This window comes from Paenibacillus sp. FSL F4-0125 (genome assembly GCF_038008565.1).
Lineage (GTDB): Bacteria > Bacillota > Bacilli > Paenibacillales > Paenibacillaceae > Paenibacillus_AQ.
On record NZ_JBBOZJ010000001.1, the window covers coordinates 1,095,760 to 1,557,132 of the forward strand.

Sequence of the window (461,373 nt, forward strand, 5' to 3'; positions counted from 1 at the left end):
AGCTAACGGAAAAACAAAAGAAAACCTCAAGACGCACTGGGCTGGAGAAAGTGTAGATAAGTGGCAAGGTAACGGTGTTGTTCAAGGTTATCCGGACGGTTCTTTTAAGCCGGATCATAAAGTTACGCGTGCTGAGCTTGTAAGTATCATTAATAAGCTATTTGGATTTAGCACTCTTTCGGAAACGTCATTCTCGGATGTGCCTGCCAAAGCTTGGTATGCAAGCGCTTTATCTATTGCGAAACAAGCTGGTTATTATAAAGGTTTTCCTGACAATAAAGCGAAAGCGGATGCTGAAGTCACTCGTCAAGATGCTGCAACATTACTTGCTTCTGTTTTTTCACTGGAGCCAGGGACTAAAGCGAAAGCGAGTACCTTTGCAGATCAAGCATCCATCAGCGTTTATGCTAAAGATGCGATCGGGGCATTGAGCGGAATTCTATCCGGCTATCCAGACGGTACATTTCGTCCAAACGACTCGATTACAAGAGCAGAGGTAGTTACTATCGTGGACAGATTGGTTAGCGGCTACTACAATACAACGGGTACATTCACTGGAGGAGATATCCAAGGGAATGTTGTCATTAACCGTAGTGGGGTTGAACTTAAGAATGTGGCTGTCTCAGGTAATCTTTATTTAACCTCCGGGATCGGTAATGGTGAGGGTGTTTTAGAGGATGCAACTGTGAAAGGTAATGTTTTTGTATCTGGTGGTGGAGAGCATTCGATTCATTTGAAAAACTCTAAATTGGCTTCTGTAAAAGTGAATCGTCCTGAAGGGAAAGTAAGGGTCGTTGTAGAGGGCGGGACAGTAATTACTCAGTTGACTATTGATAGCGTTTCTATTATAGAAGTAGGTTCAGGTTCTACAATTGATCAGCTTGTGATTGGTAGTGCTGCTACGGGAACGTTGATTACAACTAAAGGTACCATTAGTAAGCTTGTAGTAGGTGCTTCCTCTGTTGTCTTGAATGGAGTGACTTTAGTAGCGGGAACATACACTGTGAAGGATGGAGTTCTTGTTGGACAAGGAACAAGCACGCCAGCACCTGGTGGCTCAGGGGGTACGGGTATAGCGCCTACAGCAACACCAGTACCGACGATTACTCCAGAACCTACGGCAACAGTTGCTCCAACGGCAACACCGGAAGCTGGAATTCATATCGTTGACGTTGATGCATCGGCAGCTACCAAATCGCTGTTTGCTTATCTGGACAGCATGAGCGGCAAACAGATCATGTTCGGGCATCAGCATGATACTACCGTCTCTTTTGCCGGTAAGGATAAGAATGGAAATGTTATTTCTGACGTATACAGCTCCACCGGTGATTATCCTGCAGTTTTTGGTTGGGACACACTTAGCTTAGATGGATATGAGAATCCTCCTGGAGTTAGCGGAGATTATGAAGCGAGTAGATTAGGACTATCTGCTGCCATGAAGCAGGCACATGATTTGGGTGGTATTGTTACGCTAAGTACACATCCTTATAACATGGTGACGGGTGGAGATTTTAAGGATACTAGTAATACTCCGGGAGCGAGTCATTCGGTGGTATCGCGTATATTGCCGGGCGGAGATAAGAATGGAGAGCTTAATAAATACCTCGATCGTATCGCTAATTTTGCCAATAATCTAAAAGATGATGAGGGCCACCTGATTCCAGTCCTGTTCCGACCTTTCCATGAACAAAACGGAGGCTGGTTCTGGTGGGGCGCGGCTACAACGACGAAGAGTGAATACTCGGAACTGTACAGATATACAGTTGAGTACCTGCGTGATGTTAAAGGTGTTCATAACTTCCTTTATGTCTTCTCACCAAACGGATCTTTTAATGGAAATGAAAGTGAATATTTAACGACTTATCCAGGTGATCAATTTGTTGATATTCTTGGAATGGACCAGTATGACAATAAGGAGAATGCCGGTTCGGAAGCTTTCCTGGGTGGTCTTGTTAAAGACCTTAAGATGATTTCTCAGCTTGCTCAAGACAAAGGTAAGATTGTTACCCTATCTGAATATGGTTATAGTGCTGCTGGTATGAAAACAACAGGCAATAATGAGCTGGAATGGTTCACTAAAGTATTGAATGCGATCAAGGCTGACCCTGATGCGGCAAAAATATCGTATATGCTGACTTGGGCAAATTTCGGTGAAGGTAATAATCTGTATGTTCCTTATAAGAATGTTCCTAACAAAGCAGATCATGAGTTGCTTCCCGATTTTGTGAATTTCTATAAAGATGATTTCACCGCTTTTGCGAGTGATGTGAAAGATGATAATAAGTACAATCTCGAGGTTGAAGTAGCAGCGAAGAAACCTTTCATGCACATCGTAACTCCAAATAATATCAGTACAATAACAGATGCCGTAACCGTCATTCGGGCCAAGGTATTAAATGCAGTGCCTAGCAAAGTAACTTATACTGTGGCTGATTCTGGAGTAGAGGTGGAAATGACGCTAGGTGCGGACGGTTACTATAGCGCTTCATGGCAGCCAGACGCTAGTCTCAACGGCAGTTCAACTGAGATTACAGTGAGGGCATACGGAACCGGAGATGCTACTCTTACGCAAACTAACTCCGTATTCTTAAAAATCAATGAAGTGCCAATAAAAGTGATTACTTTTGATACGGAGAAGGATTTGGAGCAAATCCAAAACAATGGTACTTGGTCTGGGCTTACAAATAACGCAGAAACGATTAAGACTGTATTACAACATGCGTCACTTGATGCTGACGGTAAGCTCGTTATTAACATTACAGAAGGGCTATCCGCCGAGGATACTTGGCAGGAATTGAAGCTGCAATTGAATGATCTGGCGCTGGATGGAGTAGATCTCTCCCAAGTTACACGTGTGAAGTTCACAGTGTTGATTCCGGAGACTGCACAAAATGGGGCTAACAATGCTGCGGTACGCAGTGTGATTCAGTTGCCGCCAGATTGGAATACGAAGTATGGCATGGACTCATCCTATAAATCTTTGTCCGATTTAGAGAAAGTTATCGTAGATGGAACACAATATTATAAATTTGATGTTTCGATTGATCTGGATAATGCCGCTAAATCAGCGGAAGCGACAGGACTAGCAATATCTATTGTTGGCAGTGGTTTGGAAGTCGAAGGTGAATTGCCAATCTACGTAGATCAAATTGGTCTTTATAATACGTATACTGCTCCTGTTGCTGATAAGGCGCTGGTGGATAATTTTGAAGCTTATGGCTCCAGTAATGAAGCTTTGGCAGCGAAATATCCTAAGGCTGGTGGAGATGATGTGAGCGTATCTTTAAGCACTGAGCATAAAGCATCCGGGGATTACGGGATGCAACTGCACTATACGATTAATAATGCAGGTTATACCGGAGTAGGTAAAAGTCTGGGTTCATTGGACTGGTCCGACTATAATGCACTCAGTATGTGGGTAGCTTCTGATGGAGACAACGCTTATGCTGAGAAAGGTGAGCCGCTTAAGCTAGTAGTGCAGCTTGTCATTGATGGAGGATATTTCGAAGCTTATCCGGTCATTAATCCTGACAAGAACGGTAAAATAGTACTAAGTCTGAAGAATTTGACTGAGATGAGCTGGGGAAAAGCCGGAGAGCTTACTCAGGAAAGACTGAAGCAAGTTCAGAGCTTCAATTTGTATGTGAATGCGATGGACGGACAGAGCCACGAAGGTTCGCTTTACTTTGATGATATTCAAGCGGTTTATGATGGGACACTTCCGGATATGTCGGAAGAAGGAAATGGAGGTTCACAGGGACATGCGCCCGGCGTGTTATACGCCTTCACTAAACAATCTGATATTGCAGGGTGGGTTATAGACCACTCGTCTGCCAATGCTCAGCTTCCAGTATTTGATGCCAATGAAGAAGCGGTAGGCGTACAATTCGATTTGATTAATACCGGTAATAATGCAAATGGCAGCTCCAAAGAATCTTTTGAACTTGCTATTAATCCTGAGAAGCTAAATATCACAGGGTTGGATTCAATCAGTGCTAAGATTAAGCTTTCGGGTGGTACAGCTAAAGCGCGTCTGTTCATCAAGACAGGTGCGGATTGGAAATGGACCGATAGTGGCAATCCTGTTCTTGTAGATTCAACGGGTTATACGACATTATCTATCTCACTACCGAGTGCAGGAATAGACTTGGCTGCTGTGAAGACGATTGGGATTATCATTGAAGAAGTTTCCAATGATGGAGGAACTTCGAATCTATATCTGAAGGAAGTATCTCTGGAGAAAGCTGTCCCAGCTGTTCACTATGGCTTCGAAACAGGAAATGAAGGCTGGTCCTTGAATTCTGGTTCAGCTACAGTATCTTCTGATGTGTATGCGGAAGGGAAGCAATCTTTGAAACTTGATTTCACATGGAACGGAGAGGATAAAGATCCTTTTATAGCAGTCTCAAAAGCAGCTGCTCTTGATCTGAGCTCATTCTCTAAGCTTGCTGCTAAAATTAGAATCGTCTCCGATCATCCTGACGTACAAGCTAAGCTGTATCTTCAATTAGGAGGCTATGCAGTATGGGTAGATTCGGGTGCTAAGATAGCTTCTCAAGATGGATTCACGGAATTCACAATTGATCTCAGCAATCTATCGCTTGAGAATTTGAAAAAAGTAGACGCTATTGGCATTCAGTTTGTTACACCTTCTACAGCTGGTACGGCTACAGCTTATATTGACGAGATTATAGCTTCTAAATAAGAGCACTGCGATTTATGTGTGAAATAAGGGTCCCTGTTATCCATTAGGATTGTCCTAATGGATAGCAGGGACTGTTTTGTATGGTTAGTTTATATCTAAGCTCTCTTTAAGTGTGATCCCAGGATTTTTTCATTATAGAACAAGTGTTCCTAAAAATCAAATGTTAAATTTAATATTGGCGGGCATAATCAACGAGATTCAGGGATGGAGTACCGTTAGATAAATAGGAATTCATATTTTCGGTAAAAATATTTACGATCCGATTAGCGTATTGATCGGTTACACCAGCGGAATGAGGAGTGATGACTACCTGGTCCATAGTCCAAAGCGGATGATCCTGCGGAAGCGGTTCGGTTTCGAATACATCTAATCCGGCACCTCTAAGCTGCCCGCGGTTCAGTGCATCAATTAGAGCCTCAGTATTAGTAGTTGCTCCACGTCCAACGTTAATGTAGTAGGAGCCTTGTTTGAAGGCAGAGAAGATTGCAGTATCGAATAAATGCTTAGTTTCATCGGTAATTGGGAGTATATTGATAATAAAGTCACCTTGGCTCACAGCTTCTGGGAGGTGGTCCGTGGTATATACTTGATCAAAATCAGCGAGTGGCTTGCCTGAGCGACTTACTCCGATCGTCTTCATCCGGAAAGCTTTAGCAATTCTGGCTGTTTCGCTGCCGATGGCTCCAGTCCCAACAATAACGGCTGTCTTACCGAATAACTCACTTTCACTGCCGTCAGAATTCCAGTAGCGGTTCATCTGATTACGAACAGCTGTATGCAAATTACGTGTGAAGAGAAGCATGAAGCCGAAGATTACCGCAGAAATAGGTTCGGCGTGCACTCCGCTCCCGCTAGTTAACAGGATTCCACGTTCCTTAAAACGCTCCAGCGGAAGCTTCTCAATTCCTGCAGACCAGGATTGAACCCAGCGAAGGGGAGAATCTGGACGAAGAAGCGTATCGGCGATGCCTTTGCCCCAACCGATTACGATTTCAGCATCAGCGAGCAGCTGCAAATCCGGATTTTTCCCGTCTCCTTGAGTGAATGTATAACCGGGTGCTGCTGCTTTGACCCTTTCTTGTTGCTCGGCGGTAAGTGGTTGTAAACATACTATGGACTTAGTCATGATGTATTCCTCCTGCTCTACGGTTTGATGAAAATGGATAATGTTATAGGATAAGGATACCAAATCTATAGGAGAAGGTGAAATTGATATGAACGCTAACGTGTCGGATAAAGATTCAGAACGGTTGTTTATTGCTGTGAAATTACCCTCAGCACTTCAACGAGTTGTGGCGGAAGAGTGCTCTAAACTATCTCAAGAGTATCATTTTGCAAAATGGACTCATCCAGCGGATTATCATATTACCCTGCAATTTTTGGGAGACACTCCAAAGACGAAGATCCCGGATTTAATCATGGCGTTGAAGCAGATGGCAGGGCAATGCCGCCCCTTTAAACTATCCTTGGACAAATGGAATACATTTGGTCTTCCAAAGGCTCCAAGAGTGTTATGGGTAGGGGTTTCTGGCGAATTAGAGGAGCTGAATTTACTAGCTGAGAGAGTACACACTGCGACACTCCCATTAGGATTTTCAGCGGAATCTAGGGAGTACAAACCGCATCTCACAGTGGCACGAAAGTACCTTGGAAAAATTTCATTTGATGATAAATTGCTGGAAAAATTACTGAAATTGGATGATGAAAAAAGATCAGAAATCTTTCATAGAGACTGGACGATTGATAGTTTTGTGTTGTATGCTACCAGAATGTATGCCATTCCTATGTATGAAATGATTGAAAATATTCCATTTTAAAATCGGTATTTTAGTTTTCAAAGCTTCCGTTTTCGGTTACATACAATAGGAATGTGCCGTGAAATAGGAGGAATATCATGTTAATCTTTAAACAAAACCGCTATATCGCGTTGCTTGTTGGCGTTATACTAGTGTGTTTCTCTGCCATAAGCTTAATGCAACCTAACCAGGTTGCCGAGGGGAAAATAGATAGTGTGCAGATGGATAAGTTGCAATCCACCAGCCGAGCATCGGTAATTAGTTATTTGCAAGAAGAATCAAAAGCTAGTAAGACGAGGGGCACTAATAAAGTTTCACAAACGAATAAGCTTTATAACACAGTTAACCTGTTCAGTTCCGCTTGGAAACCAGAGCAGGGTGTAGAATGGCTTAGTAAGAATAAAATAAAGCTACAAAATACATCACAAGCTTCCATAGTTCGGGTAAAGGCTGATGTAGTACAATCTAGTCCAACTGCGCAGAAAGCGACGCAATTGGCGGAAACAGCAACAAAGAGTGCTCAGACTGTAGTTAAGACAGCCTCAGCATCTCAGAAAAACCCCCTCACAACATTGTACTTCTCTCGGACCGAGCTATTAAGCCAGGAGCAGCAAAGTAAAGCAACCCGGCGCTACGCAGTATCCGAAGAAGAACTGCTTCTGCTACAAAAAATTGTAATGGCAGAGGCGGAAGGTGAACCGTACCAGGGCAAGGTGGCAGTTGCCAACGTTGTTCTGAATAGGCTACGGTCAGCCAATTTCCCCGACACGATATATAAGGTCATTTATCAAAAGCACCAGTTCAGTCCTGTAGCTAACGGGCGTCTTAAACGTGTGAAGCCTAATGATGATAGTATTAAAGCGGTGAATGCTGCGCTTTCTGGCGTGAAAGAAGTTCCCGATGATACTTATTTTTTCCTATCACTTAAGCTTGCGGAGGATCTTACCGTGCATCATTCACAGGAGTATGTTAAGACCATTGGCAATCATACTTTTTATAAATAAATGACCGATTCTGTGAACCTCAGCTATTTATAGGGTAAACTAGACTATATAACCCTGGAGGTGGAACAATTGTCATGAAGATCACTTATTACGGACACTCAGCACTGCTGGTAGAGACAGAGCAAGCGAAAGTTATTATTGACCCTTTTTTGTCAGGAAATCCGAACTCCGGTATTTCACCTGATGACATTACTGTAGATGCTGTTCTGCTGACTCACGGTCACTCTGATCATTTTGGAGATGCTGTGCAAATTGCCAAACAGAATGATTGTCCGATCTTTGCTGTTTTTGAGCTTGCAGAATACTGTCGAATGAAGGGTGCCAAGGTTAAACATATGAATATAGGTGGCAGTCATATTTATGGTGCCATTACCGTTAAATATACTCAGGCGTTTCATTCCTCTTCGATTCAGGAAGGCGACCTTTGGATTTATGCTGGACAGCCCGCTGGGATTTTATTGACGATAGAGGGGAAGACGGTATTCCATGCAGGTGATACTGCACTGTTCAGCGATCTGCGTCTGATTGGTGAGAGAACTGCGATTGACTTGGCAGCTCTGCCAATAGGCGATATGCTGACCATGGGACCGGATGATGCGCTCCTTGCTGCACGCTGGCTGCGAGCAGATAAGGTCATACCGCTTCATTACAATACATTTCCGGATATTGCTCAGGATGCTGTGGATTTTTGTGATCGGCTGCGCCAAGAAGGGGTAGAAGGATTCCCGCTTAAAGCTGGCGAAAGTATAGAAATATAGTAAATCCCGATTACATGTTAACACAAAAAAAGCAGGTATCTAGGGAGTTCCCCGGTTACCTGCTTTTCTTTATGGTGTAATACATACAGCTTCTTCGCCTCGGGCTTGAGCTCTTGCCCCTCTGATGTCAGCTGTTTTGTCTACCGGATTGCCTAACATCTGCAGAACAGTAGTCGCGCAGGTTTGCGGCTGATGCTTATCTGGAGCAAGACGGCGTTTACGCTGCTCTTCGAGAACAGAATACTCATGGAGCATCATAGAGAACCATTTGTCCACTACTTCAGAATCGAGCACCTCTGCTAGCCCTAGCTCTACGAAATATTGGCAGTTTTTCTCTTCCTGGCCTGGAATAGCTTTATAGAAGAGCATTGGAATTCCCTTCGCCTGACCTTCCGTACAGGTCATGCCTCCAGGCTTTGTGATCAGTAGGTCGGAAGCATCCATCAGTTTATTGATTTCACTGGTGTATCCAAGAATCCTGACGTTAGGATGATTGAGTCTTGGATTGGACTTCATTTTGGCTATAAGCTTCTCGTTGCTACCCATACAAAAGATAAGCTGGATGTTATCCATTCTAGCTGTGAGTGAATTCATAATCTCTTTGCCGAACATCAGTCCCCAGCCGCCACCCATTATGAGTACAGTAGGGATATCTGCTAGACCTAGTTCCTTACGGAGTTGCGTCTTGTTGGAACGTTCCCAGAACTTCGGATGCACTGGAATGCCGGTGACTGTTACAAGCTCTGGAGCGATCCCACGGCCTGTCAGAATAGATTTGACGCGCGGGGTAGAGACGAGATATCGGTTGACCTCGGAATTTACCCAGCTACCGTGTGCATCATAATCTGTAATTAACGTATACAGCGGTACCTCCAATCCGCGACGCTTTAGTCTGGAAATGACAGCGGCTGGAATGGGGTGGGTGCAAATAATCAAATCAGGCTTTAGCTGCTCGATTACTTGTGAGGCATGTGTATAAAAAATCCGGTGAAGTGCCATCTTAGTCAACGGGTTCAATGATTTATGATATTGTGTCTTATACATCATGCCGACCAGCTTGGGCTGGCTGCTAACTGTTTTTCGGTAAGCGGAAAGAATCCATGGGGCGACCATCGGGTTAAGAAATTTACCTAGCTCGATGACTCGGCACTGGACATCCGGATTCAGTAGCTTTATCCCTTCGGCCAGAGCATAGGCTGCTCCTGTGTGGCCCGTACCGAAGCCTTCCGAAAACAGCAGTACTCTTTTCTTTCGCATAAGTTCACCTGCTACTTTCCTTTTCAATAGAAATGCGGAATTTCTTCTAACTTAGATTAGGGAAAACTGTTCTCTACTCACATTATACAAATAAGACGTAAATAGAAAGTTAAAACCCTGCAATAAATAAAAAAATAAAAGATTTTCTAAAGTATTGCAAACTGCTGAGCTACATGTTAAAGTAATGAATGACCAATTGACCGGATTAGTAAAGTGGTCAGAAAGTCGGCGGTAATGATATTTTCTGGAGAAAGGAAGTGGGCACGGGTGGCAGTGGTGGATCGAAGACAGCAGGTACTTCAGGCCGCAGCAAAATCCTTTTCATTATTCGGCTATAAGGCGACTACCATGGATCAGGTTGCAAAGATCGCAAATGTTGGAAAAGGAACCATTTACACCTTTTTTACAAACAAGGAGCAATTGTTTGATGAGATCCTGCGCGATATGATGGTAGAAATGAAGATGATTGCTGATCGCGAGATCAGGCGAGACAGACCTTTCTTTGATAACCTGCATCGTGTGCTGGATGCCCTGCTGGAATTTCGAAGTGAGCAGGAGTTATTCATCAAGCTTTCCCAGGAGAGTCGCGAATTCGGAACGCCGCAGGCAGGAGAAGGGCTCGAGAAGATCGAGAACTTAGTTTTAGAATATTTAGAACGGGAGGTGCAACAAGCGCTCCAAAAGGGAGAAATTAAACCTTGCGATCCTAAAATCGTATCTGTAGTCATGTTCAGGTTATATATTGTATTGACTGCTGAACTGAATAAAACACATACTCCCTTGGACAAGGAACAGATTAAGATGTATTTTCATTTGTTTCTCGCCGAAGGATTGGCACAGTAAGCGTTGATTCAGGATAGGGATGGCGTTATTAGATTCGCTTTCCCTTAACAATTTTCAAGCTGTTTTAGGCATTGAAGAAGAGCCGAAAGGCGTTTTTTTATCCCCTAAATTGACCAAATGGGGAAAACAGTCACTTAGTGTTACGCAATATTTCGTAAACAAAGCATTTTAAAGAGAGCATAAGCTCATAAGGAGAGAACCAGAATGAAATCATTATCCGTATTTACCAAGGATCTTGGCGCAGCCCTGAGAAATCCAAAGGTGCTGATTCCGATGATTGCCATCCTATTTATTCCGGTGATGTATAGCGGATTCTTCCTAAAGGCATTCTGGGATCCGTATGGCAAGATGAATGAATTACCGGTTGCTGTGGTCAACCAAGACGTCGGTGCTAATTATGAAGGAAAACAACTTCAGGCCGGAGATGATCTGGTTGAAGAGCTTAAGGTAACCGATGGCTTTCAATGGAACTTTGTTTCACTAGAAGAAGCGCAAGCAGGAATGAAGGACAATACCTATTATATGGCGATTATTGTTCCAGAAGACTTCTCTGCTAAAGCAACTACGCTTTTGGATGATGAACCACAGCCGGCAAAAATTATTTATGAGCCAAATGAAGGCTACAACTTCTTGGCCGGTCAAATCGGTGGAACGGCTGTAGCAGAAATTAAATCTAAAGTATCCGCTAAGGTAACAGAGGCTTATGTAGATTCTGTGTTCAATCAGATCACTGATGTATCTAAAGGACTCGGTGAAGCGGGAGATGGAGCTAACAAGATCGCCGACGGTGCAGGCAAACTGGATGACGGCGCATTGAAGCTGAAAGAGAATCTTCTTGTACTGACTGAAGGAACCGGCAAGCTTCAAAATGGTTTAGAACCACTTACTAAAGGTGTATCTGACTTGAATGCAGGTGCTACGGCTCTGCAAACTGGATCTAGTACATTGGCAGGCGGTTTGCAACAATTATCAGACGCTCATACACAGCTTCAAGATGGTGTTGCACAAAGTGCTGCCGGCAGTAAACAGCTTAGTGATGGCTTGCAGCAAGCTGTAACAGGTGCTACACAGCTTCAAGCAGGAACGAAGTCTGCTGTAGATGGTACTACTAAACTACAAGCAGGAACACAATCTTTAGTTGACGGCAGCGCGAAGCTGAAAGAAGGTCTAACCTCTTCCGTTGATGGCAGCGCGAAGCTAGAAGCAGGATTACAGGCTTCCGCAGAAGGCAGCACTAAGGTTACTGAGGGCGCTAAAGCGGTCGCTCAAGGATTACAGCAATTGGCACAGGCTAGTCCTGAGTTGGCACAAAATCCAGCCGTACAGAAGCTCCTAGCAGCCAGTGCAGCTGTTGCACAAGGTACTGAACAACTGCAACAAAGTCAACAACAGTTGGTACAAGGAGCAAGCGCACTTCACAGTGGGCAAGAGCAGCTTGTACAAGGTGCCACTCAGCTGCATGCTGGTTCGCAGCAGGTTGATGCTGGTGTAACTCAATTGCATGACGGAGCAAAGCAATTAAATGCTGGTAGCACTCAGCTCTTGGCAGGACAACAAAAATTAGCACAAGGTGCATCTGCACTTGTAACGGGTGGCGATAAGCTGCAAGCAGGTATGCAACAATTCGGCGCGAAGCTTAGTGAAGCTGCAGCTGGGGGTAGCAAGCTTGCTGAGGGTGGTAAAGCTCTCGGAGATGGTACAACGAAATTACTCAGTGGTGTTGGTGAACTAGGCAGCGGTATTGGTGCTGTAGCTGACGGTTCCAAACAATTGGCTGACGGTGCAGGCGAGTTGAAGAATGGGATGGATGATCTGAAATCTGGATCAACAGAACTAGCAACTAAGCTTGGTGAAGCTGCTGAACAAACAGGCAGCGTGAATAAGTCAGATAAAATGATGGAAATGTTCGCACAACCAGTTGTAGTTGAGGATCAAGTTGTAAATCATGTACCGAACTACGGCACAGGGTTTGCTCCTTACTTCTTATCCCTTGGGTTGTTCGTAGGTGCTCTGATTTCTACGATTGTTATTCCAATGCGTGAATCAGCAGTTATTGGCGCTAGCCGCCTGAATCGTTTTATCAGCCGTACGCTTACTTTCTCAATCATGAGCTTTATCCAGTCTATGCTGGCTGCTGTGGTTGTATTGTACGGACTTGGACTAGAAGTACAAAGTGTTCCATTGTTCTTCCTATTTACATTCTTGACTAGTTTAGTGTACACATGGGTAGTTCAATCCATTGTTACTTGGCTGGATCAACCGGGACGTTTTGTTGTTATCGTTATTCTTATCTTCCAATTAACAACTAGTGCCGGAACATTCCCACTTGAATTGATCCCGAATTGGATGAAATTCTTTAACCCACTGCTTCCAATGACTTACACAGTAAGTGGTCTTAAATCAGTAATTTCTACAGGGGACTTCAGTGCAATGTGGAGTGACGTAGGTGTACTTGCAATCTTCGGTCTTGGATTCCTTGCTCTTACTTTCGCTTACTTCATGACCCGCAGTCGGGACAATGAAGCTGGAATGAAAAGTGAACAAGCTATGACTGTATAATTTGAAAAAAGTATAAAAAAAGCGTCTCCTTCGGGAGGCGCTTTTTTTGAATTCAAATCATAAAAAACCTTTTTCTTGCAAACATTCATAGGCGATGAAAATCCTTGAAACGCTTTCATTGCATAAGTTCTTATGCGTTCTTTGTGCATAATTATGCAGAGTGAGGTTTTTTTAAACTTTTGTCCACTAAAGCTGTGTCGCAAAAAGAAATGTTAATCAGCATCATAAAAAAGTTTAAATTGCGCTGTTGTCACCTCGGTGATAAAATAATAGCACTAATCTGGCTTGAATAATTATTAAAATTTTAATCTGAAAAATTTTCCTGAGATTACGCCATACTTATAATAGAAAGGTTGCGTTCGATGAGACACACTGAACTGCCCGGAAAACAGGGCCTGTATGATCCCCAGTTCGAAAAAGATGCTTGCGGCATGGGATTTGTAGCCCATATTAAAGGCAAACCGTCCCATGATATCGTTAGTAACGCTTTGACAATGCTCTTTAACATGGAGCATCGGGGAGGACAAGGTAGCGAACCCAACTCTGGTGACGGAGCAGGTATTATGCTGCAAATTCCGCACCGTTTCTTTGCAAGTGAAGCTGAGAAGCTAGGCTTTGCATTGCCTGAACAAGGCCATTATGGCGTAGGTATGATTTTTTTATCTCATGATGAAAAGGTTCGGGCTCAACATGAAACTCTCTTAAGCACAATTATTGCTGAAGAAGGTCAGGAAGTACTCGGCTATCGTGATGTACCTACCTATGATGAAATGCTTGGCAAGACAGCGAAAGCTGCTAAGCCTTTTGTGCGCCAAGTGTTTATCGGTCGCTCGTCCTCAGTTACGAACGAATTGTCTTTTGAGCGTAAGCTTTATGTCATCCGCAAGCGTGCAGAGCTTGCGATTCGCTACGGTGGTGTAGAAGAGGCTGAATCCTTCTATATTCCAAGCTTATCATGCCGTAAGATCGTATATAAAGGCATGTTGACTACAGAACAAGTCGGACAATTCTACCTGGATTTGCAGAACGAAGAGCTGGAATCAGCGATCGCGTTAGTTCACTCCCGTTTCAGTACAAATACCTTCCCAAGCTGGGAACGTGCGCATCCCTACCGCTTTATGATCCATAATGGTGAGATTAATACCTTGCGGGGTAATGTGAACTGGATGCATGCTCGCCAGTCGCTGTTCAAGAGTGAAGTGTTCGGCGAAGATTTGAACAAGATCAAACCTGTTATTAACCCGGATGGATCGGACACTGCAATGTTCGATAATACCTTTGAATTTCTGTACTTGAGCGGACGCTCCTTGCCGCAGGTAGCTATGATGATGGTTCCTGAACCATGGAGCAATCATGACAGTATGGACGCTGACAAAAAAGCTTTTTATGAATACCACAGCACTTTGATGGAGCCGTGGGACGGGCCTGCTGCAATGGGCTTTACGGATGGCGTACAAATTGGCGCTATTCTAGACCGTAACGGCTTACGTCCTGCTCGTTATTATGTAACGAAGGACGATATGATTATTCTCTCCTCCGAAGCGGGTGTTCTGGACATTCCAGCAGAGGACATCTTATATAAAGACCGTCTGAAACCTGGACGCATGCTGCTCGTGGATACCAAAGAAGGCCGTATTATCTCCGATGAGGAAGTCAAATCGGCTATCGCCTCCGAGAAGCCTTACCGCCAGTGGCTGGATGAGCATTTGATCAGTCTCGAGGAGCTTCCAGATGCGCCTGAGCTGCCAAATCCTAAGCATGACAATGTGCAGCAGCTACAGCAAGCATTCGGCTATACTTTTGAAGACTTGCGCAAGGTGCTTGAGCCAATGGCATCTACCGGTGCTGAAGCTGTCGGTTCCATGGGTTATGATGCACCGCTCGCTGTGCTTTCGGACCGTCCGCAGCGCTTATATAACTATTTCAAGCAAATGTTTGCCCAAGTAACGAATCCTCCAATCGATGCTATTCGTGAAGAGCTGGTTACCTCCACAACAACTACGATTGGTCCTGAGCGTAACTTGCTAAAACCAGAACCAGAAAGTTGTCGCCAAATTTCGCTGCACACACCGATTCTTTCGAATGAAGATTTTGCTAAAATTCGTCATGTTCGCCGTGCGGGCTTCAAGTCGATGTCTATTCCAATTCTTTTCCCAGCGGAGCTCGGTGCAGAAGGAATGCGTATCGCGCTTGAACGTATGAACGAGGCTGCTGATCGCGTTATGGCTAAAGGGCATAACATACTGATTCTGACGGACCGCGGTGTAGACAGTGAGAATGCTGCGATTCCAGCTCTACTTGCGGTATCGAGTCTGCATCACCATCTAATCCGTCAAGGAACCCGGACAAAAGTTAGTATTTTGCTCGAATCCGGTGAACCTCGTGAAGTCCATCATTATGCACTTCTGCTCGGTTATGGTGTGAGTGCAGTGAATCCATATCTGGCATTTGAAAGCCTGGATGATATGATCGGCCAGGGCTTACTGCGTGGAATCTCGCATGAGAAGGCTGTGAAGAACTATATTAAAGCTGCGACTAAGAGCGTAGTTAAGATTCTTTCCAAAATGGGAATTTCGACTATTCAATCCTACCGGGGGGCACAGATCTTTGAAGCTGTGGGTCTGAACTCGGAATTCGTGGATCGTTACTTTACTTGGACACCTTCCCGCATTGGCGGTATTGGCCTAGAGGAAGTGGCAACTGAGGCACTTATTCATCATAACCGTGCTTTCACGGATAAAGACGGAAATGATAAAGTGCTTGATTCCGGTGGTGATTATCAATGGCGAAATGATGGGGAAGAGCATTTGTTCAACCCACAGACGATTCATCTGCTTCAGCACTCTGTGCGTAGTGGAGATTATAAGATTTACAAGAAATATGCTGCACTTGTTCAAGGTGAAAGTGAAAAGCATCTGACGATTCGTTCCTTATTGCAGTTCAAGTCCGCTTATGAACCGATTCCAATAGAAGAAGTAGAACCAGTTGAATCTATTATGAAACGGTTTAAGACAGGCGCGATGTCCTTTGGTTCCATTAGTAAGGAAGCGCATGAGACACTTGCTATTGCAATGAACCGGATCGGTGGTAAGAGTAATACCGGTGAGGGCGGAGAAGACCCAGCCCGTTATATCCCGGATAGCAATGGCGATTCCCGTCGCAGTGCGATTAAACAAGTAGCCTCCGGACGTTTTGGGGTTACCTCGAACTACCTTGTTAACGCTGATGAGATCCAGATTAAGATGGCTCAGGGTGCTAAACCAGGGGAAGGCGGACAGCTTCCAGGTCGTAAAGTTTATCCTTGGGTGGCTGAAGTGCGTGGCTCAACAGCTGGTGTGGGCTTGATTTCTCCTCCACCGCATCATGATATTTATTCGATCGAGGATTTGGCAGAGCTGATCTATGATCTGAAGAATGCAAATCCACGTGCAAACATTAATGTTAAGCTCGTATCTGAAGTCGGAGTAGGTACGATTGCTGCTGGCGTAGCCAAAGGGCGCGCTGATATTATCCTGGTTAGCGGTTATGACGGAGGTACAGGTGCCTCACCGATGAACTCCATCCGTCATGCAGGTCTTCCATGGGAGCTTGGCTTGGCTGAAACGCATCAGACGTTGATGCTGAACAATCTGCGTGACCGCGTTGTTCTGGAAACAGACGGAAAAATGCTTAGCGGACGCGATCTGGCAGTAGCTGTATTACTCGGTGCTGAAGAGTATGGCTTCGCTACTGCTCCACTAGTAGCTGTAGGTTGTATCATGATGCGTGTCTGCCAAATGGATACTTGTCCGGTTGGCGTTGCGACACAAAATCCAGATCTTCGTAAGAACTTTACGGGTGATCCGCAGCATGTGGTTAACTTTATGACCTTCGTGGCGCAGGATTTACGCGAAATTATGGCGAGTCTTGGCTTCCGCACGATTGAAGAGATGGTAGGCCGTACAGATTGCTTAGACGCTGCTCAAGCTTCGCAGCATTGGAAGAAGAAGGGCGTAGATTTGAGCAGTCTGCTGCATACACCTGAAATGCCAGAGGGAAGCACACGCTTCTGCAGTAAACGTCAGAATCATGGTCTGGAAGAGACACTTGATGTCTCCAAACTGCTGGATCTGGCTGCACCTGCACTAGAGTCTGGTACGGCTGTAGAAGCATCGCTGCCGATTACGAACGTTAATCGTGCTGTTGGAACCATCCTTGGCAGCGAGTTGACTCGTAAATACGGGGCAGCCGGCTTGCCTGACGATACGATTCGTCTTCATTTCACCGGTTCAGCTGGTCAAAGCTTGGGGGCATTCGTGCCTAAGGGGATCACGCTTACGGTGGAAGGCGATTCCAATGACTACGTTGGTAAAGGACTGTCGGGTGGTAAGATTATTATCAAGCCTTCTCCGAAAGCTACCTTTGCTGCTGAAGACAATATCATTATCGGAAATACTGCATTCTATGGAGCAACAGGCGGAGAAGCTTATATCAGCGGTATCGCTGGTGAGCGCTTTGCCGTTCGTAACTCTGGAGCGAAGGTTGTTGTAGAAGGCGTGGGCGACCACGGCTGTGAATACATGACTGGAGGCCGTGTGGTTGTCCTTGGCGAAACAGGTCGTAACTTTGCGGCTGGGATGTCTGGCGGTATCGCTTATGTCTACGACCCGGATAGATCCTTCGTCGGCCGCTGCAATCTCGAAATGGTACTGCTCGAAAGAGTAGAAGAGCTTGAAGAGATCGAAGAGCTGCGCGGGCTGATAAGCCGTCATGTAGAGCTTACAGGCAGTGAGGCAGGAGCGCGGGTGCTGGATCAGTGGGCAGATAGCTTGCCGAAGTTTGTTCGTGTTATTCCGAAGGATTACAAGCGGATGATGGAGCAGATTCGCAAAGTGGAGCAAACCGGATTGACCGGAGAAGCTGCTTTGATGGCTGCATTTGAAGCGAATATGCGTGAGCTTGCACGTGTTGGTGGCTAATTAGTTGCCGATGAAATAATGAAATATTGAATGAAGTGAGATTAGGGACTTGGTCTTTTCCGTTTACGGGAGGCCAGGTCCTTTTTTTTTCAAATCGAATCAATGCCTCGGTCTAAACAACGTTAGACTGTTTCTTTTTTGTAATTTTCTGAAAAAAACGGTATGGTAAACTTGTTTGTAAATGAAAGGGAGTGATACTGTGTCAAATACAGAAATGATGTCTGAGCCTGTTGCACGTTTGCAGGGAGTTACCAAAAAAATAGGCTCTAAGACGCTTGTGAGCGATTTAACACTTGATATCCCACCGGGTCAAATATTCGGGTTTTTGGGACCAAACGGAGCAGGGAAGACGACAACAATACGGATGATGGTAGGATTAATTTCCATTAGCAGTGGGGACGTCCTGATCAGTGGTCATAGTATTAAAAATAATTATAAAGAGGCTATCGCAAGTGTTGGGGCTATTGTAGAAAATCCTGAAATGTACAAGTTTCTGTCCGGGTATCAGAATCTTAGACAATTTGCACGGATGGTACCGGGGGTCAGTAAGCAACGGATTGATGAAGTTGTGGAACTGGTCGGGCTTGGTCAAAGGATCCATGACAAAGTAAAGACTTATTCCCTAGGGATGCGCCAGAGACTTGGAGTGGCTCAGGCGCTACTAAACCGGCCGAAGCTACTGGTTCTAGATGAGCCAACCAATGGGCTTGATCCACAAGGTATACGTGAGCTTCGTGACTATCTGCGCCTACTCTGTCGTGAAGAAGGAACAACTGTATTTGTCTCCAGCCATTTACTTTCCGAAATGGAGCTCATGTGTGACAGTGTAGCCATTATTCAGAATGGGCAACTGCTGGAGGTAAAACAGCTAAAAGAGGTAGGCAATGTTACAATGCCTATCGGAGAAACCTTGTTTGAGGTTGACGATGCCGAAGCTGCACTTGCGCTCATTGGACAAGGAACATTAAAGAGCGGTGGGCTTGTAGTTGAGGCGGCACGTGAAGATATTGCTGAGTTTAATGCCAGACTAGTGGCTGGTGGGATTAAAGTGTACAGTATCAAATCACTTGCCCGTACGCTAGAGGATCAATTCTTAGAGGTTACAGGAGGTGAAGGAATTGAGTAATTTTACAGCGTTGATACATAATGAGAACATCAAGATATATAGTCGTGCCCGCACCTGGGTGATGCTGATTATTCTAGCAGTGTTTAGTGCGTTTCTTCCGGCTCTTATGTATTTCACAACGGATAACCCAGCATCACGCTTAGGCGTTTGGGACAGCTTCCAAATGATAGTGAGTGTTGTATTCTTCCTGAATACGATCTTCGTTGTTGTTATAGCCGCTGACTCCGTAGCGGGCGAATTTACTTGGGGAACCATCAAAATGCTGCTGATTCGCCCGTGGAGTCGTTCCCAGATCTTGCTCTCAAAATACATTAGTGTTGTGCTCTTTAGCTTGCTTTGTACTGTGGTATTGATTGTTTTTGGTTTAGTTTCATCGTTTATTTTCGCCAACCCAGCTGGAGATGCAATGTCTTCAATTGTAACTTGGAGCCCTGCTGAGTATTCCTTTTTAGATCTCCTATGCCGCTACGTCACTCTTTTCTTGACGGTTACGCTTGCTTTTATGATTTCATCCGTATTCCGTGCAAGTGGATTGGCGATTGGTTTATCCATGTTTATCATGTTCGCCCAGAGCATTTTCGCTGCTTTGCTTAATCCTGATGTGTTCGAATGGGCCAGATATTTAATTTTCACTCATATGGATCTAAGGGTTTACATTGGATCTGATATTGGCCCAGGTGGTGCTACACTTGGCTTCTCTATTGGTATACTAGCAGTGTATTATGTTTTATTCTTGGCTGTTTCCTGGTTTGTCTTCCGTAAACGGGACGTTGCTGGATAAAAATAAACTTAACCGGCTTCAAGCGTTTCTTCTGCTTTGGAGGAACGTTTGGCTGTCTTGTCCTTTTTCGTATTACTTTTGAGCTCACCTGCTTGTTCAGAGGTGGGCTGTTCTTGCATGGCGATGGACCCATTAAGCAGGCTGCCCTCCATAATGCTGAGTGCTCCTGCAGAAATATTACCGTGTAGCTCGCCGGTACCAGTCATAATGAGCCTACGATCCGCGGTAACATCTCCATATACTTTACCGGCGATAACGATTTCTTCTGCTCTAATACTGGAGCGCACCGTGCCTTCCTCACCTACAGTGACTATACCACTACATATAATTTCACCGCTAAAGGTACCTTCAATCCGCAGGTTCGTATCGCAATGCACTTTACCCTCGAGCGTACCCCCGTGCCCGATCAGAGAGTCAGTAGACTTGAAAGGGACTCGTTGCTGCCGCTTGTTCCACATGTATATATTCCTCCTAATCATATAGTTATGACATTAATGCTTAAGGTTTAACATAATTCAATGGATCCACAGTGTTATTCTGCTTCACTACTTGAAAATGAAGATGAGGTCCTGTGCTGCGGCCCGTGTTTCCAAGTAGCCCAATCTTCTGGCCTTTGCTAACCTTGTCCCCTGGAGATACAATCATTCCCTTCAGGTGCATATACCAGGTTTCAAGACCGTTCGAATGCTTAATCACGATATATTTGCCTCTTGCGCCCATCTGCTCGGCGGTAACGACCTCTCCATCTAAGGCGGCATATACAGGATCGCCTAAGTTCCCGGCTATATCGACACCCGAATGGAACGCGGATAAGCCCTTAAAGGGATCTGTTCGATAGCCGAAGCTTGAGGAGATGACCCTGGAATCAGTTGGCCAGAGCACTGCTGCATTTAGTCTGGCTTGTTCTGCCTTAGCCTTTTTTGCCTGTTGATTTGCTTGTACTTTATTTTCATGCTCCGCTTGTGTGATGGTCTGCGTAATACTTTCGACCATTTCATCGAGCATACTGTGAATCTCTTCAAAGTCGTCTTTTGTTTCTTCCACCAGATTTAGCGATTCGTTCTGATAGGCCGCGATATATTCTCCGCCTACCTGTGGTGTTATTACACTTTTAAAGGATGTTTCATTAGGTATGGGTATAGCGTTACGGCTTGATAAACCTAAGGTTGAATTTGAAGCGGTTGAATCAGTTTTTGATTCATTGGTTTCTGCGGCGGAGCCTTTGCTTTTGTTAATCAATGACTGCAGCTCCTGTTCCAGCGCGTTTACACTCTTCAGCTTGTCTTTAATACTGTCTGCCTCTTCTGATAGTTCGCTGACTTGATCACGTAGCTGCATAAGATCTTTATCCTTATCAGCGACCTTCATTTCCATGCGGAGATTGGTTAGTGATAGTGCGGCTGCCTCAGCTTCCAGTTGTGAGATCGACTGCGAGGCATGGAAATGCATAGAGGTGACCAGACTGGAGAGGGACAGGGCTGCTGCTGCCGGCAGGGCGAACGCAAGTGGCTTGGAGATCTGGAGTTGTTTGACGGGGCGCCCGGCATCCCTTACGACGAGCAGCGTAATCCGGTTATGATCTGGCTGACTCTTCATGGCTTCTCCTTTCTGCGGCATATGGCAGCCGCCTTACGATACACGAAGCTAACGACCTTACTTCCATTAGGCTCATCCCGAATTGTCTTACTACTCTATGTATTCCATATCTTTCGGGAACATGACAACGGTTTGTTTGAATAAAGAAAGAGAGTTACGGCAAAACCTGTACTAGAGTCGTCGCAGCGAGTCTATTGCAACTGTTTTATTAATGGAGGAGGTAGTGAATTGAAGACCTTTGCGATAATTCTAAGTCTTTTTATTATACAGATCGCAGTAATTGTATTTATGGAGTTCCGTCGCCCGCAAAGGGCTATGGCATGGCTGTTCATTTCATTCTGTTGTCCACCGCTTGGCCTTGCATTCTATTATTTTCTGGGCCGTGATTATAGACAGAATCGAAAATTAAATAAAAGATGTATTTCACTCTTTCGTGAAATTCGTTCTCATGTCTCTGGCAATATTAAGGTAGTAAAGGATGTTACTGAGAGTGGAAACGCTCAGTTTGAGAATAATAAAGGTCTATTGGATTTGCTCTCAAAAATCGCAGAAGGACCGATTACTGGTCACAATAAGAGCAGGGTATTATCAACTGCTAGAGAAGCATATGATGCTATGCTTGAAGCAATGGAAGAGGCGAAAGAACATATACACATGGAATTCTATATTTATCGGGATGATGAAATTGGTGAGCAGTTTCAAGATGTTATGATTCGGAAGGCGCGTCAGGGCGTTAAGGTGCGTTTACTTTGTGATGGTCTGGGCAGCCATCACTTAAGTCGAAGATTCATTCGTGTGTTGAGAAATGCGGGAGTAGAGTTTCACTTTTTTTTACCTCCGATTAGTTCTCTATTGGAGCGTCGTTTTAATTTCCGCAATCACCGGAAGATTCTGGTGGTGGATGGGCTCATTGGTTTCACAGGTGGAATGAATATAGGGGATGATTATTTGGGGAAGGATCTCAAAATGGGATATTGGCGTGATACCCATCTGCGCCTAGAAGGAGACTCGGTATATTATATTCAGCATGTCTTCTTAAAGGATTGGAGATTGGCCTCTGGCGAAAGTATGAGCCATCCGCGTCTGTTCCCAAAACATGCTTGTGAGGCGCAAGAAGCCGTGCAGATTGTTGGGAGTGGCCCGGATGCTGCAATTGACGCTTCTCAAGAGATGTATTTTGCTGCTTTATGCGCAGCGAAACATCGGATTTGGATCACATCTCCGTATTTTATTCCTGATCCTTCCATCTGCCGGGCTTTGAAAAGCGCAGTACTTCGTGGAGTGGATGTAAGAATTATTATTCCGGCGAAGCCTGATAATATGCTTGTCTATCATGCTTCTTTGTCTTATTTAGAAAATTTACAAGATGCAGGGGTGAAATTCTACCGCTATACGAAAGGATTTATGCATGCCAAGATCATGATTATCGATGAGCTGATCGCTACGGTGGGAAGTGCAAATCTGGATATGCGCAGCTTTTATTCTAACTTTGAATTGACTGCTGTGCTGCTGCATCCTGATGCTATATCTCCACTTGTCAGAGGGTTTGAGAAGGATCAAAAGCACAGTGAATTTATTGATCCTGTAAAGTTTAAGGAGAGAGGGAGAATTGTCAAACTCGGTGAAGGGCTGTGTCAGTTGTTATCTCCGCTATTATGACTGGAAAGGGGACTTAATCTGAATTTTTCGAAGGATATATCGTGTTCCATTCATTATTAGGGCTTATTTTGTGATATAATAATTGTATAAGAAGAAATGTAAGAAAGTATAGATAATAATTATACTTCCGAATGTTTCAAAACTATACTGTTAAATTGTAGGGGGAGTTCTATGAATGTGAGTCCACAAATGATTGCCAACGAGGAACAGAGCAAACTCCAGAAGACCGGAACACATAAAATGGCTAAGTTCGCCCAGCGAATGATCATGTTATCCATCGGGGCAGCAATGATGGCTGTTGCACTAGAAATATTCCTCGTACCGAATGAAATGATTGATGGTGGAATTACAGGTATCTCCATTATTTTATCATATCTTTTCGATATTCCTCTGGGGATTTTATTGACGCTGTTAAACCTTCCGTTCTTGTTAATTGGTTATAAGCAAATCGGTAAGACCTTTGCTTTATCTACCTTATATGCAATCATACTTATGTCTATTGGGACTTCATTGTTGCATCATGTGAGTGCCTTTACGGTTGAGCCCATGCTTGCTGCCGTGTTTGGCGGTATTATTCTTGGTGTTGGTGTAGGGTTAGTTGTACGTTTTGGCGGATCTTTAGACGGTACAGAAATTGTTGCTATTCTAGTAGCGAAGAAGCTTCCCTTCTCTGTAGGTGAAGTTGTTATGTTCTTCAACCTGTTCATCTTATCCGGAGCTGGATTTGTGTTCGGTTGGAATAATGCGATGTTCTCACTAATTGCTTATTACATTGCATTCAAGGTAATTGACATTACACTTGAGGGTCTCGATCAGTCGAAATCGGTATGGATTATCAGTGACAAATTCCGGGATATCGGTGAAGCTTTGACGGAGCGTCTTGGACGTGGTGTTACTTATTTAGATGGAGAAGGCGGATTTTCCGGGGAGAACAAGAAAGTGATCTTTGTGGTTATCACCCGTTTGGAAGAAGCTAAGCTTAAATCCATTGTTGAGGATTGGGATTCAGGTGCATTCATCGCAATAGGTAACATTCATGATGTTAAAGGCGGCCGCTTCAAGAAGAAAGCAATTCATTAGTTTAAATTATGTTAGCTTGGCACTTTAGTATTATTATCTGAAAGAAGGTATTTTTACGAATAATGGAGCAATAAATACGGTGAACAAGACTCGATATGCCGTATTCTTATACAATATACCTTCTGTCCTTGAGTGGGACGCCTGATAAGCCCGTAGCGTGAATTGATGCTGCGGGCTTATTGCTGTTTTTGGGGTTTATTATTTGTGGGGTTTTCCCCTATGGAAGCTTAGCGATGAGCTGCCTAACAGGCTGCGGCGGCACTTTTTCCAGAAGATCTCCCATACGTTGCAAGCGTTCCTCAATATTGAGCAAATGAAAATCAGTAGGGGATACGTTCTGCCGAACCTCCTCCCAGAGCAATGGTGTGGATACAGTAGCGAGCGGCCTAGCGCGTGGTGTATAAGGTGCAGCTAATGTTTTGCCACTGTAATGCTGGAGGTAGTCAAAATAGATTTTATCTCCGCGATTTTTCTTCAGTCGCTCCAAGGTGAATAAATTGGGGTGCTTCTCGGTGACATAACGACCGACAAAGTGTCCGATTTTTCGCAATCCGTCAAAAGTAACGCCGGTCTCGATAGGGACTATGATCTGCACTCCCGTAGCGCCGGAGGTTTTGGGCACAGAAGATAAACCAAGGGAGGTTAAGACCTTCCCTACGATTGCAGTTGCTTCCATGATCCGGGGCTCGACTTCACGTGACGGGTCTAGATCAATCATCCACTCACAAGGCAGCTCGCTGCCTACATAATGCAAAGAAGGGTGAAACTCCAGAGCAGCCAGATTACCCAGCCAGATCAGCTCAGCTAAACCTTGCAGCTTGATATAATTAATATTCTCGTGAATAGCGGTCTGGACAAAGGCCGGCAGAGGATCAGGGGCATTTTTCTGATAAAAGGACATTCCCGAGACACCGTGCGGATAACGAATAACGGTAAGCAGCCGATCACGGCAATAGCGCAGCAGATAGGGAGAGAGGGCGGCGAGCTTTTCCAGATAGATCCGTTTTGTAATTCCGCAATCCGGCCATAGCAGCTTCTCTGGGTTGGTGATGGTTATCTCTTGGCCGTCTACGGTAATTGTGCCTTTGATGGCTGCTGGCATCCGGAAACTCCTTTCTGTTATAGGAATGAGGGTATTATGTGCCAGTCTGTTTCTTTTCATGAAAAAAATATTTCCAAAGTGTCCCTTTTGGATGATCATAAGAGTTATAAGGTTATAAGGTTATACGGTTATGTGAAAGGGGAGTTTGCTGATTTTGGACGGGATAGAACACACCGTCGTTCGGGTACAGGCAGGCGAGGTAGAGTCCTATGCCCTTATCGTCGAAGCTTTTCAAAAACCGATTTACCGCTATTGCAGCCGGCTGCTTGGGAGCCGCACGGAAGCGGAGGATGCGGTGCAGGATATTCTGGTGAAGGCATATCAGCATATAGGCACGTATCGTCCCATCGCGAGCTTTTCTTCCTGGTTATATAAAATTGCCTATCATCATTGCCTCAGCCTGATCCGCAAACGTCAAAGACATTTGAGACTTATGGCGCTTTTTCAACCAGATCCGCCTGCAGAAAGCCCGGAACAGTTGATGGACCGTTACATATTTAACGAACATCTGACTTTTGCCCTCGCGAAGCTGAAGACAGAGGAGCGAAACTTGTTAGTGCTGCGAATCTTTGAGGAACAGAGCTTCCCGGAAATTGCGGAGATCCTCGATAAGAATACGGATGCTGTGAAGAAGAAATACAGGCGTACGATTGCGAAGCTTGGCAAAACGATGAATGCTCAGAAAGGGGGAACGGAATGGTGGGGCAACGAAGCTGTGTTGAAGAGAAAATGATAAAGAAAATGGACGCATTGGGGAACTGCGACAAACTAGATGTAAAGGCAGCAGTTATGAATCGGGTAATGGCAATTCATGATCAACAGAAAACGATGGGCGGAGAAATGACAAATCTCAGAGCCGAACGGGAGTCATTCTCAGAAACGGGAGATCCCGTTATGCAGAAGCAAGCGAAGATACTCCCGCATCCATCTAAATTTAGAAAAAGACTTCTCTCAGGGGTCTCCGCAGTTGTATTGCTGGGGATGATCGGATTTGGTGCCCTTCAGCTGTCTGGACTTGGAGATTTAACGGAACATGGTAGCCAGTCTACAATTGATATCACGCAACCTCCGGATGGAGCTATTACGCTAGTGAACAGCGGAGGGAAAGCTATTGTACAGACGGTGCACTATAATACCCCTATTCCTTCGACCTCTCCTGCGATAGAGAAGTATCTGAGTTTATTGGCGACTTATAAAGAGCAGGTGCTTGCTCACTTGAATGCTGGAGAAATGGCTGCTTATTATGTGAATGATACTGAGTTTACTAAGTTGGCCAAAGGTTTAGGCTATGGAAATCAATTGCAGTTCGCTTTCAGTTCTCCGGTGTATTCTAATCATCAAGATTTCGTAAAAAAATTAAAAGGGACTGGGGATTTCTGGCCCGAGCTGCCTTCCATACTCGCTAATGGTTATGAATTTGAGTACGCCACTTTTAAAGCTGCTCCTCCTTACTGGCCGATAGACAAGGAATATAAAGAAATGCTTGAACAATTTCAAAAAAAAGCAAAGGTCGATAAAACAGGCCAAAAGCTATTTATAGAGAAGATAGCTGTGAATGCCATAGAGAGTGCTGAGGTTACCTACCATAAGGGGGATCAAACAATTGAACTATCCTTAAATCAGAGCGCCTATATGGGTGGTATATCGCAAGTGTCTATCTTGGAAGGTCAGACTGCCGAAAAATGGTCTATGACAGGTACTGGTAAAGAAGCAGTTTTTATCGCAGCGAGTACAGAGAAGGGGGAGCAGACTTGGTCTTCCCGGAATCTTTTGTATTGGTATGATGAAGCCAGCCAGACGATTCGTAGTCTAAATGATGGACTGAATGAGAGTTTAACCCGTGAACAATGGCAAGTGATTGCTAAAAGTTTTATTCGCTAGCTACTGTTGTTCTATCCGTACAATATCAGAAGCTGTCTCAAAAGTAGTGAAATCTACTTGGGAGGCAGCTTTTTTATGGAATAGGAAAAGTAATGGATTTTACTGTGCCATGTGACAATATGCCACGCGTAGTGTTCTATGCTACTGGTTGGGGCGGTGGGCGATGTGCTATGTGTGATTTACTTGCGGCCTGCAGTAGATGATTTGTGGATTTAGTGGTATATGTGACGGTGGACTATGGGCGATACGTTCTGTGTTTATGCAATGTATAGAATCCTTTAAATTAATTAGGGAAAAACTCCCTAAAAATAACCGATATTCGCTCTAAATGAACGAAATCAGGGAATTCCTCCCTAATAATCATAGAAATTTCTTTATTCGTTGCCGAATAGGCCAAATTTCAGGGAAGTTTTCCCTAATTATAAGTCCGATGAACAGAAATCTCTGAATTTTAGGGAGAAATTCCCCAATTACTCTATAGGTGCTTCACATATTGCATCCCTTGGCGCGTCACTTGTAATGTTAAGAACAAAAAAAGAGGCTGTCCCAAAAGCCATGATGGTTGCTTGGGGCGGCCTTTTTTTTGTAAGGAAATGTCCCTTTTTCTCATGCTGGAGTGTTATAGAAGTGTAATTAGAAGGAGGTGATTTAGAAATTGAAGCTAAATGATGAACTCAAAAAAACACTGATCGTGCTCTCCGCAGCAACCTTGTTAGGAACAGGAGTAGTTGTGAGTGGGGGGGCGTCTGGCTTGTCCATTTCGGTCGCAGCTGCCTCTGGACAGCTGACTGCAGTACCAACCGATCAGAAGCTCCAGAAGGAACTGCAGACCCTGGTTGCGGGATTGAAGGAAGGTACGTACTTGGCCTACTACGTACGTGATAAAGTCTCCAACCCTCAGGATACGATCAGCTTCTCTGGCAAAGGATTTGTTTTTAAAGACTACAAATCCTTTGCTGCTAAATTCAAAGCGTTGAAGGGCCCGGCTACTCCACAGCCCGGAAATCTTCCTAAGGGCTTCGCTCTGGCGACAGCCATCATTTATCCACCGTCTGTAGCAAACGATTCAGAGCTGTATTTACAATTAGAGCAGGAACTAAAGGTAGCGGCGGCAGGTGACCCCAACAAACAGTTGTTTAGCAAGATCATCAGTTGGAGCCAAACGAACTTGTCTATGCAGCTGTATGCCAAAGGAAAAGCCAGTTTTAGCATTGTAACTGGAGTGCCGCCCGCCAAACTCCCCGAAGGAGCTGTGCCTTTTGTACGAGCTTCGGAAACTAAGAAAGAACTGACGGTCAACGGGAGGAAAGTAATTCTTACAACCGATTCGGCTAAAGATGCAAGCTTCAACACTAAGCTAGTGTGGCTGGATAAATCAGGCGCGATACAATATACCCTTTCAGACAATCGGGTCAGTAAGCTGACGACAAATGAAATGTTGGCTGTAGCTAAAAGCATGATCAAATAACCAAGAAGTTAAAGGAGGATATTATAAAGATGATTAAAAAAAGTGCGGCCATCACGGGTTTGAGCCTGCTAGTGTTAATGAGCGCGGTTAGTGGAACGGCAGGCGCAGTGCCTTCAGGGAGTAATAATAAAAGCAAAGCTACTGCACCCATTGAACAGAACACGATGGTATCGCCAACGATTGAAGCTTTGATTGCCAAAGAAAATATAGTTCCCTTAAAAGCGGGCGAAGTTAAAGTCCTTTATGTAAACGACAAGAAATCTAATCCAGATGAAACCTTGAGTATAAGATATATGCCGTACAGATTCAGTTCTACAAATGAAGCTGCGCAGAAGTTATCCTCATTAAGCGGAAAGTCACTCTTGATACCAGCCTCACTCCCGGAGGATTATAAGCTGCAGGATGTCGTTTTAAATCCAGTGCTTCCGAAGTTTTTCAGTGCAGAGTATAAAGCCCTCAGAGATCAGGTAAAAGCTAAAGCACAAGCTGCTGGTAAAAAAGTGATTTCACAAAGCTTTAAGTGGAATGATACAGAAACCTCTATCACTTATCTGCGAAATGGGGAGAGATTAAATTTAAAATCAGCTCCAGCATATACGCTTCCGGAAGGGGTTACTTTAGCGCAGCTGCCTAGTGACCAGGATGAAAATTTGACCATCAACGGGGTTGAAGCAGTCTACACGGTGTTTGGTCCTCACCATGGAGATCTAAAAGTTCAGCTTGTATGGTCCAGTGCGGATGGGAGTATTGATTATACGCTGACGAATACGAAAAATACTGCGCAGACTAAAGCAGAGCTGGAGGCTATTGTGACGACTCTTACAGCGCAATAAGAAACGTCCTCTCGATAAATTCGGGAGGACGTTTTTTTGGAAAGAGTTTATCCTTTTTGTTCCATGGTACATGATTCGGGAGGAAGATCTACTCTCGCTTGAGTAACCGGCTGACGAAGAGTGCCTGAGGTATTCCATTCCAAAAAATGAACTTTGAAGACAAGCTTCGGTTTTATCCAAAAAGCACCCTTCCCTCGCTGGGGATCAGCTGTAAAGGGCATTTGATCTATTTTTAAATGCTGTACTTCTGCAGTTAAGTCGCGTTTATCCTGTACAGTCAATTTGCCTGGCCCGGCATGTCCGATATAATGCAAATTCCCTTTATCATCATACAGCCCAAGAAGGAGCGCATTGACGATGCCGTCACGGAAGGTTACACCCCCGGCTACTGCCGTAATATCCGAAATGATTTTGCGTTTCTGCCAGCGCTTATCTTTTCCACCTGGAGCATAAGTACTGTTGATGTCCTTGCAGACGATACCCTCCAAGCTCTGACTCTGAGCAGCCGCGAATAATTCTGTGGGATCAGTATAACTGGGTACGGCCTGAACATGGGGATGTGGCAGCAGAATATCGCTTAGTAGCTGCTGCCGCGAGAATAAAGGTTGATCCATTGTCGATTGACCATTGTAGAACAGAATATCAAAAATCATATAAATGACAGGAACCTGATGCCTAACGACGGAAATCGTGGAACCATTCTTTAAACTGTCCCTCCGCATTACCTCGTGGAATGAGGGCTTGCCGTCCTTGAGTGCAATGATCTCACCATCAAGAATAACGGAATCAGCCTTGCAGTAAGCAGCTGCATCAGTAAGCTCAGGATATTGCGTGGTACGGTAATTGCCACGTCTGTTAATTAGCTGAGCAGTACTTCCATCGGAATAGGACAACATGCGCACGCCATCCCATTTAATTTGTGCAATCCACTGGTTGCCTGCTGGAAGCTGCTCAGCCAGTATGGGTTCAAAAGGAATAATGGGCTGAAGCTTCATGGGCAGAGCCTCCTACGATACGGTGGTTTTGCTTTTTGGACTGCGGCGTTTCGGTTTTGGGGCGATGACTGGAATCGGTCTGGAAGCTTCGTTTTGCTGATCGGCAGGCTCAGCTGCTGTCTTAGTCTTGGAAGTTTTTCTTTTGGCAGCCGGAGCCGCTTTAGTCTTGGTCTTCTTGGTACCTGCTAGGGAAGGTCCAGGATCTGTAGGGATATGCTGAACAGCCTGAATACTGGCCTGCAATGCAGCCATTAGATCAATCACATTGCTCTCCTGTTTAGCGGGAGCGATATGAAATTCCTCGCCTGCAATCTTATGTGAGATTAGATCAAGCATGCGCTGGCGATAATCATCGGTATATTTTGCCGGATCAAAAGGCGTGGATAGCTGTGAAATGAGCAGCTTGGCCATATCCAGCTCTTTATCATTCACCGTCCCTGCTTCGGGCAGGCCAGGCACTTGCGAGACCGGTCGCACTTCATCAGGATAAAAAATAGTCTCGATGGCGAGGCAATCCTCCAGCACACGTATAGCAGCAAGACTGCTTTTTGAACGAATCGATATTTTGGCGATGCCAATTTTACCAGTTTGACGCATGGCCTCCATAAGAAGGCGATAGGCATTTGTCCCAGCCTGATCCGGAGATAAGTAATAGGTTTTTTGAAAATAAATGGGATCGATCTCCGTCAGGTCAACAAAGTCGAGAATGGTAATGCTTTTGCTGCTTTCGTCAGTTAATTGATCCAGTTCCTCCTTGTCGAAGAGAACGAATTTTCCTTTTTCATACTCATAACCCTTGCCGATTTCTTCCCAAGCCACCTCTTTGTCACACACCGGACATTTACGTACATACGACAGTGGGCTGCCGCATTCCTTATGGATATAACGCAGAGAAATGTCCTTGTCTTCTGTAGCGGAGAACATTTTAACCGGAACATGCACTAGCCCGAAGCTGATGGCTCCTTTCCAAACGGTATGCATGAGTAACGCCTCCTGATCTAAGTTATTCTGCTTTGGGTTAGTATGAGGCAGGAAAGGCTTTTCTAGCCGGGTGCATTTTTTGAGAAGCATGGGAAAATATAAAATCAGGCCTTTAAAGCTGAGGAGGAGAATACAAAGGGATGGAACCAAGAGGTAATGATTGGAGCGATGCGCTGAGCGAGCAGGATATACCGGCAACAGTAGTGGATTGGGACAGCATAATTGCTCCCCCGGAGGCTAGTCAGGTATCCGATTCGGAGAAGCTGGATGCAGAGCGAACGATCGAAGATACATCACCCTTAGAATCGTAAACTTTGAGAACAATAAAGGAGGAGAACAGTGGTGGACGTCAAACGAGCACAGGATATTTATGCTTCAAAAGAGACGGTAAGTGTACATTTGGATGGAGAACCTGTATGGATTGAGCATGTGGATGCACAGAACGGAATGGCTACGGTGCAAGTAGGCTCAAGACCAACCAATACGCATACAGTAGGCGTGGAACGGTTAGAGGAGCAAGAGCATTAACGAATGACTACTCAGAGTGTGTGAATAAGCGGAATCAAACCTGTATAAAAGAGACTCTTTATGCTTATTTTTGCGTAAAGGTCTCTTTTTCTATTGTAAGCATACTGACATGTAAGATTGAACAGGGACAGTTGTTGCGGTGGATGGAGCATACCGATATAATTAAATGTAATGGTTTTTGGCAGGTATATATTAAAAGGTGGTAGTTGTAGTTGGACAATACAGACGAAACGGTGTTCACTTACCGTTCATACAGCCTCCAGGATACAGAGTTGCTTGCAGCTGCGCTAGCTACTGCTTCGTCGCCTGGGATGGTTATAGGTTTGGATGGCGATCTGGGCGCAGGAAAAACGGCATTCTCGCAAGGGTACGCTCGGCATCTCGGTGTAAAGGGGGTCGTAAACAGTCCTACTTTTACAATTATTAAAGAGTATGAGGGCCGTCTACCGCTATATCATATGGATGTATATCGGATTTCGCTTCAGGAAGCGGACGAGCTTGGACTAGATGAGTATTTCTACGGGCAAGGCGTCTGCTTGGTGGAATGGAGCAGTATTATTACGGATTTAATGCCGCCGCGGCATATGCACATATACATGGAAACAGTCGGGCCGGATGAAAGAATGATTACGGTGACCGGAATTGGGGAGCCGTATGGTGAGCTTTGCCGGAAGCTGATCCAGAAGTGGGGTTAAGGAAGATGACGAATCAGAATACAGAGCCGCGCAAGCGGCTTTTAGCGCTGGATACATCAACTGCAGTATTAGGCGTGGCAGTTACAGAGAATGGGGAACTACTGCATGAAATTAATGCTTCTGGAGAACGGAATCATTCAGTACATTTACTGCCGATCATAGAGCAGGCGCTGCAAGCTACGGGAACTACTGCTGCAATGCTGGGAGGGATTTCTGTAGGTGTGGGTCCTGGATCGTATACGGGAACACGTATCGCAGTTACTGCAGCCAAAACGCTGGCATGGGCATGGAATGTCCCGGTAGTTGGCATTTCGAGTCTACACGCAGTGGCATGGGGCGGATATCAAACAGCCCTCAAGAATAAGACGCAAGAAGAGTTAGGACAAGCTAATGAGAACAGTGGCTTCGGACCTGATTGGATCATTCCACTGATGGATGCACGTCGAGGACAGGTATACACCGGACTTTTCACAGCTGAGGGAAATAACGCTCCTAGCCGTCTTGAACCTGATGCCATCCGTCTGATGGCAGACTGGGTGGATTATTTAGCTGAACGTTTAGAACAGGCGTCAGTTGAGGGTAAAAAGCCCGCTGTTCTTTGGTTTGTTGGGGAGACTGCTGTGCATGGCAGTGAGGAATCGCTTCGTCCATTGAAGGATCTTGGTGCTTCTATTGCAGTTCCTTATGAAATGGAAGGCCGCTGGACAGGATTTCTTGGAGAAGCGCGGATTCTGGTAGAGAATGATGATATCCATAGTTTGATCCCTAACTATACTCAGATTTCAGAAGCGGAGGCCAATCTGCGGTTAAGCAGAGAAGGAGGCTTAAAGAAACAATGACGGAAGCGGAATCAATGGGAGTTCAGGAGGCTGAACTTGTTTTTCGTTTGATGAAGTTGGAGGATATTCCTGACATTCTTATCATTGAACGGGAAGCCTTCACGATGCCTTGGACAGAGGAAGCTTTTCGAAACGAGCTGACACATAATCATTTTGCAAAATATATGGTTATGGAGCTGGCAGGTCATATTATCGGTTATGCCGGTATGTGGGCCATCGTGGATGAGGCGCATGTGACGAATATAGCCTTGCTCGAAGCCTATCGTGGACGTAAATGGGGCGAACGCCTGCTCGAAGAGCTTATGAAGACGGCGTCTTATGTGGGGATGAAATCGATTACGCTTGAAGTACGGGTATCGAATGAGGTAGCACAGAATTTATATCGTAAAAAGGGCTTTCGTTCTGCCGGCACACGCAAAGGATATTACTCCGATAATCGCGAGGATGCGCTCATTATGTGGGCGGATCTGCCAGAGTACGAGGAGCATGGCAACATGGAAGGAAGCGTGGAATTAAAATGAAGACAGAAACGGGCGCAGCTCAGCCTGTACTTATACTTGCTATTGAGACGAGTTGTGATGAAACGTCGGTCGCTGTGGTCAAAGATGGCTCTGAAGTGTTATCCAACATTATCTCGAGTCAGATTGAGACGCATCGCGCCTTCGGGGGCGTGGTACCAGAAGTAGCTTCCCGTAAGCATGTGGAAGTGATTACGCTGGTGATAGAGGAAGCACTCGCTACAGCAGGGGTTACACCAGATCAATTGTCGGCGGTGGCAGTTACGCAAGGCCCAGGTTTGGTGGGGGCTTTACTTGTCGGGGTAGTAGCAGCCAAGAGTCTTGCTCTCGCATGGGGCAAGCCGCTGATTGGCACTCATCATATTGCAGGACATATTTATGCTAACCGTTTAGTGGCAGAGTTGCAGTATCCCTGCATGACACTAGTGGTATCCGGCGGACATACTGAACTGGTTCATATGGAGCAGGAGGGTCAGTTTCGAATTATCGGACGCACCCGTGATGATGCGGTAGGCGAAGCTTATGATAAAGTGGCACGGGCACTGGGATTCCCTTATCCTGGCGGACCTCATGTAGACCGTCTTGCACGAGAAGCGACGGAGGTTGTAACGTTGCCAAGAGTATGGCTTGAGCCGGATTCATATGATTTCAGCTTCAGTGGCCTAAAGTCGGCTGTGCTGAACGTTGTGAATCAGAGTAAGATGAAAGGTCTCACGCCGGATGTGGCGGGTATTGCCCGCGGGTTCCAAGAATCTGTGGTTGAGGTGCTGGTGGAAAAAGCAGTACGTGCTGTTAAAGCTACTAGCTCCAAGCAGTTATTGCTGTGTGGAGGTGTTGCTGCTAATGCTGGACTCCGCTCGGCATTGATCTCGCGCTGTGAAGCGGAAGGCATCGAGCTAATTATTCCACCTCCGGTATACTGCACAGATAATGCAGCGATGATTGGAGCGGCTGCATACGTAAAGTGGCAGCATGATGGCGGTACGCCGCTGGATATGGTTGCAGACCCTGGGTTCTCACTGGAACAATGGTCTGTATCCGCCTATTGACATCATTTGGAGCTAGCGAGTATAATCAGTTCAATTATACAAGGAAACGCGATGAGCAGAAGTAGTAAGGATACTCTGGGATAAGAGAGCTGCGGGTAGGTGCGACGCAGTCGAAGGAGACCTGAACTCGTCTAGGAGCGGAGCGGTGGAAACATTGCCGGCAATTGTCGCCGGAACGTTCGTACACTGTTTACGGGTAACCTCCGTGAAAGGGTGGTCGAGTATCTAACATACTGGACCGTAGAGTGGATGTTCAATTGGAATCGGCAGTAATTTAACCGATACAGAGCATCAACAAGAGTGGTACCGCGAAGGTTAACAGCCTGTCGTCTCTTGAATGAGATGGCAGGCTTTTTTGTATGGATTTTGAGTAGTGAGTAATGTATATAACACACGCTAAGAACGGGAGTAGTAGGGAATGATGGTGAACAGAGAGCTGCGGGGTGGTGCGACGCAGTCACCGGATGTCTTGAATCTCGCCCGGGAGCGGAGCGGCGGAAAGAAGAGTACGCTGCCTACGGCTGTCCCCGTTATCGGACCTTCCCAGATTTCCTGATATCCTCAGGATGGACCGGGAAGAAGAGCAGGACGCAGCTTAAAGGCTTGGATTATTTTTATAGCCTATGCGTCAAAAAGAGTGGTACCGCGGAGGGGTAACCCGCCGTCTCTTTATTAGAGACGGCGGGTTTTTGCGTTCTTATAGAAGCGGTTCCGGTTACGGACGCACCGCTACATTGGACGCCAAGAGTGAACCCTCAGCACGTTCCAAATTGTGCAGAGGGTTCATTCGTATCAGCTGCCGGCAGCAGTGGGTGGGGAATTTAGCAGGACTACAAGTCGACGTGTGGATCTGCGCTGAAGCATAGGCTAGGGTAAGGAATCTAATAAGAGGATAACAGGAGGAATTAAGATGATTATTCCAGTAAAGAAACGTATACAAATTTTCGATACGACTCTGCGAGACGGTGAACAGGCTCCGGGCGCAAGTCTGACCCCAGAGCAAAAAATACTACTGGCCTATAAGCTCGCAGATCTGGGTGTTGATGTGATGGAACCTGGATTCCCGATATCGAGCCCTGGTGATTTTGCAGCAGTACAGACGATTTCACGTAAGGTGCGAAATGTGGAAATTTGCGGTTTTGCACGGGCGGTTAAAGGGGATATTGACGCGGCAGTCCGGGCAACCCAAGATGCTGAACGGCGGCGGATTCACCTGTTCATCTCCTCTTCTGATATTCATTTGCAGCATCAATTGCGTATGAGCAGAGCTGAAGTCGTAGCCAAAGCCCGCGAGATGACGGCTTACGCGCGTCAATTCTCTGATGTCGTTGAATTCACGGCGATGGATGCTGCGCGAACAGGAATCGATGATCTGATTGAAATGGTTGAAGCTGTCATAGAGGAAGGCGCTTCTATTATCAATCTGCCCGATACAGTCGGTTACGCCTTGCCACATGAATACGGGGAAATGTTCCGACGAGTGCGGCTGGGAGCAAGAGGCGGGGACAAAGTGAGCTATAGTGCCCACTGTCACAATGATTTGGGGCTGGCTGTAGCCAACAGTCTGGCAGCGATTGATGGAGGCGCGACACAGATTGAAGTCACTGTGAACGGAGTAGGTGAACGTACCGGGAACTGTGCACTAGAAGAGCTTGTGATGGCGCTCGAAACCCGCGGGGATGCGATTGGGGCAGAAACAGGCATTGTGCTAGATAAGTTGTACGATACTTCACGGATGATCAGCGGAGCAATGCATTTTCCAATCGCCTATAACAAGCCAGTCGTCGGAAGAAATGCCTTCCAGCATGAGTCAGGGATTCATCAGGACGGTTTGCTGAAGGATCGCAGCACCTATGAGATCATGGATCCGGAACGGCTGGGCATCCCACGTAGCATGATCATTCTGGGCAAGCATTCTGGCAGACATGCGCTGAAGGACCGGGCGGCGAAGTATGGTATTACGCTTGAGCCTGCGGAGCTGGATGCATTGTATGAATCGTTTAAAGAGACTGCTGACCGTCAAAAGGTTGTCAGTGATGACCAACTGCTGCAAATGGTAAGCAGTACTACTGGACAACAAGCTCAGGTTTATGAACTGGGCGAGGTTCAGGTATTGGCAGGTAGCGCCCAGCGCCGGGTGGCCGCGGTTACGGTTCGCCATTTGAAATCTGGACAGGAAACTTCACATACTAGTACTGGGGATGGTCCGCTTGAGGCCATTATCGCTGCCATTGGCCAAGGGATAACAGAGGACATAGATTTTGCGGGACTTGAACTGCATTCACTCGGAAGTGGGGAGAATGCCCAAGCGGAAGCGGCTGTGATGGTAGAGTGGGAAGGTCTTAAATTTAGAGGCACAGCTACGCATCAAGATATTATCATGGCAGCAGGAATTGCCTACATTGCAGCCTGTAACGCTGCGCTGCTCTCTACACAAATTGTTTAATATATATAGACCCGCTGTCTGATTTAGAGATAGCGGGTTCTTTTTTTATCATAAAATGAGGGGTTTTTGGAGCGGTTACGTCTTTTGTCAAGTTGTGGACAACGTTATCCACATATTCTGTCTGAGTTGTGTAAAAAGTGCGTAAAATCAGCAATGTCAGCTCTTTTTAAAATGGCTTTATATCCATTTTTGTTAGCAGTGAAACCTTGTGGGAATTGTGGATAATGTGGATAATTCGGTGGATAATAATTCCTGTACTTCGAAAATACCGATTTAACGCATAAAAAGAGCCCCTAAGGGGCTTTTTTAGTAGGTAGTTATACACGAAACCTGTGTATAGAGCTGTGGATAACTAATTATGAACAAATCGAGAAATATGAAAAAATATTTATGAAGTGGGTTTTACATTATTCGTCAGCAAGGATTTCCCATTCGTTAAATAAATCTGTAAGCTGCGTTTTTTTGTTTTTTAGGTCCTCTTCATAACCTTGAAGTGCTAAATAATCCTGATAAACTTCAGGTTTAGTCATTTCATTCTCTATAAAAGCGATCGACTCCTCTAGTGAGGCAATGCCTTCCTCGAGCTCAGCGATACGCCGCTTCCGGTTGCGCTCTTCACGCTTGGCTTGCTTATCCGCTTCGAAGGAGGAAACAGTGCTTTTTTCAGGAACTGCAGCATCCTTGTTGACGTTCTTGGAGGCTAATTCGGCGGCATCTTTCGCAATCTCTTCTAATTCTCGTTTTTTCTCGATATAGTCATCGTAGTTACCAAGGTATTGGTCGATCCCCTCGGGATGAAGCTCCAGCACACGTTCAGCCATTTTGTTGAGGAAATAACGGTCATGAGAAATGAAGAGTAATGTACCTTCGAAATCGATTAAAGCAGATTCCAGCACCTCACGACTGACCAAATCTAAATGGTTGGTTGGCTCATCGAGAATGAGCATATTTGCGCCGCGCAACATGAGCTTCGATAATGCCACGCGTGCTTTTTCGCCGCCGCTCAGCGCGGAGATCTTCTTAAGAACATCTTCACCGCTGAAGAGGAAATTGCCAAGAATTGTACGGATTCTGGCTTCCTCAATCATTGGGTATTCACTCCATAGCTCTTCCATTACCGTATTTTTCGGATTAAGGCGTGTCTGTTCCTGATCATAATAAGCAACCTTGACTTTCGTGCCCCAATTCACGGTTCCAGCGGACGGCTCCCGGGTTCCGGTCATACACTGCAGCAGTGTAGATTTACCGATACCATTGGGTCCGATGAGTGCCGCGGTTTCTCCACGCCGCAGTTCAAAAGAAGCATCCTTAAACAAAGGTGGACCATCATTAAAGGAAACGGCTACATTACGAACTTGCAGCACTTCTTTACCAGACATGAAGTCGGGCTCGAAGGAGAAGCTGGCTTTCTTCAGATCGCCCATCGGTCGATCTATGCGGTCCATCTTCTCAAGCGCTTTGCGTCTGCTCTGCGCACGTTTCGTGGTAGATGCTCGCACTATGTTTTTCTGTACGAAATCTTCCATTCTTGAAATCTCATCCTGCTGTTTCTCATACTGTTTCATTCGTGCTTCATATTCAGCAGCCTTCAAATCTACATACCGGCTGTAATTGCCTGTATAACGTCGAGATTGATGACGCTCGATCTCTACAATAGTAGTCACAAGCCGGTCCAGGAAATAACGGTCATGAGAAACAACCAGAATTCCGCCAGCATAACTGCGAAGATAATCCTCAAGCCAAGTTAATGTTTCAATATCCAGATGGTTCGTAGGCTCATCCAGCATTAGAAGATCGGGAGCCTGAAGCAAAATGCGGGCTAATGCGAGCCGAGTCTTCTGGCCGCCACTAAGTGTGGCGATGGGTGTATCCGGTGGGAACTCGCCGAAGCCCATACCGTGCAGGACACTTCGGATTCGTGTATTCATTTCATAACCGCCGTGATCCTTGAACCAATCTGATCGGCGGGCATATCGTTCGAGCAGCTCTTCGTACCGTTTTGGGTCTTCTGCCAGCTTAGGATCAGCAATGCTTACTTCCAGCTCTCTTAGCTCAGCCTCCGCTTCGATTAACGGTGCGAAAACGGCCATCATCTCTTCATGAATGGTTTTGTCGGATTGAAGTCCGCTATTTTGGGCTAAGTACCCGATTGTAGTTTCTTTTGATTTATGAATTTGACCGCTGTCATAGGACATTTCACCAGCCAGAATTTGTAGAAAAGTTGATTTGCCGGCACCATTAACACCTACGAGTCCAACACGTTCCTTTTCATTTACCTGGAGGCTTATGCCGTCTAGTACGTTTTGTATACCATATGATTTTGTAATTCCTGTCGCTTGAAGAAGCATAACGATGAAACCTCCACCCTTGCATATTTCGCCTTGGTATTTATACCTCAGCCGTATGAACAACTTATTCTATAGTTTACATGAAAAGCGTTTCCCAAGCGAGAGCTCGATATATTGGAAGCAAGGAATAAAGACCTGGCCCGGAAACACAGTCCTATCCACCTTGGCGAACCGGGGAGAAGAGTGGTAAACTGGATTTACAAACAAGGATAAGCTTGGGATAAATATATGGGGGTGACCGACGATGTCAAGTAAGGGGTCGGTGATCTCCAAAATAAAGCAACAACTAAGAACTGAGAAGACCATCGCCCGAAACGAGCTCTCCTCGGACCAGAGAAGGGAATTGTCTTTTCTGGTCTGCAAGCATGCATCAGAGTGGCTGAAGACGAAGGACATCGCCTCACTGATGGCTTATGTATCTTTCCGTTCTGAACTCGATACCAACGCGCTTCTTACACAGGCGTGGAAGGATCAGCGCAGGGTACTGCTGCCGCGTGTTATTCCGGCAAGTGGTGCAATGAGTGTTCATAGGGTGAGCGCATGGAGTGAGCTTGAGCCGGGGGCGTATGGTATCCATGAACCTATTGTATCCGGCAAAGATTCACAAGAAATTGAAGTTGTTACACTACCCGAGGTTGTGTTTGTTCCGGGGCTGGCTTTTGATCTCCAGGGGGGTAGGCTTGGTTACGGCCGAGGATACTATGATCGATTGCGTGCGACATGGGAGACGGAAGAGTATGCCGCTGCGAAGCCGCCTGTCTGGATCGGGCTAGCCTATGGTATGCAGGTGGTTCCGAAGGTGCCCATGGATGAGCATGATGCCTTTATGGACATGCTGATTACTGAAAATGGCATAGTGCACTGCCGAAAAGGAGAGTGAGCCGTGGAATTGACCCATTTTAACGAGCAGGGAAGAGCTCGTATGGTGGATGTGAGTGAGAAGGAGATTACGAAGCGGACAGCTGTCGCGCGGAGTAAGATCAAGATGGCAATGGAGACGCTTAGTGCCATCAAGGAAGGTAAGATCAGTAAAGGAGACGTACTTGCCGTTGCGCAGATCGCTGGGATTATGGCGGCCAAGAAGACGTCTGACTGGATTCCGATGTGCCATCCGCTCCCGCTTACCGGTATTGACATCAGCTTCTCCGATAACAGCGAAGATGAACTTTATATAGAAGCAATAGTCCATACCACCGGAAAGACCGGAGTTGAAATGGAGGCGTTGACCGCTGTTTCTGCCTCAGCATTAACGGTATATGACATGTGCAAGGCTCTTCAGAAGGACATGATTATCGGACCAACGCTATTAGTATCTAAAAGCGGGGGCAAGAATGGAGATTACGCGCTTGAACCTTGATCAGATCTTATGTTCGATGCGCTGAAGCAAGCGGGCTGCACTGTACAGCCAATTATACATAGAGAGGGAGGACAAACCTATGGCGTGGAAAACAGCAATCCTAACGGCCAGCGATAAAGGGGCCAGGGGCGAACGGGAAGACACGAGCGCCCAGGTTATTCGGGAGCTGGTGGAAGAGGAGCTTGGGGGCGAGATTGTTGAATATCGAATCGTACCCGATGAACAAGATGAGATTATCGCAGCTTTGATAGAACTGACAGATTATTTTCAGGCGGATCTGGTATTGACGACCGGAGGTACCGATCTAGCGATACGCGATGTGACTCCGGAGGCTACTCGGCGTGTAATCGAGCGGGAAGTACCTGGACTTTCAGAAGCGATGCGAAGTACGGTGATGCAAAAAAACCGTGCGGTGATGCTGTTCCGCGGGATATGCGGCATTCGTGGACGCACGTTGATTGTCAACTTACCGGGTACACCGAAGGGTGTTCATGAGAATTTGGCAGCCATTATGGATCAATTACCGGAAGCGTTACTAATGGTAACTGGCCAATACCGCCAATAACATTGTCATATTCTTGTCACGTCACAAGGATAAACTATTTATAGAAGATAGTGGATGTAACTGTGACATAAGTTATGGTATTATTAGATTATCGTAAACGATGCCATGATCGGATAGACGGACAAGGAGGAATAATAATGTTTAGTGGAATTGGAACTCCGGGTATTATCTTGTTGGTTATACTGGCACTGCTCCTCTTTGGCCCGAATAAACTGCCAGAGTTAGGCCGCGCAGTTGGACGAACCTTCCGTGAATTTAAGGAAGGCGCACGTGAAATCATCGGTGATACTGATCCGGTGAAGAAGAGCGAAGCTCCTGTGCCGACGGCCCCGCAGACGGTCGCTGCAGATATTCCTCAGGACAAACGCCTGCCGGAATAATAATAAGTTTAACAATGGGGCTATCTCACAAGTCTAATAGACTTAGGAGACGCCCCTTTTTTAATTTGCTTGTTGCTTTCTGCAGAAACGGGCACAGTTTTACACAAAGCTGGTGTAATGTTTCTACTCTTGTCATGGGATGGTGTCAGGATGTCTCTCGAAACGGAAGAAATGTCGGTGGTGGATCATCTCACCGAGCTGCGTAAACGGATTATTTATGTGCTGATTGTATTTATTCTTGGATTGGTAGGAGGTCTGTTCTGCGCCAAGCCCATTTACGATTATTTAATTAGTACAGATCTAGCACAGGGCTTTGTTCTGCATGCGTTCTCATTCTGGGATGGTATCGGGATGTATATGAAGATCGCGATGGCAGTTTCGCTTGTCATTTCAATCCCTTTTATTGCTTATCAATTGTGGGCGTTTATTAGTCCAGGCCTTAGACCGGAAGAGCGTAGTGCAACATTGCGTTATGTTCCATATGTTTTTGTTCTTTTTTTAATCGGTCTTTCTTTTGCTTATTATGTTGTATTTCCAATGGCGCTTTCGTTCACGATCTCAATCACCCGGAGTATGGGGCTGGAAGAGACCTACGGAATTGCGCAATATTTTAACTTCATGTTCAGTCTGGTGCTACCTTTAGCGTTGCTATTTGAGCTTCCGCTGCTGGTGATGTTTCTGACCAAACTGCGGGTTCTTAATCCGATACGCTTGCGTAAAATGCGTCGATACGCCTATTTCACGCTTGTCTTTATCGCCGTAGTCATCACTCCCCCGGATTTCATCTCGGACTTTCTGGTGACCATTCCACTGCTCATTTTGTATGAGTTCAGTGTATTCTTATCTGCATTTGTCTATCGCAAACAGCTTGCTGCAGATGCAGCGAGGGAAGAACAGTATGTGAAGAGTGAGGAAGAGTGATTAAGGGCTGTCGCTAAGTAGATATTTCTACGAAAGAGACAGCTCTTTTATTTTTAAAACGCCTTTAAAGTAAAGATGTGTTTAGTCTTTTTGAAATGTTCAAGCGTAGGTGGTACAGTTGAAACTACTGGGAATCAAACGCATATTTTCACACCCTGTGGATAGAATGTTATAGAGTGTGCGCCTAGGACAACCGGTGAAACGTTGTTTTTACGAAAACAAATGCGAATTTGTGTAAAAGGACTTGAAATTCGGGCTCAAGTTGAGTATCATAAAAATTGTTGTTAGCACTACAGACCGTCGAGTGCTAACGCTTATGAAAAATATGAGATGGACCAGAGATTTGTAGCGTCCAATTGATATTTTTCATAAACATCAGAGAGTTAGAAGTACGGCCGGCAAGTTCTAAACTATGTTTTGAAGCAAAATAACATAATTTTAAAGGAGGCTATTTTTTCATGATCAAACCTTTAGGTGAACGCGTATTGGTGCTACCGAGCGAGCAGGAGGAAACCACTTCATTCGGGATTGTGCTTCCGGACTCCTCGAAAGAAAAGCCACAAGAAGGAACAATTATTGCAGTAGGCAGCGGAGCTTTGAAAGATGGAGTACGTGTAGCGCTTGAAGTAAAAGAAGGCGACCGTGTTCTTTTCTCAAAATATGCAGGAACAGAAATCAAATACGAAGGTAAAGAATATTTGATTATGAAAGAAAGCGACATTCACGCGATTCTTGACTAAGCGAGAGTCGATCATAAGCTAAATCTAAACTACTTAAAGTAACGTGATATACAAAAAATTCTAGGAGGTAATTACACAATGGCTAAAGAAATTAAATTTAGTGAAGAAGCTCGCCGCTCTATGTTGCGCGGTGTAGATGCTTTGGCAAATGCGGTAAAAGTTACACTCGGACCAAAAGGCCGTAACGTGGTGCTTGAGAAAAAATTTGGTAGCCCGCTTATCACTAACGATGGTGTAACTATCGCTAAAGAAATCGAACTTGAAGATGCATTCGAGAACATGGGTGCTCAACTAGTTAAAGAAGTTGCTACTAAGACTAACGATGTAGCCGGTGACGGTACTACAACTGCAACGGTTCTGGCACAAGCTATGATCCGTGAAGGTCTGAAGAACGTAACTGCAGGCGCTAACCCAATGGTTATTCGCAAAGGGATCGACAAAGCAGTTCGTGCAGCAGTTGAAGAATTGCAAAAAATTGCTAAGCCAATCGAAGATTCCCAAGCTATCGCTCAAGTAGCTGCTATCTCTGCTGCTGACGAAGAAGTGGGCCAATTGATTGCTGAAGCTATGGAAAAGGTAGGTAAAGACGGTGTAATCACTGTTGAAGAATCCCGTGGATTCGCTACTGAACTTGAAGTCGTAGAAGGTATGCAGTTCGACCGCGGTTACATTTCCCCGTACATGATTACTGATACGGACAAAATGGAAGCTGTTCTGGAGAACCCATACATCTTGATCACTGATAAAAAAATCAGCAGCACTCAAGAAATTCTTCCATTGCTTGAAAAAATCGTTCAACAAGCTAGACCGCTTGTTATTATCGCTGAAGATATCGAAGGCGAAGCACAAGCTATGTTGATCTTGAACAAACTGCGCGGAACATTTAACGCTGTTGCTGTTAAAGCTCCTGGCTTTGGCGACCGCCGCGAAGCTATGCTGCAAGATATCGCTGCTCTGACTGGTGCCCAAGTGATCACAGAGAAGCTCGGTCTTGATCTGAAGAGCGCTTCCATTGAACAACTGGGTAACGCACGTCAAGTACGCGTAACAAAAGAAAACACTACAATCGTAGACGGAAGCGGCGACAAAGCGGACATCAATGCTCGCGTAAGCCAAATTCGTGCTCAACTGGAAGAAACAACTTCCGAGTTCGACAAAGAGAAATTGCAAGAGCGTTTGGCTAAATTGGCTGGCGGCGTAGCCGTTGTCAAAGTTGGCGCTGCAACTGAAACTGAATTGAAAGAGCGTAAGCTTCGCATCGAAGACGCCCTGAACGCAACTCGCGCTGCGGTTGAAGAAGGTATCGTTTCTGGTGGTGGTACAGCTCTTGTGAACGTATATAGTGCTGTTGCTGCTGTAGATGTAACTGGCGATGAGAAAACAGGCGTTAACATCGTGCTTCGTGCGCTTGAAGAGCCAATTCGCACCATCGCAGCTAACGCTGGTCAAGAAGGTTCCGTAATCGTGGACCGCTTGAAAAAAGAAGCAGTAGGTATCGGCTACAACGCTGCTACTGGTGAATGGGTGAACATGTTCGAAGCAGGTATCGTTGACCCTGCTAAAGTAACTCGTTCCGCACTTCAAAACGCTGCATCCGTAGCTGCAATGTTCCTGACTACTGAAGCAGTAATTGCTGACAAGCCAGAGCCAGAAAAACCAGGTATGCCTGATATGGGCGGCATGGGTGGAATGGGCGGCATGATGTAATAAGGCTGATTAAGCCTTGAAATAGGATGGATTAGAGGCTTCTCATGAGTTCATTGAACTTGTGGGAAGCTTCTTTTTTTATGGTGTGCTCAGAAAAAAACACTTGTAAATGACTGCATCTTAAAGCTTTTTGATGTAATTTTAAGATAGAGTATAGATTAATTTAAGGAAGTTAAATAAATACACTTGAACGTTCACTACAGTGAATATATAATAAATTTAAGAGGTCACTGCTGACCTTGTATTTTTTTAATTAATTATTTAACTTCATTTATTAATTATGTTAATAATATAACCAGGAGGACCTATGAAATCATTTCTGCCCAATGATATTAAAGATGAGAACAGGAAAATAGTCTTCGATATTTTGCTTCAATATCCTGAAATGGCGAAAGTCGAGATTTCAGAAAAAACGGCAATGAGCTTTGTTACTGTAAGCAAGATTGTCACTTTTTTTGAACAGATTGGTTTATTGACTGCCACTGGTGAAAGTCGAGAAGGTTCTGGCGGCTTGGGAAGAAAACGTACGGTTTACAGATTTAATGAAAACAGCTATACGACAATCGGAATACAGATTATTGGCAATACGATTACGGCGTTACTTATTAATCTACACGGCAAGATCATAGATTCGTATTCGATTGAAACAGATATTCCGTTCCATAGTCAGCAGTTCACTTCGGTATTTATAAAGCTTGTGGAACATTTGAAGAGTAAAGCGAAGGAAACAAATAGTGTTGTTTTGGGGATTGGTATTGGCGTTGATGGCGCAATCAATACAAGAAAGAAAACGATTCGGATGAGAACTCATCACAATAAAGAAAACGATTTTGAGTATGAGTCTATTATTGAAAATCTCAAGCGTGAAGTGAATTTGCCTATTCTTCTGGAGAATGATGTGAACGCAGCGACTGTGGCGGAATTTCGGAATCTTGAAAACTCAGATCAAGCAACGACGAGTCTCATTCATGTTGCTGCAGGTGATGGCGTTGGGGGCGGCTTGATCATTAACAAAGAGTTACACCGCGGTGTTAATGCAAGAGCAGGCGAGCTGGAGTATATGTGCTTTGATTCAGAATACAAGCGGACTCCATCATCAGTCGGTTGGCTGGAAAGCAGATTAGCCATTAAGTACTTGCTAAGCGCATATGATTTGAATTCAGCGAATGACGTAGAAGCTTGCATTGATTATGTTTCGAAGAATCTGGCTTTAACGATTACAAATATAATCAGCATTCTGGATATTGATCAGGTCATTATTAGCGGTAAAACGGTAGCGCTGTTCCCGGAACGTATATTGGATCGTACGAAAAGTTATGTCGAGCAATATACGGAGTGGACTCCACAAATTTCTGTGAGTGACTTACATCAATCAACAGCAATGGGAGCAGCGATACTTATTCTCCAGCAAGAGATGATGAACGTCATTTCGGATTAAACAACAAGGAAGTGAACAGGATGATCAGAATCTTTGATAACGAAGAAGAAGTAGCAAACGAAATTGCCAGAGAGATGAAAGATCGTTTAATTAACGATCATCATCCCGTGTTCTGCCTAGCTTCAGGGAGCACTCCACAAAAAAGCTATCAGAAATTTTCCAATGATGCGGACATCCAGTCGAAGATCAAGAGGCTAAACATCGTTAGCTTGGATGAGTGGGTTGGTATAGATAAAAGCTCTGAAGGAAGCTGCTATCAGATGTTGAATCAAGATCTATTTTCGCAGATTTCACTGGATGGTAGCCAGATTGAATTTTTTAACGGAACATCGCCGGATATAGAGCAGGAATGTTTACGAATTGATCGCTTTATCGAGCAACACCCGATTACCTTCAGCTTGATGGGCGTAGGTATGAATGGACATATTGGATTAAATGAACCTGGCGGCCCAGTATTGAATCGTAGCAGTGTTGTGGAATTGTCAGAAACGACTAAGATAGTCGCCCAAAAATATTTTCTTAAGCAGACTGAATTAAAGCAAGGCATTACATTAGGTTTGGAACAGATTGCAAGTAGTAAAAGAGTTGTTGTCGTCATAACTGGAGAGCGCAAAGCCGCTATCGTAAAGGAGATTCTCACAAATTCAGACGCACAGCTACCTGCTCAGCAATTGCTTGGTTATGAGCATATAGATTTCTATTTGGATGCTGCAGCAGCTAAATATATGGATCAGTCATCATAGTTGAGGAGCGTAAATATGGGTAGCTTCGTTATTGGAGTAGATATTGGAGGAACAAATATTAGGGTTGGATTAGTGAACGAGCAACTTGAACTTGTTCGGAAGGAGTCGGCATTAACAAGAGGCTTCCAAGATGCTGAAGAAATTTTCAAAACCGTCAAGGAAATGATCGCTAAAGTCGACCACGAACAGCTAGCAAGCAAGATAGGCATTGCATTGCCGATTCCTTGGAAGGATCAAACAAAAATCATTCGTGATGTTACTAATATTCCTTGCCTAGAGAATGTTAGTATCTCAACAATCAGAGATTTCTTTCCGAATTATGAAGTGTTTTTTGAGAATGATGTAAACGTGATCACCCTGCTAGAATCGGATCATGGAGCTGCCAAGCCTTATAACCAATCCATATATATAACGGTTAGTTCAGGCATTGGATGCGGTATCATACTTGATAAAAAAATCATACAAGGAGCACATGGATATGCGGGCGAGATCGGAAGCATGATTATTTCCGATAGCAAAAGAAATCATTCAACGCTGTATAACGGTACTTTGGAATCTCTATGCAGCGGCACAGCTCTTGAAGCGGAAAGTAAGCTTTTATATGGCAGCGATGCCACCTCGGGTTTGCTGTTTGAACGCTATCATAGGGGGGACCAGCAAGCGATAGAAGTGATTGACAGGTGGGTGGAGTACTTTTCCAACGCAATAGTTAATTTGATGCAAATCATTGATCCGAACATTATTGTTGTCGGAGGAGCGGTCATTCATCACAACCAGTGGCTGATTGATAGCGTTATTGAAAGCGCTAAAAAGAAAGTTCTTCCACACTTAAAAGAGAACATTAAAATCGTGTTAACTGAATTTGGACCTGATGCCGGAATGATTGGTGCCGGCTATAACGTTTATAAAAAGGCAAAAGGAGCTTGAAGACCATGAAAAAGTTGAAGGTTGCGTTAATCGGAGCAGGAAGTGTTTCCTTTGGACTAGGAGCACTTCAAGATCTCGTGTTATCCGAACGTTTGAGAAATCAAGTAGAACTCGAAATCGCACTTATGGATATTGTAGAAGAGAATGTGAATAGAACGTACAAGTATGCAACCGAAATGTTTACGGCATTTTCTCATCCTGCGAAGATTTGGCAAACGACGAATTTGGAAGATGCCTTAAGAGAGGCTGACTTCTCCATCTTTGCGATTGAGGTAGAAAGATATCATTACTGGTCACAAGACTTCCACATTCCGCGCCGTTACGGTAGCAAGCAGCTATATGGAGAAAACGGCGGACCAGGATCAATGTTCCACACCTTGAGAAATTTAGGTCCGATGCTGGAAATTGCAAAGACAATGGAGAAGGTATGTCCAGATGCCTGGCTAATTAACTATACGAATCCGGAAGCGAAGCTAGTGGAAGCCATCTCCAAATTAACTTCAATCAAAGTGGTAGGCTTGTGCCATGGTTTAGACATGGGGATTCATCAGCTAGCTGAGTTCCTGGAGATGGATAGTAAAGATATTGCAGTTGAAGGCGGCGGATTGAACCACTTTGGCTTCTTTACGAAGATCTGGAACAAGAGTACGGGAGAGGATTTATACCCTCTATTCCATGATAAAGAAAAGCAAGCTAACCGTTTGGCACATTTCGATCATATTGGATTATCCAGAACCTTGTACCATACTTATGGCTACTACCCTTACCCAGGGACTAACCATTGTGGGGAGTATATTTCTTGGGCAGAGGATTTCTATGCTGGACTACCTTTGCAGTTCCGTTACAATCCAATGAGCGAGCAGCTGTGGAAGAAGGACTCCAGAACACCTGAATTTGTATATTGTGCAAGTGGCAGTACTTTGGATAAAGGCTTATTCGAGACTACGCTGAATCAAGAGCAGTGGTCTGAGCAGGCTTATCTATTTGATAAAGATAAGGTTCAAATTAGTAATGAATACGCAATACCAATTATTGAAGCGATTTTCTTCGACGATGAAATCGAGTTGAATGCTGTTAATATGCCAAACCACGGCGCTATTAAAGGACTTCCAGAGGATATGGTTGTTGAAACGCAAGCGATCGTTAATAAAAAGGGTATCGTATTTAAGCCAATGACGGTTGAACTGCCAACTGCCATTATCGGAATGATCCATATTCAAGGTACAATCCATAAACTGTTACTGGAGGCGTTTCTTGAAGAGTCGAGAACAAAATTGCTGCAAGCGATCCTGCTTGATCCGCAAGCACCAACCTACTATCAAGCTTGTGCGATGATCGATGAAATGTGTGAGCTGCAAAAAGAAATACTGCCAAAGCTGGAGTGGAAGTAAGACATCTTTAATAAAAACGGCCTCAGTCTGATGAAATTCAGAACTGAGGCCATTTATTTTGCATTACATATTATTCCGAATCTGCATCCAGAAAAGGTTGTACTAAACTACGTACCTCATCGGTTGCATTCGTCTCCATCAATTGATTTCTTAGTTCGTCGGCTCCGTCAAATCCACGAATATAGATTTTGAAGAAGCTTCGAAGTGGATTAAATAGACGTGGTTCAACCTCTTTTGAATATTTATCGTGAAGATCTAGATGAAAAAGTAGAAGGTTAAGAAGCTCCTCCACACTATGTTCTTTAGGTTCTAGTTCGAAAGCATATGGATTTTTGAAAATACCGCGGCCAATCATGACTCCATCAACCCCGTATTGCTCTACTAATTTTAAGCCTGTTGCACGGTCAGGAATATCCCCATTAATGGTTAGCAACGTATTTGGGGCGATCTCATCGCGTAATTTTTTGATTTCGGGGATGAGCTCCCAGTGTGCATCTACTTTGCTCATCTCTTTTTTTGTACGGAGGTGTATGGACAGATTCGCAATATCTTGTCTCAATACATTTCCTAACCAATCGCGCCACTCATCAATTTCGCTATATCCTAATCTTGTTTTAACACTAACCGGCAATCCACCAGCTTTAGTCGCTTTAATAATTTCTGCTGCCACTTCAGGATGTCGAATTAATCCAGCACCTTTTCCATTGGTTGCGACGTTTTTTACTGGGCATCCCATGTTTATATCGATACCACGAAAACCAAGTTTTTTCATATCCATGCTCATTCGTTCAAAATACTCCGGGTTATTGCCCCAAATATGAGCGACCATCGGTTGTTCATCTTCCGTGAACCTTAATCGAGTAAGCACACTTTCCTTTACCTTTAATTTAGGGTGACAGTAGTATTCTGTATTTGCAAATTCCGTGAAGAACACATCGGGTTTTGCAGCTGCACTAACCACGTGACGAAATACAACATCTGTGACATCTTCCATAGGTGCCAATATAAAAAACGGCTTCGGTAAATCAAGCCAAAAATTTTGTTCGTTACTCATAAGTTCTCCTTCTTTTGCAACATTTTGCCCATCATACATAGTATCATTTCTTTTCGTTTAATGCACAGAATTATAGGAGGACCTTTATCTTTTTTCTATAATCGCTCGGGGTTATACCAGTACTATTTTTAAATAAACGATAAAAATATGAACTACTAGTAAATCCAGTTTTTTCGGCGATATCAACAATGGTGTATTCAGAGGTCTTCAGCAGCTCTTTAGCTTTATCCAACCGCAGTTCGTTAATTTTATCTGATAAAGCGTTTGTTGTTAACTGCTTATATAGCCGGCTCAAATAAATGAGAGACATCGAGAGCTCGTCTGCAATTGAATTTATGCATAGGTTGGAATTACTATAATCCCGCTCAATAATATGATGTACATTTTTATCGAGTTCCTCTTGCTTTGTATTTCGTTTCTCTTCGAGCTTTTGACTTATTTCTTCAAATATCTTGAAATATGGAGCATTGATTTCTTCTATGGTTTCAACATGATTGGGTAGTAAAAAAGTTGTATCGAATTCGGGTAATGTTAAAATTGCGTTGTTCTTTTAATGTTCGCAAGACGTTATTAACTGTAAGTGCTAAATGCGATATGACAAGTTGAACAACAGTAAATGAATATTCTGATATTTCTCCTACGATATCGATATAGATGCTACGTGCCGGCGTACACCTTACATCATTCCATTCGTGATTCTATAGATATGGATAAGGTTCGTGATTTGCTATTTACACATTCACATTCCGATCATTTGTATCCTGAAGATTTACTGATTCGTGCGTTAGGGTATGCCCAGTTTAATGAAGAGGAAGAACTCCATCTGTATGGTCACGATTATCGACGCTTGAATTATCCAATATTAATTATGTAATCGTCGCTTTTTTCATGGTTGTAAGAGCGGGCCGTGCACAAATTATAAGGGAATGGTAAAATAACTGGAAAATGATCTTGATTGGTTGTATTTGCTCGCCAGCTTCTTAATATATTTCTGATGGCGATGAGGCTTGCTCCATTAGCTTCAATTGCACCAATACGAGAAATTGGAACAGTTATAGGTAAGTTGATTTTACTAGAATTGAGGACTACTTTCTGACCGTATAGGGTAAGAATGAAAGGCCTCTCGTAGAAATACGAGAGGCCTTTCATTCTGTTAAGCATTAGATCGTTTTGTACTGTCTAATTGACGGGGCAATTCACAGTTTAATATGCCTCATTCTAATTCTTGTTCTAAAACAGTTTTTACTAAACGACGTACTTCATCTGTTGATCTTGTATCCATTAATTGGTTTCTTAATTCGCTTGCGCCTCTAAATCCACGAACATAGATTTTGAAAAAGCGAAGAAGTGGTTTAAATGAACGTGGCTCGAGTTCATTTGAATATTTATCGTGAAGATCCAACTGTAATAGAAGTAAATTGAGAAAATCCTTTGGACTATGTTCTTTAGGTTCTTTTTCAAAAGCAAATGGATTGGTGAAGATGCCGCGGCCAATCATGACACCATCAACGCCGTATTGTTCAACTAGCTTTAATCCTGTTGCGCGGTCTGGGATATCTCCATTTATAGTTAATAACGTATTTGGAGCAATTTCATCGCGTAATTTTTTTATTTCTGGGATTAGCTCCCAGTGTGCATCTACTTTACTCATTTCTTCTTTTGTACGAAGGTGAATGGAAAGATTCGCAATATCTTGCTTCAATATATGTGTTAACCAATCCCGCCACTCATCAATCTCAGAGTAACCCAATCTTGTTTTAACACTAACCGGCAATCCACCGGCTTTTGCTGCTTGAATAATTTCTGCTGCAACCTCAGGATGTAGTATTAATCCAGCACCTTTTCCATTGGATGCGACGTTTTGTGCGGGGCATCCCATGTTTAAATCGATACCGCGAAAACCAAGTTTTTTCATATCAATACTCATCTGTTCAAAAAATACAGGTTTATCACCCCAAATATGAGCGACAATTGGTTGCTCATCTTCTGTGAACGTTAATCGACCACGTACACTGTCTTTTCCTAAAGGGTGACAATAGCTTTCTGTATTAGTGAATTCTGTGAAAAACACGTCGGGTTTGGCAGCTTCACTAATGACGTGACGAAATACAACATCTGTGACATCTTCCATTGGTGCTAATATAAAAAACGGCTTCGGTAAATCAAGCCAAAAGTTTTGTTCGTTACTCATATTCTCTCCTCTTGTTGCGATATATAAAAACATATAAGTTATAGCAAAGACCTTTTACCCAACATACATAGTATCATTTTTTTTCGTTTATTGCACAGAAGAAAGGAGAATACATATAGCGAAATCAATATACATAGCTTATAGCTTGAAGTGCTAAAATAAGATGTATAAAGCTTTATTAATGGCAACATGAGATAACAATACAGTAGAAGTGGTGAAGATATGGGGATAACTGTAAAAGATATGCTGCAACTTCCTTCCTTTCGAGGAGCAAAGGTGCTAACTGGAAATAATAATCTACACCGCACCATTTCTTCTTTATCCGTACTAGAGGTTTCAAATGCGGATTATTCTTCTCGAATTGTCCATTCCATTCAAGAAGAGTGGTATGCGGAAGAGATAGTGATCAGCTCTTTTTACTCCATTAAGGACAGTGTAGAGAAACAGTGTGAAACGATAGAGTACTTGCACGAGCTTGGAGAAGTAGGATTGATCTTATACTATGTAGGAATTATCATTCCTGAAGTAGCTGACGAGTTACTGCAATTAGCAGAGTCCAAAAATTTCATCATCATTTGTATGCCGGAAAATGATTTTTCACTTCGCTACAACGAAGTGATTTATGAAGTGATGGAAGCGATTGTTCTGAACAATCAGACGATCAATGATAATTTTGTAAATGAAGCGTTAGAGAAAGTATCCCTTTTGCCAGAACACTCACGGAGCGTCGAAATTACGCTGAAAATATTGTCTGATCGGCTGAAAGCGAACGTCATCCTGACGAACACCCAGTTAGATATCGTAAATCAAGTAATGTGGCCCCGTAATTCATCGTTAAACGTGGGGCATATTATTGAGACCTACGCCCCCTATTTGATGAATATGACGAAAGGACAAGCAGAGCCTGTTTCAAATTGCTATGTGGAATACAAGAGTATTCATCAAAAAAACGGAGAAGCGCTGCATTTATTTTTGATTAAAGAGAACTCAAAATTACCTGCGAAGACCATCGATAAAATCAGCGAGGTTGTACAAGTAGCGATCAATTTGTGGGGGGATAAGCATAACGAGGTTAGCGAATATGCCTTGGTAAAAGCAATTATTAATGATGAAAGCGAAAAAATGCGAAGACTGGCTCATTTTCTCCACATTGATGTCTCTTCCATTCAGATGATGTGGTTAGTATATATTCACGATTTATCGCAAGAGAAACAAATTCGTGAAGAGCTGGAAGAGCATTTGTTCAAATATTATAAAACGGCGGTCATTCAAACTATCGATCATTGTATAATAGCTCTCATGGGAAATTGCTCTTACAAGTACAATGAGTATGAAATTGCAGCGGAGTATATTGACACGACGAATTCAGCCCCGCTTATTTCCGAAATAGTCTATGCTCCCCGAATGAGAAATACACAAGATGTACGACGCATGTATCGGCTGGTGAACAGTGTGGGACGGAAAGTCCATCTGATGTATGAGCATCGTAAATTGTACACAGCAGCCGAGATGCGTTCTATGAAACAAGCTATTGAGTTAAGTGAACAGGGGGAAGAAATCCTTGAAGAATGGATGTCTGTGATTGATCCCATTCTAGGTGATCCAGAGTCGATAAAAACACTCATAACCTTCTTGTTAGATGCAAAGGGGAATTTTGATAACTGTGGGAAAATGCTGTTTGTTCATAAAAATACAGTAAAATATCGTATTAGAAAGATCAGTGAATTAATAGGTTATGATGTAACCGTCAACTCCGAATCTTACGATGTGTATATCGCTTGCATGATTTATCGACTCACACATAGCTAGTATAATCCGTAGTTTTTGTCGAATAAGACAAAAATCACGGATTTTTTTTTATTTTAGAAAAAGACGTAATCCCATGGTTCCTTCTATAATAAGAAAAATTACTTTTCGAGGAGGAGAACTAACATGAGAAAGGACGGAGCACCTCAGTCTTGGTTCACTCTGGGGATGGTATGGGCCGGAGCGGTGATCAGTATACCTGGCCTCCTGGTTGGGAATACGTTGATATCTGGTATGAGCTTACCTATGACATTATTGATCGCATTTTTAGGGTACGCCATTATCGTTGTCCTTATGATACTTCAGGGGATTCAGAGTACGGATCTTGGGAAAACAACCGTTCAAGTCGCAGCCCAAGTCTTTGGCAAAAAAGGCTCGCGAACGATTTTATCCATTATTCTCGCTATTGCTTGCCTCGGTTGGTTCGGGATTCAGGCTAATGTATGCGGGGCGGCACTGGCGAACCTGCTGGCGGAGTATGGAGTGATAGTCCCAGTTCCCCTTGCTTCTTTAATTAGCGGTTTGGTTATGGTGATCTCAGCAATGTACGGAATGAAAGTGCTGAGAGTACTTAGTTATATTGCAGTGCCTTTATTAATCGTGATTTGCATATATGGTTTAGTTCAAGTGTTCACTATGGATTCCGTGCAGAACATTTGGAGCTACCAGCCTGAGAAGCATATGAATTTCATGGATGGCTTAGCTGTAACAATAGGCTCATTTGCCTTAGGGGCTGTCATTGCAGGCGACTACTCTCAGTTCTCAAGAAAACGTTCTGACGTATTAAAAGCAGCGTTAATCGGAATTGTTCCTTCTGGCGTACTGATGATTAGTGTGGGTGCTATTTTATCGATTGCTTACCAGACTAGCGATATTGCGGCCGTCTTTATAAATATTACAACGCCTTTTATTGGGGGTACTGTTTTGATTCTGGCTGCTTGGAAAACGAATATGGTCAACGCAATCTCGGGTGGATTTGCGCTTACCAATGTATTGCATATTTCCAAAGAAAAAGAGAAATGGGCAGTAGGGATTGCTGGACTCATCGGGACTGTACTCGCTGTGATCGGTATCTTGAATTATTTCACGCCAGTGATGTCGATCTTGTCAGCTATGGTTCCGCCGGTAGCAGGGGTAATGATTGCATCCTATTGGATCATGAATAAAGGCGATAAGAACCGTTGGAAGGAAACAGAGGGCGTTAATCGTCTAGGGGTATTTTCTTGGCTGGTCGGATCCATTATTGCTTGTATGCCCGTTGTGCTGTCCTTTTTCCCAAGCTTACCTCAATTATCAAATCAGCCATTACTCGGTATCGTCATTTCATTTGTCTTATATATTGTCTGCTACCGATTTACTGCCTCAAAAACTGTCATAATGGAGGGAAATAAATGAGATATTTAGATGAACAATCAATTGAACATATTGCCGTAGGCGCTGCATTTTTAGGCACAGGTGGAGGAGGAGATCCTTACATCGGTAAACTCATGGCTCTTTCGGCTATTGAAAAGTACGGACCTGTAAGACTTTATTCTGTGGATGAAATCGAGGATGAAGACTTTTTCATTCCTTCCGCCATGATGGGTGCGCCTTCTGTATTAGTGGAGAAATTTCCGAAAGGCGATGAGTTTGTTAAGGTGTTTCAGATGCTGGCCAAATATTTGGGCAGAGAAAAAATTACAGGCACATTTCCGATGGAAGCAGGCGGAGTCAATTCGATGATTCCGATCGTCGTTGCAGCACAGCTGAATTTACCGCTTATTGATTGCGATGGGATGGGTAGGGCATTTCCTGAATTGCAGATGGTGACGTTTAACCTGGATGGCATTTCGGCTGCGCCGCTCGCAATTTCGGATGAAAAAGGGAACATTGGTATTTTTGAGACGATCGATAATAAATGGACCGAACGGTTAGCCCGTACAGCTACAGTGGAGATGGGAGCTAGTGCTTTGGTAAGTCTGTATCCAACGACTGGGGCTCAAATCAAGAACAGCGGTGTCCATAACATCGTGACGCTATCTGAGCAGATCGGAGAGATCATTTCTTCCAACAACAGAGATGCAAAAGACAAGCTTGAAGAGCTTCTAAACCTGACATCCGGTTACGAGCTGTTCCAAGGGAAAATAACAGATGTCATCCGGGAAACCAAAGGCGGCTTCAATTTTGGGGAAATGAACCTAGAGGGCATTGAAGGAAATAAAGACGAGCAGATGAAGGTATATTTTCAAAATGAGAATCTGCTTGCCAAGAAAAATGGCCAGGTTGTAGCCATGACCCCGGATTTAATATGCTTAGTCGATTATGAAACTTTATTGCCTGTTACAACAGAGAGCTTGAAATATGGAAAACGCGTTCGCGTCATTGGCTTACCGGCACATCCTAAATGGAGAACGGAAAAAGGAATCGAAACGGTAGGACCGAGATACTTTGGCTACGATTACGATTATGCTCCTATTGAAGAATTGGTGAGTAAGGCGGTGGCTAAACATGTTTAGAATTGGAATAGATGTAGGTGGCACGAATACCGATGCTATTATTTTGGACGAGCAAAGCCGATTAATTCATAGCGTTAAATCCCCAACGACACTGGATATAAAAACGGGGATTGAGACGTCACTGCGTAATGTATTGAAGGAAGCCAGCATTGATAAAACGAAAATTACACATGCGATGCTAGGGACAACGCAGTGTACTAATGCTATCGTAGAACGGAAGAAATTAGCCAAAGTCGGTGTGATTCGGTTAGGATTCCCTGCTACCGCTTCTGTTCTGCCATATACGGCTTGGCCTAAGGACATGGTAGAAAAACTATCAGGAAACTTTGCATTAGTTCATGGTGGGTATGAATACGATGGTAAATTACTTAGTGAGCTTGATGAGCAGGAGATCAAAGAGCTTCTAGTCGAATGGAGAGATAAAGTAGAATCTATTGCCATCATTGGTGTTTTCTCATCCATTAAAAATGATCAGGAGCTCAAGGTTCGAGACTTAATCTGGAAAGAATACGGGGAAACTTATCCGGTTTCTTGCTCCTCCTTGATCGGATCTGTTGGCCTGATTGAACGTGAGAATGCAACCATACTGAATGCGGCTTTATGCAAAGTCATCGAGACCACTAGCACAGGTTTTGAAAATGCGTTAGAAGCAGAAGGGATTCAAGGCGCTGAAGTGTACTTATGCCAAAATGACGGTACGCTTATGTCCATTGAATATGCTAAGCAATTCCCAATTCTTACGATTGCCTGTGGACCAACGAATAGCATCCGGGGAGCTTCTTATTTAGCGAACATTAAAGATACGATGGTACTCGATGTTGGCGGCACCACATCGGATATCGGCGTCTTGCAGGATGGATTTCCAAGAGAGTCCTCTGTAGCAGTGGAAGTAGGAGATATTCGCACAAACTTTAGAATGCCGGATATCATCTCTGTAGGACTTGGCGGCGGAAGCATTGTTCGCGTAGACAATGGTCAGATTACAGTAGGGCCGGATAGCGTGGGCTATAAGATCGCAGAAGAAGCGCTCGTATTTGGTGGGAGCACCCTGACTACGACGGATATTGCGGTTCGCCTCGGGTTAGCTGACGTGGGAGACAAAAGCTTAGTAAGCCACATTGATGAAGAATTTGCCAAACAAGTCCTGTCCGTCATTTCTTCGATCATAGCCAAGGCGATTGATAAGATGAAAACTTCTTCCGAGGATGTACAGATTGTACTCGTAGGCGGGGGCGGTGTTATTATTCCAGATGAGATTCCCGGCGTAGCCAGCATTATTAAAGTAGAGAACGGTGGAGTTGCCAATGCCATCGGTGCATCAATTTCTCAAATTAGCGGACAGTATGAACAAATATATATTTATTCACGAGAGCCGCGAGAGCAGTCATTAAGAGATGCTGAGGAAAAAGCGGTGAAACAAGCGGTAATGGCAGGAGCCGATCCAACGACGATTAAATTGGTTGAGGTTGAAGAGACACCACTTGCTTATCATCCCGAAAATGCAACCCGGTTAAGAGTTAAAGTTGTAGGTGAAATGAGCTAGAAAGCATTTAAAACAACTCCATGATGTAAAACTAGAAGCTTCTCATGAGTTCTTTGAACTTGTGTGATGCTTCTTTTTATGAGAAATAGGATTGATCAATATAGTCCAAATGAGTATTATGAGTAGGTATGTTCTTATAAAAATAGAGATAAATAGGATGGAGAGCACCATGAAAACATCACGTCAGAGCGCATTGATTTTCTCGTTTACTTTTATGGCTTTTATTCTGGGTACAACGGAATATATTATTGTTGGTTTACTCTCGGAAATATCCTTGAGCCTCGGAGTAACGCTAGCGACAGCCGGGGGCTTGGTATCTGGTTTCGCGATCGCTTATGCCATTGGCACACCGATTATGATGTCCTTGTTCAGCCGTGTTCCGAAACGAACTACGATTCTTGTGTCACTTGTATTAATTCTGTTGCTGAATTTATGGAGTGCTATAACAGGAACCTACAGTATGCTGCTGGTGACTAGAATAGTTACTGCCGTGCTATGTGGTTTTGTTCTTTCTGTAGCCATTACAGTAGCGAATGAAGCGGTTGATCCGGAGAAGAGAGGCAAAGCGATTGCTACCATTTTGAGCGGCTTCGCTGTGGCGAATGTATTTGGTGTACCGATCGGCACTTTTGTAGGGCAGTTCTTCAACTGGCCAGCAGCATTTGTTCTGAATGGGGTATTAGCCGGAATTGCTATAGCACTAAATTATGCTTATATTCCACGTAAACTACCGAAGCCTGTGCCCAGCTCACTCAAGGATCAGATCGAACTGCTCACGAATGGGCGTATTATTCTCGCCTTTCTCATTCCGGTTACGGCAGTAGGAGCGGTATTTGTGATGTACACTTACATTACACCATTGCTGGAGCAAGTGATGAATATTCCTAAGAGCTCGGTTAGTGGCGTACTGTTTGTTTACGGAATTGCCACGATTGTCAGCAACTGGATCGGGGGCAAGGTTGCGACTGGAAATGCGGTAAGTAAGCTTAGATTCGTATTTCTTATCCAAGCTGTGGTCTATATCGTCTTTAGTATGACCGCATCAATCTCGATTCTAGGAATGATCGTGCTAATGATGCTAGCCGTAATGTCGAGTATTGTGAGCGCACCGGCCCAGCTCTATTTGATAGATTTGGCCAAGCAGTATTCACCACGCTCGAAGGATCTTGCTGCATCGTTGAATCCAGTAGCGTCTAACCTGGGAATCGCAGGCGGATCTGCGATTGGTGGAGTGGTTGCCGGGCATGGAGGGTTAATTTCCCTTCCTATAGCGGCTTCCATCCTGGCGATATCGGCATGTGTGATTGCGTTGATATGCTATAAGTTGGATCAGCATAGCCAGGCAACGGTTATTCATCATGAGGTAGCCTAGGCTATTTCAGCTCATCGTAAGAACTGGTCACATTAAATACTCTTATTTAAAGACAAGACTACTTCCTAAACAGGAGGTAGTCATTTTTTAACGCTATACGTTATCTACAGGATTGTCTAACGGACAAATGATGCTGCGCCGTCATTGAACTCGTCGCTTGGTCTGAAGCCGGTAATCGCGTGGAGTTAGATTACAGCTTCGGCGGAAGCTTTGTGAGAAATAGCTTTGGGAAGAAAAACCAGTAGATTCCGCAATTTGAGAGATGGAGAGGTCCGTGGTTTCTAGTAACTCCTTACTGGCACGAAGCCTGACCTCAATTAAATAATTGATGGGTGACATTCCATAATATTTTGCAAAGGTATGCACCAGATAATACTTGCTGAAATGTGCTTTCTCTGCCAGATAGTCAAGTGAAATCTCCTCTGAATAGTTAGAGTCAATATAACGTTTGATCCTGCTACATACCTTGTTAGCCTTTTGAGTAGCCACGACGGAAAATGGATGGCCAGAGTTTCTCATTAATATAGTGACTACAACCTCTAGTAAGTTTTGACAAATGGCCTCATAGTTTGCATCTTTATTTTCCGTTTCCCGAAGCATAGCGTTGAAATAGAAGGATAGCTCATCCCTCTGATTACGATAATTGATGATCTCATGATTACGGCTAGCACTTCGATCGCCAAAGTCAAAGCTCATCCCCTCAACCGCAAGCACGACATATTCAAGTGGATCACTACTAACCGATAGCTCGGTATGCTCGACATTCGGGTTCACAATAACTAGATCGTCTTGCTTCACTGGATAGATTTCATCCTCTACAATGAAGTTTCCCCGCCCGCTTCGGACATAAAAAAGCTCGGAAAAATTATGAGAATGACGCATGCTGTACCAATCACCTTCATAAATAGAGGAACTGACATAGATTAACTTGGCAGGAATTTCTCCACGTCCTTTACCAGGTAACGAATAACGTACATTTCCCAAATAAGGTCAGTCCTTTGCGTTGATATAAGCTTACTTTACCACAATTACTAGACTGCATAACAATAAATTGAAATAGTCAATAATTTATAAATAAATTCTAATAAAGCAAGATATATAAAATGAACGGCAACATGTTTGTTGAAAGAAACTCGAACGATCAGATAAGATAAGGGAGTAAGAAAGCTCCTACGTACGCGGATTACAGCACTAATAAAAAGATAAATATGGAGGGTTATTATGAGAAAAGTTCTTAGCCTTGCACTTACAGCTGCACTGTCTCTAAGTCTTGCGGCCTGTGGTGGTAATACTGAAAGTAATTCTAGTTCCACATCTACAGATGCCACCAACACATCGAAGAATTCTAATTCGACTGCCGAAACTCGTACTCTTAAGCTAGCCGCTTTAGAAACCGCTTACGGATCTGATGTATGGAAAGAGATTATATCTGGATTTGAAAAAGCTAACCCTGGAGTAAAGGTTGAATCAACCATCGACAAAAGTCTTGAAGATGTTATCGGACCGGGTATGAAATCAGGGGATTTTCCTGACGTCATCCATCTTGCCGTAGGTCAGCCTAAGGGTTTGACAGAAACCTTCATTAAAGACAATAACCTCACTGATCTCACAGACGTGCTTTCAATGACAGTCCCAGGTGAAAGCGTTACTGTTAAGGACAAGCTCATTCCTGGGTTTACGGATACAACCATTACGAACCCTTACGGTGATGGAAAAACCTTCCTGATGCCGATGTTCTATAGCCCAACAGGTCTGTTCTACAATGCTGACTTACTTGAGAAGAAAGGCTGGGCGGTCCCTACGACTTGGGATGAAATGTGGGAATTAGGAGACAAAGCTAAGGCTGATGGAATTGCATTGTTCTCCTATCCAACGACCGGTTATTTCGATTCATTCTTCTATGCTTTGCTTAACGAAGTTGGGGGTCCTGATTTCTTCACCAAAGCGACGCATTACACAGAAGGAATATGGCAAACACCAGAAGCAACACAAGCATTTGATATTATTAATAAGTTAGCTTCCTATACTGAAAAAACAGTTCCGGCGAATGGAAATAAAGACAACTTCACTAAGAATCAACAGCTTATTCTTGATAACAAAGCTATCTTCATGCCAAACGGTACATGGGTTGTTGGTGAAATGGGTCAAGCACCTCGTGCTGAAGGATTTAAATGGGGATTCACTGCTCTACCAGCTGTAAAAGCTGGTGGTGATAGATACTCCTACACCTTCTTTGAACAAATCTGGGTTCCTGCGAAAGCTAAAAATGCAGATCTTGCAAAACAATTTATTGCTTATCTTTATTCAGATGAAGCAGCAGGCATTTTTGCTAAAGTAGGTGCAGTCCAACCTATTAACGATATGGCAGGCAAATTGGAAGGTGACAATAAACTCTTCTATAGCATCTATGATGGTGGTGCAAAGGCAGCTATGGGGGCATTTGCTACAACAGATCCGGTTGAAGGGGTAAGTATTTCGGATACCGTATTTGGTACCGTGGATTCCCTTGTGACTAAGGCTAAGACACAAGCACAGTGGGTTGAAGCGATTACGAAAGCAAGCGATCAGTTACGTGGAGCGTTGAAATAATTAAAGGCAATGCTGGATACCAATTCAATCTGTGAACAATGGTGGCATGCGCGAAGCTGCCACCATTATTTTTACCTTAAGAAGGAGATGGACCAATGGAAATCAAGAAAGGACAAGGGCGTTTTATTTTCTTCTGTATTGCTCCCGCCATAATCCTATTCGTTGTTTTTCTAATTATACCTACAATCAATGTATTCCGTATGTCCACGTACAAATGGGGTGGATACACAGATGACAAAACCTTTGTAGGGCTGCAAAATTTCGAGAAGCTTTTTCAAAGTGATAAATTTTATCAAGCGTTTCAGAACAGTCTTCTACTGATCATTTTAGTTACGATCATTACGTTTGCTTTTGCGCTAGTGTTCGCGTCCATGCTTTCACGAGAAAATCTAAAAGGACAAAATGTATTACGAGTTATCTTCTACATCCCGAACATTCTATCTGTTGTTGTTATCAGTGCAATATTCTCTGCAATTTATGATCCAAATAGTGGGCTGCTAAATGCATTCTTAAATTTATTCCGCGGAGCAACATCAGACCCAACACTTTGGTTGGGTGATCAGAAGATCGTTATTTTCTCACTCGCAGGCGCTATGATCTGGCAGGCTATCGGTTATTACATGGTTATGTATATGGCAAGTATGGCAAATATCCCTGAAAGCTTATATGAATCCGCTGACCTTGAAGGTGCAAGTAGGATACATCAATTCTTCACTATTACGATCCCTTTAATCTGGACAAATATCCGTACAACCCTTACCTTTTTCGTCATCAGCACAATCAATATGAGCTTCCTATTTGTTGTGGCGATGACCGGAGGCGGGCCTGACGGTTCTACTGAGGTATTCTTGAGCTATATGTACAAAGAGGCGTATACCAACTCTTCGTATGGTTACGGTATGGCAATCGGTGTAATTGTGTTCCTGTTCTCATTCGCACTAGCTGCTATCCTAAACGCAGTCACTAGACGTGAACATTTGGAATATTAAGGAGGGGACAACTTGAATAATAATAAACTCACACATCATGGAGCCGGCGATAAGTTGTATAAGGTCCTCATCTATGTTGTGCTGATCCTACTAGCGATTATCATCATCGTCCCTGTAGCTTGGGCGTTTATGGCCTCCATCAAACAGAATGTAGAATTTTATGCTAATCCTTGGGCTCTTCCAAAAGGAATTTATCTACAGAACTTTGCGGATGCTTGGCAGAAAGCTAAGATGGGCAGTTACATGTTCAACTCCGTAATCGTAACTGTGATTGCGATCGCGCTTCTGCTGGTCATTGCCTTACCTGCTGCATATGTGCTTGCACGTTATAAATTCAAGGGAAGCGTCATCTTGAATTTGATGTTTATGGCAGGATTATTTATCAATGTGAATTATATTGTTGTTCCGATCTTCCTAATGCTCAATAACGGTGACAAGGTCGCTCGCAATTTATTTGGACAGCCGATACTCCTGAATAATTTATTCATTCTGGCACTTGTCTATGCTGCAATGGCGCTTCCGTTCACGATTTATCTATTGGGGGGCTACTTTAAATCATTACCCAGGGAATTTGAAGAAGCTGCTTCTGTAGATGGTGCAAGCTATTTCCGAACGATGGTGCAGGTTATTATGCCAATGGCTAAACCTAGCATTGTAACGGTTATCTTGTTTAATTTCCTCTCCTTCTGGAACGAATATATCATTTCGATGACTTTACTGACGAAGCCAGGACTTCGAACATTACCAGTTGGTTTAATGAATCTGATGGCTGCTCAGAAATCAGCTGTCGAATATGGACAAATGTATGCAGGTCTAGTAATAGTCATGCTGCCAACCCTTATTCTTTATATGTTAGTACAAAAGAAGCTTACCCAAGGCATGACCATGGGCGGGTTGAAAGGTTAAGGTGATACCATGAGTAATCCGTTACGCAATTTGTTGATGCTGATTGTCTTCATCTTCGCGCTAGTACTCGTTATTATTGGGCAAAAAAATATTGGTGCACCCGGGCTCGGAATTATGCTACTGGGGCTGGCACTTCTAATAGGTCTTCTCTGGTTCTATAATCGGAAATTTAAATAAAGGGAGAGTTATTTAAGATGAACAAAGGACGGGTCACGATTCCAACAGATCTGGATGTTATTCCTGAAACCATAGAAGTCATGAAACGTTGGGGTGCGGATGCTGTACGTGATTGCGATGGTACTGATTTCCCAGCAGAATTGCGGGATATCGATGCTAAGGTGTATTCCACTTACTATACCACTCGTAAAGAAAATGGCTGGGCAAAAGCAAATCCGGATGAAATCCAGCAGATGTATCTTATGACGCCTTTTTATACTGCTGAAGGCACCAGTCTCACTATCCCTTTAATGAAGGGACTATATCCAGATATGCTGAAAGTGAATACTCATGACGATATCAAGCGCTGGTGGGAAGTTATCGATCGTACCACAGGAGATGTGCTATCGACTGAGCAATGGAGCTATAACGAAGAAACGGGCAGTGTTATTATTCAAGCAAGTCCCTTTCACGATTACACGGTTAGTTTTCTAGCCTATATTATGTGGGATCCCGTTCATATGTACAATGCGGTCACGAATGGTTGGGAAAATGTTGAGCCTCAGATCACCTTTGATGTTCGCCAACCGAAGTCGCGTGAGTTCACAATGCAACGACTACGTCAATTTATTGATGAACATCCATATGTCAATGTCATTCGATTTACGACCTTCTTCCACCAATTCACACTCGTCTTCGATGAGCTTGCACGTGAGAAATATGTGGATTGGTATGGCTATTCAGCATCGGTTAGTCCTTATATTCTTGAACAATTTGAACAAGAGATGGGCTATCCGTTTAGAGCCGAATATATCATTGATCAGGGCTACTATAATAATAACTATCGCATTCCGACCAAGGAGTTCCAAGACTTTCAGGCATTTCAGCGGCGTGAGGTTGCCGCGCTTGCCAAGGAATTAGTCGATATTACTCACGAATATGGAAAGACAGCCATGATGTTTCTTGGTGATCACTGGATTGGTACCGAGCCATTTATGGAAGAATTCTCATCGATTGGGGTAGATGCTGTTGTCGGTAGTGTAGGCAATGGCTCCACCCTTCGGCTGATTAGCGATATACCTGGTGTGAATTATACAGAGGGACGTTTCCTACCGTATTTCTTCCCAGATACGTTCTATGAGGGTGGAGATCCTGTACGTGAAGCCAAAGTAAACTGGGTCACAGCAAGACGGGCGATCCTTCGTAAGCCAATTGACCGAATTGGTTATGGCGGATATTTGAAGCTGGCACTGGATTTTCCGGATTTCATGAGCTACATCGAGAGTGTGTGTGATGAATTCCGTACTTTGTATGATAATGTACACGGAACAACACCGTACAGTGTCAAAACCGTTGCAGTACTCAACTGCTGGGGTAAAATGCGTGCATGGGGTAATCATATGGTTCATCATGCCCTTTATCAAAAACAAAATTATAGCTATGCAGGGATTATAGAGACGTTATCTGGTGCACCCTTTGATGTCAAATTCATTAGCTTTGATGATATTAAGAATGACCCCTCAATCCTTAAAGGAATCGATGTCGTTTTGAATGTAGGGGATGGCGATACGGCCTACACAGGTGGGGATTGGTGGCTGGATACAGATATTGTAACAGCAGTAAAGCAATTTGTTCATGAGGGCGGAGGATTCATCGGAGTGGGCGAACCCGCAGCTCATCAAGCGAACGGAAGGTACTTCCAGCTTGCAAGCATTCTCGGTGTTGAGCAAGAAAAAGGATTCACTCTCGGTTATGATAAATATAACTGGGAAGAGCAGGATCATTTTATTACTGAAGACTTCGGAGTAGATGATAAAGGAAAGAAGATTATCGATTTCGGTGAAGGAAAGAAGAATATATTTGCTCTCGAAGGCACCACTGTCCTTCGTCAGGTTGATAAAGAAGTTCAACTTGCAGTGAATGAATTCGGTAGTGGACGATCTGTCTACATTAGTGGATTGCCTTATAGTTTTGAGAACAGTCGCTTACTGTACCGTGCAATCCTCTGGAGCACTCACAGCGACCACGAGCTAAATCGCTGGTTCAGTGAAAACTATAACGTTGAGGTTCATGCCTATGTTAAAAATGGTAAATACTGCGTCGTGAACAACACTTATGAGCCACAGGAAACTGTCGTTTATCGTGGTGATGGCTCTAGCTTCTCACTCAAGCTGGAAGCGAATGAGATCAAGTGGTACGAAATCTAAACATAATATCAGCACAAAGAAGCTGTACCAAAGTCATGAAAATGGCTACTTGGTACAGCTTTGTCTTTTAATTAGGATTAACGTGTTCGCTTAGGTGAACGCTTCGCTTTTATCTCTTTGTATGCGAAACGGGTACGCCTCTTGCTACTTTATACTTTTAAACTCGTTTCTTATATGTTATAACTAATGCTACATTCTGAAGATCATTTGCGTAGCTTTGATTACTTGAGGGGAGATTTAGTTTTTGCAATCACCACAGACACAAGACAACAAGAATTCGTTATATATTATTTTACTTATTACGGGGATTGTTCTGGTAGCCTTTAATTTACGGCCCGCTATTACATCGGTTGGTCCACTAGTGGGAATTATTCAAGAGGATGTAGGGCTTGCACATTGGAGTGCAGGTTTATTAATGAGTATACCTTTGATATCCTTTGCTGTTATGTCGTCTCTCGTTCCCAAAATCGCTACTCGTTTATCCAACGAGAAGACACTATTGTTAGGTTTGGTTGTTCTTTTGGTCGGTATTTGTATCCGTTCTATTTCAATGACGCTCTTTATTTTCTTTGGAACGTTATTGGTGGGGGTAGGAATAGCCATTGGAAATGTTCTTTTGCCGGTAGTTGTGAAGGAGAAATTCCCTCAAAGGTTCGGTCTAATGACAAGTGTGTATTCCACTTCAATGGGATTATTTGCATCGTTAGCATCAGGTATTAGTATTCCTCTAGCTCATGATCTGAAGCTTGGGTGGGACGGAGCTTTAATTGTATGGGGAATACCGACAATCATAGCGATCTTGGTATGGATCGTTCTGCTTCGATTAAATCCAGCCAAAGGTAAGGCAATAAAAAGCTTAAGTGTCAGTGCTAAGCAAATCTGGCGTTCACCACTCGCTTGGAAAATAGCTCTATTCATGGGGTTTCAGTCTTCATTATTTTATATAACAATGTCTTGGTTACCTGAAATCTTATATAACTATGGCATAAGTAGAGGTACAGCAGGCTGGTTGCTATCCTTCACACAAATTGTAGGCGTACCTGCTAGTTTTCTTGTTCCTATTCTGGCTGGACGACTACGCTCTCAAGTGTGGATTGCATTTGCATTAGGCATGTGCTCCATTGTTGGTTATGGTGGACTATGGATGGGCTCATCTTACCCAATAATGATCCTAAGTATTATCTTAATTGGTATTGCTTTGGGAGGGAATTTTCCACTGGCGTTAAGTTATATCGGAATTCGTGCTCGAAATGGAAATCAAGCTGCAGAATTATCTGGGATGGCTCAATCAACGGGATACATGCTTGCAGCCATAGGACCTATATTGATCGGGTATTTATACGATATGACCCAAGTGTGGACGATTCCACTGATCACACTGATCGTTATTTCTGGACTCGTGATGACGTTTGGAATGTTGTCTGGCCGAGATAAGTATGTCTAAGAAAACTCCCCATATAGTAGACAGGTGAAATAATGAACCCTGCTGCTGTATGGGGAGCTTTTTTTTAAATCGTTTTGTTTAAAATGCTATATATCTTTAATGCTAATTGAATCCGCAGTAGTTCTTCTGAATGCTTTAAGTCCAGATTTAGGATTTCTTTAATCTTCTCGATTCGATAGATAAGTGTGTTTCTGTGCAAAAACATAGCCTTTGAAGTTTCGGTGACATTCAGATTGTTAATAAAGTAATTTTCTAAAGTTAACATATAACTTGTACCATGTAATTGATCATGATCAAACACCTTACCTAGACACTTTCGGAAAAATTCTTCTAAGGCTACGACTTTGATATTGGCTTCCAACAGGTGGTAAACCGAATAATCCTCGAAATGTGAGACCTTGTTTTGAAGGTTTTTTTGTTGCATTAATTTAATCATTTCGTTCGCCTCAGAAAAGCTTTTATGCAGCGAGCTGATTGTACTATATTGCTGACCAATGCCTATTAAGAGTGTTTCCTTCGTTTTTTGAATAAGTACCTCGAGTAGTTCATTCGCATATAACTTGGCATCACTAATCGAAACAGGAGGTCTTTCTTCATTTTGTCCTACTAGAATGATGACTCTGTTATTTCTATAAAAGCACTTAATTTCTCCAATCGCTTGATGCGAATAGTTATAAATGATATCCACACACTTTTTGGCAGTGGACTCCATTTTGTACTTTCCAATAATCATATCTTCAAACTTGTCTGCTTCATTCATTTCAATATTTATCACCATACTGTAATACATATAGCTCGGATTTAATCCATGAAGATAGCATAAGGTTTGCAGCGCTTCCTGCGAAGAGATTTTCCCCGAAAGTAAATCATCAATGGAGTCCTGCTTAATTCTTATTTCAAGTTCGCTAATTTCCTTTGCTTTGATCAGCTCGAGTGCCATGATGGTGGAGGCTTGCTGCAAAATAATGTAATCAAATTCGGATAACTCTTGTACCGTCTGCCAAATCACAATATAGCCATAAATATAGTTAGAAGCAGCGACAGGAATGACCCGACATTTTATTTCCGCACCTTCTGAACGATAGGTCCTCTTAATAGACTTTTTCATTTCATTTAGATTGGTGGGAATGGTATCGATGAACTCTTTATTAAAAACAGGCTGTCGATTTGAAAAATCAAGATAATACTCGAGTGGGCTGTTGTTCTTCGCATGCTCTGTGTGATGTAGTAATCGCCAATCCTTGTCTACGATGATAATAGGATTACTAATCGTTTCAGATAACATGGAGGTTATCTTTTCAATACCGCCGCCTTCAAGGGTGATTTTGAAGAACAAGTTATGTATATCTAAAGTTTTTCTATTGAGCAGATCATATCTTCCGGACACCTTCTCATTAATGATCGAGATCATGTTAGAGAGTGTATATTCAAAAGGCAGTTCCAGAAGGGGTAAGCCGTACTTATTGGCTTCATCAATCATGTTCTGTGGAAGCTTGTCAAAGTACCGTTTCATTTTCACAACCAATCCTGAACAGTTGAGCTCTGCAAGCTCCTTAATTATTCGGTTTTGTAATTCTGCATTATTTTTAAAGATATAGCCTGTCGATAAGAGTAGTTCGTTAGGTGAAAGCCAGTCAAAGGCATCAGGATTCTCTATAATGTTAACGATGGATATGGATTTATCAATTCCTGTTTCTCCAGCCACAATTTTGATTCCCTCTATAGCCTTGATCTTCATTAAGTCTTTAACGGTTAGCAATTTTTGGCACGCTCCTCAGACACACTTTTAACACATTCCCTTGTATAACATGCACAAATAGGATGCACTCTTTTTGGTTCGCTTAAACGATGACGATCCCTACCAGTATATTATATATTAAGTGCGTAAGGTAGTTACGCTCTAAGTTACCTTTGTACGATGTAACCAAATGATATTATCCAATCCATTTATCAATCTTTAGACGTGTAAAGGAGGTCAATCACCTTTTTTAAAATAAGGAATTAAAACAGAGGTGACGCTAGTGAGATTTGCAAAATCCGGTGATGACGATTTTATTCAGCAAATCAATCATCATAAGTTTCATGGTTTTGTTCATAGCACGTTTAATCGTACACTCAATATTCAATGTTTGGATAGTGGTGATTTGTATACTATTGCGTGTAAGGGAATCGATAATGCGCCTAATACACTTATTATTGACTTAGAAGACTTTGAAGAAGCAGATATTAGGGTGAATGACCTTGTAAGTTCGGATCATTCGGTTCTGTCGATTACTAATAAGATGTCTATAACAATAGAAGGTATTAAGAATTGGACTTGTATATTGCCCGAGTACCCTTCAGTAGCGGATGTCTTAGAAATGAATTTATCCACCATGAAGCAATATATCAAACTTCACGGAAATAACAGTAGAATTGAAAGGGCTTTCAAAAGTGGCAATCCTTTTGACGATGAAATGTCTAGAATGCTTCATGAACGGACGCAGTTACTTGTATCGGAATTGCAAAATAAGCGAATGGCTACTGCAATCATACATGCAGCTTCGCTCATAGGCCTTGGACCAGGCTTAACGCCAGCCGGTGATGATTTCTTGGTGGGATTGTTTACCGTCTTTAACATCGAGAATCATCAATACTTTTCACACCATTCGTTTTGTGAAGAAGTCGTCTTACATGCGAAAGCTTTAACCAATGATATCAGCTATATGGCATTAGCAAAAGCAGCCGCTGGCCAGGTAAGAGAGTCCATTATTGATTTAATGGAGGCTTTATTTAGAGGTAGTGAAGAAGTATTAATCTCATCTTTACGTAGGGTATTGGCTATAGGCTCCACGTCGGGTACAGATATAGCCCTAGGAATTATTGCAGGGCTGGAAATGAACATGTAAATGGGAGGTACAAATATGACTGTACAAGTTTTAGTAAAACCAAACACTTATATCGATTCCGTATCTTTGATGTCACTCTCAACAAAAGCGAATCAGATCGAAATCGTAGAACAAGCCATTATTGCAATGGGTACTGAAATGAATAAAGAGGTCATTAGAAATGTGGGCTTGATGACCCCTGAAGTAGAAAGTGCCAAAACAAGTGACTTAGTGATTATTGTGAAGGCTGCCTCTGAAGAGCTATGTGAGCGTGCTTTCGAAAGTATCAATGAATTATTAACGAAAAAGAAAGATTCCTCTAAAGGAAAGAGTGAAGTTAAATACTCAACAATTACCTCAGCTGTAAACGGTACTCCTGATGCTAACTTAGCGATTATTGCGGTAAATGGGAGTTACGCTCCTAGAGAAGCAAGAAAAGCGCTTGAAAATAATCTTCACGTCATGTTGTTTAGCGACAATGTAAGTATTGAAGATGAAATTGAATTAAAAACTTTAGCCCAAGAAAAAGGCTTGCTAATGATGGGGCCAGACTGTGGTACTGCAATTATTGGTAATGTCGCTTTGTGTTTTGCAAATGCCGTGAGAAAAGGCAATATTGGGATCGTCGGCGCATCAGGAACAGGTAGCCAAGAGGTAACGGTTCGTATTCATGAATTTGGCGGTGGAATCACACAGTTGATCGGTACGGGCGGTAGAGATCTAAGTGAAGAGGTTGGCGGCATTATGATGCTGGCTGGAATTAAAGCGCTAGAAGAGGATGATGCAACAAAGGTTATTGTTCTCGTATCTAAACCACCAGCACCAAGTGTAGAAGAGAAAGTACTAGCACAAATTAAACAATGTAAGAAACCAGTTGTGGTTTGGTTTGTGGGTGGGAATGAAGAAAAGGTCACCCAAGCTGGCGGTCATTTTGCAAAAATGTCAAAAGAAGCGGCACTTAAAGCGGTGCTTTTAGCTGGAGCAGACGAATCGAAGCTTAACAAACGTGCGTTAAATCTTCCACTTATTGAAGAAGTACGTGCGAAATTAAAGCCTGAGCAAAAATATATCCGTGGACTATTTAGTGGCGGTACGCTCTGTGATGAAGCGATGCACATTGCTATGGAGAAATTCGACAATGTCTACAGTAACATTCAGAGAGATCCTGAATATCGCTTAAAAGATGTTAGAGTAAGCCAAGATCATACCTTTATAGACTTCGGAGACGACCAATTTACACAAGGTAAACCACATCCAATGATAGATCCATCCACTCGGATTGAAAGATTTATTCAAGAAGCGAAAGATCCTTCTGTCGGTGTTATTGTGATGGACTTTGTACTAGGCTTCGGAGCACACGAAGATCCTGTAGGCGCAATGCTTCCAGCAATTATCGAAGCGAAGCAAGCCGCGGAAGATGAAGGAAGACATCTAGAGATTATTGGATACATTCTTGGAACCGAGCTAGATAGTCAAAATATTGAAGGTCAAATTAATAAATTGTTAGCTTCTGGTGCTACACATGCTAGCAGCAGTCAGAACGCAGGTCTACTAGCAAGAGAATTTGTTGTGAAAGGAGAATAGTCATGAGTAAAATCAATGAACTTTTTACGAATAAACTAAATGTCATTAATGTAGGCATTGAGAACTTTAGAGATGATTTGTTAAAGCAAAACGCGAATGTAACTCACTTGGAGTGGATGCCGCCAGGGAGAGGGAACCCAGAATTAATTGCTGCGCTGGATAAGCTTGAAGATCCAAGTGTTACAGATAAGATTGAAGCTGCTAACAAAGAGGCTGTCGAGCGAATTATTAATTCCCAGCCGGTACTAATTGGCTTTGACCAAGCGATCAATGTGGTTCCGGGCATGACGAAAAATACGATTTTACATGCTGGCCCGCCAATCACTTGGGAACGTATGAATGGTCCGATGAAAGGTGCGGTAACAGGAGCCATTGTATTTGAAGGCCTTGCCCCAAATATTGAAGAAGCCGCTGAACTAGCTGCATCTGGAGAGATTACCTTCTCGCCATGTCATGAACATAACTGTGTAGGCTCCATGGCTGGTGTCACATCCGCTTCCATGTTTATGCATATTGTTGAGAATAAAACTTATGGCAATATTGCTTATACAAACTTAAGTGAGCAAATGTCCAAAATCCTTCGTATGGGTGCCAATGATGAGAGTGTTATCCAGCGTCTGATTTGGATGCGTGATGTCTTGGGTCCTATTTTAAGAGATGCGATGAAACTAAATCCAAATGGCATTGACCTGCGTTTAATGCTATCCCAAGCCCTTCATATGGGGGACGAGTGTCATAACCGAAATGTAGCTGGAACAACCCTGCTCATTCAAGCGCTAACGCCTTATATTATCCAAACCGATTTTACCGTTGAACAGAAAAAAGAAGTGTTTGAATTCGTTAGCAGCAGCGACTATTTCTCGGGTCCAACATGGATGGCGCTTTGTAAATGTGCCCTTGATGCTGCGCACGGCATTGAGAATAGTACCATTGTTACCACAATGGCTCGTAACGGAGTGGAATTTGGTATTCGTGTGAGCGGAATAGCTGGAAACGTGTGGTTTACAGGTCCTGCACAACAAGTAATTGGTCCTATGTTTGCCGGTTACAAACCAGAAGATTCTGGTCTTGATATAGGTGACAGTGCGATCACAGAGACCTATGGCATTGGCGGATTTGCTATGGCAACTGCACCGGCGATTGTGTCGCTTGTGGGTGGTACCGTTGATGATGCAATCAGCTACACCACAAAAATGGCGGAAATCACAACCACTGAAAATCCGAACGTGACGATTCCAATGCTTGACTTTATAGGGATTCCTACAGGTATTGATATTCAAAAAGTTATTCAAACTGGAATTATGCCGATTATTAATACAGCTATTGCACATAAAGATGCCGGGATTGGAATGATTGGTGCAGGTATCGTTAACCCTCCAATCGAAGCATTTGAACAAGCATTACTTGCATTAAGTGAAAATATTAAATAAGAAAAGGGCTAACTTGTTTAGCCCACCATTCTTATTTCGAACTAGACGGACATCTCGTGTTAGGTTGTGAAGGAGTGAACAATTTTGGATAGTCTATCCTTGAATACAAAACTTATTGAGGCGAGTGAACAGGGAGAACTCGCTTCTGTTGAGAAACTATTAGGCGAAGGTGCCAGTGTTGATTATAAAGATGCTGCTGGGCGAACAGCGCTAATGGCGGCAACACAAAACAATCAAATCGCGATTGCTAAAAGATTAATAGAAGCAGGAAGTGACGTAAACACCAGAGATATTACCCAACTCTCACCGTTTATTTGCTCGGCAGCAAATGGATTCTATGAAATTCTGCGTCTCATGATTGCTGGTGGTGCTGATTTGAAGAGCGTGAATCGATTTGGAGGAACAGCGCTGTTACCATCGAGTGAAAAGGGCTACTTAAAAACCGTAGAAGCGTGTATTGATGCTGGGGTGCCAGTGAATCATGTCAATGACTTAGGCTGGTCAGCCCTGCTTGAAGCAGTCATATTGGGGAATGGCGGACGACTATATTCTGACATTATTGAAGCGCTTGTTCATGCAGGGGCAGATGTGCATTTGCCTGATCGAGATGGGCTCTCATCCCTACAACATGCCGAAGAGAACGGTCAGCATAAAGTCGTGAAGATTCTAGAACATAGCTTCCAAGAAAATAACGAATATGTGAAGCAGGCAAAGGCTCTCGCTAACAGCGATCAATATGAAGAAGCTATATCTGTCATGGACAGGGCGCTGGAAGTGGATGCTGACAACCTGGATTTCATCTATTATAAAGGTTATTTCTTGCAGGAATTAAAGAGATACGAAGAGGCACTTCAATGCTATGAAAGCGTTTTATCTATGGATCCTGCTAATTTAGAATTCTATTTCTATACAGCGAATTGTTTAAGACTATGGAAAAAACCTGAGGAGGCTCTTCAGGAATATGATAAAGCCTGTGAGCTGGCACCTAATGAAACGTTCTATCGTTACCACAAATCAAATTATTTAAGAGAGCTTGGGAGACACGAAGAAGCAGTTATTGAGATGGATAAGCTGCTAGCTGTTCAGCCGAATAGATATGACTTCTCCTTCCATAAGGCGAACAGTCTAAGATCGCTTGGGAAGCATAAAGAAGCCATTGAAGCCATCGAAAACGCAATAAAGAATGACCCAACGAACCCGTTATACCATTCACACAAAAAGCAATCTATTGAGTTACTCGGTTAGAGCATAAGAATTGCAACATAGGAGGCACCAGATGAAAGAGACTATAATCGTTGCTATTGGCGGAAACTCATTGGTCAAGGAAAATGGCTTGGATTCGATTCATGACCAATCTGAAGCAGTAAAAGAAGTGGTCGTCAATATTGTTGATATGGTGCAAGAAGGCTACAATGTCGTCGTTACTCATGGTAACGGGCCACAAGTAGGGTTTGGACTAAGAAGATCTGAGATTGCACATGAGATTGCCGGTATGTCTCCTGTTCCACTAGTGAACTGTGGAGCTGATACACAAGGTGGAATCGGTTATTTAATTCAACAAGCTTTAATTAATGAATTTGCAGTTAGAGGGATCCATAAGAATGTGGCTACGGTTATCACGCAAGTTGAAGTAAGCTCAGAAGATCCTAATTTTAAGAATCCGACGAAGCCGGTGGGATCTTTCTTTTCCCAAGAGCAAGCTGAAGAAATGAAACAAGAGCATCCTGAATGGAGCTTTGTAGAAGACTCTGGCCGAGGATACCGTAGAGTGGTTCCGTCCCCAAGACCTATAGATATTGTGGAGAAAGACGCAATTAAGTCATTAATCGATGGGGGATTTGTCGTTGTCGCTGCAGGCGGTGGAGGTATCGCAGTCGTGAAGTCTGATGATAACACGTACAAAGGTATCGATGCAGTTATCGATAAGGATTTTGCCACGAGTCTTTTAGCAGAACAAATCCATGCGGAGACATTAATTATTACAACGGGAGTGTCTAGAGTATGCATCAACTATGGTAAGCCGAATCAAAAAGAGCTTTCCAAAATGACGGTTGATGAGACTAAACAATATGTACTGGAAAATCACTTCCCAGCAGGAAGTATGCTGCCTAAAATCGAGGCAAGTTTAAGCTTCTTAGAGAACAGCGGAACGCGGGTTATTATTACGAATCCGGAAAGCTTGAAAGATGCGATTAATGAAAAGGCAGGCACTCATATCGTAAAGTAAATTTAAGATTTTAGTTCCTCCAGACTTCCGTAGTACACCTAATAACTATATTAAGAGGCGGGAAGTGTAGACATGGATCAAGCAAAATTGGAACAAAATTATGATAAGTACAAATCATACGGTTACGGTGAGGAATTACTGCCTAAAAAGCCTGACCAAAGAGACTGGGGAATGTCCAACTATATAACACTCTGGATGGGCGCTGTTCATAATATTATGTCGTATATGACAGTAGCAGGTTTCTTCGTCTTAGGGTTGAACACAACACAAGTGCTTTTTGCCGTCATGCTTTCAGCCATCATTGTCTCCGCATTTTATGCTTTAAATGGGTATTCTGCTTCCAAATACGGGCTGCCATTCGCGATGTTGCTTCGTGATTCGTTTGGGGTAAAGGGAGCGATTATACCTGCATTAATACGAGGCCTTGTTGCCGGATTAGTATTCTTTGGAACCACTACTGTTGTAGGTGCAGAATCGCTAAATGTTATATTTGCCAGATTTATTCCGAATTATATGGATTTAGGCGGTGGCTTTACATTATTCGGGTTAGCATTCCCGACAATGATCTCTTACGCAATTCTTTGGACAGCAACGGTTCTGTTGTTCTTAGGCGGAATGAAAACATTAGGTAAGTTCGGTAACTGGTCATCTCCAGTAGTGTATGTGTTTATTATTGGTGCTGCTGTTTGGGCGATCAAGATTGCTGGAGGGTTCGGACCGATTTTAGAGTATGTACCAGCGAATCCAAGTTCCAGTCCGCTAGTCTTTATCGCTTGCGTGAGTGCATTGGTATCTAACTGGGCGGGTCCTGTGGTGAATATGTCAGACTTCACGCATCGTGCGAAATCACCAAAAGCGGCTATGATTGGATTGCCTGTAGGGTTTATCTTGTCTTATATTCTTTTTGCCATCACTTGTGTGGCTTTAATCGCGGGTACTGAAATTGCCTTTGGTGAACCGATCTTTAATATCGTTCATGCCATTGATAAAATTGAAAACACTTTCGCGGTTGTTGTATTGATTCTTGCGCTAAACGTAGGAGCAATCGCCTTCGTAGTGTTTGCAAACTTATTACCAGCGGGCTTGCAAATGTCATCCCTTTTCCCGAAAAAATTCACTGTAAAGACTGCAGGTGTCTTAACAGCTATTGTTGGAACTTTGATTTTGCCATGGAAGCTTGTAGAAAGTACGACGACCTTATTTTACTTCTATAGCTTTATCGGGTCCATCTTTGGTCCAATTGCGGGTATTATGCTTTCAAGCTTCTTTATTCATCGGAAAAGAGTATTAAATCTTGATAATATCTATGTCCCAACAGGCAGCAACGGTGAATATAAGAATGGTTACAATCCTGTTGCGATGGCTGTTCTAGCAGTCAGCTTCATCCTTCCTATGTCAGGTGCATTTCTTAAGGGTATCCCCTTCCTAGTTAGGATGAATGATTTTGCTTTCTTTAGTGGTTTAATTGTTTCGTTTGTTCTATACACCATCTTTAGCAAAACACTAAAATCATCCCAATTAAACTAGAGGAGGAATTTTGAAATGGATTACATGAAATTGGCGGTAGATGCAACGATCGAGGGTATGAATAAGAAATTTGGGGGCCCGTTTGGTGCAACGATTGTTCGAGGCGATGAAGTAATTGCAGCGGTTAGCAATACGATGATGAGAGATACGGATCCTTCTGCACATGCGGAAATGGTAGCCATCCGAGAAGCCTGCAAAAAGCTAGACACCATGGACTTATCGGATTGCGTAATATACGCAACCTGTGAACCCTGTCCAATGTGTATGGGCGCTATCATTTGGTCAGGTGTTAAAGAAGTTCATTATTGCAGCACAAGAGACGATGCGAAAGAGCATGGCTTCTCTGACATCCACCTTCGTGAATATTTTGTGGGTCATGATGAGAGTATTGTCAATATGATCAAAGTGGAAGCAAGAGAAGATTGCGATCATTTATGGACGCATTTCCACGAATTAAACAAGAAATAATTCAGGCGGTATCCTATATTTTCCGGCACTATTTTAGTGCCGGATTTTCCTGTTCTTTTACAGAACTACTCAGTAAGATGAAGCTGAAGGAAATCAATCACCTGATGAAGAGCTTTTTGCACTACAGGATTATTGAAATCTTTTTCAAATACATGCTCTCCGTTAGGAATGGTTATAAGCTTTGCGGGTACCCCTTCTTTCACTAGCGCAGCTCTCATGAATGCTGATTGTTCATAGGGTACATCTACATCATTTGTTCCGTGCAATAACAATGTAGGGGGGAATTCCTTAGTTACATGATGAATAGGACAGAATTTGAGGAGTTCTTCCTTATGTAGAGAAGGATTCAAACCCGTCACTTCTTGTATCCACTGACCGGATTGTCTAGCATATAAATAGAGAAGAAAACGTTCGTCAACGGTTGCGTTCGTAATGATTTGATCGGACACCGTACTTTTTGCAATCTCCATAGAGACGATATCTTTTTCACAATAGAATTTACTAGGTTCTAGTGCCCATTGTGCACTAATATCGCCATATCCATAGAAGGAGACAATCGCACGCGGCTTATGGGTAAACATTCCTGTGCATAGCGCAAGGAAACCACCTGCGGAGCTTCCCACCACAGCAATCCTTGAGGGATCAATGGAGAATTCCTTGGGTCCTTCATTCACTAACCAAAGAAGGCCGTCTTGGACATCTTCAAGGATGTCAGATAGGGTTGATCTAGGAGCTAATCTATAATCAATCGAAAACAGCGCAAAGCCATTATTGGTGTAGAGTTGTATCATTTCCTCGGATAGATCTTCTCGATCACCCCAAAGTAGGCCGCCTCCGTGAATGTATACAATAGCAGGGGCTTGGGAACGGTTTGTTTCATAAAAATCAGCTTTAATTGTAAATTGATCATTTTCTTTAAAAATAACGGTCTTCTTCATCACTATCCAATACACCTCATCAAGTAAGTAATTTTTAAAGATTAGCACTACCTCTATTGTATATCATTCACGAATTTTGATGAAACCATAATCATGAATACCCAGGATTGGAGATACTGGCATGGATAGAAAGAGCAGATATCAGGCATTATTTGATAATATTAATCAATACAATTCGGGTGAGAAGGGCATCACTAGAATTGCCTATACAAATGAAGAGCAGACCTGTACGAGTGCTTTTATGCGGATGTGTAAGGCTGAGAATTTAGATATTCGGATGGATCATTGCGGAAATGTGATTGCTAGAAGAAATGGGAAGATAGAAGGGCTTCCACCCGTTGTAATGGGCTCTCACTTGGATACGGTATATCAAGGAGGGAAGTACGATGGTGTGGTAGGTGTAACGGCTGCCTTGGAAGTAATCAAACGTTTAAACGAAAAAGGGATTGAAACGGATCATCCGATCGAAGTTATTTCCTTTGCTTGTGAGGAATCCTCGCGGTTTGGTATTTCAACAGTAGGCAGCAAAGTAATGGCAGGGTTATTTCAGAAGGAGAAATACAAAGATTTAAAGGACAAAGATGGGATTACCATGGAAAAGGCATTTTCGCTATGCGCATTAGATTATAACAGTATTGATCAGGCGAGTAGAGGGGATGAAGAACTAAAAGCGTTTTTCGAATTACATATTGAGCAAGGTCCCGTCTTAATAAACAATAATAAAAAAATAGGAATTGTGACTGGAATTGCTGCACCCGTGAGACTGCATATTCAAATATCAGGGAAAGCGTCCCACTCTGGAACGACACCTATGAATATGAGAAAAGATGCTTTTCTAGGTGCCTCAGAAATAGCACTTGAGCTTGAAAAAGCAGCTAAACTCGAACAAGAATATGGAACGGTTGCGACCCTTGGGGTGATAGACATCTTAAATGGTGCTATGAACGTGGTTCCGGGAGAAGTTGAAATTAAAATTGATATCAGATCTACTTCAGTGGCGTCCAGACAACGTGTGTTAAACCATTTATATCAAACGATATCCTCAGTACAAGCAAGCAGACAACTTGAAATTACGAGTACGGAGATCATTTCGGAGGAACCTGTCCTATTATCAGATGAGATCAGTCATGTTCTAGAATCTATTTGTGAAGAGAAGGGGATATTGAGTCAACGGATGATCAGCGGGGCAGGACATGATGCTATGAACATGAACAAACTTTGCCCAGTAGGGCTTATCTTTGTTCCTTCTGTAGATGGACTTAGTCATCATCCCAATGAATATACAGATATGGACGATATCATTATGGGGATTGATATCTTAGAAGAAGCTGTTCTTCGTTATGCGTTTGTAAGACAAACATAGTTCGTGTTGAGAAGTAAGTCCCAATGTGACATATATAAATGTTACATTGGGCTTTAGTATCTAAATTTCATAATTGTTCGCAGAATTGTTGCTTTACATTAATAAATATTATATTAAAGTTAATATTGACGTTTGTGAAAAAATTCCCATTCAAAAATATTAAATCACAGCGGAAATAGGTCTTTTGGAGGTAACCTATTTTTAATAGAGTATTTAGGACTAGTAATAGTGAAAAAAATATTGGTAAACCTATTGAAAAATAGGGACACAAAGCCATAGGGTCTAAATCTATTTATAGATATGACAGCCGGTTGCATGCAGTGGGAGTTTCATGCTCTTATTTTTTGATGCATATGCAGCCGTTATCATTCTGATAGCGGCTTTTTTTGCTCGTTTTCTAATAAAAAGCGTAATAAATCGGAAAAAGGATGATAGTAGATGGATCAGAAACAACCACTGAGAGTATGGAGAATGATAGGCCTCGTCATAATGGCAACGTTGATATTTTGGGGGTGTTCTTACTATTTCATAAAATGGACTGCTAACTCTTATGAGCAAGAAGCGGTTGCTGCTACATCAGAAGCTACGATACATGCGAGTAAATCGATTGGAAATATGATACAGGGTGGATTAGATTCATTAGATGGAATTGCTGATTCTATTTCGGAAATCAATTATATGGATTGGGATAAGACCAAAAAATATCTGCATCACTTTGATAAAAAATATAATTTTATTCGAATTAGCATCAACAGCCCAGATGGTAAAGCTTACGCATCGGATGGGACAATGTTTGATGTATCAGATGAAGTAGGGTTCCAAAAAGCTCTGCAGGGTATTAGCAGTATTTCTGATCCATTCTTAGATAAGATCTCCAATAAAGAAATTATCACGATCAATAGTCCACTTAAGTTTAAAGGTGAAGTGAAGGGTGCTTTATCTGCCAGCAGATATACACAGGATCTTTATGATGCTCTTGCAGTTTCCTTCTTTAAAGGTCATGGTTATTCTCAAATCATTGATCAAAAGGGACAAGTCATTATCAAATCGAAGAATCTCGAAGAGGATAAGTCAATTGATAACATATTCGAAAGTATAAGTATTGATTCTAGAAATAAGAAACAACTGCAAATCTTTAAAGAGAACATAACCGCAAAAAAATCTGGAGTAGGAATATTTTGGATTTACGGAGAAAGCAAAATGGTTGGCTATTCTGGCATCCAGGGGGTTGAGGATTGGTATATTCTCTCCGTGATACCGAAAGATGTGATCATGGCCAAAGCGTCTCAAATGAGCCAGGCGACTTTTCTATTATGTTTAATCATGTTTGTCTTATTATTGATCATATTTGTAAACATTCTATTAAATAAGAGCAAAATTAGGAAACAGATGGAGAGGATTGCCTTTGAGGATGAGTTAACGCATCTTTCTAGAACGAATAAATTTATTGAAGATGCTCAGTATTTACTTAAAGAGAAACCGAATACAAAGTTTGCTGTGTTGCAATTTGATATTGAACAATTTAAATACATCAATGAAATTGTCGGTTTTCATGAAGGAAATAGCATTTTGATTCAAGTGGCTAATAGCTTAACAGCAAACACATTAGACGAGGATGTCATTGGACGTTTAGGGGGTGATCGGTTTATTCTTTTCACTTCGTATGACAATAAGGCGGAATTAATCATCCGTATACAAGTACTTACTGAACAAATGAGCGACTATACGTTTGGAAATGAAGAAGGTTTTAGGCTAGTGATTAATTGTGGAATTTACTGTATAGATGATCGTCAGAGCGATATCCTCACATGTATTGACCGAGCAGGAATCGCTTGTAAGTCCATTAAAGGTGGATACAAGAGCTCATGCACTTTCTTTGACGAACAATTGTTATTGCAGATACACGAAGAGCAAGACATCGTAAGAAAGATGGATGCTGCCATGACAAATGGTGAATTTATAGTATATTTACAACCGAAAATGGATCTGCGAGTGAACAGTTTTCATGGCGCTGAGGCATTGGTTCGATGGAATGATCCTCAGAAAGGACTTATATCTCCTGTAGTATTTATTCCCATATTTGAGAGGAATCGCTTTATCGTGAAATTAGATTTAATGGTGTTTAAATCAGTATGTATCATGTTGAGTAAGTGGATCCAGGAAGGAATCCAGCCACTTCCGATTTCAGTGAATATATCGCTTATAACCCTATACCATAATGATTTCCTGCTCCATTTGACGAATATTATTAACAGGTACCAGGTACCTGCTCGATTGATAGAGTTAGAGCTGACCGAGTCTATTGTATTCCAAAATTTAGAGTTTGTTAGAGATATTTTGTTGGAGTTGAAACGTAAAGGATTTTCCATAGCTATCGATGATTTTGGGACAGGTTATAGTTCCTTAAATGTATTGCAATATTTCCCTGCTGATGTCATTAAGTTAGACAGGGCTTTTCTGATGAGTAAGTCAAATGATGAGACAGGGAAGATAGTAATTGCAAGTATGGTCAAGCTAGCTAGGGATTTAAATATGAAAGTTGTGGCAGAGGGAGTTGAGACAGAGGAGCAAATTGATTTTTTGAAACAAATAGATTGTGAAATCGCTCAAGGTTATTATTTCGCGAAACCAATGCCAGTAGAAGAATATGAAAGCTTAATTAAAAGTACATAGGAGTGCAAAGCATGAGGAAAATGAGAAATTGGACTATCGTAGGCAAAATTACTGTTACTAATTCAATATTACTGTTAGGTGCTCTGATCATTGCGATCGTTGGTAGTGTGTATTTCAGCAATATGTATGCGAACTCTAGAAGTATGTATAAGAACGATCTTACGTCAGTTTATGCACTTGGGAAATTCGAATCTAATAATCATGAAATAGTAACCTTAACGAATAAGATGATCGCTAGTCATGATCCAAGCGAACTTCAAGAGAGTTATCAGAAAGTTGTTGAGCTTCAAGCTGAAAACAATGGAATCTTGAATAAGTATGAAGAAACACGTTCCCTCCCAAACGAAAAGGAGATTTATGCTGAAGTTTTATCATTAACGAAACAGTATCGGCAAATTCAGCTTCCGATGCTTGAGAAGATGCTGAATACACCTACATATGATCCTAGTGAAGATACCACTTCAAATCTTGAAGCGTTAAATACGAAACGAAATGAAGACCTTGGAAAATTAGTTGGAATGAACTTAGGAAGTGCCCAAAATGCAGATGTTCAGAATAAGAAGCTATTTCAAAAAGGACTTACGGTTAATATCATTGTTGCTTTTCTCGTTATCCTGATTTCAATCGGTTCATATTTGTCCTTGAGAAGATATTTCTCACGAGCAGTAACCATTATCCTGAACTTTTCAGAGGCGTTTGGTCGAGGAGATCTGACTCAAAGAGCTAAGTTTGATGCTGAAGATGAATTTGGTCGAATCGTGAAGTCGCTTAATCATTCGGCAGAGCAAGTACAAACCATCGTAGCTAGTGCTTCTTCTTCAGCACAAGAGTTAGGTGCACTTAGTGAAGAATTATCTGCAACAGTTGAGGAAGTAAATGCTACAATGGATCAAATTTATAATTCCTCGCAAGAGGTTGCTTCTGGAAGTGAATCTTTAAGTGCTACAACAGAAGAAGTAAATGCAACAGTACAAGAGATTATCTCCAATGCAGATCTGCTAAGTAATAAGGCGGGAGTAGCACTAAATACCTCCGAAGAAATTCTGGTACAGGCAGCTTCCGCGAAGGAAAAGGCTGTAGCATCGATTCAATATGCGACAAGTTTGTATGCTGAGAAACAAAATTCCATTATGCATGCGATCGAGGCTGGGAAAGTTGTTAATGAAGTAAGAGAAATGGCCGGGTACATTTCAGAGATTGCAGCTCAAACGAATCTATTGTCCTTGAATGCTTCCATTGAGGCAGCGAGAGCTGGGGATGAGGGAAGAGGATTTGCTGTAGTTGCTAATGAAGTACGCAAACTTGCTGTACAGTCGGAGGAATCGGTAGTGAAAATTCAGAAAATGACACTGCTAGTGGAAGATGCTTTTGAGAATGTGTCCTTTCAATCACAAGCGCTACTGGATTTTATCGATTCGACGGTGATAAGTGATTATGAGAGTTTCGAGCAAGTAAGTATACAATATAAAAATGATGCCGATATGTTTCATGAGATCACAGGTGAAATGGTATCTTCAATGCACGGACTGAAGATATCAATGGCAGAGGTAGATCAAGCGATGACGAATGTTGCCGCAGTATCTCAACAGTCTGCGGACAATGTAAGTGGCATTCGGAATCACATTTCAGATACATTACAAGCGTTTGAAGATGTGGCTGCTTCTTCTGAGCACCAGGCGAATATTGCGGAAATGATGAATGAGACGGTTGGTAAATTTGTGATCGAGTAACACCAAAACAACAGAGCCTTGTTCAGTATGTCTATTTACATCCTGAACAAGGCTCTTCTCTTTTATAGTGTTTGGTTGACAATAACAAAGGAGTGTGTTAAATTTATCTTAAGTTAAAGATAATTAATGTAAAGATAGTTTGGATGTATTGTTTTATGAAACATAGGAACAATGTTGGAAAACAAATTTTTTTGATAGATATCTTAACATTAAGATAATTCAATTAATCTTTCTTGATTTAGGGAATTATATTACAAAATCAAACTAAACTTTAGGAGTGTACAATCATGAGAAATTTAAAAGGGATTCACCACGTTACAGCCATCACAAGCAGCGCAGAGAAGAATTATGAGTTTTTTACTTACGTATTGGGAATGCGTCTAGTGAAGAAAACCGTCAATCAAGACGATATTCAAACGTATCACTTGTTTTTTGCAGATGATAAGGGCAGTGCCGGAACAGATATGACGTTCTTTGACTTCCCTAACATTCCTAAAGGGGTACACGGGACCAATGAGATCGCTAAAACATCTTTTCGAGTACCAACAGATGCTGCATTAGACTACTGGGTAAAGCGTTTTGATCGCCTGGATGTGAAGCATTCCGGAATTAAAGAGCAATTCGGCAAAAAGACATTATCCTTCGTAGATTTTGATGACCAACAATATCAACTGATTTCGGATGAATTTAATGAAGGGGTTGCATCAGGCACACCATGGCAAAAAGGACCGATTCCTTTAGAGTTTGCGATAACGGGTTTGGGACCGATTTTTGTACGTATAGCTGATTTTAGCTATTTTAAAGAAATGTTGGAAAAAGTCATGTTGTTCAAAGAAATCGGCCAGGAAGAAGCTTATCACTTGTTTGAAGTCGGCGAAGGCGGAAATGGTGCGCAAATTATTGTAGAGCATAACGAGGACTTACCGAATGCGCGTCAAGGCTTTGGTACCGTTCACCATGCTGCCTTCCGTGTAGAGGATCGTACCATGCTAGATGAGTGGACTAAGCATTTTGAAGACTTTGGATTCCGTACTTCAGGTTATGTGGATCGTCATTTCTTCGAGTCGCTGTATACACGTGTTGCTCCACAAATCCTGTTTGAGCTTGCAACAGATGGTCCTGGATTTATGGGAGACGAGGAATACGAAACGGTTGGAGAAAAGCTTTCATTACCACCATTCCTGGAACCTAAACGTGAGCAAATTGAGAAGTTAGTTCGCCCTATTGATACCGTTAGAAGCACGATCGATTTCGTAAAAGAGTGAAGAAGGAGCTGGGGAGATTGATCTCGATGGATCCGAAGCACAATAGTGAGCGCGATAATTATAAATTATTAATTGGTACTGTAATTCCTAGGCCCATTGCCTTTGTCACCACACAATCAGAAGATGGCATTTTGAATGGTGCGCCGTTTAGCTATTTTAATATCGTCTCTTCTAATCCTCCAATGGTTTCACTGTCTATACAAAGACCAGCAGGGCGATTAAAAGATACAGCCCGTAATATTTATAACAATCATGAGTTTGTTGTGCATATTGTGGATGGTGAGAATGTTGGGAAGATCAATCAAACCGCTGCCTCATTGCCAAGAGGAGAAAGTGAAATCGAACTAGCAAATCTTACACCGGTCCAAAGTAAAAATGTAACTGTACCTGGTGTATTAGAAGCAAAGGTTCGAATGGAATGTAAGCTTATACAAGCGATACCTCTAGGGGCAGAAGAACCTGGGAGTGATTTATTTATCGGCGAAATCGTTCAGTTTCATATCGATGAATCGATCTATCAGGAGGGCCGGATTGACCCTAGAGCCTTAAATGCAGTGAGTCGTTTGGCGGGATCAAATTACGCTACGATTGGTGAGATTTTTGAAATTGAAAGACCGGAATAATAAACTAAGACCTGTTCGTAAGCGATGAAGCCTACCGAGCAGGTCTTTTTGTGGGCTATTTATAGTCATCAGCTATGCCAAGTAAACCGTAAGGTTTTCTCTCGAAGTTTATCTGGACTGATCGTTCCAGATATGTTATATTGCCATTACAGGAGGTGTTACTCATGGCAAGGACAAGAGAGTTTAACGAGGATCAAGCACTACATCAAGCGATGCTGTTGTTTTGGAAAAAGGGTTATGAGGCAACAAGCATACCGGACTTGCTGCAGGTTATGGGCATTAGCCGATCTAGTCTTTACGATACTTTTTCTGACAAGCAAACGTTGTACATTGCCGCACTGGAACATTACAAAAAGGTTAGCTTCAATAAACAGGTCATTCTTGAACGGGCGTCAAGTGTTAGAGCAGGGATTCAACAATTTTTTGAGCAACATATTACTTCAGCGTACGATACGAGCCTACCCGGCGGGTGTTTTGTAACGAATGCAGCTACAACACTAGAGTCGCGGGATGAAAAAATAAATGAATTGATAAAGACTAGTTTTTTGAATTTAGAACAGGCTTTTTGCGAGCTTTTGGAAAAAGGCCGACAATCAGGTGAAATTGATAAAACCACTGATGTCAAAGCGTGGTCTTATTTATTGCTGAATCTACATCAAAGCATAAATATTATGGCAAAAGCAGATCAAGATCAGCAACGTGCCAAAGAGATGATAAACTTTGTAATTGCAGAAATATAAATTTTTTTTGGTTATTCTGGAACGATCGTTCCGTTATTGTAAATCATCCTTAATGTGGAGAAGAGACTTATGAAAATATCATTTATCGGGCTTGGGAAAATGGGCTTTCCAATGGCCCAAAATTTGTTGAAAGCTGGTAATGAATTAATCGTTTTTAATCGTACTCGTGAAAAAGCGCAACCCCTAATAGATCAGGGAGCGCATTATGCCGAGACACCATTGGAGGCAGCACAAAAGAGCGATATGGTCATAACCATGCTTTCTGACGATGCCGCTTTGGAGGAGATTGTTGAGGGTCCGAATGGAATTTTGAATGGATTATCAGAAAAAGGAATTCACATATCTGCCAGTACGATCAGTGTAGATCTGGCTCGGAAATTATCCGCGGCGCATGCGGAGAGAAAGCAATACTTTGTGTCTGCCACAGTGCTGGGGCGTCCGGATGCCGCTAAAGCAGCTAAATTGCGCATCATTTTGGCAGGTCCGGAGCAAGCCAGACAACAGTTAATTCCTGTTTTAGAACATTTGGGTCAGGAAATATTCGAGATTGGGGATTATAGCGAAGAAGGAAATGTTGTGAAAATAGGTGTAAACTTTTTAATTGCTTCTATGCTGGAAGCTTTATCAGAAACGCAGCTGATGGTAGAAAAGTATGGCATAGAGCCAGCCCGTTTTATGGATGTGGTGAATGCTCTTTTTCAATCTCCCTTATATCAGAACTATGGGGCGATAATGACAGAACAGCGGTTTGAACCAGCTGGTTTTAAAATGAAGCTAGGGCTGAAGGATGTTGCACTGGCTATAGAGGCAGCGCAGTCCGTCCAAGCTCCTCTACCTTTGGGCCAACTTATCCATCATCATTTATCTGAAGGAATAGCCCGTGGTTATGGTGAGATGGATTGGACCGCTTTAATCCGTTGTCTAGAGCATTCTTCTTAAAAAAATAGGTTTGCCCCAAATCTCTGTTGGTTGTAGTGCAGGAGAAAAATTATAAGAGGTGTGATAAACCATGGAAATAGGTGTTACTTCGTTCGTAGAAACAAAGCCGGATATTAAGACTGGAATTGTAATGAGTCACGCACAGCGATTACGAGAAGTAGTCGAAGAAATCGTACTTGCGGATCGGGTGGGACTTGATGTTTTTGGCATAGGTGAGCATCATCGTGAAGATTATGCAGCTTCTTCGCCAGCAATCGTGTTGTCCGCTGCTGCGTCCTTGACTAAACGGATTCGCCTGGCTAGTGCTGTGACGGTCCTTTCATCTGCTGATCCTGTACGTGTGTTTCAGGATTTTGCTATGCTTGACGGCATCTCCAATGGACGTGCCGAGATTATAGCGGGCAGGGGTTCATTCGTTGAATCCTTTCCGTTGTTTGGTTATGGCTTACATGACTATGAGGAGCTATTCAATGAAAATATCGAACTGCTTATGAAAATAAGGGGTTCCGAGAAAGTAACTTGGAAGGGAGGCCATCGGCCAGCAATTCATAATTTGGGCGTATACCCGCGGCCCGTCCAAAGCTCTTTACCAATATGGATTGGCAGCGGAGGTACGCAAAGCTCTGCCGTTCGTGCAGGACTTTTGGGTCTGCCATTGATGTTGGCGATCATTGGCGGGAATCCAATGAATTTTGCTCCGCTTGTAGAGCTGTACAAGAAGGCGGCGGCCCGCGCTGGACATGATGTATCGCAGCTTCAGGTGGGATCTCATTCGATTGGATTCGTCGCAGAAGATACGGAACGGGCAGCAGATATCTTTTTTCCTTCTACCCAATACGGCATGAACAAGCTCGGGAAAGAACGAGGATGGTCGTATTACGACCGTTCCAGCTATGATGCGGCCCGAAGCTTTGATGGCGCATTGTACGTTGGAGATCCAGAAACAGTTGCTCAGAAGATCATTCATCTACGGAAGCATGTAGGTATTACACGCTTTATGATGTATGTTCCACTAAGCACGATGCCGCATGAGCAGGTGTTGCGGGCTATAGAACTGCTCGGAACGGAGGTTGCTCCACGAGTACGAGAGGAAATTGCCAAGTGGGAAGCTGAGAAGGAATAGGGATTATACAAGCAATCATTATTGTATTGGAGGATTTTCATGAGTATCGATAAACGTATACTACCAGAATTAAGAGAGGCATATTCACAATTTCCAGGGTTTCAATTGGAAGAGAATTTAGAGTGGAGCAGAAGTTTAGTGTCGGCTCCGCCAGTGAAGAGATCAGAGCATGTAAACACAACCAGCCGAAAAATTCCGGGTGTTGCAGGGGAGATGCTGGTAAAAATTTATGAACCTGCTGGGCGAAATGCTGACAAGCTTCCAGCTATGCTGTGGATTCACGGGGGCGGATACGTGTTAGGACATCCTGATATGGACGACAAGTTGTGTGAACGCTTTGTTCAGACGGCGAGATGTGTTGTCGTATCGGTTGATTATAGGCTGGCACCCGAGCACCCCTATCCAGCTGCAATCGAAGATTGTTATGCTGGCTTGGTATGGATGACGGAGGAGGCGGAATCGCTTGGCATTGATGAGAATCGGGTTGCAATTGCAGGTGCAAGCGGTGGCGGCGGGCTGACAGCAGCACTTGCGCTGATGGCACGAGATAAAGGTGGACCCTCCATTATCTTTCAGATGCCGTTGTATCCGATGCTCGACAACCGTAACATTGCGCCATCAAGCCATGAGATTACGGAAGAAGGTGCAATCTGGAACCGGACGGACAACTTAACGGCTTGGAACATGTACCTGGGCGAGGAGAACGATGCCAGTAGGATATCTTCCTATGCGGTACCAACGAGAGCGGAAAACTTAGCAGGACTGCCACCAACCTATACATGTGTAGGTCAGCTTGATCTATTCCGAGATGAGACGATCGAATATGTAACACGACTTGCGCAAGCAGGTGTAGATATCGAATTTCACCTGTATCCCGGATGTTTTCATCTTTTCGAAATATTCGTTCCAGAAGCGGAAGTGAGTCAGCGCGCCGTTCAGCGCTATATAGATGCGATGGCCCGGGCACTTCACCCCAAACACTCGCCCTCCCCAAGCGAGAGCTGTTAATAATGCAAGCACAAACCATATGATCATTGCTCCTTGTTCTAGGGTGGTCATTTCATTACACACAAAAAATACACCCTTAGAATCGACCGGATAACCCATAGGTTTATCCAATGTCTATTCCAAGAGGTGTATTTCATAAGATTAAAGCAGGTTAATCTTAACGCAATGTTTTGAGCGCACCGCTCCAAGCCAATACTTGATCAAGCATGCCGTTTACATTGGTCAGGTGAAGATCCGCTGGTTTGAACACAGAACCGTTCTCGAAATCAGTGAACAGTGACAGGGCCGGATGTACACGAACGTCTGCTACTGACAGTTCTCCCAAAATTCCACGTAAATGCTCAGCTGCACGAGCGCCGCCTACGGAACCATAACTTACGATACCCGCTGCTTTGTTGTTCCAAGCTTCACGTGCGTAATCGAGTGCATTTTTCAGTGATGCGGAAATACTGTGGTTGTACTCTTGAACGATAAATACGAAACCGTCTAATGTAGCAAGCTTTGTATTCCAAGCAGTTGCTTGTTCAGTGGCATCAACTTCTCCCATTAGTGGAAGTTTGAAGTCCGCAATATCTACGATCTCATAATTAGCATCTCCACGTGCATCTGCTACCTTTTTAACCCATTCCCCTACTTGTGGGCTTAAACGACCTTGACGAGTACTTCCCAGAATGATTCCGATGTTTAATTTTGACATTGTTTGTTCCTCCTCGATTTTTGTTCTACCAAATAGTTTGTCTAGAAACCCCATGAATTACACAACCTTCAAATAAATAATATTAAGCGTGTTAAGCTCTAGTTGTCTTTAAGTTAAGTATCTTTAACATGAGATAACAATACTTCATCCAGTTTACTTTGTCAAGCAACTTAATAATAGTTAGCACATATTTTTGTCTCATCTTTACAAAATTAGTTGTCTAGAATATAATTGTTTAAGCAACTATTTAAAATGAGCTGAAATGAGAAGAGGGCTGATCATGACAACACAGCATAACCAATCCGAACTAACGTTAGGGTTTATGATGGGAACGACCTATCGTAAGTTAAGCGCGTTATTCCAAAATGGGCTAAAAGAATATGATATTACACCTGAGCAATGGTCAGTTCTTTTTCAAGTCGATAGAACGGAAGGGCTGATTCAGAAGGACATCGCGAAGCGTTCAGGTAAGGATAAACCAACTACGACGCGAATTCTGGATCACTTGGAGGGAAAAGGATTGATTTATAAAAGAACGGGAGAGAATGATCGGCGTTCTTTTAAGGTTTATATTACCGAAAAAGGAAGAGCTTTGATTAAGGAAACCTTTCCTATTGAGGATCAAGTCACAGATGAGATTATGAACTGTATTTCTAGTGATGAATATGAGCTGCTCATGGGATTGCTGCTAAGAATAAACAATCATATCGATCAAATAAATGATGGAGAGTAGGAACGTAAGTTATGCCAGAACAACAAGAACTACGTACGAAGCTTTGGACCAAGTCTTTTATTGCATTAACGATTAGTGCTTTATTTTTATTTATGAATTTACAGATGCTGCTATCTTCATTTCCGTCTTATGTTAAAAGTGAATTTCAAGCCGGAGATATTATGGTCAGCTTGGTTACAAGTGTATTTGCGCTAACTGCGATTGCTTCACGTTTTATGACTGCTTTTCTGATGCGGAGGGTTAGCCGCAATGTACTACTATATATTGGTTTAGCCATCGCGGCCGCCATAACCGGTCTTTATGTGGTAGCAGACTCCATCGGTTCACTATTACTGATGCGGGTAGGCTATGGGATTGGGTTCGGGATTGCCAGCACGATTATTCCCACGATTGTTTCACAGATTATTCCTAGCAAAAGAATGGGCGAAGGGATCGGCTATTTCGGCTTATCAACCAGTCTTGCAATGTCCATTGGTCCTATGATTGGTTTGAACGTAATGAAGCAATCGGGGTTTGGAACACTGGCGATGATCGGAACATTTACCTTGCTTCTTGCCTTTCCAGTTCTGTTCTTCTCACGTTCGCTTCCTGCTGTACCGAAAAAACAGCCTATTGAGCGATCCATTGCACCATCCAAACCAATTAAGGTTCCTTTTAATACAAAGTTAGTATTGCCCGCAATATTGAATGTCTTGCTCGCGATCACTTATGGGGGATTGCTTAGCTTCATCGCTTTATTCGGTGAAGCGGTACATTTAGAGCAAGTGGGTTTGTTCTTTTTATTTAACGCGATTACAATCATCATTATAAGACCTATTTCCGGCAGACTATTTGATAAAAAAGGACCCGCTGCTGTTCTGATTCCTGCAGCGGTTTGTGTTGTCGCGAGCTTAACGGTGCTCTCGTATACGACATCCATGCCAATGCTCATTGTATCCGCACTGCTGTATGGACTCGGCTTTGGAGCCATTCAGCCAACTATACAGGCTTGGATGCTTCGGACGTCTACACCTGCACAGTATGGTATGGCAAACAGTATGTTTTATAACTCAACAGATTTAGGGGTAGCCAGTGGGGCCATTATTCTTGGGGCAATCTCGGCGGCATCCGATTATGGGATGATGTATCGTTATTCTGCTGGGTTCATGGTGCTGTTCCTAATGATTTATATTGGGATTCAGATTACTAAGGCCAGAAATAACCCTTCAGCTTTAAGTCAATAAGGGATGATTTCAGATTAAGCTAATCTTTAGGTACTATTCATATTCTTTTAAGCTAAGAGGGTTATAGTAATCATATAACCCCCTTATAATATAGACCTTGACCCTGCCGGACGTTGGCGGGGTCCTTTTTTTGTGTGAAAGTATACTAAGGACAAACCCGAATTAAAGGAGTTATAATATTGAAAGCGATTAATTAATGGCATACAGGATATGGTGGTGAATAGATGGCGAAGCGAAACCGATTTATTAGCATTAAGACAAAATTGGTTGTCTTTTTTCTCTCTATTGTCTTAATTCCGATCTTTACGATGTTCATCAATTCCTATATTTCCTCACAGCAGCTATTGGAGAAGAAGTATACAGACTTACTTATGGATATTTCACGGCAGTCCAATACTCGTATTGAAGAGTTCTTAAACGATACGGAGAAAATATCACTGGTCTCCAGCTATGGGATCAACAGCTATGTATCTGCTATCTCGCAGGAAAATTATCCAATCCAGAATTATCTTTATAATAGCTCTAAGAGTAATGAGAATCAGGCCATTCAGCTCCTGATGAACTATATCACGATGAAGGATCAAGCCTATTCGATATACATCTATAACTTTAATGGTGGAAAGGACTTATACATCAGCTCTAATAAACCAGTAGATTATACATATAATCCTAGCGAGGAGTTATGGTTGAAGGATTTCTTGGCTTCAGACGATATCACGAGAGATATCCCTACTCATTTGGATTTGCAGACCAAAAAAGAAGACAACTGGGTGATTTCCAATATCCGAAAAATATTTGATATGGAGGACGGACAGCTGCTGGGCGTAATGGTCATCAGTATTGATATTGATTTTATTAACAAGCTAAATGACAGGCTACAATCAAGCAGTCGCACTGCCTTTACGATAGTAGATGAACAGGATACGGTGATTTTCAACAGCAATTATAATCTGATTGGCAAACCATTTAGAGAAGTGTATCCGCTAAATTTGCAGGAGCAGCAGATAGACTCGGGGGAACAGAAGGTTTCTACTCGAGCAGAAGACTATATTTTGGTACAGACCGCTTTTGAAGAGCATGATTGGAAGACCTATCTGTATATGCCAGTGAAGAACTTGTCGGCAGAGGGTGATGTGCTCAAACGGAATTTATATTTAATCGTGCTTATACTGATTCTGTTTGCCTTCTTTATTTCGTTCTATTTATCCAATCTAATCACTCGGCCGATCAAACAACTGATGAAAAACATAGTGCTCGTTGAAAAAGGAAAGTTTGATAACCTGCCTGTCGTGAAATCGAATGACGAGGTAGGATTGTTGGCTGCACGATTTGAGCTAATGTCTGCGGAGTTAAAGCAACTTGTCGAGCGGATCTACCAAGAACAAGAGGAGAAGGCTGAGGCCGAGATACGGGCATTGCAAGCTCAGATCAACCCACACTTTTTGTACAATACATTGAATTCTTTAAAGTGGATAGCCTCAATGCAGCGTTCAGATAAAATTGTTGAAATGACGGAGGCGCTGATCTCTATCCTTCGTTACTCCACTAAAAATGACAGCAGGATTGTTCCCATTCGTGAAGAGTTGGCCCATATTCGCCACTATATCACGATTCAAAAGGTACGTTATTTCAATAAAATCTCAATGTCTTATGAGCTGGATGAGACCTTGCTGGACTATCCTATTCTGAAGCTGAGTATTCAGCCCATCGTAGAAAACGCCATCTTTCATGGCATTGCCGACCTTGAGGAAGAAGGGAATATTACAATTTCTATTGGAGCAACCGGGGAGCAAGATATAGCGGTGATCATTAAGGATAATGGGAAGGGAATGGATGAGGAGAAAGTCAATGCACTTCGCCTGCAGTTGCGGGGAGTTGAACAGGCTACTGGCGGTATTGGGATCTCCAATGTTCATAGTCGTATCCAGCGAGTATTCGGTCCCAGATATGGGATTACCATTAGTAGTGAGGTAGAGGTAGGAACAACCTTTATTATTACAATTCCACAAAGAAAATGAGGCGATTGCCATGATGAATGTAATCATTGCCGATGATGAACTCTTGATGCGCATCGGCTTGAAATCGATGATTGATTGGGAGGAGCAAGGATTTCAGATTATTGGGGAGGCTGCGAACGGCAAGGAAGCGTTGGAGATCGCCCGCATACAGCCACCAGATCTCATCATTACCGACATCAAAATGCCGGTAATGGATGGCCTAGCACTGATTCGTGAAGCATCGGAATTCTTAGAGTCTTGCCAGTATGTTATCCTGAGCTGTCTCGATGAATTTCAGTTTGCTAAAGAAGCCCTTCGGCTTGGAGCTGTAGACTATTTAATTAAGAGCGATATTAAGCAGCATCAGCTTCTGGAGGTCCTTGATGTTGTTAGGAAAAGACTGCACAAGTCTTCTTCCCGCAATGATAAGAACATCTTTCCAGAGCAGTACAAGGAAGGCATTAGTTATATAAAAGAAACGTTATTCAAGGAGTTATTCAGTGGTTTTCGTAAGGAAGAGGAGGTTATCCATCTTCGCGAGTCGCTGAGGATTACGTTGATACAGGGACCGATGGTTTTGGTGAAATTAAAGGTGGACCGTTTTGATGATATCCGGAAGAAATATGTGGAACAGGATGAGAAGCTGCTGCGTTATGCCGTGGTAAATATTCTAGAGGAGATCATTCCGCGTAAATGGCAGAAGGAGATTATCATTGAGAATTCTGCGGAATATTTGCTAATAATGAACATAGTGGCAGCCAATGAATCGCTTCCCCGAGAGGACTTGAATAAATTATTTGAGAAGATTCTGTTGGCGATGACGGATTTTCTCAATATCTCCTTTTCTATAGGGGTGAGTTCGTTAGCGCCTGGCTTCAGTGGACTAAAGCTTGCTTATGGGGAAGCAGATGCAGCATTGCGAAATCATTTCTTTGAAGGCGAGAGTAAAATCATCTATTTTGAAGCCAGTAATGGCACAAATGAACGCGGACGGAACAGCTATAGCCTTAGCCGGGAGGAAGAAACGAATTTCCGCCTAATGGTAGACAACGGTGGAGAAGGCACTACCGCTTACATGGAGCAATTGAAAAAGCGTCTGTATAGTGATGGAGTGTCCGAAGAGGATATTCGTAAAATGTATATGCGTATTCTTTCGCTAATTACGTCTTGTTTTCCAAGTACGCCAGAGTTTCCTGAGGGGGGATATACACCTTATGAGCAATTGTTGAAGGAAGAGAACTTAGAGGGATTGCATCAACTCGTATTGCAGTTTCTTCAGCAGTGTCTCCAGCATAATAAGTCGTTGAACGAGTGGCCGCAGTCCTATGCTGAACTGGCGAGTGCAATCATCAAGGCGCAATTTGCCGAGGATCTTTCGCTGCAAATCGTAGCTAGTCAAATTAATGTGAACCCATCCTATCTTAGCAGAGTATTTAAGCAGGAGACGGGTGTGAATTTTGTGAATGCTTTGACGCGGGTGCGAATTGAGACGGCTCAGTATTATTTGCGGACTACAAGATATAAAGTATATGAGATCGCGGATAAGGTTGGATACCGTAACACAGCATATTTCAGCAAACTATTTAAAAAAGTGACAGGCATTACGCCTGATGAATATCGGGGTTGAGGTTTGTGAACAAGCTCAAGTAAAGAAATGAATCTACAAAGTAAAAAAAGTGCATAGCGGGCTATGCACTTTTTTGGTTTGTCCTAAAGGTTGTAAAGAAAGTGAAAAGGGTAGTAAAGAACATTGATTTAGTGAGATGAGCGTTTCAATTATGATTGGAAATGTAAAGAAGATAACTTATAAGGGGGTTATGTTAATGAAGAAAAAAATATTTCCATTCATGTTAGTGGTCTTACTGATGATGACGGTGTTATCAGCTTGTGGAGGAAACAAGAATAACAATGCAGCTACTGATAACGCTAAGAATGGGGACGCTGCGGCGGCAACGGATGCTTCAGTAACTAGCGGGGAAAAAGTTACATTGAAATACGCCATTTGGGATTCCAATCAGGAAAAAGGACTACGGACGATGGCTGATGAGTTCGAGGCTGCGAATCCGAATATCAAAATCAGTATTGAAGTCACAGGCTGGGCAGAGTATTGGACTATGCTTGAAGCAGGTGCAACAGGCGGTGCCTTGCCAGATGTATTCTGGATGCACTCCAATGAAATTTACAGATATGCTTCCAACGGCATGCTGATGGATTTGAACGACAGAATTAGTGCTAGCAAAGCAGTAGATATGGGTAAATTTCCGGAAGGCTTATCCAAGATCTACAACTTTGAAGGCAAACAGTTCGCCATTCCAAAGGACTACGATACGATCGGACTTTGGTACAACAAAACATTGTTTGATCAAGCAGGTCTGAAGTATCCAAACGACACTTGGACTTGGGATGACTTGTACAAGGCAGCTAAAGCTTTAACTAAAGATGGTGTTTATGGTATTTTGACACCCCTTCATAATCAGGAAGGTTATTACAACTTTGTTTATCAAAACGGTGGAACCATCATTACAGATGACAAAAAATCAGGATACGATGATCCCAAAACGATTGAAGCTTTAGAATATTATGTAAAATTTATTCGTGATGGTCTTTCGCCAGAGGTGTATGGGGACAGTGAACGCGCAGAAGCATTGCAAAACGGATTAGCGGCGATGGGCTTTTTTGGATCATGGAACCTTAGTGGCTTTACGTCAAATGAATTTATGGCTAAAAACTTTGATGTAGCTGTTCTGCCTAAACAAGTGAAACAAGCATCAATCTTTAATGGCCTTGGTAATGCAATCGCGGCTAAAACGGAACATCCAGAAGAAGCTTGGAAATTCGTCGAGTACCTGGGTTCTAAAGAAGGTCAAGAAAAACAAGCTGAACTTGGTGTAGCAATCTCAGCTTATGAAGGTGCAGCAGATCTTTGGCTCACTTCTAATAAAACGTTCAACATTCAAGCGTTTATAGATATGGTGGATTACGCTGTGATCAGACCTTACTCTAATACAACTGCAGTTTGGGAAGATAAAGCTTATGAAGCCTTAAAACCTGCATTTTCAGGAGCAGTTCCGGTTGCGGATGCTGCTAAAGCTGCAGCTAAGATTATGAATGAAAGTCTTGCTGAAGAGAAATAAGGTACAGTTTCTTAGAGAATAGACGTGAACCATATAAAGTTGCGGCAACCTTAGGGTTGCCGTAATTTGATAGGAGACGATAAACGTGAGCAGAGTGATTCAGAGGAAGATATCGAGAAGCACAATGAATGAATGGTCCTGGGGTTGGTTCTTAATTGCGCCAACGATTATAGGTTTACTGGTATTAAATATTATTCCAATCTTCCAGACGATGTATTTGAGTTTCTTCAAGAGTGGGGATTTTGGCAAAGGCAATATCTACGTAGGCATCGATAATTATAAGAAAATGTTTGGGGACTCGCAAGTATGGCACGCCGTAGGTAATACTCTAGGCTACACCCTTATCGTTGTTCCTATAACAATAATTATCGCCATGCTGCTGGCGGTTCTGCTAAATGGAAAAATCAAAGGGAAATCTCTGTACCGCACAATATATTTTATTCCGATGATTGCGGCTCCTGCTGCGGTAACGATGGTATGGAAATGGCTTTACAATACCCAATTTGGATTGATCAACCACATTTTATCTGTATTCGGAATGGGTCCAGTGCAATGGACGACTAACCCTAATGTAGCCTTGATTTCAATCGCAATTATTGGGATATGGAGTGCTGTCGGGTACAGTATGGTACTTTTATTAGCAGGTCTGCAGGAGATTCCTAAAGATTATTATGAGGCTTCTAATATCGATGGAGCGGGTCCCATTAAACGCTTCTTCATTGTTACTTTACCACTAGTAACACCGACCTTGTTCTTTGTAATGGTGACTTCGATTATTCAAGCGATGCAAGTATTTGATGTTATCTACATGATGATCGATGTTACGAATCCGGCGTATGACAAGACCGTATCACTGGTCTACCTTTTCTATAACAACTCTTTTAAATATTCCAATAAGGGTTATGGATCCGCGATTGTAATGCTCTTGCTAGCCATAATCATTGTCATCACACTGATCCAAATGAAGGTACAGAAAAAATGGGTCAATTATATGTAGGGGGTACAAAAAATGGAGCAAAAAAAGAGAATATCTACTGTATCGATTCATGTGTTCTTAATTATAGGCGCCTGTATCATGGTGTTACCTTTTATATGGATGATATTAACTTCATTTAAAACGGTGGCTGAGTCCACTTCAATGAATCCATTCGTCTTTTTCCCAACGACGTGGGAATTCGGGAATTACGCTGAGGTTATTAAACAAAACGATTTTGTACAGCTGTATTTTAATACCTTCTCTATGATGGCTTTGCGGGTGATTTTCTCCGGAATATTTAGTGCTATGGCTGCTTATGCCTTTGCGAGACTGAATTTCCCTGGCAGAGATTTCTTCTTTGGATTAGTGTTATTTCAGATGATGGTACCCACGCAAATCTTTATCATTCCGCAATATCTGATGGTAGATGCGATCGGTATGCGTAACACTATTTTTGCACTTTTGTTTCCCGGGATTGTCAGCGCGTTTGGTACATTCCTACTAAGACAATTCTTCATGGGACTTCCGAAAGAGCTGGAAGAAGCGGCGAAGCTAGATGGCTGTAATATCGGTCAAACCTTTTTAAGAGTCATGCTTCCTTTAACTCGTTCAGGTCTGGTCGCTTTAAGTATCTTTACCGCTTTGTTTGGTTTCAAGGATTTAATGTGGCCGATGATTGTAAACACAAGCTCCAGCGCAGCTACTTTATCTTCAGCGTTAGCCAAGATTCAAAGCGCTTACTCTGTAAACTATCCTGAGCTGATGGCAGTGTCCGTGCTGGCTATTCTGCCAATGTTACTCATATATATGCTTTTTCAGAAGCAATTTATTGAAGGAATTGCTACGTCCGGAGGTAAGTTGTAATAAATTAGGAGGTACTTATGACTATTCTATTTCATGAACAATCAGGTGAGTTTCATCTTTATAATGATCATATCAGCTATATTATAAAGATTCTGAAAAATAAACAGCTTGGGAATTTGTATTATGGAAAGAAAATTCGGGATAGAGATTCCTTTGCTCATTTGCTGGAAGGCGGCTTAAGATCACTAGCAGCTTATGTATATGAAGATGATTACCATTTCTCGCTTCAACACACAAGACAAGAATACCCCTCTTATGGAACAACTGATTTTAGATATCCGGCCTTTGAGATCAAACAGGAGAACGGTAGTTCCATATCAAATTTCGAATACCAATCGCATGAGATATTTAAAGGGAAAAAGAAATTGAGTGGGCTACCAGCTACCTATGTGGAAGATGCTCATGAAGCCGATACGTTAGAGATTACACTCTATGATGCTTTGATAGATTCAGAAATACTACTTAGTTATACGATATTTAATGAAATGGCTGTGATTACTCGAAATACTAAATTTACTAATAATGGCGAGCAGAAGATCATATTGAATCGTGCCATGAGTACTAGTATAGATTTGCCAGACTATGATTATGAGATGATTCATTTGGCGGGTGCGTGGAGCAGGGAACGTCATGTGAAGACGCGTAAGTTAGAGCAAGGGACGCAAGGGATTTATAGCCTTAGAGGGGCAAGCAGTGCAGAGCATAATCCATTTCTTGTCTTAAAAAGACCAGGGGCAGATGAGTTTGCCGGTGAGGTGTACGGGTTCAGCCTTGTGTATAGTGGAAATTTCTTGGCACAGGCAGAAGTGGATACTCATGATGCCACCAGAGTAATTATGGGCATTCATCCGGATCAATTTGAGTGGGAATTAGCATCAGGAGAAGCGTTCCAGACACCAGAAGCGGTTATGGTTTATTCAGATCATGGGCTAAACCAAATGAGCCAGACTTACCATGAGCTATACCGGACAAGATTGGTTCGAGGACATTGGCGGGATCTGGTTCGGCCCATTTTGATCAATAACTGGGAGGCTACTTCATTTGAATTTACTGAGGATAAGATACTTGCCATTGCCACCACCGCCAAAAATCTGGGTATGGAATTATTCGTACTGGATGACGGCTGGTTTGGAGCACGTAATCATGATCGGGCAGGTCTCGGCGATTGGGTAGTGAATTCAGAGAAATTGCCGGAAGGCATTAAGGGACTAGCGAATAAAATAGAAGCGATAGGGATGAAGTTCGGTTTATGGTTTGAACCCGAAATGGTAAACAAGGACAGTGACCTGTACCGGATGCACCCGGATTGGATTATTAGTACGCCTGGTAGACACGCTTCGCCTTCCAGAAACCAGTATGTACTCGATTTTTCTAGAAAAGAAGTAGTCGATTATATTTATGGATCCATGTCCAAGGTATTAAGTGAGTCTGCAATTACTTATGTGAAATGGGATATGAACCGTTATATTACAGAGTGTTATTCCATTGCCCAGGAAATTTCCGGACAAGGGAAGGTGTTCCATCTTTATATTCTCGGTGTGTATGATCTATATGAACGTTTGACCTCAAAGTTCCCGCATATTTTATTTGAATCCTGTTCCAGTGGTGGGGCTAGATTTGATCCAGGTTTACTCTACTACGCCCCTCAAACTTGGACAAGCGACGATACCGATGCCGTGGAACGTCTGAAGATTCAATATGGTACATCTTTTGTTTATCCTGTGAGCAGTATGGGAGCGCATGTCTCTGAAGTGCCTAACCAGCAGTTAGGGCGAATTACACCGATAGACACTCGAGCGAATGTCGCCTACTTTGGAGCGTTTGGTTATGAGCTGGATTTAAATGAACTGACAGATGTGGAACAGGAAAGGGTGAGGCAGCAGGTTGCTTTTGCCAAAGAATATAGAGCCTTAATCCAAAAGGGCAAATTCCATCGTTTACTGAGCCCGTTCGGACACAATGTGACTGCTTGGATGGTAGTCTCCCAAGAAAAAAACGAGGCTATAGTCGGTTACTATCAAGTATTAAACGGTGTAAACCAAGGGTTTAGACGACTAATGCTTGCAGGTCTGGATCCTGATAAGCAGTATTGTATTAATGGAGTTCAGGAAAGAGTACATTATGGAGATGAACTAATGAGTGCTGGTCTTGTTATTCGGCAGGATGAGCTTTGTACGGAAGGTGCGGCTGACTTCACTTCTGTACTTTATGTATTAAAGCGAATATAAAAGAAGTTAAAAAAAGGTGCATAGCTTGCTATGCACTTTTCTGCCGTTATGGATTATCATTAGCAATATGAAGCAACTAGCAGAGAGAAGGGGGGAATTCATGCGGATGAAATCTCGAGAGTGGATGCAGATGATAATGATATTATTGATTGCGTTATCATTAATAGGATGCAACAATATCAGCATCACAAATGATACGTTTTTAGTGAATAAAGGGGATGAAGGTAGCAATTTGGAGAAGCCTTATATTACGCTCCGCTATTCCAGCTACCTGCTGGATACGGCTCAGGCTGGTAAAGCCTATTTCGATGCTATTAAGGAGTTCGAGGTCCAGAATCCGGGCATCAAGATTGAAGCTGACTTTATCCAAAATGCGAATTACACAGCCGGTATTAAAATCCGTCTATTAGGTGGAGTGAGGATGGATATTTTCGATACGTGGTCCCCAAGTCTCTTTGAAGAGTTCAGAGCGCTGGGCGATCATATGTATCTGGATCTTACAGGCTCTGAATTTCTTAATGAATTTTTGCCTACTTCTCTAAAGCCAGTAACTATTGATGGTAAAGTGTATGGAGCTCCTGAAGTAATGCACAGCGACGGGCTTTTGTATAACAAGACGATGTTCGAGCAGTTAGGCTTAACTGTGCCTCAGACGTGGACTGAATTCATCGATGTCTGTGAAAGGTTAAAAAGGGTGGGAATTATCCCTGTTGCGATGGATGCGGAATGGTCAACCGCTCAATTTTTCTGGGGGTCGATGATGTCCAATAATGGTGCGGACGGAGAATGGACGAAGAAGCTGGAAAGTGGAGAGGTCAAGATTTCAGATCCTATTTTTGTAGATGCTATTAAGAAGCATAAGGAGATTATCGATAGAGGTTATGTTCCAAAAGATTGGATGAGTATCAAGCATGAGCAGGCTAAGGATCTTGTTGGTCAGGGGAAATCGGCTATGATTATTACAGGTACTTGGGATATCCCGAGTATTATGGAGCGCAACTCGGCTTATGATATCGACTTCATGATGGTACCCGGTGAGAAGCGGACCGTTCCTAATATTAATGTGGGGACGTACCGTGTGATTAATGCTAAGACAGAGTATCCAGAGGAAGCGAAGAGGTTCGTAGCATTTATGAATAGCAAAGCGAACCAGCAAAAGCTTGCAGTCGGAGCATTGGCGGTTCCCTCGATTATGGATTTTCAGATTGCTAATCCAGTAGTAGCCAAAATTGCAGCGGTCGTTACCCGCGCGGACGCTACTCTGTATTGGCCGCATACGGTGTCCAGAGAATCGTTGCAGGTAAAGATTCAGGAAGCCGTTAATCGATATCTGGCTGGTCAGAGTCTTGAGGAGACGCTTGGCGAAATTCAAAAGGCAGTGGACAGCACTCGAAAGTAATCGATGGGGAAGAGGTTTGCGAATGAATATGACATGGAATTTGGATAGCTTATATCCTTCCTTTGAATCGGAGAAGGTAAGAAGGGATCGCGAGCTACTGAGTCAACATATACAAGATTTAAAGATGTGGGCTGAGAATCATTTGAAAGTGACAGATGTTACGGCTGCACCTGTGGAGGACTTTCTAAGACTCTATAACGATTATAAAAGCGTAGATGTATGTTTATTGGCCTATGCAGAGTTAACGCTTAGTGCAGACAGCAGTTGTGAGGAAGCTATGAATCTTGCGGATGATATTGAACATATGAGCTCAGAGATTGCAGGAGTAGTTGCGGGTTTTAACCGTTGGATTAGTACTTGTGATCACATAGATGAGCTTATCGTTAGCTCAACTTATCTTTTGAAGCATCGATTTTATTTAAAGGAGCTTCTTCTGCAATCCCGTTATGTATTAAATGAGGAAGTGGAAGTTGCAATTTCCAGAATGCAGAGCACGGGTTCTACAGCTTGGGGAAGGCTCTACATGGAGAGCGTATCGAGTACACTAGCAGATGTGGTAGTACAAGGGGAAACTAAGAAAGTAACGCTTGCGGAACTAAGGAGTATGGCCTATGAGAATAACGCTGCATTAAGAAAAGCGGCTTATGAAGCCGAGGCTGAAGCTTGCAGCCGTATTGCTGGGGTTTGTGCAGCTTGCATGAATGGAATAAGCGGTGAGGCGCTAACGGTTTATGGCATGCGTGGATATCAATCTTCTCTGGAAAAGGTGTTAGTGGCATCGCGAATGGACAGTGAAACTTTATCGGCAATGCTCGCCGCTCTTCAGGAGAGTCTGCCAGCTTTTCATACCTATTATCAAAAGAAAGCTGAATTGCTGGGACATTCCACCAAGCTGCCTTTTTACGATATTTTTGCACCGATTGGCGAAGAAAGTGTAAAAATCTCTTACGAAGATGCTCAAAAAACAATTGTCTCTAGCTTCGGAACCTTTAGCGAGGAATTGGCCAGTTTAGCGCAAAAGGCTTTTGATCAGCAATGGATTGATGCAGAACCTAGAGCGGGTAAGGGTGGATATGGGCTCTGCATTGATATTTTTCCGATAGGCGAGAGCAGAATCATGACCCAGTTCACCGGAAATGCTATAGATATTAGTATCCTTGCCCATGAGCTCGGCCATGCGTATCATAGCTCCTGTCTGGGGAATGAAACGATGCTGAACACAGATTACCCGATACCGATTGCCGAAACGGCTTCGATCTTTTGCGAGACGATTGTAAATCAGGCACTACTCACTAGTTCGACCAAGAAGGAAGCGCTGCTTCTATTGGAGAGAAGTATTTCCGATGCTGGGTATTATCTTGTAGATTTTTATGCTCGTTATTTATTTGAGCTTAAATTATATGAGAGAAGAGCCTTAGGTCCGCTTCCTGTTCAAGAGCTGAACGAATTGATGATTACTTGTATGGTGGAAGCTTACGGTGAGAGCATTGATCCTGACACGATCCATCCTTACATGTGGATGAACAAGGCCGGCTATTTTATGGCTGGTTATGAATTTATGAACTTCCCGTATTCCTTCGGACTATTATTCGCTAAAGGACTCTACGCAGAATATTTAAAAAAGGGCGAGGGATTCGTCGCCCGGTATCGTCAGTTCCTTAGTGCTACCAGCAAGCATAATATTGCAGATGTAGCAAAGTTTATGGATATTGATGTACACTCCATTGATTTTTGGAGAGGGGCTTTAAAGCTGATAGAAACCGATATTAAGGCATTCATCAGCACAACCTAAACCACTCTCCAGTTGTGATCACAGGTAGCTTCAATTTGACCGCGTTTTTCAATGTAATTCGTGACAATTTCAGACATGTCGATCAGTACTTCTTTGACAATCGGCTTGCCCTTATACATCTCATAATCTCCACCGCCGCTTGCTCTATAGTTGTTCATAACCACATCATATTCCTTAGAGTCCTCTACAGACTGTCCACGATACAGCAGATGGAGGACTCTTTTGCCTACAGGTTTATGGACATGAAGCTCGTAGTGGATGCCTTCCCACATATCATAATTGTAATGCTGCGATTTAGGTTCTACATAAGCAGGGTTAACCATTACATTTCCCTCTATATCCTTTTGAAAATAGTTGGCGGTTTGTTCCAGTGCCTCTTTTATATCTCGCCCGGTCAGTCTTAGTACAGTTAGCGTGTTAGGGTAAATGAAGTTAGAAAGAATGTCTCTCCGAGTAATGGTGTTACTGAAACCCTTGCAATCGTTACTGAGCAAAGCTGATGTTGAGATTTCTACACCGGTAGCCTCCATTTGTACTTTATTCATGAATTCTATAAAGGGATGGTCAGCCATTCGGCATTCATCAGCACTAGAAATAGATAGATCACCGATAACTGTACCTATTCTCTCATCCAGCCAGATTTCTGTTTCTGATTCAAGAGTACTGCTAAGCTCTAGAAGTGTATCATCTACAGCGGTATTGTCGTCCACAGCAAGGAGTTCGGCTTGTTTACTCTTTATCTTCCAATGCTCGTTTTCTTTTTGAAAGATTACTGAAATCTTACCTAGGGAATGCCCATTACAACCAGGCTGTATGATCGTCACACCATTTAGCTCACTAGCTATGAAGCGATGCTGATGTCCGGTAATTAACACATCTAAGCCTTCAACCTCTGTGCACATTGCGTAGGCTTGATTCTCCCCGGTTAGTCTCTCTACAGGTTCACCACTAATGAGGTCGCGCTCAAATCCGCCATGATAAGCTACAACGAGTAAATCGGGCTGTTCTTCTTCTCGTATCCTGGCACACCAAAGTTTTACAGTCTCTAACGAATCCTTAAATTGAAGTCCTTCTATATGGACAGGATTCTCCCAATGGGGAATGTAATGTGTGGTAACCCCTAGAATGGCTACCTTGATTTTTTGGTCTACCCACTTGATGATATAAGGTTTACCAAATGCGGGCTCACATGTCTTGCTTTCTATAATCCCAGCAGATAACCAAGGGAATTTGGAATCCTGAATGGCTTTATTGAGCAGTGGCTTACCAAAATTAAACTCATGGTTGCCGATAATTGCAGCGTCATATTTTAATTCGTTCAGTGCAGCTATGCCTGGATTTAATTCGTCACTGTACTGCGTGGCTGCATAATAAGCTAGCGGTGTTCCTTGAATAAGATCACCGTTATCCAGAAGAATAAGTTCCGGACAATGGAATCTTTCTTGTTTAATAAGGCTGGAAATGGTTGCTAAGCCCTTTTGTCGTTTCTCACCTGTACGGTAATCAATGGGTCCTAAGTGCCCATGTAGATCACTTGTTATGAGGATTTCACAGGTTAAAGTGTTGTCTTTATTCATGGGAAGCCTCCTGCAAATTATAAGTTCAGACCCCCATTCTATCAGATAATTTGGAAATTTTAAGAGATTAAAATAAATTTTACATATATTTAATAGTTAGATGCCCTAGATTTAATACAAAATATTTATAGTCTAGAAGTACTAAAAAAAAGAAAACAGTGGAGGTCTTTCGTTTGAGAAAAATAGGTAAATTCGTATTGCCGCTAATGATGTCTATTACACTGCTTAGTGGTTGTGGTGCTAATAACACTACTAATACTGCAAACCAAGGATCGACAGATGGAACAAATGCACCGAAGGAAACGGCAGCTCCTGTAGCAGAGGGTTATGTTCCAGAGAAGCTTACAGTACAATTTGTCCCTTCCCAAAATGCAGATACGCTCGAAGCTAAGGCGAAACCTCTTGAAAAATTACTGGGTGATAAACTCGGTATTCCTGTAGAAGTAAGTGTCTCGACTGATTACAACACAGTTATCGAAGCTATGGCTTCCAAAAAAGTGGATGTGGGCTTCCTTCCTCCAACAGCTTACGTATTAGCAAAAGAAAAAGGAGCTGCTGAAGTTATTCTTCAAGCTCAGCGTTTTGGAGTAAATGATGAAACGGGTGCTCCGACAGATGAATTAGCTGATTTCTACAAATCTATGATTATTGTTAAGAAAGATTCTGCGATCAAATCCGTTGCCGATTTGAAAGGCAAAAAAATTGCCTATCAAAACGTTACATCCTCAGCAGGTTTTGTATGGCCGGCTGCAACGCTGATGGATGCAGGACTTGATCCGTTGAAAGATGTACAAGCCATCACGGTTAAAGGACATGATCAAGGCGTACTTGCTGTGCTGAACGGTGACGTAGATGCAGCAGCTATTTTCCAAGATGCTCGTAATGTAGTCCTTAAGGATTATCCGAAAGTATTTGAAGATACCCAAGTTCTTGCCTTCACTGATAAAATCCCTAACGATACGATTTCGGTTCGTTCAGATATGAACAAGGAATGGATGGAGAAGATTCAGCAAGCATTCATTGATATCGCAGCTGACAAAGAAGGACATGAGATTGTTAAAGAAATTTATTCTCATGAAGGATATGTGAAGTCACAAGATAGCAACTTTGACATTGTTCGTGAATACAACAATAAAGTAAAAACAGAGTAGTCCAAGCCGTTCAAGGATACAACGATGTTGGTGTATAACAGTCATTAAGGATAGCCAGCTCCGGATTCCCCCCCGGATCTGGCTATCTCTTTCTCTTTTATACGATTATACGAAAACACACACAAAGGAATGATTTCATGATAAAGATTCAGAATGTATCCAAGACGTATCAAAACGGAACTAAAGGCTTGAACAACATTAATCTGACTATTCCAGCTGGGGAATTTGTAGCTATTGTTGGTCTTTCTGGAGCGGGGAAGTCAACCTTGCTGCGTTCCATTAACCGGCTTCATGATATTTCAGAAGGCGATATTCTTATCAATGGGCAATCCATCACGAAGGCAAAGGGAAGCCAGCTCCGAATGATCCGTAGAAATATCGGAATGATCTTCCAAAGCTTTAACTTAGTCAAACGTACGACGGTGCTTCGTAATGTATTGGCAGGGCGGGTCGGCTATCATTCCACAATACGGACGATCATTGGCAAATTCCCTCAGAAGGATATTGATTTAGCCTTTGAGTCTCTCGATCGGGTCAATATTGCTGAGAAGGCCTACACACGTGCAGATCAACTATCTGGAGGTCAGCAGCAGCGCGTGGCTATTGCCCGTGTTCTTGCGCAGGAGGCGCAAATTATCCTTGCAGATGAACCTGTCGCTTCACTGGATCCGCTCACGACCAAGCAGGTTATGGATGATTTGAAAAAAATTAATGTGGAGCTTGGGATCACCACCATCGTGAACTTGCACTTTATCGATCTTGCTAGAGAATATGCTACCCGGATTATCGGACTCCGAGCAGGAGAAGTGGTCTTCGATGGCCCTGTATCGGAGGCAACCGATGAGAAGTTCGCTGAGATTTACGGAAGACCGATTCATCAGGATGAGTTGTTAGGTGAGCCTGTAATCGGGGGCATGTGATATGAATTTGAATGCAGAGAAACTACACCCCAAACCGCCAAGGAAAATAAAGCATTATTTCACAGTCATCATATTAGTAGTATTACTGTGGAGAAGTGCAGTTTTGACCGATTCATCTATCGGTGAGCTGATCTCCGGTCTGCCGAATATGCTGGATCTGTTTAAGGAAATGTTCCCTCCAAACTGGGGGTATTTTGACAATATTATAGATGCGATGCTGGAGACGATCCGGATGGCATTGGTCGGTACAACGTTTGGTGCCATTCTTGCAGTTCCCATTGCACTACTGTGTGCAAGCAATATTACGCAAAGTCGATGGCTTCATTATCCAGTGCGTATGCTGCTGAATTTGATCCGCACAATTCCTGATCTATTGCTGGCTTCTATTTTTGTCGCCATTTTCGGTCTCGGTGCGCTTCCGGGAATATTTGCTTTGACGGTATTTTCGCTGGGGCTGATCGCCAAGCTTACGTATGAATCGTTGGAGACGATTGAAAAGGGACCTTTGGAAGCAATGACTTCAGTCGGAGCGAATAAGACGCAACGAATTATATTCGGAGTCATTCCGCAGGTACAGGCTCATTTCATGTCCTATGTGCTGTATGCCTTTGAGATCAATGTCCGTGCTGCAGCAGTTTTAGGTTTGGTAGGCGCGGGTGGAATCGGCCATTACTATGAAGTGACATTAGGCTTTTTAGAATACGATAAGACTTGCACCATTATCTTGTTCACATTAGCAGTAGTATTGATTATTGATTATGTAAGCACTAAGCTGCGGGAGAAATTAATATGAGTAAATCATGGAATACCCTTGTCCCTAAACCTCGTAAAAATCGCTTCCGCCTACTGATTTATGTGGCATTAGTGGTAGTGTACATTTGGGCTTTTTCCGGAGTGCCGTTTAATGGATTTAAAGAAACCGCCGGGGTCATTACTAAGGCGATCTTTGCTGGGATATTCTCACCTGACTGGGCCTTCGTTTATTTACCAGATGGGGAGGATCTGCTCCGTGGATTGCTTGAAACGCTTGCTATTTCAATTTTAGGAACTTTTATCTCGACCTTCATATGTATCCCTTTTGCTTTTTGGGCTGCGGTCAACATGAGCAAGGGAAAGGTGATTTCGGGTTCCGGTAAGCTGGTGTTAAGCTTTATACGGACATTCCCTGAGATCATTATGGCTTTGCTGTTTATCAAGGCTGTTGGGCCGGGTTCATTTGCGGGTGTACTGGCTCTGGGACTGCATTCCGTGGGCATGCTCGGCAAATTGTTCGCGGATGAGATTGAGAATATTGATAACGGTCCACTTGAAGCCTTAATTTCTTCTGGCGCCAGCCGCATGCAGGTGTTATGGTTTGCTGTTGTGCCGCAGGTATTGCCAGGCTTTCTATCCTACACTTTATACAGGTTCGAAATTAACGTTCGCTCAGCTACGATTCTGGGTGTGATTGGAGCTGGGGGGATTGGTACGCCGTTAATCTTCGCCCTCAGTTCACGGAATTGGGACCGGGTCGGGATTATCCTACTAGGCATTATTGTGATGATTACGATTATTGATTTGATTTCCGGCATGATTCGGAAGAAGCTAGTGTAACTGAATCGCGTAATTACATGTTAGACAAAGACCTCCTTAGGGTATGAATGGGACTGACCCCCGTTTGTGAGACAGGGATCAAAACACCTTACAAGTTTAAGTAGCCAGTCGCCGGAAATCCATCGGTGACTGGTTATTTAGTTTCGCTTGAATTCGAAATGAGTTATAGTAAATGATGTAGTCTCGAATGGTCTCTACAACGATTGCAGTCGTTGTAGATGTGAGATCTTCGAGGTAGAACGTTTCAGACTTTAGGGTGGAATGAAACGATTCAATGGGGGCATTATCAGCGGGCGTTCCTTTACGGGACATGCTCATGGTAATGCCTTTTCCTTTTACAGCTTCCTGGTACGCAAAGGACGTATACACGCTGCCCTGGTCGCTATGCAGCAACATCTTTTCCTGCTTTGGAAGTTGATTTAACGTATCCAACACCAAAGAGGTATCTTGTTTATCTGCTATACTGTAAGCCACAATCTCACCATTGTACAAGTCTAGAATGCTGGAGAAGTACAACATCTTCCCGCCAAATGGCAAATAGGTAATGTCCGTGACGAGTTTTTGCAGAGGTGCTTCTGCATGAAACTGTCGCTTGAGCAGATTTTCAAAGGAGTGTACAGATTGCCCAGTCACCTTTCGTTTTTTCATCCTCACGCGGCACTGAAGCCCCTCACACTGCATGATCCGCTGGACTCGCTTGTGATTTATACTCTGCTCTATCCGAAGGAGCGCCGTGATTTTCCGGTACCCGTAGCGGAATTTATGACGGATGCAAAGCTCCCGGATTTTCTCCACCACTTTGTCTGTATGCTTTGTCCCCACAGCTGCTTTCCAGCGGTAGTAAGTCGTTCTTGCGATTCCGAGCCATCTACAAGCCTCAGACACCGTCACTTCGTTTCGAATGGATTCGATCCAGGCAATAACGGCCTCTGGTTCCACCTCCTCTCCAACTCCTCGTACTTTTTTAGCAGTTCTAATTGTTGTTTTAAGAATCGGTTCTCTGCCTTTACTCTTTCGAGCTCCGAAGAGTCCTCCGGACCTTTTCCATAGCTGTACTGTTTACCCACCGGCTGCTGCAAACGATGCCGTTCACCATTTCGATTCCATCTCATCCATGTCTTTAGCTGTGTCTTATTCCGTATTCCGAGCTGCTCCATAACCTCTTTCACAGGTACGCCTGCTAATCTCATTTCTATAGCTTTCATCTTTATTTCCACGGGATAACTTACTCTGGTTGCCAATGCAAAAACACCTCCAAGATGATCTCCTTATCTTACGACAAGGTTCCATTCTTTTGAAGGTGTTTTGATTTGTCTCACGTTATGGGGTCAGTCCCAATAGAGCCTATGGGGGTCTTTTTATGATTAGCGCACTATTCGGAAAAGCTATATAGAAGTAATAATACTTTTTGTGTTAACATATGTTGGTCTATCCGAACTTGTACCAAAGGAGTTGAAAACTTGGAAACTGCGCTTATTGGCAGCTTTGTATCAGCAATGGCTACGGTGCTTGGAGCGTTTCCGATCCTGTTTGTAAAGAGGTTATCTGAGAAGTGGAAGGACGTTCTCGTTGCTTTTACAGCAGGTATTATGGTATCGGCTTCTACATTTGGACTCATGCCGCAAGCGATTAAAGAATCGGGGATTATCGCTTTAACCCTAGGCTTGATTACAGGTGTACTGCTTCTCGATTTAATTGAAAAAAACATCCCGCATATCGACGTGGAGAATAAACCCGGATACACCAATATGGATTCGAAGGCGTTGCTCGTTTTGATCGCGCTATTCATTCACAACATACCAGAAGGTCTTAGTACGGGATTCAGTTATGCCAGTGAACAGGCAAGCCTGGGTCCGACCGTGGCCATTGCAATTGGTGCGCAAAATATGCCCGAAGGATTGATTCTTGCAGTATTTTTGATGAATTCTAGAACAAGCAAGTTAAAAGCCCTGGGAATTGTTACGCTTACCGGACTTATGGAAATGGTATCTGCGGTGCTTGGCTATTTTACAGCCAGTTATCTGCAAAATGTAGTGGGCTATGGTCTTGCTTTTGCAGCCGGGGCTATGCTATTCATTGTATACAAGGAGCTTATTCCAGAGAGTCATGGTCATGGTTACGAACGGCCTTCGACGTATTCGTTTATCTTTGGATTATTAATTATGGTGTATATTACGCAGATATTTGGGTGAGTAGGAAAAAAACGGCCAATGAAGTGCCAGAGCAGCTTAAGCTGCCTGACCTCATTGGCCGTCTTTATGGTTTAATCTATAATTATCCTCGCAAAATCGTCTCGATTTGCTCCAGCTCTTCTGCGCTTAGCTCCGGTGCATTCAAGGAAGCGACAGCATCTTCAATCTGGCTCACCTTACTTGCGCCGATCAGAGCAGAAGTGACTTTACCTCCGCGGAGTACCCAAGACAACGCTAGCTGAGACATTTTTTGTCCACGTGCAGCAGCAATCTCGTTCAGTTTACGAACCTTACCGATAGCCTCTTCAGTGATAGCGTTCTCGGACAGGAATACACTTGGTCCAGCAGCGCGAGAATCAGGAGCGATTCCGTTCAAATAACGGTCGGTCAAAATGCCTCCTTGTAGTGGGGAGAACACAATCGAACCAATACCTTCCTCAGCTAATACATCTTGCAAGCCGTCTTCAATCCAGCGGGACATCATGGAGTAGTTTGGTTGATGAATCAGGCATGGCGTTCCAAGGCGACGCAGAATTTGTGCCGCTTCACGTGTCTGTTCAGGGTTATAATTCGAAATCCCAACATACAACGCTTTACCTTGGCGTACAATGAGATCCAGTGCAGCCATAGTTTCTTCCAGTGGTGTATTCGAATCTGGACGGTGGTGGTAGAAAATATCTACATAATCGAGTCCCATACGTTTCAAGCTTTGATCTAGACTGGAGACGAGATATTTCTTGGAGCCCCATTCGCCATAAGGGCCGGCCCACATATAATATCCAGCCTTAGTAGAGATGATCATTTCATCACGATAAGGAGCAAGATCCTTCTTAAGGATTTGACCAAAGCTTTCTTCTGCGGAGCCTGCTGGAGGACCGTAGTTATTAGCGAGATCAAAATGAGTGATTCCAAGATCGAAAGCTCTTCTTGCCATGGCGCGACCATTCTCAAATAAGTCGTTGCCGCCAAAGTTATGCCATAGTCCAAGCGAGATCGCCGGAAGGAGTAGACCGCTTTTTCCAGTGCGGTTATATTTCATATTGTCATATCTGGTAGCGCTTGCGTTATACATCATTATTTCCTCCTAAAAAGACTTATTTCTGACTACGTTACGTCCTTATTGTAGCGAAAGATCCCGGACAAACGTATGTCAGCAAGGAAGAAGTTTATAGCACAATGTCATTTTCGAGATGACGGACACGGTATTCTTTTGGAGAGCAACCTTTCACCTTCTTGAACATCCGCGAAAAGAGTAAGGGGTCCTGATAGCCGACGGAACGCGAGATCTCACCGATAGTACAGAGGGTTTCTGTCAGAAGCTCGCAGGCTTTAGCGACTCGGTAATTCAATAAATACTGCTGTGGCGGCATACCAATGGTCCGTTTGAACAAGGAAGATAAATATTTGCGATCCAGCTTGAGAGAAGAAGACAGCATTTCCACCGAAATGTTCTCACAATAATGGGTATGCAAAAAGTGGAGACTTTGCTCGACGTAAATACTCTTTTGACGCGGTAAAGGAAGTACATCCGGAACAGCTGGTACCGCTTGTAGCAAAAGGGAGAAAAAATCATACATGATTGCTTTTAGCGGCAGGTCAAGACAATCTGAAGTATCGGCTGCTTCTGTCAGGCGTTCGTAGAGATTAGGCATAAGCTGTTCATCCATCGGGAAGATCGGCTGCTCAGGGGTCAAGGAGGTTTTGGATAAAATATAGGATACCTGTTCTCCGGTAAAGGCTACCCATGAATAGATCCAAGGATTGGTCAGGTCCGCTGCATAAGAAGTAACGATATGAGGGTAGGTAAGAAAAGCTTGTCCCGCTTGCAGGATATGGGTTTGTTCTCCCACAGATACCTTGCCCGTTCCCTCATGAATGAAGTGTATTTTGTATACGTCACGAACCCCAGGTCCGAAAAAATGCCCAGGGAGACACTGCTCCCGCCCCCAGTAATGGAGATGCAGATCGGGATTACCTCTGAAGGGACGCTCAGAATTATAATTAAATATCGCCATGATTGCTTCCGTCTCTTTCTTTTATAGAGTTAACCAAGGGCAAATTTGCCCGTCTTCTTTTATTATACAGTATATTTTAGCAGGCACATTACTTGGAATACTTTATGAATTCTGAGATAGAAGTTTATCCCTGCCCAGTTTGGTTAAGTAAGCTATGAAGCTGAACGTATGAGCTAACTTCGATCACTAGGAGGTAATGGAGATGAATAAGAGAATAGTGGGTGTCTTTGCTGCCGAATACGAAGCTTCGAGGGCTATTGAAGAATTGAAACGTCAAGGCTGCAGGACGGAGGACATTTCGATTATCGCGAGAAATAATGATAGTGTGGATTCACTTAGAGATGAGTCAGGGACTCAAGCGCCGGAAGGCATAGCTACTGGTGCAGCTACTGGTGGCCTGCTGGGTGGTTTGACAGGGCTCTTGATGGGGATAGGCGCTTTGGCTATTCCTGGTATTGGCCCGATTATCGCAGCCGGACCGCTTGCGGCAACGCTGGCTGGAGCGGCAATAGGCGCTGGTAGCGGTGGACTGGTTGGTGGTCTTATTGGTCTTGGCATTCCTGAAGAGGAAGCCAAGCGTTACGATAACTACGTAGGTGAAGGTCATATCCTTGTAATGGTGGATGTAGAGGGTGTGGAGAAGGAAGAAGAAGTGAAACGAATCTTCGTACAGCATAATAGTCTGAACGCAGACCGTTTTGAGGAAATTGCGAATAAAAATACAGCTGAAAATCGAAATTATGATGGCAGTGTTAAGGAAAGCGATGCGCTTAGAGCCGCTGATCAACAAGAGGCGAGAAATTTGGCTCAAGCTACCGGAACCATGGATGCCATGGATACCTTAGCGAGTGAGCGCATTAGAAATAAATAAGAGATGATTAGCTATTTAGTAATAAAAACAGACTATTTCACTAGCCAAGGGTGAGCTGGTGAGATAGCCTGTTTTTTTTGTGAAATGCTATAGAGAGGCAACATTCTGTCTAACAGTTAATGCATCCGGTATCTCTTTGCCGGGAAGGAAATGAATGCTGCGGATGTAGCGGATCGTTCGGCTCTGCGCCCGCATGATGACCGAATGCGTCTCGGCTCGTTCTTTGCCAATAAAACGAACACCGTTTAGGAACTCACCTGAAGTTACGCCAGTGGCGGCAAAGAGTACGTCGCCTGTGCCAACCATGTCCTCCATGTATAGCACTCGTGTAGGGTTGGCAATCCCCATGCGGATACAGCGCTGCTGCTCAAGAGGTCCATCGGGAAGCAAACGGCCCTGCATTTCTCCACCAAGACATTTCAGTGCGGCAGCAGCAAGGACGCCTTCAGGTGCTCCGCCCGAGCCCATGTACAAATCGACATCGCTATCCGGTAGAGCTGCCGCAATAGCGCCAGCCACATCGCCATGACCGAGCAGCTTAATCCGTACACCTGCTTCACGAAGGCTATGAATGAGCTGTTCATGCCGTTTGCGGTCAAGAACCATTACGGTTAGCTCGGAGAGGGACTTGCCACTGAAGAGGCATGCTTTCTGGAGAGTGACCTCCACAGGGTCTTCAAGACTAAGCTTCCCGGCAAGCTCAGGACCGCAAGCGAGTTTCTCCATATAAATGTCTGGAGCATGCAGCAGGCTGCCCTGATCTGCTATGGCAATCACGGATTGCGCATTGTGTAGACCACAGGCGACCACTTCAGTACCTTCCAGAGGATCGACGGCTACATCGACAGAAGGCCCCTTTTGATTCCCGACTTTCTCGCCAATATAGAGCATTGGAGCATCATCTGCCGCATTTTTATCTCCCCGCCCGATCCAGCGAGCTGAGGATAATGCACCTAGTTCAGTTACCCGTACAATCTCAAGAGCCAGTTCGCGATCCATTCTAATTCCCTCCAGTACATCCCATATATTTTTTTTTCGAATGTTAGATATAACCCATAATAATGCCGGCAGTTTCTTCTATAGCTTTGTCGGTAATATCGATTACAGGACAGCCTAGCTTATTGAACAGAGAAGAGGCATATTCCATCTCCTCTGTAATCCGCTCCAGACTTGCATATTGGGAGCCAGTCGGTAACCCAAGCACCTTCAGCCGCTCGGAGCGAATCTTCAGCATATACTCCGGCTTCATGGTAAGTCCGATCAATCGGTTCGACGGCAAGCTTAGCAGCTCTTGCGGAGGAGCAATTTCCGGAATAATCGGATAGTTAACAACCTTTTTCCCCCGATGGGCCAAAAAGATACTAAGCGGCGTTTTCGAGGTACGGGACATTCCTAGCAGAACGATATCGGCCTTCAGCATGGCGCCGAGATCGCGGCCATCATCACAGGCCACTGTGAATTCGATAGCCTCCATCCGGCGGAAGTAGTTCTCATCAAGCTGGTGCAATAAACCCGGTCGCTGCTGAGGAGCGTCGTCAAACGTATCAATGAAAGCTTGCATCATTGGGCCCATGATATCGACTATACGAAGGTCAAGCCGTACAGCCTCTTCTTTAATCATTTCTCTTAGCTCCGGCTGCACCAGCGTATAGACGACAAAACCTTTATGCTGCGCGGCTTCTTCCATAAGCTTCCGGAGCTCATCTTCATGTCTAATGTTTCCGTATCTTTTGATGGTGATCTGCTGATTCTGGAATTGGTGAATGACGGCCTGCACGACAGCTTCCGCCGTATCTCCTATAGAATCTGAGCAGATCGTTATTAGGTTGGAAGATTGCTCGATGCTCATGAATTCCTCCTGTTATCCTTTGGTTTCAAGTTCGAGGAGAAGTTTTACGATAGCAGTTTTCGTTAAGCGTCCTATGACATCCAGTTTCGTACCACTGTCTTCTGCGGCGCTGGGAACAACTACCGGTAAACTATCTACCTCGTGAAAAATCATTTTATGTGCAGCATCAAGCACCGTCTCATCTGGTGAAGTTGTGACCACTTTGGGCTGGCGAGTCATGACCATGCTTACGGGCATGGAAACTGCACCCGGATTGCCAAGAGTTACCTTCAGGAAATCTTTACGTGAAGCAACACCGGTGAGCTTGCCCTCTTCGTCACAAATAATAAGGGTACCAACATCCTGTAGAAATAGCGTAACTACGGCATCTTGAATCGTAGTAGTCTCACGGATAATAATAGGTACACTCTGAATCTCTTTTACCATTGTCTCCTGCAACAAATAATTGCTTCCCAGACGATTAGATGATTTGAGTCCCGGGAAGTAACCGACTTTAGGTTTAGCATCGATATATTTGAGCATAACCAGAACAGAGAGATCGGAGCGAATCGTTGGCCGTGTTAAATTCAGACATTCGGCTATCTGTTCGCCGGTAATCGGAGCTCTTTTGTTCACAATATCAATGATTTCTAGTTGACGTGGTGTCAGTTCGATCGTAATTCCCTCCACTTCAGATAAAAAGGCATTCCTCTTTAGAAAAGAAGCGCCGTTAAGCGAATCCTCCTTTCATATATGAGTCATATATAGATTTTTTTAGTTTAACTTGGTTATATAATACGCAATAGTGGTCATAAATGCAATATATAGTACGTCATATATTCTTTTTTTTATTAATTATAAGTTTTACGCTATTGCTTGCCGCAGATGTACGGACCCTACGCTTTAGCATTAATTGCTTCAAGGCGTCAGCATTGACCAGGATGGTTCCAGCAATAATGGTGAATACACCGAGGATCGTAACCCAATTCACGGCCTCATTATAAAAGAAAAAGCCAACCCCTACGGCAATCGGTGGAGAAATATAGAGCCAGGTAGAAGGAAACACAGGATTTGTCTTAGCGACGAGCCAGTAGAACAACGAATGACCGACCATCGAGCCGATTACGATTAGATAGACCAGTGAACCTGCGGTCTCGTAAGAGAGCAGAAACTCAGGATGTACATTTTCGGTGGCTAAAGAAAGAATGAATAATAACACGCCACCATACATCATTTGGGCTGCATTAAGTGCGATTGGAGAGACCTCGGGCATACTGTTGATTACTTTTTTAGAATAAATCGCACCTACTGCGTAACAGCATTCCCCAATGAGGACAGCTGCGCAGCCGATGAGCCATAGCGGTGAAATATCAACGACAAGATTAGGTAGAACGAGCAGCAATACACCAGTTAATCCGATAATGCAGCCATATAGGGAGATGGCGGGTGCTTTTTGACGAAGAATAGAGGTTTGGAGTAATAGAATCATGATCGGTCCGGTCGCAGAGAGTACGGCTGCAAGCCCAGAAGATACATATTGTTCAGCCCAGTAAAGACCCGCGAAGGTGCCAAAGGTTAATGCAGACCCGGTGAAGAGCATTTCTTTACGCAGGAGCAGGGAGAAGCTAGCTTTTCGTTTCCAGACCATCCATAGAAATAGTACAGCACCTGCAACGAAAAAACGTAAGCCAGCTGAAAAGAAGGGCGGCGCACCAGCATCCACACCAATTTTGATAGCTAGAAAGGTCGTGCCGAAGATCAGACATACAAGTGCATAAGCGAATAAGATCATTTTGAAAGTCCCCTTTAATGTGTTAAATCATTTTGTTAATCATATAGGGCAGTTTACAGAACAGATGACGTTGAGTAGAACAGATGACTTCGGAAATCGTGTACAATACTGTAAATGGGAATAAGTTGTTCGGAGAGGAGTTGCAGTGACGTGAAAAAGTCAGCAAGCAGTGAGCATAATCATCCCTTGTTTCGGCAGATATATGAATTTTTAGTGAATCGGATGGAGCGAGGGGAGTGGGGGGCGCATGATAAGCTTCCTTCTATACGGCTGCTGGCGGAGGATTTAAAGGTACATCGACTGACGGTATTCAAAGCGTATAGAATGCTGACGGAGGATGGAAAGGTATATGTAAAAGATAAATCGGGTTATTATGTATCGCCAGTAAGCCGGCTTTCTTCTATAGAAGAGGGTGCCGCGGTATCTTCTTATGCGCTCACTAATCCGCTTTCAGATATACAAAGAGTGCCGACCAAGTATCAGTTCTCGCAGGCGCTGATTGATCCGGGACTTTTGCCAAACCTTTTTCTATCGGACTATGTTAAAAAAGTGTTCGATTTATATCCCAAGGTAATGGGGACATACTCTTCGGTTCAGGGGGATGAAGAGCTACGGGAGACGCTAAGCCGTCATTTTCGGAAGAAGCATCGGCTACAGCTATCCTCGGAAGAGCTGCTTATTACTTCGGGTGCTCAGCAGGCAATCAATCTGATCGCACGAATTGTACTCGGGCCTTTAGACACAGTGCTTGTGGAGCGGCCAACCTACAGTGTGGCCATGGATATTTTTCGCCGGGAGGGGGCGCGGCTGATTCCGGTGGAGATCACCCCGACGGGGTATGACTTGGAGAGAGTTGAGGCTTTGATGAAAAAGCATAAGCCGCGTATGTTCTATATTAATCCGACCCATCACAATCCAACCGGATATACGGTGCCAGTGCAGCAACGCAAACTTTTAGTAGAGCTAGCCGAGCGTTATCGCTGTCTACTGGTAGAGGATGATCCATTCCGCGATATGTATTTTGAAGAGGAGCCCCCGCCGCCTTTTTTTGCTTATGATACGGAGGGCTGGGTGATTTATATCAGCAGCTTCAGTAAATATGTAGCTCCAGGCTTACGGATCTGCGCGGTGGCTTGTCGATATCCATTTATGGAGCGCCTGATCACCGCTAAATCACTGGCAGACAATGGGACTCCGCTGCTTAATCAAAAGATATTTCTACATTACTATACTTCAGCACGCTTGCAGAATCATCTCGGTAAGCTGCGTATTGCGCTTCAGGTGCATAAAGAAATCGTGGAAGAAGAACTGGCTGCAACCGGGTGGGAGTGGACGCCTCCGCAAGGTGGTTTAAATCTATGGGTGAAGCTGCCGGAGCATCTTTCGGTGGATCGACTGTTTGCTTCAAGTATGGCGCAGTCCATTGCATTTGTGCCAGGAGAGCTGTTTGATCCGCTAGGGGAAATGAAGTCGAGAATTCGAGTTAGCTATTCCTTCGCAAGTGAAGGGGTGCTACGTGAGGGGATTCAGCGGTTGATTGCTATAGCGCGGGGGTTATGAGTAGGTACAGCAGATATGAGCGACCAATGAAGACCAATCCGGGCAGAATGGACTAGACTTGTATAACTTGTTTTACAATTCCTGTAACACTTTCCACATCTGCTCCGTCTGTAAGATAAAGAAGGAGGTCATTAAGGTGCGAAAGTTCAATTTTCGAAGACCAGTGATGATAATTCTATGTTTTACATTAATATTTATGGCCTTGCTGACGGTGCGGCCCTCCGTTACTTATGCATGTTCCTGTGTTGTACCTGCGGAGCCGCTTGAGGCTCTGGAGTCAAGCACGGCCGTCTTTGTTGGGAAGGTAGTAAAGATAAAGGAGCCAAGGGGAACTATAATCTCGTCCGCGGATCCAGTAAAAGTAACCTTTGAGGTTGGTTCCAGCTGGAAAGGGGTTGAGGGGAATAAGGTTACCTTGACCACTGCTTTATCGTCTGCCAGCTGCGGGTTTGAATTCGTGGAAGGGGAAAGTTATATCGTCTATGCAAATGATAATAGGGAAGGAGATTCAGGTAAATTAGTGGCCAGTTTATGCAGTCGAACGAAGCTGCTTGCCTCGGCATCAGAGGATCTGAAGGAGCTTGGACCTAGTATATCGGCAGGGACTCCTACAGCTACTCCGGAGGTAACATCAAATCATTCGCCGAAATCAGGAGCTGGGAATAATGGGACGACTGATGTTGAGGGGAAACCAGCTGCGGACAGTGACTCTTTTCCACTTGTGAATGTTGGGATCAGTGGAGTCATTATCGTTTTGATAGCGATAGTTGGTGCTGTGCTCTACCGTCGTAGAGATGGTGGAACGCGAAAAAAATGACGCTAATTGTAGGGTCACGTTATGTCGTGATGAAATAAGCGGTCGCCGGAGAGTTATTCTGGCGACCGCTTATTTGTTTGAGCTGACCTTAAATAGGTGGTGTGCAGTGTGGGTGCTGGTGCTCAAATATAGCTCGGATCATCAAAACTCGAAATTAGGGAAATCATCCCTAATTTAATCGTATTTTACTCTATATGATCGATAATTGAGGAATTCCTCCCTAAAATTCTGCGAAAACCGCCTATTTTTCCTATAATCGACTATTTATTAGGGAGAATTTCCGCAAAAAGTTTAATTTGCACTTACAAAGTTCGAATTTTGGGGAGAATTTCCCTAATTATGAGTTCAAGGAGGGCGGAATTTTGTGAGATACGGTTAACATTAGATGTTGTAAGGTGAGACAAGGTAAATTTAGTTAATGTAAGTTGAAATCAGTTAAAGTTCGCTGATGTCAGGTGAATTCATGCCGCAAGCTTACGTCACACCCACCCGAACAACCGAGCGAGTTGTGCAACAACGAAGGTTACTCCAATGGCGATACCGAGTGGAATGACTGCGGAGAGAACAGCCCACTTCATGCTTTTCGTTTCCTTATAGATGTTCACGAGTGTCGTACCGCAAGGATAGTGGAGCAGGGAGAACAGCATCATGTTAAGTGCGGTCAGCCAAGTCCAGCCATGTGATAAAAAGACATCTTTGATGCTGCCCAAGCTGTCGATATCGACCATAGCTCCTGAGGACATATAGCCCATAAGCAGGATAGGAAGGACGATTTCATTTGCAGGAAGACCAAGAATAAAGGCCATGATGATAAAGCCATCCATGCCGAGCATGTGTGCAAAGGGATCAAAGAATGCAGCCATATGATTCAGGACAGAATCCCCGCCAATAAACAGATTACCTAAAATCCAAGTGATAATCCCAGCAGGCGCAGCTACCACGATTGCCCGAGTAAGTACGTTTAAGGACTTATCTTTGGAGGAAATAAGTATAGTCTTCCAAATTTGCGGCCGGCGATAGGGTGGGAGTTCCAGTGTGTAATGTGTTGGAACACCGCGCAGCGCAGTTTTGGACATGACCCAGGATACCGTCAGTGTAACAACGATGCCGATTAGCACCATCCCCATAAGTACGGAGGCGGTTGTGAGCGAACGGAGTACGCCTGTCGTAGCGGCACCTGCCATGAATAAGGAAGACAGTAGAATCAATGTCGGCCAGCGGCCGTTACATGGAACGAAATTGTTGGTCAAAATCGCAAGCATCCGTTCACGCGGCGATTCGATGATTCGTGTGGAGAGGATAGCGGCGGCATTACAGCCGAAACCCATAGACATGGTCAACGCTTGCTTGCCGTGGCCTCCTGATTTTTTGAACAACCGGTCCATGTTAAAAGCAACTCTTGGCAGATACCCGAAATTCTCAAGCAGCGCGAACACTGGGAAAAATATCATCATTGGCGGCAGCATGACGCTGATTACCCATGAGGTTCCTCGATATAATCCGAGAACAAGCACACCGTGCAGCCAAGCGGGAGCATGGATCGCCTCGAATCCGGCCGTCAGATAACCTTCAATGAAGCCGAAGAAGGAAGCCAGCCAGCTTGAAGGATAGTTGGCGCCGGCAATCGTAATCCAGAACACGATACCGAGGATGGCGAGCATAATAGGGAATCCCCATATTTTTGAGGTAACGATATTATCTAGCTTATAAGTGCTGTTCAGTTTTTTCTTATCTTGATAAGTGACTGCATCCCCGCAAATGCCTGCGGATACGCCGTAAATGCCACTGACAATCTCATCTCGAATCGATCCGCCGTCAGCGAGCTTCTTCGCTGTAGACAGCAGGGAATCTAAAGGATCTAATCCCTTAGTGATATGCGGTGACTCCATGACCGATGACCTCCTTTGCTTCAGGTAAATTTTTATTCTTCATATTCTCTTTAAGAGAAGTTAGTAGGCTGTCATCACCGTCCAGTAGGCGCAGTGCAATCCAGCGGGCTGGGTATTTGCTGCCGATGGTTTGTTCTACCAGTGGGGTAAGCTCTGCAATTCCTCGTTCAATCTCCTCGTTGTACGTAATACGCAGTGGTTGTGCGGTGAATGCACCTGTAGCGACTCTCTCCACCTGGTCCAATAACGCCTCAATGCCGATTTTATTGCGAGCTGATATCGCTACAACAGGCACGCCGAGACGTTTGGAAATGCGCTTCAGATTGATGTCGATACCCAGTTTTCGGGCTTCATCAATGAGGTTGATGCAGACGACAGTCCGCCCGGTAATCTCTAGCACTTGCAAGGCAAGGTTGAGGTTTCGTTCTAGCGAAGTAGCATCAAGTACGACTAGTGTCACATCGGGTTGTTCAAAAATAATATAATCTCTAGCCGCTTCTTCATCAGCGGAATTCGAGTACAAGGAATACGTACCAGGAAGATCTACTGCTAGGTACGTATGGTCTTTATGCTTAAACTCGCCTTCAGCAGTAATGACGGTTTTACCTGCCCAGTTTCCAGTATGCTGGCGCATGCCGGTCAGCAGATTGAAAAGCGTGCTTTTGCCAGTGTTAGGATTGCCTGCAAAAGCGACTGTAAACTGACTCATGCCTCAACACCTCCGATTACTTCTCCGAATATTAAAGAACTTTCTTCTCTACGCAATGCAATGGTCGTGTTGCTTACCCGAAAAGCGATAGGATCTCCTAATGGACTGCGTCGCAATACCTCTACGGCATTCCCCACTACAAACCCGAGATCCAGTAATCTTCTTCTAAGTACGCCCTGAACTTCAATGCCGCTGATACGTAGCGTGCTGCCTTTAGCCGCTTCTGATAATGGAATACTAGTTCCAGACATAAGATCTCCTTCTTTCATTCATTGTTATTTGTATTTTTATGGTTATTATTTTGTGCATTGGAATTTTTCTTGCGGTCTAACACAATATTAGTATATGTGAACAACTTTGTCCCTGCAACAATAATGTTTCCCTAAGGCAAAATTAATTTAGGCAGCAAAAAGCCCCTAACGGAAGAAGGCTTGCGCTCTCCAGCCGAGGGGCTAAGGTTGAGTCTACTCATAGGCTTGTCTTAAATTGGAACAGTCTATTCCAAGTTGTATCAGCCGTGATGTTACGTCCAGCTTCCAAAATCAAGCGTGCGACCAGTCTCTACTAAGGTTTTGGTATTACTTAGAATTTGCCACCAAGCGCTGGTGCTGCCAGCATACGAAGGATCTTCAGGATGCCATTCATCGTGGATAAGCGTGAGCTTTGTAGTTCCACCCACCGGTTCAAGCAGCCAAGAAATACGCGATTCATATCTTTCATGTCCTTTATGATAGGAGGGGCCGACCTGATGAGTGAAACGTAGTGCTTTTTGTGGGGTGAACTCGAGCAGAGTCCCATAGACATGCAGTGTTTCATCTCCATCTGCACCGGGCCCGATGTATTCCAGTAATTCTCCTTCTTTGAAGGTCGAACGAATAACGCTGCCGTAATAAATCTGCTTCGTACCTTCCGGAGAGATTAAGGTTTCCCATACCTGCTCAGGTGTTCCGTCAATATAAAACTCATAGTGAAGTTCTTTCATTGGTTATTCCTCCTTGGTTTCTACTTTCATTTACTCCTCTTACTCTTTTACACTATACAAAAGGATCACTGACAACTACGGTCAGTGATCCTAAAGAATAATTTAAGTTCTATAATGAGCTGCTAAGTTGGAGGCAACGTCAGCTAGTCTTTCTTTCAGTGATGAAGGTTCTATGATGCGTAACGTGGTTCCATAAGGCAACAAGAAATAGGGTACATAGGTCAGTAAAGAAGCTTTGTCTACTAGAAAGCTGGCTTGTCCTTCCATGCGTTGTACCAGCGTATGCCCGAACAACCAATGGCTACATAGATCATTCAAGATTCCTTCGTCTGATGCGATGATTACTGTAACTAGTTCCTCATCCGTATTGCGTGCAGGCAGTAAGTTTTTTAACAAAAAATCACGTGCAGAGAAGTCAGCAGGACGAGCAAACACAGCTTCTGTACGGTGGAGTTCAACCATTCTATCGACCCGGAAACTGCGAATTTCTTGCCGCTCGTGGCAGTAAGCTACGGTGTACCATTGGCCCTTCCACAATACAAGTCCGTAAGGATCAATAGCTCGGGAGGATATGTTTTCTCCATTCCCCTTACGATACTCCATTTGCAGGGTGTACCCGTTGGCTGTCCCCAGCTCTAATTCTTGGATCAGGTGGCTAAGCGGCGGGGAAGGAGAGTAGATCGTCTCAATACCGTTCTCATGCCGCTCCATCTGTTCTAATTGCTGCGCATTGCTATACCTTTTGAGCTTAGAAAAGGCTCGGTCTAGAGCATCTACATAAGGATAACCGGTTCCCTTAGCAAAGGATGAGGCTTGTAGAAGGGCACGTTGTTCTTCGGAATCAAAGAATAATGGAGCTTCGATAAAATGTTCGGGTAAGCTATAACCGCCGCCAGGTCCGCTATCTGCGATAACGGGAACACCGCTGATGCAAAGCGCATCGATGTAACGGTATACGGAGCGGACACTGATCTCTAATGCTTCAGCTAGTTCTCCGGCGGTTCTTCCCCGCTGCTTGAGCATCCAGAGAATAGATAACATATGATCGGCCTTGGACATGAATCAGGGCCTCCTTGCCAGTGGTATTGAATAACTATAGCAAGTTTAACGTTAAGTCACTGTTTCGCCAACCTGAACCGGAACCGGATTCATTAAACCACTAGTTACTTGACTAAGCCTTTTAATAGAGGCAGGTAGAGATTCATTCAACTTTATTCTCAGTATCGCTTAGGAGAAACGCTAACTTGCTTCAGAGGGTAAGCTTATATTAGGTGTACTTTGTACAACTATTTCTGCTTAAATCACCACCAGAATCCGTTTAGTTGCACTTTGTGCAGCTATAAACAGTGAATTCAGCGTTCACAAAGACATATTCGAAATTAGTTGTATGATTAGCAATTAAATGAGACTAATCCGGAACATAGTGAAGATAGTTGTACTTTGTACATTTAACAGTTCGGTAGAGATATTGATTTTTACTCGGAAATTGGTATTTTAGTGAACGCACTATTCATTTTCTGGAGTACTAAATAATAATAACTAAATTTGACATGTTATTGATTTTCAGCCCCCTGTAATATGAAATTAAAGGAAAGGGGTGTGGAAAATGAAATTTAATTTTAGACCTTACCGTTCTGAAGATCTGCTTAAGGTCCGTGATTTTCTTATACATAGTTACAGTAAGCTAAAAGGTCCAAATACTTGGCTTATAGACCGCTGGGAATTCGTTATTTATTTTCAAGAGACGCAAGGTGGGACGCTGAATCAGTGGGAACGAAACGTAGGCTTATGGGAGTATGATGATGGAGAGCTTGCTGCCGTAGTATGCATGGACGATGGATTTTACTTTCAATGTGCAGAGAAGAACCCTCCAGAAAGCTTGCTTGATGACATGTTTTCCTTTGCTGAACAGAGAGTTGGGGATGAGAATGAGGGTTTCGTACAGCTGTATGTTCCAATACCGGAGTTCATGTCCTCTGCTGCAGCGGTTGCTAATAAGAGAGGTTATAGTCTAACTAAGAAACGGGAGAGTGTAAACTCTCTGCAGTTGGATAAAGAATTCCCTGTTGCGCTACCCTCTGGCTTCAGAATCTGTAGTGGAGATGAGATCGATGTGACTTCAAAAGCACTCGGACATATTATGGCCTTCGACTATGCAGATACACCGGAGGCTGAGCTAACGCTGCAGCATTATGGAAATATCAGAAAAGCGCCGAGCTACAACTCACATTTAGATCTCAGTATCGTGAACGAAGCTGGTGAAGTCGTCTCCTTCTGTAATATTTTTTGGGACAGTGTTAATGGAATTGGCATACTGGAGCCTGTAGGCACATCCATTAGATATAGATCACTGGGACTTGGTCGGGCGGTTTTGCATGAAGGATTTAACCGTTTAAGAGAGCTTGGTGCTATCAAAGTCTATGTAGGTTCGATGCAGCCGTTCTACGAAAAATTGGGGTTTAATACCGAAGTTTGGCTGCAAGTATGGGAGTACTCTGGTTACATAAATGAAGCTGTTCGTGATGATCTCAACACTGGAAACGTGAGTAGTAAGTAGGTTGGCAGCACGTCATAAATAATCCCCTTGATGCGTAAGACATCGAGGGGATTATTGTTTTTTTATTTTGGCTGAACAATACAATGATACGTTAAGATATGCTCCTCGCATAGGAGTTGAAACTTCTGTTGTTGATTGCACTTTGTACAATAGATTCTATCAAAAAGCAGCTGGAATCTGCTTCTATTGCACATTCTGCAATCAATTGTTGTGAGAACGGCTGATTATTACAAATGCGTCGTATTCTAATGTACAAAATACAACAGAATCCCATTTTCCTATAAAAAAGAATGCTTCTATTGCACATTCTGCAATAGAAGCATCAAAAGAAGTATTCTTAGAAGCCGAAGCCGAAGCCGAAGCCGAAGCCGAAGCCGAAGCCGAAGCCGAAGCACGGAGCGTAGCACAACGCGCTTACGATCCGCCGGCTAGATCGTTCTCCGGCTAGATCGTTCTATTGATATTTAACTACAATCGCATTGCTAATCTGACGCCCAGGGGTCGTGAGATATTTGCCATTGTAGTACAGTCCGCTCGACGCGCCGCCATCCAGATTCATGGCTTGATACGCACCAGCCTGCTTCATCATTTCGGCCAGTTGCGGGATAGTAGCTCCACCAGTGGTCAGCAGAATCAGCTTGTGGTCCCGAGTGAGACCAAGTGCGCTGCGGGCGCCGCCGCCGGTTAAGATTTTAGGATCTTTGAAGCCTTCTGCCGCTACATTAAGAGATACCTTGCCGTTCACAAGAAGTCGCGGACCGGCTTGAAGTGCTCCTTCCATGGAACCGGAAGCGAAGCGGCTTGTGAAATCCAGCCCTGGAATAAGCGAGGCAAGATGGTTACTGTCATAGGTGAAAATTGTTCGGCGATCCCCGGAGCTATTTTTGAGCATTTTTCCGCCACTGACCATGTAGCCGTAAGGAGTCTTGTAAGCCCCTTTGGTGTAAGCATCAAAGAAGGTACCATTAATTGCAACTACGGCATTATTGCGCTTAGCTAGACTGCTCAGGTCCTCTACCTTTCCAATTGTATTTCCTGCTAATACAACATCAAGCTTCACCTTAGGATGCAGTAGGGATACCGTAACCGTCTGGGCTTTGTAAGATTTGCCGCCCACCTTGAAAGTTTTACTAGCACTGACAACGGGGGAGGAATCTGTTTTGATAAGTGCGCCAGTCTGTACAGGAACAGTCGATGAAATATCGCTATTAGTCAGGGTTACAGAAGAGGCTTCCTGATTCCAATCTAATTGAATGCCCAGCGTTTTGCTGATAAAGGACAAAGGGATATATACCGTACCGTTATCACTAAAAGCGGAGTCGGTTAGTGTAACGGACTTGTCATTGACGAGTGCAGCTGCTTGTCCTACAGTAAGTGTAATCTTAGTGTCTGCGTTCGTAATGGTTATACGTTTGTCACTCGCATTCATTTCAGCATGTATGCCCGTGAAATTATTTAAGAGGCGCAGTGGGATGTACGAATGGTTATTTTTGGTCACATACACGGTGTTTTTCGGAACCGGAGCAGCACCAACAGTGGAGGAACAAAATGTGTAAACCGGAATGAAACATAGAAGGAATGCAAGAAAGAACGGGAACAATAACTTTTTCATATTAACCAAAATCTCCTTATCCTGTAGCTGATGTAAAAAGCGGTAAGGTTTATTATACCTCAAGTTCTAAAACATGGATAACTCTCATTTTTCAAATACTCATGGAAGGATTCTGATAGAATATAGATACCATTAAAAGAATAGTACTAGAACTCAACAACTAAAGGGAGATCTTTATGACTACAATAGGCTTAATTCGCCATGGAAGCACAGCGTGGAATAAGGAAGGCAGAGCACAAGGACATACGGATAATCCATTGGATACTGAAGGCTTGGAGCAGGCGGCTCTTCTTGCCGAACGGCTAAGCACTGAACAATGGGACTATTTATATTCAAGTGATTTACTAAGAGCAAGACAAACAACAGAGGTAATTGCTACAAGGCTCGGCATGGAGATCGCCGGTTTAGCACCGGGTATCCGTGAGATGAACGCAGGGCTAATTGAGGGGACTACGGAACAAGATCGTGTTGAACGCTGGGGAAGCGGGTGGAAGACATTAGATTTGGGACTGGAAAATCCAGAAGCCAGCGAGATCAGAGGTAGTCAGGCGATCGAAGAAATTGCGGAGAAACATCCGGGCAGTCGTATACTGGTGGTTAGCCACGGTGCGATTTTGCGTAGTACGCTTAGACGACTTATTCCAGATCTGAACGTAACCGTTTTGCTGAGCAATACGTCTATCACTCAGATTACTAAATCCGATGCAACCTGGAACTGCGAGCTGTACAATTGTGCGCTGCATTTGACGATGTAATTAGTGTTCAGAAAATGTTCAGAGCATTTTAATATAGTAATTGCTCAGAAAGCTAATCATTTTTGTAGTCAGAAGGATGTGCGAATCTAAGGTGGTAGAGGTCCAGATTTACTTACAAACGTTATTATCCATTCTCATCGCAGCAGCGGCCGGTTATTTAGTACTAAGGCTTTACCGGGATATTTCTTCTAAAACGCCTCAAAAAAAAGCGATTCATACCGGCCTTTCCGTTATCATTATCGTTGCCTCCCTATGGAGCATGCACCAGCTAGGCGTAAAAACTTTACTGGGAAATGAAGTGGCCGATGATGGGATTATTATACCGCTATTGGTCTATGGACTTACGATAGCCCTAATCATGTTTTTGATTACACGAATGAACCTAGTATGGGCTGAAAGAGAGCAATTGAAAGAGCTGGCATATAAGGATGCTTTGACAGGGTTACTGAATAAGAATGGAATGGATCATTTTTGGGATCGGTGCAAGGTAAATGAACAGCTTGCTGTGTTGTTTCTAGATCTGAATCGTTTCAAATCGATTAATGACAGCTTGGGGCATCATGTGGGGGACTTACTGCTGCAAGAGGTGGGTAAAAAGTTAATTCAATTCTCCAGCAAAAGAAAACGTCATATCTTCCGCGTGGGCGGGGATGAATTTGTAATTGTCGCTAAAGGTTGCTCCCAGAAGGAAGCGGAGCAGCTTGCTGTGCGGATTCTGGAGAAGACGACTAAGAGTTACCAGCTAGGTGAGCATAACTTGTTCGTCTCCATGAGTATAGGGATCAGCATAAGTCATGGTAAGGTGGATCATTTTAGGCTGCTTAACGAAGCAGATACAGCGATGTACGCCGCCAAACAACTCGGTACGGGGCGTTACTCCGTCTATAAGAATTAGAATGAGTTTGTGTAAAATACAAGCGGCAGCCATGGACCTCATCATAAGTCCTGGACTGCCGCTATTTTTATTGGACTAACTATACTCTTGGGATGAAATTATGCGCCAGGCGAATGAATACTATTAGTCACTTGTTTGCTGCCCTTCATGAGGAACAAGCAGACAAGAGCAACTGCCATACTAATCGCCGCCACGTAGAACAGGATCGAGTAATCAAAGATATCAATCATAAGTCCCAGTAGTGGAGGCGAACTGATGGCAGCCAGAGAAGAGACCAGATAATACATCCCTGTTCGTGTGCCAATACTTTCTTCTGTTCCTGTTGCCACAACATAAGGATAGGAATTGATATTAATGCAAGCCCAGAAGACTCCACCCAGCAACAGTAATCCACGAAGGAGCAAAAGGTCCTTTGCAAAACCGACAAGAGCAAAGATGGTCATTAGTCCGCATACGCCGATGATGATCATCTTTTTCTTCCCGAATCTTCCACCCAGCCAGCCGCTCGGTATGGCGAACAGCACAAAAGCTAAAGAGAAGAAGGTGAGCGAGAAAGAAGCCGCTTGTTCACTAAGACCGAGATGATGTTTGCCATATAAGGTAAACAGTGTCTCAACGCCTTGATAAGCTACAAACCAGAAGAAAATCGCCGCTAGCAAAAATACTGTGGTACGGTCAAGCTGACTTCGAAAGGAAATACGTGAGGGCTTGGTGGCAGTAACAGCTTCTGAAGGAAGCTTCATTTGTACGTTTACGCCATCCCGATTTTCTTTTATGAAGCGTGATACGATAAACAGACATAACAAGGTAATCAGTCCAGCAACGATAAACGGAAGCGCTGGATTTGATTTATACAGGATCGAACCTACGCCGAAAGCGAGTATAGAACCGAACCCACCCATGAAATTAATCAGCCCGTTTGCCTTCGTACGCTGTTCTTCAGGTGTAATATCCGGCATAAGGGCGACGGTTGGTGAACGGTATAAGCTCATGGCCAGATTCATCAGCATCATAAACAACAGAAGTGTAAATAGTCCGGTATGGAACGGAATCAGCATGGTTAGCACGGCAGCGAAAGGCATACCGATCATAAGATAAGGCATTCTGCGTCCAAAACGCGAGGTAGTGCGGTCACTGCGGTTGCCGATCCAAGGCTGCAGGAATAAGGCAAAGTAATTATCAATCGTCATCAAGAAGCTGATAAGTGCCACACTATGTACGTATTTTTCTAGAAAAAAGGGTACAAATGCGTTATACAGACTCCACGTAATGCTGATGCTGAAAAAGCCGAATCCGAGCAACCAGACTTTTTTCACACAGTCACACTCCCTTATTATTTAGCTAGAAGCCCAGCCAGCACATCTGGATGATCTGTAATAATTCCTGATACTCCAGCTTCGATTAAAGCCTTCATCCGCTCTGGATCATTAACAGTCCAAGGATGATAAGCGATGCCATGCTTAGCTGCTTCTTCGACAAATTCAGGAAGTACCGCTTGATGATAAGCATGTAGTGCGTTTGCGCCAAGCGTAGCTGCATAATCCCAAGGACGATATAGACCTTCCCCGTATAGAATTCCTGTCTTGATCTCAGGTGCGATCGTTTTACTGTGAGCTAGTGAATAATGGTTGAAGCTCGAAAAAATCACGCGATCGCTCATCTTGAAATCCCGTACAGCCGCGATAACCTTTTCCTCCATACCCGGGTAAAAGAAAGTACCATTTTTAAACTCGATATTTAGTACTGTATCTCGTCCTTGCAGCAGATCTAACAAATCCTCCAGCATCGGAATGCGCTCAGCTTTAAATTCGGGACTGAACCAAGAGCCCGCGTCCACTTCCAAAATTTCTGCAAGGGTCTTATCCTTCACATAGCCGCTTCCGCTTGTCGTACGGTTTAGAGTTTCATCATGAATAAGAACAAGTCCGCCATCTTTGGTCATTTGTACATCGGTTTCAATACCGGTTGCACCTAACTCAAGACCTTTGCGGAACGCTGCCATAGTATTTTCCGGACACACTGCCGATGCGCCGCGATGCGCAAAATTAATAATGTTTTTCATCAGCTATTCATCCCTCCAACTAAGTATTTGCTGTCGCCCTGTAGACGAGGGCTACTGTTCATATTCCACACAGAGTAAAGAAACCCTGTTAAGAAATGCTGACAGGGTTCTTTTTCTTGAAATTTAACACACAGTTAACCTTACTGTTGTTTTCGGTTCAATGGTTCATAGCGCCATAAGGGATTCGTTCCAGCAGACCTGATCCATAGATGTTTTGCAGCTTCAGCTCTGGCATATGAATATAACCGATATAACAGTCGCACACCTTCATTCGGCAGCTTCTTATAGCGGATAGACCCTCCAAGCCATCGCGGTAGAGATTGCCAATAACACCTCTGTCCTTATAACAGCGTTTCACCAGTCCAGCACCTTGTACATAAAAGACTTCATTGCCAGCATTGCAGGTTTGACCAAGACTTTCGTAATCCATAGCATTCACAGCAAAATGCGGATCAATCTTGCTCAGAAAGGAAAGATCCTCGGCTGTATAGTAATCCGGTTTATCCTTATAAGCATTGACCCACAGATATACACGCTCCGGTAATGCTGCGCGAAGCGAAGCTATCGCTGGAAAGGCGCTGCGAATCCCAACGCTCCCTGCACTGAAGGGCACTTCATTCTCGTACAAGGTCATGCATTGTGTTAGAAACTTATCCTCGCTCACTTGCCCGGGGTGGTAAGTAGCCCAAAAGGCAACCTTGCTTCGATTCAGCTTTTGGACGAAATCAAGATTTGCCGAAAGGTTCGTTTGAATCGCTACCTTCTCCACATGCTCCATATTGGAGAGCGTGATCATCGCTTCTTTGTACCAGCGGTGAATCAGTCCTTCGCCGTAAGGATTGAAAAAGATAGACAGCCGATGACCCGCTGCACCTTGCAAAGAGGCCCACTCGACAAAGGTCTCCAGACCTTGCCGATCCTTCGCGAGAGTAGCTGCGCTGTCTCTTGTTTTGCCGAAAGGGCAGTACGGGCAGTCATAGTTGCAGGAGGTGAGAGAGCCGCGGTAGTAGAGGACTGCATTCATGGCAATACGAACCTTTCCATCTGCGCTCGAATCTCTCCTGAAATAAACCAATCACCGATGGAATCGGAGTAGCCCATACCTTCGGTAGTAAGGTGCAGTACGCCGTCTGCTTCCTTCCCTAAGCCGGTATGAAGCAGGCGCGACAGTTCAGGATAATCATCCCAGAGTGAATTTCCGAAGCGCAGGTTGTAATCTTCAATCCTCAGACCTTCGCTATGTAAAATCGCCTTCAGAATAAAGCGGCGCTTCTGTTCTTCCAGACTTAGCACAATTCCGTAATCTGCCGTATCGTAACGATCTGTATTGACGTAATCGGCAATAATGCTCTCGGTTGCTTTACGGCTCACCCCATAACGGGAAGCGTAATGCACATTGCGAGTATAGGATCTAGCCCCGCAGCCCAGCCCGACCATTCCTTCTTCCTGACAGCTATAGTCAAGAATGGGTTTATCCGTTCCTGCGGTTTCCTTGGCGAAACGCCGCATGGAATATTGACGGTAACCTCTGGCATTAAGCAGTTGCCCAGCGGCTTTGTAGCAGTCTAGGCGAATATCCTCCTGACGCTGGATATCACCTGGCTTCACAATCGTATGCTCACGCGTGTAGAGCGGATAAATAAAGATTTCCTCTGGATCATGGCTAAGCGCCTGATTTAGCGAATACAGCCAAGAGTCGATTGTCTGCCCCGGAAGCCCGTAAATGAGATCCAAATTTAGAATGGGAAAATCATATTTCCCCAGTAGCTCCAGCGCCCGATATACCACATCCGGATTCTGCGGGCGATAAATGGCCGCTGATTCAGCAGCGACAAAGCTTTGGATGCCCATGCTGACCCGATCCACCGTATATTCTTTTAGAATATTCAGCTTTTCTTCGGTAATGGTCTCCGGTGAAGTTTCCACTGAGATGGAGGCTGTATTCGTATCCAGTCCCATCGTATCTACGGCAATGTGGAACAAACGGCGCAGTTGATCTGCCGCCAGTAATGTAGGTGTTCCACCACCAATCGCAAAACGTGCATACGGCTTATGTCTGGTGAATGCAGCCCACTGCTTGGCCTGACGTTCTAGCGCGTCTACGTATGTAGCGTGAACATTCGCGCGTTTATCAGGCAAGGTGAACAGGTTGCAGAATCCACAGCGAGCACCGCAAAACGGGATATGCATATATAGAAAAAAGGATTCTGCAGGCTCATCTCGCCATAAGGATTCTAGTGGAATCGGCGGCTGTAGATCCCTGTAAGCTGTTTTGTGCGGATAGGAATACAGATAAGATCGATAAGGGTGAGCAGTAATGTTGTCTTTCCATTGGTGAAGCTCTTCTAAAGAGAAGGACGATAACGTCATAACAGTTCTCCATCCTTTCCTTTTTCTTTTTATAGAATAAATTCCCGGTAAGGGACGTTCCATACGGTCTCGTGAGCCAAGCGATGCCCCTGATAGCCATCTTCACCATAGGCGGTTCCATGATCAGAAAACGCCAGACAGAAGGTAGGATTGCCACGTTCCCGGAAGGCATCGAATAATCGGCCCAGTTCACCATCCACATATCGGAGTGCGGCGCGCTGGCTGTCTACGGAGTCCTTTTTAGCACCGGGTATAAAATAATGGTTCGGTCCGTGAATGGCAGAAACGTTGAGGAACATGAACAGTCTTTGCTCGCTTGGAGTATCCTTCAGCAGCTTTAAGGCATGGTTCACCTGATGCTCTGTGGAACGCGGATTGGTGACCCCGAACGTCATCCGCCAGTAGCTGCGCTGGAAATAGCTTGGTAGCACACGGGCGAGTGGGTTTTTTTTGGTGAAAAAAATAACCCCCCCAATACAAATCGTACGGTAGCCCTCGGCAGCAAGCCCGGATACGATATCGGGTGTATCGAACAGCCAGGTATGGGGATGCGTCTTCATTCCGGTATTTCGGGAATGGAACATGCGGATATGTTCTTTCTTATCCGTTGTGGCTGGTGTAGGCAAGAAGCCGCCGAAGAAGGCATGATGAGCGGCATAAGTAAAGCTGCCTGGGGTATGTCTTTTTTCCCATGATCCGGTTCCGCACAAGTTCGGGCAGTTCGCTTCTTCCATAACAGCAGCATCATAACGAAGCGTATCGAGTGTGATCATAAGAATGTCATGAGTGCCGACGATGGTGTTCATATCCATTAAGATAAACCTTCCTTTATAAGCGGTGTGGAGGGAGGCGTGATATAGTCTCTGGCCGACAATACCTTCATCTCCCATTCGTAGGTGCTGCAGCCGCGGTATTTCACATCGTAAAGCAAGTCGCCAAATGGATTGACATCCGCGACAAAACATTGCTGTGAACCCCCGGATACCAGGACATCAATTCCGGCTACCCCGGAACGGGGAAAAGCGGCCAGTGCTTGCACAGCGGTGTTCTGCACCTGCTCCTGTACGGATTCAGACAGCCCGGCTTCCGAAAGAGACATCCGCTGGTTGCGTAAATGCAGATTCGTAATTGGTGTAGGGCTGACCCGAGCAACCGCGTGGCAGGCCTCGCGGAGAACGACTAGCTGGCGAATATCGAATGCTTTTCCCTTAAGCCCCGCTTTAGGGATCCATTGCTCAGCATAAGCACCGTGCTGGTAGATCCAGTTCATAATTCCCGAGATTGTGGCGGTATCCGTGTACCGTCGCAGTGTACCGGAATTATAGTAAATGGGTGGTCGAGTGATGTAATTCTCGACCCCCACTGTTGTTAAGGCAATTTCGGCACCCGTCACGGGATGGATCTGATAAGCGACCACTCCGGAAGCGGCAGAGCCGAAGGCCAGCTTAATGAATACCCGGTGCATGCGCCGGGATAACATCATCTCCCGGAGAGAGTCATAATCTGTAGGCTGCTGATCTTCGCCTAATGGGCGAGGGATTGGAATCCCCGCCTTACTCAGAATCTGTTGAGTCTGGCGTTTATCGGTCATAGCCGCTATCTCGGCAGGGTCATTTAACCATAACGAACCCGGACATGCGGTTTTGGCTTCGCGCTGTAGTCTAGCCAGCATTCGGCAGTAGCCGCGGAACCATTGGGATGGATGATGCAGGACACCTTGCATGTCCTTCAATTGACGGGCTACCTTCACGCGGAGTGGCCGCGGATCAGGTCTATCGGCGTAGGGGTGAAGCGAATCGTCCATATCATCCGAATCCGGCGCACCCAGAGCGATTAAGGCTCGTTCTATCTCGAAGCTGCTGCCAGGTGACTCCAGTCTCAGTAAGGGAGGAGCTGCATTGAGATCTATTCCGTTATAAACGGAGGGCTGACGGGATAACGGCTTCTTCTGCTCCTCCATAAGATCACTTAACGATCTACCTTGCAGAAACTCAGCGTACGATAAAATGATGGCAGGAGGCATTCCGAGATCGGAACGCGCTTGCTGGATGCCGCTAGTCCGTTTATCACCGGGAATACCGATAACAATCATCGGCCTCATGAGGGGCTCACTCTGTGATGGAAGGATAACGCCAGTCTTCCTCATCATCGCTTTCCTGCTTGTCGCTTACATCAACAGGTAATCCACTCTTCTGCCAGCGGTTAATCATTTCGTCAGACATATAATGATGGCTAAGGTTTAATGCTTTCAGTCCTTTGATTCGATCGCTGGCGAGAAGTAATTCAGCACCTTCGTCGCTAAGGGTACCAAGTGACAGATCAAGCGTATCCAGTTGATCCAGAATAGGAGCGTCTGCAAATGCACCTGCGATCTCATCTTGAATCTGACTGTTTTTTAAACCAAGATAAGTAAGTTTAGGGAACTTTCCTACTTCTATAAGAGGGAGAAGATCTGCGAGACTGCCGTCAAATCCGTAATCTTCTACGCCTAGATATAGCTCCAGCTTGCGCAAATTCGGCAATTGGCTAGTTGCAATATGTTCAAGAACAGTTGTGCCTAAGCCTCCACTTATAATAATCAGTTCTTCTAGCTTGTCGTGTTTTAGTTCTGAGAGACTCAGCTCATTCCCACCTTGAATCGTGAGTGATTGCAGCTCTGGAAAAGCGGGGAGCAGCGGTGATAGATCGCTTTGGGTAATCCAAGAAATCTCACATTCCTCAGAGCTCATCTCGCCTATGAAAAGCTTGCGTAAAGCAGGGAAACTAGCGCTATGCGTAACGAGTGCCTCTACAACCTCTTCGGAACCATTCTCGTAAGCTTGGCCCCAATCGCCGATAATTAGGCTGGTCAGCGAAGAACTTTCAGGGCTGCTGCTAAGCTTCTCAATTTCTGTGCCGATTCTTTGGCCTTCCTCAAATTCGTCGTATCCGATGCTAAGCTTTACTTCCGTCATGGGCATTCCCTCCCGGAAAAATTTAACTTCGGAAATACCCTATCATCTGTAGGCGAGGGAGTCAAATCACAGGTAAAAATAATTATAGTCAAATTCGTCATGTCATTGCGCTAAGAATTTATGGTAGGTTTATGCTAGGGAGAATTACATTATTTTGAAATATAAGAAAGTGACGTTTCACACTATACTTTAACCTTATATTTCTCGCTAAACGCTTACCTTCCTTATAAGGATGTCGTAGGCGATTATATTTGAAGGAGCTGCTCTAATGAAGATCAAACTTCAGGAATGGATAATAGAAGCGGATATTGCAAAACTGCAAGCGGCTATGGAAGCAGGAGTAGTTAACTCAGAAGATTTGGTCGCTGCATATTTGGAACGGATTCATAAGTACGATATAGATATAAACGCAATTTTAGAAATTAATCCAGACGCTAAGGACATCGCGAGAGCACTGGATATTGAACGTAAGGAACAAGGAAGCCGGGGAATTCTACACGGTATTCCTATATTATTGAAGGATAATATTGATACCGCGGATAAAATGCATACGAGCGCTGGCTCAATAGCTTTAGCAGGATCATTTGCGGCAAAAGATTCCTTCGTAGCTGCTAAGCTTCGGTCGGCAGGGGCTGTTTTGCTTGGGAAGGCGAATATGTCGGAGTGGTCTAACTTTATGTCCAGTTCAATGCCGGCTGGGTATAGCTCACGGGGAGGGCTAGTGCTGAATCCTTATGGACCTGGGAGTGTATTTGTCAGCGGCTCTAGTTCTGGCCCTGCGGCAGCTATTGCGGCGAATTTGGCAGCAGTATCGATTGGAACGGAAACCGCAGGATCAATTGTTGGTCCTGCCAGTCAGCATGCTCTCGTCGGGATCAAACCCACGGTCGGATTAGTCAGTCGTACTGGAGTAATTCCTATTTCAGTTAGCCAAGACACCCCTGGACCTATAGCTAAAACAGTTACGGATGCGGCGATTATTTTGGGAGCATTAACGGGAGTGGATGACAAGGATGAAGCAACATTTTCGAGCGAGAAGCATGCTTTTACAGACTATACTCCATTTTTAGATAAAAGCTTTATACGGCAAGCAAGAATAGGCATCCCACGGCATTATTATAACCATTTAGATGCAGAGCGGCTTTCAATTATGGAAGCAGCTATTCAGACCTTGAAGAACGAAGGGGCTACGATTATAGATCCAGTTACACTTTACGTTGAACAGCAAAACTGGAATAATGATGTGATCTGCTATGAATTTAAAAAGGGGCTCAATACGTACTTATCTGGGGTAGATGATTCCGTTCCGGTTCACTCTTTGCAAGAATTGATAGCGTATAATGAACGTCATGCCGAAATCGCATTACAATATGGGCAAGACACATTAACTAGGTCAGAGGAAGTAACTTTAACCGAAGAAGAATATCAGCAAAAGAAACAAGAATACAGAGCAGTAGCACTCGAGCAAGGAATAGATTACGTGTTGGAACAATATAGCTTGGATGCATTATTATTGCCTGGTGATGTAGATGGTATGTATATTGCAGCGCGTTTGGGGTATCCGTTAGTTACCGTTCCGGCAGGATTTGTAGCTCAAGGCATTATTGATGCTGACGGTGATCCTACAAGGGGGCCCTTTGGTGTAGTTTTTTCCGGAAAAGCCTATAGTGAGTCTACGCTCCTATCCATAGCCTATGGGTTTGAACAAGCAACGCAGCATCGTGTTCCACCGCAACTGGAATAGGTATTGACTACTTTATTATAGAAAGAAGAGATCAGCTTGAAATATTGTCTCGAATGTGGAACTGCGTTAGTAATGAAAGAAAGCGATGGGGAAGGGCAAGTGCCTTATTGTAATGCATGTGAAGTGTTCAGATTCCCTATTTTTAGCACAGCTATCAGTACGGCGGTATTAAATCGGGACATGAATAAGATTCTATTAATCCAGCAGTATAACCGTCTAGATTACATATTACTTGCAGGGTACGTGAATAAAGGTGAAGATGCGGAAACAACACTTATTCGGGAGGTAAAAGAAGAGGTAGGTCTTGATATTGTAAGCTATGAATATATGCGCAGCTTGTATTTCGCACCTTCTAATACGTTAATGCTGAATTTTATAGGTGTTGCAGATTCGGAGGACTTAAGTCAGGTGAGTGCTGAGGTCGATCATGCACAGTGGTTTACATTGGAAGAGGCTGCCAGAGCCATTAAAAAGAACAGTCTTGCGGAAACCTTCTTATTGGCAATTATTGAGAAAATAAATGCGGGACAGGTACAGGTGAATTCGAATCCAGTAACTGTAGGAGGAACAGTGTAAGATGCGAGTATATAACTTTGCCAAAGAAGCTGGTAAATCGATTGATGCATTCGGCAGTCAACAGCTTTTGATGTCGAGAATACTGACAGCGGCAGATTCTCCGCATGTAGGTTGTATGCACTTGGGTGAGAATGGACTTGTGGGCTGGCATCAGGCTCCGATACCACAGCTTTTTCTGGTCGTTAGTGGAGAAGGCTGGGTCAGAGCAGGGGAAGAAGCAGATATTTCAGTTAGCGCGGGTTCTGCCGTGTTTTGGGACAAAGGCGAATGGCATGAGACACGCACGGAGACAGGACTAACAGCGATATTGATCGAAGCGGAGAATATGAGTTTGACGATGCCGATGGTGTGAGAGATTGTTGAGCGGAGGTAAACCAATGTTTAATCAAGAGAAGAGAACAATTACGACCGAAAGATTGATGTTGAGACCCTTTGAATTAGCTGATGCAAAACGTGTCTCTGATCTCTGCAATAATTATAATGTCTACAAAAGTACGCTGACCCTACCTTATCCATACCCTGTCGAATGTGCAATAGCATGGATTGAAGCTCATGAAGAGAATTTTATCAATAATATACATTATGAGTTTGCGATTACTGATAAAAGCTCAAACGAGCTCTGTGGAGCTATAGGACTGACAAATAAGCAAGCACACCGAAACGGTGAAGTTGGCTATTGGATCGGTGAGGAATATTGGGGTAAAGGATATGCAACTGAAGCAACAAAAGCGATCCTTGCGTTTGCTTTTTCAGAAAAGCATTATCATAAAGTATTTGCAAGACACTTTGCTTCAAATCCAGCCTCTGGGCGGGTGATGCAAAAATGTGGAATGGTAAAGGAAGGCATTTTATTACAGCATATCTACAAAGAAAATAAATATGATGATCTTATTCATTATGGAATTATAAACACGGAAGGTTAAGCTACAAAAAGTAAATTATTAATGTTCTTACAAGTAAATATACAAGCAAAAAGGAGCCGAGCGGCTCCTTTTTGTAGTTCTGCTATTGAACTTAGATAAACAGATCCAGTGGGTCCGATTAGCTAAGCTTATATACACGAGCTTCATAAGGACGAAGCTGAATCGTGTTTATTTCATCTTCTGCATTTACTTCGTAGTTGGCAATGAGCAGTTCCTTCGCTTGGAATTTCACAGTAGAAGGAAGCTCGAATACCGTAGAATCTCCGAAGAAATTCAATACAACAAGCAGTTGTTCTTCTCCAAGAGTTCGCAGATAAGCATATACCTGCTCATTCTCTTCAGCCAAGATTGTATAACTTCCGTATACGATAATCTCATGTTGCTTACGCAGCTCAATTAGCTTCTTATAGTAGTAGAAAATAGAATCAGGATCAGCTAGCGCATTCTCCACATTAATGTCCTGGTAGTTAGGATTCACAGCCAGCCACGGAGTGCCGGTGGTGAATCCTGCCTGTGGCTCGGAGTTCCATTGCATCGGCGTACGGCCATTGTCCCGACCTTTGATGTAAATGGAATTCATGATTTTTTCTTCCGAGTGTCCAGCAGCCGAGTATTCCTTATACATATTTACAATTTCAATATCCTTGTAGTCGTCGATAGATGCGAACTGTACATTCGTCATCCCGATTTCTTCACCTTGATAGATGTAAGGTGTACCTTGGAGTGTGTGAAGCAGTGTTGCCAGCATTTTGCCAGACTCTTTCGGGAACAGCTTATCATCTCCAAAGCGGGATAACATTCGCGGCTGATCATGGTTGTTCATATACAAGCTGTTCCAACCCTTACCGTCCAGCGCGACTTGCCACTTGGAAATAATGGACTTAATGTCCGCCAGCTTCCAAGGTTGTACATTCCATTTGCCTCCAGGTCCAGAATCGACGTCCATAAGCTCAAAATGGAATACCATGTTCAGCTCATTACGGTCCTCGGAAACATACAGTGAAGCTTCTTCTGGAGTGACATTAACGGCTTCACCCACGGTCATGATATCGTACTTGGATAGGACCTCACGGTTCATTTCCTGCATATACTCATGTACGCGCGGACCATTAACAAAATAGTCTCCTCCGAAGTGGTACGTAGGCTGGTCTCCGTTACTTTCTTCAGAAACGCTAGGTAATTCTGGTACTTTGGAAATCAAGTTGATTACGTCCATACGGAATCCGTCGATTCCTTTATCCAGCCACCAAGTCATCATATCGTAGATTTCCTTGCGCAGCTTTGGATTTTCCCAATTTAGGTCCGGTTGTTTTCGTGAGAAGAGATGGAGGTAATATTCTTCTGACTTCTCATCGTATTCCCAAGCCGACCCACTGAAGAAGGAGCCCCAGTCGTTAGGCGGTTGTCCATCTTTACCAGGACGCCAGATATAATAATCACGATAAGGGTTATCCTGCGATTTGCGGGATTCCATGAACCAGGCATGCTCATCTGAGGAATGGTTAACTACGAGATCCATAATCAGCTTCATACCGCGGGTGTGAAGTCCAGCTAACAGTTCCTCCCAATCGGAGAGTGTTCCGAAATCATCCATAATACTTTGATAATTACTGATATCATAACCGTTATCGTCATTTGGCGACTGGTACACTGGGCATAGCCAGACCACGTCGACGCCAAGATGATTTAAATAATCGAGTTTCGAAATAATCCCTTGCAGATCACCAATGCCATCCCCGTTGCTGTCTTTGAAGCTGCGGGGGTAGATTTGATACACTACGCTTTCTTTCCACCATTTCTTTTCCAAGGTAATAATCTCCTATCTCTGTATAGATCTAGCTGTTTTATTTAATAGACCCTGATGTTAGTCCGCTGATAATCCATTTTTGCGCGAACAAGTAGACGATGAGCATCGGGGTTAATGCGAGCAGATATGAAGCAAACGCTAAGTTGAAATCTGTGCTGAACTGCCCCTGGAACACATATTGTACAAGCGGAAGTGTGTAGGAATCCTGATCGCCGAGTAGAACCAGCGGTAACATAAAGTCATTCCAAGTGGACAGACAAGACAGGATACCGATCGTTGCACTGACAGGAGCAAGGAGTGGAAAAATAATCTTCCAGAATGTTCCAAATGTCGACGCACCGTCTACTGTTGCCGCTTCTTCCAGTTCGTACGGAATGGAACGGATATAACCGGTGTATACAAATACGTTAAAGGCCAGACCATAAACAACGTATAGAATAATAATCCCTACAATGTTGTTCATGTGCAGGTCCGTAGTCACTTTGACCACAGGCAGCATAATAATCTGGAAAGGGATAAACATAGCACTAATAAAATAGAAGTATAGTACTTTGAAAAATCTTCGTTTCATATTACGTGCAATAGCATAGGCTACCATGGAGTTGGTAAGCAATATGAACACAACTGTTGTAATGGTAATTACGGTACTATTTCCTAATGCATTGAAGAAATTCGTTGCCTTAATGGCATTGGAGAAGTTCTCAAAATGCAGGCCGGTTGGCAGCGAGAATATAGATTGAGCCATTTCCTCGGGATTCTTGAGTGCGATGGCAATGGTCATGTAAAGCGGAAACAGGATCAGTAGTGAGCCTAGGGCGATAAGAATCGTTACTGGCCAATTGGTTGATTTTTTGATCATAAGTCCATCTCCCGTTTCTGCAGAAATTTAAGCTGAAGGGCGGAGATAACGACAATCACGATAAAATAAATTACGGCGTTCGCCGATTGATAGGCAAATTCTCCGCCTTGGAAGCCGCCTGTGTAGATTAAGTGGGCAATAGATTGTGTTGAACGACCTGGACCCCCGCCTGTCAAAGCGACGATTTGGTCAAATACCATCAGACCGCCCTTCATCGCGAGCACCATATTGATGGTGAAGAAGGAAGCAAGCATTGGGAACGTAATGCTCCAGAATTCTCTCCAGCGGCTAGCACCATCCAGATTGGAAGCTTCGTAAAGATCGTGAGGAATGGTTTGAAGACCCGCCAAATAGAGAATTGTGTTATAAGCAATCCCTTGCCAAACGGCTACAATGACGATACCGATCCAAGCCCAATCCGAGTTACCGAGAATGTTCTGTGATAAGAATTCGCTGCCGAGTTTCGCACCCCAAATAGGGAATACATTAGCGAATAAGTAGTTAAAAATAAAGCCGACAATCAATACACTGAGGATATTCGGCAAGAAATATACGCCACGGAAAAAGTTTTTGGCTTTAATTTTGGCGTTAAGTCCAAGCGCAATCAACAAGCTGATGATGTTGATAAGAATTGTGGTTAAAATGGCATATTTAAAAGTGAACACATATGAATTCAACACATTTTCGTCTTGAAAAATGTTAATGAAGTTCTTAAATCCTACGTAATCAAAGCTGTCACTAAAGCCGTCCCAGTTTGTGAACGAATAATATATACCCTGAATTGCAGGAAAGGTATGGAAGGCAAAGAAAAGAAGTAATGCCGGTATAGTCATCAGATAAAAGGCGACTCGGCGTTTGGCCATCATGTAATCCTCCTCATTGTAAAAGCGAAAGAGAAGTGGGGAAGCCCCGTTCTCTTTCGCGGTTCATGTTTGTCTGATCTGGTTATTTCCGGTTAGCTACTTTATCCCATTCCTTATCAAGCTGATCTAGGTAAGCTTTTATATCTTTCTTTTGTAAGAAGGATTGGTTGATGGTATCCACTTTCATTGCACTTGGGATGTAGTGGTCAGCAAAGTCAGCCAAGTTACCTGCGGTAAACGCTTCTTTGAAGCCGTCCATCGTTGGATCATCTTGTGTTACACCTTGTACAGCTGGGAATGCTTTTTGCTCATTGATGTATAGGCTAACATTCTCAGGTTGAAGCAGGAAGTCTACGAATTTCTTTGCTTCTTCTTTATGTTTAGTGTTCTTGGAAATCGTCAGCAACGTATCTACGCCAGAAATGACCTTGTTAGCGGCAGCATCATTTGTTGCTGGGAATGGGAATACGCCAAGTTCAATGGATGGATTGGCTTTCACGATTTCCGGGATCGCCCATACCCCTTGCAGGTACATTGCGGATTCACCTTTAGCGAATGCTGTGTTTCCGTCATTGTAACCTTTACCAAAAATATCTTTTTGTCCGAATTCGGTCAGCTTCAGCAGCTTTTCAGCAACCTCGGTATAGCTGTCTGCGAAGGTTACAGTACCAGCCGTACGCTCCTTGAAGAAATCATTTCCTTTAATGATCGTCGCAAGGGAGTTGAACGGTGTAAGTGTTGTCCATGAATCCTTCAGTGTCAGGTAGAAAGCATTCTGACCGTTATCTTTGAATTTTTGAGCGACAGCCATGAACTCATCCCAAGTAGTTGGAACAGTCACACCGGCTTCAGCGAACATCGCTTTATTGTAAATGACACCACTTGCGTTTGAAGAGAATGGAAGACCATTCAGTTCCTCCGAACCCGTCAGGTCTTTTAGCATTTGGAGATATGCTGGCTGGATATTCTCAGCGAGTGGATCACCTGAGAAATCTTCAAAAAGACCGCTGCCAGATAACGTCTTGTAGGTGTCAGTTGCTCCGAGCCCTACTACGTCAGGAATATCTTTCTTAGCTGCACGAGTTTTCAATACCGTTTCAGCATCTGGCGGGTTAACCTGTGTAACGACAATGTTTGGATTGGCTTCATTGAATTTCGCAACCAGTTTGTCGAAAGTGGCTTTGGCTTCGGTTTTATTTTGGAAAAACTCGATTTTCACCTTTTCACCGGAGGAGGCATTTCCACCACTATTTGTACTGTTGCCAGTCGCATTGTTGCTATTATTCGTACCGCATGCACTAAGCACGGACATGGCCACTAAGCTAACCACTACGGGTTTAATTGTTTTTTTCATGATAAATCCTCCTAATAATTTGTTGGTATTATGAACATGTAAGAGATTAAACATGTACGTAAATGAAAACTAATTGATATTCTGCTACTTTAAGGCTGCGGACATGCATGAACCGATAAAGAGTAAACGTTTACGTAAAAGGGGTAAAAAGACTCAGGTAAGTGATCTTACCGTTTGTCTTTCCACGATGGAGTGATCGACAATTTTGCTTTCTACAGTCTCACCTGTTTCAATCATATGAATAAGTTTCTCTACGGCTATCTTACCAATATCGTACAGCGGTTGACGAACTGTAGTTAACGGAGGAATAATCATTTTTGCCATTCCAAGATCGTCATAACCCATAATGGATATATCCTCGGGAACACTTAAACCATATTTGATGACAGTGGAGAGGGCACCTATCGCCATTTCATCACTAGCGGCAAAGACGGCGGTGACATCAGGGGCTTGCTCCAAGAGCGTCTCCATTGCAATGCTCCCGCTTTCATACAGAAAGTCTCCAAAGGTGAGATACCGATTGTCGAAAGGAATTCCATTCGCTTCAAGCGCTTTACGATATCCCTCGGCTCTGGGTGCACCAGCGATAGCATCGCTTGGATTTCCGCTGATCATGGCGATTTTGCTATGACCTTTGGATATTAAGTAGAGAGTAGCATCATAAGCAGCTTGAAAATCGTCTACTTTCACGTATGGCACACTGGCAAACTCCGTTTGGGAAGAAACCAACACTACTGGGATTTTCATCGTTTCTAGCACATCATAATACTCTTTCTTCAAGACTTCACTAGCGTAAATAATGCCATCGACTTGCTTCTCCCTTAGGAGTTGTAAGTACTTTAACGTTCGTTTACCATCCTGGTCGGTATTACAGACCATTACACTGTAATTGCGGTCATTGGCCAATTCCTCAATGCCTTTAAGCAGATCGGAGGAGAAAGCTCCAGATACACTCGGAAACATTACACCTATGGTCTGCGTACGCTTATTGATAAGGCCACGAGCAATTGCGTTAGGTTGATAGCCAAGTTCTTTGATAGCCTCATTTACCTTTTGTTTCGTCTTGTCGGAGTACCCACTTAAGTTGTTTAGCACGCGAGAGACTGTCGCAATGGAAACGTTCGCTTTTTGTGCAACATCTTTAATTGTTGGGTTCATATCATACGTGCTCCTTAAATTACGGTTAGCCTTAGATTAAACGTTTACGCTTTGAAAAATGAAAGAAGGTAAAGTGAATTACGTAAACGCTTACCATGAATATAAATCCTGGCAGGTATACTTGTCAACTCTACTTAAAAAATTAGTGGACCCTAAGAACTATGAAAGAGAATTGATTTTTAATAGAATGAAACCGATTTAATTACCAGTAATTTCTTTTAAAACGAAGATAGAGAGCTGAAATGCAGTAAAAGCATGATATTAAGGACCGTGTACATCTAGAATTGACAAAAGAATATTAGAGGGCTACCATTTAGAGAGTAAACGCTTACGTAAAAATCGAATTTGCATGTTCAACTTGTGTTTAAATGTTCGATCGGATAAGGAGCTGCACACATGAATATTTATCTCGAAATTCCGGATGTGGATAAGCACTTTCCCTTTAGAAGTTTACTTTGTGGAGGGGATACACTGTGCTATCCGCATTGGCATAAAGAAATTGAAATTATCTATGTAACTAAAGGAAGTCTAAATCTGGGAATTAACGATACCCCTATTCACATGGAGCAGGGTGAGGTTCAGTTCATCAATGGTGGGGATGTGCATTATTTTCTTGCCTCACCTGAGAGCGAGAGGGTTGTGATCCAATTTGATCTTAACTTGTTTCAGGAAGTCGCAGCTTTGAGCGGAAATGACTATTCGCTTCGTGAGGTTTTTACGCTTATGGAGCATTCTAGTTCAAAATGGCCTGAGGGAACCGCCGAGAAGATCAAAAAGCTCATTGAGAGTATTTACGAGGAAGACGTACAGCGGAGAGAGGGGTACGCCTACTTAATCAAAGCTAGATTGTTTGAACTACTGACCGTTATTTTGCGGGAGTTTCCGAAGAGTGCAATCAATAAACAGCCTAAGTTCTCGGAAGATACACTGAATCAGTCCAGAGAGACGCTTGAGCGATTAGAGCGGATTTTTATTTATGTGGAGCAGCACTATCAGGAGGCCATTACACTGAACGAGGTAGCTAATTATATGGGCTTTAGTCCTTATTATTTTACCAAGCTATTTAAGAAGAATACGGGCATGACCTTTATAGCCTTCTTAAATGAATATCGGCTTAACAAAGCCAAATGGATATTGATCAATGATGATTTACCGATGTCTGCAGTGGCGGAAGCCGCCGGGTTTGGAAGCGTAAAGACCTTCCATCATTTTTTTAAGGAAGCAACGGGGATATCCCCACTTAAATACCATAAGACAATATTCGGGAATAAAAGAGCAAGAATGCAGGAAGAAAGCAGGTCCCGGGCTTTGTATGATAGAGATATCAAAACAGGAACAAGTGGAGGCTAGAATATAAATGACATTAACAGTAGGAATTATCGGCTGCGGAGGCATTGCGAACGGCAAACATATGCCAGCGTTAAAAAAAGTAGAAGGTGCGCGAATGGTTGCTTTTTGCGATATCGTTCCTGAGCGTGCGGAGAAGGCAAAAGCGGAGTTTGGGGATGAGAATTCTGCGGTTTACACAGATTATAAAGAACTGCTTAAAGATGCAAGTATAGATGTGATTCATGTATGTACACCGAATATTTCTCATGCTGAGATTTCCATTGCGGCTATGGAGGCAGGTAAGCATGTAATGTGCGAGAAGCCGATGGCTAAGACTACAGCAGAAGCGCAAGCCATGATCGATGCCTCAGAGCGAACTGGGAAAAAGCTAACTATCGGTTATCAGAACCGTTTCAGACCAGATTCAGCTTATCTGCATACGGTATGCGAGAATAATGGTCTTGGAGAGATTTATTATGCTAAAGCTAAGGCGATCCGTCGTCGCGCTGTTCCAACATGGGGCGTGTTTTTAGATGAGGAAGCACAAGGCGGAGGTCCATTGATTGATATCGGTACGCATGCCCTCGATTTGACCCTTTGGATGATGGATAACTACAAACCTAAATATGTTGTGGGTAACGCTTATCATAAGCTGTCCGGTCGTAAAAACGCTGCGAATGCTTGGGGTCCGTGGGATCCTGAGAAATTTACAGTTGAGGATTCCGCGATTGGATTCATTACGATGGAGAATGGCGCTAGCATTGTTCTCGAAGCCAGCTGGGCGCTGAATACCCTCGATGTTGGTGAAGCCAAGACGGTGCTTTGCGGTACTGAAGGTGGAGCGGATATGGAGAACGGTCTGCGTATTAACGGAGAAGAATACGGCAAGACATTCGAGAAGCATATTAGCCTGGAAGCTGGTGGCGTAGACTTTTATGATGGCGCAGGAGATGATCCTGCGGTGACGGAGGCTACTCAGTGGATCGACAGCATTGTTAATGACACCGAGCCTGTAGTGAAGCCAGAGCAGGCGCTCGTTGTTACCCGCATCTTAGAGGCTATTTATAAATCCTCTGAGACTGGCATGCCTGTATTTTTTGACTAATTTGAATAATCAATAAAGATTAACGACATAGATAACTATGAACTAGGAGTGTGTCCAAAGTGACCAGAGTAACGGTATGGAATGAATTCCGCCATGAACGGCAGGAAGAGAGAATTCTCAAGGTCTATCCGCAAGGGATTCACGGACAATTGGCAAGCTTCCTTCAGGAAGCCGGATTGGACGCTCAGACAGCTACGCTGGATGAACCGGAGCATGGACTGACACAAGAAGTGCTGGATAACACGGATGTACTGATTTGGTGGGGACATGTCGCCCATCAAGAAGTTAGTGATGAGATTGTAAACCGCGTTCACCAAAGAGTGCTGCAAGGTATGGGGCTAGTGGTGCTTCATTCGGGTCATATGTCCAAAATATTCATGAAGTTGATGGGCACCAGCTGCGATCTAAAGTGGCGTGAAGCAGGGGAGAAAGAGCGTCTTTGGGTCATGGACCCAAGTCACCCGATTGCTGAGGGGATTGGCGAATATATCGATTTGGAGCAAGAGGAAATGTACGGAGCACATTTTGATGTGCCAGCACCGGAGAGTCTTATTTTTGTCGGCTGGTTTGAAGGCGGCAATGTGTTCCCAAGCGGATCGACCTATCGTCGTGGGAACGGGAAGATCTTTTATTTCCAACCCGGTCATGAATCTTATCCAACCTATTACAACAAAGAAATCCAAAGAGTTATCATCAATGGCGTGAACTGGTGTGCACCAACGAAGCGTGATTATCCAGTTTACGGACATTCTGAAGCTTTGGAGCCAATCAAAGAAAAGGTGGTATTATAAATGAAATTAGGCGTATTTGATCCTGTATTTGGAAGTTTAACTCTCGATGAGATGCTTGATAAAATCGCTGCTGCTGGTTTGAATGCGGTAGAGATCGGTTCAGGAGGCAATCCCGGAAATGCTCACTGTCCAACAGATGAGCTGCTTGCCAGCGAATCAGCACGTAAGGAATATCTGGAGAAGTTCACGAAACGTGGCATTATGATCAGTGCTTTCAGTTGCCATAATAACCCGATTTCGCCGGATAAAGAAGAAGCTCGTGAAGGTGACGAAATTTTGCGTAAGTCGATCAAGCTAGCTTCACTAATGGGCGTTAAGGTAGTGAACACTTTCTCGGGAACCGCGGGAGACAGCGACGAGGCAAAAGCGCCGAACTGGCCAGTTACCCCTTGGCCTACCGTGTACAGCGACATCAAAACCTGGCAGTGGGAGCATAAACTGATCCCTTACTGGAAGGAAATCGGTAAGCTGGCAGAGGAGCATGGTGTTAAGATCGGTATCGAGCTTCATGGTGGATTCCTCTGCCATACTCCTTACACGATTCTGAAGCTTAGAGAAGCAACCTGTGATGCGATCGGCGCGAATCTAGACCCGAGCCATCTGTGGTGGCAAGGCATCGATCCTGTAGGCGCGATCAAGATTCTTGGTAAAGCTGGCGCGATCCATCATTTCCATGCCAAGGATACGTACCTGGATCAGGACAATATTAATATGTATGGTCTGACGGATATGCAGCCTTACGGCGATGTACAGACCCGCGCATGGACCTTCCGTTCCGTTGGCTGTGGACACAGCATATCTGAATGGTCAGATATCATGAGTGCGCTGCGTACTTATGGTTATGATTATGTGGTCAGCATAGAGCATGAAGACCCACTGATGACAGTAGACGAAGGCTTCCATCGTGCAGTAACCAATTTGCAATCCATTCTTATTCGCGATCAACCACAAGGTATGTGGTGGGCGTAAGGATAGTTTAAGAACGAAAGGTCTTGATTCTCTAGTTTCTGTAGAGGATCAAGGCCTTTTTTTTGCGTGTTTATGTGGATATGGATAAGGGTAATTTTCTACGCTCCATAGGAAAGAATAGTAAGGAGAAGGTTCTGAGATGAATGAAGGAGAGTCAACAATGCTACTAGAGGTTATTGCTACAACATTAAGTGACGCAGTGCTGGCCGAGCAATACGGTGCTGACCGGATTGAATTGATCACTGGGATCAGTGAAGGAGGATTGACGCCCAGTCTGGGGCTAATAGAAAAAGTACGCGACAGCGTTTCGATCCCGGTTAGAGTAATGGTTAGACCTCACGCCAGGTCTTTCTATTATGATAAGGATGATATAGAAACCATGGCGCGGGATATTCAGCATATTGCATCTATCGGTGGATTAGCTATCGTAATGGGCATGCTGGGCCAGGAGGGGTCCATTGATGAGGAGTCCCTTCAGAGGCTGCTTCATGTTGCAAAAGATCTAGAGGTGACGTTCCATCGTGCCTTTGATGAAGTGAGGGATCAATTTGAGGCGTTAGAAATATTGACGCGTTATCCTCAAATTACTGACATTCTAACATCGGGTGCTCAGACTACAGCGCCTAGAGGTGCGGAACGTATTGCTGCGCTGGAGCAGTTTAGTGCGGGGCGATCTATCTCCATTTTGGCGGGGAGTGGGTTAACGGCGGACGGGATAAGCAATTTTATACAACAAACAGGTGTACATCGGGTGCATTTTGGTTCAGCAATTAGAGAAGATGGTGATGCGCTGAAGCCGATAGATCCTCTTCGTTTGCAGGCAGTTCGAAACCTTCTGGATCAAAAAAAAGGTGACTAGCCATACCGATCATTATTGATTCCATCCCTCGATAGACTTGTCAGCAGATTTCGGTTTAATATTAAAATTGTGAATGCTGATCTAGCATTAGTTGTCTAAACATGAAATACTGAGCATATAAAATACAGAGCTGATCTTTGGTTATCCAAAGGTCGGCTTTTTTAATGTGCGTTCACGTGGTTACAGTATTGCAATCTCTGCGTCAAATGCAGGGGGACGAGTTGAAAAGAATAGGTACAGGTTGGTATGCAACTAATTTGAAATGATTTCGTCTTTATATATGGAGGTGGAGAAAATTGGGATTTTTTGTTTCGAGTAGCTGGTTTCAATCTTCATTACAGCGGAACATAAAGCTGATGCTTGTGTTTGGGCTTCTGTTCGCTGCATGTTTTACAGGTGTGGGAAAGGCGGAAGCTGCTGCTGGATCCGATCTGATTATCGTGAACAAAAAAACAAACAAACTCGCGTATTTCAGTGAGGGTAAGCTGGTAAAGATCTTTCCAGTCGCGACAGGGAAGTCGAAGGAACTGACACCCGAAGGCAGTTTCAAAATGGTAGTTAAAGTAAAGAACAGACCCTATTACAAAGAGAAAATACCCGGGGGTGATCCGGCCAATCCACTTGGCGACCGCTGGCTAGGGCTAGAAGTGAACGGAACGTATGGTACCACGTATGCGATTCACGGCAACAATAATGAGTCCTCCATAGGAAAGTATGTTAGCGCCGGATGTATTCGAATGCATAATGATGACATCCACTGGCTTTACCCAAAAATAGCTAAGAATACAAGGGTTATCATCACAACAAGCACACTGGCGATGGAGAACATTGCGACTAAAAATGGATATTCCGTAGGAAGTAAGACGTTTGCTGGAGCTTTTGAGATGGATGGAGTCACGACAAAGCTGAAAGATCCTTTTTTAATGGATAACTCGCGTGTATTTGTTCCGCTGAGAGAATCTGTAGCCCTGTTAGGTGGAATTTTACAGAGTGAAGCTGGAACGGGTGCATTGCTAATTACGATAGGCAATCGTACGGTGTCACATAAGCCGTTATCCGGTCAGGCTGTTGTGAATGGAAAAACACTTACGATGCCAGCATCCCGCAATGAAAATGGTCGATTGATGATTCCACTGAGCACCTTGCCTGAATTATTTGGTATTCAGGTGCAGTGGAGCTCGGAGTCTCAGTCGGTAAAGATTAATTTATAACTGTTCTTGAACTTTTATTTCTAAGCTGTGTTGTTATATACTGTACTCATTAAACAAATTCGGACAATGACGGAGGGCCACCGACTGATGAATAACTAACACGTTTCCTAGAAGTAGACCACTTAAGCTTGTGAAGTGCATATGCACAAGTCACGGAGCACCCATGCAGGGTGATAACGGTCAGGGATACGTGTGTCGGTCGGGAACCTTACGTTGCTTTTATATGAATAGAACGATCTATGGTTTAGTTTACTCTGCTTGTGCAGGTGATCACGGCCGTGGTCTATTCATGTTATGGCATATTCCCCCCAACATACGCTATTAGACCGCAGACCGCTGGCTGCGGTTTTTTATTTTGTAATACAATCGGAGGAATGGAATATGACCCTAATAAAAGCGAAGAACTTACGTAAAGAATGGAACGGGAACCTGTTATTTGAGAAGGTGTCCTTTGAGATTGCAGAAGGAGAGCGTGTGCTCTTGTTTGGTCGTAATGGAATCGGCAAAACCACACTGCTTAAGGGATTGATCGGTCGCCTCACTTTTGAGGAGGGAAGTATCTATCATGGCTTGCCACGCGAGGAATGGGGAGTGCTGGATCAGCAGCTAGAGATATCAGAAGAAGTAACCGCATTGGATTATGTTCTCTCCGGGTCGGCTGAGCTCCCCCAATTGAAGCGCCGGCTTGAATCCCTCAGTCAGAGGCTACAGGAGCAGAACGACGAGAGCGAAGCGGGATTGGCAGAATACGCCGAAGTATACGGTCAATACTTGCAGCTTGATGGGTATGACTGGGAGGCTAAAGCGGAAAAATGTCTGAAGCAGCTCAAGCTTGATCGTTCGGTTTGGAATTTGCCATACCCATCGCTAAGCGGAGGGCAAAAGACACGTGTCCAACTGGCAGCATTACTAGCCCAGCAGCCGAAGCTGTTGATTCTGGATGAGCCGACGAATCACTTAGATGGAGAAACGATGGAATGGTTGGAACATTGGGTGTACACCTACCCCGGAACCGTGCTTTATGTTTCGCATGATCGTACGTTCATCGATCGAACCGCGACGGCCTTGCTGGAGCTTAGTCCAGAGGGATGTCGTCGGTATTCGGGTGGATATACGCAGTATCGGGAGCAGAAGGCGGTAGAGGCTCGAACGCTAGAGGGACAATATAAGAAGCAAGAACAGGAAAAGGAGAAGCTGCTTGAGAGTATCCGGAGATATGCCGAATGGTTCCAGCAGGCACACCGTGCTGCCGGCCAGCATGATTTCCTGCGTGCGAAATCTAAGAAAAATGTGTCTCGTCTTCATGCCAAAGAAGCGGCACTCGAACGCTTAAATAAGAACCGTGTGGAATTGCCGCGGGAGACAAGCAAGCTGAAGATGAAGCTGGAAAGTGAAGCGTTTATGGCTGACACTTTGCTGTCACTCCGTGAGATCGATTTTGCATATAAAGATAGTGCGCCTGTATTAACAGATTGTAGTTTGTCATTGCATCGAGGAGACCGTCTCGCTATTCTGGGTCCTAATGGGGTTGGTAAGTCTTCTTTGTTGAAGCTGATTGCTGGGATTCATAAACCTACCAAAGGCGAAGTGCAGCTGCATCCGCGTACGAAGATTGGCTACTTTGCGCAAGAGCTGGACAATTTAGCGGTGTCATCCACCATCCTGGATAGTTTGCTTGAACTACCCGGTATGACACAGACGGAGGCAAGAACGATTCTGGGTTGTTTTTTATTTTCGCGGGAGGATGTCTTTAAACGAATCGGTGATTTAAGTCTGGGGGAGAAATGTCGTGTAGCCTTCCTTAAATTGTACTTTGGAAAAGCGAATCTATTGGTTCTCGATGAACCCACTAATTATCTGGACATTGACACTAGAGAGCGTGTAGAAGAAGCGCTAAGGGGATATCCGGGGGGACTTGTGATGGTCTCGCATGACCGATATCTTCACGCTAAAGTAGCTAATCGTTTGGTAATCCTAGCACCGACTCAGGCACCAAAGTTTTTTCAAGGCTCCTATGAGGAATACATCTCCAAAGATAGAAGCCGAGTGCTTACCCGTAAAGAACAAGCTCGGGAGGATGATCTTGCTCTTCTGGAGCTGCGTCTGAATCAATTGATTCAGAGCGGAAGTAGGGATACGGAGGCGGAGAATGAGGCGTTAATGGCGGAAATCGTTAATCTGAGGATGCAGATTCAGGAAATAGGGGTTAAAGGAGAAGTTACATCATCATAGGGAAGAAGCGACACAACCTAGCTCAGAATAGAATGTATCTTGGGCTGGGTTTGTTCTTCGAATATTTCGATAGGAGTCATTGCAGGCAGGGTGTATAATTGGATGAATATGGATTTTTTATTGCGACGAGGAGATCTGGAAAGGACGGTTATGTAATGATAAAGCTGGGTTCTTTTATTGTGGAGTTATTTCGATTGTGCGTATTGCTTGTATTGACCTTATTTATTTTAGGCGGAGTAGAAAGATTGGTTTATCAATCTATTTTTGGTCAGCCCTTGTATAACTGGAGTATGGGGCTTGGAAATCTATTGATATTTTTTATGCTGTATCGGAATCATTTTCAGTTTAAAGGATGGTATAAATCAGAAAAAAATGTAAAACTACCGGTCCTCACCACGAGAATCATTACTGTTATTTCTCTAGGACTTATCATCCTGCCGATTGGGCTCAGCCTGAGCCTATGAGGATTAGAAATTTGAATGGAATCGGGGATATGATCAGGAAGCGATACATAGAATAATTGAATGAATAAAGTAAAGCATAGAGAGTGGGGCCCTGATATGGATGACAATGCAATTGAGCGTTTGGAACAGGAGGATTTCATAGGCTTTTGGAAAAGAGTTCTCGCTACTGTTCTTGATTTCCTTATCATTCTGATACCTGCGGTTATTGTATACTGGATATTTAATTCATTAGCTGTATCCTTGCATTCGGAGATTCCCATCATCCTTGAGTATATTTTCTTCGTCGTGTTTGATATTTTTATGATCGTTAGATTTGGCGGATCGCCTGGAAAGCTGGTTTTAAAGATAAAAATTGTCAATCAGCAAGGGAATATTCCAACGTTGAAGGAAGCTCTAATTCGAAATATTTTCCGAATCATTAGTACGATTTTTTCAATGATTGTTGGCGTAAGCCTCTACGATCTTACTGTGATTTCCACCACGCTTAATTTATGGGCGCCTTTGGCTACTGACCTTAGTAAAATACTTGGCCCCATCATGCTTGTGGATTATCTATTCGTCGCATTTACTCCCCGTAAACGGGCGCTTCACGATATGATGGCTGGTACTTATGTTGTTGATAAATCTGCAATTTAAAGGATGCTTTCAAAAGCATTCTTTTTTTAATATTAAGTATTTTACCGTTAAATAATTTACTATTAAATATTTTAGTGTTAAAATAAATATAGAAGTAGCCAATGATTATGAATATCTAAGGAGGATGTCTTGGAAAACCCAGATATTTTTAGACTCATACATGCAGTTGAATTATTCACGAATGAAATTATTGTTCGATGGATGAATGCTTTTGACCACAATATTGGGATATCTCCTGTTCTCGTCTTGGGAGAATTGAATAAAAAGGGTCCCCAGAAGCAAACTACTTTGGCTAAGAAGCTAGGTTATACGCCGGGAGCGATGACGAACATTGCCAATCGCTTAATTAAGCAGGAAATGGCCGAGCGCAAATATAACGAGGATGATCGCCGAAATGTACTGCTGTCTATCACGGACAAAGGTAAAGATGTACTGAAGGAAGCACAGCTTAAGGGGCAGGAGCTCCGAGTTGAAATGTTTCAGAAGCTCGATGAAGAAGAACTGCAGCAATTCTTGAAAATTTATGAAAAGTTGTTAATGAGCTTTGATAGCTCTGAAACATAAATGAAGTCATCTAAGAATCTTAATCACATTATAAAGGGGTATGAAAATGGGAAGAGTTCAAGGTAAGGTTGCATTAGTAACTGGAGGCGCTTCGGGTATTGGCTTATCAGCCGCTACTTTATTGGCTAGAGAAGGAGCCAAAGTTGTCATCGCCGATTTTAATGTAGAGGCTGCTAAAGAAGCAGCGGCTAAGATTAAAAGTGAGGGTGGAGAGGCGGAAGGTCTTTTCCTAGATGCATCTCAAGCGGATTCGATCAAGGAAGCTGTTGATTTCACAGTCGCTCAGTATGGCACGATTACAGTCTTATTTAACAATGTAGGTCTAACTAATCTGCAAAAAGACCTAGATGTCGTTAACATAGATTTGGAAGAATGGGATCGCCTTATGAACGTGAATACCAAAAGTGTTCTGTTAGGCAGCCGGTTTGCCATTCCACATATGATTAAAGCAGGCGGAGGCTCGATCATTAACACAGCTTCGATGTCAGCATTTGCAGGAGATTCATTGCGTACGGCATATGGCTCCTCTAAGGCAGCTGTTGTGAACCTAACTCGTTATATCGCCACACAATATGGTAAAGATAAAATTCGTTGTAACGGAGTGGCTCCAGGCCTGATCCTAACACCTGCGGCTGCAAGAAATATGCCGCCAGCTGTGCTGGATATTTTCCAGAAGTTCAACGCTCTGCCATATCACGGCGAAGCAGATGATATCGGGAACACTGTTTTGTTCCTGGCATCGGATGAATCTAAATTCATCACAGGCCAAACCATTGAAGTTGAGGGTGGGCACTATATGTCCAACCCAAGTATCACAGACTTCCAGAATTACATGATGGAAGCTAAATCTAAATAAAATCATGCGTAAATAAAAATCCGGTCCATGCTCGTATTTATCGAGAGGGACCGGATTTTTGAATGCATAAATGAGTTAGCTTACCTCTAGTGCGGCTTTCATAAAGGTCTTTAGGGCGGAGGACTTTGCCCCTTCAATCCATTTCTTCAAAACATCCGTCTGACCATTCATGTACCATCCGAGTTTTTCCTTCAACTCTTGTTCAAAGTTACTAGGCTGTTTTGTTCGTTCGTTTATGAGCTGTTTAACCATTTGTGGCCAACGATACCCATTAAGACCAAAGCTGTGTTCGGGGTAACGTTCAGCAAGTGTTAAGACAGAAGAGAGTGACTCGCCTGCGTATAATTCTGCCGCCAAATAGCTGCCAATAAAACGATGGCTGTTATCATGCTCTAAGGCGATAGCAAATTGCTCCCGAGCTTCTTTAAGCTTGCCTTGATGCAAGAGTGCTGTCGCGTTAATAGAGCGTACATAACTGTTTAATTCGATTGGGTTTAACTCGTTGTAACGGGAATGAAATTCGTTATATGATTTCCAGTCCTTATGGTCAAAATAATACTGCGTCAATGTAAAGGCATAATTTGAATAAGGATGTAACTGTATGAGCTTCTGGAGTGAAGGAATCGCCTGATCTTCTAATGAGTCATCCTTCGTGATGGACGATTTGGCGAGCAACAGCTTTACAAGCATATGCAGGGCATGAGCATCCTGTGGATCATCCAAGACATTTTGTTGGTACATTTCAAGGGCTTGCTCGGGGTTCTTATTCAGCAATAGTCTATCAGCCGTGGTCAGTTCTCGTTCCTTGAGATAGAAGAAAGGAAGATTTCCGACAGTGTCTTCGTTTAACCTGTACCCATTACTGCGGGTAATCAGGCGCCCATCTGCATCAAATGCCTCGATATTCCAAGAAAAGCGTGCTTCCGGATTCATGAACACGAGAAAAGAAAGAGGATCAATCGATTCAAAGCCCTCTCCCCCGCTGCCGTAGGAGAAACCACTGTTGTAATAGAGTTCATCTAATGGAATGGAGACTTGATTATCTGTAATATAGTCCCGAATCTGCGAACTGAAGGAGCTCCCCACCGTCGAGACCCCTCCGCTTAAGCGATAGTAAGCCGCACCTTTAACAGCCTTCCAGCGAAAATCTACAGACTGACCTGTTATCGTCTCTTGATTAATAGGAGACTGAAGCTCTAGCAGAGGTTGTAGAACAATGCTCTCATTCAACCTATCATCCGGTTTAACTTCAATCCAATCGTCATACTGTACAGGCCAAGTCCAGCCGTCGATCTGATCATAGCTAAGTCCAAGCTGCAATTGATAGAAGCCCGGAATCACACCGTGGAATTCGAAACGCCCTTTATCGTCGGTAACGATTCGGTACGGTTCAGCCTCAGTAATGCTATGATGAACCTCGCTTTCAGCACGGAGAAAAACACCTGCACGTGAGACCGGCGAACCATCGCTACGAGTCAGTGTTCCGGATACGACCGCTGTAGAGGTACTTCCCATATCTACAGCTGACTGAATGGCGGATTTTAGCGCTTCAAGCTGCATTTCGGTTTCTGAAGTACCTATCTCTGGCGCTGAACTTGATGATGGACCTGCTGTATGAATATCCTGCCAGAATTTTTTGTAGCTTGCTAAGCCATTGTCTACTTCGGCAAGAGCTTCCTGCGCTTCTCCTTTCGTGAAGAGCAGGCGTCCGGTAAGCCATGCTTTTTGTGCATTTAAATCTTCCTGATTCTCGGATGGAAATGTGGTCTGTTCAAGAATAGCTTCAGCGGTTATTATATCTCCACGATTCAGGGCACGTTCTGCACGAAGGAGAGCTAGCTTTTTTGCCACGCTAGAATTGCTGTCTAACTGTTTTGCGGCGGTGTAAAGCGCTTGATCTCCGTCGTCCCTACGACCAAGAGCATCATATTCATAGACAAGCAGCTTAGCCGCAAATATCCGTGTATTATTCGCTGGTCCATCTAGGATGTATTCCTCTAACAAAGCGATTTTATCCTCCGGTAGCAAATCGGAAATACTCGGTTCATCCTGATTCCACTGACTCATAGAGGGACCAATATTTACGTCGTATCTATAGGGATCGTAGCCGTGCTCCTTATCGATGATATTGGTTTGAATAAGCTCCATACGTTTACTGCCAGTTGTAGACTCTAGCTTTTGCAGAAGTTCTGTACGGGCCAGGTTAGATTGAATAGCTGGGCTTTCCTCCATTTGTGCCTTTGAGGAGGGCAGAAAGTTAAATAGAAGAATGAGCAGGGAGGCCGGGAGTAGCACGAATGACACCAGATGTTTGACCTTGATTTTAATTCGCATGTTTCTTCACCGCCTGCTCATAGATATCTTTCCAGTACGTATTGCCTCCGGCCTCAATGAGTTCCCGGTTTTTTTGCTGCTGGACGCCTTGTTGTGGATGGTGTTTAACCTCTGGTTGATGCAGGGTCAGTGTAACGACTAGAATAATGGCGCCGATCGCGCCTATAGGTTTGACGGGGATCTCAATTTCCTTATTCCAGAGTGCTAAGAGGCGGGCTCCAAAGGTTGGAGGGTGGGTCATTTTGAGGACGCGTTCGTGTCCTTCAAAGTGTATGGATTGTAGTTCTTCGTCTAGTAATTGCTTGATAGCTTCGCGCTCCGTATTCTCCGTTTTCTCCGTATTCTCCGTGTTCATTAGAAATGTCCCTCCTTCTCCAAAATCTTTTTTAAGAGCGTCCGTCCTCTAGCGAGCCGGGATTTAATCGTATTCTCAGGGGTATTTAATTGCTCGGAAATTTCTCGGATGCTCATCTCATGAAAGTAATATAATGCCAGACATTCTCGGTATACATAATCGAGAGTCCTCATGGACTCGGCGAGTCTGATATTGTGCCATTCCACCATAAAAAGCTCTTCCGCTCCAGCAGTGAAGCCTGCATCATCGCTTCCTTGAAGCTCTAACCCGCCCGAAGGGAAAATATTACGCCAGCTCCAAGTCCGTTGCTTCATACGGCAGCGGTTAACTACGATGCGAATGAGCCAAGCCTTTAACCGTTCCGGGTCCTGCAGCTGACTCATTTTGGCATAGGCTTGAATAAAAGTATCTTGCACCGCCTCTTCGGCACTGTGCCGATCTTTGAGCAGCAAGCAAGCGGTTCGGAGCAGCATATCGCCGTAATCGTCCATTAACAGGCGGAGAGCTGACTCATCCTTTGCTTTGATTCTCTCTATAATATTCAGATGAAGCTCCCCTCCCTTTACTAATAAGATGCGGCTTGGAGGATTAAGGTTGCGTTTGTGTGGAATATTTTTACTTAGGGGGAGGTATTTCCCGAGATGATGATCCGAGACGACGTTCCCGAGACGGCGTCCCATGAGCTTCCCGAGATGTTCCCTCATTGCAGTTTGTGCAATAGAATCTATCCTGAAGTGAGCGGAAATCAATTCTGTTGTACTTTGTGCATTCAAAATAGTTAAGAAACGCCTAGTTAGGGGGTTTTTATGAATTCTATTGCACGAAGTGCAATGCATTGCTTTTTTCGAAGCAAACAGCCCCAATCTATTGCACGTTCTGCAATGAAATGCCCTGATAGTGCGCATTAATCCGTAATTTATTGATGTTCCGCAGATTTGGGTAAATGATAGATATGTCCGGTTCCATTTTTACAATCGGCTTTAAGCGAATTTACTAAGGAGATGTCATCTTGTCAGCACAGATTAAGTTTTTAGCAGCCTCTATTTTGCTCACAGGGATGATTGGACTAGCCGGATGCAGCTCGAACAATGAACAAGCAAATTCAGCTACCCCAACCACAGCACCTACTGAAACTGCCGTAACAGCAACCTCTGAACCGGAAGTCAGCCCATCAACCACACCTACGGAAACAGCATCAGCAGCGACCACTTCCCCTACGGAGTCTAATGAAAATGCAGCCAACGCTAATCCACAAGATAGCGCTGAACAGCTTAAAGAACTACTTGTACTTGCCAAAAAAGGAAAGGTGCCCGGTGTTGAATATGCTGCACATACCGGTCTTATTGATGAGGTAGAAGCGGATTGGGGTAAGCCTGATCAACAAGAGTCAGCTGGAAAAGGTATTTATGCTACTTACACTGACAAACATGTCGTATTTGGATTTAACAAAGGTAGCCTGATCTTCGATGTTCGTTCCAGTGATGCTGCACTGCAAAAGCTGACACTGAAACAAATCGAGGGAACACTTGGCAAACCGGATGACACCACAACAAATGGTGATGATAAGATTTACACCTATCAAGCCAATGATCAATACCAGCTGAAATTTATTATTCCAAGCTCAACCGGCACAGTAGATCATATTTCTGTGTTTAGTGAACAGGATTCCTTTAACAATATGGCTGGGTAAAACCAGCAATGGGTGCATAGAGCAATCATACAGAGAAATCTGTAGGTTGCTCTTTTTGTATGTTTTCTCTTTGTTCTGGAGTACGCCTTGGACGGACTGATATAATGTAATCAATGAGCGGATTCGGGGGAAAGTGAGGTTCTATCATGCAACTGGAATTAAACGAAAGCGAATATAAAGTGACCACAGATGGGATAACGATAGAATTATTTCCAAAGGAATTTACGCTTTTACAGTTCTTGTACAAAAATAGAGGACGTACGTTCAGCCGAGAACAGTTGCTGGATAACGTATGGCCGCTGGAATATCCGGTGGAGCGTACAGTAGACGATCATATTTATCGTCTTCGTAAAAAACTTGGCAAGCTACAAGGCCTAGATATTAAGACTGTTCGGGGATTCGGCTATAGCCTGACTATGCAGGATTCCTCTGCCGCCATGGCTAATCCGACTACATATGACCTGGAAATGCAAAAGACGATGCGGGAAGTATTCGTAAAATATCATCAATACGGCCAAGGCCGATCCATGTTAACCTTAGCGCGACAACAGGATGTTTTGGGTTATGAAATGGATCCTTTCTATTCGATCTATATTCATTTTGTGCAGGGAGATTTGGAATGGCTTCTGAACACGGAGGAAGTTGAGATAGAAGAGCGATTCTATTCGCTGTTAATATGTTATATGTTTTTGGGTGATCCAAAGCAGAAACTGGAGTTCTGCGAGCTAGTCCTTGAGAAAAAGATTCTTTTGCCACCCCAGCATGTTGAAATGGAGATCCTTAATATTCTGGATTTATACACGCTGGCCGGGCAGCCGGAAAAAGCATTAGAACGATTAAAGCTGACGCATGAAGTGATTAAAGAGCCAGGGTATGAGAACTTCATTCCTGTAACGGCAATTTCTGAAATGCTCGTACACTTGTGGATGGGAACAGAAGATCAGGAATTAGAACGGATGGCGAAAGACATTGAAGCGCTTTTGCAGGAGAAGCCTTTTTTGCGGGAGATCGGCAGTTATAAAGTTGCAAGAGGATTATGGATGTTACGGCGTAAGTCTTGGCGTGAAGCAGAGCAGTTATTGGATGAGGCGCTTCAGGTACTTGAAATGTCAGGATTCGTGCCGATGCAGATATATGCATTATACAGAATTGTTCACTATTGTAACGAGTTTTCTCCACAGTCAGCTTTACATCGGAAATATGCAGATTTATTTGAACGAGAGAAGGAAGAACGGGGATTCCATCGTTTGGAGCAATCCTTGGAAACCGTGCTTATGAATATCGTGACAGCTCTCTGATAATTCTCTGACAATTCTCCAGTACATTAAGATCATGCTAATAAGTTCTTAATTGTAATTTGGAGGAATGTTTAATGAATGCTTCAACACAAGCAGGCACGAGCCTGCTTAAGAACAAGGTGTATATGCGTGTGTACAGCGCGTTCGCGACGGCGACCTTTGGGGATTGGTTTGATACCTTAGCGATTCAGGTACTCGTAGGGTACCGCTGGCAGGCCAGCCCGCTAATGCTGGCTTTGATTCCGGTCTCCATAGCTTTGCCGGGGATTTTGCTGGGTTCGTTTGCAGGGGTAGTGGCTGACCGACTGAACAAGCTGAAGCTGATGCGGATGTGTGATCTGCTTACGGCATTGTTAACCGTATTCGTATTATTTGCTCCCAGCATGGTGTGGTTGCTCCCATTACTGATGCTGCGAGCTGCTATCTCTACCTTAAACGTACCTGCCCAGCAGTCAATGACTCGCAGTTTGGTTAGAGAGGATCAGCTTCTTCAGGCGACTTCACTGAATGGAATTGTAAATCAAGGCTCCAAAATCGCTGGACCGTTACTTGGAGGTTTCGCATTGACAGTGCTAACACCACAATGGTGTATATTAATCAATGCTTGTCTCAGAGGTTGCTCGTACCTGCTTTTACTGACCGTTAAGAATAATGAGGTAGGACAAGTCAGCTCAGATCAGGACGATAAAGAGGAACAGGTTCCCCTTCGTACCATGTGGAAGGAAGGCTGGGGCTTTATGCTGCGCAGCAGACTGCTGCTAAACAGTATGCTGTTTGGTTTAATCGGTGCGTTAGCTATTCAAATGATCGACTTCCAGTTTACAAGTCTATTCAGAATTATTGCACCTGCTGAGGAATCTATGCTGGGCTGGCTTGTCGCGGCAACTGGCGTGGGTGCTATATTCATGATCATGGTCATGAACAAAATGAACCGGGGAACAGGCTATGGCTGGAAGTTAGGAACAGGTTATGCACTTATTGGTATATCGGTCGGAGGGCTTGGTCTGCTTCAGCCAGGCGTCACAAGCCTTCCTGTATTGCTGTTAGGATTCGTACTGGGTCTCGGAAACGGAATGTTTATGATTACCTTCAATTATTGTTTGCAAAAAGAAACTCCCCCGCATATGACAGGGCGTGTGTTCGGTATTCAGAGTACGATTCTTAGCGGAGTGATGATTGGAGCTCCACTCCTCGGCGGTATGCTGGTTCAGGCCGCTGGGCCTAGCCGGATCTTTTTTAACTTTGGTATCGTAATCGCTCTGATTGGTGTGCTGGGCATCGCATTCGGACGCGTGCTGTGGCCTAAGGAGAAGGAAATGACGGATAGCATAGCGGAGCAATCTGTGAAGGTTAAAGTGATGGAAACTTAAGGCTGCTGATTTATTCAGAAAAAAGCTTGCGGAAGTGTGAGTGGAGGTCAGGCTAACTAGCCAGACTAGAAAGCTTGAGAAGCACAGATTACCTAGCGAGCTTACCTAGCATTTAGTTGCAGAATCTGCAATTAAATGCTGTTCCATCGTTCAAAGCAAACTTTAGTTGTATTTAGTGCAGCTATAATTTGATTTTTTCTCCATTTGGGTAGAAATGATGGTTTTAGTTGTACGAATTACACTTATTTGCTCAGCAGAGCTCTTTTTACGCTTAATAGTTGTATAGAGTGCAATTAAGAGACTTATCTAGCTCGTTAGGATTGATTCTTGCCCGTGAGGGCTTTTTTTATTGTATGGAGGAGTTTAGATAGAACACGAGAAATTGTAAAGATAGAGGAGGGGAATGAATGTCTACTTATATTTATATGGTTAGGCATGGAGAATCACCCAAGCTGCCCGGAGGATCTGAGAGAACACGTGGATTAACAGCGAAGGGGGAGGAGGATGCCCGCAAGATAACGGAGAAGTTACGTCCCGAAGGAATTCAAGTTTTCTATTCAAGTCCATATCTTCGGGCGATACATACAATTTCTGGATTGGCGCAGGAGGTAGGTGCAGAGATTCAGGGTGTTGAAGACCTCCGAGAAATCCATTTTTCTGACGGAAATAAAATCATGCCTGATCAGGAGTTATACCCATTACTGACAACAATGTTTGCTGATCCGGATTTTGTTCCGGTTGGTGGGGAATCCATTCATACGTGTCAGAAGCGATCCGTTAGCGTGTTGCAAGAAATACTGAATAAACACCGTGGTCAAAAGGTTGCGGTTGGCACTCACGGTGCAGTCATGACACTAATGATGAATTATTTTGACGCCAAATATGATCTGAATTTTCTGCTTCAAACCACTAAGCCGGATATTTATAAAATGGAGTTCGCTGGCGGAACGTTAATGGGTGTGGAGAGGTTATGAACTCCCAAATTGGGATAAAGCTGTGATTATTCAAAAGGATGGCCTGGCATTAGCAGTTAGCTAGGGGCCATCCTTTTGTCTATCTACAAGCTATAAAATCGCCTAGTATTCGCAATCAGTACTTCTTCCGCTTGGCCTGGGGTGTAGCCATGGAGCGCTCCCCAAGCGGCGGCGACGTCTTGAATCATAGATGGATGAGTGATTTTTTCCGCAAAGGGTCCTTCAAACGGCCAAGGGCCATCGGTTTCCGCCATGACAAGCTGAGGAGGGTAGCGGCGGGCAAGCTCCTGAATCTCCGGCTCGTATAGGATATCAGGGGTGAAAGAGATATAGCAGCCGTTGTTGATCATGCGGACAATGGCTTCTTCGGGTCCCTTAAACCAGTGGAAGTGGGCACGCTTTATACCATGCTTCTCTAGTAGATCGCAGGCAATCAGCGCATCCTCATAAATAGCGTGCAAGACCACAGGTTTATCTATACGGGCTGCAAGCCCGAGTAACTGATCAAGAAGCAGAATATAAGGCTCCATATCAAAGGCTTCGCCGCGCTCCAGTGCCTCAGCACGCGAATAATAAGGCAGTCCGATTTCACCCACAGCGATGAAATCCTCCCGATCTTGACGCTCAATCCATTCCAGTAGATTAGATAACTCAGTTTCCTGCGGTAGTGGTTGCTCCGGATGAAAGCCATAAGCGGGGTGTACCACTCCGGGATAGGTAGCGGCAAGCTTTTGGGTACGGAAGCAAGAGTCTAAATTCATAGAGACAGCAATCAAGGCTTCGATCCCTAAGGTAGGCAACTCACTTAACATTTGTTCTGAAACCTCAGGCTCATATTGCTCTAAATGGATATGGGCATCAATCATAGCTGCTTACCCACTACATAAGAGGCATACTCCTCATGAGGCTCAAAGCGAATGGATTCAGGTTCCATTCCAGCATTTCCCGATTTGTAGTCGAAGGTTAGTGTGCCAATACTCTCCAGAAATCCAATATAAACATTGGTTTCAGCCTTCAGCCTGCCTTCTTCTACCATGTAGTAAGTAACAGCACCAATACCTGCTTCTTCGCCAAGATTGTCATCCTCTCCACGATCTGGATACCGCATAGTAACCATAGATGGAGTTGAACCTTTAACCTGAATTTGTATGAGGGCATCGCCTTTTTCATTGGAAATTTTTGAAGTAACCAATGCGGAGACCGCTTCATCTGCGGAAGGTATATTCATTTCTTTCCACTGGTTAGGCTTAATCACGTGAAGCTCTTGCATAGACATGCCCGTTCCTGTACCGAGCCACAGTATGACAACAACCTCTTCCTGCCCATCCTGATCTATATCGGCATAATGAATCTCAGGAGTGTAACCTAGCAATCTTGGTGCTTCCCAATTAAACGTATGTTTATTACCGTTCACCTCTACAACAAATCCCTCGTAGGTATCGCCATTTTTAAGGGCAGTATACAGCTTAACTTGGTCATTTTCTGTAGCAATAGCGAGAGGTTCGCTGGGGGTTCTTACGGTAGTACTAACATCTCCAGATGTAATTGATATTTCAGTTTGCGAGGCATTCAGTTGCACTTCTGCTCCGGAGAGGCTGCTTAATGCGTCAGCAGGAATATATAAATTGCCGTTTCGTAGAATCGCAGGTCCCCCCAGCGTATTTTGATATCCGTCACCTTGCATATATTCATTGCCCGGCTTCAGTACATATTTACTGCTTCCGTCAGAGATGGTTAAGGTTTTCGTAGCACTATCCCATCGTTGTTCAGAAGAATAGTACTCCATGAGTACTTTTGCAGGTACATAGACCTTATCACCTGAGAAAAAAGGTGGGAGAGATGGAAGAACGGTTTCTCCATCAACGATTAGCTTCAGTGGTGCTTCAGTTTTTTGTGTTTGGTTAATTGCTATTGATGTATTCATATCTATAGATGCCGATGTTCCACATCCGGCTAAAAAGAGCGTGCTAGCTCCGATTACGATGAATTTATTCATAATTACCTCCGAGGATTAAGTCCAGTCCTCTTAAGTATAGATTAAATCAGCGCGTAGTAGGTCACTTTCTGTAAACAAAGCAGAGACAAGCTTGTTACGTTTGCTAATTATTTAAGAACTCGGTCCGATCAACTTGTGATTTTGGGTCTACTGTTAGACTTTTGCTATAGCGGATCTCCCCGATAGAACAACCCGGCCCGATGATGATATCTTCCCCGCAGACGAGATCGGCTGTTGTTCGGTATAACATGATGCTAGTTCCTTCAATCGTTTGGCAAGTAAGCTTCCGGAGGTAGGGAATCAGCGCATTCATTAGTTTCAAAGAGGGCTTAATAGTAATGGTTCCGCTAGATTTCATAGCCTCAATTGTGCTTCTGTTTCCTAAACGTAGCTCAATCGATGATCCGGCAGTTAATCTATGGATCTTCACAGCACCTTCGGCATAAAAGGTTTCGACTGCAACATTTTGTGCTGCGGAGAAGTATCCTGACGATTGCAGTCTATTGGCTTGGAGTTGTTGAACACGGAGTCCTCCCAGATTTATAACCTGCTCGGCCCTGCAATGACCTCCAATCGAACAATCACCAGATACTTTTAGCTTCACGGTAGTTACATTCTTCTGAGCACTTAAATGTCCAACAACATCGACAGTATCCGCACGAATATCCTCTTGGAGGATTAATGAACCTCTCACTTTCAGCGGTGGACCGATCATTTCATTACGTTCAAAAGTATCATTAGCATGGGACATTTTATAGGGGGCCGCCTTTCGAATTATATTTTAATGATTAAAATATATAGTTATTATAATATATAGTCAATATAACATTTCGGAGTTATAAGCAAAAAAAACTGCCGTCAGTTTCCTGACAGGCAGTTATATAAACATTAGTTCATCATTTTATCCATTAACTCATTGATTTGTTCTAAGGTTCCTGAGATTTTATCCAACTCCGAGGTAGGAAAGGCTTCAAAGATATGGAGAATCCGCTGATGTCCTTGTTCTGTAAGGACTATGTTGACGACTCTGCGATCTTCCTTCGTCCGCACACGTTCGATAAGACCGGCATCTTCCAGCTTATCACACATCGAGGAAGCGGCTCCCGGTGTAATAATAAATCGTTCGGAGATGTCAGTAATGTTCAAGCTTCCTATAAGCCTGAGCTGGAACAGCAGCAGGATCTGATTGTGAGTCAGGGTCTCCTGCTTGGTGATCATATCAATGAAGAACTGGGATTTCTGCTGCACATTTGCCATAGATTCCATAACCTTATGGATAGCGTATTGTTTATCTTGCTCTGTGCTCATAGCCACGCTCCAATTTACTTTAGTTCCTAAAATATATAGAAGCTATAATAAGCTTGTCAAGTTGAGGAGTCGAGTTGACGCTCAAAATAAATCGAACGATATCTCTTTTATTTACCAATATATAGTGTAAGACCGAAGGAGGGGGTTGAAAGGGATGAAACATCCAAATGAAAATTCTAAGCTCATTACGCTTGCGCAAGCCGGCAGTCGTGAAGCGTTCAGTGAGTTATATGATGCAACGATCCGGGATGTATATCAGACCGTTCATTTCCTCGTTCGTGAACCATCTGATGTGGATGATATTGTTCAAGAAATTTATTTGCAGATGCACCGGTCTCTTGAACGCTTCGACATGGATCGCCCCTTTAGACCCTGGCTTATGGGATTGGTCATGCGACAAATTTATGCCTATCGGAGGAAGAGGTGGACGCATCTTCGAATCCTGAAAAAGGCAGAACATGCTGATTTGATCATGGAACACGAATTTACGAATGATGTTGTGGACAGATTATCCAACCAAGCCCTGCTAGCAAGTGTAGAGTGTCTTCCATTTAAGCTGAAACAGGTGATCATTCTGCATTATTTAAACGAATTTTCCCAGGAAGAAAGTGCCTTGATACTAGGTATTCCTCTCGGAACCGTGAAATCTCGTATTCATGCTGCACTGCACAAGCTTCGCCAGAAGCCAGCGAACCATATTCTTTTTAAGGGAAAGGTGGTGGATCTGGATGAATTTCAATGAAGAGCTACGGACAGCTCTGCAGGAAGAGGCTAGAAATTGTACAGCCCCACCGGAACTGAAGGAGCAAATACTAAATAGGACTGCACCCAAACAAGGGGGAAGACGAATGAAAAAATGGCTTGTAGCAAGTATTTTAGCGGCAGCATTATTAATTCCTACTGGAGCTTATGCCGGATATAATTATTTGACGGACACCCTATATGGCTCACAGACAACCGCTGCTACGATTGGAGTAACCCAGCAACAATATGATAGGCTTGAAGCCAAGCTGCAGAACGCGAAGCAAACCTTTAACGAAGAGGAATTCACAAAGCTGATGTCCTTACTGAAAGAATTGGGAGCTTATAATCTGCAAATGGCAGATGCTGAAGGCGTCTTTCACCTAGAACAATTAAGTGCGCAGGAGCAGAAGGCTTACAAGAAATTACAGATGGAGCTTGAACCTTATTTTGAACAAATGAATGAAGCCAAAACATCAAAGAAATCAGTGAATTCCGTTGATCGTGATACTTTCTGGAATAGCTTGCTTGAAAAAGCTGAACAGAGGCTTACGAATAAGGAGTTTGAGGAAACTAAACGATTAATAATTGAGTTACAAAGCTATGATGCCAAGGTATTTGATTCAGATGGTAGTGTTCATATGGAACGGCTTTCAAATGAGGAAATACAAAACCAAGAGAAGTTAATGGAAGCGCTAGACCCTTACATTAAAAAGCTGGATTTGATGATTAAACCCAGCTCATAGTTGAATTTATATGCATGTATTGAATAACAATAGATAGAATTATCATAGGAAAAACCATCGGAAAAGGTCTATTACACCTTGCGTTCTGATGGTTTTTGCTTTTTACTAATCTATAGTCTATACATTACTCACCGAATAATTGTATATTGAAGAGCGATAGGAAAAAAGTATTTGACCACTGGAATAATTAGACATATATTTATTAAAATACTAATAATTTATATCTGTATTATGTTGGGCGAAAGGTGGCTTTGATCATGAAGCGGATGACCATTCGTGCAGAACTGGCGGACTATCTCAAGAAGCATGGGACTACGATCAATCAGTTCTCAGAGGTGTCTAAGGTGAATTCAGGCACGATCAGTAATATCATCAATGGGAATCGTCCAATAGCCATGCAACAATTAGATCGAATTACAGAAGGTATGGGATTAGAAGAAGGCATCTACTATGATTTATATGTGGATGAGTGTTTTGTACATTCCAATCCGAATTGGAGACGCCTTCGGCCATTTCTATATCGCTGTGCAGAGCTGGATAAGCTGGATTGTATTGCACGGGTAGTTGGGATCATGATGGACAGCTTATCTTATACGCTCTCGTTATTTGATACTGCGGAAGATTTTTTTGCGCAAGGGAAATATGAAGCAGCAGCGATGTTATATCAGAGTGTAGCTGAGAGTGAGAAGTATCAGCATTCAGAGCGTTTGGCTCTTTGCCAATACAGACTGTTCACAATCGCTTTGGGTGAGGATCAGGATGCTAATTTGCGAGCAGCGGTGCAATTTGAAGGATTTGTTAACCGGCTTGATGAGGTGGACCAGCTCGATGCGCTGAAGGATTTGGCGAATACATATAGCGCTTTGCGACATTGGGACAAGGTAAAGGCAATAGCTAAGGAAATGGGGAATAAAGCAACGATTCAATATCATTCCAAATACGAACGTGCCAGAAAAAGCAAGCTTCAAAAGGAACCCGAAATACCACTATTCTCGTATATTCAATACTCTTACATGTTACGTTCAGTAGTTTATAGAGAGCTTGGCAATTATGATAGAGCATTACATTATGTTAACCTATATATGGATATGAGCTGGATTCGTGAAGACACGGAAGAAGCTTTGCAGCATATTAATCAATGCATGGAGTGGGCGCGGGCTAATATTTACTTGCTGCGAATTTTAAAAGGGGATGTAACGGTGCTGCCGGAATATGTGGCATACATTGAACAAAGAGAGGAAGAAATTCTTTCAGGTCTGTTCAAAATCCTTCAAGCAGCTAATTACTATCAATTTAATGTGGATGATATTCTTCTGCGGTTTAAACAAAAAAAATCAGATTGTAGAGATCATCGCCTAGAAAATAGATCCTATAATCAACAAATCCTCGAAGATAGATATACCAACTTGATGGCTGAGATCGCTTCTTACTACATAAAAAGAAATGAATATGAGATTAGTATAAAGTATATAATGATAAGTTTGGAATGTTCAGTTAAGATAAATAGCGAATCATGTATTATAAAATGTGTTGGGATGTTCGAACAGCTACGACACATAGCATCCATCGAAACGCAAAAAGAATATCAAAACCTAATTAGTAAGGTGCAGCGAATCAACGAAAAGAAAAATGGCTTTGTATCTAATATTTCTTGATCCTAAATCTTTATAGTACTGCACTCTATTGTAAAATTTGGAATTTGACATATGCCTCTAATATATTACTTTGAGGAGGTTGTGTTAATGAATAAGCCAGAAATTATCCAAAAAAGAATAGAGGGTGCTAGAGCCAAACTTTATTTAATGGAAAGGCAACACGGAGGGTTGTTACATCCCAATGTGATCAGACAGTCCATGAGGTTGGATGAATTAATTAATGAGTACAATAAAGCCGTACATAACGATAACGAGAGTTGAAACAAGAAATTGATCCTATAATTTTCGCTCTATTCAATAGATAAGACTTACATAATGTTATTGCATTTCTGTATAAAACATAAAGCCAGCGCTTTGCGTGGGCTTTTTTTGTTTGTATATTCCTAAAAAATAAATCTAAGTCCCATGCTTGTCATGCCCGTCTGCATATTGCGGCCAAGTCCCTCATAGACATGTACTAATCAATGCATTCAAAACAGGTTAAGGGGATGATGTCATGCGCCGGACAATATGGGTACTCGCGATCATTATGAGCGTGGCCCTGGTGATGACGGGGTGCGGGAAGAAGGATGCCGCTTCCGTGGTCAAGGATTTGAACAATGTGGCTGACAAGTTGGAAAGTAAGCAGGGAACGTACCAAGCTTCAGGCATTATGACCCTATTCACCGGCGAGCAGCCGCAGGAGTATAAGGTAGAGGTATGGTACAAGAACCCTTCTTATTATCGGATCAGCTTGGCAAATGTTCAAAAGGATATTACGCAGATCGTGCTTCGTAATGATGAAGGAGTATTCGTACTCACACCAAGTATGAATAAGAGCTTCCGCTTCCAGAGTGATTGGCCGGACAATCAAGGTCAGGTTTACTTGTATCAGACGCTAGTTCGGGGCATCGTCTCTGATAACAATCGTCAATTTGTGGAAGATGGAGATAACTATGTGTTTGAGGTAGCTGCGAATTATCAAAGCAATGCTCTTGTGCGGCAGAAGATTTGGTTGGATAAAAAGACTTATGAGCCTAAACAGGTTCAAGTCTCTGATTCTGAAGCTAAGGTAGTTGTGGATGTGAAGTTTGACACCTTTAAATTCGATACAGATCTCACAAAGGATTCTTTTGATATGCAAAAGAATATGACCACAGGTGCTGCTTCAGAAAGCACAGTAGCTGAGGTTGACGAAAATGGAAATCCAGTAGTAGTTCCGGAAGGTCAGGAGCAAGAGGGGCAACCAGTCGCTGCTGAGCTTGGTGACTTTGGGATCATCGAACCGGGATATGTTCCGGCAGGCGTTGAGTTGAAGGACTCTCATAAAATGGAAGGGAACAAAGATCATGCCGTTCTCATCCGGTATGATGGGGTTTATCAATACACCATCATGGAAGCCCGTCCATTGGACCGTGCAGTAGCGTTGGCCCCTGGAACACTGATAGATCTTGGTTTTACCGCAGGACTTCTTAGTGGTGATGAGCAGCAGACGTTGACATGGATGTCTGAGGGTATAGAGTACAGAATTACAAGTGCTAATCTTCCTGTTAACGAAATGATGCAAATTGCCGCTTCTATGGAGGCACAATCGGGTAAATAATATAAAGTAGGCGGATACTGCGTTTTGTGGGATTCTTTCCTCTACAACGTAGTATCCGCCTTTCTATATTTGCCAGCACTCCAGCCTCTTTGATCTGAAGGCAAAAGATAACTGAGGTCACATTGACAGCCACCTTCCATAGCATTACCATGAGTACTAAGACAATGATTGATGTTATGCAGCTATGACGTTTTACTACAACGTAAGAAGGTGACTTTGAAGTGCAAGCAAGCTATCGACCGACAGTAGCCGAAATTAATCTGGATGAATTGCGTGCCAATTACGAAGCCTTTCGCCGCTACTTGCCGGCAGAGACAAAGTTTATGGGATGCGTCAAAGGAAATGCGTACGGCCATGGAGCAGTGGAAGTAACACGGGAACTGGAAAGACTCGGAGCAGATTATGTTAGTGTGGCTTTTTTGGATGAAGCATTGGAGCTGCGTCAGGCGGGAATACTGATTCCTATACTGGTGCTTGGCTACACTTCTCCAGAAGGGATAGCCGTTGCCTGGGAGAACCATGTAACTGTAACACTGTTCACTCCGGAAGTATTAGAGGCTATCAGACAGCTTCCTATAGATCCGGATCATCGGCTGAAGGTGCATATCAAGATTGATAGCGGGATGGGGAGACTGGGGCTTTTACCAGCTGACGCACCTGCATTTATCTCTGAAGTGCAGTCTGTTGCGCAGGCGGAGCTGGAGGGTATGTTTACCCATTTTGCCAAGGCAGACGAACTAGACAAAAGCTATACACTGGAACAGCATCGACGGTTCATGAGCGTGGCGGAAACGCTGCGGGAGCAGAACATTCAGATCCCGATCATACATACGGGCAATAGCGCTACGGCCATTGATTCACCTTATTTATCCAGCAACATGGTGCGGGTAGGCATCAGCCTGTACGGATTTTATCCCTCAACTGAGGTAAACCGTCAACGGTTAGATCTACATCCGGTAATGACGCTGAAGACGCAGGTTGTATATGTGAAGAGCCTGCCTCCTCATTGGGGCGTCAGCTACGGCACTCGGTACTTCACAGACAGCGAGGAGATTATCGCAACGCTACCTGTGGGGTACGCAGATGGATATTCCCGCATGCTAACTGGCAAAGCGGAGGTGTTAATACGTGGACGCCGCGTTCCTGTCGTCGGAACAATCTGCATGGATCAGTGTATGGTATCACTCAAATCTTTCGCTGAAGAAGCGGAACAAATTAAAGCAGGCGAAGAAGTTGTACTCATCGGGCGTCAAGCTGACGTGATGGTCACGGCAGACGAGTTGGCTCTCCATCTTGGAACAATTCACTACGAGGTAATTTGCATGCTGGCTCATCGGGTGCCCCGCGTTTATATCCGTGAAGGCACACTTCCTAAGTTAGTAAATGCTCTGCTACAATCTTAAAGTTCTTGACAGTGATGTTATTCAAGGGAGAAAATAGAAGGAATTGTATCGTATTAGGAGATATGACTAAAAGCCTATACGAACCGCCATTTCTAGTTTATAATGGGATGCAGCATACTTGATATACTGGCGGCATATATTCCTTGTATAAAATTCCTTGTATATTGCAACACTGGAACACAAGGGCAGAAGGTTTGTGGGGGTGGAAGAGAAGGTGGCCAATTTGCAGAACACCAAAAGAATCATGATCAGCTTGCCCGATCATCTCTTACAGGAAGTGGACGGAATTGTTCAATTGGAGAATTCCAACCGGAGTGAATTGATTAGGCAGGCCATGAAGCTGTATTTGAGCGAACGGAGGAAACGTTCTATCCGGGAGTCCATGCAGCGCGGCTACATGGAAATGGCTAAGATCAACTTGACCATGGCATGCGAGGCGTTCCTCGCGGAGGAAGATGCAGACAGCACTCTTGGCCGCTTAGTAAGCGGGGTGTAGACATTGATCGTTAAACGTGGCGATGTTTTTTTTGCTGATCTTTCGCCGGTTGTAGGTTCTGAGCAAGGCGGAGTAAGGCCAGTACTGGTTATCCAGAATGATATTGGCAATCGCTTTAGCCCGACGGTAATTGTGGCTGCAATCACAGCCCAAATCCAGAAGGCTAAATTACCTACGCATGTGGAAATTGACGCAGCGGCTCATGGCTTTGACAGGGATTCTGTTATACTGCTGGAGCAGGTTAGGACGATTGACAAACAACGCTTAACTGACAAGATCACCCACCTTGATGATGAAACGATGAAGAAGGTGGATGATTCGCTGCAAATCAGCCTTGGACTGATTGATTTTTAATCACCTAGGGTTATAGATAATCCATGAGATAGGCGCTCGGGTAAGAATCCGGGCGTCTTTTGATGTGCATTTTTGCGTACTGATGGTAAAGAAGGATTAGGGGTTCACTTTTTTGAAGTGTTCTGATAATATTAGACCGTACGGTCGGTTTAGGAGGTGCTTAGAATCAAAGGACGTTCAGATGGAGAAGAAACAAAAAAACGAATTGTACTTAAAGCCACACAGCTGTTTGTTCAGAAGGGGTATGCAGCTGTAACCATGAATGAAGTTTGCGCAGCCTCGAATGTCAGCAAGGGCAGCTTATATCATCATTTTCCGAGCAAGGATGAACTTTTTCTATATGTAGTAGAAGAGGATACGGTGCAGTGGCTACAGGCGTGGGAAGATAAGAAGAAGGAAATTGTAGGTGTTCAGGAGCGTTTATATGCGTTAGCCGAGCACTATGCAAATGATTTCCAGAATCCGTTGATTCGGGCGCTTGAGGAATTCTCAAGAGGCAGAGCTCATCCGGAGGATATCACTAAGCGGCTTGCTCTTTTATATGAGGCTGCCTCGCATGCGTGTCGCGATCTTCTGAAGGAAGGCATGGACACGGGGGATTTTATTAAGGGTGACTTAGAGGATTATGTGATTATTGTAAATGGTATGCTCGAAGGGATCGGAAGAGCTGCTGAATGTTCTGTTCCTGAAAAGACTCCGGAAGATATCAAAAAATATTACCGGGAATCAGTACGATTGTTATTGCAAGGGATATATACGGGATAAGATATATGGGGGCATGAAAGAAGCTTTACATTCAGGAATTATGAAGGTTGAAGCTTCTCGAGGGCACCGGAAATGGAAGGACTATTTTTTTAGTTATAATTTAGACCGGATGGTCGGTCTCTACAGAAAAACTACTACTCGAAGAATTGGCTTTAGAAACCACGGAGGTTAACACAATGTCGTTACTACTTAGAAACAGAGGCGCAATGCTTCTTGTTATGCTTAATATTTTTCTTGCTTTTACAGGAATCGGGCTTGTGGTTCCTATAATGCCTACTTACATGAATGAACTTGGGATCACCGGAAGTACCGTGGGGTTGTTAGTGGCTTCATTCTCACTTGCCCAATTATTAGTATCACCATTCGCGGGCAGGTTATCCGACAGAATTGGCAGAAAAAAAGTGATCGTTGCGGGTCTGATCGTGTTTGCTTTTTCAGAGCTGCTCTTTGGTCTGGCAAATGTATCCTGGCTTTTGTTCGTTTCCAGATTGCTCGGTGGTGTAGGTGCTGCATTAATTATGCCGGCAGTTATGGCCTATGTTGCGGACACGACTTCTTTTGAAGAAAGAGCTAAAGGCATGGGGCTAATTAATGCAGCTATTACTACCGGATTTATTATCGGTCCAGGAATTGGCGGCTATCTTGCTGAGCTCGGAATGCGGGTGCCTTTTTTCTGTGCAGCGGGTGCGGCTGGGGTTGCAGCTCTAATTACAGTTTTGATCTTGCCTGAGTCTCTGTCTGCAGAGAAACGGATGGAAGCGAAGGTATCGAAAAATAATCAAGAGAGCTTCTTCACGCAATTGATGCGTTCTTATCGTGAACCGTATTTTTTCGGATTAATTATTGTATTTGTCATGGCTTTTGGATTGGCTAATTATGAAACGGTGTTCGGATTGTTCGTGGACCATAAATTTGGCTTTACCCCTAAAGATATTGCATTCGTGATTACCTTTGGCTCGATCGCCGGTGCTGTAGTGCAGGTATCTGCGTTTGGCTGGATTCTGAATAAATTCGGAGAGAATAAGGTAATCTCCACTTGTCTTATAACTGCTGCAATGTTCATTCTACTGACGCTGTTTGTAAGTGGATTTTTGGCGATTTGTGTGATTACCTTTATTGTATTCTTGGCTATGGACATTCTTCGACCAGCGGTAGGTACTCAGCTATCCAAAATGGCGGGGGAATCGCAGCAAGGCTTCGTAGCAGGGATGAACTCTGCTTATACGAGTCTTGGTAATATCGCAGGGCCTATCGTTGCAGGATATCTTTTTGATCTAAGCATTAACTTCCCATATGTGGCAGCGGCGTTTGTTCTAGCATTATGCTTTATGTTGTCACTTAGTTCCGGCAAAAGAGGAATGGGACAACGCGCTTAAACCACCCAATCTGCCCCCTCGCTAGGCTGGACTTTGGTACAGAGCCGATCTGTGATACTATTTTAAGTATGAGAACAAGAATTGTATAAGCAGATTGTGTACGGGAAGAGGGATACTAATGACGGTAGATAACAGCAATACGGGAGTCATTACGGATGAGGCGGCCGCGCAGCGGGAGCAGGAACTGATTACTGTAGCGATCGCCAAGGAATTAAACATTAGCCTGAAGCAGGTGCGTACAACGGTTGGACTGCTGGATGAGGGGAATACGATTCCGTTCATCGCCAGATATCGGAAGGAAATGACGGGTGAGCTGGACGAAAATGCGCTGCGTGATATTGAAGAACGCCTGGCTTATCTTCGCAATTTGGGCGAACGTAAGAAAGACGTGATCCGCAATATTGAAGAGCAGGGCAAGCTGACCAAGGAGCTTCATGAACAAATCACCAACGCAGTCAAGCTTCAGGAAGTGGAGGACTTGTATCGTCCTTTCCGGCAGAAGCGTAAGACTCGTGCTAGTGTTGCGAAGGAAAAAGGCTTAGAGCCGCTTGCAAACTGGATTATGGAGCAGCAGAGACACGGGGACCCACAAACCGAGGCTGCGAAATATATAGATGTTGAAAAAGGAGTAGAGACCGAAGATCAAGCACTTCAAGGCGCGCTAGATATCATTGCCGAGAATATTGCTGACGATCCTGCGATCCGCTCTTGGGTGCGGCAATATACGGCAAGTCAGGGCATCCTTGTGTCTGAAGCTAAGGATGCAGAGCAGGAATCCGTATACGAGAACTACTATAGCTACCGTGAACCTGTACACAAAATGCCACCTCACCGTATACTCGCTATTAACCGCGGTGAACGGGAGAATATTCTGAAGGTAGGCATAGAGGTTGTTACTGATAAAATTCATGCTTATATTGCGCGGAAAATCATTAAAGGGCCATCCCCGGTGAAGGATCATCTGGAAGCAGTGACCGAGGATGCTTACAAACGTCTGATTGCTCCTTCCGTAGAGCGTGAGGTTCGTGGAGAGATGACCGAACGGGGTGAGAACCAAGCGATTTCGATCTTCTCCGGGAATCTACGCAGCTTGCTGCTGCAGCCGCCCGTTAAGGGACGCTGTGTGTTGGGTGTTGACCCTGCCTACCGTACCGGCTGTAAGTTGGCCGTCGTAGACGATACGGGTAAGTTACTTGAAGTAGCTGTAACCTATCCGACACCGCCGAATAACAAGAAAATTGAAGCTGCAGCTAAGTTTAAAGAACTAATCGCTAAATACGGCATTCAGCTTATCGTGATCGGGAATGGGACAGGCTCTCGTGAAACAGAACAATTTACGGCAGAAGTGATCGCCGAAATTGGCGATCCAGAGCTGGCTTATCTCATCGTAAATGAAGCGGGAGCGAGTGTCTATTCGGCTTCCAAGCTGGCACAGGAGGAATTCCCGGATCTGGATGTGGCAGAGCGCAGTGCGGCTTCAATCGCCCGTCGTGTGCAGGACCCGCTGGCAGAGCTGGTGAAGATCGATCCGAAAGCTATCGGTGTGGGACAGTATCAGCATGATGTCTCCCAGAAGCATCTGGAAGAGAGTCTTAAGGCTGTCGTAGAATCGGCGGTTAACCATGTGGGCGTGGATGTGAATACGGCATCTCCAGCCTTGCTCTCGTACGTAGCAGGCGTTAATGGAACGATTGCTAAAAATATCGTTAAGTACCGTGAAGAGAACGGCAAGTTCACAACCCGGAAGCAGCTGCAAAAGGTCCCTCGTCTGGGTGCGAAATCTTATGAGCAATGCATCGGCTTTCTGCGGATTCCTGGTGGAGACAACACCTTGGATCGCACGCCTATTCACCCCGAGTCTTATCCGGTGGTGGATCGGTTGTTCCGTGAACTAAGCCTAGATGTTAACAAGCTTGGCAGCAAAGAAGTGGCTTCGCAGCTGGAGGCACAAAATGCCGAGGAGCTGGCTGTGAAGCTGGATGTCGGCGTGCCAACGCTTCGCGACATCCTGGAGAGCTTGCAGCGTCCGGGCCGCGATCCGCGCGAGGAGCTGCCGTTGCCGATCTTCCGCACCGACGTGCTGAAGATCGAGGATCTGGTTCCCGGCATGGAAATGCAGGGAACCGTCCGCAACGTGATCGATTTCGGCGCATTCGTCGATATCGGCATCAAGAACGATGGGCTGGTGCATATTTCCCAGCTCAGCGGCAGCTTTGTGAAGCACCCGATGGACGTTGTCTCCGTAGGAGACAATGTCACCGTCTGGGTGATGGGTGTTGACCTGAAGAAGGGCAGGGTCAGCCTGACCATGCGTCCGCCGCGTGTTGAGGCGGGAAGCCTTAGCTAATGTGAACTAAATGAACAAATAAAGCCATCTACTTCGTGAGGAGTAGATGGCTTTTTCTTTTGACTGAATGGTATTGAAACAAACAGCTGTATCTATGAAGATCTCGTTAAATTATTTAGCTTAGTAGCTAATTCATTTAGATTGCGGATGCTGACTACTGTTTCAGAAACATGTTGTTGCTGAACCTCAGCGCTCGCAAGAACCTGCTCAATTGCTGCTGTATTTTCTTCGGTAATCGCAGCCACTGAATTAACTTCGCCCAGTACAAGGGTGGAAGCGTGTTTAATGTGATCATTCCTATTCTTCAAATCTTCTGCTTGTTCAAGCACCTGTTGTGTATTATTCCGAATACGCTCGAACAATCGAGCAATATCATCTGCGGAATTTCTTCCGGACTCTACAACTAGCAACCCGTTAGATACCATATCGCCAACCTGAGCAATATGACTTTGAATGCTTCTGAGAATTTGAGTAATGTCTGCGGAGGCATTGTGGGAGCTCTGTGCTAATTTACGGATTTCATTGGACACCACTGCGAATCCTTTGCCATGTTCTCCTGCGTGTGCGGCTTCAATAGAAGCATTTAGCGACAAAAGATTCGTCTGCTCAGCGATCCCCACGATACTGGAAACAATCGATTCAATCTTCTGATTCTCTTCATTCATTTGTGTCAGCAAGTAAGCAGTACTCTTTACGATATCCGTGACCTCTGACATATTTCCAGTTAAGCGAACGATTTGCGCTTGCCCCTCTTGCGTGATTTGATCGGTATTACGGCTTCTTGTGCTCATTGAGATGGATGCCGTATTTGCCTGCGTAGCCGATTCGTTTAATTGCTGCATGGCATTTGAGATATCGCTGACACTCTGTGCTTGTGATTCCACTCCGCTGGCAATCTCTTGAAAGGCAGTCACGACTTCTTTGGAAATTCGATCTGTAGTCAATACGTTGTTATTCATTAGATTACTAGATTGACTCAGAACTCCTACGGATTCAGTAACACCTTTTAGAATGGTCTCCATTTCTGCTCTAGCTCGTTCAGCTTCGCTGCTGCTTTTAGACATGTTTTTGAACATTTTCGTACCGATCTGACTCTGATAGATCAGAACCAATATCATGACGATGAGAAGTGTATTAATTCTTAATACATCTACTGAAGCGTAAATTGGTTTCGTCATCAGGAAATAGTTGAGTAAGATCCAAGAAATTACTCCATTAAGGAGTAGCGGACGATAGTTGTGATAGAGGGATACGATGCCTAGTCCCCAATATAGAATAAATGTGCTTATAATACTAGTTCCTGCATCGATATAGAAGTATGTAATGATATTAAAGCCAATAGCTGTTATGTACATAATATAGGGTGTAGCCACACGTTTCCAAATGAGCACCGTACACAACAAGCCTAGAGGTACCGCCGCTGTCATGATTGCCATTATTGTTTGTGGAAATCTGTACAGCGAAAGCGAGCCTAACAGCAAACAGCCCCAAAATAAGAAAATAATTAATTTGTTGCGCTGGTGTAACTCTGACATTTGATTCAAAGCCATATTCTCACTCCATAATGTAATAGTGTACTTCTGATTTTTTAGTTTAAGAGATTCCTGAAATGATGTCTATGATGTTAAGCTCGGGGATGTTCAGAACAATGATGTCTGGGAGAGTAATTAGGGAAAAACTCCCTGAAAAAAGCTGATATTTGCATAAAATCAATGGAATTAGGGAATTCCTCCCTGATAATTAGGCGAATATCTACATTTACCAACGAATCACCTGAATTATAGGGAGATTTTCCCTAATTAGTAGTCTGAAGCGCAGAATTTTTTTGATTTTAGGGAGATATTCCCTAATTATCGATCATGGCATCAGGTAAGTGTCTATGATTCTAAAAACACAAAAATCCCCTAGGTAAAATGGAGTTACCACCACCATTTCAAATCCAAGGAGAGGCTTTTTTGTGTTTTTAGATGAATGATGAAAGTCTTTATTCCGCAACAATCAAGCTCGTACGTTTGGGTTTAAACTTCTGCAGGAAGCTTCGATCTATATTACGGTCGGTAATAATGTACCCGATTTTATCGAGTGAGGCGATGCCTATGGTCACATCTTTTCCGAATTTAGTATGGTCTGCGGCAACATAAACCTCTTTGGAGAGATCGATAATTTTTTTGCGCGTTTGGGCTTCCTCCAGGTTATAGTCGGAGATGCCTTTTTCAAGGGTAATGCCGCTTGCGCAAATAAAAGCTTTAAGGATATTTAACTCACTGAAATTAAATAGATAATCATATGCAATGACAGATTGCTCATTTAGCCGGACCTTTCCGCCGATGATAATAAGCTCAACCGCACTGTTCATCAGCTCGTTAACCACAGGAATGGAGTTCGTAATGACCGTGAGATTCTTTTTATTCTTGATATATTTGGCGATCTGATAGGTGGTAGAGCCGCTGTCCAGATAGATGCAATCCCCATCGTTGATATATTCGCTGCACTTTTGCGCGATCATTTTCTTTTCCTCTAAGTGACCGACCATCCGCGCATCCATTGGAGATTCAGCAAACTCCGATTCCACCAGTTTAATTCCACCATAAATCTTCTTGATCTTCCCTTGCTTGTCCAGCAGGTTGATATCTCTGCGAAGGGTATCGATAGAAATATTAAGCTCTTCTGCTAGCTCCGGCAGCTTCTGAACCTTTTTCAACATTAAGATTTCTATGATTTTCTTTTGCCTTTCCAGTGGAAACATGTTATCACCCATTCAAAGTTTATATCGCTTTCGATAGTTGAAGTATAAAGGGATTAGGATAGGGTAGCAACAACTCCTTTGCAACTTAGTCATGATATACTTATAATATAGTCACAATTTATTTAAAGTTTACATACATTTTACGTAACTGTTTATCCTCAAAAACAAAACCTTTTTATACTGAGGTTGTACTTGAGGAGGTGGAACCTTTGCTTAAATTACAAAACATAAGCAAGCATTACGATAACAAGGTTGTTCTAGAGGATATTAGTCTAGACATCCAAGCAGGGGAAATTGTCTCCTTACTCGGCCCCAGCGGGAGTGGAAAAACCACCTTGCTAAACATCATCTTGGGATTGGCTAAGATGGAGCAGGGGCAAATCATTTTTAATGATCAAGATTTAAGTAATGTACCCATGAAGAAACGCGGATTTAATATAGTGTTCCAGGATTATGCGTTGTTCCCTAACTTAAATGCTTACGAGAATATCGTTTATGGTCTGAAAAATAAAAAGGGATTAACGTCGGAGCATGAGGTTCAGGAGTATATCGAGTTTCTGGAATTAAAGCCGCATTTAACAAAGAAGATCGGCGCTCTATCCGGTGGGCAGAAGCAAAGGGTGGCTTTGGCAAGAACGCTCGTAATGAAGCCCAAATTATTACTGCTTGATGAACCTCTAAGCGCACTGGATGGAATCATCAAGGAATCTATTAAAGCCCGGATTAAATCCATCGCCAGAGAATATAAGCTTACAACGATTATCGTCACCCACGACCCTGAAGAGGCGTTAACCCTGTCGGATAAAATTCTCATCATTAATCAAGGTCATATTGCCCAGTTCGGAACGCCTCAAGAGATCATTCAACAACCTAGCAATGATTTTGTAAAAGAATTTATTCTGGGGCAGCTGCAAGTGAAACGGGAAAATATCTATAACCTGTTCGGTGAACATTATGCCTAAAGCTAAACCGGAAATGCGGATCATATTTATCCCAATCGTACTGTTATTTAGCGTTTTTCTGATCTTGCCACTGGCAGTTTTATTCATCCGCTCGTTTGAAACGGACCAAGGTTATTCGGTATCCAATTATCTCACCATTCTGGCAGATCAAGAGATTCGAGAGTCCATCGGAAATAGTATGAAGGTCTCCGGTGCGACGGCACTCATCACTACTGTTCTAGCTTTTATCCTTGCCTATACTATCCACTGTACAAGAATCTATCGCCCTTTAAAAAGCATCATTATAACTGGAATCCTGATCCCCATGCTGCTGCCTACGATTACATATGGGTTTGCGATAATGTACTCTTTTGGCAACCAGGGACTGATTACTAAAATCTTCGGGCGGAATTTATTTGAGATTTATGGATTTAATGGTCTGTTGATAGGCTACGTAATTTATACCTTACCTTCGGCTTTCCTGCTGATTCATAATTCGTTCAAGTACATTGATAAAAAGTTCATCGTCGTCTCCAAGCTTATGGGTGACGGGACGGTGCGCAGCTTCATGAACACCATTGTTAGGCCTTTGTGGGGCACTTTGGGAGGGGCGTTTGTTCTTTCTTTTATCCTGAGCTTCACAGATTTCGGGATCCCTGCATCGGTGGGCGGGACTTATAACGTAGTTGCTACACAGCTATATCAAGTCATGCTTGGGGCGATACCGGATTTCAACAATGGTGCTGTGATTGCTGTACTGATGTTAATACCGGCGGCGTTTGGGGTGGTGCTGTTAACTTATCTTGAAAAGTTCAATTTCCATTATGACAAGGTGACTGAAATCGAGATGATCCGGGATAAAGGCAGAGATTCGGTTCTTGGACTGATTTCATCCGTGATTCTAATCGGACTGCTGGCGGTGTTTGCTGTCATGTTCGTTGCACCGCTGGTGAATAGCTATCCTTATGATCTAACGTTTACGTTCAAGCATTTTGTAGATGTTTTCCAATCAAGCGATTTAATCAATGTATATAAAAACTCCTTGCTGGTGGCAGGATTGACGGCAATCGTAGGTACGATCGTAGCGTATGCTGCGGCTATCATCAATGTACGAACGCCTATAAAAGGGAGAGCGACTTTCGACATCCTGTCGATGGTGACGAACACGGTACCGGGTATGGTCCTTGGTCTGTCGTATTTACTTCTGTTCAACAACAGCAGTCTCAAAGGAACCTTTACAATTCTTGTGCTCTGCACCCTTGTTCATTACTTTACAACTCCTTATTTGATGGCAAAGAACTCTCTGGCGAAAATGAATCCATCGTGGGAAACCACTGCTGAATTATTAGGTGACAGCTGGCTGCAGACGATTCGCCGGGTCATTCTGCCGAACTCTGCATCCACGGTGATAGAGATGGTCAGCTACTATTTTATCAATGCGATGGTGACCATTAGTGGAATTATCTTTCTAGTAACTGCCCAAACCTCGGTGGTTGCCAGCAAAATAAAAGAGCTGCAGCATTTCGCCAAATTTAATGAGGTATTTGTACTATCCATCCTGATCTTTTGCACCAACCTTATCATTAAGCTACTAGGTGACTATCTCCAGAAACGGCAATCAAACTCTCGTTAATTAACGATTTTAAATATAAAAAAACCAGTTAAAGTGAGGGAGAAATTATGTCTAAGAGAATCAAGGGAATCAAGGGAATTATGTTGTCTATCGTGGCTTTGAGTTTGGTGTTTACATTAGCAGGTTGTGGAAATAAAGCATCGGGTGATGCGAGTAAAGTAGTGATTTTGACCAATGCGGATGAAGAAGCTGTGGCTTCTATGGAGACTGCGCTAAAAGGTGCGGGGTACGAAGGGCAATATCTCTTTCAATCCTTGGGTACTTCTGAGCTGGGTGGAAAGCTGATGGCTGAGGGAGACAAAATTGAGGCTAACCTGATCACGATGAGCTCTTATTTTGTAGAAAGTGCGCAAGAGAAACACAGCATGTTCAAAGACCTATCGTTTACGACGAACGCGCTAGATTCCTATCCAGCCTACTATACGCCGATCTTGGCGAATACCGGTGCTATTTTTGTTAACACAGCGGTTCTTAAAGATAAAGGACTAGCGATGCCAACGTCCATTAAGGATTTAACGAAACCAGAATTTAAAGGCTTGGTATCTGTTCCGAACATTATGGATTCTTCGACAGGCTGGTTGTTAGTTCAGGCGATTATTTCGCAATACGGTGAGGAAGAAGGCAAAACGGTTCTGCATGATTTAGTTGCTAATGTAGGCCCACATCTGGAAAGCTCCGGTTCCGGTCCGATTAAAAAGGTAAAAGCAGGAGAAGTAGCTGCAGGCTTTGGACTTCGTCATCAGGCAGTACTAGCTAAAGAAGAAGGCGCACCGATTGATTATGTAGATCCAACGGAAGGTAACTTCTCGCTTACAGAATCCGTAGCCGTGGTGAAAAAAGACGATGCAACGACAGAACTGGCTATGAAAATGGCAGAAACGATTATTAAAGATGCTAGAAAAGACTTAATTACAAATTACCCAGTAGCTCTTTATAAAGATGAAACGGTTAGTGATATCCATAAACCTGCACACAGTATGAAATTTGTTAAGCCGTTGACTGTGGAATTGTTGGAGCAACATCAACAATTCTTTAAAGAAAATAAATAAGATTAGAAGGAGTGAAGGGCCATGAACAACTATAAATTACTGACACCCGGTCCATTGACAACTACTAACACGGTCAAAGAGCAAATGCTCTTTGACCGTTGTACTTGGGACCAGGATTATAAGAATATTACACAACAGATCAGATCAAGCTTACTAGATTTAGCGGGGGCCACAAACGAAGAGTACACTGCTGTTCTTATGCAAGGCAGCGGTACTTTTGCAGTAGAATCCGTACTAACTACGGCAATTTCTGCCGATGATAAGCTTCTGATTATTACAAATGGTGCCTACGGGGAACGTATCGTGCAAATGGCGGAGTATATCGGACTTCGTTATCATGCACATAGCGATCCATATAATGAATTCCCGCAAGAGGCAGAGATTAGAGAGATTCTTGAAAAAGATCCAGCCATTACGCACATTGCGATGGTACATTGCGAGACGACGACAGGGATTCTTAATCCGCTTGAAATGATCTCACAACTGGCAAAAGCCTACGATAAAACATTAATTATCGATGCGATGAGCAGTTTTGGCGGAATAGAGATCGATGTACCTGGGCTTGGAATTGACTATTTAATCAGCAGCGCTAATAAATGTATTCAGGGTGTTCCGGGGTTTGGTTTTGTCATTGCAAAACTGAATAAACTACTCACCTGTAAAGGAAATGCACGTAGTTTATCACTTGATCTATACGATCAATGGAAGGCAATGGACGCGGATGGGAAATGGCGCTATACGTCTCCGACCCATGTAGTAGCTGCTTTTTCAAAAGCGATTGAAGAACTGATCGAAGAAGGCGGCATTCCTGCAAGGGCAGCAAGATACCAGAATAATAACCGCGTACTGAGAGAAAGACTTGCGAGAATAGGAATAGAGGCGTATATCACAGACGAGAAGCAATCTCCTATTATCACTACCTTTCTTTTTCCGAACGAGACATTCAGCTTTGAAGATTTCTATGAATATGTGAAAGAAAAGGGATACGTCCTTTACCCAGGCAAATTAACGGAGCATGATACCTTCCGGATTGGGAATATTGGTGAGATTTATGAAGAAGATATTCAGAACTTATGTAATATTATCGAAGCATACATGGGAGGAATGACACAATGAATCAAATCGAAGGCGTAATTCTGGATTGGGCAGGAACAACAGTTGATTTTGGCTGCTTTGCACCGGTGAATGTGTTCCTTGATATTTTTCGGGAAGCTGGGATTGAAGTTACGATGCAGGAAGCAAGAGCTCCTATGGGGATGCTGAAAATAGATCATATCCGTGCGATGTTATCTATGCCAAGAGTAGGTGCCTTGTGGGAAGAAAGGTATGGCAGAGCTTTTACTGAACAGGATGTAGAGAACCTGTATGCTGAATTCGAGCCGGCCTTGATGGCCTCCTTATCCGAATATACAGATCCGATTCCGGAGGTTATTGAGACCGTCCAAGTGCTCAGAAGCCAAGGATTAAAGATTGGTTCAACCACTGGATATACAGAGTCCATGATGGATGTTGTCATTCCGAATGCCGCTGGGAAGGGCTATCAACCGGATTATGTAATCACACCAGATGGAACGCATTCACTGGGAAGACCTTACCCCTATATGATTTATCATAATATGGAAGCCTTAAAGTTATCGGCAGCATGGAAGGTTGTTAAGGTAGGTGATACGATTTCAGACATTCTAGAAGGTGTTAATGCAGGCGTCTGGTCCGTAGGTGTAATCATTGGAAGTTCTGAAATGGGATTAAGCCAGGAGGAATTTAATACACTTCCAGACGTGGAGAAGGAAACGGTGATCTCTGCGACACAGACCTCTTTTATACAAAATGGCGCAGACTTCACGATTCAATCGATGAGTGAGCTGCCGCAGCTGATTGGGCGAATAAATGTCCTGATTTCTCAAGGAATCAGACCTTATGCGAGATAATCATGAGCTAAAAAGAGAAGGTGACATCAACTTTAGCCCCTTACGGACAGAGTGGATGACTCAGTTAAGCGCTGTGAGTATAGATAGGATCGAAGCGGACGAGCGTGCGTATATGCGACAATCCATGTCTACGCCGTGCTTGAACAGTATCGTAGATGCTGAGGGATGTTATATCACAGATGTGAATGGAAGCAAATATCTTGATTTTCATGGAAATAGCATTCATCAGATTGGCTATAAGAATCCTTACGTAACTGAAGCTGTGAAAAAACAGCTCGACGAGCTACCGTTCATTCCAAGAAGATTTACGGCAGATATTGCGGTTCAAGCTGCAGAAGCTTTAATCAACAAAACGACCTCAAAGGACTACAAGGTGTTGTTCACTCCTTCTGGAAGTGCAGCTGTAGGTCTGGCTCTTAAGGTTGCTCGCAAATGGACGGGAAAACATAAGGTCATCTCCATGTGGGAGTCCTTTCATGGTGCGGGGCTGGATACGATCGCTGTGGGCGGAGAATATGTGTTTAAAAAGGATATGGGCCCGCAAATGCCAGGGATGCTAAAAGCCATTCCTTTTAACGGATACCGCAACCTGCTGAGAAGTTATTCGCATGAAGCAGTTGCTACCTTCTGCCTCGACTATTTGGAGTATATGATTCAACATGAAGGAGAGATCGGGGCGATCTTACTTGAGCCTATTCGGGCGACGGATACGCATATCCCGCCAACATCCTATTTCACAAGATTAAGAAAAATATGTGATGAATATGGGATTTTGCTCATTTTTGATGAGATTCCAACCGCGTTGATGCGGAGTGGAAGATTCTATGTTCATCAGCATTTTGATATCGAACCGGATATTCTCGTCCTCGGAAAAGGGTTAGGTGGAGGAGTGATCCCGCAGGCGGCGGTGCTTACCAGAACGCAATATGATTGTGCGGCGGATATTTCTTTGGGTCACTATACCCATGAGAAGCCGGCGTTAGGAAGTGCGGCGATCTGTGCCACTATCGATTATGTCGATGACTTAAATCTGCAGGAACAATGTATCAGCAGGTCTGAATTTGTAAGAGAAAAACTTGAGGCTCTGTGGGCTAAACATGATAACATCGGAGATGTCCGTATTGCTGGACTACTGATCTCTATTGAACTTGTGAAGTCCAGAGAGACTAAAGAGAAGAATGAGGAATTAGCAGAGCGAGTCCTGTATTATTGCCTGGAGAAGGGTCTTTCTTTTAAATTGGCTGGAGGGAACTGTATCACTTGGCATCCCCCGCTTATTGTAACTGAAGAGCAATTAACCTTTGCAGTTAATCTTTTGGATGAAGGCTTGAGTAGATATAGTTGAGGGATATGCAAGCCCAAGCTTCAGAACAGGTTTCTTCCGCTCCGTACTGGGGTTGAAGAAGCCTTCTTTGTTGTTTAAGGAGTGAAGGACCTGCTCTCTTTGGGTAAGTTTAGAGTAACAGTTGAAATATAGGCTTATTACTAGGAGGAGATAGACGTGGGAAATCCATTGAAGGAATTAATGAATAGTGTGAATGGACTAAAGCAGTCCATTGACGGAGTTAAGAAATCGGTAGAGGAGTTGAAAGAACCTATAGATGAGATGAAGGTAAACATTCAAGCCACATTGGAGCAGGCGAAGGGTAGATCTGAGGGACTCCAATCGGAGATCAATCGTATGAAGGAATGCGTAGAGGAAACTAAGCTGGTTGTAACTGAGACAAAGCAATCGGTAATGGAGGCGGGCGAAGTGCTATACACCCAGAAACGCTATAAAAGATTGTTGAACCGAAACCGAAAAACGAAGCCTGCAAAGGCAGGCAGTCGTTAACTAGTATAAAAGGAACTGTAGGAGCGATAGCGCCCGTCTTTGTCGTAGTCACGACCCATACCTAGAATTAGTAATTATACGAATGGGTTGGAGCAGCATTTAAAAAGATCCGGAGCAGCTCGTCCACCGCAGTGTCTAGACGGGAAGGACTTTCGGCTGTAAGCCAATCCTCTTGCACGATGATATAGCTGCAGGAGCTGCTTTTTAAATAGCTGTATATAATTTGTGCTTCGTCAATTTCATGGCGGCTGATTGCTGCCGGGGCCTGGTTAAGTTCACCGCGGAAAGCGTCCATAATCGCTGATGTTATAACGGCTTGCAGGTGGGTGATATCGGGTTGATCATATTCGAGTTTAGTATGCATCAGGATGCGGTTACCCTTGAGCAATAGGAGTTTAAGCGTCTGTTCATCCATGGCCTCAAGGATCGCGATATTCTGATTCTCTGCAGCGAATTCGATAACCTTCTCTTTGTGAATGAGGAAGCGGTTGGCTCCAATATAATCCCTGTATTTGGCGGCGGTTTCGAAGTCATATTGCTCTGCGGCCTCAGTCATCTGTTGTTCCATCTGTTCAAGAAGGCTGGCATCCGTTCCGTTTAGTAGGGCTATGACGCTATCAATGATTGTATTATATTGATCTGCGGCTTCTCCGCCTGCACACATCCCTATGCATAAGCCAAGCGAATGGTTTAGGCATAAGGAATTTTTGAAGCTAGGATTGCTGCAAAGGATTCTTGAGCTTTCCTTGATACCTTGTACGGCGCGCTCCACAGTACTTCTGCTCGTGTAGGGACCCCAAATCTGATTTCCTTCCTGAACAGCAGGGTCATAGGTAATCTCTAACGAACGCATTTTATCATCCGTTCCTATTACGATATACGTATAAGCCTGTGGATTTTTCATTTTTCGATTGTACATGGGCTTTATTTCTTTAATTAATTTGCACTCCAGCATAAAAGCTTCAAATTCGGTATCGGTAAGGATAATATCCAAATCTTTAATATGTCGAACGAGCTGTTTTACCTTTGGGGAATGAGACTTCGAGTTTTGAAAATAAGATTTTACTCTCCGTTTCAACTGTTTCGCCTTACCAACATATATAATATGGCCGAGACCATCCTTCATGAGATACACGCCGGGAGTCAGAGGAAGGCTCTTTAGTTTCTCTGATAAATTGATAGTAACCCCTCCGTCATTCAAGAGTTGATTGATAGTTTTAGTATAAGCTTGCAACCTTCATTTGTTCAAATCAGTCTAAGTAAGAAATGATTAAAAGGTGAGGAGGAATCTTATGTACTTTGCAAAAAATATCGGTGGGCTGGCGCTGATAGCAGCTATGTTATGGCTTACTGCATGTAACGGAACTCCAGAAGCGGGTACGGAGCCGAAGCAGACACCAGAGCAGTCACAGACGGCACAACCCTTGGCTACGACGGAACCACCACAGGAGACGGAACTACCACAGCAGACGGAGCCATCAAGCACTGAGCAGCCGCAGGATCTAGAGGGATTGCCGCCATTAGTTGAGGAAGCTGCGTCTACGGTTATGAACGCCATTAGGAATAAGGATATGAAGCAACTGGCCGCATGGGTACATCGGGAGAAAGGGCTGCGCTTCTCTCCATATGCATACGTGGATACAAAATATGATCTTGTATTCACCCAGGATGAAGTAGAGAAATTAATGAATGATTCCACCAAAAGAGTGTGGAGAACATTTGCTGGCTCTGGTGATTTCATCGAGCTGACTTTCGCAGATTACTACAAGCGGTTTGTTTATGATGCGGACTTCATTCAGTTGGCCGAGACTGCTGTGAACAAGGGGCTGGGTCAGGGCACAATGATTAATAATTTAAACGAAGTGTATCCAAAGGATCAATATGATTTCGTTGAATATCATATTGAGGGCATCGATCCTTCAGTGGAAGGGATGGACTGGCGCAGCCTGCGTCTAGTTTTTGAGAAGATTGGAGAGGATCATGCACTGGTAGGTATAATTCATGATCAATGGACGCCCTAGCTTAGGGGTCTAGATGACGACGGGTTTAGAACATGGGAAAGACCTCAAAAAACGAAGGTGCCTCAGTAGCCATTTCACGGCTTTTGGGGCACCTTCATTTGCTTCGAATCGAGTCCGGAGCTTTTATTGCGTAGCACTAGAAGAATAAGATGTAGATCCGGATACCGATTTAGCGATCGCTTTATAGCCCTCTGGCAGATAAGTGACAACAGATGCTTTTGAAATCACTTGTGCGTACATTTTTCCTGGATCAGGAGCAGTCACATTAAAGTAAATCACAGCGGTTTTGTCTTTGCCAAATTCAATTCGCTCAATCACAAGTCCATACCCAGGATGAGGTAGATTATTAACGGTCAGCGTAGCCTTATTTACCCCTTCACCGGCTTTGGTTAGTGTAACCTCAGTCTCGTAGGCAGGAGTAGCAGGGCTTCCATTAGACACAATTACGCGTTTAGCAAAAGCGGCAGCATCATAGGTCAGAGCGGCTGCTTCTGAGCGGGTGATGGCATCATTTGGCCGGAAATTACCGTTCTTATCGAGTGTGGCAATATGTGTATTCAACAGGATCTGGAGGCTGTTTATAACCTCAGTAGAGAGTTTATCGCCATCCTTAATGTCAATATACATCAGCGTAACAGGAAAATTACCTTTACTTTGCAGCGCTTGCGTCAATAAGTGAGCGAACTGAGCGCGGGTGATGGTTCCGCTAGGGTCCACTGTCCGGTCGAGTGAAAGGCCATTTTGCTTGGCGATCACAAATGCTGAAGCATACCAGGCTTTGTCGCTTACCTTATCAAAATAGTCGCTGGCTTTAGAAGAGCTGCTACCTGATACGGGCTTTAGATTCAAGCCGCCTACGATGAACTGTATCCCTTGTGCAAAGCTTACTTTAGTTTTAGGCGCAAACTTATCTTTATCTACTCCGTTTATAATCCCCTCTTTGTGCAAAGAGTTGATTTTTGCTTCTGCAGGATCACCCTTCAAATCTGAAAAAGCAAAAGCGGATGCCCCAAAAGACATACTCGCTGCCAAAATACCGCAGGCTATAGTCATTTTTTTAGCATTATTTATGAATAATGATTTCTTCATTATGCGTCACCTCCATACTCTTAGATGGTAGAATAGACCAAAATGTTGCAGTGAATGTATTAAATATTATCACGATTCAAATAAAACGTTATCCGCGCAGGAGCGACTCGGCACCATCTACATAAATCTCAGTTCCTGTCACATGAAAAGATTCATCCGATGCGAGAAACAATACCAGATTGGCAACCTGCTCAGGCTTACCCGGTGCATTTTCCAGCGGATGATTGCCTTCCGGAAATTCCACAGGAATCTTCACTTCTTGAAGATCATCGCTTTTATACGTATTATCTCCAATTTGTGTATCGATTGATCCTGGGCAGATTGCATTCACGCGAATGCCGTATTGCGCCAGCTCTAGTGCCGCCATTTTCATAAAAGCAACTTGTCCTGCCTTGGAAGATGAGTAAGCGGAAGCGCCGATGTTCGAGAATACTCGATTGCCGTTAATGGAGCTGGTGATAATGATGCTGCCGCCATGTTCTTTCATATGGGGGATGGCATATTTTACTGTGGCAAAGGTGCTGCGTAGGTTCGTATCCAGTGTCTTGTCCCAATCATCGATTTCCAGTGTTTCGATAGGAGACCATGTACCATTAATTCCGGCATTGGCAAAAATAATATCAATCTTCTCGGCCGCCTCCCCAACCTTGCGAATACTTTCTTCGACTAGAACTGGATTGGAGACATCGCATTCAATTACTGTTGCTGTTCCTCCAATAGATTCAATCTCACGTTTAGTTTCGTAGGAGTCCTCAGGTGTGCGGTCAAGCATGTATACCTTAGCGCCGTGCTGGGCAAACCGTATGGCTGTAGCTTTTCCAATACCAGAACCAGCGCCTGTAACCACTGCAACTTTATCCTGTAAACGTTGATCTGTCATGATGAATTTCCTCCTTGGCGTTAGATTTCTTAGTTAGTAATTACATACCCGACATAGCTGAATCTAACCAATTGAACTGCAGGGTGGAACAACAGGGGTGGATATATTACTATGGAATGTAAGGATGTAAAAAATATGAATTTAGATCAATCTAGCTCATGATAGGGGAACTATAGATGATTCAGCAGCAAGGGGCAGAACGGATTAATGTGGGGATATTTGCCCATGTGGATGCCGGGAAGACAACAACTACGGAGCATATTTTATATGAAAGTGGTCGCATTCGTGCACTTGGCAGTGTTGATAGTGGGACAGCATTAACAGATTCTATGGATGTGGAGCGGCAACGCGGAATATCGGTACGGGCGGCATTGGCTTCTTTTACTTGGGAAGGTGTGCAGATCAATCTCGTCGATACACCGGGGCACGTAGATTTTCTGTCAGAGGTTGAACGGTCTTTGCGGGTGATGGATTGTGCGGTGCTTATTTTGTCTGCGGTAGAGGGTGTTCAGGCTCAAAGTGAGATGATCTGGAATGCGCTGCGGAAGCTGGGGATTCCGACGCTTATTTTTGTGAACAAAATGGACCGGGTAGGTGCTGATCCTGAAGCAGTACTGGCAGAGGCGAGAAACTATTTATCTAGTGATATCATTCCAGTGCAGCAACCGGTGGGCAAAGAGCAGGAGTACATTGGGGCAATAGATTTGTGGGGGAGCGAGGCTGATCCTGCGGCACAGACTGAGCTGTTGGAGGCATTGGCTGAGCGGGATGAAGACCTGTTAGAGGCGTATATGTCAGGTAGTTCGATTGATCTTTCAGCTTGGAAAAAAGCAATGAAGACGGCTACCGCATCTGGACGCTACTTCCCAATGGTTTATGGTGTTGCCGCCAAGGGGCTTGGCATTACGGCATTGCTGGACGCGATGATTGAGTATTTTCCTCGTGCGGGTGGAAATGCTGAGGGTCCGGTATCAGGGATCGTATACAATATTCAACGTGATAAAAGTATGGGACGAATGGCGTTTGTCCGCCTTTACGAAGGAACAATCCGTAACCGCGATACAGTGATGAATAACACACAGGATATTCAGGGGAAAGTGACCCAGATCCGTAAGGTCGAAGGCGGCCGTACTGAGGATGTCGGAGCGCTTGAAGCGGGGGATATCGCTGTAATCTATGGTCTTTCAGGGGTGCGTATTGGAGACGTACTCGGTCATCCGGGGGCGATTCCGGAGGAAGCGAAGCTGGCTGTTCCGCTGTTAACAGTGCGCGTATTCTGGGAAACCGATATGGATGATCATAAGGTTATCGGAGCGCTGCAGGAGCTGGCGGATGAAGATCCGCTTTTGGATGCACAGTGGCTGCAGGACGAACGGGAGCTGCATATCAAAGTAATGGGACCTATTCAGCTGGAGATTCTGAACAGTGTTCTAGAGGAGCGCTATGGCCTCCAGGTTACCTTTGGTCAGCCTTCTGTCATTTATAAAGAAACACCAGCCTCTGCTGGGGAAGGCTTTATCGCTTATACAATGCCGAAGCCATGCTGGGCAATTCTGCGGTTTCTGATTGAGCCAGGTCCCCCAGGTAGTGGATTAGTCTACGATTCGGTAGTTCGGAGTTCTGATTTGCTGCCGCAATATCAGAGCGAGACCGCACGCCGTGTGCCGGAAGCGTTGCAGCAGGGCTTGTACGGCTGGGAGGTTACCGATCTGAAAGTGACCTTGATTGAGGGACAGCATCATGTGTGGCATACCCATCCGCTGGATTTTGCCGTAGCGACTCCTATGGGGATTATGGATGGACTCGCGCGGGTAGGTACTAAGCTGCTGGAGCCGATTCTTCAGGTTCGCATCGTAGTTCCTGAGGAGAATGGCGGCCGTGTGATGAACGATCTGGTTCAGATGCGCGGCACGTTCGATCTACCTGTGCTGCAAGGCGACCGGATGATCATCGAAGGGCGTTTGCCGCTGGCAACGTCGCTCGATTATCCCGTCAGCTTAAGCTCTTACACAAAGGGGCGCAGCACGTTCACTTCTTTTTTTGCCGGCTATGAAGAATGTCCTTCAGATGTATCCGCAGAGCGCACCCGCCGGGGTGTGAACCCACTGGATCAAGCGAAATATATATTAAGCGTGCGAAAGGCGCTGCAGGGGTGAGATAAAATGAAGATCAGAAAAGCAACAGCTAGTGATATAGACGGGATCGCTTTCGTTCACGCTATGAGTTGGAAAACCACGTATAAAGGACTACTATCAGATGAGTTTCTTGATGCAATCACAGTGGAAGCTAGAAGTAAGCGCTGGATTCGCAATTTTGAAAATCCCAATAAAGACGAGGTTATGTATGTGGCTGAAGATGAGGCTGGGATGATCATTGGCTTTGCAAATGGAGGGGCGCGAAGAGAGCCAGATCTCTACGATGCGGAGCTTTACGCACTTTATTTGCTCAAGGAACACCAAGGAAAAGGTCTTGGGAAGCGGCTCATAAGAAGCGTAGCACAGAACTTATTGGAGAAAAATTATAGCTCATTCATGACTTGGGTGCTGGTGGGCAATCCTGCGATTCATTTCTACCACAGCGTGGGTGGGCAATCTGTAGCGACGAAGGAAATGAAGATTGGAGATGAGATCGTCGAAGAGATCATGATAGGGTGGAGGGAGATTGGGGTTGTGGGAGACTGAGCCGACAAAATATAAGGGCTTTTAACTGTATTTTCTACAACTAAAATCCTAAGAATGACTTGCCAAAGGATATAACTGTATTTCGTGCATCTATTTGCGTGATTTATGACTCTTTGGGTGAATTCATTAGTTTTTAAGTGTATAGAATACAATTAAAGTCACGATAATCCCTTTTGCATACGGAATAAGTGTATGAAATACATTTATTTCACGGATTCAATTTAGTTCTGAGCAAAAGCTATACAGAGAAGAAAGATTATTTATTAATATTTTTTTGCTAAAAATATGGTGGTTTAAAGGTTGGGAGAGTGTGAACGATAAACAAGCACGGTTATTTCGTTTGGAGCAATTGAAAAAAAGAATAAAAATAGAAGTCCCATCAGAATCTCTATACAGTGAGTGTATCGAAGCTTTAGGTCCTAATACAAGAATTTATAGTTCAGAAAAGTCGTCTGAAATTGTATCTTTGATGGAGAAAATGGTTAATTTCACACAGTGGGCGCGGATTGATTGGGAATCTATTGATCAAAAGAGATCCTTAAAGAAGCCGGAAGAACTGAAAGACATGGAACCTATTTTATTGAGAGACAACTACTTTGTGGTGTGGAATGAATTCAGTCTTCCGATAGTAGAAACTAATTTAGATAATATTATAAAAAACTTCAATGATGTTATTGCTGTTGGATTTGATACATGGATTATAAATTTGGATAAAGGAATTATTATTGAAAGTCATCACGAGGGGGATTTAACAATGGGTTGGATTACAACCTGAAATTTGAAGTGAAAGAGGGTGGAGATGACAATCCTCGCCTCGTTCATTCCCCCTCAGACTCAGCCTTCTTCCGTGCGCGGAAACGTCGCACCTTCATGAGGTTGCCGCAGGCTTTGTCATCGCAGTACCGCTTAGAACGGTTGCGGGTATCATCGTAATATACCCAGAGGCAAGCGGGATTCTCGCAGATGCGGAATCTTGCGGGCTCTTTTTCAAGCAATGCCTCGGCAAAAGACGCCGCTATCTCCGCCATCACCTGCTCCCAACCGCTATGGAGTGGCAACAGCTTTATCGCCGCTTGCCCATCACTTTCCCATACCATTCGCCGCGTAACAGGGCCCTTGTGCATATAAGGATTGAGCTGCTCCAGCATTTCTCCATACACTGATTCCCCTTGTACAATGGTCTGTACCCACTTCCATAGCAGTGAGCGAAGCTCTTTAAGCTGTGCCAGTTCTATGTCATTCGGCATCTGTGTTGCTAATAGAGCATGCTTCTTCAGCCATTTAGAAACCCACTCCTCTTCATCGAGCTTGTCCCTATCCTTATTCTTATCCCCTGTACGCCAATCGCGCCAGTAACTGTTAATGAAATCCTCCCACAACACGGTCTGTTCATCCTTTCCGATTCAACGCTGATTACAAATCATTGTAACAGTTAAAAATAAGATTAGCTAGTTACTTGATTGAGCGATGGAAATGTGCTACATTTTTTGTGTAACCACTATATGATGATTTAAGTAGTTACATAATTCAGTTAGTATTAGGAGGTTAACATGCAAAATAAAATCAGTGAGGTTCTGCTGCAAAATTGGGATTATTGCATGGATATCGAGGATTGGGCTCCGCCGTTAAGCGATGCACTGGAAGGTGTGGACAGTAAACAGGCACTTTGGAAGCCAGAGGGGAGTACAGTCAATTCCATCTGGGAGACGGTTAACCATCTAACATATTATAAGGTGCGTTTGCTGCGAAAGTTAAAAGGGTTGCCCAAACAACCTGATGCTGAAAGCAATGATGATACCTTCACTGTAACAACGGAAGGGGAAGAAGCATGGGCGAAGGCCGTTGCAGACCTGAAGGACGTACATGCTGCGCTTAGAGAAATCATTGAGGCGTTGGAAGAAGGTGCATATGATTGGGGCGGTTCGGGTCATGCTCCAGGGGAAGAGGTAATGAGTCTTATTTTGCATGATTCATACCACACCGGACAAATTATTATGCTTCGTAAACTGCAAGGCTCCTGGGTTTCCAACCGTAGTTTTAATTAGAACCTCTACAATAAAAATATAAGCCACACTCCACTGTACTGGTTTACCAGGTGCAGCGGTCGTGTGGCTTTTCTTGTTACCCTTTTGGGATGCTTCGATATTGAGTCGGCGAGCATCCCATTATTTTTTTGAACAATCTAGAAAAGTAGTAGGGGTCCTGCATCCCGATAGCACTAGCGATTTCTTTAATATGTAGATCGGTTAATGCTAGCAGTTGACCGGCTCGCTGCATTTTGAGGCGCAGATAGAATTCAATCGGGGGGACCCCGGTTTCTTGATTAAATAGATAAATTAGATGCTGTTTCGATAATCCTATATGCTTTGCTACATCCGGGAGTGAAATAGAGCTGTTGATTCGATCCGTCATATAGCGAATGGCTTGCTCAAGATAACGTTCGTTCTTTTTATCTTGCTCAGAGTTCATGGTGCTCAATCCCACGTGGCTGATCAGATGACGAATGCACTGAGACACATAGATATGATTACGCATGGCATAAGGCTTATCCGATAGCAGCGCATAACATTGCTCGAAATCTTCGATCCATTGGCTATGAAGGTTCAGTGTAAAGGTTAGCGGCTCTATATCCATGGCATAAGTTTGAATCAACGCAGCGGCATGTGTTCCTTTTAGATGCATCCAGTAGATCGTCCAGGGGTTCAAATCTGAAGCACCATATCGATGGGGAGTTCCGGCAGGAATGACAGCTAATTGCCGTTCTTTTATTTGAATCAGCTTATTGTGATGACTCTCCATCCACCCTACACCCTCTACGCAATACATCAGAATATGCGAGTCACATCCTTGTGGACGCTCTCGATAATGAAACTTCGCTCTTGGGAAGCAGCCAATGTCACTCACATAGAAGGAATTTGTTAACGGATTCTCATGTAATTCATTCATCATGAAATCGGGCAGCACAAAAAGCTTCTGCTCATCGAAGCCATCCGGCTTTAATGAGATATCTGTCATGATAACCCTCCTTTTTAAGAACATCATTTATTTATTTGAAATAACAGCCTATTCATAAGGGGGATATTATTTTTAGGATAAGAATATTGTCCATCAGTTACAGATTATCGTCAATTGTTTAAAAGCGCATACAACGATAAATTAGAGCTATATCACGAAGGAGGAGAGTATGGAAATGAGTATGAGAGGGCCTTCTACAGTTCTAACAAACGGTGTCCGCGTATGGGAAGAAGCAGTTGAAATTCCTACCTATGAAACAGGTGAACCCGATAAAAATCCAATGTTCCTCGAGAAGCGAGTCTATCAAGGCAGCTCGGGGCGAGTATATCCACATCCTGTGGTTGATAAAATTATGGATGAGAAAGAAATGAAATCGTATCAGATGGTCATGCTCGAAAATGAATATGTGCATATAGAGATCATGCCTGAAATTGGCGGCCGTATCTATCGCGCTCTGGATAAGACGAACAATTATGATTTTGTTTATTATAATCGCGTGATTAAACCTGCGCTTGTTGGTCTGGCAGGACCATGGATTTCAGGCGGGATTGAATTTAACTGGCCGCAGCATCATCGTCCGAACACGTTTGGCCCTGTGGAGCATGTGATTACGGAGAATGAAGATGGCAGTGCAACTGTATGGGTGAGTGAAATTGACCGAATGTACGGAACGAAGGTCACAACCGGCTTCACACTGTATCCTGGAAAAGCCTATCTCGAAGTTACAGCACAGCTATATAACCGAACCTCGGAGCCACAAACCTTCTTATGGTGGGCAAACCCTGCAGTTGCAGTCAATGATGATACTCAATCGGTGTTTCCGCCGGATGTGACAGCCGTATTCGACCATGGTAAACGTGATGTGTCCAGATTCCCAATTGCAACAGGAACGTATTACAAGAAGGATTATTCCGAAGGTGTAGATATTTCACGCTATAAAAATATTCCGGTTCCTACGTCATACATGGCGTACAAATCCGATTACAATTTCGTGGGCGGTTATGATCATGGGGTTGAAGCGGGTCTGCTTCACGTAGCGAATCACCATGTATCTCCGGGTAAAAAGCAGTGGACTTGGGGGAACGGCGAATTTGGTCAAGCGTGGGATCGTAATTTAACTGATGAGGATGGACCCTATATTGAATTAATGACAGGGGTATTTACTGATAATCAACCCGATTTCACTTGGCTTCAGCCGTATGAAGAGAAGTCATTTACACAATATTTCATGCCATATAAGAACATCGGTGTTGTGAAAAATGCTTCTGTTGATGCTGCCGTCAATCTTGAGGTAGATGAGACTTTACAGACTGCAACTGTGATGGCCTACGGAACTTCGGTATTCGAGGACGCGGTTATTGAACTGAGAGGTCAGCATAGAACCTATGTGAAGGATAAGATCACGCTCTCTCCAGAATTAACCTACAAATTGGTCATTACGTTAGATGAAGCCGATCGACCGCATCACTTAATCGTAACGGTATTTGATGCGAACGGAAACAGTCTCATATCATATCGTCCAGCGAAGCCTAGCATTGAGAAGGTTCCTGATGCAGCTAAGCCACTCCCGCTACCGGAAGAATTAAAAAGCACAGAGCAATTGTATTTGGCTGGAGTTCATCTGGAGCAATACCGTCATGCCACGTTCGAGCCAGAGCAGTATTATGAAGAAGGCTTAAAAAGAGATGCTTCCGATATTCGAATTAATGTGGCTTATGGAACGCTGCTGCTTCGCCGAGGGTTGTTCAAGCAAGCGGAAAAACATTTCCGTACAGCGATTGAATCGCTGACTTGGCGTAATCCGAACCCCTATGATAGTGAAGCTTACTATCAGCTTGGTGTAGCACTCCGATTGCAGGATCGTAATGAAGAAGCATTTGCTGCCTTCTATAAGGCGGTATGGTCTGCAGCATTCCAAGATAGTGGATATTATGCACTGAGTCAAATTGCTTGTGAACGTGGGGCGTATGAAGAGGCGTTGGAGCTCGCAACAAGAGCTTTGGTACGTAACACTAGAAACTATAAATCAAGACATGTGAAAACAGCACTTTTACGTAAGCTTGGACGTTACTCTGAGGCAATTACATTCGCAGAGGAGACATTGATGCTAGATATCGCGGACTTCGGTGCTGCATATGAGAGAGTGCTTACGCTTAAATTGCTCGGGCGACAAGAGGAAGCTGCTGAGGCTCAAATGAAGCTTGCACTGTTCATGCGAAACGATGTGCATAACTATCTAAATCTGGCTTCCGATTATGCAGGCAGTGGATTATACGTGGAAGCTGCACAGGTGTTAGAGCAGATTCGTATGGCATCGAATGAACCTACATACCCGATGGTGCATTACACATTGGCTTATGTATACGAGAAAATGGGCCGTAAAGAAGAAGCAACAGCGCAGCGTCAGCTTGCTCAATCCGCACCCTCTGATTATTGCTTCCCGAACAGCTTGTTTGAGCTGCAGGTATTAGAAAGCGCGATTACATGCAATCCACTGGATAGTAAGGCTCATTATTATCTTGGGAATCTATTCTATGATAAAAAACGTGCCGACGATGCCATTCGTCATTGGGAACAATCCGTCGCGCTTGATGATCATTTTCCGACGGTTCATCGTAACCTTACGCTTGCTTATTACAATAAGCGGAATGATGCTGAGGCTTCCTTGCAGTCACTTGAACATGCTTTCCAGTGCAATACGAACGATGCGAGAGTATTCTACGAGCTGGATCAGTTGCATAAGAAGATGGGTGTCTCTGCCCAAGAGCGCATGGCAAGATTACAGCAGCATATGGAGCTTGTGGAGAAGCGGGATGATTTGTACCTTGAATATGTGACTCTACTGAATTTGCTTAGCGATTATGAGGATGCTTTGTCTGTTCTATTAAGACGTCAATTTCATCCATGGGAAGGTGGCGAAGGGAAAGCCACAGGACAATATGTTTTGGCGCTTGTTGAGCTGAGCAAGCAGGCGAATCAGGAAGGTCAATATGAGGAGGCTATCTCATTATTAACACGTGCGCTGCATTATCCAGAGAATTTGGGTGAAGGTAAGCTCGATGGTGCGCAAGAGAATAATGTGTATTACGAGCTTGGTGTGGCTTATAACGGATTAGGCAAGACAGAGGAAGCAGCACGTCACTGGGCGATTGCGTCACAAGGCTTGGAGGAACCAGCCAGCGCAATGTACTACAACGATCAGCCGCCAGAAATGATTTTCTATCAAGGCTTAGCATGGATACAGCTTAATCATCCGAAGGAAGCGAAACGGCGTTTCAATAAGCTGATCGATTTTGCAGAAAAACATCTTTTTGATGAGCTGAAGCTTGATTATTTTGCTGTATCCTTACCTGATTTTCTCGTATTCGAGGATGATCTGAACAGACGCAATCAAATTCATTGCTTGTTCATGATGGGGCTAGGCTTATTAGGCTTAGGGAAAATGACGGAAGCGAAAGAGCGCTTTGAAGAAGCATTGGACTTGGAGCCGAACCATCAGGGAGCTCGAATTCATAAGGCGATGTGCTTGGAATCGTAAACGAAATAAGCAGCTTCATGATGCTAAACAATAACTGGTTCGATTTGGAATTTTGTTTCAACTCTGAAAGCCCCGGGTTAATGGAGACTATCTACAGCCTATATTCGAAAGGAGAGATTGATGATGGAACCGGGCTATAAAGATAGAAGCGTTGAAGTGGAGCATACAGAGGTGCAACGGAAGTCGGATTCCAGTGTTGTCGCATCTACCTTTATTAAATATGCTGCTTATATTATTATTTTTTTCGGAGCACTTTTCTTCTTAGTCAAATATGTCTTCCCGATGTTCTAATTGAGATTTCAACGAACCGTATACAAAAATCCATCCCCTGCAAAATGCGGGATGGATTTTTGAATTTAACGAATCCTATAAATTTCTCTGGATGGAATCCGGTGATTCCGCAGAATTACGATAAAAGAACCAGCACTCGTTCAGCAGCTTGATCTGACGGCGGTCTTTTTTGTAATAGGCTTTCATCAGTTGATGGCAGAGCCACTGTGGCAAGGGTATCACTCCTCTAACTGCTTACGTAAGTTAGCATATGGAGAAATGAGCCTAAAGGTGACGATTTACAGAATGCTTTCTGCTTCCTCTTCGTACCACTGCTCTAATTGAGCTTGCAGTGCCCGAATCTCGGTCAGCAGGGAGATCAGTGGATAGTTCTTCTGCTCTTGAACAGAGGCGAAGGCCTGCTCCAATCTATTGATATAATCCAGACCGGACTCCAGGGAGTAATCCTCACGCAGCAGATCCAGTGAATCACACTCAGCAATCGCTAAGGGCAGATCCGGTACATTATCGGCTGTCAGCTTGTCGATTTCTTTGTTTAGACGTAAATTGAGCGCACTTAGCTGGTACGCATATTCCTCGGGCATTTCCACGAATTGCAATTCTTGATGTTGCTGCAAAATTACATACCGCATTTTCGGCATTGGTTATTCTCCCTCCGTACTTGTCTTCCTTCTTGACAGTTTAGCCTATGCACAAGTTACAATTCAAGTAGAGATGTTAATTCCCGTGGAAAGGACTTGTGATAGAACGCTATGGAAACGATGAGCAACGAAGAGCTGCAGCTGTGGATTGAGCAGGTGTCGCGGGACAGCTTTGGTGTACCCTTTAGACACAAGGCAAGCTTTAACAGCCGATTATCTTCAACAGGCGGACGATATTTTACCAAAAGCCATAATATAGAGATTAATCCCCATCAGCTTGCTATGTTCGGTAGAGAAGAGACGGAGAAGATTATCAAACACGAGCTCTGTCATTATCATCTGCATTTGGCGAAGCGAGGGTATATGCATCGTGACACTGATTTCAAGAGACTGCTTGCACAAGTTGGCGGTAGTCGCTACTGTCAGACATTGCCGGGTGCGAAAGCTCGGAAGTCACTGCCTTATCGGTACAAGCTGATCTGTACAGCGTGCGCCATGGAGTATCCGCGTAAGCGAAAAGTAGATCCCAAGCGCTACCGCTGCGGTAAATGTTCGGGGAAGCTGAAGCTGCTGGCGCTGGAAGTCCAGTAATCAGACACGAGCATGGCGTTATTTTATAACCAGACCCATCAAGCCCACAAAGGAAACAGCTTGCTGAGGCGAAATGATGCATCCTTCTAAATCCTGAATATCCACGATCAAGCCACTGAACTCGCAGTCACTTAGATCAATCCCGTTAAGCTTTGATCCTGATAAGGTGGCTTGATCAATATTACACTCACTGAAGCTGACCTTCTGGAAATTGGATTGGTAGTAATCAGAGCTCATCAATGAACTATTCTCAAAAGCAACCTGCTTCAGTTTAGCCATTCGAAACGTTGCAAAATCCCCGATACAATCTACCATGAGAACATTTTGGAATCGCCCCCTTGTAAAGTCCGTACCAATGAGCTTGCAGTTTCTAAATTCGGTTCGATGAATAATCGCATTCGTAAAATCCACATTGGATAGATCGCATCGCTCAAAAATCACATCCATCAGCTCAATCCCAGTTAAGGACGACTCGATAATCGTAACATTTTTAAAAACCACTTGATCAAAGCTGACTTTATTCGCCTCTTGATTATCAATAACTGTATCGCTTATGCTGCAACGACTAAATTCATCTTTGGTTTGCAGCGAGTATATTTGCTCAGGGAGTAGAGCGTCTGGATCTGATATTTTTGGTGAATCCATTTTGAATTTCATATGTACCTCCATTGAATGAATGCTCGTTTCTAATTAATTTAACTATCTTAGGGTTCAGCAGATTTGTCAATTTTCAGTAGCGCTCAGACCTTTCGGGAGATACGTACAAATACACCTTTTTCTGGATAAAATCACACATCGTTTTGTAAACGTTACCAAATTAAGATGGAAGGGAAGTCCATATTAGGTAGAGGGGGTACATTTATGAAACGATTCAGGTCCGCGATGGCGGGTCTGCTCGCGATGCTGCTGATTTTCTCAAGCTTGCCTGTGATGGGAATCGGTAGCGGTTCCGTAGACGCAGAGGGGGTTGGAGGAACAGGCGCAGGGCTAATCCCATCAGGGACAGTACTCATCAAGAATAAGTGGAAAAATAATTTCTTATATGAAACGTCTGATGGTATCGTGCGTTATGGCATGACCAATCCAGCGGACACATCATCGCATTGGACAGTGGAGACGGTAAATGGTCTGTCACGAATTAAGAATGTGAAGACGGGCCACTACATTACAATGGCTGGTAATAACGGCAAAGAGGATACACTTAAGGCGGCGGATCTCCAAGGAGCTGGAAGTGTTACGGATCAATGGCTGATCGATATTTCCAATAGAAACGGATACATGATCATCCGAAGCGCGAGCGTACCTGAGAGTAAGCTGGTTATCCACGAGGAGAATCAGCTTGGTTATGCGCAGGTAAGCTCGGATATCAATATTACGTTTGAGAGTCCGCAGTGGGCTTTTATCGATCCTAACGCAGGAACAGTACCTGTACGGTTGGAAAGCCGGATGCGTCCCGGTCAGGTGATGTATGAGGAAAAAGGAAATGTACTTTACGGTAAACAGCCTTTGAAGAATGAGGCTGCCCAGTGGCTTCTTGAGCCGGGAACGGACGACGGAACCCTGATGATTCGAAACCGTGAGACGGGTCATTATATTAAGCAAAATGAAGTGACTTGGGCTGGAGTTTTTTCGCAAGAAATCGATCCGGACAAGGTGACGCTAAGCGAATGGGTGAAGGAAGATGCACCAGGCGCGGATGGAGCGGGTTTTATTACCTTAAGTAATAAAGGATTAACCGACGGAGTTAAACCTTTATGGCTGAATCCTCAGTTTGAGGAAGATAATAACGTGCGCTCTAACAGCTGGCCGGGTGAAGCAACCAATCCTAATGCCCAGTGGAAAATTGTCCCTATTTCCGAGTTGCAGCCGGTACGCTTGGCAACTTATACAGATGCACAAGTAGCTACAGATTTCTTGTATGAATCCGCAAACGGTGCACTTAAGCACGGATTAATTGCTCCAGATACTGCTGATTCATCCGATTATCTATGGTATATAGAGGATTATGACGGCAATAAACGTATCCGTAATGCAGCAACTAATCATTATCTTTCGTATAGTGATGGCACAGCCAAGGCCTTGCAGATCAGTGGTAGCCAACCATCAGATCAATGGAATTTTAAAGATTCTGATGATTATGATGACTACCAGACGTTAGAAAATTTCGGGAGTAAAGGTATCTATCTATCTACCTTGGGTGGAGACAGTGCAGGAGCAAGTGGGGATGCGACTTCATTAAGCGCCCAGTGGCAGCTTCTAGACCCTAACACACCAACAGATGGCACCATTCCATATTATCGTATTCAAAATGGCTGGAAGTCTTTTTATTGGTATGAATCTGCTGACGGCCTTTTGAAGTACGGAAATATGCAGAAGGATGGCTCTGATCAATGGCTGGTTGAGAAGTACAATGGCCGTAAGCTATTCAAGAATAAGAAAACAGGCCACTATATTAACACGGTGAATATGCCAGATGGCCATATTCAGGTCACCGAGCTACCAGACAGGAATAATGTGCAGCAGGCATACATCTGGACAGGAAAAAATATTGGGAATAGTACCTACGTAATCAGTAGTGTCCTCGACAAGGAACCAAATACATTCCCTGAAAAATTCATCTCACTTCAGAATCTCACTAAATACGCCGAGTATGGTGTGATCAATCCAGGTTGGGGCAGTCCGCAGTGGAGATTTGTTCCTGTCACCGAGAAAAAGCAGGACTTGTTCCGCTTTAAGCTAGACGCTGTAAATGGTGAAGATCAATATCTTAAGGACGGTCCTTTGCTGACTTCTCCAGATGTACTAGAGAAATTGCTAGAATCTAAGACTGTCACCGAAGCTGTCTATGATTCGCAGGACACTGAAGTAGTGGTGCCGCAGGATAAGTCGGAATCTGCAACCGCTGACGCAAAAATGACCCCTCTAGCCGCTGCGAACGAGGATGTAACAGTAGGTCAGGCTACTTATGGTTCACTTGATATGAATGACGATGCCTTTGTCTGGCAGCTGCAAGAAATAGCTGGCAGCAATGGATCTGTGAAGATTAAAAATAAAGGTACTGGACGTTATCTCTCCCTTGAGCATATAGGTGGTGCAGTAGATGAGGTTGAGCCTAATGTTGCCGTTCAGACACTGCAAACCGTCTATGATGTATGGGGCAGCATTAAGTGGATTGTGGATATGCAGCCTTCAGGTTTGACTACTTTCAAGAGTGGATGGGCTGGCCACTATATGTATGGGGCTTCCGATGAGAAGGGGAATCCGATTATAAAGATCAGTAAGGCTCCCGATGCAGCGGAAAGAAACAGTGCGCATTTTACCGCTGAAGCCGTTGAAGCGATTGCGCCACCGATCCCCGCTTACCCTGTAAGATTTAAGAATGCAAACAGCGGGGAGTATTTATACGAGAATGAGCACGGAGTTGTTCTGTACGGGCAGCCGTCAGCAGAGAATGGATTCTCTCATTGGAATATATCTGTGCAGGACGGCAAACAGACGATTATCAATCGTGCAACTGGACATTTTTTAACATTGAATGGAGATTATTCATACTTGGAGAGCAGTAGCGCAGAACCGGCTATAGACGGAGCATCTGCTTGGGAAGTAAGCTTGGCTTCCGATTATACGCATTACACCATTCGTAGTCTCTATGGAGAATACGACGATGAATTAATAAACATTGCGAATAAGACAGGATATGCTGAACGTGCGCTCCTACTAGAGAGTGACGGCTTAGCTCAATGGACGCTTGAAGCAGCTTCGCAGGAGTTTAATACTCCGTCTGGAGAACTGCGCAATAACAACACAACTACTCCAGTTCAGAACGATACCAATATTATAACGATCGTGCCGAAAGGGCTGACTGGCAAAGTAGTGGCTGAACAAGAAGGGGCGCTCGTATATGCGGAACCTTCCGATACCGCTGCTCACTCTCAGTGGATCGTTCAAGATGTAAATGGACGTAAACGCATAATGAATGTTCAGACCAAACATTATCTTTCTTTAAATGAAGCAGACCAAGCCGTCTTGTTAGCTTCTGGGGAAACAGAACGTTCCCAGTGGACGCTGGAAGAGAAATTAGGCTACAAGCTCCTGTTAAGTGCGGATAAAACAGCCTATCTTACTCACGACGCATCAGCTGTTCAACTTGGCTCTGCTGTAGGAACCGATAGCACTCTTTGGAGCTTCTTGCCCATTCCTACAGATGCAATTTATGCAGGAGGAGAAGCATTCCAAGGCGATCATGTTATGCGGTTTGCAGTCAATGCCCAGCAAGCTGGAGAATACGATGCCGTTGTTCGATACAAGAACACTTCCAGTGATGTAACGGATCTGTTGCTTGAGGTGAACGGCCTGAAGGAATCGGCTAAAGTTAGCTTGGCGAAGTCCTCCTCTTGGACGACTGAACAGGTGAAGCTGAAGCTTCGTGCAGGGATTAATACGGTTTCTCTAAGCAACTGCAACATTGATTGGGGCAAAGTAAGTATTGATAGCCTGACCGTAAAAAATAGCGTAAACAAAGTTTACCGTGGAGCTACAGTTCCTTACATTAGTTATGAAGCTGAAGATGCAGCGACTAACGGAACGCTGATCGGTCCTTCGCGGAAATATCGAACAATGGCTTCAGAGGCTTCTGGACGACAAGCTGTCGCCTTGAAGAATAAGGGGGACTATGTAGAGTTCAAGCTTGCAGAAGCAGCTAATTCTATTGTTCTTCGCTATTCCATTCCTGACAGTTCGGATGGTGCTGGTGCTGATGAAACTTTGACCCTATATGTAGATGGAGTTAAGAAAAAGCTTAATCTGACATCAAAATACGCTTGGGAATACGGTAGTTACCCATGGTCTAATGATCCTCGTCAAGGTAGTGGACATCGCTTCTTTGATGAAATTCATGCTCTGATTGGGAATGCTCCTGCTGGAGCTACCATTCGTTTAGAGAAGGGAACAGGAGACAATGCCACTTCATACGTCATCGACTTGGTAGATATGGAGCAGGTAGCACCTGAGTTAACACGCCCTGAAGGATTTATTTCGGTAACGGATTTTGGAGCGGTAGCCAATGATGAGGGAGATGATACCGCAGCCTTCAAAGCAGCGCTTGCCGAAGCGGCGGCAACAGGTACTGGGGTTTGGTTCCCAGCAGGTACCTTCAATGTCGGAGAGGGTTTGCTGGATCTGGATACGGCTGAAATTCGTGGTGCAGGCATGTGGTATACAGTTCTGAATGGAGCTAAATTTTATGGTCATGGCGGCAAAGTCGGTGTATACGACCTATTAATTGATGGTGGTATAAACGTACGAGATGATGAAGCATTCACCAACGCCTTCCATGGTGCTTTTGGGCAAGGCTCGGTCATTCAGAACGTATGGATTGAACATACCAAAGCAGGCTTGTGGTTAACACAACCTATTGGTGAGAAGGCTCGCACAAATGGTCTGTACATGGCAGGTCTTCGAATCCGTAACCTTATGGCAGATGGAATTAACTTTGCCGTAGGCACGGGCAACAGCATGATGGAACAAAGTGACATCCGTTATCCAGGGGATGATGGTATTGCGATGTGGTCGTTCACAGATGCCAAATTGAATGAAGTGAATGGCGCGGAACGGACACTTAGCTATAACAATACGGCACGTTTTAATAACGTCTCATTGCCATGGTTGGCCGATAACATAGTGGTCTTCGGTGGTAAAGATAACAAAGTTCAAGATAACGTGGTAAAAGATACTGTGACTAACGGAGCCGGGATCGCTGTATCTACCCGTTTCTCCGCAGAGCCGTTCCAAGGAACGACTATCGTTGAGCGGAATACATTGCTTCGCACAGGTAGTTATGATTCCGGTTATGGGGTGAATCTCGGTGCGTTATGGCTGTACGCTGGTGAGAGTGACATGAAAGGAAAAGTGTTCATCCGTAACAATACGGCGCTCGACAGCACCTATTCTGGCCTGATTGCCCATGGTAATCTTGAGGGAGAAACGCTCACGACGATTGATGGAGTTGTGCTGACGAATAATGTATTAGACGGGGCAGGCACAAGCGGTATAGAAGTTACGAAAAATCTGAAAGGTAATCTACTCGTCGACAACTTGATTATTCGTGGCGAACGGATGAATCTCCTGACCAATGCATCTCCTGAATTAAGCATCATTGAACAGAACCAAGGAATAGCCACAGCTGTTAAACCGTTCTCCATCAAGCTTGAAGATGGACAGAGCGGACCTGTTGTGCTGGAACAAGGAAAGTCAGCGATCCTTCAGGTGTTGGACAAAGAAGGGGTGGAGATTACTTCACAAGCTACACTTGTGCTGACGAATAGTGATATTGCTACTTTTACAAACGGCAGTCTGCATGGGCTTAAAGCGGGAAGCACAGACTTCACGGTAACTGTTGGTAATGATAAGAGAGTGTATACAGTTGCGGTCGTGTTACCTAATGGTGGGACGGATCCTGTGGATCCGACTGAACCAACAAGTACACCTAGTCCAACGAGTACACCAGCTCCAACGAGCACACCAGGTCCAACTAGTACTCCTGATCCGGCGGGGTCAGTAAATCCTGTTGCACCTGTCGCTACACCAACGCCAACACCAGCTGCTAATCATGATGCGCAGTTAAAGGCTAAGGCGACTGCTGGGCAGGCCGTGATCGAGATTTCAGCTAATGGAGATGGTACAGCTCGCTTTAGCGCAGAAGCTTTACGCAATGCGGCAGCACTTAGTCCGAATGCGGTGCTTGTTATTGCCAGTGGCGATATGAGCTATCGCTTCCCTCTAGGACTCGAGGAGAGCGTGCTGAAAGCGGCACAAATGCCAGCAGGTACGCTAGAGTTCCAACTAAATCCGCTAAGCGGAAAAGGATTGGAACAACTGCTTGCCAAGGCTAAGCAGCAAGGCTTTACTGTACAAGGAACTCCGGCAAGTATTACCTTAAAGGTTACAGATGGCAAAACCATTGTACCTGCTAATGGATTCGGCACCACCTATGTAGAACGTACATTTATGATTAAGGAAGCGCTGGATGCGAAGACGGGGGTAGTTCTTATTTATGATGAACAGACAGGTTCCTTCCGTTATGTACCTGCGATGTTCGAACTCGTGGATGGGATGACCAAGGTTACTGTTAAGAGCAGTAGTGCGAGCGGTGTATTCGTCGCAGCACTGCACCCTGTTACATTTGGGGATATTTCTTCACACTGGGCAAAGAATGAGATTGAGATGCTTGCTAGTCGACTGATCTTGACCGGACAATCCGCAGATACATTCGCGCCTCAGAAATCAGTCAGTCGTGCCGAGTTCGCGGCTATGCTAATTCGTTCGTTGGGTCTTGTCGCTGGGAACACAACGAAGACCTTCAGTGATGTGTCCGATTTATCGTGGTATGCAGCGGACGCAAGAGCCGCAGCAGCTCTAGGATTAGTTCAAGGCTATGAGGATGGAACCTTCCGTCCGAATGCTCCTATTACACGGGAGCAAATGGCTGTTATGGCAGCTAGAGCATTGAAGCTGCTGAACCTTGGAGCTGAAGTATCTGGAGCAAACACTGCTACAAATGTTTTCACAGATGCATCTTCTATTTCTTCTTGGGCAACGGAAGCTGTGAATGACTTAACTGCTAAAGGGATTATGAAAGGCCAATCCGCAGGCAGCTTTGCGCCTGGCAGTGATACTAGCCGTGCAGAAGCAGCTGTAATTCTAGTTCGTTTGCTTAGAACAGCTAAATTATTGAATTAGCTTTGGTAGTAGAAGCTATAACATTTCATATGTAAAAAGACAGCAGAGCAGCGATTCTCCGATTATTGGAGAATTGTTGCTCTGCGTTTTTGCATATAAAGTCAACTGATCCGATAGCGGCCTCCTACGCGATACAGCCTTATTTCAGCTTTCCCATTGACAGATTGACTCTGTAATTTCCGAACAACAGCAGCTCGTCGAGAAAGTTATTCAATTCCTCTTGGCTTCCCGTACGGACACGTATCCAATAGCAGCCTTCTCCACTGACGCGATGCATTTCTTTAACGCTGTCATGCTGCTTTGCGAATGTCTGAAAGGCTGGATGGACCGTATTCGAACCCAGAAACACAGTAATAAAGGCATGAATAGTCTCCCCAACCTTATCCGGATTCCAGCGAACGGTGTAACCTTCAATGACTCCTGTGTCCTGCATTTTGCGAATACGCGCGCCCACAGCTTGACCTGTCATATGGACTTGCTGCCCAATGTCTCTGTGACTGATCGTGGAATCTTCAATCAGAAGCTGTAGGATGCGAAAATCCACATCATCTATGGAATAAGAACTCGTCATTATTTAAAATCCTTTCTGCGTGAAAGTAGAACAGGCCAATCTCTTTCCGATCTCAATGTATTCTGTGTCAAGGTCCAACTATAATTAATTGTAGCAGAAGAGAGCTGAAAGAAAGAAGGGCTTACGATGAAAATACAGCATATTCGCAACGCGACCCTATGGCTGGAGTATGGTGGAAGTACATTTCTGATCGATCCTATGTTGAGTGAGCAGGGTGTTAATCCTCCCATTTTTAATACGGCAAATGATCGTCGGAATCCGCTTGTTCCTTTGCCGGGAGCCATAGAACAATGGCTGAGTCCTAATGTAATTCTTGTCACACATCTTCATCAGGATCATTGGGATGCCGCTGCCATTTCTTTGTTGCCGCATGATCTACCACTATTATGTCAGGAAGGAGATGGAGATAAATTATCGAAGCAGGGGTTTGAGCATACCACGGAAATTAGAGATTCGCTGACGTTTAATGGAATAACTATAACACGTACTGATGGACGGCATGGCACTGGAGTGACTGGTAAACTTATGGGTAAGGTATCCGGGTTTGTGTTTCAGGCGGAAGGCGAACCTGTTCTATATGTGGCTGGGGATACGATTTGGTGTGATAAGGTGAAAATGGCATTGGACGTTTTTAAACCTGAGGTGACAGTTGTAAATGCTGGTGGTGCGCAGTTTTTAAGCGGATGCCATATCACAATGAATGAGCAGGATGTCGTAGACTTATGCGAATATGCTCCTTCTTCTAAGGTCATCGCTGTACACATGAACGCCATCAACCATTGCCTAGTTACCCGAGATAAGTTAAAAGCTCACTTGGAGAAGGAGGAGCTACAAGATCGAGTACAGGTTCCGGAAGACGGGGAATGGTGTTACGTATAGACTAGAGGGGGATAGCTCCCTCTTAAATCTAGCTAATGGCAGAAATAATGCATGAATTTGAAAACGATCACAAAAATTATTTTATCCGCTTGACTAGACCTTGAAATCATGATAAATTAATTCATGTTCACTTCTAAATTTACTTCTAATGTTCCCTGATAGCTCAGTTGGTAGAGCACTCGACTGTTAATCGAGTTGTCACAGGTTCGAGTCCTGTTCGGGGAGCCATTTTTATGGAGAGATACCCAAGTGGCTATAAGGGGACCCTCTGCTAAGGGGTTAGACTGCGTAAGCGGTGCGTGGGTTCGAATCCCACTCTCTCCGTTCTGAATTACATAAGAAGAGCTTCCATTTTGGGGGCTCTTTTTTTGTTGTGTAAATTGTCTTTTTTCTAAATTATTAGTGATGATGGTGGTCGGATTCTATATTATGGAAGGTGAATAGAGTGGGAAAAGCGAATGTTTACTAATAAGCCTAACGAAGTCGATTACATCAGCTAACACAGTAGTTATACTGCGGAGGGAACATGAAAAATATAAATCAATTACAAACTAAACCTTCAAGTAGATATGATAGTTTTGATCCGGATCAAGAAGGAAATAAAAATACCAAATTTGCTGACATAATAATTGATGATAGGTCTCTTTATCAAATGCTGAAAAGGCATGATATGGTTCCGTCCCTCGGGTGGGGTAGTGAAGAGCATCAAAGGAAAATGATTAACTATTTCTTGTTAAACGAAATGCATGAATATTTCTACTATAGGTACCCAATATTAGTCTGTCCCTGGTGTGGAGATGAAGAATGCGGCTTTATATCCGTATTTATTGAAAAAGAAGAGAATCTTATCATATGGAGAGATTTCAAACTGGAACCCATCAATAAAGCTATTAATGTTGGGCCTTTTTATTTTGAATGGGATGAGTACGAGAAAGTTATAAATGAGACTTTTGGGATTGCGGGGATTCAATGAAAGAGATAAACCATCAGGAGGAACTTATGTCGAATAATTCTAAGATACATCACAGCACAAATGAAGAAACAGATTACGTTAGAAAAAAACTTATTGAATTCAACTCTAAACAAGTACCAAACGGCATCTATGAGGAGGTGAATTTATGCTTGAAGGATGATAAAGGAGATATTGTTGCCGGTATCAACAGTGCGATATGCTGGAATTGGATGGAGATTGGTATTTTGTGGGTGGATGATAACTATCGTAGTCAAGGTTACGGGAAAAGATTATTGGAAGAAGCAGAAAAAGTTGCTAGGGCAAAGAAGTGTACTTTTATCAAATTAGATACATTCAGCTTTCAAGCGCCTGGATTTTATAAGAAGTATGGATATAAAGTGATTGCAACTATTGAAGATGCTCCGCTTGGGAGTAAGCATTTTTACTACAAGAAGGATCTTAGCTATGAGTAAGATGGTTTGAGAAAGGTATTAACGGCGAATGGCGCCTAGAGTTAAGTTCTCCTGTTATCGCCAGCCGGATCCTGTTAAGCCCGAAATCTACATAATCACAAAAAGACAACTCAAAGGAGCGCAACAAACATGGAGCTTTTTAAACAAATACCCTTGTACAGATTTTTGGCATTGTGTAATGAAAGTGGTATGGAAAAAACAATATTAGATTGTGGTGCAGGAGGGGATACTCCTCCACTAAGTTTGTTTGCGAATTATGGATACGCTACATACGGAATAGAGATGAGTGTTGAACAAATGAACAGAGCTAATCAGTTCGCAGCAGAAAGAGGGCAGAATTTAAACATACATCAGGGTGACATGAGAAAGTTGGCATTAAACGATGAGTCGATGAGTTTTGTGTATTCGTATAATTCTATTTTTCATATGAGAAAACAAGATGTGAAAGAAGCAATAAATGAATTGAAACGGCTGCTGAAACCTGGTGGGCTATTGTTCGTTAATTTTTTAACCCTTAAGGATTTTCGAGTCGGTGACGGGGTTGACTTAGGGGAACATCAGTATGAACAAATGGAAGATAATGAATTAGTGATCCACTCTTATTATGATTATCATGAGGCGGATTCTATGTTTGAGGATATGCAATTAATATACAAAGAAGATCGAGTATTGGAAAGAAAGTTTGAAGGCGAATGGATACGACAAGGATTTATTGATTACATATATAAAAAATAAGCTCTTGGAATGACAGCTTCGGTTTTTGTAAAGCGAGTTACTAGTAAGTTGAGTTCTAAAGAGGTTGGAACTATTATCTTAAAGCAAAACGAAATTAACATTACTGTCAGAGATGAACTTGGTCACAGTCTATTAGTGGGCGCAGCTGATAGTGAAGAGATGTTCTTATTGGCAAGGTTGTTACAACATTCTATGACGTCAAATGATGTAATCTTTTTAGAAAGAGTTATTCTGGGATTATGATGATAAAAAAAGGAGATATGTCAATGAATAACAGATCAGACTTGCTAAATCAGTTTAAGGAATGGAATGGATTTGTTCTAGAAATTATTGATTTAGATTGGAAAACACCCATCGCTGAAGGAAAATGGGCAATTCATGATGTTGTTAGTCATATAATGCTATGGGATAAATACTTTTATGAATCGACAATAGAACCGATAGCGTGCGATAAAGCGATAACACTTCAACTTATTGATTTCGATTTATTTAATAATGATGCTGTTACATATGGTAAGACAAAAACTAAAGACGAATTAATAGAGTTGACGATGAAGTATCGTAACTTAATATTAGATTGTATAAGTAGTCTTGAAGAAGGAAAGTACTCGGAAAAATATGTTGACGGAAGGTTTTGTTTTGAGTCATATTTAAAGGATTTTATATCGCATGACCGACATCATATGATGCAGATTAAAGAATTAGAAATAAAAGAGAAAATGTGAACAGCTTATTCTCCTTCCGTTTATCGGTTGGGAATAAGCTTTTTTTGTATGTCATAATGAGATAAATGTTATATTATTTCCCATTGAGTTCAGCATTCGAATAAATATCGAACATGGGTCAATTGGTGCCGAACTTCAAAAATCTCTGCTTTCCTCAGTTTTACTCCCCCATACACATTATTCTGTAGAGTCACTCCTTGGTTAATGATTTTATATGTCATGTAATATAACGTAAATATTGAATTTTTTAGTAAAAAACACAGTTATCATTAATCTAATTGTATTTTTATGTTAATATAAGTGACATAAAATAATGAAAATGAATGTAAGCTTAAGAAAGGTGCTTTTTAAAAAGTGAATATAGGAATAGGGGGACGGCGATGGAGTATTTCATTCAACAATTAATTAACGGGATTTCTGTAGGGAGCATCTATGCTCTGATCGCACTAGGGTACACCATGGTTTACGGGATTATTAAATTGATCAATTTTGCTCATGGTGATGTGTTTATGGTGGGGTCGTTTATCGGATTGTTCAGCGCTAGGTATCTGGCTACGGCAGGGCTGCCTCCAATCCTGGTCTTACTTATTTCATTGGTGATCTCTATGACCATCAGTGCGTTACTGGGGATGTCGATCGAACGGCTAGCCTACAAACCTCTACGAAAAGCCTCGCGGATCGCTGTACTTATTACTGCAATCGGCGTTTCTTTTTTTCTGGAATACACAGGTGTATTTGTTCTCGGGCCTCAGGCTAAAGGCTTTCCAGAGATACTTAATAAGCAGCAATACACCTTGTTTGGTTCTTCGATTCAGGTAGACTCCAACCAAATTATGATCTTGGGAACGACGGTTGTTTTGATGATCATGCTCCAGTATATTGTGCACCGAACCAAGATCGGTAAAGCGATGAGGGCTGTTTCTTTTGATATGGAAGCTGCACGCCTGATGGGAATTAATGTGGATCGGACGATTTCAGCTACTTTTGCTATAGGATCTGCACTTGCGGCAGCGGCGGGCGTTATTTTTGGAATGACTTATAATTCGGTTGACCCGATGATGGGTGTGCTCCCAGGACTCAAAGCTTTCGTGGCTGCTGTGCTTGGTGGTATTGGTAGTATTCCCGGCGCTTTGGTGGGTGGGCTTCTGCTGGGTACAGTTGAGACAGAGGTTTCTTCTCTGGGGTATTCCTCGTGGCGTGATGGTGTGGCCTTTGCTGTACTCATCCTAATCCTTATCTTTAAACCGTCCGGGCTGTTTGGTAAAAATGTCCGTGAGAAAGTGTAGGGAGATGCCGTATGAAGAAGATAAACAAGTCATTTTGGATCGGCATCGTCTTAGCTATTGTCCTATATGTCATCATTCAAGTTCTTCTAACAACGGGAATATTTGATGATGTTATGGAGTCTACGCTAATTCTAATTTGTATAAATGTCATGCTGGCGGTGTCTTTGAATCTGATTAACGGGATAACAGGGCAATTCTCAATCGGGCATGCTGGGTTTATGTCCATTGGTGCATATGTTTCTTCAATTCTAACTTTGAATTTTGACATGCCTTTCGTACTGGCGTTAGTAATCTCTGGTCTGGTGGCTGCATTCTTTGGTGTACTTATTGGGATTCCGACCTTACGGCTGAATGGAGATTATCTGGCGATTGCTACGCTGGGGTTTGGAGAGATTATTCGGATTGTCCTGCTCAATACAGAATATGTGGGCGGAGCTTCAGGTCTAAGCGGGATCCCTAATCAAACAACTTGGACGATTATGTTTCTGTTCACACTGGTCACGGTTGTTGTGATCAATAACTTTATACGTTCCACTCACGGCCGAGCTTGTATAGCGATTCGGGAGAATGAAATTGCTGCTGAAGCGATGGGGATTAATACGACTTTGTACAAAGTCATTGCTTTTTCACTCGGTGCATTATTTGCGGGGATAGCTGGTGGTCTCTCTGCTCATAAGTTCTACGTCATCAATCCTGGTAGCTTTAATTTTCTAAAATCATTCGAAATTCTAGTCATGGTTGTGTTAGGTGGACTAGGAAGTACAAGCGGTGCCATCGTGGGTGCGATTGTACTGACAGTGCTCTTTACGGTGCTTCAGGAGTATCCGGAGCTGCGGATGATTATTTACTCGGCGATTCTAATTCTGATGATGATTTTTCGGCCTAAGGGGCTGCTTGGCAGCACGGGTTTTTCTTTCTTGAAATTGTCTAAAAAGGAGGTCAAGCCAAGTGACAGCATTAACAGCGGAAGTGCTTCTTGATGTTCAACAGGCGAGTCGTGCATTTGGGGGACTTAAGGCGCTGAATGAGGTAACCCTCCACATTAATAAAGGTGAGTTGATTGGACTTATTGGACCTAACGGGGCGGGGAAAACAACTCTTTTTAATCTGCTGACGGGGGTATATCCGCCTTCCAGCGGCAACATTACTCTGAGCAATCAGGCAGTAGGTGGGATGAAGCCTTATCGTATTAATCGAAAAGGGGCTGCGCGGACATTTCAGAATATTCGTCTATTCACCGCTATGACGGTTCTCGATAATGTTAAGATCGCGTTTCACCAGCATGCCAGACATTCAATATTTACCTCTATGCTCCGGTTGCCTAAGCATTTTACTGAGGAGAACAAAATTACACAGAAGGCTATGGACATTCTCAAAATCTTTAATCTTGCTGATCAATGTGATGAATGTGCCGGGAATCTTAGTTACGGAAATCAGCGGCGACTGGAAATTGCGCGTGCGCTTGCAGCGGGGCCTAAGCTTTTGCTATTGGATGAACCTGCGGCAGGGATGAACCCGAACGAAACCAAAGAGCTAATGAATCTGATTGCTTGGATCCGTGAGTCCTTTGATCTGTCGATCTTGCTTATCGAGCATGATATGTCCCTTGTGATGGGAGTGTGTGACCGGATTTATGTGCTGGATCGCGGAAGGCTGATTGCTGAGGGTACACCGCTACAAATACGGAATCATCCAAAAGTTATCGAAGCCTATCTAGGACAGGAGGCGTAGTGGACCATGCTTAGTATACAAGAAATTAATGTGTATTATGGGGCCATTCATGCCTTGAAGGATTTAAGTATGCATGTAAAAGAAGGCGAGATTGTAACTTTAATTGGAGCTAATGGAGCAGGAAAGTCTACATTGCTCAAGACCCTCTCAGGATTGCTGAAACCGAAGACAGGTACTATAGATTTCCTTGGAAAATCGATTGCGAACCAGAGTGTGCAGTCCATCGTAAAACAGGGGCTTATTCATTGTCCGGAAGGCAGGCGTGTATTTGCTAATATGTCGGTGGAAGAAAATCTGGAGTTAGGCGCTTTTTTACAAGATTCGGGCAGCTTAGCTGCTGACTTTGCCAAGGTCTACTCCACCTTCCCGCGTCTTTTAGAGAGGAAAAAACAGCTTGCCGGCACCTTGTCTGGCGGGGAGCAGCAGATGCTCGCTATGGGGCGTGCAATGATGGGGCATCCCAAGCTATTGCTGCTAGACGAACCTTCCATGGGGCTGGCTCCATTGCTCGTTCAGGATATTTTTCGGATCATCCAAGAAGTGAATGCCTCTGGAACGACAGTGCTTCTTGTAGAACAAAATGCGCATCAGGCACTTAAGATTGCTCATCGAGCTTATGTGCTCGAAACAGGCAGAGTGGTGCTTGAGGGAGATGCCAAGGAATTGGCAGACTCGGAAGAGATCAGAATGGCTTATCTGGGACATTAATTCATCGGCTAGTTCACAACAGCATCACAGAAAGAACCTATAAATCATTTATTTTGGGAGGCTGGAAGAGGATGAAGAAAATCGGGGCCATATTGATGACTGTGTTATTGGCTGGTGGATTGCTGGCAGGCTGTGGGAACAAGACCGACGACACTACCGCTGAGGGTGAGAATGCTGGTGGAGGGACCATCAAGATTGGAGCAGACCTAGAGCTTACAGGCGGCCAGGCTTCCTTCGGTGATTCTGCACTTAAAGGGGCAAAGCTGGCGGTAAAAGAAATTAATGATGCTGGTGGAGTGCTCGGCAAAAAACTTGAATTGATTGAAGCGGATAATGCATCTAAGTCGGAAGAGGCGACACGCGCAGCGCAAAAGCTAATTACTACCAATAAAGTTGTAGCTATTATCGGTGCAACTACATCTACGAATACACTAGGGATTGTTCCCGTTGCTCAAGAAAAAGGTATTCCTTTGGTTAGCTCCTCAGCTACCAACCCCAAAGTAACTGTTGATGAACGTACTGGTGACTTGAATGAATGGGTATTCCGCGCCTCTTTTATTGATCCTTTTCAAGGAGAAGTAATGGCGAACTTCGCCAAGGATACACTTAAAGCGAAAACAGCAGTTATTTATACAGATGCTTCTAGTGATTATTCCAAAGGGCTGCAAACCTTTTTTAAAGCTACTTTTACTAAAAATGGCGGCTCTATCTTAAGCGAAGAATCCTATCAACAAAAAGATTCTGATTTTAAAGCCGTGTTAACACGTATTAAAGAAGCTAATCCCGATGTGATTTATCTCCCGGGCTATTATGAAGAGGTCGGCAAAATCGTAAAACAAGCTCGTGAGATGGGCATCACTGTTCCGTTTATGGGCGGGGATGGCTGGGATTCACCACAACTGGCTGAGATTGCCGGCGCTGAGGCGCTCAATAATACGTATATGTCCAATCACTATTCACCTGAAGATAGCTCGCCTGAAGTGAAATCGTTCGTAGATGCCTTCAAGGCTGCAAATGGTGATCTCGTTCCAGATGGGATGGCTGCGCTTGGATATGATGCTGTGAAGCTAGTAGCGGATGCTATTAAACGTGCGGACTCCACGGACCCTGAGAAGCTGAAGGAGGCACTCGCTGGGACGAAGGATTTACAACTGGCCACGGGTAAGATCACAATGAATGAAACGCATGACCCGGTAAAAGCAGCGGTGGTGCTAAAATTTGTAGATGGAGTACAAACCTTCGAAGCGAAGGTTAATCCATAAGTTCAGAGGAAAACAAAAGAGCAAACCCAGATTATCACACTGGGTTTGCTCTTTTTTTATATCTAAATTATTACAATTCTTAACGTTCCGCTTACATTGCCATGACCCTTGCTACTTGGCATCAAGTTAGAATGGGCTCAAGAAGTAAATTGAAGGAGGAAGCTATGAAAATTGAGCTGCACTGTCATACGAGAATGTCGGATGGTTCACTTCATTTTACAGAGCTGCTGGAGCTTGCTGCTGGGTATCATAGCCTGATATCTCAATGCCAGGGATAAATTCGATGCCACGCTCTCTGCACATCTCGTCCATCTATTTTATCGAACAGGATCATGAAGCCATTAATGCTTTATGTAGTCCTCTACTTCTACGGCGTCATGAAGGCTGTTGCTTGGCAACTAAGCGGTTAATCGAAGCTGGTTATAACATTCGCTGGGAGGATGTCCTGAGCTACGCCGAAGGCGGAACGGGAGTATATAAGCAGCATATTATGCATGCGCTAATTGATCAAGGCTATACGGATCGGATCTATGGCGACTTATATAAAAAAAGGCTTTCTCACGAGGGCAGCGAGAGCGACCTGGCATTGCTTATATTCCAATAGAATATGTCGATGCGAAAGAGGCAGTTCGGACCATTATTCTGGCTGGTGGTGTTCCTGTGCTTGCACATCCGGGGTAATACCAGAGCTTTGAGGCTGTAGATGAACTTGTGGAGGTTGGTTTACAAGGCATTGAGGTATGGCATCCATTGCATAGAGAAGAAGATGAGCTTCGGGCACGGGAATTGGCACTTAAATATAATCTGATCATGACCGGAGGTTCAGATTTTCATGGCTTCTATGGTGAAAGTCCTATAACACTTGGCAGTAAAAGTCCTGATGCTGCAGTTGTAGGTGCACTGAAGGAACGTAAGCAATTGCTGCTATGGGGGTGATCAGAATGTCTGAAGAAATGGATATTATGGGCTCTTTTTTTGTTAGTTAGTGGGAGTGAGGAATATGGATCAAAGAAAAATAGAACGTTCAATCAAGTATGCAAAAATATCGTTTTATATGAACATTGTTATGGCCGTTGGAAAAATGATTGTAGGGCTCTATACTGCCTCAATCTTCTTATGTATGTATGCTTTTTACAATGAAGGGTTAGCCTTAGCGAAGGCAACGGCGGTTAAAGGACATCTTAAGGGGAAGCGGCCGCCTGACGAAACACATCCGTATGGGTACGGCAGAGAAGAATATAAGAGCTACTTCAGGGTTGGAGTCATCTTGACTACGTCTAGCATTGTTTTTATCATTTATTGCGTGCGGTTATTTCTGATGGCAGTTCCGCGAGTTATTCGATGCATGTCGCACTTTCGATCGCGATTATGACTTTTGTGGAAATTAGTATGGCGGTGCATGGATCGATTGTTACAATGAGAAAAGGAAAAGCGCCGGCAGTTTCGGCAATTAAGCTATCCAATCTAGCAGCCTCCTTGATATCCCTCGTTCTTACGCAGACCGCTATACTTTCGTTTACACATCAAGGGGATATGTCTTATAATAACGGCTTGGCAGGACTGATCTTCGGTGGGCTTGCTCTACATATACATCGTGTACTGAATGGTAAGCACTATCCTTCTATTAGGAGAAAGCTATCCAAGACTGTAATATCTTGTGGCGCAAATCTTTCTATTGAACCTGTCCCTCATGAGGACCATGGCTCCAGAAGAAAGCTTCTTTATGTCTATGAAATACACAGCGATTCAAGGGAACAACATGAGTGGGTCAAGGTCAGAATTAGAGCTGATTGGGATATAGAGATGATTGAAGTATCTAAGAATGCTATGGCCTGAAAAATGGATGAAAAAAAGTGCTTGCCATGTCTTTATATTTCTGGTATCATAATTTTTGTTGTCACGTTAAGACAATCTTGCTAAGGCCCGTTGGTCAAGGGGTTAAGACACCTCCCTTTCACGGAGGTAACATGGGTTCGAATCCCATACGGGTCATATTATGCGGTAGTGGTGGAATGGCAGACACGCTATCTTGAGGGGGTAGTGGGTGTATACCCGTGGAGGTTCGAGTCCTCTCTACCGCATACAAATAAAAGTAAGAAATCCTTTGCTTCGCAGAGGTTTTCTTACTTTTTTTTATAAGATTAGATAAACTGATTAGTTCTTAAAGGCTCTGGCATATTGGGGATAAAGCTGTCTGACACAGTCTGGGCAGATATCATGGGTGAATTGTAGAGCAAGCTGTTGCTTTAAAAAATGTTCAATAGTGATCCATTCATCCTTAGAATTTCGAATAGATTTGCAGGAAGCGCAGATAGGGATTAACTCTTGTGTTGGCTGACATGTCGAACAGAGGCTTGTGATCCCCGACATCTTAGTTCCTTTTATAAATACACCCAAATCATATAGAGAAATTATAAAAGCAGCTTCTAGGTAATAATCTGAGAGCAGCGGATAGATTTCCAAACGAAAGATTCGCGTCCCTTTATAGGCGGTTTGTATGATGAACTCAGAGGTATAAATCTGATGTTCTCTGCGGAGTATAATTTTCACCGAATCATAAAGCTTGGCCCATTGATCGGAATCGAAGATCACATCTTGCAGAAGCTCTGAATAATAAGCTCCAATCCATTGTTTGTGAGGGGAGAGGCCATATTCATGACTAAATGCCTTCCACTTCCTGTTGGTGAACTGGATAACTCCTTGGCTGTTGATGACCACTGCATTGTGCGGTAGATATTCAAGTGAATGGATAATGGAAGATGATAAGCACTTTAACAAAAGTCACCGCTCCCTCCTAGAGATCCTTCAGGATGATAAGCTAATAAAGGGGGTCAGACGGCATTACATCAGACACTTGTCACCTGAGTCGCCTCTTATCGTCACTCTAGCCATATGATATAATCGGATAATACATAGTAACACCAATTGTATACTTTTTTGCGTTATTTTGCAATAGGTAATTACTTAAATAAGTCTTTTTTTTATTTTTTTGTGAAGGGCGGTTTACGGATGCAGACCATATACGAACGTATAGAGTACTTAATTAAGCAAAAAGGTCTCACCAAGAAATCATTCTGCGAGCAGTTAAATATAAGCACAGGTAATATGGGCGATTGGAAGCGGGGGAAGTCTACTCCGGGAACACATAAATTGATTGAGATCGGTGCTTTTTTTCATGTGAGTCTGGATTGGCTTATCTTAGGCAGAAACACACCTGAGATATTGAAAGAGAGCAGTGCGACCTATGATTTCGAAGAAGTGAAGACAAGTGAAGGTCGAGTGGATGAATTGCTTCCAGAAGAAAAGGAATTCATTAAAGAATACATAGCTTTTGCTGAGTATCGCAAGCAGAAATTGGTAGATGAAAATTCTTGAATCAACGCCTTTACATTTTGGAGAAGTACATTTATAATAATGAATGTTGACCTCAAACAAAGTTCTATGTTTAACACACCGCGCGGTAGTGGTGGAATGGCAGACACGCTATCTTGAGGGGGTAGTGGGTGTATACCCGTGGAGGTTCGAGTCCTCTCTACCGCATACAGATTGACGAAAGAAGCCTTGCGACGCAAGGCTTCTTTTTTTTGTGCTTAATCAAGCATTAGGGAAAGACCTACTTTTTCTTAATAGGGACGAATAAATGGGCTTCGAATCGTTCATCATCTGGTCCGGAATTTTCTGTATATTGAATGAAAAAGACACCATCCGGATTGAATATATATTCGGAATGCGGCAGCCATTCATTATGTATGTGATTCCAAGTGTTCTGAAAAGCCGAGTGAGGCACCCCGTTTGCTGTAAATATGGCATAGGCTGATGCAGGGAAGGTCTTCTGCACAAGCCCTGCTGGAATGAAGTCTAGCTGCTTTACTTCGACCGCAAGGAAGAACTCATGATCCCAAGCAGCTTGTTCCCACAATCGGGGGACAGATGTACGATTCTGAAATAGACCCAGATAACAACCGCTGTCTTGAACTTTTGAGGGGATGGAGTCAAATTTCGCATCAATATCTAGCTCACCAAAAACAAATTCCCAAAGATTCGGATAAGGCTCTCCAGAGGCATTAACATTTGTCCAACCGATAACCTGTAGTTCTGGCAAATCACGCAGTTTAACCATTGCTTGACCCTCCCAGTAATTTTCTTCATCAATATTATAAATTATTCCAAAGGGGTTAGGAGGGGGATTTATCACGATATCATGTTTAAAGACAAAAAAGGATACTGACCGCATATCAGCTAGTGGACTGAGTGATGTGGCCGGTATCCTTTTTCGGAATTTTTTCTTAAACGGATTATTTCAAAAGCTTGGAGATATAAGATTCGATCTGCTGAGGAGTAGTTTTAGGAGCAAAACGCTTAAGGACACGGCCTTCTTGATCCACCAGGAATTTCGTGAAGTTCCATTTCACGCTTTTTGAGCCTAGAACACCAGGTGCTTCCTTAGATAAGTATTTGAATAAGGGATGTGCTTCGTCGCCTTTTACATCAATCTTCTCGAACATGGGGAAGGTTACTCCATAATTAATCTCGCAGTATTCTGCAATTTCATCACTTTCACCAGGCTCTTGGCCGGCAAACTGATTGCTTGGGAAACCTAACACTTCGAATCCGCGATCCTTAAATTTCTCGTACACTTCCTGAAGCCCTTTATACTGAGGCGTAAATCCACATTTGCTAGCTGTATTCACAACAAGGAGCACTTTGCCTTTGTACTTGGACAATGATTCTTCTGCACCCCGAAGAGTGTTGACCTCAAAATCATAAATACTCATGGATGCCACCTCCTTTGTAATCCCTAATTTTGATTTATCGCAATTTAATTGTACACCATTTATAATGGGGAGCCAAATAAGAAAATTCTATGAACTATTAACGCCCATTCGGTTTATCAAATCACAGCAAAATTAATGATCATAAATTAAATGTATCTGTATATATTTTATGGAAATAATGACTGAATAAAGGCGTTGATCATAAAAGAGTAATAAATAGCCTTCGTGTTAGGCGTCTTTGGTTGACATCACCCTTAAAATTCTTTAATATGTCTAAGTATCTGAGAATATGTTGCGTGTGCAATTTACAACCAAAAATTTAAATAATGGGTGATGAAGATGTCTTACAGACCGAATATTACGAATGTGACCAAAGCCAGCAGCAACGATAAGGAAGGATTGTACGAGTTCATTATCAAGCTTGCTGATGGAACGGAGTGCCGTGCGTTTTATAATCGGTTTCCGGAATGGAAAATGACGAACATCAGCCGCCTGCTTAAAACTCCATGTCCAATTTGCCGCAAAGATTTCATCTGTAAATGCATGGAGGCATTCACTGCTGATTTCGAAGGACAAATGATCGGCGATCAATGGATTGAAAAGGCAATTGCTGAATAATTAAAGAACGGTACATGTTGGCGCGGGATTTCTATCCCGCGTTTTTGTTTACCCAAAATATGCGATACACTTATCTTTATCAGGGAGGGGGAGCAATGAACGAGGAGCTGAACATTATGCAAAATAAATCCATTGTGCTGATCGATGGGGTGTGTCATCTTTGCCAAGGTTTGATTCGTTTCATCATCCCGCGTGATCCCAAGGCTAAATTTCTATTTGCGCCTTTACAAAGTGAAATTGCTGCTAAGCTAATGAGTGAGGCTGGACTTCAACCTGGGCAGTTGAACACTGTTGTATTGCTGGAGAACGGTGTGTGTTATACAGAGTCGGCTGCTGTACTGCGGATTGCGCGTAGATTGAGATGGCCTTGGCCTGCTGCGTATTTCTTCATTATATTGCCGCGCCCAATACGGAATATCCTTTACCGCTATGTTGCAAGGAATCGTTACCGTTGGTTCGGGCGCGATGAGCAGTGTCTGCTCCCAACACCGGAGATCAAACAAAGATTTTTGTAATCCGAGATTTGGCTAGATGTTATAATGTAACCATAATTTGGTATGGTTAAAGACGTTTAGCGAGGGGTGAAGGGATGCTGCGAAAGGCAGGGCTTTATCTATTAATAGTTATGTTAGTTTCTTTAGGTACGATGGGAACGGTATCCGCAGAGGCTAAGCTCAAGGTAATGGTGAATAATTCGAGCGTGAATTACGGTGTGCATATCGTTTCTGGACAGACGATGGTTCCGCTGAAGGCTTTTGAGAGCTTCAAGAATACTTCTATTCAGTGGGAAGCCCGTACAAAGCAAGTAACGATCATCAGAGACTCTATGAAGATTAAGCTTACAGTAGGTTCTCGAACAGCATGGAAGAGCTCGGAATCTGTACAACTGGATGCACCTGCTAGAATCATGGATGGAAGAGTTACAGTACCGCTAAGGTTTATTGCAGAAGCTCTTGGGGCTAGAGTAACTCTGGACGCTAGTACGAATACTGTCCGGGTTCAGGAACGTGCAAATGCAAAGCTTGTGCAGAATTATAATAGTAACGATTTGGTTGTTTCCCGCATTGCTGCCTTACAATTTCCGTTTGAAGAAAGAGAGCCGTCTCAATTAACGGGTGATAATGAAGTGTTGTCTATGTCGTATTATTTTCCAGAAGGCAGGTCTGATGGATATTTCATAGTCTATGGGCATTTTGTATCGTATTATGAGATTAAAGACAACATTAGAACAGTCGTATGGGAAGCAGATTTGGACGATTCGAAAGAGGCTGATAAACAAGATTTTACCGTGATATTTGGACATCCTATTGCAAAGGAATATGGTAAAGCCCCTGTTTTAGCACCATCCTATGCCTATTATTATACGAGTGTATGGGGAAGTCAGATTATTTGCGGAATCGTTAATGTGGATGGAACGACTAAAGTTTCAGGGAAGTCGCTGAACTGGGAGAATAACAAGCCCTTTGTCGTTGCTATCCCCGGCGAGACCAAGCTTTAAGCACTCTACAAGTCATATAGAATATGGAGATGAATTATGAATAAAGGGAAGCCTAAAGGATTTATGCGTTTTGATTGGCCTTTTCATTTTGTGACGATGCCGCTTGCGCTAATTTTGTTTGTGTGGTCGGCAATTTATACTGTTCAAGAGATACGTGATGATGGGGTTTTAACGGTGCCATTGCTGTTATTTGGCTTGTCCTTATGCCTACTATTTGCGATTACGAGAATTCGTATATATGCGACAAAAAATCAGGACCGCGTGGTGAGAGTGGAAGAGCAGTTCCGCTATTTCCGTCTGACAGGCGAAGCTTTGAGCCCAGAGCTTGAATTAGCCCAAATTATAGCGCTACGTTATGCGGGTGATGATGAGTTTCCAGCACTGTGTCAGCGGGCGGTGAAGGAGAAGCTCAACCCTGCCGATATTCGCTCTGCGATTAAGAACTGGCGCGAAGATAAGATGAGAGTATAGTATCCAGCTAGTGTGCGAAAAAACTTATTGCTGCCTTCATATATATATGCTACTATAGCTGTAAATTAAAGGAATAGCGACGGAAGCACCGTTCAATTACCGTATCCACGGTTATTGTCGGTGCTTTTTTTGCTGTCTTTTTTGAGGAAATAATGGATTTCCTTTTATCGAAAGGAGCGTGGTTTCATGGCGGCAAGGATTGTGCTCGCAGTGCGTGAAAGTCAATATATCGAACCTCTATTACATTATCTTCATCACAGCGAGTACGGAGAAATGCTGCGTATTACGGCTTTTAGCCGAAAGGATGCTTTTATCGATTTTATGAGGGGAGAGGACATACCGGATGCTGTTGTGGGGGACTCTTCTTTCATCGAGGCTTGGCTGATAGAGGGAAAAAACGTGGTTCCATGGGCGGTCCTGAGTGAGGATGGAGGTTATCTTGGTAAGAGTGCTAAAAGTCTAGCAGGAGGGGTGATGATTGCCAAATATCAGGCATTGCCTTCCCTTTTGGGGGCTTTCCTTCAGTTATGTGAAGTCCAAAGAGGTAGAGGATCTTCCGTGCTAGATGAAACGCTGTTACTTGGGGTCGTCTCTTCTAGCGGTAACATGGGCAAAACCACAATAGCTTTGAATATGGCTAAGCAGCTTGGTGAGATGGGTCTTTCCGTGTTTTATCTAAACCTTGAAAGTGTAGACAGCAGTGGGTTGTTTCTTCGAATTCCTGCAGGTCATACGCCTGGGCTAGAGCGATTGCTTTATGAAATAAAGGCCAGCCGAGACAAGGGTGAAGCGGATACGATCGAACTAGGACAATACTTCATTAGATATGATCACCTCCGAACGGCTGCTTTTAGGCCAGTTATTAATGTGAAGGAAATGCTTCAGATGACTATGGAAGATACATTGGATTTGTTAGAGCGTCTAGTTGCTGAGAGAAACTTTGATGTTGTTATTGTGGATACCGGCAGCATAGAGGAAGAACGAGCAAAAGCTGTGTTACAAAGAAGCAGGATCCTACTGTGGGTCCTGAAAAATGATGATGTAAGCATGTATAAGACTATGAGGTGGTTATCGCATTGCAACACCCCTAACTCTGGTATGTCACCCCATGTGATGGACAAGAGTAGATTTGTAGTAAATTTTGCGGGAGATCGTATGGAAGAGTGGGTGCCTCCTGAAGGAATTAGCATTGAAGGGGTATGCCCCTTTATCCAATCATGGACGATGCAACACCGTGAGGAGCTCTTTTTGAACTCACCGCTATTTCAGCGGGAAATCTTGCAGTTGTGTAAGCGGATTGTAGAGCCAGCACTCCCATTAGTTTTTACCGGGAAGAACTTGCATGAATGAGGAGATGTTCAGGGCGCTGCGTAGTGAGATTCGTGCAGGACTTGATGTAACTTCTGCAGTAGGAAACCGTGAACTCACCGGTTATATCGAACGAACGATTCTAGAAAGTGAAAGTCTACGTTATTTAACGGCGCATGAGAAGCATGAGTTAGTGAAGAGATTGTTTGATTCTTTCCGAGGATTGGATGTGCTTCAGCCATTAGTCGATAACCCGGCGATCACGGAGATTATGATCAACAGTCATACTGAGATTTTTATAGAAGAGGAGGGTCAGATTCGTCGTCTTCCTTTGGAATTTGAGTCCAGTAGCAGGCTGGAGGACATTATCCAAACGGTAGTCTCCGGTGTTAACAGGGTCGTTAATGACTCCTCTCCTATCGTTGATGCTCGGCTTAAGGATGGATCCCGTGTGAACATTGTACTTCCGCCAGTCTCGCTGAAAGGACCGGCGATGACTATTCGTAAATTCCCAGAGATGCCGATGACGATGAATGAATTGGTGGGGCGTGAAGCCTTAAGCCAGGAAGCAGCAGAGCTTCTGCAAATCTTAGTAGCTGCTAAATACAATATTTTTATCAGTGGGGGAACGGGCTCAGGGAAGACCACTTTTCTAAACGCGTTATCTCAGTTTATCCCTTCACAGGAGAGGGTCATTACGATAGAGGATTCCGCTGAGCTACAGATTGTAACTGTACCTAATCTTGTATCCTTGGAGACTAGGAACGCGAATACAGAAGGTAGAGGAGAGATCTCCATTCGGGATTTGATCAGATCTTCGTTGCGGATGAGGCCTAATCGAATTGTTGTGGGTGAGGTGCGGGGGGCGGAATGTCTCGATATGCTGCAGGCGATGAACACTGGACACGATGGAAGCTTGTCCTCAGGACATAGTAACAGCGCGCACGATATGGTCAGTCGACTGGAGACGATGGTGCTAAGTGCTGCGGATCTGCCGGTAACGGTTGTACGTCAGCAGATCTCATCGGCGATTGATATTTTCGTGCATTTGTCCAGGCTCCGTGATCGCACTAGGCGAGTGATGGAGATTAGTGAGGTTGGGGGCATAAAAGATGGAGAAGTGGTCTTGAACCCTCTATATGAATTTCAAGAGTCCGGTGAGCGAGAGGGACGGGTACAAGGGGGGCTAGTTTCTAGTGGAAACCCGCTTATGCATACAGCAAAGCTTAGAATGGCTGGTGTAACCTCCTACCCGTTATCACAGCATGGATTCTGAATTCTAAAAGGGGGAAGAGGTTGTGCTTAAGATTAAGTTTGCTTCTGAAAAGCCTAGGGAAGCTGATTCCGGAGGCCATTCATTATTGCCGGATTATACGGTTTACGAGTTGACTTTGATACAGAAAATTCTGGCAATCGCAGTAGGCAGTTTGCTGCTGTTTGGAGTGGGATATCTTTTTTATCATCATTGGATACTGTCTTTACTACTTATGCCAGGTGGGGTGTATGCACCTCGTATACTGCGTAATTATTTGCTGAAAAGACGCCGGAGTATGCTTAATTTACAGTTTAAACAGACGTTATTTTCATTGTCTTCCTCGCTCTCAGCAGGGCGCTCGGTCGAGAATGCTTTCCGGGAAGCGGTGCAGGATCTACGTATGCTCGACCCGGAGGGAGGCGGCGATATGATCTCGGAGCTAAATATTATCTGTACGCGCATGGAATACGGTCAGCCAGTGGAAGAAGCACTACGGGATTTCAGTGAAAGAGCTGGAATGGAAGATATCGAGCGATTTGCTGACGTGTTCTCTGTATGTAAACGTACTGGTGGTGATCTTGTAGAAGTAGTACGCCGTACATCTACGATCATCGGAGAGAAGCTAGATATTCAGCAGGATATTGCTGTAAGCATTGCACAGAAGAAGTTCGAGGCTAAAGCACTGCTGATATCCCCACTGATCATGGTGATCTTTATGAGTTTAACTGCAGGAGACTATATGAAGCCTATGTATACGGGAGCGGGTATAGCCATATCGACACTAGCGCTTATTGCGTTGTTCTTATGTTATCTCTGGACTACTAAAATAATGGACATTCCGCTGTGAAGGGGATGAAATCATGCGATGGCTATGTGCAGTAGTCACTATATTTTTACTTGTTGTCTGGGCTCTGTTACGAATTAAATGCGGAAAAAGATATGCCGGGTTAAGGGGGCTTCCAATGGACGGTTTACGACTTCGGAAGCTGGGTGAACCGCTGCTGCTGCTCATTGAGAAGAGTGGCACCTCCAGCCGTTTTCCATCGTTGATGTTCAGGATTCAACGTTCCCTGCAGCGAAGTTATGGGATGCGTTACAGTGCAGAACGGACCTTGCTGTTCATGGGTGAGATGCTTAGCTACAGTTGGTTGTTGCTTGTGGGTGGAAGCTTGATCACAGGGTTTAGCGGCGATCAGACGGGTTTGATTCTAGGTTTTTTCTTGGCGGTAGCTCTACCGGCTGCTATGGTCAGTGATTTACATAAAAAGGTGAGGGTGCGGGAGCAAAATATTATGCTCGAGCTACCAGAGCTTCTGAACAGTATTGTATTGCTGGTAGGAGCAGGTGAGACTGTGCAGCGGGCGATTATCCGCTGTGTAGAGAGCCACCGAGGTGATGTTAATCATCCACTGTATAAGGAGCTTAGGATTATGACCAGTGAATGGGAAGGAGGGTATTCTTTTCAGCAGGCATTCGAGAATTTTAGTAAGAGATGCGCAGTGCAGGAGGTATCCTTGTTCACGACGACGGTTCTTCTGAATTACCGCAGGGGTGGAGCGGATTTTGTGTTATCGCTGCGCGACCTATCGCGAATGCTGTGGGATAAACGGAAAGCTATCAGTCGAACGCGAGGGGAGCAGGCTTCCTCTAAGCTAGTCTTTCCGATGGTAGTTATCTTTTTAATAGTAATTGTACTGGTGGGAACACCAGCATTCATGATGTTAAAAATGTAGGAGGATGAAACGAATGATGACAACAATGGTGAGTAGTGCAAAGAGCTTTTGGAAGAACGAGGAAGGTCTGGGGACGCTGGAGATGATTCTGATCATTGCTGTGTTGATTGCGGTTGTTTTGGTATTTCGTGAGGAGATTGTAAAAGTAGTTAAAGATCTGATTAGCACTGCGGGTGAAAAGAGCCAGGACGTATTCGAGTGAGCAAGTTTAAAGAAGATCAAGGTAGCTTTACTATTGAAGCCTCACTTTTGCTGCCATTGGTCATGTGTATTATGATGCTTCTATTGTTCTTCTGCTTGTATAGCTACCAGAAATCCATGCTGATACAAGTGGCCTCAGGAGCCACAGAGCGTGCGGCTTACAATTGGGGTAACAGTCATAAAGAGGTTTCAGGATCCTACGCTGTTGGAGAATATGACTCCCTCTATTGGAGGATTGGTGACGACGCGTTGCTATCTTCATTATTCGGCGGAGAAGCTGGAAGCGGCGGTGTAACCATAGAGTTACCTGGTGAAGTGTCAGATGAAAGTGATCTGCCCGTACTTAAACTCAGGCATTCCTCCACTATGGTTCCGAATAATATGCCGGGAAATATGAACTATGTATACAGCCTTACCGGACGGAAAGTAAGCGCTGAGTTAAATCGACTACTGAACCTACCCGTACTTGATGAGATTCTTTCTGATGAGGCAAAACCAAATGTGAAAGCTCAATCTATCATCGCTGAACCTGTTGAGTTTATTCGTACAGTCGATTTGATGCGATACTTCGGGGCAAAGTTCAAGGGAGGATCAGAGGGGAGTGGTGGATCTGGAGTCCATATGGAGAAGAAGGATGCATCTACAATGATGACCAAGCTTCAGGATAAGTGATATTTCTTTGCCCGTGGATCTAATATTCGTTGAAAGCAGGGATAAGGAGGGAGGTTTTGATGAGGAGTATTTTTACTTGTTGCCTCGCTAGCGGAAAGAATCGAAAGAGAAAGAGGCAGGGGCAGCACGAGGGTAAAACAGAAGGCTCGGTCTCGATTTTCCTAATCATGGTACTGGCTTTCGTCTTTTTATTTACAGCAGTGCTGATTGATTATGCGCGCATTGCTGCATTCAATGTTCAAGAGGAACGTCTAGCGAGGGCTAGCGTCCGCTCTGTAATGTCATCCTACGATGTTGAGCTGCGAGAGAAGTATGGTTTGTTCGCATTCGGAGAGAGTGACGGGGATATTCTGCTCTCTAAAGTACTCAATGATAATCTGCATAAAAGTGGTCGGAGTGATACTTTCAATCTAATCCCCTTTGCGCTGGAATCCTCATCCTTGGAATGGAGCCGACCATTGGGTAGCTATGAAGTTGCTCGTCGACAAATACTGGAAGAAATGAAATATAAGGCCCCGATAGATTTCGCGTTAGAGCTGGCAGGTAAATTTAAACCAATGTCAGGAGTAATGGAAGAGGCTTCACGCGCTACTACTTTGCTCAGTAAGCTGCAGCCGTTATATGACGAGCGAGAAGAGGCTTTGGATCTTATGTTAGAGCAGAGAAGCCAGGCTGCGGAGAGTGGAAGAAGGCTACTTCAATGGATTATGAATCCGCCGGGAGAGTCCATTTCAGCCAGTTCGCTCGGAAGTATGCAATCGGCCGCGGATATTTCAGCACAGTATAGCGACTACCTTGGGAAGTACTACGATGATCTTTATCGTGATAGTAAAAAGCCTGCAAAGTACACTTATCAATTATCACTCTACCAGAGTCGAACTACTGAGATGTTATCGCGGCTTCCTGCCTTATTAACAGCTTTTCGTGAAGATCATGAAAGATCAATGGAGGGAGCGAAAGAAGCGTTAAAGAAGGCGCAGCAATTGAATGACGAGATGAGAAATGTATTGGAACAGTCGCGAATGGAGGGTGGGGATCTATCAAATGATCCTGCTAATAATTGGGATATTCCGGCGAGCTCAGGAGAGATAAGCTCAGACCCGCTTAAAAAGCTGCGTGAACAGGAAGATGCACTGATTCTCACCTCAACTGACCTAAGTCAGATGGAGAATAATATATCCACGCAGCAAAGTGCTTTCGAGACCATTGAACCAATCGTAGCAGGAATGTCGGGTGTGCTGTATAAAGCTTTGAGTGACAACGGGGACTCCTACCAAATGATATCTTCTGTTCTTGAAGCTACACGTGTGGTGAAAAACTATTTACAGAATTACGGCGAGAAGGGGAATGTTATCGCTAATGATGTGGCTTTAATTGAACAGCACCGTAGCTCAGATAAAGAGCGTAAACAATTGGAGAGAGAAGCTAAATCGAAGCTGGGTGAAGCGAAAGCGTTGCTCGATAAGATTCGAATGATGGGTAACGGAGTGACAGATTCTCTGAAAGACTATCAAACACTTCACCAATATTATGAAGAGAATATTGCTTTTAATGAGGAAATAGTATCGGATCCACTGGTTAAATCAGAAGTTAGCTCAAACATTTATGCTGCTGGGAGTTCGGCGATGGAGGATATGGACGGGATCTATGCAGCGATGGGTGGCATTATGGCAGGAGCTAGAGATAAACTTTTCCAAACGGAGTATTCTGCCCTCTATTTTCAGCATTTTGACGTTTCCAAGTTAGCTACATTGGCACAAGGTTCTGTAGAGAATACAGATAAGCTTAAAGACCAGCTTAATCCTCAAGCACAAGAGCTGGAATACATTCTATATGGATTTTATAATCCTGCAGGCAATGTAGCCGCGGCTTATGCTGAAATATTCGCTATGCGGTTATCTATTCGAACGATGGAAGGTTTTATTGAGAAGGCAAGCTTAGGAAATCCATTGGCTGTTCTCGCTGCGGCGCTGTTGTATGGAATCCAGCAAGCTATTCAAGATATGTTACTACTTTGTGAGAAAGATTCCATTCCTCTGTCCAAATACTTACCAGCCCAGCTGACTTATCGCGATCATTTGCGTCTGTTTATGATGATGCATGGAGGCGGGAATGTTCAGTTATCTCGGATGCTGGCTCTAATTCGTCTCAACACAGGAATAAATCCAGAGGAAAGAAGCACTTATGTATCCTCGAATATTAAGCTCAAAATGCGGTTATGGTTTCTGCCAGGTGTAGTGAAGCTTTTGGATTATAACGCTGGGTATTCAGGAGAAGTTCAAGGAAGAACATATATGAGGGAAGTAAAGATTGATTTTTCATATTAGCAGGAGGTTGGCAAGGATATGAGGGACGAGTACCGGATTAGGGGGAGGACTAAGGAAGAAGGTAGCATGGTAGTAGAGGCGGCGATGGTACTTCCGTTTTTCTTACTGTTTGTTCTGTTCCTAATTTCTATCGTACAGATGACCTTGTATTCGACAGCCTTACAAAGTACAGCCTCCGATACTGTGAAATCTATTTCAACGCACATGTACCCTGCGGCTTTGGCGGTGCAGAAATGGGGAGCAACAAGCGAAGCGGACGCAGATGCAGTGAAGGGGGGCACGGATCTATCCGCTGACAATCCAGCTGAATCGAATTGGACAATACCTCGCTTGTCTCTTACAGATTGGGGCAGCAATTACGCAATGGCATTACCCAAGCCGCTGAATGAGTGGGTCATGTCGGCTTTAGAGAAGGGTGAGGGACCGCTGCAGAAGCTACAGGCGGAGACCTCTGAGAGTGTACTGGACCTGGCGATTAAACCCTTATTGAAGCCGTATCTGTCATCAGACTTACTGGACTATGATCGAATTCATGTATCTAACATTATCGTGCCTGAATTAAAGAAGAGTACTCGACCTTACTTTGGATTGGTGGTTAGCTATGAGCTGCCAATGAAAGTACCCTTTTTAAACCAAAGCATTGTACTAGAGGCAAGTGCTGTTGAACGTCTTTGGATCGGAGATACAGGTGAAGGTATAAATAAGGGCGATGACGGCACTAGCAAACCAGAGGATTTCATTGTGATTTTGGAAAAACCGAATCCAGCTGTAGCAAATAAGCAAGGCAAAGTTCGTGCCAAAATTCCGCCAAATGCTTCCGCTAGCTTATCCGTCTTTTATAAAAGCGGAGGAAGCACTGCCAAGTATTTAGGCTGGAAACAAGCGGACGCGGATGGATATATCGAGTGGGAGTGGAAAATTGGTGTGAATACTACTCCGGGTACTTGGCCATTTGTAATACAGCTTGATGACGGAAGATCTATTGAGGTTATGTTCACAGTAGTGAAATGAATGAAGAGGAAAGGAAAGGAGTGTAATCCATGGCGGAGTGGGCGTTCTGGGGGTGTTTTCCGTTTCTGGCAGCTGCATTTATTACAGATATTAAGTCGATGAGAATACCGAACTGGATTACAGTGTCAGGTTTGCTTGCCGGTCTGCTTGCTCAAGTGCTGATGAACGGCTGGGATGGACTTCTGAAGGCTGGTGTGGGTGCTGTAGCAGGTTTTTCAGTACTTCTGATCATGCATTTGATAGGGGCGGTTGGCGCGGGGGATGTTAAGCTTTTTGCCGGGATCGGCGCTTGGACAGGAATGCTGTTTACATTGCAGGTCGTGGTGTACTCCGTATTATTTGGAGCTTTAATAGGCTGGATAATTGTCTTAATGAGACGGGAAACAGGCAGGCGTACGCGTAAGATCATTAACACAATTTCAGGATTTATATTATTGAAAAGTTCATTCCTATTTAAAAATAAAGATAGTGAGCTGTTGAGATTTCCTTTCATGCTGGCTGTAGTCCCTGGTACCATATGCGCTTATCTTTATTTTTAAAATAAGAGGTGGTGATGCTTGTTGTACGGATTAACCCGTGACTTTATACAGCAGGACGGTATATATATGATGCTTGGAGAACCAGAAGGAATGCCGGTGAGTAAGCTTAATATGGTTCAGGCTCGTATGCTGATGAACACCGACATTCCTCATCATTTAAGGTTATTACTTAGGGAAATCGATTTGAAGGTTACTATGGAATACGCTGTTTTGCGTAAAAAAATGCTCAGTCATTTGCTCAAAAGTGAGAAGCTAAGCATGACCTCATTTTTTGGTTTACTACTGCAAATTGCACAAGGGATGGAGGATGGCAGGTTATATATGCTGCGGGCGGAACAATATGCTTTGCATGGAGATTATATTTTTATTGAAGGCTCGTTGCATAGTGGTAAGGTATACCTAACCTATATTCCTATTCAGGGGAATGAGCCTACTTCTAGGCTGGGAGAATCGCTCAAGTCGCTGATCTTGGTGCTAATGGCTTCTATTACAGAGCTTACTGGCAGTGGTGTTCAAAGAGTATTGCAATACTGTGGGGAAGAAGAATTTACACCAGCAGGCCTCAAGGGTCTTCTCTCAGAGCTTTTGACAGAGGGGGATTCTAGAAGTAGAGAAATTAGCAATAACGAAATAATGGCATCTATTCCTCCAAAGATGACAGAAGCAAGTCTGATAGAACCAGAAAGACGAATACAAGAGAGAGTAAGGGAACTGTTTGTGAATGAGGTAACTGCTCCTCAGAAAAAAATAAGTGAGCGGAATGAGGAAAAGATTCTGAATACGCAACAGAACGCCACTCCTTGGTTGAGTAGCTATTCCAGTCCCAGTCTTAGGTTGAAAGAAGAGGAGAAGTCGCTTCGATCTCTAGAGGATGATAATTTGATAAATTCACAAACCTCAAGCTCAAGAACCTATTTAATTCTAGGGTGCCTATTAGGAGATGCTTTATTATGGAAATTCCTATATCTAAATAGTCCAAAGCCGTTGTGGCTAGCCGTTTGTGGGATTGCAACGATCGCATTGTCTGTATTGAGTTGGATGGTATGGGGCGGAAGGATAAGGTTTGGAAGTAATGAACAAAAGGATCATACGAATGAGGACCCTGAAGATACAAACTGGAGTTCGAGTCGAAGAGAATTGGAGTGGAATTTCGGTAGAAATCCTGTGACAACTACGCGTCCCGCAGCAAAGATTCCAAAGATAGATCAGTATACATCCGATCCTCTATCAAGCGTTACAACTGCACGAGCTGAATCCAAGATAGAGGAACATAGTTTTGTAACACCACCAGAGCCAATAGCTCCAACTGCTTTATTATCACGAGAGGAGACACCTCAGCAGGGCAAACGAAATCACAAGCCAGCTCGAAATGTTCCTTATCTCAAAAGAAATGATGAGGATGAGGCAGAGACGGAGACCATTGTGTTAAACCGAACTAGCTTTATTATCGGCCGCTCGGCAGAAGTAGCTCAGTACGTGGAGAGATCCGAAGGAGCTTCAAGAGTACATGCTGAAATATCTAGGAGCCCAGGCGGATACGTGCTAAAGGATCTCGACTCCAGAAATGGAACACTCTTTCAAGGTGAAGCCATGATCCCTTATAAAGAGTACCCGCTGTCAGAGGGGACCGTATTTAAGATTGTAAAAGGAAGTTACACATTCCACATGGATGAAGCTTAGGATTACAAGTGAATGATGATTCTGCTATTTTTGGCTTTTCAGATCTTCTAAAGCAGCTTGAAGTGTGGGGAATGTAAAGCTAAAACCCTGTTCTAATGCCGCCGCTGGAAGGACGCGTTGCCCTTTGAGCAAGATCTCGGACAATTCACCAACTGCTGTTTTTAATAAGAAGGCAGGTAGTGGAAACCAATGTGGCCGTTTATACACTTTTCCGATCGTTCGCCCAAACGCTTCGTTTGTAACCGGATGTGGAGCAGTCGCATTAACGGGTCCGGAAATGGCGGGATTCTGAATACAAAAATCGATCAGACGAACGATATCTGTCAGGTGAATCCAGGGGACCCACTGGATTCCTGTGCCAATGTTACCGCCAAAGCCCAGTAAGTAGGGTAGCTTCATTTTTGGGAAAGCACCACTTTCATTGCCAAGTACAACACCGGTACGTAACTTGATTAGACGGATATCTTGGTATGCTTCATCAGAAGCTTCTTCCCAGGTTTGAACCACTTCAGAGGGGAAGTCCATAACATGGGCTGGTGATGATTCACTAAAGGTATCTTGTAAAGAAGTTCCGTAAATAGCTACAGCGGACGCCTGAATGACTACAGACGGTTTGTGCTTCAAACTGTCGAGTAGCTTAGCAGCAGCGGAAACGGTTGCAAGACGAGATTGCATAATTGCTTTTTTGCCACTTGGGCTCCAACGCTGGCTAAGAGAAGCTCCAGCAAGATTAACCAAGGCATCTGCATTCTCTAGGGTGGCATGATCAGCTTTAAGGCTGTCCCATGTGTGATAACTCAGTTTAGGATGATATGGCGCAGCTGTAGGTAGATTGCGACCGACGATGGCGACTTCATTTCCTGCTTGCAGCCAGTATTTTGTTAGTTCACTGCCAATAAAACCGGTGCCGCCACATATTACATATTTCATAAGGTTGGCCTCCGTTCTGAACAGGACATTCGATTAACAATCACTTAAATAAATGCTGGTAAGCAGAGTAATCGATTTTGTTCTTTTCGAGAAAATTGACGAGGAAACGATTGTCACGCCGCGGTGTGGCGACTATGTAACCTTTAATGCAGTGATCACGAGTAACCTCTTTCGCATTGCTTTCCACTGCGATTTTTCCAATCTCAGCAGCAATAGAATGTTTGGCGATATCGCGAAACGGACTAGGCACAGGCTGAACAAGCTGGTCTAAAAAAGCTTTGGATTCATCACTCCAGAGTGATCGGCTGCGTTCTACCCAGTAATTTTGCCAGTCCAGCTTAGATTTTCCATCGGCTTTCGGCAATACCTTTAGGAATTTTCGGAACATAAAAAAACCGCCGATACACATGGAACCCAGCAGCATAAATGTCCAGAAAGCGATAGAGTTCATGAACCAATTGCTCGGTGTTGCGGATAATAAACCAAGTCCTGATTGGATAGACATGCATACACCACCTTTTGGCAATGAGTATTCTCACATAATTTAATCTCATATTAAAGTATAGCTTATTTCCAAAGTTTTGCGAAGCAGAACCCAGCATATTGACCTTGTCTAGATTTATTTTTCTGATCACGGTAGAATAGGGGGTAATTCGTGAAGGAAAGAGGGAAGAAGTATGCTGAAAATAGGTTCACATGTGTCTTGCTCGGACAAGGGTCTTTTGACCGCAGCAAATGAAGCAAATGAGTATGGTTCCAGCTCATTTATGATATATACAGGAGCGCCGCAGAACACGCGCCGCAAGCCGATTGATGCCATGTATCCCGTTGAAGGGAAGCAAGCAATGAAAGAAAACGGTGTGGAGGAGATTGTCGTCCACGCACCTTACATTATTAATCTCGCTTCCTATAAAGAGAATACGTATCAGTTGGCCGTTGATTTCTTACAAGAAGAAATTCGCCGTACGCATGCGCTTGAGGTCAAGCATATCGTATTACATCCAGGTGCTTTCACTGATAAGGACGCTGAATATGGTATCCAGCGGATTGCAGACGGCCTTAATGAGGTTCTTGGGGGAACCAATGAAACGGAAGTTCATATCGCCCTAGAAACTATGGCTGGCAAGGGAACAGAGATCGGACGCAGCTTTGAGGAGATTGCTTCGATCATTGCTAAGGTTGAACATAACGAGCGTTTGTCCGTATGTCTTGATACTTGTCACATTCATGATGCTGGCTATGACATCGTTAATGATTTGGATGGCGTTCTTAACCAGTTTGATGAGATTATCGGCTTGAATCGTCTTGGGGTCATCCACATCAATGACAGCAAAAATCCATGTGGAGCAGGTAAAGACCGTCATACTCCAATTGGTTCGGGTTGGATCGGTTTTGATACGATTAACAAAATTGTCCATCATGAGAAATTGGCAGGGCTGCCTTTCATTTTGGAAACACCATGGGTGGGTAAGGATGCTAAGAAACAGCGTCCGATGTATGAGGTAGAGATCGCTTTGCTCCGTGGTAACGTAGCTGAACGATTTGGACCGGAGTTTATAGAAGATGTTGAAACACTCCGCGAGTTTTTTGCTAAGAAGGAGATTGATTCCCGTCAGTATGTGCTTAATGTCTGGGAGTTGCTGAAGAACGATGCCAAGGCTAAAAAGGCTGATCCGCGTGAACCGCTGGAGCGTCTATATGACGAAGTCATCGCTGCCGAGCTGTTCCCTGCGCTGAGCGAGGAAGCAATTAATCATCGCTTGATTGCATGGTTAGCAGGCAAGTAAGTGCTCGTTCATGCATAAGCTAGACTTCAGATTGCACATGTAGATGAGAGGATGGGATGGGGATCATGGAATTACACGTAAAAAGAAACAATTCGTCAGGTGCCGAATCATATTCCAACCGGGCGCGTATGCTCATTTCCTGTCCTGATGGACCGGGAATCGTGGCGGCAGTATCACACTTTCTGTATCAGCATGGTGCGAATATTGTGCAATCGGATCAGTACACAATGGATCCAGATGGCGGAATGTTCTTTATGAGAGTTGAGTTTGACCTTCCTGAATTAGGAGATCGTCTGGAAGAGATACGATCTTTGTTCGGCGGGGTGGCTGAACGTTTCAAGATGAACTGGAAAATTTTCAATGTTCGTCATAAGAAAAGATTAGCCATATTTGTCTCTAAAGAAGACCATTGTCTTGTGGAACTTCTCTGGCAGTGGCAAGCAGGCGATCTAGAAGCCGACATCGCTCTCGTTGTTAGTAACCATTTGGATATGAAATCGTATGTCGAGTCCTTCGGCATAGCTTTCCACCATATTCCAGTTACAGCGGATACTAAGGCTGAGGCGGAAAAACGTCAGCTTGAGGTCATCGGAGACGACATTGATGTTATAATCCTGGCTCGTTATATGCAGATTATCTCACCGTCGTTTATTGAGCACTATCGTCACCAGATTATTAATATTCATCACTCCTTCCTTCCAGCCTTTATTGGTGGTAATCCTTACGCCCAAGCGTATCAACGCGGGGTGAAGATTATCGGAGCAACTGCTCACTATGTTACAGAAGAGCTTGATGGTGGCCCAATTATTGAACAGGATGTACAGCGGGTTAGCCACAGTGATGATGTTATCGAGCTGAAGCGGATTGGACGCACCATTGAGCGGGTTGTTCTGGCTCGTGCAGTGAAGTGGCATATCGAAGACCGGATCCTCGTCCATCAAAATAAGACTGTAGTGTTTAAATAGAAAGGTTATTTTCCGGTGAAAGCCTATGGTGTGAACCTGAGCGCTTTTTACCGGAACCCTATAATCTAATAGTTCTCTAAATCTCTACAGGTAAAAAAGCATTTTACCAGCAGCTTGGCTATTTACGTCAAGTTGCTTTTTGTCGTTCTCAAAATCGTGTTTTTAAGGAGGTGGAAGGTTTGGCTTTACAGCGTGGGCAACTGCTAAAACGTAACTATTTCTTCGCAAGCCTCATTTTGATTACTGGAGTCGGCGGACTGCTGGGGTATGATCTTTATTTCAAGCCCTACGTGCTCTCCCGAACCGTGGTCAAAATTAAGGTGGAAGGCGGGGAGTTTCTTCCCAAAAACTATGAGCTGAAAGCAAGTGATGTGTATCTGGACTCTGTTCAGACCAAAGATATACCTTCCGGCGTAATAACTGAAATCGAACAGGTAGAGCACAAGATTACGAATGTAAATCTGACTAACGGAAGTATTTTGACAGCGTCGCTAGTGGATGTTAGTGATTTAGAGCCGCTGGAGGATGAAGGGATTTTTCCTATACCAAAGGAGGCTATCTATGCCATTAATGGTTCTTTGCGAAGCCGGGATAAGGTAGATATTTATCTAGTTGAAGGTGACAAAGAGAAACAGAGTGAATCGGTTAGTCCGAATGTCAACAAGGATGGGGAAGAGCCGATTGGGCAAATACCACTTAGTGAACCCGTCAAGGAGGTGTTTTTATCTGGAGTCACCGTGAACTATGTGCGAACTGAAGATAATAACGATGTGCTAGATTCAGAAAAGGGCAACAACAATAATCGATTCACTTCGACTGGCAAGGTGGCTACACCGGAACTGAAGCTGAAGAAAAGCGATGGACAACGGCTAGGACAATTTTTGGAGCAGGGGAAAAAGCTGTGGATCGTACGGGTCGAGTAGGAGGGAAGAATCTTGAAAATTTTTAGTCTAGGCATAGATCAGTTAACGATTAATGATATCAAAAATGCGGGATTCATAGTAATCACACAAAGCGTACTTCCTGATCCATCTCATGCAGAGAACCATATGCTAATGGTTACCAGTGACCAGATTAAAGCTCAGTCACTTAGCGAACTGCGCCGGAATTATCCAAGTTCAACGATTCTGTATGTATATTTACAAAAGGGAATAAGTGGTTACCAAGCTGTACATATGCTCTGTGAAAGCTTAGGTATCTATTTCATCCCTCCTCGTTCTACCTCGTCAGTGGTGATAGAGAAAATTCGTTTTATTTTAGACGAGGATGGGGAGGAGCGGGGCAATCTGGTTGGTTTTTTTGGCTCAGGTCCGGGAATTGGCTGTACTAGTGTAGCCAAACTATTCGCAAGGCGCATTGCTGCGTCAGGTCTCCGTGTTATTGTCCTTGGGCTTGATTTATATGATCCCGGACATGATCGTAAAGCGACCATCAGTCTTGATAGGCTTCGTTCAAGGCTTACAGGGAAAATGATACATGATGAGGATTTTGAACAATTCATTAAGCAAGATGGTTATATGTATCTTCCAGGCAATTACGATTACTTGAGCGCACAAGACTATCAGGAGGATGAGATTGAATATTTTTTGGCTAGGGCTGGAGCGAATGCGGATGTGGTTATTGCTGACTTTGGCTCTATTCCGGAAAGCGCTGCATGGTATGTTGGAATGCACAAATCGGCACTGCGCATGATTGTCACTCATCCAAAGCATGAATACAGACTTGAACCTCTACTAGAGCTTGCAGGGCATATGGATCTACGTTCACATGATTTTCAACTGATTATTAACCGCAGCAATGTAGAGGAAATATCTTCACCTAAAAATCTTGCGCTTCGCTTTGGGACAGAAATCTTACTGGAGCTACCGTATTACCAGCCCTTGCAGGAGAGCTTGCCGTTAGGGAAAAAGGAACTGCAGTATGTAGATGATAAGGTACATTCTCTGCTCGTGTCGATGGGGTTAGCACCAGAAGCTAAAAAGAAAGGTATATTCCTATGAAGGGAAATCAAACGAAGCGTCCGTTGTTCTCTCTGAAACAAAGCATTCTGCGCTTGAGTAAACCGGGTAAGGAAGACTTTTATACATTTTTGCAAAAAATGAAAAATGATATGAATCAAGGGCTGGAGCGTGAGGATGATGCCTACTTCGAGCTAAATGCGAAGGCGCTAATTGGCGATCCGCAGGCAGTTAGTTTTTTTATGAATGAGATAGAAAAGTATTTACGGAAGACTCCATTTACGGGCAAGGTTCCAGAAGCATACCGGACGGTGGCAGAAGCGCTCTATCATGAGTGGAAGGGCTTTGGACCGGCGTATCGTTGGTTTACTGATCGTGCATACAGTGAGTCAACGGGGCTCCAGATGATTGGAAAGCAAATTTTTTATAACCATAAAGGTGAGTTTGTAGCTTATCCGTACGAGATGCCTTCTCTAGATCGGGTGGAGCAGTTAAAGCGTTCTTTATTAAAAAGTGATCCCAACAAAAAGCTGAACAAGGACAACCCTTCGGTGGAGTTCAAAATGGATGATCCGCTCTGGCCCGGACGATTTATCCGACTTGCCATTTGGGTATCCCCGAGAGTATGGGATGGCTTCACCACCATATCACTGCGGCGGCAGGTTGTAGAGTTCCTGAGTCTAGAAGATCAAGCAGGTACGGAATGTATTCCAGCGGAAGCGGTTGAAATGATTCGGGCGTTATCATCCACTTTTCGCAATACCATAATTGCGGGTGCTGTTGGATCAGGAAAAACAACCTTTGCAAATACGATCGTCGGCGAGCAACTGCTTGGATCCTCGTCTTGTATGGGTGTGGTGATGATAGAGAAGCATCCGGAGTCGATTTTACCTTATCAGATTAAAGGGCATCGAATTATTCCGATACAGGCTGCAAACGAGGAGTTAATGGAGGTGGGGGTAGAGTCACTGCGGCATGACCCAAACATTTTGTATATGACAGAAATGCGGTATAACGAATGGGAATTTTACCTATGGAGTGGGGAGAAGGGATATGACGGTATCACCGGAACCTTCCACACCGTGGATTCGGAGGACATTCCTTATCAAGGCGCTTTTGCTGTGTCGACAAGAATTGGAGGGAGTCTTAAGGGACATTTAATCTCCGCACTGAAATCATGTGAGCTAGTTTTTATTTTGGAGAGTGTTCCAAATGGGAAGAAGCGGCTGACGCGAATATCGGAAGTCTTTTATGAAGAGGAAAAGAACTCCGTATTTGCGAATGATCTGATGCGCTGGGAACCTCAGAATATGAGTTGGTCTTATAATGACAAGCTGACGATGAGCCTGATTCTGAAGATGACTAAGAAAAATGAGCAGGCGACACAGTTGCTTCAGAATTTACTAGGACGACTTGCGACCGCAAAGCCAATGGATCAGCCAATTAAGGAAAGCTTGAAATCTAAGATCATTCTTAACGAGTAAGGGGGTGAAACTGTGGATCTATTATTGTATATTTTTCGTTTTATCCTCCATTTATTGATTGTGTGGGGAATGTGGCTGCTCATTAAACCACTAATTGAACGGCATTTATGGCAGGTGAGTCAGAAAGTAGATTTTCGGATCAAACATAAGATGAGTATTTTTGGTAAAAGGGTTAGCTCAGTAAAAAAAAGGCTGTGGCTTTACCGTCATCTAGATAATTTTCTGTATTTTGTACATCAAAACTATGAGCCGGGTGTAAGTGTTATGCGTTTTGTCGGGCGTACAGTAATAGTATTTATTGCGGTTTTTCTATCAGGACTACTGACGATCAGTGAGCTTCCTGGGCGACTTAGTTTTAACAATCCGTTTTTGGATGGAATCACCTTTAATGAAGGACAGTCGATCCAAGAGGCTTGGAGATTTCCGTTTTTTATGGCTGTGATTTCCGCGATGATTCCTTATTTTCGTATGAGATACATCTACGCACAGAGGAAGGTGCACGGAAGCTACGATCTACTTGATGTAGTCAAGATCTCTACCAAATTCACTCATTTGTCGGTAGATTCCATTCTTGATCGGACAGCTGATTTTCTTACGGATAAGAATGTGCTGAAAGGTCCATTGAAGCTGCTAGGGGCTGCATTTTCTAATTACAGTAATGAGAAGGAGCTTGCCCAGGAAGCCGGAAGGTTTTCCGGTGCGATTGGCACTACTTTCGCTTTGGAGTTTATATCGGATCTGCTCTACGCCGAGAAGGAAGGAACCCGTTATTTAAAAAGCTCGCTGATGCTATTAAACCGTTCTATGGAGCAACAGAGGGATACGATTTTGACTGTAAAAGCGGGCAGTAGAGATGCGATCAGCCTTGGTTTATACGGGAATCTATTGGTGCTAGTATCTACGGTTGGAACCTTTATGTATATGCTGAAGCCTGATGTCTATTTCCAATTGCAATTTGAGACTACAGTAGGGCTTTCCTTTTTAATGGTGATCATCTCCGGACTTTTTATTTCTTTTGTGATCAGTACTATTCTCGCCAGACCTAAACTGGACTACCACTAAGGTGATGAGCTATGGACAGATTGTTACTATTAGTTACTGTAATCGGGATTGTATATGTCGCATTACTTGTCTTTGTAAGCAGCAGTAGTAAACAGGAAAGATATCTTGTCCGATTAGGACTACGGTGGAATAAGCTTGGGGAACGGGTGCAGGGGGATAGACTTCAGCAATTATTGAATGACTCTGGTCTATCGATTTCGGCTCGTAAAATTACGCTTTTCCGTTATTCAGCAGCGCTGATTTATTTAATAACTCAAGTCGTCAGCGATTTTATACGCTCCGATGCCTTTTCAATCTATGATCCTCTAATTGCTCTACTTATTCTCGTAATCAGCAGTCCGATGCGCTATCTTCCGTTTGGCTGGGTACTTGCATGGCTTCATCAAAAGACGGTTATTAAAAAAGACGGTGAGCTGATCTCTTTCATTCGTCTATACGAGAATAATCGGCTACGCAAGCGTGGATATGCACAATTTGGCACTTTTTGCGGGAGTACGGCTGGACATTTTCAATATATACGTCAGGACTTGTACGAGTTGTCAGAACGAGCAGTAGATGAGGGTGTGGAGGGGGCGATTGAATGGTTTTGTGCCAAGTTTCCGGATGACCATAGTTTTATTAATGACATTCGTTCCATTCTGCTGGCTACTGAGGGGATGGACGACGACACAGAAGCTGCTAATTATTTACGTGAGCAAGGGAAGATCATCTCCAAAATCTCCAGTGATCAGTATTTAAAAAAATGGTCTTTTATCGGTGATTTATCGACGATTATTAACGTTATCCCATCGATTGCTACTTTTTTGATGATCGTCGCGATGGCGATGCAGTACATTTTGCTGATCAAAGGGAATTTTAATGGGGTCGGCATGTTCCAGTGAAAAATTATATATTCAATATTATTTAAAAAATATAAAATAAAAGGGAGATTTTAACAATGAAAAAGGACGCTATTTCTACTGGTTTGTTTATCGCTATCGGATTTTTGTGTGTGGCCATTGTAATCGCGATTTTAGTTCCTTTGGTGCAAGATGTAATTAATGATACGGATGATAATAGACCGGATATCCCGGGTGTAACCTTAATTCAGCCGTTGGATTCCAGCCAAACTACAGTTGCTCGGGTCTTAACCCACACTTCGGTTTAACTCAATTATGAAAAAAGACTCGATCTCCATAGCAATGTTTCTTGCCATTGGTTTTGTCATCGCAGGGATGTTCATTACGGTAGCCACGCATATCATTGGCAGCAGTCAGGACGATATCATCACACATACTAAGCAAGTAGAGCAATATTAGGAGGAGGCGTTTCTATTGAAGGAGACCGTCCTCCGGGCATTATTCATGTGGCTTGTCCTGTTTATTATCCTGCAGCCTATTTTCACCTATATTGATTATCTGCTAGATTTGCAGGTCAAAGCTAATACATCCTACATCACACAAAAAGCAGCAACGGAGGGGATGGTCACAGCATCTATGCGGAACGAAGTGATTTCAAATCTGAAGGCGATTGGGTTCTCAGAGGGTTCCATAGAAATCGAAAGCAGCACGGACACTGTTCAGGAACGAAAAAAACGACTAGATGTTTTTGTAACGGCACCGCGAATAAATCTGTTTCCGTATAACTTTTCCACGGTTTCGCAGCCTACCCGATATTATGGGCATGGGTCAATTATGAGTGAATATCTCGATTGATTAAGGGATGAGCCTAATTTATGGATTACATTATTAAGCTGGCATTTGTCCTACTGATCTTTATCTACTCCTGGTTCTTTCAGATTCAGAATCAGGAGTGGGACATGCTGCGCAGCATGCTAAAAGATGCAAACAATATCGCTGTTCACGATGCCGCGCAGGAGTTAGATGAGATTGAACTCGCGCAAGGCCGTCTAATTATCGATCCCACGCTTGCATACGATACTTTTCAGCATGCCTTACAGGCGAATCTTGGACTTGATAACGGTCTTTCTCCCAAAAAGGGCAGCCGTTTTAAGAATCAAGTAAAGATCGTGAAGTTCGATATTGTTGATGATGCTGATGGAGTGACTTTTCCGCTTTTATACGAGGATAGTGAATATGGCATTACCAAATACATAGAGGGTCCCTCGGTTATTGCCGTCATTGAGACGGAACATCCGCTGCTGATCTCCAGAGCCAAAACACAAGAGCCAATCAGAGTACCCGCAGTTCAGGAGTATAAGTTCAATAAGTAGGAAAAATCCAATTGAGACTAGGGAGAGATTTGGGGATGAAGAAGAAAATTGTAGAGGCGACTATGGCAGCAACAATGTTATTAGGTACAGTATTGGCGCAGGGAGTGGTTGCAAATGCGGAAGCGGTTACACCAGTAGTTACTGCTAAGCCAACAGCGGCGGTAAAGCCTACAGCAAGCGTGAAATCAACAGCAACGCCGGTGCCTATTATGAGGGATAATCTGAGTAAGTTTGGTCTGAAAAAAGAAGTGGATCTTCCAGTAACAATTAGCGCTGGAGGATTAACGTACACGTTAGAAAAGCTGATGTTTTACGATGTAAAGTCTAAAGAAGCACAGTCTCTAATGAAGATGTATGGTTATTCAGATCGAATTTATAAAACACCTACTAAATATATGGTATGGACTAAACTCACCATTGAAAATAAGAGCAGTAAAGTAATTCAATTAAGTTCTAATGATTTAAATCCAAAATGGTATCTTAAAGTGGATGGTCATAATCTTCTTGGACCTGCACCTGCAACTAAAATGTTAGAATTGAACAATAAAGAAGCATTGTGGGATTGGGTATTGAAACCGGGTCAAAAGCTATCTAGCTATCAAATGTATGGGTATACCAAAGACCCTAAAGACATCTCTATATATGTTAATCTTGGAGGGGAACTTGAAGAAAAATACATTGTTAAAGCTGGGGAGTAATTTATATGAAGAAAATTTGGATTGTTCTGCTTACAGTTATACTAGTTTTTGTATATATCCCACAGAACATAAAGGCAGCTAATTCACAAAGTAAAACAGTATCAATACCTTCAGAAATTCTTAACGGTTCAGCAAATGCTCAAAAATCTTATTATTTAGATCTTCCTAGTGGAGTATCCAGTTCGGCAATTAATGTCTCTTCTCTTAAATATAATGGCACTAATCAAAAAGTTGCTCTTACAATGGAGAATGGAAAAATAAAGGTTACCTTAAAGGGTGTAGAAGCAAAACAACGTATAGATAATGTACACGGGTATAATGCTTCGTTTAAAATCCCTTTTTCAACAAATCCTGGTAATTCTATTTGGCGATATTCAGACGGAGTAAGATGGCAGATAAATGAATGGGACCCATACGCTAATGCTCAGAAACATAGCGATAGGAATGGACAAGGTAATGGTATACCTAGAGATGATCCCCCTGATATGACGGTGGTAACTCAATCAGCAGTATCACGTTCGGGAATTAAATGGTACGACAAAAACGTGAATTCGGTAATTGATTCATCTCAGATCATAGAGTCAACCGTCCAATTAGTTGTAGATACAGATTCGCTTCCATCAACATATGTAAATCATAATGTTGTAAATGGAAATCAATTTATTATTTATTATAAAACAGACGCTGCTTTAAGAAATTATGGTCCAGAACAATTAAGTCAAAATTTTGATCCAAGTGGTCATGCGTTAGGTAGACGTTATAAAACAAATTTAAGCTACTACTTTACAGGTTCGGCTAATGTAACTACGTACAAATATAGTGGAAATGTCTCCTTTGATTACACTCTACCTACAGAACCCACACTTACCGGTACAGTAACTCTAAATAAACCTAACCCCAATCCTACGAAATTAGGAGATAAAGACGAACCCGTTCAAATTTCATTAATGGGGCAGCTGCAAGGATACAATGATGCTTCAAACATTGACGAGTGGGTGTTCTATGCTAAAGAGAAAGATAAGAACAACACTCTCAAGACGAAAAAGGAATCTGCAAAGACATTTAACGTGAGCACTTTATTTGATTTTGAGATTAAAAAATCGAGTGTAACGGGCGAACATTTTACTCAGGAATATGCTTTAACTGTTCTCATCCGCTTTAAAAAGCCGATCGTTACAAAGAATGGAACCATCACCTCTCTGGAACAGCCTCTACAGATTTCGGCAGGTGTTTATAAAAATAATCCCACAGTTACGTTTCCTCCACCACCAACGAATCCAACCACTCCGGAAGGAAAGCCACCTATAGCAAGAATTTCAGCACCGAGATATGTCAAAGCAGGAGACGATACACTAATTAGCGGTGCAGCATCCTATGATCCAGATGGATACATTAATATCTACGTGTGGGAAACTTCAGGTGCGCAAGGAGAGATCGGTAATGCTTCAAAAGGTTATGTGTGGTACACACCAGAACAAATTGGTCAAACATTCCCTATCGCGCTCACAGTTGTAGACAATGAAAATCAAACCGGGAGTACGAGTAGAGAAATTACCGTCACTGAGCCGAAACCATCTGCAGGGTTAGCCATAGAAGGAACGCTTAAACAAAATCGTAAGACGACATTATTTAATAGAAGCCAGAGTCCTACACGGTTTCCGTTAGTATCGAGTAAGACGCGAGTTACCATCACTGCTGTTTCTGGTGGGACGAATGCAGATATTAAGTATAGTGGCACATTGTCTGATTTCGAAAGCAAAGACGTATTGTTTAAGAAACCTGGAAAATATAAGGCTACGATTTATGTGGAAAACACGCTTGGTTACTCAGATAGTAGTGAGATTACTTTTGATATCGTTCCAGATGAAGTACCGTATAATTACTTTACTCTACCAGGAGTAGTCTATCGAAGTCCCGACTTTGGGAACAACGCGATTGTTTCATTAGATGATATTTCATATTCGCCTGACAAAGATGTAATCGGCCGCAGATTATGGGAGTATCGTTATGATTCTAATAATGATGGGAGTTTTGCTGGAGAAGCATGGGTGATCTTTAGTAATGAGAACAAAGACCGCTTAAATCTAGAACTGAGTGAGGTAGGGAAATATGAAGTCCGACTTACTGTGTTTGAAGAATTTGGTCAACCGACCATTGATGAGTTTGTGACAGAAGCTGACCGGAAATCTACAAATTCAGATGGGCAAAAGCTAAGCTCAAGAGTAGTAGAAGTGAAAAATCGAGCGCCAGAAGTCGATTGGTCCTGGTAGAAAGGTGCTTAAATGAAAAAAATAAAAGAAATACTCTCTCTTGTCCTTATAATCACTTTATTATTCGGATTAATGCCTAGCCAGAGCATATATATTCAAACCGTAGAAGCTGCGACTGGTGATCCGAATATCGTCAATTATAAGGATGTTAACATTCCTGCTTACTCCGAGTACCATGATGCAGGATGGAACTACGGAAATTCAAATATATCTATAAATAATCAAAAGCTTACTAACATTAAATACAATAAAACAACCAAACAATTAACATTTGACATTAGTCCAGATGCATTATTTACTTCAAAAGCAACTATCGCTCGTCATAAAGAAAGTGGTTCGTCGAGTATAGTCCAAGGTACAACTATGTGTGTTGGCGCAATAAGTGAGGGGGCAATGTCTCAAAATCTTCCGACTTACGCGTATGGTTGTCCATCTGGAGAATATGGTCAATATGTCATGTTTAAACCACTTGAAAAACTGTTTTTCAAAGCATATGATACCGAACCAAATGTCGTTGATACTAAAATTAATTTAGCAACAGATACCCCTTATTCAAATTGGATTGGTTCAAATGTTTTTGATGGTATACCCAAAGGGATATCTATAGAATACTCGCTACGGATAGGCTATCAACATAACTCGGGCGGTTTGTCACCAGAAAATGGTTATACTTTAATATCTTTTGGTCATACCATTCGATTTGTATACCCCTTAATACCGAACAGTCCACCTACCATTTCGTTAAATACACCTAATAATCAAGTCCTGCAGAACGAGCCTGGACGCAATACACTTAACATCGAGGGATATGTCCACGATCCAGATAATGATGATCTTATCGTAAGTGCGGAGATACCCAATGTATTTTATAGGAAGACGGTAGTATCTCAAACGAAAGGATATCAGTATTTCTCTATTCCTGTAGATGCTATAGGTGACTCTATTCCTCCAGGGGATTATACGATGACTGTAAAAGTAGCTGATCCTGCGAATTTGTCGGAATCTGTGAATATGACTTTTAAAGTTACCAATAGACTTAAGCGAAACGCTTTTGTCCTCGTGAATAGTCCTATCGAGAATAGCGGTACCACCTATGAAGACTATGAGGGAGATGCTAAATACGCTGATCGAGTGAGATATGATCATGATCCGAATTACTTTGATAACTCAATGGGTATTTTAGGGGATTCGGGATTATGGAGGACAAGCCTTTACACTTCATTTCCATATACCGGACAATATGTAGTGAGTTATCAAGCTAAGGATATACCGAAAAGGGATGCTCTCTTTGCTGAATATCAGATGTGGAGTAGAGATGCCGCATCTACGATGAGTTTTAAAGTTCACCGTAAGCCAATAGCGCTTTTTTCTGCAAAGCTTATCGATGGAAATGTTCAATTAATAGATTTCTCCTATGATTTAGATCATATTACAAGTTCGGATAAAGGGATTATGCAGTGGCAATGGCAATATAAAAAGACCTTTGATGAGATGTGGATCGACGGGCAGCCGCCTGGGGGAGTTTATGAAAAGGACAGTTACGATATCCGTTTAAGAGTCCGTGATGTGGATGGAGATAATGGCATCGGTGTATGGAGTGATTGGTGTCAACGTATTGTGGGGAATGCGTCTGTTAATCTACCACCCGTTGCGTTATTTACCGTTGATCCGAATATCGTTTCCTATCGTAAATCTACGACCATTACAGACAAATCTTTCGATCCAGATAATGATCCGTTAGATGTATATTACTGGACTGTAATCAAAGATGGATGGAATAAAGTATGGGAACATTGGGGTGGATCGACAACACCGCCGAATATCGCATCATTCGGTGAAGGGAATTATCAACTCAATCTACAAGTACATGATAATCGTGGTTTGTGGTCAGATTGGTACACTCAAAATGTACAAGTAGTCAATCATCCACCGGCTGCAGCATTTACAATGCCTAACGAAATATACCGCGATACGATTATCACAATGGATAACTTAACACCAGATCCGGATAAAGATGGTGATGTTTTATCTTATGCCTGGAATGCAAAATTTAATGATTCTCCTTACTATTGGGCAGGAAACAACCGTTATCAATCAATGACCATTCGTGATCTCATAAATCGTAATGGTATCTCGCATAAAAAGGCCATTTCTGACGGTTGGGAAATGCAGCTCACAGCTTCTGATGGAAGGTTAAGCTCTTATGCGACGCGCACATTTATGGTTAAGAATCATGTTCCTGTTGCTAAGATTAACGGACCTTCATCCGTAAATCAGTATGATACAAAACAATTTACGTCAGGCGATACCGATGAAGATACATCAGATCAAGGCTCATTAGAATACTACTGGAAAGTAACGAGCAGTACGGGTGAAGTGAAATCGTATCTTACTCGCGATATTACGCTTACCTTCTCAGATCCGGGGATATATTCGTTAGAACATTGGGCAATCGATCAGATAGGAGATAAGTCGAATATCGCTGGATTACAAGTCCAAGTAAAAGAGAATCTGGCACCTTCTATGACTTTAACTAGCCCTTCAGGCACAGCAACAAACCCAACTGTGATTGACTCGGACCAAGGCGATCCATTAATCAAGTGGACTTACGCGGATCCGGAAAATGATTCACAGGAGAAATACAGGTTAGAGTTCTTTGCGAAGGATGGTCTATTAGTCTCCACTATAGAAAATCCGGATCCTTCAGGATTGCTCAGACAATATCAAATCCCAAATCATACATTTGAACGGTTTGAATACTTTACAGTGCAAGGTCGGGCATACTCCAAATTTTCCTGGTCAGATGTATCAAATGAAAAAACATTCATCATCGATAACGCACCTAAGCCGGGATTCACGCTAATCACAGATACGGGAAGAGATGCTACAAAGGAACCGATCTACCGTACGGATGTTTTGAATATTAAAAGTACGGCTACGGACAAGGATGAGCCTAAAGGAGATAGCATTAGCCTTAAGTATTATCTGAAAACATCAAATGGTTCAGAAGCACTCGCAAGTGTAAAAAATCACTTTACCAAGCAATTTAGCAGCAATGGTACCTTTACGTTTAGACAACGTGTAACAGATTCTCTAGGGCTATATCGAGATCTTTCCCAGAATGTTACCATAGTCAACCGTATACCTACAGTTTCGATAACGTACCCAACCAGTACGGACTCGTCAAATCCCACAATCGCAAGTACACTCACACCAATCATTAAATGGGATTATCAAGATGAGGACGGAGATCTGCAGGAGCGGTATAAGGTGCGAATTATTAACTTGGCCACCGGTGCAATCAAGGTTCAATCTGGTGAACAAGTATCAAGCGCTAAGCAATGGCAGATTCCAGCCGGTTCTCTGATTGAAAACGAGAAGTATGCTGTAGAGGTTGAAGTTTTTGATGGGTTCAGCTGGGGCAATGTTTCTACGCGTAAATACTTCATGGTGAATTTATTAAGTATAAAGGGTGGCGTTAAGCACACCGAAGAGTGGAACAACAACCGTAAAGACTACAATCTGAAAAAGAGCGGCAATGAGGAGAGTCCAAGAGGCTACAACGTATTTTGGGCAGGAGAACGTTTTGTTCTGCAAGGTACAGCAACAGGACTCCCGGATACTGTGCAAGTAACCATGAACGGAGGGTTCATTATGCAGCTCAGCCCAACTAACGACGATAAAACCTTCTGGACAGGTGAAATGTACGATAGTTCATTTGAAAAGCTCCCAGACGGTCCGGTTACTTTTACCTTTACGGCTCAAAATGTGTACAACACCAAAACGGATACCGTTACAGTTGTTATATCATCGGATTGGTCGGAGTATTTCCAAAGTCATCGGATTAAGTAGAGTAGGACCCTATATCACCTAGCCCATCTCTTTTTTTGCTGACTTCTTGGTATCGTGTTAATGTTGAAGCAATGTATTAAACATTGATAGGGGTAGGTAAATGATTCGAGAATTAATACCAGCGGAAATGAAATCAATCTTGAGTTCGATTAATAGAGAACAGCATTTTTTATACTATTCATACCTTACAGCTCGTAAGCATAATTCGGTACACTATGGACAGTTTACAGACCAGGGGGAGCTGCTCGGCGTACTGGCCTTTTTAAGGGGGCTCCCGTTTCATGCTTTTTCCGTATTCCCTGTGGAGAAGTCATTTTGTCTCCGGTCCGTGCTTTCATTTATGAAAGACCAACTGAATTTACCTGACAATGCTGTCGGTAGTGTAATCGTTAATGAAGAAGTTATGGCTCTACTTGCTTCACAGCTTGAGCTTGTTAAGTCTCCCAAGAAATTGCTTCTAATGAAGCATATCCATCAAGAAGCGTTACCACCAGTGTATACAAGTGTTGTACATTTGGGCCCCTCTGATTTTGAGCTTATTGAGTCTAAAATGGCCGATTTAGATACAATGGCTTTTTCAAAAGAAGAACTACAGTATCCCTTCTATGGTGTGATGGAACAACGTGAGCTGATTGCGGTAGGTGGGTACCATATTTATAGCGAGGATTACGTTGAATTGGGCAACATCGGAACGGATGTAAGATGGAGAAGGCAAGGCTACGGAAGAAAGATCTGCACAGAGCTCACCCGATCGGGAAGAAGGGTTACATCCAATGTGTATTTGAATGTCCTTGAGGAGAATATCGGTGCAATTACACTATATCAATCGTTGGGCTATGCCCTCATGTGCAAACAGTACATGGTTGAGTTTGTTATTTGAGGGTTAATTAAAAAGGACGAAGTGGAATTACGTTCCACTTCGTCCTTTTTCACAAGCCTAGAACCTTTTATACGACCCCTTCAGTCCGGTCTTCATTCATCCGCATCATTCGTGCGGCAACCGAAGTAGTATGTAATGGTAAAGAGGATGGGCGCGCAGATGCTCTCTGAGCTCTACGTAAATAATAGGATAGCTTGCCAGTAAAAATCTTATGGGCACAGAGTGAAAGAGCGAAATCTTCCGGTGTAACGAAGCAGGAAGGCTTATTCACAGGCTGAACTGCAGTTTCTTCAAATAAAGAGGCAACGAAATGGGAACAAAAATAAGCATTTTCTCTATCGATTTTAATATTCAGAAGCACACCAATTAATCCTAAAAGATGGTATTTATAACGTTCCTGATTTTGCATCATCCCTTGGACGTGATTGTACATCGTATCGTATTCCTCAGCGCTAACACGCAACTGATAAATAGAACAATTCGCACTGCTATAGAAAGGGTCAATAAAGTTCTCCTGAATTAGACCTGCCACGAATGGATTGTGCATTTTTTTTCTTCCGAAGCTGTATACCTCCCGCAGTTCACAGTCAAAGGCGATCGAAGCATGATTCAGATCGGCTTTTGTAAACCACTTTATAAAACCACTAAAGGCCGTACCTGTACCGGTAAGCACGATAAAGATGTCCTTATTCGAACTCATGTTCAAAGTTCCTTTCCACTAGGAAATGTTGGATAATGCATGAAAATTATGCTTAACTAACTCCATCTTACTGCATATTTGAGCATTGTAAAACAATCTTTAGTCGTAATTAAAAACTAGACCATAGACTAGTGCAATTTTGGCTTGTCTCATAGTTCTTGTGTGTATATAAATACGTCGATATTGCAAAACATAAGCTGTTGAAATAAAGAGTTTTTAAAAACAATTGGAATTGCTTCCACACTAATGATACAATAAGAGTCAAAATGACATTCTTGAGATTTCAGAGGAGGAACTATTAAATGAGTGAACAAGAACAAGCGATCCAAAAGAAAGAAAACTCAACTGTAGATAACCTGTCCATTACAACGATTCGTACTTTGGCGATTGACGCCATTGAAAAAGCAAACTCCGGTCACCCAGGTATGCCAATGGGTTCTGCACCAATGGGCTACCAATTGTTTGCAAAAACAATGAAACACAACCCTGATCATCCGACATGGGTAAACCGTGACCGTTTTGTATTGTCCGCAGGACATGGTTCTATGCTTCTTTACAGCTTGTTGCACCTTAGTGGTTATGATCTTCCTATGGAAGAATTGAAAAATTTCCGTCAATGGGGCAGCTTGACTCCAGGTCACCCAGAAGTAGGTCACACCGCTGGTGTTGATGCTACTACAGGTCCACTTGGACAAGGTATTGGTATGGCTGTTGGTATGGCTATGGCTGAAGCGCAATTGAGCGCTACCTACAACAAAGATGAACATAAAGTGATTGATCACTATACTTACGCTATTTGTGGCGACGGTGACCTAATGGAAGGGATCTCTTCTGAGTCCGCTTCACTCGCTGGTCATTTGAAGCTGGGCAAATTGGTTGTATTGTATGATTCAAATGATATTTCCCTTGATGGTAAATTGAACCTTTCCTTCTCCGAGAACGTAGCTCAACGTTTTGATGCTTACGGTTGGCAAGTACTGCGCGTTGAAGACGGAAATGATCTTCCTGCGATTGCCAAAGCGATTGCTGAAGCACAAGCTGAGACTAGCAAACCGACTTTGATCGAAGTGAAAACTGTAATTGGTTATGGTAGCCCAAACAAACAAGGTAAAGGCGGCCATGGCGGTACTCACGGTTCCCCGCTTGGAGCAGAAGAAGCTAAGCTGACTAAAGATTTCTACAAATGGGTATACGAAGAAGATTTCTATGTACCTGATGAAGTTCGTGCTCATTTTGCAGAAGTGAAGAAAAATGGAATCGCAGCTAACAAAGCATGGGACGAAAAATTTGCAGCTTACAAAAAAGCATATCCAGAGCTTGCTGCACAATTCGAAACCGTAATCAACGGCGATCTTCCAGAAGGCTGGGATGCTAACCTTCCAACTTACACTACTGAAGATAAAGCCGTATCGACTCGTGTCGCTTCGGGTAGTGCACTTAACGGTCTGACTGCTGGCGTTCCTCAGCTTGTGGGCGGTTCCGCTGACTTGGAAAGCTCCACTATGACGCATTTGAATGGTTTGACATCGTTCACATCAGAATCTTATGATGGCCGCAATATTTATTTCGGCGTACGTGAGTTTGGTATGGCAGCTGCGATGAACGGTATTGCACTGCACACGGGTCTTAAAGTATTCGGAGGAACATTCTTCGTATTCACAGACTACCTGCGTCCAGCTATTCGTTTGGCTTCGATCATGAAATTGCCAGTAACCTATGTACTGACACATGACAGTATTGCAGTCGGTGAAGATGGTCCTACGCATGAACCAATCGAACAATTGGCTTCCCTGCGTATCATCCCAGGTCTGACAGTTATTCGTCCGGCAGATGCTAACGAAACTTCTGCAGCATGGGCTTATGCTATGGAAAACAAAGAGAATCCGGTTGCTTTGGTTCTGACTCGTCAAAACTTGCCGATTCTTGCAGGAACCGTTGATGGCGTTCGTGAAAACATCAAACGTGGTGGTTATGTTGTCTCTGATTCCAAGAATGGCACTCCACAAGCACAACTGATCGCAACTGGCTCTGAAGTACAACTGGCTGTTAAAGCACAAGCTGCTTTGGCTGAAGAAGGTATCGATGTTCGTGTAATCAGCTTGCCAAGCTGGGATCTGTTCGAAAAACAAGATAAGGAATACCGTGATTCCGTAATTCTTCCAGGAGTTAAGGCTCGTCTTGCTATCGAAATGGCACAAACCTTCGGCTGGGAACGTTACACTGGTGACCAAGGCGATATCCTCGGCATCACTACTTTCGGAGCTTCCGCACCTGGAGACAGAGTAATGAAAGAATACGGCTTTACTGTTGAGAATGTAGTTAGCCGTGTGAAAGCACTTCTGTAATTAACTGAATAATCATTAGGGGGAGAACAAGTAATGAGTCAGTTTAACAACGCAACGATTGAAAAAGCAGCCAATGTATATTATGGCGGACAAGTAACCAGCCGTACGGTAATTTTACAGGATGGAACTAAGGTGACACTTGGCATTATGTTGCCTGGTGTATATGAATTTGGTACGGATGGTCCTGAGATTATGGAGATTCTGTCCGGTGATCTTAAAGTGCTGCTACCCGGCAGCGAAGTATGGCAGGAGATTAAGGGAGCGGAGACGTTCAATGTTCCTGGAAACTCAAAATTTGCGTTGGAAGTATTCGGTGTAACTGATTATTGCTGTTCTTACCCAGTATTGTAATTCAAAGTATAGAAATGAAGAAGTATCCCGGCTGCCTCGGCAGCCGGGATACTTCTTTTTGTGTAGGCAGGATAGAGCAAAAAACCAAAAGAAAATATGCAATTATTTAAAAAAGATTAATATAATTAATTTATTGACTAAAATATGACATTCTCATATACTTCCAATATCAATTTAGTAGACTGATATTTTTATCAGTAGACAGATATAGGAGATGACAACATGAGAAAGTCAGATTTTCGTAAGGGAATACATAAGATTACACTATTGCTGCTCAGTTGTGTGCTGCTGGTAACTGTATTCGTAACAGCAGCGCCGGTTCAGGCAGCAAAGAATATAGTGAATCCAAATCAAGTCTATTCTTATAACTTAATGAAAAGGGACATTGAGAGGTTAGTGCAGGAATACCCCGATCTGGTAATGTCCGAATCTTTAGGACAGTCTCCTTATGGACGGGATTTGTGGGCGGTGAAGTTAGGCAGAGGAGAATCAGTGCTATTTCTTAACGGTTCACATCATGCTAGAGAGTGGATGACAACTAGTTTATTGATGAAAATGCTCGATACGTATGCCCAGGCCTATAAAACTAATGGGAAAATAGGGGGCTATAACGTACGCAGTTTGCTTGATCAAGTCAGCATTTGGATCGTTCCGATGGTTAATCCGGATGGCGTTACTTTATCCCAACAGGGCACTGAAGGTCTTTCAGCCAATATGGCCAAAACGCTGCTAAAATATAATGGGAACAGCACGAATTTTACTCGTTGGAAAGCAAATATGCAGGGAATTGACCTTAACCGTCAATATCCGGCTAACTGGAACACCATAAAGAATACGGCTTCAAGTCCTTGGTATCAGAATTATAAAGGGAAGAAGCCAGCTGAAACCTCTGAAGTGCAGATGATGATAGAATTGACGGAAAGAATTGATCCGGAAGTAACAATTTCATATCACAGCTCTGGTGAAATCATATTTTGGAATTTTAATTCTCTCAGCAGCAATCTAAACCGCGATAAAACAATAGCTCGGACGCTTGGTAATCTGACAGGTTATTCTCTAGTAGCTCCGGAGAAGAATCCTTCCGGGGGTGGTTATAAAGATTGGTTCATTCAGAAGTATGGCCGTCCCGGGTTCACTATAGAAATTGCAAGTTATGTGGGTGAGACCAATGTTCCCTTAAGACAGTTTGATAAGATCTGGTCAGAGAATAAAGAGGTTGGGCTTTACTCTGCGCTACAATCCTATTCCTTATGGCTGAATAAGCAGAAGCCTCAATATCCTCAGCGATCCATGAGTTTGCTGTCGGGAACGGAACTTTATACTAAAATTGGAGCTTCAACAGGAGGTATCAATCTGCAGCCGCAAATGCTTCAAGTGATTGCGAAGAAGGGCGATTGGTATCAGGTTCAAGCAGCGGAAGGACTGGGATGGATTCATCCTTCTCCGGGAAAGCTTGTTATCGTCGAGGAAATATTGGCGAATGCTGAATTCCAGCAAAGTATACCTGCTTATAAGTACCCAGATACATACGCTCCTAAAGTGGTCTCTCTCAATACGCAGTCCGTCCAGGTCAAGGGAAGATGGGGCACCTGGTTATTAGCCACTACCCCGAGCGGGAGCTGGTGGATTGATGGACGTAAGGCAAAGCTCGTTTGGCCGATAGAAGAGACTGTGCAGGAACCGGCTATTGACGCCGGAATAACAGGCGAAGAACAACCTGATCTTATAACTACTCCATAGTAGTACATACATATTTGCAGTAACAGTAAAGGGGTCTCAAGCCAAGTTCATTCTTGGCTTGAGACCCCTTCTAGAAATATAAGGATAAAATATAAGTTTCACACTATACTTTATCCTTATATTTCTCGTATAAACGCTTATCGTCCTAATAAGGACGTCGAAGCCGTTCTTGCTTGATAATCCTTTTTTCGATATGAATCTTATATCTATTACTGGTCTGCTTTACCGCCGATTTTCTGCCCGATCCATTCTTCATAGGATTTGACCACTGCGGACAGATCCTCATCAGCGAAGCCGTGGTTGAATCCTGCCTGAAACATGCTCTTAGCTACACCGAGCATAGGGGTAGGCACGCCAGTGGAGTCGCTTAGCGAGGAAGCCAGCTTAAGATCTTTCAGCATAAGACCAAGAGAGAACTGATTGCTGAAATCATTATCGATAATTTTCTGACCCTTCAGTTCGGCTTGCTTGCTGCCCGCAGAGCCATTCTTAACAAGCTCCAGGAATTTATCGGCAGGCACACCGGATTTGACAGCGATGGAGAAGCCTTCAGCTAGAGCGACATTGTGAATGCCAACCATTGCATTATGTGCCAGCTTCGCTGCAGCACCGCTGCCGTTGTCGCCCATATGCAGGAGTAGCCGGCCCATAGAATCGAAGATATCGCGATGCTGTTCTATAACTTCAGCATTGCCGCCAACCATGAACACCAAGGTTCCGTCAATAGCTGCCGGTTTGCTACCAGTTACTGGTGCGTCTAGGAAATGTCCGCCGCGAGCTTCTACAGCAGTGGCGATTTCGTGAACTAGTCCCGGAGAAATGGTGCTGGAATCAATAATCAAGCCGCCTGGCTTAAGTGTATCGAGAATCCCATCCTGACCATAAAACACTTCACGAACCGAATCATCATTACTGATCATGGTAATAATAACATCCTTACCTTCAGCGGCAGCACGTGGTGTAAGAGCAGTCTGAGCACCTTCTGCTTCAAGAGGTTTACATTTAGCTGCCGTACGGTTGTACACCGTCACCTGAAAGCCGCCGCGAAGCAAGTTGGAAGCCATTGGCGCTCCCATTGTTCCGAGTCCGATAAAACCGATTTGTTTCATTTGTATAGCCACCTTCCGTTTTCTTTATTCTATCACGGCACTTAGGCTAGCACCACAGCTCGGCCATGCCTATTGACGCGGGAAACGCTTCCATGAAACTTTCGAAAACTTGGTTCTAAAGCCCGGGATGTGCCCTAAGACCTTGCCAGTCAAGGCAAATTAAAGTATCCTAATTATAAAGTTGTAACAAGCGGTTTCAAATTTAAAGAGATAAACAGGAGGTTTCCATTACCGATGTCTAAGAAGATTAATTTTGACTACACCAAAGCCCTTTCTTTCTTCAACCAACAAGAAATTGACAACCTTGCCGCTCCAGTTAAGTTAGCACACGAACAGTTGCATAATAAGACTGGTGTAGGTTCCGACTATCTTGGATGGATTGATCTTCCATCAGCGTATGATAAGGAAGAATTCGCACGCATTCAGCAAGCTGCCAAGAAGATCCAGAGCGATTCCGAAGTACTGATTGTAATTGGTATTGGCGGTTCTTATCTGGGAGCACGCGCAGCGATTGAAGCGCTCTCGCATTCTTTTTACAATAACCTTTCTAAAGATAAGCGCAAAACTCCAGAAGTTTATTTCGCGGGTAACAACATCAGTTCTACATACATCACGCATTTGCTTGATCTAGTAGAAGGCAAAGACTTCTCCGTGAACGTAATCTCCAAATCCGGAACTACAACTGAGCCAGCCATTGCTTTCCGCATTTTCCGCGCAGCTCTGGAGAAGAAATATGGCAAGGAAGAAGCTCGCAAACGTATTTACGCTACTACAGACAAGGAAAAAGGTGCCCTTAAGAAATTGGCTACTGAAGAAGGTTATGAATCCTTCATCATTCCAGACGATGTAGGCGGACGTTACTCCGTATTGACACCTGTAGGCTTGCTTCCAATCGCTGTAGCAGGTATTAACATTGAAGAGATGATGCAAGGTGCTGCTGCCGCTGCGGATGAGTTCAATAATCCGGATGTAGCTACTAACCAAGCTTATCAATATGCTGCAGTTCGTAATGCTCTGTATCGTAAAGGTAAGACAACTGAAATCCTCGTTAACTATGAGCCTTCCCTACACTTTGTATCCGAGTGGTGGAAACAATTGTTTGGCGAGAGCGAAGGTAAGGATTTCAAAGGAATTTATCCTTCTTCCGTTGATTTCTCTACGGATCTACACTCCATGGGTCAATTTATCCAAGAAGGTAACCGTAATATCTTTGAAACGGTAATCCAAGTAGATCAAGTGGCTCATCATGTGACCATTGAGAACGATCCAGATGATCTGGATGGCTTGAACTTCTTAACAGGAAAGACTATGGATTTCGTAAATAAGAAGGCTTTCCAAGGTACAATGCTTGCGCATACAGATGGTCAAGTACCTAACCTTATCGTTACTATTCCTGATCAAACACCATACACATTTGGTTATTTGGTTTACTTCTTTGAAAAAGCTTGCGGCATCAGCGGTTACCTGCTCGGTGTTAATCCATTCGACCAACCAGGCGTGGAAGCATATAAGAAGAATATGTTCGCGCTGCTTGGCAAACCGGGTTACGAAAAAGAAAAGGCAGAGCTGGAAGCAAGACTTACAGAATAGTATTGCAGCAGTATTTTAGAGACCATTCATACTAGTGTAAGTCACCAGGAGCAGTCCATAGGTAATCCAATACCGGGGACTGCTCCTGACATTATATAAAGACATCATATGTATATAAGGACTGGAATAATTATGTTAGAACAATATCGGACGGTGCGCTCTTCCGGCTCCAAGGAAGTCGTAATCCGCAAATCTCGCTTCATTGGTCATGTTATGCCGGTTGAGAATGAAGAAGAAGCAATGTTGTTTATCGAAGACATTAAGAAGAAACATCGGGACGCAACGCATAACTGTTCTGCTTATGTGATTGGGGAGAGAGACGAAATCCAGAGGCAATCGGACGACGGGGAGCCGAGTGGAACAGCCGGCAAACCGATTTTGGAAGTAATTCGCAACCAGGGAGTTAAAAATGTCGCAATTGTTGTTACCCGTTATTTCGGAGGCATAATGCTGGGTGCCGGAGGGCTGATTAGAGCTTATACGGATGGAGCAGTGCTTGCGCTTGAAGCAGGAGAAGTAATCACCCGTGTGCTAAGACGAGAGGTATTCGTAGAAATTGATTACACTTGGCTAGGCAAGGTTGAGAACGAACTTCGGGGAAGAGGTATTCAAACCGGCGAGACTTTATTCACCGATAAAGTAACGTTGTTATGTTTACCGCGAAATGATGAGGGAGACGCATTTATGGCATGGATAACAGATCTAACCCAAGGGCAAGCCTTGGTAACGGAAGGGCGGCGGATTTACTACAGCGAAGGGGATTAGGTATATGGCAAGGAGAGCAGTGGAGCAGGAGTTGTCGAGGGAAAGAATATTAGAGGCCGCTAGGCATCTGTTTATTACCAAAGGGTATCGAGCGATTTCAATGCGAAGCATCGGTCAGCATTTGGGGTACAGCCACGGCTCTCTCTATTATCATTTTAAAGAGAAGGCGGAGTTGTTCTACGCCATTGTTGTCGAAGATTTTAATCATGTGGCTGCTTTACTGAGCCAAGTAATGAATAAGCCACCTGAAGAAGGCATGACTCGAGTAGAGCAGCTGATTATGGAGTTTATACGGTTTGGAATAGATCATCCTTATCAATATGAGATTATGTTCATGATTCGTGATGAAGAGCTACTAGCTTATTGTAGGGCAGAGCAGGGACGATGTTTTGATTTATTCTCAAGTATTGTACGCCGTCATATGAAGGAAGAGGGATATGTGTCCGAGGATTGGCAGAATGTGCCGCTAACCTTGTTCTTATCCGCTCACGGATTTATTTCTTATTATATCCAAGATAAAGTATCATTTGAGGATGTAAAAGAGGCAGCATCAGCTCATATCAAGGTTTTATGTCGCAGCCTTTAACATGCTGTTTTTTTTATAAGTTTATACTTTAAAGCTGTGCATTGGTATAACACTGCTTCTCTGCTTGGTCAAAGTAATATTTCATTCTAGTTATATTTTAATGGCCGCTCCGGGGCATAACGGAGCGGCCATTTGTATATTGTTTATCCCTCAATAATTTTTAAGAAACATTGTCTTCGTCTTGGTCCATCGAACTCACAAAAATAAATACCCTGCCAACGTCCAAGTAATACTTCGCCATCATGGATGATTATACTTTGGGAAGGTCCTGTGGTAATAGATTTAAGGTGTGAGGCAGTATTGCCTTCAGCATGCCGATACTTCGGATGCTCCCAAGGGTAGACTTCATTCAAACGCATCAGAACATCATGCCTCACATCAGGATCTGCATTCTCATTGATTGCAATTCCTGCGGTGGTATGTGGACAATAAACTACGATCACACCGCTTTGCACTCCGCTTTTTTTCACAAAAGAAATGACTTCACGAGTAATATCCCGTAATTCATCCCGTTTCGTTGTAGTAATCTCCAGTGTATGCAGCATAATCATTCCCCTTCCTGTGATGTGCCACTTTTTCCTATACTTTATTATATATATTTTACCCCAAATTCACTTGAAAGTAATTGACGGCAGCGAGAAGGATTTGGTAAAGTAGTAATATTATAAAACCAAGTATATAAATAGGAATAATTAATGAAGTTGTTGATTAGTATACCGACCGGTTAGCCGGAGGTGGGAGGGCAAAATCATTGAATTCGCTGCTTAGACACAAAGGTTGGACTTGGGGTTTCCGAACGACAATTTTGCTCTATTTTGTAGTATTGATCGTGCTGCCTATACTTGGGGTCTATTACAACTCTTTTTCACTGGGTTTCGGCAATTTTGTGGAAAGCATAAGCGACCCGATTGCCTGGAAGTCGGTGCTGTTAACCTTAAAGCTGGCGATCATCGCTACTTTAATTAATGTCTTTTTAGGAACAATGATTGCTTGGGTTCTTATTCGTTATCAATTCATGGGTAAAGCATTGCTTAACAGTCTTGTGGATTTACCATTTGCGCTGCCGACAGCAGTTGGTGGTTTGATGATTTTGCTCTTGCTCGGGCCTGGTAGTCTTATCGGCAAGGCTGCAGAAGCGCTTGGTTTTGAAATTGTTTTTCATCAACCGGCAATTGTAATTGCTATGGTCTTCGTAACCTTTCCTTTCGTGATTCGAGCGGTTCAGCCCTTGCTGGAGGAACTTGATCCTTCCGAAGAGGAAGCGGCTTATACAATGGGTGCCAAGGGAACTAGAGTCTTCTGGCATGTTATTCTCCCCTCTATGGCTCCTGGGATGATCAGCGGTGGAATGCTTGCCTTCTCGCGGGCACTTGCTGAATTCGGTGCTGTAGTCCTCGTAGCAGGCAATATTCCAGGTCGTACTCTCGTATCTTCTGTTTTTATTTTTGGTGAAGTTGAAAGTGATAATCCGGTTTCTGCAGCAGCGGTTTCTGTCATTCTCTTGACCTTATCTTTTCTCATTCTTTGGCTCATTAATATGCTGCAGATGAGGGGGAGACGCTCATGAGAAAATTGTGGATCGGACTCACTTACTTGGTGTTTTTCCTGCTAATAGCTGCACCGCTAGGAAAAATGGCTATAGGTGCTTTTAGTGAAGGATTCGGTGGTTTCTGGAATGCTCTGACTAGGCCTGAAGCGCTGCATGCGCTAATGATGACTGGGCTTGTTGTGATAGTAGTAACGTTATTAAATACTTTGTTCGGAATTATGATGGCTCTGTATCTTGTTCGGGCGAACTGGATAAATAGACGTCTAAAGGGCTTGCTTAACAGTATTGTTGATTTGCCTTATGCTGTGTCCCCTGTTATTGGCGGGCTGATGATTGTCCTGTTGCTGGGTCCGGATAGTGCCTTGGGTGCGATTTTTGAAGGGATTGGGCTGAAGATAGTATATGCGATTCCCGGAATGATCATTGCCACCTTGTTCGTAACCTTTCCTTTAATGGTGCGTGAGGTGATGCCGGTGCTACAGGAGATTGGATCACAGCAGGAGGAAGCTGCTTCTACATTGGGCGCTCGTGGCTGGACTATTTTCTGGAAGGTGACTTGGCCTTCGATTCGTTGGGCGGTTGTGTATGGGATCATTCTTACGGTGGCGCGTTCACTAGGAGAGTTCGGCGCGGTGCTCGTGGTCTCGGGTAACATTATGAACAAAACCCAGACGGCAACGACGCTAGTCTATCAGGATGTTGAGAATTTTAATGTAACGGCTGCTGGAGGAATAGCGCTAGTTCTGGCTGCATTTTCCGCAGGTCTACTGTTGTTGATGGAATGGACCAAGAGAAGAAAGGAAGTGCAGTAATATGCATGTTGAAGTGCGGGGATTAAATAAGCATTTTGGAGATTTTCACGCGGTCAAGGATGTCAATTTCACTATTACAAAAGGTCATCTGATTGGACTGCTCGGCCCGAGTGGTGGCGGTAAAACCTCAATTCTTCGTATGCTTGCCGGGCTGGAAACACCGGATAATGGCGAGATTATTTTTCATGGTCAGACAGTTAACAATCTTCCTCCTCAGGAGCGCGGGATCGGCTTCGTCTTTCAGAACTATGCATTATTTAAGCACATGACTGTTTTTGATAATATTGCATTTGGATTAAAAGTTAAAAAGGCCAGCAAAACTGCGATTCGTGACCGTGTTATGGAACTGGTGGAGCTTACGGGGTTAAAAGGCTTTGAGAAGCGTTATCCGCATCAGCTATCTGGTGGACAACGTCAGCGTGTGGCATTTGCTCGTGCACTCGCACCTGAGCCACAGCTACTGCTCTTAGATGAGCCTTTCGCAGCTATCGATGCGAAGATCCGTCAGGAGCTGCGTGCTTGGCTGCGTGAGCTGATTGAGCGTGTAGGTATCACTTCGATCTTCGTAACGCATGACCAAGACGAAGCGATAGAAGTAGCAGATGAGATTATGATCATCAACCAAGGACAGTTGGAACAAAAGGGAACACCGTGGGACATTTATAAGGAGCCTAAAACACCGTTCGTGGCAACTTTTATCGGAGAGTCGACACTGATTGAAGATGCTTCTGAGGTGAAAGGCTTTAAAGGCGCTGGAGACGGTAAACCTACCAAGGCACTTATTCGTCCTGAGTATATTGAAGTGGGTAACCTGCATGAGTTCAAGATGGCTTCAGCTACGGAAAAAGGGGTCGTAAAGCATTTGCATTTCCGTGGAAGTGAATGGCTTGTTGAGGTTGAAGTTAATGGTCATAAGCTGGTCACTTACCGTTCCTTGGAGAAAGAAACATTACAGCCGGGGCAGGATATCTCAGTCCTTGTGCACCGGGCTTACCTGTTTAATGATGAGCGAAGCTGGATCCAGGAGAACAACCTGAAAGAAGATCCGATGCCGATTTTTATTTAAAAATAAATAAAATGATTTTCAATTTTTTTGAAAGTAGCAAATGTGATGAGCTAGGATTAGAGGAACTGAAGTATTGGTATAGAGTAATGGAGTGGAAGTCCAAACATTCGGCGTAATTACGGCAAATACTGAACGTTGGTTATTAGAACTTGGCTTAATCATTGGAGCTACTTTTAAAGAGACTTTAAAATCATTATCTCAAAGGATGTGGGCCGCAATGAATTTCATAAGGAGCAGACAACTGCACGGATGTTTTGCTGCCCTAATGCTGGCCATACTCACGCTGGCGGCAGTCGGTTGCGGGAATGAGAAGGCGGTTACGACGATGGCAGATCCCTCTAAGCCAGGGGATGTCACGCTGGTCGTTGGCGCATACAGTGTGGCTAAGGATGCGATGAAAGATATTTTACCGTTATTTGCAGCACAGTGGAAAGCGGATACTGGTCAGGAGATTAGTTTTCAGCAGTCTTATGAAGCTTCCGGAACACAGGCACGTGCAATTGTGGGGGGATTCGAAGCGGATGTTACACTGCTAGCCATGGAAGGTGATGTCGAGAAGCTGGTTAAGGCTGGACTCGTCGCGCCAACGTGGAAAGAGCAGGGTGAACAAGGCATGGTGACACGTTCGGTAGTCGCACTTGGTACCCGTGAGGGAAACCCCAAAGGAATTCACGATTTTACGGACTTAGCCAAGCCGGGAGTAAAAGTGTTATACCCAAATCCCAAAACATCCGGTGGTGCGCAATGGGATATCAACGCCATCTATGGGGCTGGTTTGAAGCTGTCAGAGGAGCAAGAGGGGGTTAAGGATCCGGCAGCAGCCAAAGCTTTTTTGGAAAGTGTACATGCCAATGTGGAGTCTCTGGATAAGAGCGGACGTGCATCCATGGCTGCCTTCGAGTATGGAGTGGGTGATGTCATCGTCACCTATGAGAATGAACTGCTGGCCCGGATTGCTCAGGGTGTTAAATATGAAGTCATTATTCCTAAAAATACAATTCTGATTGAGAACCCGGCGGCTGTCGTTGAGAAGTATGCGGATGAGCATGGGACTCGCGCGGCGGCAGAAGCATTAGTTGATTTCTTGATAACCCCACAGGCACAAGAAATCTTCGCAAAATATGGTTTTCGCCCCGTAGATAAACAGGTCTATGCAGAGAACAAAAGCCGTTACCCCGATCCAGCGGGCCTCTTCGATATTAATTATTTAGGCGGCTGGGATGAGGTGCGAAGCACACTTTATTCCAAGCGGGGAATTTGGTATCAGGTACTTGCAGGAATATAGATCAGGGTGTATGAAGAGAGTCATCCCAGCAGGTCATCTGCGCAAGGGATGGCTTTTTTTGGTGAGCATCTTTAAGATAGACATATAATAATTTAAGACTACCTTGATGGGAACTGAAGGAGAGATGGGCTATGGATACGTTGGTGTTTTTGGGTACTGGGGATGCCATGGGTGTTCCTCGGGTATATTGCAGCTGCGAGACCTGCACAGAAGCAAGGGAACAGGGAAGCAATATAAGGCTGCGTTCCTCTGTACTTATAGATAATGGCAGTGACTTTCTAGTGATTGATTGCGGACCAGACTGGCGACGTCAGATGGAGGCGCAGGGAGTACGGAATATGCGAAGACTGCTGGTGACTCACGCTCATTTTGATCATATTGGTGGGCTGCCGGAATGGGCCGATGCTTGTCGATGGACGGGCATTAAGGGTGAACTCTATACTCCGGCAGAAGTCATTCCCATTATCGAGCGGCAATACCCTTGGCTGCGAAATCACATCGAGATGATTCCCTGTGATGAAGGTATAGAGCTGGACGGCTGGAAGATAGATACCTGGAAAGTAAACCATGGGAAGAATGGATACTCGTACGCTTTTCGGCTAGAGAAGGAGGACTACACATGGGTGTATTGTCCTGATTCCATATCTCTTGGGGCTGAGGAGACACGTCTGATGCATGGAGCCGACCTGCTGGTCCTTGGTACAAGCTTCTATTACGAAGCGGCAGAGCTATCCACTCGTTCTGTGTACGATATGACGGAGGCGGCGGAGCTGCTGCAAATCGTTAAGCCTACAAAGGCAGTATATACTCATATGTCGCATGATGTGGATATGAGACAGTCATATATTTTGCCGGAGAATGTTACACTGGCACAGACAGGTACGAGAATTCCACTACACAAAAAGCCCTTCTCTTCACATTAGAAGAGAAGGGCTTAAAGGACAAAGATAGAGCCAATAAACAGGTTAAACGGTTAATTTATCTGATTCATGTACAGGTTGACGTCCGCTTACCGCAAGCATGATTAAGGCAATAGTGATGAGTACAAAACAGAGTACGAATGAATACCGGTAACCTACAAGAGTGGCTAACCCCCCGCCAACAAGACTGCCAATCAATCTGCCGATCGTGGATGAATTAGAGTACAGTGTAGATGCATACCCAGGCATGCTTGGAAGCAGATCCTGGATGTAGCTAATGCCAATCGCTGAAATAACAGCAACGAAAACGGCGAGTAGAACTTGGGCTGCAAGCATCTGCCACATCGCGCCAGAGAGAATGACAACGAGATAATAAGCGCCGCCTAGAATCGCCCCACACATCATCAAGGATCGATTACTGTACTTTGCACTGAGTAGACCTAGCATAATCATAAATGGAATTTCCAGCGCAGCACATATACTGCTGACTAGACCGACATCGCTTGTCGTTCCCCCTAGATTGTTTGTAATAAAGAGGGCTGTATTAATGCTACTCGTCCAGTGCGCTACATACATGAGTATCAGAATCAGAAAAGGCAGCAGAATATTACGGTTCTGAACGAGCCGGAAGCTTCTTACTTTTACTTCAGCCTTGTTGCTGCTCAGCTCTGTATTTGATTTGAGAAATAAGAAAACGAGTAAGGCAACAAGAAGGAAGACTCCGATTGTACCCGAGAAAATCCCCTTAAACCCAACAGCAGCGATTAGCAGGGTGCCGATTAAAGGGCCTGTAATAAAGCCGAGAGAGAAAGCAGAGCGCAAGGTAGAATTCGCAAACGCTGTATCATTAAAATCACTTTTATTCACTGCTTCTCTAGCAATGGCGAACAGTTGAGGCATCCCTGGTGCACCGAGAGCGGTGAACACAATCATATAGATGAACAAGATCGTAAAATCCTGAATGAGCAAGTACCCGCCAAAAGCCAGAGCATTACAGAGCGTGGCAACAAGATAAATATGTTTTCGATTCAAGCCGAGATCAGAGCGTCTCCCGATAAGCGTACTAATCCATATGCCGGCAACTAATGTGGTAGCTAGAAAAACACCAAACATCCCGACAGATACGCCAAGCTGTTCCGTGAAATAAATGGATAAGAAGGGTGTGCTGAGTGAAATCCCCATTCCCTGCAGTAGCATACACAAAAAGAGTAAGGCATAAGAGGGAATTGAAAATAGTGCAGTAAGTCTTTTGCTCATGTTGTGAAGTTACTCCTCTATTTTTGTTAAGATAGTCAAACTGGTTATAGTATACATGAAAAAGACAACAACAATATATATGCGATTTAACTAGAAACCTCAATGATTTGGCTTAAGCTTTGACTTTTCTATGATACAAGGGGGACATCATTCGGGCAAATTCAGCCTTTTGCTGTCCCTTTTGTGATATCTATTGCATTTAGTATTCAGAAGCATGTTTATACTTTATAATCAGAAAGTATTATCGTCTTATATTTACAGATATAGAATAATTATCATCAATGGAAAGGGGAGTACCAAGTGGCTAATCCTATGGATCCGATCCTGATTGAATTTCCTGAGAGCTTTGAGACCGAGCGTCTGCTCATTCGTGCCCCTTTGTGGGGGGATGGCGTTAGTATGAATGTGGCTATAGGTGAGAGTTTAGAGGAATTGAAACCTTGGATGCCTTTTGCTCAAACGAGTCCGACTTTGGATGAATCGGAGAGATTCACACGTGAGGCTAGGCTGGATTTTTTAAAACGTAATCAGCTGCATATGCGCATTTTCAATAAGGCTACGGGTAGTTTTATCGGTTGCAGTGGCCTGCATCGTATAAACTGGGAACTGCGGAATTTTGAAATTGGTTATTGGATTCGGAGCTCCTGCGCGGGTAAAGGTTATATGACCGAAGCGGTGAATGGAATCACCGATTTTGCTATCAGGGAATTAGAAGCTAATCGCATCGAGATTCGGTGTAGTGCACGAAATATCAAAAGTGCTGCAGTTGCTGAGCGTGCAGGGTATACACTGGAGGGTATTTTACGGAGAGAGCGTCTTGGGCTAGATGGGAAAATACATGACAGCAAGCTGTTTGCGAAGGTTAGAGGCGTGGAATTTTAGGGGGAGAGGGCTGATTTTTTGAAGCAAAAGGGTGTTTTTTCAAGATTAAGTACATACATGTTAAGGCATAAGCTCTTATATACGGTTTTATTATTTACGACTTTATTTGGGATTGTTCTGGATCTAACGATCGCTTGGCTGCTCTCAGTGATTACAGATGCTGCGGTTAGACTCGATGTGAAAGCTTTTAAAGGGCTGGTTATATTCGGTTTAATTTACTTATTAGTGAGTGCAATTAACGGTTTCATCGATCGGTATCTCAAAAATAAAATCTCTGCCAAGATCAGAAATGAGCTGCGGCTGGATATGATGCGGCATACCTTAGCACTTCCTCAGTCTTATTTTGACCGTAATCATTCCGGGGATTTATTGTCCCGCTTTACTAATGATAATCAATCTGTGGGTAATGCTACCGGCGAAGTAATGATTGATCTGATCCGTAACCCTTTGCTTGCTCTCGCGGCTTTTGGTTATTTGCTCTATATTAACTGGCTACTGGCACTGATCTGTTTTGCAATGGGGCCCTTGATGTTCCTTACGGGAAAAATCTTCGGTTCAGCAATGCGTGAGAACAGTGTGAGGATTCAGAATCATATGAGCAAGATTACTTCTTTTTTGCATGACATTCTAGGTAGTAGTATGGTGTTTAAATCTTTTTCCATCGAGCGCAGACTAATGAAGCAGTATCAGGAACATAGTGAAAATATTACTTCCGAAGAATTGAAGCGGGGAAGAATTGAGGGAGCTACCGGCTCATTCTCGTCGTTTTTAGGAAACTTCACATTTCTTCTTGCGCTGGTCGTGGCTGGTTATTTTGTGGCCAAAGGATCCCTTGAGGTCGGTGCGATGATTGCCTTCATACAGCTCATGAATTATCTAGTCATGCCGTTCTCGGCATTACCAGGACTGATCAATTCGATGCAGCAATCACTTGGGGCGGCGGGACGAATCTTTGAAGTGTTGGATAGCCCTGTAGAAGTGAAGGCTCTACCCGAAGCAGTGACGAAGCAGCCTGAATTTGAGCGTATGGTCATGTCCTCGGTATCCTTCTCTTATCCGGGAGCAGAGAAACACAGCTTGAACAAGATCAGCTTAGAGCTTCACAAAGGGGCTCAAATGGCGATTGTGGGACCGAGTGGTGGAGGGAAATCTACGCTTTTTAAAGTATTGCTTGGGTTGTATGAACCTGATCAGGGTGAAGTACTTATAAATAATGAGAAGATAAGTGAAATGAGTCTTGCTAAGCTTAGGAGTCACTTTGCTTATGTGCCGCAAGAGTCCGGGCTGTATACGGGAAGTATCCGTGATAATATTCGGAATGGAAATCCGGATGCAGGTGAGCAAGAAATTCTGGAAGCTTTGCGACAAGCAAACGCTTATGATTTTGTAATGGAGTTGCCGGAGGGCCTCGATACAGATATCGGTGAGGAAGGTTCACGCCTGTCCGGTGGACAACGTCAGCGGCTATCGATTGCAAGAGCGGTTCTTAGGAACTCTCCAATTTTGCTGCTAGATGAAGCTACTGCAGCACTTGATAATGAATCGGAGAAGCTAGTGCAGCAGGCGATTCGTAAACTAATGGGAGACAAAACCACACTGGTTATCGCCCACCGTCTATCTACGATTCAGAATGCCGATATCATTCTAGTGATGGAGAATGGTGAAATTGTGGAGAGTGGTACCCACGAAGAGTTGCTTGCGACGGCAGGAAGATATCATGGCTTGTACTATTCACAGCTGGAAGAGGAAGAAGCTGGCGAGAGCGGGCATGAGGTAATGGAGCATCTACAGGAGTTCCAAGCTTACTGAAATAACAAAAGGGTGCTGCAACGTCAGATATCATGACGTTACAGCACCCTTTTGTTAAGGAAGTGAATTTATATAGATTGAACTTTAACTCTATATAAGTTGAACTTTAAAACATACTAAAAAGGGAAAAGCGACGGAGGGGAAGTTTAGAACTGTAGGAGCGATAGCGACCGCCTGAAAGCTTTCCAAAGGAAAGCTCGCATCGGAAGCATAAGCTGTCACCGGATTTCAACCGTGAAACACGGTATATAATCAAAGAAATCTGGTGACAACAGCGGCCGGAAGTCCAAAAATTCCCCGCAGTCACGCACTTACCTTAATAGAAAAATCTTAAGTTTAACGTATATAAAACTATTAAGTTCAGCCGATTTAGTTCACTTTATTGAGAATGAATTTATCAATCGCGTATTTTACGCCATCTTCATTGTTGCTTAGGGTCACGAAATCAGCAATTTCTTTTAGCGCAGGAATAGCGTTAGCCATAGCAACGCCAAGACCGGCAGCTTCCAGCATCTCATGATCGTTCCAAGAGTCACCCATAGCCATAGTCTCGGAGAGATCACAACCAAAATGATTGGCTAGGAATTCAAGCGCAATTCCCTTGGTTCCTTCATGATGCATGATTTCTAGGAATTGTGGTTTGGATTTGGTAATATGCACGGAATCGCCGAGCAATTCACGTAGAATTGGAGCCAGCTCATCCAAGAATGCAGGATCATCGATAATCAGCATTTTTGGTGTTTTTTGCGGGACAAGCTTCTCCCAATCTGGTTCAATATAATATGGTGTTTTGTTCAGGTCCGTATAGTCTTTGATCTTCTGGTTGTCTTCACGGGCATACAGCTTGTCGTCAATGTAAGTTTGCAAATGCAGATTATGCTCCACACAGTAAGTGAACAGCTTGTGTACCGCATCTTGTGGCACGTAACGCTCATATAGTACCTTTTCATCGAGCAAGTTCTTAACGAGTGCGCCTTGGTAAGTGATGATTGGCACGTTAAGTCCAGTTTGACGGGCAATGGCTTGTGCAGAAGCATAAGCTCGGCCTGTAGCAAGGGTTACAACAACGCCAGCGGCTACAGCCTCTTCAAGCGCAGTCTGTGTAGCGGGTGTTACTTCCTTGTCATCGTTAATTAGAGTGTCATCAATATCAATTGCGATCAATTTGTACATTTGTCTCTCTCCTTATCTCTTTCTAAATAAATGTAATTTGGGAAAATAATTCTTCTTATGTTGATTCTGACCCGGTTCCGGACTCAGCTCTGCCATAAGCATAGCTCCCAGTATACAACCACAACCGAGCAGAGCGGACATACCAAGCGTTTCTCCGCCAAAGGCTAAGCCTGTCAGCACAGCGAATACAGGTTCTGTGGCATAAATAATGGCTACCCGGGAAGGCGTAGTGTATTTCTGGCAGGCGGTTTGAATCCAGAAAGCAAAAGCGCTGGTAGGGCCAATAGAGATTAAAAGTGCCCAGAGAACGTCTGGGTCCTTGATAAGCTCTGCGCTGTGTGCCAGCGGTGCAGCTCCTTCAAAGATAAGCGAAGCGACAATGCTGAACAGTCCAACGAAGGCGAGCTGCAGGGTTGCCAGCGGCAAAGCCGGATAATGAGGTGCATAAACGCCAGTATATGCGACTTGTAGCGCAAAAGCTATGGCGCATAGCAGGATAAGAGCATCACCTTTATTCAGGGACAAAGCAGAGCCTGTGAAGGTCAGCAGGTAAAGACCTACTGCGGCAAGCGCCGCGCTGAACCAAGTGTAACGTGAAATGGCATGCTTTAGTAGCGCCAGAGAGAGAAACGGAACCAATACGACCGATAGACCGGTAATAAACCCGGTATTGGAGGTGGTTGTATATAGAAGTCCCATGGTCTGGAAGCCATAGCCCATAAACAAAAAAAGGCCTAGCAGCAGAGAATCGCGTACCATGCGGAAGCTTAGCTGCTTCCACTCCTTGCGGTAAAAAATAAAAGTGATTAGAGCCAGCAACAGGGCAGCACCTGTAAAGCGGATGCTGTTAAACGCGAGTGGAGGGAGCACTTTGACAGCATTTTGAACAATCAGAAAGGTGCATCCCCACATCATCGCCACAAGTAGCAGGCTGAAATCGGCCATACGGGAACGCTTCACTTCTAAGGTCATCCTCTCTTCGGCAAATGCCGTCCTTGTAAGAACGACAAGGTCAAGTTGTCCAAATTGTATCGTATATTCATGGGGAGGACAAGATAGGAATCGCTCAAAGGCTTATATTTAAAGGGATTTAAGGGATTAGGCTAGACAAAAAAACAGGGTCTTGATATACTTCGATAACCGCACATTTGTTCTTGTTTTTCGCATCTTAGAAAGGAGCGGTTTCACCATGATGGGCAGATCCCATTTAATAATCAGCACTGGGGTTACCCTATCTGTAATGAGTTTGATGTCACACGAGATTACGATTCCAGTTATTGCGGTCGCAGCGTTAAGCTCTTTGCTGCCTGATATCGATGAACCGAATTCGCTGCTCGTGCGCAAGGCGATTCCAGAGTTTCTATTGAGAGTGCTGCAAATTGCTTTGATAGGCGCGGCAATCTATCTCTATTTTGCCGGAATCGTGGAACGCCCTTGGAATATTGTGCTGGCATTGCTTGTAGGTAGTGTATCATTCCTTCCAAGCCGAAAGCTGCGCCATTTAGTCATGATTTTAATCGCCATAGCACTCTTTGCCTTCGGGGAAGCCTATGATCCATGGAACTACATTGCAGCATGCGTGCTCGTCGTCTCATCGATTGTCCCACACCGCGGCCTGACACATACCTTGTATGGTGTTGCGGGCTGGAGCGCCTTATTGTATTTCGCCTCAGCCGGTATAAATGACGGTGGCAGTCTATGGATAGCTGGCGGTATGTCGTATGCACTTCATCTACTGGCAGACTCCCTTACTCAAAGAGGAATTACACCTTTGCCGCCAATCCCCTTTAAGCTGCGTCTCAAGCTAATGAGTACAGGCACGAAAAAAGGTGGAGCCGTAGAGAACATCTGCATCATGCTGACTCTAGCGTTCGTTGTCTATGTATTTATACTTTCTCCTTGAACTAAAATGAATATGAAAGAGGGGCTTGTCTATTCTTTACGCAAATTGCGCAGAGGATAAGCAGGCCCCTTTATTTTTGTATAACTATTCCTCTAAGAAAACCAATCCGATAAAGTCCTCCGGTTCAATACGTCCGAAATAATGCTTCAGATCTAGATGAGCTAATGCTTCTCTAACTTCAGCCTCGTCATAACGTTTGCCGCGAAGGGCATTTTCAACATCGACTACGTCACCAACCCCAAAGAAGTCACCGTAGATTTTGATGTCCTTAATGAGGGAATCTTCAATATCCATACGAATATCAATAATTCCAGCAGGGAATTTGCGTGTGTGTTTGACGTTACTTTTTGGCGACAGACCGTAGTTCCAATCCCAGTTCTGATAGTGCTCTTTGGAAATTTCGTGGATTTTGACCCAGTCTGCTTCCTGAAGTTTGTACTGAGGAACCTCGGATGGCTCCATGCCAAAGATCGAACGCAGCAAGCCGGAGCGGAACTCTTCAATGGTCATATCTGTACCCAGCAGTTCCTTGATGTTCGCTACGCGACTACGTACGGATTTGGTGCTTTTGGATTTGAATTTCTCTGGATTTACTTTCAGTGAGGCTTGTACATTATCCAAATTGAGATCGAACATCAATGTGCCATGGCTGAACATGCGTCCACGTGTGGAGAATTGAGCGTTTCCTGAAATTTTTTGTTCGCCGACTTGAAGGTCATTCCGGCCACTAAGCTCAGCGTTTACACCCATACTTTGCAAGTAGTCGATCACCGGCTGGGTGAATTTCAGAAAGTTATGGAAGGACTGGCCGTCGTCCTTGGTAATGAAGCTGAAGTTTAAGTTTCCGAGATCGTGATAGACAGCTCCACCACCGGACAAACGACGCACAACCTTAATACCATTTTCTTTAACATATTCCTGATTGATTTCTTCAATCGTATTCTGGTGTTTACCGATGATGATAGATGGGCTGTTAATATAAAAAAGCAGGTAACTCTCATCCATCGGCAAGTGTTTCAGCGCATATTCCTCAATCGCCAAATTGATGGAAGCGTCAGTAATCCCTGTGTTATCAATAAAAATCATAGTGAATTCCTCCGTTGCAGCAAAATTGATTACAGTTCTCATTTTAAACCAAAAGCGGTTTTTTAACAAAAGAGATAGCTTCGTAGTTCTGAAAGAGGGTTTAAGTAGATGGGTTATTCAGATGATTCCTCCGGGGAAGCATTGACGTATTTCCGGCAAAGACGCAATAATGGTGGCAAAGGCATACCTATTGAGCAGGAGATAGTTGATAGAGGGAGTGTAAATATGCTTGAAAAATACGGCCATGGCGGTGATTTGCTAACGGCTTCGGAACTATATGAGGAAGCTGGCGGCATATTTCTCGATTTCAGTGCCAACATCAATCCTCTCGGGCCTCCACCGGCGGTCTTGGAGCTGCTTAAAACAGCATTGTCTACGGTGGTTGCTTACCCGGACCCTGGACACCGGCGCTTCAAAAGCCTGCTAGCAGAGGATCTCGGCATAGATAGTAGCTTGTTGACCGTAGGTAACGGAGCAGCAGAATCTATGGCATTGTTGCTGCTTGCGATCGTCCCGAAAAGGGTGGGTATCGTTGAACCTTGTTTCTCTGAGTATAGACAGCTTTCTGTGCAATTCGGCGCAGAAGTATTATCTGTTCAGGGGACAAGGGAACAGCAGTTTCGAGCTGGAGTGGACGAGATTGCCGGGCTGCTGGAGAAGGTTGAGCTGCTGTTCCTTGGACAGCCGAACAATCCTAATGGCGTTCAGTATGCGGTGGATGAACTACGCTGGCTAGCGCGGAAGGCAGAGAGCTGCGGAGCTTATTTAGCTGTGGATGAAGCTTTTATTGATTTTATTCCAGAGGCTGAACGGAATACGCTGCTGCCGGAGCTGGAGCAGTTTCCGCATACGATACTGGTACGGTCGATGACGAAATTTTACGCGATTCCTGGATTGCGTCTCGGGTTTGCAATTTCGCATCCAGAGCTTGCAAAGGCGATGACCGCAAAGCAGGTCACTTGGAGCGTGAACGGCTTGGCGCTGCTAGCCGGTGAAGCCTGCCTTGAGTGTGGGCACGAGTATGAACGTCGCACGCGAGAGCTGATAAAGGCGGAGCGTGAGCTGCTGCGGCAAGGCCTTATGCAGCTGGGCTGCGATGTGCCGCCGGGAGAAGCCAACTTTCTGCTCTGTGGTCTGCCTTCGTCATGGAGCGCGGAGGAGATGCAGACCCGTCTTGGGCGCGCCGGTATACTGGTGCGCAGCTGCGCTATGTACCCAGGTCTAGGGGAAAGGCATATCAGGGTTGCCGTTAAGCGACATGAGGATAATGTCCGACTGCTGAATCAGATGGGGAAGATTCTGGCGGGGAAGTGACTGGTGCAGCGCAGGTGGTTGGGAGTCAACTGCCTGAGTGATTCATGTTGCGCAGAAGGCTGGGAGTAAACTGCTAAGTGGTCTATGTAACGCAAAAGAATGGGGTTTGTGGCCGGATAGGATGCTTCAGCTCGCATGCTCAAGGTTGTGACATATTTTGATTAGGTGTTTTTTGATGGATACCCTCTAAAGTAAATTCTGTTGTATTTTGTACAACAGAATACGCCTAGCAGGTGTAGAAATTCGATTCTATAGCACTCTGTACAACAGAATTTTGAAAATTGGTGCGAAACAGACCCTTACGTGACATTCTATTGCACGAATTACAACAGAATGGATTTTGCCAGTGTATCTAGTTAAATCTGTTGTACAAAGTGCAATAGATGGGTTGAGGGACAGGTGCTAAGGTGGATATAGAGTATTTGCTGAATTAGAGGAATAGGCGATTTATGAGTGAGAGGGCTGGGGAGAGAAAGAGCGGCCGTGGAGCTGGTTAAAGAAAAAGATGAGCGTTGAAAGGAGCTGGATCGGGAAATGGTGCAAGTGAAGATTCCATTTAACCTCGCTGGAGGCGTAAAAGAGTACCATTCGGCTATCTGGCCAGGGCTTGCTTTACAGTGGAAGGGAAACCATCTGCTACTAGAGCTGCCTGCTGAAGCAGATGGTTTATCGAGTGCGTTCTATGGTGGAGGAATGAATCGGCTAGAGCGGGCTGTCAATTTATATGTTGACCGTAATTATGAATGTAGTGATCCAGTTCAGGATATGGAGAATAAGCTGCGTAATTGGGGGTATTCATTATCTGGCTGTGCGGGTCTGATGACGGCTGTACCGCTTGAGCATGCAGCGGTAGCTGAAGAAGACACTGGCTCCGCGGGGATTTTTGTTTGCGTTACTGCTGCCGCAGGAAATGCTGCGCGCGCTGGTGTGGAACGCAATGTGCTGGCTGTTTATCGACCGGGTACGATTAACATAATGCTAGGAATTGATGGCCGCCTGACACCGGCGGCCATGGTCAATGCTGTGCAGACAGCTGTCGAAGCCAAAGCTGCTGCTCTGGCCGATCTCGGGATTACCGATCCCGAGAATGGCTTGATCGCAACCGGAACAACTACGGATGCGATCGTACTGGCTGTGAGCCAAAGCGGGCGATACAATGCAGAGCATGTTTACGCCGGAACAGCTACCGATCTGGGGGGCGCTATCGGCCGCCTTGTGTATAGCGCTGTGACGGGAAGCTTGCTATCGGTGCAGGCAAGGAAGGACAGCTAATGAGGATGAATCGCTGGAATCGCTGGAGATGTTGGAGATTGTTCAGAGGTGATCGCCTGTGACAATCGCATTGGTACTGCTTGCGGCTTATGTGATAGACCGGATTGTAGGTGACCCGCGCAGCTTGCCCCATCCCGTAATTGGAATGGGCAAAGCGATCACGGCTCTGGAGCGGGTGATCCGCCTTCTATGGTCCCGTCCGCAAAGCCTGCGAAGAGCGGGGGTATTACTTCCGCTGTGTGTGGCGGGCGGCGCTTGGGCACTGACTGCCATTCTTCTATGGCTGTTGTCGTTTATCTCACCTTGGCTCGTCTGGATAGCCGAGGCATGGCTGATTTCAACCACAATTGCCTCCAAGGGGCTGAAGGATGCTGGGATGGCGGTGTACGTGGAACTCCGTAAAGGTGATATTCCTGCAGCTCGCAAGGCTCTGGGGATGATCGTGGGACGTGATACGACCACACTAGATCCCCCGGAAATTGTGCGCGGCACGGTGGAGACTGTAGCAGAGAATATCGTCGATGCGATTATTTCTCCATTGTTCTACGCGCTCATCGGTGGCGCGCCGCTTGCTATGGCTTATCGAGCAGTCAACACGCTCGATTCCATGGTGGGATATAAGAATGATAAATACCGTGATCTCGGCTGCGCATCCGCTCGGTTAGATGATGTCGCCAACTTCATTCCAGCGCGGATAACGGCACTGCTCTTGGCTCTGTGTGCATGGGTGCTTCGTCTGGATTGGCGGAGATGCCTGCAGATGGTGAAGCGGGATGCACGACTCCATCCAAGCCCAAATAGCGGCTATCCAGAATCCGCTGTTGCAGGCGCCCTCGGTATCCGGCTCGGTGGCGAGAACGTGTACCATGGTGTGGCTTCTTTCCGGGCCTATATGGGTGATCCGGTGCGACCTATGGCGCCGGACGATATTATTCAGACCTCACGGATGATGATGCTCTGTTCTTCAATATTTGTTGCTGTCTGCGCAGCTATAGCGTGGATCTGGATCGGGGGCTGATGCTAGATATGGCTTTTCCTCTTATAGAGCTAGAACTAGTACTCGTTCGCCACGGGCAAACTCAGTGGAATGCTGAACATCGTTACTTAGGACATACGGATCTCCCACTGCTTTCAAGTGCAGTGGCGCAGCTATCTCAGCTAAAACAGCCGCTTGGTTGGTTGACCGAACAGGGGCTTGAAGCATCAAATGGCTTTTTGCGTGTATATTGCAGCGATTTGCTTAGATGTCGGGAAACACTAGCTTACATATCACCTTTGCTAGAGAAGGTAGCTATCTACGATCAGCGGTTGCGTGAAATGAATTTTGGAGCTTTCGAAGGTTGTAGTTATGAGGAATTGAAGGATAATTCACTGTATAGAAGCTGGATTGATAATCCTTCCACGGTTACACCACCAGATGGAGAAGCATGGGCGCAGTTTGACGAACGGGTGCGCAGCTTTCTATTAGATTTGGGCCGAGCGGCTGAGGATCCATTTGTGCAGGCATCAATTAAAGAAAACAAGGATAAGGTAATAACAAACAGGGTGCTGGTAGTCACACATGGTGGTGTTATCCGAAATTTCCTTGCACAGGTAGTTCCGGGAGTCACATTCTACAGCGCTGTTGCACCTTCTCCAGGAACAGCAATGGTACTCAAATTATTCTGGCAGAACGGGAAATGGTCGGCAGATCTTTCGGGAGATTGATGAGAAAATCAAATAAAAAAGGGTTCTACATATTAGACATATCTAATATGTAGAACCCTTTATGTTTAACTATCGTTCGACTTCAGCGGAATAACGAGGTTAATTGTTGGACAACCATTCCTCACAGGTATCTGCAAGTAATTGTAATTCATTATACAGCATGCTCGCATGGTAACCGTCACACACGGCATGGTGGAATTGCCCCGATATTGGTAATAGTATTTTTTTGTCTTGATGAAAATATTTTCCTATAGTAAAGATGGGAAGTAGGAAAGTTCCCTCGTTATACACGTTCAGGTTAAAGCTCGTGAAGCTGACCCACGGAATACTAGAAATAGGGAAGGTGTTCGGTGGTTCGTTTGCTTTAGCGATAAATTGTTTTACACTTCCGTACATTTTCATATCATCCAGATAACGGTTATAGAAATCATTAAACTTTTCACCGTACGAAGTCCAGATGCTTGAGAAAGTCTTATCATCATCATGGAAAATTGTAAAACTAGGTGACAAGCTATCCCAATAACCTAATCTTCCTTGAGAATCAAAGCATGTGCGGAATTCACTATGACGGTTCACCACCGTAGTTATCATGTGGATTAGTGCTGGGTACAGCTTAATTCCCTTATGCTTAAGCTCTGACAGTAGAAGGGTGATATCAATATTTACGGTCATGCTATAGGTACATCTGACATTGTTTAAATAATGCTCAAAATAGGGTTTTCTGCTCCAGTTATCCATGACAATCGGGTTAAAAATCATTTATTATGACCTCCTAAAATTAATTCATTTTTCATTTTAGGAGGTCAACTGGACTGATTTCACCATATCCTTATCACAATCCCTTGAGAAAGTATTTTGTAACGATTAGTATACCATCATCATAGTCGTAATTAATAATAAATTTAATGAAAAATGATACAGTACACTGAGATAGTAGAACATTAGTTAAAGTGGAAGGGAGATCCTTTATAATGCTGTATGAAAAGAGGGTCATCGAAAATTTACTCCAGCAAAAGCGTACGAGCGTGATTCCCATCGTTGTGATGATGTGCGGTGTGGCAGGGTCGGGTAAAACGACCTTTGCTCAAAAGTTGGAGAAAGAAGGATTCGTTCGTCTCTCGATTGATGAGGACATCTGGGCCACTCACGGTCGTTTTGGAGTCGATTATCCAGAGCAGAATTATGATACCTATTTAAAAGAATCAGAATTAAAGCTGCGTGGGGAGCTAGTAAATCTGATTCAGGCTAAACAGCATGTGGTTGTCGATTTCAGCTTTTGGCAACGTAATAGACGGAACAATTATAAGCAATTAATTGAAGAGCATCGCGGTGTCTGGGAGCTGATTTACTTAAAGGTTCAGCCGGATGAATTGCGGCGGCGACTGCTCATCCGGAGTGAACGTTTTGACGCCAATGCGGCGTTTACGATCACAGAGGACACGCTAACTCGGTTTCTAAGTGGTTTTGAAACCCCTGCTGGTGAAGGAGAAACAGTGATCGAAGCGTAGGTCATCCTTCCTTAACCGTTTCCCAAGCGTAGAATGAAAATTATCAAATTTGACAGCTTATCCACTCATAGAACCACAGCCAGATTAAAATCCTATGGCTGTGGTTCTTTTTTTACGCGCTTGATTATGCCATGATAGCTATGGAGGCGACCCGAGAGATGTTTAAGGACTTTAAGCTTATAGCCGGACGGCCGGTGTATATACAAATTAAAGACTATATGAAGCACTTAATTATAAAAGGCGGTCTACAAGGCAACCAAAAGCTGCCCTCCACAAGAGAGCTCAGCACACTGCTTAAGGTTAGTCGCAACTCTGTAATCTCTGCGTATGCAGAGCTTGAGGATGATGGGTTTGCCTATACAGTTCAGGGGCAAGGAAGTTATGTGGCGCCTTCACCTCCCGGCAGTGAAACGATTGTCTCTTGGACGATGGACTGGAAGTCACGTCTTAACGATCATGCGCGACTCGCAGAGGAAATGGACATCATGAAGCGCGGTTTACGAGCGGAGAAGGGTACGATCTCGTTTACGAGCATCGCACCCGATGAAAGCCTTTTTGATCTGGATAATGTGAAGCGCTCCTTTATGGATCGTATGTCGGTGGAAGGTAACGTCTTACTGAATTATGGATATGCCAAAGGGTATAAGCCTTTAATAGACTATTTGAAGCAATATATGGAGCACAAAGGCGCCCAAATGAAGGGCAAGGATATATTAATCACCAATGGCTTTACAGAGGGATTCGATATTGTATTGTCGGCACTTAGCAAGAAGAATGGATCGGTCATTTGTGAGAATCCGACGCATCATACGGCGATCAAAAATCTGAAGCTGAACGGCTTTGAGATCACCGGGATTCCTATGGAGCGGGATGGGATTGATCTGGTAGAGCTGGAGAAGGCATTGCAGCAGCAAGCTTTTGACTGTGCCTACTTCGTCCCTTCTTATCATAATCCGACCGGTATTGTAATGTCCCCCGAGAAAAGACAGGGGCTAATGAAACTGATGAATCGGTATCAAATACCGGTGATCGAGGATGGTTTTAACGAGGAATTACGATATTCGGGCTCACATGTGGCTCCACTGATCGCAGCAGCAGGTAGCGGCAACAGCGTGATCTATCTAGGTAGCTTCTCAAAAGTATTATTTCCGGGACTACGGGTAGGCTGGGTGCTGGCAGATCAGGAGTTAATCTATTCTCTCGAAAGCGTCAAACGCGCACGTACCATTCATACCTCGACGCTGGACCAATCCATTTTGTATCAATACTTATTGGGCGGACATTTAGAGAAGTATTTGAAAAAAGCCAGAGCAGAATACAAACGGAAATATGAACTAACCCTGCAATGCTGTAAGGAGTTTATTCCGTATACGTCGTTATCAGGCGACGGGGGATTGCATCTTTTTGTAACCTTCGCGGAGGGCTTTAATACTAGGACGCTGCTGGCAGCCTGTCATGAGCAAGGGGTTATTTTTACAGCAGGAGATATATTCTTCACAGACGGTAAGGGTCAAAATACAATACGGATCGGTTTCTCCAGAGTGACGGATGAGGATATCCGCAAGGGAATCGAGATTATTGGTAGAACAGCACGACAACTAATGGGATAAAGAGGTGCTTGAGATGAAGATGAAGGTAGGCGTAATTATGGGCGGGGTGTCCTCAGAGTTTGAGGTATCCATGAATAGCGGGAGAGAGATTTTGAAGAATCTGGATCCAAATAAATATGAAGTTACTCCAATAGTGATCACCAAACGTGAAGAGCTAATTGAGCAGGCAAAAGGAATTGATATCGCGCTGCTTGCGCTCCACGGGGCTTACGGTGAGGACGGTACGGTTCAGGGGACGCTGGAGACGATGGGGATTCCTTATACAGGCAGTGGGGTTTTGTCTAGCAGCATTTGCATGGATAAAGATCTTTCTAAAAAGCTTATGCGCTGCTCAGGCGTCAATACGGCAGATTGGCTGTGCTGGGATAGTATGAAGGATTATTCTCAAGAAGCGGTAGATCGTATTGGATATCCTGTTATGGTGAAGCCGTGTTCAGGCGGTTCGAGTATTGGAATGGAAAAGGTCAGCAGTAGCGAAGAATTATTGAGCGCAGTACAGAAGGCTTTTGCCTGTGATCAATCGATTCTGATCGAGAGCTACATTCAAGGCCAGGAAATCACTTGCTCCATTCTAAATGGTGAGATGTTGCCCGTTTTAGGGATCACCTCAGCACATGCGGAGTGGTTCGATTACAGCGCTAAGTACGAAGATGGCGGGGCAGACGAACGGGTCATCGAACTACCGGCCGAGGTGTATGAGCGAGTGCGTGATGCAGCCTTAACTTGCTACAAAGCATTAAAATGCAGTGTGTATGCACGAGTAGATATGCTCATCAAGGATGGTATTCCGTATGTGCTGGAGGTGAACACGTTACCGGGCATGACGAAGGCGAGTCTTTTACCAAAAAGCGCGCAAGCGGCAGGCTACTCCTTCAGCGGACTGCTGGACGCAATTGTCTCCCTTTCCCTGGCGGAAAAGAGTCCAAAAGAAGAGGTGTACAGCCATGCATAATGAATGGGTTGCTCCACGTGTGCGAGAGATTGCTCCCTCGGGAATTCGGGCTTTTTTTGACCTAAGTACAGGGAATCAGGATATTATATCGCTTGGTGTAGGCGAACCAGATTTTGTAACACCGGAGCATGTAAGAGCTGCCTGCATTCGTGCCTTAAATAATGGGGAAACGAGGTATACGCCAAATTCCGGCTTATTGGAGCTTAGAGAAGAGATTGCCTCTTATCTGCACACAAGCTTCAATCTCCGCTATGAGCCAACTAATGAGATTATGGTTACGGTGGGAAGCAGTGAAGCTGTAGATTTGGCTCTGCGGGCCTTTATCACACCCGGGGATGAGATTATCGTTCCTTCTCCAAGCTACATCGCGTATTCGCCGATTACCCATTTGAATGGGGGGGTTACGGTAGAGGTTGAATCTTCGGCCGAGCAGGGCTTTAAGCTTACTGCTGAAGCGTTGCGGAGGGTAATTACCCCGCGTTCCAAGATTCTTATGGTAAATTTTCCGAGTAATCCTACAGGAACAGTAATGTCTTACGAAGACTGGTTGCCGATTGCTCAGATTGTAAAAGAAAATAACCTACTTGTCATTTCAGATGAAATTTATGCCGAGCTTACCTATGACAGTCAACATGTCAGCATTGCCTCTCTTCCAGGGATGATGGAACGAACCATTGTCATTAGCGGCTTCTCCAAAGCTTTTGCGATGACTGGCTGGCGAGTAGGTTATGCCTGTGGTGATCAGGAATTAATCGCTGCGATGCTTAAAATCCATCAGTACACTGCAATGTGTGCACCGGTACTAGGTCAAATCGCTGCCATTGAATCACTGCGTAATGGTATGGAACATAAGGAACACATGAAACGATGCTTCGATGAGCGAAGAAAGCTGCTGGTTAGTGGATTTCGATCCATTGGTTTACCTTGCCATGAGCCGGAGGGTGCATTTTATGCCTTTCCTTCCATCGCTAATACCGGATTGAGATCAGAGGATTTCGCTTTGCAGCTGCTCAAGGAGGTTGGTGTTGCTGCGGTTCCGGGGCATGTGTTTGGAGCCGGTGGAGAGGGGTATATTCGCTGCTCTTATGCAGCATCTCTACAAAAATTGACGGAAGCTTTGGAGAGAATCGAAGGATTTATGAAAGTGAAGTTGTAATTCTAGCGGTCCCCATCTATCATAGATGGGGGCTTTTCTGTGTAGATAAGATAGAATAGGTGATACGGATATCTTTAATTGGAGGTTAAAATATGATTTCAACGATTCAAGAAGTAATTAAACGAATCACACCAGCTGATGAACAGTCTTTCCTAAAGGCGGAGCACCGCCTGAATATTCTAACTAAACCGCCGGGCAGTTTGGGACAATTGGAGACGCTGGCTGTTAAGCTCGCTGGAATTTCGGGTACGGAGCAGCCTAGCTTCACCAAACGGACGGTTGTTGTGATGGCTGCCGATCACGGTGTATGCTGCGAGGGAGTTAGCGCCTTTCCGCAGGAAGTCACAATGCAAATGGCCTATAATTTTCTTAGCGGAGGAGCGGCTGTGAATGTACTGGCACGCCAAGCCGGGGCAGAGGTAAAGTTCGTAGATATCGGTGTTAACGGCGATCTTAGTCATGAGGATCTGATTGATCGTAAGGTACGCCGGGGAACGGATAATATGGCTGCGGGACCTGCGATGAGTCGTGAGGAAGCGATGGGTGCTGTGCTTGTAGGCATAAAAATCGCACAAGAAGCGATTGATAACGGGACGGAGATTTTTATTACGGGTGAAATGGGCATAGGAAATACAACGGCTAGTGCAGCTATTCTGTGTGCTCTAAAAGGAATAGCGCCTGAAGTAGCCGTCGGAAGAGGAACGGGAATTGATGATGAACGTTTACTACATAAAATTGCAGTTGTGGAACGTGCTCTAAAGGTGAATCAGCCGAATCCGGCAGATCCGCTGGATGTTTTGTCCAAAGTAGGGGGACTGGAAATCGCCGGTTTGACCGGTCTGATTCTTGGAGCAGCCGCTGCTAGGATCCCTGTGATTCTGGACGGTTTTATTTCGGGTGCGGCAGCTCTTGTCGCGAAGGCCCTTGCGCCAGAATCCATTGCCTATATGATAGGCTCCCATGTATCAGGTGAACGGGGACATAAGCTGATGCTGGAGCAGCTTGGGCTTGAACCGTTGTTTAACCTTGGCCTTCGTTTGGGTGAAGGAACTGGAGGCGTATTGTCTCTTCATTTAATAGAGGCGATATGCCGTATTTTGAGCGAGATGGCCACCTTTGAAAGTGCAGGTATCTCTGGAGCTGGGAAACAATGAGTATTCTTGTAACGGGTGGCGCACGTAGCGGGAAGAGTGGTTTCGCAGAAAAACTGATGTCGTCACTGACAGATCAGGCCTTCTATGTAGCAACCGGACAAGCGTTTGATGATGAAATGAAGGAACGGATTGCACTGCATCAGCATCAGCGCTCGCAAAGTGGGTATGCTTGGGAGACGTTAGAGGAGCCCTATGATTTACCAGATCTTCTTAAGCGATTATCTGGTGAGAAGGCGGTCCTTGTAGATTGTCTAACGTTGTGGTTATCGAATGTACTGCTTGCCATGGAAGGATTTACGGATAGACAAGAACTGATTGAGAGCGAGATTATAAGACTTGAAGACAGTGTGCGCACATTTCAAGGAAACCTCATTTTGGTCACTAATGAAGTAGGGGACGGTATTGTTCCAGAGTATGCGCTTGGTCGATTGTACCGTGATTTGGCAGGACGCATGAACGCGTTACTCGCTAGGCAATGTGAGCAGGTCTTTCTAGTGACTGCTGGCATTCCAATTGAGCTTAAGAGCAGGGAGTATCGTTTATGAGGGAACGCAGGGATGCTGCCGCGGCTGCCTTTCAGTTTTTGTCCCGGTTTCCTGTAAAAAGTGATCCCGGATTTTCTCCTGAGCTGCTGCGCCGAAGTGTGCTGTTTTATCCCGTGGTGGGTGCAGCTATAGGACTGTGCGTAGCTGCTGGAGCAGCTTTAACCGGCTGGATGTTACCGGCTTGGCCAGCCGCTGTTATTACCCTCATTTTATGGGTAGGACTTACAGGCGGCCTGCATCTCGATGGTTGGATGGACAGCGCGGATGGTCTGCTTAGCTACCGACCGAGGGAACGAATACTGGAGATTATGAAGGACAGCCGTGTGGGTGCGATGGGTGTGCTCGCCTGTGTGCTGCTCTTGCTGTTAAAAGCCTCTTTAGTGGCAGCATTAATCGAAGGCTACGCCTATTACGAGCTGCCACTGCTCTTGCTGCCAGCGATCTGGAGCCGCTGGTACATGGTGCGGGCAATGGTGCATTATCCCATTGCCCGCGGGAACGAGGGGCTGGCCGCGAGCTTCGCCGGCCTTGCTCCCTCGCAGGAGCGGCGCGCGCTGGCGATAGCCGCGCTGCTCTCGCTAGCCGCAGCCGCTGCGCCCCTGGCGCTCGGCGCGGGCTTAGGCGCGTGGCCGCTGCATCTGGCGGCAGCGTTACTGCTGCCGGCTGCAGCCTGGGCCAGCGGCACTGTGGCTGCGCGGCGGATCAGCAGCCGGCTCGGCGGGCTCACCGGCGATGTGTACGGTGCGCTGAACGAGCTGCTAGAGGTTGTGCTGCTACTAGTATTAGTGCTACTCCAGCACAACTTTATGTAAATGGCTCCAGCAGGTGATGCTGTAGTAGTCAGCTTGCTCAATCTGGTTTCATCATCTTCTGCGATTCATTTAGATTTTTATGAGTTCCATAGGAAAGAGGGATGACATGGTTGCTGCCATTCTGCTATTTGTAATTGCCGGCCTTGCTGAGATTGGAGGCGGATACTTAGTATGGTTATGGCTAAGAGAATCAAGACCTCTCTGGTACGGTTTGGTAGGTTCTTTGATTCTGATAAGCTATGGCATTATTCCTACGTTGCAGAAGTTCCCATCCTTCGGAAGAGTATATGCAGCTTACGGCGGGGTGTTTATCGTGCTCGCTGTGTTATGGGGCTGGCTAGTAGACAAGAAAACACCCGATGTATATGACTGGGTTGGTGCTGTTATTTGTGTGATCGGCGTATCGGTCATTCTTTGGGCGCCGAGACATTAGTACTATTAAGGTCTCCTTTGCGGTGAATGGTGACTCGTTAGGTAAGGCTAGTTAGCGGGTTGAAGACTTTTAGGTTTACTCTGCTCTACAGACTGAGTTGCTAGACTTCCCCTAGCGTGAACTAGTTAGCGGATTCCAGAGGCGCTAATTACTCAAAATAGGCTTGATTTGGTCTGATACGCAATAGCGTCTCTCAGGTCCGAAAAAGCTCCAAAATGGCAGTTTTTCTAGAAATAGCTGCATCTGATTCCGCTAGAAGCACGAAGCGCCAACGCTAAACGAGAGTAGCGCACAAGCCAGCTATATCCCTGGAAATCATACATAGGCCTATATAGTGCTAAAACAAAACAGCCCGTTCAATACTTTCGTGTGAACGGGCTGTTTTTATTTGAGCCTGAGCTTTAGATCTTAAATTGTTGTACAGCTTCCTGAAGCTTTTTAGCCTGCTCATAGAGATGTTGGACGGTTACTGCATGTCCTTCAAGCTCTATACGCTGGCGCTCTGAGTTCTCGGATAATGTATCCGCACTTTCTTGGGATCTTGAAGTAATTTGTGCGGTTTCCTCGACGGAAGCACTGACTTCTTCCGTACTTGCTGAGATTTGCTGCGTAGCCGCAGATACGGATTGAATATTCTGATTGATGCTCTGGATCAGAATCAGGAGGTGATTGAAGGCATCGCCCGCTTCTGTCACCTTGCCTACCCCAGAGGCTACCTCAGAATTCACTTGGTTCATCTCAGTAACGGAGCGATTCATATCTTCCTGAAGGCCGAGTAGGAAATCACGGATCTGCTCATTCGCATTACGGGATTGTTCGGAAAGCTTGCGTACTTCTCCGGCAACAACGGCAAAGCCGCGACCATGTTCACCTGCACGCGCTGCTTCGATCGAAGCATTGAGTGACAGCATTTGGATTTGCTTCGTAATTTCAGTGATACTATGAACGACTTCTCCGATCATTACTGAACGTTCGTTCATAATTTGTAATTGCTCCAGTGACTGCAAAGAAGCACGTTCAACCTGGCGCATTTGCAGAACAGCACTTTGAGCAATCTCATTACCGCCACTCGCCTCAGCGGAAGCTTCACTGATCTGCTCTGTGACTTCGGTAGCTGCTGAAGCAATATGCTGAATGCCGAAATTGATTTCTTCCATAGCTTTTGAATTATCTAGAGCACTGCTTGCGATGGTCGTACTACCTTTGCCGATTTCTACTACGGAAGAGCTAGAGTGGTCCGCCATTTCATTTAAGACGTCTACACGCTCTCTTAAGGAATTGGAATCGGTGACTACTGTATTTGAGGTAACGAGTACATGTCCAATCATTTCTTTTAGGCGTAGGGTCATCGCTTGGAAGCTTCTGGATAGCTGAGCGACCTCATCGGTGCCATTAACCGTTAATTCCTCTGTGAAATCTCCCTCTGCGAGACGGGCGCTGTAAGCTGCAAGCTTAGAGATGGGACGAGTTATCCGCATGCTCATAAACCAGGCACCGGTTGAACCTATGATTAGCGTTAGCAGAGTGATCCCGGCACTGGTCCACAGAATGCTGTTTGTTTTTTCTTGAATAAAGCTTACATCACTGCTGATTCCGATAACCATCGTACTTCCGGGAATTCCGATATAAGCTGACTTATGTACACCATGAGCGTCTCTGTATGTATCGCTTAGTCCGCTCTTTCCTTTAAGAGCTTGCTGCATTGCAGAAGATACCTTAACAATTTCATCCCGCTTTAATTTTCCATCATGATCTACGGTCAGAACCTCGGCTTCCTTGCCTTTAAGGTTGACTAGAAAAATAGTTTCAACCCCATGCTGCTTCTTCTTATCCTGAAAATAGAATTCAAGATTGGTGGCTGCTTGTTCGTTCTTCTTTAGTGCTTGCTGAGCATGCATGGTGTTTATATTCTTATATACGTCCTGAGCAGCTGCAGTTAGAATTTGATTGATTTGTGGCATGACATAGCTGTTGAAAATACTGGTAGATATAAAGTAGAAGCTGGTACTTAACAAAAGAGACGTGAGTAATAGAACTACAAACAATAAACGCGTGAATCGGCGACTGATCGACTGCTTAAAACGAAACATATTGTTCTCCCCTTTTTATGGACAGCGAAGCTCCATTTCTTATTGGAATACATCCTATCTCCCTACCGAGTGCTAGTGTCTGGCAACCTGCAATATATTCCATAGTTATGTAATATATCAACTAAATGGATCGGGAATGAAGTGTTTGATACTATTCTATAGAATTAACCTCTGGATGAATAGTGAAAATTTTAGTTTATAGAGCATATTTTTCTGAAAAAGATGAATTATTACTGACACTTTTATTTTTATTTAATAAAAATGGGTATAAATACCCAATTCATAAATTGTTTATTTTTATGGATTGTTTGATGACAGTGTGATAGAGTATTAATGTTTTGTTCCAAACATAAGGTAAGCCGCGGTTCGTAACCATCCCGCGTAAACAAAACTAGGAGGAATTTAAGTAATATGTTCAATTTGTTGTGGGGAGTTTTATTTGTTATTGTCAATTTTGCCTTTTTTCTACTCTGTTACCGCCTGTTCGGCAAAAATGGAATGTATGCCTGGGTAGGTATCGCTACTGTAATTGCTAACATTCAGGTAGCTAAGACGATTGCTATGCCATTTGATATTGTGATGACACTCGGAAATACGATGTATGTCACTTTGTATATGACCAGCGATTTGCTTAATGAGAAGTATGGAAGAGCGGAAGCGCGCAAAGCAGTTTGGTTTGGTTTCTTCACTTTGCTTATGACGACAGTCATTATGCAGATGGTCCTAGTATTTAAGCCGCAAGAGACCGATATCGCTCAGTCTTCTTTAGAGACGATCTTTGGGCTGATGCCTCGACTAGCTCTGGGTAGTCTTACTGCTTACTTCATTAGTCAGTTCCTAGATGTTCGGTTATATGCCTGGATTCGCAAATATTACAGCACCTCAAGGCAGCTGTGGATTCGTTCCAACGGCAGCACGATGGTCAGCTCTTTTGTGGATACACTAATCTTCTGCACCATTGCATTTGCTGGGTTGTATAACTGGAGTGTGTGGCTTGAAATTTTGCTTACAACGTACCTAGCAAAATTCTTACTAACCGCAGTAAGCACACCTATCTTATATATCGCCCGAACTTTTACTTTTGCTGAAGATGGAATACCTTCATCTGTTCAAAAGAAGGAATAAACAACACTACAGCCAGCGCGTACCGATTATAATCGATGCGTGCTGTTTGATTTTTTCCAGTCATTAGAAGGCTTAATTGTTACATGAAAAATGTGTACATAAAATTAATATAAAGCTAAAATAAGCTATCGTAGCAATTCTAATAGTATCCCTTGTAATTCGGAGGTTAAAGCTGCCGTTATTGCTCTTCAATTAAGTGCTATCAGTCCGATCGAAGAGAGTGTACATATTCGGTAGTCATAGAAATTACGAACAGGTGTGATGAAGGATGAATCTAGTAGTGCCTATACTACGCCATGCAGTACAGCAGCCCGACAGCATTGCCTTAACACAGGCCCAAGCGACGCATACCTATGCAACATTAGTACAAGTGATGCAGAGAATCGCGAATGGTCTACAGCAAAAGGGCTTGAAGCAAGACAAAATCGCTATTTTATCTACGAATCGTATTGAATTTATTGAAGTTTTCTTAGGGGCTATTTATGCGGGTTGTGTTCCGATTCCTTTAGATCCCAAGTGGAGCGCAAATGAGCTGAAGATGATTATAGAGCAGTGCCAGCCGTCGATGATTTTTGCTGAGCCGGAAGCTGCAAAGCATCTGGTATTTATGAACGAAGCCATCCCAAGGCTGACTTTTTCAAATGAACGAACAGGTTCCTATGATCAGTGGCTGGATGCGCTGAAACCAGAGGCTGAGTTGGATGAGACGAACGAGTTATTATTTATCGGCTTTACTTCAGGTACAACCGGATTGCCAAAAGGATATATGCGTACCCATTTATCATGGTTAAAAAGCTTTGAGGTATCAAATGATGCCTTTAAATTGGATTGTATAAAAAATGTTTTAGCGCCAGGTCCTTTTGTACATTCGCTGTCCTTATTCGCTGTCATGCAGAGTCTATATGGCGGAGCAAACTTTCATATTACCCAAAAATTTAGCGCCACGCATGTGTTAGAACTGTGCAAGCAGATTCCGGGTGTGGTGCTGTTCGTTGTACCGACAATGCTCGAATCCATGATGCAGCAGGCTGTTCCTGGGCAGACGCAGATTGATGCGATTATTAGCTCAGGTGCAAAGTGGCCTTGGCTGTCCAAAAAAAAGGGCATGGAAGTGTTCGGTGGAGCGCGTCTCTATGAATCCTATGGTTCCTCAGAAGCGAGCTATATTAGTTATTTGGATGTTCTGGAGGAGCATAATCCGAACTCTGTAGGCAAGCCCTATCCCGGAGTGCAAATTTCCATTCGTGATGAAGAGTTCCGTGAAGTCCCTACGGGAGAGATTGGGCAGTTATATGTGCGTAGTGATATGATATTTCTAGGCTACCATCAATTGCCGAACGAGACAGAAGCAGCTTTTCGAGACGGATGGCTTATTTTAGAAGATTATGTTTATCAGGATGAAGCTGGTTATTTATATCTGGCAGGTCGCTTGAAGAATAGAATCATATCCGGTGGGTTGAACATTTATCCAGAGGAAATAGAGCGAGTGCTGGAGCATCTTCCGGAAATTCAAGAAGTAATGGTGCTTGGCGTCCCTGATGAATACTGGGGAGAACAGTTGGCAGTCCTCGTGAAATGGAACGGCGAAAAACACTTATCTATAGACGAAATAAAGAATTATTGTCGCCAGTATTTAGCAAGCTACAAAGCGCCGAAGCAGCTGCTGACAGTAGAGGAGTTTATCTATACTAGCAGCGGAAAAATTGCCCGGCAAGCGATGAAAGACTATGTGAAAAGAGCGATGGTATGATCGAAGCAGTGATTGTCATGGCAAAACGCACACCGATTGGTAGGATGGGCGGCTTATTAAGTACATTGGAGCCGGAAGCATTACTGGCGCCGCTTATTCAGCATATTGTGGCAGAGACAAACCTGCCTGTAGATATGATCGATGATGTCATTATTGGAAATGTGGTCGGTCCGGGTGGGAATATTGCCCGTGTAGCAGCGCTCGAAGCGGGATTGCCTGTTTCGGTTCCGGGTGTCACTGTGGATCGGCAGTGCGGTTCTGGGCTAGAGGCGATTAATATTGCAGCTAGGCTTATTCAAAGCGGTGCTGGTGAGATTTATTTCGCAGGCGGCGTTGAAAGCACGAGCCGTGCTCCCTGGAAGATGGCTAAGCCACAGACCTTGATGGGTATTCCACAGCTATATACCCGTGCTCATTTTACGCCTAGCGCTTACGGTGATCCGGATATGGGGATTGCTGCGGAAAATGTAGCGCGGAAGTACGGGATTTCGCGAGAAGAGCAGGATCAATATGCCTTAAAAAGCCATCAGAAGGCCGTTCATGCTCAGCAAAGTGGCCGGTTTCAGCAGGAGATTGTACCTCTTCTGGTTGAGGGAGAGTGGGTGCATACCGACGAATGTCCTAGGGTCAATACGAGCTTGGATAAGCTGCGAAAGCTACCGCCAATTTTTGAAGAAAAGGGTACTGTCACTGCTGGAAATGCTTGTCCTATTAATGATGGTGCGGCGCTTCTATTAATGATGTCCCTTGAGAAATGTCGGCAACTCAAGCTTAAGCCTATCCTGCGTGTCGTGGATGCGCAAGCGGCAGGTGTAGATCCGAACTACTTAGGTATGGGGCCAGTTCCAGCTGTACACAAGGTGTTACATCGTCAACAGCTGACCATAACTGATTTAGATATTATAGAGTTTAATGAAGCCTTTGCTTCGCAAGTTCTAGCCTCACTGAACGAGCTTCAGATTCCACAGGAAAAGGTCAATCATGGAGGAGGCGCATTAGCTATCGGTCATCCATACGGGGCGTCCGGAGCCATTTTAATGACGAGGTTATTTGCTGAAATGCAGCGTACTCCTTATAAAAGGGGACTTGCCACTTTGGGCATCGGCGGTGGGATGGGGCTGGCAACGCTTGTGGAGGCGGTAGAATGAACAGCATTTATCATCAGATTCATGTGTCAGCTGAGTGGATTTCGGACTATGCACAGAGTATTGAGGCGCCCGTGCAGACAACTAACGGTCATCTGATTGCTCCTTCTACGATGCCTATTATTTTTTGGGAGGCCTTCGATATTCCTTGGCTTAATAAGGGAGAGCCTTTGCTTCACGGCACTCAGAAATTTTCATATCAAGTTCCGATTACAGCGGGAATGACGTTAGATTGTGAATTAGCTTTAACGAGCAAAATGCAAAAGGAAGGCCGGCAGGGCAAGCTGACCTTTTACAACCATACACTGGTTTGTAAATGTGAAGGTGAGCTTATAGTTACTGCAGAAACGGTGTTAATTCGGGTAGGTGATAATCATGATGAAAAAATCCATAACGGCTGAAGCCATCCGGCAATATGCAGCAGCTTCCCAAGATCTGGCCGCTATTCATCTAGATGAAGATGCTGCAGCTGAGGTTGGATTTAAGCGGCCCATTGCACATGGAATGTATCTTATGGGATTAGCTCAATCCTTATATCTCGCTGAGCATCGGGCACAGTGGATCACTCAGTATGAGCTGAAATTTCATCAACCTGTAGAAGTAGATAATGTCGTGATTTTTGATTTTGTGGAGGATGACTGCGCTGTGAAAGTGATCCTTACAACAGAAGCTGGCGATGTTATTGCTTCAGGAGCTTTTTCAGTGAAAGAGGTGTAATCATGAACAAAGTAGCCTTAATTACTGGAGCGACAAGAGGGATCGGGCGCAGTATCGCCGTGCAGCTTGGCAAGTCCGGTTATAAAGTGGCTGTAAATGGCACAAAACAAGTCTTAATCGATGAGGTTGTGCGCGAGATTCGTCAGGCAGGCGGTGAAGCATCGGGATACTCTGCGAATGTAGCAGATCCAGTTGCGGTCTCTGTAATGGTTGAAGAGGTTATTGCTAAATACGGCCATATTGAGGTGTTGATAGCGAACGCTGGCAATTTGCAGGATCAGAAGTGTCTACGGATGACAGATGAAGAATGGAAGGCCGTGCTGGATGTGCATTTAAATGGCACCTATTACAGCATTCAACGCGTACTACCGCATATGCGTCAGACAGGCGGTGATATTCTGTTGATGACCTCCACCGCTGGGTTAACAGGCTCCGTGGGTCAGGTGAATTATAGTGCAGCCAAGGCTGGAATACTCGGAATGATGTGGACACTTGCAGCGGAGTTGAAACGTGACGAGATTAGGGTAAATGCGATTTCACCAGCCGCTTTAACAGATATGACCAGACCTGTCATTGATCATTTGAAAGAGAAACATGCCAGCCGTAATGAGCCGTTCCCGGAGTTTTGGCGAATAGGCGCTCCAGAGGATATTGCTACCTTCGTAAATGCAGTATTAAGCGAGACCGACGCGGATTTAACCGGTGAAATCTTTGCTGTGAATGGATCAAAGGTGACGAAATGGGAGAAGCCTGCGCCTGCCTTTTCCGAAAACAGCATTGAGGCATTTTTCGCTGCTTGGCACCGTCAAAAGGGGAGTGAATAATTGCTTACCTTCGATCAAGTTCATTTTTATTATAAAAAGGGTCAGCCCGTCTTAGAGAATATCAGCTTTACAATAGAAGCGGGGGAATTTGTGGCGATTGTTGGCGCTAATGGCTCTGGCAAATCAACCATTGCCAAGCTAATGGACGGTTTGCTGCTGCCGCGAAAAGGGTCGATACTATTTAAGGGTCTAGACACCTCAAATCCAGCTGATCTTACAGAAATTCATCAGCAAATCGGCTTTGTTTTTCAGAATCCAGAGGATCAATTTATCACCACAACCGTTATGGATGAGGTGCTTTTTGGTTTGGAAAATATTCGTGTGCCAAGGGAGGAAATGCGCAGCCGATTGGAGGATGCCTTGCAGGCTGTTCATATGGAGGATTATCTGGATGCTATGCCACATCAGCTTTCTGGAGGTCAAAAGCAGCGTGTTGCTATTGCCGCTATACTGGCGATGCGCCCGCAAGTCATTATTTTTGACGAGGCCACCTCTATGCTTGATCCTCATGGAAGACAGCAGGTGCTTTCCATCATGCAAGAGCTGCATCGACAAGGTCTGACCATTATTCAGATCACTCACCATATGGAGGAAGTGCTTTCAGCAGAACGATTATTACTCCTGCATCAAGGGCGGCTTGAGTTTGACGGCGATCCACTGGCTTTTTTTGAAACGATGCCTGTTGTGGACTATCAATTACAACTGCCCTTTGCAGTGCGTGTACAAGCATTACTCCATTCAGCAGCGCCGCCAACAGCAGATTGGAAGGGGAGAGTTCGATCACAATGGTCTACCAATTAAATCATTTAAGTGTGAACTATGCCGATCATGTGGCTTTGCACGATGTAAACTGTACCCTTACAGCGGGCAAATGGATTTCGATTATCGGTCCAACGGGCGCAGGAAAGTCTACCTTTGTCAAAGTGCTGAAGGGCTTGATTCCCACCGTAAAAGGCGACTACTCAATTGATCAGCAGCCTGCTCCCAGAGATGCCAAAGGACAATTAAAGGTCGTCCCTGAGCTGGGCTTCGTCTTTCAATATCCGGAGCATCAGCTATTCGAAACCACGGTGTATAAGGAGCTTTCTTTTGCTCTAAATCTGCAGGGGGCTTCAAGTCAGCAAATTACAGAGGCGATTGAAAGGATTTTGCCGGAAGTAGGTCTGTCAGAGGAGATTCTCCCTTTAAATCCATTCCAATTAAGCGGTGGAGAAAAGCGCCGTGTGGCTATTGCCTCTGTGCTGATGACGAATCCGAAGCTGCTAATTTTGGATGAACCAACAGCGGGGCTCGATCCAGCCAGCCAAGTATCTTTGTTGAAGCTGCTGAAATCATGGCAACAACAAGACCAGCGCACCCTTCTCTTCGTTTCGCACCAGATGAATGATGTTGCCGAGTACTCGGATGAGGTGATGGTTTTTCACAAAGGTCAGCTAAAAGGGCATTATAACCCCAGAACATTATTTCTGGAAAAGGAAGCATTATTGGTGGAACTGGGGCTGTCCATGCCTGAACCCGTACAGCTATTGAAGCTAGTAGAGGAACTATCTGGTCAAAAAATAGAGGTTTGTAGCTGTAAAGAGCAGGATATCTTCGATGCTGTTCTGCCGATTTGGCATTCGAGGGGGCATGAGCATGACTGATTCCGTATTAGTGGGTCAATATGTGGAGACGCATTCGATTTTCCATCGTTTAGATTCTCGTACAAAGCTTGTTGGTATCGTGATTCTCATGCTGAGCTTTCTAACGCTTGGAACAGGTCTTAGCTATGCTATTGCAACCTTTTTTGTGTTCGGAATTTTACTGTTTTCAAAGGTTCCTTTTCATTTCTTCTGGCGAGGGCTGCGCCCGCTATTATTTATTTTGTTGTTTACCTTTGTGTATAATGCTGTGTTCACCAAAGGAACGATCCTCTGGTCATGGTCATTTATTGAGGTGACTGAAGAAGGACTGCGAACGGGATTACGTTTTGTATGGCGTATAATATTGCTCATCTTATTAGCCTCAATATTAACATTAACTACTAAACCGCTAGACTTAGCGTATGGTCTTGAAAAGCTGTTAGCTCCTCTGTCCAAATCGGGGGTACCCGTAGAACAACTCTCTTTAATGATAGTGATTGCGATTCGGTTTATTCCTACCATCAAGGAGGAGCTGGATCGAATTCTTCTCGCACAAAAGGCAAGAGGTTATGATCTTACAGCATTATCGCTGCCTAGACGGATATTTGCTTATATCCCGATCATTATTCCTTTGCTCTTCACGACGATTCAACGTGCTGAACAGCTGAGTTATGCGATTGATGCGCGTGCTTATGGAAATGGTAAAGGGAGAACTTCTTATAGGGTATTACAATTGCAACAAATGGATTATCTAGCTGGGGGAGTTGCCTTGTTGTTCGCTGTGATTCTGCTTGGGTTAAAGATAGGAAAGGTGTAGATGAAGATGAAATGGAACACCCGTATTACGGAGTTATTGCACATAGAGTACCCTATTATTCAAGGTGGACTTGCTTATTTAGGTTATGCAGACCTCGCGGCTGCAGTTTCGAATGCTGGTGGATTGGGTCAAGTCACAGCGATGAGTCTTCCGAGTGCAGAGGCTTTACGTTCAGAAATAGAACGGGTACGTACTTTGACGGACAAGCCATTTGGTGTTAATTTTGCCATCGGTATGCATGGTATTGGTTATGAAGATCGGGTGCAGATCGCCATCGACGAGAAGGTTCCCGTCGTGAGCATCACCGGAGGAAACCCAGCCCCCATGCTGGAAATGTTTCGGTCTACGAATATTAAAACGCTGGTGCTCGTCTCCTCACGTAGACAAGCCCAAAAAGCTGAACAATTAGGCGCTTCTGCGGTTATTGTTGTTGGGCAAGAGGGAGGAGGACACTTGGGACGTGATGATGTTGGGACTATGGTGCTCGTGCCCCAAGTAGTGGATGCGGTTGAAATTCCTGTGATTGCTTCAGGCGGGATCGGGGATGGCCGCGGATGGATGGCTGCCCATGCACTGGGGGCTGAGGGAATCGAAATGGGCACGCGTTTCATTGCTACGGTTGAATGTGTTCATGCGGCTGCTTCTTATAAAAAAGCCTTAGTAGAAAGCTCTGAGTCAGATACAGTCGTAATCAAACGATCTATCGGAGCACCCGCGCGAGTATTACGCAATGAATACAGCGACATTATTCTTGAAGTCGAGCGTATGACACCGACCTATGAGGCCTTAAAAGAATACATCAGCGGCGCAGCCAACAAGCGCTGGGTTTATGATGACATCAAAGAAGAGGGCCTCGGCTGGGCAGGCCAAGTGACAGGAATGATCCATGATATCCCTACAGTCTCAGAGTTAGTCGGCAGGATGGCTAAAGAGGCAGAATTGATTCGTGGGATGTGGGGAATGCAGGCGTGAGGAGCCAGCAGAGCAGTTGTATCTAGAAGATGAAATAATAAACTGAAGGTTAAGGTATTAGATTGGCGAGGCGTTATGCAAAAGAAGATAATAGTTGGTTGAATCTATCACGCTCCTCCAAAAAAGGGCAATGGCTGCTGTATTGGAATGGAACTAATTGCGAATTTTTAATCAGCTTATTTGTTTCCTGAGCTTGGGTAAACGGAACGACTTTATCATGAATTCCGTGAATAATTAATGTGGGCACATCGATCTGTCCAAGATCGTTGTAAACATTCTCGTCTCTTAGCGTGACCATAATGGCGGAAGTCGACCAATTCGCAGCTTGTAAACCCATTAGAAAGAACCATTCGGATTTCGGTTCAGAAATGTACTGAAAGAAAAAAAGCTCCGTTTGGTTTTGCAGCATTTTTGGACGGTCATTGTTTGTATCTTCGATGATTTTATTCGTGAATTCTTTTGGAACGCTTGATGGAGACGCAGCGTCGATCAGGACGAGTTTAGATACCCCGTACCCTTTATAACGAGCCATATAACGAATCGAGATCGCGCCTCCGGTAGAGTGTCCTGCCAGTGTTATGTTTTTTAGCTGTAACGCCTCGATGACCATACGAAGATCATCTGCTAATCTATCGAAACCGTAACCTTCGAATGGTTTATCCGAATTGCCGTATCCTCTCCAGTCCATTCCGATACAACGATATCCGAGCCTAGGAAGGAAATTGAACTGATATTCAAACTGTTTATGGTTTAGCGGCCATCCGTGAATAAAAAGTATCGTTTTATTTCCCTTCGGATTGATGTCCTCTATAAATACTTTTACGCCCGGTTCCACAGTAACGAAGTATCCCAAGAGTATCACCTCATTATATAAATTTACTTCCCAGTTAAGATATTCGCCCTAGGCAAGGTTGATGCCTAATTTCGGCGTCAAATTGGGGTTAGAATAGTACGAAGAGATTTCTGCGGAATAGCAGTTCCTTTAGCAGTTGTTGTTTGAGTTGTTGACAGAATTTTGCAAATATCTTATATTGAGCTTAATTAATAATTACCAAATACGATGAAGAGGACAAGTAGATACGGAAATGCCGTTCAGGGAACTGCCGGTTGGTGCGAGGCAGCGGGTATCCGAATCGGAAAATCACCTCAGAGCTGGCCCCCGAATTATAGTAGATGGGCCCGGGATTCTACCGTTACAAAGAAGCATCGTTGTTGGACGATGGCTAAGTGGGCGTTTATTACTAACGTCAATCAGGGTGGTAACGCGGAGCAACTCCGTCCCAAATGGGATGGGGTTTTTTTGCGTTTTCATAAATTAATTATTAAATTGGAGGGTTATCGAATGAGTAAATTGATGGTTACAGAACGTTTGACATTACGGCAAGTTAAAATTGATCATGCTGAAGCTTTGGGTAAGGAGTGGTGCAGTTCAACAGGCAGGGTTAAAGAGCAGGAGTACTTTTGATAAATCAGCAAACCGTAAGAAAGAACGATTAGTTTCGAAAAATCCGGAAAAACGTTGAGCAGGTGAAAGGGGATATTATAATGCAATTCAAGTTGTATACGGATGTGCATGAGTTTTACATCGATACCTATGATGTGCTGATGCGTCATGAAGCACAAAATTTGATTCCTCTTGGCAATATCATAATTGGGCATGAAGGAAAAGACAAAACAGACTGGCGTGACCCTGTAAATTGGCTTATGGCAACTATTTCGGATGCTAAGGGCATACAACTTACCGCCATAATGACACCGCCACACAATATTACGCTTTATGCAACGGACAACAAAATTAACTCAGAAGCTATAAACTGTCTGATAGATGGGTTGAAAGATCGTGAAATTCCAGGTGTGACAACCGAAAAAAACTTGGCAGAGTATTTTGCCAAAGAATATACCTTGCGCAAGGGATTAACTTTTAAAACAACCATGAGCCAACGTATATATGAACTTACGGCAGTAAATCCAGATATTCAAAAGGTTGGTATCGTTCGATTGCTGGATGAAAAGGATATTCACTTTTTCCCATACTGGGCTGAAGCATTTTATGCAGCGGAGAGTTATGGCAAAACAGAAATGTCTATCCCGCAAGATGCAGACCCTTACCTCTACCGGATAGCATCGAAAAAAATCTATATTTTAGAGGACAACGGGATACCCGTTTCTATGGCAGGATATACAAGGGTAATGCAGACGGCTATTGGCGTGGCATTTGTATATACGCCTCCATATGAGCGCAGTAAGGGTTATGCTACTTCGATTGTGGCGCAAATAAGCCAACTTGCATTGGATAAAGGATTTACTAAGTGTGTCTTATATACGGACTTAGCAAATCCCACATCTAATAGCATCTACCAAAAGATAGGCTATATGCCAATTTGTGATTCGCTCCAGTTAAAATTTGAATAGTAGAATGATGCGGACAGGCAAAGTCAACTGATGGAGATAACCAATATGCGGAAATAGCAGATGAAATGTTGAAAGGGATTATGGTTTTGAAAGGGTCTGAATAAGTCGAGTATGGTGCGGGAAAAAGAGAAAGCCCATCACAGTAAGTTGAAAGTGATTCTTTTCCAACTTATTAAGGATGGGCTATCTTTGATTCTAATATTTTTCGGATACTCTTGGTATCAATATTGGGCTCAAATGAACTACGTCTATATTTTCTTTTCTACAAATGAAGAATAGTCAGTTCCTTAGGGAAGCTTGTTAAGGTCTCCGCACCTTCAGCTGTAATAATCAGATCATCTTCGATACGCACACCCGCTAGTCCCGGTACATAAATCCCTGGCTCAACGGTGAACACGTTGCCGATCTCGATAATGTCATCGTTCTGTCCATGGAGTGATGGATATTCATGTACATCCATACCCAGTCCGTGTCCGACACGGTGCAAGAAATATTCTCCGAATCCGGCTTCTTCAATCACGTCACGTGCAGCTTTGTCGACAGAACCGAAAGGAGCTCCAGGATTGGAAGCAGCGATCCCAGCTTCGTTAGCAGCCAGCACGGTGTTGTAGATCGTGACAAGCTTGTCATCCACGGACTCAATAGCAAAGGTACGTGTAATATCGGAAGCATAGCCATCAGCATATACCCCGATATCAAACATCAGGAAGTCACCTGGCTGAATGACCCGGTTACCTGGGACACCGTGAGGCAGGGCAGTTTTCGGACCAGAAAGCACCATGGTGTCGAAGGAAGGGCCGGAAGCGCCAACCTTTTTCATTAGATACTCTAGCTCAGCTACTAGATCGTTTTCTGTAACGCCTGTTTTTACATGGGTAAGCACGCGGCGCAAAGCTTCCTCAACTAGCTCAGCGGCATGCTTCATGCGCTTAACTTCATCTGGAGTTTTTTTGGAACGCATGCTGCGCAGCAATGGACCAATATCACTAAATCGTTCCGCTGGAACGGCAGCGGTTAAATGTTCAAAACGGGCTACTGAGAAATGTTCCTTCTCTATGCCAAGAGTACCTATCTTACTGCTGCCGAAACAATCCTTAAGCAGGTTATAGGGGTTATCAGTGTCACTGTGGGTTAGGAGTTTGGTGACTGAAGAAGCGGATTGAGCTGCTTCCGCATCTAGTGCGGGTAGAATCAGCATAGGCTCCTCTCCACGTATCAACAGTAGACCCAGGAAGCGTTCATGCGGATCGCTGGCGAATCCGGTTAAGTAGTAGACATGTTTGGGATCTGTTACGAGGAGGGCATCAAGTCCTTCACTCGCCATTTGCTGCTCTAGGCTTGTCAGAGCGTTATTCATAGTTGGTATTCCCCTTTCAACTTCAAGATTAGAACCGCAATATTCTTATTATAGATCAAAAATAGACTAGACGCACATGACGAACTACACCTATCGTTGGCTAATCATGACATCCCTATGCTAGAACTTAACCTTAAGCAATAACGCATATTTTTTCATCTATACCATTAATCGTGAGATGTAGCTTTTCTTGAGACTACTAGTTGGTGTAACATAAACTTTAAATATACTTCTCGTAAGGTTAGGTGGAAGCTTATTGGGGTACGGTTGTTGAGAAAGGAGTGATTCTTGGGATGAAAGGTAAAGTTGCACTTGTAACTGGAGCAAATTCCGGAATGGGGCTAGCGACGACAGTTGAACTGGCTCGCAAGGGAGCCAAAGTAATAATGGTATGCCGCAATCGCCAGCGGGGAGAAGAAGCGCTTGCTGCCGCCAAACAAAAGAGCCACTCTGAGGATATCGAGCTGATGTTGTGTGATCTGGCCTCGCTGGAGAGCATTCGTAGTTTTGCGGAGGAATTCACCCGGAAATATCCGATTCTAGATATACTCATCAATAACGCTGGGGTAGTTACGATTAAGCGTCAGCTTACGAAGGATGGCTTTGAGATGGATCTTGGTGTAAACCATCTGGGGCATTTTCTGCTTACGAATCTGTTACTTGAGCCTTTAAAGGCAGCAGAGCAAGGCCGTATCGTGGTCGTTGCTTCCGGTGCTTACAAAATAGGTGCACTTCACTATGAAGATCCAACCCTCGCACGCCGTTTCAATCCCGCCAAAGCCTACGCTCGATCCAAGCTAGCTAATATTTTGTTCACAAGGGAGCTGGCTTTGCGTCTTCATGGTACAAAGGTGACTGTGAATTGCGTACATCCAGGAGCAGTAGGCACGAATATCGGTGTGAACCGAGAGATGGGCTTCGGCAAGTCGATCCTTAAGCTGCTGTCTTACTTCTTCTTAACACCCGAGCAAGGAGCCGATACAGCGATTTATTTGGCAACGGCACCTGAGCTTCGTGAAGTAACAGGACAATATTATTATCGACGAAAGATTAAGCAGCTGTCTCCCAGAGCGCAGAATAGACAAGAGGCGCAGCGGCTGTGGCAATGGAGCCAGGAGCAGGTCGCCCTAAATAATTAACACATTTGGAGGAATCAAGGGATGAAATGGGAGAATAGCACGATTGAAGATGCAACACCTGCAGACTTAGCAGCTATTGTGGAGATTTACAACTCAACGATTGCTGGACGGATGGTCACTGCGGATCTGGAACCAATTACTGTTGCAGACAGAGAAAAATGGTTCCTTGAACATAACAGCCATCATCGCCCTTTGTGGGTACTTAAGCAGGGGGATGAAATTGCGGCATGGTTCAGCTTTCAATCCTTCTACGGTCGTCCAGCGTATAATGCAACAGCAGAAATTAGTGTATACGTAAGTGAAAAGTTCCGTGGTGGTGGAGCCGGTAGAATTCTTCTTACAGAGGCTATTGAGAAAGCCCCTAGTCTTGGCATTAAGAACTTAGTTGGCTTTGTGTTTGGACATAATGATCCAAGCCTCGGCTTACTGAAGAAATTTGGTTTTGAAGAGTGGGGATTGCTGCCTGGTGTGGCTGAACTGGATGGTATAGAACGTGATTTAATGATCGTAGGACTTAAAATCTAATATTCATAATTGAAACGCTTACATTTTAAGTGTTGAGCTTACGTTATTTGTGTCACAATCAATCCATATTTTTGACCAACGCTGCAAATCCCGGATGACTGTTTCTAAGGCAAGTCCTTTATCTGTTAAGGAATATTGGATTCGCACAGGTGTCTCAGGGAATACTTCTCGAAGAACGATTCCTTCCAGTTCCAGCTCTTTAAGCCGTTCGGAGAGTAACCTTCCGCTAATGGGCAAAGCTGCTTCAATCACATTGAAACGTTGTGGTCCTTGGAGGAGCTGGTAGATGATCAAACCTGTCCAACGCCTGCCGATAATATCCATACTTTTTTGTAGTTGGGGACATAAATCTGTGGACTTCATATGGCTCACCTCTTAGTGAACATTATAAACGAAAAGACCAATAATTTAAACAAATTCCAAATTAATTCATTACTAGAAGGGATGATTGACCGTGGCTAAAAAAAAGAAAATGCCAACTACTCCGCGTCCTGCTGCGACCGATGGACCAGCTACGCTAAAAGACCTGCTGAGCAGTGATGTTCTAGGAAAGCTGAAGGCACAGTCTGATGCGCTGAAAGCGGAAGAGAATGACCGCAAGGAAGCTGCTCGTAAGGCGGTAGAGGATCAGCGAAAAGCTGAACAAAAGCGGCTTGAGAATGATTTTGCACATCTGCTGGAGAACAGTAATCAGGATTGGAGTAAGTATAAATAACTACTATAGCTAGCGAAAATAGATCATGAGATTAAGAGATGCCCACGTGGTGTCTCTTTTTTTAAAAGTTATTTATAAATTTAATTGTTTTAAATTTTACTATACGAAAGGGTTGACCCTCCAAGTGGGCTTAGGTATAATCGTAAATAGTGCAAATGAAAATCATTATCAGTACCGATAATCATCTATTTCAACGATTTAACTATTAAACAGATAAGGAACAACTCATGAAACTAAAATATTTGTCCCTACTTCTAATAGTCTTCTCATTTATATCTTTGTTTATAGGCGTAAAAGACATTTCACCTTTGGATCTTTTTTCGCTTACGGAATCTCAGATACAGACTCTGCTGGTCAGCCGGATTCCACGCTTAGCTGCACTGATTATAGCTGGTGTAAGCATGAGTATTGCCGGATTAATTATGCAGCAATTATCTCGAAATAAATTCGTTTCTCCCACTACGGCGGGCACGATGGATTCCGCGAAATTCGGTATTCTCGTGTCCCTGATGCTGTTCACAGGGGCGACGCCTATGCAGAAGCTGCTCGTTGCTTTTGTTTTTGCTCTACTGGGAACATTTATATTTATGAGAATCTTGGATCGAATCAAATTCAAGGATAGTATTTTCATCCCGCTGGTCGGACTCATGTTCGGGAACATTGTAGGTTCGATTACTACATTTTTTGCTTACAAAAATGATCTGGTTCAGAATATCTCGTCTTGGATGCTTGGCGATTTCTCAACGATTATTAAGGGTCAATACGAATTAATCTATATCAGTATTCCACTTGTCATTCTTGCGTATGTTTTCGCCAATAAGTTCACCGTTGCCGGTATGGGGGAGGATTTCTCCGTTAATCTCGGTATGAACTACAAAGCGGTTGTGAACGTAGGATTGGTGATTGTAGCGTTAATCTCTTCAGTAGTTATTTTAACCGTAGGTACAATTCCTTTCCTGGGTCTTGTTGTACCTAACATAGTAACACTATACATAGGCGATAACTTGAAAAAAAATCTGGCGCATACTGCCATTCTCGGTGCGGTGTTCCTCCTGTTCTGTGATATTCTGGGCAGGCTCATTATATATCCATACGAAATATCAATCAGTCTCACGGTAGGCGTCATCGGAAGTGGTCTGTTTATCTACTTGCTGATGAGAAGAAAGGCGAATTAGTGATGAAGACGAAACTAACTATATTATCCTTAAGCGCTGTTGCTCTCATCGTCTTGTTTATGACCTACCATGTTATGGGCAATTGGGATTATGTTCTACCCAGTCGGGGGAAAAAGCTTGCTGCGATTCTAATCACCGGAGCGGTGATAGCTATTTCTACCGTAGTTTTTCAGAGCATTACGAACAATCGTATTTTGACACCTAGTATTCTAGGACTAGACTCTTTGTACATGTTGATCCAGACGTTCGGTGTATATGCCCTAGGCTCATCAAATATGACGTTTATGAATAAAAATGTGAATTTCTTGTTCTCAGCTTGCATCATGGTTCTGTTCTCAGGTGTGCTGTATAAGCTAATGTTCCGCAGAGAGGGTCAAAACATATACTTCCTGCTGCTCGTAGGACTTATTATGGGGACGATGTTCCAGAGCGCGTCTTCTTTTATGGAAGTGCTGATTGATCCGAATGAATTCTTGATTTTACAAGGGAAAATGTTCGCCAGCTTTAACAATGTCAGCAGTGATCTATTGATATTGTCTACAGTTGTTCTAGCGCTTACTACGTTGTATTTCATGCGATTTGTAAAGTATTTAGATGTTATTTCTCTAGGGAAAGATGAAGCGATCAACTTAGGGATCAATTATGACTATGTAGTCAAAAGGCTGCTAGTTATTGTATCTATCTACGTTTCGATATCAACGGCTTTAGTAGGACCGATCACTTTCTTGGGTTTATTAGTAGCCAATGTGGGACATCAGCTGTTCCGTACGTATAAGCATTCCTATCTGATTCCCGGCACGATTTTGCTAAGTATTATTGCGCTTGTCGGGGGACAGTTTCTAGTTGAACGTGTGTTTGGATTCACTACTACGGTTAGTGTAATCATTAATTTTGCAGGTGGCGTCTACTTTGTCTATCTGCTGTTAAAGGAGAATAAGTCGTGGTAGAAGTTAAGCATGTAACCAAGCGTTATGGCGGAGTAACCGTCGTTGACGATGTGTCTTTATCCATTAAAAAAGGTGCCATTACCTCGTTTATCGGCCCTAACGGAGCTGGTAAAAGCACGTTGCTCTCCATGATCAGTAGACTTATCTCCAAAGACGCGGGAGAAGTACTGATCGAAGGAAAGGAAATTGGCAAGTGTAAAAGCAATGAACTTGCTCGTAAAATATCGGTGCTAAAGCAGTCCAATCATATCAGCGTACGTCTTACCGTGAAGGAACTTGTTTCTTTCGGAAGGTTCCCTTATTCACAAGGGAAGCTCACAGCGGAAGACCGAGCGTTTGTTGACGAAGCGATTGCTTACATGGACCTACAGGAAATGCAGGATAAATATATCGATCAGCTTAGCGGTGGACAACGTCAGAGAGCTTATATTGCTATGGTTATGGCTCAGAATACCGAGTATATTTTGCTCGATGAGCCACTTAACAATCTGGATATGAAGCATTCTGTACAAATTATGAAGGTGTTACGCCGATTGGTAGAAGAGAAGGGCAAGACGATTGTGCTCGTCATTCATGATATCAATTTCGCTTCTTGTTACTCTGACTACATTGTAGCGCTCAAGAATGGGCGGGTAGCTTCATCGGGTACGGTGGATGAAATTATTGATACAGCAGTACTTAGGGATGTATATGACATGGATATCCCTATAGAAACAATAGGTGGTCGTAAAATTGGTGTCTATTTCTAAATATGATGCCGCTTATATTCGGAAATTATTATGACGTAACGCTAGAAGTGATAGGCGCCAGCTTCCTGACGTATACGCGAATAATTCAAATAGCATGACTATAAATTTTAGGGGTGAACACATTGAAGAAGAACGTATCTTTACTAATCATGACAGTGTTTCTTGCCGTAATCTTGGCGGCCTGTGGCTCCAATAATGCAGCAACTTCAAATAATAATACAGCAGCGGCAGGCAATAATGAAGCTACTACTGCACCGGCTACAGAATCAAAAGAGCTTACTATTAAACATGAGCTTGGAGAAATTACGATTAAGAGCAACCCACAGAAAGTGGTTGTATTTGACTTCGGTACACTAGATACTTTGGATAAACTGGGCGTAGAGGTTACAGGATTGCCTCAAAGTAATGTACCCTCTTATCTCTCTAAATATAGCGATGCCAAATATGAGAATGTCGGTGGTTTGAAAGAGCCTGACTTCGAAAAAATCAACAGTCTTTCTCCAGATCTGATCATCATTTCCGGCAGACAGCAAGATTCTTATGAAGAATTCAGCAAAATTGCTCCTACACTGTACGTTGCTGTAGATAATGCAAATTACATGGAATCCTTCACGAAGAATGTGAAAACATTGGGCCAAATTTTTGGCAAGGAAGCTGAAGTAGAAACTGAGCTTGCGTCTATTAATAACTCCATTAAAGCTCTGAATGAGAAAGCTACAGCTGACGGCAAAAAATCGCTTATTATTCTTGCCAATGAAGGAAAAATCAGTGCGTATGGTTCTGGTTCCCGTTTCGGTATTATCCATGACGTGTTCGGATTTGCACAAGCGGATGAAAAAATCGAAGTATCCACTCACGGTCAAAGCGTATCTTACGAATATGTAGCCGACAAGAATCCGGATTATCTGTTCGTAGTAGATAGAGATGCGGCTGTGAAGAGTGATGGCAGCAAATCTGGCTCAGCGAAAGATGCGGTTGAGAACGATCTCGTGAAGAACACAAATGCTTTTAAAAACGGTAAAATCATTTACCTAGATCCTAACTACTGGTACTTGTCCGGTGGCGGTTTGATTTCTGTTAGCGAAATGCTCAAAGAAGTTGAGGTTGTTCTGTAAGCAGAGCAACTCGGGGAAATTGAACGATTAAATGATTCCCAGATGGTTATTAACAAGCCTGTTGGCAGGAGTAAAGCTCCTTGTCAGCAGGCTTTTTTTGCTTTTTTCAATAGAATTACTGGTATATTCATACTAGTTGTTGAATTTAACTGTAACTTTTTATGTTGGCATACGTGGTTAGGTTAAGGGGGGAGTGCATGAAGCGAAATTCACTGGATGAAATATATCAGATGTATGTGATGGATATTTACCGCTATTTGCGCTCCCTTTGCGGTGATCATCACGCGGCCGAAGATTTAATGCAGGAGACCTTTTACCGTGCTTATTTATATTTGGAGGATTGTAAAGACGAGAAGATTAAGCCATGGTTGTTCCGTGTCGCGTACAACGCCTTCGTAGATTATAAGCGGAAGGAAGGACGTAGTACTGTTCAGAGTGAGGAGTTTTTTAAACAGCTTGCTCATCCAGATACCACAGAAAGCACGCTGCTTCGGCAGGAACGTTGGGAAGAGATGAGGATTGCGATAGGTGAGCTACCGGATAATCAGAGGCATGCACTGCTACTACATGATTTTCATGGTCTTAGTTATCTGGAAGCATCGGACATTATGAATGTGGGCCTGTCCCAATATAAGATATTGATCTTTCGAGCCAGACAGAAGCTGCGTGAAGCGGAACGGAGGAGGAATGAGCATGAGTGAGGAATTCAAGGAGAAATTAAAAAGGTATGGGGAAGGTACTCTTCCTGACGAGGATAGAGATGAAGTGGAGCGGGAGTTAGAGAAGATGGAAGCTTATCAGGCTTATCTGGATGAATTGATGGGTGAAGAAGAGCGGGCTTCAAGTGAGGATAAGAACATAAAATTCGGCAAGGGTAAAAGAAACAGACCTGGCAAGGAAAAAAAGATCATCCGCTGGGGTAAATGGAGAGCTCGGATATCGAATACTTTAACGGTAATTTCTGCGTTTTTAATTTTCTTGATTATCAGCAGTGTCATCACCGCGATATTTTATAGCACTGGAGAAAGAGGAGAGACTTATAGTGATGTTGTTTCTTCCGCTATTGCTGTCTCACAGCCGAATACAATTGTACATTTGAGTAGTGGTACCGGTCCATTTTTTAGCATGAATCTGACAAGCAAGATAGAGAAACAAGTGGGAGATGAACAAATTACTGTCGGGGATTATTCAATGAAGCTCCTATTTGGGTGGGCTAGGCTCTACAACTATTCATGGACGGATGATAGTAGAAGTGTAGGTTATTATTTTGTGTATCCACAGGAGAATCAATCTGCGACAAACAGTATGGATAACAGCAATGAGTGGGAGAGATTGGAGAAGCTGCCGGAAGGAACAGTAGCGGAAGCGTACTTGTCTTTTGATCAATTTTTTACGACAGATGAGCTGTTGAAGAAGTTTGAGCCTAAGAATCTTCAGCCTTTGTGGTTTGCAGCAGATACAGGTCCACGGACACGACAGCCAGTCGTAAATGATCCATTAGGTTTTCCGTATATGCCTATTTGGCATGATGATGATATGAAAGTGATCCAGGAATCAAAGGAGAAGCGAGGATGGTTCGGAGGGGTGACTAGCCGTTCAAGTGTTTCACCATCTGTTGAGTCATATGGTGATGGTGAACTGCGTAATGCAAACTTCCTCAAGACGCTGCACTTGATGCAAGAGCATAAATCAATCGCGGACAGGGTAATTCCGTTTATTGATTTGGATGATTCCATTAGTTATTTGGAGAAGAACGGAGTTAGGCTATATGGAGCTGTAGTAACCGGTCCGGTGAAAGAATTGCTTAAGCTGAAGGAAGAAACATGGGTCAGCGATTTGCATGTGGGGGAAGTAAGACTATGGAATTGGCAGGATCGAGAGTCCTAATGGTGCTGGAACAAAATTTAATTGATGAACATGACAAACGAGCCCCTGCATAGGTTGCAGGGGCTCGTCCAATTATTGAATTAATTAATGGTCTACCCCATGGCTCATAGGGATGATGCCGCCGCTTGGAACCTTGGCCGTGGCGGTGAAGTCTCCGTCGGCGCTAACTATCGCACCATTAACACTTAGCAAAGCAACCAGAATCAAGGCTAGCATAGATACTTTTTTCTTCATTTTTAAAATCCTCCCTAGACTAGTATTTGTTCCATCAACCCAAGGTACTTGTCCAACTGCTCTGGGGTTGTCTGATTCCGGAGCTTCTCAAAGAGAGCCGCTGACTTGCGGAACCCTGTATCATCTTTAAAATTAACGGATGATGCCATAGCATATGAAAGCATATTTATAGCGTCATATATGTTCCCATTTAAGGAATAATATTTTGCCTTTAAGTAAATGAAATCTAAGTAATAACGAATATTCCTTTTTGTTTCGTAATATTCCTCCATCGACTCGATCTGCTCTTTGAACTCGATCAGCACCTCATCGACGTTGTACTCATGCTTGATCGCGGACTCCAGAATATGTGTCATGCCAGGCAGGAGCTCTTCGTAGTTATGCCGCAGGAAAACCAGATAATCCGGTAGAACTTCTGTGTTCCCCTCGTTCAGATCAATCACATATCGGTTAGCTCGGGCAATTTCACTATAATATTCAACCTCTGCCCAGCCGCCTGCGTCCATATCATTAATCCATCCCAATTCCTCATACTTCGAGATGCACTCTCTAGCCTCTTCATACCGGCCCATCTTCTCAAGCGCAATCCCTTTCAAACACATAGAAAATCCGAAGTAATAGACGATGCTGCGTTTTAACCCGAAGTCGCTCTCCTTCTGCCCGTCGGTGCTTTCCCGCTGATTTATGCTGTAGAAGTGATTAATCTCGCTGTATAGTTTATCGGCGATTTGGAGGATACCGTCCCAGTTTTCAAGGGTAAATGATGCCTTAAGCATCTGAACCAGTGAATCAGCATTGATCCCGTTAAGATCCAACTCCAAAATGATCCATCCTTCCGTCAAAAGTGACTAACTATTTCCGTAATATTCAACAATAAACAAATTATGGGTTTGTTTACAAGATCATTGTTCCTCATTTTGTCATTGGAAGTATATGAACTATATCATAAATTGTGGGAAATTGATGTTAGGAAAGGGAGCGGAAGAAGTCACAGAACTTGCTTCTCGCTTAAGCAAATCGTACAATTATTTGAATATTAGATTTATGGATATGTGAGATAACAAAAGTTGAGTATGATAGATTAGGAGATGAGATTAATGAAAGTAGGAGTCGTATCTGATACACATATGTCAAGAATGGCTAAGTCTCTGCCAAAGGCGCTGATTGCAGAGTTTCAAAATGTGGACTTAATTCTACATCTCGGTGATTGGGTGAGTATGGGGATCTATGATTTACTGACGAAATTAGCACCGGTAGAAGGTATTGCCGGAAATAATGATGGCGATGAGATCATTGAGCGTTTCGGAGAACGCAAGATCATTACTCTTGAGGGAATCCGAATCGGAATGGTTCATGGACATACGCCACATTCTCGCAAAGGAACGGATGGAAATGCCCTGCTTGCTTTTGCGAATGATGAGGTGGATTGTATTCTTTTTGGTCACTCACATCAGCCCTTACTAAGAGAGGAGAATGGTATCCTGCTATTTAATCCAGGTTCTCCTACAGATAAGCGGCGTGAGAAATTGTATTCTTTCGGAATTTTAGATATCGAAGCGGGTAAAGTTAGTGCCCGGCATGTGTTCTACGATTCAAAGGAATAAGGCTCAATTGTCCAAATCATTCGGCGTTCTCTCCATGGTGAACGGCTCGGTAACCATTTACAATGAGGTTAAAACGGGCGAAGCCGGAAAGTGAGCGCTGAGGATGAATAACTATCGTATAAAACGAGTGGTTCTGGATGATTTAGAATGGCTCATCCCATTATTTGATGAGTATCGAGTATTTTATGGAGCAGCCTCAGATCGGGAAGGTGCACGCGCCTTCTTAGTTGACAGGCTAAAGCTGAATGAATCTGTGATCCTTATGGTGGTTGAGGGGGAAGGCGTTGAGAAACGCGCGCGGGGCTTCACACAGCTCTATCCTTCTTTTTCATCAGTTACGATGGAGCGCCTCTGGATCCTGAATGATTTGTTCGTTACTGAGGAACTGCGCGGGCATGGCCTAGGTTCCAAACTGCTGGACAGTGCTAGAGACCATGCTCTCTCTACGAATACGAAGGGCTTGTCCTTGACAACGATGACAGAGAATGTGGGTGCGCAGCGTTTGTATGAAGCGCATGGATACCTTCGAGATGATGAATTTTATACCTATAACCTTTTTTTCTGAAGATAGCTAGAGAGAAAGATGAGTAAGGGGCGTTAAAGTGGAAACAAGTCATAAGTTGGCAATCTTTTTTGATCTCGATGATACGTTATATGATCATCTGGTTCCTTTTAAAGAAGCAGTGCGTGAAGTGCTCCGCCCAGATGAGAATTGTCTGGACTTTGCGGAATTATTCTATAAAGTGAGACATCATAGCGATGTATTATGGCCGATGTATTTGCGCGGTGAGATTCCGCTTGAAGAGACAAGAGTGCGGCGGTTGGAGCTTGCTTTTGCAGAGTATGGGTTACAGATTGATCGTGACCAAGCTTCGGCGGTACAAGCGGCATATATTGGACGACAATACACTATTCAAATGATTGATGGCGTGCGTGAGCACCTTGAACGGTTCATTGCGGACGGCCATAAGGTAGGCATTATTACGAATGGACCAAAGGATCATCAGATGAATAAGATTGTGGGATTAGGGTTAGATCAGATTATTCCTGAGGATATGATCTTTATTTCTGATGCTGTAGGTCTTGCTAAACCAGATCCGGAAATATTCGTACATGCAAACCAAAAGACAGGCACTTTGGCGGAGAACTCGCTTTATATAGGGGATACTTGGGCTAATGATGTAGTTGGAGCGCTTGCGGCTGGATGGAAGGTTTGTTGGTACAATCCGAGAGGCAGACAACCGGCTACGGATCATAAACCTAGTTATATTTTTACTAATTATAAGGAATTTGGCGAGCTTCCTCTTGTGTAAGAGGAGGTACAAAACATAAGCCATGCGAGAGAAATTGGCGCATGGCTTTCATTATTTTATGTATTAATAATTTTGAAAACTAATTTTTTGGTAGTTGGATGCCTTGCCAGTTGTGTACATCGCATTGACCCTGTTCATTATTACCCACAGCAACCACCGTACCGTCCGTTTTGAGTCCGATGGTATGAGTGCAACCCGCCGCAAACGCCACAATATCGCACCAGTCACTTATATTGCATTCGCCGTGTTTATTCCAGCCTACAGCAACTACAGTACCGTCTGTTTTAAGGCCAACGGTATGATGACTACCTGCTGATATAGCCACAATACCGTGCCAGTCGCTTATATTGCATTGGTCTTCATGATTTCGACCCACAGCAACTACTGTGCCAGCCGCTTACATCACATTGGCCATATTTATTATCACCCCCACAGCCGTCACAGTACCGTCTGATTTAAGCAGGGCGGTATGACGATAGCCAGCCGTTATGGAAGGTAGGGGTCTCACAAGGTTCATGAATTTCGTTCCTTTGTTGATGTAGATGTTTCCGAGGTTAATTTTATTAAACCATAGTTCTTTCTTGTTCGTATGTTTAACTGAGAGAGAGGCGTCCTTCCCGCTGCTCCTAGACAGATCTATAAAAAAAGCTTGCTCCCTAGAAAGCCGGCTTCGGCTTTATGGGGCAAGCTTTTTTTATTTAGTCTGCGAAGCTGTACGTTGGATCCGTCAGATTCATTCTTTCTTTAATACCTGAGGTGGCATAGATTTTGTTGTCGTCGGTAATAAAGAAAGCTTCCACATCTTCAGGTAAAGATTCAAGATATTTCATACCCTCTTCAATTCCCATCAAGAATACCCCCGTTGATAAGGCATCTGCATCTGTTGCATTCGGGCTCATAATGGTAAGGCTTTTGAGACCGTTCTGAGAAGGATATCCTGTACGTGGATCAAGGATATGATGGTAACGAACATTGTCCTGCATAAAATACCGTTCGTAAACACCAGAAGCATCGATGACCTCATCTGAGATTTTAATAGTTCCTAGCTGTGTGCCGCGGCTTTGATCCGGATCCTGCAATCCGATATTCCATTCCGTTCCGTTTGGCTTCTTACCGAGTGCAATAATACTGCTGCCTCCGAGGTTAATCATAGCGCTATTTAGACCTTGCTCTTTCAAATAATCAGCGATACGGTCAGCAGCATAACCTTTACCAATGCCGCCCAGATCTAGCACCATATTTTCCTTCATCAGCTTTACAGTTTTCGCAGCTTCATCAATTTCAACGTCCTTGTAATTGGTTAGGCTCTTCGCTTTATCAATTTCAGCTTGGGGAGGGACTTTATCTCCACCGCTACCGATATTCCAAAGATCGATTAACGGACCGATTGTAGGATCAAATAGCCCGTCCATTTCCTTTGCGTATTGTATGGATTGTTTAATTACATCCAGGGTCTCGTCAGAAACAACAACCGCTTCTTTTCCAGCTGCCTGATTGATTGCGTAAGTCTCTCCACCTTCTTTGGTGCGGCTAAGCTCCATATCCATTCGCTCCAGCATCTGCTGGATATCATCCATATTTTTTTGTTCTACTGTAGCACCGAACACTTTGATATTCACAACAGTGTCATAAATATAAAAAGTTTGTGAGAGAGACTTTTCCTCTCCTTTTCCGGATGTTGTTGCGCTACCCGTAGTTCCCGCTGTTTTATCGTCTTTATCCTTAGTAATTAGCCAAGCACCGACAGCTATGACGACGATGACAATTACAACGAGGATCAGCGTCGTTTTTTTGTTCTTGAACATATTTCACCATCCATAAAGTTAGTTTCTAAACCACATCATTACTTATAATAACCTAGATATCAGGTTGATGGAAATTAATTTCATGACAGATTAAGGGATAAATCGGTCACCATAGCAAAAAAAGCCCCGTATCCTGATTCGGAGCAACGCAGAAGATTTAGAATAAAACAATGCTAATTAATCAAGCATATATTCACTGTATTTATTCTTACGAGGATTTAATACGAAGAGGATGCCCTTGGCATATCCGCTAACGGCTTTGAAATTCCGCTTTAAGGTTGCTTTAGCCGTCAGACATGACAGTGTCCAGATCAAGGCAGCATAATTCATAAACGGAGCTTTACGCAAGTTGAGCAGATAGTAGTGATTAACGGCTGTAGCTTGTGCTACAATGCCCGCCTTATCGCGAGAGCCTGGCGACTCATGATGGATGATTTTCATGGCGGGGTTAATCACAAGCTTGCCATAGCGGCTGGCCAAATGAGACAAATAAATATCTTCGGCTATGGAATAGCTTGTCATCCATGGATAGGGTTTAATATCAAGCAGTGCCGAGCGTTTGAAGGACATATTGCAGCCGTGAAAAAAATCCGTTTCAAATACATGCTTCTTCTCTCCCCAAAGGAATTGCGAGCCTGCAAACATACTTGCCGACAATCTGCCTGGTGATCCGGACATTTGTCCGGTTAGCATACCGAATAGCCTGCTTGGCATGCTACTATGTATGCCTTTGGCTACACCACCGACACCAACAATGGAATCATCGGCTGCATAAGTATCTAGCAGTCGTCGAATATATAAGGGGTTATCTAATTCTGCATCGTCATCTAAGTGGAGTACAATTTCTGCATGAATAAGTCCTAGCGCTTCGTAACGGGAAAGCCAGAGGCCAGGCTTAGTTTTACGATGATAATGCAGTTCAGCCTGCGGTAATTCAGTTAGTATTTCACGATAATAGGCTAATCTGTCCTCAGGGATCTCACCGTCATCCACAATCCATAGCTCGATGGAGATATCCTCAAGATTTGTCTGCTTGCCAATGGACTCTATACACACCGTAAGATCATTAATTCGGTTACGGGTAGGAATCACTATAGATAGATCATACATATCTTAAATCCCCCTTCAGGACTTCTTTCGTCCGCTACTCTGAATGCAGTCTTCCGGCGAAATAGTTACTTTCATTCTATCGGTCCTGAAGAAGAGCGTATATACCACTTTTGTATACTTTTAGTTGGGGTTCAGGTCTAATAAGAGTTATTTAATAAAAGTTAAGTTTGTATTTTTCGGTTTTTAACTATATAATAGTAAGCGACGAATATTTAGTTATCAATCTAGTTAAGCAGCTACAAATGAACAATAATATTAGGAGGTTTTTTCATGAGAATAGATATTTGGTCCGATTATGCGTGTCCATTTTGTTATATTGGTAAAAGACGTTTGGAGAATGCGCTGAGTCAATTTGCGAACCGTGATCAAGTAGAGGTAGTATTCCGTAGCTTTCAACTAGATCCACACGCAAAAGTGAATGAGACAAAGAGTATTCATGAGATGCTTGCTTCCAAATACGGTATGACGATTGAAAAAGCAAAAGCAATGAACGCACAGCTAGCTGAGCAAGCGCAAGATGTGGGATTGAATTTTCAATTCGATACGATGAAGCATACGAATACTTTCGATAGTCACCGCTTGAGTCACTTTGCAAGCTCAAAAGGAAAAGGTGCAGAAATGTCCGAACGTCTGCTACGCGCCTACTTTACGGATTCATTAAATCTTGGTGATCGTAGTGTACTTGCTACACTTGCTGCTGAGGTAGGGCTGGATCAGGCAGAAGTAACGGCAATGTTGGAGACAGATGCATACACAGCTGAAGTGAACGGCGATATCGAAGAAGGAAGCCGTCTGAATATTACAGGTGTACCATTTTTCGTGTTCAACAATAAATATGCGTTATCTGGTGCACAGCCAGGACCAGTATTTACAGAGGTGTTGGATACCGTGTGGGCGGAGGAGCAAGCGGGACCAACACTGCAAGTGGTTGGTAAAGGAAAAACTGACGTATCTACAGATGATGGCTGCGCGGACGGATCTTGCAATATATAAAGTCCGTATAGTGTGGAAAAGAAGAGATGGAGAAGTTTCCATTTCTTCTTTTTTTAGTTCCGAAACTCTGCTCTTGTTAATTCATAATCAATAGAAGATTGCCATTCTCCTAGTTGATTTCTCCACGCATTCAAATGAAGGGCAACTTTACGAAAGCCGATGTTCTCATATACATGCTGAGCTCTTGAATTCTTGGCGTTGGTATCGAGAACGATTGTGTGGTATCCCATATTCTCAAATAAGAAGTTAATCAACATAGTTAAAAATACAGTTCCAAAGCCTTTATCCTGTTCATTATAATCACAGATTTTGATGCCAATCTCTGCAGTGCCGTCGGCAATGCTTCTGTAATTCATTTCTCCTATTGGAACACCATCGATGTCCAGTATCAAGCGACGATTAAGATCGGTGTCAGCCAAAAGTTTCTCCAATATATCTTGCTCTGTGCAGCCGATACCATTAGGAAAACCGGCATGTGCCATAAGCCTTCCATCGTTCCACCAACTGCATAACCGGGGGACATCATTTGCTGTTGCATTGCGAATGACTAAATTTCCATTTTCGATGTACATAATCTCCTCATCCATTCCTTTAAAATTCATGTTGAGCTTAACATACACACGATTTCGTCTGGAATGGAGAGTTCTTATTAAATCATGTTTTACACACTACAAAGACAAGCGCCCCCGAATCTATCCGGGAGCGCTTGTCTCTTAATGATGTGTTTATCTAAATGAAGTGATAAAGCTTGTGAACAAGGTGCGGACATCGTACTGATGTTGATTGATTGGCTCGATAGGCCGGTTAATGCCGAGCAATGTGTATACTGCAGTTCTTGCTGCTCTGATAGAGTATTCCTCCGTGAATACAACATCATCTGGAATTTCGCAATATTGGCCAACGAAGGCAAGGTTAGTGGAGCCTTCAGGAACCACTTTAGGCCGGTCACTATTTAATCTAGGCATGAATTGTGAAGTGATATAAGGCATCATACATGGAATACAATTAGCAGTTGCCATGATCTCGTCCTTATGTTCTTCGAAATGAAGATGACCGATTAGTTCTTCCATAATTTCTTCCCCGGTACATTCACTCATTTTCTTCTTCACGAAGTCTCCTACGTTGTCAGGGTACAAACCGTAACCCCAGAATACTTTTACATGCTCTGGTTGATTGCGGAAATGCGGTTGGAAGGCTAAGACAACGGACATCAGCCAGCTCGAATCTTTAAAGGTAACTAATGCGCCAGTACCTGCACGATTGCGAGTGAATTTTTCCATAAGATCGAAGAATTTAGAGTCTTGGAAGGTCACGGTAAATGACTCCCATTTCGAACCATCGATATGATCATCGAAGGATGATGGATTGCCGAGACCTGGTTTTTTGGCGGCGATGTTCTCCCATAATTTCCATGAGCTACCCTTCCCGTTGAGACGTGGGGCAGAGGTCATGGATCCAAGGCTGGAGCCTTCGGTCATGGAGCCGTTCGTGACGATTACGATATCGTCTTCGCTTATGTTAATAACGTCTGGGGCACCTTGGCGTAGGACGTTCATTTGGGTTACGGTAATGCCATCTCCGTCTTTGAACTGCAGGTCAGTTACTGTACATTTCAGTGTAAAGTCAACGCCGAAGCCTTCGAGATATTTGTGCATAGGTAAGATGATAGAATCGTACTGGTTATATGGAGTGCGGGTTACGCCTTCCAGGGTTTGAATTCTTGGGAACTCATGAACGAAGCGAATCATATATCGTTTAAGCTCTACAGCGCTATGCCAAGGCTGGAATGCGAAAGTAGTAGCCCACATATACCAGAAGTTCGTGGTGAAAAAGTGTGGACCAAACCAGTCATTAATCCGAGCCTTTCCCATTTTTTCTTCCGGTGTAATAATCAATTTGCCCATCGCAAGCCGGTCAGCCATATCGAAGCCCATGGACAATACATCTTCCACCTCACCGCTCTGGTTGACGAGTCTAGCGTTAGCATGTGTTGGATTGGCGGTATCGAATTCTATAATCTCTTCTCTAACGGATTTCTCAGGATGGTCGAGGGAGGGAATCGACATGAGTAAATCCCATGTATTCTCATAGGTCTCATCGTTAAGCATCCGGCCACCGCGAATGACATAACCGTGCTCAGCGTCACCTGCGCCGTCGTTACTGCCACCGAGAATCTTCATCTCTTCAATAATGTGAATGTTCTGTCCCGGAAAGTCACAGTCTCTGACCAGGTAAGCCGCGCCCGCTAAGGATGCAATTCCGCCACCGACAAAATAAACCTGTTTATTACCGTACTCTTTTTTCACAATGGTCGCCTCCAAGTTGTTGTTGAAATAATCACACTCTTAATGTAAACCAACTCCAATTTTGAAGGTATAATCAAACCTTTTAGAGTGTATGGATTTTGGTCATTATGGTTCATGTGTCTAGTTTTTAGACAAAAAAACCGTTGAACCCAAAGGTTACAACGGCTTGTTCTCATATTTGTGCAGAGCTTTTAGAAAATTTCCCTCAATGAGTACACTTAGCTTCTCGATAATGTGATCCGGATGCTCTTTCATCCCGGCTCTCATCCATTGAATGACGAGACCTGTGAAGGCCAGTGTATAGAAATTAGCAATGAAATGTTTATCTTCATGGCTAACCTCCATCCCGGCGGACAGTTCGTTTATGACACCCATAATAAGATCATTTGTCACTTCGTATAGATAGGCATCCAGATGATTTCTGCCAAGTGAGTTCAAGGTGTTGCAGCAAAAGGTTTTATTTCGTTCGATATAGCAGAAGATTCTATAGAAGCCGTCCGTCCATGTACTATAGCTGCGATACTGGGCGATGCTTTCTACAGCTTCTGTCTTATAGATCCAGCCCAGTAAATCAAATATATCTTGAAAATGATAGTAGAAGGTTTGTCGATTAAGTCCGCAATGGTCTACGAGCTGTTTGACTGTGATTTTATTGAGCGACGTATGTTCCATTAGTTCTTTTAAGGAATGGGACAATGCATTTTTGGTGAGAAAAGAATTGGACAACGATCTATCAACTCCTCCATTCAAGCTTTCGGCCAATGCTTAACCAGCAGACGAATACTCTCTGCCAACAAACCGAGTGCAAATCCTCCACAGGTAAAAAAGAAAAATGCTAGGAATCCCGCGAGATCCTCCCAGCCGGACATCTCTCTATAGGTGTAGCTTAGCATAATCACCGAACCGATAATAATTCCTGTTGTAGTGATTAACCAGAGCAGACGAGCTCCAAACCACCCTAAGACGTTAACGATACCAGATACGATAATGGAAAAAAGTGCGAAGCGCAGTAAGAGTGTGATATCCAATGAATGGGCCATCATAACGAATCTGTGCACTATGAAGAGCAGCCATAGAGAAACACCATAAACAGCCATCCAGAGAAACCAACGGTTACTTTTGGCAGCAGGCGGGAATTTCATTTCTTGCTCACCTCTTTTTCCAAAGTACGAACGGTGTGCAGCAGGAATTATACGGAGAAAGATTCCAGTTCTTCTACACTTTGCAGAAGATGATTCAGCAGGTTCGGAATGTCCTCCATCTGCTCCTCAGTGATTTGTCTTTTGAATTGCAGCTCAATGCAGTTATTGTAGGTTTCGCCTTCTTGCCCATAAATGAAGCTTAAAGACTGTACGGGCTGAAATTCAGGTCCCCATATCGCTTTGAGAATACTCTCAATCGCTTGACATTCAGCAGGGATATCTTCGATTTCCATATAAAAGCGTAATGAAAGATTGCAGCCGGGATCTGTGTTAGGCACCTCCAATATTTCATCACTTAGATCTTTTACAGAAGAAGTGAGGAAGACTTCGGCGGTTACACTCCTGCCGGCAGTTAATTGGAAGGAAAGGCTGAATTCTCTAGACATCAACGCCATATTCAGAAGGTCGGAACGATCCGTAACTACCAGAATTCCGTCCAGATTATCGTAATCGTAGATTTGGTTCTCAAAAGCAATTTTAATATTATCGAAGACAGTAGGATGGAACAATAATGGCACCTTCTTTTGTTTATTAATATTGTAACATGATCTAAATAGAAGTGAAAAAGATGCCCAAGGACCATATGGACCGGGCATCTTTCCAGTGTTACTCCATGACCTTGAACATGCCCGTCATACCTGGAGCATGATTCTGAAAGCCATATTTTTCATAAAAGGTATCCTTGCCATGTGATGCGAAAAGACCGACGAACGCGCCAGAATAACAATGAGACCGAATATAGTGTAGTAGCTGCTCAATAATGCCATTACCAATGCCTTGGCCCTGAAATTCGGGAAGCACGGCTACGTCCTGAAGATAGAAATACATATGACCATCACCGACGATCCGCCCCATACCGATAACCTTGTCTTCCTGTACAACGACCATACCATACACCGAATGAGCCAGAGAGGCTGCGGTCATTTCCGTATTCACGTTCCCCCAACCGACAGCTTCCCATAAGGAGGCATGCTCCTCAGTCGTGGGTAAACGTTCAATACATTCATAATGATGTGCTGTTGTCATAGCTAATCACCCATTCTTTGTTAAGTTATTGTAGCGATTGTAGTGTAGTAAGCTCCACTGTAATCAGCCCCCTTAGGATGAATGGGTATTCACTGTGATCTTGTCAGTTCGTAGGTGCAGGTGCGGTATATTTCAGGAATGTCTTCGGAATTGGGCTTTCGAAGGTCATTAACTCTCCTGTTGTAGGATGAATAAAAGAAAGTACACGAGCATGCAGACCGAGACGACCTACCGTTTTGGTCTCTGCACCATACTTCTTGTCTCCTGCAATCGGATGGCCGATATCTGCCATATGAACACGAATCTGATTTTTGCGCCCAGTTTCAAGTTTTACCTCAAGCAACGAGAAGTGGCGGTTCGCCTGAATGAGCTTATAATGTGTAATCGCATGTAGACCATCGCCTTCATGAGGACTGGAGTACATTTTCAGGGTAGAGGTTTCTTTTAGCCAAGAGCTCACTGTACCTTCAGGTCTTTTAACGGCGCCTTCGACTAGAGCTACGTAAGAACGTTCTTTCACGGTATCTTTCCACGTAGTTTGCAGTGCCTGCTGGATCCGTTCGCTTTTGGCAAACATCATTACCCCAGATGTATCGCGGTCCAAGCGGTGTACGACAAAAATTCGGTTCTTAGGATTGCTGACGCGAACATGCTCCATAAGCTGGCGGTAAGCGGTCAATTCATTTTCTTCCGCAGTGGCAATCGATAGCAGTCCGGCATCCTTCTGAATAATGATTAGATCATCATCCTCATGGACGATGGTAAGTCCGATCATCTCCGCTACTTGTACGGGCTTCTCTTGATCGATCGCCACGGTTTGACCCGGATGTAATTGGAAATTATGCTGAGTGACAACCTTACCATTCACCGCCACTTGCCCACGTGAGAGGATAGATTTGATTGCATTTCGTCCACGGCCTGTGATGTGGGTGAGTAGGAAGGGGAGCAGCTCAGAAGGTTCATTTACTGTAAAAGACTTCGGTGCCGCAGGTGCTTTAGTTTTATGATTAAGCTTGCCATTTGGCTTGCTGTGAGAGCGAGTACCTCTTTTAGCTGTTTCTTTAGGATTTCTTCTTGAGTTCATGACTGCATTCTCCGTCCTTTAATATTGTACTCCTCAATATACCATGGGCTGTTAAGAAATACTATGTGAAGGGCAGCAAGAAACGAATTAGATTTATAGATAGAATAGCTGAGCTAGTCCTATCAGCAGGAATAAGCTGAGATATATCCAACCGATCACATTAGCGTATTTCTTTTCCCGGTGCATAGCATTGACTGCATATATTTTAGTATCCACAGTAAGCAACAGAACACTGGAGATCAGCAGCGCAACAATTACGTAGGTTAGCTGGTGATAGAGCATAGTAGAGCCTCCTATAAACGTCATTTAATTTTGTTTAAGACCTACTCTATCGATGTGAGTTCTCAACTTAACTTCAATACTGAGATTGGAATACTGCTGCTCCCAGTCATGTTTGTCACGAACATGGGCTTTCCAGTAGGAGGGAGCATATGCACGAATATATTCACCCATGCCAAAGACATCGGAATGCGCTTGTTGAGTTTCTTCAATAAAATGGTTGAAAATACCGATCACTCTCTTTTGAAAGATATCTTCAATCTTTTCTAAAGAACGGCTGGAATCGATCGGGATATTACTACGTAAATGCTCATCTAGAGCCGCCTCTAAAGAGATGTTGTAGACAATATGAGGTTTGCCCTCTTTGAAATGCACCTTCACTCTCGTAAAACGGTCGTTGACCTTGAGCATCACCGGACCGAATTCTTCAGCATTGAAAAGATCAGAGTATCCCCCAGGATTAATACCCTTCATGGCCATATACGCGCCAATTTCAATGGGAAGCGTCGAACCCGCCATAACTCCACCGCTAAAGTAAGCCAGGCCTTTAATCATAATATTGTCCTCTTGATGTAAAGAGACATAAGGTAGATAACCGCTTTCGCCCCATTTAGATTCAGCAGACCAGAATGTGCCTATATAATCTGCAGGGAATTTTCCTGATGTTACCGCTTTTTCCATGGTGGACAGGATGTAAAGGGTCGGTACTCGCTGCAGTGGAGGATTTATATTCATAAATTTAGCAGCTTCCCCTTCGGATACTAGCAGCCAGGTCCGGCGACGAACTTCTGGATTGCGTCGCAAATAATCATTTAAGTCATCCATGCTTTTTCTCGCAACATCCTCACTAATAATAATCACTCTTAAATGAATCAAATAACGTGGATCGGAAATTTGCTGCTGTAAATTGTTCATGGCATCATCTAATGTGTATCCATATACTTCTACGACCCATACTGGACTTTGATTTCCACCCCCGCCTTCACCCCCACTGCCAGGTCCGAGTGGAACTCTTCCCGGTACCGCAATTTGGGCGGTCACACGAATTTGGGGATTGTTAATATTTGCGCTTTTTAAGTGAGTGGTTTGATCATCATTTATTTTACTGTCTGAAGGGACGGAATCAATGGATAACCCTAGTACCAATGCACGGTCTTCAATTTCAAGCTGGTCCCAGCAGCCTGCGAGCAATCCAGACAGGAGTAAGAGAATAAAGATAAGAACTACACGCTTGTAAGTTTTTTTATTCATGAGACAGGGCTCCTTTATGCCGGATTAGAGAAGCTAACCATAGTAAAAGAGGGTAGATGGTCAAAAAAACCAAACCGAATATGCCTGTAATGCTGGCAAATGTATTGACCTGAAATATATTTCTCGGGAAAAGTGAAAAAATGAAGATAAGCGGAAATAAGAAACTGGAGATCAGGCGGTGATCCTTGTGTCGCAGCACTTGTTGCAGAGAGTATGCAGCTATGTAGTAGTTCGTAAAGATGGTAGTGAATATAGAAATCACCCAGATTATTATAAAAAGAGCATCAAACCGTTCTAATAGTCCTGCGCCGATGGATATGGAGCGAGCTGCTTCTAGGGTTGGATAGGAAAGTATTTTGGATTCTTGAGCTCCAAACATGCCTAGAGTGACCCAAACGATCATTATATAAATGAATCCAATGAAACCAAGCGCAATAATGCCTGCTTTTAGGGCTTGTTGAGGTTTTTTCATAAGAGGAACTAATAGTGTTATGACAAATGTGCCCTGATATAGGGCGGCAGACGTAATCGTCCCTTTGGAAAAGCTTGATAAGGTGGTGTGATTTCCGGTGAGAGGTAGCAAGTTCAGAACATCAACATTTCTCATAGCTACCAATATAATTGCGATAACGGATAATAGAATAAAAGGTAAATAAAAAACATGTACGTAAGTGAATTTGACAGTATTTCTACGAATTGATAAGGCAACCAGTAGGAGCATTAAGAGAATTACTGCTTCGATTGGTGTCTTTTTAAAGACAACCGCAATACATACTTCTCCGAATTGGCGCATGGTGATCCCGGCAGAGAAAGCAAAAAACAAAGAAATAAGCATGGAGAAAATATCCGCGAGCCAAGTTCCGAGAAGGCGACGGCTGAACACGAACAACGTTTCGTTAGGGAATTTTCTGCAGACAACTGCAGTAAACCAGCAACCTAAAAAAGCAACAGGTACGCCAGAAGCAGTTACGAGCGGTGCACCACTGTCTCCGGCTTCAGCCATATAACGAGGAATACTTAAGATACCTATTCCTATAATCGTACTGATGATTACAGCCATGACTTGGATCGTTGTTATGGGGCGGTTACGATTCATCAGCTTCACTTTTCTCCTTAAAAATCAGATCGGTATGCATTTTGGGGATATCCTTCGCAAGAAGATCAGGGTCAGGTGTATTAAGAAAGCTTGGGCGACTTCGCATCCACCATAGAGGTACCCGAACGATACTATCCTTAAGGTCCTTCCATACCGTAGGAACAAAGGGGGTCATGTAGGGAACTCCAAAGGATTCCAGAAATAATAAGTGGTTAACAATAACAATCGTCCCAAGCATTACTCCGTACAGACCAAAGCAGCCTGCCAATATAATCAATGGAAATCTAAGCATTCTTGAAGAAATAGCGGCATTGTAAGCGGGTGTGGCAAATGACCCTATGGTCGTTATAGCTACAACAACTACGGTTGTTGGACTCGCCAGACCTGCTGCTACGGCTGCCTGACCAATGACAAGCACACCTACAATAGAAAGAGCCCCGCCAATCATTTGCGGTAAGCGAATGGTTGCTTCACGCAGCACCTCCATGAAGACTTCCATAATCAGAACTTCCAATACGGCTGGAAAGGGCACGCCAGCTCTCGCACCTGTTATAGCAACGGCGAACTCTGTCGGCAGTAGCTCAGGGTTGAAAGAGATAATGGAGACATATAAGGCTGGGAAGAAAAGGGAAAATAATAATGCGATCAGACGAATCATTCTTAGGAGGCTTCCCACAACAAAACGTTCCGTATAGTCATCCATCGTCTGAAAAAACTGATTGAAAAGCGCCGGGACGATGAGGCAGAATGGTGAGCCGTCTACAAGGATGATGACTCGTCCTTCTAATAAAGAGGCAATAGATTTATCCGGACGTTCGGTTGGCTGAACCTGTGGAAACGGGGAGAGGGGATGATCTTCTATGAATTGCTCGATATACCCCGAATCAAGGATGCCATCTACATTTATAGCTGACAATCTTTTCATCACCTTTTGAACTAGTTCTGGATCTGCTATTCCTTCGATATAACAAACAGCTACTTCTGAGCGCGTCCGTACGCCAAGAGGAGCAGTTACTACGCGAAAATCCGGCGTTTGCAGTCGATAGCGAAGTAAGGAGAGATTGGATTGTAAATTCTCGATAAACCCATCTCGCGAACCGCGTATGACTTGTTCAGTTTGAGGTTGCTCAATACTACGATGCTCAATTTTACGCAGATTGAAATACAGGGCCTGATCCATTCCATCTATGAGTAGAACTACATTTCCCTCCAGCAAAATGGAGGCTAGAGTATTTAGGTCCTTAGTTCGGTTCCCTTGTGTTACTTGTACCGTCATACTCCAGATGTAATCAGCTAGATCTTTTAAATCTTCTGGAATTTCTGAGGGGTCGGAGGAAACATTCATTAACGGCTTTAAAACATAGTTCTGAATCTGATTCTGGTCCACTACAGAAGAAAAAAAGATAATAGCTGCATCATATCTACCGTACACTTTAAAGTTACGGACAATAAGGTCGCTGTCTTCTCCAAAGACTTGTCGAATGAAGCTTATATTGCTTTTTAGGCTGGAATCCAGTGGTTTTAGCGGACGATTCTCCTGGGCAGAGGACTCTTTGCGTGCAGGCTTTTGTTTAAAAGAGGTATATTTTTGTTTCCAATTTTGCACGGTCGCTCCACCTTTCTATGAAATCACTCATCTTAAAGCTTGGCTTAAAAGAAGACCTTTTATGTAAATATTTCAAAAGAAGAACAAGGTGACGATAGTTCAGGAGTGTTGCTCAATACACCATTGACCGCTAAACTAAAGATAGAAACGCTTAAGGGGTTATGAGAGATATGAAGATGCAAGCACCTACTATTGAACAGGCGCAGGCTGAACTGCAGAAATATTACGGTTATCCAGATTTTCGGGATGGTCAGAAGAAGATTGTTCAGAACTTGCTGGAAGGTCGCGACACGCTGGGAATTCTTCCCACTGGAGGCGGGAAGTCGATCTGCTATCAGGTTCCTGCATTGCTGCTGCCCGGACTGACATTGGTGATATCGCCATTGATCTCGCTGATGAAAGATCAGGTGGATGCATTGACCACGGCAGGTATTCCGGCAGCCTTTATTAATAGCACGTTAAGCGGAAAAGAAGTAAATGAGCGGATTCGGGCTGCCCGTCGCGGTGATTTGAAGCTGCTTTATGTCGCGCCCGAAAGACTAGAGCTGGATTGGTTCCGTCTAGAGATGGCCGAGCTGTCTATTTCCTGTGTGGCTGTAGATGAGGCACACTGTGTATCACAGTGGGGACATGATTTCCGCACAAGTTATTTGTCGGTATCGCCATTTGTGGACGAGTTGCCAGAACGACCTATCTTGGCTGCATTTACAGCGACGGCGACGCCAGAGGTTATGGAGGACATGGTTCGGCTGCTTCGTCTGCGCGAGCCAGGTATTTTCATGACTGGACTCGGAAGAGATAATCTAGCCATGTCTGTGCTACGTGGAGAGAATAAGCGGGAATTCGTCATGGACTACACAGCGACACATTCCCACCAACCGGGCATTGTATATGCGGCTACACGCAAAGAAGTAGATGATCTATATCAAAGGCTGCAGGCTTCAGGAATAGCAGCAGGCCGCTATCACGCAGGGATGAATGATCAGGAGCGGGCAGATAGTCAGGAAGGCTTCCTCTATGATGATATCCGGGTTATGGTGGCCACGAATGCCTTTGGGATGGGGATTGATAAATCCAATGTCCGTTACGTAATTCATTACAATATGCCGAAAAATATGGAAGCTTATGTTCAAGAGGCTGGTCGTGCTGGCCGTGACGGTGAACCTAGTGAGTGTATCCTGCTCTTTAGTGCGCAGGATATTATGACACAAAAGTTCCTAATTGAGCAGAATCCGCAGGATACGGACCGCAAGGCTAACGAATATCGCAAACTTCAGCAAATGATTGATTATTGCTATACTACCCGTTGTTTGCGGAGTGCTCAGCTGGATTATTTTGGTGAGGCACATGGAGACAAGCCATGCGGGATTTGCAGCTCATGTACAGATGAACGAGAGCTTGTAGATATGACTGTAGATGCACAGAAGATATTCTCTTGCATCCACCGTATGCGGGAGCGTTATGGAGTAGCGTTGGTGGCTTCTGTGCTTAAAGGTTCTCGCAATCAGAAGGTGATGCAGTATGGTTTTGATAAGCTGCCGACCCATGGTGCGATGTCGAGCCGGACGGAGAAGGAGATCTCGGAGAGTATCAATGTACTTATCTCTGAAGGATATCTGGCATTGTCTGAAGGACAATATCCGGTAGTACGGCTCCAGCCTTTGGCTGCTGAGGTACTGCGAGGACAGCGTGAGGTGATGCAGCGGGTGGCGCGGCCATCACGAGCAGGTGCGGCATCCGGTACGCGAGTTCGTAGTCGCGGACATGATTTGTCACCTTCGGCGGTCAATGAGACCGTCTTCGAGCAGCTTCGTCTGATTCGGCGGGAACTGGCAGGCCGAGAGCATGTGCCATCTTACATTATTTTTAATGATGCAACGCTGCGTGAGATGAGTGTGGTTTGTCCACAGACCGAAGCGGAAATGCTGAGAGTGAAGGGCGTAGGGGAAGTGAAATACCGGAAGTACGGTAAAGCATTCCTAGAGTTTTTTCAAAATGAAATGTAGAGAAGGTCGTGTAGCATGAAAATCATCCTAACCACATTAAACGCCAAATACATCCATACTTCACTGGCGATTCGTTTGCTAAAAGCTTACAGTGAGCATGAATTTAATGATATTCATTTGGTAGAGTACACCATCAAAGATCCCGTGATGAATATCGTGTCCGACTTGTTTCAGAAACGGCCAGATGTGATTGGCTTCTCCTGTTATATCTGGAATATCGAAGAGACGCTTAAGCTGATCGGAATTCTTAAGCAAGTGATGCCTGAGGTTACGATTGTTCTCGGAGGACCGGAAGTTTCGTATGAGCCGCTGCATTGGATGAAAAGAGAGGCCGGTATTGATTTTATTGTCAACGGAGATGGAGAAGAGACCTTTCATCATCTGCTGCAGGAGCTGAGAGACGATCGGAAATTTCATTTTGTGTATGGCGCTGCTTATCGTAAGGGAGAGGAGATCATTGTAAATCCACCTCGTCCAAAAAGCGATTTAAATACGCTGCCTACGCCTCACCGTTTTCCCGAGGATATTCCAGATTTGAGTAAACGTATTGTTTATTTTGAGACAAGCCGTGGTTGCCCGTTTAACTGTCAATTCTGTTTATCCAGCATTGAGGTAGGTGTACGTTACTATGATATTGAACGTGTGAAGTCTGATCTCCTCTACTTAATTGAGAATGGTGCCAAAATCATTAAGTTCTTGGACCGCACCTTCAATATCAATCGTAACTATGCGATGGAAATGTTTCAATTCCTGATCGACAATCATCAAGGCTGTGTATTCCAGTTTGAAATTACAGCAGATATCATGCGGCCAGAAGTTCTGGATTTCCTGTCCAAGAATGCGCCTCCGGGCATCTTCAGATTTGAGATTGGTGTACAGTCTACGAATGATGAGACGAACGAGCTCGTTAAACGCCGCCAGAATTTCAAGAAGCTGTCCCGTACCGTGATGAAGATTAAGGAAAGTCGCAATATCGATCAGCATCTAGATTTGATCGCGGGGCTTCCAATGGAGGATTACACCACCTTCCGCAAAACCTTTAATGATGTATTCGTTATGGAGCCAGAAGAGCTGCAGCTTGGATTCCTCAAAATGCTTCGGGGGACGGGCCTGCGCGCCCAGGCGGCAAAATATGAGTATACGTATATGGAACATGCCCCTTACGAAATTCTTAGCAGTCATATGATGTCCTTCTCGGATATTATCCGGTTGAAGCGGCTTGAGGATGTGCTGGAGAAATACTGGAACAGCCATCGGATGGACCATACGGCCAAATACCTGATCCGTCACGTATTTGAATCCCCATTCGATTTCTTCCAGGAGTTCGGTGACTATTGGGAAGAGAGAGGCTGGCAAAAGATTGGGCATCAACTGGAAGATCTCTTTATCCGTTTGCAGTCCTTCTTGATAGATCGCGGGACACCGTCTATGGATATTATTACGGGGTTAATGAAGCTTGATTATTTCCTAGGACACAAGTATAAGCCTCGCAAAATCTGGTGGGACTTCGTGCTGGATAAATCGGATTGGTCGAGCTACTTGAAGGATATCGCTGCTAATCCGGGTCAAATTTCTGCCCAATTGGCAGAAGCCGGACTCAGTGAAAGAGAACTGCAAAAGTATACAGTACTTGAAGTGCTGCCCTTCTCGCTAGAAGCGGTGCTGGAATCCATTAGCGGTCTACGGGCAGATGGGGGTTCAGAGGAAGAGGAAGCGGACAATGTTGTCGACGGGGTTGCACCTTCTTCAGAGTCGCTAATACAAGGAGGCACAGAGAGCGGTTTAGAAGAGTCTGTCCAAACCACAAGCTCGGCTGTAGCCGTAGCTGAACCTTCTTCCGTTCGAGAAGGTCGCACACTCCTGATCGTGATGTACCAGCAAAACGAGAGCCAACGTGCTCAGTACTATACGCTGCCACTGTAATAAGGTGGTTCAGTTTGATGGATAGACCGTTCCTTTGGGGCGGTCTATTTTTGCGTCATTCGCAATCGTCATCTGAGTCCGAAAGCAGTGGGGGGAAAGTAAAGTAGTAAGGGGTAAAGTAAGCTGCACACAACCCAAAACGAAAAGCAGCGATCCCCCAATAACGGGAGGACCGCTGCTCTACATAAAATCCACTAGCCTCAAAACTTCGGCTTTTTCTTAACTTGTAGCCGTAACCTCAGAAGGGAGATGCTGGCCTAGCCAATTAATTACATCAGCTGTAACTTGATCCCGGTTTACCTCATTTAGCATCTCGTGTCTGCCACCTGGATATAGTCGGTACTCAACGTCTGCCACTCCTCGTTTCTTATACAACTCAGCTAGACGGGGAATACCTTGTCCGGTCATCCCTACAGGATCTTTATCTCCACCAAATATATAAATGGGCTTGCTTGTACATAATGTGCTAAGTGATTCTTCGGAATGAATCTCCCTTAGGAGGTGGAAGAAGTCACGGAAAAAACGTGTCGTACAAATGGCTCCGCAGAATGGATCGGAAATGTACTTATCAACTTCATCAGCATCGCTGCTCAGCCAGTCATAAGCTGTTCTTACGGGAGAAAAGGCACGGTTGTAACTGCCGAATACTAAGCTATTCATCAATACACTGCGGTGATGTTCTCCCTTTAGCTTAAGCTGTGCACTAGCCAGAGATTCGCCAAGGCGCAGCATACCGCGGGGACCATTTGTACCGCTTAGGATAAACCCTGTATAGATTTCGTTACCTTCTTCACACATCAGCTTTTGGGCCAGAAAGGAGCCCATGCTATGAGAAAAAAGAAAGATGGGCTTTCCTTCATGTTTGGAGAGTGCTTTGGCGGCTACCTGAAGCAGGTTGCGCCGCATCCAATAGAATCCGTCTTCTCCGACATCGCCGAGCAAATTGACTTGACCAGCGGTTTTACCATGTCCCCGGTGGTCATTTACATATACTGCATAACCTATTCCGGTTAATGCTTCCGCAAACCGAGCGTAACGGACAGCCGTTTCGCACATTCCGTGAGAAATTTGCACGATACCCTTAACTGGAACATCGGATTCAGGTAACCATTCATAGACATGGATATTTACACCTATGGGATCCGTTAGGGTAAAACTGTTTTCCTTCATGGTCCATTCCTCCTAAAGGTTCTCGACTTATGGTAAATAAGAACGAAGCACAGTAGAATGACCTTCGATAGCGTAACGGCCGAGGTTGGAAGGAATCAGATAGCATTCTCCTGCAGCATAAGGCTGAGAGCCGCCATCCCAAGTAAGATGTCCACTGCCTTCACAGATCACTAGAATAGTGAAGCTGTCTTCTGTAGTGGTGAGGTCCCATGAACCATTTACGATTCCCTTTTCTACGATAAAATATGGTGAAGCAGCAAGCTGCAACCACTCTCCAGGGACTGCGTTATCTGTCTTCATTGAAGTAGCCCCGGCGCCTTCATAGGCTGTCACATTAAGTGAATCTTCAATATGCAGCTCGCGTGGCTTTCCGTCCAGTCCTGGACGGTCATAGTCATAAATGCGGTATGTAGTGTCGGAATTTTGCTGAATCTCTGCTACAACGACACCAGCGCATAGCGCATGAACGGTTCCGGCTGGAATATAGAAGGAGTCTCCTGCGGAGACAGATACTTCTTGAAGGCTATCCATAACGGTTCCTTTCTCCAGTGCCTCGCGCAATGTTTCACGGTCAACACCATCTTTAAGACCATAAATGATCTTGGCACCTGGCTTAGCGTCTAACACGTACCACATCTCTGTTTTGCCCAGTTCACCTTGAGGTAATCCCTCATAATCATCTGTAGGGTGGACTTGAACGGAAAGATTGTCGTTGCAATCCAGCAATTTGATTAGTAGAGGGAATCTACCGCCCGCCTCTGAAATCCCTTTGCTTCCGAACCATTCATGGCCGAACTGCTCACGAATTTGATCCAAGCCTTGGCCGGCTAACGCTCCATTTACTACCGAAGACGTACCATTCGCGTGATCGGCGATCATCCAGCCTTCACCAATATGTCCCTCAGGCAGATCTAGTCCGAATTTCTCCAGCGCACGGCCACCCCAGACACGTTCTTTAAACTCCGGTTGAAATTTCAAAGGATATGGTTGTGTCATTATTACATCTTCCTTCCAAATATAAGATGGTTAATTACTTACAGATTAAGAGCGGATTCCTTTTTTCTTCTCGAGCGCAATTACATAAGGTGAATCCTTGCGCTGCAGCTGGCGGTAAACAATGCTCTGCGCTACAAGTGGGGAGACTGCCGTTGCCCATGATTCAACAGCGGCTGCTTCGAGATCTCCACCTGCATGACCGGGATAAAGAACTGCCGTAATGATTCCCCCTGGACGCAGTAACTGGAGTGAAGCCTCCAAGGCTGCAATAGAGCTGTCAGGCTGAGTAATGATATTCTTGTCGGCATCGCCCGCAGGCAAGTAGCCAAGATTAAACATCACAGCCCCAACGGTGCCATGCCAGATTGCTGGAACGGCTTCGGCCATTTCGGCGTGGCTGCGTTCCAGCAAGGTGACGTCAGCGAGCGAAGGCGCATCCTCTCTTGCAAGCCGCAGGCGATCTTCAGCCAACCTCAATGCTGCAGCTTGGATGTCGAAACCATAGACTTCCCCGCGAATTCCGGTTGTTTTGGCCAGAAAAAGCGTATCTGCACCTGTCCCCACAGTAGCATCGATCGCTCGGTCACCTAAGGTCAGTCGCTCAGAGATTAATTTATGGGCAAAGCTTAGAACGGACATAAAGCCCATCAGCTCTTCCTCCAATACTTACCCTGCCAAGTATCGCGAGCAACAAGTTCAGCGTCAATGGCATTTAGCACTTCCCATTTCTTGAGACTCCACATCGGTCCGACTAAGAGATCTCGAGGCGCGTCGCCAGTTAGACGGTGCACAATCATCTCAGGAGGCAGAATTTCGAGTGAATCGGCAATTAGCTTCACATACTCGTCCTGTTCCATGAATCGAAGCAATCCGGCTTCGTATTGCTTCACCATTGGTGTTTTACGCATGAGATGCAGAAGGTGAATCTTAATTCCTTGCACATCCATGCGAGCCACAGCAGATACCGTTTCAAGCATCATTTCATGCGTCTCTTGTGGAAGACCGTGAATGATATGGGTGCAGACACGAATGCCGTGACGCCGCAGCTTCTCAACAGCATCTACATAACACTGGCTATCGTGAGCCCGATTAATTAGCTCAGAAGTAGAGTCGTGTATAGTCTGAAGACCCATCTCTACCCACAGATACGTGCGTTCGTTTAGCTCCGCTAAATATTCGACAACATCATCTGGCAAACAGTCAGGCCGTGTAGCAATAGATAGTCCTACGACACCTGGCTGCTGCAAAATCACTTCGAAATATTCTCTAAGCTCTTCGACCGGAGCGTACGTATTGGTATAGGCCTGAAAGTATCCGATGTATTTAGCATTTGGCCATTTTAGATGCTGTTTGTCACGGATATTATTAAATTGGGTGACGAGATCATCTCGGCGACTTCCCGCAAAATCACCAGAACCTCTGGCACTGCAAAAAGTACAACCACCTTTAGCGATGGAGCCATCACGGTTGGGACAGGTAAAGCCTGCATCGAGCATAACTTTGAACACCTTGGTATTCATTTGCTCACGCATTTCATAATTCCAAGTATGGAAACGTTTATCCCCCCACAGGAGCGGAGGAGTTGTGTATTGAAGATTAGACACAAAGAGCTCCTTTCTGAAAATATAATCATGGATAAGAATCCTGATCCTTATATTTTTCTGAGACGGATGGCATCTTTATAAAAGAGAACACACAGCCGTTTCTTTATAACCCAATACATTGTATCAAAAAACAGAGCTCGGCGTAACATTCACTCCCGGGACTGGCATGAAAAATAGGCTGCAAGTAAGGCGCTTTCAACTTGAAAATGCTTACATAGTATGTTATATTCAGAGTGTGAAAAGCTGCTGTGGCATAAAGAAATTCAACCAGGAGTTCATAATTTCGTGTCGTCCGATCCATAATAATAACCGTGAGGTGATAGCAATGAATTCTCAAACGGTATATGCTGAGGGTAAAGATTCGATTGAAGTCCACTTAACGCCAGACGAAGCCCTTGCACTAACAGGCGTGGAATTTAACGGAAACCCTAAGATCAAGACAGATGCACAGCGTAAAATTCGTAGTGCATTCGAAAAAAAGACATTTGCCACAAGCTCAAATACAAAGTAGATCCTAATCTACCGGACAAGAATGAGCCTTAAATCCAAATATACACAACGAAGGAATTCCTCTGGATAGCTTATTTATGAGCTGAACCAGAGAATTCCTTTTTCTTTTTTACCCCAATCCCTTTACTTTTCGGGACAATTTCGGCACAATATTGCAAGTGACAGTTATCGTATAAGAGATAATCGGAGGAATACCTATGCGTTTACGCGGAAGAAAAGGAATACGTGAAAGTTTGGAAGAACAGACCGATCTAGTCATTCTTGACCCTCGGAGTTATAAAGGTGAGTGGTCCAAGCTGTTCGGAAATGATCATCCAATCCATGTGGAGTTCGGAATGGGCAAGGGACAGTTTATCAGCCAAATGAGCTTCAAATATCCCGATATTAATTTTATCGGCGTTGATATGTATGATGAACTGATCCGCCGTGCTGGAGATAAGGCTAGAGCAGTTTGGGAGCCAGCAGGTCATGAGACGCCACCTAATCTGAAATTGGCGCTCGCCAATATTGATTACGCAGAGGAAGTATTTGCTCCTGGAGAGCTGGAAAGAATTTATCTTAACTTCAGTGATCCGTGGCCTAAGAGTAAGCATGCTCGACGTCGTTTGACACATCCGCGTTTTCTTGACAAATATCGCGGCCTGCTAAGCGACCTAGGTGAAATTCATCTGAAAACAGATTCCCGAAGCCTATTTGAATTCTCATTGAATGCATTTGCAGACTTTGGTTTACAGATGAAAAATATTTCTTTGGACCTACATGCAGACGGCATCATAAATGAGGATCATATTATGACGGAATACGAGACGAAATTTGTCGGACGTGGCGTGAATATCCATCGTTGTGAGGCGATTGTAGGCGCAGAAGCACTCAAACAGTATCAGGCTACCCGATTAGATAAATATCGGCTGTAGTTAACAATAAAGCGGCAAGTCTCCAGAGATATGGAGGCTTGCCGCTTTATTTGCTATTCCAGTAATTCGATAATGCTTTGAGCGCTTTGTAAGGGGTGGTATCGAGCGATTTCCTCTAGATGGAGCTTCCGCTTATTCTGCACGTCTCCATAGTTGTTTAAGAGGCGTTCCATCCACATTACGACTACGTCTAAAGATTCTATCGGCTCTCCGAAGCCTGATGCAGTAAAATAGCGGCAATTCTCCTCCTCCTGCCCGGGCAGAGGGTGATAGAAAAGCATCGGAATTCCTTTAGCGAGTCCTTCACTGCAGGTCATTCCACCCGGCTTTGTGACTAGCAGATCGGATACCTCCATAAGTTTATCGATCTCACGCGTAAAGCCGATTAGAGAAATATTTGGATGATAATAACGAGGATCTTCTTTCATTTCACGCAGCAGCTTATCGTTATTTCCGAGACAAAAGACAATCTGAATCTTGTCCCGCCAGTCTGCAAGACAGGCATTTACTACCTGATCGTTCATGATCCCCCAGCCGCCGCCCATGACTAGTACTGTGGGGATATCCTTTAGATTGAATTGCTCTCGTATCTCCTGCTTTCCAGGATGCTCCCAAAAGTTAGGGTGTACGGGTATCCCGGTGACCCGAATTTTTGCAGCAGGAATGTTCCGCATGCGCAATTTGGACTTAACCTCAGGTGTTGAAACCAGATAACGGTCTACCTCTGGACTGATCCAGCTGGCATGTGCGTCATAATCCGTTATAACAGTTACGAGCGGTACCTGTAGGGTAGGATCCACTCTCTTTAGACGAGATACTACAGCACCCGGAATAAAGTGTGTACAGACAATAACGTCAGGCTTCAGCTGCATAACAACATTTTTGGTATGCGTATAAAATATACGATGCAGGGCAAGTGTGGTAAGACGATTAAATGATTTCTGATGGCGGTAGACGTAGCCCATCAGCTTTGGTTGAGTCGTTACCGTCTTGCGATAAGCGGACAGAATAATAGGTGCCATTTTGGGATTTAGAAAATTCCCTAGTTCCAGCACCTTTGTTTGTAAATTAGGTGACAGTTGGCGCAGACTGCTCGACAGTGCATAAGCAGCTTGAGTATGTCCCGCGCCAAAGCCTTCTGAGAGTATTAAGATTCTTTTTTTTTGCAATTTTGATTCACCTATTCTCAAAGGTTTTCCCGGTTTAACCTATATACTTCAGATCCATAAGGCTATGGTACCTGCTGCGACACTGGTTCCGATCACTAAGCCTGCAAATACATCCGATGGATAATGTAATCCCAGATAAATGCGTGAAAACCCGACAATACAGGCCAGGGGCAGCAGAATAACGGTCAAGGCAGGAAATGCTACCATATATGGGACCGTTGAAGCAAAGATAGCTGTAGTATGACCAGACGGAAAAGAATGATCCTTTAATGGATTACGAAATGTGTTCGTATCCGGTAACGCCAGATAAGGCCGCATGCGTGGATACAGTTTTTTGGCGACAGCAACGGGCAAATGGCTAACAGCTAGAGCTGTCATTGCTTGCAGGCTGGCAGTTCTCCATGCCTGAGGAGCAAATGCCCAGATCAGTATGTTGATAACAATTGTGCTTGTAGCTCCACCCAAATGAGTGAGATAGAAGAGCCAAAAGTTCAGAAAGCGATTATGCATTCGTCCGTTGATCCACTTAAAAAGGCGCTGCTCCCAGAGATGTAGCTTCATGAATAAATGTCTCATATCTTGTCCCTCCGCCAGTTGGCTACCGATAACAGGTGCTTATGAGCAGTCCGTTCTTTAGCATAGATCTGTCTTAATCATACTTTTTAAAGGTAGTCCATTTCAAGGAAAAGCTCAGTTTTGCTAGAAATTTGCTAGTTTTGACTTAGAGCCGCTAACGCCGTACAATGATTCAAGCGGACTAAACATGTTTAAAAGGGTAAGAGATAAATAAGGATCCTAAATCATGGATTCCATACAATTCTTTTAAACAACATATATAAAAATTGTGAAGTCTGCCGAGAATAAGAATACTCTTGGTCTATTGTAAAGGGATGCAACAAAAGGGTCAGAAGGAACGTTAAGCAAGCTAGAGAGAAAAAAAGAACACCGAGAGTGAAAAAAGGGGGCATCAAAAGGTCATGACAGACGCACTGTTTGTTACGCTCCAAGTGATCTTGGCAGCAATCGCAGTTTATCAGTTTACCTTTTCGTTATTTGGTCTACACAGGAAAAAGACAAAAACAAAGTATAAGCCAGAAAAAACATTTGCAGTACTAGTTGCTGCACATAACGAGGAAGAAGTCGTCGGCGCGTTAATGGAGAACCTGAAGCAGCTTAACTATCCTTCAGAACTGTTTGACGTATTTGTAATTTGTGACAATTGTACTGATGGTACAGCTCGCATCGTTAGAGAGCACGGAATGAACGCTTGTGTCCGCACTAACCCGAATCTGCGTGGTAAAGGTTATGCGATTGAATGGATGCTCAAGGAGCTTTGGGGCATGCAGCGTCAGTATGATGCAGTCGTAATGTTTGATGCTGATAATCTGGCACATACAGAGTTCCTAATGGAAATGAATAATGATCTTTGTTCAGGAGCACGCGTTATTCAAGGTTATATTGATACTAAGAATCCAGAAGATTCCTGGATTACTGCAGCGTATGGTGTGTCGTATTGGTATATTAACCGTTTGTGGCAACTTTCACGCCATAATTTGAATATGGCGAACTTCCTTGGGGGAACAGGAATGTGTTTCGAGACCACTCTTCTTAAAGAGATGGGCTGGGGAGCTACAAGCTTGGTTGAAGATCTAGAGTTCACGATGCGCAGTGCATCTCATGGTGTATATCCTAAGTTCAATTATGACGCAAAGGTTTTTGATGAGAAGCCTCTAACTTTCAAGGCTTCATCAAGACAGCGTCTGCGCTGGATGCAGGGACACTTTACTGTAGCACGTCGTTATTTTTTCCCATTACTTTGGCAAAGTATTAAAGAACGCAGCTTAACCAAGTTTGACCTCGCGCTTTACGGAGCGAATGTATATATTGTTTTGCTTACCTTTTTAATGACGGCGGTAATGTGGGTGGATATGGCCCTCTTTAACGGACCAAACATCGCTAATATTTACGGCAGCTTGCCAGTCTGGCTCGGTTTCCTTGCTATCGGCTTGAATCTGGTGACCTTTGGGGTTGCGATGGCTTTGGAGAAGGTTAAATTTAAGAAGGTGTACGCTTATCTGCTGTTCTTCCCAATTTACCTGATCTCTTGGTATCCTATTACGTTCTATGCGTTCTTCACGCAGAACAACAAGCAATGGAGCCATACCAAGCATACGCGTGTCGTAAGACTTGAAGAAGTGCAAAGCAAACAGGTTTAACATATTTAAAGATGTTGTATAAAAAGATTTGACACTCCGTTAGGGGTGGTGTATAGTATTCAAGTACGCAAATCATAGGGATTGCAAGAAGAAGCACCTGCTTCTCACCTGACTGGCATTTTCGCCGGCTGGTTTTGATCTCAATGCTTTATGAATGTTAATGTTCATGAACGTTGATCAAACACGGGGTGTCGGGTGTTACCGGCACCCCTTTTTTATGGAGTAGGATAGTATAGTTGCTAAAAAGATCCGGAGGTGGAGAGTTATCAGTAAGGAACATATGATCAATGATGAAATTCGGGCCAAAGAAGTTCGGTTGGTTGGTGCGGAAGGTGAACAAATCGGAATTAAACCGATCCGCGAAGCGTTGCAAATGGCGATCGATCTTAATCTAGATTTAGTCAATGTAGCACCGCAGGCTAAGCCGCCGGTATGCCGCATCATGGATTACGGCAAGTTCCGTTATGAAACGCAGAAGAAAGAGAAGGAAGCGCGTAAGAACCAGAAGATCGTTGATATCAAGGAAGTCTGGTTCCGTGCTAACATTGAGGAACATGATTATCAAACCAAGTTCCGCAATGTGATCAAGTTCTTGGGTGAAGGCGATAAAGTGAAGTGCTCCGTACGTTTCCGCGGACGTGAGATTACACATGCGAATATCGGCCAGAAAATCCTCGAGAGAGTTAAGAACGAAGTGGCTGATATATCTGTTGTTGAGCGCCAGCCTAAGCTGGAAGGTCGCAGCATGATTATGATTTTGGCTCCTAAAGCCCAATAAATCTGGAGTCACTTGCTTACCTGCAATTTGGCGCCGCATAATATTCAAGGAGGAAACACCATGCCTAAGATGAAAACACATAGCAGCCTGAAAGGTCGCTTCAAAATTACCGGAACTGGTAAAGTAACACGTTACAAAGCTCACAAAAACCACTTGCTGTCCCACAAATCTAAACGCGCTAAGCGCGTTCTGAACGGTAATCCAGTAATGGCCCCTGGGGATGTAAGACGTTTGAAACAAGGATTGGCTAACTTGAAATAGTTTATCACACATTTTTGGGAGGTTTATTAATATGGCAAGAGTTAAGGGCGGATTTGTAGTTCGTCGTAGACATAAAAAAGTGTTGAAATTGGCAAAAGGTTATTTCGGTTCTAAACACCGCATTTTTAAAACAGCTAAAGAACAAGTAATGAAATCGATGGTTTACGCTTACCGCGACCGTCGTCAAACTAAACGTAACTTCCGCAGACTGTGGATCGTTCGTATTAATGCAGCAGCTCGTTTGAATGGTCTTTCTTACAGCAAGCTTGTATACGGCCTGAAATTGGCTGGTGTAGAAGTTAACCGTAAGATGTTGGCTGATCTGGCTGTAAATGATCTTAACGCATTCAACTCATTGGCTGGTATTGCCAAAGAGAAAATCAACGCGTAAGTGTTGTGATATAATCGAAAAGCACCGTCTGCGTGTTGCCCATGCAGCGGTGCTTTTTTGTGCGGTATAAAGTGTATAGAATGAAAGCTTGTTTAAGGTATGAGAAAAAACTCTGCTTGATGCAGAGTTATTCCCAGTACTTTACAGTATTGAGTTCGGCAGCGAGTTTTTTGCTGATGGTTCTTCTCACTTTACGCAGCTCAGAACGTTCATTTGCGGATTCGTTGATCAGTTTCTCTTCATCGGTTTCCGGGATAATAGCAGGAACCGGAGTGGGAGTGCCATCCTCGCTGACTGCAACAAAGGTAAGAAATGAAGTGGCGGCTACGGCACGCTCACCCGTATATAGATTTTCTGAAATGATCTTTACAAATACCTCTATGCTTGTGCGTCCTGTCCAAGAAACGAAGGATTCGAAGCATACAGAGTCTGTAGGTCGGATGGGTCTCAAAAAGTCAACGGAGTCTGTAGAGGCTGTGACGACGTTAGCGCGGCAATGGCGCATAGCTGAAATGGAGGCTACTTCATCAATGCCACTCATAAGCTTGCCGCCAAACAATGTTTTGTGATTGTTGACATCATTAGGGAAAACACGTCCGGTTTTGAAAACGCGTGATTCACGGCAATACTTAAAAGCCGGTATCGTTTGTGGATTTTTTTCATCGGTCATATCTGATAACTTCCTTTCAGTGCAAATACTAAGCAATCATGATAATAGAAAACACATAAGTGTGCAATAATATTTGTAATGTGTTGGAATACTATACAGAAGAAATTAAGGTTTTCTAACATCATCCAAACATGATGATTACATGTCGTGTCATGGAAAGCGGTTACTTGCGAAAAAGTACAAATTATTATTGACCTGAGGTCATTTATGGACTGGATTTTAGATTTTATTGCAGTTATAATTTGATCTATGGAATGTCCAAGCAGAACACAGAAGACATCCAATATTTTAAGGGGGATCACATTCAATGAAAAAAGTTTTCAAACTATCTCTTGTAATGTTGCTGGCATTCACAGTAGTATTGGCGGGTTGCGGAAACAACAACGCTAAGAATGCTGCAAATGGCGAGACTAATGCAGGAACAAATGGCGGAACAAATGCCGGAAAAGATTTCAAATTTGGTATGGTTACTGACATCGGTGGTGTTAACGATAAGTCGTTTAACCAATCCGCATGGGAAGCATTACAAGCTCTTGAAAAAGAAACTGGCACTTCCGTTAAATATTTGCAAAGTAAATCCAATGCTGACTATGAGCCAAACCTTAACCAATTCGTTAAAGATGGCTACAACTTGACTTGGGGTATCGGTTTTGATCTTGGCGACGCAATTAAAAAGGTTGCTGGTGAGAACCCAAATGCTAACTTGGCAATTATCGATAGCGTTGTAGATGCTCCTAACGTTGCATCCGTTACTTTCTCTGAGAACGAAGGTTCTTTCTTGGTTGGTGTGGTTGCTGGTTTGACTACAAAAACTAACAAAGTAGCTTTCATTGGTGGTATGGAAAGCCCAGTAATTAAACGTTTTGAAGTAGGATTTAAAGCTGGTGTAGCGGCAGTTAACCCTGAAGCTAAAGTTACAATTACTTATGCAGGTGCATATGACAAACCGGATACTGGTAAATCCCTTGCAGCTACATTGTACAACGATGGTAATGACATCATCTTCCCTGCTGCTGGTGCAACAGGAAATGGCGTATTTAACGAAGCTAAATCCCGTAACAAAGCCGGCGGTGCTAAAGTATGGGTTATCGGTGTAGACAAAGACCAATCCATTGAATTTGGTACAGACGTAACTTTGACTTCCATGATCAAACGCGTTGACGAAGCTGTGAAGAAGGTTTCCAAAGAAGTAATCGACGGTACTTTCAAAGGCGGTACTACAACTGTTCTTGGTTTGAAAGACAATGGTGTAGGTATCTCTGATACATCTAAAGTTAACGTTTCTGAAGAGATCTTGGCTAAAGTTGAAGATTTCAAAAAACAAATCATTGATGGAACCATTACAGTTCCTGCAGAGTAATATCTCCCTTTAATTTATCGGATATCAATAAGCAACAAGGAATAAGGCCGGTTATGCGCTGGCCTTATTCCTTGTTAAAGCACTGGTTATAATAAGTTAGACACAGTTATACCGCCTTGAAAAGGGCGGTACATCCGTGTCTACATGGTAGTTATATATTTCTGTGATGAGGGTGATTCCATGAGTGCTGCGGCTCCAGTCGTAGAGTTGAAGCAAATCACAAAACGATTTCCCGGTATTGTTGCTAACGATTCCATTAGCTTGACATTAAAGAAGGGTGAAATCCTTGCATTGCTAGGTGAGAATGGTGCAGGCAAATCTACTCTAATGAATATCGTATTTGGATTGTACCAACCGGATGAAGGTAGTATTGAAATCGACGGGAAACCGGTTATTATTGACAACCCCAATAAAGCGATTGAGCTTGGTATTGGTATGGTGCATCAGCATTTCAAGCTTGTGGAACCTTTTACGGTGACTGAGAATATCGTTCTTGGGATGGAGCCGAAGAAAGGTCTTAAAATTGACTATAAATCCGCTGCGGAACAGGTTCGGAAGCTATCGGAGCAATATGGCCTGCAAGTGAATCCAAATGCCGTTATTCATGACATTTCTGTAGGTATGCAGCAAAGGGTAGAAATTATGAAGACCCTGTACCGCGGAGCGGATATTCTCATATTTGATGAGCCGACTGCAGTACTTACGCCTCAAGAAATTACGGAATTGATGGCGATTATGAAGCGGCTTGTTGCAGAGGGAAAATCTATTATCCTGATTACGCATAAACTTAAAGAAATTATGCAAATATCTGATCGGGTCACCATTATTAGACGTGGAAAAGTAATCGATACCGTAAATACCGCAGAGACTAATCCGAATGAACTAGCTGAGAAGATGGTTGGACGTGGCGTAACCTTCAAGGTAGATAAGAAGGCTCCTGAGGTTGGCAAAACTGTACTCGAGCTGAAGGATGTGAACAGCAAGAGTAAAGATGGTGTCTCAGTGCTGGACGGCCTTAGCTTTGATGTGAAAGCCGGAGAGATTCTTGGAATAGCTGGTGTAGATGGCAATGGACAGAGTGAACTAATTCAGGCCATTACAGGTCTGCGTAAAATTGATTCTGGTTCTATTCAGGTGTCCGGGAACGAAATAGCTAATTTATCCCCGCGTAAGATTACGGAGATGAATGTGTCTCATATTCCAGAGGACCGTCATAAGCATGGTTTGGTGCTCGATTTCTCAGTAAGTGAGAACATGGTTCTGGAAACTTACTATAAGAGTCCATATAACAAAAATGGCTTTATGCAAAATGATGTCATTGATAAATATGCTGAAGGACTTGTGGAGCAATTTGATGTGCGTACACCTTCAATTCAGACCAAAGCACGTTCTCTATCCGGCGGAAATCAACAGAAAGCGATTATTGCTCGGGAAATAGATAAAGATCCGACATTACTTATTGCAGCACAGCCAACACGCGGTCTAGATGTTGGGGCTATCGAGTTTGTTCAAAAGCAGCTTATCGCACAGCGTGATCAAGGGAAAGCTGTATTGCTTATTTCGTTTGAATTGGACGAGATTATGAATGTATCAGACAGAATTGCTGTTATCTATGAAGGCAAAATTGTCGGTGAAGTGTTCCCGCAGGATACGAATGACCAGGAACTGGGTCTTATGATGGCAGGCAGCTTGAAGCGGGGAGGTAAGGCAGTTGAATAAGTTCAAAAAAATCTTCACAACTGACAGCTATATCGTTCCTCTTGTCGCCATCGTACTTGGTTTTCTTGTGGGAGCAATAGTTATGCTTATGGGTGGTTATGATCCGATAACTGCTTACTCCGCACTGTTCTCACGTGTATTTGGTAACTTGTACAACTTTGGTGAAGCCGTGCGTGAAATGACGCCATTAATGCTCACTGGTTTAGCCGTAGCCTTTGCATTCCGTTCAGGGATGTTTAATATCGGGGCAGACGGACAAGTGATGATTGGTATGACAGCTGCGACCGTGGTGGGTATTAAATTTGCAGCCTTGCCAGGATTCATATTGGTTCCGCTTGCTGTTATTATAGCGGGGTTATGTGGAGGTCTGTGGGCTGGTATCGCTGGCTACTTGAAGGCCAAACGTGGGATTAATGAAGTTATTACCACGATCATGTTAAACTGGGTTGCTCTGTACTTGTCGAATTATATTGTAAGAGCATTTCTGTTACTCCCGGGACAGAATCGTTCCGAGGATATTCCAGCTTCACTTTCTATGACGTTCTTGAATTCGTTATTTGACAATGCACGTCTGCACTGGGGAACAGCTATTGCCCTTGCCGCAGCAGTATTCTTCTATGTCTACTTATGGAAGACTAAGCAAGGATATGAAATGCGTGCTGTTGGTTATAATCCTCATGCTGCCGAGTACGCAGGTATGAATGTTGGCCGTAACGTTGTAAAAGCAATGTTCATAAGTGGAGTATTTGCAGGGTTGGCCGGAGCAGGGGAGGTACTGGGTGTATTCCATTATCAATCTGTGTTCGCGGCATCACCAGGATATGGATTTGATGGTATCGCAGTGGCTCTACTTGGTTTAACACATCCACTTGGTGTTGTTCTTGCTGCGATTCTCTATGGTACGTTGACTTACGGTTCTGCAGGAATGAGTTTTGCTGCAGATGTTCCTCCAGAGCTTATTCGTATCGTTATAGGTTCAATCATATTCTTTATTGCGGCACAAGGGATTGTGCGCTGGGTGCTTAAGCCCTTTTACTTCAAGCGCAAGAAAGAGAAGGTGTTATAGATGGATTTGCAGACGTTAGGTCAACTGCTTAATACAACGCTTGTTTTTTCCACAGCGCTTATTTTTGCCTCACTTGGCGGCATCTTCTCTGAACGCTCCGGTGTCGTAAATATTGGACTTGAAGGTTTGATGATGTTTGGTGCTTTTGCCGCAGCAGTGGGCGGTTATTATGCTCAAGATGCTGGGATGGGTGAATGGGCTCCCTGGATTGGCGTACTATGTGCTATGGCCGTCGGGGTACTTGGTTCACTAATTCATGCAGTTGCAGCTATTACCTTTAAATCGGATCAGACGATCAGTGGTACGGTTATTAACTTTTTAGCCGCAGGCAGTACGCTCTACATGGTAAAGCTGCTGTTTGATGGATCTGCTGAAACTCCACTAATCGATGGGTTTAACAAGGTTGCAATTCCTGGACTCTCTAAAATCCCGGTGATTGGTGAAGGGGTATTTAATTCCTATCCGACCACTTATCTGGCCATTGTGCTGGTTATTGTTATTTATTTCGTTTTGTTTAAAACGCCATTTGGACTGCGTTTACGCGCAGTAGGTGAACATCCTAGTGCTGCAGACACCTTAGGGGTCAAGGTGAAGCGGATGAGATATATCGGCGTAATGCTGAGTGGATTGCTGGCTGGTATCGGTGGTGCTACAATCACTCTAACTACAACCGGAACCTTTGGACATAATACGATTTCAGGTCAAGGTTTTATCGCTATTGCAGCGATGATCTTTGGTAAGTGGAATCCGCTTGGTGCCTTTGGCGCTGCTGTATTCTTTGGATTCTCTCAAGCGATCCGTAACTACGTACAATTGTTTGAATGGTCAAAGGACATTCCACAAGAGTTTATCTTTATGATTCCTTACGTATTAACGATCATTGTATTGGTGGGTGCTGTAGGTCGTTCCGCTGCTCCTAAGGCGTTAGGTCAGCCATACGATCCTAGTAAGCGCTAGATCTTTTCAATTTTTAGCTTATAACATTACCGAACCGCATCTCCGGACTTTTTCCGGAAATGCGGTTTTTTTGTTAGCATCGATATGGATAAACATTGAGAAGTACGGGCAAGTGTACAGGCGAAGGTCCTTCTAAGCGAATAAACTGTTTTGAAGATGATGGGAATCAGAGGCTTGCAAAACATTTTTTGGAGGGGATATTATGACTAAGCCAGTTACGAAAAAGCAGGTTATGAGGCTCGTAGGTAAGCAGATCATCGCTGTGAAAAAGGATGGTACTCAGGTTACAGGTAAGCTGCTACGAGTATCAGGAAATCGTCTTATATTGCAACGTGTAAGTGGTAAAAAAGTACAAACGAAAGCAATCATTCCATTAGTGCTGTTTGATTTGCTCGCCGTTGGAACTGCACCTTATGCTTATGGCGGTGGTTATGGTGGTGGCTATGGCGGAGCTACACCTTATGGTGGCGGTTACGGATATGGAACTCCTTATGGAGGTTATGGCTACGGAGGCACACCATATCAACCTTTTGGATTCTTTTAAGTTCCGATCAGAGCTGCTTTAGCTACATGAAGCGTTTCTCAAGCTCGTAACAAAAACTTAGGGACTGATAACGGGCTACGCTGTAGCCCAATTTTTGATAAAAGGATAGCGCTGCCTCATTCCCTAAATCGACGGAAACCTTAGAACGATGACATCCGCGAGATAGTGCAAACCTTTCTGCTCGATCCATAAGCATATTCCCCAAGTGTTTTCGCCGGGCTTCGGGTGCAATAGCCAGCATATCGATGTAGAGTAAATCACCATGCAGCAAGAAATGGACAAACCCGTTTGGATCGCTTTCATAGTCGGGACAGGTGACAAGGGTGATTCCGTGTCCCAGGCGACGGGGTAAATCCTTTTTGATTTTAGTGATTTCAGTTTGCGGCAGATGAGATAATGGTACAAGCTGTCGCTCGATTAAATCAAAAATAATAACGTCATCCTGCTTGGGTCGACGATAGCGAATCATTAGAGTGTCCCCTTTCCACGCATTGTCGTACATCATATGTTGGGAGAAGGTCAGGCGTTCCGGGAGCGTAGAAGTAGGAGTTGTGACGATTTTAAAAATATGGGTATTGACTATCCGTGTTAGGAATCATATAATGTGTCTAAACATTTTAACGAACATACATGTATCGGCGATGATGAGGACGAAGTTTTAAGGGCTCTTTTGCTCAGAGAGTGTGAGGATTTGCTGCAACCTCCACCGAAATCCCTTATATACGAGCTCACCTCGGAGCTGTTTCCCTGAAAGGTCCACTGGCTAGAGTGGTGGAATTATTAGGGGGAATCGTTTAGTCCGCGTTACGGACTTCAGGTTACAGAGATTAGGGCCCTTGCCTACATCGATGGATTTTTGTATACCTGATAAGGCGTTGCATCGCGAGATGTAATGCAAACATGGGTGGTACCACGGAAGATCAACCTTTCGTCCCTCACGCGCTAATACTGTGCGTGGGAGGCGAAAGGTTTTTTTGTTTTATAAATAACTATTTGCTGATGTATAGAGGACGGTCCGTCATTTGCATAATGAATGTTAAATATCGGAGGAGGAATACTGATGAGCGCGCAAATACCGGAATTACGGTCTACAGAGCAGCTAAAAGAAAAATGGATGGAGCCGGAAGTCATTACCGGTTCGGAAATACTACTCCGCAGCCTTGTATTGGAGGGTGTAGACACAGTATTCGGTTATCCAGGTGGGGCTGTATTGTACATTTATGATGCATTGTACGGTTTTACGGATTTCAATCACGTGTTAACACGTCATGAGCAAGGCGCGATTCATGCAGCTGACGGTTACGCTAGAGCAAGTGGCAAACCAGGGGTATGTATCGCAACCTCGGGTCCTGGAGCAACAAACCTTGTAACAGGTATTGCTACAGCATATATGGACTCCACTCCATTGGTTGTAATCACAGGTAACGTATTCTCCAGCTTGATCGGTACAGATGCTTTCCAGGAAGCAGACATTACCGGAATCACGATGCCAATCACTAAGCACAGCTACTTTGTAAGAGATGTTGAGGATCTCCCACGTGTCATTCATGAAGCTTTTCATGTGGCGAATACGGGTCGTAAAGGTCCTGTGTTGATCGATATTCCCAAAGATGTGTCGGCTGCAAAGACATTGTTCACACCAGTGAAGACCGTAAATCTTCGTGGCTACAACCCTTGTACAGTTCCAAACAAACTGCAGCTTGATAAATTGGTTCGTGCGATTGCGGTTGCTGAACGTCCAATTATCATTGCGGGTGGAGGAGTTATCTACTCCGGAGCACATGAAGCAATGTTCGAATTCGTGAAACGGACAGAGATTCCAATCACTACAACCTTGCTAGGACTTGGAGCCTTCCCAAGTGCAGAAGAGCTTTGGATGGGAATGCCAGGTATGCATGGCACATATACCGCAAACAATGCGATTCAACAATGCGATTTGCTCATTAATATCGGCGCCCGCTTCGATGACCGTGTTACGGGTAGGCTGGACGGCTTCGCGCCAAAAGCCAAGATCGTGCATATCGATATCGATCCTGCAGAAATCGGAAAAAATGTATCGCCTGATATTCCGATCGTTGGAGATGTAAAAACTGTACTGGAAATGCTGATTCCTGAGGTTGGCCGTGCATCTAAGGCTGATGCTTGGAGAACGCATATCGCGCAGTCGAAGCTTGATCAGCCACTTCGGTATAAAGATTCGGAGACAGAGCTTAAACCACAATGGGTTATTGAAATGATTAATGACACCACTAATGGTGAGGCGATTGTTACTACGGACGTTGGCCAGCATCAAATGTGGGCAGCACAATATTACAAGTTCAATCATCCGCGTTCATGGATTACTTCAGGTGGTCTTGGAACGATGGGCTTCGGATTCCCATCAGCAATTGGTGCACAAATGGCACATCCTGATCGATTGGTAGTATCGATTAACGGAGACGGAGGCATGCAAATGTGTTCCCAAGAGCTTGCGATTTGTTCGATTAACAACATACCGGTCAAAATCGTTGTTATTAACAATCAGGTACTTGGAATGGTTCGCCAATGGCAGAATCTTATCTATGACAAACGTTATAGCTATACAGACCTTGCAGGCAGTCCGGATTTTGTAAAGCTGGCTGAAGCTTATGGCGTAAAAGGTCTACGGGCCACGAATAAGGAAGAGGCTCGTGATGCATGGCAGCAAGCTCTGGAAACACCGGGTCCAGTATTGGTAGAATTCGTTGTTCCAAAAGACGAGAATGTCTACCCGATGGTAACTCAAGGTTCAACCATCGATCATATGCTGATGGGGGATGAATAACAGTGACAAGACATACGATTTCTGTACTCGTAAATGACCAGCCGGGTGTGCTTCAGCGGGTGTCAGGTTTGTTCGGTCGCCGCGGATTTAATATTGAGAGTATTACAGTCGGCCAGTCCGAAGAGGTCGGATTATCCCGGATGGTTATCGTTACTCTTGGCGACCAGCATACCCTTGAACAAATCGAGAAGCAGCTTTATAAGCTAATTGATGTTATCAAAGTCGTTGATCTTGGAGCTAAGCCAATGGTTGCACGTGAGCTGGCTCTGATTAAAGTGAACGCTGATCCAAGTGAGCGTCCGGAGATCATGGGTGTTGTAGAAACCTTCCGAGCCTCGGTTGTAGATATCGGAAGTACAACATTGCTGGTGCAGGTAGTTGGAGATACACAGAAGATTGATGCGATGATCGAGCTTTTGAAGCCTTATGGGATCAGAGAGCTTTCTCGCACAGGTGTTACGGCTATGGTGCGCGGTAACTCTTAAATATTTTATTTCGCGACTTTAACGGATTACTGCTTGATTGCATTAATCTGATATGATATGAATGAACTTCCCGCTAAAGAGCGGGAGCTTGAAGAGGAGCTTGATAGGATATGAATCCAGTTCTCTTGAAGCACCCGCTCTTTATGATGGGTCTCAAATTAAAGGAGGATATTGACAATGGCAGTTACAACGTACTATGAACAGGATGCAGAACTTAGTGTATTAAAAGGAAAGACAATTGCGGTAATCGGGTACGGTAGCCAAGGACATGCCCAAGCACAGAATCTTCGTGACAGTGGTCTACAAGTTGTCATCGGTCTTCGTGAAGGTAAATCTTTCGAAACTGCAAAAAATGACGGTTTTGAAGTATTGCCAGTAGCTGAAGCAGTATCCCGTGCAGATGTTGTGCAAATTCTGATGCCAGATGAAACTCAAGCATCCGTATATAAAAACGAAGTGGAACCAAACCTTAAAAAAGGTGCGGCTCTGATGTTCTCCCACGGCTTTAACGTACACTTTGGACAAATCGTTGCTCCTAAAGATGCCGACGTGTTGCTGGTAGCACCAAAATCTCCAGGTCACATGGTTCGTCGTACTTATGTTGAAGGCTTCGGCGTTCCTGGCTTGATTGCTATCGAACAAGATGCAACAGGTAAAGCGAAAGAGATCGGTCTTGCATATGCAAAAGGTATTGGTTGTACACGTGCAGGAGTTATCGAAACTTCTTTCCGCGAAGAAACCGAAACCGACTTGTTCGGCGAACAAGCAGTGCTTTGCGGTGGTGTTTCCGCACTGATCAAAGCTGGGTTCGAAACTTTGACAGAAGCTGGATATGCTCCTGAAATGGCTTACTTCGAATGTCTGCACGAGCTGAAACTGATCGTTGACATGGTATATGAAGGCGGATTGTCCAGCATGCGCGATTCCATCAGTAACACTGCGGAATACGGTGACTATGTAACTGGACCACGCATTGTAACTGAAGATACTAAAAAAGCAATGAAAGCTGTTCTGACGGATATCCAAGAAGGTAAATTCGCTCGCGACTTCATCCTTGAGAACCAATCCGGACGTGCTTTCCTTACAGCTACTCGCCGTAACGAAGCTGCTCACCCAGTAGAAGTTGTAGGTAGCCAATTGCGTGAAATGATGCACTGGATTAAGAAGTAATCATATATACTTATGATTAAATAGTGTGACCATTCAAATGCGGCCGTGACTATACGAGCCGCATTTGAGGGTTTTAGCACAATCTTTGGGAGGTGCTTTGCATGCGGAAAATTTATGTGTTCGATACGACGCTGCGAGACGGAGAGCAGTCGCCGGGTGTGAACCTTAACACGCGTGAGAAAGTAGAGATCGCCTACCAGCTGGAAAAGCTGGGGATTGACCGCATGGAAGCGGGCTTTCCTGCTGCTTCACCAGGTGACCTGGCTTCAGTAAATGCGGTAGCAAGAGCTGTAAAGAACGTCACGGTAATCGGTCTTTCGCGTTCTAGAGAGACAGATATCGACGCTGTAAAAGAAGCGCTGCAGGGGGCACAGGACCCTTGCATTCATATTTTTCTAGCTACATCTCCTATTCACCGCCAGCATAAACTCCGGATGGATAAGGCTCAGGTGCTGGAAACTGCACAATCCGCTATCCGATATGCCAAGAAATATTTTCCTAAGCTTGAGTTTTCATTAGAAGACGCAGGTCGTACGGAGTATGAATTCATGGCTGAAATGGTCGGAATGGCTATCCGAGAAGGTGCTAATGTTGTTAACATTCCGGATACTGTGGGTTATCTGAATCCTTCAGAGTACGGAGCTATTTTTAAATATTTAAAAGAAAATGTACCTGATATTGAACGTGTACAGCTTAGTGCTCATTGTCATAACGATCTTGGCATGGCTACGGCAAATACGCTCGCAGCGATTCAGAATGGTGCGGATCAGATCGAAGGAACGATAAATGGTATCGGTGAACGTGCTGGAAACACAGCGATTGAAGAAGTAGCATTGGCGCTGGAGACACGTGCTGAATTTTTTGGCGCTAAAACTTCGTTAACGTTGTCCGAAATTTCTCGCACAAGTCGTTTGGTCAGCAAGCTTACCGGTATGGTGGTCCCAGGGAATAAGGCAATTGTAGGAGCTAACGCATTTGCTCATGAATCGGGTATTCACCAGGATGGGATGCTGAAAGAGAAAACGACTTATGAGATCATGACACCGGAGACCATTGGCCTTAAAGAGAGCAAACTGGTACTTGGTAAGCACTCTGGACGCCATGCTTTCCGTGATAAGTTAAGTGATCTAGGGTACGATTTATCGGAAGAAGAGCTTAATACAGCTTTTTCAAGATTTAAGGATTTGGCCGATAAGAAAAAGGAAGTGTCTGATGAAGATATTTTGGCATTGATTGAAGAGAAGTTAATTGATACGCCAGAAGTATTCAGACTTCAGACGATTTACGTAACTTACGGCAATGAAGCTGTTCCAACCGCCAAGGTTATTATTAATGGTCCGGAAGAGCAGCCAATTGTTGCGGTTGCCGAAGGTAATGGTTCAGTAGATGCTATCTACAACGCAATTGATAAAGCTACGGGTGAGGAAGTTACCCTTGGGGACTATTCCATTAAATCCGTCTCACGTGGTAAAGATGCGCAAGGTGAGGTTCATGTAGTACTGTCGCAGGGTGAAGTTGCTGCGCAGGGACGTGGACTTAGTACCGATATTCTAGAAGCAAGTGCTCGCGCGTATATTGATGCGCTGAACAAGCTTTTGGAGAAACGTAAAACTTACACCAAACGTGATCACGCTAGTCTTTAATAGGAATATTTTTATATTAACTTTCTTCTAAGTTGACTATCCTTACAATTAAGGTCCAAATGTATTTATTGATAAGCAGGGATAAGCGAGTTACTCGCATATCCCTGCTTTTTTATTTGGAATAAAAAGGGATGAAAAAGACTGATACAGTAATCTGTTCAGATTATGTATAGATGTACTATTTACAATAGATGTAAGCATGGCAATTTGTTGAAGGAGAAAAGTTCAAGGAGGTAAATGCAGAGTATAAGAGTACTGTATCCAAAGATAGAGCTTTGGTAAAGCACAATGAACGAATTGAAAAGGAGGCTTTTAATAATGTTATCAAAAAAGAAAATAAGCGCATGGCTCATAGTATTATTACTTGTGACGCAATGGGCTTATAGCTTTGGCTTCGGGTTTAATACGCCAGCATATGCGAGTGGAAACGGGACTGTGATTGGAGATAATCTCATTACTAGTGTAACGCTGGCTGTATACACAGATGACAAATACACTAGTACGGTGACTGGAAGTGTATATGAGCTTGACTCCAACACGGAATTGAATTATACATGGGCACTTCCTGATGGACATCAATATGAGGATGGATCAACCTTTACCTTTGATCTTCCTACACAGTTTGAACTTTATAACGATCTAAATGATAATTTAATGTTTGATGATGAAATTATTGGAACTTATACAGTCGACAAAAATACGAACAAAGTTGTATTCACATTTAACGATTATATCGAATCCCACTATCAAGTAGGGGGGACCTTTACAGTAAGATCGCTTTTGAGTTCTAAGAAAATTACAGGCTCCACAAATCAGACGCTAACATTCCCGATACAGGGTGGTACTCAGATCATTGAACTTAATCTTAAGCCCAAAGACAGTTCTTCGATAGAAAAAAATGGTGTGCCTAAGCCGCAGTATTATAATCCAACTAGCATCGCATGGACTGTTGATGTAAATAAGTCACTAGACAGTATTAACAATGCGGTGGTTACGGACAAGCTTCCTGCAGAATTGTCACTAAATACAGTATCTATAGCTGTTTATGAGCTTGATGTGAATGTCGATGGGACTGCAAGTCTTGGTAGCTTGGTGAATAACAGTAAGTATGATGTGACAGCTTCCACTTCTGGAGAGCTTAATCTGAAATTTAATGACAAGCCGATTACTAAGGCGTACCGGATCGGATTTTTAACAGATATTATCGGTGCTGGTGTAGATGCAACAACATTTAAGAATGAGGCTATCTTAACGGGTGACGGAATATCTAAGAAAGATGATGCTACAGTTCCAGTAGGGCGCGGTAAACCGCTGTCCAAAGTATCTACAGGATACGATGAAGCGACTCAGACAATTTCCTGGGCTGTAAATTTCAATTACAATGAAAAAACAATTACAGCTGCAAAAGCTGTATTGAATGATTTGTTCAACAATACACAAGATCTAATCCTTAGTTCTGTTAAGGTGTATCCTGTTACTATCGACGGAAATGGACAAGGAGTTAAGGGGGCAGTAGCGCTTGATTCAAGCGAATATACGATAACCCCAACAACTGCGACAGCTTTAAAAGGTTTTGACCTGAAATTTAACAATGATATTCATTCGGCCTACAGAATTGAATATCAAACAAAGGCAAATGACAGAGTTCATGATGATACTACGATTACAAACAAGGTTACTTATGACGGAAAGACTGAACCCGCTTCAAATTATATCAAGCAGCATATTCTTCATAAAAATTATAGTAATGTTAACTATGCCAATAAAACAGTTGATTGGACCATCCAAATTAACGACGATAGTGTAACTATGGATAATCTGGTGGTTACGGATACTTTCGGTAATGCCGGACTAAAGCTTGTTCCAAATACATTAAAGGTTAAGCCGACAAAAGGTGGAACTGCGACCGTTCATAGCGTTGTTTACAATGAGAGTAATCCAGTTGCAATTACTGATGGGTTTGTAATTACTTTTAATGATCCGATATCCGAACCCTACACAATTACTTATACAACAAGCTTTAATTATGATTGGTTGGCTCCTAATACGGACAAGTTCTCCAATACAGCCGCACTTAAATGGGATGAGAATGGTAAGCCGAAGAAAAAAGAAGTTACTGCTACCTTTGATCCTAGAGCCGAGGTAAAGAACAACGGTAAAAAGAGTGGTTCTTACAATGCTCAAACGAAGGAAATTACTTGGAACGTTGGCGCCAATTATAATCAGAAAACGTTAAAGAATGCCGAACTTGTTGATTCCATTCCGGCTGGCCAAGTTGTTGTTAAGGATTCTGTAAAAGTTTACAAATGGGGGTATGGAAAGAATGGAGATCCAACTCCGGGAGCCAATGTGGATTCCAATGATTATGAAGCAAAGGTGATTGGCAGTGAACTGAAGGTAACATTTAACAAAGCCATTACTTACGCGTTCTATGTCACTTTCAAAACTACGTTTGTTGATCAAGCGATTGATTTAAGTGAAATTACCAATACAGCTATTCTATATGACGGTAATACAAAAGAGTCTGCAAAGCTGGAAGCTTCGGTTAATGTCCCTCAAGGTGGGGAATACGTTAATAAAACTGGATCACAGAATGGTAATAAGATTAATTGGGTAATTAATATCAACCGTAACCAATCTTTTGTAACAGAGGCTGTAATTACGGATATTCCGAGTGATAATCAAATGCTCTTGTCTAATACATTCCATGTCTTTAAAACGACAGTCTTAAGTGATGGAACTGTAAAAGAAACTTCTCAAGAATTGATTAGAGATACGGACTACAAGCTGGAGATTACTACGGATATCGATGGAAAGGAAAGCTTTAAGCTTAGTTTCCTAAAAGATATTTCAGAGGCTTACATTCTAAAATATGATTCTCTGATCACCGCAAATCATAATGATAAAGTTACAAACAAGGTTAAATTTGATGGTAAGAACATCAAGGTCATTCCACATGAATCTACTGAGGATATTACAGTTAAGCTCTCTAGCGGTTCCGGTACAGGAAGCGGTGTAAGAGGTCCATTAACGATTACAAAGGTAGATGATAAGGATAATGCTAAGGTGCTAAGTGGCGCTGTCTTTGATCTCTATCGTGTCATTGATAAGGACAAGATTTGGATTAAAAAGGGTGCTACGGGTGTAGATGGGATACTTGAATTTACCAAGCTGCCAGGTGGTAAATATGTATTAATTGAAACAGAAGCACCAGTTGGTTATATTCTTGATCCAACACCACATGAAGTGGATATTAATACAACGGCAGGTTATAAGTTAACAATAACCAATAAAATCCCGACGCCGACAACAACGCCGACAACAACGCCGACAACAACACCGACGCCGACGGTAACACCGACGCCGACGGTAACACCGACGCCGACAACAACACCGACGTCGACAACAACACCAACGTCGACAACAACACCGACGTCGACAACAACGCCGACGTCGACAACAACACCAACATCACCAGTAACACCAACGCCGACGGAAACGCCTGTGTCGACAGTAACACCGACGTCGACGCCAGACAATCCAATTTTCCCTGTGTCGACCCCGACGTCAATACCGGGAGCAATCGTTACTGCTACTCCATCAGCAACACCTGTGGTGGCAACGCCAACTGTGACACCAACAGCAGCACCAACAGTCACACCGTTGGCAACTAGTACGCCTATGGTTCCTCAGGTAACACCACCTGTGCAGAATCTGACAACTGATGAGGACATTCCGCTTGAAGGCGAAATCCCACTTGGGGGCGTGCCAAGTATCGGTGATAAGCCCGATCATGGTAAGGTAACAATTACTAAAGACGGCAAGTGGATTTATACACCAGATCCAGGTTACGTTGGAAAAGACAAGTTCACGATCATTGTGACAGATGAGAATGGAAATGAAGAAGAGATCGAGATTGAGATTGATGTTGAGGAAGTACCGACAGGTACAGTGAAACAACCAGGGGATAACAGCAATAAACCAACTCAGCTCCCGAAAACGGGAGAAGACAGTGCGCTACCTATTTACTTAGTAGGTGGAAGTCTAGTTCTTGTGGGATTTGTGTTAGCTCGAAGATTTAAACGAAGTAATTAATACATCGTAATGACAAGGGTGCGAGCGAAGACAGGCGGCACTCAACTCCATAGTATAAAAGTCAACGGAGTAAGGCTCCTCCTCTTATTGGAGGAGCCTTACTCTTTATTTTTTGGTCTATGGCTGCTCGCTTCATAACCTTCTTCACTTCGAGGGGGCTTCCGGGCCTGGCTTTAGCCTCGCATCTCCACGCTCTAACGTACAGCCTGCTCAAACGCAAGGACCAAGTTACACAAACTGAATTTGAGGCTGTGCCAGTCGGATGAGCTACCCAACTCCCAACAAAGTGAACCTTGACGAAAATGGGATTTTCGCTCATTATTCGTAATGTAGCGCCAGCGACACTATTTAGCTTATATCTTTTTTCACTAAATAGTAAGCGCTATCATAAAATGCGCTGGGAGATGATACCATGGAATTTATGTATTTAGGAACTGGAGCAAGTGAGGGTTATCCAGCTTTATTTTGTCAATGTGAACGTTGCTCTATGGCGATGGAGCTTGGTGGCAAGAATATTCGCGCTCGTACAGGAGCGCTTATTAACTCTGATTTGCTGCTGGATTTCTCACCTGACATGTATATGAATAAGCTTCGTTACAAATTGGATTTGGGGAAAGTTAATCATTTGATTGTTACGCATTCGCATACTGATCATTTTGCAGCAGCAGAGCTCATGATGAGGCATGAGCATTGGTATTGTCAGCTGCAGGAGAGTGGAAAAAAACTACATATTTACGGAAATGAAACGGTAGAAGAAACGATGAAGTCAGCTCTTCGCTATGATTATGGAACCGATAAGATTGAAGATCCTTTTTACGAGTTTCATATCATCCAGCCTTTCATGCCCTTCACTTTAGGAGAAGTGACAGTAACCGCATTGCCAGCCCATCACAAGCCGGATGAACATAGCTTTATCTATTTACTTGAGCAGAATAACACAAGATTCTTATACGGCAATGATAGTGGTGTATTCAGTGATGCAACCTTCAATTATCTCCGTGATAAACACCTGGACGTTGTTAGTCTAGATTGTAATTATGGGCTAGAAGATAGATATGATTATCATATGGGGATTTCCGGATGTCGGATTGTAAGGGAACGTTTGCTTGACCAAAATAGTTGTGATACTAGTACGTCATTTATTCTCACTCATTTCTCTCACTACAGTGCAGAGTTGCACGATACTTTAGTTAAGAATACAGCAGAGGAGAATTTCATCATTTCCTATGATGGGATGAAAGTCTTCTTAGCATGACATGATGATAGTCTATCTATAATTAAAAGAATAGTCATTACCCGTAAAATCCTCCCTTGAGGAAAGGACTACTTTACGGGTCTTTTTTATAGCTTTAAGGGCTCAAAATGAGTAGATACGGAGGTAGAGAATGAAGCTGCTGGCTACGGGAAAAGTAAAATGGTTCGTCTATCAGAAAGTTGTCATCGTATTTATCGTCTTTTTGATACCGCTTATATCGATGAATATTTGGGTGAATTATAAGGGGATGTCATTCACCAAAAATACGATTTTGGACTCATCCCTGGCTGGGGCGTCATTCTATTCCAAGCAACTGGATAAAGAGATATATTTCATCCGCAATCAACAATTACAATTTCAAGAAGATAAAAATATACAAAAGCTTAGTTTCCGAGGCGATAGTTTAGAGAAGTATGAAGAGGTAGAATTAATCGGTAATGCTGAAGATCTATTGAATCGGATCATTGCCTCAAGCGAATATGTGGTTAACGCCGGGGTATATGTTAAGTCTCTGGGCAAAACGATCTCTGGTAAGACGGGGATCACGTCTATTCCTAATATGGAGTACGAGAAAATTTCCTCGTTACTTAACGTTAAGCAGAAGCCTTCATTCTATCGGAGCGGTGATGCGATTTTCCTTATAGAAACAGGAGATAATGCGGAGCTTTGGTCGTATATTGAAATCTCAAAAGGTAAGCTATTGGAGGCACTGAATCAAATCGCAACCTTATATCAAGAATCGGAGGTATTTCTGGGAAGTAATGAGCTGGGCAATATTCTATCTACTACAGACGATCAGTTAGTATCTACTGAGGTCCTTAGGCTCATTACCAAACAGGATCAGTTTAATTCCGATATCCCAGAAATAAACAAGGTGAACGGTAAAAGTTACTTTATTGCCCATAATTTTATCAGTTCTTTGAATCTATCCTTAATTATGTACGTGAATCAGAATGAAATCACAAGGCCCTTAAGCCAATTTAATACACTACTATATGCCTCTTTCGTCATCGCTATTGTGGTAATGATACTTTATTCTTATTCGGTAAATCTAATGATTCATAGGCCCTTATCCAAATTGGTTAAGACATTCCGTATGGTAGAAACGGATAATCTTGATTTAGTCATCGAGTCAAAGACCAAAGATGAGTTTTACTATATTTTTAATAGTTTTAATCGTATGGCTTCTAGACTTAAGCGTTCTATTGAGGAGAATTATGAACAGAAGATTGCCCTGCAGCATTCGCAGTTGAAGCAATTGCAGTCACAGATTAACCCGCATTTTCTCTATAACAGCTTCTTTAATATTTACATGATGTGTAAAGTAGGAGATTCCGATAGTGCGGCTGAGCTCTCCCAAAAGCTAGGGAGCTACTATCAATACATCACGAGAAGTGGATCGGACGAGGTGCCTTTCTTTAAGGAGTATCAGCATGCGCTTGATTATTGTGAAATTCAGTGTATTCGCTTCTCGAATCGTATTTCTTTTGAATATGAAGAAATACCCGTTTTGGGGAATGCGATTTTAGTACCGAGGCTGATTATTCAGCCGATTGTTGAGAATGTGTTCGAGCATGCTTTCGAAGACGACTCCCGACACGGGGTTGTCTATATTGGTGCCGAATGCGAAGAGGGAATAGTAATTATCACAATTGAAGATAACGGCAATCTTTTAAAAGATGAGGAAATAGAGTACTTGCAGAAGAAACTTGCGATGGGTCTGAAACAAGTTGAGAAGACGGGATTAATCAACGTTAATAATAGACTTCAATTGAAGTACGGACCAGATAGTGGCTTGTTTGTCTCACGCAGCAAATACGGAGGATTGAGGGTAGAACTGATAGTTAAATACGAGAGTAAGGAAGTGTGATTATGTATAGATTACTAATTGTAGATGACGAGCCTGTAATTGTGAATGGATTAGTCCAACTGTTTCAGGATAACTCAGAATTTGAACTGGATATACGAAAAGCTTACTCCTCAAGCGAAGCTCTTGAAATTGCTAAGAAAACGAAATTGGATATTTTGGTTAGCGATATTCGTATGCCTCAGAAGAATGGTCTCCAGCTCGTGGACGAAATCGTCTATTATTGGCCATTATGCCGAGTGATTTTCCTTACAGGATACAGTGAATTTGATTATGTATACGAAGCGATCCGTATGAATGTGGACAATTACATTCTGAAAACAGAAGGGATTGAACCTATTTTCCAAGCTGTGAAGGCAGCAGTCGACAAGCTAGACGAGGAGAACCGTCGTAGACTTCAATTGGAGAAGGCACAAATGCACTATCAAATCGCTAGTTCCTTCCTAAAGAGAGAGCTGATGGAGCGGGTGCTGAGTGGGGAGTCTATCACTTCTATACTCAATAATGCACGTTACAAGGATGTAGAGTTCAGCATTGCATTAGATCGTCCTTCGTTCTTTCTTGTGGGTATCTTGGATCGACTAGATGATCCTAAATTTAAAATGCCTCCGTCTGTTCAGCGTATTTTCCATGATCACCTGCCTGCATCTATTGCATGTGAAGAAGTGATTTATGATGATCGTGTATTCATATGGCTGCTTCAACCAGATGAAGGGTTGCTGAATCGCTTTCGTAGTAACTATCCAGATCAAGGGGTGAATTGGCCTGGAATCGTTGCTTATATGAGAGGGATATTAGAGCCTGTACAGAATGAGTGTGATGAGCTGCTAAGTGTCTGCGTTTCATTCGGAATATCGGGGGATTTACTTAACCATTGGGAATCGATCCATCTTCAAGTTGAAGCAGTGCGCTCTATGATTCTTAAGAGAGCTTTATTAGGTCAGCACATGCTTATCCTAGACCTTGAGAAACTAAGTCAACTTGAGGATACGATGCACAAAGCTGGAGGAATCGAGCAGGAAGATTTCAAGACGCTAATCATCGAACAAATTCACCAATTTGTGCAGGAGAACCTATCTGGAGATTTATCGCTTACCTCAATTGCTGCAGAGGTGCATCTTAATCCGTCCTATTTATCTCGTTATTATAAACAGACGACAGGTCAAAATTTATTAGAGTATATCCAGTCGACGAAGCTGCATGTTGCTCTGCAGCTGATGAAGAATACAACTCTGAAATTAAATGAAATCGCCATCCGGGTCGGTTTTGAATCACCATCCTATTTTACAACATTCTTCAAACGGAAAATGGGTTTATCTCCACAGGAATATCGAAATTCAAAATAAGTAAATAAAGTGAAAGTGATGTAAAAAAAGTGAAATTGAAAGCGGTTTCCCGTGTGACTAAAATAATAACTAGGAACACTGATTCACAACAAGAATTGCAGCAAACAAAGGGGGGAAAGCGTTCAGATGAAAAAAATGGGACCATGGAAAATGATTTTGTCAGTAACGATGATTCTTTCATTATTGTCAGCGTGTGGAAGTCAAGGGAATGGAAATGGAAATGCAAATGCACCATCGACGCCTAAGGAAGACACTACGAATAGTGCGACAGACAGCGCCAAAGCACCTGATCCACTAGGGAAATATCCGGAAACGGTCACTGTTACAGAAATACTAGGATATAATCCACCAGAAGATCCAAGAACCCCAAGCGGAATAACACCGGAACAAAATGCCTACCTGAAAGATCTCAAAGAGATGATGAATATTGAAGTGAAATACAAATGGACCGTTCCCTCTGCCCAGTTTGAGCAGAAGTTCTCGCTTGCCATGGCATCGGGGGATCTACCCGATGTGATAGAAGTTGATCAGAAGAACTATGAGAAACTTAAAAAGCAAGATATGCTTGCTGATCTGACAGATGCTTATGCACAATATGCGTCACCAGCTCTTAAGGCTTATATGGACTCAGATGGTGGATTCGCGATGAAAACATTCAGTGCGGATGGTAAGCAATTAGGTATTCCTGCATTTGAGGATCCCTTCTTATCCACGCAGTTGCTATGGGTTCGTCAAGATTGGCTTAATAATCTAGGTTTACAGGCACCGAAGACGATCGATGAGCTTGAGAAAGTTGCACAAGCATTCACACATAATGATCCAGATCAGAATGGTAAGAATGACACCTATGGAATCGCCATGCAAAAGAATCTCTTCTTTTGGGGATTTGATGTCAGAGGTTTCTTTAATGGATTCGGTGCTTATCCTTCCGTTGGTGATAAACAATCGGCTTGGATTAAAGGCGGCGATGGCAAATTGTTACCGGGATTGATTCAGCCTGAAGTGAAGACTGCACTTGGTAAGCTACAAGCATGGTATAAAGATGGAATTATTGATAAAGAGTTTGCACTAAAGGATGAGAATAAGGCTGTTGAAGATCTGACTGCAGGTAAAGTGGGTATTTCCTACGGAGAGTGGTGGTATCCGAACTGGCCGCTTAACTCCAACGTAGATAAAGATCCAAAGGCGGATTGGATTGCAATTCAACTTCCAGGGATTGATGGTCCAGCTAAATCACTTGTTCCAAAAATCCGCAGCAATAAAATTTTCGTTGTGAACAAAAAGATGAAGAACCCAGAAGCAGCGATTAAGATGCTCAATTTCTACATCGAAGTTGGTAATAAGAAATACAAGGATAAGAACAAAGCGGCAGATGGCTATGTATACAACTGGTTTAATCCACGGATTGCCAACCCTGTTGATATTGATACGATTTACAGGGAAGTAAACAAAGCACTCGATGCTAATCAGACTGAAATTACAATAGACGATGCAAATTATAAGACCGTTGCGGATACTTTCAAAGCGACTAAGGACTTCCTGGCAGGCGACACATCTAACGCTACCAAAGGTGTAAACTGGGGTCAATATTATAGCCGGGCTGCAAAAGACGGTGGCTGGGGCTTAACACGACAAATTAAAGAAAATCAACAATTTGTATACAACGAGTTTTACGGTCTTCCTACACCAACAGTAGTGGAAAAGGGGGGGCAGCTGGATAAGTTGATGCAAGAGTCCTTTACCAAGATTATCATGGGCGGTTCTCTTGATGATTTCGATAAATTCGTGGATAGCTGGAAGGCACTTGGCGGTAATGAAATTATCGATGAGGTCAATGAATGGTATAGCACGGAAGCTACGAAATAAATCATAGGAACAAGAAAGCGGGTGAGGTGAGTCGGGTGAAACGACTCACCTCCCGTTTTTAAAATGAGTAATTTGGTGAGGAGGGCATCTATGAAATCACTGAAGAAAGAATTTCCGCTTCATATCATGTTAATACCGGGTGTGATTGTTACACTGATTTATGCCTACGGACCGATGGCCGGCCTGGTTATGGCGTTTCAACAGTTTGAGCCGTTATCCGGTTTTTTTAAATCCGATTTTGTGGGATTAGATAACTTCCGTTATGTATTTAATTTACCGGATTTTAAGCAAGTACTTTGGAATACGCTAGTTATAGCCATCATCAAAATGGTATTGTCTCTGCTTGTCCCGCTCATTCTAGCTTTATTACTAAATGAGCTTACTAAGAAATGGTTCGCAGGTTTTATTCAATCCGCCATTTTCCTCCCGTTCTTCCTTTCATGGACCGTCCTTGGGGGTGTCATTATTGAATTATTCTCTCTGAATGGACCTATTAATGGCTTAATTTCCTCTATGGGCTTAGAACCTATCATGTTCATGCTTGATAATGGTTGGTTCAGGGGGATTATCATTGGCTCGGATGTCTGGAAAGGCATGGGCTACAACATGATCATCCTGCTTGCTGCCATCACAGGAATTAATGCGACGCTGTATGAAGCAGCAGAGGTAGATGGTGCAGGGAAATGGAAGCAAATGCTTAATATTACGCTTCCAGGTATAGCACCGATTATTATTTTACTTAGTGTATTAGGTCTCGGTGGTATTCTTAACGCAGGTTTTGAGCAGATATTGATTATGTATAACCCGACTGTATATGCAGGTGCAGATATAATAGATACATTTGTCTATCGATTGGGGATGTTCAGCCAACAATTTGGACCTGCGGCAGCAGTGGGTCTCTTTAAATCGATAATATCTTTATTTATGGTATCAACAACTTACTATGCAGCTTACAAATTTAACAATTACCGCATATTCTAGGAGGTGGAGATGGTGCTACATAAACAATCATCCAGCAGAAAGTTATTTATCGTGTTCAATACGCTGTTGTTAACTTTCATTACCATACTCGGCATTATCCCATTTGTACACTTACTCTCCATCTCACTTAGCTCGAATACAGCTGCGATGGCTGGAGAAGTGAAGCTTTGGCCCGTCGGCTTTTCCTGGGATGCTTATGTATATTTAGGAGAAAAGGTAGAGTTTTTTCGTTCCTTGGGAGTCTCCGTAAAACGAGTAGTGCTCGGTTCAGTAGTTAACTTGTTTCTAGTATTTATTACTGCTTTTCCGCTTTCCAAATCGAATGATCAGTTTAAATTTAGAACCGTATATGTATGGATATTCGCGATTACGATGTTTTTTGGAGGCGGCTTAATTCCGACGTATATCGTAGTGAAGAATACAGGCTTAATCGATTCCATTTGGGCGCTTATCTTACCAGGTGCATTGAATGTATGGAATATGGTTCTGATGCTTAACTTCTTCAGATCTATTCCGAGAGAATTGGATGAAGCGGCTACGATTGATGGTGCCGGACATTGGAGAGTACTTTGGCAAATTTATTTACCGATATCCCTTCCATCCATCGCAACGATTGGGTTATTCACCATAGTCGGGCATTGGAACGCTTGGTTTGACGGTATCCTTTATCTGAATTCACCTGAGCACTATCCACTACAGACCTATCTTTCTACCTTGATTATGTCTATCAATGCCCAGATGTCATCGATGTCCATTGAGCAGCTCAAGGTGATGGAGAACCTCAGTGAGAAGACGATCCGAACGGCGCAAATATTCATGGGCGCATTGCCAATTATGGTAGTGTATCCATTCTTACAAAGGTATTTCGTAAAAGGAATGACGGTTGGTAGTGTTAAAGAATAAAGAAATAGAGTAAAGACATAGTATAAAGTCTCATATGAAGGAGCAGATTGCGATGAAGAAAGTTACTGTTGCTTTAATTGGAGCGGGCCTGCGAGGAATTAATTATTCGGAATATGCGATTCAGCACCCCGATGAGCTTCAAGTTGTAGCTGTTGCAGAGCCGAATGCGAAGCGGAGAAATAAATTTAAGGCAAGACATAAGCTGGCTGATGACGTGTGCTTTACCCATTGGGATGAGTTTTTTGCCTCCCCGAAAATAGCAGATGCGGTATTTATCTGTACCCAAGACAATCAGCATTATGTGCCGACAATGAAAGCGCTGGAGGCAGGGTATCATGTGCTATTAGAAAAGCCGATGTCCCCTGATGCCAAGGAATGTGTACTTATGGGGGAAATGGCCTCTAAAGTGAATCGTGTCTTCTCAATATGCCATGTTTTGAGATATACCAATTTCTTCTCTACGATCAAGGAGCTGCTGGAGAGTGGTGCGATCGGACAATTGATGTCCATTCAACATAATGAGAACGTGGGTTACTGGCACCAAGCTCATAGCTTCGTAAGAGGGAATTGGCGCAAAAAGGATGAGTCCAGTCCGATGATTCTCGCTAAGTCCTGTCATGATCTGGACATTCTTTCCTGGTTGACAGATTCAGAATGTGTTCGAGTGTCTTCCTTTGGCTCACTGTCTCATTTCAAATCTAGTGAAGCACCTGAAGGAGCCCCGCTACGTTGCACTGATGGATGCCCAGCAGCAGATAAATGTCTCTATTATGCTCCTAATCAATATTTAACAGAGGATACAGATTGGCCTACATCGGCAATTAGCGATGATCCAAGCTACGAAGCCCGCCTGAAGGCTCTTCAGGAAGGACCTTATGGACGATGTGTCTATCATTGTGATAATGATGTCGTCGATCATCAAGTGGTAAATCTAGAATTCGCTAATTCCGTAACTATAGCTTTTACAATGAGTGCGTTTACTAAAGATGTAAGTCGTACCCTCAAGCTGATGGGTACCACGGGAGAAATTCGCGGTGCGATGGAGAAGAATGAAATTGAAGTGCTCCATTTTGGCAGCGGTAAGGTAGAGAGAATCTCGTTCGAGAATGCAGGTGGTCATGTTGGTCATGGCGGCGGCGATATGGGGTTAATCAAAGATTTTGTTAAGCTGGTTCGAGCGGAAGGGAAGATTCAAGGTCTTACATCAGCCAATCATTCCGTTCAAAGTCACCTTATGGCTTTTGCAGCAGAGCAATCTCGCATTGAGGGCAACAGTATTGTTCTGAAAGAATTTGCACAAAGTGTCTGTAATGATGAAGAGGTGAAGCAACGATGAATGCTCCGCAGCCATTTCAGACGATGTTATTAAGTTCGTTGGTTAAGGTATTTGCTGATGAAGTGCCGAATCATGAATCCTATCACAGTGCAACCGCACTTGTTGGAGAAACATTTTCGTTCCAAGTCGCTTATACCTCAGATACACTTTTAAAGAATATTGAAGTAGAGGTAAAGTCATCTCTTCCAGATTTAATATGTATAAGATCCGTTGGACTTGTTCCCTCAGAAATGCCTTGTTTCAAAAATCATGATGACGATGTGCTAAGAACTACGCCGGGATTATATCCAGATCCATTGTATACGCTGGATCAACAATATATTTCATCGATCCCGGGACAATGGCGATCTTTATGGGTGACGATAACCTTGGATGAAACAATGAGTACGGGGCTTCGCACTATTCAGGTCTTCTTCCAATCATCTGAAGGGCAGATGTTAGGTGAATCGGATGTATTCGAGTTAACCGTCATCCCTGCAACACTACCGCCGCAACAGCTAATTCATACGGAATGGTTCCATGTGGATTGTCTTGCTACAAAGTATGGTGTCGAAGTATTTAGTGAAGCGCATTGGGCCCTTATAGAACGTTATGCAGATACGATGGTTAAGCATGGTATGAACATGATCTTAACTCCGTTGTTTACACCGCCTTTGGATACAGCCATTGGTGGAGTACGTCCAACCGTTCAATTGATATCCGTGACTAAAGCGGGAGATCGTTATGAATTCGGATTTGATCTGCTTACTCGTTGGGTATCGATGTGCCGCCGACTTGGCTTCAAATACTTTGAGTTCTCTCATTTATTTACTCAATGGGGTGCAAAATGTGCACCAAAAATAATGGTAACCATTCAAGGTGAAGATCAGCAACTATTCGGCTGGGATACGGACGCATCCTCGGCGGAATACCGTAGTTTCTTGGATCAATTATTACCTAGCTTAGATCAATATTTGAAAGAGCAGGGAATAGACCAGCAAAGCTGGTTCCATATTTCAGATGAACCAGGAGAGGAACATTTGGAATCGTACCGAGCTGCAAGTGAGATCATTTATAAACATTTATCAAGTTACCCGATCATGGACGCTTTGTCCGAATTGGAGTTGTATGAACAGGGCCTGGTGAAAAGGCCGATTCCTGCGAATACGCATATTGAGCCGTTTTTAGAACATCAGGTTCCAGACCTTTGGACGTACTATTGCTGCGCTCAAGGTGAACAAGTATCCAACCGGTTTTTCAACATGCCGTCTGCTAGAAATCGTATAATCGGGTTTCAATTGTATAAATTCGGATTACAGGGCTTCTTGCATTGGGGTTATAACTTTTGGTACTCGCAAAATTCATTGAATCAGCAACTGGACCCTTATCGTACGACTGACGCTGAGCATGCATTTCCCTCAGGAGATGCCTACTTGGTCTATCCGGGAGAAGAAGGCCCGATTGAATCCATTCGATTAGAAGTTCTATATGAAGGGTTACAGGATTTGCGCGCATTAGAATTACTTGAGCAGAAAATTGGCAAGAAAGCAACGATAGCCATTATGGAAGAGGGTCTGAGTACATCTTTGACCTTCTCTGTATACCCAAGGGATCATGGAACATGGCTCTTAGAGGCAAGAGAGCGGATCAATCAAGCGATAGCAAGTTATTCTACTTAAGTGATCATACCATTACGAGGTGTTGTGAATATGGCAAATTTTCATTATTCAGGATCTTCCTTTTATTATAACGATCAGGCGATACGGCTTATCTCAGGAGCCATCCATTATTTTCGGACTCTACCGGAACATTGGGAAGATCGTCTTATCAAATTAAAAGCTTGCGGCTTAAATACGGTTGAAACCTATGTGGCATGGAATTTACACGAGCCGAAGAAAGGCCAACTTCATTTTGAAGGCATGGCAGATGTAGTCCGGTTTATTGAATTGGCAGGAGATTTGGGTCTGCATGTCATCGTTCGTCCAGCACCTTATATTTGTGCAGAATGGGAATTTGGTGGACTGCCATCTTGGTTGCTAGCTGATTCGGATATGCGTCTTCGGTGCTACCATAAGCCATTTCTAGATCATGTAGATGCGTATTATGATGTATTGCTCCCCAAATTACAACCACTGTTATGTACAAATGGCGGCCCGATCATTGCTATGCAGATTGAGAATGAGTATGGAAGTTACGGCAATGACAAGCGCTATTTGACTCATTTAAAAGACAGCATGATTTCCCGTGGGATAGATGTACTATTATTCACTTCCGATGGACCTGAAGACGCGATGTTACAGGGAGGTATGGTCCCAGGTGTTCTGGAGACGGTGAATTTTGGATCACGTCCAGTAGAAGCATTCAACAAGCTCCGTGAATACCAACCAGAGGCTCCAATCATGTGTATGGAATACTGGAACGGTTGGTTTGATCATTGGCGTGAGGAGCATCATACGCGTCCGGCTGAGGATGTAGCGAAGGTATTGGATGAGATACTTAGTTTAGGCGCATCCGTCAATTTCTATATGTTCCACGGCGGAACCAACTTTGGGTTCTACAACGGAGCGAATGGACATACCTTTGACAGCTATGAACCAACAATTACTAGTTATGACTATGATTCCTTATTGAGTGAATCCGGTGAGCCGACAGCTAAATATTATGCAGTTCGTGAAGTGATCTCCAAATATGTAGATCTCGGACCCATTGAGCTTCCAGCTCCTGTAGCTAAGAGAGCATATGGGAGAGTAGAGATGAAGGAGCAAACTTCACTTACCGCAAACTTGAATCGCATTTCTGTACCCATTCATTCTGCATACCCTGAACCGATGGAGAAATTGGGTCAGGATTATGGCTTTATTCATTATAGTACGTTCCTTACAGGACCTCGTCCCAAAGACGAGTTGTTCATCCAAGATTTACATGATCGTGCATTAGTCTTTCTGAATGGAGAGCTCACTGCAACCTTAGATCGTGTAGAGCCAGAGGTGAAATTAGAGTTCGAGGTACCGGCCGCAGGGCTGCATGTTAGTATACTTGTGGAGAATTTAGGACGCGTCAACTATGGTCCTTTTATGAGAGATTGTAAAGGGATTACCGAAGGGGTGCGTTATGGACGGCAGTTTCTGTCGGAATGGACGACTTATACGTTGCCATTAACGGATTTATCTGGTCTGCAGTTTGAAGGTTTATTCAGGCAAGTGGAACCTAGCTTCTTCCGCAGCACCTTGGTTGTGGATGAACCTTGTGATACTTTCTTGAGCATGGAAGGATGGACTAAAGGCGTCGTGTTCATTAATGGGTTCAACCTTGGACGCTATTGGAATATCGGACCACAGAAAACAATGTATGTGCCAGGTCCTCTATTGAAACAAGGCGACAATGAGATTGTCATCTTTGAATTGCACAGCACTTCAGATACCGCTGTTACCTTCGTAGATCAACCGGAATTAGGATAATAGGGCATATAATATATCGTAATAACAAAGACACCCAGATAGTATCGGATGTCTTTGTTATGTTCAGAAAGTATATTTTGTTTATTGAACTCTGAGGTTATGGAGCTCCCATTGTTCGTACCACTCTTCAACACTGGCTGGGAGTCCGATACTGAGTTCACTTATCAATAGATCTTTGAGAATTTTGTATTGTTCTTCCACAGCGGAACGTTCCCCGATACTGTCGTAGACCTTCATTAATCCTAAATGTCCTTGTTCAAAATAGGGCTGGAGCTGTACTACCCTTTGATACACGGTTACAGCTTCAGGAATTCTGTTGCTGTCGATATAGAACTGGGCCATCCCCATAGCATGGTGCAGCCAAATGGTGCGCAGGCGTTGTCGTTCGCCCTCTGCCCACAGATAATCGTAATCTCCAAAATAATCTCCTGAATAAAAATCAAATAAGCTTTGATGTTCTGCACAATTGTCCTCTGTGATAGTTTCGAGTGCGAGAATGTTGTGCTCCCACTGGGCTGCATCAATTAGAAGCGGACCGGTCTCAAGCGAATACCCTTCACCGCCACTGACGTTGCTGATATGCAGGTCCACCTGACTCTGCTTTAAGCATTGCCGTACTTGATAAATGGTTGTATAGAGATGGGTAGAAGCCTTTTTAAGGTTGAAGTCTGGCCATAGTAGGTCAATCAGGGTGTCTTTACTGACAAATCGGTTGCGATTATGAAGCAAGAAAGCAAACAATTCTTGAGCCTTAGAGGTTCTCCAGCGGAGATTATTCAATGGCTGTCCTCCTCGTTCAAAGCGCAGCGATTGAAAACAACGAATCGTTATTTCATGCGCTATCCTTGTGCTTTTTGGAGCAAGCTTCAATCTGTCCTCCAAGCGTTGCACGGTCTTGAGCAACCGGTCATGTCGTACGGGCTTCAATATATAATCGATCGCGTTTAATTCAAAGGCTTCCACTGCATATTGGTTATACGCGGTCACGAAAACGATATTTGCGTTTGGACAGACCTCTTGCAGAATTGCGGCAGCCTGAAGACCGCTTATTTCAGGCATTTCAATATCAATGAAAATAACGTCAGGCTCCAATGCTGGAGTTTCTTGTATGGCTTGGACAGGATCTGTATAGGATGCGACGATTTGAACAGATTCCATTTCTTTTAACATGAATTCTAATTTTACGAGGGCAAGCCGTTCATCGTCCACCAACACTGCTTGAATCATTGTTATTTCACCACTCAACATAGTATTTTTAGCAAAAAACAATAAACTCTTACCTCTATTTCGGTTCATTCTAGTCTGTCTGTGAATAGGAATTTTTGCGAATCATATTTCTTTTTTCAGAAGGGATTATGAAACTTACTGAAGTTCCTTGCCCTTCCTTGCTTTTAATTTGCAAACCCGTAGCGTAGACACGTAACAACCGCTTATGTGTATTAAGAAATCCAATCCCTTGTGTTACATTAGACTGACTGCTCAGTAGTTGTTGAAGTTGTTCGGCAGTCATACCTTTACCGTTATCAGCAATCGTAATCTCAATATCATTAGCCAGTTCTTTGATGGATATTGTAAGCGTACCTCCTTTGGAGCGGCTTAATATACCGTGCCTAACGGCATTTTCAACAAGTGGCTGGGTCAAGGGTGGTAACTGAAAATGCAGGTTCTCTGGTAAATCCCAGTTGATGGTCATCCTGTCTTCAAAGCGCTCTTTCTCTATGTACAGATAGGCACGGACAAGCTCAAGCTCGTGTTCAATCGGTATCATCGGCTCAGCGTTCAAAAAGTTAAAGCTTAAGCGCAAATAAGAACTAAAGGCATCAATGAGATGACTCATACGCTTTGTATCAAAAGATGCCAGTGCAGATATAGAATTTAATGTGTAAGAAATGTGGTTGTATTTGCGCTTGTAGATACGCTGCTTCCAGACGAAGCCGTTCATTGTTAATTCATAGCCGGACATCTGGGGCATCATTACATCTGTAATGATTAAATCCCAATGATCCGTATCCAGCTTTATTAAAGCATCGATTCCACTGGTTACCGTAACCATTGCATAGTCTTTGATGGACAGTACGCTAGTAAGGATTTTCAGATTAACGGGATCATCATCGACAGCCAAAATCCTAGGTCTTCTCCATCCGTTGATGAAGTAGACGTAGCGGCAATTTCGGATAGCGTGATTTGGGATTGCTTGTCCTTGTATTCAGACACTGTTGGGGGTTCTGAATTGAATTTTTGGATGCTGGCATCGGATAGAGGCATAGTAAAAGTAAAAGTAGAGCCTTTGCCAAGTGAAGATTTTACGCTAATCTCTCCACCGTGAAGCTCAACCAGTTGTTTACATATGCTTAAGCCTAATCCGATTCCACCACTGATTGCTGTCATGTTTGAGTCACCCTGCTCATAGGGTTGAAAGGCTCTTAGCTGTGTTTCTTCGTTCATCCCAATCCCAGTATCCGTAATGTGGATGCGCGCCAAACCTTTATGAATATCCGCATGGACTGTCACTGAGCCTGTACTCGTATATTTAACAGCATTCTGAAGCAGATTGAACAAAATCTGGATGAGCCTTTTTTCATCTGCCACAACAGAAGGAAAGGAGTCAATTTTTGAACAATCCCCAATGGGTGCTGTTAACGATGGCTAAGATAGATAACAATAGAAAAATAGAGCCATCGTGGTTTCTAAGAGTAGATTTCAGAAAGAGAACTACAACTTCTAATGATAGAACGAATATATTGATGAAAAAAATAAGTATATACGATTCGTAATAGTGGACAACGGGACCGAGCAGTATAAAAAGGATATGTACCAGAGATAAGCTGGTCAGGATCCGAACACTTTTAATTTTTAAATTCTGGAACATGAGTTGCTTGCTTGTTAGTAAGATGAATATAAAAGCGAAAATATTAGATATGATTAATAGTTTTAAGCTCCATTGGTAGTTAAAGGGAAGCATATGCAGCAAAAGTTTGTCATCATCAATGAGAACAGTGGTTATAGCGGAAATTACCAATAGAATAAAATAGATCAACATCTTTTGCCGCGGTCCAATGATATATAATATTGCTGCATAGACTGCATGAAGTAGAAGTACTACACATAATAACAGCTGAAGGCCTATGGAAACGATCCTCTGGTGTGTTAAAGCTTTTTCGTTGCCAAATAAAATGGGTTTGTAAATACCACCTGTATGAGCTAAAGAGTAGTTGGCTGCATGAATGACAATTTCAATCTCACTCTCATCAGTTGTAAACGATATGGAGTAAGGTAAAACATGAGGAATATAGTCTTACTTATCGGCAGACGGAGAACCTGAACTTCCTAGCAGTTCACCATTGATATAAATTTCCGAAGAGGTTCGAACCCCGGATATGAGGATGCTGTAAGACTGCTTTTCATTTTTATCTACAAGAATACGTAACCGATAGGAACCGTAACCGAAAGCCGTTTTTTTGCCATTATTAATTGCTTCGTTCCATTGTATATATTTTTTAGGCGTAGCATTATTTAGCGATTCTTTATTGAAAGTGGGAAGCAACGTATTAGGATAGAACTCCCATTGCCCTTTTAAGGTAAGGAGCTTGTCTTGATTCAATTCGTTATTCCGTAAATCGAGTACTCCTTTGACTAATTGTGGTTGTATAGCATGAGGCGAAGCCCAAATCCATAGGAAGCGAAAGCAAGTAAGTATGGTAAGAAATAACACGATAATTAGAAAGAGTTTTCGTTTGGTCAATTAAACATTATTCGACAAAAAACAATATATTCCCTTCTCAAAGATATTTCAAAATTTTTTAAAAAAAGATCTGATGAAGTTGCAGGGAAGTGGAATTGTCCAGCGTCTAACGTTATGAAGGTGAAGGAGGGGAGAAAGCTGGAAGAGGCGGAATGGATATCAGCCGTGCTGAACGGTGAGCATCAAGCCTTTGGGCATTTGGTGACACGTTATCAAGGCATGGTATACAGAGTGTGCGTCAAGATTACTGGGGAAGCCGAATCGGCCAAAGATATGGCCCAGGAGGTTTTTATAAAAGCATATAAAGCGCTCCCCTCCTTCAGAGGACAGTCTTCCTTCTCGACCTGGCTGTATCGGATAGCCTACCGAACCTGTCTGGACTGGAAACGCGCTAATGATAGGGAGTGGAGGCATCGAAGTGCAGCTGATTACACTGAGAATGATTGGGTAACTTCTCAAACACCTGAGCAACAGGTGCTAGAGCAGGAACAATCAGCTGAATTGGGTGAGAATGTGAACAGCCTTGCTGAACCGTACCGGTCGGTCGTACAGCTGTACTATTTTCAGCGGAATTCTTATCAAGAGATAGCGGAGCAAAAAGGTGTATCCGTTAAGACGATCGAATCGCAGCTATATCGTGCCAGACAGATGATGCGTAGACAAAGGGAGGAATTGCGATGAATTGTGCAATAGTGAAGGAATGGATGCCACATTACATTGACGGTCTACTGTCTTCAGATATGGAGCTGAGTATCCGGTTGCACATACAATCCTGTCCTGATTGCGCGGAGTGGCTGGAGGAAGCGAAGGAAATGTCAGCTCTATGGTCAGAAATGGAAGCAGACAGCGAATATCAGCATGAACAGATGGACTTTCCAGATCTTGCATCAGGTGTTATGGCCCATATCGAGCAGCTCGAAACAGGGCGGAGAGAGCGAGCAATTAAAGCGGCAAGCGTAAGACGTCGTTCTGCTCCTAGAACTTCATGGATGCATTATGCTGTGGCTGCCTGCTTAAGCTTGTTATTGTTACAGTTTGGAGTTTTTGAGAATTTGGCTTATGGAATCACTGAAATTAATGGTCATGTGTCGAATTCGGTGACCCAATGGTTTGGTGGCTTTGGAAAATAGTCATAAAGAGATTAATAAAAAATAGATGGACTCAGATAAACCAAAGTTTATGCTATCCAAAATTTAGGAGGATGTATTATGATTAAGAAGAGACGTTGGCTCACTTTTATGCTGGCTATGATTCCTGGTGTAGGTCATTTGTATTTGGGCTTCAAAAAGCAGGGACTGCAGTTTATGATCGGTGCTTCCTTATGTATTATGTTTATTCCGTCTGAGCCCATGATCTTCCCTTTTGCCCTAGCTGCATTATGGTTTTACCAATTGTTTGATGCCCTGCAGAAAGCAGCTTGGATGAAAATAACTGCAGCCGAACACGAGCGTATGATGTTTCATCCAGACAGTTTCGGAGAACCTTGGACGATGGGGATATCCTCTATGCCGGGTTACCCACATGAAGATGTGAATCCAGCTTGGGTCGGTATCGGGTGTGTTGTTGCCGGGTTTCTTATGCTGGTAATTTCAGCATTCCCGACGTTGTGGAGAATGTTGATTGAGATTAACATTGGTACGATCTTGCTTTCATTGGGACTGATAGCATACGGACTCAAGATGCTGCGAAACAATACGAGAGCATAAGAAACGGGGATTTGACTATGGGGAGATGGAAAATCGGGAGCTTCACTGCAGCCTTAGGCTGTATTACGCTTGGCGTCATTATTGTAATGGCTCAGTATAATATGATCAGCTATGAAGTACTAGGTTATTTATGGCCAGCACTGTTGATCCTGTTCGGACTCGAGATGTTGCTCAGACTGTTTATTAAATCCGATGTCAAAAGCCGTGTAAGCGGCTGGGCTATCCTATTGATCATCCTGCTGATTGGAGCAAGCAGTGCTCAGTCAGTAATGGCCGGAGGCTCACTGAGCAGTCTAATTGGGAATACACATTTGACTCCACTTAGCGGGAATGTCGAAGTGAAAGACAATATTACGACGCTGAAAATCGTACTTCCAAGTGGAAAAGTAATGGTCGAGGGGATAGATGGAAGCTCTTTGGATTATGAGGGAAGCCTACTTCTGCCTGGAAAATCCCAAAGTGAAGCTGAAAGTGCGTTGGAAAAGAAATGGAAAGTTAAAACTGAGGGAGATACGCTGATTATGGAGCTCGATACAGATCATAATTGGTTCTCTAATATTCAGTTTGGATTTAATACTAAAAGTCCGTATCTAAATGTGAATGTACCTAGCAGCCTTACTGTTGAAGTTGATACTAGCGATGGATCGATAGAAGCCTGGAATTTAAAGTCTGGCTTAGTGGTGGACACAAGTAATGGGGTATTAAATATTCATGATGTTGCCGGTGGAGTAGAGGCACATACCAGTAATGGCTCACTGACTGTTCAGAACATCCAAGGTGGAGCGCAACTCAAAAGCTCTAATGGAGCTATTATATTGGATAATATAGATGGTGCATTAACTGCAAAAAGCAGTAACGGCAAGATCACTATTAATTCAGCAGTGACCGGAAAATGGAAGTGTTCGTCAAGTAACGGAAAGATTACGGTGGGATTGCCATCGGTGTCCGATGCGAAGATTACAGCAGATACCAGCAATGGTTCGCTGAAAGGGAATGTGTCCTGGGATCGAGACGGGGATAGCTATGGCACTGCCATTCTCGGTAAAGGCACATATACTGTGGACCTAAGCACAAGTAATGGAAGCGTGACCGTGGACACAGCTGAATAAGCATGAAATAAAGGGAGCCTAATCTAGGCTCCCTTTTTGTATAATAGTCCTACCAAGCGTAAGCTTTAGGTGCTTCTCCGCCCGGTCCTGGGAAGATTTCATCTAGCCGTTTAAGTACTGACTCATCTAGTACAATCTCAAGACTGCGTAGTGCACTCTCAAATTGCTCCAGTGTACGTGGTCCAATAATTGGTGCGGTTACAGCAGGATTGGCTAGCAACCATGCTAGAGCTACATTATCTTGCGGTTCGCCAAGCTCCATACATAAGCTTGCAAATGCCTCAAGCTGATCCTTGAATTGCTCTACGCGCTCGGCGTTTCCTCCACTGCGGCTGCCTTCTATTTTCTTAAGTGCATTACGCCCGAGAAGACCTCCATCCAGTGGGCTCCAAGGAATAACACCTAAACCAAGATGGAGAGAAGCTGGCAATACTTCAAGTTCAGGAAGTCGGCAGGTCAGGCTGTATTTATGCTGCTCAGAAACCAAGCCTAAAAAGCCACGTGCCTTGGCTTCTTGTTGAGCTACAGCGATATCCCACCCCGCAAAGTTGCTGGAGCCGACATAACCAATCTTGCCTTGATTTACAGCAAGCTCGAACGCCCCCCACAGCTCGTCCCAAGAGACACTGCGATCCACATGGTGCATCTGGTACAATTCAATATGATCGGTCTGGAGACGCTGCAGAGAGCCCTCTAGATGGCGGCGAATGATATAGGAGGATAATCCTTGTTCATCATTAGGTCCGTCGAGCTTATCGCTCATAGCTCCGTATACCTTGGTAGCCAGCACGACCTTTTCACGTCGCCCACCACCTTGCTTAAACCAGCGTCCAATAATCGTTTCGGTTAGACCGGAATTCTCACCCCAGCCATAAATGTTAGCGGTATCAAAAAAATTAACACCTGCGTCGAGTGCAGCGTCCATAATACGGAAGGCTTCTTGTTCATCTGTTTGTGGGCCGAAGTTCATTGTTCCAAGACATAGCCGACTGACCTTCATACCGGATTTGCCAAGCTTAGCATATTGCACTTCGCATTCACTCCTTAGGTAGATGATTTCAACTTAATTGTAAACATCTTCAGAAAGAAGAGCAAATATGAAGCGGACTTAGGATGGTTTTTACATAGAGCGCATACCTAAGTAACCCGCCGGGTTTCTTTCTGCTTATTTGAAGCTGTCTATTCGTATAACAAATTTAAATCTTGAGACCTTTCATACTGTTATCATCGTATCTACCCCCTTGAACGGCTGACTGAAGACTAACAGCTTCAATACGTGCTAAGTCATTGGGAGTCAGCACAATGTCCACACTTCCTGCATTTTCCTATAAATAACTAATTCGTCTCGTTCCTGGTATTGGAAGTGCTCCTTTTGCTAATGTCCACGCCAATGCCAGTTGCGATGGTGTGCTACCTTTTTCTTTGGCGATCTAAATAAATGGTCAATTTTTGATTTTGCAGGATCAATTACTGAACACCATGTTAGAGACGAAATATCTTTTAATGAATAAATAGTCTATTGAACAGGTGCTTTACGATTTATATAAATTGAAAAAGATACAGTTATTTAAGCCTGAAAAGCTCTTTTTGGTGGATGACAATCTCAAGGTTTCCAAAATAGATTATTTAACGCTAAAAATATCAAAGGCGCTATACTCATAAAAGGTAAGCTGAAAATCCCATCAACCTTATCGGTAGATGGGATTTTCTAGCCTAACTTATAGGCGTTACCTATCAGTTCAATAGAATTTATATCTTTGTCCTTTATGACTGGGTATGATACAACAATATAAAGAAGAACTATGTCTGTTAGAGCAGACCACTTGAGGAGTGACTGAGATGAGTGAGGTTAAAAAAATCGCCGTAATCGCAGGGGACGGTATTGGACCTGAAGTAGTAGCTGAAGCAGAAAAAGTATTGAAAAGAACGGAAGCAGTATTTGGTTATGCCTTTGAAACGGAGCACGCTCTATTTGGTGGCATTGCAATAGATGAGAGAGGCACACCGCTGCCAGAAGATACATTAGAAATCTGTCGTAGTGCAGACGCTGTATTACTGGGTGCTGTAGGCGGACCAAAGTGGGATAACAATTCAAAGGAGCTTCGTCCTGAAACCGGATTGCTTGGCATTCGTAAAGCGCTTGGATTGTTCTCAAACTTACGTCCAGCAGTCGTATTCGATTGCCTTAAGGATGCTTCGACCCTAAAGCCGGAAGTTCTGGAAGGAACAGATCTTATGGTCGTTCGTGAGCTGACAGGCGGGATTTACTTCGGAGATAAATTGCGTCGTCAAGGTGAACATGGAGAAGAAGCAGTAGATACTTGTGTATACAACGTAATGGAAGTGGAACGAATCGTACGTCAGGCTTTTGAAATTGCTGGCAAGCGTCGCAATAAGCTTGCAAGTGTTGATAAAGCGAATGTCCTTGAAACATCACGTTTATGGCGTGAGGTTGTAAATAAGATTGCTCCTGAATATCCGGAGGTAGAAGTAGAGCATGTGCTCGTTGATAACTGCGCCATGCAGCTGCTGCGCCGTCCAGCCAGCTTTGATGTTATCGTTACCGAGAACATGTTCGGTGACATCCTGAGCGATGAGGCTGCGATGTTGACTGGCTCTATCGGTATGCTCGCTTCTGCTTCGATGGGCGACGGTAATTATGGCCTCTACGAGCCTGTCCACGGCTCCGCACCTGATATTGCCGGACAAGGACTTGCGAACCCAATTGCAACGATCTTGTCATTAGCACTGATGTTCCGTTTAACCTTTGGTTATGAGGATGCTGCGGCTGCGATAGAGGCTGCTGTGGCTGAAGTATTGGACGCAGGACACCGTACAAGTGACATTGCTGTAGATAAGAGCAAAGCGATCAGTACATCTGAAATGGGCGACCTGATTGTTGCAGCTATCCGCAAAGCGTAATATAATCTGATTTTAATTACGAGTAGAGTGGAAATTGTCAAAGATTGACTTTGATTTTGTACGATGATACCATTTGATATGTAGACAGGATGTAAATTATTCCAGCATATCATGACAAGAAATGGTTGGTTTCTTACATAATTAAGGGAGGATTTTGGCAATGGCTGAACGTTTAGTAGGTAAACCAGCCCCAGACTTTACTATGCAAACCGTATCAGGTGATGGTAAAGATTTTGGTGAAATAAGTCTATCCGACTATCGTGGCAAATGGCTGGTATTTTTCTTTTATCCTCTGGACTTCACTTTTGTATGCCCAACTGAAATCAAAGCTCTTAGTGATGCTGCTGCGCAGTTCGAAGCGCTTGATACAGAAATTCTCGGCGCAAGTGTAGATTCGGTCCACAGCCACAAAGCATGGATCAATACACCTAAGGATTCCAATGGTCTTGGCCGTTTGAACTTCCCACTTGCTGCAGATATTACGAAACAAGTTGCGAAAGACTACGGCATTCTAATTGAAGAAGAAGGCATTGCATTACGTGGATTGTTCATAATCGATCCTGAAGGCGAATTGAAATACCAAGTCGTTAATCACAATGATGTAGGTCGTAGCGTAGAAGAAACACTTCGAGTTCTTCAAGCACTGCAATCTGGTGGCTTATGCCCAATGGACTGGAAACCAGGTGACAGAAACCTTTAACTGATCCTCTGCTATTATCTGATCTTTGATATTCTGATTTGGACCTCCTTGCAGAAATTTTTCTGTAAGGAGGTTTTTTGCTCCAAAAAGTCTTAAATAAAAAAATGGATTTGAAAATAGGCGTGAAAAGTTATATTATGTCCTCGAGTGGAGGAATCTCCATTAGGGTAATGTAATACAATAATAAAAACTCAGGTGAGTTAGTTAATCTAAGGAGGGTGAACAAATATGAGCTTTTGCTGTGGAGCGAGTATGGTAGGAACAAAGGGAACCCTTAAACATTATCGCACGCAAGTCCATAATGTTCCCCTGCTTTTTTGTCCGGTATGTCATCGTGTAGAGGTTCACTATAAGGTCGAGAATGAATATGAGATCTTGGCGGAATACGCACATGGGGACGGAGTTACTGATGTGGATTTTCAGGACTATGTCATGGAAGACGAAACTGCAATATTCGAGAATGTCATTAACATCGAGAGTGAAGAGCCTCTAGCTATTGTGCGGAGCCAGATCGATATGGCACTTGACCTGCTTGCTGTAGCCAAACAGATTGAGGACACGAAGTGGGAACGGGAATTGAAGAAAAGATTAGCTGTGATGAGTCAGAGACGCCTTCGTCTGCAACAGAAAGCATAAGATTATTTGTAATTTGGGTCTAACCCATTTCTTTTTCAAGGCCTTCGCAACTGCGAGGGCTTTTTAGTTTTTCTGTTTTTTTTATAACTGTGTAATACATTTGAACGAACTAATAGTAATAAATAAAATTTGATGTGATATTTTATATGTCTTTGGAATCATTTTATGAATTTTTTTATCATTCGACAGTTTCTCTGATTGCGTTGTCTACTTCACTTGGATATGATTGGAATATAATTGAACCGGTTGGAAAAAGTGCAACGATTACCGAATGTTCTGGCGGCTTCGTCATATACTCAAATACATAGTAATTTGATGTCGCTTTAGCGTCTTCGTCAAATGCAGTAAAAGGGGGAACTTCGTATCGTGATTAGCCAATATCAAGAAAGTCTTCTATTACCGGGAAGAACCTATCAATCAGGACCTGTGGATACTACATACGAGGATGTACTAGAGAATATTGACAGCGGAATTATGCTTTTTGATGAAGAGGGAGTTATAAGTTTTGTAAATAAGCAAATGTACGGGATGCTTGAGTTAACCCGACACTCGCTTGTGGGCTGTACAATATCACATCTGTTATCTAATGTTCGATTGAGCCGCTTTAAGAAAAAGCAAGTACTGCAAAGCTATAGAGAGATGGTATACAAAGGAAAAACTAATTATGAGTTTTTAGACGAATATGGTCGTTACTGGAAGGTTACATTATGCTGTGGAGAGCAAATGAAGGGTTGTTATTTGTTTACAGTTAAAGAAATCTCCGATTATAAGTTGATTGAGCAAACGGCTTATCAGAACGATAGTTTAGCTATGCTAGGTAAATTATCGGCATCTATTGCTCATGAAATCCGGAATCCATTAACAGCAATTCGTGGATTCATTCAATTGCTTCACCCGCATCTACAACAGCTTGGAAAGCAGGAATATGGCAAGATTATCTTGGCGGAGATCGATCGTGCGAACGATATTATTCATGAATTTCTAACCTCTTCCAAGCCGTCAGTTCCTCAAGTGGGGATGATTCCTGTGTCAGCCTTACTTAAAGAGGTGGTGCTGCTTACAGAGAGCGAAGCCTTGATGAAAGGTTGCCAGATCAATCTACATCCTTTTCAGGAGGATATGATGATTTCTGGAGATGTGAAGCAAATGAAACAGGTAGTCCTCAACATGATTAGAAACGCTATGGAGGCCGTTGCGGATAGAGCAGATGGTCTAATGGGTAAAATAGAGGTTGGAGCCGGCAGGGAGGGCTCTGAGGTCCGTATTTTCATTTCTGATAACGGTAAGGGAATGGATATCCGTACACTGGACAGGTTATTCAATCCATTTTTTACGACGAAGGAGAATGGGACTGGGCTCGGGCTTTCTGTGAGTGACCGAATCATCAAAAATCATGGCGGATGTATTTCTGTCAGCAGTAGAGTTAACGAAGGTACTCATTTTGTGATCTCATTGCCATTAATCCATTAGTACATTTAATTAGAATATAAAGCGTTTAAGAGGCTGATCCCTGCGGATAATACAGATGCAGAGATCAGCCTTGCTTATGTTACAATGGGGATTGGTTTTGGGAGACAAATGGAGGTAGACATAATGAATATACAATTCAACAGTGGCAGTTCCATTAATGAAATACAGGGTGATGCCCTTATCCTTATTATCTCTGAGTCGGAGGCCCTACATGGAGGTCTTTCAGAGAGGTGGAACGACAGCATTCGCCTATTAGGGAAGACAGGTCTATTTAGTGGAAAGCTAAACCAGACTTATGTACTACCTTTAGATCATCCATCCGGTTGTCCTGTTGCGATTTTGGTTGGCAAGGGGGACCAACTTCTTACGACTGAAGATCTACGTCAAATGGCAGTTCAGACAGCACGTGCAGCACTTCGATTGAAGGCGATACAGCTAGTGTTTCAGGTGCCGGGAAATATTCATGAGCTAACAGTAGATGGGGTTAGCGTATCTATTGCCTACGCGTTGTCTGAGGGGTTGTCACTTGGTTCTTACTGTCGTCCGAAATTTAAGCAGGAGCAATCTCAATATACAGGTCCAAACTCGGTTATTTTCACTATGGAGAAGAAGCCAGAGAATACTTTCGAGCATGACTGGAATCTGGGTATGCAGAGAGGGCTGGCTTTTGGTGAGGCTACGAATCTGGCACGGAACTTGACGAATATGCCCGGCAATCTGCTGACTCCATCTGACCTTGCTGTGGCCGCTATAGAAGTAGCTGAGCGTTATGGATTTCCTTCCGAAGTGTTGGATGAACGGGAAATTGAGCAACAAGGAATGGGCGGATTGCTCGCAGTCGGAAAAGGAAGTGTAAACCCTCCGCGAATGATCGTTATCCGTTACCAGGGAACGGGTCACTGGGATAATGTAGTGGGGCTGGTTGGTAAAGGGATTACTTTTGATACAGGGGGGATATCCTTAAAAAGAGCCCCAGGCATGGAAGATTTAATCAGTGATATGGGAGGCGCAGCGGCTGTGCTTGGAGTAATGGAGGCATTAGGCCGATTACGTCCACGAATTAATGTCGTAATGGTCATTCCATCTGCTGAGAATATGCCTTCTGCTAATGCCTTTAAACCCGGAGATATCATTACATCAATGAGCGGAAGAACGATAGAAGTGTTGAATACCGATGCAGAAGGTAGACTTGTACTTGGGGATGCGCTGACTTATGCCCGCGAGTGGGGAGCGAAACGTGTTATTGATGTCGCCACGCTGACAGGTGCGGTGTTATCGACATTGGGAGACATAGCTACAGGTGCTGTTACTAACAACGAAGAATTCATGGAGCAGTTTCTGACAGCAGCTAATGTTTCGGGGGAAAAAATTTGGCAGCTTCCGGCCTACCCGGAATTCCGCGAAATGCTAAAGAGTGAAGTGGCCGATATTCGTAACACTGCAGGAAGATTCGGGGGAGCCACTACCGCTGGGTTATTTGTAGGTGAGTTTGCGGAAGGTCTGCCGTGGATACATCTAGATATTGCTGGAACCGCATTTCTTTCTAAAGAACGTGGAGTTAATCCTAGAGGCGGTACAGGTGTCATGGTTCGCACATTGGTTCAGTGGCTACTCAGCGAAAGCGAATAATTGGCTCTACATAAACAACAAATAGAAACCTCGCCTTAGGGAGATGGTCTGTATGACCAACCATTCGCTAAGGCGAGGTTTCTTTGCTTTTGTAAGGATGATAAAGATTAAACAGTGCCATTGGATTTTTTAGTCTTCGATTGGGAAGTAAAGGATTGAATACTGTTCATAATTTTATCGCGGGTTCCCTTATTCTTCAGTAAATAAGCTACTCCCAATGCAGCGGTTGTGAAAATTGTCTTTTTTGTGTTCATAGTGATTACCTCCTTGGTATAGTCTGTAATTGCTTATAACAAACATACCCGAAAGCTTTGAAAGCTAAACTATGAACCCTTACATATAACTGTTAGTGCAAGCCTACTTCTTCTTGTTAACAGGTGTTGAGCAGCAGGAGAGAGGAGAATCTAAAGACGCTGCTGAACAGCTCTTGCCCTTATCACAGCCAGCGCAAGCGCCTTGCTTGCCCTTTTGCACATGTCGATAGATGATCCAGCCTGAATAACCGAAGATCAGAGTGACGATTAGAACATTTATCATTACGGTGCCCCACTTTCATTAAGAGAATCGACAAATTACAAGTTCTACGACCAGCCTAACAATCGCCCGCCTTGGAAAATAACAAAAGATACGATATACGCCAGAGTAAGAGAATAGCCAATGGAGAAGAAAGTCCATTTCCAAGAGGCTGTTTCCTTTTTGATAACCCCTACAGTGGCCAGACAAGGAATATATAGCAGGATAAAGGCCATAAAGCTGACTGCACTCAGCGGTGTAAAGACTTGTGAAATTTGATTCTCTAATCCAGCGGTATCCGGTGCGTGATAGATGATATTCATCGTAGACACAACAACCTCTTTCGCTAAAAATCCTGGAACCAAGGTAGAGCCAGCCTGCCACGTTCCGAAACCAAGTGGTTCTAGTAGTGGTGCAATCATGCCTCCGAATTTAGCCAGGAAGCTATGATCCATTTCTACATCAAATCCGCCGGGACCCGCATATGACATAAACCAAATAATCGCTGAGCCAGCTAGAATAATCGTTCCCGCTTTACGAAGGAACCCTTTGCCCTTCTCCCAAGTGCTGCGCGATAAGGTCTTAATCTGCGGCATACGGTAAGGAGGGAGTTCGATGATAAAGACAGAGGATTCATTTTTGAATAAGTATTTAGAGAATACCTTACAAAGAATTAGGGCAAACACAATACCCATAACATACATAGAGAGAACGGCAAACGCTTGTTGCTCAGGGAAGAATACAACTGCAAATAATGCATAAACAGGTAATCTTGCTGAACAAGACATCAGCGGCATTAATAGGGTTGTCAGCATGCGGTCCTTGGGCTGTTCGATGCTTCGCGCCGCCATTATGGCCGGTACATTGCAACCAAAACCAATGATGAATGGAATGAATGCTTTTCCGTTGAGTCCCATTCGTTCCATGGTGCTGTCCATCAACAAGCAGACCCTTGCCATGTATCCGGAGTCCTCCAGAAAGGAAATGATCAGGAAGAGAATGAAGATCTGCGGAACAAAGACCAGTACACCGCCTACACCGCCGATGATACCATCCACGATCAAAGCATGTGTGAAGCCGGAAGCTCCTATGGTTTGAAGCAGTGAATTCGTTCCATCACTAATAGGGCCAGATATCAGACCATCTAAGATATCCGATAGGGGTCCGCCAACCCAGTCAAATGTAGTCTTAAAGAGAACATACATAAAGAAGATAAATAAGGGCAGTCCCAAAAAGCGATGAGTCAATATCGAATCTAATCGTTCAGTCAAGTTATGGGGCTTCTGAGCTGTCGTATCAAGAACTTCGATACAAATATTGTGAATATACTCCATGCGGTTCGAGCGAATCCATTGCGGGAGTGTCAGGGCGAGTTTTTTGATTTGCAGCTCACTCTGACAAGATTCACAGATATTAAGCAGTCCCGTAACGTCTATACGCGACTTCAGGAACTGAAGGATAACCGGATTCTGTTCCATTAGCTGTAGAGCGACCCAACGGTGGTTGGGCAGATCTTTTATAGAACGTAATTCCTTTTCTATAGAAGATATCGCTCGTTCGACTATGTCGCCATAGTTCAGCTTGAACTTTACAGCAGGAATAGCTGACGATTCTTCTAGGATGCTGAGCATCTGTACGCTGCCTTTACCGGTTCTTGCTATAAGTGGAAGGACTGTTACGCCCAATCTTGATTGTAAAATGGTTTGATTAATACGAATACCACGCGCATTGGCGACGTCAATCATATTAAGACCGATTACAGTAGGCTTTCCATACTCAAGTAGTTGAAGGGTGAGCAGCAGATTACGTTCCAGCTGGGAGGCATCCACGATATTAATTAATGCTTCTGGGGATTCTTCTATTAGATATTGGGCTGCGACCCCTTCATCGCGGGAGAGTGGGTGAAGTGAATAGATGCCGGGTAAATCTATAAGCCTGCCTGCCCCGTTCTTCAGATTTCCGATCTTTTTCTCAACGGTAACCCCTGACCAGTTACCTACATATTCGTATGAAGTCGTTAATGTATTGAAGAGAGAGGTCTTACCTGTATTGGGATTGCCCACAAGAGCTATAGAACTCAAGATACATTCACCTCAATCAGAGATGCTTCCTTGCGGCGGATGGCGAACAACTGTCCGTTGCATTCCAGTGTAATTGGTCCCCTAAAAGGTCCTTTTCCTTTAAGACGGATGCTCACACCCTCTGAGACTCCGAGATCAGCAAGACGACGGCGTAGAATAGGGTTCATTCCTTCTATTTTATGAATAGATCCGGCAGCACCAGGTTGTAATTTCAATAAGGAACAGCAGGTAGAAGTAGCTATTGTAATCCCTCCAAAAGAGACTGATAATCAATCTCAACTGTTTTATTGTAATGTAGCATTTTTAAGTGTTTGTATACTGTGATATTTGTCGCTGACACTATGTGGTAACACTTCAATGAGTTTAGACGAAATATCCTTTACAACTTATTCTTCATTAAAGTATGATTGAACGATATAAATTGCATAGTAAAGCTATGCTAGCGGTTATAATGATTGCAATAGCGGTTACGATGATTGCAGGAATTGAAGGGAGATAATTATGAAGACTAATCAATGTAAGATTGTTGACTGCACCATTCGCGATGGGGGGCTAGTTAACAACTGGGATTTCAGCGTGGAATTTGTGCAAAATCTGTATGCCGGCTTGAATGAGGCTGGTGTTGACTATATGGAAATCGGTTATAAAAACTCCCCTAAACTGCTCAAAGGAGCAGAAGGTGCCGGACCGTGGCGTTTTCTGAACGATGATTTCTTGCGTAAAGTTATTCCGCAAAAGGGACATACAAAGCTTTCTGCTTTGGTTGATATCGGTCGTGTAGATGAGAATGATATTTTACCTCGCAGCGAAAGTATGCTGGATCTGATTCGTGTGGCTTGTTACAGCAAAGATGTGGAGAAAGCCTTGCAGCTGGTACAAACTTTCCATGATCTAGGCTATGAGACAACGATCAATATTATGGCTTTGTCTAATGTAATGGAGAATGAATTATTAGAAGCTTTCGAAATGATTCGTGAGAGCGTAGTTGATGTAGTATACATTGTGGATTCATACGGTAGTCTAGATCATAATGATATCAACTATTTGGTTGAGAAGTTCAAAACTCATCTGCCTAACAAACGCCTGGGCGTACATACCCACAATAATCTTCAACTGGCGTTCTCTAATACGTTGATTGCTGCTGAGAAAGGTGTAGAGCTGCTGGACGCTTCCTGTTATGGAATGGGACGTGCTGCCGGAAACTGTCCTACAGAGTTGCTAGTGACTCATTTGAAGAATACTCGTTACACTTTGCGTCCTGTAATTGATATCATTGAACGCCTGATGATTCCTTTGCGTGAAAAAGAAGAGTGGGGCTATATCATTCCTTACATGATCACTGGAACGCTTGATGAGCATCCGCGTTCGGCTATGGCGCTACGCGCATCAGCGGATAAGGATAAAGCGGTTGATTTCTATGATAAGCTTACGACACCAGAAGTTAACTTCGGAGATAAATAAACCTGTTGTTCAGAAGCACTGAACCCTTTCATTGGGGGAAGTGCTTTTTTTATTGAATAAAAATTCTATAAGTTTCTCTAATTAAATTATTCTTATAATTTTTCGCTAAATTGCGGACCGTCTCTATAAGGAAGTTGGAGGCATTAATGCTTGCCTGCTAGAAGAAAATGGTTTATATTTATGCAAGATTTATGAATAATCGTTATGAAAATACTACCTCACAAAAGAAATGTAACTTTAAAGACCGATCTAGCCGATATTTATACATAGGACAAGACTATACATAGTTGCTTATTAATAGACATCATTTTCAGACGCGAGGGACTTATGAGACAAGAAGAGAAAAAGACAATTCAAGCGGCTATTATAGGAGCCTTACTGTTCCTACTCATTCAAATTTTCCATACATCGCTAAACCGATTGGACAATTGGGATATTATTTCTGCACTCTACCTCATTGTCGGCTGTTGTACTGTTGCTTTTGGGTTTGCGATATTTGCACAGGGCTGGTTGTTCTTCTCTAGCAGATTATCTAAAGGAAGATTATATGTCGCTGCTCTTTTTGGCGGAATATGTATTATTGATTTCTTGCATACACTTGGTTTTGTAGCATTTCCATTGATATCATCATTTATTACCCCTGAAGAGTCAAGGTGGCTACTTACCTGTTCACGGCTATCCAGCGGGCTGGGCATATTGTTCATTTTTAGTAGAGAAGATAAGCCTGTGACCGTCACCGAAAAAAGAAATGTATTCAGAATCGCCTTCATGTTGATTGTGCTCTTTATCGCATTATTTATATGTATCCACTCGGCAGTGCCGGAGTTGTTTACTAAGCCTTGGATGAGTACGCTTAAACAATTCGTTGATCTGGGGGTACTGTTTGTTTACTTGGCGGGTGTCGCTGTCATTGTATTTCCTGGAAATAATGAAAAGTCAGCCTCGATGCTTGTTATTATTCGGGCACTGATTTTTTTCTCTCTAGGCCAGGCGTTTTTTATGACTCCCTTAAGTGGAGGGAATATTGATGATCTCTTTGGGATGTTATGTAGCGGAGTTGCATATTACCAGTTGCTTACCGGTGTGTATCGACTGACGATTGAAGAGCCATTTTACGAGAAGCAGTTGGCTGAAGAACGGATCAATTACTTGGCTTATCATGATGATTTAACAGGACTTCCAAATAGACGTCGGCTGACACAGCGTGTTGAAGAAATGATTGATGCTGGAGAGCTAGACGGTAGTGATCAATTCTCAGCTTTGGCCATTATGAATATAAATCATTTTAAGAATATAAATGACTCTCTAGGTCATTATGCCGGAGATCTATTATTAAAATTGGTGTCTGAGCGGCTTGGTAATGAGGCTAGACCCAGTGAAGAGCTGTATAGTATGGGGGCAGATGAGTTTGCTTTTCTGATGACAGATAGAGCAAGTCTTGGAGAATGTTTGGCAAGGGCTGCAGAGTTGCTTAGATTATTTGAAGCCCCCGTTAATATAGACTCTGGTGAGTACCACATCTCGCTCAGTTTAGGGATGAGTATTTATCCTGGTGACGGGGAAACGGCTGAACATCTAATTCAAAATGCGGATACTGCGGTTCATAATGCGAAGGAACAGGGAGTAGAGATTCGTCGTTATATCCCAGCCATGCAGATGAAGGCAAAGGAACGTTTGAAGCTTGAAAATGATCTTCGAAGAGCGCTTGAGCGTGATGAGTTCTATCTCGTATATCAGCCAAAGGTGCAGTTGGAGACGGAAGAGATTGTAGGAATGGAAGCATTATTGCGTTGGAATCATCCAAAGCGTGGTATTGTCTCACCTAATGAGTTTATTCCATTGGCTGAGGATAGTGGGCTGATTGTTCCGATTGGGGAATGGGTCCTTAAGACGGCTTGTCTTCAAAATAAACAGTGGCAGTTAGCTGGGTATCAGCCGATATGCGTCTCCATCAACTTATCTATGCGTCAATTTCTTCAACCGAACCTAGCAGGAAAGATTCATTCCATTTTGACCGATATTGGATTAGATCCATGTTATGTCGATCTTGAAATTACAGAGAGTATGACTTTGGACAAAGAAACGGCTTTTGATCAACTGAAGCGTTTGAAAGATCTTGGTGTATTTATTAGCATCGATGATTTTGGAACAGGCTATAGCTCATTGCATTATTTGAAGAATATGCCGATTGACAGGCTGAAGATAGACAGATCGTTTGTCTCCGAGGTTATGGAGGATAGTAATAATGCGGCTATAGTCTCCACGATTACTTCTATGGCGCATCATTTGAAGCTTAAGGTTACAGCAGAAGGGGTGGAGAACAAGGAGCAGCTTCAGTTTTTGCGCGAGCAGCATTGCCATGAAGCTCAAGGCTTTTTGTTCAGTAAACCTATTCACGCTGCTGAATTTGAGACATCTTTTTTGAAAAAGGTCCCCTCAGGGCGTCCTTGTAAAATATAAGAAAGTATAAGTTTCACACCATACTCTATGTCTTATATTTCTAGCTAAACGCCTTTCGGCGTCCTTATAAGGACGCCGAAAGGCGTTTATGCTTGAACAAAAAAATGTTGATTTTTATTTATGGGGGTGATACAATATCTCTTGTACTCACTTTCTTATGCGGGTGTAGTTCAATGGTAGAACTTCAGCCTTCCAAGCTGATAGCGTGGGTTCGATTCCCATCACCCGCTCCATAATTTAAACTTCCAAATCCTTGCGATGCAAGGATTTTTTTATGTTTTGGCAGTTGGTTTTATTATGAATTGCGCTTAGATTATCAAAAAGCCAGGCTCCTCAATGAAGAGAAGTCTGGCTTTTTATATACTACCTTTTCACTTAAACAGTCTTCAAGAACTCAACAATGGTGAGCAGTCCCTTATCAAAGTTCTCAAGGTTGAAATGCTCATCTGGTGCATGTAGGTTCTCATCATCAAGACCAAAGCCCATCAGGACCACGGGTGCTTCAAGTACACGGGCGAAGCTTTCCATGATCGGAATGGAGCCGCCGTCTTTGGTGAAGAGGGCGCGGGTTCCGTATACTTTGCCGTATGCGTCTGCTGCTGTTTGCAGAATAGGGTTCGATGGATCGATGTTAAAGGCACGCGCCTTCTCCATTTGCTTCACATGCACTTTCGCTCCGGTTTGAATATTAGCCTTCAGATGCGCCTCAACGGCATCAAGAATATGCTGTGGGTCCTGATCGCCAACGAGACGGCAGGTAATCTTCGCATGTGCTTCTTTTGGAATAACCGTCTTGCTACCTTCGCCTTGGAAACCGCCATAGACGCCGTTAAGCTCAAGTGTAGGGCGAGCACCAATACGTTCTACAAAGGAGTAACCTTCTTCGCCGTATAATGCATCGAGTCCAAGTCCTTCGCGGATTTTCTCTTCATTCACGCCTTGCTTCACAAATTCTTCACGTAGCATAGGTGAAAGTTCAGGTACACCATCATAGAAGCCTTTTACAGAAACACGACCTTTGTCGTCATGAAGAGAGCTGAGCAAGGACACGAGAGCATGCAGTGCATTCGGAACACCGCCGCCGTAAGATCCGGAGTGAAGGTCTGTAAGAGCTGTAGTCACGCTCACTTCAAGTGATCCTAGGCCGCGCAGTCCGGTGCAAATTGCAGGACGACCGCGTTCGAGCAGGGATGTATCGGAGACCAGCACCGCATCCGCAGCCAGCTTTTCTTTATTAGCTTCCAGGAATGGAGGCAGATTTACGCTGCCGATTTCTTCTTCACCTTCGATACAGAGCTTGATGTTAACAGGAAGAGTACCTTCTTGTTTCAAGATCGCTTCAATTGCTTTGAGGTGAATGAATACTTGTCCTTTGTCATCCGTTGCTCCGCGTGCATATAGCTTGCCGTCACGAATTTCTGGTTCGAATGGAGGTGTGGTCCACAGGTTTAGTGGATCTACTGGCTGCACATCGTAGTGGCCGTATACAAGAATGGTTGGCTTACCCGGAGCATGAAGATAATCAGCATATATGACGGGATGTCCCGCTGTCGGATGAAGTTCAATGTTCTCAAGTCCGGCTTTCTTTAGTGTGTCCGTCAGCCAATGGGCTGCAGCTAGTACATCGTCCTTATGCTCAGACAAGGCAGAAATACTTGGAATCTTGAGCCATTGTTTTAGTTCTTCGAGATGTTCATCCCGGTGCGTTGAAAAATACGTTTCGTATGACATAGTGGGTATGTACCTCCTTAAGTTTTGCTGCGCAAAACCGGCTTCGTAAGCGCCTGGGCATGAGCTTTATCGCCATGCGTGACCGTCTTGTTTAGCATTCTATAGGAATCATTATACTGGAGAACTCATTATGGATCAAAAGCGATTAGAAAGACGTCTTATCTAGTCTTCGTGACCGGAGCTTTTTTTCGTAATTCATAGTTCTTTTCCAGTTGTTGATTACTAACAGTAACCATGATAAGCTGGATGAGCTTAATGGACAAGAAGGTCTATTACATGCTTAAGTTACATGGAGGTAACTACAGTTGGAACATTCAATGGACGAACCCATTCGCTTAATGCCAACGCTGGAGGATTGCTCCATCACCCGCCAAATTCTGGACAGGGTTGGGGACAAATGGAGTGTGCTCATTGTTGTGAATTTGGGTGCAAAGGCACTACGGTTTAAAGAACTGCAGCGGCGTTGTAGTGGTATATCACAACGGATGCTGACCCAGACACTCCGTCATTTAGAAAGAGACGGTATAGTTTGGCGTAAAGTCACGCCTACGGTACCTCTGACTGTTGAATACGGTCTGACAAGTCTAGGAGAGTCCCTGCTTGATCCTCTAACCTCCCTAGTGGAATGGGTCAATAGGAACAATGCTGAAATCGCTAAGGCGCGTATTGGTTATGATCGTCAGCACGAAACGCAGGAGTAGCAAGCTAACATTACAATTTACTGGGATAGAGGATGGATTATTTTGCTAAAGAAAAGTGTAAAAAACACATTTATATATACGTATACCTGTTCAGAGGACGAGTTATCACTATGTCAGATGGAGCTCCGTTGTCTTTTTGGAGAGGAAGTACCTTCTTCAATCTTTAAGAGTGAGGTAGAAGTGGATGTAAGCCGCAGTCCCTTCATTAAAGAGCGAATTGATGTCATGTACGAGGGAGACAGCTTGCCTGAGATTTATGATCAGACGGAGCAGGTGGAGCTTGGGGGTAAGACGTTTAAGGTTATTTTTGTAAAGACCAATGATCTGACTCCTGCGGACAAAATAGAATATGATGAGCGTAGAGTGATCGAACGAGAAATCGGGCTGCGTATTGAAGGAGAGGCGGATGTAAACCGCCCTGAGTTGGTATACGGTATTGTTACGCTGGGCGGTCGCTGGTACTTTGGATCTTATCATAAGAACAAGGCCACCTGGTTCCGTCAGATGAAGAAGCCGCGCAGCTACTCTATTGCGCTTAGTACACGAGTGGCCAGAGCAGCGGTCAATATAGCCGTTCCGAACCCGGAAGGTGTGCGAGCGATTGATCCTTGCTGCGGCATCGGAACCGTGATGGTAGAAGCGCTGTCGATGGGAATCAATATGGTCGGACGTGACATTAACCCTCAGATCGCGATCGGTGCCAGAACGAATATTACCCATTTTGGATTCACTAGTGAGGTTACGCTTGGGGATATTGCTGACATTACTGAACATTACGATGTAGCTATTGTAGATATGCCTTATAATCTATATTCTAGTATTACACCTGAGGAACAGTTTGCTATTTTAGTGAATGCTCGCCGGATTGCTGACCGTGTGGTGATCGTTGCGATTGAACCGATGGATGAGATGATCACGGAAGCTGGATTTACGATTATAGACCGTTGTGAAGCTAAAAAGGGTTTGTTCTCCCGTCATTTAATGCTTTGCCAGTAATCCTAATGTAGGTATTTAAAAGGGGTGCAGCAAAATGGAGCAGAAATGGTTAACCTGGGCAAAAGAAATTCAGGCCATCGCACAGACTGGTCTAACTTACGCTAAAGATGTCTATGATATAGAACGGTATCAAGCTTTGCGGGAGCTAAGTGTGGATATCCTCGCTAATTATTCGTTCGAAAGCAAGGAGAGAATAAGACTCTCCTTTGCTAGTGAGGGTGGCTATGCTACTCCGAAAGTAGATATCCGCGGTGTTGTTTTTCAGGAAGACAGAATTCTGCTTGTCCGCGAGAAATTGGATGGAAAGTGGGCGCTTCCTGGAGGCTGGGGGGACATAGGGCTGTCACCGAGTGAGGTCGTTGTTAAGGAAATCCAAGAAGAATCAGGGTTTGAGGCGGAAGCGATTCGCTTGCTGGCTGTTCTGGATAAAAAATTTCATAACCACCCTCCGGAGCCGTATCACGTGTACAAGTTTTTTATTTTGTGCAGAATTGTGGGCGGCGAAGCGATGCAAGGAGTGGAGACGAGTGAAGTATCCTTTTTTGCTGAAGATGAACTGCCTGAGCTCTCAGTTGAGCGAAATACAGAGGTGCAGATTCGCACGATGTTTGAATATTTACGAAATCCAGAAAAAGTAGTAATATTGGACTAAGAACCTGCATATTATATATGACTTCCGTAAAGTGTTGTTTTTAATGATTTAAATGTTGGGTAATAACTATTATGTAAGCACTTACAATGTTAAGCCGCTGAGCCTTTATATCTAAAAAAGTTCAATATTCTAAGTTTTTTGGGTCGAGCGGTCTACATTTTTTCCTCTACTGTGACGATAAGAATTTTAGGAGGGGATCGCATGGAACAAGAAAAGTTGAGCATTCCATTGAAACAGGAAAATGTGGTGCGTCCTGCAGAGGGCAATATTGCCACTGGGCTGGTTTGGGGTATCTTAATCAGCATTCCGTTATGGATCTCTGTGATTGGCTGGATTCTGGGGTTTTGGCACTGAGCCATATTCTAATAATGATCTAACTCTAATAGTTGTATCGTATACATCAAAGGCGGTCTCTTCGTAACTGAAGAGACCGCCTTTTTAATTTCCTGTGTTTCTTAGGATTTCGTAAATACTAGTCTAAAGTTCTCGCAAACGACCTTCATCTTTGGATCAAAAGGCTTCTTCAGAAATGCTAAGGATTCTCTGGTGAAAAACTTCTCATGCTCATAGCGCCACGACTCCAACGTTCTGTCATCCTCGCCTTCGCTATAGGCAAAGTCAGCGCCAACCTCATCAAAGGGCGTAATTTGTACTGCTGTCGTAACGATTACTGCTTGCGGATGGCCGCGGCCATCCAACAGAATACTATGTCGACCAATTTCCGGTAAGGTCTCGTCATCGCAGACTTCATAAACTTCATAGTTCGAAGCGGTTCCTGTCTTAATCCCGCGGATGACCAGATTCAGCAGTTCATCGGCCATTTGAGGACTGTCGCCAAAGGCCCAAGCCTCGTAGCTATTCGCTGCTTGTGGATGAAGCTGGGTGTATTCTTCCCAAAAAAGCTTAATCTTCGTTTCGTTACTCATATTCGTATCTCCTTGTTTAATAAACGTTAGTGTCCAGCTGTTTCCATCCAACCCGCATAAAGATCATCCAATTGCGCTTGCACTACATCGCGTTCTTTCTGCAGCTCGGTGAGTTCTGCCGCATTGCTACTGATCTGTGGATCTAGCATTTTGGCATCGATTTCCCCAAGCTGATCCTCAGCCTCTGCTATAGCCTTTTCCCAATCGAAGAGGTTGCTCTTCTTGCGGGAACTTGATGAGTTAGCCGTAGTCCCATTCACGGACCCGTTAGATGGAGACTTGCTGGAGCGTGAAATGGCTCCTTCTGAAGAGGAAGGCTTAGGCTGTTCAGGAATAGAGGCGGGTGCTGTCAATACCTGTTCAGATTGCTTCTCTTTGTAATACTCATAGTTACCGTTGAAGACTCCAAATCGTCCACTTTCAATGGACCAGAGCTTATGGAACAGACGATTAATGAAATAGCGGTCATGCGATACGGCCAGTACTGTACCCGGAAATTCCTCTAAGGCTTCCTCTAGCGCCTCACGGGAGTCGATATCTAGATGGTTTGTTGGTTCATCCAAAATCAGCAGGTTTGGTTTGCGATGCATCAACACAGCGAAACGTAGGCGGGTCCATTCTCCTCCAGACAGATTTGTAATGTCTTTGAACACATCGGGACCATAGAACAGGAAACGTGCAAGCTGTCCGCGAGCTTCGCCTTCCTCTAGTCCGGCTTCTTCACGGAAGTAGCGGAGTACAGATTGTTTGTTATTGTCAGGGACAGCCTCTTGCGCGAGGTAACCGACAACAGTTCTTGAACCCAGTGTACAGCTTCCGGTGTCAGGCGTTTCCTGACCTAATATTATTCTTAGAAGTGTACTTTTCCCTGCCCCGTTACCACCAATAAGTGCTGTAGTCTCTCCGTAGCGAAGCACTTCGTTTGCGTCTGTAAACAGGCTTCGTGCTCCATAGGCTTTACCGATATCCTCCAGAATGACGACTTGATTCCCGGAGCGATCATTTTGCTGTAGTTGCAAATCCATTGATTTTCGCTCAAGAATAGGACGTTTAACCTTCACCATACGATCCAGTGCTTTTTGCATGGAAGCTGCTCTCCGGTAAAAGGCAGGGTTAGGAGGCGTCCCGCGATTCCCGAATTCGATGAGGCGTTTGATGCTCTCCTGCATTTGTTTTATTTTCTTCTGCTGTTCTTGATAATCAGCGAATTGTTGAAGCAGATGTGTTTCCTTCTCTAATTGATAGCTGCTGTAGTTGGTATGGAAGGTAAAAGCCTCGCCATCCTCAATCTCGATCACTTTCTTGACTACAGCATCGAGGAAGTAACGATCATGGGAAATGGCTAACACTGTACCGTCATAGCTCTGTAAGTACTGCTCTAACCACTCAATGGCGTTCATGTCTAGATGATTGGTTGGCTCATCGAGTAGAAGTACATCAGGTCTACGCAGCAGCAGTTCTGCGAGTCCGACTTTAGTTTTCTCGCCGCCAGAAAGTGAGGAGAAGAGTCGGCTATATTGCCCAGTTCCGATTCCTAGACCAGTGGCAACCCGCTGAATGGTGGATTCAATTTCGTAACCTCCTGCGGTCTCAAATTTATCCTGAAGACTACCGTATTCTTTCAGCAGTCGATTCCATAGTGTTTCATCCGTTCCGGTATTGAAGGTGGACATTTCAAGCTCCAGCTCTCGCAGGCGTTGTTGCCACTGCAGAGGCTCAGCAAAACTGTGTTGTAGAACCTCATATACAGTTTCTTTTTCGTTAACCTCTTGAATTTGAGCCAGCATACCCACTACGCTGCCTTTGCGAATTGAGATTTGCCCTTGATCGGGGCGCTCTTCACCATTCAGTAAGTGGAAAAGCGTAGTTTTACCGCAGCCGTTGCGGCCGATTAGTCCGATTTTTTCCCCTTGGCGGATATCGAAGGTGATGCTATTCAGTACGAGCTGTGCACCGTGGTATTTTTGAACATTTTGGCATTGAATAATCATATATATTCTCCTTTAAGAATGCCCTTTTCACCGCCAGAACCCTAAATCGAAACTGGTATTCTGTAAAAAATCCATAAAAAAAGACCGTAGGGAAATTTCCCCACGGCCTTATCATTCTCCGGTTAACTGATCCGTCCGGGTGATGGCAGGAAAGGCATTTCACAATTGTGTAGTGTTATTAAATTCATGGAAATGGACAGACTTCTCCCGTTATCGCCATTTACATGAGCAATGCCAGCTATCGCTTTAGGTAGCCGACTCATAACACTGTTGGTCCAATTGTGATCCATTCCTTCCACACCCCTTTCTTAACAAATTTAATGACAGTGTAAACAATAATCGGAAATTTAGCAAGTAAAAAGATGGCAGAGAGGGGTTTTACACTGCATAGAATATAAATCGTGGAATAATATGGTTCTATGTGGGGGAGACAATCTACTGAAATTTAACAGATGAAAAGGGGGAGTTAAATGGCGCTTTTTGACGGATTGATGGGGAATGCATCGCAAGTGAATCTAGCAGAAGTACAGCGGGAATACGCACAAATTCTTGCCCCTCAAGAGAAAATTGAACGAGCCTACAAGCTGATTAGAGATATGTTTATTTTTACGGACAAACGATTGATTCTAGTGGATAAACAGGGACTGACGGGCAAAAAGACGGATTATCATTCCATTCCTTACAAAAGCATCTCGCATTATTCCGTGGAGACGGCAGGACACTTTGATCTGGATGCGGAGTTATGTATCTATATATCCAGCAGCGCTGTGCCGCTCAAGAAGACCTTTAACAAATCCGTAAATATTTATGAGGTACAGGCGGTGTTGTCCCAGTATATTTTGAAATAGTTTGGTTAGATAGTGTAACGCAGTACCAGACCACCATAGGCAAAAGCGGCTAAGATGACTAACGCAGGGTGCAGCTTAAGCCGCTTTATGGCAAAGAATGCGATTACTGCAATGAGCAGTGTTTGCCAGATTCCGATAGAGTCCGCAGGACCTTTCGCCATTGTCCAAGTGAGCACGGCCATCATAACAGCAATGACCGGTTGAACAAGCAATGTCATCCCTTTCACTACGGGGGATTGCTTGTGTTTTTGCATGACCTCTAACAGGATAATAAGCGCTGCTGCGGAGGGGAGTACGGTCGCTAATAATGCCAGAATTAGCCCAATCCAGCCATAGACATCATAGCCGACATAAGCTGCGATTTTGGTAGCTATCGGGCCAGGTAAGGCGTTGCCTAGTGCAAGCATGTTGGAGAATTGTTCATCGGTTAGCCAGCCGTAATGGGGAACGATTTCTTGATACATCAGCGGAATAGAGGAAGGACCGCCGCCATATCCAAGCAGATTAGCCATGAAAAATCCGTATATGAGCTCTAACCAGTCCATCAGCTTGATCCTCCTTGTTGTTTCTTCGCAATGATCCTGTAATGAAATGCTCCGTAACCAAGGAAAAGTACAATTACGATAGCTGGATGTATTTTAAATATTTGTAACAGGAGTAATGCGAGTAGGGTGAAGGCTGTACTGAGAAATTTCCCTAGCCCTTTATAGGCTTTTTGCGCAAATTCATATGCCATTATTCCTAACATGACAGCAATGACAGGGGATACCCCCGCGATCATTCCAGCGACTACCTTCGAGCCATTTAAATAATTTACAGCAGACAACAGGAAGATCATGGTCATGCAGCTAGGTAAAATATGTGCCAGTACCGAAAGAATAGCTCCTTTAACTCCTCAAAGTTTATACCCGAGATAGGCCGCCATTTTGGTGGCAATAGGTCCGGGTAGTGCGTTGGCAATCGCCAATGTCTCTCCGAATTCATCATCGCTTAGCCAAGTGTAGCGAGTTACCGCATCATGCCGGATCAATGGAATCACGGAAGGTCCTCCTCCATAGCCAACAATTCCAGTTCTGAACATGGCGATAGCTAATTGTACATAGTCGTTATGGATGAATATCACATGAGACCTCCCCTTGTTTTTAGAGCTCATTTTATACAATTCATATGTGTGAAGCTACGAGGTTGACTAGCGATTAACTAATCTTTGTGCATGGGACACAAAAAGAGGATGGTTATTTTGCGGTTTGGCGTAATCGATTGACAAGGGTTTTTTATGTAATGTTAAATGACATTAATTAAGCGAGAAGTTTATAGGGAGATGGGGAACATGGCGGAGAAACCCGTAATAGGCACAAAAACGATGGTCGTCAGCCCCCATTATTTAGCTTCGGCTGCGGGTGCGCGCGTGTTGGAAAAAGGGGGGAATGCCTATGATGCGGCAGTGGCGATTAGTGCGACGCTGGCCGTAGTCTACCCCCATATGACAGGGCTTGGCGGGGATTCGTTCTGGTTGACCTATAACAAGCAGGAGGCTTGTGTTCGGGCTTATAACGGAAGTGGACGGTCGGGTTACGGAGTTCGCAGAAGTTGCTTCACTGGCGAGAATGCCATTCCTAGGCGAGGAATTCGTAGTGCCATCACCGTGCCGGGGATGGTGGATAGCTGGGATGCTATGCTGAGTAAGTATGGCCGTTTAACGCTAGCGGAGGTGCTGGAGCCAGCCATCGGCTATGCTCAGGGCGGGTTTCCGATGTCGCCGGATCAGCGGAATAATACTCTGTTTGCTGGAGCGGCATTGTCGGCAGAGGCATCTGCGATTTACATGCCGGGCGGAGGGGTTGTATCTGCCGGGTCGAGATTTCAGCAGACACAACTGGCTGTAACACTGCGGACGCTGGCTGCGGGTGGACGGGATGCTTTTTATAAGGGGGAGATCGCTGAAGATATCTGTGATTATATGCTGGCAGCTGGGGGTTATCTCACACGGGATGACTTTGCGGATCATCAGGGGGATTGGGTCGAGCCGATTCATACGGAATATCACGGGCATACGGTGTATCAAGTGCCGCCAAATTCACAAGGATTTACAGGATTGATGAGTCTTAATCTATTGGAGCATTTTAATTTCGGAGAAATCGAGCATGGCTCTTTTGAATATTATCACCTGCTTGTTGAGGCGCTTAAGCTGAGTTTTCGCGATCGGGATAGAGTGCTTACAGATCCGGATTTTAGTGCTATTCCTTTGGTGCAGCTGCTGGATAAGAACTATGCAGGGCAACTGGCCTCTACGATTTCGATGCAAAAAGCGGCACAGCTGACAAGTCAGCCCATCGGGAGTGATACTGCATATGCTGCGGTTGTGGACGAGGAAGGGAATGCGGTCTCTTTTATTCAAAGTCTGTATTTTGAGTTTGGCTCCGGTGTGGTAGCTGGGAATACCGGGATTCTGCTGCAGAATCGGGGTTCATTTTTCTCGCTTGATCCGAGTCATATCAATACACTTGAGCCGCATAAGCGCAGCTTTCACACCCTGATGCCAGCCATGGCCTGCCGAGAGGGTAAACCAGCGATTCTGTATGGTACACAAGGGGGCGAAGGTCAGCCTCAGACTCAAACGCTGCTCCTTACAAGAATGCTGCATTATGGAATGAATCCTCAGACGGCTATAAGTGAACCGCGTTTTGTATGGGGCAGAACGTGGGGGGAGCTTACGCAGGAGCTGAAGGTGGAGGGACGGGTAGCAGATGAGGTGCTAGCAGGTCTGGCGGGAGCCGGTCATATAGTCCGGAAACTGGACGCATATGACGGGATCGTGGGTCATGCCCACGCGATTTCGATAGATGACAATGGATATCGTAGTGGAGGGACGGACCCGCGCTGCGATGGCGCGGCGATTGGCTGGTAGGGTGGGATAGGAGTAGCTAGAGTTAGGGATGGAGGAAGGACATAGGCTGGAGAGTGAAAGGGATGGGAGAAGCTTTGTGCGTGTGGATGTAGGTTCTCAGAGGGGGTAGTTAAAGGTATTTTTCTAAAGACTTGAACTGAAGATTTGAATTAATGATTCAATTTAAAGCTCTGTACTAAGCCTTCGACCTATGCCTTAGAGCCAAGTCTTAAGCTAGACGTTAAGCCAAACCTTACTTATCTCGTACGCCTAATTTCGTCCTCCTGTTATTTCGGAGGAAGGGTTTACTGAAAAGTTTCTTGGATAAGTAGCATAAGAGACCTTAATTTAGCGTCACGAAAAGTTTTTAGACTAAATGATTAAGATTTTAGAAGTGTTGATTAGAGAGGTGTGAATGAGAGTTTAGGAGAGGTGACTAAGATCAGAAATGGGATGTTTAAGATTTTATAAGGAATGGTGACGGGAGGAGGATGGAGCTATGGTTCTGGATAATCGGTATGGTGCGTTTATAGATCCCGAACTAACAGTCGGAAATTTAGGAAACGGGACATTGGACGGACTTACCTTTGCGGTGAAGGATGTGTATGCGGTAGCTGGACATTGTTCTAGCGCAGGCAACCCAGATTGGCTGCGGAGCCACAATCCGCCTTCAGAACATGCGGCAGTAGTGCGTCAGCTGCTTCAATCGGGAGCGACGCTTCAAGGAGCAACTCATACGGATGAGCTAATGTACAGTCTGGGTGGTGAGAACCATCATTATGGAACGCCGATAAATCCGAGTGCCGCAGGTTGTATCCCAGGCGGTTCTTCCAGCGGATCGGCAGTAGCGGTAGCCTCTGGTAGTGTTGATTTTGCACTTGGTACAGACACAGGTGGTTCTATTCGCGTCCCTTCTGCTTATTGCGGAGTATATGGCTTTCGACCGACGCATGGTGCTGTAGATATAGAAGGTGTGATTCCATTGTCGCCGCAATTTGATACGGTAGGTTGGATGGCTAACCGTATCGATGTACTCCAGAAGGTTGGGGAGGTTCTACTTGGTACTGGGAGCATGGTTGAAGAAGAAACGATAAGCATGGAGGAAAAGGAAAATCTAGAGAAGAGTATAGACATGAGCTTAGAAACTAGGATAGAGAAAAATTTAGAGAGTATAGAGATGAGTTTAGAAACTAGGATAGAGAAAAATTTAGAGAGTATAGAAAATGGTGCGGAAAAAAAGGTGAAGAAGGGATTAGAAAGTAATTCACTGAAGGCTAAAGTGGAAAGTTTACAAGAAAAAATGAAAACTTTATTTGTTGCTACGGAATGTTGGGATTTGGTCGCTCCAAAGGATGTGGATATTCTAGCAGATGGACTGAACCGCTTACGAACGGGTGCTTATCATACCCTCGAAACTATAATAGCTCCCGAAGGGTTGAAGGTCTGGATGGATATTTTTCGAGAGCTGCAAGGCGGTGAGATATGGGCAACACATAGCGCCTGGATTGAGAAGGTAAAACCAGTCTTTGGGCCTGATATTGCAGCGCGGTTCTCTTGGGCTGCCAGCTTAGCGGGCAAGGACCATAGTATCGCTCAGAATAAGCGTAAGGAAATTTCTGCCCAATTACGCGATCTGCTGGGAGAAGATAATTGTCTTGTGATTCCGACAGTACCTGGTCCAGCGCCACTGCGTGGAAGGGATTTACGTCAATTGGAGGAGAATCGTAGTGGGGCGATGATGTTGAGCTGTATAGCTGGACTGGCAGGCCTGCCACAAGTGACATTACCCATGCTCTCAACAAATGGGGCGCCGCTGGGATTGTCCGTTATCGCAGGACATGGTCAGGATCTTCGGTTACTCTCATGGGTGAAGGAGGTGTGGCGGCGGTCTTGAGATGATGGTTTTTAATGGGTCTTGATGGTTTTGAGATGATAGGTGAAATTGGTTTTGAAAACAAATGATCTCAACGTGATGAAGTAGGTTCAATAACGGTGTTTTAGAGTAAAAAGAAAAATACAGCACTTAAATGTTGGCATAAGACTAGCGGTTTAGTAAACACCTCCATGTGATGAAAAAGAACGGTATAAATCTCGTAGAGTGTAGGAAATTGGTTCATGTAGCTAAACTGAACGGACAGAATGCCTCAGGAGTTCGGATTTCCGGCGATATCGGCGGAAAAAGGTGTATGAATGTACTAGAAGTTAGGAAATCCGGTGATATAGCCTGAAAGAGGTATATAAATGCACCAGAATTCAGGAAATCCGGAGATATAGTCTGAAAGAGGTGTATAAATCCACCAGAATTCAGGAAATCGGGAGATATAGCCGGAAAGAGGTGTATAAATCCACCAGAATGTAGGAAATCCGGCGATATAGCCTGAAAGAGGTGTATAAATGCACCAGAATTCAGGAAATCCGGAGATATAGTCTGAAAGAGGTTTAAAAATGCACCAGAATGCAGAAATTCCGGCGATATTAGCGGAAAGAGGTGTAAAAATGCACCAGAATTTAGGAAATCCGGAGATATAACCGGAAAGAGGTGTAAAAATACACCAGAATGCAAGAAATCCGGAGATATAACAGGAAAGAGGTGTATAAATGCACCAGAATGCAGGGAATCCGGTGATATAACAGGAAAGAGGTGTATAAATGCACCAGATTCAGGAGTTCCGGCGCTATAGCCCGAAATGAAAGCCATTAATGCCCTGCACCACAGAGATCAGCCGAAACACGCTCATATTTTATTCTGAAAAACAAACAAAGCACCTTCCTTAAAGAAGGTGCCTCGTGCTCCATGCCATGTGCCTCGTGCTCCATGCCTCTGTGCCCATGCCCCGTGCGAAATCTATTCTACGAATGCTTCGACTTCTATTTCTACTAGCAGTAGTGGATCAATGAGTGCCTTTACCTCAACCATGGTTGCTACTGGCTGAATGTCTTTGAAGAATTCGCCGTGTGCTTTGCCGACCTCTTCCCAGCCGGAAATGTCTGTCACGAACATTCTTGTTCTTATCACATGCGACAAATCAGCATCTAGCTGGTTTAGCGCTTTTTCGATGGTGTGTAGAATGAATTTCGTCTGGGCATAAGGATCTCCTACACCGACTACTTCCCCGTCTTGCATGGCGGTTGTTCCTGCGACTTCGATACGATTGCCGATTCGAATGGCGCGAGAATAGCCAACTACTGACTCCCAGGGTGAACCTGTAAACACTTGCTTTTTACTCAAAAGATCTCCTCCGAATCCATCGTGTATTTTGTCCGATCTAATTATACTACCTGCACAAGTGATGTGAACTAAAGACGAATAATTAATCATAGATGCAACCATATGTTAAGTTTATTTACATAATAAACATATAAATTTAATTTTTCTCTATTCAAGCAGGTTCATTTTAATTATAATGTTACATAAAATAACATTAAAAGATCAGGAATGGTTTGATTGATCCTAAAAAGGAGGGATGGCATGCATCTTACGGTTGAAGAAGCGTTGTCCATTTATCCTTTGTCCGAGGCGAAGCTTATTGCGGGGGCCAAGGGGAAGCATCGAATTGTGAAGTCGATAAATGTGATGGATGCACCCGATATTTCGGACTGGATCAAAGAAGGTGAAATGCTGCTAACGACAGCCTATTTAATTAAGGACAATCTGGAGGATGCCTCTGCTTTGCTGCAGACATTGAATCGCAGGGGATCTTCGGCTTTGGGTATTAAGTTGGGGCGATTTTGGGATGAGGTACCGGTACAATTGATTGCTGAAGCGGAGAGTCTTAACTTCCCTTTAATCCAGTTACCGTTTCAGTTCACTTTTTCGGATCAGATGAATGGTCTGTTCCGCGCCGAGCTTAGCCGCAGTACTCATGTTCTGCAGAGCATTATGGAGAAGCAGAAAAAGCTGATGCAATTCGCTTTGCGATCCGTCCGTAGCCGTCAGTTGTTTGATTCAGTGTCTGAAGTGATTGGCCATTCACTTGTGGTGGTTAGCGCACGTGGGGATGTGATCTACAACAACTCACAATATCAGCCCTCACAGCTTCTCGAAGGGTGGCCATGGCAGAAACGGAATCATCGCTTCCGTGTAGAAGATCAGACGGGTTATCGTACTCCACTAATTCAAGGAGAAAAGTGCTCCGGATATCTATTGTATTGTTCCATCGATCCTTTATTGCTTCCTGTGGAAGAGAGTTTATTTGTTCAGGGTGCTGAACTTATTTCATATCATATTCATTCAGGCTACGAGGATTATTTTGAACAGTCGGAACACAGGGAGTTTAGTAGATTACTTAGGCGTTGCTTGAGTGGGCATTTAACCTACACGGATCTAGCCCAGGCTGCGCTCAGCTTGGAAATTGAACTGCTTCTGTCGCCGTTTCGGCTGATATTAACCGATACTGCTGCAACCGGTGAGGAACGCCAGAATGAGCTGCTTAGATTAAAAGAAGAATACAACGAGCACCCTGTGCTGAGGGAATTAAAGGGAATTCATGTGATCGTTGATCAAGGGTTATTGTCCATCTATCCGGGAGATCGTCAGAGTCCTGAACAATTTCAGGAGCTAATCCAAGCTTGTTTTGACAACCTGAAGTTTGATAAGGGGTATTATCCTCGAGCTGCGATTAGTAGTTGTAAAACGAAGGCGGATGGGCTGAGGGAAGCTTTTGCAGAGGTAAAGGAATGCATGGGAATGCTTCAGCGCGGGGGTGTACATGGAAGTGTTGTGCATTATCGGCAGCTTGAGCTTACCCTGCTTCTCGGGCAAATCCCGACAGAAGTTATGGAGAAGTATTGCAACGGAACCCTTAGGGGACTACTCAGCCGCGAGCCGGAGTATATCAGAGAAATGCTGCGGACGCTGGAGGTTTATCTAGAGAACGATGGTCATGTCAATGAGACGGCTAAAAAGCTGTTTATTCACCGGAACACGGCCACCTACCGGATCGAGAAGCTTAGTGAGCTACTGGATGTCGATTTTAAAAAAATAAATGATCTAATGAGGCTTAAGCTAGTGTTCATGTTTCGGAGGATGCTTGGGCGGGACTAAGGTATGGGTTGAAATGCAAACACAGAGGAGGGAGCCTCGTGAATACACATGACATCGCAATGCATATTCAAACCCATAAAGCGCCTGCGGTGCTGGCAACGCTGATAGAAGTGGAAGGGCATTCGTATCGTAAACCCGGGGCAGTGATGCTTTTTTTTGAAGGCGGCACGATTGGAAGTCTAAGTCCGGGGTGTCTGGAAAGCGATCTGCAGCTACGTACCTCTGAGATTTGGGAGCGAGGGCTGCCGGAGATTGTGGAATACAATATGTTGTCTCCAGATGATCTGTCATGGGGTGAGACTGTCGGCTGCGGTGGCAAAATCAAAGTGGTGCTTGAACCTGTGCAAGGAGAGTTGCAAGAGCTGTTGGTGCAGGCGAGTGACAGACTTTCTGCGGGAGAGAGGCTGGTCTTATTCCGTGAAGCAGTTGGGAGAGGTTTTGACTATAATTTAGAGCTGGATACTGATATTTCACTATCGCAGAACAAGAAACATCCGAAATTATCCCACTTGGCAAAAGAAAGCATGGCGACAGGTCGCTTTATGGCCGCCCAAGCTGAATTGACAGCATTTCATACATGCTTTGTGCCCAAACCGCGACTTGTGATTTTTGGTGGGGGGCGTGATGTGGTTCCGATTGCTGAGCTTGCTAACAGAGTCGGCTTTCGGGTTGTGATAGCAGATTGGCGTGAAGGGAGTCTGCAAAATGAGTTTCCTCACGCTGAACGGATTATTTGTTCCCCAACGGAGGTTGTTCAACGCTTGGGTGTAGCTCAGGAGGATTATGTGCTGATTTGTAGTCACCAAATTGGGAGGGATAAACAGTTCCTGGAGAGTGTGATTCCGCAAGCTCCGCTATACATTGGAGTTATTGGTTCAAAGGCGCGGATCGCTCTTTTGCTGGAAGGGCTTGAGGTCCCTGCTTTTTTATATGCACCTGTAGGGTTGCCTATCGGTGGAGAAGGTCCTGAGGAGATCGCGGTCAGTATTATTGCAGAAATCATTCAAATTAGAAGGGCGGGCTTACGAGAGCTGCCTAAAGGAGCGGATAGTTTTGAAAGTAGCAGGAATATATTTGGCAGCAGGGCAGAGCAGGCGGATGGGCGTGTCCAAGGTTTCACTGAAATTGTCACAGGAGGTCTCACTCGGGAGCGTCGCGCTTAGTGAATTGGATCGCTGTAATCTTGAGCCGCTTATCGTGGTAGTACGTGCGGATGACAACTTGGAATGGCTGCCACCAGCGATTGAGCCGCAAGGAACTAGACGTACCGAAACTTGTTTAACCGCACACTTAGGATTGTCTTTTTCTCTTCGCTGCGGACTTAATGCTGTGCTGCCTTTGCAGCCGGATGCAGTAGTTGTGGCTCTAGCAGATCAGCCTTTTATTACTACGGCATTAGTGAATCGTCTAATACAAACGTTTGAACAATCTCCGGAGATGGATTATGTAGCTAGTGTCAGTGATGGGTCGGCTATGCCCCCTGCTTTGTTCTCAAAAGCGCTGTTTCCAGCGCTACAGGGCTTGGATGGGGATCGTGGAGCGGCGGCGATTTTGCGATCACCTGATTATAAGGGGATTGTTCTGGAGTCTGACTCCGCCCACTATTTCATGGATGCTGATACTGAAGAGGATTTTGGTGAGATTCAGGAGCGATGGATGCTGAGGAACGGAAAATAGAAAGTAATCGAAAAATTGATCGAAAAAAGTGTTCCTTTCCCACATTGAGTCATATAATATGACATGTAAAATCCTTATCCATAAGCCCATTAGTGCATTACACACAAAAAAAGTGCTGATTCTTATCATCAAACACAAACGTATGTTATATAAATTTACGCAAGAGCCGCCTCTAAGTATAGTAGAAGTACATTAATGGTTGCAGCCATGATGAGAGATGATTTGGAGGAGGAGAATTATGAAAAAAAGGGGTCAGTTCATAACATCTTGTCTTGCATTAATGGTTCTGATGACTGTGGTTTTGGTGGGGTGTGGGAGCAATAATAATACTTCTTCAAATGCAAAAGCGACAGAGGCAGGAGCGACAACAACGGCGGCAACAGAGGCAACTGCAACTACAGAGCCGGCTGTTAAGAAACCGACGGTTGCTTTTGTGTATATCGGACCTCCAGGGGATGGCGGATACACCTACCAACATGATCAAGGACGGCAGTATATGGAGAAGGAGCTTGGAATTAAAGCCGACTTTGTAGAAAATGTCCCAGAAAGTGCCGATGCTGAACGAATCATCACAGAGCTTGCACAATCACACGACATCGTGTTTACAACGAGCTTCGGATATATGGATTTTACATTGAATGTAGCGGGCAAATTTCCTAATGTGAAGTTTCTGCATGCTTCTGGTTACAAAACCACAGAGAACATGGGGACTTACTTCGGAAAGAATTATCAAGCCAGTTATTTGAGCGGTATTGCGGCAGGGAAAATGACCAAAAACAATCAGCTAGGTTATGTCGGTGCTTTTCCGATCAGCGAAGTGATTTATAACTTGAATGCTTTTACCCTTGGCGCACAAAGCGTCAATCCTGATGTGAAGGTGAACGTGGTTTGGACGAATACATGGTATGACCCCACGACCGAACGTCAAGCGGCAATCAGCTTGCTGGATAAAGGGGCAGATGTGCTTTTGGCCTATCAGGATTCACCTGCGACACTACAGGCTGCTGCTGAACGGGGAGCTTTTGCCGGGGGGAATGATTCGGATATGAGTAAATACGCTCCGGATAATTATTTAACGAATCCAGTATGGAATTGGGGTCCTTATTACGTAAAAGCAGTGCAAGCCGTGATGGACGGAACGTGGAAAAGCGAGCAATATTCCGGCGATATGGCTGACGGCATGGTTGAGCTGGCTCCTTTCGGGAACAAAATACCTGATGATGTGAAAAAGCTTGTCGAGGACGCTAAATCCAAAATCATCACTGGTGAGCTTGAGGTTTTCACAGGCCCGATCTCAGATAACCAAGGGAATGTGAAGGTTCAAGATGGCCAAAAGCTGACCTTGGAGGAAGTGCTGGGTATGAATTGGCTTGTAAAAGGTGTAGAAGGAACTATCCCGCAATAATTTGTAACCATACTAAAAAAATGTGCACGAACTATGGGTGGGGCGGATTCCATGAAGTGGGAACTTTCCCACCCGTACTACAACTTGAAGGAAGGAGGGGCACAGGCCATGCGGGAAACTTCAGTTGAAATGCGGGGAATTGTGAAGAAATTCGGCTCGGTAACCGCCAGTGATCAAGTCGACTTTTCGGCAAATGCGGGGGAGATTCATGCACTGCTTGGAGAGAATGGGGCAGGAAAAAGTACAGTGATGAGCATGCTGTCAGGGGTGTACAGAGCAGATGAAGGAGAAATCCTCATTCATGGAAAAACTGCTCACATCCGTTCTCCTAAAGATGCAGCCCAGCTTGGTGTAGGTATGGTGTTTCAGAGCTTTAGACTGGTGCAAAGTCTCACTGCTGCGGAAAATATCGTGCTTGGCGAAAAGTCGTCTTTCTGGCGTGGGCGTAAGTGGATGAAGAATAAACGCAAAGAAATAGAGGTGTTAGCAGAACGTTTTGGATTGAATTTCCCGGTGGATCGTCCGATTTGGCAGCTGTCCGTTGGTGAGCAGCAGCGTGTTGAAATTGTTAAGACGCTGTATCGAGGGGCTGACATTATTATTCTGGATGAGCCGACATCTGTGCTAACTCCGGGGGAGGTGGAGCAGTTATTTGAAACGCTGCAGGTCATGAAGCAGGCTGGAAAGACGGTCATCATGACAACTCATAAAATGAAAGAGGTTATGGCTTCCTCCGATCGGATTTCCGTCATGCGCAAAGGAAAAATGATCGCTACGCTGACCACGGCGGATACGGATGAAATGGAGCTGGCTCGCCTAATGGTGGGTAAAGAAGTAACTATTACCCGGCAAGAACGGGAGGCCACCGAGGGAGACTCACTGTTAGAAGTGAAGAGCTTGGACGTATATGCCGATCATGGACGAAAAGCGTTAGATCATTTCTCGCTGAATGTATGCAAAGGAGAGATTGTTGGCGTAGCTGGGGTAGCTGGCAATGGGCAAAAGGAACTGGCCGAAGTGTTAACAGGTCTTAGGGGCTGGAAAAGTGGTGAGATTACTTTTGATGGAAACACGGTGAAATCTGCTTCGGTGAGAGGGGCAATTGATTTGGGAATCTCTCATGTCCCGGAGAACCGGATGAAGAGCGGTTTAGCCGGACGTCTCGGATCGGTAGATAATCTTTTGTTCAAATCGTATCGCTCAGTGGAGCACTCTAAATATGGTTTCCTGAAGTCTGCGAAGAACCGCTCGTGGTCAGAGGAGCTGGTCCAGCGCTTTAATGTCAAAACACCTGAGCTGGATACGCCAGTACAGCAATTGTCAGGCGGTAATCAGCAGAAGCTGCTGTTTGCACGTGAGATCAGCCATCGGCCGAAGCTGATGGTCGCCGTTCATCCGACACAAGGGCTGGATGTAGGCGCCACGGCTGGTGTTCACGACCTTCTTATGGAGCTGCGCGGTTCAGGTAGTGGCGTGCTGTTAATTTCGGAGGATTTAGATGAATTACTTCAGTTGTCCGACCGGATTCTAGTGATCTATGGCGGCTCAATTATTGGTGAGAGTACGCATGAGGAAGCGAATCGAGAAAGCATCGGACTACTAATGGCTGGTATTCATAACAGAGAGGAGAGCGCCGTATGAGCTTGGAGAATGGAAGAAATACCGCAGCAGCTGTACTAGAACCCCTTCCCTCCCACTCTGGAAAACGGTTCTCTCTACGATTGGAATACGATGCCAGCCGCATCCGTTCGCCTTGGTGGACCCCTATTGTATCTATAATTCTAGCGTTATTGCTGTGTGCCTTATTTATCGCAGCGAATGGTATGAATCCGGTACTGGTCTATGAAAAAATGTTCCGTGGCGCATTTGGCACAACGTATGGGCTCACTGAAACGATGGTTAAAGCGATCCCGCTACTCCTATGTGGGCTTGGGATTGCTGTGGCTTACCGCATTTCTGTATGGAATATTGGAGCAGAAGGGCAGTTAACCGTTGGTGCTATGGCGGCTACCGCAGTCACGATTTATTTTCCTAATTTATCTTCATTCTGGTCTCTATCCTTAATGCTGCTGTTCGGCATTGCGGCAGGAGCGCTTTGGGGGCTACTGACTGCTATCCCCCGGACGCATTTTGGCGTGAATGAGCTGATTACTTCATTGATGCTGAATTATGTTGCTTTATTGGCACTCGATTATGTGGTATTCGGACCTTGGAAAGATCCTAAAGGGTTTAATTTCCCCGGATCGCCAATGTTTACTTCGGCTCAGTCACTGCCTGTTCTCGGAAGTACGAGATTGCATATCGGATTGTTATTTGGACTTATCGCTGTTGTGATTTATTACTTGATGATTCGTTTCACCAAGTGGGGTTATGAGCTTCGTCTGATTGGGGCCAATCCTGTGGCTGCCAGATACGCAGGCATTCATATCAAGCGGCATATTATTATCGTCATGCTGATCAGTGGAGGGCTCACGGGTATAGCGGGAATGGCTGAGGTCTCCGGTGTTACTCACAAGCTGATGCAAGGCATCTCTCCCGGTTATGGCTACACCGCCATTATTGTGGCTTGGTTAGCCAAATTAAACCCACTCGGCCTAATCGTTACTTCCGTCCTGTTCGGTGGCTTAATTGTCGGTGGATACAGTGTTCAGACCATTGGGCTACCCTCCTCAATTTCGGAAATGCTGCAAGGCTCTATCCTGTTTTTTCTGATTGCTGGCGATATGATTTATCGTTTCCGTATCCGCCGTAGCAGGGTTCAGCTGAAAGGGGGGAGATAACCCATGGATTTTACTACACAGCTCCTAATCGCCGCAATATCCGCAGGGACCCCGCTGCTATTAGCTACTCTTGGAGGCATTTTAAACGAACGAGCCGGCATTATACAGCTTGGAGCTGAAGGGCTGATGCTGATGGGAGCAGTCACTACTTGTATCGTGTATATTCGCTCAGGAAACCTGCTGTTAGCTCTACTGGCCACCGTAACTATAACGGCTGTGCTTGGTTTACTTCATTCTTTTCTCTGCGTGACCTTAAGGGCAAATCAAACGATGTCCGGTCTTGCGATGACTCTGTTCGGCAGTGGACTGAGCGCTTATCTGGGCAAACCGATCAGTGGCATTCCTTTGCCGGGAACATCCCCTAAGCTGCATTTGGTGTGGCTGGAGAATGTTCCGGTCATCGGAAAAATATTCGGTAATATGGACTACCTGACCTGGTTCAGTCTGCTGCTAGTGCTCGCTCTGCATCTGCTAATTCACCGCACTTCTTGGGGGCTGCATTTGCGGGCAGTCGGAGACAGTCCGGCTACCGCTGACGTGATGGGGATTCGGGTACAACTTATCCGGTATAGCTATGTGATCATCGGCGCTGCCCTCATCGGTCTGGCAGGAGCAGATATGGTTTTGGCTTACGCTCCAACCTGGAACGAAGGTTTAACTGCAGGTCGAGGATGGATTGCTGTGGGTCTTGTGATTTTCGCCAGATGGAATCCGCTGCGTGCCTTGTTCTGTGCATACTTTTTCGGGGCACTGGATTCGCTTGGCTTCCGCATTCAACTGTTGGGCAGTGCGGTTCCGCCTTATTTTCTTAAAATGATACCGTACCTTGTGACTATATTAGTCCTGATGTACCTGGGGTACCGCAATCGCAATAAACCATCCGGCACACCGGAATCACTAGGAGTTCCTTATATTCGGGAACAAAGGTTTTAAGGCAAAGCGTAGGCGTAGAGAGACAGCGATCTTATGCTTAAAAGGAGGCGGAGTGTATGGGAGTTTTACGGGAAGAGGATGGAAGGCTATCTGATGTAATTCAGCCCCGCAGCCTGCACGAAGCTTGGGAGAGGAAAATGGCGCTCGGGGACAGTGCCCGATATGTCGCTGGAGGGACACTGCTGAGAACAGGGTGGGAAAGTGGAACAGCCCTTATACCTAAACAGCTGATTGATCTTCGGCAAATTTCAGGTCTTGCTGATATTACCCAAACGGAATTCTACTTGTCTCTGGGTGCTCTTGTTCCGCTCTCTCAGTGCCGCAGCAATGAGCATTTGCAGGCAGTGGCTCCAGCGCTGCAAGAAGCCGCACGTTGCATAGCTGCTCCGTCGGTGCGTAATCTAGCCACGCTTGGTGGCAATATCGCTTCTGGCTTCGGTGATATTCTACCCGCGTTACTGGTATATGACGCTGAGTTGATTTCCTTTGACGGTAAATTTATGACGACACTACCGTTGACAGAATGGCTAAACAATCACTGGAGTGGGATGAAACCTGCGGCAGATCTAGTCGCTGAGATTCGCATATCACCTGCTCGCCGAGAGAATCCATTAACAGATAGACTTGAATTTTTCCGTAAGGTTGGCCGAAGGGAGGCTTTCACCCCTTCACTTGTAACGGTAGCGATATCCGCATGGATCGATACTGAACACCGTTTTCGTGAGGTTCGTATCGCAGCAGGCGGGGGGACGGGGCGTCCGCAGCGGCTAAGAAGAGCTGAAGCTATGCTTGAAGATGAGGTGTACACAGATTCGCTGCTGCCTGATCTATATGAAGTGGTTGAGAACAGCTTCGAGACGTATGGTGATCCCTTTGCCACAGAGCTCTACAAGAAAAAAACAGCTGGAAACCTGCTTGTAGCTGAGCTTTGGAAGGTTATGAATAGGCGGAGCTAAGAGGTGAGACCCCCACGAAAGGAGCGAGGGAAAATGCTGCTGAATAAGGAATCCAGCGGAAGCCGCTGGCGTACACGGCCCGACGGAGAGGGCAAGGTATCCGGCAAGCTGCAGTTTTTGACCGACATGAGAGCGGAAGAAATGTTAATCGGCCGTGTGCTCCGCAGTCAACAGGCACATGCCCGTATTTTGTCTGTGCGAATAGAGAAGGCCAGGGAGGTTCCGGGTGTACACGCTGTTATTACTCACGAGGATGTGCCCGGACTTAATGGATTTGGTATAGCTTTGCCGCATCAACCGGTGTTTTGCAGTGACCGTGTGCGCTACACCGGCGATGCGATTGCGGCAGTAGCGGCTGAGACGGATGAAATTGCGGAGTATGCCCTATCCCTTATTGAAGTAGATTATGAGCTTCTACCTTTGCTGGAGAATCCGGAAGAGGCGATGAAGACGGACGCAGTCCTGCTGCATGCTGAGGGAAATGTACTTCATCATACGGAATACCGTAAGGGGGAGCCGGAAGCGGTATTTACGGATTGCTGCCATGTGGTAGAGGAGACTTACTATACACCGCGCCAAATGCACACCTATATGGAGACCGAGGGTGGATTGTTTATCCCCGAAGATAACGGACGTCTTACCGTGTATTCAGCTACACAACATGGGTTGATGGATCGGATGCAGCTATCCAGAATTCTGGCTATTCCTCAAGAAGATATCCGCGTCATCTCGAGTCCTATCGGCGGGTCCTTTGGAGGAAAAGACGAGCTGAATGTACAGCCATACGGAGCGCTGCTTGCAATGCGAACACTCCGTCCAGTGCGACTTCATAATTCGAGAGCTGAATCGGTGCGTGCTGGACTTAAACGTCATCCTATGAAGATCACCATGAAAACTGGCTGTGACCACGAAGGAATCATTAAGGCGCAACAGGTGAGAATTATTTCGGATACGGGAGCTTACGCAACGCTTGGTGCGGAGGTGCTTAACTTCGCAACAGAACATGTAATGGGCCCTTATATCATCGATCATGTGGATGTGGAAGGCTTCGCTGTATACACCAATAACGGGGTGTCCGGTGAATTCCGAGGGTTTGGCGGCAATCAGGCGATATTCGCTTTGGAAGGACAAATCGATCGTTTGGCAGAGCGATTACAGATTGATCCGTGGGAAATGCGCCGCCGCAATCTGCGTAAATACGGTGATCTCGGTCCATTAGGTCAGGAGATTGCCCAGACCGATGGAGCCTATCAGGTGTGGGAAGCGCTGGCTGATTCGCCTCTCATGACTGAGGGAGCGTATACAGACAAAGACTCAGGCTTCGTGGAACCATGGATCGTCACCGGAACGGGTGCTGCGATAGCTATGCATGGTGCAGGACTTGGTTATGGCATCCCCGATCCGGCGGGTGGTCGGTTGTCTCTGACTCTAGAAGGCAAGATTGAGGCGGTTTTTGGTTACGAGGAGTTTGGCCAGGGTTTAATTGCAACCATGGAACAAATGCTGATTGAACAGTTTGGCTTGGCAGCAGAGGACATAAGCATCGTCATTGGCGATACGGATGTCGTACCTGACAGCGGATCTAGTACGGCTTCGCGATCAACTAGCATGATGTGGATGGCTCTCAAACGGCTACGTCCAGACTTTACCTCTCGAGTATTGCAGACAGCTGCGACGATAAAGCCAGAGCTGGATGGCTATGAAATGAAGCTCGGCCCTGGCGGCATTTGGCAAAAAGACGGTGGTCTGCTTCTGACATACAAGGATCTGGCAGAGAGGATTTCAGAACCCATTGTCTGTAATACGAAGTTCACTTATCCAACCACGCCTTTTAAAAGAGTGGGGGCGCATTTCCTATACACCTATTCCGCCATCGCGGTCCGGGTGGAAGTTAATCTGCTTACAGGGCGCGTTCGTGTACTGGACCAATATCATACGGTAGCGGCGGGGCAGGTGGTGAATCCACAAGGTTACCTCGGGCAGATCGAAGGTGGCAGCAGTATGGCGGTGGGCTTCACCTTGTCAGAGGATGCTGTAATGTCAGGCGGCAGCTATGTCACCAAAAATTTAGACACCTATTTGGTGCCGACCATTGCCGATATGAATGGCAGCATTCAAGTGCAGCCGATAGAGGATTTGCCAGATCATGATACGTACGGTCCTCGCGGTATCGGAGAGGTGGGTTCCGTCAATTTAGCTCCGGCTGTAGCATCAGCCATATTCCAGGCTGTAGGGAAACGGGTAACCAAGCTGCCCATTGATCCCGAATGGCTGCAGTCTACACCGTTTATTCCACAAAAGGTGGTGAATATCCATGTGGAACGCTAATCCGAATTCGAATCTAAATGAAGAGAATCTTGATCCAGCATCATTTGAAGAAGCTTTTACAGAAGAGAGGTTCACTTTCAGATGTCACCTTAATGGTAAAGCGATATCTACCGAGATTCCCCCTTCCCGCCGGCTTTTAGATGTTATTCGTGAAGATTTGGCGCTGACTGGAACGAAGCGCTCTTGTGAGATTGGCCGCTGCGGAGCCTGTATGGTGCTGTTGGATGGACGCCCTGTGAATTCATGTCTGGCGATGGCCTATCAATGCTCAGGTTCCGAAATTACAACGATTGAGGGTCTTAGTGAGGCGGGACTACATCCCGTTCAGCGTGCCTTTTTAGAAGAAGGCGGGTTCCAATGCGGTTATTGCACACCTGGGATGGTCATCTCGGTGGTTGCCCTGCTGGATGAGAACCCGCATCCTACTCAGGTCGAAGTGGAAGAAGCTTTATCGGGTAACATTTGCCGCTGTACAGGATATGGAGGCATTTTGCGAGCGGTTAACAAAGCTATTGGGGGATGAGTGGATGGTCATTTCTGAATGCAAGTTTACACTGGATGAAGTAAATGCCATGAGCATAACGGAGTTTGTGAAGCATCTGGGAGGGATTTTTGAACACTCGCCGTGGGTGGCAGTGGAAGCTTATAAGCAGATCCCGTTCCATTCAATAGATCATCTCCATAGCACAATGATGCAAACCGTACTGAGTGCAGACCGTAGCCGAATGGAGGGACTAATAAAAGCTCACCCAGATCTGGCGACTAGGCTTCAAGTTACACCTTTGTCAGCATCGGAGCAGCAGGGGGCTGGACTAGATCGGCTAACAATGGAAGAGTTCAATCTGCTAAACGATCTTAATAGAAAGTATACGGACAAATTTCAGTTCCCTTTTATTCTAGCCGTTCGCGGCAAAAACAAAGATGACATCATCAGTGCCATTACAGTACGGGTAGAGCGTTCACCTCAGGAGGAATGGGTTCAAGCTTTTTCTGAGATCGGCCTTATTACAAAATTCCGTTTAAGCGATTTAATCATTCATTCATCATAATCGGGGAGGGTGTCAGCCATGCTGGAACCAATTAACGGACGTACAATGTTTTATGGAAAAAGCGATGTTCTAACTTATCGTACCTATGCCAAACCGCTGGCCGTTACCCCTGTTCCCGAATCTTCCTTCACGGGCTGCGATAACATTATATTCGCGCATAATATTACATTTGCCGTTACGGGCGAAGCCTTTCTCTCTTCTTTTTCAGAAGGGGATAATTCTATGGTCGTAGCCACCGATTCCATGAAAAATTTCATCCTGCGTAATACCGCCGACTACACGGGCAGCACAACGGAAGGGTTGCTACAGCTTCTTAGCAGCCGGTTTATGGATAGATACAGTCATGTTACTGCAGTTTCTGTGTCCGCAGATCGGTTGCCTTTTGAACAGGTAATGGTCCCCGGAGGGGAAGGGCTTAAGCAGAGTCAATTGGTGCTGCGGCACTCCAATAATGAATCCTATTCGGCTTCGCTGACAGTAAAACGTGGAGACAATGGGTCTGAGGTTGTCGCTCATGAATGCCGTTTGAAGGATTTACAGCTTATAAAAGTGAGCGGAAGCTCGTTTTATGGATTTGTCCGTGATGAGTATACAACTTTGCCGGAGAGCTTTGACCGTCCGCTTTATATTTTTCTGAATATTAACTGGACCTATAATGATGTCGAGCATGCTTTGGATGGTGATCAAGGCCAATATGTAGCTGCGGAGCACATTCGTGACATTGCCCATAGTGCTTTTCATGAACTGAACAGTCCTTCGATCCAATCGTTGATTTATCAAATTGGTCTGCGTGTATTGTCCCGTTTTCCACAGCTGGCTACAGTCTCGTTTGAGTCCAATAACCGGACTTGGGAAACGATTGTTGAACCTGAAGAAAGCAAAGGTGGAGTGTTCACCGAACCTCGTCCACCTTATGGTTTCCAGGGGTTTTCTGTCAGCCGTGCAGATCTGGCTGGAGAACCAGCGTAATGAGCGGGCGTCTTACCACCCATGTGCTGGATCTGTCGCGGGGGATTCCCGCTGCAGGCCTGACACTTCAGCTCTGGAAGCTAACGGAGGGGATGAGCAAGCTTCTGTGTGAAGGGATTACGAACAGTGACGGGAGGCTAAATGCTCCGCTGCTGGAAGGGGACGGGATGGAGGCAGGCTGCTATGAGTTGTTGTTTATGGTCGGCGATTACTATCGTAGTGCTGATGTGGAGAAGCCGGCAGTTAGTATAGGGAGTCCGGTAAGCTCGATGCCTTTTTTTCTAGAACAGATCCCCATTCGTTTTCACATTGGAAGCTCTACAGACCACTACCATGTACCTTTGTTAGTTGCTCCTGGTGGATACAGTACGTATCGAGGAAGTTAGGGAAGGTTTGATGACCGGAGGAGGTAGCAGCTCATGAAGAAGCCCTATGAACTTGTGATTAAGAATGGGAATGTAGTCCTGCCTGATCAGGTGCTTAAGCTGGATATTGCTGTATCAGAAGGAAGGATCGTCGCATTGGGCGAGAAGCTTTCTGCTGCTCCGCTGACCCAAGTCATTGATGCTGAAGGGCACTATGTTCTTCCAGGCATGATCGATATGCATGTGCACTTTAATGAGCCGGGGCTGGGACATTGGGAAGGCTTTCGCAGCGGTTCTGCGGCATTGGCAGCAGGCGGCTGCACAACCTATGCCGATATGCCGCTAAACGGCAATCCGCCTACGGTGAACGAGGCTGCACTCCATCAAAAGGTGATGGCTGCGGCTGGTAATTCCGCAGTTGATTATGTGCTGTGGGGAGGGCTCGTTCCGGGGAATCTGGATGATTTGGAAGCCTTGGCAGCTGCTGGTATCACTGGATTTAAAGCCTTTCTCTCCAATCCCGGAGGTGAAGGCGAAGGAAGATTCCGGGAAGTGGATGAGGATACGCTCTATCAAGGGATGCAGCGAATTTCTGCTTTAGGCGGGATTCTCGCCCTTCATGCCGAGAGTGAGGCTATCACGGCAGTGTTGACCGCAGATGCAGTGCGAAAAGGCAGAAGCAGTGCGCGTGATTTTGCGGCTTGCCGCCCTGCTGAGGCGGAGCTGGAGGCAGTCTCTAGGGCGCTGTTATATAGTGAAATGACGGGATGTCGGTTGCATTTTGTCCATATCAGCACTGCTGCAGCTATTGAGAAGGTCCATGAGGCTAAGCTTCGAGGGCTGGACGTATCGGCTGAGACCTGTCCCCATTACCTGGTCCTTACAGAAACGGATATGGAGACTCTTGGACCTGTCGCCAAGTGTGCACCTCCGCTGAGAAGTGGACTGGAGCAGGAGAAGTTATGGGAGATGCTGGCCCAAGGCAAAATCGATCTGATCGCTTCAGACCATTCTCCGTGTCCCACGGAATTGAAGGTGCAGCCGGAGTTGTCTTTTTTTGAGGCTTGGGGCGGAATCTCAGGAGCGCAAAGCAGTCTTGAGCTTATGTTCCATGAAGGTGTGAATGTCCGGGGCTTGCCGGTTACATTAATCTCTCGCTTGCTTGCAGGGCAACCCGCAAAACGCTTTGGATTGGAGCATCTTAAAGGCACTATAGCACTAGGACTGGATGCCGACTTCGTACTGCTGAATCCAAACACGACCTATACGCTGGCTGCTGAAGATTTGTTCTATCGCCACAAGCACAGCCCATACATCGGAAGAACGCTATCCTGTAAGGTTGCTGCTACGATATGCCGTGGGCAGGTAGTCTATACTTCTGAAGAAGGAGTGATTGCCGAGGAAGGTGGACAGTGGCTGCGGATAAGGAAGGAGCAGTATAGTCTATGAACGATTCCAGAGTTCAAGCATCTACCCAGAAACTGCTGGAGCTGCTGGAGGAGCTGGGGGCATATACCGCGTCTGGGCCGGGAGTTACTAGATTACTATATACGAAGGAATGGAGACAGGCGCAGATTTTTTTGCAGCAAAAAATGGTTGATTTCGGCTTAAAGGTTACTACAGATAAGGTTGGAAATGTATATGGTCGCCTGTGTGGACGCAGTTCAGAGGAAAAGGTTATTTTAACCGGATCACATATCGATACCGTGGTCAATGGCGGAAAATATGACGGTGCCTATGGGATCGCCGCTGCTATGGTTGCGCTGCAAGATTTGCAGATGAACTATGGTCAGCCGAAGCGGACGCTTGAGGTTGTATCCTTTTGTGAAGAAGAGGGTAGCCGGTTTCCACTTGCTTATTGGGGTTCGGGTCATGTCACAGAAAGGTATGACGGAAGTGAAGCCGCAGCCTGTAAGGACGCTGATGGAATATCGTTACAGGCAGCAATGGAGGAATTTAGCTTTTTGCAAGGTGTAACGGAAGGGAATGGAGCCAGAAATGATATTGGGGCGTTTGTGGAGCTGCATATCGAGCAGGGAATTATTCTGGAGAAAACAGACACGCAGATAGGCGTAGTTCAGGGAATTGTTGGACAGAGACGTTACATGGTCAAGGTTAGTGGTGTGGCTAATCATGCCGGTACAACGCCGATGATGATGCGGCAGGATGCACTGGCTAGTGCGGTAGAGATGCTGTATGTACTAGAAGGTGCTGCTAAATTGGCTGGTGAACCTCTTGTGGCAACCTCGGGCAAGCTTGAGGTGCATCCAAATACACCAAATGTGATTCCGGGTGAGGTTTTATTTACATTAGATATCCGTCACATTGAAGAGGACGATTTGGAGTGTTTCTGTGTGAAGCTTTTTTCGCGATATCATGAAATCACCGCAGAACGTGGAGTAACCTTGGAGGTTACTCCTGTGCTCCATACACTCCCTGCACCTATGGATACGAAGCTCTCTACAGCACTGGAAAATATCTGTCGGCAGCAGGGGAAAGCCTACCGCAAGATGGTAAGTGGAGCGGGACATGATGCTCAGCTGTTTGCACCGCGTTGCCCCACTGCGATGATCTTTGTGCCAAGTCGAGCCGGTATCAGCCATTCACCGGAAGAGTACACCTCCCCCAAGCAGCTTGCTGCTGGGCTTGAGGTGCTGACTGAGATGTTATATGAGTTAGCTTATTAGAGAGTTCATGGAACTTTTAAATATAAGGAAGCCCGTCCCTTAAAGGACGGCATAGCCGTTTCTACTTGAAGGGAGAGATCATCATGAAGCGTTACGAAGAGTTGTCGCCTTCCCTGCGCTGCATTATGACTCCGGGTCCGGTGGAGGTTGATCCGCGTGTGCTGCGGGCGATGTCTTTTCCGGTACTGGGGCAGTTTGATCCAGAGTTCACCCATATGATGAATGAAACGATGGAGATGCTGCGGGAGCTGTTCGCTACCCGGAATGCTTGGGCTTACCCCATAGACGGGACCTCGCGCGCTGGTATTGAGGCGGTGATGGTCAGCTTGATCCTACCGGGAGAACGTGTGCTGATTCCGATCTTTGGCCGCTTTGGACATCTGCTTCATGAGATTGCCGAACGTTGTGGTGCTGAGGTATTCGTTCTGGAAAAGCCATGGGGAAGTGTGTTTGAACCGGAGGAAGTAATAACAGCTATGGAGACTTTTAAGCCAAATGTGGTGGCGATGGTGCATGGTGAGACTTCTACAGGACGGGTGCAGCCACTCGCGGAGATTGGCAGAGCCTGCCGCCGAATGGATGCTCTTTTCATAGTTGACGCAGTTGCAACTCTTGGGGGCATTCCTGTCGAAACGGATGCTTGGATGCTGGATGCGGTTGTAGGAGGTACACAGAAATGCCTGTCCGTCCCTTCCGGAATGGCACCGATAACGTATAATGATCGCGCTGAAGCTAAGCTCATGACCCGGAAGCGAGTGGAGCGTGGGATTAGAACCAGCGATGTCCAGCTTGGTGAGTTGTCTTTTGTCCGCAGCAATTATTTCGATTTAGGCATGCTTCAGGATTATTGGAGCCCGCAACGTCTCAATCATCATACAGAGATGACCTCTATGCTCTATGCACTGCGGGAAGGCCTGCGGATTGCGCTTGAGGAGGGACTGGAGGCCAGATTCGCCAGACATCTGCTCCATGAAAAAGCACTTGTAGCTGGATTAACAGCAATGGGGCTTGCGCTTTACGGTGATCCTTCCTGCAAGCTTAGTGTTGTTACCTGTGTGCTGATCCCTGAGGGCATAGACGGGGAATCCGTACGCACGCTGCTGCTGGACCGGTTCGGTATTGAAATTGCCAGCTCCTTTGGAGCTCTGAAAGGAAAGATCTGGCGCATCGGCACGATGGGCTTTAGCTGCCGTACGAATAATGTGCTGCGTTTGCTTGGCGCTTTGGAAGCAGCTTTGCTACGACACGGATTTGGAGTTGCTTACGGGCTTGGTGTTCAAGCGGCACTTGACGTATATGAGGAAAACATAAGATAATCGTTGGAATAGATGCTGGCGGGTGAGTTCATACCAGGGGGCATGTCCAGCATGTTGGACAATCTTTGGAATAAGAAAACGGCTATCATCTGCAGGGATGACGGAGCCGTTTTTTCGTACAATATCAGATATGCCAACCATGATATTAACACAGCCGATGGTTAAGCAATCCTCTATGATTATGAATCTATTCACTACATCAAGAAAGCACTTGGATACTGACGGGGGAGAGATGAAGATGACAACTTTTACAAGAAAGCCTTTAGCAGATTGTGTACCTGAGCTTGTGGCTACGGCAAGAGGAGACAAACCGGCAACACTAGTAATTACAGGTGGAAAGCTGGTTAATGTATGCTCTGGTGAAATTTTAGACGGAATGTCTGTTGGTGTGCAAGGTGGACGCATCGCTTATGTTGGGAAAGATGTGACACATATGATTGGTGAAGGAACACAGGTTATTGAGGCGAACGGCAAGTATATAGCTCCGGGACTACTTGATGGCCATTGTCATATTGAGAGCACACAGCTGACCGTTACTGAATTCTCCCGTGCGGTTCTGCCGCTGGGCACAACAGGTGGTTTCTTTGATGCCCATGAGATTGCTAACGTATTCGGGCTGAAGGGGATTCAATTGATGCTCGATGAGATGCGGGGGACGCCGTTAGCTGCTTATATGCAGGTGGCTTCTTGTGTGCCTGCGGCAGGTGCGGAATTCGAAACAACGGGAGCCTCTATAGGGCCAGAAGAAGTGGCAGAAGCTTTCACTTGGGGACCCGATGTGATTGCTCTAGGAGAAGTAATGAATTTCCCTGGCGTTGTTTACGGCGATGAGAAAATGCTTGGAGAAATTCAAGCTACGCTGCGAGCAGGTAGATTTGTAGACGGTCATTTCACATGGCCTTCCAGCGACTGGAGACTGCCAGTGTATGCGGCGGCGGGTGTGACTGGTGATCATGAATGTGTTACAGCAGACGATGTGATTGAGCGCGTTCGACTGGGGATGTATGCCAAAATGCGCCGTGGTTCAGCATGGCATGATGTGGCTAAGACAATTACAGCTCATACAGAACACGGAATTGATACACGCCGGATGATGCTGGTAACGGATGACCGCAGTTCAGAGTCTTTGCGAGATGAAGGTCATATGAATTTCGTTTTGCGTGATGCCATTGCACAAGGTGTTAAGCCTATAACGGCTATCCAAATGGCTACTATTAATACTGCTGAACGCTTCGGTTTAGCGCGTGATATTGGTTCTATTACTCCGGGTTCTTTTGCAGATATCATTCTGCTGGACGGGAATTTGGCGGATATTAATGTAGTGCTGACGATTGCCGCAGGTGTAGTCGTTGCGGAGAACGGGGTAATGACAGCAGAGCTTGCTAAATTTACTTATCCGGAGGAAGTGTTGGCATCGGTTCATTTGCCACAGCGTCCTACTTCAGAAGACTTCATCATAACAGCTCCAATTCAAACAGGTGAACTTACTACAAGAGTTATTAAAGTAAGAGAAAATCACGTAGAGACCATTGAGCGTATGGTTCCGATACCTGTAGTGGCAGGTCAATTGAATGTAAATGCCGTAGAAGGTTTGTGCAAAATCGCTGTGCTCGAACGTCATAAAGGTACAGGCAATAAATCAGTGGCCGTTGTAGAAGGCATCGGATTTAAAGAGCCTGCTGCCATTGCGATGACAGTTGCGCATGATAGTCATAATGTACTTGTCATCGGCAATGATGATGAGCTCATGGCTAAAGCTGCCAATGCGGTGGCGGATGCTCAGGGTGGTGTCTGTATGATCACATCCAGTGGAGAAACATTATTTCCGTTGGCTATTGCAGGTCTAATGTCCACGGAACCGTTCGAAATAGCTGCCGCAAAATCAGCTGCGATCAGCAAAGCGCTATATGATGCAGGTTGTACTTTGAATTATGCGTTTATGACCTTATCGCTGCTTGCATTGGCAGTTATCCCGACGCTTCGAATCACAGATAAGGGTCTCGTTCGGATCTCGCCTGAAGGCATACAGTTAGTGCCGCTTTTTGTTTAACTAAAGTGAACTGAATAATACTTAAGCAAAAGACTGTTTTGAGGTCGTTTATGACCATTCAGAACAGTTTTTTTGTTGGGCAAATAAGAATCTGTAAGGTTTTAAAATATATATATTAAACAGATGAATTAAGATTGAAACATTTTTCTAGGGAATTAATGAAAAAATATTAATAAAGCGTAGTCAGCAGACGATAATAATGTTAAATTAGATTAAAATTAAAGCGAATGAATGGCGTTAATTTTACATTATTGGCATATAACGAAATTATAGATATCATCAGGTTTCAGGTAACCCAACTAAGAGGGACGAGGTGCATGAGAGATGATCAGATTAGAAACGCAAGATATTTTGAATATTAGCATGAAGCAAATGGCTGCTATTTTTAAAATGAAGCCGCTTGAGCTGAGATTTGTCACTGATTTTCAGGGTGAGAAATATCTCTTAACCAATGATAAGCTACACCTCGGCAACCAGCAGTATTGGGCAAAGGTTATGGAATGTGTCTTTGATGATCATGTTAGACCTGTGCTAATGTGTGAGGTGTTGTATTTCCTTCGTAACGAATTTCTGGATAGTGATATCAAGATATGCTTCTCATATGATTACGCAGAGAATGGGAATGGCGAATCTACGGCGACGGCTGAAGTATCGTTTAATGATTCAGCTGATTTACAGCCGAGTGAGATTGCCGAACTGATTGATTTTGCGTTGACCTTACAGGACAAGCAGTGGTTCCATGAACTGACTACTAAATATAAGCAACTTACAGCATAAGTATCCATGTTCTTAAATCTTATGAACTGACATAGTAAACCGTCTTAGTCTGCAGCAAAATATTTGCGGACAAGACGGTTTTTTTGCGTTACCAGCCCATTGCGTTTCGTTCAACATGCTGAGCCAGAAATTGAAGCCAGTTCTCATGATTATTCAAGCAGGGGACCGCAGTGAAGTCTTCAGCATGTCCTCCTCCAGCCTCATATTGTTCACGCCCTTCTATTGCTAGCTCATGCAGCGTTTCCAGACAATCGGTAACAAGGCCTGGAGAGAAAATCAAAGGTTTATGAATTCCGCGTTCCGCTAGCTTTCCCAAAACATCTGCTGTAGAGGGACCTACCCACTCTTCACTTCCGAAGCGCGATTGAAAAGTAACCTGCCAACGCCCGGACTCCCAATTCATAGCAGATGCGAGAAGGCGTGCTGTTTCCATACATTGCTCTGGATAGGGATCACCTGTATCTGCATACCGTTTGGGGATCCCGTGGAAGGTCAGTACGAAATAATCAGGCTCCGAGCCCAGAAGTTCCATTTGGTGCAATAAATGTGACTTCATGGCTGAAATATAGCCAGGTTCATTATAATAAGCATCCATAAATCTGAGAGCTGGAATAAGACGCTTCGTTACCGGTCCAGTGGAGCTTTGGCGTCCTAGCGCAGCGAAGCTCGCCTGATCGAATACAGATGCCGTTGTAGTGGACGAATATTGAGGGAATAAAGGCACAATGATGATGCGTGTGACTCCGGCAGCTTCCAATTTATTCATTGCTTGTTCCATGCTTGGTTCGCTATACGCTAGGCCAAGCTCAACTTGATATCGTGGGTCTAGCAGCGCTTGCAAACCAGATTGCTGAGCTAATGAGTGGGAGAGCAGGGGGGATCCTTCCGTAGTCCATATTTGTCTGTACAGCTCAGCCGACCGGCGTGGTCGTGTGCGCAGAATAACACCTCTCAGCAAAGGCTGCCAGAGCAGAGGTGAATAATCTATGATTCGGCGATCGGATAAAAAACGTTTCAGATAAGGGCGTATCGCCTTTGCAGTAGGTGCTGTAGGCGTGCCGATTTGGGCGAGTATAACTCCAATAGGTGGCTGTTTGTTCAAGCTTTGAACTCCTTTCCCATGTTAGAGATCGTTCTAAAATAGCACAACTAATCTTGGATTCACAATAATCGAGATCACTTTATTTACATAGGGAAGAAGAAGTGGGGTGTATTTGTTTGGAAAAAATAATCGAAAATCACATTTATGAGCAAATAGTGATGTTTCTTATAGGGTATGTGATTTTAGATACAGAGGAATGACGGAAAAGTTTGGTAGTATCAAACCAGAAATTGATTGAAAAAGCGTCTTGATTCTTTTCTAACATTATATGTGAATTATTTCACCTTTTATGCGAATTTTTGTTAAAAGGAAGAAATGAATAGATTTTAGACATTATTTTTTGGAAAGTGATGGATAGCGCAAAGGCATGAGAGGGGGGATGAATTCTTATGAAGAGAGAAGTAATGCTTCATAAGAAGAGAAGGGGCGCCGTAAAGGTAAGTTTAGTTAAGAAAAGCTATATATCACTGGGGATTTGGTAAAGGAGAATTTTATTGAAAAAACTAATTTCTTTAACGGTTAGCGCGGCAATATTGTTAGCGCCATTTGCTTACACACTTAATGTGCCTGCTTTAAACTTGAAGGTGGATGCAGTATCAGCAGCTTCTGAAGAAGCGGATGCACCAGCAGCCAAACCAACGGCAAAACCAGCAGCAACAGCAAAACCAGTAGCAACACCAAAAGCAACGGCAAAACCAGTAGCAACACCAAAAGCAACGGCAAAACCAGTAGCAACACCAAAAGCAACAGTAAAACCTACAGCAACACCAAAAGCAACCGCTAAACCAGCTACAACGCCAAAAGCAACCGCTGCACCAGCAGCAACCACAGTACCTGCTGCTACAGTAGCGCCTGCTGCGACTGCTAAGCCTGTGCCAACAACATCGCCGGTTACAGTTGAAGAAAATGTATATCAAGATGGAGTTTACGTAGCGTATGGCGATGCATACTCCAAAGGTACTGAAGGCGCTAAGATCCAAATTAAAGATGGAAAAATCACTAGCATTGATCTCCTGAGAACCAGCCCTAAGCTGATCGATAGAGATGCTCGTAACAATTATAGCGCTTTATGGCAAGCTTATGGATTGATGACGAATAAATTGCTAGGCAAAACAAGAGATGGAGCAGCTGCAGTAGACGCTGTTTCGGGAGCTACCCGCTCTAGTAATGGATGGAAATTGTCTGTAGACAGAGCGTTTGAAAGAGCTCTAACAGTGAAAGATACAGATGCAATTTACTTTGAGGGTGTTCATATGGGCATAGATCCTACAGGTAAATATGCAGTATTTGCAACCTACGAATCCAATAAGCTCACAGCTGTTAAAGTGTACCCGCTGAACAGTGCCGGTGATTTCGTGGATGAGAAGGCCTACACAGCTGAGCAATCCGCAGCAGTTGCAGCTATAACGCCAGCGTTGCTGGCTAAAGGAACAGCTGCACAGCCTGTCGCAGGACTAGAAGCCGACTTCAAAGCTGCGACGAATGCTTTCTGGGATGCTGAGCAGAATGCTAAGATTAACAATACTTCTGCTTATGTAGACGGTTTCTATTCTTCTTATGGAACTGCAAGAAGTGTTGGTGTTGAAAGAGCTGACATCGTGATCCGCAATGGTAAGCTAGTGGATGTTAAGCTGTTCAGACTTGGGAACAACCTAATTGACAGAGGTGCAACGGCTTATGCTGAAGTTGTAAAAGCTAATGCTCCTATGACAGCTAAGCTGCTCGAAAACGGATCTTACTTCGCTAATTATGATGAGAAGGTTGATGGTATTTCCGGAGCTACAGAAAGCAGTCACAGTTGGAACCAAGCTGTAGAAAGAGCTTTTGAAAAAGCACTGAAAGTTCCTGGTGAAGCTAATTATTTTGACGGCAAATTTGCAGGTGTAGATAACCAGTCTAAAGTGTTATTGCTTGTAGATGTTGCTTCAGATGCAGTCACAAACATTAAACTAAGCTTGTTTGGAACTGACGGCAAGCTGATTGCTGATGACAAATTAAGTGCAGAACAAAAATCGCTGGTAGGTACACTTACTTCAGGATTACTTGATAAAGGTGTGCAAATGTCCGATATCACAGGTCAAGAAGAGTTATCCGCAGCTGCTAAAGCTGCACTGACGGATGCTTTGACCAACGCATCCAAAGTTCAAGGTACTTATAAAGACGGAACCTTCACTGCATTTGGAGATGCCTATGATAAAGGAACAAACAGAGCAGACGTTACACTGCGTAACGGTAAGATCGTAAACGTTGCCTTATATCGTGTAGGAATGAATCTTGTAGATAGAGGTAAAGCAGCTTACCCGGAAGTGGTAAAAGCAATTCCGCAATTGACCACTAGCATCCTTGCAGCAGGTACTAGAGAAGCTGTTCAAGATGTGGACGCTGTTTCCGGTGCAACTAGCAGTAGTGTAGCTCTTAAGACTGCGGTGGATAGAGCATACGGGAAAGCAGAGATTGTTGAAGCTAATAAAGCGGCTTACTTCGATGGAATCTTCATTGGTGTAAGTGCTGATAAGCTTGTAAATGTTATGACGTATGTTGAACATGGCGTTCCTGTTAAAATGCTCGTTTACTATCTAGATAAAAACGGAAGCACAAGAGCGGTTAACCAGTTGACTGACGCTGAGCTGGCTGTGAAGAGCGAGATTGAGTCGACTTCAACAGGCTATAGCTTACACAAGTATGGATATCGCGCAGCAGCCTTCGGAAATAATGATGCCGAGAAAGAAGTATCTGCTAAAGTGGTAGAAGCTATTAAATCAGCGCTTGAATCTGCTGGTAAATAAGCGATTTTCAATCAATAGTTAATCTATAAAGGGGGTTATTCTTGAGCCATATTATGGCCCGTGGAGTAACCTCCTTTATCTACCTGTACATAAATATGAAAATAGATCGTATAGTGATTTAAAGGGATTTTGGACGTGAGTGTCTAAAGTTTAATATAGAGAGCAGGTACAAAGCCTGTTATTAATAGGAGGCTTCAACATGACACAAATTAAACAGCTCGCTCCACAGGATGAATTTGTTGGCTTTTATCTCTTAAGAGAGCTAGCGATCAAACAAACGAACGGTACCCCTCCAAAGGATTATTTCGACCTAGTCTTGGGGGATTCCAGTGGACAGTTGTCCGCGAAATATTGGGATGTCAGCACAACCGATAAAGAAACTTTTTTTCCTATGGCACTGGTGAAGGTTCGTGGGATTGCGCACACTTATCGTGAAAAATTGCAAATCAAAGTAACTAAAATCAGATTGGTGAACGATGAGGATGGCGTTGCGCTAACGGATTTTATTCGCTCCGCTCCTATTCGTCCAGTAGACCTTATTCATACGATTAAAGGGGTTATGGCAAGCATCACAGATCCGGAGATTGCCTCGATTGTCTCCTTTTGTGTGAGCAAAGTGGAAGAGAAATTGATGCATTATCCGGCTGCCAAGACGCATCACCATGCTTATTTTGCCGGACTTGCTTATCATATGGTTCGTATGCTGGAGATCGGGGATTTTCTGTGCAAGCAGCGTCCGTTCTTGAATCCAGATTTAATGAAGGCTGGAATTATTCTGCATGATATCGCGAAGCCGGAGGAGATGATCTCTCAGCTCGGAATTGTCTCGGAATATAGCGTACAGGGTAAGCTGATTGGTCATATCTCGATGGCATCCAACTGGATTACGGAGGCAGCTATCCGCTTAGATATTGATTTGAATTCGGAGAAGGTTCTGGCGTTACAGCATCTCGTATTGTCTCACCATAATTTGGGCGAATGGGGCAGTCCTGTTCAGCCGCAGACGGCTGAAGCGGTCGCTCTGCATCATATCGACGCGATGGATGCGAAGCTGCAAATGGTGGAGGATGCTCTGGATACCACACCAGAAACCGAAGAATGGACGCCATTCATTAGAGGACTGGAGAATAAAGCGGTCTATCGGATGAAGATCTAGTGTGTTGTGTTGATCTTGGTTGGTGATCTGGATGAACCGATGGGATGTTCACTGATCGCTGATAGTTCTTCCCTGTAAATCCAAACACCCAACCGGCAGTGAGTCGGTTGGGTGTTTTTTTGCTGAGTAACGAAACATTTTATTACAAATAGAAGTTGTTCGTTCTTTGTTTGTTCACAGGTCTCTTAGCCGGTTTACTCTTACGAGCAGAAAAAGGAGTGTACCCACCAGCAAACATAGTTCCGCTAGTATATCCTTGGCTGCTGGAGAGCGAAAGCGGATCACGGTGTGATTCTTGTTCCATAAGTCTTAACAGTACCGAGGCTGCAGCGCGCGCGTCATCGAGAGCGTCATGGTGCTTCAGCTGAATGCCGAAATGCTCGGAGACTACATTAAGCTTATGAGAGGGGAGCTCGGGCAGCATTTTTTTGCCTAATAAATATGTACATAAGTATTGAAAGCTAGGATAGCTTAAGGACATTCCATCGAGGCAATATCGCAGTACACTCATATCAAAAGCGGCATTATGTGCCACGACGATTTGCCCGTGCAACAAAGGTTCAATAGTAGGCCACAGTTCATCGAAGGTGGGGTGACCGATTACCATGGAGGGGGTGATGCCATGTATTGAAATGTTCATGCCGTCAAACCGCTGCTTGGGATCGATCAGCCAAGAATGTTCTGTTGTTATCTTTCCATCTTTTACTTCCACGAGTCCTAAAGCACAGGCGCTGGATCGACTGGAATTCGCCGTTTCAAAGTCAATTGCTATAAAGTCCATTCGTAAAGCTCCTTATCTATCATATATACATTCATATTAAAGTAGTAAAATGATAAATACAATCTAGTACAAATGCAAGAGAAAAGCCATGATATTCTACATAATAGAATTGTCATGGCTTTTAGGGCTGTGGTTATTAATTATAGTTAAACGCTATACTTCTCCCCCAGCAGCGATGTAAGCATCAAGTACCCGTTTGAGTGCTGCTTTTTGGCTTGCACTGATGGTTCTATCCTCTTTTCGTTGATCTCCTTCAAGACGCATAATGGTTTTCTCGGATTCAATGAGCTGAGTCAACATCTTGATTTGTGATTTGTTGAGTGTTTCATCATGATATTCCCAAACCCCCGGACTATTAATATCCGTGCTCATATCTCTTTCTGCTCCCATAAATCCAGGGTTTATTTCAAATTTTTGACCATCTATATTAAAGATGTAATTCTTAATGAATATCCAGCTATCACCGGTGTATTGTATTTTTAAGCGTAGCCCAGAAGTTATTTGTCCATCCTTGATTCCAAAATAAGCGTAAATGCCATTTTCATTGATGTACTTTGGCGCTTCTTTATCTTGATACCATGTAATGCCTTCAACTTCATCTACTGTTTTCACCATTTGTGCAAGAGCCGCATCTTGCTTGGCTTTGATAGCAGCAGCTTCCTTTTCTTTTTTCGCTGCATCCGCTTTAGCATCTGCATCTGCTTTTTTCTTTTCTTCCGCATCTGCAGCAGCCTTTGCCGCGGCGTCAGCCTTAACCTGCTCAGTATCATTTTGGGCTTCAGCACTTACAGTTGTTGAATTATCATTGCTGTTTGTCGAAGTTTTGGTAGACGTATCTGCTGTTTGAAGGGTTTTATCTGAGTCAGAGTTTCCTGCTACCACTGTAAATACAATCATTAAAATAAAGGATAGCAGGGATAAGAGAAATTTAATCTTTTGCAGGTTTTTATAACAAAATATTGAACTTACTTGATAGTTTCGTTATCTTGCTATCCTATTCAAGAATCCGTACACTGCGAAATAGGTGTTGTATATTATTGTTAAGATCAGATACGGGAGGAAATGCTTTGGGAGCTGTAATCACTAAATTTTTTGAATATGGGCAAGCGGATATCGATTACCTCGGAAGTGTGGACCCAGTGCTAGGTGCGGCTATGGCGCGGTTGGGGAAAGTGGAGCGTGTTGTTATACCGGATCTTTTCACTGCGCTTATCTATGCCATAGTAGGTCAGCTAATATCAGTCAAAGCAGTTCGGACCATCTGGTCAAGAATGCAGGCTCAATTCGGAGTAATTACCCCGCAGCAGCTAGCATCACATACGGCAGATGAGATTCAAAGCTGTGGACTGACGATGAAAAAGGCGTTATGCATTCATGACATTTCCAATCTGGTCGCGCAGGGTGATTTTAAGTTGGAGGAATTATATGGGTTATCAGATCAAGAAGTTATGCAAAGACTCATGAAGCTAAAGGGCATTGGCAAGTGGACAGCAGAGATGATGCTAATCAATTGTATGGAGCGCCCAGATGTAGTTAGTTGGGGAGATATCGCCATTCGTCGCGGCATGATGAAGCTGTATAGGCTTAATACACTTACCAAAAAACAATTCGAACAATACCGCCTTCAATACTCACCTTTGGGTTCAGTGGCCTCCATATATTTGTGGGAGATTTCATTTCAATAATTAATAAGCAGGGAGCACTATAATGGACAAAACAATAAAGGAACAGCTAGTGGGGTTGGCAGATACGGACTACCAGAAGTTTTCTGCGGCCTTACTTCCAACGATCAATAATGTAATAGGGGTGCGTCTACCGGAGCTGCGTAAGCTTGCCAAAACCATTGCAAGGGGTAACTGGAGAGCCTATTTGGAGCATGCCGAGTCAGATTATTTTGAAGAAGTAATGCTGCAGGGAATGGTGCTTGGTTACGTGAAAGCAGAGCTTGAAGAAATCCTGCGATATATCGCAGACTTTATCCCCAAAATCAATAACTGGTCGGTATGCGATAGCTTTTGTACAGGACTGAAGTTTACCAAGAAGAATAAAGAACAGATGTGGGATTTTATAGTGCCGTATCTGTCATCTGAAAAAGAATATGAGATTCGATTTGCGGTAGTAATGATGCTGAATTTCTTTATCGAAGAGGCTTACATCAACCGGGTTCTACAACTACTAGATAAGGTCAGACATGAAGGGTATTATGTAAAAATGGCGGTTTCCTGGGCGCTTTCAATGTGTTATGTGAAACTTCCTGCGGCTACAATAGGTTATTTGAGAACCAACAGCTTAGATGATTTCACCTATAACAAGGCTTTACAGAAAATCACAGAGTCTTATCGTGTGGATCCGGAAACGAAAAAAATGATTCGTGGGATGAAGAGGAATAGCAAAAACAAGCCCCTTATATAGCTCAGTAGCTGAGAAATAAGGGACTTGTTAGTATAATTATTTTTTGTCAGTGTTGATTTTCCGGTTGCGAATACGTTCAATTTCATCATCCACGGCGCTACGAAGGTTGGGATCAATGGACGAAGCTATGCCTGTGCCTGAGTTGGATTTATACTTGGAGTTTTCCGCCAAAGCTTCCCACTCGAAAATTTTCTCTTCCATTCGTTCGAAGCCACGTGAAGCGGTACCCACATTCGGTCCTTTTACACTGCTACGAGGAGCCGAGCTTAGTGTTTCTGTGGCTTGTTGCGCACGAGCGATAAGTTCGGTTCTTTTTGCTTTGAGTTGTTCACGCTCTTCCTTAGCTCTAGCGATATTGATCTCTAGCTCTGCTAGGGTGTGCTGAGTTTGTGCCTGGCTATGGATGCACTCTTCCAGCTGTTCCACGTACCGTAACTTGGCCATGAGTGCAAGACGAGCTCTCTCTTCATTTCCTTGCTCAACGGCTTGGACGGCTTCGACTTCGCTTTGCTCTACCATCTGTGTATATTCTTGTTTGCGACGTTCCAGTACACTCGCTGTAACCTTCAAATCGCGCTCATTGCGCTCTGCCGTAGCTATTTCGTTCTCGAGATCGCGTAAATACTGACCAGTAAGTAGCACCGGGTTTTCTATTTTGTTCAGGCCTTCGTGTAGGGCAGCTTTAGTGAGGGTGGAAATTCTTTTGAATAAACTCATGTTATATCTCTCCTTAGTATGTTTGATTGGTACTGAATGAAGATCTGTTAATAGAAATCATGTCCATCTGAAAAGCTGCCAAAAGGTTCTTTAGGGACGATGATGCTGGCGATGATATAAAAGATAAGTACTGTGCCGAAGCTGAAAAATGCTGCAGCAACGGCCACGAGACGGAGTATTGTGGCATCGATGCCTGACCAAATAGCAAGACCTCCGCATACACCACTAATTTTCTGATCACTTCTTGAACGATATAATTTTTTCATTTATTATTGTCATCCTCTCTTATGGGGGTGATTGTGATTGAATCTTGCAACCCGCTTGCTTATGTACTCATTGTAAAGCCTTTTCGAATGTGGCAAAACGGCCTGAAGGCGGTTTTAGATACCAGACCTGAGTCGAGGTTCGTTCCCGCAGGAAGGCGGGGGAAATAAGTTCATAATTGTAGATGAACTACAAATTGTGGTTGAAGTTAAGTACAATAAAGAAAGGAATACTTGTGAAGGTGTCGAAATATGCTTATATTATGACTACTACGGAATTGGGGGCTGAATATGAGCTTTTTTAACAAGGTAAAGGCAGGCGTAAGCGAGGCTGGGAATAAAGCAAAGACAGTGGTGGAGATCAATCGATTGAAATTACAGAACAACAGCAAGCAGAATGACATTGACCAGCAGTATCAGGTTATGGGTAAACTGTTGTTTGAAGCTGTAACCCAAGGTGCAGGACCACTGCCGAGTGAGCAGATCGAGAAGAATATTTCCCGTATTCTTGAACTGAAATCGGAGATTGAGGTTAATCTTGCGCAAATCGCGGGGTTGTCCGATGTGAAGCAATGTAAAGCATGTGGTGGTAATGTGGCAATTGAGGCTCGTTTTTGCCCGAGCTGTGGATCAACTTTTGAAGTAGTTCAAGAGCCAATTCGGGATGTAACTCCATCGTCGATTACTTTGGATAAGAAGGAATAACCTTACTGCGTGTAAGAAATTCATGAACAAGAGGACAGCCCAATAGCTGTCCTTTTTTTATTTTAGGGAGAGAGGTTATTTAAGCTTTGGCAGCATGACGTTTCTTGAAATGATACACAATAAGCAACATAAGCGGTAGAACAAATGCACAGGTGAAATCCCAATCTACCCAGTAGGTGGGGATTTCCTTTACATAGAAAATGATGTCTTTAGCAATCAGTTGTGACATACCAAATAACAAAAATCCAGTGGGTATGATCAGAGGACGGTGACTTTTGAGTTTAAATAATTGGGCTGTACCTAAGGTTAAGGCATAGTAATAAATGGCAGTTTTGAAGTATGTGCTGATAATCCATGCTGTAGCCATAAGCGCCTCGATACGTTGCAGAGAATTTGCAATATTAATTTTTTGAGCAAGAATATATGCGGCATAAAATTGATGTTCAGAAGCGTAAACACCAAGAACGGTAAGTGAAAAAAATAAAATGAGGTTAAGTCCCAAAGCTCCGATGATCAGGGCTATGAAAATATCCCGGCTTGTTTTGCTATTCTTCTGAGCATAAGGATATATCATAAGAAATACGCACAATTCGCCAAAAGGATAAAAAACACCATACATCAAAGTATGGAGCATATCCGGTACGGGTGTGTTCATGATGGGGTATAAACGCTCCATTCTGACATCGGGCGTCAGCAGAAGCAGAAGACCGATCAAAAAAACCGCAAATAAAGGGAAAAAAAGCTGAGCTGCCCGCCCCAATGTTTCCAGACCAAGCCTTACGCCATATACGAGTAGGAAAATAGCCATGAAACGGATAACCCCGCCAGGTGTTTTCTCGTAAATCTGTGTACACATGAAATCCTCAATTTCTCTTATGTAAGTGGAAGCGGCAATCAGGAAGAACACTAGATAGAACAAGGCTACAGCAGTTCCAACCCACTTTCCTAAAATTTGTAGGCTAAGCTCGATAATATTCTTGTTGGGCTCAATATCTGCTAAGTAAAGCAACAATTTTATGCTCGCAAGACCCAAGGGAATACTTATCAAAGCAGCGATCCATGCATCTTGTTTCGCTCCTGCTATCATTAATGCCGGATACACAAGCGCCATATCCCCAATAAATGTGAATAGCCCGAGTATAATCATTTGATTGGTACTAATTCTATCTTTCTCCAAACTCATATACCCCCTCAAATTTATTGGACTAGTTTTAGTATGGTTGTACTTACCAGAATTATGCCAACCCGATTTTTATTCCGGAGGAATAATTATCATAATTAACATCAAACTATACTCATCTATCTATAGAGAAGTGGAGGCTGCATCATGAAAGATACGGAGATTGGTAGTTTATCAAGTCGGTTAGAAGTTAACATTCATAATTTGTACCAATTGCTGGGCGAAAGTTCTGATGTAGTGATAAAAGAGTTGCAAATAGAAGAAAATACTCATATTTCTTTGATTTTCATAGATGGTCTTGTGGATACTCAAGTGCTGCATAATTCAATTTTGTATTCTTTGCAGGAACATATTCCTTATGAACAGCTGGGAAAGCTTGAGCCCGAGCGGAAGATTGAGATCATTAAGAAACAGATATTAATAGCTGGTGATCTAACCGTCATCGCTGATTACAACCAATTTGTACACGAATTGTTGTCCGGTAGTGTAATGCTGCTGCTCGATGGGACATCCACCGCTCTCCGGATCGGTTTACCTGGCTGGGAAGATCGCAATGTAGGGGAGCCCAGTTCCCAATCGGTTGTACGAGGTCCAATGGAAGGATTCACTGAGAATTTGCGGACGAATACGGCACTGATTCGGCGGAAAATCAAAGATAGCCATTTATGGCTGGAAACCGTCCAGATTGGAAGGGTGACTCAAACCAGCGTGTCCATTATGTATCTAAGCAACATCGCGAATAAGGATTTGGTGCAAGAAGTAAAACGCCGTCTGAATAAAATTGATACGGACAGTATCCTCGAGAGTGGATATATTGAAGAGTTTATTCAAGAGACGGCAGTGACACCTTTTCCTACCGTATACAACAGTGATCGTCCGGATACAATTGCAGCGGGTATTTTGGAAGGGAAAGTGGCTATTCTTGTTGATGGAACTCCTTTTGTGCTGCTGGTTCCCACATTTTTTGTAGCATTTTTCCAGTCTGCCGAGGATTATTACCAAAGGGCTGATATTGGAACTTTGCTGAGATTAGTTCGTTTTATTTCTTTTTTTATTACTTTGCTAGCTCCCTCATTATATGTTGCAATTACTACGTATCATCAGGAGATGATACCGACCAATCTTGTAATTAGTTTAGCTGCCCAACGGGAGAGTGTTCCTTTTCCTGCTTTTGTCGAGGCGCTGATCATGGAAATGACTTATGAGATTTTGCGGGAGGCAGGGGTACGGATACCCAAAAACGTTGGACAGGCGATATCTATTGTCGGAACGTTGGTGATTGGGCAAGCCGCAGTTGCAGCGGGTTTTATTTCTTCTGCAATGGTCATTATTGTATCGCTTACAGCGATTTCTAGTTTTGTTATTCCGGAGACAGGAATGTCTATAGCTGCCCGGATGATCCGTTTTGTGCTAATAGGTTTGGCCGGATTTATAGGATTATATGGGATTCTATTCGGTATTTTTATCATCGTGCTGCATTTATCGAGCTTGCGTTCTTTCGGAATGCCTTATATGAGTCCGCTAGGGCCTTATAATTCCAAAGACTTAAAGGATTCTATCTTTCGCTTTCCGTGGCCTTTACTAAAGACAAGACCCGTCGAAAACAAGACGCAGAACCTATTTCGTCAAAGCAGAACCAGTGATGAGGAATCAAAAAAATGAATAAAAAATTAGTTAGAGGCGTTCTCCAATTGATGATAGCTCTCCAATTTACGTTGGTGCTAAGTGGTTGTTGGGAAAGGAAGGAGCTGAATGAAATAGCCTTTGTACTGGGGATAGGGATTGACAAGGCTGAAAAGGGTTATACCGTTTCGATGCAGGTCGTTATTCCGTCTGCGATTTCCTCACAATCGACTGGAGGAGGGGGAGGCACTGGAGTCCCCGTGGTTGTTTATAAATTCACGGTACCTACGTTTTATGATGCACAGCGTATGTTGAATCTGGATAGTTCCAGGACGAGTTATCTTGGTCATATCCGGGTGTTGGTTATTGGGGAGGAACTTGCCCGCTCCGGAGTGGGCGAGATACTGGATGTATTTAAAAGAAGTCGGGAAGCTCGAATGGATTTCTACGTTATGGTTGCCAGAGATACAACCGCCAGCGATGTCTTGAATATCCTTACACCTATGGATAAATTACCAGCGAACAAATTATTTAGTTCCCTAGATAATTCTTATAAAGATTCAGCAAAAACAGTCGCCGTTACGCTGGATGATTTTATTGAAAATTTATTGTCTCTAGGTGAAAATCCTGTACTGACCGGAGTGGAAGTGATGGGGAATCCAAAAGATGGGGAAGAAAAAAGCAATGTAGAGCGAACAACGCCTAAGGCGAGATTGGAATATCATACGGTAGCTGTGTTCAGAAAAGACAAACTGATCGGTTGGCTAAACGAGGGTGAAACGATTGGTTACAATTATATCAACGATAAGGTAACCTCACACTCTGGCCCGATAGCAGGAAAAGACGGAAAGCCCATTGTAATCGAAGCGATCCAGGCTTCAACCAAACGCAAAGTGAAAATTATTGATGGGGAGCCGCATATTTACCTTAATGTTAAGACGCTTTGCAATATTGAAGAAGTGCAAAGTACAGAGAATTTGGAAACGGAAAACACCATAAAACGTTTGGAAAAGGAAACAGAGGAACGGATTATAGAACGGATGCAAAACACTGTGGAGCAAGTAAATAATCGCTTCAATGTTGATATTATGGGATTTGGACAATCGATCTACCATGCCAGTCCTAAAGCTTGGACAAAGCTACAGCAAAAAAAGGGCGACGATTACCTTAAATCATTGCCCATCCATTATAGTGCCTCAGTAGTTATTAACCGCGTAGGTCTAACAGATAATTCTTTTCTTGAAAAAATCAAGGAGTGAGTCAAATGGTGTTATTGTTTTTTTTGGTGCTTGCTGTAGGTTGTATGGCACTTGATTTGCCTAAATTAATGCGAAAGCGCCGAGTACGTGATCTTAGCGTATATTTTATATTTTGGATTTTGGGGCTTGGCGCGACCGTATGCGTGTTGTTAAAATTGAATATCCCGAGTCCGCTGTTTCTGATTATTCTTATCTATAAGCCAATTAATAATTTATTTGGAGTATGGTTTCATTAACAACGACGGATTTACAAATTATCAAACCCCTTAGAATAAGCATTGGATAAAACTTCTGGTTTATCTGATGAAATTCTAAGGGGTGTATTTTTTATGACGATCAAAACCAAATTCTCGATTGTTGTAAAAGCAAAATAAAAATATTCATTGCTATATACAATTAAATACAATAAAGTTGTCATATGGAGGGAAATTTTGTCGATTTTTCTGCAAAAATGTTCCAGTACACATTGCATCAGGCGATATTAGGGTCTATGAGGTTCGAATCCTCCTCCTGAAAAAGACATAAGAAAGTGGTGCGCATATGAGTAGCAACAGATTTGAGAACAAAGTAGTTATTATTACAGGTGCAGGTACCGGAATCGGAAAAGCTACAGCCTTAAGAGTAGCAAGAGAGGGCGGTACTGTAGTAGTTGCCAATCGATCAGATGCTGGCGCTAACACAGTTGAGGAAATTAAGGCTCTAGGTGGGGAAGCGATGTTTGTTCGGTCAGATGTTTCTCTGGAAGCAGACTGCAAAAATATCGTAGATCAAACATTAGCAGCTTATGGGAAAATTGATTGTCTATATAATAACTCAGCAATTACAGGAGACAATACGGATGTTATAGACTATGATCCGTTGTTGTTTCAAAAAGTGATTCAGACAAATCTCACTAGCCAATTCTACATGTTGCATTATACATTACCTCATATGAAATCTGGAGCTTCCGTTCTAAACTGCTCCTCTTTGCATGGTATTTTTATCGGGATGGCCAACGATGCAGCTTATTCAGCAAGTAAACATGCTATTGTGGGGATGACTAAATCGGTTGCCAAAGAAGTGGGTCACCGTAACATTAGAGTAAATGCCCTTTGCCCAGGACCTATCCCTACACCAACCATGAACAGATATGAAAAGCTGTTGTCTGATGATGTAGAGATGCTTCAATCTCTTATCGCTTCTGGAACGGCTCTGGGTAGATACGGTACGCCTGAGGAAGTAGCTGCGTTTGCATGCTTCCTACTAAGTGATGAGGCTTCGTTTATTACAGGTACAGCACATGTGATTGACGGGGGCTATTCCGCAACAAAGTAATCCCGGATTGAGGCTTTGCGGCGTATTCTGATTCCAAAAACCTGAAGGATGACTGGATTGGAATCGGAAGTCGCACGCAGAGCCTTTTTTAGTTGTCTAAAAAAACAGATTCTTCGTATGTTGGAAAATTGAATGGTTGCAAGAGACAGCAGATACACAAAAATGAATGAATTAAGGAAAAAATGACCATGAATATGTTGGAATTTGTAGAAAATTGTATTTTAATATAAATAAAAAAAGAAATTTGTCGATAATAATATAGGTAATATGTATTAGTTAATATTCTAGAAAGGGTGTTGTTATAAAAACGATACAGGAAGTAGATGTCGTCGCCCTGAAAAAGTCTGGGGCAGGTATTTTTTGTCTGTGAAGTTACATACATTTCATCTCTATTATTAAAAAATAACTTTAAAACTTGGAGGAAAAAATTATGTCATACACAATTAAGTACAACCAAAATGAGAACCATATCGATGTAGTATCTATTGATTTTTCAGCTGCAGATGTTCCGGGATACCTGAAAGATTTTGAAGATATCATGAAGCTTGTTAAACCTAAATTTACAGGAACAACTGATGTAACGGATTCTAAAAGTGTACTTACTCCTGAGGTTGCAGCTATGCTAGCCCCTACAGGTGCGATGGCGAGTGAAGCTGGTCAAGCAGGATGGGCCTATGTAACTAAAAATCCAATTTGGAAGATGCAATTGAAACGTATTTTTGGTAGAGATTTTGCAGATGCTTACGACACCTACGAAGAAGCTAGAACATACCTGAAAAGCTTGCAATAATCTAATATTACAGTTAGCAAAAAGTGCGGAGAATGTTCTCCGCACTTTTTGGCTTTATCTATATTTAAAATTGAAAATCTTCATCCTTTAGCGGCTCCACGTTAAGCGCCCGGACATATCCGTTGCCTTTTTTCGAGAAAAAGTCATGCTGCTTAGTGTGGGTACTGATACCATTCTGAACAATCGGGTTGATCTCTTCCTCGTCGAATAGCGGATCATGGCCCAGATTCATCATAGCTTTATTGGCATTGTATCTAAGGAAGGTCTTAACCTCTTCCACTAGTCCGATGGGAGCATAGATCTGCTCGGTATAACGTTCTTCATTCTCATGCAGCAGTCTGAGGAGGTCAACGAGCTGCTGGTGAAGCTCGCGTTGCTCGTCCTCTGGAAGCCCGTCAAAGATCTCCTGCGCCAGTACACCGACATATACCCCATGGATGCTCTCATCCCGAAGAATAAGGTCGATAATCTCACCGCTGCAAGTCATTTTGCCCTGGCCGGCCAGATAAAGCGGGTAGAAGAAGCCGCTATAGAACAAGTAGCTCTCGAGCAGCACGGAGGCTGCCATAGCGAGGTATAGGTCTTTGGGTGAGTCTGTTTTTTTGTAATATTGCGATATCGTCTCCGCTTTGAACTGCAGGTATGGGTTCTCTTCTACCCAGCGGAATACACCGTCAATCTCCTCCGTGGAGGACAAAGTGGTGAAAATGCTGCTGTACGATTTGGCGTGAATCTGTTCCATCATGCCCATAAAGCCAAGCACGGCCTTGCGCTGAAGGCCTTCGACATGCTCCATAATCTGCGGCATACCTACTCCGCCTTGAATCGTATCCAGCAGTGTCAGGCCGCCGAGCACTTTCATATAGGAGTCCTTTTCTTGCTCACTAAGCGTGAGCCAGGACATTTTATCATCGGATAGTGGAATTTCATCGTCCGTCCAGAATTGCATAATGTTCTGATTCCAGAACATCAATGAGAAATCGTCGTCGGGACGGTTCCAGTTTACGGCTTGGATAGCGGTCATAATATGGCAATCTCCTTTTCTGCGGCTATAGCCTTCCAGTTAGATCGAGCAGGTGAGGCATTCCTCGACGGACAGCTTTTTGGTCCGGGTGTAATACAGCGACTTCAGGCCTTTATGCGCCGCATACAGATAGGAGCGGGCCAGTTCTCTGGTTGAGACATCGCTGTTCACATGCAGAACAGTCGAGATACCCTGGTCGATATGGGGCTGAATTTCCGCGATCAGATCGATCACCTTGAACTGATCCATTTGGTAAGCTGATTTATAGAAAAATACATTATCCGGACGCAGGTACGGCATCGGATAGTAAGTCGTTGAATTGGCATATGTCCGTGTTTCAATCTGCTCTACAATAGGCATAACGCTTGAAGTGGCATTTTGAATATAGGAAATGCTGGCTGTTGGCGCAATTGCCAAACGGTAAGCATGGTACAGGCCATTTGCTTTTACTGCATCCCGCAGTTGTTCCCAGTCCGAAGGGGATGGGATGAAAATATCTCCGAACAGCTCTTGTACTCTTGGCGTTACAGGGCGGTAATCTGTTGTCAGATAACGTTCGAAATAAGCTCCTGTAGCATAATCAGAGGCCTCAAATCCATGGAAAGAGTGGCCGCTTGCGGCAGCGATTTCCATGCTTTTCTCCAGGGAATGGTAGTTCATGGTCATGAAAAAGGTCCGGGCAAAATCGCGGGCCTGTTCGCTCTCATAAGCAATCTTGTTCTTGGCCAGATAGCCGTGAAGATTCATCACGCCAAGTCCGACCGAGTGCATCTCTTTATTGGCCTTGGCTACGCCTGGGGCATTGGAGATGCTGGTCATATCGCTGACAGCGGTCAGGGCGATCATACCTTCATGTACCGATTCACGGATTTTGCCATGCTCCATCACGTTGACAATGTTCAAAGAAGCCAGATTGCAGCTTACATCACGGCGGATGGTATCCTCCTGCCCGTAATCATTAATCTCTGAAGTCTCCTGCAGCTGGAAAATTTCCGTGCAGAGGTTGGACATTTTGATCTGTCCGACATTTTTCAGGGCATGGGCCGCATTGGCGTTGCTCTTGTTCATAATATATGGATAGCCAGATTCCAGCTGGATCATGGCGATTTTGGTCAGCATATCCCGCGCGCTCATGGCTTTTCTCTTTTTGACACGAGGATCGGCTAACAGCTTATCGTACATATCATCCAAATCCATGTCATCAAGATGCGTACCGTAGGCCTTGTACACACTGTAAGGGGCAAATACATGCAGCGGTTCATTGTCCTTCGCCAGTTTATAGAAGCGATTTGGAATAATCAGGCCGATGGACAGGGTTTTAAGCCTTGTTTTTTCGTCGGCGTTGATCTTCTTGCTGTCGAGAAATTCAAGAACATCCCATCCAAAAATATTGTAATAGGCGGCTCCAGAGCCTTTACGTTGACCCATCTGGTCAGCATAGGAGAAGCCGTCTTCCATCAGCTTGAGCACAGGTATAATGCCCTTAGCCGCATCCTCGACACCCTTGATGGTCTCTCCGCGGGAACGGAGCTTGGACAGGTTGACAGCCACGCCACCGCCGATCTTCGATAGCTGCATGCAGGTATTGAGCACATAGTTGATCGAATTAAGCGAGTCGTCCATTTCGATCAGGAAGCAGGAGACAAGCTCACCGCGCCGGCTCTTGCCGGCATTCAAGAAGGTAGGCGTCGCTGGCTGCAGGCGCTGCTCCATCATCGAACGGGCAAGCATGCCGGCAGTAGCGGCGTTCCCGCGTCCAAGATGTAGGGCAACTACCGCCACACGGTCCGGGTAATGCTCCAGGTACTGCTTACGGTCATTGGTTTTTACAGCGTAATCCGTATAGAACTTCGAAGCTGCCATATAAGATGGAAAACTGAAGTTGTAGGCATGGGTAATTTGATAAACTTCCTCAATTTCAGCCACGCTGTACTGCTCGTAAAAATTTTCGTAGAAATCCTGTTCAATCATATAATCAACCTTGGCCTTTGTATTCGCAAAAACCAGGCTACGCCGTTCTACATCCCGCATAAATTCGGCTACTGCCTCAAGGTCTTTATCTAATTGAAAGAAACCACTTTCGTCTCTCTTCATCAACATGTTGTTTAGTTCAATATGCCGCAACTCGGCTCACCTCCTGTTTAATTCGTTCCACATCGCCAAATGTGCCCGATAGCTCAAATTTACCGATAACTGGCACGTTGTACCGATCTGCAATTAAGTCTGCGCTATGCGCGAACAGCTCGCCCCAGTTCTTGTTGCCGCTGGCGGCGATACCTTTCAAATTGGAATAATTGTTCTTCAAGAAAGAAGACACCTTCTCTGGAATTTGTCCAAAGCCGGTGGTATATGTAATAAGCACATAGGGCTCGTCAATGGTCATATGCTCATCAATCTGCACAGCTGGCAGCTTAAGCTTACCAATGAAGCGTTTGACGTTTCCGGTTTTTGAATCGTATGCGACTAGCATGGAGTCTCTCCCCCTGTATATATTACTGTAAAGATTTAATAGATAAGCTATAAATACTGGAAAATCATATGCATACTATATTTAGTGTGCGTTGTTTATTTTAATCACTATATGTTGAAAAGTCAACATGAAAAGTGCTTCCTAACTAGTTGAAAATTGGTCTAGTAAACGCTCTATTAAAGTATTGATATCCCGAAAATACGCAGTTTGGAGCGGTTTGCTAAGGCAGCTGTCCTGTTTTTTTTATGAAGAATTTCGCAGTCCTTTACCATGACACCTAGCGTTGCTCCGTAGAGCAGAATTGGAATAAGAGTGAGATTAGCTGTATTCACTGTATGTTCAGGCAAGCGTATTAGAGAATTTTTGCATATTGCTGCAAGTGAAAGAACATATACTTATTGGGGAGCAGATGAATGAGATCATTAATGAAGCTAAAGCGGAGAGACTAACAATGGGATTGTACAATTTCCCCCGTACATGCACTTCTAGGCATCTACCCACATACAATAAGATGACCATGAACCCGTAAGGCTAACAGATCGGTTTCATTGTACAAGTGCGGGAGGTGTCGCCAAGTTGCCTGGATTCTTAAGTACGATCGCGTTGCTAATTAAAGAACTGACGTTGCTGGTATCCTACGTAAGAAATAACGCATTTCCACAGCCGCTCTCGGAGCAGGAGGAAAGCAAATACTTAGGCATGATGGCTGAAGGGGATGCTAAAGCCCGGAATTTGCTTATCGAGCACAATTTGAGACTTGTCGCCCATATAGTAAAGAGGTTATGGACACGATACGATGTCAGTTCATGTGCTCAGGACTTAGAATCATGTCTGCAGGTCTAGTTCGCCCCCCTACGCCCTTGGCATACATAGGTTTTACCACTTTTTATTAGTGTTAATCTAATCAAGATACTTAAGGCGTCCTATGAGATGAAATACACTTTCAGGGCTTTTTTTGCGGACCGAATTCAAGCTAGAACCTTTTGGCTTCTTTCGTAGTGATGTACCCCGTGTAACTATTATTTAATTTGGATGGATTGTCGAGCTAAGTGCGACACCTATTCCATAAAAGATTCACGAGCAGATTTCCAGCCTAGACATTTTCGAGGACGGTTGTTAATGAGATGGATGACATGAGCCAGTTCCTCATCGGTGACCTATTGAAAGTCGTGACCTTTTGGGAGAAACGCCCGAAGAAGTCCATTCCCATTTTCATTTAATTCTCGTTGACAGGACGAATAGGGTCAGCAAAGACATCTAGTCCATGAAAGGTTTCCAGGGCGCCATAGCAGGTGAATTCTTTCCATCGGTTTGCCGTAGCCGTTAGGAAGGTTTTTTGAGGATATTTGCTAGCGATTATTACTCCAAAAGCAATTTTCATCAAATGAGCTGTACGGTCAGGCATTTTATATCTAGCTAGATACATACGTTTCCACTTGTTCGCTAATCAAAAATGAAGCTCTTGGTTACCTGTATGGGGTCCGTTCGGAACGGATGTTTGAGAAGTGAATCAAGACGAATATAGCTTATCGATGGTTTTTGGGTATGGGGTTGGACGATGTGCACAATTGTATAGTACTGGACAGTAAAAAGTCCTATAGCCCTAAGAAACTAGCGAATCGTGTTTTGAACCCTAAATAAAGCTTGACAAATTAGACTCCTGAGAACATTTTCCTAATCGCACCTTCATTTCATTTACTGCTCAGTCTTAAATCCGGAATCATGCCAGAAAATAAATTTAGACGCAGTTTGTCCAATAGGAGGTAATACACCAATAGAATCTTTCGTTAGGGAAGTATGTTTTTATTTTTGATTACTATACAAATTCCGGAGAAAAAAACAATTAAAAAACAATTATTTACTTAAATTACCTTTGTTGGTATACTTCGTTTGAATGCTGAACGAGATTCTTATTGTTTATGCAAACCTTTGCGCAAATTTAGTGTACCCTTAATTTACATTGAAGAGGTGGAGTTTCGGTGGATAAGACAAGATTAAAAAAGATTAGCCGATTTATTATTTTAACCTTTTTTTTCTGTACAGCGACAATGAATTCTGATACCTATGGCTTGGCGAAGGAAGTGAATAATATTGAAAGCGAAACCAAAACGTTTGATGAAATGAAAGCGGTTTCCGATAATTTGAATCTGACAAAACAGAGCGTACGACAAACAGGAAAAGAACTCCTAGAGGAACGCACGCTGTTTTCTAAGCGATTTCTGCAAAGTGACGGAAAAATAAGAGAGGATTTCTCACTTGTTCCCGTTCATTATTTGGATGAGACAGGAAAGTACCAAGATATTAATACAAAACTCACGCAAAATTCTAAAGTAAATACTCTCCCACAAACAGTTTCCAAAGATACACATTTGAAAAAGCTCCAACTCGTAAATTCTGCTAACTATAGCTTAAACAGCATGGGAAAAAACAGATCTTTGAATGCATCCTCATTCACTGCATTTCAAGTTCCGTTTAGCTTAGATATTCCCAATGATATTTCAATGGGGTATTCCATAGGGAAGGATGCAGAAAGTATTACAATTACACCATTGGGGGCAGCATCTTCTTTTGGTGCATTAGAAAAAGAGAGTGCTATTGTGTACAAGGATGTATGGCATGACAGCGATATTGAACTTGTGGTTACAAACATAGGCGTCAAGGAAAATATTATTCTTCATTCCAAGGAGGCTCCCGACACCTTTAAATTCGAAATCCAGCAGAGCAGCAGCAACTTGAAAAACTTGATTATGATGCCTTCCTACCTATATGACAGCAACAAGACCTACCGGGAAATTGAAACAAAATTGAAAGATAATGAACTGACAATCTCTTATGATGATACAGGATTGGTCTACCCGATTACCATAGACCCCACAACAACAATACTGCCTGTAAGAGCCCTATTTGTCGATCCTTACAACGACAATCAATCATATACTTGGTACCCGGTCATGAAAGTTGGCAGAGTGAGTCAATATTATCAATATTTTTCTTATCTCAGGTTCGAATTGTCTGATTCTATTCGAGAAGCTCAAATTAATTCAGCCAGCCTGCAACTGTACGCGCCAAGTATGACTGATAGTACTAGTAGAGTTTCTATATATGCGTTGAGTTCATCATTGCCCACAGACAGTGTGACCTATAATTCACGTCCCGCTTTCAATAATTCAATCATGGGTAGTTCTATCGATATTACCGCCGCAAATCAGTTCTATACCTTTGATGTGACTTCCATTGTTAAGAACGATTTGTTGACTAAGAGCAGTGTATCGATGGGGTTGAGCGGTTCGGGCAGGATGGAGTTTACAACTCCTTGGTCGAACGATCCCACTAATTATCCCAAGCTCAGCATTGTTTACAATGATACAGCCAGCCCAACTGTGGCTGAAGCTAAAGCAACTGTAGAGGATGAGAGTTCAGTTAGATTGAACTGGACAGTAAATGAAGTTAATGGATTTACGCAAACCCAATACGAGGCCGTTAAATTCTCATATTTAGAGAATTCAAATACATATTTTGAAGATAGTAAAGTATCTGGGACTTCGTCCAAATATGCCTATTTCAACAATCTGAGCAGTGGAGGGTATCGTTTTGCAGTCAGATCTTATAATGGTTCCACATGGAGTGAATGGAGTTATACCAGTTATGTGAAAATTGAAAGAAAAAATCAATATGACGCATCTAACCGTTTAAAATTGATGGAACATCCGGATGGGCCAATTGTCGAGTTTACCTATGATAATAATGGAAATATGGTCAAGAAGATTCCCGTATCTACAACAACTGTGAAAAAATCGATAGCGGACGGCAATCCAATTGAGTGGACATACAACAGAAATACATATATTGCCGACAATCGCAAAGATTTTATAAATACCGGGCTGGATACCCAAGAACCGGAGCGGGATATTCAAGGTGTGTATTACAATACTGACAGCACTTACCTGTATGTGATGATTGAGCTTGGCAGAACCAAAGAGCATGACTTGCTGAATCCACATGGATATGACAACGATAACTACTTTATCTATCTGTCCTCACCGCAGGTAGGAAGCAATTTCACAAGAAATAACACCCCTTTGCCAAGGGAAGTATCCTTTGAGATCGGCAGTTGGCACAATAACGATGTTACTGTACATTCCTATGACCCGGCAACAAATTTGTGGAAGTGGAAGTGGAGTGGCGACTACTCCAACGACGGCTATCAATCTGTCAAGGTTCTGAAGGAGAACACCACTTTTGATGTGTATACCAGTGCAATATTAGAGCTGCGCATTCCTTTGAAGAATCTTCCAGATGTTGATCTCAGCAGTATGATTGTTGTTGCCGGAAGTGATAAATATGATATGGATATCGCTTATTAATAAATAGAAATTCGTAGAGTCAAAATATTGTTGACCCTAAGCCAGTATTCTGGGACAGCCTTGGATATTGAGCAAGAGGCTTAGTGGTACAAATTGAATAATTTGCGTACCGATGTATAGTCAAAATAGTTACGACAACGAAACTATTAATCCGGAAAAGCGCTTGCGTCCTTTTTTGTTGAGTGAATTTTTATAAGTTATGGACTTTATTAAGTAATCTTAAATGAAAAAAGATATACAAGATGCCTACAAACTCGACCGAAAGGTGAGTGACGACTCCTTGAAATAATCTACCACGATCCCGTTTATCCTTGAAGCAGTATTAGTTGCGGAAGTGTTAGGGTGCAAAGAAAGGCTCATAAGTTTACGGTATATCATTTCATTTGTTCAATATTGGTGTGTAGCGGCTTTCGAGGAATGGACCGGCTATCGTGCCGGAACAGATTGTACTCGCCAGTGGCTTGCCTAAAGTCCATTATTCGTGCTTTTATGGCAAAGCTTCCGAAGTTCCTTATGCTGTTTTTATGGCCTTCTTACATTTGCTCGTTCGCAAATGTAACCGAGAAACCTGCCGAAAACTCTCGATTCCTAAAAAGCTGATATTGATTCCACGATTATGACCGTTGGAAAAACCCGCTTGCCGTGGGCTCCTTATCACGGGGAACGGGCAGGAATTAAGCTGCAATTGGCCTTTCAAGCTGAAAGTGGACAACCCCTAAAGGTGATCGAAACGGTAGGCTCCCAACATGACGGACCCATAAGTGAAAATTCAACTCACCTGGATTACATTATGGTGATGGATCGAACTTATGGGAAGCTTGAACGTCTGGGCCGTTTTAAGCAAGATGAACAATCCTTTGTGATTCGGCTTCGGGACAACATTCATCTAGAGTAATCGCGGGCGTTACTTCGTCAGTCCCTACCAGACTCTCCCGTTCTTCGGGATATCGCGTGTCAGCTCGGAACGACTCAGTACCGATCCGATAAACGCTACCGTATGGTCAGTTTTCAGGATTTCAAAGGTCGGAAAATTAGCGTCGTTCCCGATTCGATGAAAGTTACAACTGAACGGATTGCCCAGATGTATAAAACGCGTTGGCAGATCGAGGTCTTTTTTCGCTTGATAAAACAACACTTAAACGTCCCAATGTAATTTGGAACCACCGAAAATACCGTGTACGGTCAGCTATGCGGAGCTTTGATTATTTATGTTCTGCTGAAGCGGCTATTTGATGCCGCGAATACAGAATGACCTCGGCATGCCGTTCTTTCGTTTGCCAGGTTCTTTCGTTTGTTTGCTCTCTGCACGTTACCCATTGAATGGCAGAAACGGATTCAGTATTTCATTCAAAGACTTGAGATTGATAGGATAATTTAAGTTACATAATATCGTTAATCAACAGGCCAGATATTACTTCTATCTATTCTAACTATTCTATTGATGGCACATTTATCGGAGGTTGGGAGTTCAATGTTACGAATAATCTAACCATTTAAATTTTAGGAGGAATTAGAATTGAGAAACAACCCATTAATCCAGAGACTATTAGTTATTATTTTATGTGTAATAGTACTCTTACCTAATTACCAGATAAATGTGGCAGCTAGTAATCAAGGAAATAATATCAGTGATCGTTCTGCTGAAACTATTATTACTGGTAATTATATGGAACCAAATAATATGGTACCTACAATACCGATCCCAAAAGATGTTATTTCAGCGGCCAATGCCGTTTATGGTTCTGAATTACCAAAAGAGTTAGCAGAAATAAAGGCATTGTCAATTCAAAGAAATACCCTGAAGGGATATAGACAAAGCCTTACCTCTACTCCTAATAGAGTTGATGATTTGAATAAGGAAGAAATTGAACAACTCGTTTTGGCTGGAGCAAGTATAGTTGATGTTTATTGGATTAATTTAATTGTTAAAGAGTCCACACTAACACCAATGGATATATTGGATATCAAAAAAAACGGGGAGAAGACTTGGGAAGACATCGAAATCCAAATACGAAATAATGTTTTCGATTTACCATCCTCAGTTGAAGATACAGTATATCAGGATACTTTTGCGACAGAGTTCTCTTTGAATCCACTAACAGTTACGGATGATGTATATGACAAAACAATTATGAAAGGTCAACTCGAAAAAAAATTAGAGACCCCGTTTATTACTACTTTTGATTCCATTGTCAACAGTGTATTTTATGGGTTAGCAACTCAGCAACAAATTAATCAAGCTAACAAGCAACAATATTCAGATAGAAATGCTTCTAGTGAATTGATTGACCCTGCTTCTGGATCTTTAACATGGAAAGAAAATGAAATCAGTCTGCCCGGAAGAGATGGTCTGGATCTTAATATAGGGTTAATGTACAATTCCAACCAGTCATTCTCTTATATGAGGAACTATGAATCTTACGGTACGATCAAAAAATATAATTACTTAATTTCACGCTATGATTTAGGACTGGGCTGGTCTTTTCAATTTCCTTCTGTTCAGTTAGCCGATGGGTAT

Annotated in this window: 423 protein-coding genes, 6 tRNA genes, 5 pseudogenes, 2 riboswitches and 2 other annotated features (2 of these 438 cut by a window edge); of the genes and pseudogenes, 307 read left to right on the forward strand and 127 right to left on the reverse strand. The window is 44.0% G+C overall.

All coding sequences use genetic code 11. From position 1 onward, the window contains the following. Positions 1-4,705 carry the 3' portion of a glycosyl hydrolase gene (locus NST74_RS04820; RefSeq protein WP_341110690.1) on the forward strand. Its footprint begins 74 nt before the window's first position, so 4,705 of the gene's 4,779 nt are visible here — the last part of the coding sequence; its start codon lies beyond the left edge, outside the window; the stop codon is at positions 4,703-4,705. A 169-nt stretch (positions 4,706-4,874) separates the two neighbouring features. Here NST74_RS04820 and NST74_RS04825 read toward each other — a convergent pair whose 3' ends face one another. Further along, positions 4,875-5,831, reverse strand: coding sequence for a D-2-hydroxyacid dehydrogenase (locus tag NST74_RS04825; protein WP_341110692.1), 957 nt, complete (start codon positions 5,829-5,831; stop codon positions 4,875-4,877). A gap of 100 nt (positions 5,832-5,931) precedes the next feature. On the opposite strand from NST74_RS04825, the gene thpR reads away from it, so the two are divergent. From thpR to NST74_RS04840, 3 genes are all read left to right on the forward strand, one after another. Further along, positions 5,932-6,522, forward strand: coding sequence for an RNA 2',3'-cyclic phosphodiesterase (gene thpR, locus NST74_RS04830; RefSeq protein ID WP_341110694.1), 591 nt, complete (start codon positions 5,932-5,934; stop codon positions 6,520-6,522). 77 nt (positions 6,523-6,599) lie between these two features. Beyond that, complete coding sequence (locus tag NST74_RS04835; protein ID WP_341110696.1) at positions 6,600-7,505, forward strand: cell wall hydrolase; 906 nt, start codon at positions 6,600-6,602, stop codon at positions 7,503-7,505. A gap of 74 nt (positions 7,506-7,579) precedes the next feature. Further along, positions 7,580-8,263 (forward strand): metal-dependent hydrolase, encoded by a 684-nt coding sequence (locus NST74_RS04840; protein WP_341110697.1) that lies wholly within the window; start codon positions 7,580-7,582, stop codon positions 8,261-8,263. A gap of 69 nt (positions 8,264-8,332) precedes the next feature. On the opposite strand, the gene NST74_RS04845 is transcribed toward NST74_RS04840, so the two are convergent. Then, complete coding sequence (locus NST74_RS04845; RefSeq protein WP_076119887.1) at positions 8,333-9,520, reverse strand: MGDG synthase family glycosyltransferase; 1,188 nt, start codon at positions 9,518-9,520, stop codon at positions 8,333-8,335. Positions 9,521-9,787: 267 nt separating this feature from the next. Here NST74_RS04845 and NST74_RS04850 point away from each other — a divergent pair, with 267 nt between their 5' ends. From NST74_RS04850 to NST74_RS04875, 6 genes are all read left to right on the forward strand, one after another. Further along, a complete protein-coding gene (locus NST74_RS04850) occupies positions 9,788-10,363 on the forward strand; it encodes a TetR/AcrR family transcriptional regulator (protein WP_094871433.1) in 576 nt (191 codons plus the stop codon). A gap of 19 nt (positions 10,364-10,382) precedes the next feature. Next, positions 10,383-10,535 carry a hypothetical protein gene (locus NST74_RS04855; protein WP_341110699.1) on the forward strand — a complete coding sequence of 51 codons (153 nt, stop codon included), beginning with the start codon at positions 10,383-10,385 and terminating at the stop codon, positions 10,533-10,535. A 32-nt stretch (positions 10,536-10,567) separates the two neighbouring features. Beyond that, on the forward strand, positions 10,568-12,922 hold the full coding sequence (locus NST74_RS04860) for a YhgE/Pip domain-containing protein (RefSeq protein WP_341110700.1): 2,355 nt from the start codon (positions 10,568-10,570) through the stop codon (positions 12,920-12,922). A 362-nt stretch (positions 12,923-13,284) separates the two neighbouring features. Continuing rightward, complete coding sequence (gene gltB / locus NST74_RS04865) at positions 13,285-17,880, forward strand: glutamate synthase large subunit (RefSeq protein ID WP_341110702.1); 4,596 nt, start codon at positions 13,285-13,287, stop codon at positions 17,878-17,880. A 214-nt stretch (positions 17,881-18,094) separates the two neighbouring features. After that, positions 18,095-19,006: an ABC transporter ATP-binding protein gene (locus NST74_RS04870; RefSeq protein ID WP_139328552.1), complete on the forward strand. Its 912-nt coding sequence runs from the start codon at positions 18,095-18,097 to the stop codon at positions 19,004-19,006. After that, entirely contained in the window at positions 18,999-19,787 is a 789-nt protein-coding gene (locus tag NST74_RS04875) for an ABC transporter permease (RefSeq protein WP_341110705.1), read from the forward strand. The genes NST74_RS04870 and NST74_RS04875 overlap by 8 nt, the downstream gene beginning before the upstream one ends. 8 nt (positions 19,788-19,795) lie before the next feature. Here NST74_RS04875 and NST74_RS04880 read toward each other — a convergent pair whose 3' ends face one another. Further along, positions 19,796-20,245: a bactofilin family protein gene (locus NST74_RS04880; protein ID WP_341110707.1), complete on the reverse strand. Its 450-nt coding sequence runs from the start codon at positions 20,243-20,245 to the stop codon at positions 19,796-19,798. A 40-nt stretch (positions 20,246-20,285) separates the two neighbouring features. After that, positions 20,286-21,404 carry a peptidoglycan DD-metalloendopeptidase family protein gene (locus tag NST74_RS04885; RefSeq protein WP_341110710.1) on the reverse strand — a complete coding sequence of 373 codons (1,119 nt, stop codon included), beginning with the start codon at positions 21,402-21,404 and terminating at the stop codon, positions 20,286-20,288. Positions 21,405-21,611: 207 nt separating this feature from the next. On the opposite strand from NST74_RS04885, the gene cls reads away from it, so the two are divergent. Then, positions 21,612-23,042: a cardiolipin synthase gene (cls, locus tag NST74_RS04890; RefSeq protein ID WP_341110713.1), complete on the forward strand. Its 1,431-nt coding sequence runs from the start codon at positions 21,612-21,614 to the stop codon at positions 23,040-23,042. Positions 23,043-23,282: 240 nt separating this feature from the next. Then, complete coding sequence (locus NST74_RS04895; protein WP_231574223.1) at positions 23,283-24,122, forward strand: YitT family protein; 840 nt, start codon at positions 23,283-23,285, stop codon at positions 24,120-24,122. A 217-nt stretch (positions 24,123-24,339) separates the two neighbouring features. Here NST74_RS04895 and ligD read toward each other — a convergent pair whose 3' ends face one another. Next, positions 24,340-25,224 carry a non-homologous end-joining DNA ligase gene (gene ligD / locus NST74_RS04900; protein ID WP_341110715.1) on the reverse strand — a complete coding sequence of 295 codons (885 nt, stop codon included), beginning with the start codon at positions 25,222-25,224 and terminating at the stop codon, positions 24,340-24,342. A 154-nt stretch (positions 25,225-25,378) separates the two neighbouring features. On the opposite strand from ligD, the gene NST74_RS04905 reads away from it, so the two are divergent. The 4 genes from NST74_RS04905 (at position 25,379) to NST74_RS04920 (ending at position 29,406) form a co-directional block, all read left to right on the forward strand. Then, positions 25,379-25,957, forward strand: a complete 579-nt coding sequence (locus tag NST74_RS04905; RefSeq protein WP_052414466.1) for an RNA polymerase sigma factor — start codon at positions 25,379-25,381, stop codon at positions 25,955-25,957. Beyond that, positions 25,921-27,105, forward strand: a complete 1,185-nt coding sequence (locus NST74_RS04910; protein ID WP_341110717.1) for a hypothetical protein — start codon at positions 25,921-25,923, stop codon at positions 27,103-27,105. Before NST74_RS04905 ends, NST74_RS04910 begins: the two co-directional genes overlap by 37 nt. A gap of 655 nt (positions 27,106-27,760) precedes the next feature. Continuing rightward, positions 27,761-28,573: a hypothetical protein gene (locus NST74_RS04915; RefSeq protein ID WP_341110720.1), complete on the forward strand. Its 813-nt coding sequence runs from the start codon at positions 27,761-27,763 to the stop codon at positions 28,571-28,573. A gap of 29 nt (positions 28,574-28,602) precedes the next feature. Next, positions 28,603-29,406, forward strand: a complete 804-nt coding sequence (locus NST74_RS04920) for a hypothetical protein (protein WP_341110723.1) — start codon at positions 28,603-28,605, stop codon at positions 29,404-29,406. 47 nt (positions 29,407-29,453) lie between these two features. Here the strand turns inward: NST74_RS04920 and NST74_RS04925 are convergent, their stop codons facing one another. Beyond that, positions 29,454-30,401, reverse strand: a complete 948-nt coding sequence (locus NST74_RS04925; protein WP_341110724.1) for an ATP-dependent DNA ligase — start codon at positions 30,399-30,401, stop codon at positions 29,454-29,456. 12 nt (positions 30,402-30,413) lie between these two features. Next, complete coding sequence (ku, locus tag NST74_RS04930) at positions 30,414-31,382, reverse strand: non-homologous end joining protein Ku (protein WP_341110726.1); 969 nt, start codon at positions 31,380-31,382, stop codon at positions 30,414-30,416. A 140-nt stretch (positions 31,383-31,522) separates the two neighbouring features. Here ku and NST74_RS04935 point away from each other — a divergent pair, with 140 nt between their 5' ends. The 7 genes from NST74_RS04935 (at position 31,523) to NST74_RS04965 (ending at position 37,457) form a co-directional block, all read left to right on the forward strand. Beyond that, positions 31,523-31,693: a hypothetical protein gene (locus tag NST74_RS04935; RefSeq protein ID WP_156114724.1), complete on the forward strand. Its 171-nt coding sequence runs from the start codon at positions 31,523-31,525 to the stop codon at positions 31,691-31,693. Positions 31,694-31,724: 31 nt separating this feature from the next. Then, positions 31,725-31,910, forward strand: a complete 186-nt coding sequence (locus NST74_RS04940) for an H-type small acid-soluble spore protein (protein ID WP_042131867.1) — start codon at positions 31,725-31,727, stop codon at positions 31,908-31,910. Between the two features lie 212 nt (positions 31,911-32,122). Continuing rightward, positions 32,123-32,605 carry a tRNA (adenosine(37)-N6)-threonylcarbamoyltransferase complex ATPase subunit type 1 TsaE gene (gene tsaE, locus NST74_RS04945; protein ID WP_445668126.1) on the forward strand — a complete coding sequence of 161 codons (483 nt, stop codon included), beginning with the start codon at positions 32,123-32,125 and terminating at the stop codon, positions 32,603-32,605. 5 nt (positions 32,606-32,610) lie between these two features. After that, positions 32,611-33,444, forward strand: coding sequence for a tRNA (adenosine(37)-N6)-threonylcarbamoyltransferase complex dimerization subunit type 1 TsaB (tsaB, locus tag NST74_RS04950; RefSeq protein WP_341110728.1), 834 nt, complete (start codon positions 32,611-32,613; stop codon positions 33,442-33,444). Further along, positions 33,441-33,965, forward strand: a complete 525-nt coding sequence (gene rimI, locus NST74_RS04955; protein WP_341110729.1) for a ribosomal protein S18-alanine N-acetyltransferase — start codon at positions 33,441-33,443, stop codon at positions 33,963-33,965. Before tsaB ends, rimI begins: the two co-directional genes overlap by 4 nt. Next, positions 33,962-35,011, forward strand: coding sequence for a tRNA (adenosine(37)-N6)-threonylcarbamoyltransferase complex transferase subunit TsaD (tsaD, locus tag NST74_RS04960; RefSeq protein ID WP_341110732.1), 1,050 nt, complete (start codon positions 33,962-33,964; stop codon positions 35,009-35,011). Before rimI ends, tsaD begins: the two co-directional genes overlap by 4 nt. 389 nt (positions 35,012-35,400) lie before the next feature. Further along, positions 35,401-35,683 (forward strand) — a binding site (T-box leader). A gap of 238 nt (positions 35,684-35,921) precedes the next feature. Next, positions 35,922-37,457: a 2-isopropylmalate synthase gene (locus NST74_RS04965; RefSeq protein WP_341110735.1), complete on the forward strand. Its 1,536-nt coding sequence runs from the start codon at positions 35,922-35,924 to the stop codon at positions 37,455-37,457. A 407-nt stretch (positions 37,458-37,864) separates the two neighbouring features. On the opposite strand, the gene NST74_RS04970 is transcribed toward NST74_RS04965, so the two are convergent. Then, positions 37,865-39,805 carry an ABC-F family ATP-binding cassette domain-containing protein gene (locus NST74_RS04970; protein ID WP_341110738.1) on the reverse strand — a complete coding sequence of 647 codons (1,941 nt, stop codon included), beginning with the start codon at positions 39,803-39,805 and terminating at the stop codon, positions 37,865-37,867. 244 nt (positions 39,806-40,049) lie between these two features. Here NST74_RS04970 and NST74_RS04975 point away from each other — a divergent pair, with 244 nt between their 5' ends. The 11 genes from NST74_RS04975 to NST74_RS05025 all read left to right on the forward strand — a co-directional run bounded on the left by NST74_RS04975 (position 40,050) and on the right by NST74_RS05025 (position 49,974). Continuing rightward, entirely contained in the window at positions 40,050-40,685 is a 636-nt protein-coding gene (locus NST74_RS04975; RefSeq protein ID WP_341110740.1) for a 5-formyltetrahydrofolate cyclo-ligase, read from the forward strand. Positions 40,686-40,688: 3 nt separating this feature from the next. Continuing rightward, a complete protein-coding gene (gene moaC, locus NST74_RS04980; RefSeq protein ID WP_341110746.1) occupies positions 40,689-41,162 on the forward strand; it encodes a cyclic pyranopterin monophosphate synthase MoaC in 474 nt (157 codons plus the stop codon). Between the two features lie 79 nt (positions 41,163-41,241). Further along, positions 41,242-41,727 (forward strand): MogA/MoaB family molybdenum cofactor biosynthesis protein, encoded by a 486-nt coding sequence (locus tag NST74_RS04985; protein ID WP_020429419.1) that lies wholly within the window; start codon positions 41,242-41,244, stop codon positions 41,725-41,727. 137 nt (positions 41,728-41,864) lie between these two features. Beyond that, a complete protein-coding gene (locus NST74_RS04990; protein WP_042124532.1) occupies positions 41,865-42,107 on the forward strand; it encodes a twin-arginine translocase TatA/TatE family subunit in 243 nt (80 codons plus the stop codon). Between the two features lie 150 nt (positions 42,108-42,257). Then, positions 42,258-43,028 (forward strand): twin-arginine translocase subunit TatC, encoded by a 771-nt coding sequence (gene tatC, locus NST74_RS04995; RefSeq protein WP_042131868.1) that lies wholly within the window; start codon positions 42,258-42,260, stop codon positions 43,026-43,028. Positions 43,029-43,486: 458 nt separating this feature from the next. Further along, positions 43,487-43,768, forward strand: a complete 282-nt coding sequence (gene groES / locus NST74_RS05000) for a co-chaperone GroES (RefSeq protein WP_036676506.1) — start codon at positions 43,487-43,489, stop codon at positions 43,766-43,768. Positions 43,769-43,846: 78 nt separating this feature from the next. Next, positions 43,847-45,475 (forward strand): chaperonin GroEL, encoded by a 1,629-nt coding sequence (groL, locus tag NST74_RS05005; RefSeq protein WP_341110749.1) that lies wholly within the window; start codon positions 43,847-43,849, stop codon positions 45,473-45,475. A gap of 307 nt (positions 45,476-45,782) precedes the next feature. Beyond that, the gene (locus tag NST74_RS05010) at positions 45,783-46,913 is read left to right on the forward strand and encodes an ROK family protein (protein WP_341110752.1); all 1,131 of its coding nucleotides are present in this window, start codon (positions 45,783-45,785) and stop codon (positions 46,911-46,913) included. Positions 46,914-46,933: 20 nt separating this feature from the next. Further along, on the forward strand, positions 46,934-47,656 hold the full coding sequence (locus NST74_RS05015; protein WP_341110754.1) for a 6-phosphogluconolactonase: 723 nt from the start codon (positions 46,934-46,936) through the stop codon (positions 47,654-47,656). 15 nt (positions 47,657-47,671) lie between these two features. Continuing rightward, positions 47,672-48,583, forward strand: a complete 912-nt coding sequence (locus NST74_RS05020; RefSeq protein ID WP_341110756.1) for an ROK family protein — start codon at positions 47,672-47,674, stop codon at positions 48,581-48,583. 5 nt (positions 48,584-48,588) lie between these two features. Further along, the gene (locus NST74_RS05025) at positions 48,589-49,974 is read left to right on the forward strand and encodes a family 4 glycosyl hydrolase (protein ID WP_341110758.1); all 1,386 of its coding nucleotides are present in this window, start codon (positions 48,589-48,591) and stop codon (positions 49,972-49,974) included. A 70-nt stretch (positions 49,975-50,044) separates the two neighbouring features. Here the strand turns inward: NST74_RS05025 and NST74_RS05030 are convergent, their stop codons facing one another. Then, positions 50,045-51,028, reverse strand: coding sequence for a tRNA dihydrouridine synthase (locus NST74_RS05030; RefSeq protein ID WP_341110761.1), 984 nt, complete (start codon positions 51,026-51,028; stop codon positions 50,045-50,047). A 70-nt stretch (positions 51,029-51,098) separates the two neighbouring features. Next, positions 51,099-51,566, reverse strand: coding sequence for a helix-turn-helix transcriptional regulator (locus NST74_RS29915; protein WP_445668170.1), 468 nt, complete (start codon positions 51,564-51,566; stop codon positions 51,099-51,101). Positions 51,567-51,644: 78 nt separating this feature from the next. Here NST74_RS29915 and NST74_RS05035 point away from each other — a divergent pair, with 78 nt between their 5' ends. Further along, entirely contained in the window at positions 51,645-51,902 is a 258-nt protein-coding gene (locus NST74_RS05035) for a hypothetical protein (RefSeq protein WP_341110763.1), read from the forward strand. A gap of 339 nt (positions 51,903-52,241) precedes the next feature. Here NST74_RS05035 and NST74_RS05040 read toward each other — a convergent pair whose 3' ends face one another. Then, complete coding sequence (locus NST74_RS05040) at positions 52,242-53,219, reverse strand: tRNA dihydrouridine synthase (RefSeq protein WP_341110765.1); 978 nt, start codon at positions 53,217-53,219, stop codon at positions 52,242-52,244. Positions 53,220-53,441: 222 nt separating this feature from the next. Here NST74_RS05040 and NST74_RS05045 point away from each other — a divergent pair, with 222 nt between their 5' ends. The 5 genes from NST74_RS05045 to NST74_RS05065 all read left to right on the forward strand — a co-directional run bounded on the left by NST74_RS05045 (position 53,442) and on the right by NST74_RS05065 (position 60,435). After that, the gene (locus NST74_RS05045) at positions 53,442-55,028 is read left to right on the forward strand and encodes a PucR family transcriptional regulator (RefSeq protein ID WP_341110768.1); all 1,587 of its coding nucleotides are present in this window, start codon (positions 53,442-53,444) and stop codon (positions 55,026-55,028) included. Positions 55,029-55,151: 123 nt separating this feature from the next. Then, complete coding sequence (locus NST74_RS05050) at positions 55,152-56,420, forward strand: cytosine permease (RefSeq protein ID WP_341110769.1); 1,269 nt, start codon at positions 55,152-55,154, stop codon at positions 56,418-56,420. Further along, on the forward strand, positions 56,417-57,520 hold the full coding sequence (locus tag NST74_RS05055; protein WP_341110770.1) for a DUF917 domain-containing protein: 1,104 nt from the start codon (positions 56,417-56,419) through the stop codon (positions 57,518-57,520). The genes NST74_RS05050 and NST74_RS05055 overlap by 4 nt, the downstream gene beginning before the upstream one ends. Then, positions 57,513-59,063 carry a hydantoinase/oxoprolinase N-terminal domain-containing protein gene (locus NST74_RS05060; protein WP_042124573.1) on the forward strand — a complete coding sequence of 517 codons (1,551 nt, stop codon included), beginning with the start codon at positions 57,513-57,515 and terminating at the stop codon, positions 59,061-59,063. The genes NST74_RS05055 and NST74_RS05060 overlap by 8 nt, the downstream gene beginning before the upstream one ends. A gap of 169 nt (positions 59,064-59,232) precedes the next feature. Next, entirely contained in the window at positions 59,233-60,435 is a 1,203-nt protein-coding gene (locus tag NST74_RS05065; protein ID WP_341110773.1) for an MFS transporter, read from the forward strand. 141 nt (positions 60,436-60,576) lie between these two features. Here the strand turns inward: NST74_RS05065 and NST74_RS05070 are convergent, their stop codons facing one another. Then, complete coding sequence (locus NST74_RS05070) at positions 60,577-61,419, reverse strand: AraC family transcriptional regulator (RefSeq protein WP_042124575.1); 843 nt, start codon at positions 61,417-61,419, stop codon at positions 60,577-60,579. Between the two features lie 237 nt (positions 61,420-61,656). Here NST74_RS05070 and NST74_RS05075 point away from each other — a divergent pair, with 237 nt between their 5' ends. The 6 genes from NST74_RS05075 to NST74_RS05100 all read left to right on the forward strand — a co-directional run bounded on the left by NST74_RS05075 (position 61,657) and on the right by NST74_RS05100 (position 68,726). Further along, complete coding sequence (locus tag NST74_RS05075; RefSeq protein ID WP_341110777.1) at positions 61,657-63,024, forward strand: carbohydrate ABC transporter substrate-binding protein; 1,368 nt, start codon at positions 61,657-61,659, stop codon at positions 63,022-63,024. Positions 63,025-63,119: 95 nt separating this feature from the next. Then, positions 63,120-64,013, forward strand: a complete 894-nt coding sequence (locus tag NST74_RS05080) for a carbohydrate ABC transporter permease (RefSeq protein ID WP_339289427.1) — start codon at positions 63,120-63,122, stop codon at positions 64,011-64,013. 12 nt (positions 64,014-64,025) lie between these two features. Continuing rightward, entirely contained in the window at positions 64,026-64,919 is an 894-nt protein-coding gene (locus NST74_RS05085; RefSeq protein ID WP_042124581.1) for a carbohydrate ABC transporter permease, read from the forward strand. A 9-nt stretch (positions 64,920-64,928) separates the two neighbouring features. Beyond that, complete coding sequence (locus NST74_RS05090; protein WP_170880250.1) at positions 64,929-65,096, forward strand: DUF6903 family protein; 168 nt, start codon at positions 64,929-64,931, stop codon at positions 65,094-65,096. Positions 65,097-65,113: 17 nt separating this feature from the next. Beyond that, the gene (gene gnpA / locus NST74_RS05095; protein ID WP_341110782.1) at positions 65,114-67,282 is read left to right on the forward strand and encodes a 1,3-beta-galactosyl-N-acetylhexosamine phosphorylase; all 2,169 of its coding nucleotides are present in this window, start codon (positions 65,114-65,116) and stop codon (positions 67,280-67,282) included. A 244-nt stretch (positions 67,283-67,526) separates the two neighbouring features. After that, the gene (locus NST74_RS05100) at positions 67,527-68,726 is read left to right on the forward strand and encodes a CynX/NimT family MFS transporter (protein ID WP_341110786.1); all 1,200 of its coding nucleotides are present in this window, start codon (positions 67,527-67,529) and stop codon (positions 68,724-68,726) included. 64 nt (positions 68,727-68,790) lie between these two features. Here the strand turns inward: NST74_RS05100 and NST74_RS05105 are convergent, their stop codons facing one another. Next, on the reverse strand, positions 68,791-70,485 hold the full coding sequence (locus NST74_RS05105) for a PucR family transcriptional regulator (protein WP_076117993.1): 1,695 nt from the start codon (positions 70,483-70,485) through the stop codon (positions 68,791-68,793). 262 nt (positions 70,486-70,747) lie between these two features. On the opposite strand from NST74_RS05105, the gene NST74_RS05110 reads away from it, so the two are divergent. From NST74_RS05110 to NST74_RS05140, 7 genes are all read left to right on the forward strand, one after another. Continuing rightward, on the forward strand, positions 70,748-71,614 hold the full coding sequence (locus tag NST74_RS05110) for a DUF2877 domain-containing protein (protein WP_339289433.1): 867 nt from the start codon (positions 70,748-70,750) through the stop codon (positions 71,612-71,614). Positions 71,615-71,629: 15 nt separating this feature from the next. Next, on the forward strand, positions 71,630-73,177 hold the full coding sequence (gene fdrA, locus NST74_RS05115) for an acyl-CoA synthetase FdrA (protein WP_339289435.1): 1,548 nt from the start codon (positions 71,630-71,632) through the stop codon (positions 73,175-73,177). 2 nt (positions 73,178-73,179) lie between these two features. Beyond that, positions 73,180-74,607 carry a YlbE family protein gene (locus NST74_RS05120; RefSeq protein ID WP_042124592.1) on the forward strand — a complete coding sequence of 476 codons (1,428 nt, stop codon included), beginning with the start codon at positions 73,180-73,182 and terminating at the stop codon, positions 74,605-74,607. Positions 74,608-74,706: 99 nt separating this feature from the next. Continuing rightward, positions 74,707-75,852 (forward strand): ankyrin repeat domain-containing protein, encoded by a 1,146-nt coding sequence (locus NST74_RS05125; RefSeq protein ID WP_341110790.1) that lies wholly within the window; start codon positions 74,707-74,709, stop codon positions 75,850-75,852. 31 nt (positions 75,853-75,883) lie between these two features. Further along, positions 75,884-76,834 (forward strand): carbamate kinase, encoded by a 951-nt coding sequence (gene arcC / locus NST74_RS05130; protein ID WP_042124596.1) that lies wholly within the window; start codon positions 75,884-75,886, stop codon positions 76,832-76,834. 72 nt (positions 76,835-76,906) lie between these two features. Beyond that, positions 76,907-78,361 (forward strand): cytosine permease, encoded by a 1,455-nt coding sequence (locus NST74_RS05135; protein ID WP_042124598.1) that lies wholly within the window; start codon positions 76,907-76,909, stop codon positions 78,359-78,361. Positions 78,362-78,376: 15 nt separating this feature from the next. Further along, positions 78,377-78,829 (forward strand): nucleoside deaminase, encoded by a 453-nt coding sequence (locus NST74_RS05140; protein ID WP_339289441.1) that lies wholly within the window; start codon positions 78,377-78,379, stop codon positions 78,827-78,829. 65 nt (positions 78,830-78,894) lie between these two features. Here the strand turns inward: NST74_RS05140 and NST74_RS05145 are convergent, their stop codons facing one another. Continuing rightward, the gene (locus NST74_RS05145; RefSeq protein ID WP_042131873.1) at positions 78,895-79,767 is read right to left on the reverse strand and encodes an alpha/beta hydrolase; all 873 of its coding nucleotides are present in this window, start codon (positions 79,765-79,767) and stop codon (positions 78,895-78,897) included. Positions 79,768-79,888: 121 nt separating this feature from the next. Between NST74_RS05145 and NST74_RS05150 the strand changes: the two genes are divergently transcribed. The 9 genes from NST74_RS05150 to NST74_RS05190 all read left to right on the forward strand — a co-directional run bounded on the left by NST74_RS05150 (position 79,889) and on the right by NST74_RS05190 (position 91,231). Further along, positions 79,889-81,130 carry a M20 family metallo-hydrolase gene (locus NST74_RS05150; RefSeq protein ID WP_341110794.1) on the forward strand — a complete coding sequence of 414 codons (1,242 nt, stop codon included), beginning with the start codon at positions 79,889-79,891 and terminating at the stop codon, positions 81,128-81,130. Positions 81,131-81,362: 232 nt separating this feature from the next. Then, a riboswitch (cyclic di-GMP riboswitch) is annotated at positions 81,363-81,449 on the forward strand. A gap of 119 nt (positions 81,450-81,568) precedes the next feature. Next, a complete protein-coding gene (locus tag NST74_RS05155; protein ID WP_341110795.1) occupies positions 81,569-83,803 on the forward strand; it encodes a bifunctional diguanylate cyclase/phosphodiesterase in 2,235 nt (744 codons plus the stop codon). An 11-nt stretch (positions 83,804-83,814) separates the two neighbouring features. Further along, on the forward strand, positions 83,815-85,533 hold the full coding sequence (locus NST74_RS05160) for a methyl-accepting chemotaxis protein (protein WP_341110797.1): 1,719 nt from the start codon (positions 83,815-83,817) through the stop codon (positions 85,531-85,533). 287 nt (positions 85,534-85,820) lie between these two features. Beyond that, on the forward strand, positions 85,821-86,798 hold the full coding sequence (locus NST74_RS05165) for a ring-cleaving dioxygenase (protein WP_341110799.1): 978 nt from the start codon (positions 85,821-85,823) through the stop codon (positions 86,796-86,798). Between the two features lie 17 nt (positions 86,799-86,815). After that, positions 86,816-87,421: a flavin reductase family protein gene (locus tag NST74_RS05170; RefSeq protein ID WP_341115830.1), complete on the forward strand. Its 606-nt coding sequence runs from the start codon at positions 86,816-86,818 to the stop codon at positions 87,419-87,421. Between the two features lie 164 nt (positions 87,422-87,585). Next, entirely contained in the window at positions 87,586-88,161 is a 576-nt protein-coding gene (locus tag NST74_RS05175) for a TetR/AcrR family transcriptional regulator (protein WP_042124609.1), read from the forward strand. Positions 88,162-88,230: 69 nt separating this feature from the next. Next, the gene (locus NST74_RS05180; protein WP_341110800.1) at positions 88,231-89,100 is read left to right on the forward strand and encodes an NAD(P)-dependent oxidoreductase; all 870 of its coding nucleotides are present in this window, start codon (positions 88,231-88,233) and stop codon (positions 89,098-89,100) included. A 70-nt stretch (positions 89,101-89,170) separates the two neighbouring features. Then, entirely contained in the window at positions 89,171-90,223 is a 1,053-nt protein-coding gene (locus NST74_RS05185; RefSeq protein WP_341110801.1) for an LLM class flavin-dependent oxidoreductase, read from the forward strand. Between the two features lie 39 nt (positions 90,224-90,262). After that, positions 90,263-91,231, forward strand: coding sequence for an alpha/beta hydrolase (locus tag NST74_RS05190; RefSeq protein WP_341110803.1), 969 nt, complete (start codon positions 90,263-90,265; stop codon positions 91,229-91,231). A 157-nt stretch (positions 91,232-91,388) separates the two neighbouring features. Here the strand turns inward: NST74_RS05190 and NST74_RS05195 are convergent, their stop codons facing one another. Further along, a complete protein-coding gene (locus NST74_RS05195) occupies positions 91,389-91,928 on the reverse strand; it encodes an NADPH-dependent FMN reductase (RefSeq protein WP_042124617.1) in 540 nt (179 codons plus the stop codon). Between the two features lie 280 nt (positions 91,929-92,208). Between NST74_RS05195 and NST74_RS05200 the strand changes: the two genes are divergently transcribed. The 10 genes from NST74_RS05200 to NST74_RS05245 all read left to right on the forward strand — a co-directional run bounded on the left by NST74_RS05200 (position 92,209) and on the right by NST74_RS05245 (position 106,274). After that, positions 92,209-92,661 (forward strand): MarR family winged helix-turn-helix transcriptional regulator, encoded by a 453-nt coding sequence (locus tag NST74_RS05200; RefSeq protein WP_042124619.1) that lies wholly within the window; start codon positions 92,209-92,211, stop codon positions 92,659-92,661. Positions 92,662-92,672: 11 nt separating this feature from the next. Further along, on the forward strand, positions 92,673-93,884 hold the full coding sequence (locus tag NST74_RS05205; protein ID WP_341110805.1) for an MFS transporter: 1,212 nt from the start codon (positions 92,673-92,675) through the stop codon (positions 93,882-93,884). Between the two features lie 224 nt (positions 93,885-94,108). Continuing rightward, a complete protein-coding gene (locus NST74_RS05210; protein ID WP_341110806.1) occupies positions 94,109-95,902 on the forward strand; it encodes a cache domain-containing sensor histidine kinase in 1,794 nt (597 codons plus the stop codon). Between the two features lie 10 nt (positions 95,903-95,912). Beyond that, positions 95,913-97,508 carry a response regulator gene (locus NST74_RS05215; RefSeq protein ID WP_341110807.1) on the forward strand — a complete coding sequence of 532 codons (1,596 nt, stop codon included), beginning with the start codon at positions 95,913-95,915 and terminating at the stop codon, positions 97,506-97,508. A 196-nt stretch (positions 97,509-97,704) separates the two neighbouring features. After that, entirely contained in the window at positions 97,705-99,015 is a 1,311-nt protein-coding gene (locus NST74_RS05220; protein ID WP_341110808.1) for an ABC transporter substrate-binding protein, read from the forward strand. A gap of 124 nt (positions 99,016-99,139) precedes the next feature. Next, positions 99,140-100,012, forward strand: a complete 873-nt coding sequence (locus NST74_RS05225; RefSeq protein ID WP_445668171.1) for a carbohydrate ABC transporter permease — start codon at positions 99,140-99,142, stop codon at positions 100,010-100,012. 12 nt (positions 100,013-100,024) lie between these two features. Beyond that, entirely contained in the window at positions 100,025-100,855 is an 831-nt protein-coding gene (locus tag NST74_RS05230; RefSeq protein WP_341110811.1) for a carbohydrate ABC transporter permease, read from the forward strand. 17 nt (positions 100,856-100,872) lie between these two features. Then, the gene (locus NST74_RS05235; protein ID WP_341110812.1) at positions 100,873-103,083 is read left to right on the forward strand and encodes an alpha-galactosidase; all 2,211 of its coding nucleotides are present in this window, start codon (positions 100,873-100,875) and stop codon (positions 103,081-103,083) included. 100 nt (positions 103,084-103,183) lie between these two features. Further along, positions 103,184-104,482, forward strand: coding sequence for an ABC transporter substrate-binding protein (locus tag NST74_RS05240; protein ID WP_341110813.1), 1,299 nt, complete (start codon positions 103,184-103,186; stop codon positions 104,480-104,482). A 22-nt stretch (positions 104,483-104,504) separates the two neighbouring features. Beyond that, positions 104,505-106,274 carry a M3 family oligoendopeptidase gene (locus NST74_RS05245; RefSeq protein WP_341110814.1) on the forward strand — a complete coding sequence of 590 codons (1,770 nt, stop codon included), beginning with the start codon at positions 104,505-104,507 and terminating at the stop codon, positions 106,272-106,274. Here the strand turns inward: NST74_RS05245 and NST74_RS05250 are convergent. Continuing rightward, a complete protein-coding gene (locus NST74_RS05250; RefSeq protein ID WP_341110815.1) occupies positions 106,271-107,851 on the reverse strand; it encodes a bifunctional metallophosphatase/5'-nucleotidase in 1,581 nt (526 codons plus the stop codon). The two genes, NST74_RS05245 and NST74_RS05250, sit on opposite strands and share 4 nt — an antisense overlap. A 173-nt stretch (positions 107,852-108,024) precedes the next feature. On the opposite strand from NST74_RS05250, the gene NST74_RS05255 reads away from it, so the two are divergent. From NST74_RS05255 to phnE (NST74_RS05270), 4 genes are all read left to right on the forward strand, one after another. After that, positions 108,025-109,002, forward strand: a complete 978-nt coding sequence (locus NST74_RS05255; protein WP_341110816.1) for a phosphate/phosphite/phosphonate ABC transporter substrate-binding protein — start codon at positions 108,025-108,027, stop codon at positions 109,000-109,002. 137 nt (positions 109,003-109,139) lie between these two features. Then, complete coding sequence (gene phnC / locus NST74_RS05260) at positions 109,140-109,922, forward strand: phosphonate ABC transporter ATP-binding protein (RefSeq protein WP_341110817.1); 783 nt, start codon at positions 109,140-109,142, stop codon at positions 109,920-109,922. Position 109,923: 1 nt separating this feature from the next. Further along, positions 109,924-110,715, forward strand: a complete 792-nt coding sequence (gene phnE, locus NST74_RS05265; RefSeq protein ID WP_042124631.1) for a phosphonate ABC transporter, permease protein PhnE — start codon at positions 109,924-109,926, stop codon at positions 110,713-110,715. Beyond that, positions 110,712-111,515 (forward strand): phosphonate ABC transporter, permease protein PhnE, encoded by an 804-nt coding sequence (phnE, locus tag NST74_RS05270; RefSeq protein WP_341110818.1) that lies wholly within the window; start codon positions 110,712-110,714, stop codon positions 111,513-111,515. The genes phnE (NST74_RS05265) and phnE (NST74_RS05270) overlap by 4 nt, the downstream gene beginning before the upstream one ends. A 96-nt stretch (positions 111,516-111,611) precedes the next feature. Here the strand turns inward: phnE (NST74_RS05270) and NST74_RS05275 are convergent. Next, positions 111,612-112,756, reverse strand: a protein-coding gene (locus NST74_RS05275; RefSeq protein ID WP_339287325.1) for an IS3 family transposase whose coding sequence is annotated in 2 segments (ribosomal slippage) — positions 111,612-112,468 and positions 112,468-112,756 — 1,146 coding nt in all. Because the reading frame shifts where the segments join, the coding sequence is not laid out codon by codon here. Positions 112,757-112,975: 219 nt separating this feature from the next. Between NST74_RS05275 and NST74_RS05280 the strand changes: the two genes are divergently transcribed. Next, entirely contained in the window at positions 112,976-113,707 is a 732-nt protein-coding gene (locus NST74_RS05280; RefSeq protein WP_341110819.1) for a ZIP family metal transporter, read from the forward strand. 82 nt (positions 113,708-113,789) lie between these two features. Here NST74_RS05280 and NST74_RS05285 read toward each other — a convergent pair whose 3' ends face one another. Next, positions 113,790-114,779, reverse strand: coding sequence for an aldo/keto reductase (locus tag NST74_RS05285; protein WP_445668172.1), 990 nt, complete (start codon positions 114,777-114,779; stop codon positions 113,790-113,792). 94 nt (positions 114,780-114,873) lie between these two features. After that, positions 114,874-115,722 carry an AraC family ligand binding domain-containing protein gene (locus NST74_RS05290; protein WP_341110821.1) on the reverse strand — a complete coding sequence of 283 codons (849 nt, stop codon included), beginning with the start codon at positions 115,720-115,722 and terminating at the stop codon, positions 114,874-114,876. A 202-nt stretch (positions 115,723-115,924) separates the two neighbouring features. On the opposite strand from NST74_RS05290, the gene NST74_RS05295 reads away from it, so the two are divergent. Then, positions 115,925-116,593, forward strand: coding sequence for a general stress protein (locus NST74_RS05295; protein ID WP_341110823.1), 669 nt, complete (start codon positions 115,925-115,927; stop codon positions 116,591-116,593). Positions 116,594-116,680: 87 nt separating this feature from the next. On the opposite strand, the gene glpX is transcribed toward NST74_RS05295, so the two are convergent. The 4 genes from glpX to NST74_RS05315 form a co-directional block, all read right to left on the reverse strand. Then, positions 116,681-117,592: a class II fructose-bisphosphatase gene (gene glpX, locus NST74_RS05300; RefSeq protein WP_341110824.1), complete on the reverse strand. Its 912-nt coding sequence runs from the start codon at positions 117,590-117,592 to the stop codon at positions 116,681-116,683. A gap of 43 nt (positions 117,593-117,635) precedes the next feature. Next, positions 117,636-118,442, reverse strand: coding sequence for a pyruvate, water dikinase regulatory protein (locus NST74_RS05305; RefSeq protein ID WP_076117955.1), 807 nt, complete (start codon positions 118,440-118,442; stop codon positions 117,636-117,638). A 12-nt stretch (positions 118,443-118,454) separates the two neighbouring features. Continuing rightward, positions 118,455-119,111, reverse strand: coding sequence for a CBS domain-containing protein (locus NST74_RS05310; protein ID WP_341110825.1), 657 nt, complete (start codon positions 119,109-119,111; stop codon positions 118,455-118,457). 142 nt (positions 119,112-119,253) lie between these two features. Continuing rightward, entirely contained in the window at positions 119,254-120,213 is a 960-nt protein-coding gene (locus tag NST74_RS05315; protein ID WP_341110827.1) for a DMT family transporter, read from the reverse strand. Between the two features lie 150 nt (positions 120,214-120,363). On the opposite strand from NST74_RS05315, the gene NST74_RS05320 reads away from it, so the two are divergent. After that, entirely contained in the window at positions 120,364-121,773 is a 1,410-nt protein-coding gene (locus tag NST74_RS05320) for an aminotransferase-like domain-containing protein (protein ID WP_341110828.1), read from the forward strand. A gap of 136 nt (positions 121,774-121,909) precedes the next feature. After that, entirely contained in the window at positions 121,910-122,590 is a 681-nt protein-coding gene (locus tag NST74_RS05325; RefSeq protein WP_341110829.1) for a hypothetical protein, read from the forward strand. Positions 122,591-123,069: 479 nt separating this feature from the next. Here the strand turns inward: NST74_RS05325 and NST74_RS05330 are convergent, their stop codons facing one another. From NST74_RS05330 to NST74_RS05350, 5 genes are all read right to left on the reverse strand, one after another. Next, complete coding sequence (locus NST74_RS05330; protein WP_042124649.1) at positions 123,070-124,479, reverse strand: nucleoside recognition domain-containing protein; 1,410 nt, start codon at positions 124,477-124,479, stop codon at positions 123,070-123,072. Beyond that, positions 124,457-125,188: a FeoB small GTPase domain-containing protein gene (locus NST74_RS05335; RefSeq protein WP_341110830.1), complete on the reverse strand. Its 732-nt coding sequence runs from the start codon at positions 125,186-125,188 to the stop codon at positions 124,457-124,459. The genes NST74_RS05330 and NST74_RS05335 overlap by 23 nt, the downstream gene beginning before the upstream one ends. Next, entirely contained in the window at positions 125,185-125,439 is a 255-nt protein-coding gene (locus tag NST74_RS05340) for a FeoA family protein (protein ID WP_042124651.1), read from the reverse strand. Before NST74_RS05340 ends, NST74_RS05335 begins: the two co-directional genes overlap by 4 nt. 272 nt (positions 125,440-125,711) lie before the next feature. Next, positions 125,712-126,170, reverse strand: coding sequence for an SRPBCC domain-containing protein (locus NST74_RS05345; protein ID WP_341110831.1), 459 nt, complete (start codon positions 126,168-126,170; stop codon positions 125,712-125,714). A 102-nt stretch (positions 126,171-126,272) separates the two neighbouring features. Then, positions 126,273-127,229 (reverse strand): helix-turn-helix transcriptional regulator, encoded by a 957-nt coding sequence (locus tag NST74_RS05350; protein ID WP_341110832.1) that lies wholly within the window; start codon positions 127,227-127,229, stop codon positions 126,273-126,275. A gap of 547 nt (positions 127,230-127,776) precedes the next feature. On the opposite strand from NST74_RS05350, the gene NST74_RS05355 reads away from it, so the two are divergent. Beyond that, positions 127,777-128,727, forward strand: coding sequence for a GNAT family N-acetyltransferase (locus tag NST74_RS05355; RefSeq protein WP_341110833.1), 951 nt, complete (start codon positions 127,777-127,779; stop codon positions 128,725-128,727). A gap of 454 nt (positions 128,728-129,181) precedes the next feature. Here the strand turns inward: NST74_RS05355 and NST74_RS05360 are convergent, their stop codons facing one another. Further along, a complete protein-coding gene (locus NST74_RS05360; RefSeq protein ID WP_042124657.1) occupies positions 129,182-130,339 on the reverse strand; it encodes a phosphodiester glycosidase family protein in 1,158 nt (385 codons plus the stop codon). A 176-nt stretch (positions 130,340-130,515) separates the two neighbouring features. Here NST74_RS05360 and NST74_RS05365 point away from each other — a divergent pair, with 176 nt between their 5' ends. Together NST74_RS05365 and NST74_RS05370 are read left to right on the forward strand one after the other, a co-directional pair. Beyond that, the gene (locus NST74_RS05365) at positions 130,516-131,094 is read left to right on the forward strand and encodes a histidine phosphatase family protein (protein WP_341110835.1); all 579 of its coding nucleotides are present in this window, start codon (positions 130,516-130,518) and stop codon (positions 131,092-131,094) included. Between the two features lie 76 nt (positions 131,095-131,170). Continuing rightward, positions 131,171-131,989, forward strand: a complete 819-nt coding sequence (locus tag NST74_RS05370; RefSeq protein ID WP_341110836.1) for a GGDEF domain-containing protein — start codon at positions 131,171-131,173, stop codon at positions 131,987-131,989. A 98-nt stretch (positions 131,990-132,087) separates the two neighbouring features. Here NST74_RS05370 and NST74_RS05375 read toward each other — a convergent pair whose 3' ends face one another. From NST74_RS05375 to NST74_RS05405, 7 genes are all read right to left on the reverse strand, one after another. Continuing rightward, entirely contained in the window at positions 132,088-133,305 is a 1,218-nt protein-coding gene (locus NST74_RS05375) for an SLC45 family MFS transporter (protein WP_341110838.1), read from the reverse strand. Positions 133,306-133,322: 17 nt separating this feature from the next. Then, on the reverse strand, positions 133,323-134,051 hold the full coding sequence (locus tag NST74_RS05380) for a glycerophosphodiester phosphodiesterase (RefSeq protein WP_042124663.1): 729 nt from the start codon (positions 134,049-134,051) through the stop codon (positions 133,323-133,325). A 157-nt stretch (positions 134,052-134,208) separates the two neighbouring features. Continuing rightward, the gene (locus NST74_RS05385; RefSeq protein WP_341110840.1) at positions 134,209-135,075 is read right to left on the reverse strand and encodes an STM4011 family radical SAM protein; all 867 of its coding nucleotides are present in this window, start codon (positions 135,073-135,075) and stop codon (positions 134,209-134,211) included. Then, positions 135,072-136,421, reverse strand: a complete 1,350-nt coding sequence (locus NST74_RS05390) for an STM4012 family radical SAM protein (protein WP_341110841.1) — start codon at positions 136,419-136,421, stop codon at positions 135,072-135,074. The genes NST74_RS05385 and NST74_RS05390 overlap by 4 nt, the downstream gene beginning before the upstream one ends. 29 nt (positions 136,422-136,450) lie before the next feature. After that, positions 136,451-137,233: an STM4013/SEN3800 family hydrolase gene (locus tag NST74_RS05395; RefSeq protein ID WP_341110842.1), complete on the reverse strand. Its 783-nt coding sequence runs from the start codon at positions 137,231-137,233 to the stop codon at positions 136,451-136,453. After that, positions 137,233-138,570 (reverse strand): STM4014 family protein, encoded by a 1,338-nt coding sequence (locus NST74_RS05400; RefSeq protein ID WP_341110843.1) that lies wholly within the window; start codon positions 138,568-138,570, stop codon positions 137,233-137,235. Before NST74_RS05400 ends, NST74_RS05395 begins: the two co-directional genes overlap by 1 nt. Beyond that, entirely contained in the window at positions 138,530-139,375 is an 846-nt protein-coding gene (locus NST74_RS05405) for an STM4015 family protein (protein ID WP_341110844.1), read from the reverse strand. The genes NST74_RS05400 and NST74_RS05405 overlap by 41 nt, the downstream gene beginning before the upstream one ends. Positions 139,376-139,643: 268 nt before the next feature. Between NST74_RS05405 and NST74_RS05410 the strand changes: the two genes are divergently transcribed. The 4 genes from NST74_RS05410 (at position 139,644) to NST74_RS05425 (ending at position 142,618) form a co-directional block, all read left to right on the forward strand. Then, positions 139,644-141,119, forward strand: coding sequence for an amidase family protein (locus NST74_RS05410; protein ID WP_341110845.1), 1,476 nt, complete (start codon positions 139,644-139,646; stop codon positions 141,117-141,119). 72 nt (positions 141,120-141,191) lie between these two features. Continuing rightward, positions 141,192-141,695: an NAD(+) diphosphatase gene (locus NST74_RS05415; RefSeq protein ID WP_341115831.1), complete on the forward strand. Its 504-nt coding sequence runs from the start codon at positions 141,192-141,194 to the stop codon at positions 141,693-141,695. Position 141,696: 1 nt separating this feature from the next. Continuing rightward, on the forward strand, positions 141,697-142,047 hold the full coding sequence (locus NST74_RS05420; protein ID WP_341110846.1) for a cupin domain-containing protein: 351 nt from the start codon (positions 141,697-141,699) through the stop codon (positions 142,045-142,047). Positions 142,048-142,072: 25 nt separating this feature from the next. Next, positions 142,073-142,618: a GNAT family N-acetyltransferase gene (locus tag NST74_RS05425; protein WP_341110847.1), complete on the forward strand. Its 546-nt coding sequence runs from the start codon at positions 142,073-142,075 to the stop codon at positions 142,616-142,618. 118 nt (positions 142,619-142,736) lie between these two features. Here the strand turns inward: NST74_RS05425 and NST74_RS05430 are convergent, their stop codons facing one another. The 5 genes from NST74_RS05430 to NST74_RS05450 form a co-directional block, all read right to left on the reverse strand. Then, entirely contained in the window at positions 142,737-144,425 is a 1,689-nt protein-coding gene (locus NST74_RS05430; RefSeq protein ID WP_341110848.1) for a glycoside hydrolase family 13 protein, read from the reverse strand. Positions 144,426-144,462: 37 nt separating this feature from the next. Further along, a complete protein-coding gene (locus tag NST74_RS05435; RefSeq protein WP_170880249.1) occupies positions 144,463-145,284 on the reverse strand; it encodes a carbohydrate ABC transporter permease in 822 nt (273 codons plus the stop codon). Then, positions 145,281-146,147: a carbohydrate ABC transporter permease gene (locus NST74_RS05440; protein WP_036680400.1), complete on the reverse strand. Its 867-nt coding sequence runs from the start codon at positions 146,145-146,147 to the stop codon at positions 145,281-145,283. Before NST74_RS05440 ends, NST74_RS05435 begins: the two co-directional genes overlap by 4 nt. An 82-nt stretch (positions 146,148-146,229) precedes the next feature. Continuing rightward, a complete protein-coding gene (locus NST74_RS05445; protein WP_341110849.1) occupies positions 146,230-147,501 on the reverse strand; it encodes an ABC transporter substrate-binding protein in 1,272 nt (423 codons plus the stop codon). Positions 147,502-147,654: 153 nt separating this feature from the next. Beyond that, positions 147,655-148,659, reverse strand: coding sequence for a LacI family DNA-binding transcriptional regulator (locus tag NST74_RS05450; RefSeq protein ID WP_042124684.1), 1,005 nt, complete (start codon positions 148,657-148,659; stop codon positions 147,655-147,657). Between the two features lie 396 nt (positions 148,660-149,055). Here NST74_RS05450 and NST74_RS05455 point away from each other — a divergent pair, with 396 nt between their 5' ends. The 11 genes from NST74_RS05455 to NST74_RS05505 all read left to right on the forward strand — a co-directional run bounded on the left by NST74_RS05455 (position 149,056) and on the right by NST74_RS05505 (position 159,675). Further along, on the forward strand, positions 149,056-150,009 hold the full coding sequence (locus NST74_RS05455; RefSeq protein ID WP_341110851.1) for an AraC family transcriptional regulator: 954 nt from the start codon (positions 149,056-149,058) through the stop codon (positions 150,007-150,009). Positions 150,010-150,016: 7 nt separating this feature from the next. Continuing rightward, the gene (locus NST74_RS05460) at positions 150,017-151,093 is read left to right on the forward strand and encodes a Gfo/Idh/MocA family protein (protein ID WP_042124688.1); all 1,077 of its coding nucleotides are present in this window, start codon (positions 150,017-150,019) and stop codon (positions 151,091-151,093) included. Positions 151,094-151,152: 59 nt separating this feature from the next. Then, positions 151,153-151,884 carry a ThuA domain-containing protein gene (locus tag NST74_RS05465; protein ID WP_042124690.1) on the forward strand — a complete coding sequence of 244 codons (732 nt, stop codon included), beginning with the start codon at positions 151,153-151,155 and terminating at the stop codon, positions 151,882-151,884. Beyond that, a complete protein-coding gene (locus NST74_RS05470) occupies positions 151,885-152,853 on the forward strand; it encodes a sugar phosphate isomerase/epimerase family protein (protein WP_042124692.1) in 969 nt (322 codons plus the stop codon). Between the two features lie 139 nt (positions 152,854-152,992). Further along, positions 152,993-153,712, forward strand: coding sequence for a copper homeostasis protein CutC (locus NST74_RS05475; RefSeq protein ID WP_341110853.1), 720 nt, complete (start codon positions 152,993-152,995; stop codon positions 153,710-153,712). A gap of 296 nt (positions 153,713-154,008) precedes the next feature. Next, the gene (locus NST74_RS05480) at positions 154,009-154,923 is read left to right on the forward strand and encodes a L,D-transpeptidase family protein (protein ID WP_341110855.1); all 915 of its coding nucleotides are present in this window, start codon (positions 154,009-154,011) and stop codon (positions 154,921-154,923) included. Between the two features lie 381 nt (positions 154,924-155,304). Continuing rightward, on the forward strand, positions 155,305-157,155 hold the full coding sequence (gene abc-f, locus NST74_RS05485) for a ribosomal protection-like ABC-F family protein (RefSeq protein ID WP_341110856.1): 1,851 nt from the start codon (positions 155,305-155,307) through the stop codon (positions 157,153-157,155). A gap of 155 nt (positions 157,156-157,310) precedes the next feature. Next, positions 157,311-157,619, forward strand: a complete 309-nt coding sequence (locus NST74_RS05490) for a hypothetical protein (RefSeq protein WP_341110857.1) — start codon at positions 157,311-157,313, stop codon at positions 157,617-157,619. 60 nt (positions 157,620-157,679) lie between these two features. Beyond that, positions 157,680-158,255 carry an RDD family protein gene (locus NST74_RS05495; protein ID WP_341110858.1) on the forward strand — a complete coding sequence of 192 codons (576 nt, stop codon included), beginning with the start codon at positions 157,680-157,682 and terminating at the stop codon, positions 158,253-158,255. Between the two features lie 129 nt (positions 158,256-158,384). Next, on the forward strand, positions 158,385-158,819 hold the full coding sequence (locus NST74_RS05500) for a MarR family winged helix-turn-helix transcriptional regulator (protein ID WP_341110859.1): 435 nt from the start codon (positions 158,385-158,387) through the stop codon (positions 158,817-158,819). 46 nt (positions 158,820-158,865) lie between these two features. Next, positions 158,866-159,675, forward strand: coding sequence for an SDR family NAD(P)-dependent oxidoreductase (locus NST74_RS05505; RefSeq protein ID WP_076117916.1), 810 nt, complete (start codon positions 158,866-158,868; stop codon positions 159,673-159,675). Positions 159,676-159,750: 75 nt separating this feature from the next. Here NST74_RS05505 and NST74_RS05510 read toward each other — a convergent pair whose 3' ends face one another. Genes NST74_RS05510 through NST74_RS05520 form a run of 3 tightly spaced genes read right to left on the reverse strand, consistent with a single transcriptional unit; the run spans position 159,751 to position 163,068 of the window. Beyond that, positions 159,751-162,009 carry a carboxypeptidase-like regulatory domain-containing protein gene (locus NST74_RS05510; protein WP_341110860.1) on the reverse strand — a complete coding sequence of 753 codons (2,259 nt, stop codon included), beginning with the start codon at positions 162,007-162,009 and terminating at the stop codon, positions 159,751-159,753. Beyond that, positions 161,999-162,364, reverse strand: a complete 366-nt coding sequence (locus tag NST74_RS05515; RefSeq protein WP_341110861.1) for a hypothetical protein — start codon at positions 162,362-162,364, stop codon at positions 161,999-162,001. Before NST74_RS05515 ends, NST74_RS05510 begins: the two co-directional genes overlap by 11 nt. After that, entirely contained in the window at positions 162,364-163,068 is a 705-nt protein-coding gene (locus NST74_RS05520; protein ID WP_341110862.1) for an RNA polymerase sigma factor, read from the reverse strand. Before NST74_RS05520 ends, NST74_RS05515 begins: the two co-directional genes overlap by 1 nt. Before the next feature lie 305 nt (positions 163,069-163,373). Between NST74_RS05520 and NST74_RS05525 the strand changes: the two genes are divergently transcribed. The 4 genes from NST74_RS05525 to NST74_RS05540 all read left to right on the forward strand — a co-directional run bounded on the left by NST74_RS05525 (position 163,374) and on the right by NST74_RS05540 (position 167,696). Continuing rightward, positions 163,374-164,054 carry a YjgB family protein gene (locus NST74_RS05525; RefSeq protein WP_341110863.1) on the forward strand — a complete coding sequence of 227 codons (681 nt, stop codon included), beginning with the start codon at positions 163,374-163,376 and terminating at the stop codon, positions 164,052-164,054. Between the two features lie 146 nt (positions 164,055-164,200). Further along, positions 164,201-165,352, forward strand: a complete 1,152-nt coding sequence (locus NST74_RS05530; protein WP_341110864.1) for a winged helix-turn-helix domain-containing protein — start codon at positions 164,201-164,203, stop codon at positions 165,350-165,352. Positions 165,353-165,426: 74 nt separating this feature from the next. After that, positions 165,427-166,722 carry an MFS transporter gene (locus tag NST74_RS05535; RefSeq protein ID WP_341110866.1) on the forward strand — a complete coding sequence of 432 codons (1,296 nt, stop codon included), beginning with the start codon at positions 165,427-165,429 and terminating at the stop codon, positions 166,720-166,722. A gap of 407 nt (positions 166,723-167,129) precedes the next feature. After that, positions 167,130-167,696: a histidine phosphatase family protein gene (locus NST74_RS05540; RefSeq protein ID WP_341110867.1), complete on the forward strand. Its 567-nt coding sequence runs from the start codon at positions 167,130-167,132 to the stop codon at positions 167,694-167,696. Positions 167,697-167,779: 83 nt separating this feature from the next. On the opposite strand, the gene NST74_RS05545 is transcribed toward NST74_RS05540, so the two are convergent. From NST74_RS05545 to NST74_RS05560, 4 genes are all read right to left on the reverse strand, one after another. Beyond that, positions 167,780-168,562 carry a TatD family hydrolase gene (locus tag NST74_RS05545; protein WP_341110868.1) on the reverse strand — a complete coding sequence of 261 codons (783 nt, stop codon included), beginning with the start codon at positions 168,560-168,562 and terminating at the stop codon, positions 167,780-167,782. Continuing rightward, positions 168,559-169,692: a copper amine oxidase N-terminal domain-containing protein gene (locus NST74_RS05550; protein WP_341110869.1), complete on the reverse strand. Its 1,134-nt coding sequence runs from the start codon at positions 169,690-169,692 to the stop codon at positions 168,559-168,561. Before NST74_RS05550 ends, NST74_RS05545 begins: the two co-directional genes overlap by 4 nt. A 103-nt stretch (positions 169,693-169,795) precedes the next feature. Next, entirely contained in the window at positions 169,796-170,443 is a 648-nt protein-coding gene (locus NST74_RS05555) for a hypothetical protein (RefSeq protein WP_341110870.1), read from the reverse strand. A 137-nt stretch (positions 170,444-170,580) separates the two neighbouring features. Beyond that, the gene (locus NST74_RS05560; protein WP_042124717.1) at positions 170,581-171,000 is read right to left on the reverse strand and encodes a MarR family winged helix-turn-helix transcriptional regulator; all 420 of its coding nucleotides are present in this window, start codon (positions 170,998-171,000) and stop codon (positions 170,581-170,583) included. Between the two features lie 154 nt (positions 171,001-171,154). On the opposite strand from NST74_RS05560, the gene NST74_RS05565 reads away from it, so the two are divergent. From NST74_RS05565 to NST74_RS05615, 11 genes are all read left to right on the forward strand, one after another. Next, positions 171,155-171,742 (forward strand): sigma-70 family RNA polymerase sigma factor, encoded by a 588-nt coding sequence (locus NST74_RS05565; RefSeq protein ID WP_341110871.1) that lies wholly within the window; start codon positions 171,155-171,157, stop codon positions 171,740-171,742. Beyond that, the gene (locus NST74_RS05570) at positions 171,729-172,487 is read left to right on the forward strand and encodes a DUF3600 domain-containing protein (protein WP_341110872.1); all 759 of its coding nucleotides are present in this window, start codon (positions 171,729-171,731) and stop codon (positions 172,485-172,487) included. Before NST74_RS05565 ends, NST74_RS05570 begins: the two co-directional genes overlap by 14 nt. 257 nt (positions 172,488-172,744) lie before the next feature. Further along, a complete protein-coding gene (locus NST74_RS05575; protein ID WP_445668127.1) occupies positions 172,745-174,142 on the forward strand; it encodes a transcriptional regulator in 1,398 nt (465 codons plus the stop codon). 87 nt (positions 174,143-174,229) lie between these two features. After that, on the forward strand, positions 174,230-174,403 hold the full coding sequence (locus tag NST74_RS05580; RefSeq protein WP_197069747.1) for an aspartyl-phosphate phosphatase Spo0E family protein: 174 nt from the start codon (positions 174,230-174,232) through the stop codon (positions 174,401-174,403). 235 nt (positions 174,404-174,638) lie between these two features. Beyond that, positions 174,639-175,724, forward strand: coding sequence for a LolA family protein (locus NST74_RS05585; RefSeq protein ID WP_341110873.1), 1,086 nt, complete (start codon positions 174,639-174,641; stop codon positions 175,722-175,724). A 221-nt stretch (positions 175,725-175,945) separates the two neighbouring features. Further along, complete coding sequence (gene alr / locus NST74_RS05590) at positions 175,946-177,127, forward strand: alanine racemase (RefSeq protein WP_341110875.1); 1,182 nt, start codon at positions 175,946-175,948, stop codon at positions 177,125-177,127. A gap of 214 nt (positions 177,128-177,341) precedes the next feature. Then, positions 177,342-177,623 carry a CopG family ribbon-helix-helix protein gene (locus tag NST74_RS05595; protein ID WP_025698676.1) on the forward strand — a complete coding sequence of 94 codons (282 nt, stop codon included), beginning with the start codon at positions 177,342-177,344 and terminating at the stop codon, positions 177,621-177,623. A 3-nt stretch (positions 177,624-177,626) separates the two neighbouring features. Further along, complete coding sequence (locus NST74_RS05600; protein ID WP_042124727.1) at positions 177,627-177,977, forward strand: type II toxin-antitoxin system PemK/MazF family toxin; 351 nt, start codon at positions 177,627-177,629, stop codon at positions 177,975-177,977. 156 nt (positions 177,978-178,133) lie between these two features. Beyond that, the gene (locus NST74_RS05605; protein ID WP_341110877.1) at positions 178,134-178,742 is read left to right on the forward strand and encodes a TetR/AcrR family transcriptional regulator; all 609 of its coding nucleotides are present in this window, start codon (positions 178,134-178,136) and stop codon (positions 178,740-178,742) included. A gap of 176 nt (positions 178,743-178,918) precedes the next feature. Further along, positions 178,919-180,118: an MFS transporter gene (locus tag NST74_RS05610; RefSeq protein ID WP_042124729.1), complete on the forward strand. Its 1,200-nt coding sequence runs from the start codon at positions 178,919-178,921 to the stop codon at positions 180,116-180,118. Positions 180,119-180,236: 118 nt separating this feature from the next. Continuing rightward, on the forward strand, positions 180,237-182,465 hold the full coding sequence (locus NST74_RS05615) for a Tex family protein (RefSeq protein WP_341110879.1): 2,229 nt from the start codon (positions 180,237-180,239) through the stop codon (positions 182,463-182,465). Positions 182,466-182,557: 92 nt separating this feature from the next. Here NST74_RS05615 and NST74_RS05620 read toward each other — a convergent pair whose 3' ends face one another. Together NST74_RS05620 and NST74_RS05625 are read right to left on the reverse strand one after the other, a co-directional pair. Then, on the reverse strand, positions 182,558-184,015 hold the full coding sequence (locus NST74_RS05620) for a methyl-accepting chemotaxis protein (RefSeq protein ID WP_341110881.1): 1,458 nt from the start codon (positions 184,013-184,015) through the stop codon (positions 182,558-182,560). 434 nt (positions 184,016-184,449) lie between these two features. After that, positions 184,450-185,223 (reverse strand): DeoR/GlpR family DNA-binding transcription regulator, encoded by a 774-nt coding sequence (locus NST74_RS05625; protein WP_341110882.1) that lies wholly within the window; start codon positions 185,221-185,223, stop codon positions 184,450-184,452. A gap of 197 nt (positions 185,224-185,420) precedes the next feature. On the opposite strand from NST74_RS05625, the gene NST74_RS05630 reads away from it, so the two are divergent. From NST74_RS05630 to NST74_RS05660, 7 genes are all read left to right on the forward strand, one after another. Then, positions 185,421-186,173 (forward strand): ABC transporter ATP-binding protein, encoded by a 753-nt coding sequence (locus NST74_RS05630; RefSeq protein ID WP_042124736.1) that lies wholly within the window; start codon positions 185,421-185,423, stop codon positions 186,171-186,173. Continuing rightward, positions 186,166-187,785 carry an ABC transporter permease subunit gene (locus tag NST74_RS05635; RefSeq protein ID WP_341110883.1) on the forward strand — a complete coding sequence of 540 codons (1,620 nt, stop codon included), beginning with the start codon at positions 186,166-186,168 and terminating at the stop codon, positions 187,783-187,785. The genes NST74_RS05630 and NST74_RS05635 overlap by 8 nt, the downstream gene beginning before the upstream one ends. 47 nt (positions 187,786-187,832) lie before the next feature. Then, positions 187,833-188,834: an extracellular solute-binding protein gene (locus NST74_RS05640; RefSeq protein ID WP_341110884.1), complete on the forward strand. Its 1,002-nt coding sequence runs from the start codon at positions 187,833-187,835 to the stop codon at positions 188,832-188,834. 21 nt (positions 188,835-188,855) lie between these two features. Further along, the gene (phnW, locus tag NST74_RS05645; RefSeq protein WP_341110885.1) at positions 188,856-189,950 is read left to right on the forward strand and encodes a 2-aminoethylphosphonate--pyruvate transaminase; all 1,095 of its coding nucleotides are present in this window, start codon (positions 188,856-188,858) and stop codon (positions 189,948-189,950) included. Beyond that, positions 189,947-190,762, forward strand: a complete 816-nt coding sequence (phnX, locus tag NST74_RS05650; protein WP_341110887.1) for a phosphonoacetaldehyde hydrolase — start codon at positions 189,947-189,949, stop codon at positions 190,760-190,762. The genes phnW and phnX overlap by 4 nt, the downstream gene beginning before the upstream one ends. After that, positions 190,752-192,107: a (R)-1-hydroxy-2-aminoethylphosphonate ammonia-lyase gene (pbfA, locus tag NST74_RS05655; protein WP_341110888.1), complete on the forward strand. Its 1,356-nt coding sequence runs from the start codon at positions 190,752-190,754 to the stop codon at positions 192,105-192,107. Before phnX ends, pbfA begins: the two co-directional genes overlap by 11 nt. Positions 192,108-192,263: 156 nt before the next feature. Next, entirely contained in the window at positions 192,264-192,596 is a 333-nt protein-coding gene (locus NST74_RS05660; protein WP_341110889.1) for a hypothetical protein, read from the forward strand. Positions 192,597-192,663: 67 nt separating this feature from the next. Here the strand turns inward: NST74_RS05660 and NST74_RS05665 are convergent, their stop codons facing one another. After that, the gene (locus tag NST74_RS05665; RefSeq protein ID WP_341110891.1) at positions 192,664-193,797 is read right to left on the reverse strand and encodes a UvrB/UvrC motif-containing protein; all 1,134 of its coding nucleotides are present in this window, start codon (positions 193,795-193,797) and stop codon (positions 192,664-192,666) included. 91 nt (positions 193,798-193,888) lie between these two features. Between NST74_RS05665 and NST74_RS05670 the strand changes: the two genes are divergently transcribed. Then, positions 193,889-194,617 (forward strand): hypothetical protein, encoded by a 729-nt coding sequence (locus NST74_RS05670; RefSeq protein WP_341110892.1) that lies wholly within the window; start codon positions 193,889-193,891, stop codon positions 194,615-194,617. Between the two features lie 123 nt (positions 194,618-194,740). On the opposite strand, the gene NST74_RS05675 is transcribed toward NST74_RS05670, so the two are convergent. Beyond that, on the reverse strand, positions 194,741-195,706 hold the full coding sequence (locus tag NST74_RS05675; RefSeq protein WP_341110893.1) for an S-layer homology domain-containing protein: 966 nt from the start codon (positions 195,704-195,706) through the stop codon (positions 194,741-194,743). Between the two features lie 88 nt (positions 195,707-195,794). Further along, entirely contained in the window at positions 195,795-196,586 is a 792-nt protein-coding gene (locus NST74_RS05680) for an SDR family oxidoreductase (RefSeq protein ID WP_341110894.1), read from the reverse strand. A 176-nt stretch (positions 196,587-196,762) separates the two neighbouring features. Here NST74_RS05680 and NST74_RS05685 point away from each other — a divergent pair, with 176 nt between their 5' ends. The 3 genes from NST74_RS05685 to NST74_RS05695 all read left to right on the forward strand — a co-directional run bounded on the left by NST74_RS05685 (position 196,763) and on the right by NST74_RS05695 (position 200,042). Further along, positions 196,763-198,742 carry a translation factor GTPase family protein gene (locus NST74_RS05685; RefSeq protein ID WP_341110896.1) on the forward strand — a complete coding sequence of 660 codons (1,980 nt, stop codon included), beginning with the start codon at positions 196,763-196,765 and terminating at the stop codon, positions 198,740-198,742. A gap of 6 nt (positions 198,743-198,748) precedes the next feature. Further along, entirely contained in the window at positions 198,749-199,267 is a 519-nt protein-coding gene (locus tag NST74_RS05690) for a GNAT family N-acetyltransferase (RefSeq protein ID WP_341110897.1), read from the forward strand. A gap of 310 nt (positions 199,268-199,577) precedes the next feature. Continuing rightward, positions 199,578-200,042, forward strand: a complete 465-nt coding sequence (locus NST74_RS05695) for a CDI toxin immunity protein (RefSeq protein WP_341110898.1) — start codon at positions 199,578-199,580, stop codon at positions 200,040-200,042. Between the two features lie 43 nt (positions 200,043-200,085). On the opposite strand, the gene NST74_RS05700 is transcribed toward NST74_RS05695, so the two are convergent. Then, positions 200,086-200,649 carry a CGNR zinc finger domain-containing protein gene (locus NST74_RS05700; protein ID WP_341110899.1) on the reverse strand — a complete coding sequence of 188 codons (564 nt, stop codon included), beginning with the start codon at positions 200,647-200,649 and terminating at the stop codon, positions 200,086-200,088. Positions 200,650-200,817: 168 nt separating this feature from the next. Here NST74_RS05700 and NST74_RS05705 point away from each other — a divergent pair, with 168 nt between their 5' ends. Continuing rightward, positions 200,818-201,312 carry a DinB family protein gene (locus tag NST74_RS05705; RefSeq protein ID WP_188114522.1) on the forward strand — a complete coding sequence of 165 codons (495 nt, stop codon included), beginning with the start codon at positions 200,818-200,820 and terminating at the stop codon, positions 201,310-201,312. A gap of 76 nt (positions 201,313-201,388) precedes the next feature. Here NST74_RS05705 and NST74_RS05710 read toward each other — a convergent pair whose 3' ends face one another. Beyond that, entirely contained in the window at positions 201,389-202,282 is an 894-nt protein-coding gene (locus tag NST74_RS05710; RefSeq protein ID WP_341110900.1) for an AraC family transcriptional regulator, read from the reverse strand. A gap of 175 nt (positions 202,283-202,457) precedes the next feature. Between NST74_RS05710 and NST74_RS05715 the strand changes: the two genes are divergently transcribed. Together NST74_RS05715 and NST74_RS05720 are read left to right on the forward strand one after the other, a co-directional pair. After that, positions 202,458-205,820 carry a DUF5107 domain-containing protein gene (locus tag NST74_RS05715; protein WP_445668128.1) on the forward strand — a complete coding sequence of 1,121 codons (3,363 nt, stop codon included), beginning with the start codon at positions 202,458-202,460 and terminating at the stop codon, positions 205,818-205,820. A gap of 120 nt (positions 205,821-205,940) precedes the next feature. Then, positions 205,941-206,111 (forward strand): hypothetical protein, encoded by a 171-nt coding sequence (locus NST74_RS05720; RefSeq protein ID WP_170880244.1) that lies wholly within the window; start codon positions 205,941-205,943, stop codon positions 206,109-206,111. A gap of 75 nt (positions 206,112-206,186) precedes the next feature. Here NST74_RS05720 and cmpA read toward each other — a convergent pair whose 3' ends face one another. Continuing rightward, entirely contained in the window at positions 206,187-206,324 is a 138-nt protein-coding gene (cmpA, locus tag NST74_RS05725; protein ID WP_094874036.1) for a cortex morphogenetic protein CmpA, read from the reverse strand. Between the two features lie 65 nt (positions 206,325-206,389). Further along, complete coding sequence (locus tag NST74_RS05730; protein ID WP_042124766.1) at positions 206,390-206,752, reverse strand: hypothetical protein; 363 nt, start codon at positions 206,750-206,752, stop codon at positions 206,390-206,392. A gap of 120 nt (positions 206,753-206,872) precedes the next feature. Here NST74_RS05730 and NST74_RS05735 point away from each other — a divergent pair, with 120 nt between their 5' ends. Further along, a complete protein-coding gene (locus NST74_RS05735; RefSeq protein WP_081382729.1) occupies positions 206,873-207,343 on the forward strand; it encodes a SprT family protein in 471 nt (156 codons plus the stop codon). Positions 207,344-207,361: 18 nt separating this feature from the next. Here the strand turns inward: NST74_RS05735 and NST74_RS05740 are convergent, their stop codons facing one another. Then, positions 207,362-208,000: a pentapeptide repeat-containing protein gene (locus tag NST74_RS05740; protein WP_341110901.1), complete on the reverse strand. Its 639-nt coding sequence runs from the start codon at positions 207,998-208,000 to the stop codon at positions 207,362-207,364. 204 nt (positions 208,001-208,204) lie between these two features. Between NST74_RS05740 and NST74_RS05745 the strand changes: the two genes are divergently transcribed. Continuing rightward, positions 208,205-215,080: an S-layer homology domain-containing protein gene (locus NST74_RS05745; protein WP_341110902.1), complete on the forward strand. Its 6,876-nt coding sequence runs from the start codon at positions 208,205-208,207 to the stop codon at positions 215,078-215,080. A gap of 139 nt (positions 215,081-215,219) precedes the next feature. On the opposite strand, the gene NST74_RS05750 is transcribed toward NST74_RS05745, so the two are convergent. Then, complete coding sequence (locus NST74_RS05750) at positions 215,220-215,651, reverse strand: Lrp/AsnC family transcriptional regulator (protein ID WP_341110903.1); 432 nt, start codon at positions 215,649-215,651, stop codon at positions 215,220-215,222. A 126-nt stretch (positions 215,652-215,777) separates the two neighbouring features. Between NST74_RS05750 and NST74_RS05755 the strand changes: the two genes are divergently transcribed. The 18 genes from NST74_RS05755 to NST74_RS05840 all read left to right on the forward strand — a co-directional run bounded on the left by NST74_RS05755 (position 215,778) and on the right by NST74_RS05840 (position 226,483). Further along, the gene (locus NST74_RS05755; protein ID WP_341110904.1) at positions 215,778-216,530 is read left to right on the forward strand and encodes an MBL fold metallo-hydrolase; all 753 of its coding nucleotides are present in this window, start codon (positions 215,778-215,780) and stop codon (positions 216,528-216,530) included. 152 nt (positions 216,531-216,682) lie between these two features. Then, positions 216,683-216,758 (forward strand) — tRNA-Asn (locus tag NST74_RS05760). Positions 216,759-216,765: 7 nt separating this feature from the next. Continuing rightward, positions 216,766-216,854, forward strand: a tRNA-Ser gene (locus tag NST74_RS05765). A gap of 202 nt (positions 216,855-217,056) precedes the next feature. Beyond that, the gene (locus tag NST74_RS05770) at positions 217,057-217,503 is read left to right on the forward strand and encodes an oxidoreductase (protein WP_341110905.1); all 447 of its coding nucleotides are present in this window, start codon (positions 217,057-217,059) and stop codon (positions 217,501-217,503) included. Positions 217,504-217,529: 26 nt separating this feature from the next. Continuing rightward, on the forward strand, positions 217,530-217,955 hold the full coding sequence (locus tag NST74_RS05775; RefSeq protein ID WP_341110906.1) for a GNAT family N-acetyltransferase: 426 nt from the start codon (positions 217,530-217,532) through the stop codon (positions 217,953-217,955). A gap of 129 nt (positions 217,956-218,084) precedes the next feature. Continuing rightward, positions 218,085-218,690, forward strand: a complete 606-nt coding sequence (locus tag NST74_RS05780; RefSeq protein WP_341110907.1) for a class I SAM-dependent methyltransferase — start codon at positions 218,085-218,087, stop codon at positions 218,688-218,690. 266 nt (positions 218,691-218,956) lie between these two features. Continuing rightward, positions 218,957-219,415: a DinB family protein gene (locus NST74_RS05785; protein ID WP_341110908.1), complete on the forward strand. Its 459-nt coding sequence runs from the start codon at positions 218,957-218,959 to the stop codon at positions 219,413-219,415. Between the two features lie 458 nt (positions 219,416-219,873). Next, entirely contained in the window at positions 219,874-220,701 is an 828-nt protein-coding gene (locus NST74_RS05790; RefSeq protein ID WP_445668173.1) for a branched-chain amino acid ABC transporter permease, read from the forward strand. An 11-nt stretch (positions 220,702-220,712) separates the two neighbouring features. Then, complete coding sequence (locus NST74_RS05795) at positions 220,713-221,681, forward strand: branched-chain amino acid ABC transporter permease (RefSeq protein WP_042124789.1); 969 nt, start codon at positions 220,713-220,715, stop codon at positions 221,679-221,681. After that, a complete protein-coding gene (locus NST74_RS05800) occupies positions 221,650-222,432 on the forward strand; it encodes an ABC transporter ATP-binding protein (protein ID WP_341110912.1) in 783 nt (260 codons plus the stop codon). The genes NST74_RS05795 and NST74_RS05800 overlap by 32 nt, the downstream gene beginning before the upstream one ends. 6 nt (positions 222,433-222,438) lie before the next feature. Beyond that, the gene (locus tag NST74_RS05805; protein WP_076121920.1) at positions 222,439-223,140 is read left to right on the forward strand and encodes an ABC transporter ATP-binding protein; all 702 of its coding nucleotides are present in this window, start codon (positions 222,439-222,441) and stop codon (positions 223,138-223,140) included. A 71-nt stretch (positions 223,141-223,211) separates the two neighbouring features. Next, the gene (locus NST74_RS05810) at positions 223,212-224,402 is read left to right on the forward strand and encodes an ABC transporter substrate-binding protein (protein WP_339289539.1); all 1,191 of its coding nucleotides are present in this window, start codon (positions 223,212-223,214) and stop codon (positions 224,400-224,402) included. Positions 224,403-224,685: 283 nt separating this feature from the next. Further along, positions 224,686-225,006 carry a hypothetical protein gene (locus tag NST74_RS05815; RefSeq protein ID WP_341110914.1) on the forward strand — a complete coding sequence of 107 codons (321 nt, stop codon included), beginning with the start codon at positions 224,686-224,688 and terminating at the stop codon, positions 225,004-225,006. A gap of 146 nt (positions 225,007-225,152) precedes the next feature. After that, complete coding sequence (locus tag NST74_RS05820; protein WP_341110915.1) at positions 225,153-225,338, forward strand: hypothetical protein; 186 nt, start codon at positions 225,153-225,155, stop codon at positions 225,336-225,338. A 64-nt stretch (positions 225,339-225,402) separates the two neighbouring features. After that, entirely contained in the window at positions 225,403-225,774 is a 372-nt protein-coding gene (locus NST74_RS05825; RefSeq protein ID WP_341110917.1) for a cation transporter, read from the forward strand. Then, a complete protein-coding gene (locus NST74_RS05830; protein ID WP_341110918.1) occupies positions 225,744-226,238 on the forward strand; it encodes a hypothetical protein in 495 nt (164 codons plus the stop codon). Before NST74_RS05825 ends, NST74_RS05830 begins: the two co-directional genes overlap by 31 nt. Before the next feature lie 84 nt (positions 226,239-226,322). Then, positions 226,323-226,394 (forward strand) — tRNA-Glu (locus tag NST74_RS05835). A 6-nt stretch (positions 226,395-226,400) separates the two neighbouring features. After that, positions 226,401-226,483, forward strand: a tRNA-Leu gene (locus tag NST74_RS05840). 73 nt (positions 226,484-226,556) lie between these two features. On the opposite strand, the gene NST74_RS05845 is transcribed toward NST74_RS05840, so the two are convergent. Beyond that, the gene (locus NST74_RS05845) at positions 226,557-227,180 is read right to left on the reverse strand and encodes a hypothetical protein (protein WP_341110919.1); all 624 of its coding nucleotides are present in this window, start codon (positions 227,178-227,180) and stop codon (positions 226,557-226,559) included. Positions 227,181-227,411: 231 nt separating this feature from the next. Between NST74_RS05845 and NST74_RS05850 the strand changes: the two genes are divergently transcribed. Next, positions 227,412-227,777, forward strand: a complete 366-nt coding sequence (locus tag NST74_RS05850; protein ID WP_341110921.1) for a helix-turn-helix domain-containing protein — start codon at positions 227,412-227,414, stop codon at positions 227,775-227,777. 82 nt (positions 227,778-227,859) lie between these two features. Next, positions 227,860-227,942, forward strand: a tRNA-Leu gene (locus NST74_RS05855). Between the two features lie 73 nt (positions 227,943-228,015). On the opposite strand, the gene NST74_RS05860 is transcribed toward NST74_RS05855, so the two are convergent. Continuing rightward, positions 228,016-228,522, reverse strand: a complete 507-nt coding sequence (locus NST74_RS05860; RefSeq protein WP_341110923.1) for a GyrI-like domain-containing protein — start codon at positions 228,520-228,522, stop codon at positions 228,016-228,018. Positions 228,523-228,697: 175 nt separating this feature from the next. Beyond that, positions 228,698-229,177 (reverse strand): glutathione peroxidase, encoded by a 480-nt coding sequence (locus NST74_RS05865; RefSeq protein WP_042124801.1) that lies wholly within the window; start codon positions 229,175-229,177, stop codon positions 228,698-228,700. 339 nt (positions 229,178-229,516) lie between these two features. On the opposite strand from NST74_RS05865, the gene NST74_RS05870 reads away from it, so the two are divergent. The 14 genes from NST74_RS05870 (at position 229,517) to NST74_RS05935 (ending at position 242,490) form a co-directional block, all read left to right on the forward strand. Then, entirely contained in the window at positions 229,517-229,795 is a 279-nt protein-coding gene (locus tag NST74_RS05870; protein ID WP_042124803.1) for a hypothetical protein, read from the forward strand. 95 nt (positions 229,796-229,890) lie between these two features. After that, positions 229,891-230,310 (forward strand): thiol-disulfide oxidoreductase DCC family protein, encoded by a 420-nt coding sequence (locus tag NST74_RS05875; protein ID WP_341110924.1) that lies wholly within the window; start codon positions 229,891-229,893, stop codon positions 230,308-230,310. 74 nt (positions 230,311-230,384) lie between these two features. Continuing rightward, positions 230,385-231,293: a copper amine oxidase N-terminal domain-containing protein gene (locus tag NST74_RS05880; RefSeq protein ID WP_341110925.1), complete on the forward strand. Its 909-nt coding sequence runs from the start codon at positions 230,385-230,387 to the stop codon at positions 231,291-231,293. 36 nt (positions 231,294-231,329) lie between these two features. Further along, the gene (locus tag NST74_RS05885; RefSeq protein ID WP_341110926.1) at positions 231,330-231,764 is read left to right on the forward strand and encodes a DUF6526 family protein; all 435 of its coding nucleotides are present in this window, start codon (positions 231,330-231,332) and stop codon (positions 231,762-231,764) included. A gap of 186 nt (positions 231,765-231,950) precedes the next feature. Further along, a complete protein-coding gene (locus NST74_RS05890; RefSeq protein ID WP_341110927.1) occupies positions 231,951-233,114 on the forward strand; it encodes a hypothetical protein in 1,164 nt (387 codons plus the stop codon). After that, positions 233,107-234,348, forward strand: a complete 1,242-nt coding sequence (locus NST74_RS05895; RefSeq protein WP_341110928.1) for a CpaF family protein — start codon at positions 233,107-233,109, stop codon at positions 234,346-234,348. Before NST74_RS05890 ends, NST74_RS05895 begins: the two co-directional genes overlap by 8 nt. Before the next feature lie 22 nt (positions 234,349-234,370). After that, a complete protein-coding gene (locus tag NST74_RS05900) occupies positions 234,371-235,174 on the forward strand; it encodes a type II secretion system F family protein (RefSeq protein ID WP_445668129.1) in 804 nt (267 codons plus the stop codon). A gap of 10 nt (positions 235,175-235,184) precedes the next feature. Further along, entirely contained in the window at positions 235,185-236,060 is an 876-nt protein-coding gene (locus tag NST74_RS05905) for a type II secretion system F family protein (protein WP_445668174.1), read from the forward strand. A gap of 13 nt (positions 236,061-236,073) precedes the next feature. Beyond that, positions 236,074-236,262: a Flp1 family type IVb pilin gene (locus NST74_RS05910; RefSeq protein ID WP_341110930.1), complete on the forward strand. Its 189-nt coding sequence runs from the start codon at positions 236,074-236,076 to the stop codon at positions 236,260-236,262. Continuing rightward, positions 236,259-236,933 (forward strand): TadE family protein, encoded by a 675-nt coding sequence (locus NST74_RS05915; protein WP_341110931.1) that lies wholly within the window; start codon positions 236,259-236,261, stop codon positions 236,931-236,933. The genes NST74_RS05910 and NST74_RS05915 overlap by 4 nt, the downstream gene beginning before the upstream one ends. Before the next feature lie 59 nt (positions 236,934-236,992). Beyond that, positions 236,993-239,260 carry a hypothetical protein gene (locus tag NST74_RS05920; protein WP_341110932.1) on the forward strand — a complete coding sequence of 756 codons (2,268 nt, stop codon included), beginning with the start codon at positions 236,993-236,995 and terminating at the stop codon, positions 239,258-239,260. Between the two features lie 18 nt (positions 239,261-239,278). Then, positions 239,279-240,271, forward strand: a complete 993-nt coding sequence (locus NST74_RS05925) for a TadE/TadG family type IV pilus assembly protein (protein ID WP_341110934.1) — start codon at positions 239,279-239,281, stop codon at positions 240,269-240,271. Positions 240,272-240,300: 29 nt separating this feature from the next. Next, on the forward strand, positions 240,301-240,810 hold the full coding sequence (locus tag NST74_RS05930; protein ID WP_042124900.1) for an A24 family peptidase: 510 nt from the start codon (positions 240,301-240,303) through the stop codon (positions 240,808-240,810). A gap of 21 nt (positions 240,811-240,831) precedes the next feature. Then, a complete protein-coding gene (locus NST74_RS05935) occupies positions 240,832-242,490 on the forward strand; it encodes a DUF6382 domain-containing protein (RefSeq protein ID WP_341110935.1) in 1,659 nt (552 codons plus the stop codon). Positions 242,491-242,514: 24 nt separating this feature from the next. Here NST74_RS05935 and NST74_RS05940 read toward each other — a convergent pair whose 3' ends face one another. Together NST74_RS05940 and NST74_RS05945 are read right to left on the reverse strand one after the other, a co-directional pair. After that, complete coding sequence (locus tag NST74_RS05940) at positions 242,515-243,420, reverse strand: TIGR01777 family oxidoreductase (RefSeq protein ID WP_341110936.1); 906 nt, start codon at positions 243,418-243,420, stop codon at positions 242,515-242,517. Positions 243,421-243,460: 40 nt separating this feature from the next. Continuing rightward, the gene (locus NST74_RS05945) at positions 243,461-243,925 is read right to left on the reverse strand and encodes a DUF2621 domain-containing protein (protein WP_042124904.1); all 465 of its coding nucleotides are present in this window, start codon (positions 243,923-243,925) and stop codon (positions 243,461-243,463) included. 172 nt (positions 243,926-244,097) lie between these two features. Between NST74_RS05945 and NST74_RS05950 the strand changes: the two genes are divergently transcribed. From NST74_RS05950 to NST74_RS06020, 15 genes are all read left to right on the forward strand, one after another. After that, entirely contained in the window at positions 244,098-245,207 is a 1,110-nt protein-coding gene (locus tag NST74_RS05950) for a deoxyribonuclease IV (protein ID WP_076118117.1), read from the forward strand. A gap of 65 nt (positions 245,208-245,272) precedes the next feature. Next, the gene (gene purU, locus NST74_RS05955) at positions 245,273-246,172 is read left to right on the forward strand and encodes a formyltetrahydrofolate deformylase (protein ID WP_341110938.1); all 900 of its coding nucleotides are present in this window, start codon (positions 245,273-245,275) and stop codon (positions 246,170-246,172) included. Between the two features lie 179 nt (positions 246,173-246,351). After that, positions 246,352-247,095 carry an SAF domain-containing protein gene (locus NST74_RS05960; RefSeq protein ID WP_076118116.1) on the forward strand — a complete coding sequence of 248 codons (744 nt, stop codon included), beginning with the start codon at positions 246,352-246,354 and terminating at the stop codon, positions 247,093-247,095. A 12-nt stretch (positions 247,096-247,107) separates the two neighbouring features. Next, a complete protein-coding gene (locus NST74_RS05965) occupies positions 247,108-248,172 on the forward strand; it encodes a hypothetical protein (protein ID WP_341110940.1) in 1,065 nt (354 codons plus the stop codon). Then, positions 248,169-249,614 carry an ATPase, T2SS/T4P/T4SS family gene (locus tag NST74_RS05970; protein WP_341110941.1) on the forward strand — a complete coding sequence of 482 codons (1,446 nt, stop codon included), beginning with the start codon at positions 248,169-248,171 and terminating at the stop codon, positions 249,612-249,614. The genes NST74_RS05965 and NST74_RS05970 overlap by 4 nt, the downstream gene beginning before the upstream one ends. Positions 249,615-249,626: 12 nt before the next feature. Then, entirely contained in the window at positions 249,627-250,676 is a 1,050-nt protein-coding gene (locus tag NST74_RS05975; protein WP_341110942.1) for a hypothetical protein, read from the forward strand. Positions 250,677-250,687: 11 nt separating this feature from the next. Beyond that, the gene (locus tag NST74_RS05980; protein ID WP_076118111.1) at positions 250,688-251,557 is read left to right on the forward strand and encodes a hypothetical protein; all 870 of its coding nucleotides are present in this window, start codon (positions 250,688-250,690) and stop codon (positions 251,555-251,557) included. Positions 251,558-251,613: 56 nt separating this feature from the next. Beyond that, positions 251,614-251,823 (forward strand): hypothetical protein, encoded by a 210-nt coding sequence (locus tag NST74_RS05985; protein WP_339289611.1) that lies wholly within the window; start codon positions 251,614-251,616, stop codon positions 251,821-251,823. 7 nt (positions 251,824-251,830) lie between these two features. Beyond that, a complete protein-coding gene (locus tag NST74_RS05990; RefSeq protein WP_156113062.1) occupies positions 251,831-251,974 on the forward strand; it encodes a hypothetical protein in 144 nt (47 codons plus the stop codon). A 15-nt stretch (positions 251,975-251,989) separates the two neighbouring features. After that, positions 251,990-252,370: a hypothetical protein gene (locus NST74_RS05995; RefSeq protein WP_341110943.1), complete on the forward strand. Its 381-nt coding sequence runs from the start codon at positions 251,990-251,992 to the stop codon at positions 252,368-252,370. 20 nt (positions 252,371-252,390) lie between these two features. Then, the gene (locus NST74_RS06000; protein ID WP_341110944.1) at positions 252,391-252,888 is read left to right on the forward strand and encodes a hypothetical protein; all 498 of its coding nucleotides are present in this window, start codon (positions 252,391-252,393) and stop codon (positions 252,886-252,888) included. A 35-nt stretch (positions 252,889-252,923) separates the two neighbouring features. Further along, a complete protein-coding gene (locus tag NST74_RS06005) occupies positions 252,924-253,586 on the forward strand; it encodes a hypothetical protein (protein ID WP_341110946.1) in 663 nt (220 codons plus the stop codon). Positions 253,587-253,591: 5 nt separating this feature from the next. Beyond that, entirely contained in the window at positions 253,592-255,856 is a 2,265-nt protein-coding gene (locus tag NST74_RS06010) for a hypothetical protein (RefSeq protein ID WP_341110947.1), read from the forward strand. A gap of 12 nt (positions 255,857-255,868) precedes the next feature. Beyond that, positions 255,869-259,708, forward strand: coding sequence for a hypothetical protein (locus tag NST74_RS06015; RefSeq protein WP_341110949.1), 3,840 nt, complete (start codon positions 255,869-255,871; stop codon positions 259,706-259,708). A 340-nt stretch (positions 259,709-260,048) separates the two neighbouring features. Beyond that, the gene (locus NST74_RS06020; protein ID WP_341110950.1) at positions 260,049-260,588 is read left to right on the forward strand and encodes a GNAT family N-acetyltransferase; all 540 of its coding nucleotides are present in this window, start codon (positions 260,049-260,051) and stop codon (positions 260,586-260,588) included. Between the two features lie 67 nt (positions 260,589-260,655). Here NST74_RS06020 and NST74_RS06025 read toward each other — a convergent pair whose 3' ends face one another. Further along, positions 260,656-261,288, reverse strand: coding sequence for a hypothetical protein (locus NST74_RS06025; protein ID WP_042124922.1), 633 nt, complete (start codon positions 261,286-261,288; stop codon positions 260,656-260,658). A 302-nt stretch (positions 261,289-261,590) separates the two neighbouring features. On the opposite strand from NST74_RS06025, the gene tkt reads away from it, so the two are divergent. The 3 genes from tkt (at position 261,591) to NST74_RS06040 (ending at position 265,724) form a co-directional block, all read left to right on the forward strand. Further along, a complete protein-coding gene (tkt, locus tag NST74_RS06030) occupies positions 261,591-263,633 on the forward strand; it encodes a transketolase (RefSeq protein WP_341110951.1) in 2,043 nt (680 codons plus the stop codon). A gap of 33 nt (positions 263,634-263,666) precedes the next feature. Beyond that, positions 263,667-263,984 (forward strand): pyrimidine/purine nucleoside phosphorylase, encoded by a 318-nt coding sequence (gene ppnP / locus NST74_RS06035; protein ID WP_042124925.1) that lies wholly within the window; start codon positions 263,667-263,669, stop codon positions 263,982-263,984. Between the two features lie 222 nt (positions 263,985-264,206). Continuing rightward, positions 264,207-265,724 carry a M14 family metallocarboxypeptidase gene (locus NST74_RS06040; protein ID WP_341110952.1) on the forward strand — a complete coding sequence of 506 codons (1,518 nt, stop codon included), beginning with the start codon at positions 264,207-264,209 and terminating at the stop codon, positions 265,722-265,724. Positions 265,725-265,933: 209 nt separating this feature from the next. Here NST74_RS06040 and NST74_RS06045 read toward each other — a convergent pair whose 3' ends face one another. Then, the gene (locus NST74_RS06045; RefSeq protein ID WP_341110954.1) at positions 265,934-266,833 is read right to left on the reverse strand and encodes an NAD(P)-dependent oxidoreductase; all 900 of its coding nucleotides are present in this window, start codon (positions 266,831-266,833) and stop codon (positions 265,934-265,936) included. Positions 266,834-267,067: 234 nt separating this feature from the next. Here NST74_RS06045 and NST74_RS06050 point away from each other — a divergent pair, with 234 nt between their 5' ends. From NST74_RS06050 to NST74_RS06060, 3 genes are all read left to right on the forward strand, one after another. Beyond that, positions 267,068-268,423, forward strand: coding sequence for a glucose-6-phosphate isomerase (locus tag NST74_RS06050; RefSeq protein WP_042124930.1), 1,356 nt, complete (start codon positions 267,068-267,070; stop codon positions 268,421-268,423). Between the two features lie 132 nt (positions 268,424-268,555). Continuing rightward, positions 268,556-269,188, forward strand: coding sequence for a YigZ family protein (locus NST74_RS06055; protein WP_341115835.1), 633 nt, complete (start codon positions 268,556-268,558; stop codon positions 269,186-269,188). Positions 269,189-269,192: 4 nt separating this feature from the next. Beyond that, positions 269,193-269,774 (forward strand): TetR/AcrR family transcriptional regulator, encoded by a 582-nt coding sequence (locus tag NST74_RS06060; protein WP_042124932.1) that lies wholly within the window; start codon positions 269,193-269,195, stop codon positions 269,772-269,774. Between the two features lie 143 nt (positions 269,775-269,917). Here the strand turns inward: NST74_RS06060 and NST74_RS06065 are convergent, their stop codons facing one another. Then, positions 269,918-270,319, reverse strand: a complete 402-nt coding sequence (locus tag NST74_RS06065) for a secondary thiamine-phosphate synthase enzyme YjbQ (RefSeq protein WP_341110956.1) — start codon at positions 270,317-270,319, stop codon at positions 269,918-269,920. Between the two features lie 206 nt (positions 270,320-270,525). Between NST74_RS06065 and cysT the strand changes: the two genes are divergently transcribed. From cysT to NST74_RS06090, 5 genes are all read left to right on the forward strand, one after another. Then, a complete protein-coding gene (cysT, locus tag NST74_RS06070; protein WP_341110957.1) occupies positions 270,526-271,341 on the forward strand; it encodes a sulfate ABC transporter permease subunit CysT in 816 nt (271 codons plus the stop codon). Beyond that, positions 271,338-272,135: a sulfate ABC transporter permease subunit gene (locus NST74_RS06075; protein WP_341110958.1), complete on the forward strand. Its 798-nt coding sequence runs from the start codon at positions 271,338-271,340 to the stop codon at positions 272,133-272,135. The genes cysT and NST74_RS06075 overlap by 4 nt, the downstream gene beginning before the upstream one ends. Position 272,136: 1 nt before the next feature. Further along, positions 272,137-273,201 carry a sulfate/molybdate ABC transporter ATP-binding protein gene (locus NST74_RS06080; RefSeq protein WP_042124940.1) on the forward strand — a complete coding sequence of 355 codons (1,065 nt, stop codon included), beginning with the start codon at positions 272,137-272,139 and terminating at the stop codon, positions 273,199-273,201. Positions 273,202-273,418: 217 nt separating this feature from the next. After that, a complete protein-coding gene (locus tag NST74_RS06085; RefSeq protein WP_341115836.1) occupies positions 273,419-274,486 on the forward strand; it encodes a sulfate ABC transporter substrate-binding protein in 1,068 nt (355 codons plus the stop codon). Positions 274,487-274,617: 131 nt separating this feature from the next. Further along, positions 274,618-275,409, forward strand: coding sequence for an MBL fold metallo-hydrolase (locus NST74_RS06090; RefSeq protein ID WP_042124943.1), 792 nt, complete (start codon positions 274,618-274,620; stop codon positions 275,407-275,409). Positions 275,410-275,451: 42 nt separating this feature from the next. Here NST74_RS06090 and NST74_RS06095 read toward each other — a convergent pair whose 3' ends face one another. After that, positions 275,452-276,663 carry a sugar efflux transporter gene (locus NST74_RS06095; RefSeq protein ID WP_341110960.1) on the reverse strand — a complete coding sequence of 404 codons (1,212 nt, stop codon included), beginning with the start codon at positions 276,661-276,663 and terminating at the stop codon, positions 275,452-275,454. A gap of 312 nt (positions 276,664-276,975) precedes the next feature. Between NST74_RS06095 and NST74_RS06100 the strand changes: the two genes are divergently transcribed. Next, positions 276,976-277,545, forward strand: a complete 570-nt coding sequence (locus tag NST74_RS06100; RefSeq protein WP_341115837.1) for a GNAT family N-acetyltransferase — start codon at positions 276,976-276,978, stop codon at positions 277,543-277,545. A gap of 57 nt (positions 277,546-277,602) precedes the next feature. Continuing rightward, the gene (locus tag NST74_RS06105; protein ID WP_341110961.1) at positions 277,603-279,354 is read left to right on the forward strand and encodes an ABC transporter ATP-binding protein; all 1,752 of its coding nucleotides are present in this window, start codon (positions 277,603-277,605) and stop codon (positions 279,352-279,354) included. A gap of 369 nt (positions 279,355-279,723) precedes the next feature. Here the strand turns inward: NST74_RS06105 and NST74_RS06110 are convergent, their stop codons facing one another. Then, the gene (locus NST74_RS06110; RefSeq protein WP_042124947.1) at positions 279,724-280,527 is read right to left on the reverse strand and encodes a Cof-type HAD-IIB family hydrolase; all 804 of its coding nucleotides are present in this window, start codon (positions 280,525-280,527) and stop codon (positions 279,724-279,726) included. Positions 280,528-280,539: 12 nt separating this feature from the next. Further along, a complete protein-coding gene (locus NST74_RS06115) occupies positions 280,540-281,487 on the reverse strand; it encodes a DMT family transporter (protein ID WP_341110963.1) in 948 nt (315 codons plus the stop codon). 229 nt (positions 281,488-281,716) lie between these two features. On the opposite strand from NST74_RS06115, the gene NST74_RS06120 reads away from it, so the two are divergent. Further along, complete coding sequence (locus NST74_RS06120; protein ID WP_283910613.1) at positions 281,717-282,430, forward strand: metal-dependent hydrolase; 714 nt, start codon at positions 281,717-281,719, stop codon at positions 282,428-282,430. A gap of 84 nt (positions 282,431-282,514) precedes the next feature. Here NST74_RS06120 and NST74_RS06125 read toward each other — a convergent pair whose 3' ends face one another. Beyond that, on the reverse strand, positions 282,515-283,516 hold the full coding sequence (locus NST74_RS06125; protein ID WP_341110966.1) for a lipoate--protein ligase: 1,002 nt from the start codon (positions 283,514-283,516) through the stop codon (positions 282,515-282,517). 225 nt (positions 283,517-283,741) lie between these two features. On the opposite strand from NST74_RS06125, the gene NST74_RS06130 reads away from it, so the two are divergent. The 4 genes from NST74_RS06130 to NST74_RS06145 all read left to right on the forward strand — a co-directional run bounded on the left by NST74_RS06130 (position 283,742) and on the right by NST74_RS06145 (position 287,809). After that, the gene (locus tag NST74_RS06130) at positions 283,742-284,830 is read left to right on the forward strand and encodes a pyridoxal phosphate-dependent aminotransferase (protein WP_341115838.1); all 1,089 of its coding nucleotides are present in this window, start codon (positions 283,742-283,744) and stop codon (positions 284,828-284,830) included. 534 nt (positions 284,831-285,364) lie between these two features. Further along, positions 285,365-286,102 (forward strand): adenosylcobinamide amidohydrolase, encoded by a 738-nt coding sequence (locus tag NST74_RS06135; protein ID WP_076118075.1) that lies wholly within the window; start codon positions 285,365-285,367, stop codon positions 286,100-286,102. 58 nt (positions 286,103-286,160) lie between these two features. Then, on the forward strand, positions 286,161-287,120 hold the full coding sequence (gene cbiB / locus NST74_RS06140) for an adenosylcobinamide-phosphate synthase CbiB (protein WP_341110968.1): 960 nt from the start codon (positions 286,161-286,163) through the stop codon (positions 287,118-287,120). Positions 287,121-287,128: 8 nt separating this feature from the next. Further along, positions 287,129-287,809 (forward strand): histidine phosphatase family protein, encoded by a 681-nt coding sequence (locus tag NST74_RS06145; RefSeq protein ID WP_341110969.1) that lies wholly within the window; start codon positions 287,129-287,131, stop codon positions 287,807-287,809. A 99-nt stretch (positions 287,810-287,908) separates the two neighbouring features. On the opposite strand, the gene catA is transcribed toward NST74_RS06145, so the two are convergent. Continuing rightward, positions 287,909-288,568 (reverse strand): type A chloramphenicol O-acetyltransferase, encoded by a 660-nt coding sequence (catA, locus tag NST74_RS06150; RefSeq protein WP_341110970.1) that lies wholly within the window; start codon positions 288,566-288,568, stop codon positions 287,909-287,911. 212 nt (positions 288,569-288,780) lie between these two features. On the opposite strand from catA, the gene NST74_RS06155 reads away from it, so the two are divergent. The 8 genes from NST74_RS06155 (at position 288,781) to NST74_RS06190 (ending at position 295,979) form a co-directional block, all read left to right on the forward strand. Next, entirely contained in the window at positions 288,781-289,317 is a 537-nt protein-coding gene (locus NST74_RS06155) for an AAA family ATPase (RefSeq protein WP_341110972.1), read from the forward strand. A gap of 158 nt (positions 289,318-289,475) precedes the next feature. Further along, positions 289,476-290,927, forward strand: a complete 1,452-nt coding sequence (pdxR, locus tag NST74_RS06160; RefSeq protein WP_341110973.1) for a MocR-like pyridoxine biosynthesis transcription factor PdxR — start codon at positions 289,476-289,478, stop codon at positions 290,925-290,927. A 19-nt stretch (positions 290,928-290,946) separates the two neighbouring features. After that, complete coding sequence (locus NST74_RS06165; RefSeq protein WP_341115839.1) at positions 290,947-291,879, forward strand: D-alanine--D-alanine ligase; 933 nt, start codon at positions 290,947-290,949, stop codon at positions 291,877-291,879. Next, positions 291,872-293,035: an aminotransferase class I/II-fold pyridoxal phosphate-dependent enzyme gene (locus NST74_RS06170; RefSeq protein ID WP_341110974.1), complete on the forward strand. Its 1,164-nt coding sequence runs from the start codon at positions 291,872-291,874 to the stop codon at positions 293,033-293,035. The genes NST74_RS06165 and NST74_RS06170 overlap by 8 nt, the downstream gene beginning before the upstream one ends. Before the next feature lie 92 nt (positions 293,036-293,127). Beyond that, positions 293,128-294,189 (forward strand): nicotinate-nucleotide--dimethylbenzimidazole phosphoribosyltransferase, encoded by a 1,062-nt coding sequence (gene cobT, locus NST74_RS06175; RefSeq protein ID WP_341110975.1) that lies wholly within the window; start codon positions 293,128-293,130, stop codon positions 294,187-294,189. Beyond that, the gene (gene cobU / locus NST74_RS06180; RefSeq protein ID WP_341110976.1) at positions 294,186-294,734 is read left to right on the forward strand and encodes a bifunctional adenosylcobinamide kinase/adenosylcobinamide-phosphate guanylyltransferase; all 549 of its coding nucleotides are present in this window, start codon (positions 294,186-294,188) and stop codon (positions 294,732-294,734) included. The genes cobT and cobU overlap by 4 nt, the downstream gene beginning before the upstream one ends. After that, complete coding sequence (gene cobS / locus NST74_RS06185; protein ID WP_042124969.1) at positions 294,731-295,546, forward strand: adenosylcobinamide-GDP ribazoletransferase; 816 nt, start codon at positions 294,731-294,733, stop codon at positions 295,544-295,546. Before cobU ends, cobS begins: the two co-directional genes overlap by 4 nt. A gap of 106 nt (positions 295,547-295,652) precedes the next feature. Continuing rightward, positions 295,653-295,979 carry a YnfA family protein gene (locus NST74_RS06190; RefSeq protein ID WP_042185628.1) on the forward strand — a complete coding sequence of 109 codons (327 nt, stop codon included), beginning with the start codon at positions 295,653-295,655 and terminating at the stop codon, positions 295,977-295,979. 401 nt (positions 295,980-296,380) lie between these two features. Here the strand turns inward: NST74_RS06190 and NST74_RS06195 are convergent, their stop codons facing one another. Beyond that, a complete protein-coding gene (locus NST74_RS06195) occupies positions 296,381-298,069 on the reverse strand; it encodes a methyl-accepting chemotaxis protein (RefSeq protein ID WP_042124973.1) in 1,689 nt (562 codons plus the stop codon). A gap of 355 nt (positions 298,070-298,424) precedes the next feature. Beyond that, positions 298,425-298,470: riboswitch (PreQ1 riboswitch) on the forward strand. Positions 298,471-298,480: 10 nt separating this feature from the next. On the opposite strand from NST74_RS06195, the gene NST74_RS06200 reads away from it, so the two are divergent. The 10 genes from NST74_RS06200 (at position 298,481) to NST74_RS06245 (ending at position 307,041) form a co-directional block, all read left to right on the forward strand. Then, entirely contained in the window at positions 298,481-299,194 is a 714-nt protein-coding gene (locus NST74_RS06200; protein WP_341110977.1) for a queuosine precursor transporter, read from the forward strand. A 268-nt stretch (positions 299,195-299,462) separates the two neighbouring features. Next, positions 299,463-300,944 (forward strand): AMP-binding protein, encoded by a 1,482-nt coding sequence (locus tag NST74_RS06205; protein ID WP_341110978.1) that lies wholly within the window; start codon positions 299,463-299,465, stop codon positions 300,942-300,944. Next, positions 300,941-302,092, forward strand: coding sequence for a thiolase family protein (locus NST74_RS06210; protein WP_341110980.1), 1,152 nt, complete (start codon positions 300,941-300,943; stop codon positions 302,090-302,092). The genes NST74_RS06205 and NST74_RS06210 overlap by 4 nt, the downstream gene beginning before the upstream one ends. Then, positions 302,089-302,490: an FAS1-like dehydratase domain-containing protein gene (locus NST74_RS06215; protein WP_341110982.1), complete on the forward strand. Its 402-nt coding sequence runs from the start codon at positions 302,089-302,091 to the stop codon at positions 302,488-302,490. The genes NST74_RS06210 and NST74_RS06215 overlap by 4 nt, the downstream gene beginning before the upstream one ends. Then, positions 302,465-302,806, forward strand: a complete 342-nt coding sequence (locus tag NST74_RS06220) for a MaoC family dehydratase (RefSeq protein WP_341110983.1) — start codon at positions 302,465-302,467, stop codon at positions 302,804-302,806. Before NST74_RS06215 ends, NST74_RS06220 begins: the two co-directional genes overlap by 26 nt. Positions 302,807-302,808: 2 nt before the next feature. Beyond that, positions 302,809-303,630: an SDR family oxidoreductase gene (locus tag NST74_RS06225; protein ID WP_341110984.1), complete on the forward strand. Its 822-nt coding sequence runs from the start codon at positions 302,809-302,811 to the stop codon at positions 303,628-303,630. Further along, on the forward strand, positions 303,631-304,431 hold the full coding sequence (locus NST74_RS06230) for an energy-coupling factor transporter ATPase (RefSeq protein WP_341110985.1): 801 nt from the start codon (positions 303,631-303,633) through the stop codon (positions 304,429-304,431). Then, the gene (locus tag NST74_RS06235) at positions 304,416-305,273 is read left to right on the forward strand and encodes an ATP-binding cassette domain-containing protein (protein ID WP_341110986.1); all 858 of its coding nucleotides are present in this window, start codon (positions 304,416-304,418) and stop codon (positions 305,271-305,273) included. Before NST74_RS06230 ends, NST74_RS06235 begins: the two co-directional genes overlap by 16 nt. Then, complete coding sequence (locus NST74_RS06240; RefSeq protein WP_341110987.1) at positions 305,266-306,069, forward strand: energy-coupling factor transporter transmembrane component T family protein; 804 nt, start codon at positions 305,266-305,268, stop codon at positions 306,067-306,069. The genes NST74_RS06235 and NST74_RS06240 overlap by 8 nt, the downstream gene beginning before the upstream one ends. A gap of 6 nt (positions 306,070-306,075) precedes the next feature. Continuing rightward, complete coding sequence (locus tag NST74_RS06245; protein ID WP_341115840.1) at positions 306,076-307,041, forward strand: NAD(P)H-dependent flavin oxidoreductase; 966 nt, start codon at positions 306,076-306,078, stop codon at positions 307,039-307,041. 73 nt (positions 307,042-307,114) lie between these two features. Here the strand turns inward: NST74_RS06245 and NST74_RS06250 are convergent, their stop codons facing one another. Continuing rightward, the gene (locus tag NST74_RS06250) at positions 307,115-307,894 is read right to left on the reverse strand and encodes an alpha/beta fold hydrolase (protein ID WP_341110988.1); all 780 of its coding nucleotides are present in this window, start codon (positions 307,892-307,894) and stop codon (positions 307,115-307,117) included. Positions 307,895-308,092: 198 nt separating this feature from the next. After that, positions 308,093-308,327 (forward strand) — a binding site (T-box leader). Between the two features lie 56 nt (positions 308,328-308,383). Here NST74_RS06250 and NST74_RS06255 point away from each other — a divergent pair. Both NST74_RS06255 and NST74_RS06260 read left to right on the forward strand, forming a co-directional pair. Beyond that, positions 308,384-308,506 carry a hypothetical protein gene (locus NST74_RS06255; protein ID WP_341110989.1) on the forward strand — a complete coding sequence of 41 codons (123 nt, stop codon included), beginning with the start codon at positions 308,384-308,386 and terminating at the stop codon, positions 308,504-308,506. 80 nt (positions 308,507-308,586) lie between these two features. Then, entirely contained in the window at positions 308,587-309,453 is an 867-nt protein-coding gene (locus NST74_RS06260; protein ID WP_341110990.1) for a GNAT family N-acetyltransferase, read from the forward strand. A 262-nt stretch (positions 309,454-309,715) separates the two neighbouring features. Here NST74_RS06260 and NST74_RS06265 read toward each other — a convergent pair whose 3' ends face one another. Next, entirely contained in the window at positions 309,716-310,810 is a 1,095-nt protein-coding gene (locus tag NST74_RS06265; protein ID WP_341110991.1) for a M24 family metallopeptidase, read from the reverse strand. A 293-nt stretch (positions 310,811-311,103) separates the two neighbouring features. Between NST74_RS06265 and NST74_RS06270 the strand changes: the two genes are divergently transcribed. Both NST74_RS06270 and NST74_RS06275 read left to right on the forward strand, forming a co-directional pair. After that, a complete protein-coding gene (locus NST74_RS06270) occupies positions 311,104-311,949 on the forward strand; it encodes an SDR family oxidoreductase (protein WP_341110992.1) in 846 nt (281 codons plus the stop codon). A 21-nt stretch (positions 311,950-311,970) separates the two neighbouring features. Continuing rightward, on the forward strand, positions 311,971-312,474 hold the full coding sequence (locus NST74_RS06275; RefSeq protein WP_341110993.1) for a GNAT family N-acetyltransferase: 504 nt from the start codon (positions 311,971-311,973) through the stop codon (positions 312,472-312,474). An 18-nt stretch (positions 312,475-312,492) separates the two neighbouring features. Here the strand turns inward: NST74_RS06275 and NST74_RS06280 are convergent, their stop codons facing one another. Continuing rightward, entirely contained in the window at positions 312,493-312,837 is a 345-nt protein-coding gene (locus tag NST74_RS06280; RefSeq protein WP_341110994.1) for a winged helix-turn-helix transcriptional regulator, read from the reverse strand. 91 nt (positions 312,838-312,928) lie between these two features. On the opposite strand from NST74_RS06280, the gene NST74_RS06285 reads away from it, so the two are divergent. From NST74_RS06285 to NST74_RS06315, 7 genes are all read left to right on the forward strand, one after another. Then, complete coding sequence (locus NST74_RS06285; RefSeq protein ID WP_076121701.1) at positions 312,929-313,189, forward strand: YqkE family protein; 261 nt, start codon at positions 312,929-312,931, stop codon at positions 313,187-313,189. A 227-nt stretch (positions 313,190-313,416) separates the two neighbouring features. Beyond that, positions 313,417-314,364, forward strand: coding sequence for an ABC transporter permease (locus NST74_RS06290; RefSeq protein WP_060624871.1), 948 nt, complete (start codon positions 313,417-313,419; stop codon positions 314,362-314,364). 2 nt (positions 314,365-314,366) lie between these two features. Next, positions 314,367-315,311, forward strand: a complete 945-nt coding sequence (locus NST74_RS06295; RefSeq protein ID WP_341110996.1) for an iron chelate uptake ABC transporter family permease subunit — start codon at positions 314,367-314,369, stop codon at positions 315,309-315,311. Further along, a complete protein-coding gene (locus NST74_RS06300) occupies positions 315,305-316,060 on the forward strand; it encodes an iron ABC transporter ATP-binding protein (protein WP_341110997.1) in 756 nt (251 codons plus the stop codon). Before NST74_RS06295 ends, NST74_RS06300 begins: the two co-directional genes overlap by 7 nt. A 122-nt stretch (positions 316,061-316,182) precedes the next feature. Then, positions 316,183-317,175: a siderophore ABC transporter substrate-binding protein gene (locus NST74_RS06305; protein WP_341110998.1), complete on the forward strand. Its 993-nt coding sequence runs from the start codon at positions 316,183-316,185 to the stop codon at positions 317,173-317,175. Positions 317,176-317,372: 197 nt separating this feature from the next. Continuing rightward, positions 317,373-317,876 carry a sigma-70 family RNA polymerase sigma factor gene (locus NST74_RS06310; protein WP_042125017.1) on the forward strand — a complete coding sequence of 168 codons (504 nt, stop codon included), beginning with the start codon at positions 317,373-317,375 and terminating at the stop codon, positions 317,874-317,876. Continuing rightward, positions 317,869-319,062 (forward strand): anti-sigma factor, encoded by a 1,194-nt coding sequence (locus NST74_RS06315; RefSeq protein ID WP_341110999.1) that lies wholly within the window; start codon positions 317,869-317,871, stop codon positions 319,060-319,062. The genes NST74_RS06310 and NST74_RS06315 overlap by 8 nt, the downstream gene beginning before the upstream one ends. Positions 319,063-319,146: 84 nt before the next feature. On the opposite strand, the gene NST74_RS06320 is transcribed toward NST74_RS06315, so the two are convergent. Both NST74_RS06320 and NST74_RS06325 read right to left on the reverse strand, forming a co-directional pair. Then, entirely contained in the window at positions 319,147-319,296 is a 150-nt protein-coding gene (locus NST74_RS06320; protein WP_341111001.1) for a hypothetical protein, read from the reverse strand. Positions 319,297-319,310: 14 nt separating this feature from the next. Next, entirely contained in the window at positions 319,311-320,117 is an 807-nt protein-coding gene (locus NST74_RS06325) for a DNA-binding protein (protein ID WP_341111002.1), read from the reverse strand. A 276-nt stretch (positions 320,118-320,393) separates the two neighbouring features. Here NST74_RS06325 and NST74_RS06330 point away from each other — a divergent pair, with 276 nt between their 5' ends. The 3 genes from NST74_RS06330 (at position 320,394) to NST74_RS06340 (ending at position 322,213) form a co-directional block, all read left to right on the forward strand. After that, positions 320,394-320,900, forward strand: coding sequence for a metallophosphoesterase family protein (locus NST74_RS06330; RefSeq protein WP_042125020.1), 507 nt, complete (start codon positions 320,394-320,396; stop codon positions 320,898-320,900). 103 nt (positions 320,901-321,003) lie between these two features. Further along, positions 321,004-321,465 (forward strand): GNAT family N-acetyltransferase, encoded by a 462-nt coding sequence (locus NST74_RS06335; protein ID WP_341111003.1) that lies wholly within the window; start codon positions 321,004-321,006, stop codon positions 321,463-321,465. A gap of 37 nt (positions 321,466-321,502) precedes the next feature. Continuing rightward, positions 321,503-322,213 carry an HAD family hydrolase gene (locus NST74_RS06340; RefSeq protein ID WP_341111004.1) on the forward strand — a complete coding sequence of 237 codons (711 nt, stop codon included), beginning with the start codon at positions 321,503-321,505 and terminating at the stop codon, positions 322,211-322,213. 79 nt (positions 322,214-322,292) lie between these two features. Here NST74_RS06340 and NST74_RS06345 read toward each other — a convergent pair. From NST74_RS06345 to NST74_RS06355, 3 genes and pseudogenes are all read right to left on the reverse strand, one after another. After that, positions 322,293-322,718 (reverse strand): annotated as a pseudogene (locus NST74_RS06345) (chromosome condensation regulator); the annotation flags it as partial. Positions 322,719-322,911: 193 nt separating this feature from the next. Next, entirely contained in the window at positions 322,912-324,018 is a 1,107-nt protein-coding gene (locus tag NST74_RS06350; RefSeq protein ID WP_341111005.1) for an FAD:protein FMN transferase, read from the reverse strand. 177 nt (positions 324,019-324,195) lie between these two features. After that, positions 324,196-325,128, reverse strand: a complete 933-nt coding sequence (locus NST74_RS06355; RefSeq protein WP_341111006.1) for a glycosyltransferase family 2 protein — start codon at positions 325,126-325,128, stop codon at positions 324,196-324,198. A 270-nt stretch (positions 325,129-325,398) separates the two neighbouring features. Between NST74_RS06355 and NST74_RS06360 the strand changes: the two genes are divergently transcribed. Next, positions 325,399-326,121: a DsbA family oxidoreductase gene (locus tag NST74_RS06360; RefSeq protein WP_341111007.1), complete on the forward strand. Its 723-nt coding sequence runs from the start codon at positions 325,399-325,401 to the stop codon at positions 326,119-326,121. Between the two features lie 53 nt (positions 326,122-326,174). Here NST74_RS06360 and NST74_RS06365 read toward each other — a convergent pair whose 3' ends face one another. The 11 genes from NST74_RS06365 to NST74_RS06415 all read right to left on the reverse strand — a co-directional run bounded on the left by NST74_RS06365 (position 326,175) and on the right by NST74_RS06415 (position 335,971). After that, complete coding sequence (locus NST74_RS06365; protein WP_341111008.1) at positions 326,175-326,723, reverse strand: GNAT family N-acetyltransferase; 549 nt, start codon at positions 326,721-326,723, stop codon at positions 326,175-326,177. A 123-nt stretch (positions 326,724-326,846) separates the two neighbouring features. Further along, positions 326,847-328,427, reverse strand: coding sequence for an oleate hydratase (locus tag NST74_RS06370; protein WP_341111009.1), 1,581 nt, complete (start codon positions 328,425-328,427; stop codon positions 326,847-326,849). Positions 328,428-328,583: 156 nt separating this feature from the next. Then, complete coding sequence (locus NST74_RS06375) at positions 328,584-329,153, reverse strand: TetR-like C-terminal domain-containing protein (protein ID WP_341111010.1); 570 nt, start codon at positions 329,151-329,153, stop codon at positions 328,584-328,586. 20 nt (positions 329,154-329,173) lie between these two features. Next, positions 329,174-329,569: a hypothetical protein gene (locus NST74_RS06380; RefSeq protein ID WP_341111011.1), complete on the reverse strand. Its 396-nt coding sequence runs from the start codon at positions 329,567-329,569 to the stop codon at positions 329,174-329,176. A gap of 47 nt (positions 329,570-329,616) precedes the next feature. Next, complete coding sequence (locus tag NST74_RS06385; RefSeq protein ID WP_042125040.1) at positions 329,617-330,138, reverse strand: hypothetical protein; 522 nt, start codon at positions 330,136-330,138, stop codon at positions 329,617-329,619. A 97-nt stretch (positions 330,139-330,235) separates the two neighbouring features. Beyond that, a complete protein-coding gene (locus NST74_RS06390; protein WP_341111012.1) occupies positions 330,236-330,655 on the reverse strand; it encodes a GNAT family N-acetyltransferase in 420 nt (139 codons plus the stop codon). Between the two features lie 103 nt (positions 330,656-330,758). After that, positions 330,759-331,739, reverse strand: a complete 981-nt coding sequence (locus NST74_RS06395) for an RluA family pseudouridine synthase (protein WP_341111013.1) — start codon at positions 331,737-331,739, stop codon at positions 330,759-330,761. A 93-nt stretch (positions 331,740-331,832) separates the two neighbouring features. Beyond that, positions 331,833-332,021, reverse strand: a complete 189-nt coding sequence (locus tag NST74_RS06400; RefSeq protein ID WP_341111014.1) for a CLC_0170 family protein — start codon at positions 332,019-332,021, stop codon at positions 331,833-331,835. A gap of 24 nt (positions 332,022-332,045) precedes the next feature. Continuing rightward, positions 332,046-333,269, reverse strand: coding sequence for a Ger(x)C family spore germination protein (locus NST74_RS06405; RefSeq protein ID WP_341111015.1), 1,224 nt, complete (start codon positions 333,267-333,269; stop codon positions 332,046-332,048). Beyond that, positions 333,262-334,365 (reverse strand): GerAB/ArcD/ProY family transporter, encoded by a 1,104-nt coding sequence (locus NST74_RS06410; protein ID WP_341111016.1) that lies wholly within the window; start codon positions 334,363-334,365, stop codon positions 333,262-333,264. The genes NST74_RS06405 and NST74_RS06410 overlap by 8 nt, the downstream gene beginning before the upstream one ends. After that, the gene (locus tag NST74_RS06415) at positions 334,355-335,971 is read right to left on the reverse strand and encodes a spore germination protein (RefSeq protein ID WP_341111018.1); all 1,617 of its coding nucleotides are present in this window, start codon (positions 335,969-335,971) and stop codon (positions 334,355-334,357) included. The genes NST74_RS06410 and NST74_RS06415 overlap by 11 nt, the downstream gene beginning before the upstream one ends. Before the next feature lie 170 nt (positions 335,972-336,141). Between NST74_RS06415 and recQ the strand changes: the two genes are divergently transcribed. Both recQ and NST74_RS06425 read left to right on the forward strand, forming a co-directional pair. Further along, complete coding sequence (gene recQ, locus NST74_RS06420; protein ID WP_341111019.1) at positions 336,142-337,977, forward strand: DNA helicase RecQ; 1,836 nt, start codon at positions 336,142-336,144, stop codon at positions 337,975-337,977. 15 nt (positions 337,978-337,992) lie between these two features. Beyond that, entirely contained in the window at positions 337,993-339,900 is a 1,908-nt protein-coding gene (locus NST74_RS06425; protein WP_341111020.1) for a B12-binding domain-containing radical SAM protein, read from the forward strand. A gap of 219 nt (positions 339,901-340,119) precedes the next feature. On the opposite strand, the gene NST74_RS06430 is transcribed toward NST74_RS06425, so the two are convergent. From NST74_RS06430 to NST74_RS06445, 4 genes are read right to left on the reverse strand one after another with little or no spacing between them, the layout of a single operon-like run. Next, a complete protein-coding gene (locus NST74_RS06430; protein WP_341111021.1) occupies positions 340,120-341,070 on the reverse strand; it encodes an alpha/beta hydrolase in 951 nt (316 codons plus the stop codon). 27 nt (positions 341,071-341,097) lie between these two features. After that, the gene (locus tag NST74_RS06435; protein ID WP_042125055.1) at positions 341,098-342,066 is read right to left on the reverse strand and encodes a type I phosphomannose isomerase catalytic subunit; all 969 of its coding nucleotides are present in this window, start codon (positions 342,064-342,066) and stop codon (positions 341,098-341,100) included. A gap of 45 nt (positions 342,067-342,111) precedes the next feature. After that, on the reverse strand, positions 342,112-342,714 hold the full coding sequence (locus NST74_RS06440; protein ID WP_341111022.1) for a class I SAM-dependent methyltransferase: 603 nt from the start codon (positions 342,712-342,714) through the stop codon (positions 342,112-342,114). Continuing rightward, positions 342,714-343,670 (reverse strand): TIGR01212 family radical SAM protein, encoded by a 957-nt coding sequence (locus NST74_RS06445; protein ID WP_042125059.1) that lies wholly within the window; start codon positions 343,668-343,670, stop codon positions 342,714-342,716. Before NST74_RS06445 ends, NST74_RS06440 begins: the two co-directional genes overlap by 1 nt. 325 nt (positions 343,671-343,995) lie before the next feature. Here NST74_RS06445 and NST74_RS06450 point away from each other — a divergent pair, with 325 nt between their 5' ends. Both NST74_RS06450 and trmB read left to right on the forward strand, forming a co-directional pair. Beyond that, positions 343,996-344,181, forward strand: a complete 186-nt coding sequence (locus tag NST74_RS06450) for a hypothetical protein (RefSeq protein WP_042125061.1) — start codon at positions 343,996-343,998, stop codon at positions 344,179-344,181. 196 nt (positions 344,182-344,377) lie between these two features. Next, positions 344,378-345,094 carry a tRNA (guanosine(46)-N7)-methyltransferase TrmB gene (gene trmB, locus NST74_RS06455; protein ID WP_036679523.1) on the forward strand — a complete coding sequence of 239 codons (717 nt, stop codon included), beginning with the start codon at positions 344,378-344,380 and terminating at the stop codon, positions 345,092-345,094. A gap of 53 nt (positions 345,095-345,147) precedes the next feature. Here trmB and NST74_RS06460 read toward each other — a convergent pair whose 3' ends face one another. Then, complete coding sequence (locus NST74_RS06460) at positions 345,148-346,263, reverse strand: MGDG synthase family glycosyltransferase (protein WP_341111024.1); 1,116 nt, start codon at positions 346,261-346,263, stop codon at positions 345,148-345,150. Positions 346,264-346,311: 48 nt separating this feature from the next. Next, a complete protein-coding gene (locus tag NST74_RS06465) occupies positions 346,312-346,839 on the reverse strand; it encodes a phosphatase PAP2 family protein (protein WP_042125066.1) in 528 nt (175 codons plus the stop codon). Positions 346,840-347,240: 401 nt separating this feature from the next. Between NST74_RS06465 and NST74_RS06470 the strand changes: the two genes are divergently transcribed. From NST74_RS06470 to rplT, 4 genes are all read left to right on the forward strand, one after another. Next, the gene (locus NST74_RS06470) at positions 347,241-348,479 is read left to right on the forward strand and encodes a glycosyltransferase family 2 protein (protein WP_042125070.1); all 1,239 of its coding nucleotides are present in this window, start codon (positions 347,241-347,243) and stop codon (positions 348,477-348,479) included. Positions 348,480-348,759: 280 nt separating this feature from the next. Next, the gene (infC, locus tag NST74_RS06475) at positions 348,760-349,257 is read left to right on the forward strand and encodes a translation initiation factor IF-3 (protein ID WP_042125071.1); all 498 of its coding nucleotides are present in this window, start codon (positions 348,760-348,762) and stop codon (positions 349,255-349,257) included. 60 nt (positions 349,258-349,317) lie between these two features. Continuing rightward, positions 349,318-349,518, forward strand: a complete 201-nt coding sequence (gene rpmI, locus NST74_RS06480) for a 50S ribosomal protein L35 (RefSeq protein WP_036679507.1) — start codon at positions 349,318-349,320, stop codon at positions 349,516-349,518. Positions 349,519-349,549: 31 nt separating this feature from the next. Further along, positions 349,550-349,909: a 50S ribosomal protein L20 gene (gene rplT, locus NST74_RS06485; RefSeq protein WP_042125073.1), complete on the forward strand. Its 360-nt coding sequence runs from the start codon at positions 349,550-349,552 to the stop codon at positions 349,907-349,909. A 127-nt stretch (positions 349,910-350,036) separates the two neighbouring features. Here rplT and NST74_RS06490 read toward each other — a convergent pair whose 3' ends face one another. Then, the gene (locus NST74_RS06490) at positions 350,037-350,579 is read right to left on the reverse strand and encodes an acyl-CoA thioesterase (RefSeq protein WP_341111025.1); all 543 of its coding nucleotides are present in this window, start codon (positions 350,577-350,579) and stop codon (positions 350,037-350,039) included. A 307-nt stretch (positions 350,580-350,886) separates the two neighbouring features. On the opposite strand from NST74_RS06490, the gene NST74_RS06495 reads away from it, so the two are divergent. From NST74_RS06495 to NST74_RS06515, 5 genes are all read left to right on the forward strand, one after another. Then, a complete protein-coding gene (locus tag NST74_RS06495; RefSeq protein ID WP_042125078.1) occupies positions 350,887-351,939 on the forward strand; it encodes a BMP family lipoprotein in 1,053 nt (350 codons plus the stop codon). Positions 351,940-352,119: 180 nt separating this feature from the next. Continuing rightward, on the forward strand, positions 352,120-353,658 hold the full coding sequence (locus tag NST74_RS06500; protein WP_042125080.1) for an ABC transporter ATP-binding protein: 1,539 nt from the start codon (positions 352,120-352,122) through the stop codon (positions 353,656-353,658). Then, entirely contained in the window at positions 353,651-354,724 is a 1,074-nt protein-coding gene (locus NST74_RS06505) for an ABC transporter permease (protein ID WP_042125082.1), read from the forward strand. Before NST74_RS06500 ends, NST74_RS06505 begins: the two co-directional genes overlap by 8 nt. After that, positions 354,725-355,681 carry an ABC transporter permease gene (locus NST74_RS06510; protein WP_341111027.1) on the forward strand — a complete coding sequence of 319 codons (957 nt, stop codon included), beginning with the start codon at positions 354,725-354,727 and terminating at the stop codon, positions 355,679-355,681. A 202-nt stretch (positions 355,682-355,883) separates the two neighbouring features. Further along, positions 355,884-356,225: a hypothetical protein gene (locus NST74_RS06515; protein WP_339289678.1), complete on the forward strand. Its 342-nt coding sequence runs from the start codon at positions 355,884-355,886 to the stop codon at positions 356,223-356,225. Between the two features lie 22 nt (positions 356,226-356,247). Here NST74_RS06515 and NST74_RS06520 read toward each other — a convergent pair whose 3' ends face one another. Continuing rightward, positions 356,248-356,694, reverse strand: a complete 447-nt coding sequence (locus tag NST74_RS06520) for a GNAT family N-acetyltransferase (RefSeq protein WP_339289679.1) — start codon at positions 356,692-356,694, stop codon at positions 356,248-356,250. Between the two features lie 591 nt (positions 356,695-357,285). On the opposite strand from NST74_RS06520, the gene ilvB reads away from it, so the two are divergent. The 14 genes from ilvB to NST74_RS06590 all read left to right on the forward strand — a co-directional run bounded on the left by ilvB (position 357,286) and on the right by NST74_RS06590 (position 379,412). Next, positions 357,286-359,028, forward strand: a complete 1,743-nt coding sequence (gene ilvB / locus NST74_RS06525; RefSeq protein ID WP_339289680.1) for a biosynthetic-type acetolactate synthase large subunit — start codon at positions 357,286-357,288, stop codon at positions 359,026-359,028. After that, positions 359,025-359,513: an acetolactate synthase small subunit gene (ilvN, locus tag NST74_RS06530; protein ID WP_209445830.1), complete on the forward strand. Its 489-nt coding sequence runs from the start codon at positions 359,025-359,027 to the stop codon at positions 359,511-359,513. Before ilvB ends, ilvN begins: the two co-directional genes overlap by 4 nt. Before the next feature lie 177 nt (positions 359,514-359,690). Next, on the forward strand, positions 359,691-360,683 hold the full coding sequence (gene ilvC / locus NST74_RS06535) for a ketol-acid reductoisomerase (RefSeq protein WP_036679485.1): 993 nt from the start codon (positions 359,691-359,693) through the stop codon (positions 360,681-360,683). Between the two features lie 101 nt (positions 360,684-360,784). Beyond that, positions 360,785-362,326, forward strand: a complete 1,542-nt coding sequence (locus tag NST74_RS06540) for a 2-isopropylmalate synthase (protein ID WP_341111031.1) — start codon at positions 360,785-360,787, stop codon at positions 362,324-362,326. Positions 362,327-362,644: 318 nt separating this feature from the next. Beyond that, complete coding sequence (locus NST74_RS06545) at positions 362,645-366,421, forward strand: collagen binding domain-containing protein (protein ID WP_341111033.1); 3,777 nt, start codon at positions 362,645-362,647, stop codon at positions 366,419-366,421. Positions 366,422-366,833: 412 nt separating this feature from the next. Then, positions 366,834-367,676: an MBL fold metallo-hydrolase gene (locus tag NST74_RS06550; protein ID WP_341111035.1), complete on the forward strand. Its 843-nt coding sequence runs from the start codon at positions 366,834-366,836 to the stop codon at positions 367,674-367,676. Positions 367,677-367,806: 130 nt separating this feature from the next. Further along, positions 367,807-369,546, forward strand: a complete 1,740-nt coding sequence (locus NST74_RS06555) for a sensor histidine kinase (RefSeq protein ID WP_341111037.1) — start codon at positions 367,807-367,809, stop codon at positions 369,544-369,546. Positions 369,547-369,548: 2 nt separating this feature from the next. After that, positions 369,549-370,889, forward strand: coding sequence for a response regulator transcription factor (locus tag NST74_RS06560; RefSeq protein WP_341111039.1), 1,341 nt, complete (start codon positions 369,549-369,551; stop codon positions 370,887-370,889). Between the two features lie 126 nt (positions 370,890-371,015). After that, positions 371,016-372,755: an extracellular solute-binding protein gene (locus tag NST74_RS06565; RefSeq protein WP_341111041.1), complete on the forward strand. Its 1,740-nt coding sequence runs from the start codon at positions 371,016-371,018 to the stop codon at positions 372,753-372,755. 90 nt (positions 372,756-372,845) lie between these two features. Next, positions 372,846-373,736, forward strand: a complete 891-nt coding sequence (locus tag NST74_RS06570) for an ABC transporter permease (RefSeq protein ID WP_341111043.1) — start codon at positions 372,846-372,848, stop codon at positions 373,734-373,736. 9 nt (positions 373,737-373,745) lie between these two features. Beyond that, on the forward strand, positions 373,746-374,639 hold the full coding sequence (locus tag NST74_RS06575; protein WP_060625478.1) for a carbohydrate ABC transporter permease: 894 nt from the start codon (positions 373,746-373,748) through the stop codon (positions 374,637-374,639). Positions 374,640-374,691: 52 nt separating this feature from the next. Continuing rightward, complete coding sequence (locus NST74_RS06580; RefSeq protein ID WP_341111045.1) at positions 374,692-375,975, forward strand: Gfo/Idh/MocA family protein; 1,284 nt, start codon at positions 374,692-374,694, stop codon at positions 375,973-375,975. Further along, positions 375,972-377,633, forward strand: a complete 1,662-nt coding sequence (locus tag NST74_RS06585) for a DUF4091 domain-containing protein (RefSeq protein ID WP_341111047.1) — start codon at positions 375,972-375,974, stop codon at positions 377,631-377,633. The genes NST74_RS06580 and NST74_RS06585 overlap by 4 nt, the downstream gene beginning before the upstream one ends. Positions 377,634-377,663: 30 nt before the next feature. Next, positions 377,664-379,412 carry a glycoside hydrolase family 35 protein gene (locus NST74_RS06590; protein WP_341111049.1) on the forward strand — a complete coding sequence of 583 codons (1,749 nt, stop codon included), beginning with the start codon at positions 377,664-377,666 and terminating at the stop codon, positions 379,410-379,412. A gap of 81 nt (positions 379,413-379,493) precedes the next feature. On the opposite strand, the gene NST74_RS06595 is transcribed toward NST74_RS06590, so the two are convergent. The 5 genes from NST74_RS06595 to NST74_RS06610 all read right to left on the reverse strand — a co-directional run bounded on the left by NST74_RS06595 (position 379,494) and on the right by NST74_RS06610 (position 383,154). Further along, positions 379,494-380,639, reverse strand: coding sequence for a response regulator (locus tag NST74_RS06595; protein WP_341111051.1), 1,146 nt, complete (start codon positions 380,637-380,639; stop codon positions 379,494-379,496). A gap of 70 nt (positions 380,640-380,709) precedes the next feature. Then, entirely contained in the window at positions 380,710-381,534 is an 825-nt protein-coding gene (locus NST74_RS06600; protein WP_341111053.1) for an ATP-binding protein, read from the reverse strand. After that, the gene (locus NST74_RS06605) at positions 381,504-382,001 is read right to left on the reverse strand and encodes a sensor histidine kinase (protein WP_341111054.1); all 498 of its coding nucleotides are present in this window, start codon (positions 381,999-382,001) and stop codon (positions 381,504-381,506) included. The genes NST74_RS06600 and NST74_RS06605 overlap by 31 nt, the downstream gene beginning before the upstream one ends. A 16-nt stretch (positions 382,002-382,017) precedes the next feature. Continuing rightward, on the reverse strand, positions 382,018-382,701 hold the full coding sequence (locus tag NST74_RS29920; protein ID WP_445668175.1) for a 7TM diverse intracellular signaling domain-containing protein: 684 nt from the start codon (positions 382,699-382,701) through the stop codon (positions 382,018-382,020). A gap of 6 nt (positions 382,702-382,707) precedes the next feature. Further along, the gene (locus tag NST74_RS06610) at positions 382,708-383,154 is read right to left on the reverse strand and encodes a hypothetical protein (RefSeq protein WP_341111055.1); all 447 of its coding nucleotides are present in this window, start codon (positions 383,152-383,154) and stop codon (positions 382,708-382,710) included. Positions 383,155-383,268: 114 nt separating this feature from the next. Here NST74_RS06610 and NST74_RS06615 point away from each other — a divergent pair, with 114 nt between their 5' ends. The 4 genes from NST74_RS06615 to NST74_RS06630 all read left to right on the forward strand — a co-directional run bounded on the left by NST74_RS06615 (position 383,269) and on the right by NST74_RS06630 (position 385,969). Beyond that, positions 383,269-383,835: an RNA polymerase sigma factor gene (locus NST74_RS06615; protein ID WP_076119970.1), complete on the forward strand. Its 567-nt coding sequence runs from the start codon at positions 383,269-383,271 to the stop codon at positions 383,833-383,835. Further along, positions 383,832-384,284: an anti-sigma factor family protein gene (locus tag NST74_RS06620; protein ID WP_341111056.1), complete on the forward strand. Its 453-nt coding sequence runs from the start codon at positions 383,832-383,834 to the stop codon at positions 384,282-384,284. Before NST74_RS06615 ends, NST74_RS06620 begins: the two co-directional genes overlap by 4 nt. Positions 384,285-384,362: 78 nt before the next feature. Then, positions 384,363-384,860, forward strand: a complete 498-nt coding sequence (locus NST74_RS06625) for a hypothetical protein (RefSeq protein WP_076119968.1) — start codon at positions 384,363-384,365, stop codon at positions 384,858-384,860. A 17-nt stretch (positions 384,861-384,877) separates the two neighbouring features. Continuing rightward, on the forward strand, positions 384,878-385,969 hold the full coding sequence (locus NST74_RS06630; protein ID WP_341111058.1) for a DUF4097 family beta strand repeat-containing protein: 1,092 nt from the start codon (positions 384,878-384,880) through the stop codon (positions 385,967-385,969). A 49-nt stretch (positions 385,970-386,018) separates the two neighbouring features. On the opposite strand, the gene NST74_RS06635 is transcribed toward NST74_RS06630, so the two are convergent. Continuing rightward, positions 386,019-386,999 (reverse strand): aldo/keto reductase, encoded by a 981-nt coding sequence (locus NST74_RS06635; protein ID WP_076119966.1) that lies wholly within the window; start codon positions 386,997-386,999, stop codon positions 386,019-386,021. A gap of 809 nt (positions 387,000-387,808) precedes the next feature. On the opposite strand from NST74_RS06635, the gene leuB reads away from it, so the two are divergent. From leuB to NST74_RS06660, 5 genes are all read left to right on the forward strand, one after another. Then, positions 387,809-388,891, forward strand: a complete 1,083-nt coding sequence (gene leuB / locus NST74_RS06640; RefSeq protein WP_341111059.1) for a 3-isopropylmalate dehydrogenase — start codon at positions 387,809-387,811, stop codon at positions 388,889-388,891. Between the two features lie 160 nt (positions 388,892-389,051). After that, positions 389,052-389,591, forward strand: a complete 540-nt coding sequence (locus tag NST74_RS06645; protein WP_341111061.1) for a peroxiredoxin — start codon at positions 389,052-389,054, stop codon at positions 389,589-389,591. A gap of 228 nt (positions 389,592-389,819) precedes the next feature. Then, a complete protein-coding gene (locus tag NST74_RS06650; protein ID WP_042125131.1) occupies positions 389,820-390,227 on the forward strand; it encodes a hypothetical protein in 408 nt (135 codons plus the stop codon). Positions 390,228-390,593: 366 nt separating this feature from the next. Beyond that, positions 390,594-391,697, forward strand: a complete 1,104-nt coding sequence (locus NST74_RS06655; RefSeq protein WP_341111062.1) for an ATP-binding protein — start codon at positions 390,594-390,596, stop codon at positions 391,695-391,697. Between the two features lie 123 nt (positions 391,698-391,820). After that, the gene (locus NST74_RS06660; protein WP_341111063.1) at positions 391,821-393,326 is read left to right on the forward strand and encodes a leucyl aminopeptidase; all 1,506 of its coding nucleotides are present in this window, start codon (positions 391,821-391,823) and stop codon (positions 393,324-393,326) included. Positions 393,327-393,433: 107 nt separating this feature from the next. Here the strand turns inward: NST74_RS06660 and NST74_RS06665 are convergent, their stop codons facing one another. From NST74_RS06665 to NST74_RS06680, 4 genes are all read right to left on the reverse strand, one after another. Beyond that, entirely contained in the window at positions 393,434-393,580 is a 147-nt protein-coding gene (locus tag NST74_RS06665) for a hypothetical protein (RefSeq protein WP_341111064.1), read from the reverse strand. A 103-nt stretch (positions 393,581-393,683) separates the two neighbouring features. Beyond that, the gene (locus NST74_RS06670) at positions 393,684-393,863 is read right to left on the reverse strand and encodes a FeoB-associated Cys-rich membrane protein (RefSeq protein ID WP_076119959.1); all 180 of its coding nucleotides are present in this window, start codon (positions 393,861-393,863) and stop codon (positions 393,684-393,686) included. Between the two features lie 44 nt (positions 393,864-393,907). Further along, positions 393,908-395,920, reverse strand: a complete 2,013-nt coding sequence (feoB, locus tag NST74_RS06675; RefSeq protein ID WP_341111066.1) for a ferrous iron transport protein B — start codon at positions 395,918-395,920, stop codon at positions 393,908-393,910. Continuing rightward, entirely contained in the window at positions 395,917-396,135 is a 219-nt protein-coding gene (locus NST74_RS06680; RefSeq protein WP_341111069.1) for a FeoA family protein, read from the reverse strand. The genes feoB and NST74_RS06680 overlap by 4 nt, the downstream gene beginning before the upstream one ends. A 286-nt stretch (positions 396,136-396,421) precedes the next feature. On the opposite strand from NST74_RS06680, the gene NST74_RS06685 reads away from it, so the two are divergent. From NST74_RS06685 to NST74_RS06695, 3 genes are all read left to right on the forward strand, one after another. Beyond that, positions 396,422-397,381: an aldolase catalytic domain-containing protein gene (locus tag NST74_RS06685; RefSeq protein ID WP_170880320.1), complete on the forward strand. Its 960-nt coding sequence runs from the start codon at positions 396,422-396,424 to the stop codon at positions 397,379-397,381. A 327-nt stretch (positions 397,382-397,708) separates the two neighbouring features. Then, positions 397,709-399,841, forward strand: coding sequence for a putative bifunctional diguanylate cyclase/phosphodiesterase (locus NST74_RS06690; RefSeq protein ID WP_341111070.1), 2,133 nt, complete (start codon positions 397,709-397,711; stop codon positions 399,839-399,841). A gap of 159 nt (positions 399,842-400,000) precedes the next feature. After that, a tRNA-Gly gene (locus NST74_RS06695) sits at positions 400,001-400,074 on the forward strand. Between the two features lie 142 nt (positions 400,075-400,216). Here NST74_RS06695 and NST74_RS06700 read toward each other — a convergent pair. After that, the gene (locus NST74_RS06700; RefSeq protein ID WP_341111071.1) at positions 400,217-401,572 is read right to left on the reverse strand and encodes a dipeptidase; all 1,356 of its coding nucleotides are present in this window, start codon (positions 401,570-401,572) and stop codon (positions 400,217-400,219) included. A 305-nt stretch (positions 401,573-401,877) separates the two neighbouring features. Here NST74_RS06700 and NST74_RS06705 point away from each other — a divergent pair, with 305 nt between their 5' ends. From NST74_RS06705 to NST74_RS06720, 4 genes are all read left to right on the forward strand, one after another. Beyond that, the gene (locus NST74_RS06705) at positions 401,878-402,273 is read left to right on the forward strand and encodes a winged helix-turn-helix transcriptional regulator (RefSeq protein WP_341111072.1); all 396 of its coding nucleotides are present in this window, start codon (positions 401,878-401,880) and stop codon (positions 402,271-402,273) included. A gap of 42 nt (positions 402,274-402,315) precedes the next feature. Next, the gene (locus NST74_RS06710; protein WP_341111074.1) at positions 402,316-403,269 is read left to right on the forward strand and encodes a TRM11 family SAM-dependent methyltransferase; all 954 of its coding nucleotides are present in this window, start codon (positions 402,316-402,318) and stop codon (positions 403,267-403,269) included. 34 nt (positions 403,270-403,303) lie between these two features. Beyond that, positions 403,304-403,921, forward strand: a complete 618-nt coding sequence (locus NST74_RS06715; RefSeq protein WP_341111076.1) for an NUDIX hydrolase — start codon at positions 403,304-403,306, stop codon at positions 403,919-403,921. A gap of 201 nt (positions 403,922-404,122) precedes the next feature. Continuing rightward, complete coding sequence (locus NST74_RS06720; protein ID WP_170880319.1) at positions 404,123-404,275, forward strand: hypothetical protein; 153 nt, start codon at positions 404,123-404,125, stop codon at positions 404,273-404,275. A 101-nt stretch (positions 404,276-404,376) separates the two neighbouring features. On the opposite strand, the gene NST74_RS06725 is transcribed toward NST74_RS06720, so the two are convergent. The 3 genes from NST74_RS06725 to NST74_RS06735 form a co-directional block, all read right to left on the reverse strand. Then, a complete protein-coding gene (locus NST74_RS06725) occupies positions 404,377-404,847 on the reverse strand; it encodes an ASCH domain-containing protein (RefSeq protein WP_341111077.1) in 471 nt (156 codons plus the stop codon). A gap of 26 nt (positions 404,848-404,873) precedes the next feature. Further along, the gene (locus tag NST74_RS06730; RefSeq protein WP_341111078.1) at positions 404,874-406,838 is read right to left on the reverse strand and encodes an ABC-F family ATP-binding cassette domain-containing protein; all 1,965 of its coding nucleotides are present in this window, start codon (positions 406,836-406,838) and stop codon (positions 404,874-404,876) included. A gap of 122 nt (positions 406,839-406,960) precedes the next feature. Beyond that, positions 406,961-407,128, reverse strand: a complete 168-nt coding sequence (locus NST74_RS06735) for a hypothetical protein (protein WP_156114741.1) — start codon at positions 407,126-407,128, stop codon at positions 406,961-406,963. A 180-nt stretch (positions 407,129-407,308) separates the two neighbouring features. On the opposite strand from NST74_RS06735, the gene NST74_RS06740 reads away from it, so the two are divergent. Further along, the gene (locus NST74_RS06740) at positions 407,309-407,686 is read left to right on the forward strand and encodes a PH domain-containing protein (RefSeq protein WP_042125154.1); all 378 of its coding nucleotides are present in this window, start codon (positions 407,309-407,311) and stop codon (positions 407,684-407,686) included. 5 nt (positions 407,687-407,691) lie between these two features. On the opposite strand, the gene NST74_RS06745 is transcribed toward NST74_RS06740, so the two are convergent. Further along, entirely contained in the window at positions 407,692-408,231 is a 540-nt protein-coding gene (locus NST74_RS06745; protein ID WP_341111079.1) for a chromate transporter, read from the reverse strand. Beyond that, a pseudogene (locus NST74_RS06750) lies at positions 408,231-408,839 on the reverse strand (chromate transporter). The gene NST74_RS06745 and the pseudogene NST74_RS06750 overlap by 1 nt, the downstream one beginning before the upstream one ends. 177 nt (positions 408,840-409,016) lie before the next feature. On the opposite strand from NST74_RS06750, the gene ggt reads away from it, so the two are divergent. Both ggt and NST74_RS06760 read left to right on the forward strand, forming a co-directional pair. Then, a complete protein-coding gene (gene ggt / locus NST74_RS06755) occupies positions 409,017-410,594 on the forward strand; it encodes a gamma-glutamyltransferase (protein WP_341111080.1) in 1,578 nt (525 codons plus the stop codon). 484 nt (positions 410,595-411,078) lie between these two features. Then, positions 411,079-412,467 (forward strand): amidase family protein, encoded by a 1,389-nt coding sequence (locus NST74_RS06760; protein ID WP_341115841.1) that lies wholly within the window; start codon positions 411,079-411,081, stop codon positions 412,465-412,467. 951 nt (positions 412,468-413,418) lie between these two features. Here the strand turns inward: NST74_RS06760 and NST74_RS06765 are convergent. Then, positions 413,419-413,802, reverse strand: coding sequence for a RidA family protein (locus tag NST74_RS06765; RefSeq protein WP_341111081.1), 384 nt, complete (start codon positions 413,800-413,802; stop codon positions 413,419-413,421). A 240-nt stretch (positions 413,803-414,042) separates the two neighbouring features. On the opposite strand from NST74_RS06765, the gene NST74_RS06770 reads away from it, so the two are divergent. The 18 genes from NST74_RS06770 to NST74_RS06855 all read left to right on the forward strand — a co-directional run bounded on the left by NST74_RS06770 (position 414,043) and on the right by NST74_RS06855 (position 434,909). Then, the gene (locus NST74_RS06770) at positions 414,043-415,617 is read left to right on the forward strand and encodes a PucR family transcriptional regulator (protein WP_341111082.1); all 1,575 of its coding nucleotides are present in this window, start codon (positions 414,043-414,045) and stop codon (positions 415,615-415,617) included. A 38-nt stretch (positions 415,618-415,655) separates the two neighbouring features. Beyond that, positions 415,656-416,780: an XdhC family protein gene (locus tag NST74_RS06775; protein WP_341111083.1), complete on the forward strand. Its 1,125-nt coding sequence runs from the start codon at positions 415,656-415,658 to the stop codon at positions 416,778-416,780. Beyond that, positions 416,722-417,294 carry an NTP transferase domain-containing protein gene (locus NST74_RS06780; RefSeq protein ID WP_339289721.1) on the forward strand — a complete coding sequence of 191 codons (573 nt, stop codon included), beginning with the start codon at positions 416,722-416,724 and terminating at the stop codon, positions 417,292-417,294. Before NST74_RS06775 ends, NST74_RS06780 begins: the two co-directional genes overlap by 59 nt. Before the next feature lie 238 nt (positions 417,295-417,532). After that, positions 417,533-418,699, forward strand: coding sequence for a BMP family ABC transporter substrate-binding protein (locus tag NST74_RS06785; protein ID WP_341111084.1), 1,167 nt, complete (start codon positions 417,533-417,535; stop codon positions 418,697-418,699). Positions 418,700-418,807: 108 nt separating this feature from the next. Beyond that, entirely contained in the window at positions 418,808-420,340 is a 1,533-nt protein-coding gene (locus NST74_RS06790; protein WP_341115842.1) for an ABC transporter ATP-binding protein, read from the forward strand. Further along, positions 420,337-421,479: an ABC transporter permease gene (locus tag NST74_RS06795; protein WP_341111085.1), complete on the forward strand. Its 1,143-nt coding sequence runs from the start codon at positions 420,337-420,339 to the stop codon at positions 421,477-421,479. Before NST74_RS06790 ends, NST74_RS06795 begins: the two co-directional genes overlap by 4 nt. Positions 421,480-421,482: 3 nt before the next feature. Next, entirely contained in the window at positions 421,483-422,412 is a 930-nt protein-coding gene (locus tag NST74_RS06800; RefSeq protein WP_042125178.1) for an ABC transporter permease, read from the forward strand. A 56-nt stretch (positions 422,413-422,468) separates the two neighbouring features. After that, positions 422,469-423,368 carry an FAD binding domain-containing protein gene (locus NST74_RS06805; RefSeq protein WP_341111087.1) on the forward strand — a complete coding sequence of 300 codons (900 nt, stop codon included), beginning with the start codon at positions 422,469-422,471 and terminating at the stop codon, positions 423,366-423,368. A 33-nt stretch (positions 423,369-423,401) separates the two neighbouring features. Further along, on the forward strand, positions 423,402-425,696 hold the full coding sequence (gene pucD, locus NST74_RS06810; RefSeq protein WP_341111089.1) for a xanthine dehydrogenase subunit D: 2,295 nt from the start codon (positions 423,402-423,404) through the stop codon (positions 425,694-425,696). Then, positions 425,683-426,219, forward strand: a complete 537-nt coding sequence (locus tag NST74_RS06815) for a (2Fe-2S)-binding protein (RefSeq protein WP_341111090.1) — start codon at positions 425,683-425,685, stop codon at positions 426,217-426,219. Before pucD ends, NST74_RS06815 begins: the two co-directional genes overlap by 14 nt. Before the next feature lie 4 nt (positions 426,220-426,223). Next, entirely contained in the window at positions 426,224-426,745 is a 522-nt protein-coding gene (gene uraD / locus NST74_RS06820; RefSeq protein ID WP_341111091.1) for a 2-oxo-4-hydroxy-4-carboxy-5-ureidoimidazoline decarboxylase, read from the forward strand. An 18-nt stretch (positions 426,746-426,763) separates the two neighbouring features. Then, complete coding sequence (gene pucL, locus NST74_RS06825) at positions 426,764-427,714, forward strand: factor-independent urate hydroxylase (protein ID WP_341111092.1); 951 nt, start codon at positions 426,764-426,766, stop codon at positions 427,712-427,714. Then, positions 427,714-428,100 carry a hydroxyisourate hydrolase gene (uraH, locus tag NST74_RS06830; RefSeq protein WP_341111093.1) on the forward strand — a complete coding sequence of 129 codons (387 nt, stop codon included), beginning with the start codon at positions 427,714-427,716 and terminating at the stop codon, positions 428,098-428,100. The genes pucL and uraH overlap by 1 nt, the downstream gene beginning before the upstream one ends. A 33-nt stretch (positions 428,101-428,133) precedes the next feature. After that, positions 428,134-429,528: an allantoinase gene (locus tag NST74_RS06835; protein WP_341111094.1), complete on the forward strand. Its 1,395-nt coding sequence runs from the start codon at positions 428,134-428,136 to the stop codon at positions 429,526-429,528. Continuing rightward, entirely contained in the window at positions 429,525-430,766 is a 1,242-nt protein-coding gene (locus NST74_RS06840; protein WP_341111095.1) for a M20 family metallo-hydrolase, read from the forward strand. The genes NST74_RS06835 and NST74_RS06840 overlap by 4 nt, the downstream gene beginning before the upstream one ends. Positions 430,767-430,849: 83 nt before the next feature. Continuing rightward, positions 430,850-432,082, forward strand: coding sequence for a pyridoxal-phosphate-dependent aminotransferase family protein (locus NST74_RS06845; RefSeq protein ID WP_341111097.1), 1,233 nt, complete (start codon positions 430,850-430,852; stop codon positions 432,080-432,082). A gap of 232 nt (positions 432,083-432,314) precedes the next feature. Beyond that, complete coding sequence (locus NST74_RS06850) at positions 432,315-434,132, forward strand: adenine deaminase (protein WP_341115843.1); 1,818 nt, start codon at positions 432,315-432,317, stop codon at positions 434,130-434,132. Positions 434,133-434,456: 324 nt separating this feature from the next. Beyond that, positions 434,457-434,909 carry an IDEAL domain-containing protein gene (locus tag NST74_RS06855; protein ID WP_341111099.1) on the forward strand — a complete coding sequence of 151 codons (453 nt, stop codon included), beginning with the start codon at positions 434,457-434,459 and terminating at the stop codon, positions 434,907-434,909. A gap of 88 nt (positions 434,910-434,997) precedes the next feature. Here the strand turns inward: NST74_RS06855 and hemH are convergent, their stop codons facing one another. Beyond that, the gene (hemH, locus tag NST74_RS06860) at positions 434,998-436,011 is read right to left on the reverse strand and encodes a ferrochelatase (protein ID WP_341111101.1); all 1,014 of its coding nucleotides are present in this window, start codon (positions 436,009-436,011) and stop codon (positions 434,998-435,000) included. 494 nt (positions 436,012-436,505) lie between these two features. On the opposite strand from hemH, the gene NST74_RS06865 reads away from it, so the two are divergent. Both NST74_RS06865 and NST74_RS06870 read left to right on the forward strand, forming a co-directional pair. Then, positions 436,506-438,797 carry an FMN-binding protein gene (locus NST74_RS06865; protein ID WP_341111103.1) on the forward strand — a complete coding sequence of 764 codons (2,292 nt, stop codon included), beginning with the start codon at positions 436,506-436,508 and terminating at the stop codon, positions 438,795-438,797. 199 nt (positions 438,798-438,996) lie between these two features. Then, positions 438,997-439,953: a 3'-5' exoribonuclease YhaM family protein gene (locus NST74_RS06870; RefSeq protein WP_042125202.1), complete on the forward strand. Its 957-nt coding sequence runs from the start codon at positions 438,997-438,999 to the stop codon at positions 439,951-439,953. 142 nt (positions 439,954-440,095) lie between these two features. Here NST74_RS06870 and NST74_RS06875 read toward each other — a convergent pair whose 3' ends face one another. Further along, positions 440,096-440,734, reverse strand: a complete 639-nt coding sequence (locus NST74_RS06875; RefSeq protein ID WP_341111106.1) for a 3'-5' exonuclease — start codon at positions 440,732-440,734, stop codon at positions 440,096-440,098. 153 nt (positions 440,735-440,887) lie between these two features. Beyond that, positions 440,888-441,631, reverse strand: a complete 744-nt coding sequence (locus NST74_RS06880; protein ID WP_341111108.1) for a hypothetical protein — start codon at positions 441,629-441,631, stop codon at positions 440,888-440,890. A gap of 170 nt (positions 441,632-441,801) precedes the next feature. On the opposite strand from NST74_RS06880, the gene NST74_RS06885 reads away from it, so the two are divergent. Next, positions 441,802-442,419 carry a DNA-3-methyladenine glycosylase family protein gene (locus NST74_RS06885; protein WP_341111110.1) on the forward strand — a complete coding sequence of 206 codons (618 nt, stop codon included), beginning with the start codon at positions 441,802-441,804 and terminating at the stop codon, positions 442,417-442,419. Between the two features lie 22 nt (positions 442,420-442,441). After that, positions 442,442-443,146 carry a DNA alkylation repair protein gene (locus NST74_RS06890; protein WP_341111112.1) on the forward strand — a complete coding sequence of 235 codons (705 nt, stop codon included), beginning with the start codon at positions 442,442-442,444 and terminating at the stop codon, positions 443,144-443,146. A 36-nt stretch (positions 443,147-443,182) separates the two neighbouring features. Here the strand turns inward: NST74_RS06890 and NST74_RS06895 are convergent, their stop codons facing one another. Then, positions 443,183-443,863 carry a PspA/IM30 family protein gene (locus tag NST74_RS06895; protein WP_341111114.1) on the reverse strand — a complete coding sequence of 227 codons (681 nt, stop codon included), beginning with the start codon at positions 443,861-443,863 and terminating at the stop codon, positions 443,183-443,185. Between the two features lie 47 nt (positions 443,864-443,910). Continuing rightward, complete coding sequence (locus NST74_RS06900; RefSeq protein ID WP_339269527.1) at positions 443,911-444,129, reverse strand: PspC domain-containing protein; 219 nt, start codon at positions 444,127-444,129, stop codon at positions 443,911-443,913. A 288-nt stretch (positions 444,130-444,417) separates the two neighbouring features. On the opposite strand from NST74_RS06900, the gene NST74_RS06905 reads away from it, so the two are divergent. After that, entirely contained in the window at positions 444,418-444,831 is a 414-nt protein-coding gene (locus tag NST74_RS06905) for a zinc ribbon domain-containing protein (RefSeq protein ID WP_341111116.1), read from the forward strand. A gap of 79 nt (positions 444,832-444,910) precedes the next feature. On the opposite strand, the gene NST74_RS06910 is transcribed toward NST74_RS06905, so the two are convergent. Continuing rightward, positions 444,911-446,014: a GerAB/ArcD/ProY family transporter gene (locus NST74_RS06910; protein WP_341111118.1), complete on the reverse strand. Its 1,104-nt coding sequence runs from the start codon at positions 446,012-446,014 to the stop codon at positions 444,911-444,913. Positions 446,015-446,158: 144 nt separating this feature from the next. Here NST74_RS06910 and NST74_RS06915 point away from each other — a divergent pair, with 144 nt between their 5' ends. The 5 genes from NST74_RS06915 (at position 446,159) to NST74_RS06935 (ending at position 450,997) form a co-directional block, all read left to right on the forward strand. Then, positions 446,159-447,673: a spore germination protein gene (locus NST74_RS06915; RefSeq protein WP_341111120.1), complete on the forward strand. Its 1,515-nt coding sequence runs from the start codon at positions 446,159-446,161 to the stop codon at positions 447,671-447,673. Continuing rightward, on the forward strand, positions 447,670-448,893 hold the full coding sequence (locus NST74_RS06920) for a Ger(x)C family spore germination protein (protein WP_341111121.1): 1,224 nt from the start codon (positions 447,670-447,672) through the stop codon (positions 448,891-448,893). Before NST74_RS06915 ends, NST74_RS06920 begins: the two co-directional genes overlap by 4 nt. 5 nt (positions 448,894-448,898) lie before the next feature. Further along, complete coding sequence (locus NST74_RS06925; RefSeq protein WP_341111123.1) at positions 448,899-449,129, forward strand: hypothetical protein; 231 nt, start codon at positions 448,899-448,901, stop codon at positions 449,127-449,129. A 304-nt stretch (positions 449,130-449,433) separates the two neighbouring features. Then, complete coding sequence (locus NST74_RS06930) at positions 449,434-450,207, forward strand: SDR family NAD(P)-dependent oxidoreductase (RefSeq protein WP_283910738.1); 774 nt, start codon at positions 449,434-449,436, stop codon at positions 450,205-450,207. Between the two features lie 430 nt (positions 450,208-450,637). Beyond that, positions 450,638-450,997 (forward strand): hypothetical protein, encoded by a 360-nt coding sequence (locus NST74_RS06935; protein WP_341111127.1) that lies wholly within the window; start codon positions 450,638-450,640, stop codon positions 450,995-450,997. Positions 450,998-451,061: 64 nt separating this feature from the next. On the opposite strand, the gene nrdF is transcribed toward NST74_RS06935, so the two are convergent. From nrdF to nrdI, 3 genes are read right to left on the reverse strand one after another with little or no spacing between them, the layout of a single operon-like run. Continuing rightward, entirely contained in the window at positions 451,062-452,021 is a 960-nt protein-coding gene (gene nrdF / locus NST74_RS06940) for a class 1b ribonucleoside-diphosphate reductase subunit beta (protein WP_341111128.1), read from the reverse strand. Between the two features lie 39 nt (positions 452,022-452,060). Then, positions 452,061-454,145, reverse strand: a complete 2,085-nt coding sequence (gene nrdE, locus NST74_RS06945; protein ID WP_341111129.1) for a class 1b ribonucleoside-diphosphate reductase subunit alpha — start codon at positions 454,143-454,145, stop codon at positions 452,061-452,063. Then, positions 454,132-454,491: a class Ib ribonucleoside-diphosphate reductase assembly flavoprotein NrdI gene (nrdI, locus tag NST74_RS06950; RefSeq protein WP_341111130.1), complete on the reverse strand. Its 360-nt coding sequence runs from the start codon at positions 454,489-454,491 to the stop codon at positions 454,132-454,134. Before nrdI ends, nrdE begins: the two co-directional genes overlap by 14 nt. Before the next feature lie 576 nt (positions 454,492-455,067). On the opposite strand from nrdI, the pseudogene NST74_RS06955 reads away from it, so the two are divergent. Next, a pseudogene (locus NST74_RS06955) lies at positions 455,068-455,331 on the forward strand (RNA polymerase subunit sigma-70); the annotation flags it as partial. 218 nt (positions 455,332-455,549) lie between these two features. Here the strand turns inward: NST74_RS06955 and NST74_RS29925 are convergent. Continuing rightward, positions 455,550-455,920, reverse strand: a pseudogene (locus NST74_RS29925) (IS30 family transposase); the annotation flags it as partial. A 550-nt stretch (positions 455,921-456,470) separates the two neighbouring features. On the opposite strand from NST74_RS29925, the gene NST74_RS06965 reads away from it, so the two are divergent. The 3 genes and pseudogenes from NST74_RS06965 to NST74_RS06975 all read left to right on the forward strand — a co-directional run. Continuing rightward, positions 456,471-458,855 carry a CBM96 family carbohydrate-binding protein gene (locus tag NST74_RS06965; protein ID WP_341111132.1) on the forward strand — a complete coding sequence of 795 codons (2,385 nt, stop codon included), beginning with the start codon at positions 456,471-456,473 and terminating at the stop codon, positions 458,853-458,855. A gap of 616 nt (positions 458,856-459,471) precedes the next feature. After that, positions 459,472-460,008 (forward strand): annotated as a pseudogene (locus NST74_RS06970) (transposase). A 363-nt stretch (positions 460,009-460,371) separates the two neighbouring features. After that, positions 460,372-461,373, forward strand: the beginning of a protein-coding gene (locus tag NST74_RS06975) for an RHS repeat domain-containing protein (RefSeq protein ID WP_341111133.1). 4,536 nt of this gene lie beyond the right edge of the window; the window shows 1,002 of its 5,538 coding nt (coding positions 1-1,002); it begins with the start codon at positions 460,372-460,374; its stop codon lies beyond the right edge, outside the window.

Bases quoted from the DNA above. Each gene is read 5' to 3' on its own strand.
- NST74_RS04825 (WP_341110692.1), bottom strand. From the start codon at position 5,831: ATGACTAAGTCCATAGTATGTTTACAACCACTTACCGCCGAGCAACAA.
- NST74_RS04835 (WP_341110696.1), top strand. From the start codon at position 6,600: ATGTTAATCTTTAAACAAAACCGCTATATCGCGTTGCTTGTTGGCGTT.
- NST74_RS04840 (WP_341110697.1), top strand. From the start codon at position 7,580: ATGAAGATCACTTATTACGGACACTCAGCACTGCTGGTAGAGACAGAG.
- NST74_RS04845 (WP_076119887.1), bottom strand. From the start codon at position 9,520: ATGCGAAAGAAAAGAGTACTGCTGTTTTCGGAAGGCTTCGGTACGGGC.
- NST74_RS04855 (WP_341110699.1), top strand. From the start codon at position 10,383: ATGGCGTTATTAGATTCGCTTTCCCTTAACAATTTTCAAGCTGTTTTA.
- NST74_RS04860 (WP_341110700.1), top strand. From the start codon at position 10,568: ATGAAATCATTATCCGTATTTACCAAGGATCTTGGCGCAGCCCTGAGA.
- gltB (WP_341110702.1), top strand. From the start codon at position 13,285: ATGAGACACACTGAACTGCCCGGAAAACAGGGCCTGTATGATCCCCAG.
- NST74_RS04870 (WP_139328552.1), top strand. From the start codon at position 18,095: ATGATGTCTGAGCCTGTTGCACGTTTGCAGGGAGTTACCAAAAAAATA.
- NST74_RS04880 (WP_341110707.1), bottom strand. From the start codon at position 20,245: ATGTGGAACAAGCGGCAGCAACGAGTCCCTTTCAAGTCTACTGACTCT.
- NST74_RS04885 (WP_341110710.1), bottom strand. From the start codon at position 21,404: ATGCCGCAGAAAGGAGAAGCCATGAAGAGTCAGCCAGATCATAACCGG.
- NST74_RS04895 (WP_231574223.1), top strand. From the start codon at position 23,283: ATGGCTAAGTTCGCCCAGCGAATGATCATGTTATCCATCGGGGCAGCA.
- ligD (WP_341110715.1), bottom strand. From the start codon at position 25,224: ATGCCAGCAGCCATCAAAGGCACAATTACCGTAGACGGCCAAGAGATA.
- NST74_RS04910 (WP_341110717.1), top strand. From the start codon at position 25,921: ATGGTGGGGCAACGAAGCTGTGTTGAAGAGAAAATGATAAAGAAAATG.
- NST74_RS04920 (WP_341110723.1), top strand. From the start codon at position 28,603: ATGATTAAAAAAAGTGCGGCCATCACGGGTTTGAGCCTGCTAGTGTTA.
- NST74_RS04925 (WP_341110724.1), bottom strand. From the start codon at position 30,401: ATGAAGCTTCAGCCCATTATTCCTTTTGAACCCATACTGGCTGAGCAG.
- ku (WP_341110726.1), bottom strand. From the start codon at position 31,382: ATGCATACCGTTTGGAAAGGAGCCATCAGCTTCGGGCTAGTGCATGTT.
- NST74_RS04935 (WP_156114724.1), top strand. From the start codon at position 31,523: ATGGAACCAAGAGGTAATGATTGGAGCGATGCGCTGAGCGAGCAGGAT.
- tsaB (WP_341110728.1), top strand. From the start codon at position 32,611: ATGACGAATCAGAATACAGAGCCGCGCAAGCGGCTTTTAGCGCTGGAT.
- rimI (WP_341110729.1), top strand. From the start codon at position 33,441: ATGACGGAAGCGGAATCAATGGGAGTTCAGGAGGCTGAACTTGTTTTT.
- tsaD (WP_341110732.1), top strand. From the start codon at position 33,962: ATGAAGACAGAAACGGGCGCAGCTCAGCCTGTACTTATACTTGCTATT.
- NST74_RS04965 (WP_341110735.1), top strand. From the start codon at position 35,922: ATGATTATTCCAGTAAAGAAACGTATACAAATTTTCGATACGACTCTG.
- NST74_RS04970 (WP_341110738.1), bottom strand. From the start codon at position 39,805: ATGCTTCTTCAAGCGACAGGAATTACAAAATCATATGGTATACAAAAC.
- NST74_RS04975 (WP_341110740.1), top strand. From the start codon at position 40,050: ATGTCAAGTAAGGGGTCGGTGATCTCCAAAATAAAGCAACAACTAAGA.
- NST74_RS04985 (WP_020429419.1), top strand. From the start codon at position 41,242: ATGGCGTGGAAAACAGCAATCCTAACGGCCAGCGATAAAGGGGCCAGG.
- NST74_RS04990 (WP_042124532.1), top strand. From the start codon at position 41,865: ATGTTTAGTGGAATTGGAACTCCGGGTATTATCTTGTTGGTTATACTG.
- tatC (WP_042131868.1), top strand. From the start codon at position 42,258: ATGTCTCTCGAAACGGAAGAAATGTCGGTGGTGGATCATCTCACCGAG.
- groES (WP_036676506.1), top strand. From the start codon at position 43,487: ATGATCAAACCTTTAGGTGAACGCGTATTGGTGCTACCGAGCGAGCAG.
- groL (WP_341110749.1), top strand. From the start codon at position 43,847: ATGGCTAAAGAAATTAAATTTAGTGAAGAAGCTCGCCGCTCTATGTTG.
- NST74_RS05010 (WP_341110752.1), top strand. From the start codon at position 45,783: ATGAAATCATTTCTGCCCAATGATATTAAAGATGAGAACAGGAAAATA.
- NST74_RS05015 (WP_341110754.1), top strand. From the start codon at position 46,934: ATGATCAGAATCTTTGATAACGAAGAAGAAGTAGCAAACGAAATTGCC.
- NST74_RS05020 (WP_341110756.1), top strand. From the start codon at position 47,672: ATGGGTAGCTTCGTTATTGGAGTAGATATTGGAGGAACAAATATTAGG.
- NST74_RS05025 (WP_341110758.1), top strand. From the start codon at position 48,589: ATGAAAAAGTTGAAGGTTGCGTTAATCGGAGCAGGAAGTGTTTCCTTT.
- NST74_RS05030 (WP_341110761.1), bottom strand. From the start codon at position 51,028: ATGAGTAACGAACAAAATTTTTGGCTTGATTTACCGAAGCCGTTTTTT.
- NST74_RS05035 (WP_341110763.1), top strand. From the start codon at position 51,645: ATGAATATTCTGATATTTCTCCTACGATATCGATATAGATGCTACGTG.
- NST74_RS05040 (WP_341110765.1), bottom strand. From the start codon at position 53,219: ATGAGTAACGAACAAAACTTTTGGCTTGATTTACCGAAGCCGTTTTTT.
- NST74_RS05045 (WP_341110768.1), top strand. From the start codon at position 53,442: ATGGGGATAACTGTAAAAGATATGCTGCAACTTCCTTCCTTTCGAGGA.
- NST74_RS05050 (WP_341110769.1), top strand. From the start codon at position 55,152: ATGAGAAAGGACGGAGCACCTCAGTCTTGGTTCACTCTGGGGATGGTA.
- NST74_RS05055 (WP_341110770.1), top strand. From the start codon at position 56,417: ATGAGATATTTAGATGAACAATCAATTGAACATATTGCCGTAGGCGCT.
- NST74_RS05060 (WP_042124573.1), top strand. From the start codon at position 57,513: ATGTTTAGAATTGGAATAGATGTAGGTGGCACGAATACCGATGCTATT.
- NST74_RS05065 (WP_341110773.1), top strand. From the start codon at position 59,233: ATGAAAACATCACGTCAGAGCGCATTGATTTTCTCGTTTACTTTTATG.
- NST74_RS05075 (WP_341110777.1), top strand. From the start codon at position 61,657: ATGAGAAAAGTTCTTAGCCTTGCACTTACAGCTGCACTGTCTCTAAGT.
- NST74_RS05080 (WP_339289427.1), top strand. From the start codon at position 63,120: ATGGAAATCAAGAAAGGACAAGGGCGTTTTATTTTCTTCTGTATTGCT.
- NST74_RS05090 (WP_170880250.1), top strand. From the start codon at position 64,929: ATGAGTAATCCGTTACGCAATTTGTTGATGCTGATTGTCTTCATCTTC.
- gnpA (WP_341110782.1), top strand. From the start codon at position 65,114: ATGAACAAAGGACGGGTCACGATTCCAACAGATCTGGATGTTATTCCT.
- fdrA (WP_339289435.1), top strand. From the start codon at position 71,630: ATGACTGTACAAGTTTTAGTAAAACCAAACACTTATATCGATTCCGTA.
- NST74_RS05120 (WP_042124592.1), top strand. From the start codon at position 73,180: ATGAGTAAAATCAATGAACTTTTTACGAATAAACTAAATGTCATTAAT.
- arcC (WP_042124596.1), top strand. From the start codon at position 75,884: ATGAAAGAGACTATAATCGTTGCTATTGGCGGAAACTCATTGGTCAAG.
- NST74_RS05135 (WP_042124598.1), top strand. From the start codon at position 76,907: ATGGATCAAGCAAAATTGGAACAAAATTATGATAAGTACAAATCATAC.
- NST74_RS05140 (WP_339289441.1), top strand. From the start codon at position 78,377: ATGGATTACATGAAATTGGCGGTAGATGCAACGATCGAGGGTATGAAT.
- NST74_RS05145 (WP_042131873.1), bottom strand. From the start codon at position 79,767: ATGAAGAAGACCGTTATTTTTAAAGAAAATGATCAATTTACAATTAAA.
- NST74_RS05150 (WP_341110794.1), top strand. From the start codon at position 79,889: ATGGATAGAAAGAGCAGATATCAGGCATTATTTGATAATATTAATCAA.
- NST74_RS05155 (WP_341110795.1), top strand. From the start codon at position 81,569: ATGGATCAGAAACAACCACTGAGAGTATGGAGAATGATAGGCCTCGTC.
- NST74_RS05160 (WP_341110797.1), top strand. From the start codon at position 83,815: ATGAGGAAAATGAGAAATTGGACTATCGTAGGCAAAATTACTGTTACT.
- NST74_RS05165 (WP_341110799.1), top strand. From the start codon at position 85,821: ATGAGAAATTTAAAAGGGATTCACCACGTTACAGCCATCACAAGCAGC.
- NST74_RS05175 (WP_042124609.1), top strand. From the start codon at position 87,586: ATGGCAAGGACAAGAGAGTTTAACGAGGATCAAGCACTACATCAAGCG.
- NST74_RS05180 (WP_341110800.1), top strand. From the start codon at position 88,231: ATGAAAATATCATTTATCGGGCTTGGGAAAATGGGCTTTCCAATGGCC.
- NST74_RS05185 (WP_341110801.1), top strand. From the start codon at position 89,171: ATGGAAATAGGTGTTACTTCGTTCGTAGAAACAAAGCCGGATATTAAG.
- NST74_RS05190 (WP_341110803.1), top strand. From the start codon at position 90,263: ATGAGTATCGATAAACGTATACTACCAGAATTAAGAGAGGCATATTCA.
- NST74_RS05195 (WP_042124617.1), bottom strand. From the start codon at position 91,928: ATGTCAAAATTAAACATCGGAATCATTCTGGGAAGTACTCGTCAAGGT.
- NST74_RS05200 (WP_042124619.1), top strand. From the start codon at position 92,209: ATGACAACACAGCATAACCAATCCGAACTAACGTTAGGGTTTATGATG.
- NST74_RS05205 (WP_341110805.1), top strand. From the start codon at position 92,673: ATGCCAGAACAACAAGAACTACGTACGAAGCTTTGGACCAAGTCTTTT.
- NST74_RS05210 (WP_341110806.1), top strand. From the start codon at position 94,109: ATGGCGAAGCGAAACCGATTTATTAGCATTAAGACAAAATTGGTTGTC.
- NST74_RS05215 (WP_341110807.1), top strand. From the start codon at position 95,913: ATGATGAATGTAATCATTGCCGATGATGAACTCTTGATGCGCATCGGC.
- NST74_RS05220 (WP_341110808.1), top strand. From the start codon at position 97,705: ATGAAGAAAAAAATATTTCCATTCATGTTAGTGGTCTTACTGATGATG.
- NST74_RS05225 (WP_445668171.1), top strand. From the start codon at position 99,140: ATGAATGAATGGTCCTGGGGTTGGTTCTTAATTGCGCCAACGATTATA.
- NST74_RS05230 (WP_341110811.1), top strand. From the start codon at position 100,025: ATGGAGCAAAAAAAGAGAATATCTACTGTATCGATTCATGTGTTCTTA.
- NST74_RS05235 (WP_341110812.1), top strand. From the start codon at position 100,873: ATGACTATTCTATTTCATGAACAATCAGGTGAGTTTCATCTTTATAAT.
- NST74_RS05240 (WP_341110813.1), top strand. From the start codon at position 103,184: ATGCGGATGAAATCTCGAGAGTGGATGCAGATGATAATGATATTATTG.
- NST74_RS05245 (WP_341110814.1), top strand. From the start codon at position 104,505: ATGAATATGACATGGAATTTGGATAGCTTATATCCTTCCTTTGAATCG.
- NST74_RS05250 (WP_341110815.1), bottom strand. From the start codon at position 107,851: ATGAATAAAGACAACACTTTAACCTGTGAAATCCTCATAACAAGTGAT.
- phnC (WP_341110817.1), top strand. From the start codon at position 109,140: ATGATAAAGATTCAGAATGTATCCAAGACGTATCAAAACGGAACTAAA.
- phnE (WP_042124631.1), top strand. From the start codon at position 109,924: ATGAATTTGAATGCAGAGAAACTACACCCCAAACCGCCAAGGAAAATA.
- phnE (WP_341110818.1), top strand. From the start codon at position 110,712: ATGAGTAAATCATGGAATACCCTTGTCCCTAAACCTCGTAAAAATCGC.
- NST74_RS05285 (WP_445668172.1), bottom strand. From the start codon at position 114,779: ATGTATAACGCAAGCGCTACCAGATATGACAATATGAAATATAACCGC.
- NST74_RS05290 (WP_341110821.1), bottom strand. From the start codon at position 115,722: ATGGCGATATTTAATTATAATTCTGAGCGTCCCTTCAGAGGTAATCCC.
- NST74_RS05295 (WP_341110823.1), top strand. From the start codon at position 115,925: ATGAATAAGAGAATAGTGGGTGTCTTTGCTGCCGAATACGAAGCTTCG.
- glpX (WP_341110824.1), bottom strand. From the start codon at position 117,592: ATGGATCGCGAACTGGCTCTTGAGATTGTACGGGTAACTGAACTAGGT.
- NST74_RS05305 (WP_076117955.1), bottom strand. From the start codon at position 118,442: ATGAGCATCGAGCAATCTTCCAACCTAATAACGATCTGCTCAGATTCT.
- NST74_RS05315 (WP_341110827.1), bottom strand. From the start codon at position 120,213: ATGATCTTATTCGCTTATGCACTTGTATGTCTGATCTTCGGCACGACC.
- NST74_RS05330 (WP_042124649.1), bottom strand. From the start codon at position 124,479: ATGGAGTCACCGCATATCACTAAGGGATTAGATCCTTTAGATTCCCTG.
- NST74_RS05335 (WP_341110830.1), bottom strand. From the start codon at position 125,188: ATGAGTCAGTTTACAGTCGCTTTTGCAGGCAATCCTAACACTGGCAAA.
- NST74_RS05340 (WP_042124651.1), bottom strand. From the start codon at position 125,439: ATGTCTGGAACTAGTATTCCATTATCAGAAGCGGCTAAAGGCAGCACG.
- NST74_RS05345 (WP_341110831.1), bottom strand. From the start codon at position 126,170: ATGAAAGAACTTCACTATGAGTTTTATATTGACGGAACACCTGAGCAG.
- NST74_RS05350 (WP_341110832.1), bottom strand. From the start codon at position 127,229: ATGTCCAAGGCCGATCATATGTTATCTATTCTCTGGATGCTCAAGCAG.
- NST74_RS05355 (WP_341110833.1), top strand. From the start codon at position 127,777: ATGAAATTTAATTTTAGACCTTACCGTTCTGAAGATCTGCTTAAGGTC.
- NST74_RS05360 (WP_042124657.1), bottom strand. From the start codon at position 130,339: ATGAAAAAGTTATTGTTCCCGTTCTTTCTTGCATTCCTTCTATGTTTC.
- NST74_RS05365 (WP_341110835.1), top strand. From the start codon at position 130,516: ATGACTACAATAGGCTTAATTCGCCATGGAAGCACAGCGTGGAATAAG.
- NST74_RS05370 (WP_341110836.1), top strand. From the start codon at position 131,171: ATGTGCGAATCTAAGGTGGTAGAGGTCCAGATTTACTTACAAACGTTA.
- NST74_RS05380 (WP_042124663.1), bottom strand. From the start codon at position 134,051: ATGAAAAACATTATTAATTTTGCGCATCGCGGCGCATCGGCAGTGTGT.
- NST74_RS05385 (WP_341110840.1), bottom strand. From the start codon at position 135,075: ATGAATGCAGTCCTCTACTACCGCGGCTCTCTCACCTCCTGCAACTAT.
- NST74_RS05390 (WP_341110841.1), bottom strand. From the start codon at position 136,421: ATGACGTTATCGTCCTTCTCTTTAGAAGAGCTTCACCAATGGAAAGAC.
- NST74_RS05395 (WP_341110842.1), bottom strand. From the start codon at position 137,233: ATGGATATGAACACCATCGTCGGCACTCATGACATTCTTATGATCACA.
- NST74_RS05400 (WP_341110843.1), bottom strand. From the start codon at position 138,570: ATGATGAGGAAGACTGGCGTTATCCTTCCATCACAGAGTGAGCCCCTC.
- NST74_RS05405 (WP_341110844.1), bottom strand. From the start codon at position 139,375: ATGACGGAAGTAAAGCTTAGCATCGGATACGACGAATTTGAGGAAGGC.
- NST74_RS05410 (WP_341110845.1), top strand. From the start codon at position 139,644: ATGAAGATCAAACTTCAGGAATGGATAATAGAAGCGGATATTGCAAAA.
- NST74_RS05415 (WP_341115831.1), top strand. From the start codon at position 141,192: ATGAAAGAAAGCGATGGGGAAGGGCAAGTGCCTTATTGTAATGCATGT.
- NST74_RS05420 (WP_341110846.1), top strand. From the start codon at position 141,697: ATGCGAGTATATAACTTTGCCAAAGAAGCTGGTAAATCGATTGATGCA.
- NST74_RS05425 (WP_341110847.1), top strand. From the start codon at position 142,073: ATGTTTAATCAAGAGAAGAGAACAATTACGACCGAAAGATTGATGTTG.
- NST74_RS05435 (WP_170880249.1), bottom strand. From the start codon at position 145,284: ATGATCAAAAAATCAACCAATTGGCCAGTAACGATTCTTATCGCCCTA.
- NST74_RS05440 (WP_036680400.1), bottom strand. From the start codon at position 146,147: ATGGCCAAACGCCGAGTCGCCTTTTATCTGATGACTATACCGGCATTA.
- NST74_RS05445 (WP_341110849.1), bottom strand. From the start codon at position 147,501: ATGAAAAAAACAATTAAACCCGTAGTGGTTAGCTTAGTGGCCATGTCC.
- NST74_RS05450 (WP_042124684.1), bottom strand. From the start codon at position 148,659: ATGAACCCAACAATTAAAGATGTTGCACAAAAAGCGAACGTTTCCATT.
- NST74_RS05455 (WP_341110851.1), top strand. From the start codon at position 149,056: ATGAATATTTATCTCGAAATTCCGGATGTGGATAAGCACTTTCCCTTT.
- NST74_RS05460 (WP_042124688.1), top strand. From the start codon at position 150,017: ATGACATTAACAGTAGGAATTATCGGCTGCGGAGGCATTGCGAACGGC.
- NST74_RS05470 (WP_042124692.1), top strand. From the start codon at position 151,885: ATGAAATTAGGCGTATTTGATCCTGTATTTGGAAGTTTAACTCTCGAT.
- NST74_RS05475 (WP_341110853.1), top strand. From the start codon at position 152,993: ATGAATGAAGGAGAGTCAACAATGCTACTAGAGGTTATTGCTACAACA.
- abc-f (WP_341110856.1), top strand. From the start codon at position 155,305: ATGACCCTAATAAAAGCGAAGAACTTACGTAAAGAATGGAACGGGAAC.
- NST74_RS05490 (WP_341110857.1), top strand. From the start codon at position 157,311: ATGATAAAGCTGGGTTCTTTTATTGTGGAGTTATTTCGATTGTGCGTA.
- NST74_RS05495 (WP_341110858.1), top strand. From the start codon at position 157,680: ATGAATAAAGTAAAGCATAGAGAGTGGGGCCCTGATATGGATGACAAT.
- NST74_RS05505 (WP_076117916.1), top strand. From the start codon at position 158,866: ATGGGAAGAGTTCAAGGTAAGGTTGCATTAGTAACTGGAGGCGCTTCG.
- NST74_RS05510 (WP_341110860.1), bottom strand. From the start codon at position 162,009: ATGCGAATTAAAATCAAGGTCAAACATCTGGTGTCATTCGTGCTACTC.
- NST74_RS05515 (WP_341110861.1), bottom strand. From the start codon at position 162,364: ATGAACACGGAGAATACGGAGAAAACGGAGAATACGGAGCGCGAAGCT.
- NST74_RS05520 (WP_341110862.1), bottom strand. From the start codon at position 163,068: ATGAGGGAACATCTCGGGAAGCTCATGGGACGCCGTCTCGGGAACGTC.
- NST74_RS05530 (WP_341110864.1), top strand. From the start codon at position 164,201: ATGCAACTGGAATTAAACGAAAGCGAATATAAAGTGACCACAGATGGG.
- NST74_RS05535 (WP_341110866.1), top strand. From the start codon at position 165,427: ATGAATGCTTCAACACAAGCAGGCACGAGCCTGCTTAAGAACAAGGTG.
- NST74_RS05540 (WP_341110867.1), top strand. From the start codon at position 167,130: ATGTCTACTTATATTTATATGGTTAGGCATGGAGAATCACCCAAGCTG.
- NST74_RS05545 (WP_341110868.1), bottom strand. From the start codon at position 168,562: ATGATTGATGCCCATATCCATTTAGAGCAATATGAGCCTGAGGTTTCA.
- NST74_RS05550 (WP_341110869.1), bottom strand. From the start codon at position 169,692: ATGAATAAATTCATCGTAATCGGAGCTAGCACGCTCTTTTTAGCCGGA.
- NST74_RS05555 (WP_341110870.1), bottom strand. From the start codon at position 170,443: ATGTCCCATGCTAATGATACTTTTGAACGTAATGAAATGATCGGTCCA.
- NST74_RS05560 (WP_042124717.1), bottom strand. From the start codon at position 171,000: ATGAGCACAGAGCAAGATAAACAATACGCTATCCATAAGGTTATGGAA.
- NST74_RS05565 (WP_341110871.1), top strand. From the start codon at position 171,155: ATGAAACATCCAAATGAAAATTCTAAGCTCATTACGCTTGCGCAAGCC.
- NST74_RS05570 (WP_341110872.1), top strand. From the start codon at position 171,729: ATGAATTTCAATGAAGAGCTACGGACAGCTCTGCAGGAAGAGGCTAGA.
- NST74_RS05575 (WP_445668127.1), top strand. From the start codon at position 172,745: ATGAAGCGGATGACCATTCGTGCAGAACTGGCGGACTATCTCAAGAAG.
- NST74_RS05580 (WP_197069747.1), top strand. From the start codon at position 174,230: ATGAATAAGCCAGAAATTATCCAAAAAAGAATAGAGGGTGCTAGAGCC.
- NST74_RS05585 (WP_341110873.1), top strand. From the start codon at position 174,639: ATGCGCCGGACAATATGGGTACTCGCGATCATTATGAGCGTGGCCCTG.
- NST74_RS05610 (WP_042124729.1), top strand. From the start codon at position 178,919: ATGTCGTTACTACTTAGAAACAGAGGCGCAATGCTTCTTGTTATGCTT.
- NST74_RS05615 (WP_341110879.1), top strand. From the start codon at position 180,237: ATGACGGTAGATAACAGCAATACGGGAGTCATTACGGATGAGGCGGCC.
- NST74_RS05620 (WP_341110881.1), bottom strand. From the start codon at position 184,015: ATGGCTTTGAATCAAATGTCAGAGTTACACCAGCGCAACAAATTAATT.
- NST74_RS05625 (WP_341110882.1), bottom strand. From the start codon at position 185,223: ATGGGTGATAACATGTTTCCACTGGAAAGGCAAAAGAAAATCATAGAA.
- NST74_RS05635 (WP_341110883.1), top strand. From the start codon at position 186,166: ATGCCTAAAGCTAAACCGGAAATGCGGATCATATTTATCCCAATCGTA.
- NST74_RS05640 (WP_341110884.1), top strand. From the start codon at position 187,833: ATGTCTAAGAGAATCAAGGGAATCAAGGGAATTATGTTGTCTATCGTG.
- phnW (WP_341110885.1), top strand. From the start codon at position 188,856: ATGAACAACTATAAATTACTGACACCCGGTCCATTGACAACTACTAAC.
- phnX (WP_341110887.1), top strand. From the start codon at position 189,947: ATGAATCAAATCGAAGGCGTAATTCTGGATTGGGCAGGAACAACAGTT.
- pbfA (WP_341110888.1), top strand. From the start codon at position 190,752: ATGCGAGATAATCATGAGCTAAAAAGAGAAGGTGACATCAACTTTAGC.
- NST74_RS05670 (WP_341110892.1), top strand. From the start codon at position 193,889: ATGTACTTTGCAAAAAATATCGGTGGGCTGGCGCTGATAGCAGCTATG.
- NST74_RS05675 (WP_341110893.1), bottom strand. From the start codon at position 195,706: ATGAAGAAATCATTATTCATAAATAATGCTAAAAAAATGACTATAGCC.
- NST74_RS05680 (WP_341110894.1), bottom strand. From the start codon at position 196,586: ATGACAGATCAACGTTTACAGGATAAAGTTGCAGTGGTTACAGGCGCT.
- NST74_RS05685 (WP_341110896.1), top strand. From the start codon at position 196,763: ATGATTCAGCAGCAAGGGGCAGAACGGATTAATGTGGGGATATTTGCC.
- NST74_RS05690 (WP_341110897.1), top strand. From the start codon at position 198,749: ATGAAGATCAGAAAAGCAACAGCTAGTGATATAGACGGGATCGCTTTC.
- NST74_RS05705 (WP_188114522.1), top strand. From the start codon at position 200,818: ATGCAAAATAAAATCAGTGAGGTTCTGCTGCAAAATTGGGATTATTGC.
- NST74_RS05710 (WP_341110900.1), bottom strand. From the start codon at position 202,282: ATGACAGATATCTCATTAAAGCCGGATGGCTTCGATGAGCAGAAGCTT.
- NST74_RS05715 (WP_445668128.1), top strand. From the start codon at position 202,458: ATGAGTATGAGAGGGCCTTCTACAGTTCTAACAAACGGTGTCCGCGTA.
- NST74_RS05720 (WP_170880244.1), top strand. From the start codon at position 205,941: ATGATGGAACCGGGCTATAAAGATAGAAGCGTTGAAGTGGAGCATACA.
- NST74_RS05730 (WP_042124766.1), bottom strand. From the start codon at position 206,752: ATGCCGAAAATGCGGTATGTAATTTTGCAGCAACATCAAGAATTGCAA.
- NST74_RS05735 (WP_081382729.1), top strand. From the start codon at position 206,873: ATGAGCAACGAAGAGCTGCAGCTGTGGATTGAGCAGGTGTCGCGGGAC.
- NST74_RS05740 (WP_341110901.1), bottom strand. From the start codon at position 208,000: ATGAAATTCAAAATGGATTCACCAAAAATATCAGATCCAGACGCTCTA.
- NST74_RS05745 (WP_341110902.1), top strand. From the start codon at position 208,205: ATGAAACGATTCAGGTCCGCGATGGCGGGTCTGCTCGCGATGCTGCTG.
- NST74_RS05750 (WP_341110903.1), bottom strand. From the start codon at position 215,651: ATGACGAGTTCTTATTCCATAGATGATGTGGATTTTCGCATCCTACAG.
- NST74_RS05755 (WP_341110904.1), top strand. From the start codon at position 215,778: ATGAAAATACAGCATATTCGCAACGCGACCCTATGGCTGGAGTATGGT.
- NST74_RS05770 (WP_341110905.1), top strand. From the start codon at position 217,057: ATGAAAAATATAAATCAATTACAAACTAAACCTTCAAGTAGATATGAT.
- NST74_RS05775 (WP_341110906.1), top strand. From the start codon at position 217,530: ATGTCGAATAATTCTAAGATACATCACAGCACAAATGAAGAAACAGAT.
- NST74_RS05780 (WP_341110907.1), top strand. From the start codon at position 218,085: ATGGAGCTTTTTAAACAAATACCCTTGTACAGATTTTTGGCATTGTGT.
- NST74_RS05785 (WP_341110908.1), top strand. From the start codon at position 218,957: ATGAATAACAGATCAGACTTGCTAAATCAGTTTAAGGAATGGAATGGA.
- NST74_RS05790 (WP_445668173.1), top strand. From the start codon at position 219,874: ATGGTTTACGGGATTATTAAATTGATCAATTTTGCTCATGGTGATGTG.
- NST74_RS05795 (WP_042124789.1), top strand. From the start codon at position 220,713: ATGAAGAAGATAAACAAGTCATTTTGGATCGGCATCGTCTTAGCTATT.
- NST74_RS05805 (WP_076121920.1), top strand. From the start codon at position 222,439: ATGCTTAGTATACAAGAAATTAATGTGTATTATGGGGCCATTCATGCC.
- NST74_RS05810 (WP_339289539.1), top strand. From the start codon at position 223,212: ATGAAGAAAATCGGGGCCATATTGATGACTGTGTTATTGGCTGGTGGA.
- NST74_RS05815 (WP_341110914.1), top strand. From the start codon at position 224,686: ATGCCACGCTCTCTGCACATCTCGTCCATCTATTTTATCGAACAGGAT.
- NST74_RS05825 (WP_341110917.1), top strand. From the start codon at position 225,403: ATGGATCAAAGAAAAATAGAACGTTCAATCAAGTATGCAAAAATATCG.
- NST74_RS05830 (WP_341110918.1), top strand. From the start codon at position 225,744: ATGCATGTCGCACTTTCGATCGCGATTATGACTTTTGTGGAAATTAGT.
- NST74_RS05850 (WP_341110921.1), top strand. From the start codon at position 227,412: ATGCAGACCATATACGAACGTATAGAGTACTTAATTAAGCAAAAAGGT.
- NST74_RS05860 (WP_341110923.1), bottom strand. From the start codon at position 228,522: ATGGTTAAACTGCGTGATTTGCCAGAACTACAGGTTATCGGTTGGACA.
- NST74_RS05865 (WP_042124801.1), bottom strand. From the start codon at position 229,177: ATGAGTATTTATGATTTTGAGGTCAACACTCTTCGGGGTGCAGAAGAA.
- NST74_RS05870 (WP_042124803.1), top strand. From the start codon at position 229,517: ATGTCTTACAGACCGAATATTACGAATGTGACCAAAGCCAGCAGCAAC.
- NST74_RS05875 (WP_341110924.1), top strand. From the start codon at position 229,891: ATGAACGAGGAGCTGAACATTATGCAAAATAAATCCATTGTGCTGATC.
- NST74_RS05880 (WP_341110925.1), top strand. From the start codon at position 230,385: ATGCTGCGAAAGGCAGGGCTTTATCTATTAATAGTTATGTTAGTTTCT.
- NST74_RS05885 (WP_341110926.1), top strand. From the start codon at position 231,330: ATGAATAAAGGGAAGCCTAAAGGATTTATGCGTTTTGATTGGCCTTTT.
- NST74_RS05890 (WP_341110927.1), top strand. From the start codon at position 231,951: ATGGCGGCAAGGATTGTGCTCGCAGTGCGTGAAAGTCAATATATCGAA.
- NST74_RS05895 (WP_341110928.1), top strand. From the start codon at position 233,107: ATGAATGAGGAGATGTTCAGGGCGCTGCGTAGTGAGATTCGTGCAGGA.
- NST74_RS05910 (WP_341110930.1), top strand. From the start codon at position 236,074: ATGATGACAACAATGGTGAGTAGTGCAAAGAGCTTTTGGAAGAACGAG.
- NST74_RS05920 (WP_341110932.1), top strand. From the start codon at position 236,993: ATGAGGAGTATTTTTACTTGTTGCCTCGCTAGCGGAAAGAATCGAAAG.
- NST74_RS05925 (WP_341110934.1), top strand. From the start codon at position 239,279: ATGAGGGACGAGTACCGGATTAGGGGGAGGACTAAGGAAGAAGGTAGC.
- NST74_RS05930 (WP_042124900.1), top strand. From the start codon at position 240,301: ATGGCGGAGTGGGCGTTCTGGGGGTGTTTTCCGTTTCTGGCAGCTGCA.
- NST74_RS05940 (WP_341110936.1), bottom strand. From the start codon at position 243,420: ATGAAATATGTAATATGTGGCGGCACCGGTTTTATTGGCAGTGAACTA.
- NST74_RS05945 (WP_042124904.1), bottom strand. From the start codon at position 243,925: ATGTCTATCCAATCAGGACTTGGTTTATTATCCGCAACACCGAGCAAT.
- NST74_RS05950 (WP_076118117.1), top strand. From the start codon at position 244,098: ATGCTGAAAATAGGTTCACATGTGTCTTGCTCGGACAAGGGTCTTTTG.
- purU (WP_341110938.1), top strand. From the start codon at position 245,273: ATGGAATTACACGTAAAAAGAAACAATTCGTCAGGTGCCGAATCATAT.
- NST74_RS05970 (WP_341110941.1), top strand. From the start codon at position 248,169: ATGAAGGGAAATCAAACGAAGCGTCCGTTGTTCTCTCTGAAACAAAGC.
- NST74_RS05980 (WP_076118111.1), top strand. From the start codon at position 250,688: ATGGACAGATTGTTACTATTAGTTACTGTAATCGGGATTGTATATGTC.
- NST74_RS05985 (WP_339289611.1), top strand. From the start codon at position 251,614: ATGAAAAAGGACGCTATTTCTACTGGTTTGTTTATCGCTATCGGATTT.
- NST74_RS05990 (WP_156113062.1), top strand. From the start codon at position 251,831: ATGAAAAAAGACTCGATCTCCATAGCAATGTTTCTTGCCATTGGTTTT.
- NST74_RS06000 (WP_341110944.1), top strand. From the start codon at position 252,391: ATGGATTACATTATTAAGCTGGCATTTGTCCTACTGATCTTTATCTAC.
- NST74_RS06005 (WP_341110946.1), top strand. From the start codon at position 252,924: ATGAAGAAGAAAATTGTAGAGGCGACTATGGCAGCAACAATGTTATTA.
- NST74_RS06010 (WP_341110947.1), top strand. From the start codon at position 253,592: ATGAAGAAAATTTGGATTGTTCTGCTTACAGTTATACTAGTTTTTGTA.
- NST74_RS06015 (WP_341110949.1), top strand. From the start codon at position 255,869: ATGAAAAAAATAAAAGAAATACTCTCTCTTGTCCTTATAATCACTTTA.
- NST74_RS06020 (WP_341110950.1), top strand. From the start codon at position 260,049: ATGAAAGACCAACTGAATTTACCTGACAATGCTGTCGGTAGTGTAATC.
- NST74_RS06025 (WP_042124922.1), bottom strand. From the start codon at position 261,288: ATGAGTTCGAATAAGGACATCTTTATCGTGCTTACCGGTACAGGTACG.
- tkt (WP_341110951.1), top strand. From the start codon at position 261,591: ATGAGTGAACAAGAACAAGCGATCCAAAAGAAAGAAAACTCAACTGTA.
- ppnP (WP_042124925.1), top strand. From the start codon at position 263,667: ATGAGTCAGTTTAACAACGCAACGATTGAAAAAGCAGCCAATGTATAT.
- NST74_RS06040 (WP_341110952.1), top strand. From the start codon at position 264,207: ATGAGAAAGTCAGATTTTCGTAAGGGAATACATAAGATTACACTATTG.
- NST74_RS06045 (WP_341110954.1), bottom strand. From the start codon at position 266,833: ATGAAACAAATCGGTTTTATCGGACTCGGAACAATGGGAGCGCCAATG.
- NST74_RS06050 (WP_042124930.1), top strand. From the start codon at position 267,068: ATGTCTAAGAAGATTAATTTTGACTACACCAAAGCCCTTTCTTTCTTC.
- NST74_RS06055 (WP_341115835.1), top strand. From the start codon at position 268,556: ATGTTAGAACAATATCGGACGGTGCGCTCTTCCGGCTCCAAGGAAGTC.
- NST74_RS06060 (WP_042124932.1), top strand. From the start codon at position 269,193: ATGGCAAGGAGAGCAGTGGAGCAGGAGTTGTCGAGGGAAAGAATATTA.
- NST74_RS06065 (WP_341110956.1), bottom strand. From the start codon at position 270,319: ATGCTGCATACACTGGAGATTACTACAACGAAACGGGATGAATTACGG.
- NST74_RS06075 (WP_341110958.1), top strand. From the start codon at position 271,338: ATGAGAAAATTGTGGATCGGACTCACTTACTTGGTGTTTTTCCTGCTA.
- NST74_RS06080 (WP_042124940.1), top strand. From the start codon at position 272,137: ATGCATGTTGAAGTGCGGGGATTAAATAAGCATTTTGGAGATTTTCAC.
- NST74_RS06085 (WP_341115836.1), top strand. From the start codon at position 273,419: ATGAATTTCATAAGGAGCAGACAACTGCACGGATGTTTTGCTGCCCTA.
- NST74_RS06090 (WP_042124943.1), top strand. From the start codon at position 274,618: ATGGATACGTTGGTGTTTTTGGGTACTGGGGATGCCATGGGTGTTCCT.
- NST74_RS06095 (WP_341110960.1), bottom strand. From the start codon at position 276,663: ATGAGCAAAAGACTTACTGCACTATTTTCAATTCCCTCTTATGCCTTA.
- NST74_RS06100 (WP_341115837.1), top strand. From the start codon at position 276,976: ATGGATCCGATCCTGATTGAATTTCCTGAGAGCTTTGAGACCGAGCGT.
- NST74_RS06105 (WP_341110961.1), top strand. From the start codon at position 277,603: ATGTTAAGGCATAAGCTCTTATATACGGTTTTATTATTTACGACTTTA.
- NST74_RS06110 (WP_042124947.1), bottom strand. From the start codon at position 280,527: ATGTACAAATTGATCGCAATTGATATTGATGACACTCTAATTAACGAT.
- NST74_RS06120 (WP_283910613.1), top strand. From the start codon at position 281,717: ATGATGGGCAGATCCCATTTAATAATCAGCACTGGGGTTACCCTATCT.
- NST74_RS06125 (WP_341110966.1), bottom strand. From the start codon at position 283,516: ATGATTTTTATTGATAACACAGGGATTACTGACGCTTCCATCAATTTG.
- NST74_RS06130 (WP_341115838.1), top strand. From the start codon at position 283,742: ATGCTTGAAAAATACGGCCATGGCGGTGATTTGCTAACGGCTTCGGAA.
- NST74_RS06135 (WP_076118075.1), top strand. From the start codon at position 285,365: ATGGTGCAAGTGAAGATTCCATTTAACCTCGCTGGAGGCGTAAAAGAG.
- NST74_RS06145 (WP_341110969.1), top strand. From the start codon at position 287,129: ATGGCTTTTCCTCTTATAGAGCTAGAACTAGTACTCGTTCGCCACGGG.
- catA (WP_341110970.1), bottom strand. From the start codon at position 288,568: ATGATTTTTAACCCGATTGTCATGGATAACTGGAGCAGAAAACCCTAT.
- NST74_RS06155 (WP_341110972.1), top strand. From the start codon at position 288,781: ATGCTGTATGAAAAGAGGGTCATCGAAAATTTACTCCAGCAAAAGCGT.
- pdxR (WP_341110973.1), top strand. From the start codon at position 289,476: ATGTTTAAGGACTTTAAGCTTATAGCCGGACGGCCGGTGTATATACAA.
- NST74_RS06165 (WP_341115839.1), top strand. From the start codon at position 290,947: ATGAAGGTAGGCGTAATTATGGGCGGGGTGTCCTCAGAGTTTGAGGTA.
- NST74_RS06170 (WP_341110974.1), top strand. From the start codon at position 291,872: ATGCATAATGAATGGGTTGCTCCACGTGTGCGAGAGATTGCTCCCTCG.
- cobT (WP_341110975.1), top strand. From the start codon at position 293,128: ATGATTTCAACGATTCAAGAAGTAATTAAACGAATCACACCAGCTGAT.
- cobU (WP_341110976.1), top strand. From the start codon at position 294,186: ATGAGTATTCTTGTAACGGGTGGCGCACGTAGCGGGAAGAGTGGTTTC.
- cobS (WP_042124969.1), top strand. From the start codon at position 294,731: ATGAGGGAACGCAGGGATGCTGCCGCGGCTGCCTTTCAGTTTTTGTCC.
- NST74_RS06190 (WP_042185628.1), top strand. From the start codon at position 295,653: ATGGTTGCTGCCATTCTGCTATTTGTAATTGCCGGCCTTGCTGAGATT.
- NST74_RS06195 (WP_042124973.1), bottom strand. From the start codon at position 298,069: ATGTTTCGTTTTAAGCAGTCGATCAGTCGCCGATTCACGCGTTTATTG.
- NST74_RS06200 (WP_341110977.1), top strand. From the start codon at position 298,481: ATGTTCAATTTGTTGTGGGGAGTTTTATTTGTTATTGTCAATTTTGCC.
- NST74_RS06205 (WP_341110978.1), top strand. From the start codon at position 299,463: ATGAATCTAGTAGTGCCTATACTACGCCATGCAGTACAGCAGCCCGAC.
- NST74_RS06210 (WP_341110980.1), top strand. From the start codon at position 300,941: ATGATCGAAGCAGTGATTGTCATGGCAAAACGCACACCGATTGGTAGG.
- NST74_RS06215 (WP_341110982.1), top strand. From the start codon at position 302,089: ATGAACAGCATTTATCATCAGATTCATGTGTCAGCTGAGTGGATTTCG.
- NST74_RS06220 (WP_341110983.1), top strand. From the start codon at position 302,465: ATGATGAAAAAATCCATAACGGCTGAAGCCATCCGGCAATATGCAGCA.
- NST74_RS06225 (WP_341110984.1), top strand. From the start codon at position 302,809: ATGAACAAAGTAGCCTTAATTACTGGAGCGACAAGAGGGATCGGGCGC.
- NST74_RS06235 (WP_341110986.1), top strand. From the start codon at position 304,416: ATGGTCTACCAATTAAATCATTTAAGTGTGAACTATGCCGATCATGTG.
- NST74_RS06240 (WP_341110987.1), top strand. From the start codon at position 305,266: ATGACTGATTCCGTATTAGTGGGTCAATATGTGGAGACGCATTCGATT.
- NST74_RS06245 (WP_341115840.1), top strand. From the start codon at position 306,076: ATGAAATGGAACACCCGTATTACGGAGTTATTGCACATAGAGTACCCT.
- NST74_RS06255 (WP_341110989.1), top strand. From the start codon at position 308,384: ATGAGTAAATTGATGGTTACAGAACGTTTGACATTACGGCAAGTTAAA.
- NST74_RS06260 (WP_341110990.1), top strand. From the start codon at position 308,587: ATGCAATTCAAGTTGTATACGGATGTGCATGAGTTTTACATCGATACC.
- NST74_RS06265 (WP_341110991.1), bottom strand. From the start codon at position 310,810: ATGAATAACGCTCTGACAAGCCTAGAGCAGCAAATGGCGAGTGAAGGA.
- NST74_RS06270 (WP_341110992.1), top strand. From the start codon at position 311,104: ATGAAAGGTAAAGTTGCACTTGTAACTGGAGCAAATTCCGGAATGGGG.
- NST74_RS06275 (WP_341110993.1), top strand. From the start codon at position 311,971: ATGAAATGGGAGAATAGCACGATTGAAGATGCAACACCTGCAGACTTA.
- NST74_RS06280 (WP_341110994.1), bottom strand. From the start codon at position 312,837: ATGAAGTCCACAGATTTATGTCCCCAACTACAAAAAAGTATGGATATT.
- NST74_RS06290 (WP_060624871.1), top strand. From the start codon at position 313,417: ATGAAACTAAAATATTTGTCCCTACTTCTAATAGTCTTCTCATTTATA.
- NST74_RS06295 (WP_341110996.1), top strand. From the start codon at position 314,367: ATGAAGACGAAACTAACTATATTATCCTTAAGCGCTGTTGCTCTCATC.
- NST74_RS06310 (WP_042125017.1), top strand. From the start codon at position 317,373: ATGAAGCGAAATTCACTGGATGAAATATATCAGATGTATGTGATGGAT.
- NST74_RS06315 (WP_341110999.1), top strand. From the start codon at position 317,869: ATGAGTGAGGAATTCAAGGAGAAATTAAAAAGGTATGGGGAAGGTACT.
- NST74_RS06320 (WP_341111001.1), bottom strand. From the start codon at position 319,296: ATGAAGAAAAAAGTATCTATGCTAGCCTTGATTCTGGTTGCTTTGCTA.
- NST74_RS06330 (WP_042125020.1), top strand. From the start codon at position 320,394: ATGAAAGTAGGAGTCGTATCTGATACACATATGTCAAGAATGGCTAAG.
- NST74_RS06335 (WP_341111003.1), top strand. From the start codon at position 321,004: ATGAATAACTATCGTATAAAACGAGTGGTTCTGGATGATTTAGAATGG.
- NST74_RS06350 (WP_341111005.1), bottom strand. From the start codon at position 324,018: ATGTTCAAGAACAAAAAAACGACGCTGATCCTCGTTGTAATTGTCATC.
- NST74_RS06355 (WP_341111006.1), bottom strand. From the start codon at position 325,128: ATGTATGATCTATCTATAGTGATTCCTACCCGTAACCGAATTAATGAT.
- NST74_RS06360 (WP_341111007.1), top strand. From the start codon at position 325,399: ATGAGAATAGATATTTGGTCCGATTATGCGTGTCCATTTTGTTATATT.
- NST74_RS06365 (WP_341111008.1), bottom strand. From the start codon at position 326,723: ATGAATTTTAAAGGAATGGATGAGGAGATTATGTACATCGAAAATGGA.
- NST74_RS06380 (WP_341111011.1), bottom strand. From the start codon at position 329,569: ATGAAATTCCCGCCTGCTGCCAAAAGTAACCGTTGGTTTCTCTGGATG.
- NST74_RS06390 (WP_341111012.1), bottom strand. From the start codon at position 330,655: ATGACAACAGCACATCATTATGAATGTATTGAACGTTTACCCACGACT.
- NST74_RS06395 (WP_341111013.1), bottom strand. From the start codon at position 331,739: ATGAACTCAAGAAGAAATCCTAAAGAAACAGCTAAAAGAGGTACTCGC.
- NST74_RS06400 (WP_341111014.1), bottom strand. From the start codon at position 332,021: ATGCTCTATCACCAGCTAACCTACGTAATTGTTGCGCTGCTGATCTCC.
- NST74_RS06405 (WP_341111015.1), bottom strand. From the start codon at position 333,269: ATGAATAAAAAAACTTACAAGCGTGTAGTTCTTATCTTTATTCTCTTA.
- NST74_RS06410 (WP_341111016.1), bottom strand. From the start codon at position 334,365: ATGAATCGTAACCGCCCCATAACAACGATCCAAGTCATGGCTGTAATC.
- recQ (WP_341111019.1), top strand. From the start codon at position 336,142: ATGAAGATGCAAGCACCTACTATTGAACAGGCGCAGGCTGAACTGCAG.
- NST74_RS06425 (WP_341111020.1), top strand. From the start codon at position 337,993: ATGAAAATCATCCTAACCACATTAAACGCCAAATACATCCATACTTCA.
- NST74_RS06430 (WP_341111021.1), bottom strand. From the start codon at position 341,070: ATGAAGGAAAACAGTTTTACCCTAACGGATCCCATAGGTGTAAATATC.
- NST74_RS06435 (WP_042125055.1), bottom strand. From the start codon at position 342,066: ATGACACAACCATATCCTTTGAAATTTCAACCGGAGTTTAAAGAACGT.
- NST74_RS06440 (WP_341111022.1), bottom strand. From the start codon at position 342,714: ATGGGCTTTATGTCCGTTCTAAGCTTTGCCCATAAATTAATCTCTGAG.
- NST74_RS06450 (WP_042125061.1), top strand. From the start codon at position 343,996: ATGAATTCTCAAACGGTATATGCTGAGGGTAAAGATTCGATTGAAGTC.
- trmB (WP_036679523.1), top strand. From the start codon at position 344,378: ATGCGTTTACGCGGAAGAAAAGGAATACGTGAAAGTTTGGAAGAACAG.
- NST74_RS06465 (WP_042125066.1), bottom strand. From the start codon at position 346,839: ATGAGACATTTATTCATGAAGCTACATCTCTGGGAGCAGCGCCTTTTT.
- NST74_RS06470 (WP_042125070.1), top strand. From the start codon at position 347,241: ATGACAGACGCACTGTTTGTTACGCTCCAAGTGATCTTGGCAGCAATC.
- infC (WP_042125071.1), top strand. From the start codon at position 348,760: ATGATCAATGATGAAATTCGGGCCAAAGAAGTTCGGTTGGTTGGTGCG.
- rpmI (WP_036679507.1), top strand. From the start codon at position 349,318: ATGCCTAAGATGAAAACACATAGCAGCCTGAAAGGTCGCTTCAAAATT.
- rplT (WP_042125073.1), top strand. From the start codon at position 349,550: ATGGCAAGAGTTAAGGGCGGATTTGTAGTTCGTCGTAGACATAAAAAA.
- NST74_RS06490 (WP_341111025.1), bottom strand. From the start codon at position 350,579: ATGACCGATGAAAAAAATCCACAAACGATACCGGCTTTTAAGTATTGC.
- NST74_RS06495 (WP_042125078.1), top strand. From the start codon at position 350,887: ATGAAAAAAGTTTTCAAACTATCTCTTGTAATGTTGCTGGCATTCACA.
- NST74_RS06500 (WP_042125080.1), top strand. From the start codon at position 352,120: ATGAGTGCTGCGGCTCCAGTCGTAGAGTTGAAGCAAATCACAAAACGA.
- NST74_RS06510 (WP_341111027.1), top strand. From the start codon at position 354,725: ATGGATTTGCAGACGTTAGGTCAACTGCTTAATACAACGCTTGTTTTT.
- NST74_RS06515 (WP_339289678.1), top strand. From the start codon at position 355,884: ATGACTAAGCCAGTTACGAAAAAGCAGGTTATGAGGCTCGTAGGTAAG.
- NST74_RS06520 (WP_339289679.1), bottom strand. From the start codon at position 356,694: ATGATTCGCTATCGTCGACCCAAGCAGGATGACGTTATTATTTTTGAT.
- ilvB (WP_339289680.1), top strand. From the start codon at position 357,286: ATGAGCGCGCAAATACCGGAATTACGGTCTACAGAGCAGCTAAAAGAA.
- ilvC (WP_036679485.1), top strand. From the start codon at position 359,691: ATGGCAGTTACAACGTACTATGAACAGGATGCAGAACTTAGTGTATTA.
- NST74_RS06540 (WP_341111031.1), top strand. From the start codon at position 360,785: ATGCGGAAAATTTATGTGTTCGATACGACGCTGCGAGACGGAGAGCAG.
- NST74_RS06545 (WP_341111033.1), top strand. From the start codon at position 362,645: ATGTTATCAAAAAAGAAAATAAGCGCATGGCTCATAGTATTATTACTT.
- NST74_RS06550 (WP_341111035.1), top strand. From the start codon at position 366,834: ATGGAATTTATGTATTTAGGAACTGGAGCAAGTGAGGGTTATCCAGCT.
- NST74_RS06555 (WP_341111037.1), top strand. From the start codon at position 367,807: ATGAAGCTGCTGGCTACGGGAAAAGTAAAATGGTTCGTCTATCAGAAA.
- NST74_RS06560 (WP_341111039.1), top strand. From the start codon at position 369,549: ATGTATAGATTACTAATTGTAGATGACGAGCCTGTAATTGTGAATGGA.
- NST74_RS06565 (WP_341111041.1), top strand. From the start codon at position 371,016: ATGAAAAAAATGGGACCATGGAAAATGATTTTGTCAGTAACGATGATT.
- NST74_RS06570 (WP_341111043.1), top strand. From the start codon at position 372,846: ATGAAATCACTGAAGAAAGAATTTCCGCTTCATATCATGTTAATACCG.
- NST74_RS06575 (WP_060625478.1), top strand. From the start codon at position 373,746: ATGGTGCTACATAAACAATCATCCAGCAGAAAGTTATTTATCGTGTTC.
- NST74_RS06580 (WP_341111045.1), top strand. From the start codon at position 374,692: ATGAAGAAAGTTACTGTTGCTTTAATTGGAGCGGGCCTGCGAGGAATT.
- NST74_RS06585 (WP_341111047.1), top strand. From the start codon at position 375,972: ATGAATGCTCCGCAGCCATTTCAGACGATGTTATTAAGTTCGTTGGTT.
- NST74_RS06590 (WP_341111049.1), top strand. From the start codon at position 377,664: ATGGCAAATTTTCATTATTCAGGATCTTCCTTTTATTATAACGATCAG.
- NST74_RS06595 (WP_341111051.1), bottom strand. From the start codon at position 380,639: ATGATTCAAGCAGTGTTGGTGGACGATGAACGGCTTGCCCTCGTAAAA.
- NST74_RS06615 (WP_076119970.1), top strand. From the start codon at position 383,269: ATGAAGGTGAAGGAGGGGAGAAAGCTGGAAGAGGCGGAATGGATATCA.
- NST74_RS06620 (WP_341111056.1), top strand. From the start codon at position 383,832: ATGAATTGTGCAATAGTGAAGGAATGGATGCCACATTACATTGACGGT.
- NST74_RS06625 (WP_076119968.1), top strand. From the start codon at position 384,363: ATGATTAAGAAGAGACGTTGGCTCACTTTTATGCTGGCTATGATTCCT.
- NST74_RS06630 (WP_341111058.1), top strand. From the start codon at position 384,878: ATGGGGAGATGGAAAATCGGGAGCTTCACTGCAGCCTTAGGCTGTATT.
- leuB (WP_341111059.1), top strand. From the start codon at position 387,809: ATGAGTGAGGTTAAAAAAATCGCCGTAATCGCAGGGGACGGTATTGGA.
- NST74_RS06645 (WP_341111061.1), top strand. From the start codon at position 389,052: ATGGCTGAACGTTTAGTAGGTAAACCAGCCCCAGACTTTACTATGCAA.
- NST74_RS06650 (WP_042125131.1), top strand. From the start codon at position 389,820: ATGAGCTTTTGCTGTGGAGCGAGTATGGTAGGAACAAAGGGAACCCTT.
- NST74_RS06660 (WP_341111063.1), top strand. From the start codon at position 391,821: ATGAATATACAATTCAACAGTGGCAGTTCCATTAATGAAATACAGGGT.
- NST74_RS06665 (WP_341111064.1), bottom strand. From the start codon at position 393,580: ATGAACACAAAAAAGACAATTTTCACAACCGCTGCATTGGGAGTAGCT.
- NST74_RS06670 (WP_076119959.1), bottom strand. From the start codon at position 393,863: ATGATAAATGTTCTAATCGTCACTCTGATCTTCGGTTATTCAGGCTGG.
- NST74_RS06685 (WP_170880320.1), top strand. From the start codon at position 396,422: ATGAAGACTAATCAATGTAAGATTGTTGACTGCACCATTCGCGATGGG.
- NST74_RS06690 (WP_341111070.1), top strand. From the start codon at position 397,709: ATGAGACAAGAAGAGAAAAAGACAATTCAAGCGGCTATTATAGGAGCC.
- NST74_RS06700 (WP_341111071.1), bottom strand. From the start codon at position 401,572: ATGTCATACGAAACGTATTTTTCAACGCACCGGGATGAACATCTCGAA.
- NST74_RS06715 (WP_341111076.1), top strand. From the start codon at position 403,304: ATGGAGCAGAAATGGTTAACCTGGGCAAAAGAAATTCAGGCCATCGCA.
- NST74_RS06720 (WP_170880319.1), top strand. From the start codon at position 404,123: ATGGAACAAGAAAAGTTGAGCATTCCATTGAAACAGGAAAATGTGGTG.
- NST74_RS06725 (WP_341111077.1), bottom strand. From the start codon at position 404,847: ATGAGTAACGAAACGAAGATTAAGCTTTTTTGGGAAGAATACACCCAG.
- NST74_RS06730 (WP_341111078.1), bottom strand. From the start codon at position 406,838: ATGATTATTCAATGCCAAAATGTTCAAAAATACCACGGTGCACAGCTC.
- NST74_RS06735 (WP_156114741.1), bottom strand. From the start codon at position 407,128: ATGGATCACAATTGGACCAACAGTGTTATGAGTCGGCTACCTAAAGCG.
- NST74_RS06740 (WP_042125154.1), top strand. From the start codon at position 407,309: ATGGCGCTTTTTGACGGATTGATGGGGAATGCATCGCAAGTGAATCTA.
- NST74_RS06745 (WP_341111079.1), bottom strand. From the start codon at position 408,231: ATGGACTGGTTAGAGCTCATATACGGATTTTTCATGGCTAATCTGCTT.
- ggt (WP_341111080.1), top strand. From the start codon at position 409,017: ATGGCGGAGAAACCCGTAATAGGCACAAAAACGATGGTCGTCAGCCCC.
- NST74_RS06770 (WP_341111082.1), top strand. From the start codon at position 414,043: ATGCATCTTACGGTTGAAGAAGCGTTGTCCATTTATCCTTTGTCCGAG.
- NST74_RS06785 (WP_341111084.1), top strand. From the start codon at position 417,533: ATGAAAAAAAGGGGTCAGTTCATAACATCTTGTCTTGCATTAATGGTT.
- NST74_RS06790 (WP_341115842.1), top strand. From the start codon at position 418,808: ATGCGGGAAACTTCAGTTGAAATGCGGGGAATTGTGAAGAAATTCGGC.
- NST74_RS06795 (WP_341111085.1), top strand. From the start codon at position 420,337: ATGAGCTTGGAGAATGGAAGAAATACCGCAGCAGCTGTACTAGAACCC.
- NST74_RS06800 (WP_042125178.1), top strand. From the start codon at position 421,483: ATGGATTTTACTACACAGCTCCTAATCGCCGCAATATCCGCAGGGACC.
- NST74_RS06805 (WP_341111087.1), top strand. From the start codon at position 422,469: ATGGGAGTTTTACGGGAAGAGGATGGAAGGCTATCTGATGTAATTCAG.
- pucD (WP_341111089.1), top strand. From the start codon at position 423,402: ATGCTGCTGAATAAGGAATCCAGCGGAAGCCGCTGGCGTACACGGCCC.
- NST74_RS06815 (WP_341111090.1), top strand. From the start codon at position 425,683: ATGTGGAACGCTAATCCGAATTCGAATCTAAATGAAGAGAATCTTGAT.
- uraD (WP_341111091.1), top strand. From the start codon at position 426,224: ATGGTCATTTCTGAATGCAAGTTTACACTGGATGAAGTAAATGCCATG.
- pucL (WP_341111092.1), top strand. From the start codon at position 426,764: ATGCTGGAACCAATTAACGGACGTACAATGTTTTATGGAAAAAGCGAT.
- uraH (WP_341111093.1), top strand. From the start codon at position 427,714: ATGAGCGGGCGTCTTACCACCCATGTGCTGGATCTGTCGCGGGGGATT.
- NST74_RS06835 (WP_341111094.1), top strand. From the start codon at position 428,134: ATGAAGAAGCCCTATGAACTTGTGATTAAGAATGGGAATGTAGTCCTG.
- NST74_RS06840 (WP_341111095.1), top strand. From the start codon at position 429,525: ATGAACGATTCCAGAGTTCAAGCATCTACCCAGAAACTGCTGGAGCTG.
- NST74_RS06845 (WP_341111097.1), top strand. From the start codon at position 430,850: ATGAAGCGTTACGAAGAGTTGTCGCCTTCCCTGCGCTGCATTATGACT.
- NST74_RS06850 (WP_341115843.1), top strand. From the start codon at position 432,315: ATGAAGATGACAACTTTTACAAGAAAGCCTTTAGCAGATTGTGTACCT.
- NST74_RS06855 (WP_341111099.1), top strand. From the start codon at position 434,457: ATGATCAGATTAGAAACGCAAGATATTTTGAATATTAGCATGAAGCAA.
- NST74_RS06870 (WP_042125202.1), top strand. From the start codon at position 438,997: ATGACACAAATTAAACAGCTCGCTCCACAGGATGAATTTGTTGGCTTT.
- NST74_RS06875 (WP_341111106.1), bottom strand. From the start codon at position 440,734: ATGGACTTTATAGCAATTGACTTTGAAACGGCGAATTCCAGTCGATCC.
- NST74_RS06880 (WP_341111108.1), bottom strand. From the start codon at position 441,631: ATGATTGTATTTACAGTGGTAGCAGGAAACTCTGACTCAGATAAAACC.
- NST74_RS06890 (WP_341111112.1), top strand. From the start codon at position 442,442: ATGGACAAAACAATAAAGGAACAGCTAGTGGGGTTGGCAGATACGGAC.
- NST74_RS06895 (WP_341111114.1), bottom strand. From the start codon at position 443,863: ATGAGTTTATTCAAAAGAATTTCCACCCTCACTAAAGCTGCCCTACAC.
- NST74_RS06900 (WP_339269527.1), bottom strand. From the start codon at position 444,129: ATGAAAAAATTATATCGTTCAAGAAGTGATCAGAAAATTAGTGGTGTA.
- NST74_RS06905 (WP_341111116.1), top strand. From the start codon at position 444,418: ATGAGCTTTTTTAACAAGGTAAAGGCAGGCGTAAGCGAGGCTGGGAAT.
- NST74_RS06910 (WP_341111118.1), bottom strand. From the start codon at position 446,014: ATGAGTTTGGAGAAAGATAGAATTAGTACCAATCAAATGATTATACTC.
- NST74_RS06915 (WP_341111120.1), top strand. From the start codon at position 446,159: ATGAAAGATACGGAGATTGGTAGTTTATCAAGTCGGTTAGAAGTTAAC.
- NST74_RS06920 (WP_341111121.1), top strand. From the start codon at position 447,670: ATGAATAAAAAATTAGTTAGAGGCGTTCTCCAATTGATGATAGCTCTC.
- NST74_RS06925 (WP_341111123.1), top strand. From the start codon at position 448,899: ATGGTGTTATTGTTTTTTTTGGTGCTTGCTGTAGGTTGTATGGCACTT.
- NST74_RS06930 (WP_283910738.1), top strand. From the start codon at position 449,434: ATGAGTAGCAACAGATTTGAGAACAAAGTAGTTATTATTACAGGTGCA.
- NST74_RS06935 (WP_341111127.1), top strand. From the start codon at position 450,638: ATGTCATACACAATTAAGTACAACCAAAATGAGAACCATATCGATGTA.
- nrdF (WP_341111128.1), bottom strand. From the start codon at position 452,021: ATGACCGCTATCCAAGCCGTAAACTGGAACCGTCCCGACGACGATTTC.
- nrdI (WP_341111130.1), bottom strand. From the start codon at position 454,491: ATGCTAGTCGCATACGATTCAAAAACCGGAAACGTCAAACGCTTCATT.